The sequence below is a fragment of the Pararhizobium sp. genome (genome assembly GCF_965279435.1).
In the GTDB taxonomy this organism is placed as follows: domain Bacteria; phylum Pseudomonadota; class Alphaproteobacteria; order Rhizobiales; family Rhizobiaceae; genus Pararhizobium.
The window spans coordinates 537,410-910,563 of the sequence record NZ_CBDIHY010000002.1 but is presented as its reverse complement, the minus strand read 5'-3'; the positions used below and the strand labels follow the sequence as shown (position 1 = coordinate 910,563).

General features: G+C 58.9%; 322 protein-coding genes and 6 pseudogenes (1 of these 328 cut by a window edge). 184 read left to right on the top strand and 144 right to left on the bottom strand.

The features are described from left to right. Positions 1-118 precede the first annotated feature (118 nt). On the top strand, positions 119-1,039 hold the full coding sequence (locus ACQY8Q_RS05665) for a dihydrodipicolinate synthase family protein (RefSeq protein ID WP_428425496.1): 921 nt from the start codon (positions 119-121) through the stop codon (positions 1,037-1,039). Next, a complete protein-coding gene (locus tag ACQY8Q_RS05660; RefSeq protein WP_428425494.1) occupies positions 1,036-1,443 on the top strand; it encodes a RidA family protein in 408 nt (135 codons plus the stop codon). The genes ACQY8Q_RS05665 and ACQY8Q_RS05660 overlap by 4 nt, the downstream gene beginning before the upstream one ends. Before the next feature lie 57 nt (positions 1,444-1,500). Here ACQY8Q_RS05660 and ACQY8Q_RS05655 read toward each other — a convergent pair whose 3' ends face one another. Next, entirely contained in the window at positions 1,501-2,109 is a 609-nt protein-coding gene (locus tag ACQY8Q_RS05655) for a malonic semialdehyde reductase (RefSeq protein WP_428425492.1), read from the bottom strand. 297 nt (positions 2,110-2,406) lie between these two features. Between ACQY8Q_RS05655 and ACQY8Q_RS05650 the strand changes: the two genes are divergently transcribed. The 5 genes from ACQY8Q_RS05650 to ACQY8Q_RS05630 all read left to right on the top strand — a co-directional run bounded on the left by ACQY8Q_RS05650 (position 2,407) and on the right by ACQY8Q_RS05630 (position 6,619). After that, the gene (locus ACQY8Q_RS05650; RefSeq protein ID WP_428425490.1) at positions 2,407-3,330 is read left to right on the top strand and encodes a fumarylacetoacetate hydrolase family protein; all 924 of its coding nucleotides are present in this window, start codon (positions 2,407-2,409) and stop codon (positions 3,328-3,330) included. Between the two features lie 53 nt (positions 3,331-3,383). Continuing rightward, positions 3,384-4,382: an ABC transporter substrate-binding protein gene (locus ACQY8Q_RS05645; RefSeq protein WP_428425488.1), complete on the top strand. Its 999-nt coding sequence runs from the start codon at positions 3,384-3,386 to the stop codon at positions 4,380-4,382. 27 nt (positions 4,383-4,409) lie between these two features. Further along, the gene (locus tag ACQY8Q_RS05640; RefSeq protein WP_428425486.1) at positions 4,410-4,952 is read left to right on the top strand and encodes a VOC family protein; all 543 of its coding nucleotides are present in this window, start codon (positions 4,410-4,412) and stop codon (positions 4,950-4,952) included. A gap of 66 nt (positions 4,953-5,018) precedes the next feature. After that, the gene (locus ACQY8Q_RS05635; protein WP_428425484.1) at positions 5,019-5,783 is read left to right on the top strand and encodes an ABC transporter permease; all 765 of its coding nucleotides are present in this window, start codon (positions 5,019-5,021) and stop codon (positions 5,781-5,783) included. A 23-nt stretch (positions 5,784-5,806) separates the two neighbouring features. After that, complete coding sequence (locus ACQY8Q_RS05630) at positions 5,807-6,619, top strand: ABC transporter ATP-binding protein (protein WP_428425482.1); 813 nt, start codon at positions 5,807-5,809, stop codon at positions 6,617-6,619. Between the two features lie 104 nt (positions 6,620-6,723). Here ACQY8Q_RS05630 and ACQY8Q_RS05625 read toward each other — a convergent pair. The 5 genes and pseudogenes from ACQY8Q_RS05625 to phnD form a co-directional block, all read right to left on the bottom strand. Continuing rightward, positions 6,724-6,811, bottom strand: a pseudogene (locus ACQY8Q_RS05625) (IS6 family transposase); the annotation flags it as partial. Between the two features lie 116 nt (positions 6,812-6,927). Beyond that, positions 6,928-8,070, bottom strand: coding sequence for an ABC transporter substrate-binding protein (locus ACQY8Q_RS05620; RefSeq protein WP_428425480.1), 1,143 nt, complete (start codon positions 8,068-8,070; stop codon positions 6,928-6,930). Between the two features lie 36 nt (positions 8,071-8,106). After that, complete coding sequence (locus ACQY8Q_RS05615; RefSeq protein WP_428425478.1) at positions 8,107-9,207, bottom strand: ABC transporter ATP-binding protein; 1,101 nt, start codon at positions 9,205-9,207, stop codon at positions 8,107-8,109. Next, positions 9,207-11,051, bottom strand: a complete 1,845-nt coding sequence (locus ACQY8Q_RS05610; protein ID WP_428425476.1) for an ABC transporter permease — start codon at positions 11,049-11,051, stop codon at positions 9,207-9,209. Before ACQY8Q_RS05610 ends, ACQY8Q_RS05615 begins: the two co-directional genes overlap by 1 nt. 45 nt (positions 11,052-11,096) lie before the next feature. Further along, entirely contained in the window at positions 11,097-12,236 is a 1,140-nt protein-coding gene (gene phnD / locus ACQY8Q_RS05605) for a phosphate/phosphite/phosphonate ABC transporter substrate-binding protein (RefSeq protein WP_428425474.1), read from the bottom strand. On the opposite strand from phnD, the gene ACQY8Q_RS05600 reads away from it, so the two are divergent. The 3 genes from ACQY8Q_RS05600 to ACQY8Q_RS05590 are packed head-to-tail and all read left to right on the top strand — an operon-like array spanning position 12,159 to position 15,222. Beyond that, the gene (locus ACQY8Q_RS05600; RefSeq protein WP_428425472.1) at positions 12,159-12,839 is read left to right on the top strand and encodes a response regulator transcription factor; all 681 of its coding nucleotides are present in this window, start codon (positions 12,159-12,161) and stop codon (positions 12,837-12,839) included. The two genes, phnD and ACQY8Q_RS05600, sit on opposite strands and share 78 nt — an antisense overlap. Then, on the top strand, positions 12,839-14,230 hold the full coding sequence (locus ACQY8Q_RS05595; RefSeq protein WP_428425470.1) for a sensor histidine kinase: 1,392 nt from the start codon (positions 12,839-12,841) through the stop codon (positions 14,228-14,230). Before ACQY8Q_RS05600 ends, ACQY8Q_RS05595 begins: the two co-directional genes overlap by 1 nt. Next, positions 14,227-15,222, top strand: a complete 996-nt coding sequence (locus ACQY8Q_RS05590) for an ABC transporter substrate-binding protein (RefSeq protein WP_428425468.1) — start codon at positions 14,227-14,229, stop codon at positions 15,220-15,222. The genes ACQY8Q_RS05595 and ACQY8Q_RS05590 overlap by 4 nt, the downstream gene beginning before the upstream one ends. Positions 15,223-15,929: 707 nt before the next feature. Here the strand turns inward: ACQY8Q_RS05590 and minE are convergent. Genes minE through minC form a run of 3 tightly spaced genes read right to left on the bottom strand, consistent with a single transcriptional unit; the run spans position 15,930 to position 17,773 of the window. Further along, complete coding sequence (gene minE / locus ACQY8Q_RS05585) at positions 15,930-16,193, bottom strand: cell division topological specificity factor MinE (RefSeq protein WP_113247992.1); 264 nt, start codon at positions 16,191-16,193, stop codon at positions 15,930-15,932. After that, positions 16,190-17,005: a septum site-determining protein MinD gene (gene minD / locus ACQY8Q_RS05580; protein ID WP_428425465.1), complete on the bottom strand. Its 816-nt coding sequence runs from the start codon at positions 17,003-17,005 to the stop codon at positions 16,190-16,192. Before minD ends, minE begins: the two co-directional genes overlap by 4 nt. 36 nt (positions 17,006-17,041) lie before the next feature. Continuing rightward, the gene (gene minC, locus ACQY8Q_RS05575; protein WP_428425463.1) at positions 17,042-17,773 is read right to left on the bottom strand and encodes a septum site-determining protein MinC; all 732 of its coding nucleotides are present in this window, start codon (positions 17,771-17,773) and stop codon (positions 17,042-17,044) included. A gap of 172 nt (positions 17,774-17,945) precedes the next feature. Here minC and ACQY8Q_RS05570 point away from each other — a divergent pair, with 172 nt between their 5' ends. Next, a complete protein-coding gene (locus tag ACQY8Q_RS05570) occupies positions 17,946-19,187 on the top strand; it encodes a GNAT family N-acetyltransferase (protein ID WP_428425461.1) in 1,242 nt (413 codons plus the stop codon). 8 nt (positions 19,188-19,195) lie between these two features. Here ACQY8Q_RS05570 and ACQY8Q_RS05565 read toward each other — a convergent pair whose 3' ends face one another. From ACQY8Q_RS05565 to ACQY8Q_RS05545, 5 genes are all read right to left on the bottom strand, one after another. Continuing rightward, positions 19,196-19,795, bottom strand: a complete 600-nt coding sequence (locus tag ACQY8Q_RS05565) for a class I SAM-dependent methyltransferase (protein WP_428425459.1) — start codon at positions 19,793-19,795, stop codon at positions 19,196-19,198. Between the two features lie 9 nt (positions 19,796-19,804). Continuing rightward, positions 19,805-20,482 carry a polysaccharide deacetylase family protein gene (locus ACQY8Q_RS05560; protein ID WP_428425457.1) on the bottom strand — a complete coding sequence of 226 codons (678 nt, stop codon included), beginning with the start codon at positions 20,480-20,482 and terminating at the stop codon, positions 19,805-19,807. A gap of 214 nt (positions 20,483-20,696) precedes the next feature. After that, the gene (locus ACQY8Q_RS05555) at positions 20,697-22,106 is read right to left on the bottom strand and encodes an O-antigen ligase family protein (RefSeq protein ID WP_428425455.1); all 1,410 of its coding nucleotides are present in this window, start codon (positions 22,104-22,106) and stop codon (positions 20,697-20,699) included. Positions 22,107-22,491: 385 nt separating this feature from the next. Then, positions 22,492-23,652, bottom strand: coding sequence for a glycosyltransferase family 2 protein (locus ACQY8Q_RS05550; protein WP_428425453.1), 1,161 nt, complete (start codon positions 23,650-23,652; stop codon positions 22,492-22,494). Then, positions 23,649-24,776, bottom strand: coding sequence for a glycosyltransferase (locus ACQY8Q_RS05545; RefSeq protein WP_428425580.1), 1,128 nt, complete (start codon positions 24,774-24,776; stop codon positions 23,649-23,651). The genes ACQY8Q_RS05550 and ACQY8Q_RS05545 overlap by 4 nt, the downstream gene beginning before the upstream one ends. Positions 24,777-25,028: 252 nt before the next feature. Here ACQY8Q_RS05545 and ACQY8Q_RS05540 point away from each other — a divergent pair, with 252 nt between their 5' ends. Beyond that, positions 25,029-26,006 (top strand): right-handed parallel beta-helix repeat-containing protein, encoded by a 978-nt coding sequence (locus ACQY8Q_RS05540; RefSeq protein ID WP_428425451.1) that lies wholly within the window; start codon positions 25,029-25,031, stop codon positions 26,004-26,006. Positions 26,007-26,069: 63 nt separating this feature from the next. Here the strand turns inward: ACQY8Q_RS05540 and ACQY8Q_RS05535 are convergent, their stop codons facing one another. Continuing rightward, a complete protein-coding gene (locus tag ACQY8Q_RS05535) occupies positions 26,070-26,813 on the bottom strand; it encodes a helix-turn-helix transcriptional regulator (RefSeq protein ID WP_428425449.1) in 744 nt (247 codons plus the stop codon). A 386-nt stretch (positions 26,814-27,199) separates the two neighbouring features. Here ACQY8Q_RS05535 and ACQY8Q_RS05530 point away from each other — a divergent pair, with 386 nt between their 5' ends. The 6 genes from ACQY8Q_RS05530 to ACQY8Q_RS05505 all read left to right on the top strand — a co-directional run bounded on the left by ACQY8Q_RS05530 (position 27,200) and on the right by ACQY8Q_RS05505 (position 33,599). After that, complete coding sequence (locus ACQY8Q_RS05530) at positions 27,200-28,570, top strand: exopolysaccharide biosynthesis protein (RefSeq protein ID WP_428425447.1); 1,371 nt, start codon at positions 27,200-27,202, stop codon at positions 28,568-28,570. 85 nt (positions 28,571-28,655) lie between these two features. Next, positions 28,656-29,534 (top strand): glucose-1-phosphate thymidylyltransferase RfbA, encoded by an 879-nt coding sequence (gene rfbA / locus ACQY8Q_RS05525; protein WP_428425445.1) that lies wholly within the window; start codon positions 28,656-28,658, stop codon positions 29,532-29,534. Next, on the top strand, positions 29,531-30,109 hold the full coding sequence (gene rfbC / locus ACQY8Q_RS05520) for a dTDP-4-dehydrorhamnose 3,5-epimerase (RefSeq protein WP_428425443.1): 579 nt from the start codon (positions 29,531-29,533) through the stop codon (positions 30,107-30,109). Before rfbA ends, rfbC begins: the two co-directional genes overlap by 4 nt. Next, a complete protein-coding gene (rfbB, locus tag ACQY8Q_RS05515; RefSeq protein WP_428425441.1) occupies positions 30,106-31,170 on the top strand; it encodes a dTDP-glucose 4,6-dehydratase in 1,065 nt (354 codons plus the stop codon). Before rfbC ends, rfbB begins: the two co-directional genes overlap by 4 nt. Continuing rightward, on the top strand, positions 31,167-32,084 hold the full coding sequence (gene rfbD, locus ACQY8Q_RS05510; protein ID WP_428425439.1) for a dTDP-4-dehydrorhamnose reductase: 918 nt from the start codon (positions 31,167-31,169) through the stop codon (positions 32,082-32,084). Before rfbB ends, rfbD begins: the two co-directional genes overlap by 4 nt. 6 nt (positions 32,085-32,090) lie before the next feature. Continuing rightward, positions 32,091-33,599: an O-antigen translocase gene (locus ACQY8Q_RS05505; protein WP_428425437.1), complete on the top strand. Its 1,509-nt coding sequence runs from the start codon at positions 32,091-32,093 to the stop codon at positions 33,597-33,599. Between the two features lie 132 nt (positions 33,600-33,731). Here the strand turns inward: ACQY8Q_RS05505 and ACQY8Q_RS05500 are convergent, their stop codons facing one another. Genes ACQY8Q_RS05500 through ACQY8Q_RS05475 form a run of 6 tightly spaced genes read right to left on the bottom strand, consistent with a single transcriptional unit; the run spans position 33,732 to position 39,247 of the window. Beyond that, entirely contained in the window at positions 33,732-34,919 is a 1,188-nt protein-coding gene (locus ACQY8Q_RS05500) for a DegT/DnrJ/EryC1/StrS family aminotransferase (protein ID WP_428425435.1), read from the bottom strand. Continuing rightward, positions 34,916-35,893 carry an NAD-dependent epimerase/dehydratase family protein gene (locus ACQY8Q_RS05495; RefSeq protein ID WP_428425433.1) on the bottom strand — a complete coding sequence of 326 codons (978 nt, stop codon included), beginning with the start codon at positions 35,891-35,893 and terminating at the stop codon, positions 34,916-34,918. Before ACQY8Q_RS05495 ends, ACQY8Q_RS05500 begins: the two co-directional genes overlap by 4 nt. Positions 35,894-35,909: 16 nt before the next feature. Further along, a complete protein-coding gene (locus tag ACQY8Q_RS05490; protein WP_428425431.1) occupies positions 35,910-36,614 on the bottom strand; it encodes an acyltransferase in 705 nt (234 codons plus the stop codon). Next, the gene (locus ACQY8Q_RS05485; RefSeq protein ID WP_428425429.1) at positions 36,604-37,710 is read right to left on the bottom strand and encodes a DegT/DnrJ/EryC1/StrS family aminotransferase; all 1,107 of its coding nucleotides are present in this window, start codon (positions 37,708-37,710) and stop codon (positions 36,604-36,606) included. The genes ACQY8Q_RS05490 and ACQY8Q_RS05485 overlap by 11 nt, the downstream gene beginning before the upstream one ends. After that, entirely contained in the window at positions 37,707-38,744 is a 1,038-nt protein-coding gene (locus tag ACQY8Q_RS05480; RefSeq protein WP_428425427.1) for a Gfo/Idh/MocA family protein, read from the bottom strand. Before ACQY8Q_RS05480 ends, ACQY8Q_RS05485 begins: the two co-directional genes overlap by 4 nt. Then, positions 38,744-39,247, bottom strand: a complete 504-nt coding sequence (locus tag ACQY8Q_RS05475; protein WP_428425425.1) for an acyltransferase — start codon at positions 39,245-39,247, stop codon at positions 38,744-38,746. Before ACQY8Q_RS05475 ends, ACQY8Q_RS05480 begins: the two co-directional genes overlap by 1 nt. Positions 39,248-40,078: 831 nt before the next feature. On the opposite strand from ACQY8Q_RS05475, the gene ACQY8Q_RS05470 reads away from it, so the two are divergent. Next, entirely contained in the window at positions 40,079-40,879 is an 801-nt protein-coding gene (locus ACQY8Q_RS05470) for a LuxR C-terminal-related transcriptional regulator (protein ID WP_428425423.1), read from the top strand. 156 nt (positions 40,880-41,035) lie between these two features. Here ACQY8Q_RS05470 and ACQY8Q_RS05465 read toward each other — a convergent pair whose 3' ends face one another. Together ACQY8Q_RS05465 and ACQY8Q_RS05460 are read right to left on the bottom strand one after the other, a co-directional pair. Next, a complete protein-coding gene (locus ACQY8Q_RS05465; protein ID WP_428425421.1) occupies positions 41,036-41,716 on the bottom strand; it encodes a sugar transferase in 681 nt (226 codons plus the stop codon). Positions 41,717-42,230: 514 nt separating this feature from the next. Then, on the bottom strand, positions 42,231-43,151 hold the full coding sequence (locus tag ACQY8Q_RS05460) for a glycosyltransferase (protein WP_428425419.1): 921 nt from the start codon (positions 43,149-43,151) through the stop codon (positions 42,231-42,233). A gap of 446 nt (positions 43,152-43,597) precedes the next feature. Here ACQY8Q_RS05460 and ACQY8Q_RS05455 point away from each other — a divergent pair, with 446 nt between their 5' ends. From ACQY8Q_RS05455 to ACQY8Q_RS05435, 5 genes are all read left to right on the top strand, one after another. Further along, positions 43,598-45,286 carry a GumC family protein gene (locus ACQY8Q_RS05455; protein WP_428425417.1) on the top strand — a complete coding sequence of 563 codons (1,689 nt, stop codon included), beginning with the start codon at positions 43,598-43,600 and terminating at the stop codon, positions 45,284-45,286. 3 nt (positions 45,287-45,289) lie between these two features. After that, positions 45,290-46,078 carry a CpsD/CapB family tyrosine-protein kinase gene (locus tag ACQY8Q_RS05450; protein ID WP_428425415.1) on the top strand — a complete coding sequence of 263 codons (789 nt, stop codon included), beginning with the start codon at positions 45,290-45,292 and terminating at the stop codon, positions 46,076-46,078. 2 nt (positions 46,079-46,080) lie between these two features. Continuing rightward, positions 46,081-47,355, top strand: a complete 1,275-nt coding sequence (gene wecB / locus ACQY8Q_RS05445; protein WP_428425413.1) for a non-hydrolyzing UDP-N-acetylglucosamine 2-epimerase — start codon at positions 46,081-46,083, stop codon at positions 47,353-47,355. 326 nt (positions 47,356-47,681) lie between these two features. Continuing rightward, complete coding sequence (locus ACQY8Q_RS05440; protein ID WP_428425411.1) at positions 47,682-47,969, top strand: hypothetical protein; 288 nt, start codon at positions 47,682-47,684, stop codon at positions 47,967-47,969. A 308-nt stretch (positions 47,970-48,277) separates the two neighbouring features. Next, positions 48,278-49,111 carry a Hint domain-containing protein gene (locus ACQY8Q_RS05435; protein ID WP_428425409.1) on the top strand — a complete coding sequence of 278 codons (834 nt, stop codon included), beginning with the start codon at positions 48,278-48,280 and terminating at the stop codon, positions 49,109-49,111. Positions 49,112-49,213: 102 nt separating this feature from the next. Here ACQY8Q_RS05435 and ACQY8Q_RS05430 read toward each other — a convergent pair whose 3' ends face one another. The 3 genes from ACQY8Q_RS05430 to ACQY8Q_RS05420 form a co-directional block, all read right to left on the bottom strand. Then, the gene (locus ACQY8Q_RS05430) at positions 49,214-51,247 is read right to left on the bottom strand and encodes a hypothetical protein (RefSeq protein ID WP_428425407.1); all 2,034 of its coding nucleotides are present in this window, start codon (positions 51,245-51,247) and stop codon (positions 49,214-49,216) included. Between the two features lie 248 nt (positions 51,248-51,495). Next, a complete protein-coding gene (locus ACQY8Q_RS05425) occupies positions 51,496-53,595 on the bottom strand; it encodes a calcium-binding protein (RefSeq protein WP_428425405.1) in 2,100 nt (699 codons plus the stop codon). Positions 53,596-54,555: 960 nt separating this feature from the next. Then, positions 54,556-55,491 (bottom strand): glycosyltransferase family 2 protein, encoded by a 936-nt coding sequence (locus ACQY8Q_RS05420; RefSeq protein ID WP_428425403.1) that lies wholly within the window; start codon positions 55,489-55,491, stop codon positions 54,556-54,558. A gap of 551 nt (positions 55,492-56,042) precedes the next feature. Here ACQY8Q_RS05420 and ACQY8Q_RS05415 point away from each other — a divergent pair. The 4 genes from ACQY8Q_RS05415 to lhgO are packed head-to-tail and all read left to right on the top strand — an operon-like array spanning position 56,043 to position 60,496. Next, on the top strand, positions 56,043-57,134 hold the full coding sequence (locus ACQY8Q_RS05415; protein ID WP_428425401.1) for a hypothetical protein: 1,092 nt from the start codon (positions 56,043-56,045) through the stop codon (positions 57,132-57,134). Position 57,135: 1 nt separating this feature from the next. After that, the gene (locus ACQY8Q_RS05410) at positions 57,136-57,966 is read left to right on the top strand and encodes a WecB/TagA/CpsF family glycosyltransferase (RefSeq protein WP_428425399.1); all 831 of its coding nucleotides are present in this window, start codon (positions 57,136-57,138) and stop codon (positions 57,964-57,966) included. Then, positions 57,959-59,215: a UDP-N-acetyl-D-mannosamine dehydrogenase gene (gene wecC, locus ACQY8Q_RS05405; RefSeq protein WP_428425397.1), complete on the top strand. Its 1,257-nt coding sequence runs from the start codon at positions 57,959-57,961 to the stop codon at positions 59,213-59,215. The genes ACQY8Q_RS05410 and wecC overlap by 8 nt, the downstream gene beginning before the upstream one ends. Before the next feature lie 57 nt (positions 59,216-59,272). After that, on the top strand, positions 59,273-60,496 hold the full coding sequence (lhgO, locus tag ACQY8Q_RS05400) for an L-2-hydroxyglutarate oxidase (protein WP_428425395.1): 1,224 nt from the start codon (positions 59,273-59,275) through the stop codon (positions 60,494-60,496). Positions 60,497-60,695: 199 nt separating this feature from the next. Here the strand turns inward: lhgO and ACQY8Q_RS05395 are convergent, their stop codons facing one another. After that, positions 60,696-62,171, bottom strand: coding sequence for an amidohydrolase family protein (locus tag ACQY8Q_RS05395; protein WP_428425393.1), 1,476 nt, complete (start codon positions 62,169-62,171; stop codon positions 60,696-60,698). Positions 62,172-62,339: 168 nt separating this feature from the next. Between ACQY8Q_RS05395 and ACQY8Q_RS05390 the strand changes: the two genes are divergently transcribed. The 8 genes from ACQY8Q_RS05390 to ACQY8Q_RS05355 all read left to right on the top strand — a co-directional run bounded on the left by ACQY8Q_RS05390 (position 62,340) and on the right by ACQY8Q_RS05355 (position 72,381). Then, positions 62,340-63,905: an ABC transporter substrate-binding protein gene (locus ACQY8Q_RS05390; RefSeq protein WP_428425391.1), complete on the top strand. Its 1,566-nt coding sequence runs from the start codon at positions 62,340-62,342 to the stop codon at positions 63,903-63,905. 104 nt (positions 63,906-64,009) lie between these two features. After that, entirely contained in the window at positions 64,010-65,530 is a 1,521-nt protein-coding gene (locus ACQY8Q_RS05385) for an amidohydrolase family protein (RefSeq protein WP_428425389.1), read from the top strand. Positions 65,531-65,790: 260 nt separating this feature from the next. Then, a complete protein-coding gene (locus ACQY8Q_RS05380) occupies positions 65,791-66,759 on the top strand; it encodes an ABC transporter permease (RefSeq protein WP_428425387.1) in 969 nt (322 codons plus the stop codon). Between the two features lie 17 nt (positions 66,760-66,776). Further along, positions 66,777-67,727: an ABC transporter permease gene (locus tag ACQY8Q_RS05375; RefSeq protein ID WP_428425385.1), complete on the top strand. Its 951-nt coding sequence runs from the start codon at positions 66,777-66,779 to the stop codon at positions 67,725-67,727. Positions 67,728-67,732: 5 nt separating this feature from the next. Next, on the top strand, positions 67,733-68,926 hold the full coding sequence (locus tag ACQY8Q_RS05370; protein WP_428425383.1) for an amidohydrolase family protein: 1,194 nt from the start codon (positions 67,733-67,735) through the stop codon (positions 68,924-68,926). Next, positions 68,926-70,419, top strand: a complete 1,494-nt coding sequence (locus ACQY8Q_RS05365) for an amidohydrolase family protein (RefSeq protein ID WP_428425381.1) — start codon at positions 68,926-68,928, stop codon at positions 70,417-70,419. The genes ACQY8Q_RS05370 and ACQY8Q_RS05365 overlap by 1 nt, the downstream gene beginning before the upstream one ends. Continuing rightward, positions 70,412-71,395, top strand: coding sequence for an ABC transporter ATP-binding protein (locus ACQY8Q_RS05360; protein WP_428425379.1), 984 nt, complete (start codon positions 70,412-70,414; stop codon positions 71,393-71,395). Before ACQY8Q_RS05365 ends, ACQY8Q_RS05360 begins: the two co-directional genes overlap by 8 nt. Next, a complete protein-coding gene (locus ACQY8Q_RS05355; protein ID WP_428425377.1) occupies positions 71,392-72,381 on the top strand; it encodes an ABC transporter ATP-binding protein in 990 nt (329 codons plus the stop codon). Before ACQY8Q_RS05360 ends, ACQY8Q_RS05355 begins: the two co-directional genes overlap by 4 nt. A gap of 9 nt (positions 72,382-72,390) precedes the next feature. Here ACQY8Q_RS05355 and ACQY8Q_RS05350 read toward each other — a convergent pair whose 3' ends face one another. Continuing rightward, a complete protein-coding gene (locus tag ACQY8Q_RS05350; protein WP_428425375.1) occupies positions 72,391-73,068 on the bottom strand; it encodes a GntR family transcriptional regulator in 678 nt (225 codons plus the stop codon). 131 nt (positions 73,069-73,199) lie between these two features. On the opposite strand from ACQY8Q_RS05350, the gene ACQY8Q_RS05345 reads away from it, so the two are divergent. Continuing rightward, positions 73,200-73,829, top strand: a complete 630-nt coding sequence (locus ACQY8Q_RS05345) for a flavin reductase family protein (RefSeq protein ID WP_428425373.1) — start codon at positions 73,200-73,202, stop codon at positions 73,827-73,829. 23 nt (positions 73,830-73,852) lie between these two features. Beyond that, positions 73,853-74,575, top strand: coding sequence for an aspartate/glutamate racemase family protein (locus ACQY8Q_RS05340; protein ID WP_428425371.1), 723 nt, complete (start codon positions 73,853-73,855; stop codon positions 74,573-74,575). A gap of 370 nt (positions 74,576-74,945) precedes the next feature. Here ACQY8Q_RS05340 and ACQY8Q_RS05335 read toward each other — a convergent pair. Continuing rightward, positions 74,946-76,006 (bottom strand): IS630 family transposase gene (locus ACQY8Q_RS05335; RefSeq protein WP_428425369.1). Its coding sequence is split into 2 segments (ribosomal slippage): positions 74,946-75,514 and positions 75,514-76,006, totalling 1,062 coding nucleotides; the frame shifts between segments, so codons are not numbered across the junction. Positions 76,007-76,277: 271 nt separating this feature from the next. Here ACQY8Q_RS05335 and ACQY8Q_RS05330 point away from each other — a divergent pair. Continuing rightward, positions 76,278-76,586 (top strand): ATP-binding cassette domain-containing protein, encoded by a 309-nt coding sequence (locus tag ACQY8Q_RS05330; RefSeq protein ID WP_428425367.1) that lies wholly within the window; start codon positions 76,278-76,280, stop codon positions 76,584-76,586. Here the strand turns inward: ACQY8Q_RS05330 and ACQY8Q_RS05325 are convergent. After that, a complete protein-coding gene (locus ACQY8Q_RS05325; protein WP_428425365.1) occupies positions 76,543-76,836 on the bottom strand; it encodes a hypothetical protein in 294 nt (97 codons plus the stop codon). The two genes, ACQY8Q_RS05330 and ACQY8Q_RS05325, sit on opposite strands and share 44 nt — an antisense overlap. Before the next feature lie 234 nt (positions 76,837-77,070). Between ACQY8Q_RS05325 and ACQY8Q_RS05320 the strand changes: the two genes are divergently transcribed. After that, entirely contained in the window at positions 77,071-77,778 is a 708-nt protein-coding gene (locus ACQY8Q_RS05320) for a DUF72 domain-containing protein (protein WP_428425363.1), read from the top strand. Here ACQY8Q_RS05320 and apnL read toward each other — a convergent pair. From apnL to ACQY8Q_RS05285, 7 genes are all read right to left on the bottom strand, one after another. Beyond that, on the bottom strand, positions 77,730-79,616 hold the full coding sequence (apnL, locus tag ACQY8Q_RS05315) for a D-apionate lactonase (protein WP_428425578.1): 1,887 nt from the start codon (positions 79,614-79,616) through the stop codon (positions 77,730-77,732). The genes ACQY8Q_RS05320 and apnL overlap by 49 nt on opposite strands. After that, positions 79,616-80,650 carry a Gfo/Idh/MocA family protein gene (locus tag ACQY8Q_RS05310; RefSeq protein ID WP_428425361.1) on the bottom strand — a complete coding sequence of 345 codons (1,035 nt, stop codon included), beginning with the start codon at positions 80,648-80,650 and terminating at the stop codon, positions 79,616-79,618. The genes apnL and ACQY8Q_RS05310 overlap by 1 nt, the downstream gene beginning before the upstream one ends. A 230-nt stretch (positions 80,651-80,880) precedes the next feature. Beyond that, positions 80,881-81,945 carry an ABC transporter permease gene (locus ACQY8Q_RS05305; protein WP_428425359.1) on the bottom strand — a complete coding sequence of 355 codons (1,065 nt, stop codon included), beginning with the start codon at positions 81,943-81,945 and terminating at the stop codon, positions 80,881-80,883. Next, positions 81,945-83,501, bottom strand: a complete 1,557-nt coding sequence (locus ACQY8Q_RS05300; protein WP_428425357.1) for a sugar ABC transporter ATP-binding protein — start codon at positions 83,499-83,501, stop codon at positions 81,945-81,947. The genes ACQY8Q_RS05305 and ACQY8Q_RS05300 overlap by 1 nt, the downstream gene beginning before the upstream one ends. A gap of 1 nt (position 83,502) precedes the next feature. After that, positions 83,503-84,147, bottom strand: coding sequence for a DUF2291 family protein (locus ACQY8Q_RS05295; RefSeq protein WP_428425355.1), 645 nt, complete (start codon positions 84,145-84,147; stop codon positions 83,503-83,505). Positions 84,148-84,221: 74 nt separating this feature from the next. Beyond that, complete coding sequence (locus tag ACQY8Q_RS05290; RefSeq protein ID WP_428425353.1) at positions 84,222-85,163, bottom strand: D-ribose ABC transporter substrate-binding protein; 942 nt, start codon at positions 85,161-85,163, stop codon at positions 84,222-84,224. Positions 85,164-85,245: 82 nt separating this feature from the next. After that, positions 85,246-86,073, bottom strand: coding sequence for a phosphogluconate dehydrogenase C-terminal domain-containing protein (locus tag ACQY8Q_RS05285; RefSeq protein WP_428425351.1), 828 nt, complete (start codon positions 86,071-86,073; stop codon positions 85,246-85,248). A 417-nt stretch (positions 86,074-86,490) separates the two neighbouring features. Here ACQY8Q_RS05285 and ACQY8Q_RS05280 point away from each other — a divergent pair. Both ACQY8Q_RS05280 and ACQY8Q_RS05275 read left to right on the top strand, forming a co-directional pair. Continuing rightward, positions 86,491-87,114 (top strand): annotated as a pseudogene (locus tag ACQY8Q_RS05280) (HD-GYP domain-containing protein); the annotation flags it as partial. Positions 87,115-87,179: 65 nt separating this feature from the next. Next, positions 87,180-87,494 carry an HD-GYP domain-containing protein gene (locus tag ACQY8Q_RS05275; RefSeq protein ID WP_428425349.1) on the top strand — a complete coding sequence of 105 codons (315 nt, stop codon included), beginning with the start codon at positions 87,180-87,182 and terminating at the stop codon, positions 87,492-87,494. Positions 87,495-87,508: 14 nt separating this feature from the next. Here ACQY8Q_RS05275 and ACQY8Q_RS05270 read toward each other — a convergent pair whose 3' ends face one another. Continuing rightward, positions 87,509-88,852: a four-carbon acid sugar kinase family protein gene (locus tag ACQY8Q_RS05270; RefSeq protein WP_428425347.1), complete on the bottom strand. Its 1,344-nt coding sequence runs from the start codon at positions 88,850-88,852 to the stop codon at positions 87,509-87,511. A 5-nt stretch (positions 88,853-88,857) separates the two neighbouring features. Continuing rightward, on the bottom strand, positions 88,858-90,111 hold the full coding sequence (gene oiaX, locus ACQY8Q_RS05265; RefSeq protein WP_428425345.1) for a 3-oxo-isoapionate-4-phosphate decarboxylase OiaX: 1,254 nt from the start codon (positions 90,109-90,111) through the stop codon (positions 88,858-88,860). Positions 90,112-90,321: 210 nt separating this feature from the next. On the opposite strand from oiaX, the gene ACQY8Q_RS05260 reads away from it, so the two are divergent. Next, positions 90,322-91,029: a transcriptional regulator NanR gene (locus ACQY8Q_RS05260; RefSeq protein WP_428425576.1), complete on the top strand. Its 708-nt coding sequence runs from the start codon at positions 90,322-90,324 to the stop codon at positions 91,027-91,029. A gap of 193 nt (positions 91,030-91,222) precedes the next feature. Here the strand turns inward: ACQY8Q_RS05260 and ACQY8Q_RS05255 are convergent, their stop codons facing one another. Beyond that, positions 91,223-92,164 (bottom strand): LysR substrate-binding domain-containing protein, encoded by a 942-nt coding sequence (locus tag ACQY8Q_RS05255; protein ID WP_428425574.1) that lies wholly within the window; start codon positions 92,162-92,164, stop codon positions 91,223-91,225. A 164-nt stretch (positions 92,165-92,328) separates the two neighbouring features. Between ACQY8Q_RS05255 and ACQY8Q_RS05250 the strand changes: the two genes are divergently transcribed. From ACQY8Q_RS05250 to ACQY8Q_RS05200, 11 genes are all read left to right on the top strand, one after another. After that, positions 92,329-93,510, top strand: a complete 1,182-nt coding sequence (locus ACQY8Q_RS05250; protein WP_428425343.1) for a muconate/chloromuconate family cycloisomerase — start codon at positions 92,329-92,331, stop codon at positions 93,508-93,510. Between the two features lie 11 nt (positions 93,511-93,521). Next, positions 93,522-93,812, top strand: coding sequence for a muconolactone Delta-isomerase (gene catC, locus ACQY8Q_RS05245; protein ID WP_428425341.1), 291 nt, complete (start codon positions 93,522-93,524; stop codon positions 93,810-93,812). A gap of 77 nt (positions 93,813-93,889) precedes the next feature. Next, entirely contained in the window at positions 93,890-94,828 is a 939-nt protein-coding gene (gene catA / locus ACQY8Q_RS05240; protein WP_428425339.1) for a catechol 1,2-dioxygenase, read from the top strand. 113 nt (positions 94,829-94,941) lie between these two features. Beyond that, a complete protein-coding gene (locus ACQY8Q_RS05235) occupies positions 94,942-96,300 on the top strand; it encodes a Rieske 2Fe-2S domain-containing protein (RefSeq protein WP_428425337.1) in 1,359 nt (452 codons plus the stop codon). Next, positions 96,297-96,785 carry a benzoate 1,2-dioxygenase small subunit gene (gene benB, locus ACQY8Q_RS05230; protein ID WP_428425335.1) on the top strand — a complete coding sequence of 163 codons (489 nt, stop codon included), beginning with the start codon at positions 96,297-96,299 and terminating at the stop codon, positions 96,783-96,785. The genes ACQY8Q_RS05235 and benB overlap by 4 nt, the downstream gene beginning before the upstream one ends. 40 nt (positions 96,786-96,825) lie before the next feature. Further along, positions 96,826-97,857, top strand: coding sequence for a benzoate 1,2-dioxygenase electron transfer component BenC (benC, locus tag ACQY8Q_RS05225; protein ID WP_428425333.1), 1,032 nt, complete (start codon positions 96,826-96,828; stop codon positions 97,855-97,857). Then, positions 97,854-98,642, top strand: coding sequence for a benzoate diol dehydrogenase BenD (gene benD / locus ACQY8Q_RS05220; protein WP_428425331.1), 789 nt, complete (start codon positions 97,854-97,856; stop codon positions 98,640-98,642). Before benC ends, benD begins: the two co-directional genes overlap by 4 nt. A 39-nt stretch (positions 98,643-98,681) precedes the next feature. After that, positions 98,682-100,016, top strand: coding sequence for an MFS transporter (locus ACQY8Q_RS05215; protein ID WP_428425329.1), 1,335 nt, complete (start codon positions 98,682-98,684; stop codon positions 100,014-100,016). Between the two features lie 106 nt (positions 100,017-100,122). Beyond that, positions 100,123-100,932 (top strand): 3-oxoadipate enol-lactonase, encoded by an 810-nt coding sequence (pcaD, locus tag ACQY8Q_RS05210; protein WP_428425327.1) that lies wholly within the window; start codon positions 100,123-100,125, stop codon positions 100,930-100,932. Between the two features lie 126 nt (positions 100,933-101,058). Continuing rightward, complete coding sequence (locus ACQY8Q_RS05205) at positions 101,059-102,525, top strand: benzaldehyde dehydrogenase (RefSeq protein WP_428425325.1); 1,467 nt, start codon at positions 101,059-101,061, stop codon at positions 102,523-102,525. 16 nt (positions 102,526-102,541) lie between these two features. Continuing rightward, positions 102,542-103,672, top strand: coding sequence for an NAD(P)-dependent alcohol dehydrogenase (locus ACQY8Q_RS05200; RefSeq protein ID WP_428425572.1), 1,131 nt, complete (start codon positions 102,542-102,544; stop codon positions 103,670-103,672). A gap of 282 nt (positions 103,673-103,954) precedes the next feature. Here ACQY8Q_RS05200 and ACQY8Q_RS05195 read toward each other — a convergent pair whose 3' ends face one another. Further along, complete coding sequence (locus tag ACQY8Q_RS05195) at positions 103,955-104,560, bottom strand: J domain-containing protein (RefSeq protein WP_113244223.1); 606 nt, start codon at positions 104,558-104,560, stop codon at positions 103,955-103,957. A 315-nt stretch (positions 104,561-104,875) separates the two neighbouring features. Here ACQY8Q_RS05195 and ACQY8Q_RS05190 point away from each other — a divergent pair, with 315 nt between their 5' ends. The 7 genes from ACQY8Q_RS05190 to ACQY8Q_RS05160 all read left to right on the top strand — a co-directional run bounded on the left by ACQY8Q_RS05190 (position 104,876) and on the right by ACQY8Q_RS05160 (position 114,020). Next, a complete protein-coding gene (locus ACQY8Q_RS05190) occupies positions 104,876-106,957 on the top strand; it encodes a carboxy terminal-processing peptidase (RefSeq protein WP_428425322.1) in 2,082 nt (693 codons plus the stop codon). A gap of 419 nt (positions 106,958-107,376) precedes the next feature. Further along, positions 107,377-108,792 carry an LLM class flavin-dependent oxidoreductase gene (locus tag ACQY8Q_RS05185; RefSeq protein ID WP_428425320.1) on the top strand — a complete coding sequence of 472 codons (1,416 nt, stop codon included), beginning with the start codon at positions 107,377-107,379 and terminating at the stop codon, positions 108,790-108,792. Positions 108,793-108,872: 80 nt separating this feature from the next. Beyond that, complete coding sequence (locus tag ACQY8Q_RS05180; protein ID WP_428425318.1) at positions 108,873-110,102, top strand: monooxygenase; 1,230 nt, start codon at positions 108,873-108,875, stop codon at positions 110,100-110,102. Between the two features lie 5 nt (positions 110,103-110,107). Continuing rightward, positions 110,108-111,190 carry a methionine ABC transporter ATP-binding protein gene (locus ACQY8Q_RS05175; protein ID WP_428425316.1) on the top strand — a complete coding sequence of 361 codons (1,083 nt, stop codon included), beginning with the start codon at positions 110,108-110,110 and terminating at the stop codon, positions 111,188-111,190. Beyond that, entirely contained in the window at positions 111,180-111,839 is a 660-nt protein-coding gene (locus ACQY8Q_RS05170; RefSeq protein WP_428425314.1) for a methionine ABC transporter permease, read from the top strand. The genes ACQY8Q_RS05175 and ACQY8Q_RS05170 overlap by 11 nt, the downstream gene beginning before the upstream one ends. Before the next feature lie 20 nt (positions 111,840-111,859). Then, the gene (locus ACQY8Q_RS05165; RefSeq protein WP_428425312.1) at positions 111,860-112,672 is read left to right on the top strand and encodes a MetQ/NlpA family ABC transporter substrate-binding protein; all 813 of its coding nucleotides are present in this window, start codon (positions 111,860-111,862) and stop codon (positions 112,670-112,672) included. Between the two features lie 85 nt (positions 112,673-112,757). After that, positions 112,758-114,020 (top strand): SfnB family sulfur acquisition oxidoreductase, encoded by a 1,263-nt coding sequence (locus ACQY8Q_RS05160; RefSeq protein ID WP_428425310.1) that lies wholly within the window; start codon positions 112,758-112,760, stop codon positions 114,018-114,020. 34 nt (positions 114,021-114,054) lie between these two features. Here ACQY8Q_RS05160 and ACQY8Q_RS05155 read toward each other — a convergent pair whose 3' ends face one another. Then, positions 114,055-115,077, bottom strand: coding sequence for a LacI family DNA-binding transcriptional regulator (locus ACQY8Q_RS05155; protein WP_428425570.1), 1,023 nt, complete (start codon positions 115,075-115,077; stop codon positions 114,055-114,057). Positions 115,078-115,355: 278 nt separating this feature from the next. On the opposite strand from ACQY8Q_RS05155, the gene ACQY8Q_RS05150 reads away from it, so the two are divergent. The 7 genes from ACQY8Q_RS05150 (at position 115,356) to ACQY8Q_RS05120 (ending at position 122,599) form a co-directional block, all read left to right on the top strand. Then, the gene (locus ACQY8Q_RS05150; RefSeq protein ID WP_428425308.1) at positions 115,356-116,693 is read left to right on the top strand and encodes an ABC transporter substrate-binding protein; all 1,338 of its coding nucleotides are present in this window, start codon (positions 115,356-115,358) and stop codon (positions 116,691-116,693) included. A 99-nt stretch (positions 116,694-116,792) separates the two neighbouring features. Further along, positions 116,793-117,758 carry a carbohydrate ABC transporter permease gene (locus ACQY8Q_RS05145; protein WP_428425306.1) on the top strand — a complete coding sequence of 322 codons (966 nt, stop codon included), beginning with the start codon at positions 116,793-116,795 and terminating at the stop codon, positions 117,756-117,758. Continuing rightward, positions 117,755-118,696, top strand: a complete 942-nt coding sequence (locus tag ACQY8Q_RS05140; RefSeq protein ID WP_428425304.1) for a carbohydrate ABC transporter permease — start codon at positions 117,755-117,757, stop codon at positions 118,694-118,696. Before ACQY8Q_RS05145 ends, ACQY8Q_RS05140 begins: the two co-directional genes overlap by 4 nt. Then, positions 118,693-118,881 (top strand): hypothetical protein, encoded by a 189-nt coding sequence (locus ACQY8Q_RS05135; protein WP_060500252.1) that lies wholly within the window; start codon positions 118,693-118,695, stop codon positions 118,879-118,881. Before ACQY8Q_RS05140 ends, ACQY8Q_RS05135 begins: the two co-directional genes overlap by 4 nt. Positions 118,882-118,883: 2 nt before the next feature. Then, on the top strand, positions 118,884-119,981 hold the full coding sequence (locus ACQY8Q_RS05130; RefSeq protein WP_428425302.1) for an ABC transporter ATP-binding protein: 1,098 nt from the start codon (positions 118,884-118,886) through the stop codon (positions 119,979-119,981). Next, positions 119,974-120,969, top strand: coding sequence for an ABC transporter ATP-binding protein (locus ACQY8Q_RS05125; RefSeq protein ID WP_428425300.1), 996 nt, complete (start codon positions 119,974-119,976; stop codon positions 120,967-120,969). Before ACQY8Q_RS05130 ends, ACQY8Q_RS05125 begins: the two co-directional genes overlap by 8 nt. Before the next feature lie 10 nt (positions 120,970-120,979). Then, positions 120,980-122,599, top strand: coding sequence for a dihydroxyacetone kinase subunit DhaK (locus tag ACQY8Q_RS05120; RefSeq protein ID WP_428425298.1), 1,620 nt, complete (start codon positions 120,980-120,982; stop codon positions 122,597-122,599). 115 nt (positions 122,600-122,714) lie between these two features. Here ACQY8Q_RS05120 and ACQY8Q_RS05115 read toward each other — a convergent pair whose 3' ends face one another. The 5 genes from ACQY8Q_RS05115 to ACQY8Q_RS05095 all read right to left on the bottom strand — a co-directional run bounded on the left by ACQY8Q_RS05115 (position 122,715) and on the right by ACQY8Q_RS05095 (position 127,664). Further along, positions 122,715-123,761 (bottom strand): sn-glycerol-3-phosphate import ATP-binding protein UgpC, encoded by a 1,047-nt coding sequence (locus ACQY8Q_RS05115; protein ID WP_428425296.1) that lies wholly within the window; start codon positions 123,759-123,761, stop codon positions 122,715-122,717. Beyond that, positions 123,761-124,609: a sn-glycerol-3-phosphate ABC transporter permease UgpE gene (gene ugpE / locus ACQY8Q_RS05110; RefSeq protein ID WP_428425294.1), complete on the bottom strand. Its 849-nt coding sequence runs from the start codon at positions 124,607-124,609 to the stop codon at positions 123,761-123,763. Before ugpE ends, ACQY8Q_RS05115 begins: the two co-directional genes overlap by 1 nt. 9 nt (positions 124,610-124,618) lie before the next feature. Beyond that, positions 124,619-125,500, bottom strand: a complete 882-nt coding sequence (gene ugpA / locus ACQY8Q_RS05105) for a sn-glycerol-3-phosphate ABC transporter permease UgpA (protein ID WP_428425292.1) — start codon at positions 125,498-125,500, stop codon at positions 124,619-124,621. A gap of 82 nt (positions 125,501-125,582) precedes the next feature. After that, positions 125,583-126,890: a sn-glycerol-3-phosphate ABC transporter substrate-binding protein UgpB gene (ugpB, locus tag ACQY8Q_RS05100; RefSeq protein ID WP_428425290.1), complete on the bottom strand. Its 1,308-nt coding sequence runs from the start codon at positions 126,888-126,890 to the stop codon at positions 125,583-125,585. A 405-nt stretch (positions 126,891-127,295) separates the two neighbouring features. Then, positions 127,296-127,664, bottom strand: coding sequence for a hypothetical protein (locus ACQY8Q_RS05095; protein WP_428425288.1), 369 nt, complete (start codon positions 127,662-127,664; stop codon positions 127,296-127,298). Between the two features lie 310 nt (positions 127,665-127,974). On the opposite strand from ACQY8Q_RS05095, the gene ACQY8Q_RS05090 reads away from it, so the two are divergent. The 5 genes from ACQY8Q_RS05090 (at position 127,975) to ACQY8Q_RS05070 (ending at position 131,714) form a co-directional block, all read left to right on the top strand. After that, entirely contained in the window at positions 127,975-128,544 is a 570-nt protein-coding gene (locus ACQY8Q_RS05090; protein ID WP_428425286.1) for a LacI family DNA-binding transcriptional regulator, read from the top strand. Continuing rightward, positions 128,511-129,008 (top strand): substrate-binding domain-containing protein, encoded by a 498-nt coding sequence (locus tag ACQY8Q_RS05085; RefSeq protein WP_428425284.1) that lies wholly within the window; start codon positions 128,511-128,513, stop codon positions 129,006-129,008. The genes ACQY8Q_RS05090 and ACQY8Q_RS05085 overlap by 34 nt, the downstream gene beginning before the upstream one ends. A 134-nt stretch (positions 129,009-129,142) precedes the next feature. Beyond that, a complete protein-coding gene (locus ACQY8Q_RS05080) occupies positions 129,143-130,246 on the top strand; it encodes a fatty acid desaturase (protein WP_428425282.1) in 1,104 nt (367 codons plus the stop codon). 130 nt (positions 130,247-130,376) lie between these two features. After that, positions 130,377-130,700, top strand: coding sequence for a MocE family 2Fe-2S type ferredoxin (locus tag ACQY8Q_RS05075; protein WP_428425280.1), 324 nt, complete (start codon positions 130,377-130,379; stop codon positions 130,698-130,700). A gap of 39 nt (positions 130,701-130,739) precedes the next feature. Beyond that, positions 130,740-131,714, top strand: coding sequence for an aldo/keto reductase (locus tag ACQY8Q_RS05070; RefSeq protein ID WP_428425278.1), 975 nt, complete (start codon positions 130,740-130,742; stop codon positions 131,712-131,714). A 145-nt stretch (positions 131,715-131,859) separates the two neighbouring features. Here ACQY8Q_RS05070 and ACQY8Q_RS05065 read toward each other — a convergent pair. After that, positions 131,860-132,102: pseudogene (locus ACQY8Q_RS05065) on the bottom strand (transposase); the annotation flags it as partial. A 519-nt stretch (positions 132,103-132,621) separates the two neighbouring features. Between ACQY8Q_RS05065 and ACQY8Q_RS05060 the strand changes: the two are divergent. The 5 genes from ACQY8Q_RS05060 to ACQY8Q_RS05040 are packed head-to-tail and all read left to right on the top strand — an operon-like array spanning position 132,622 to position 142,153. Beyond that, positions 132,622-136,995, top strand: coding sequence for a DUF4082 domain-containing protein (locus ACQY8Q_RS05060; RefSeq protein ID WP_428425276.1), 4,374 nt, complete (start codon positions 132,622-132,624; stop codon positions 136,993-136,995). A gap of 21 nt (positions 136,996-137,016) precedes the next feature. Beyond that, positions 137,017-138,231 (top strand): GTP-binding protein, encoded by a 1,215-nt coding sequence (locus ACQY8Q_RS05055; RefSeq protein WP_428425274.1) that lies wholly within the window; start codon positions 137,017-137,019, stop codon positions 138,229-138,231. Between the two features lie 31 nt (positions 138,232-138,262). After that, complete coding sequence (locus tag ACQY8Q_RS05050; RefSeq protein WP_428425272.1) at positions 138,263-138,571, top strand: hypothetical protein; 309 nt, start codon at positions 138,263-138,265, stop codon at positions 138,569-138,571. 31 nt (positions 138,572-138,602) lie between these two features. Beyond that, complete coding sequence (locus ACQY8Q_RS05045) at positions 138,603-140,747, top strand: peptidase domain-containing ABC transporter (protein WP_428425270.1); 2,145 nt, start codon at positions 138,603-138,605, stop codon at positions 140,745-140,747. Next, the gene (locus tag ACQY8Q_RS05040) at positions 140,744-142,153 is read left to right on the top strand and encodes an HlyD family type I secretion periplasmic adaptor subunit (RefSeq protein ID WP_428425268.1); all 1,410 of its coding nucleotides are present in this window, start codon (positions 140,744-140,746) and stop codon (positions 142,151-142,153) included. The genes ACQY8Q_RS05045 and ACQY8Q_RS05040 overlap by 4 nt, the downstream gene beginning before the upstream one ends. Here the strand turns inward: ACQY8Q_RS05040 and ACQY8Q_RS05035 are convergent. Beyond that, complete coding sequence (locus ACQY8Q_RS05035) at positions 142,118-142,405, bottom strand: hypothetical protein (RefSeq protein ID WP_428425266.1); 288 nt, start codon at positions 142,403-142,405, stop codon at positions 142,118-142,120. The two genes, ACQY8Q_RS05040 and ACQY8Q_RS05035, sit on opposite strands and share 36 nt — an antisense overlap. Positions 142,406-143,468: 1,063 nt before the next feature. On the opposite strand from ACQY8Q_RS05035, the gene ACQY8Q_RS05030 reads away from it, so the two are divergent. After that, positions 143,469-145,238 carry a calcium-binding protein gene (locus ACQY8Q_RS05030; protein WP_428425264.1) on the top strand — a complete coding sequence of 590 codons (1,770 nt, stop codon included), beginning with the start codon at positions 143,469-143,471 and terminating at the stop codon, positions 145,236-145,238. A gap of 159 nt (positions 145,239-145,397) precedes the next feature. On the opposite strand, the gene ACQY8Q_RS05025 is transcribed toward ACQY8Q_RS05030, so the two are convergent. The 11 genes and pseudogenes from ACQY8Q_RS05025 to ACQY8Q_RS04975 form a co-directional block, all read right to left on the bottom strand. Further along, a complete protein-coding gene (locus tag ACQY8Q_RS05025) occupies positions 145,398-145,718 on the bottom strand; it encodes a hypothetical protein (RefSeq protein ID WP_428425262.1) in 321 nt (106 codons plus the stop codon). Beyond that, positions 145,715-147,220 (bottom strand): siroheme synthase CysG, encoded by a 1,506-nt coding sequence (gene cysG / locus ACQY8Q_RS05020; RefSeq protein ID WP_428425260.1) that lies wholly within the window; start codon positions 147,218-147,220, stop codon positions 145,715-145,717. The genes ACQY8Q_RS05025 and cysG overlap by 4 nt, the downstream gene beginning before the upstream one ends. Further along, the gene (locus tag ACQY8Q_RS05015) at positions 147,192-149,849 is read right to left on the bottom strand and encodes a molybdopterin-dependent oxidoreductase (protein WP_428425258.1); all 2,658 of its coding nucleotides are present in this window, start codon (positions 149,847-149,849) and stop codon (positions 147,192-147,194) included. The genes cysG and ACQY8Q_RS05015 overlap by 29 nt, the downstream gene beginning before the upstream one ends. 212 nt (positions 149,850-150,061) lie before the next feature. Continuing rightward, complete coding sequence (nirD, locus tag ACQY8Q_RS05010) at positions 150,062-150,391, bottom strand: nitrite reductase small subunit NirD (protein ID WP_428425256.1); 330 nt, start codon at positions 150,389-150,391, stop codon at positions 150,062-150,064. A gap of 179 nt (positions 150,392-150,570) precedes the next feature. Further along, positions 150,571-153,009, bottom strand: a pseudogene (nirB, locus tag ACQY8Q_RS05005) (nitrite reductase large subunit NirB); the annotation flags it as partial. A gap of 5 nt (positions 153,010-153,014) precedes the next feature. After that, positions 153,015-153,812 (bottom strand): ABC transporter ATP-binding protein, encoded by a 798-nt coding sequence (locus tag ACQY8Q_RS05000; protein ID WP_428425254.1) that lies wholly within the window; start codon positions 153,810-153,812, stop codon positions 153,015-153,017. An 11-nt stretch (positions 153,813-153,823) separates the two neighbouring features. Continuing rightward, positions 153,824-154,717 carry a nitrate ABC transporter permease gene (gene ntrB, locus ACQY8Q_RS04995; RefSeq protein ID WP_428425252.1) on the bottom strand — a complete coding sequence of 298 codons (894 nt, stop codon included), beginning with the start codon at positions 154,715-154,717 and terminating at the stop codon, positions 153,824-153,826. Between the two features lie 64 nt (positions 154,718-154,781). Next, positions 154,782-156,080: a CmpA/NrtA family ABC transporter substrate-binding protein gene (locus ACQY8Q_RS04990; protein WP_428425250.1), complete on the bottom strand. Its 1,299-nt coding sequence runs from the start codon at positions 156,078-156,080 to the stop codon at positions 154,782-154,784. A gap of 363 nt (positions 156,081-156,443) precedes the next feature. Then, the gene (locus ACQY8Q_RS04985) at positions 156,444-157,724 is read right to left on the bottom strand and encodes a CmpA/NrtA family ABC transporter substrate-binding protein (RefSeq protein ID WP_428425568.1); all 1,281 of its coding nucleotides are present in this window, start codon (positions 157,722-157,724) and stop codon (positions 156,444-156,446) included. 70 nt (positions 157,725-157,794) lie between these two features. Beyond that, positions 157,795-158,382 carry an ANTAR domain-containing response regulator gene (locus tag ACQY8Q_RS04980; RefSeq protein WP_428425248.1) on the bottom strand — a complete coding sequence of 196 codons (588 nt, stop codon included), beginning with the start codon at positions 158,380-158,382 and terminating at the stop codon, positions 157,795-157,797. A gap of 347 nt (positions 158,383-158,729) precedes the next feature. Further along, positions 158,730-159,350: pseudogene (locus ACQY8Q_RS04975) on the bottom strand (IS3 family transposase); the annotation flags it as partial. Positions 159,351-159,448: 98 nt separating this feature from the next. Here ACQY8Q_RS04975 and ACQY8Q_RS04970 point away from each other — a divergent pair. The 3 genes from ACQY8Q_RS04970 (at position 159,449) to ACQY8Q_RS04960 (ending at position 162,545) form a co-directional block, all read left to right on the top strand. After that, positions 159,449-160,206 (top strand): IS5 family transposase gene (locus tag ACQY8Q_RS04970; protein ID WP_428425246.1). Its coding sequence is split into 2 segments (ribosomal slippage): positions 159,449-159,782 and positions 159,782-160,206, totalling 759 coding nucleotides; the frame shifts between segments, so codons are not numbered across the junction. A 125-nt stretch (positions 160,207-160,331) separates the two neighbouring features. Beyond that, positions 160,332-161,201 carry a helix-turn-helix domain-containing protein gene (locus ACQY8Q_RS04965; RefSeq protein WP_428425244.1) on the top strand — a complete coding sequence of 290 codons (870 nt, stop codon included), beginning with the start codon at positions 160,332-160,334 and terminating at the stop codon, positions 161,199-161,201. Positions 161,202-161,633: 432 nt separating this feature from the next. Further along, the gene (locus tag ACQY8Q_RS04960; protein WP_428425242.1) at positions 161,634-162,545 is read left to right on the top strand and encodes an alpha/beta hydrolase; all 912 of its coding nucleotides are present in this window, start codon (positions 161,634-161,636) and stop codon (positions 162,543-162,545) included. Positions 162,546-162,800: 255 nt separating this feature from the next. On the opposite strand, the gene ACQY8Q_RS04955 is transcribed toward ACQY8Q_RS04960, so the two are convergent. Further along, positions 162,801-163,088: a PRC-barrel domain containing protein gene (locus ACQY8Q_RS04955; protein WP_428425240.1), complete on the bottom strand. Its 288-nt coding sequence runs from the start codon at positions 163,086-163,088 to the stop codon at positions 162,801-162,803. A 571-nt stretch (positions 163,089-163,659) separates the two neighbouring features. Between ACQY8Q_RS04955 and ACQY8Q_RS04950 the strand changes: the two genes are divergently transcribed. From ACQY8Q_RS04950 to ACQY8Q_RS04930, 5 genes are all read left to right on the top strand, one after another. Then, positions 163,660-163,845 (top strand): hypothetical protein, encoded by a 186-nt coding sequence (locus ACQY8Q_RS04950; protein ID WP_428425238.1) that lies wholly within the window; start codon positions 163,660-163,662, stop codon positions 163,843-163,845. A 760-nt stretch (positions 163,846-164,605) separates the two neighbouring features. After that, a complete protein-coding gene (locus tag ACQY8Q_RS04945; protein ID WP_428425236.1) occupies positions 164,606-165,190 on the top strand; it encodes a hypothetical protein in 585 nt (194 codons plus the stop codon). 144 nt (positions 165,191-165,334) lie between these two features. After that, on the top strand, positions 165,335-166,543 hold the full coding sequence (locus ACQY8Q_RS04940; protein WP_428425234.1) for an NHLP bacteriocin system secretion protein: 1,209 nt from the start codon (positions 165,335-165,337) through the stop codon (positions 166,541-166,543). Further along, the gene (locus ACQY8Q_RS04935; protein WP_428425232.1) at positions 166,540-168,705 is read left to right on the top strand and encodes a cysteine peptidase family C39 domain-containing protein; all 2,166 of its coding nucleotides are present in this window, start codon (positions 166,540-166,542) and stop codon (positions 168,703-168,705) included. The genes ACQY8Q_RS04940 and ACQY8Q_RS04935 overlap by 4 nt, the downstream gene beginning before the upstream one ends. Then, positions 168,705-171,569 (top strand): ATP-binding cassette domain-containing protein, encoded by a 2,865-nt coding sequence (locus tag ACQY8Q_RS04930; protein ID WP_428425230.1) that lies wholly within the window; start codon positions 168,705-168,707, stop codon positions 171,567-171,569. The genes ACQY8Q_RS04935 and ACQY8Q_RS04930 overlap by 1 nt, the downstream gene beginning before the upstream one ends. Before the next feature lie 18 nt (positions 171,570-171,587). Here the strand turns inward: ACQY8Q_RS04930 and ACQY8Q_RS04925 are convergent, their stop codons facing one another. From ACQY8Q_RS04925 to ACQY8Q_RS04905, 5 genes are read right to left on the bottom strand one after another with little or no spacing between them, the layout of a single operon-like run. Continuing rightward, positions 171,588-171,926, bottom strand: coding sequence for a slr1659 superfamily regulator (locus ACQY8Q_RS04925; RefSeq protein ID WP_428425228.1), 339 nt, complete (start codon positions 171,924-171,926; stop codon positions 171,588-171,590). A gap of 28 nt (positions 171,927-171,954) precedes the next feature. After that, complete coding sequence (locus ACQY8Q_RS04920; RefSeq protein ID WP_428425226.1) at positions 171,955-172,503, bottom strand: slr1658 superfamily regulator; 549 nt, start codon at positions 172,501-172,503, stop codon at positions 171,955-171,957. Between the two features lie 6 nt (positions 172,504-172,509). Continuing rightward, entirely contained in the window at positions 172,510-174,891 is a 2,382-nt protein-coding gene (locus ACQY8Q_RS04915) for a SpoIIE family protein phosphatase (RefSeq protein ID WP_428425224.1), read from the bottom strand. Beyond that, on the bottom strand, positions 174,888-176,063 hold the full coding sequence (locus ACQY8Q_RS04910; protein ID WP_428425222.1) for a methyltransferase domain-containing protein: 1,176 nt from the start codon (positions 176,061-176,063) through the stop codon (positions 174,888-174,890). The genes ACQY8Q_RS04915 and ACQY8Q_RS04910 overlap by 4 nt, the downstream gene beginning before the upstream one ends. Beyond that, entirely contained in the window at positions 176,063-176,443 is a 381-nt protein-coding gene (locus ACQY8Q_RS04905; protein WP_428425220.1) for a ubiquinone biosynthesis methyltransferase UbiE, read from the bottom strand. The genes ACQY8Q_RS04910 and ACQY8Q_RS04905 overlap by 1 nt, the downstream gene beginning before the upstream one ends. Before the next feature lie 322 nt (positions 176,444-176,765). Between ACQY8Q_RS04905 and ACQY8Q_RS04900 the strand changes: the two genes are divergently transcribed. The 3 genes from ACQY8Q_RS04900 to ACQY8Q_RS04890 are packed head-to-tail and all read left to right on the top strand — an operon-like array spanning position 176,766 to position 178,490. Beyond that, complete coding sequence (locus tag ACQY8Q_RS04900) at positions 176,766-177,683, top strand: PP2C family protein-serine/threonine phosphatase (RefSeq protein WP_428425218.1); 918 nt, start codon at positions 176,766-176,768, stop codon at positions 177,681-177,683. 35 nt (positions 177,684-177,718) lie between these two features. Further along, positions 177,719-178,132 (top strand): ATP-binding protein, encoded by a 414-nt coding sequence (locus ACQY8Q_RS04895; protein ID WP_428425216.1) that lies wholly within the window; start codon positions 177,719-177,721, stop codon positions 178,130-178,132. 10 nt (positions 178,133-178,142) lie between these two features. After that, entirely contained in the window at positions 178,143-178,490 is a 348-nt protein-coding gene (locus ACQY8Q_RS04890) for an STAS domain-containing protein (protein WP_428425214.1), read from the top strand. Between the two features lie 364 nt (positions 178,491-178,854). Here the strand turns inward: ACQY8Q_RS04890 and ACQY8Q_RS04885 are convergent, their stop codons facing one another. After that, complete coding sequence (locus ACQY8Q_RS04885) at positions 178,855-179,757, bottom strand: LysR family transcriptional regulator (protein ID WP_428425212.1); 903 nt, start codon at positions 179,755-179,757, stop codon at positions 178,855-178,857. Positions 179,758-179,875: 118 nt separating this feature from the next. Here ACQY8Q_RS04885 and ACQY8Q_RS04880 point away from each other — a divergent pair, with 118 nt between their 5' ends. From ACQY8Q_RS04880 to ACQY8Q_RS04850, 7 genes are all read left to right on the top strand, one after another. Then, positions 179,876-180,505, top strand: coding sequence for an RraA family protein (locus ACQY8Q_RS04880; RefSeq protein WP_428425210.1), 630 nt, complete (start codon positions 179,876-179,878; stop codon positions 180,503-180,505). Positions 180,506-180,541: 36 nt separating this feature from the next. Continuing rightward, positions 180,542-182,056, top strand: a complete 1,515-nt coding sequence (locus ACQY8Q_RS04875) for an ABC transporter substrate-binding protein (RefSeq protein ID WP_428425208.1) — start codon at positions 180,542-180,544, stop codon at positions 182,054-182,056. Positions 182,057-182,175: 119 nt separating this feature from the next. Continuing rightward, positions 182,176-183,093: an ABC transporter permease gene (locus tag ACQY8Q_RS04870; protein WP_428425206.1), complete on the top strand. Its 918-nt coding sequence runs from the start codon at positions 182,176-182,178 to the stop codon at positions 183,091-183,093. A 1-nt stretch (position 183,094) separates the two neighbouring features. Continuing rightward, a complete protein-coding gene (locus ACQY8Q_RS04865) occupies positions 183,095-184,021 on the top strand; it encodes an ABC transporter permease (protein WP_428425204.1) in 927 nt (308 codons plus the stop codon). Further along, positions 184,014-185,648, top strand: coding sequence for an ABC transporter ATP-binding protein (locus tag ACQY8Q_RS04860; protein ID WP_428425202.1), 1,635 nt, complete (start codon positions 184,014-184,016; stop codon positions 185,646-185,648). The genes ACQY8Q_RS04865 and ACQY8Q_RS04860 overlap by 8 nt, the downstream gene beginning before the upstream one ends. Positions 185,649-185,654: 6 nt before the next feature. Continuing rightward, complete coding sequence (locus tag ACQY8Q_RS04855; protein ID WP_428425200.1) at positions 185,655-186,233, top strand: chromate transporter; 579 nt, start codon at positions 185,655-185,657, stop codon at positions 186,231-186,233. Continuing rightward, on the top strand, positions 186,223-186,753 hold the full coding sequence (locus ACQY8Q_RS04850) for a chromate transporter (RefSeq protein WP_428425198.1): 531 nt from the start codon (positions 186,223-186,225) through the stop codon (positions 186,751-186,753). The genes ACQY8Q_RS04855 and ACQY8Q_RS04850 overlap by 11 nt, the downstream gene beginning before the upstream one ends. Positions 186,754-186,993: 240 nt before the next feature. Here ACQY8Q_RS04850 and ACQY8Q_RS04845 read toward each other — a convergent pair whose 3' ends face one another. Then, complete coding sequence (locus ACQY8Q_RS04845) at positions 186,994-187,725, bottom strand: GntR family transcriptional regulator (RefSeq protein WP_428425196.1); 732 nt, start codon at positions 187,723-187,725, stop codon at positions 186,994-186,996. Between the two features lie 244 nt (positions 187,726-187,969). Between ACQY8Q_RS04845 and ACQY8Q_RS04840 the strand changes: the two genes are divergently transcribed. Further along, positions 187,970-188,983 carry an SIS domain-containing protein gene (locus tag ACQY8Q_RS04840; protein ID WP_428425194.1) on the top strand — a complete coding sequence of 338 codons (1,014 nt, stop codon included), beginning with the start codon at positions 187,970-187,972 and terminating at the stop codon, positions 188,981-188,983. Positions 188,984-189,113: 130 nt separating this feature from the next. Then, positions 189,114-189,926: a PfkB family carbohydrate kinase gene (locus ACQY8Q_RS04835; RefSeq protein ID WP_428425192.1), complete on the top strand. Its 813-nt coding sequence runs from the start codon at positions 189,114-189,116 to the stop codon at positions 189,924-189,926. A gap of 68 nt (positions 189,927-189,994) precedes the next feature. Here the strand turns inward: ACQY8Q_RS04835 and ACQY8Q_RS04830 are convergent, their stop codons facing one another. The 5 genes from ACQY8Q_RS04830 to ACQY8Q_RS04810 are packed head-to-tail and all read right to left on the bottom strand — an operon-like array spanning position 189,995 to position 194,790. Beyond that, a complete protein-coding gene (locus ACQY8Q_RS04830; RefSeq protein ID WP_428425190.1) occupies positions 189,995-190,747 on the bottom strand; it encodes an amino acid ABC transporter ATP-binding protein in 753 nt (250 codons plus the stop codon). A gap of 14 nt (positions 190,748-190,761) precedes the next feature. Continuing rightward, the gene (locus ACQY8Q_RS04825) at positions 190,762-191,592 is read right to left on the bottom strand and encodes a DMT family transporter (RefSeq protein WP_428425566.1); all 831 of its coding nucleotides are present in this window, start codon (positions 191,590-191,592) and stop codon (positions 190,762-190,764) included. Positions 191,593-191,635: 43 nt separating this feature from the next. Further along, positions 191,636-192,607 carry an amino acid ABC transporter permease gene (locus ACQY8Q_RS04820; RefSeq protein WP_428425188.1) on the bottom strand — a complete coding sequence of 324 codons (972 nt, stop codon included), beginning with the start codon at positions 192,605-192,607 and terminating at the stop codon, positions 191,636-191,638. Between the two features lie 21 nt (positions 192,608-192,628). Then, complete coding sequence (locus ACQY8Q_RS04815; RefSeq protein ID WP_428425186.1) at positions 192,629-193,909, bottom strand: NAD(P)/FAD-dependent oxidoreductase; 1,281 nt, start codon at positions 193,907-193,909, stop codon at positions 192,629-192,631. 56 nt (positions 193,910-193,965) lie between these two features. Further along, positions 193,966-194,790 carry a transporter substrate-binding domain-containing protein gene (locus tag ACQY8Q_RS04810; RefSeq protein WP_428425184.1) on the bottom strand — a complete coding sequence of 275 codons (825 nt, stop codon included), beginning with the start codon at positions 194,788-194,790 and terminating at the stop codon, positions 193,966-193,968. A 621-nt stretch (positions 194,791-195,411) separates the two neighbouring features. On the opposite strand from ACQY8Q_RS04810, the gene ACQY8Q_RS04805 reads away from it, so the two are divergent. From ACQY8Q_RS04805 to ACQY8Q_RS04785, 5 genes are all read left to right on the top strand, one after another. After that, complete coding sequence (locus ACQY8Q_RS04805) at positions 195,412-196,341, top strand: ABC transporter permease (RefSeq protein WP_428425564.1); 930 nt, start codon at positions 195,412-195,414, stop codon at positions 196,339-196,341. A gap of 74 nt (positions 196,342-196,415) precedes the next feature. Further along, positions 196,416-197,417, top strand: a complete 1,002-nt coding sequence (locus ACQY8Q_RS04800; protein WP_428425182.1) for a substrate-binding domain-containing protein — start codon at positions 196,416-196,418, stop codon at positions 197,415-197,417. A 92-nt stretch (positions 197,418-197,509) separates the two neighbouring features. After that, positions 197,510-199,090 (top strand): sugar ABC transporter ATP-binding protein, encoded by a 1,581-nt coding sequence (locus ACQY8Q_RS04795; RefSeq protein ID WP_428425180.1) that lies wholly within the window; start codon positions 197,510-197,512, stop codon positions 199,088-199,090. Beyond that, positions 199,087-200,121, top strand: a complete 1,035-nt coding sequence (locus ACQY8Q_RS04790; RefSeq protein WP_428425178.1) for an ABC transporter permease — start codon at positions 199,087-199,089, stop codon at positions 200,119-200,121. The genes ACQY8Q_RS04795 and ACQY8Q_RS04790 overlap by 4 nt, the downstream gene beginning before the upstream one ends. Before the next feature lie 87 nt (positions 200,122-200,208). Beyond that, on the top strand, positions 200,209-201,156 hold the full coding sequence (locus tag ACQY8Q_RS04785; RefSeq protein WP_428425176.1) for a carbohydrate kinase family protein: 948 nt from the start codon (positions 200,209-200,211) through the stop codon (positions 201,154-201,156). 69 nt (positions 201,157-201,225) lie between these two features. On the opposite strand, the gene ACQY8Q_RS04780 is transcribed toward ACQY8Q_RS04785, so the two are convergent. Beyond that, positions 201,226-202,206, bottom strand: coding sequence for a sugar-binding transcriptional regulator (locus ACQY8Q_RS04780; RefSeq protein WP_428425174.1), 981 nt, complete (start codon positions 202,204-202,206; stop codon positions 201,226-201,228). A gap of 335 nt (positions 202,207-202,541) precedes the next feature. On the opposite strand from ACQY8Q_RS04780, the gene ACQY8Q_RS04775 reads away from it, so the two are divergent. The 4 genes from ACQY8Q_RS04775 (at position 202,542) to ACQY8Q_RS04760 (ending at position 208,547) form a co-directional block, all read left to right on the top strand. Next, positions 202,542-204,590 (top strand): bifunctional aldolase/short-chain dehydrogenase, encoded by a 2,049-nt coding sequence (locus ACQY8Q_RS04775; protein WP_428425172.1) that lies wholly within the window; start codon positions 202,542-202,544, stop codon positions 204,588-204,590. A gap of 207 nt (positions 204,591-204,797) precedes the next feature. Beyond that, entirely contained in the window at positions 204,798-206,195 is a 1,398-nt protein-coding gene (locus tag ACQY8Q_RS04770; RefSeq protein ID WP_428425170.1) for a PLP-dependent aminotransferase family protein, read from the top strand. Positions 206,196-206,386: 191 nt separating this feature from the next. Further along, positions 206,387-206,806: a DUF983 domain-containing protein gene (locus tag ACQY8Q_RS04765; RefSeq protein ID WP_428425168.1), complete on the top strand. Its 420-nt coding sequence runs from the start codon at positions 206,387-206,389 to the stop codon at positions 206,804-206,806. A gap of 256 nt (positions 206,807-207,062) precedes the next feature. Beyond that, positions 207,063-208,547: a glucosamine inositolphosphorylceramide transferase family protein gene (locus ACQY8Q_RS04760; RefSeq protein ID WP_428425166.1), complete on the top strand. Its 1,485-nt coding sequence runs from the start codon at positions 207,063-207,065 to the stop codon at positions 208,545-208,547. Here the strand turns inward: ACQY8Q_RS04760 and ACQY8Q_RS04755 are convergent. Together ACQY8Q_RS04755 and ACQY8Q_RS04750 are read right to left on the bottom strand one after the other, a co-directional pair. Further along, the gene (locus ACQY8Q_RS04755; protein WP_428425162.1) at positions 208,533-209,627 is read right to left on the bottom strand and encodes a glycosyltransferase family 4 protein; all 1,095 of its coding nucleotides are present in this window, start codon (positions 209,625-209,627) and stop codon (positions 208,533-208,535) included. The two genes, ACQY8Q_RS04760 and ACQY8Q_RS04755, sit on opposite strands and share 15 nt — an antisense overlap. A gap of 10 nt (positions 209,628-209,637) precedes the next feature. Then, entirely contained in the window at positions 209,638-211,035 is a 1,398-nt protein-coding gene (locus tag ACQY8Q_RS04750; RefSeq protein ID WP_428425160.1) for a lipopolysaccharide biosynthesis protein, read from the bottom strand. A gap of 231 nt (positions 211,036-211,266) precedes the next feature. Here ACQY8Q_RS04750 and ACQY8Q_RS04745 point away from each other — a divergent pair, with 231 nt between their 5' ends. Genes ACQY8Q_RS04745 through ACQY8Q_RS04735 form a run of 3 tightly spaced genes read left to right on the top strand, consistent with a single transcriptional unit; the run spans position 211,267 to position 216,131 of the window. After that, entirely contained in the window at positions 211,267-213,408 is a 2,142-nt protein-coding gene (locus ACQY8Q_RS04745) for a GumC family protein (RefSeq protein ID WP_428425158.1), read from the top strand. Between the two features lie 29 nt (positions 213,409-213,437). Continuing rightward, positions 213,438-214,550, top strand: a complete 1,113-nt coding sequence (locus ACQY8Q_RS04740; RefSeq protein WP_428425156.1) for a glycoside hydrolase family 5 protein — start codon at positions 213,438-213,440, stop codon at positions 214,548-214,550. Between the two features lie 57 nt (positions 214,551-214,607). Beyond that, the gene (locus tag ACQY8Q_RS04735; RefSeq protein WP_428425154.1) at positions 214,608-216,131 is read left to right on the top strand and encodes a hypothetical protein; all 1,524 of its coding nucleotides are present in this window, start codon (positions 214,608-214,610) and stop codon (positions 216,129-216,131) included. A 148-nt stretch (positions 216,132-216,279) separates the two neighbouring features. Here ACQY8Q_RS04735 and ACQY8Q_RS04730 read toward each other — a convergent pair whose 3' ends face one another. The 12 genes and pseudogenes from ACQY8Q_RS04730 to ACQY8Q_RS04675 all read right to left on the bottom strand — a co-directional run. Continuing rightward, positions 216,280-217,164, bottom strand: coding sequence for a hypothetical protein (locus ACQY8Q_RS04730; protein WP_428425152.1), 885 nt, complete (start codon positions 217,162-217,164; stop codon positions 216,280-216,282). Positions 217,165-217,302: 138 nt separating this feature from the next. Continuing rightward, positions 217,303-218,247 carry a WecB/TagA/CpsF family glycosyltransferase gene (locus tag ACQY8Q_RS04725; protein WP_428425150.1) on the bottom strand — a complete coding sequence of 315 codons (945 nt, stop codon included), beginning with the start codon at positions 218,245-218,247 and terminating at the stop codon, positions 217,303-217,305. Between the two features lie 740 nt (positions 218,248-218,987). Next, the gene (locus ACQY8Q_RS04720) at positions 218,988-220,295 is read right to left on the bottom strand and encodes a hypothetical protein (protein ID WP_428425148.1); all 1,308 of its coding nucleotides are present in this window, start codon (positions 220,293-220,295) and stop codon (positions 218,988-218,990) included. A gap of 22 nt (positions 220,296-220,317) precedes the next feature. Further along, positions 220,318-221,049 carry a histidine utilization repressor gene (gene hutC, locus ACQY8Q_RS04715; RefSeq protein ID WP_428425146.1) on the bottom strand — a complete coding sequence of 244 codons (732 nt, stop codon included), beginning with the start codon at positions 221,047-221,049 and terminating at the stop codon, positions 220,318-220,320. Between the two features lie 29 nt (positions 221,050-221,078). Beyond that, positions 221,079-222,107, bottom strand: a complete 1,029-nt coding sequence (locus ACQY8Q_RS04710; RefSeq protein ID WP_428425562.1) for a zinc-dependent alcohol dehydrogenase — start codon at positions 222,105-222,107, stop codon at positions 221,079-221,081. A gap of 2 nt (positions 222,108-222,109) precedes the next feature. Further along, positions 222,110-223,426, bottom strand: a complete 1,317-nt coding sequence (hisD, locus tag ACQY8Q_RS04705; RefSeq protein WP_428425144.1) for a histidinol dehydrogenase — start codon at positions 223,424-223,426, stop codon at positions 222,110-222,112. A gap of 43 nt (positions 223,427-223,469) precedes the next feature. Next, on the bottom strand, positions 223,470-224,270 hold the full coding sequence (locus tag ACQY8Q_RS04700) for an ABC transporter permease (RefSeq protein WP_428425142.1): 801 nt from the start codon (positions 224,268-224,270) through the stop codon (positions 223,470-223,472). Continuing rightward, on the bottom strand, positions 224,267-225,211 hold the full coding sequence (locus ACQY8Q_RS04695) for an ABC transporter permease (protein ID WP_428425140.1): 945 nt from the start codon (positions 225,209-225,211) through the stop codon (positions 224,267-224,269). The genes ACQY8Q_RS04700 and ACQY8Q_RS04695 overlap by 4 nt, the downstream gene beginning before the upstream one ends. A 162-nt stretch (positions 225,212-225,373) precedes the next feature. After that, positions 225,374-226,489 carry an ABC transporter substrate-binding protein gene (locus ACQY8Q_RS04690; RefSeq protein ID WP_428425138.1) on the bottom strand — a complete coding sequence of 372 codons (1,116 nt, stop codon included), beginning with the start codon at positions 226,487-226,489 and terminating at the stop codon, positions 225,374-225,376. Between the two features lie 34 nt (positions 226,490-226,523). After that, a complete protein-coding gene (locus ACQY8Q_RS04685; protein WP_428425136.1) occupies positions 226,524-227,573 on the bottom strand; it encodes an ABC transporter ATP-binding protein in 1,050 nt (349 codons plus the stop codon). 40 nt (positions 227,574-227,613) lie between these two features. Further along, positions 227,614-228,387, bottom strand: coding sequence for an SDR family NAD(P)-dependent oxidoreductase (locus tag ACQY8Q_RS04680; protein WP_428425134.1), 774 nt, complete (start codon positions 228,385-228,387; stop codon positions 227,614-227,616). Positions 228,388-228,584: 197 nt separating this feature from the next. Next, positions 228,585-228,698: pseudogene (locus ACQY8Q_RS04675) on the bottom strand (LLM class flavin-dependent oxidoreductase); the annotation flags it as partial. A gap of 487 nt (positions 228,699-229,185) precedes the next feature. On the opposite strand from ACQY8Q_RS04675, the gene ACQY8Q_RS04670 reads away from it, so the two are divergent. After that, the gene (locus tag ACQY8Q_RS04670; protein WP_428425132.1) at positions 229,186-230,862 is read left to right on the top strand and encodes a hybrid sensor histidine kinase/response regulator; all 1,677 of its coding nucleotides are present in this window, start codon (positions 229,186-229,188) and stop codon (positions 230,860-230,862) included. A gap of 106 nt (positions 230,863-230,968) precedes the next feature. On the opposite strand, the gene ACQY8Q_RS04665 is transcribed toward ACQY8Q_RS04670, so the two are convergent. Continuing rightward, the gene (locus ACQY8Q_RS04665) at positions 230,969-231,595 is read right to left on the bottom strand and encodes a LuxR C-terminal-related transcriptional regulator (protein WP_428425130.1); all 627 of its coding nucleotides are present in this window, start codon (positions 231,593-231,595) and stop codon (positions 230,969-230,971) included. Between the two features lie 255 nt (positions 231,596-231,850). Here ACQY8Q_RS04665 and ACQY8Q_RS04660 point away from each other — a divergent pair, with 255 nt between their 5' ends. The 3 genes from ACQY8Q_RS04660 to ACQY8Q_RS04650 are packed head-to-tail and all read left to right on the top strand — an operon-like array spanning position 231,851 to position 234,884. After that, positions 231,851-232,084 (top strand): hypothetical protein, encoded by a 234-nt coding sequence (locus ACQY8Q_RS04660; protein ID WP_428425128.1) that lies wholly within the window; start codon positions 231,851-231,853, stop codon positions 232,082-232,084. Further along, complete coding sequence (locus tag ACQY8Q_RS04655) at positions 232,077-234,578, top strand: calcium-binding protein (protein ID WP_428425126.1); 2,502 nt, start codon at positions 232,077-232,079, stop codon at positions 234,576-234,578. The genes ACQY8Q_RS04660 and ACQY8Q_RS04655 overlap by 8 nt, the downstream gene beginning before the upstream one ends. Positions 234,579-234,605: 27 nt before the next feature. Then, a complete protein-coding gene (locus ACQY8Q_RS04650; protein WP_428425124.1) occupies positions 234,606-234,884 on the top strand; it encodes a tetratricopeptide repeat protein in 279 nt (92 codons plus the stop codon). On the opposite strand, the gene ACQY8Q_RS04645 is transcribed toward ACQY8Q_RS04650, so the two are convergent. From ACQY8Q_RS04645 to ACQY8Q_RS04625, 5 genes are all read right to left on the bottom strand, one after another. Continuing rightward, positions 234,835-235,143, bottom strand: a complete 309-nt coding sequence (locus ACQY8Q_RS04645) for an integrase core domain-containing protein (RefSeq protein WP_428425122.1) — start codon at positions 235,141-235,143, stop codon at positions 234,835-234,837. The two genes, ACQY8Q_RS04650 and ACQY8Q_RS04645, sit on opposite strands and share 50 nt — an antisense overlap. A gap of 385 nt (positions 235,144-235,528) precedes the next feature. Beyond that, complete coding sequence (locus ACQY8Q_RS04640; RefSeq protein WP_428425120.1) at positions 235,529-236,626, bottom strand: ABC transporter ATP-binding protein; 1,098 nt, start codon at positions 236,624-236,626, stop codon at positions 235,529-235,531. Between the two features lie 13 nt (positions 236,627-236,639). Next, entirely contained in the window at positions 236,640-237,458 is an 819-nt protein-coding gene (locus tag ACQY8Q_RS04635; protein WP_428425118.1) for a carbohydrate ABC transporter permease, read from the bottom strand. After that, positions 237,455-238,366: a carbohydrate ABC transporter permease gene (locus ACQY8Q_RS04630; protein WP_428425116.1), complete on the bottom strand. Its 912-nt coding sequence runs from the start codon at positions 238,364-238,366 to the stop codon at positions 237,455-237,457. The genes ACQY8Q_RS04635 and ACQY8Q_RS04630 overlap by 4 nt, the downstream gene beginning before the upstream one ends. 74 nt (positions 238,367-238,440) lie before the next feature. Beyond that, entirely contained in the window at positions 238,441-239,802 is a 1,362-nt protein-coding gene (locus ACQY8Q_RS04625) for an extracellular solute-binding protein (protein ID WP_428425114.1), read from the bottom strand. Positions 239,803-240,096: 294 nt separating this feature from the next. Between ACQY8Q_RS04625 and ACQY8Q_RS04620 the strand changes: the two genes are divergently transcribed. From ACQY8Q_RS04620 to ACQY8Q_RS04610, 3 genes are read left to right on the top strand one after another with little or no spacing between them, the layout of a single operon-like run. Beyond that, positions 240,097-241,125, top strand: a complete 1,029-nt coding sequence (locus tag ACQY8Q_RS04620; protein WP_428425112.1) for a LacI family DNA-binding transcriptional regulator — start codon at positions 240,097-240,099, stop codon at positions 241,123-241,125. An 11-nt stretch (positions 241,126-241,136) separates the two neighbouring features. Then, positions 241,137-243,065, top strand: coding sequence for a DUF5054 domain-containing protein (locus ACQY8Q_RS04615; RefSeq protein WP_428425110.1), 1,929 nt, complete (start codon positions 241,137-241,139; stop codon positions 243,063-243,065). Between the two features lie 10 nt (positions 243,066-243,075). Further along, positions 243,076-243,234, top strand: coding sequence for a hypothetical protein (locus tag ACQY8Q_RS04610; RefSeq protein ID WP_428425108.1), 159 nt, complete (start codon positions 243,076-243,078; stop codon positions 243,232-243,234). A gap of 225 nt (positions 243,235-243,459) precedes the next feature. On the opposite strand, the gene ACQY8Q_RS04605 is transcribed toward ACQY8Q_RS04610, so the two are convergent. The 8 genes from ACQY8Q_RS04605 to ACQY8Q_RS04570 all read right to left on the bottom strand — a co-directional run bounded on the left by ACQY8Q_RS04605 (position 243,460) and on the right by ACQY8Q_RS04570 (position 254,881). After that, positions 243,460-245,280 (bottom strand): ABC transporter ATP-binding protein, encoded by a 1,821-nt coding sequence (locus tag ACQY8Q_RS04605; RefSeq protein ID WP_428425106.1) that lies wholly within the window; start codon positions 245,278-245,280, stop codon positions 243,460-243,462. Between the two features lie 485 nt (positions 245,281-245,765). Continuing rightward, positions 245,766-246,965, bottom strand: a complete 1,200-nt coding sequence (locus ACQY8Q_RS04600) for an ABC transporter permease (protein ID WP_428425104.1) — start codon at positions 246,963-246,965, stop codon at positions 245,766-245,768. Positions 246,966-246,970: 5 nt separating this feature from the next. Next, positions 246,971-248,113 carry an ABC transporter permease gene (locus tag ACQY8Q_RS04595; protein ID WP_428425102.1) on the bottom strand — a complete coding sequence of 381 codons (1,143 nt, stop codon included), beginning with the start codon at positions 248,111-248,113 and terminating at the stop codon, positions 246,971-246,973. Further along, a complete protein-coding gene (locus ACQY8Q_RS04590; protein WP_428425100.1) occupies positions 248,113-248,814 on the bottom strand; it encodes an ABC transporter ATP-binding protein in 702 nt (233 codons plus the stop codon). Before ACQY8Q_RS04590 ends, ACQY8Q_RS04595 begins: the two co-directional genes overlap by 1 nt. Beyond that, positions 248,811-249,932, bottom strand: a complete 1,122-nt coding sequence (locus ACQY8Q_RS04585; protein ID WP_428425098.1) for an efflux RND transporter periplasmic adaptor subunit — start codon at positions 249,930-249,932, stop codon at positions 248,811-248,813. The genes ACQY8Q_RS04590 and ACQY8Q_RS04585 overlap by 4 nt, the downstream gene beginning before the upstream one ends. Before the next feature lie 46 nt (positions 249,933-249,978). After that, positions 249,979-251,022, bottom strand: coding sequence for a helix-turn-helix domain-containing protein (locus tag ACQY8Q_RS04580; protein WP_428425096.1), 1,044 nt, complete (start codon positions 251,020-251,022; stop codon positions 249,979-249,981). A gap of 196 nt (positions 251,023-251,218) precedes the next feature. Continuing rightward, complete coding sequence (locus tag ACQY8Q_RS04575) at positions 251,219-253,615, bottom strand: PIG-L family deacetylase (RefSeq protein WP_428425094.1); 2,397 nt, start codon at positions 253,613-253,615, stop codon at positions 251,219-251,221. 45 nt (positions 253,616-253,660) lie between these two features. After that, positions 253,661-254,881 (bottom strand): ROK family protein, encoded by a 1,221-nt coding sequence (locus tag ACQY8Q_RS04570; RefSeq protein ID WP_428425092.1) that lies wholly within the window; start codon positions 254,879-254,881, stop codon positions 253,661-253,663. 282 nt (positions 254,882-255,163) lie between these two features. On the opposite strand from ACQY8Q_RS04570, the gene ACQY8Q_RS04565 reads away from it, so the two are divergent. From ACQY8Q_RS04565 to ACQY8Q_RS04540, 6 genes are all read left to right on the top strand, one after another. After that, positions 255,164-256,420, top strand: coding sequence for an extracellular solute-binding protein (locus ACQY8Q_RS04565; RefSeq protein WP_428425090.1), 1,257 nt, complete (start codon positions 255,164-255,166; stop codon positions 256,418-256,420). 84 nt (positions 256,421-256,504) lie between these two features. Further along, positions 256,505-257,377, top strand: a complete 873-nt coding sequence (locus ACQY8Q_RS04560) for a carbohydrate ABC transporter permease (RefSeq protein WP_428425088.1) — start codon at positions 256,505-256,507, stop codon at positions 257,375-257,377. Then, entirely contained in the window at positions 257,374-258,228 is an 855-nt protein-coding gene (locus tag ACQY8Q_RS04555; RefSeq protein WP_428425086.1) for a carbohydrate ABC transporter permease, read from the top strand. The genes ACQY8Q_RS04560 and ACQY8Q_RS04555 overlap by 4 nt, the downstream gene beginning before the upstream one ends. Before the next feature lie 4 nt (positions 258,229-258,232). Beyond that, positions 258,233-259,747, top strand: a complete 1,515-nt coding sequence (gene argH, locus ACQY8Q_RS04550) for an argininosuccinate lyase (protein WP_428425084.1) — start codon at positions 258,233-258,235, stop codon at positions 259,745-259,747. Continuing rightward, positions 259,747-260,781 (top strand): ABC transporter ATP-binding protein, encoded by a 1,035-nt coding sequence (locus ACQY8Q_RS04545; protein ID WP_428425082.1) that lies wholly within the window; start codon positions 259,747-259,749, stop codon positions 260,779-260,781. Before argH ends, ACQY8Q_RS04545 begins: the two co-directional genes overlap by 1 nt. Beyond that, positions 260,778-261,671 carry a carbohydrate kinase family protein gene (locus ACQY8Q_RS04540; protein WP_428425080.1) on the top strand — a complete coding sequence of 298 codons (894 nt, stop codon included), beginning with the start codon at positions 260,778-260,780 and terminating at the stop codon, positions 261,669-261,671. The genes ACQY8Q_RS04545 and ACQY8Q_RS04540 overlap by 4 nt, the downstream gene beginning before the upstream one ends. Positions 261,672-261,873: 202 nt before the next feature. On the opposite strand, the gene ACQY8Q_RS04535 is transcribed toward ACQY8Q_RS04540, so the two are convergent. Both ACQY8Q_RS04535 and ACQY8Q_RS04530 read right to left on the bottom strand, forming a co-directional pair. After that, positions 261,874-262,752, bottom strand: coding sequence for a proline iminopeptidase-family hydrolase (locus tag ACQY8Q_RS04535; RefSeq protein WP_428425560.1), 879 nt, complete (start codon positions 262,750-262,752; stop codon positions 261,874-261,876). 97 nt (positions 262,753-262,849) lie between these two features. After that, positions 262,850-263,632 (bottom strand): helix-turn-helix transcriptional regulator, encoded by a 783-nt coding sequence (locus ACQY8Q_RS04530; protein ID WP_428425078.1) that lies wholly within the window; start codon positions 263,630-263,632, stop codon positions 262,850-262,852. A 151-nt stretch (positions 263,633-263,783) separates the two neighbouring features. Between ACQY8Q_RS04530 and ACQY8Q_RS04525 the strand changes: the two genes are divergently transcribed. The 5 genes from ACQY8Q_RS04525 to ACQY8Q_RS04505 are packed head-to-tail and all read left to right on the top strand — an operon-like array spanning position 263,784 to position 269,753. Then, positions 263,784-264,677: a proline iminopeptidase-family hydrolase gene (locus ACQY8Q_RS04525; protein WP_428425076.1), complete on the top strand. Its 894-nt coding sequence runs from the start codon at positions 263,784-263,786 to the stop codon at positions 264,675-264,677. Between the two features lie 51 nt (positions 264,678-264,728). Then, positions 264,729-265,667 (top strand): ABC transporter permease, encoded by a 939-nt coding sequence (locus tag ACQY8Q_RS04520; protein ID WP_428425074.1) that lies wholly within the window; start codon positions 264,729-264,731, stop codon positions 265,665-265,667. Continuing rightward, positions 265,667-266,521: an ABC transporter permease gene (locus ACQY8Q_RS04515; RefSeq protein ID WP_428425558.1), complete on the top strand. Its 855-nt coding sequence runs from the start codon at positions 265,667-265,669 to the stop codon at positions 266,519-266,521. Before ACQY8Q_RS04520 ends, ACQY8Q_RS04515 begins: the two co-directional genes overlap by 1 nt. Further along, positions 266,518-268,209 (top strand): dipeptide ABC transporter ATP-binding protein, encoded by a 1,692-nt coding sequence (locus ACQY8Q_RS04510; protein ID WP_428425072.1) that lies wholly within the window; start codon positions 266,518-266,520, stop codon positions 268,207-268,209. The genes ACQY8Q_RS04515 and ACQY8Q_RS04510 overlap by 4 nt, the downstream gene beginning before the upstream one ends. Before the next feature lie 26 nt (positions 268,210-268,235). Further along, positions 268,236-269,753 carry an ABC transporter substrate-binding protein gene (locus tag ACQY8Q_RS04505; RefSeq protein WP_428425070.1) on the top strand — a complete coding sequence of 506 codons (1,518 nt, stop codon included), beginning with the start codon at positions 268,236-268,238 and terminating at the stop codon, positions 269,751-269,753. A 549-nt stretch (positions 269,754-270,302) separates the two neighbouring features. On the opposite strand, the gene ACQY8Q_RS04500 is transcribed toward ACQY8Q_RS04505, so the two are convergent. Together ACQY8Q_RS04500 and ACQY8Q_RS04495 are read right to left on the bottom strand one after the other, a co-directional pair. Continuing rightward, positions 270,303-271,250, bottom strand: coding sequence for a DMT family transporter (locus ACQY8Q_RS04500; RefSeq protein WP_428425068.1), 948 nt, complete (start codon positions 271,248-271,250; stop codon positions 270,303-270,305). A 319-nt stretch (positions 271,251-271,569) separates the two neighbouring features. Then, positions 271,570-272,037 carry a class II aldolase/adducin family protein gene (locus ACQY8Q_RS04495; RefSeq protein WP_428425066.1) on the bottom strand — a complete coding sequence of 156 codons (468 nt, stop codon included), beginning with the start codon at positions 272,035-272,037 and terminating at the stop codon, positions 271,570-271,572. A gap of 300 nt (positions 272,038-272,337) precedes the next feature. On the opposite strand from ACQY8Q_RS04495, the gene ACQY8Q_RS04490 reads away from it, so the two are divergent. Continuing rightward, positions 272,338-272,688: a glutamine amidotransferase gene (locus ACQY8Q_RS04490; RefSeq protein ID WP_428425064.1), complete on the top strand. Its 351-nt coding sequence runs from the start codon at positions 272,338-272,340 to the stop codon at positions 272,686-272,688. A 19-nt stretch (positions 272,689-272,707) separates the two neighbouring features. Then, positions 272,708-273,259: a nucleoside triphosphate hydrolase gene (locus ACQY8Q_RS04485; protein WP_428425062.1), complete on the top strand. Its 552-nt coding sequence runs from the start codon at positions 272,708-272,710 to the stop codon at positions 273,257-273,259. A 299-nt stretch (positions 273,260-273,558) separates the two neighbouring features. Here ACQY8Q_RS04485 and ACQY8Q_RS04480 read toward each other — a convergent pair whose 3' ends face one another. The 7 genes from ACQY8Q_RS04480 to ACQY8Q_RS04450 all read right to left on the bottom strand — a co-directional run bounded on the left by ACQY8Q_RS04480 (position 273,559) and on the right by ACQY8Q_RS04450 (position 282,293). Next, the gene (locus tag ACQY8Q_RS04480; RefSeq protein ID WP_428425060.1) at positions 273,559-275,274 is read right to left on the bottom strand and encodes a glycerol-3-phosphate dehydrogenase/oxidase; all 1,716 of its coding nucleotides are present in this window, start codon (positions 275,272-275,274) and stop codon (positions 273,559-273,561) included. After that, positions 275,271-276,047: a DeoR/GlpR family DNA-binding transcription regulator gene (locus ACQY8Q_RS04475; protein ID WP_428425058.1), complete on the bottom strand. Its 777-nt coding sequence runs from the start codon at positions 276,045-276,047 to the stop codon at positions 275,271-275,273. Before ACQY8Q_RS04475 ends, ACQY8Q_RS04480 begins: the two co-directional genes overlap by 4 nt. Further along, complete coding sequence (locus ACQY8Q_RS04470; protein ID WP_428425056.1) at positions 276,044-277,579, bottom strand: FGGY-family carbohydrate kinase; 1,536 nt, start codon at positions 277,577-277,579, stop codon at positions 276,044-276,046. The genes ACQY8Q_RS04475 and ACQY8Q_RS04470 overlap by 4 nt, the downstream gene beginning before the upstream one ends. A gap of 367 nt (positions 277,580-277,946) precedes the next feature. Next, the gene (locus ACQY8Q_RS04465) at positions 277,947-278,906 is read right to left on the bottom strand and encodes a D-ribose ABC transporter substrate-binding protein (protein ID WP_426130044.1); all 960 of its coding nucleotides are present in this window, start codon (positions 278,904-278,906) and stop codon (positions 277,947-277,949) included. 35 nt (positions 278,907-278,941) lie between these two features. Then, positions 278,942-280,072, bottom strand: a complete 1,131-nt coding sequence (locus tag ACQY8Q_RS04460) for an ABC transporter permease (protein WP_428425053.1) — start codon at positions 280,070-280,072, stop codon at positions 278,942-278,944. Positions 280,073-280,098: 26 nt separating this feature from the next. Beyond that, complete coding sequence (locus ACQY8Q_RS04455; RefSeq protein ID WP_428425051.1) at positions 280,099-281,640, bottom strand: sugar ABC transporter ATP-binding protein; 1,542 nt, start codon at positions 281,638-281,640, stop codon at positions 280,099-280,101. After that, on the bottom strand, positions 281,637-282,293 hold the full coding sequence (locus tag ACQY8Q_RS04450; RefSeq protein ID WP_428425049.1) for a DUF2291 family protein: 657 nt from the start codon (positions 282,291-282,293) through the stop codon (positions 281,637-281,639). Before ACQY8Q_RS04450 ends, ACQY8Q_RS04455 begins: the two co-directional genes overlap by 4 nt. 637 nt (positions 282,294-282,930) lie before the next feature. Between ACQY8Q_RS04450 and ACQY8Q_RS04445 the strand changes: the two genes are divergently transcribed. From ACQY8Q_RS04445 to ACQY8Q_RS04430, 4 genes are all read left to right on the top strand, one after another. After that, positions 282,931-283,893 (top strand): sugar-binding transcriptional regulator, encoded by a 963-nt coding sequence (locus ACQY8Q_RS04445; RefSeq protein WP_428425047.1) that lies wholly within the window; start codon positions 282,931-282,933, stop codon positions 283,891-283,893. 25 nt (positions 283,894-283,918) lie between these two features. After that, positions 283,919-285,490 (top strand): FGGY-family carbohydrate kinase, encoded by a 1,572-nt coding sequence (locus ACQY8Q_RS04440; protein ID WP_428425045.1) that lies wholly within the window; start codon positions 283,919-283,921, stop codon positions 285,488-285,490. A gap of 74 nt (positions 285,491-285,564) precedes the next feature. Continuing rightward, on the top strand, positions 285,565-287,088 hold the full coding sequence (locus ACQY8Q_RS04435; protein WP_428425043.1) for a glycerol-3-phosphate dehydrogenase: 1,524 nt from the start codon (positions 285,565-285,567) through the stop codon (positions 287,086-287,088). A gap of 54 nt (positions 287,089-287,142) precedes the next feature. Further along, a complete protein-coding gene (locus tag ACQY8Q_RS04430; RefSeq protein ID WP_428425041.1) occupies positions 287,143-288,075 on the top strand; it encodes a sugar phosphate isomerase/epimerase family protein in 933 nt (310 codons plus the stop codon). Positions 288,076-288,232: 157 nt separating this feature from the next. Here ACQY8Q_RS04430 and ACQY8Q_RS04425 read toward each other — a convergent pair whose 3' ends face one another. Continuing rightward, the gene (locus ACQY8Q_RS04425; protein WP_428425039.1) at positions 288,233-288,823 is read right to left on the bottom strand and encodes a 3'-5' exonuclease; all 591 of its coding nucleotides are present in this window, start codon (positions 288,821-288,823) and stop codon (positions 288,233-288,235) included. A gap of 452 nt (positions 288,824-289,275) precedes the next feature. On the opposite strand from ACQY8Q_RS04425, the gene ACQY8Q_RS04420 reads away from it, so the two are divergent. Continuing rightward, positions 289,276-289,755: a hypothetical protein gene (locus ACQY8Q_RS04420; RefSeq protein ID WP_113245773.1), complete on the top strand. Its 480-nt coding sequence runs from the start codon at positions 289,276-289,278 to the stop codon at positions 289,753-289,755. Between the two features lie 86 nt (positions 289,756-289,841). On the opposite strand, the gene ACQY8Q_RS04415 is transcribed toward ACQY8Q_RS04420, so the two are convergent. After that, positions 289,842-290,066, bottom strand: a complete 225-nt coding sequence (locus tag ACQY8Q_RS04415; RefSeq protein ID WP_428425037.1) for a hypothetical protein — start codon at positions 290,064-290,066, stop codon at positions 289,842-289,844. Between the two features lie 47 nt (positions 290,067-290,113). Next, positions 290,114-290,443 carry a hypothetical protein gene (locus tag ACQY8Q_RS04410; RefSeq protein WP_428425035.1) on the bottom strand — a complete coding sequence of 110 codons (330 nt, stop codon included), beginning with the start codon at positions 290,441-290,443 and terminating at the stop codon, positions 290,114-290,116. A 21-nt stretch (positions 290,444-290,464) separates the two neighbouring features. Between ACQY8Q_RS04410 and ACQY8Q_RS04405 the strand changes: the two genes are divergently transcribed. The 5 genes from ACQY8Q_RS04405 (at position 290,465) to ACQY8Q_RS04385 (ending at position 294,849) form a co-directional block, all read left to right on the top strand. Beyond that, positions 290,465-290,791 carry a hypothetical protein gene (locus ACQY8Q_RS04405; protein WP_428425033.1) on the top strand — a complete coding sequence of 109 codons (327 nt, stop codon included), beginning with the start codon at positions 290,465-290,467 and terminating at the stop codon, positions 290,789-290,791. A 199-nt stretch (positions 290,792-290,990) separates the two neighbouring features. Then, positions 290,991-291,287 (top strand): co-chaperone GroES, encoded by a 297-nt coding sequence (gene groES, locus ACQY8Q_RS04400; RefSeq protein ID WP_428425031.1) that lies wholly within the window; start codon positions 290,991-290,993, stop codon positions 291,285-291,287. A gap of 65 nt (positions 291,288-291,352) precedes the next feature. Continuing rightward, the gene (gene groL, locus ACQY8Q_RS04395; protein ID WP_428425029.1) at positions 291,353-292,978 is read left to right on the top strand and encodes a chaperonin GroEL; all 1,626 of its coding nucleotides are present in this window, start codon (positions 291,353-291,355) and stop codon (positions 292,976-292,978) included. A 785-nt stretch (positions 292,979-293,763) separates the two neighbouring features. Then, the gene (locus ACQY8Q_RS04390) at positions 293,764-294,210 is read left to right on the top strand and encodes a PRC-barrel domain-containing protein (RefSeq protein WP_428425027.1); all 447 of its coding nucleotides are present in this window, start codon (positions 293,764-293,766) and stop codon (positions 294,208-294,210) included. A gap of 129 nt (positions 294,211-294,339) precedes the next feature. After that, the gene (locus ACQY8Q_RS04385) at positions 294,340-294,849 is read left to right on the top strand and encodes an MgtC/SapB family protein (RefSeq protein WP_428425025.1); all 510 of its coding nucleotides are present in this window, start codon (positions 294,340-294,342) and stop codon (positions 294,847-294,849) included. Between the two features lie 47 nt (positions 294,850-294,896). Here ACQY8Q_RS04385 and ACQY8Q_RS04380 read toward each other — a convergent pair whose 3' ends face one another. The 3 genes from ACQY8Q_RS04380 to gnd form a co-directional block, all read right to left on the bottom strand. Next, positions 294,897-295,400, bottom strand: coding sequence for a hypothetical protein (locus ACQY8Q_RS04380; protein ID WP_428425023.1), 504 nt, complete (start codon positions 295,398-295,400; stop codon positions 294,897-294,899). Positions 295,401-295,515: 115 nt separating this feature from the next. After that, positions 295,516-295,854, bottom strand: coding sequence for a hypothetical protein (locus tag ACQY8Q_RS04375; protein WP_428425021.1), 339 nt, complete (start codon positions 295,852-295,854; stop codon positions 295,516-295,518). A 335-nt stretch (positions 295,855-296,189) separates the two neighbouring features. Then, positions 296,190-297,206 carry a phosphogluconate dehydrogenase (NAD(+)-dependent, decarboxylating) gene (gene gnd / locus ACQY8Q_RS04370; RefSeq protein WP_428425019.1) on the bottom strand — a complete coding sequence of 339 codons (1,017 nt, stop codon included), beginning with the start codon at positions 297,204-297,206 and terminating at the stop codon, positions 296,190-296,192. A 707-nt stretch (positions 297,207-297,913) separates the two neighbouring features. Here gnd and ACQY8Q_RS04365 point away from each other — a divergent pair. The 3 genes from ACQY8Q_RS04365 to ACQY8Q_RS04355 all read left to right on the top strand — a co-directional run bounded on the left by ACQY8Q_RS04365 (position 297,914) and on the right by ACQY8Q_RS04355 (position 301,351). Then, positions 297,914-299,098 (top strand): hypothetical protein, encoded by a 1,185-nt coding sequence (locus ACQY8Q_RS04365; protein WP_428425556.1) that lies wholly within the window; start codon positions 297,914-297,916, stop codon positions 299,096-299,098. A gap of 277 nt (positions 299,099-299,375) precedes the next feature. Then, complete coding sequence (locus tag ACQY8Q_RS04360; RefSeq protein WP_428425017.1) at positions 299,376-300,053, top strand: FadR/GntR family transcriptional regulator; 678 nt, start codon at positions 299,376-299,378, stop codon at positions 300,051-300,053. Continuing rightward, on the top strand, positions 300,050-301,351 hold the full coding sequence (locus ACQY8Q_RS04355) for a CynX/NimT family MFS transporter (protein WP_428425015.1): 1,302 nt from the start codon (positions 300,050-300,052) through the stop codon (positions 301,349-301,351). The genes ACQY8Q_RS04360 and ACQY8Q_RS04355 overlap by 4 nt, the downstream gene beginning before the upstream one ends. Positions 301,352-301,405: 54 nt before the next feature. Here ACQY8Q_RS04355 and cueR read toward each other — a convergent pair whose 3' ends face one another. Together cueR and ACQY8Q_RS04345 are read right to left on the bottom strand one after the other, a co-directional pair. Continuing rightward, entirely contained in the window at positions 301,406-301,855 is a 450-nt protein-coding gene (gene cueR / locus ACQY8Q_RS04350; protein ID WP_428425013.1) for a Cu(I)-responsive transcriptional regulator, read from the bottom strand. Between the two features lie 62 nt (positions 301,856-301,917). Then, complete coding sequence (locus ACQY8Q_RS04345; protein ID WP_428425011.1) at positions 301,918-304,422, bottom strand: heavy metal translocating P-type ATPase; 2,505 nt, start codon at positions 304,420-304,422, stop codon at positions 301,918-301,920. A 160-nt stretch (positions 304,423-304,582) separates the two neighbouring features. Between ACQY8Q_RS04345 and ACQY8Q_RS04340 the strand changes: the two genes are divergently transcribed. The 3 genes from ACQY8Q_RS04340 to ACQY8Q_RS04330 all read left to right on the top strand — a co-directional run bounded on the left by ACQY8Q_RS04340 (position 304,583) and on the right by ACQY8Q_RS04330 (position 306,850). Further along, positions 304,583-304,777: a heavy-metal-associated domain-containing protein gene (locus tag ACQY8Q_RS04340; RefSeq protein ID WP_428425009.1), complete on the top strand. Its 195-nt coding sequence runs from the start codon at positions 304,583-304,585 to the stop codon at positions 304,775-304,777. 89 nt (positions 304,778-304,866) lie between these two features. Beyond that, positions 304,867-305,199: a CopM family metallochaperone gene (gene copM / locus ACQY8Q_RS04335; RefSeq protein ID WP_428425554.1), complete on the top strand. Its 333-nt coding sequence runs from the start codon at positions 304,867-304,869 to the stop codon at positions 305,197-305,199. A 109-nt stretch (positions 305,200-305,308) separates the two neighbouring features. Further along, positions 305,309-306,850, top strand: a complete 1,542-nt coding sequence (locus ACQY8Q_RS04330) for a multicopper oxidase family protein (RefSeq protein ID WP_428425007.1) — start codon at positions 305,309-305,311, stop codon at positions 306,848-306,850. A 103-nt stretch (positions 306,851-306,953) separates the two neighbouring features. Here the strand turns inward: ACQY8Q_RS04330 and ACQY8Q_RS04325 are convergent, their stop codons facing one another. Both ACQY8Q_RS04325 and ACQY8Q_RS04320 read right to left on the bottom strand, forming a co-directional pair. Next, on the bottom strand, positions 306,954-307,982 hold the full coding sequence (locus ACQY8Q_RS04325) for a 2Fe-2S iron-sulfur cluster-binding protein (RefSeq protein WP_428425005.1): 1,029 nt from the start codon (positions 307,980-307,982) through the stop codon (positions 306,954-306,956). Positions 307,983-307,992: 10 nt separating this feature from the next. Next, positions 307,993-308,259 carry a glutaredoxin family protein gene (locus ACQY8Q_RS04320; RefSeq protein ID WP_428425003.1) on the bottom strand — a complete coding sequence of 89 codons (267 nt, stop codon included), beginning with the start codon at positions 308,257-308,259 and terminating at the stop codon, positions 307,993-307,995. Positions 308,260-309,187: 928 nt separating this feature from the next. Between ACQY8Q_RS04320 and ACQY8Q_RS04315 the strand changes: the two genes are divergently transcribed. The 7 genes from ACQY8Q_RS04315 to ACQY8Q_RS04285 all read left to right on the top strand — a co-directional run bounded on the left by ACQY8Q_RS04315 (position 309,188) and on the right by ACQY8Q_RS04285 (position 318,436). Continuing rightward, positions 309,188-309,511: a hypothetical protein gene (locus ACQY8Q_RS04315; protein WP_428425001.1), complete on the top strand. Its 324-nt coding sequence runs from the start codon at positions 309,188-309,190 to the stop codon at positions 309,509-309,511. A gap of 286 nt (positions 309,512-309,797) precedes the next feature. After that, entirely contained in the window at positions 309,798-310,193 is a 396-nt protein-coding gene (locus ACQY8Q_RS04310) for an ArsR/SmtB family transcription factor (RefSeq protein WP_428424998.1), read from the top strand. A gap of 475 nt (positions 310,194-310,668) precedes the next feature. Next, positions 310,669-311,922 (top strand): efflux RND transporter periplasmic adaptor subunit, encoded by a 1,254-nt coding sequence (locus ACQY8Q_RS04305; protein WP_428424996.1) that lies wholly within the window; start codon positions 310,669-310,671, stop codon positions 311,920-311,922. Next, a complete protein-coding gene (locus ACQY8Q_RS04300; protein WP_428424994.1) occupies positions 311,919-315,131 on the top strand; it encodes an efflux RND transporter permease subunit in 3,213 nt (1,070 codons plus the stop codon). The genes ACQY8Q_RS04305 and ACQY8Q_RS04300 overlap by 4 nt, the downstream gene beginning before the upstream one ends. A gap of 221 nt (positions 315,132-315,352) precedes the next feature. Then, positions 315,353-315,559: a heavy-metal-associated domain-containing protein gene (locus ACQY8Q_RS04295; protein ID WP_428424992.1), complete on the top strand. Its 207-nt coding sequence runs from the start codon at positions 315,353-315,355 to the stop codon at positions 315,557-315,559. 273 nt (positions 315,560-315,832) lie between these two features. Beyond that, positions 315,833-316,792: a cation diffusion facilitator family transporter gene (locus ACQY8Q_RS04290; protein WP_428424990.1), complete on the top strand. Its 960-nt coding sequence runs from the start codon at positions 315,833-315,835 to the stop codon at positions 316,790-316,792. 273 nt (positions 316,793-317,065) lie between these two features. Continuing rightward, positions 317,066-318,436 carry an FAD/NAD(P)-binding protein gene (locus ACQY8Q_RS04285; protein ID WP_428424988.1) on the top strand — a complete coding sequence of 457 codons (1,371 nt, stop codon included), beginning with the start codon at positions 317,066-317,068 and terminating at the stop codon, positions 318,434-318,436. 27 nt (positions 318,437-318,463) lie between these two features. Here ACQY8Q_RS04285 and cysE read toward each other — a convergent pair whose 3' ends face one another. From cysE to ACQY8Q_RS04265, 4 genes are all read right to left on the bottom strand, one after another. After that, positions 318,464-319,312: a serine O-acetyltransferase gene (gene cysE, locus ACQY8Q_RS04280; RefSeq protein ID WP_428424986.1), complete on the bottom strand. Its 849-nt coding sequence runs from the start codon at positions 319,310-319,312 to the stop codon at positions 318,464-318,466. A 75-nt stretch (positions 319,313-319,387) separates the two neighbouring features. Continuing rightward, positions 319,388-320,740 carry an LLM class flavin-dependent oxidoreductase gene (locus ACQY8Q_RS04275; protein WP_428424984.1) on the bottom strand — a complete coding sequence of 451 codons (1,353 nt, stop codon included), beginning with the start codon at positions 320,738-320,740 and terminating at the stop codon, positions 319,388-319,390. Positions 320,741-321,132: 392 nt separating this feature from the next. Next, on the bottom strand, positions 321,133-321,561 hold the full coding sequence (locus ACQY8Q_RS04270) for a DMT family transporter (RefSeq protein ID WP_428424982.1): 429 nt from the start codon (positions 321,559-321,561) through the stop codon (positions 321,133-321,135). Further along, complete coding sequence (locus ACQY8Q_RS04265; RefSeq protein ID WP_428424980.1) at positions 321,558-322,040, bottom strand: DMT family transporter; 483 nt, start codon at positions 322,038-322,040, stop codon at positions 321,558-321,560. Before ACQY8Q_RS04265 ends, ACQY8Q_RS04270 begins: the two co-directional genes overlap by 4 nt. Before the next feature lie 105 nt (positions 322,041-322,145). On the opposite strand from ACQY8Q_RS04265, the gene ACQY8Q_RS04260 reads away from it, so the two are divergent. Beyond that, complete coding sequence (locus tag ACQY8Q_RS04260; RefSeq protein ID WP_428424978.1) at positions 322,146-322,454, top strand: ArsR/SmtB family transcription factor; 309 nt, start codon at positions 322,146-322,148, stop codon at positions 322,452-322,454. Between the two features lie 156 nt (positions 322,455-322,610). Continuing rightward, a complete protein-coding gene (locus ACQY8Q_RS04255) occupies positions 322,611-323,999 on the top strand; it encodes an FAD/NAD(P)-binding protein (RefSeq protein ID WP_428424976.1) in 1,389 nt (462 codons plus the stop codon). Positions 324,000-324,032: 33 nt separating this feature from the next. Here the strand turns inward: ACQY8Q_RS04255 and ACQY8Q_RS04250 are convergent, their stop codons facing one another. After that, the gene (locus ACQY8Q_RS04250; protein WP_428424974.1) at positions 324,033-324,908 is read right to left on the bottom strand and encodes a LysR substrate-binding domain-containing protein; all 876 of its coding nucleotides are present in this window, start codon (positions 324,906-324,908) and stop codon (positions 324,033-324,035) included. Positions 324,909-325,062: 154 nt separating this feature from the next. On the opposite strand from ACQY8Q_RS04250, the gene ACQY8Q_RS04245 reads away from it, so the two are divergent. Continuing rightward, complete coding sequence (locus tag ACQY8Q_RS04245) at positions 325,063-325,767, top strand: SDR family oxidoreductase (RefSeq protein WP_428424972.1); 705 nt, start codon at positions 325,063-325,065, stop codon at positions 325,765-325,767. A gap of 128 nt (positions 325,768-325,895) precedes the next feature. Here ACQY8Q_RS04245 and ACQY8Q_RS04240 read toward each other — a convergent pair whose 3' ends face one another. Together ACQY8Q_RS04240 and ACQY8Q_RS04235 are read right to left on the bottom strand one after the other, a co-directional pair. After that, the gene (locus ACQY8Q_RS04240; protein ID WP_428424970.1) at positions 325,896-326,861 is read right to left on the bottom strand and encodes a quinone oxidoreductase family protein; all 966 of its coding nucleotides are present in this window, start codon (positions 326,859-326,861) and stop codon (positions 325,896-325,898) included. A gap of 338 nt (positions 326,862-327,199) precedes the next feature. Then, entirely contained in the window at positions 327,200-328,264 is a 1,065-nt protein-coding gene (locus tag ACQY8Q_RS04235) for a LacI family DNA-binding transcriptional regulator (RefSeq protein WP_428424968.1), read from the bottom strand. 245 nt (positions 328,265-328,509) lie between these two features. Between ACQY8Q_RS04235 and ACQY8Q_RS04230 the strand changes: the two genes are divergently transcribed. The 7 genes from ACQY8Q_RS04230 to ACQY8Q_RS04200 all read left to right on the top strand — a co-directional run bounded on the left by ACQY8Q_RS04230 (position 328,510) and on the right by ACQY8Q_RS04200 (position 336,185). Then, positions 328,510-329,487: an autoinducer 2 ABC transporter substrate-binding protein gene (locus tag ACQY8Q_RS04230; RefSeq protein WP_428424966.1), complete on the top strand. Its 978-nt coding sequence runs from the start codon at positions 328,510-328,512 to the stop codon at positions 329,485-329,487. 98 nt (positions 329,488-329,585) lie between these two features. Beyond that, complete coding sequence (locus ACQY8Q_RS04225) at positions 329,586-331,100, top strand: sugar ABC transporter ATP-binding protein (protein ID WP_428424964.1); 1,515 nt, start codon at positions 329,586-329,588, stop codon at positions 331,098-331,100. Beyond that, positions 331,093-332,094, top strand: coding sequence for an ABC transporter permease (locus tag ACQY8Q_RS04220; RefSeq protein ID WP_428424962.1), 1,002 nt, complete (start codon positions 331,093-331,095; stop codon positions 332,092-332,094). The genes ACQY8Q_RS04225 and ACQY8Q_RS04220 overlap by 8 nt, the downstream gene beginning before the upstream one ends. After that, positions 332,091-333,086 carry an ABC transporter permease gene (locus ACQY8Q_RS04215; RefSeq protein ID WP_428424959.1) on the top strand — a complete coding sequence of 332 codons (996 nt, stop codon included), beginning with the start codon at positions 332,091-332,093 and terminating at the stop codon, positions 333,084-333,086. Before ACQY8Q_RS04220 ends, ACQY8Q_RS04215 begins: the two co-directional genes overlap by 4 nt. 4 nt (positions 333,087-333,090) lie before the next feature. Further along, positions 333,091-333,939 carry a sugar phosphate isomerase/epimerase family protein gene (locus ACQY8Q_RS04210; protein ID WP_428424957.1) on the top strand — a complete coding sequence of 283 codons (849 nt, stop codon included), beginning with the start codon at positions 333,091-333,093 and terminating at the stop codon, positions 333,937-333,939. Positions 333,940-334,005: 66 nt separating this feature from the next. Continuing rightward, positions 334,006-335,487 carry an FGGY-family carbohydrate kinase gene (locus tag ACQY8Q_RS04205; protein WP_428424955.1) on the top strand — a complete coding sequence of 494 codons (1,482 nt, stop codon included), beginning with the start codon at positions 334,006-334,008 and terminating at the stop codon, positions 335,485-335,487. Beyond that, positions 335,484-336,185: a class II aldolase/adducin family protein gene (locus ACQY8Q_RS04200; RefSeq protein WP_428424953.1), complete on the top strand. Its 702-nt coding sequence runs from the start codon at positions 335,484-335,486 to the stop codon at positions 336,183-336,185. Before ACQY8Q_RS04205 ends, ACQY8Q_RS04200 begins: the two co-directional genes overlap by 4 nt. Before the next feature lie 433 nt (positions 336,186-336,618). Here ACQY8Q_RS04200 and ACQY8Q_RS04195 read toward each other — a convergent pair whose 3' ends face one another. The 3 genes from ACQY8Q_RS04195 to ACQY8Q_RS04185 are packed head-to-tail and all read right to left on the bottom strand — an operon-like array spanning position 336,619 to position 339,893. Beyond that, positions 336,619-337,827, bottom strand: coding sequence for a YcaO-like family protein (locus tag ACQY8Q_RS04195; RefSeq protein ID WP_428424951.1), 1,209 nt, complete (start codon positions 337,825-337,827; stop codon positions 336,619-336,621). 6 nt (positions 337,828-337,833) lie between these two features. Then, a complete protein-coding gene (locus ACQY8Q_RS04190) occupies positions 337,834-338,052 on the bottom strand; it encodes a hypothetical protein (protein ID WP_428424949.1) in 219 nt (72 codons plus the stop codon). A 38-nt stretch (positions 338,053-338,090) separates the two neighbouring features. After that, positions 338,091-339,893, bottom strand: a complete 1,803-nt coding sequence (locus ACQY8Q_RS04185) for a hypothetical protein (protein WP_428424947.1) — start codon at positions 339,891-339,893, stop codon at positions 338,091-338,093. 625 nt (positions 339,894-340,518) lie between these two features. On the opposite strand from ACQY8Q_RS04185, the gene ACQY8Q_RS04180 reads away from it, so the two are divergent. Next, on the top strand, positions 340,519-340,890 hold the full coding sequence (locus tag ACQY8Q_RS04180) for a cupin domain-containing protein (RefSeq protein WP_428424945.1): 372 nt from the start codon (positions 340,519-340,521) through the stop codon (positions 340,888-340,890). Between the two features lie 23 nt (positions 340,891-340,913). On the opposite strand, the gene ACQY8Q_RS04175 is transcribed toward ACQY8Q_RS04180, so the two are convergent. Further along, entirely contained in the window at positions 340,914-342,323 is a 1,410-nt protein-coding gene (locus ACQY8Q_RS04175; protein ID WP_428424943.1) for a PLP-dependent aminotransferase family protein, read from the bottom strand. A 110-nt stretch (positions 342,324-342,433) separates the two neighbouring features. Between ACQY8Q_RS04175 and ACQY8Q_RS04170 the strand changes: the two genes are divergently transcribed. The 14 genes from ACQY8Q_RS04170 (at position 342,434) to ACQY8Q_RS04105 (ending at position 356,864) form a co-directional block, all read left to right on the top strand. Beyond that, positions 342,434-343,273, top strand: a complete 840-nt coding sequence (locus tag ACQY8Q_RS04170; protein ID WP_428424941.1) for an SDR family NAD(P)-dependent oxidoreductase — start codon at positions 342,434-342,436, stop codon at positions 343,271-343,273. 6 nt (positions 343,274-343,279) lie between these two features. After that, positions 343,280-344,362, top strand: coding sequence for a BMP family ABC transporter substrate-binding protein (locus ACQY8Q_RS04165; RefSeq protein WP_428424939.1), 1,083 nt, complete (start codon positions 343,280-343,282; stop codon positions 344,360-344,362). A gap of 33 nt (positions 344,363-344,395) precedes the next feature. Beyond that, positions 344,396-345,886 (top strand): ABC transporter ATP-binding protein, encoded by a 1,491-nt coding sequence (locus tag ACQY8Q_RS04160; protein ID WP_428424937.1) that lies wholly within the window; start codon positions 344,396-344,398, stop codon positions 345,884-345,886. Continuing rightward, the gene (locus tag ACQY8Q_RS04155) at positions 345,883-346,914 is read left to right on the top strand and encodes an ABC transporter permease (RefSeq protein ID WP_428424935.1); all 1,032 of its coding nucleotides are present in this window, start codon (positions 345,883-345,885) and stop codon (positions 346,912-346,914) included. The genes ACQY8Q_RS04160 and ACQY8Q_RS04155 overlap by 4 nt, the downstream gene beginning before the upstream one ends. 5 nt (positions 346,915-346,919) lie before the next feature. Next, positions 346,920-347,807 carry an ABC transporter permease gene (locus ACQY8Q_RS04150; RefSeq protein ID WP_428425552.1) on the top strand — a complete coding sequence of 296 codons (888 nt, stop codon included), beginning with the start codon at positions 346,920-346,922 and terminating at the stop codon, positions 347,805-347,807. A 10-nt stretch (positions 347,808-347,817) separates the two neighbouring features. Next, positions 347,818-349,026 carry a Tm-1-like ATP-binding domain-containing protein gene (locus tag ACQY8Q_RS04145; protein ID WP_428424933.1) on the top strand — a complete coding sequence of 403 codons (1,209 nt, stop codon included), beginning with the start codon at positions 347,818-347,820 and terminating at the stop codon, positions 349,024-349,026. 1 nt (position 349,027) lies between these two features. Further along, complete coding sequence (locus ACQY8Q_RS04140; RefSeq protein ID WP_428424931.1) at positions 349,028-349,855, top strand: phosphoenolpyruvate hydrolase family protein; 828 nt, start codon at positions 349,028-349,030, stop codon at positions 349,853-349,855. A 15-nt stretch (positions 349,856-349,870) separates the two neighbouring features. Then, a complete protein-coding gene (locus tag ACQY8Q_RS04135) occupies positions 349,871-350,308 on the top strand; it encodes an SRPBCC family protein (RefSeq protein WP_428424929.1) in 438 nt (145 codons plus the stop codon). A 225-nt stretch (positions 350,309-350,533) separates the two neighbouring features. Continuing rightward, positions 350,534-351,421 (top strand): AraC family transcriptional regulator, encoded by an 888-nt coding sequence (locus ACQY8Q_RS04130; protein ID WP_428424927.1) that lies wholly within the window; start codon positions 350,534-350,536, stop codon positions 351,419-351,421. A 231-nt stretch (positions 351,422-351,652) separates the two neighbouring features. Then, positions 351,653-352,930: an ABC transporter substrate-binding protein gene (locus ACQY8Q_RS04125; protein ID WP_428424925.1), complete on the top strand. Its 1,278-nt coding sequence runs from the start codon at positions 351,653-351,655 to the stop codon at positions 352,928-352,930. 95 nt (positions 352,931-353,025) lie between these two features. Beyond that, complete coding sequence (locus ACQY8Q_RS04120) at positions 353,026-353,889, top strand: carbohydrate ABC transporter permease (RefSeq protein WP_428424923.1); 864 nt, start codon at positions 353,026-353,028, stop codon at positions 353,887-353,889. Beyond that, positions 353,886-354,707: a carbohydrate ABC transporter permease gene (locus tag ACQY8Q_RS04115; RefSeq protein WP_428424921.1), complete on the top strand. Its 822-nt coding sequence runs from the start codon at positions 353,886-353,888 to the stop codon at positions 354,705-354,707. Before ACQY8Q_RS04120 ends, ACQY8Q_RS04115 begins: the two co-directional genes overlap by 4 nt. 19 nt (positions 354,708-354,726) lie before the next feature. Beyond that, complete coding sequence (locus ACQY8Q_RS04110; RefSeq protein WP_428424919.1) at positions 354,727-355,773, top strand: NAD(P)-dependent alcohol dehydrogenase; 1,047 nt, start codon at positions 354,727-354,729, stop codon at positions 355,771-355,773. A gap of 2 nt (positions 355,774-355,775) precedes the next feature. Next, positions 355,776-356,864: an ABC transporter ATP-binding protein gene (locus ACQY8Q_RS04105; RefSeq protein WP_428424917.1), complete on the top strand. Its 1,089-nt coding sequence runs from the start codon at positions 355,776-355,778 to the stop codon at positions 356,862-356,864. Positions 356,865-356,965: 101 nt separating this feature from the next. On the opposite strand, the gene ACQY8Q_RS04100 is transcribed toward ACQY8Q_RS04105, so the two are convergent. Next, positions 356,966-357,325 carry a hypothetical protein gene (locus ACQY8Q_RS04100; protein ID WP_428424915.1) on the bottom strand — a complete coding sequence of 120 codons (360 nt, stop codon included), beginning with the start codon at positions 357,323-357,325 and terminating at the stop codon, positions 356,966-356,968. 125 nt (positions 357,326-357,450) lie between these two features. After that, the gene (locus ACQY8Q_RS04095) at positions 357,451-358,413 is read right to left on the bottom strand and encodes a LysR substrate-binding domain-containing protein (protein ID WP_428424913.1); all 963 of its coding nucleotides are present in this window, start codon (positions 358,411-358,413) and stop codon (positions 357,451-357,453) included. A gap of 107 nt (positions 358,414-358,520) precedes the next feature. Between ACQY8Q_RS04095 and ACQY8Q_RS04090 the strand changes: the two genes are divergently transcribed. The 4 genes from ACQY8Q_RS04090 to ACQY8Q_RS04075 all read left to right on the top strand — a co-directional run bounded on the left by ACQY8Q_RS04090 (position 358,521) and on the right by ACQY8Q_RS04075 (position 364,735). Further along, a complete protein-coding gene (locus ACQY8Q_RS04090; RefSeq protein WP_428424911.1) occupies positions 358,521-360,323 on the top strand; it encodes an adenine deaminase in 1,803 nt (600 codons plus the stop codon). A gap of 61 nt (positions 360,324-360,384) precedes the next feature. Next, a complete protein-coding gene (locus ACQY8Q_RS04085; protein ID WP_428424909.1) occupies positions 360,385-361,782 on the top strand; it encodes an NCS2 family permease in 1,398 nt (465 codons plus the stop codon). A gap of 55 nt (positions 361,783-361,837) precedes the next feature. Then, positions 361,838-363,628 (top strand): adenine deaminase, encoded by a 1,791-nt coding sequence (gene ade, locus ACQY8Q_RS04080; protein ID WP_428424907.1) that lies wholly within the window; start codon positions 361,838-361,840, stop codon positions 363,626-363,628. 156 nt (positions 363,629-363,784) lie between these two features. Further along, a complete protein-coding gene (locus ACQY8Q_RS04075; RefSeq protein ID WP_428424905.1) occupies positions 363,785-364,735 on the top strand; it encodes a DUF535 family protein in 951 nt (316 codons plus the stop codon). A 96-nt stretch (positions 364,736-364,831) separates the two neighbouring features. Here ACQY8Q_RS04075 and ACQY8Q_RS04070 read toward each other — a convergent pair whose 3' ends face one another. After that, complete coding sequence (locus ACQY8Q_RS04070; RefSeq protein WP_428424903.1) at positions 364,832-365,998, bottom strand: ATP-binding protein; 1,167 nt, start codon at positions 365,996-365,998, stop codon at positions 364,832-364,834. Further along, positions 365,995-366,687 (bottom strand): response regulator, encoded by a 693-nt coding sequence (locus tag ACQY8Q_RS04065; protein WP_428424901.1) that lies wholly within the window; start codon positions 366,685-366,687, stop codon positions 365,995-365,997. The genes ACQY8Q_RS04070 and ACQY8Q_RS04065 overlap by 4 nt, the downstream gene beginning before the upstream one ends. A 203-nt stretch (positions 366,688-366,890) precedes the next feature. Between ACQY8Q_RS04065 and ACQY8Q_RS04060 the strand changes: the two genes are divergently transcribed. Beyond that, complete coding sequence (locus ACQY8Q_RS04060; protein ID WP_428424899.1) at positions 366,891-367,619, top strand: phosphatase PAP2 family protein; 729 nt, start codon at positions 366,891-366,893, stop codon at positions 367,617-367,619. Positions 367,620-367,690: 71 nt separating this feature from the next. Here the strand turns inward: ACQY8Q_RS04060 and ACQY8Q_RS04055 are convergent, their stop codons facing one another. The 6 genes from ACQY8Q_RS04055 to ACQY8Q_RS04030 all read right to left on the bottom strand — a co-directional run. Next, positions 367,691-368,323, bottom strand: a complete 633-nt coding sequence (locus ACQY8Q_RS04055; protein ID WP_428424897.1) for a dual specificity protein phosphatase family protein — start codon at positions 368,321-368,323, stop codon at positions 367,691-367,693. Between the two features lie 78 nt (positions 368,324-368,401). Further along, the gene (locus tag ACQY8Q_RS04050) at positions 368,402-369,319 is read right to left on the bottom strand and encodes an inositol monophosphatase family protein (protein ID WP_428424895.1); all 918 of its coding nucleotides are present in this window, start codon (positions 369,317-369,319) and stop codon (positions 368,402-368,404) included. A 59-nt stretch (positions 369,320-369,378) separates the two neighbouring features. Further along, positions 369,379-370,503: an ABC transporter substrate-binding protein gene (locus tag ACQY8Q_RS04045; protein WP_428424893.1), complete on the bottom strand. Its 1,125-nt coding sequence runs from the start codon at positions 370,501-370,503 to the stop codon at positions 369,379-369,381. 66 nt (positions 370,504-370,569) lie between these two features. Further along, entirely contained in the window at positions 370,570-371,709 is a 1,140-nt protein-coding gene (locus ACQY8Q_RS04040; protein ID WP_428424891.1) for an ABC transporter substrate-binding protein, read from the bottom strand. Positions 371,710-371,727: 18 nt separating this feature from the next. Beyond that, positions 371,728-372,855, bottom strand: a complete 1,128-nt coding sequence (locus tag ACQY8Q_RS04035) for an ABC transporter substrate-binding protein (protein ID WP_428424889.1) — start codon at positions 372,853-372,855, stop codon at positions 371,728-371,730. A gap of 43 nt (positions 372,856-372,898) precedes the next feature. After that, a protein-coding gene (locus tag ACQY8Q_RS04030; RefSeq protein WP_428424887.1) for an ABC transporter ATP-binding protein crosses the window boundary here: on the bottom strand, positions 372,899-373,154 show its end. The gene runs 878 nt beyond the window's last position; 256 of the gene's 1,134 nt are visible here — the last part of the coding sequence; the start codon falls outside the window, past its right edge — the gene reads right to left on this strand; it ends in the stop codon at positions 372,899-372,901.

The following is a 373,154-nucleotide window of genomic DNA, read 5'->3' as shown; positions in this document are numbered from 1 at the left end:
CGTCGCGCATTTCGATACGCGCGAAGAAGAATTGGGACGTGAGATCATGCGTTTTGCGTTGGAAGAATGTAGCCTCTTTTCCTGCGGCCTCTCCTGTCAAAAGCGAAAGTGAACTAACATGAGCCCGGATCTGCTTTCCGTTTATGCCCCCGTCCTTACTCCCTTCAATCCCGACCTGAGCTGCAATACGACGAAGTTCATCGACCATTGCCGTTGGCTCGTCGATCAGGACGCCGGCCTTGCGATCTTCGGTACCAACAGCGAGGCGGCGTCCCTTTCGCTTCGTAAGAAGAGAAAGTTGCTGGATGGCGTCATGGAAGCGGGCATTCCGGCGAGAACGCTAATGCCCGGTGTCGGTGCGTGCAGTCTTGAGGAAACCATCGAGCTGACCTGCGCAGCTGTTGATGCCGGCGCCCCTGCAGTGCTCGTTCTGCCGCCCTTCTTCTTCAAGCCGGTGACGACGGAAGGTCTGGCCCGCTATTACGGCAGTCTCATCGAGGCCGTCGGCTCGGACAGGCTGTCGATCGTGCTCTACCATATCCCCCAGTTCACCGGCGTGCCCATTACCGTCGAACTGATCGAGACGCTGCGCCGCCGCTACCCGGCCAATATTCTCGGCGTCAAGGACAGCTCCGGCGACCGCGATAATCTCAACCGTTATCTGGCGATCGGCGGTGGCTTCCGCGTTTTCCCGGCATCGGAAATCCTGCTCGGCGAAACGATCGAACGGGGCGCTGTCGGCTGCATTTCTGCGACCGCCAACGTCAACGCCCGGGCAATGGTCGATGCCGTCTCGGCAAGTGCCTCGGTTGGCGCGGCGCAGGCGTTTTCCGCCGTGGCTCCGGTGCGCTCGCTGTTCCAGCAGTTTCCGATTATCCAGGCGATGAAACTGGCGCTGGCCCGCCATAGCGGCGATGCCAGCTGGCGTGCCGTGCGTCCGCCTCTGGTGGAAATGGATCAGCAGACCGTGCAGAAGTTCATCGCGGCATCTACCGAGATCGGCTTCAAGCCCTGGACAGCCGAGTTGGAAAACGCATGAGCCCACCGGATGCCGGCCGGGCGAAGCCGCTGGCCAATTATCCTTATTTGCGCCAGGCGGGAGGATTGTTCTTCCTCGCCGGTGTCAGTGCCAGGCAGCCTGACGGAACCATTGCCGGCGTTGCGAGAGGAGCCGACGGAACCATCGCCTATGACGTTGCGCAGCAACTGCGCGCCATTATAGCCAACATCGCCACAACGCTTGCAACACGAGGCGCAACGCTTGCTGATCTCGTCGACGTGACCGTGTACCTGACGGATATGGCCGACTATGGCGCCATGAATGCCGAATACAACAGGTGGTTCGGCGCCGATGGGCCGACCCGCACGACCGTCGGGGTAAAGCAATTGCCACACCCCGACATGGTGGTCGAACTCAAGGTGGTGGCAAGCGCGACGGCTTGAAGCCGTTTGCACTGTTCTACAAGCCCCCGGCGATGCTTTCGCCGGGGGCTTTGTCCGTCACAGGACCTGGCAGACCTCATCAAAGGAAAAGCGGGGATGGCGCGCAAACAGCTTTGCGGGGTCACCATGGCCGAGACCGCAGAGGAAATTTACCCTCAAGGACGTGCCCGTAAAGAAAATCTCGTCGAGCTGCTTTGCATTGAAGCCGGAGATCGGGCCGCAATCGAGCCCGAACGCACGCGCCGCCAGCATGTAATAGGCCGCCTGCAGCGTCGCGTTGCGGAATGCGGTGTCCTCGACAAGGTGCGGGTTGCGGTCGAAAAAGCCTTTTCCGTCCGTATGGGCAAATAGGAACGGCAGGTGCTCGGCAAACGCAAAATCGGTCGCGAAAATTGCAACAACCGGGCAGGTCATCATCTTTTCAACATTTCCGGCGGCGAGCGCAGGCTTCAATCTCTCCTTCGCCTCATCGCTGACGAGATAAACGATGCGCAGCGGCGAGCAGTTCATGCTCGTCGGCCCCATCCGCGCCAGTTCATGGACCTGTTCGAGAAGGGCTGGCGCCACCGGACGCTCGAGCCAGCCATTCTGGCTTCTGGCGTCCGAGAACAGGCGTTGGAGCAAAGTGCCGTTCTGCTGGGTTTGGTGTGCCGTCTGGTGATCCATGGATTGTCCTTCGTTTCTCTGAGGCTGGAGAGTGAGTTTTGTCATTCAGGGTCTGAGATCGCAGTGGTGCGGCCAGTTCACGTTCGACGAACTGGTTCGGCGATACGAGACCGCACTCTCTCAGCCACGTCATCGCTTCAACGAATGGGCCGCCCCCACTTCATGGAAAATTCGATCGGTCTCGCTGCTGCTTTTGTGCTGCCCCTCATCTCTGTGTGCACTAATGCGCTTGACAAGCATACACAAAAAAGAAATTGTATGCAATAACGATACCGACAGCATGGAAGGAGATAGCCGGTGGTTTGGCATGCACTTGGACAGAGGATCATCAGGGAAGAAGTTCGCCCTGTCTTGGTAACCGAGCTGGGGGTCTATGATCTCGACTTGGTCGCACGGGTCGCGGGGCGCCCCGGAGAAGCCTGGAGCCGGTGGCTGTCAGGCGGTATCTCAGCGATGCTCGATGCGTGGACGGATGTTGAGCCAGCCCTTGCTGCCCTTGCTGACAAGGTTGTCGAAAGTGGCCCGAAATTCGAGCCGCTGGGAACGGGGACGAAGCTTTGCGCGCCCTATCGCCCGACGAGGATCTTTGCTACCGCTTCGAACTATGTAGAGCATGCGCAGGAGATGGGGACGGTGCTAGCGGCGAAGTCCGAGAGTCAGCCCTTCGTGTTCATGAAGGCGGATTCCTGCGTTATCGGTCCGGATGAGGCAATCATCATCCCGGCACGCGCCGAAAAGGTCGATTGGGAGGTCGAACTTGCCGCAGTGCTCGGCATTGGCGGGCGCGATATTCCCGTCGAAAAAGCACTCGATCACGTTGCCGCCTATACCGTGATCAACGACATCACGTCCCGCGATCTGACGCGGCGCACGGACTTTCCATTCAAGCATGACTGGTTCCGCGGCAAGAGCTTCGACACGTTCGCGCCGCTCGGCCCGTGGCTCGTTCCAGCCGATTGCATCGGTGATCCGCAGAGCCTGCGACTGACGCTCGATGTCAACGGCAAGCGTAAGCAGGACGACAGCACCGGCTCGATGATCTTTTCCGTTGCCGAGCAGATTTCCTATCTCTCATCAATCCTGACGCTTCGGCCCGGCGATCTCATCGCCACCGGGACACCGGATGGCGTCGGCATGGGAACCGGAGAATTCCTGAACCCGGGTGACATCGTGACCGCGTCAGTCGAAAAAGTTGGAGCGATCACCAACCCGATCCGGTGATGTCGGGTTAACACATATAAAAACGCCGTGATGGCAAAACTGAGGAGGACAGTATGGCTAGCATGTTTGGAAAATCGCTTCGTCTGACTGCGTTGGTTGGAGCACTCGCATCGATGATGACGGCAGCTTCGGCGGCCGAGAGCATCTCGTTCAACATGTCCTGGTTGCCGCAAGGGAGCGTTGGAGGCGTTTTCGTTGCCAAGGCCAAGGGCTTTTATGATGAAGCCGGTCTCGACGTATCCGTCTACCAGGGATACGGCGGCCAGCGCACCGTCAACGAAATCGACCAGGGCCTGTTCGATATCGGTTACGGCGATCCGGTGAGCGTTATCCTGAACCGCGCCAATGGCGGCAAGGCCGTGTTCGTTGGTTCGATCAACACCGTTTGGCCGGGTGCGCTCTGCTACCTGCAGAAGGACGGTGAAGCGGCTCCCAAACTCGCAGATTTCAGCGGCAAGTCGGTCGGCGGCGGCGCCACATCGCCGGTGCAGAACATCGTTCCAACCTGGCTTGAACAGAACGGTTTGCCCAAAGATCACCTGAAACTGCTGCGCATGAACCCGGCTGTCATTACCTCGGCGTTCCTTGAAGGTCAGGTCGATCTTGCCGAATGCTGGGAAGGTGCCAGCCTGCCAATTCTCACTGAGAACGCCCAGGAAACCGGCAAGACAATCGGCATGATCAAGTACCGCGACTTCGGCTTGGACATGTACGGCAGCGGTTTCGTGACTACCGAGGCGATGCTGACCGACAAGCCGGAGGTTGTCGATAAGTTCCTCGACGCGTCCTATCGCGGCTACGAGTATATGGCACAGCATCCGGATGAGGCCGCCGATCTGATCGTCAAACAGTATCCGACGCTGAAGAAGAGCGTGGTGCTGGGACAGATCGAGCAGATCAACGCACTGGTTCGTGATCCGCATGCGGAAAACAAGGACCTGGGCTTCGTTCGCTCCGATCGCATGGAAAAGACCATGGGTTTCGTCCGCAATGCCTTTGTCGTCGACGACAGCATCAAGACGACAGATCTTTACCGCAACATCAGCCGATAAGGCTGGCTCAGCCCCGGGATTGAGACAATGAAGAAGAAGATCAACGTGCGGAAACTGGGCCATATGGTCCTGATGGTCCGGGATATCCAGAAATCCGTCGAATTCTACACCAGCATCGTCGGACTGGAGGTTTCGGACTGGATTGAAGACAAGATGGTTTTTCTGCGGGCAGGAAGCGATCACCACGATCTCGCCCTGTCGCAAATACCGGCGGATTCGCCCGATCGCGACGACCTGCCGAAATATTCGAGGCCAGGTCTCGAGCATTTCTCCTATCTGGTCGACAGCCTGGAGGACATGGAGGCTGCGGCCGAGATGCTGCAGGAACGCGGCGTTGAAATCGTCCGCGGTATCGGCAAGCATGGTCCGGGTGCCAACTGCTTCCTGGTGTTCAAAGACCCCGACGGCAACAATTGCGAGATCTACTGCGACATGATCCAGGTCACGGAAGACAATCCGCATACGCCGCAGGTCTGGGAGCGCAATATCGAGGCGTTCGATCAGTGGCGCTTTGCGCGCTTCGTCGTGCCGCCACCGCACCAGGTGATCAAGGACAAAGAGGGGCAGTAACCCCAGGGCGCCGGCGCCGGCCGGCGCCGTTCACCACGGATGCCAACTCGCTTTTTGGAGGCCTATATGCCAGGCGTTAGTTCACGGCTTGTCGCCTATTCGCAAGTCATCTTGTTTTTCGGTGCGTTTCTACTCTTCTGGGAATATGGCGTCCGATATTTTGAAGTCAAAAGCTACATTCTGCCGCCGATCTCGGCGATCGCCATTGCCGTCTGGGAATCCAGAAACGCAGTCTTCGAGCACTCGATGTATACCCTTGCAGAAGTGCTGATCGGGTTTGGGGCAGCTGTCATCGTCGGCGTCATGCTCGGCATGATCGTCTATGTCTCACCGTTTGCCCAGCGCACCATCTATCCGCTGGTCACCGCCTTGCAGACGACACCGAAAAGCGCCTTGGCGCCGCTGATGATCGTCTGGTTTGGCTACGGCTTCATCTCCAAGGTGGCGATGGCGTTCCTGTTCGCCTTCTTCCCGATAGTGGTTGCGACACTTGGCGGTTTCGCCGGAACGTCGAAGAACCTCGAGGAGCATTTTCGCGCTCTGAACGCCGGTCCTTGGCGCACCTTTACCACCCTGCGTCTGCCGAGCGCGCTTCCGAGCTTCATCGACGGCTGTCGTGTTGCCATGCCGCTGGCGATGATCGGCGCGATCATCGGTGAACTCGTCGGCTCGGACCGGGGTCTTGGCAACCTGATCATGCTCGGCACGGCATCGACGCGCACCGACCTGGTGTTCGGCTGCATCATCGTCATCACGATGATCTCGCTGGTGCTCTATGCCCTGATCGAATTCGCGGCAAAGTCCGTCTGGTGGCGGGGTATCCAGGTATGAATATTCGTTTTCCGGAGGAAAAGATGGTGTCGACAGCCACAAGCGAACTGCCCAACGCGGGCGAGGGCCTAGATGCCGTCTCCGCAGCCAATCACATCGAGGCGTCTGGGCTCTCCAAGAGCTTCGGAGCATTCAAGGCGCTCGAAGACATCAACTTCACTATCAAGAACCAGGAGTTCGTCTCGGTGCTAGGGCCGAGCGGCTGCGGCAAGAGCACCCTCCTGCGTATCATGGCTGGACTGATCCCTTACGAGACCGGGACGGCCAGCATCAAGGGCGAAAAGGTGCTGTCACCGCGCCCCGATATCGGAGTTGTTTTCCAGACCAATAACATGCTGCCTTGGCTGACCGTCCGCGGCAATGTCGAACTCGGTGCACGCATCCGCAACATGCCGGCCGCTGCCCGCGATACGGCCGTCGATAAGATCCTCGAAGTGCTGTCGCTGACCAAGTTCGCCGACGCGCATCCGCACCAACTGTCGGGCGGCATGCGCCAGCGCGCGTCGATCGGCCAGGCCCTGGTTCTCGATCCGCCGGTACTGTTGATGGACGAACCCTTCGGTGCGCTTGATGCACTCACCCGCGACAAGCTCAATGTCGAGCTGCTGCGCATCTGGCAGGAGCATCGCAAGACCGTTATGCTGATTACCCATAGCATCGCCGAGGCCGTCTTCCTGTCCGACCGCGTCCTGGTGATGGCCGATCGCCCCGGCAAGATCATCGACGAGGTCTTGATCGACCTGCCACGCCCGCGCAATGCGGCGACAACCCGCGCCATGCCGAAGTTCGGCGAATACGTCACCTATCTCGGGAGAGTAATGGGCGTCGCGAACTAGGCGGAGGGTAGCGTTCCCTGTACCTGGTTCGGCCCAGGATGACTACGAGGGGCCAGCCGATGGGATAAGCCTGGAACGCAACGTCAATCCCGCCCTTAGCCAGCAATCTTCTTCCTGACGCAGGCTTAGCGGAAAGCGTAAGTAGAGCCACACTGCAGGCGCCGTGATCTCAACGGGAAACCGTATGCTTATATCTCGGCGCTAACATCGGTCGGCGGGTTCTAACTCGTGCCAGTAAAGACAGCCGCAAACGTTAATACGATACTGCCCATGACCCCACGCCTGTTCAGGCGTGGGGTCATGGATGTTCAGCGGGAGTACTGCAGCCAGAAGTCCTGCCAATCCTGAAGCTTGGCAAAATCATCCGGTGCGGTTTCCGAGTGATTCACGTAGAGAAGATCGGCGTATTTGGCGATGCCGGATACTTCTTTCTCCGGCATCTTGGCCTCAATGTTCGTCGAGATCTTGCCGTCGCCGAGTTGGGGGGCCATGCCTTCTTCCGTCATCATGAAGCGGGCGAAGAGCTTGGCGGCGTTGGGGCTCTTGGTGCCAGCGGCGATCACCGCGACGCGTGGCGTGAGCTGGCCGACCCAAGGCTTCATCTCCTTGCAGATGCCCATCCCGTAACCATCCTTCTTGGCGTCACGGAAAATGGCAACGCTGAGGAAACCGATTGGTGGCTTTTCCTGACCCGGAGCGCCAATGACCGGACCGACGTCGGTATCGCTACGGGTGACCATCGGCTTGTTCTTAGCCAAACGCTTGACCCATTCAGCCGTCGCGCTCGTTTCCTCCGTTTTCAGCTCTTCGCCGAACTGGGCCTTGTAGGCCTCGCGCATCGCGGCGTCGTCATGCGTGGCGATCTGGTTGAACCAGAACATGGTCTCGTTGCGCAGAAGCGGATCGGGGATGGCGACACGCCCCTTCCATTCCCCGGTCGTCAGTGCCCAGAGATTGCTGACCGGGCAGGCCTCACCGTGAATGTCGGTGTTATAGGCGAAAACCCACGGATTGTTGCTGGTGATCGCCGGGCTCTGATAGGCGGCCGGGATCTTGTCCTTGAGGTCAGGGGCAAGCCAGGAAACGCCATGGCCCTGCGGCAGGATCTGGCTGGTCACAGACGGCAGATTGCTCATGTTGAACACGTCGGTGCGCACGTTGCCGGCGGTTGCTTCACGGGCGATGACCTGCTCCTGGTCCTGGCCGCTCATTTTCACGCCGGTTGCCTTCAGGCCGTATTTCTTCGAGAAATTCTCGGCCATCGAGACGATCTTGCCGGTCGCGTCGATAACCGTGATCGGTGCTTCCTTCTTGGCAGCCTCGATCAGTGCTTCCAGCGAATACTCGCTATCGGGAATGCCGATTTCCTTGGGCTCCTGGGCCATCGCCTGTGTCAGGCCGATTGCCAGAGCGGAAACGCCCGTCAGCAGGCCGATGAGTGTTTTAGGCATGTCTTTCCTCCGTTGCCTTTGGTTTTCGCGTGCCGGTCAAAGGGCGACGCGCTTCTTCTCCCGGTCGAAAAGATGCAAGTGCTCTCTTTCGACCCAGAAATGGATGATTTCGCCCTTGGCCCGGCGTGGGTTCTCGGTCGCGATGGCGAGAAAGCGGCTGCCATCCACGTCAAGCTCGACAATCCAGCTGCCGCCAGTAGGCACGACGTCGATGATGGCAGACCGGCCGGCTGCACAGCGTGTCGCTTCGCCGTCGGCAAGCGCTCCAAGGCGCACCGCTTCTGGCCGGACGCCCGCCGAGGCGATGGTGGCACCACTCAGTTCGAAATGCGCGAGAACAGTCTTGAGCCAGCCGAGCAACGGGCTGGACTGTCCAGCATTCATCTCGATGATGTTGATCGGTAGACTGCCGACGAACTCCGCGACGAAACGGTTGGCGGGGCGCTCGTAGATGTCGTCGGGCGTGCCGACCTGCTGCAATTCGCCCTCGCTCATCACCGCAATGGTCGTCGCAAGCGTCATGGCTTCCCACTGGTCGTGGGTAACGAAAACGATGGTCGAACCGGCTTCCGCATGGATACGCTTCAGTTCCGCGCGCATTTCCAACCTCAGTTTGGCGTCGAGGTTGGAGAGAGGTTCATCGAGAAGGATGATGGATGGATTGAGCGCCAGCATGCGAGCCAGCGCGACGCGCTGTTGCTGTCCGCCGGAAAGCTGGGCCGGGTAGCGGTTTGCATATTTGGCAATGCCGAGTTTCGTCATGACCCGGTCGACGGTCGCATCACATTCGACAGTAGCAGTCTTGCGCAGCTTCAGGCCGAACTCGACGTTCTGGCGGATCGTCATGTGCGGCCACAGGGCGTAGTTCTGGAAGACCAGACCCATGTTTCGCTTTTCCGGAACGGTGAAGATGCCCTCTTCTACCGAAACGATCGGCTTGCCATCGACGAGAATGCGGCCATCAGTCGGATGTTCCAGGCCTGCAATCATGCGCAATGTCGTCGTCTTGCCGCAACCGGACGGGCCGAGCAGGCAGAGAAACTCCGACTTGCCAATCTCCATGCTGAGATTGCCGATTGCGGCGGGGCCGCTGCCGCCATAGCTCTTGCCGATGTTTTCCAAAGTGATGCTGGACATTACTTGCTTCCGATCCCGTCTGAGAGGTTGCTCTTGCCGATTTTCTGGACGAGCATCGTGCCGGTGAAGGCGACGATGCAGAGCATCAGGACGACTGCGTTTGCAGCCTGGCCGTAGCCATAATCGACAAGGCGGATTGCGTAGGTGGTGAGGAGGTCTGTGCCGGGAACGGCAAGGACGACAACCAGGCTGAGCCCTTTGATGCCGGAGATGAAGGGCAGCAGGATTGCCGAAACCAGGGCGCCGCGCTGGATCGGCAGGACGATGGAACGCATGCGGCGGAACCAGCCTGCGCCGACAATCTGGCCGGCTTCCTCCGGCTCCCGGCCGAGCTGCATCATCGAAGAGATACCGGCGCGGGAGGCGAAGGGCATCTGGTCTGCAAGGATGGCAAGAACCAGAATGAACGGCGTGCCATAGAGTGCCGGCAGTGGAGGACGCGCCACGGCGAACATCGACAGATAAGCCGCCGCAAACGCGATGCCGGGCACCAGATAGGGCAGGAAGGTGATCTGACGTAGCGCCACGGAAACGAAGGGTACGGGCGACCGCACGACGCAATAGCCAACGAGCAGGCCGAGCACGCCAGCGCCGGTGGCGGCAAGTCCGACCATCCAGACGGTATTCCAAAGCGCCAGCCAGAACTCGCCGGTTAGCAGGATGCCCTGTTGTAGGGCGGTCGTGCCAAGATTGGTGCCGATCCAGTAATCAAGGGTGAAGTTGTCGAGGCTGAAAGAGCCCGGAACCCGCATCACCGTCGTCAGCGCCAGGGCCATAAGCGGTATGCCGGCGCTGACGAAAAACATTGCAAGCGCCCAAAGCACCGCTGGAACCTGCCATTTGCCCAGTGCGGTCTGGCGCACCATCGCGCCCTTTGATCCGATGGTTACAAAACGCTTGGCCTCCTTGAGAAGGCGCATGTCGATGACAACGGAGATGGTGCCGACGAGGACGATGACGCCGGCAAGCACGGCGGATGCGCCCGCCTGGCTGGTCGAGATGGCACGGAACAATGATGTCGCAAGCACGTCGAAGCCCACCGGGACGCCGAGCACATAGGCAACGCCAAAATCACCAAGACATTTGGCGAAGATCAGCGTCGCCGCCGACACCAGCGATGGCATCATCAGCGGCAGGATAATCTTGCGAGCTACGTCAAGAGGGCGTGCGCCAAGACTGCGTGCCGAATCCTCGAGTTGCGTGTCGAACTGCTTCAGGGCGTTGCCGAACAACAGGATGACGAACGGCGCATAGTGCAGCGCCAGGATGAGCGCGATCGGAAAAGCGCCATAGGCGAACCAATCCGGTGGCGTGAAACCGAACGTCTCCATCCAGCTCGGAAGTCCGCCGGTGGTGCGGTTCTTGAAGAGTGTCAGCCAGGCAAGGGCGAACGTCCAGGACGGCAGCATGTAGGGTACGAGTAGGGCCGTGGAGAACCACTTCTTGCCGATGAGATCCGTGCGGCTGAGCAGCCAGCCGATCGGTGCGCCGACGAGAAAAGCAATAATGATGGCTGCGGCGGATATGATCGCGGTGTTGGCCAGTGGCCACCAGAAGAGATCCCGCGAAATCGGTGAGAAGAGCACGCGGTTCAGATAGTAAACCGTGAGCTCGCCGAGTTGCTGCTTGGTGCGTGTCACATCGGCAAAATGCACGGTGACCGCGTCGGCGAGCAGCAGGACGACCGGGGCGAGGATGAGGTAAGCGAAAACTATCAGCAGAAACAGACCGAGCAGCAGTGTCGGGTCCGTGCTGTTGACGCGTATCAGATAGGAGAGCCTTCTCCAGGGGGGAGCCGATCGAGGACGCAGACGATCCTCCGGCAAAATGTTTTGCAGGGTCATGGGGTCACTTGTTTCGTGCGGAAAGGAAGGGTGTCTTTAGATATGTCAGTCCGGTAAGGCGCCGACCGCGGCGATGACCTCGCGAACAGTCTGCCATGCCGCGTCGTAGTGGACCGGGAGGAACTCCTCGTCACCGTTGAAGGCGGCAGTCATCTCGGGCGGAAAACGGAAGGCAAAGAAACAGGCTTTCAGTTTCTTCGTCAGGTCGGGATGAAGATCATGGGCATGGGCAAAAGCCGATGTCGGAAACAGTGGGCTTTCATACAGCACCCGTATGGCTTTCCGGTCGACCGCGCCACGCTCCACCAGGCGCTGAAGCACATCCGATGCGACGGCCGCCATGTCATAATCGCCGGACACAACGCCCATGACGGACCTGTCGTGCGCACCAGACATGATCGGCTTGTAGTCGGCGTCGGGCGTTAGACCCTTGGCCGGAAACAAGGCCCGGGGTGCAAGATTGCCGGAGTTCGACCCTGCGGAAACATGGGCGACACGTTTGCCTTTCAGGTCGGCGAGCATGTGGTAGGACGAGTCCGCGCGTACGATTGCAACAAGATGGTAGCCGCGCACTTCGCCGTTCTGTCCTTTCGTGGCGAACGGCACAGCACCTGCCGTGTTGACGGCTGCAACCGTGGGGCCGGTGGAGAAGCCGGCAAAATGCAGGCGGCCGGCCCGCATCGCAGCGATTTCCGCCGAAACCGATTGCACAGGATAATAAACGATCTGCCGGTTCAGGCAGGCCGAAAGATGTTTCGTGAACGGCCGAAAAAGTTGAGCGTAAACCGCCGGTTCCTCGATCGGGGTGAATCCCCAGACAAGTGTATCGGGATTGTGCCATTTGGACGGATCCAGGGGGATATCCGCCACGAGATCACCGTCGGCGTCGCAATAGGCCCGGTCCAGGTCTGCGCGTTTTTGACACGATTCAGCATGAGCAGCGGTACTGCTGATTGCTAGTAGCATGACCAGCATTCCCCATGCCGCAAGGGTGCGGTGGCACTTCATTTTTCTCCTCCCGAAGTGTTTTACCGTCTCGCGTTCGGCAAAGCACTTGCTATAGGAAGAGGGATATCCCGAAATTCCTGTCAGAGTCCTGTCAGCCCCATGCGTATTCTGGTCATAGAAGATTCTGTCGATATCGCCGAAGCGATCGAAGCAAAGCTCTCGCGGGCAGGGCACCATGTGACATGGTCTCAAGACGGCATCTCAGGTGAGGAGCTGGCCATTCATGGTGAGTTTGATGTTGTGGTCCTCGATATCAACCTTCCTGGTCGAAGCGGATTCGAAGTGATGGCGCATATGCGGCGGCGCAATTCGCCGACGCCGGTCCTCGTCATCACCGCCCGTAATCAACTGGATGACAAGATCAGCCTGCTTGATCTTGGTGCGGACGACTACATCGTCAAGCCATTCGATCTCAGCGAACTCGAGGCGCGGCTGAGGGCGGTGACACGCCGGCACCAGGGGCTTGCCAATTCGCTCATCCGGATCGGTTTGCTCGAGGTGGACATGTCTACCCGTGCAGCGCGTGTGGGTGGCGACCCGCTTGAGCTGGGGCGGCGCGAGTTCGAGGTTCTGGAAACGCTCGCGATTCATGCGGGCAATACCGTCAGCAAGGAGAGGCTTTATATAAAGCTCTTTGGCCATGATGATGCTGGAACGCCGAACGCCGTCGAATTGCTGGTCTCGCGTGTCCGCAAAAAACTGGAAGCCGTCAACGTCGAGATCGTTACGCACCGGGGAGCCGGATACATGCTGCGCGGCAAGCTCGATGCGGTGAGTTGATGGCGCGCCTGTCGATAGAACGGCGGCTGCTGATCAGCACAGCATGCCTTTTTCTTGTTATCGGAAGCGTGCTTGCCCTGACTGTGCGCGCCTATGCTCACCGCGCAGCCGATGAGGCTTTCGATCGCGTCATGACAGCATCTGCACTCGCCATTGCCGATACTGTCGGCATTGAAGAGGGCGAAGTGACGGTTGATATTCCCTATTCGGCATTTGCCATTCTGGGGACCTCCCGTCTCAACCGCGTTTTCTACAAGGTAACAGCGCCCGATGGCAGCCTTGTAACGGGCTCGCCCATACTGGGTCTCGACATGCCGGCTGTACAGGGGCGAGCACTGCATCTTTATGATGCCCTCTACAGGGAAAATCCGGTGCGGGTCGCTTCGGTGCAGCGCTATCGCGCCGACACGGTGACAGGAACAGGTGGCTGGATCGGGGTTCTGGTCGCGGAAACCAGGGAGGCACGCCAAGAGCTTGCAGAAGAGCTAACTGTTAAAGGAATGCTGCCGGCCGTGGCAGTTGCGCTCCTGTCGGGCGGTCTTATCCTCGTGTCTGTGCGCTCGGCGTTCGCACCGCTGCGTCTTATTGAAAGCAATCTGCGGGCGCGGCGGCCCTCTGATCTCAGCCGTATTGACAAGGAAGTGCCGGTCGAAGTGTCGGCCCTCGTTTCCGCGCTAAACGAATTCATGGATCGGTTGGGCTCGGTACTCGACGGGGTCAAGCGCGTCGCCGCCGATGCCGCTCATCAATTGCGGACCCCGCTGGCCGCTATTCAGGCACAAGCGGAGGTCGGGCTTGACGAAGCGGAAGACCCACACGTGAAAAGACGGCTTTCCCGTATCTATCACAACGCACGTGAGGCTGGCTTATTGGCAAACATGTTGCTCTCCGAGGCAACGACGATGCACAGTCTCGAAACGCAGGAGCGCGAAATCATCGATTTTCGCACGGCTGCGGAAGACGCTTTGCAAATGCTGAGGGCAGAAAGCGCCTATGCGAATCTGATGCATTTGCTGGTCCTGAATGTACAGGAAACCCCAGTCCCCATCGTCGCGGAACATATCGCGTGCCGGGAAATGGTTCGCAATATTATCGAGAATGCTTTCATCCACGCCCCTGGTCCGACATATGTGGACGTTGCGATCCGGCAAGGCCAGGCAGTACTCCAGGTGATGGACAGGGGACCTGGAATACCGGACTCGTCAAAGAGCAAGGTATTTCAACGCTTTGCGCGCGCGGATCATCGGCATCCGGGCACCGGCCTTGGCCTTGCGATCGCCAAGGACGTTGCTGTGGCGTTCGGGGGCGCGATTTCCGTTGCCGATCGCGTCGGCGGGGGGCTTGTTGTAGAGGTCACTTTGCCTCTTGCTTTCGTTGGAGATGCCTCATGAAGTCTCTGACTGCTTGGCCGCGAAACGTTGCGCTTTACCTTTTTCTGCTGTGCTGGACTGTTCCCTCTACTGTGCTCGCCCAAGAGCCAACGATAAGGCTGGCAGGTGTTGTCAGCGAAGAGCGGATCGCGCCGTTGCTAGAGGCGCTGATGGCCCGCATACCCCGGGCAAAACTCTCCTATGAACGGCTTTCCGCCGCACAGATTGCTGCGGCCGCGAAACAGTCCGCCAATGCGCCTTTCGACATCGCTCTCCTTTCATCACCGGACATTGCTGTTTCCGTTGCAAATGAAGGGTATGCCGCGTCCGATGAAACGGTCGGAGCAGTCGCCCCCGTGCAGTGGCGAAATGAAGTGTTTGGCTTCTGGCCGGACCCTGCCGTCATCGTATTGCGTCGAGATGTGTTTACTGAGCGAATGCCCCGGACCCGCATCGAACTGGTGCGCGCACTGGAGCAGAACAGCAGTCGTCTGTCCCGGCGGGTTGGAATCGTCAATATCGGCATTGACGATGTCAGCTACCTGCTGGCATCGCAGGATTCGATACGGACGTCGCTCTATTGGCGGCTGATGCGTGCCTTCGGCGGGGCGAAAGCGCGGATCTACGATACGACAGATGATCTGATGGACACTCTCCAAGCCGGAGAGCTGGATGTCTTGTACAACGTCCCGCTCTCCACATTGCCAATCGGCGAAAACATGCTGGAAGGTATGGAGATTATAGCCCCGCAGGATTATGTCCTTGCCGTTCCGTGGGTCGCGTTCATGCCGAAGGGCGCACCGAACCTTGGCGATGCGCGGGTTGTCCTTCGCGCGCTGCTGTCGCCGGTTAGCAAGCCAGCACTTTCAGAAGTGGGTCTCACTTATTCCAAAGGCTTCCCAGGGCTTGATAGTCTCCAGAGCATCGAACTCGGCCCGGAACTTCTCGTGTTTCGTGACACGATCAAGCGTAGCAAGTTTCTCGATATATGGTTCCAGATGGTGGTCGATTGATGGCGCGCGCGTTGGGAGCGGGGTGGAGATCTTGAACCTCCGCCATTTTCCCGGTCCGAGAGGATCGCGTATTCGCCCGCAAGGAAAACCAGCAGTTTCCGCACGGAAGGTAAAAGCCTGCGGCGCGAGGGAAAGCCGGCATGGATGATGCCGTTTTTGGGCGCCCAATCGGGCAGGACGTCGATCAACCGGCCAGCCTTTACGTATTTGCTACCACCATAAAAGGAAATTGGCACACACCATGCCCTGGAGCATTGCAAGTCGCAACGCGATCATATCGTCGGTCGCCAACAAAGGGGGATAGGGGCAACAGTCCGAGCCGATTGACAGCGGGAATTCTCGACACCGTTTGGCCGGTTACAGAGTAGTCGCGTGTGGCAAGACAAAACGCATTGGTAAATGCCCCATGATGTGCTGTGGACGTGATACGACATCTGACCACCTTGGCGCTCTTGCGGCGACGCGTTTGGGCCGACGGATTTGAGAAATCCATACTGCCGGAGGTTTTCGGCGATATCGGCCCGCATGTCGTGATCGCTCTCCCGCCGTTGCGGGCCTGAGAGGTGATCGGCAACGAATTTAAGCAGCAGCGCTTCGGGCGGCGATGGCAATGTCGCCTTGCTTCATCATTTATGAAACAACGTGACATCGCCATCGGCGCTCGTGAGACGCGGGGCGCGCCCCTGCTCTGCCGAAGATGCCGGCCCTTAAGCCGCCTTCCTCGCTGCATCGAAAGGGATTTCAACATCGACGACGAGGGTTGAAACTTGGACGCCGCGCTCCAACTTCACGCTGACCTTTTCGCTGTCGATCTCCATGTGCTTGGAGATGGCGCGGAGGATTTCGTCGCGCAATTTGACGACAAGATCCGAATCGCCGGCCGAGGCCCTCTCGTGGGCTAATAGTACCTGCAGCCTCTCGCGAGCAGCGGGTGCAGACTGAGACCGGGAAAATAAACGGAAGAGATTCATGCTGCTTTCCTTCCGAAGATCCTGCCGAACAAACTCCGCTTTTCACCGGGAATGGTGATCGGCAGGATTTCGCCCTTGAGCCGGCGTGCGGCATCGAAATAGGCCATCGCCGGTGCGCTGCGGCCATCCGCCAGGGTGACGGGGGCGCCTACGTTTGATGCACGTAAGACATCCATGCTTTCCGGAATAATGCCGAGAAGCGGAATCGATAGAATATCGAGAACGTCATCGACCTTGAGCATGTCGCCGCGTTCCGCTCGAGCCGCATCGTAACGGGTCAAAAGCAGGTGCTTCTCCATCTGTTCGCCATTCTCGGCTTTCAGCGTTTTGGAATCGAGCAGACCAATGATGCGGTCGGAATCGCGCACCGAGGAAACTTCCGGATTGGTCACGACGATAGCGACGTCGGCATGACGCATGGCGAGCGTTGCACCGCGCTCAATGCCTGCAGGACTGTCACAAATAACCCAATCAAAGGCACTTTTGAGCGCCTCAATAACCTTCTCCACGCCTTCCGGCGTGAGGTTGTCCTTGTCGCGGGTTTGCGATGCCGCGAGCAGATAGAGGGTTTCCACGCGCTTGTCGCGGATCAGTGCCTGCGTCAGTTTAGCTTCGCCCTGGATGACATTGACGAGATCGTAGACCACGCGTCTTTCCGCGCCCATCACCAGGTCGAGATTGCGCAGGCCGACATCAAAGTCCACCACCACGACCTTGTCGCCATTCTGTGCGAGCGCGGCGCCCAATGCTGCGGTCGATGTCGTTTTGCCAACGCCGCCCTTGCCGGACGTGACCACGATTACCTTGCCCATGTACCTCTCCAATTCAACAGGAATACGTCTTCATATTTAGCTGAGCGCTTCAGCCCTGAGCGTCTCGCCTTCAAGCCAGATCTGGACCGCTCTTCCACGCAGCCGCGGATCCATGTCCTCGGCTGTCTGGTAGAATCCGTCGATCGCAATCAGCTCCGCTTCAAACTTGCGGCAGAAGATGCGCGCCGAGGCATTGCCCGTGGTGCCAGCCATTGCCCGGCCTCTGAGAGCGCCGTAGACATGAATGGACCCCCCGGAAACCACCTCCGCACCAGATGCCACCGAGCCGACAATGGTCATGTCGCCATCGGGGTGGAAGAACGACTGCCCTGAACGAACAGGCTGGTTGACAACAATTGATGGCGTTGCCTTTGTCGGCGGACCAGAGACTACAACGCTCTCGGCAGCGGCGACCTTTTCCGTTTCCTCGCCATTCGGCAATTCAACGTCTGAAGCCGCGCGCCCATCCTGCATCGGGGGCGGTAGGTCCGGGCCGAGCATTGACGAGCGCGCGCCTTCGATCCCCATCACTCTGACATTGCGCGCGCCCAATTGATTGACAAGATCGCGCAGTTGCGATCGATCGATCTCAAGCCCTTGAACGTCCAGCACAATTGGTCGCCGCAGGAAGAACCCGGCGGAACGGGAAGCAAGCGCATCGAGCTGGACAAGCCAGTCTTCGAACGGCAGTTCTGGCGTGAGTGCAAGCGCAAGGAAAGAGCGCCCCTTAAGACGGATCGGCCGGGATTGTGTTAACACATCATTCAACTTGGTAAATTTTCTGTTGCCTTGATGTAGCGAAGAAGTGGTTAACAGAAAGTTAATGGAAGCGGCTCGTCATCGTGTTTGAATAACGCTGCACTGAGCCCCGACCCTTGGACCGCCCGGCCCCTCGCATGGCCGGCAGTACCCCGCTGTGCTCGATATAGGGCTCAGGTGAATGTCGAGACCGACAAGAACGCTGATGTTACCGGTTTTGGTCATCAATTTTGCTGATCGACGGACGGCATTGCCAAGATTACTATCGGCGGAAATCGGGGTGGGCGGCAGGATGTACGAAATAAGACAAGCGCGACTTGGCGACTGGCCTCTTATCAAGCCTTTCATCAACGTTTGTTATGGCGCGTCGGCTCACTATAAGCAGGAGAGCCGCTGGCGCTGGCAATTTGTCGACAACCCCTATGCCAAGGAAGCGGGTGGCCTGGTTCCCGTGTGGATCGCGGTCCACGACGGCCAGGTGGTCGGTCAGATTGCGCTTCAGGCGGGTAGAATGTGGATTGACGGTTCCGCATACCCAGCTGACTGGGTTGTCGATGTGATGGTCCACCCCGATCATCGCGGTGGTGGCCTTGGCCATAAAATTCATGATGCGATCAGGGCAAGCGGCCGGACCCTGGTGACGCTAACAATGGCGGATGCCACCCGGCGAATTTCCGAGAGGGCGGGGTGCATAACACTTGGCCCCGTTTATCAATTTGCGCGGATTCACCGTCTATCAGCTAAGACTGTATCATCACTTATCGACACGAGGGCAGCGCATCGGCCCCTGTTAAGAATGGTGGGTGGCCTGCTTGGCGGATCGATGCTCGGACCGGCTGTCGCTGCGATAGGGACGAAAGCCTTCCGAAGCTATAACGCTCTGCGTAAACCGCTTTCGGGAGTGGCGGAAATTTGGGACGTCGAGCGCGTCGCGCCGGAGATTGCCGATGAAGGTTTCACAAGGGCGATGTCTAAGATCCCAGCACTTTTCGACAGAGGAAGTGAATTTTGTCAGTGGCGTTTTGATAATGCGCCGGATCTCCAATATCAAAGCGTTCACTGTGACCACGGCAGAAAAACCCGCGGGTTCGCGATATGGCGAATGCCAGAACCCAGCGAACTGCCGTTTGGAACGCTTGTTGACATCGTCGCGGACCCGGATGATGTCGAAGCCATATCGGCAATGTCTGCACATGCGGTGAGAGCCATGGAGCCAGACTGTGAAGCGATCGTTGCCGGCGCTTCACATCCCTCACATATTGCTGCACTCAAGGCGTTGGGGTTTGTGACGGTCAAGGTGCACCGCCCGACGGTTGTCACCAACGATCCGCAAGCTGCGGCCGCAGTCGCTCGCTATAAGGACCGATGGCATTTTTCAAAGGCTGATCATGATTGGGACCAGGTGCATCCCCCAGGATCATAGGCGGGAAACTATTGCCGCCTAGCGCGCCAAAGGTGGCAATCCCAACGTTGCCCGTTTGCACTGATCGACCGCACACGCTGCCATCCGGGCCCCTCAAAGTGGTGGCCCATGACGTGGGCTCTTTCTGCATAGTTGGTTACCAGCAGCGTATCGCTCAATCGTTGCATCTCGACGATCATGGCAGGAATGTCTGGCGAATAATAAAGCATTTCGAAAGCGGTCAAGAGATCAAATTTCTGGCCGGGAAACAATCTGGCGGCATCTTCTCCACGGCCAATCTTAAACTCCACTGATGGCAATCGCTTGCGCGCGCGGCCGATTGCCGTAGCGCTGATATCTAACCCCGCCACAGATTTGCTGATGCGCGTCAGGTGCTCCGTTTGCAGTCCTTCGCCGCAGCCGAGTTCAAGCAGGCTTTGGCAATCCGGCACCCATTCCGCAATGAGTTCATTCGTCTGTTCGAACCGGCTTTGCTCGCCGGAGCCCGACAGGTTCCATGGATCCCTGAGCGCGTACAATCGCTCAAGATCGCCATAACGCCCCGAAAACTTCGAACGCCGAAGCCAGAGGCGCGTCCACATTCCGCGAATGAACTTTTCCAATACCATGGGGCAGACTCAAATCAGATATCGACGTAATGTCGTGGAAACCAAGCGTCTTGCACGCGTTGTTGTCGCTTCGTGTTCATCCAAAATCGCCAGCACGTCGGCAATGCCCATATTTGAACGTATGGATGTCCGGTTGCGGATCTGGTTGCGCGCCGAAGCAACGCCGCCATCGCTCGTATAAATCCGCTCGAACTGGCACGCCCTGAGATGCCTGATGACACGAGCGTTGTAGGCGCCGAAGGGAATAGCGACGCTGTCCACAGCTCGTCCGATAGCCACCGAAATCTCCTGTTTTGCGGCGATTGTCTCATCAGCCAGCTGATCCGAAGCGACGGTGCGCCAATCGACATGGTCGCGTCCATGAAGACCGATTTCCATGCCGGTCTCGCAAAGACGGCGGGCATCATCGCGAGAAAGGTAATGTTGGGAACCGAACCTGCTGGCAAGCACATAGAACTTGCCTGTCAGCCCCCGCGACTGCAGCCGCTCCGCTGCTATTGTCAGATCAGACCGGTTCCCATCGTCAAATGTGAAAACAACCATACGGCTATTCCGATGGCCCTTGGCGAGAACCAGAATGTCGTCGAAGAAATCCTCTCCGATCCAATAGGGGATTTCATCCGGGCCAACCTGCGCATGAGGCTTGCCGATACCATGAAAATTCAGAATGATTTCCTTGTTTATCATCAGAGCGTTCCAGAGAGCGGTGTCTGTCAGTAAAGCTTGACCGCCGATCACGCTACACAGCGGATAAGGGGCAAAACAAGGCAGTAAATAGTGGTACCGGGCTTACGTTCGGCGGTACCGGCGCCAGATGCAGTTTCGAAATCTGCAACCTCGCTTCAAAGTCCAAGCGCAGTAAAAGCATCAGCGCTTTTACATGGCGCTCAGCCGCCAATAATTATCTTCCGGCAAGGGGTGGCCTTGCCACGGTCATGCTGTTCTTTGCGCGAAAGGATCGGTCAACAATCCTTCGCCTCGATGGAGGTTCGTCTTCCGCATCTTCAAGCAGCCAACCACCGCTGCCGAGAAGAAACAGGAAAAGTACATACGTTGCATCCCAGAAATGGACCGTCCATCCGACGAGAAAATACCCCGTCATCATAATCAAGTAAGCGGTCCTATACCGCAGGCGTTGCTCATCACGTGCTTTATGAAAGGCAATCGCGATAAACATGGTTATGAAACCACCCATCATGAATGCTGCCGCGGGCAGGCCGAATATCACGGCTTGATAAAGCCAGAACATATCGATGCTGGGAGGCATCCACGCCGGACGGTCCCAACGGCCAAAGCCGACACCGAAAAGCGGATGGTTCAAAGCAGATCCAGATCCAAATCTCCATATGAGAACGCGATAATATGCTGACGCCGGTTCAAAGGAAAAATGCGTCAGCAGGAGCTCAAACACAGACTGGTTGGATACAAGCGACATAAGCGCATACATCAACAGGGAGACTATCCAGAGATATCGCCAACGCCTTGCATCTTTAGCGAACAACCAGTTCCAGGCAATGAGCGATATCTGGGCAAGAAGGGCGGTGATGGGTCCAGACGAGAGCGACAGGAAAGCCGTCGTTAAAACGAGCGTTGTTGCAAACCATCGCCTCGCCGTCGACTGAGCGGAGCCGTAGACCATGTGCACCAACGAAAGCATCGCGCCGCAGCATACACCGAAAAGGATTGGGTGTTCGAAGACGCCCTGGACGCGCCTTAATCCCCACCTAGCCTCCTTGAAAGATTCCGGTGGGACAGAAAAGACCTTTGAAAACAGATAAAGTATGACGTTGGTATTCGATAAAGTTTCCAGAAGTGCGAACGGAAACATGATTGCGATAATGATGAGAAATAACCGGGTCATGGCATAAAACTGCTCTGGACCCCGGATGAAGCAGCGGCCGAAAAAATATGCCCCCGCGCTTTCCAGAATTATAACACCGCCGGATTGCACGCCAGTCGGAACGCCGTGCACGACGCTGAGGCTGAGGGCACACCACAAGCAGTAGAAGACGATCATAATGTCTGGCGTTCTGATCCTTCCCACTTTTCCAGAGCACCACAGAAACATGCAGGGCACAAAACCAACGAGCAAGACGAGACGGTAGGGCGAGAGGACGAGAGACCCAATCTTCCAAAGCCAAGGAATGAACACGCAAACCAGGAATACGGCCGCAAATAGGGAGAGCTTTTTTTGCTCTGATGTTGCTGCATATGCCCGTCTTGGGATTGTTTGGCTGGGGCGAGGAGAGATATTCGTCATCGACGGAGAGCGACGCGAACCGACCTGTAGTTGAGCCGAGGCTCTCGTCATGTAGGACACTCCCGCCGATTGAGCGCCGGTATAGTGAGCGTAAGACCAACAACTGCGCTTGCCCCAATAGAGCAGGATATTCTTGCGACCGTCGATCTGATCGAATTGCTAGGACCCTTGCGCATTTGCTTGTGTGCCATGCACCGTATTCGAAAGAGCTAACTCCAAAGATGTATGACGAGCACTATTGAGGTGAAGCTCCTGCGGATTGCCTTCCGGGATTGAGGCCAAAACCTACCAACAGTCAGGTCCGGGAAATTCCTGCAATGAAGGATATTCCCTCGTGAACTTGGTCCGTTCGCCGCGCAATGGCGTCTTGGGCTCTGATGCGGGTGAAAGGACCCAGAGCGACCCTATCGTTCATCGCCGTATCTTGCCAAAGCTGTTAGATGCCAATCTTTGCTCTGCGCCAGCGCCGGACGTGTTCTTTAAGGCGCCACGCGATCGCTGACGCAGCCCAGAGCGGGTGGAGCGGCAGAGGTACCATACCCAGTCGCCGGCGCCGGGCGAGTGCCCTCCCGGTCCTTGTGGACTCGACGCTCGGTTGGATCGACTTCGCGAAGGCTTCGAACTCATCCACGGGAAAGTCCTTGAAGCCTCGAGCAAAGGCATAGTTGGCTTGTTCGAGTGCCTGCTTGGCCAAGGTCTTTCGCGCGGTGCGGAGCAGATTGACCGCGCCATCGACCTGACAACCGACCCCGGCGAATATCGCCTCGAAAGAATGCCAGCGCTGTTTGACGTCTATGAGCTGCCCTTTGGGGGTCCCCGAGCTAAACATGGTACTGTTCATGTTTGCAGTATGATGACGGTAGTACGCCTGATCGACGCCGACCAGAAAACCCACTCCCGATACCGCTGAAGCTCTCAGCCACATCTCGAAGTCGCCGGCATGCGGCAGATCCTGCCTGTACCCTCCAAACTCCTTGAGGAGTGACGTGCGCATGATCACTTCCGGCGATGCGACGACATTATAGCCCGACCTGCAGCGAACCCTCAGCCAGTCGATACCGTGCCAAATGATCCAGGCCTTGCCATCTGTTCGAGCCGGTGGCCGCGCATCGTGGAAATGAATTGCAGTACCATAGACCAATCCGACGGACGGATTGGCGACCATCAATTCCGCTGCGCGGGTCAAGGCGCCCGGCGTCGCCAGGTCGTCAGCCGAGATCAGCAGAGCGAACTCGCCGCTTACAGCATCGAGTCCGTCGTTATAGGTGGTGATATGCCCCTTGTTCACCTCATGGGCGATAACACGGACACGTGCGTCTTCCGCTTCTATCTCTCTGGCTATCCGGAGACTGTCGTCTGTCGACTTGTCGTCAACGATGATGACTTCCAACTCGATGCCAGGCTGTCCGGTAAGCACACTGTCAACGCATTGTCGAAGATATCTGCCATAGTTGTAGCAGGGGATGACGACGCTTACTTTCGGAACCCTCGTAAGGGTTTTCGCGCACGCTATACGACCTTTGCTCGGAATAAGGGCGATGCGACTAAGGATATCCACGTTCCGTAGCGCTCCCCGCGCCTCGCTTGTCGCGATCATGTTGACGCCCATTCCGTCTGAATAGGCGCGGCGGATTTTTTGCTATCTCCACCGTTCCGTAGAAGCTTGGTGTAGAGCGTTAGGACGTCGGTTTTTTCCTGTTCAGGCGTGTATTTCGACAAAATGAATTCGGAGGCAGCACGCCCCCGCTGCGTGCACCAATCGTCGTCTTCACGATCGGCAATGATCGCCTGCTCTACTGCCTTGGCGAATGCAAGCGTGTCGCCATGATCGATGGAGCAACTGAAATCGTTGTGAAAGAACTCGCGCCCACCATTGCCGTGATTGCCGATCACATAGTTTCCACACGCCATCGCCTCAGCGGCAGGCAGGCCAAACCCCTCCTGATTTGTGAATGCGAGGAAGATGCGGGTGCTGCGCAACCTGTCCGCAACCGCCCCGTGGCTAAGGCCGTCCAACGCTGTAACTTGCCAGCCTCTTAAACATCCTCTCGCTTGAAGCATTTCGAAAACCTGCCGCGCGTCTTCCCGTCCACGGCGAGGCATATAGCCAATGCTGCGGGGTCTGTTTCCCGAGCCGGCAAAGAAAATCGCCGGGTCAATACCCAGATGGACCCGCTGGACCGCGGCATTTGGAAACGAATATTCAAGCATTTCCTGGTTGTGGCTGGACACGGTGACGATGCCCGATAAATCGTCGTTCGCCATGTAACGGCTGAGCTCGACGCTGGATGCACGCTTCCAGGTGAGATGTGAGTTTTGATTGAAGATTGCATACTTTATACCGGGAGAAAGACGGCCTAAAACATCCACATCAAGTTCCGGGACGACCAGAAGGTCACTTCGATTTATCTGGGCGTTGCCCATATTTGTGATGCTGGTCGTGTTTTCAAACCATGTACACCGGAAGCCCGCACGCTGGTGCAGAACGAACGCACTTATTCCCGCATCGTTCAAAATGTCGACATGCCGGTATATAACCCTGATGCCGCCGCTTGGCACGTTGTAGTCCGGCGTCAGAAACAAGATACGCGGTGCGGCCGAAGGCCGATCGTGCAAGAGCAGCCTGAGTTGTGCCCGCTTGAGTTTCTCCAGCCGGTTGGAGATTTCGCGGTAAGCCGTTTTCAAAAGGCCGGCTGAAGAGCGGGATGTTATGACGTCCATCACCGAGAATTTCCCTTTGCGCCGCCGATCCTGTCACTTTTTCAAGAACGACAATTGCCCAAGTCTCGGGCCGCGCAAACTTAGACAATGGGTGCATTTCCCCAGCCATATTGGGTAAGCAAAGCGTGCGCGTTAATCGACCCAATCTGTTCCCTGGGGTCCAGGCAAAAGAGCCCGATCTCCATCTGTGATTGAAACCGGAACTCTCCTACGATTCGCAGTGGATAGCGGTGCCATACACAAAGGTGCTGTTTGGCAATTTCTGCAATGGGCGTCCACCAAGCCGCTCGGCAATCTGCCCAGCTTTTCGATATCGTTTGTCTGGCGCATGCGGGCCTCATCGAAAGGATAGCGCCCGACGTAGTTTGCCTATCTTCCCACTTTCAAACCTTTGTTGATAACTCTGTCATGCGTACTCCTCGCAAGAACCTATTTTTGTTGAGCGGGAGCGAGGAGGATCACATGTATCCCGGCAAATTTGGTCTCATTTTTTCATTGCTTTTGACGGGTTCCGCGATGACTACGGATTTGACAGACATCAAAAGCGTGGACATTTGCTCCGGCACGTCACTGACGAAATTCACCGGAACATACTACGTCACACAAGACAATGCTGTGATCAGCAACATGGAAATCCATGGCCAGATTGTCATCCAGGCCAAGAACGTGACGATGTCGAATGTCAAACTCGTCGCCAACACATGGCACGCGCTTTGGGTTCAGGACGGTTCCACTGGTTTTACGTTGAAAGACAGTGAGATCGACGGCGGCGGCTCTTCTCAAAACGGCGTCCTGGGTCAAGGCACGTTTCTGCGCAACAATATTCACGGCGTCGAAAACGGCATCGCCGTTACCGGACCGTCGGTCATCCGCGATAACTATATCTACGGCCTTCAGGGCGGACCGGATGCCCATTTCGATGGCATCGAGATCAACGGTGGCCACGACATCGACATCATTCACAACACCGTCATCAACTCCCACGACCAGGCCGCGGCTGTGATGATGAACAACGAGTTCGGCGGCCTGGCGAACATCAACGTCGACGGCAACCGGCTGGTTGGCGGCGGTTACACCGTCTATCTCGACGGCCGCAAGGGCGGAGGCGCTGTCGATGACGCTTCGATCAAAATCACCAATAACCAAATCGGCGATGGCCAATGGGGCAATTTCGCGTTCTACGACGAAAATCCCGTAGTCTACGGGAATACTCCTCTCTGTCACCGATAAGAGACCTCCTGGTTCTCCAGGCTCTCGATGCGAGTCCGTTGACGTTACAGAGGCACTCCCGGCTCAATTCTCATTCATCGCCCGGCTGCTTTCATGGTGGCTGCGAAACCGGGCTGCGGCCTCTGTGCGATTGTGGACGCCCAATTTCCGGATGATGTGGTGCAGATGGATTTTTACAGTATGCTCCGACAAGCCGCACTCCGCAGCAATCAGCTTGTTCTGGAGGCCGTGAGAAACCATTCCCAGGATCTGCGATTCGCGTGTGGTGAGTTCGGCCATATTTGCCGCTCCGGTTAGGGCAGCGCCATTGTCTGCGTATAATGCTGATTTCTGGTCGCGGGCCTTTGCCTGGAGGATCAGCCCCGGCGGAAAATACTCCCCGCCGCAGAGCAGCAGCCGAATGATCGACAGCCAGACATCGAGCCTGAGATCCGTTGGCAGGACGCTGCGAATGAGGGGAGAACTGGCGACATCGCTTAAGGATGTGACCAAGACCTTATCATAGGGCTCGATAACGGCGGTCAAAGCGTGTGGGTGTCGACGCACGAGCTCAGCCGCCGCCGCTTCTGCTTTCCTCAGCAGAGCTACATCGATCAGGATAAGCGCGACGGGATGAGAAAAGGCAGTACATGCTGCAGCGATCGTCTCAACCTGTTCGACCCGTATCGAGGGAAATTCGCGCCCGACTGCATCGACAAGAGAGGCCGATATGCTCCCGCTGTTCGCCAGGATCAAAATGACTCGTTGTGGCCCGGTTCGTCTTCTGGATCCTGCAGCGTCATGCTCATTCCCGTCCAACAACATCATATCCGTACCCATTACTCTGAGCTCGCCTGCGCCGTTAATGGCGGCAATCGAGCGGAATCCACGCATTAGCCTGGAGATTGTAGCTGAGGCGGCGAACGGCCGCGACGGCGCAAAAGGGGTGAGACGGGATCATCGATGTTCAATGTGTCCCGACATGCCACTGCCTCATCTCTCATCCAAACGGAGAAGGAGAGTAGCCTGACGCGCCTCCAAGCGACGGTAAGCTCTTGCTTTCTTCTTTACACCTTTTCCACCGCGACCCGCCTTTAGACCGGTCTAGATCAATCGATATAGACATCGTCATATTCGCGATGGGCTTCGCATCCCGCTCTCAACCATATTGATGAAGCAAAGCCACCGCTCTTCCCCTTCTCAATCTTTATCGAATGGGCACACTGGAAGCTGACTATTGTCTCCGGTCACGGGGCAGTTCGGCGTTTTTAGCTTGGAGAAATACATTGAGTGTATCTATCTGGCGTTACGGTGGTTCACTCCGTGCGGTGGTTGCCGCGGTTGCCATAAGTGTATCCGGTGGCGTTTTTTCGCCTGTTCTCGCGGACAGTGATCAATTCGCGCCGCAGACTAAAATTCGCCTGACAGTGGTCCAGTGGATGCCCACCAAGGGCGTTTACGAAAAGTGGGATGCACTCGGCGGCGAATTCCTGATTTCGGAGGAGAGAACGGTCTCGCTTCCAATCATCGGCACCATGCCAGTCAGCAATCTCGATGGTGCGGGTCTCGCTACCGAAATCGCCAAACAGCTGAAGACCAAGATAGGTCTTGTTCAGACACCCGAGGCCACCGTCGAAATCCTCGAGCAACCACCGATCTACGTTGTCGGCGATGTGAACAAACCCGGCGAATACAAATTTCATCCTGGACTGACTGTTCTGCAATCACTGGCGATGAGCGGCGGGGAATTTAGACCGTTGAACGGGTCACAAGGGGACAGCGACAAAACGGGCTATGTTGGCCAATTGCAGGAAATCGATAACTCGATCCTGCGCAGCAAAGTCAGAATTTCCCGGCTGCAAGCGGAAATGTCGGGCGCCAAGGAAATGCGTTTTGAGCCGGATGCCCAGGACCCCTCGAACCTTGCTGCGGCAGTTTTTGATCAGGAAAAGGTCATCCTTGCGGCTCGCATGAATGACACGGACCGGCAGTCAAAGTCCTATGTTGAACTGCGTAATCTGCTGACGTCCGAAATCACCATCACAGAACAGAAAATCGCCAGCACGGACGAGGACATCGAATCGATCCGGAAAGAGCTGACCAACGTCAAGGGCATGGTCGAACGCGGCATCGCCCTTCCGACGCGCCAGTCGGATCTTGAGCGCACGATGCGCAACTATAACGGAAATCGCCTGGACCTTGTCACCGCAATTATGCGGGCGCGCCAAAACATCGCTGAAGCGACACGCAACCTCGATGGCCTCTACGACAAGCAACGCACGGAGGTTGCCTCCGAACTCCAATCGGAGCAGGCCAGCCTCGACCAGCAAAAGCTGAAGCGAGAGACGACGCAGAAACTTCTGCTTCAAGCACTGTCGGCCGACGCGGATTCGCAAGCCGACGCCGGCGCGGTGATGTTGGCCTACAGCGTCACGCGGCATGAAGGCGCGGCTGTCAAGGAGATGTCCGCATCAGAAACAACCGTCCTTCAGCCAGGCGATGTCGTGCGGGTTCTTCGCAAGGTGTCTCCGGCGCCGGCTGATGTGGCTGAGCAGAAAATACAATCGGAACAGGCCAGCCAGTGATGGACCGTGCATTTTACATGACGGCAGGCGGTGGTGTGGATCGAACCACCAGGGGCAACGCGAGACAGGAAGCAGGGCATCCAAGATGAAGGGGATCATACTCGCCGGGGGTAGCGGTACACGGCTCTACCCTCTCACGATTGCGGTGTCGAAACAGATGCTGCCAATCTACGACAAACCGATGATTTATTATCCGCTGAGCGTTTTGATGCTGGCCGGCATCCGCGAGATTCTCATCATTTCCACACCGCGTGATCTGCCCTGTTTTCAAGAGCTTTTTGGTGACGGTTCCGATTTTGGCCTCAACCTTTCCTATGCCGAACAACCTCATCCGAACGGCCTGGCCGAAGCCTTCATCATTGGCCGCGACTTTATCGGCAAAGACAATGTCGCGATGATCCTCGGTGACAACATCTTCTTCGGGCACGGACTTCCAGACATTTGCCGGCAGGCCACCGCCCGGCAAAAAGGCGCCTCCGTTTTTGCCTACCATGTCGAGGATCCGGAACGTTATGGCGTCGTCAGCTTCGACAAGGCGACCGGCAAGGCAATGACGATCGAGGAAAAGCCGATCGAACCGAAATCCAATTGGGCCGTGACCGGGCTGTATTTCTACGACAACGATGTCATCGACATCGCCTCCTCCATCAAGCCCTCCAACCGGGGGGAACTCGAGATTACCACCGTCAATAACATCTATCTTGAGCGGGGTGATCTGCATGTCTGCCAACTCGGCCGCGGTTACGCCTGGCTTGATACCGGCACATACGATAGCCTGCAGGATGCCTCTTCGTTCGTGCGCACCGTCGAGCGCCGGCAAGGCATCCAGATCGCCTGTCCAGAAGAAATTGCCTTGGATATGGGTTGGCTCCAGCCACAGGACGTCCTGCGGCGTGCATGCCTGCTGGGCAAGACCGCGTATGCGACCTATCTCCGACGGCGTGTGGAGGAGTATGCGGCATGAGCCTCCAGATCAAATCGCTCGGGCTTGACGGTGTGCTGGAAATCGTCCCGCCGAGGTTCGAAGACGACCGTGGCTTCTTCTCCGAGACATGGAACGCGCAGCTGCTTTCCGAACATGGCGTGATGCTCGATTTCGTCCAGGACAATCACTCCCGTTCCACGGCAGCGGGGGTATTGCGAGGCCTGCACTACCAGCTGCCGCCTTACGCTCAGGACAAACTGGTTCGAGTGGTAAAAGGCTCCATTTTTGACGTCGCCGTTGATATCCGGCGCGGCTCCCCCAGCTTCGCGCATTGGACCGCACTGCGGATTTCTGCCGCCAAATGGAACCAAGTGCTGGTGCCGAGAGGGTTCGCTCATGGTTTCCTCACGCTCGAACCCGACACCGAGGTGGTCTACAAGGTCACCAGCCCATATTCGGCCAGCCATAGCCGCGCCATACGTTTTGACGATCCCGACATCGGCATCATCTGGCCGATGAACGCGTCCACATTTCAGCTTTCCGACAACGATCGCATGGCGCCATCCCTTGAGACAGCGGAAATCTTCGATATGCACGGGGAGGGGAGGATATGAACATCCTCGTTACTGGTGGTGCCGGTTTCATCGGTTCGGCTCTTTGCCGGCATCTCATCTCCATTGGCGAGAATGTGCTGAACGTCGACAAGCTTACGTATGCCGGTAATTTGGCTTCGCTACGGTCCGTCGAGAGCTGCCAGAATTATCGCTTTGTCAACGCCGACATCTGCAATGAAGCCACTTTGGGCGAGCTGATGAGGCGGGAAAGGATCGACCGCGTCATCCATTTAGCCGCTGAAACCCATGTAGACCGGTCGATCGACGGTCCAGCCCAGTTCATCGAAACCAACATCGTCGGCACCTTCCGGCTTCTTCAGACGGCGTTGAAATACTGGCGCCAACTGCCCGATGCGGCACAGCGCCAATTCCGCTTCCATCACGTCTCCACCGACGAGGTCTTCGGCGACTTGCCGTTCGACGACAGCACGTTCGACGAGCAGACACCCTATGCGCCGTCATCGCCCTATTCGGCATCGAAGGCTGCATCGGATCATCTGGTTCGCGCCTGGCATCAGACCTTCGGCCTGCCGATCGTCATGTCCAATTGCTCGAACAACTACGGTCCATACCATTTTCCGGAAAAACTGATCCCGCTGGTGATCTTGAACGCCCTCGACGAAAAACCCCTGCCCATCTATGGCGCGGGAATGAACGTCCGTGATTGGCTCTATGTCGAAGACCATGCACGCGCGCTTGCACTGATTGCAAGCCAAGGCGCGATCGGTGAGAGTTATAACATCGGAGGAAGCTGTGAGCGTACCAACCTCGCGGTAGTGCAGGCAATCTGCGACATTCTGGACCGCGTAAAGCCGCGCGATCAGCAAAGAAGCTATCGTGACCTCATCCGTTTCGTGGACGACAGGCCCGGCCATGATCGCCGCTACGCGATGAACACCACGAAAGTTGAAAGCCATCTAGGTTGGAAACCGCAAGAGAGTTTTGAAACCGGTCTCGCGCAGACAATTGCCTGGTATCTCGACAATGAATGGTGGTGGAAGCCTATTCGTGAAGGGACTTACGCTGGCGCCCGCCTTGGCCGACTGGCGGCGGTGCAATGAAAATCCTGGTGACCGGCACGAAGGGGCAGGTCGTCACCAGCCTTGTCGAGGCCGCCGCCATCATGGATGACATCGAGCTGGTCACCGTCGGCCGGCCCGATTTCGACCTCGCGGATCCCTCGTCTGTCAGACAGGCAATTCTCGCAGCGAAACCTGAAATCGTCGTGTCGGCCGCGGCCTATACTGCGGTCGATCGAGCCGAGGATGAGCGCAACCTCGCTTACGCGATCAACGTGACGGGCGCGGCCGCAGTCGCCGAGGCGGCGGCTGTTTTGCGCGTGCCGATTATTCATCTGTCTACCGACTACGTCTTTTCCGGAACGGACCCCTATCCCTACCTGGAGGATGACGAGGCAGAGCCGAAAACCGTGTACGGCTATACCAAGCTGCGCAGCGAACGCGCGGTGGCGAGCGTCAATCCTCGCCACATAATCCTGCGCACAAGCTGGGTCTATAGTCCGTTCGGTAGCAATTTTGTCAAAACCATGCTGCGCATTGGCGCCGAACGGGAGAGTATCGGTGTCGTTTCCGATCAGTGGGGAAGCCCGACATCTGCTCTCGACCTGGCAACGGCGATCCTTCTCATCGCGACATATCCAGAGAAACATTATACCGGAATTTATCACCTGAGCGGGACGGGTGAGACAAATTGGTCGGGGTTTGCCAGGCATGTTTTTGATGTCAGCCGAGCCCATGGCGGCCCTTCTGCAGACGTGGAAGATATCCTGTCCTCCGATTACCGGACCAGGGCAAGACGCCCGGCGAACTCCTGTCTTTCAACGGACAAGTTCGAAAGGGTTTTCGGCTGGCGCGCGCCCAGTTGGCAATCAAGCGTAGAAACGGTTGTCCGGCGCATCATCGAGAGCGACTACCCCAATTATTCTCCGCCGTTGCACGGCAGGCATAAGGCTTGAAACCCCATGAATGCGCGCGAAACCCCGTCTGAAGGGCAAACCTACACGCAGATTCTCAAGTCGACAGCCTTGATCGGCGGATCGTCATTGATAACCGTGGGATTTTCCATCATCCGCAATAAGGCAATGGCCGTCATCCTTGGACCCGAAGGCGTTGGGTTGATGGCCATCTACAGTTCGATCGCCGATATTGCCCAGGCCGTTGCAGGCTTGGGTGTCCAGTCCAGCGGCGTCAGGCAAATTGCCGAGGCTGTCGGGACGGGTGATACCGAGAGAATTGCACGAACGGCCTTTATTCTTCAGCGGATATCCATCGTTCTGGGCATAGCCGGTACCCTGCTGCTTGCGGCACTTGCCCTTCCGGTCGCGCGCCTGACCTTTGGAGATCATCAGCATGCCGTGAGTGTCGCGTTTCTTTCGCTTGCGATTTTCTTTCGGGTTGCTTCTGCGGGGCAGACAGCAATGATCCAGGGCATGCGGGAAATCGCAACTCTCGCCCGTATCAACCTTCTGACTGCACTTTTTGCAACTTTGGTCACCATTCCCCTTGTTTATTTTTTCGGCTTTGACGGGGTCGCACCGTCTCTCGTCGCGATCGCCGCTGTAACCTTGTTCGTCTCCTGGTGGTACAGCCGGAAGATGATGCAAAGTGCGACCAACTTGTCGGCTCCGCAGTTCAGACAGGAATTGGCGGAGCTGCTGAAACTTGGCCTCGTCTTCATGGCAAGCGGTTTGCTCACCCTTGCAAGCGCCTACGTCGTTCGTCTCATCGTCTTGCAGCACGGCGGCATTGTCGAAGCAGGACTGTATCAGGCTGCCTGGGCGCTCGGCAGTCTTTACGCCGGCTTCATCCTGCAAGCGATGGGCACGGACTTCTACCCGCGCTTGACAGCGATTGTCAGCGACCACGCAGCCTGTAACCGCCTGGTCAACGAACAGGCGCGTGTTAGCATCCTGCTCGCCGGCCCCGGTGTCCTCGCAACGTTGACATTTGCACCTGTCGTCATGCGGCTGTTCTATTCCCCGGAATTCTATGGTGCAGCAGATCTGCTGCGCTGGATCTGCCTCGGAATGCTGCTTCGCATCATTGCATGGCCCATGGGGTTCATCGTACCGGCGAAGGGCGAGCAGGCGATATTCTTCTGGACGGAAGTTGCCGCAACCGTGGTGCATATCGGGCTTGCCTGGTTGCTGGTCGCGCAATTCGGCCTCGTCGGCTCGGCAGCGGCGTTTTTCGGGCTCTACCTCTGGCACAGCATACTCATCTACTTTTTCGCACTCCGGCTGACAGGATTCCGCTGGTCCCCCGCCAATCTCAAAATCGGGCTGATCTTTATCGCCTCGTCGGCGCTAATCTTTAGTGCGACACTTTTCCTGCCGTTCTGGCAGGCCACGGCGCTTGGCTCTCTCGCTGTCCTGTTGAGCGGGCTGTATTCGTTGAAAATGCTGATGGGGCTTTTGCCGCCGGAGAAAATTCCTCTTCCGATCAGAAGATGGATGTTCAGGGCGGCCTGACGGGTGATTGAGGGGGGGCACCTGGTTGCATCCATAACCAGAAAAAAACGCGCCCCAGAAGAGCGCGTTTAGGAGACGGTTGCTTGTCAATCTCTTCGATTGATTGTCGTGAGGCCCGATCTGAAAGGGAGATCAGGCGATCGCTCTTTGAGGTGTCAGGCACAGCTTGCGAAGCGAGTCTGCTACGAACAAAACCTCTTCATCAGTCAGTTGTGCAAACAGCGGTAGGATAATCGTTCCCTCCTGCGCTGCCACGCTTCTGGGGAGCTGGCCTGCGGCGACCCGATGGGTGGTTTTGTCCGCATAAGCGTCTTCGCGATGAATGTTCATGATGCCGCGCCGGGTCGAAATTCCTTTGTCCAGCAACACCTGCATGGTGTCCCGCTGGTCGAGCCAGGGCGGAAGCATGACGCAATAGCTCTGCCAGTTGCTGCGTGCCCACACCGGCTCGACGGGTGTTTCCAGCCAGGTAATGTCGCAAAGCTCCTGCCGATAGAGATCGGCGAGATGACGCCGTCTCGATATCAGCTCCGGTAGGCGGGTCAGTTGTACCCGGCCCATGGCAGCCTGGAGGTCTGTCATGCGATAGTTGTAGCCAAGCTCCGGATATCCCTCATAGATGACCTGCCGCGAGCCATGGCGGACCGTATCAGGAACGCTCATGCCGTGCTGCCGCCACAGGCGAAACTTGCGGTCATACTCGGTATTGGCGGTTGTCAGCATGCCCCCGTCGCCGGTCGTGACGACCTTGCGGGGATGAAACGAGAAACACGCGATATCGCCGCGCGGCCTGCCGATTTTTTCCCATTGGCCCTCGAAGAGAATTTCACTTCCCGTCGCGCAGGCCGCATCCTCGATAATCGGGATGCCGTTGCTGCTGCCGATCTCAAGGATTGCCGCAAGATCACAGGGCATGCCGAGTTGATGCACGCACAGGATTGCCTTCGTTCGCGGCGTGATTTCTGCCTGGATCTGCCGAGGGTCGATGTTGAAACCAGTGCCTTCGATATCAACGAATACTGGGATGCCGCTCAAATAGCGGATGGCATTTGCCGTGGCGATGAACGTATGACTGACGGTGATGACCTCATCGCCCGGGCCGACGCCGACGGCCTTCAACGCCAGATGCAGAGCTGTCGTGCAGTTTGAAACCGCACAGGCATGATCGGCCTGGACGAAAGCGGCGAACTCACTTTCGAATGCGGCGACCTCTGGACCTTGTGTGACCCAACCGGACAATACCACGCGGCGGACCGCCTCTACTTCCATCTCATCGAGGAGAGGTTTGGCGACGGGAATCTGGGGAAGTACCGGGTTCATGCGGCTCGCCCCCCGACTTCCAGTGCCCGTTCCTGGCGCCACCAGTCGACAAGGCCGCGCAGGCCGTCTTCCAGCGACACCTGAGCCTTGAAGCCTAAAAGGCGCTCGGCCTTGCGCGTGTCGGCGAGCCGGCGCGTCACGGCGTTCACGGTGCGTGCCGCTTGGTGCTGCGGTTCCAGCGATGCGTTCATCACGCTGGTCAACAGTTTTGCGAGTTCCAGAAGGCTGGTCTCTTCACCACTCGCGACATTGAAGACCTCGTCAGTGACATCCGACTGTGCCGCAAGCATATTGGCCCGTGCTATGTCGTGAATGTGGACGAAATCCATGGTCTGGCTGCCATCTCCGTTAATGAGCGGCGGCAGGCCCGCCGATATCCGTTCCATCCAGCGGATTAGCACCTCGGTATAGGCGCCGTAGACATCCATGCGTGGGCCATAGACGTTGAAGTACCGCAAGGCGACGTAGTTCAAACCGTACATTTCGGCGAAGCTGCGCAGCAAGCCTTCGTTAAACGCCTTCGCGGCGCCATAGATCGTCCGGTTGTTGTAGGGGTGATGTTCCTCGGTCGTCGGAAAACTGTCGGCGAGCCCCAGAACGGACGCGGAGGAGGCGGCGATCACTTTTTCCACCTTGGCATGAACGGCCGCTTCGAGAACATTGAACGTTCCTGCAGCTAGAACGTCAAAGGCAAGCCGGGGGTCTTCTGCACATTGCGTGATCCGGATCGCCGCCTGATGGAAGACGATATCTACACCCTCGAAATGCTTTGCCAGCAACGCCCGGTCGCGGATGTCTCCGTCGATGATGGTCCGTGGAAAAGTCGCCGACGCCTGCGCAAGATTTTCCCGCCGGCCACGCACGAAATTATCAAGGATCAGAATCTCGCGCGGCTGCTCGAGAGCAACAAGATCGGCGATGTGTGATCCGACGAGACCGGCGCCGCCGGTGATGAGTACCCGCTTGTCTTTCATTATCTGCTCCCAATGTTCAGGATGTGGCCATCGTCGTGTCGCTATCGCTACGCCAATGCAGGAATTTTGCCGGGACGCCGGCGACGACCGAGAAGGGAGCGACATCGGAAACGACAACCGCTCCAGCACCAACGATCGCGCCCTTGCCGATTGTCACACCGGGGAGGATCGTCGCGTTCGTTCCGATATCCGCCCACGCACCGATGCGCACCGGTTTGATTTCAAGGTCCGTGCGGATGATGGGCACGTCGATTGGGATGGCGATGTGGCTGGAACCAAGCAGCTTGGCGCCAGGTCCCCAGCCGACATGATCCTCGATCACCAGGTCACGTGCATCGAGAAAGGCTTGCGGCCCGATCCAGACATTGTCGCCGATGACGCATGTTCCATCGTACCGGCCCTGAATATAGGCCTGCGCGCCGATGAATACGCCGCTGCCGATTTCGAATGTTTCGGGATGTTTGAAGCCGGCGCCGCTGCCGATTTGAAGACCGGACCCGCATCGGCGGGTGGCAGCTTGCCAGATCGCCTTGCGCATCAAGGCGTCAACATATCCATCGCCAGCTGAAAAGCGGCCGTAGAGCTCGACGAGACCGCCGGCGCCGTATGATCGTTTGAGTTCTGCGGACAGTTCACGCTGGAAGTCCGGATCCTGCGGGATTTCACGGCGGCCGTGAACAGATTGAACAATCCGGGCAACGGAGCTGACATCAGCTGACATAGGCGTCGTGCTCCACCGCTGCCACCACCTGCTCCACCTGTCTTGCCGTCATTTCGGGATAGATTGGCAACGAAAGAACCGAGCGGGCGGCCGCCTCCGATACGGGAAAGTCGCCCGGCCGGTAGCCAAGATCTTCATGCGCCTTTTGGAGATGCACCGGGATGGGATAATGCAGGCCGGACTGGATCCCCTCGGCTTCCAAAGCGCGGTGCAGAGCGTCCCGGTCCCGGCAGCGGATCGCATAGACATGATAGACGTGGCGGCGGTAGGCTACTTCTGTGGGTGTCTCCACTGTGTCCAAACCAGACAACAGCGACGAGTAGCGTGCGGCATGGGTGCGGCGCGCAGCGGTCCAGGCGTCCAGATGCCGAAGCTTTACCCGCAGGATTGCACCCTGAATGCCGTCCATGCGGTAGTTGAACCCTTTGACAAGATGATGGTAGCGGCGTTCCTGGCCCCAGTCGCGCAACATTCGAATGGCCTTGGCGTGCGCATCATTGTTGGTGACGACGATGCCGCCTTCGCCGCAGGCGCCAAGGTTCTTGCCCGGGTAGAAGCTGAAGCAGCCGGAAGCGCCGATACTGCCTGCGCGGCGGCCTTTGTACTCCGCACCATGTGCCTGGCAGGCGTCTTCGATAACAGCAATGCCATGGCGGCCGGCAATTGCCATGATTGCGTCCATATCGGCCATTTGGCCATATAGGTGAACGGGGACGATTGCCTTTGTGCGCGGGGTGATCGCGGCCTCAAGCTTGGCCGGATCCATGGTCAGTGTCACCGGCTCGACATCGACGAATACGGGCAATGCGCCCGCATAGCAGACCGCCGATACCGTGGCGACGAAGGTGAACGGAACGGTGATGACTTCATCGCCCGGGCCGACACCTGCAGCAAGCAAGGCCAGGTGAAGTGCGCTGGTGCCGGTGTTGACGGCTACAGCGTGTTTCGCGTCGCAATAAGCCGCAAATTCCTCCTCAAATTGGGAGACTTCCGGACCCAGGACATATTGTGCCGATGCCAGAACGCCGAGGACGGCAGTATCGATCTCATCCTTGATCGATGCATACTGCGCTTTGAGATCAAGGAAGGGGATCATGCGATTAGCCTCGCTTGTTCCAGCTCGACCACGCGGCCACGCTGCTGAAGGGACTGGGTTGCCGCTTCCAAAATGCGGACAACGCGCAAACCGGCATGGCCATCAACGATGGGCTGCTGGTTTTTCTCCACGCAATCAACGAACTGCTTGAGTTCGCGCCCCAGCGCCTCGGTCATATCCAACTGTGGCGCATACATGTCGCCTGTTCGGTAGCCGACCAGCATCTGGTAGACCTTCTCGCCGTTGCGCTGCGGATTGCCATTCAGCGTGATGCCCTTGTCGTAGATCTTGATCTTTTCACTCGGCTCAAGGTCGTCGTAGACGATCATCTTGTTACTGCCACCGATCAGCGTGCGGCGCACCTTGACGGGTGCCAGCCAATTGACATGGATATGAGCGATCAGCTTGCTTTCGAAAAACAGGTTGAGATAGGCGATGTTTTCAGGTTCGCCTGCGACATGGCTCATCCCCGTCGCTGAAACGGCGACCGGTTTTTCCTGCAGCACGTAATCCATGATGGAGAGATCGTGGACGGCGAGGTCCCAGATGACGCTAACATCGTGCTGGAACAGACCCAGATTGACCCTGACGGAATCGTAATAATACATGTCGCCGAGCCCATTCTCGACGACTTCGCGCATCTTGCGGACAGCCCCCGTATGCACGAATGTATGATCCACGGCGAGGATCAGGCGCCGGCGGGCGGCTTCATCGACCATGCGGCGCGCCTCATCCACCGTCGAGGCCATCGGCTTTTCGACAAAGACGTGTTTGCCCGCCATCATTGCTTTCATCGCAAGTTTGAAATGGGTCGAAACCGGGGTCGCGATTGCGATCGCATGGACGCGGGGATCACGCAGAACCTCTTCGAAGTCACTGGTGATTTCCACGGCCGGATAGCGCGCCTTAACGGTCGCCAATCGCTCCGGCATGAGATCGCAAACATACAGAAGACGCGCGCCGGGGACTTCCGCTATGTTTCTCACAAGGTTTGGGCCCCAATAGCCGTAGCCAATCACCGCTATGCCAATCATTATACTCTCCTGGATAAAGGAATTTTGGCCGGCGCGTTTTGAACGCGACCGACAATTTGAGCTGGAACACCCGCAACAATTGCCCAATCAGGAACATCTTTTGTCACCACGGCGCCGGCGCCGATGATGGCGCCGATGCCAATCGTCACCCCTGGAAGGATCGTCGCATTGCTGCCGATCGCCGCTTGGCACTTGACCAAGGTGGGAACAACCTCCCATTCGCCATCGGTCACGAGCTCTCCGTCCGTATTGACGGCGCGCGGGTAGGGATCGTTGGTGAACATCACGCCATGGCCGACGAAAACGCCGTCTTCGATCTCCACGCCTTCGCAGATGAAGGAGTGGCTGGAGATTTTGCAATTCCGGCCAATGACGGCGTTTTTCTGGATTTCGACGAAGGTGCCAATGCGGGAACCCGCCCCCACCCTGCATCCGTAAAGATTGACCAGGTCGGGATGGTGAATAACAACCCCGTCATCCAAAGTGACACTCGATGCGATCATGCTGCGAAGACCTCAAATCATCGACGAACGCTGAATTCAAATGGGCTCGGCGGGGCGATTTCTCTCGATAAAACAATCATCGATTGCCACGTTGCGTTTGAATTCTTCCGCCTTCAGAAGAGTTCCTTTCGACCAGCGAGTAAAGAAAACAAAATGCGGTAATCCGCACTTCGAAAGGCGTAGCAAGGACTGGGGTGTTGGTGCTCTCTACTGCGGACGCTTGCCACCTTGCGCGTCGAAACATAGGCCCTTCAATCAAAGGGGAGCTTGTGGGGTCGGGCCATCCACGCAACTGTGACAAGCACCGGATAAAAGATCGGCATTGACGACCAACGTCACGGCACTCGCTGTCCAGTATGCCGATATGGCTATGATCCCATCACAGCAATGATGTTGTTTAAGAAGGCCGAAATACCAAGAAAATAATATTAGAATACTTATGCATTATTTTAGTTCAGGGAATTTCCCGCGAGACATCTAGTCTTTCGAGTCTCGGTAGTTTGACAAAATCCCCAGTCCGGACTTCAGCAACCGGCTTGCACGGATAATACCCCTAAAAAGGTATTGGCTATTTACCCCTAAAGGTGACCTTGGTGGTCGTTCGGTTGGCCTTCCCTTCATCAGGGAAAACAAATAATTTACGGCTTCATTCAAATGCTATGCAACACCGATAACATCGTGTAATATAAGTAACTGCGAATAGATATTTTGATTTTTAGAAATTTATATCACAGCTTGAATTTATAGTAGAATCTGGGGCTAGCGCATGCGTTTTTTACAACCTTGGTTATGCCCAGGCGTGTTGCATGTGCGTTTTAGGAGTAAACACGTATGAACTCACTATTGATGACAAATGGCAAGGACATATCGAGTAACCTCTTCCACTCCGTAGGAGTTGATCCTTCTCACATAGAAAACGATAAAAGGAATGGTGAACTTCCGCGAGGACGCTCACTCTTGATTATTGACGATCGCGCACTTGACCGCCAATGCCTTGCTTACTGCATCTCTGCCCACAAGATGGATATGGATGTTCTGGCATTCGGTTCAATGGAAGAATGGGAACGCAAGCGGCATGACTACCCACCGCTGGCCGCCGTTCTTCTGAATATCGGCGGGAAAAAAATTGGGGACCAAAGCGTATCCGAAGAAATCACCAGGCTTTCGTCCACCTTTGAAGCGCCGATAATTGTTCTCGCAGATGCTGATGACCTTCCACAGATCATGAAGGCGCTGGAATGCGGGGCAAAAGGCTATATCCCATCTTCAGTCAGCATTGACGTTTGCATTGAAGCCATAGCCCTTTCAATGGCCGGCGGCATTTTCGTGCCGGCGAGCAGCGTGTTTGCAATGCGCCAGGCAATTGAGTCTGGAAATCCTGCTGCGCGCCCACTGGCCGGCATGTTCACGGAGCGGCAGGCCGAAGTTGTTGAGGCGCTACGGCGTGGAAAAGCCAACAAGATCATAGCCTACGAACTCAATTTGCGGGAAAGCACAGTAAAGGTGCACATCCGCAATATCATGAAGAAGGTGAAGGCGACCAACAGGACTGAGGTGGCCTACAAAATCAAAGACATGTTCCCGCTTTCTTCAGTTTCCCAAGCCGAGGGAATGAAGGGAAGTGAACATTAACGGTAGCGTCCGAATGGACGGATCAATCCCAAGCTGGGCGTGATCATCATTTGAGGCCACTTTTTTGTGAAGATCGTTTGCCTCTAGTTCGTAAGTCAAAAAAATAGCAAAGCACCAAGCGTAATTGGCGCTTTGCTTTTTGTGGATGGCCTCTTCTCAGAGGCCTGTTCCTTTTAGGACGACCATCGGCGTCAGGAACAAGATCCACAAATCGGCACTGAAGCACATCATGACGGAATAACGTGTGTCATGCAGTGCCCGCTCGACGAAGGTGCAGCCATTGCGCTCGCTGATCTGCCATAGTCCGGTCAAGCCAGGACGCATGTTAAAGTAAGCGGTCCCCGGATAATATTGCCGCTGCTCGGGGAGCATCGGACGGGGTCCAACCAGGCTCATATCTCCAGCAAGCACATTCAACAGTTGCGGCAGCTCATCGATTGAATATTTGCGCAAATACCTGCCCAGCCGTGTGATCCGCGGATCATTCTGGAGTTTTTGTTTGGCATCCCACTCGGCTCTTGCATCGGGGTCGGCCGCCAAATGTTCCTGCAGCCTCTTGTCTGCATCGGTGGCCATGGTTCGAAGCTTCCACAGATTGAATATCCTCCCCCCCTTTCCAACGCGCGGCTGGGAGAAGAAGGCCTTTCCGCCATTCAGCCAGATCAAAAGAGCAAATACTCCGACAACCATCAGCGCCAATGGCGCGGCAAGCAATGTCACAGCGACGTCAAAAAAACGTTTGGCCGCAAAATAGAGCGATCGGGATTTGTCTCTTCGGCTGGATGTTGAGCTTTTCGTAATAAACCGCAGGGAGTATCTAAGGTTACCTTCCGACATGACGCCTCCAAAAATGGATTATTTTTGATAAAGCGGCAAAAAGGGCATGCAAAAATTATTTATAATTTTCGAGGTGAATAATTATGTACTTTGAATAATTATGAAATATTGCCCCAATAGCCTTTGTTAATCTGATATTAACCATTGAGGAAAAAATCACAATAAATCTAATCTAAACAATTCGATGTAGGTCGAATCGCTTCTGGCTCTTCGTGTCGTTTTAGACTTGAGATCTTTGGGTGTTCGAGCGGCGGCTGGCCGGTGGGTGAAGGGGCAAAGGCGCGGATAAACCCGCTGACACGGAGGCCGAAGCATGCTGCGGCGACTGGATATATTGGCGACCCAGCGCACGATTTGTGTCTGACGTTATTGGGATAGCCGGCACCGCTATAGCTGACGCTTCGTCAGCCGTCAGCGCTGGGCCAGATCTTGGACCGGTTGTGTCTTTGAGAGGCTCCGGGATAATGCCCAGTGCGAAATGATTTCGCTGGAACCCTAATCACGGAGAGGCGTTTCAAGATCCTTCGCGATTCCAGCTTTCGACAAATCGAGCTGCATCGCCATGAAAAATCAGACCGACCATCCGTCGTCCCCGGTGCAGCCGGATACGGGTTAGACATGCGAATGCAAGCATGCGATTTCGGACGCCGGATACGCGATCCGTCGTGAAAATCTTAAAACTCTCGACCAACGGTGAGCCGATAACAATCAAGCTGCCAGCAACCCAACGCATCAACGATCGGTAGCCGGAAACCTTGCGGAACTCGTGGGCTACGTGCCGGTCCCATCGCCGCGCCAGATCAGCAAAGGACTTGCATGAGGGGGTCAGAACTCTTGCCTCGGGGAGAAAGGCGATCCGATACCCTTTCGCCGTCGCCCGCTGGCCCCATTCGGTATCCTCCATCGTCGAGATGCCACCGAAAGGCCCCACTGACCGAAAGACAGCCTTTCGAACCGCCATGTTGCCCGTTGCCGCAAACCCGTATTTTTCGACATAGGCACGGGCGCGATAGCTGTAAATGCTTTCGTAGGATTCGATTGCGCTCGGATGTCGAGGATCCGTGAGCAATATGGCAATATCGCCCCCCAAAAGATCAATACCGGGTTCTCTTGTCATTAAATTGACGATCGACTTTACCCAGCCGGGTTGAGCAATGCAGTCGCAATCAATAAACGCCAGAATGTCCGCTCGAGCGAGACCGGCGCCAAGATTGCGCGCTGGGCCGGGGCCGGGAACAATCTCGCGCTCCAAGCGAAGGTTTGGAATGTCGAGACACGCAGCCAAGGGCATTTCTACCGAGCCGTTGTCCACCACGATGATCTCGAACGGAATACCATCCATGTGTTGTGCATCCAGGGAAAGAAGGCACTTGTGCAGATCGTCCGGCTCGTTGAGGTGAGGAACAATCACGCTGAGCTGCAGGGGAGGTGGCATAGGGTTTCCCATTGGATCCGGACGAGGCTTTGTTGTCGATACCGATGCAGCCCGCGCAAGAGCATCCCTGCCAGGTTCGCGGCGCCGCCTATTCGTGTTCTCCTTGTAGAATGAATGGAATGGCTGAGCGTAGGAAGACGCTCCGGCCCTCGCCTTGAGGCGAATGAAGGTTAGTCGCGCTATGAACTTTGGGAGGGTTTTGGCGTAATGCCAGAAGGCGGGATAAGCCTTTCGGTCGACGACGAATCATAGGCAGAACTTTGGCTTACCCCATCTCACATACCGGCAAAGCCTACAAAACGTTGGGCCAATTGAACGAGGGTATTTCGCTATCAGGAAGCCACCATGCAGGCCGATAGGATTCGATAAGGTAGGTAGATCCGATACGTCCAAAAGGATGAATTTCGCAGGCTATACTCTCCTGCTCACCCCACATTGACCATCTGTTGTCGGATTTCGAACCACTCAACAATGAACGTGGCCACGGTGCCAATCAGTTTCAGAAGTTGGGTGTCTGCGTAATGGGCAATATAGATTTTGGCTTTTATCTCTCGATCCTGCTGCGAAGGTTGCCCTATCTCATCGCGATAACGATCGTGGCATTGCTGGCGGCCATCGCGGCGACGCGTCTTATCTCGCCAGTATACAGTTCGAGCGCTAAAATTCTCTCCGAGGCACCACAGATCCCGGCTGATCTCGCACGCTCGACCGTTCCCCTCAGTGCGGTCGAACAATTGCAGATACTTCAGCAGCAAATCACAACAAGAGATGATCTGCTTGCATTGGCAACCAGGCTGGCAATCTACAACGGCACCGAGAAGAAGCCTCTCGATGACGATATCGTCAAAGATATGCTGTCTCGGATAAAGTTTGAACAGCTGCAGTTCGACACACCAAGCCGCGACCAGGGTGCAACCGTTTTCAGCGTGTCGTTCCTGGCAGGAAAGGCGGATATGGCCGCTCAAGTGGCCAACGAACTCGCTGCAATGATCCTGGACAGAAATCAGCGTCAACGGACCGATCGTGCCGGAAGCACGTTGCAATTTTTCGACCAGACCGTCGCAAGATTGTCCTCCGATTTGAACACGCTCGAAACTGATATCCTCGCGTTCAAAACTAAGAATAAAGACACCCTTCCGGAAAGTCTCGATTTTCGGCGCAGCCAGCAGGGAAGCCTGCAGGAGAGGTTGATTGCGCTTCAACGCGAGGAATCCGATCTGCATACAAAGCGAGGCAGTTTGATCGCGACATATACGAATACCGGGCAGCTGGTCGGTTCTGTCCCTCTCACGCCGGAACAGCAGATTCTTGCAGACCTCAATCGAGCTCTGGCGGAACAACTCGCACTCTTTTCGGAAACGAGCCCCAACATAAAGGCGCTGCGCGCCAGGATAACAGCGCTGCAGAATGAACTGGTTTCCAGCCCTTCGCAGGACGCCAAGAATGAAAACTCTACTCCTGCCAAACAAGCCGCCCCCTTTGGACTCGATCTGCAGCTGTCGGATATCGATACCCGTCTTAAAGCGGTGGCAGTGGAGAAGGCTTCCGTCATCCGCGGAATTGAAGACCTGACCCGTTCGATCACTGGCACAGCCGCCAGTGAAACCGTCCTGAATTCGTTGGAGCGGAACCGTCAGAATATTCAAATGCAGTACAATGCCGCCATCGCGAGACGCGCGGAGGCCTTGACCGGTGAACAAATAGAAATGCGTTCAGACGGCGGCCGGTTTTCGCTGCTTGAATCCGCAACGCCGCCCGTCAAGGCAATCAGCCCCCAACGCACCCGCATCGTCGGCCTTGGCGGTATGGCGGGGCTTGGGCTTGGGCTTGCCGTGATCGTGCTGCTCGAAATGCTCAACAAAACGATCCGCCGGCCGGTTGAGCTTGCGCAATTGCTTCAGTCGCAACCACTAGCCACGATCCCAAACATCCGGACCTCAAAGAAGGTTCGCTTCCCAAGCTACCGACGTCGCATGGCCGCCATGCTGGCTGTGGGGATGATGCCGCTTTTGTTCATTGCGGTCACCGAAAGCGCAGTGTGGCGGCCATTAACCAACCACCGCATCATCCAAGCGGAGACCGAGCCAAATGTCTCCCTTTCGAGAGCGGAAATCTTCGTCAGGGGCAGGGTTTAAATCATGGATCAGATAAGGGCGTCTCTTCAGGATAGTCTCAGGCTGCAGAGCAATGACCAGCTGGCTGAACAGGCCATGCAGGCCTGCACGCGGCTGGGGTTTGAAATCGCATGGGGTAATTTGGCAGAGCTGGATCCAGCGCCTGATACAATCTTTCGAAATCGCATTGTAACGATAGACCGGTCTGATCCGGCACACGCGCCGTTCGACATGATGCGCACAAGGGTTTTGCAAAGCCTGCGTCAAAACAGTTGGACATCAATTGCGATCACCTCACCGACTGCATCCTGCGGAAAATCGCTTGTCGCACTCAACCTGGCATTCAGCCTGGCGCACCAGCAAGACTGCCGCACGCTGTTGGTCGACCTCAATCTGAAGCAGCCGCAAATTGGCGAGATGCTGGGTGCGCGCGCGCCCGCATCCATGGAAGATTTCTTGAAGGGCGATGCGCCGATCCACGATATTTTCCTGCGATATGGCGACAATCTCGCGGTCGGTACAAACCATCAGCCGGTGCAGTTTTCAGCGGAATTGCTGCAGAGCCTGGAAGCCGCAAAGGTATTGCAGGATCTGCGGATGCGGATGGGACCGGACGTTATTTTGTACGACCTGCCCCCGATGCTTTCCAGCGACGACGTGACCGCATTCCTTCCGAATGTGGACTGCGCGATCCTGGTCGCAGCCGCAGAACAAAGCACATTTGCCGACGTGGATCGTTGCGAGCGGTATTTGTCCGAGCGGACCAACATGCTCGGGGTCGTTTTGAACAAGTGTCGATATTGCGCGGATTAATGATGAACCCGGACAGAGGCGGCGAAGGTCTCTTTCCATTGTTTGCAAAAGTGGTTTTCAATGCTGGATTGAAGGAAATTGCGATGCGTAAAGTACTCGTCGTCTATGGCACTCGGCCTGAAGCGATCAAGATGGCTCCCTTGATCCATGCGCTTGCTTCCTCTCCCCATTGCACGCCCGTCGTCGCCGTAACCGGTCAACATCGCGAGATGCTCGACCAGGTCAATCGATTGTTCGCAATTCAGCCCCACCACGACCTCAACATCATTACACAAGCGCAGACCCTAGAGAGCGTCACCGCGCGCGTCCTCGCAGGCGTAGCCAATCTCATCGAAATCGAGGCACCCGACGCACTCGTGGTTCAGGGCGACACGACAACCTGCTTTGCCGCAGCCTTGGCGGCCTTCTATCGAAAAATTCCGTTGATCCACCTTGAGGCGGGGCTGAGAACGGGCGAGCGCCATAACCCCTTTCCGGAGGAAATCAATCGTCGCTTGACCACTCAACTCGCAGCACTGCATCTGGCGCCTACACATACCTCCAAGGCAAACCTCCTTAACGATGGCGTCGCAGAAAACGATATTGTCGTTACCGGCAACACTGTCATCGATGCCTTGCTGCATGTGTCCGGCCGCAACGACCAGACTGAAAATCAGGATCTCCGGCGGATCATGGGTAGGAGAAGCGTTCTGGTTACCGCACACCGGCGCGAATCCTGGGGTGAGCCGATGGCGCAGACTGCTCGTGCCATCGCACGGCTTGCGCGCAAGTTTCCGGAGATCGCCTTTCTGCTTCCGGCGCATCTCAATCCGGCTGTACGTGATGTTCTGCTTCCCCCGCTTCAAGGGCTGGAAAATGTGCTGATTACACAGCCGCTCGATTATGGCGACTTCGTCAAAGCCATGCGCGACTGTTCGATCGTGTTGACGGATAGCGGCGGCGTGCAGGAAGAAGCTCCAACCTTTGGCAAGCCAGTCCTCGTCATGCGGGAAACAACAGAACGTCCCGAAGCCGTTGCCGCCGGAACAGTGCGACTGGTTGGAACGAACGAAGATCGTATCGTTAGTGAAGTGAGCGAACTGCTGACGGACCGGAGGGCTTACCAGGAGATGGCGCGCGCCGTGAACCCTTATGGAGATGGTCAGGCTGCAATGCGGTCAGTCCAGGCGATCGAACACTTTTTCGCTCTTGGAGAGAGACCAAGCGAGTTTGATGCCGGCGTTGATACGTCCGACGTACCATCCGTGGCACGGGTGGTCAGCGGCTTTGCCGCCTAGTTTTGGCATGTTTGGCATCCGCGTATTGATACAGCGAGAGAAAACCCACTGCGCGTTCAAAGCCAGTCCGCGACCGGCCAACGGCTCGGGATTTCCCTGGATGCGCATATAGATCTGCCGCGGCAGGTGTACAAAGCCGCCGCTATTAAGCCAAGGCATCACCACTTTGATTCATCTTTGCGAAAGGCGAGTGCGACTGGTCTCACCTGTTGAAACGCAAAGGTGAAGAGTGGCTACACCTTAAAGGTAAGCGCTCTTTGGAAGATTTCCGTTCTAATATTCGTCACCAAATACTGGAACCGCCATCCGTTAGGAAAGTCCTTACCGTGAGCGAAAATGACATGTCGAAATGGAAGGTCGATGTCGAGAACAAGCCGAAGGCGTTTACTCTCCTGGAATGGGGTGTTGCCGTTGGCGAACCGTATCATGTCCTGCTGCGGATTGGTTACGCTGTTTCCAAGTGGGAATGGGACACTTACAAGGATACCGATCGGTCGCCTCATCAGCTCCAAACAGCCATGTCACCGACCGCGGCCAAGGAGCTCGGCGCTCTTCTCATCCTCTACGCCGAGGAGGTGGAAAATCAGGTTCCGACAAAGGGCGAGCAGAATTGACTGATGAAGCTGGGCTCCCGCCCGGTGCTTGCCGCCACCCTCGTTGCCTTCGGCCCAAAGCACTGTTCAAACATTGCATTTCTTGACGACTTTGTGCACGGGGACCTCGGAAAGGCTTCACGGCACGAACAGGATGTTTGTGCTGGATTGATATATCGGCGGCACACAACCCATTCGGCAAGTCAGGCCTACTCCAAAGAGACAACCCACCTCCACCTCTTGAAGCGATGGGCGCTTTGGGCGGGAGAGAATATGGTGGTTTTCTCAAGTGACGGACTGATCCGAGCGAAGTAAAAAAGGAGGCGACAATGTCGTCAAAGAAGGAACGGCAGGCGCAAATCAATGGTCCGCGGCGGCATTTTCTCGGTTTGGCTGCGGCAACGGGTGCGAAGATTGCAGCATTGAGTGCCTTGGCCGCGACAACGGTACTTCCTTCGTCGATCGCCCAGGCCATGGGGACACCGTGGTGGAAAAAAGGTGACCATGGGGGCGGAGATCCTATGTGCTTTCTCTGCGGCACCCTGATCATGACGCCTGCAGGCGAAATCGCCATCGAAAGCCTTCTAATCGGTGATTTTGTGAAAACCGTGCATGGCAAGACCATGGCAGTCAAATGGATCGGCCGTCATCTTTACAAGCGAAACGGCGCGTCCTGGCCCGCCAGCGTGGTCCCGATCCGCATCGCGCAACACGCCATTGACCAGCGGACACCGAACAGGGATCTTTATGTCTCCCCGGGCCACCGCCTGCTCATCGACGGTGTGCTCATCAGAGCCAAGGATCTTGTCAACGGGATCTCCATTGCACCAGCTCTTCCGGATGATCGGGAGATGATCGAGTATTACCATGTTCTGCTCGATACGCATGAAGCGATTTTAGCCGAGGGCGTTGCAGCAGAGACGTTCTTTCTCAGGTCCAACAATCACGAAGCCTTCACCAACTTCGGTGAATACGCGCGCCTCCATCCGGCCGGTGAGCACTCTGTCATGACACCCCTCGCACCCAGCGCGGTGCTTGATTCCGGCCGAGAACAGCTCAAGGCTTTGCTGCCTGTGGGGATCCGTCGTGTCTTGCAGGTGCGTGAGCCGGTTCGCAAAACTCATCAAAGGCTTGCGTTACGAGCCGAGCAAATGATCAGCTGAGATCCGGCGGCGCCATGTGTCTATAGACGCATGCACTCGACACCGAGCTCGTGTCGATCTGTTTTGTCCGTCAACTGAGGCCGCTTGCGCGGCCTCATTGCTTTAAAGGACGAAGTATCCCTTTGAGAGTGTGACGGCATCATCCAGATGAATGGCGAAGTCAGCTTTCGCATCGCCGTTGACATCGCCGTAGACATAGGTGTCGGAGGCCCCCTTGACGTAACGCACTTCTCCGGCCTTACCGGTGAAGGCAGCGGTGCCAAGGTAGGAAAAGGCCTGATTGCCCGCCACTGCGGTGTTTGCGTCGATCGCCGACAGGTCGATCCGGTCACCGCCGGTGCCCGAGAAGTCGAAGATCGTGTCACGGCCACTGGCCGCCACCGTCGTATCGGACAGTGCCTTGAAGGCAAACGTATCGGCGCCCGCGCCGCCGACCAGATCATCGGCCCCAGCACCACCATACAGCACGTCATTGCCGGCGCCACCGTCCAGGACGTCGTTGCCGGCGCCACCGGAGAGCAGGTTGGCACCGCCATTGCCATAGAGCTTGTCGGCGTAGTTTGAACCGGTCAGCTGCTCGATGGAAACATAGGTGTCACCCTTGGCATCGCCTGTGTTAATGGCTGCATTGGCAAGGCTGGCGGTTACGCCGGCCTTGGCGCTGGCATAGGAAGCCGCGTCGGTTCCTGCACCGCCATCCAGCCTGTCGGTACCCGCACCGCCGTCCAGGATATCATTGCCGGCGCCACCGGCGAGCACGTTGGCACCGTTATTGCCGTAGAGCTTGTCGGCGTAGCTCGAACCGGCCAGCTGCTCAATGGAAACATAGGTGTCACCCTTGGCATCACCTGTGTTGATGGTGGCATTGGCAAGGCTGGCGGTTACGCCGGCCTTGGCGCTGGCATAGGAAGCCGTGTCGGTTCCTGCTCCACCATCCAGCTTGTCAGCACCCGCACCGCCGTCCAGGATATCGTTGCCGACGCCACCGGAGAGCAGGTTGGCACCGCTGTTGCCATAGAGCTTGTCGGCGTAGTTTGAACCCTTCAGCTGTTCGATGGAAACATAGGTGTCACCCTTGGCGTCGCCTGTGTTGATGGTAGCATTGGCAAGGCTGGCAATTACGCCGGCCTTGGCGCTTGCATAGGACGCCGTGTCGGTTCCTGTGCCACCATCCAGCTTGTCGGCACCCGCACCACCGTCCAGCACATCATTGCCGGCGCTACCAGTGAGCACGTCGTTGCCACCAAGGCCGTTGATGGTGTCATTACCGGCCAGACCGTCGATCTTGTCGACACCCGCCGTGCCGGTGAGCACGTCGTTCCCAGCTGTCGCCTTGCCAGGGACCGGCGTCTCTGGCGTGACGGGTGTTGGCCAGTCCGTGCCTATTTCGTCATTGTTTGACACGGTGGGCGTATTGTTCTTGAAGTAATAATAACCCCAGTAGCCCTGACCCAGTTCATTGTTAGTGAACTCGACGCCGGAAATTTTATCGGTGCTGCTGAAGCTGCCATCGGAGTAGAGGGTGTAGCCGCCGCCTGCGAGATAGTTGCCATCTACCCGAATGTTGGAAACCGGACCAAAATCATTGTTGATCATCACGGCCGAGGTCTGGCCATTATCGTTGATGATTGTGTTGTGCCGGATATCGACGTCTGAAACGCCGCCATTGATCTCGATGCCATCGTAATGCGGCCCACCCATTGCGGTGCCGGCGCGTACATTCGGAGCATTCATATCGTGGATATAATTGTCCTGGATAAGGCTTGGCCCAGACACATTGATGCCGTTCTCCACGTCGTGAATATCGTTACGCAAGAACGTGCCCGAACCAAAGATGCCGTTGGCGCCATCTTTGCTGCTTCCAACGTTGAGAATTTCGTTGTCCTTGACGACAGTGCCTGTAATGCCTGGCTTGATCCAGATACCCGTCCAGTCGGTGGACGTTATGCGGCTATTCTGAATCGTGACGTTCGGGGCCATGACCCAAATCGTCCCCTTGACATCGAGCGCATTGATGACCGTGCCTGCCTTGGTGATAGTCACATCGCCCGATGCGGTCAGAACAACACCGTCCGGCAGGCCGGTGCTCTTTGCATCCGGAAATCCTGTGAGCGTTTTGGTTGAGGTAATAGCCATACTAAGGGCTCCCGTTTAAGTGCTGGAGTTGGGGAGGTAAGCCTCCACAGGCGACGGGGCGGCAAGCGCCCGTCTCATGCCAATGTGGCTTGTCGTGACAACTTTTCACTTCGCTTCGAAGCTTGTGTTTAATGCAAAGGAACGCGCGCGGCGGTTCGCCGCAACGTCTCCGGAAGTCAGAGGCGGTTTTTGGCCGCCTCTGATCTGTTTTGTCCGTCAACTGAGGCCGCTTGCGCGGCCTCATTGCTTTAAAGGACGAAGTATCCCTTTGAGAGTGTGACGGCATCATCCAGATGAATGGCGAAGTCAGCTTTCGCATCGCCGTTGACATCGCCGTAGACATAGGTGTCGGAGGCCCCCTTGACGTAACGCACTTCTCCGGCCTTACCGGTGAAGGCAGCGGTGCCAAGGTAGGAAAAGGCCTGATTGCCCGCCACTGCGGTGTTTGCGTCGATCGCCGACAGGTCGATCCGGTCACCGCCGGTGCCCGAGAAGTCGAAGATCGTGTCACGGCCACTGGCCGCCACCGTCGTATCGGACAGTGCCTTGAAGGCAAACGTATCGGCGCCCGCGCCGCCGACCAGATCATCGGCCCCAGCACCACCATACAGCACGTCATTGCCGGCGCCACCGTCCAGGACGTCGTTGCCGGCGCCACCGGAGAGCAGGTTGGCACCGCCATTGCCATAGAGCTTGTCGGCGTAGTTTGAACCGGTCAGCTGCTCGATGGAAACATAGGTGTCACCCTTGGCATCGCCTGTGTTAATGGCTGCATTGGCAAGGCTGGCGGTTACGCCGGCCTTGGCGCTGGCATAGGAAGCCGCGTCGGTTCCTGCACCGCCATCCAGCCTGTCGGTACCCGCACCGCCGTCCAGGATATCATTGCCGGCGCCACCGGCGAGCACGTTGGCACCGTTATTGCCGTAGAGCTTGTCGGCGTAGCTCGAACCGGCCAGCTGCTCAATGGAAACATAGGTGTCACCCTTGGCATCACCTGTGTTGATGGTGGCATTGGCAAGGCTGGCGGTTACGCCGGCCTTGGCGCTGGCATAGGAAGCCGTGTCGGTTCCTGCTCCACCATCCAGCTTGTCAGCACCCGCACCGCCGTCCAGGATATCGTTGCCGACGCCACCGGAGAGCAGGTTGGCACCGCTGTTGCCATAGAGCTTGTCGGCGTAGTTTGAACCCTTCAGCTGTTCGATGGAAACATAGGTGTCACCCTTGGCGTCGCCTGTGTTGATGGTAGCATTGGCAAGGCTGGCAATTACGCCGGCCTTGGCGCTTGCATAGGACGCCGTGTCGGTTCCTGTGCCACCATCCAGCTTGTCGGCACCCGCACCACCGTCCAGCACATCATTGCCGGCGCTACCAGTGAGCACGTCGTTGCCACCAAGGCCGTTGATGGTGTCATTACCGGCCAGACCGTCGATCTTGTCGACACCCGCCGTGCCGGTGAGCACGTCGTTCCCAGCTGTCGCCTTGCCAGGGACCGGCGTCTCTGGCGTGACGGGCTTCTCCGGCAAAGTATTGAGGTCCGTATTTCCAGACACAACCGGCTTGTCGTCGTAGAAGGCAAAATTGCCATAGTAACCATCGCCGATTTGGTTATTGGTGATTTTGATCGAAGCGTCATCGACGGCGCCTCCGCCCTTGCGGCCGTCGAGATAGACGGTGTAACCGCCGCCAACCAGCCGGTTGCCGTCGACGTTGATGTTCGCCAGGCCGCCGAACTCGTTGTTCATCATCACAGCCGCGGCCTGGTCGTGGGAGTTGATGACGGTGTTGTGGATGATGTCGATGTCGTGGCCACCGTTGATCTCGATGCCATCGAAATGGGCATCCGGTCCGCCCTGAAGGCCGTAGATATAGTTATCGCGGATGACCGACGGTCCGGTGACGGCGATGCCGTTTTCGACGCCGTGAATATTGTTGCGCAGAAACGTGCCTTGACCCAGGACGCCGTTTTGAGAAGAGCCACCGCCGTCGATCTCACTGTCTTTCAACGTGAAACCAGTGGAACCGTCCTGAACCCAAAGCGCGTGCCATGTGTTGGCGACGAGTTTGACATTCGACATCGTCACGTTCTTGGCCTGGATGACAATCTGGCCATGGATTTCCATGTTGCTGATCACAGCATTGTCTTGTGTGACGTAGTACGTTCCGGTGAATTTCGTCAGTGACGTGCCGGCCTTGACGCCCGTATTTGTCGCATCGGGATAACCGGCTGCCTGAGCAGCGGCAGCCACTGGAACAGCGGCGGCTTCGGCCGTCGCATTGCTGGTGACAGGCGCCTTGGCGATGGCGGATTTCGCGGCCACCGCAGACGCTGCGCCGCTGTCGGCGTTCACTGCCGTTTCAGTATTGATCGTACCGGACGCGCTTTGTCCGCTGCTGGTGAGTGAAGAGCTGCCTTGGCCCCCATCAACACTCGCAGTGTCGGCTGTCTTGGCCGTGGAATTGCTCGCAAATTGGAAAGGCCGGTCGCCGCCCCGCTGTTCATGGTGAACACCGTCGCGTGCACCAAAGCCGTCCATCACATTTGAACCGTGATCGGCGGTATTGAAAGAGTTGTTCAGCGTGACTTTGGATGGAGCCGTTGCCTGTTGAGACTCGCTTGCCTTGTTTAGCTCGATGACGTCTAGAGAATTCGCTTGGGTGTTATTCTCCGTCATGAAACCACTAGTGGTTGCGTTCAATAGTGTTCTTGCCACTGTGTTATCGCCTTTCTCATCAGCCCTTAAACCCCGTTTTCAAGATGGTATTACGGGTAAGCTGGCTACCTCTTTTTAGGTAAGCCCAACTTATAACAGCGATGAGTAATGCAACTTCCAAGGGGGCGCAATGCGGTTGGGAGCTGCTTGGTATATTGGGGCCGCACGCCTAATTTCAGTCTTAATATTGCCGTAAAACGTTAAAAAAGACGTTTCCATTTGATATACTTGCCGAATTTTCTGCAGTTCAATGGAAGCTAAATTTCGCAGGATTTTTAAATCCTTACGCGAAAATGCAACCTGAGGTGCGATGAGCGCCCTGAAAAGACTTGTAAAAAAAGTACTAAAGGGTCGGGGAAGGGGCGCCGGGGTCGAGGGCGCATAAAAGCCTGTATCTTTTTTTTAAAAATTAATTCTACACAACCATAAGAATTCGAAAATACGCGGATCAACCCGGTTTCCGGTTGCCGGCTGCCGAGCACACGGCTCGAATATTCAGAAAATGCAGTGAAATCGTGGGTTTGATTATTCGCGTGATTCGCTGGAGAGCCGAACAATGGCTCTAAGCCACCTGTGAAATCGGCAGCTGGTCGCGTGTTAACGGCCGAGCGCAGCGCTCAGTGCTGCGCGACGACCCAACCCGAGGGCCAGGCGCACTGCTTCTCCGACAACGATGCCCGATCGGAACAATGCCGAGGCCAGCGTGCCGTGATGCCGGCTGTAATATTTGAGGCGATTGGTCGTCATGAGCGCGGTCAGAAAGTCGCTGCTTTGGTAATCACCACCAATATGGACCGCCTCGGATGAGGGAACATAGAGAACGTCCAGGCCTGCTGCTCGAGCGCGCCGAAGATAATCGACTTCTTCACTATAGAGGAAGAAGCTTTCATCCCAATCTCCAATTGCCGCACGGGCGTTGGCAGTGATCAGCAGGATTGCACCGGTCGCCCACTCTATACGTCCGCCGTCCCGGTACAGCAAAGAACGATCGACCATTTCACCGAGCCCCATTCGGGCGGCCAGCATCCCTCCCAGCAATGCGTCGGACCACGCCGTTGCTATCGATGGCTCACGGCGAATGGATTTGGCAATGACGCCATCCTCGCCGCGGACCTGCGGCACGGCTACGCCAACCGAAGAACTGTTCAGGCCTGCATACAGGCGGCTTATCGAACCGGGCTGCAGGCGAATGTCCGGGTTGAGAACAAGCAGATCCGATGAAACGTCTATCGTCGCAGTGGCGGCGTTGATCCCGGCGGAATAGCCGCCATTGCGACCCGTTTCGATAACTCTCGCTCCGATCGGATGAGTAATCGCCAGATCGACAGAATGATCATGGCTGTCATTATCGACGACAATCACCTCGTACTGTTCAATACCTTCAAGGCCCGCACGCAGAGAATCCAGCAAACCCGGCAGCACCGAGGCGCTGTTATACGTAACAACGACGAGCGAGAGTTTTCGTGTCGCCATAGACCTCGGCGCAATCTTGCTGCCATGCAGGAAGTCTCTTTGTTTAATAGAAGCATCCATTTCGCGTCCTCCTGTCCGGCGAGACCCGCTAGCGGGAGTCCAGCAATTCCTATTGGAAAAGCGCCGGCGCCGAAACACTGCAGAGAGAGGTAGACGGTCAGTCCCGTCCAGCTCTGCCGCTCATCCCAAAGCGGAATGAAGACCAGTCCGGGTAATCCTATCGGTGCATGTCCATACCATTGCCGGCATGCCGATGATGGCTCTGTAAGTCTTTGAGTGCGCTGGCATATCTGTGGGGATTTTCTAGCATGTCGGCAGCAAGCGGCGATTTTGGTGCGAATCCCGCGCCGCCTTTGCGCCAACCTTTGGTCAACTGCCATTTCCGTTGAGACGGCAAGTTATCAGGAGCCGCCATGCCGATTGATTTTCAGCATTCCTTACAATCGAAAGCGCGAAACATATCATTGGATAGTAACGGACAGCGGCCGGTTGCACTCGGGCAAACGGGTCCAAATGCACTTGACCGGTTGGAGGCCCTTGAATCGATCTCGCGCAAGACAAGAGCCCAGGCCGATCGTTTCCTGAACATTGCAAAGCGAGGTCTGCCACGCATGCACCGGAGTGGCGCGTTCGGGCATACGCTGCGGGCAGTCAAAGAAAAATCGGACTGGACGGAGCGCCTTGAAGGAGACAGTCTTCGGTATACCGCCATCGCCGCACTCGGGCTGTCCTATGTCGACAGAGCCACACAGCAAGAGATACTGGGTGGCGATACGGCGTTCGATCTCGCACATGTGTGTGCGGTTCGTGGCACGACATCGGCGGATATGGGTGCAATCGCACTTTCTGCTTGGGCCGCCGCAGAGGCAGGGCGGTTCCATTCCGTGCCGCTGTTCCGGCAGCTTGTCCAGATACTGGCTTCGGATACGCCCATCGCGACTGTCGATTGCGCGTGGGCATTGAGCGCCGGTTTGGCGGCTCGGCAATTCGGCGACACACAGGATGTCGTCTCCCTCGCGACGACACGGTTGATGTCAGGACTGTCCTCATCAGGCCTGTTTACGCATATGTTGCCCGCATCGGCCAGCGGGCGTTTCCGGGCGCATATCGGATGTTTCGCCGATCAGGTTTACCCGATACAAGCGCTCTCGCGTCTCCATGCAGCCCAGCCAAACACCGAGGCCCTGTCTGCAGCCGAAGCTTGCGCAGAACGAATTTGCGCGCTGCAGGGGCCGGCGGGCCAGTGGTGGTGGCATTACGATGCGCGCAATGGTGGCGTGATCGAAGGGTATCCGGTCTATAGCGTTCACCAGCACGCGATGGCCCCGATGGCGTTGCTCGACCTTCGGGAAGCCGGAGGCACTGACCATTCGCAAGCGATCATCAGAGGCATGCGCTGGCTCGACGAACATCCCGAGGTATCAATGCCCCTCGTCGCATCGGAAAAAGGTGTGATCTGGCGCAAGGTGACGCGCCGCGAACCCCGCAAGTTGGCCAGAGCCTTATCGGCTGTGACGACAGCGCTGCTGCCGGGGCGACATATCCCCGGGCTTGATACGCTCTTTCCGCCCATCCGCGTGGACTATGAATGCCGGCCCTATGAACTCGGCTGGCTCATGTATGCGTGGCTTTCGGGAGGTGTGGTGGCACGGCTTTCCCGCACCCCGGCAGGGGACATGCCTGCAGTTTTCAAGGAGATTTGATATGCAAAGGCAACGCCAGCTTCTGTTTGGTATGTATATGGATGCCATGCGCATGGATGACGTCATCGAGCGATGCCGTAAGGCCCTCACGACACGCCGGCCAGTCCTACTGGGGGTGCTCAATGCTGCAAAAATTGTCGAGCTTCACAGGAATTCACTCCTGCGCGAATCCCTGATGGAATGCGATCTTTTGCTGGCGGACGGTCAATCCATTGTGTGGGCGAGTAAGCTGCTCGGCCGGCCTTTGCCGGAGCGCGTGGCAGGCATCGACATCTTCACGCGACTTCTTTTTCTGGCGCATCGCGACGACCGGTCCATTGCACTGCTGGGCGCCAAACCCGAAGTCTTGACGGAAATGCGGCGCGTCATCGCCCAGCGCTTTCCCGGGTTGAGGATCGCTTATAGCCATCACGGATATTATGAGGCCGCAGAGGCAGGCCGGATCGCAGCCGACATTCGAGAATCCGGTGCCGATATGCTGTTTCTGGGAATGACCTCGCCCAAGAAGGAAATATTTCTGGGATCGTATGGGGCGTCGCTAAACGTTCCGGTGCTGCACGGCGTCGGCGGCTCGTTCGACATTATCGCAGGTCTGACAAAACGTGCGCCTATCGCCTGGCAGAAGGCTGGTATGGAATGGGCCTACAGACTGTTGCAGGAGCCGCGCCGGTTATGGTGGCGCTATCTGAAGACCAATACCAGCTTTGTCCAACTCACCGCCCGGGAACTGTTTCATCCCGCGCGGGCATTCAGGCTGGGTGCGAACCGGAACGTGGCGCCTGCCAGGTCCATGATCCCAGACGCGCAGTTTCGGAGTATCGCTGATGAGTGAAGTGTTCAAGAGCAGGGTTGCCATCCTGGGCATGGGATATATCGGGTTGCCGACCGCCGTGGTGATTGCGACACGCGGGGTGGATGTGATCGGCGTCGATATAAACCCGGCGACCGTCGCGGCCTTGTCGCGCGGGGAGGTGCCGTTCGTCGAGCCGGATCTGGCCGTGGCTGTCAGCGGTGCCGTTGCAATGGGGCGGCTGACAGCGACAACCGAAACACCGGAGGCGGACGCCTTCATCATCGCTGTTCCGACCCCCTTCAATGAAGACCGAACGGCTGATCTGTCTTATGTGAAGGCGGCTGCGGAACAGATTGCTCCAAGGCTGAAGTCCGGAAATATCGTGGTGCTTGAGTCCACGTCTCCTCCCGGAACCACTCAGAAGGTGGGAGATTGGATCGGCGCCCTTCGTCCGGATCTGAGAATGCCGCGTGACGGCGAAACCGGTGCCGACATTTTTGTTGCTCATTGCCCGGAGCGTGTTCTTCCCGGCCGCATCATGATCGAGATGATCACCAACGACCGCGTCGTTGGTGGTTTGACACCGAGGTGCGCGGAGAAGGCGGCGTCCATTTATCGTCTGTTCGCTCAAGGCGAGATTCTGTTGACCGATGCCGCAAGCGCCGAAATGGCCAAACTGGTGGAAAATGCCTATCGCGACGTCAATATTGCCTTTGCCAATGAAATCTCCCTGATCAGCGAAAGTCTTCATATCGACGTCTGGGAAGTCATACGCCTGGCCAACCGGCATCCGCGCGTCAATATTCTCAGCCCGGGACCGGGCGTCGGCGGGCATTGCATTCCGGTGGATCCCTGGTTCATCGTTTCTGCCGCCCCCCAGTTGTCACGGCTGATCCGCACGGCGCGCGAGGTCAACGATCACCGGCCGCATCATGTCGCCGGGCAGGTGGTGGAGAAAGCAAAACGGTTCCGTTCGCCAACGGTTGCCTGTCTGGGCCTGACCTTCAAGGCCAATGTCGATGATGTGCGCGAAAGCCCCGCGATAGAAGTCGTCGGGCTCATCGCCGAGGCGCTGCCGGATGTCGAAATTCTTGTGGCGGATCCTTATGTCAGCGCTATGCCGGGAGCACTGTCAAAATACGATAATCTTCACCTTGAGGGTGCGTATCAGGCGGTGGAGCGTGCGGACATCGTGGTGCTTCTCGTCGAGCACGAACCCTTCAAGGCCATGCGGCACACCCGCCTGGCAGGCAAAGTGATCTACGATACGCGTGGCGCCTGGCACTGAAGCAGCCATTCGTGTAGCAAGAAAGGGCTTTCTGCGGATACGACGGGAACGGGCAGAATGAATTTCGAGCGCGTGGCGGATTTCGATATCGTAGTGATCGGAGGCGGGATTGTCGGGCTATCGACAGCCATGCAGCTATCGCAGCGGTTTCCCGGCCTTACCGTCGCCGTTCTGGAAAAGGAGCCGATGCTTGCCAGTCATCAGACAGGGCGCAACAGCGGCGTCATCCATGCTGGCGTTTATTATGAGCCCGGCAGCCTGAAGGCGAAATTCTGCCGCGAGGGCAGCGCTGCGACGATGCAGTTCTGCAAAGACTATGGCATCCGCTTCGAACAGCGGGGCAAAATGCTCGTCGCCACCAGCCCAGAAGAGCTACCGCGCATGGAAAAGCTCCATGAGCGTGCCGTCTCCAATGGACTTGATGTTCATCGGATCAGCACGGCTGAGCTGACAGAACGTGAACCGCATATTGCCGGTCTTGGGGCTCTCTTCATTCCGGCCTCGGGTATCGTCGATTACGGCGAAGTGACACGGTGCATGGGGGAGCTTCTTATCGAAGCCGATGGCACGATCATGACCGACGTTGAAGTCACCCGCATCGACGAACAAGCCGATAGTGTTGAAATCACCCTCGACACGGGCATGCTGCTCAGTGCCCGCCACGTCATCGTTTGCGCTGGCGTCAACGCCGACCGCCTCGCGCGGATGTGCGGCCTTGCGAAAGATATCGCGATTGTTCCCTTCCGCGGCGAGTATTTTCGGCTCGGCGCCGACAAGAGCCACATCGTTAAACATCTCATCTATCCCATTCCTGAACCATCACTGCCGTTCCTCGGCGTGCATCTGACACCGATGATTGGCGGGTTCGTGACGGTCGGCCCCAATGCCGTGCTGGCATTTGCCCGCAACGGCTACAGCTTCGGCAACATCAGCCCGACGGATCTTTGGGAGATGGTTCGGTTCCCGGGGTTTCGCCACGTCATGGCGAGCAACATGCGCTACGGGCTGGGCGAGATGGCCAACTCACTCAGTCGCCGCCGGTACCTTGCGCTGTGCCAACGTTATTGCCCGGAGCTGGAACAGGCAGATCTGCATCCGCATCCCGCCGGCATTCGCGCCCAGGCTATCAGCCGCGACGGCCGCCTGCTGCATGATTTCCTGATTGAACGCACGGCCCGCACGGTTCACGTCCTCAACGCCCCATCACCTGCCGCCACCTCAGCACTACCGATCGGCAAACATATCGCCGATATCGCCGAAGCACATTTCGGCCGCTCGTAACTTATCTGAGCGACCGAACTGGCATCAGAGCGCTCGGACCCTATGGATCAAAACGCTTGCCATCTAACGTCCTTCGGTCCACGCGTGGCGACACCGTTTGCCACGCGTGATGTATTGTTGTTGACCCCTTCGGGGTTCAACCTGTTTCAAGGCGATCGCGATTGCTTTGAAAGCGGAAACCCATGCACCATTTCGCCCGTCAGCATACCGGCGGTTGAGGCGGAATGACGGGTTCGTCGAAGGTGCGTTGCAGTTTTCCCCAGCCGGGGTCGTGCATGTGGGCGTGCAGCCCGGCACGCGCGGCCAGCGCCAGCGCCTCCTCCTGTCCGAAAGCGATCGCCGCCTCGACGTCGGTTGTCAGCACCTTGCCGCCCTCCATGAGGATTTTGCCGTCGACGATGACGGTGTCGACATCGCTTCCCAAGACCTGATGGACGAGCCGGTGAACCGGCATCCACATGGGCATGAGGTGTGGTTTGCGCATGTCGATGATGGCGATGTCTGCCTTCTTGCCCACTTCGAGGGATCCGATTTCATGCTCCATGCCGATGGCGCGGGCGGCGTCGATAGTGATCATTTCAAAAATTTTGCCCGGCGGCAGCAGGTAGCGATCGTGGTTGTGGATGAGGTGTTGCGTGAATTGCGCCAGCCGTGCAGTCTGCAGCATGTCGAAATGCCGGCTCGGTGCTGCGCCATCGGTGGTGATCGCCACCCGGATACCCTTCGACATCATTTCCATGATCGGCGTCGAGCGTCCGGGAGGCGCGTGGGTGACATGGGTTCCTGTTTCGGCCAGGATGTCCATTTCCTCGTGCGAGATGCCCCAGCAATGCTGGAGATGAATGTCAGGCCCCAGCAGTGCATTTTCCTTATCCTGGAAGGCCATGCGGATCTGTCCGGCAAAGGCATCAGAATGCAGGCGCACACCCCATTTACGGGCGGTTTCACGCACGCGGCGCGCCTGATAGCGGTCGTTTTCCGTCAGTGTTACCGCCTGGTCCGGTGACGATGCGTTCGACGGCTCGACCGATGGGACGATGGTGAAGGGGGTCAGGAAAACACTGATGCGGCCATCGGCGCTGCCGTTCAGCGCCTCGATGACAGCTTCGCTACCTTCGATCATCTCCTCGAAAGCGATATGCCGGCGTTCGGGTTTTCCACTTTCCCAGCGTGTGACCGGATGCGGCCAGGGCAGACCCGAAGGGCCGACGCAGATAATTTCTCGCAACCCGATTTCGCTATAGGCACGGGCATGGTTGATGGCGAAGACTGGATCATCGGCGCGCGGCATCGAGGTGATGATACTGGCACCGGTGGTCACGCCGGCGCGAAGCCGTTCGAGGCCGGAGACGAGGCCGTCGGCATACCAGTAGTCGCGGGTAACATAATGGTAGTAGGTCGGGGTGACGACGCGCATCCACATCGCATTGGTGTCGGCCGCAACGCTGCGGATGAGAGCATGGCCCGCGTGGCCATGGGCATCGATCAGTCCCGGGATGATTAGCTTGCCGCGACAGTCGATGATTGTCTTGCCGGTGTGACGGGGCTCAAGCTCCTCTGCCGTCCCGATGTCGACAATTCTGTCGCCCGCGATCGCCAGCGCTCCGTCCTCGATAATGCGCCGCTCCGGATCGACTGTGACAATCGTGCCGTGAAGCAGCAGGTAATTTCCCATCCCGTTTCCTCCTATTTTCATAATCACCGCCCCTCTGACCAGAAGGGCGAATTTTGGCTACGATAATTGTCAACAATATCATTGACAATAGAAATAGGTGAAACAATACTCCCGTCTGCCTGGGTGCTTGGATGTGCAGGCGCATCAACGATCAATAAGGGGGGAAACATGTCCCGTGTGAAAAGCTTCATTCTTGCCGCGCTGACAGCGGCTGCCATTGCTGCGCCTGCCAGCGCAGAAACGCTTCGCTGGGGCGGACGAGCCGATATCTTCTCGCTTGATCCCTATTCGGTTCCTTCCACGTCGAACCTTGCCTTCCTCAACCATATTTATGAGGGCCTGGTGCGCTACGATGCGGACTTCAAGATCGAGCCGGCGCTCGCCACCGAGTGGAAGCTGGTCGATGACAAACGTTGGCGCTTTACCCTGCGCAAGGGCGTGAAGTTCCACGACGGCGCCGATTTCACGGCCGACGACGTGGTTGCTTCCTTCAAGCGCGCATCCGATGAGACCTCGCCGTTGCGCGGCAATATCCCGTTATTCGCCGGTGTCAGCAAAGTCGATGACTACACCGTCGATATCGAAGTGACGGCACCAACGTCGCTGTTCCTCAACGACATCACCAATATCTTCATCTTCGACGCAACGTGGCTGAAGGCCAACAACAGCGAAAAGCCGACCGATTTTGCGTCCAAGGTCGAAGGCTACACCACGCAGCACACCAATGGCACCGGCCCCTTCAAGCTGGAAAGCCGCGTCCCGGACAGCAAGACCGTTCTCGTCGTCAATGATGGCTGGTGGGACGAAAAGAAGCACAATCTCGATCGCATCGAGTTCATGCCGATCTCGTCGGCTGCAACGCGTGTCGCCGCCGTTCTCTCCGGTGAAATCGACGTAATCGATTCAGCACCGATCCAGGATTTGCCGCGTCTGGAATCTTCGCCGGGGATCACCGTCAAGAAACGCACAGAACTGCGGACTGTATTCGTCGCGTTCAACCGCAAGGAAAAGCTGGAAGATGGCCGTCCGAACCCGTTCAATGACCTGCGCGTGCGTCAGGCATTCGAAGCGTCGATTGACCGCGATTTGATCAATAAAAAGGTGATGCGTGGCCTGGCGCGTCCTTCGGGCTCGCTCATCGCTCCGGAAATTTCCGGCTATGCCAAGTCGCTCGACACCTACAGCCCCGCCGATCCGGCGCGCGCCCAGCAGCTGCTGGCCGATGCGGGCATGAAGGACCTCGCCTTCACCTATATGTGCATGAACGACGAAAGCATCAACGAAGAGGATATCTGCTCCGGTATCGTCAACATGTTGAAGCGCGGCGGCTTCCAGCCGACCATGGATATCGCACCACGCGCCGTCCAGACGCCGAAGCGCAGCAACGGCAAGGCCGATGTGTTCAACCTGAGCTGGGCAAACGAGCCGACGCTCGACGCTTACTCGCTGCTGTCCCAGGTCCTTTCGACCCGCAAGGGCGCGATGGGCGTTTCCAACTACGGCGGCTGGTCAAATCCGGAAATCGACAAGCTGGTCGATCAGGCAGCCCACGAGCCGGACAATACGAAGCGTTTGGCGCTGGAAGAAGCGGCCCTGAAAATCGCCAAGGATGAAACCATGCTCATTCCTCTGCATCAGCAACCGATCGCCTGGGCCATGCTGAGCACGGTCAAGAGCGTCGATTTCCGCGCCGACAACAAGCCACGTCATTGGCACACAATGATGGGCAAATAATCGTCCAAGACCAGTTTTGACAGGAAAAGAGCGTTTCATGGCCCCATGAGGCGCTCTTTTCATTTGAACTTCAGTCTCTCTCTTTAGCCGCTTCAGGAAAGACCATGACATCCGATCCCCTCAACACGCTGACACTCGGCCAGCGGCCGGCGGGCCGTACTCTTTTGACCGCAGACTGGGTTCTCGCCTGGCGTAACGGTACACATCATCTCGTGCCGCGTGGCGAAATCGTCATGGAAGACGGCGCCGTGATTTTTGCCGGTCTCTCGTTTCAGGGCGAGGTTGCTCGCCGGATCGATTTTGGCGCGGCCCTTGTCAGCCCCGGCCTGATTGATCTGGATGCCCTGTCCGATCTCGATACCTATACGCTGGTTCACGACAACCAGCCGGGATGGTCGAGGGGACGCATCTGGCCGCAATCCTATGTCGAGCGCGGCCCCTATGAAATGTACAGCGAAGAAGAGCTTGCCTTCCAGAAGCGTTTTGCCTTCGGTCTTCTGCTTTTGAACGGCATCACCTCCGCCGCACCGGTCGCCTCGCTTTATTATCGCGAATGGGGCGAAACGGTCGCCGAGTTCGAGGCCGCAGCCGATGCCGCCGGCGACCTTGGTCTTCGGGTATTCCTCAGTCCGGCCTATCGCTCCGGCGGCATGGTGCTGGAAGCGCCGGGCAGGATGGTGCCGGTCTTTGATGAGGCGAGGGGGCTGAAGGGGCTGCGTGAGGCGGTGTCTTTCATCGAACATCAGCAGGGGCGTCACGGCGGCCTCGTCAACGGCCTGCTGGCACCGGACCGGGTGGAGACCTGCACGCTGGAACTGCTCAAGCAGACCATGGATGCGGCGCGCGATCTGGATTGCCGGGCGAGGCTCCATATGGCGCAAGGACCGCTTGAGCTCGAGACGATGCAACGGTTGCACGGGGCAAGCGGACCGCAATGGATGGCGAACCACGGGCTTTTGAGTGAACGGCTGATCGCGCCGCACGCCACCTATGCCAGCAGGCGGGATCTTGAGCTTTATGCGGTGCACGGCGTTTCCATCGCCCATTCGCCGCTGGTGTCGGCGCGGATGGGCAGCATGCTTCATTCCTTCGCGGCCTGCCGGGAACTCGGCATCAACATCGGCATGGCGACGGATACCGCGCCGCCGGACATGCTGATGAACCTTCTCATGGGTCTCGTCACCTGCCGCATCAGCGAAAAGAAATCCGATGCCGTGCTGTCTGCCGGTCTGTTCGACGCGGCGACGCTGGGAGGCGCCAGAGCGCTCGGCCGTACCGACATCGGCAGGCTTGCGCCGGGCACCCGCGCCGATATCGCCGTCTTCCGTCTCGATGATCCACATATGACGCCCAGCGTCGATCCGATCACAACGCTGGTGCTTGGTGGTTCGGGCAAGGTCACACAAGCGGTTTTTGTCGACGGGAGGCTCTCCATGCTGGCGGGCAAGCTGGCAGGTTTCGATATGCAAGATGCCCGCAGACGAGCCCAGAGCCAGTTCGAAGGTTTGGTTGCCAAATATCCCGATAGAAGCTGGGAGCACCCGCCGGTCGAGGCCTTGTTTTCGCCAAGCTATCCGTTGTGGCCGGAAGGCGGCGGCAAAGATGTTGAGGAAACGGCGCTTTAATTGCACAAAATTGTCTACAATCACGTTGACAACTTTTGAAACCTTGTCTTAATGGGGGCACGACGAGAACAGGGGAGGTTGTACGTGAGGAGCGTACGTCTCGTGGTGGTGCTGGCATTGCGGCTTAAGTCCTGAAGGGCGCACCGCTCAGCTGCGCCTTTGCATTTGCTGCCCAAGCGGCCATCCCTGTCTCTGAGTGTTATTGATCGAACCGCCCGGGCAGGGTCTGCCCGTGGCTGGAGCGAAGCGGAGAGGTCACCATGCTAGTCTTCATCATCAAGCGTCTCGGAAATGCAGTCCTGGTGATGCTCTCCGTCGCCTTGCTCGCCTTTCTAATCTTCCGGCTTGCGGGCGACCCCGTCGAATTGATGGTGGGTGAGCAGACGTCCCAAGCCGATCGCGCGGCTCTTCGCGAACGTCTCGGTCTGAACGACAGCCTGCCGACGCAATATATCCGTTTTGTCACCAACGCTGTGCAGGGTGACTTCGGTGTTTCCTACCGCAATGGCCAAAAAGTACTGCCCGTGATTGCCGAGCGGTTTCCGGCGACACTGGAACTGGTTCTGGTCGCGACGGTCCTTTCCTTGCTCTTCGGTCTGCCGCTGGGCATCCTGACCGCGATCAAGCGCGGCAAATGGTACACGGAAAGTCTGCAATTCCTGTCCATTGTCGGGGTATCCCTGCCGAGCTTCGTCGTCGGCATTCTATTGATCCTCGTCTTTTCGGTGATCCTGGGCTGGGCGCCCGCGTTTGGGCGCGGCGAAGTGGTTCAGATCGGCTGGTGGTCCACCGGCTTCCTGACCTCATCCGGTCTGGCGGCACTGATCCTGCCCTCGATCGCCTTGTCGCTCTATCAGATCACGCTGGTGATGCGGCTGGTGCGAGCAGAGATGCTTGAAGTGCTGCGCTCCGACTATGTCAAGTTTGCCCGGGCACGCGGTATCCCGCGCTGGCGCATCTACTTCCGTCATGCGCTGCGCAACTGTCTCATGCCGGTCGTCACCATGACGGCCATGAATGTCGGAGCGTTGATTGCCTTCGCGCTGATCACCGAGACGGTCTTCCAATGGCCGGGCATGGGCATGCTCTTCATCCAGGCCGTGACCTTTCTCGATATCCCGGTCATGGCAGCCTACCTCTGCATCATTTCCTTCATCTTTGTTGTCCTCAACATGCTGGTTGATATCGCCTACGCGGTGATTGATCCCCGCCTGCGCAACGCACGTTAAGAAACGGGGCCGGTTCGATGACCAATGAACTTTCGCAAACGGCCAAGGCCGCTCGTCCCTCGCTGTTCAAGCGCATCCGCAACAGCGATCTCTGTTGGTCTTTCAGCCAGAGCAGATCTGCGCAGATCAGCGCCATTCTGCTGGCGATCCTCATTCTGACGGCAATCTTTGCGCCGCTGATCGCGCCGCAGAACCCCTATGACGGGGCACTGCTCGACATGTGGAAAGCCGAACTCCCGCCGATCTGGCAGGATGGCGGCGAATGGCCCTATTTGCTGGGCACCGACACGCAGGGCCGCGACATGCTCTCGGCCATCCTTTACGGCACCCGCATTTCGATCGTCATCGGCATCGCCTCCGTGGCTTTGTCCCTGGTCATCGGTTTGACCGCCGGTCTGATTGCCGGATATTTCGGCGGGTTCATCGACAATCTGCTGATGCGCATCGGCGACATCATGCTCTCTATTCCGACGATCCTCGTTGCGATCCTCGTCTCCACCGTCGTGCGCCAGATGCTGCCGGAGAGCCTTCGCGAGATTGGTGCATCGGCTGTGCTTGTCCTCGCCATCGCTCTTTCGGCATGGGTGCAATATGCCCGAACGGTGCGCGCCCAGGCGATCGTCGAGAGCGGCAAGGACTATGTGCAGGCAGCCAAACTCATCGGCGTACCGTCCCGGCGCATTATGGCTCACCATATTTTGCCCAATACGCTGACACCGATCATGGTCGCTGCCACGCTCAATTTCGGCATGGCTATCCTGACGGAAGCGACGCTGTCCTTCCTCGGTATCGGCATGCCACCAAGCCAGCCTTCGCTGGGAACACTGATCCGTATCGGTAACCAGTTCCTGTTTTCCGGTTCCTGGTGGATCGTCCTGTTCCCCGTCGCTCAACTCTGCCTGCTGGTCGTCACCGTCAATGTGCTCGGCGATTGGCTGCGCGATGCGCTCAATCCGAAACTGAGGTAAGTTCCATGCACGATCTGTTGCTCCGCAATGTCAGGCCGATGGCCGGTGAAAGCTGCGATGTCCTGATCAAGGACGGGAAGATTGCCGGTTTTGGAACGTTTGAGCCCAAGCCCGGCATGTCCGTCGAGGACGGCGGTAACGCCATCGCGGTTCCGGGCTTGATCGATGCCCATACGCATCTCGACAAGACCACCTGGGGCATGCCCTGGCATGTCAACAACCGCGCCGCAGTCCTGCGCGAGCGGATCGATTTCGAACGGGAAAACCGCCTTGAGATCGGCATGGATCCGCATCGCCAGTCCATGCGCCATGCAATCGGGCTCGCCGCCAACGGCGGTACGCATATCCGTAGCCATGTCGATATCGATCCAACCCACGGCCTTTCGCTTGTCGAGGGTGTCTGGGAAACCCGCGAAAAGCTGAAGGGTGTCATCGATATCGAAATCGTTGCCTTCCCGCAGTCTGGGGTTATGGTCATGCCCGGCACCGTGGAGCTTCTGGACGAAGCGCTCCGTCAGGGTTGCGAAGTGCTGGGTGGCATCGATCCGTGTGGCATCGACCGCGATCCCAAGGGCCAGCTCGACATCCTCTTTGCCCTTGCCGTCAAGCATGGCGTTCCAATCGACATTCACCTGCATGAGGCAGCCGATCTCGGCGCCTTCACCATGGAACTGATTTTCGAGCGCATCCGCGCCCATGGCATGGAAGGCAAGGTTGCGATCAGCCACGCTTTCGCACTCGGCATGAACGACTATCTGCGCGTCGGCAAGCTGATCGACGAGATCGCCCGGCTCGATGTCGCGATCCTGACGACCGGAGCGCCATCGGCCAACGTGCCCTCCATCATGCGGCTGAAGGAAGCCGGTGTGCGCGTTGGCGGCGGCTGTGACGGTATCCGCGATACCTGGGGTCCGTGGGGTCAGCCGGATATGCTGGACCGCGCCAAGGTCATCGGCATGAAAAACGGACTGCGTTCGGACATCGAGCTCGCTCATGTTCTCCACGTCGTTTCCCAAGGGGGAGCCGATGTGATGCGGCTGGAAAACTACGGCCTGCAGATTGGGTGCAATGCCGATTTGACCCTGTTGACCGGCGAAACGCTCGCCCATGCTGTGGTTGATATCGCGCCGCGGCCGCTGGTCCTGAAGGCTGGTCAGGTCACCGCTCGCCAGGGCAAAGCTGTGGTGGAGATGCCGTGATGAGCAAAGACCTTGCATCCCTCACGCTTGGCCGCCGACCGGAAGGCCGCACACTTGTTACCGCAACCTGGGTGGTTGGCCACAAGGATGGCAATCACCGGCTTTTACAGAACGGTGAAGTTGTTTTCGAAAACGGCGAGATCCTTTTCGTCGGTCACCGGTTTGCCGGCGAGGTCGCCCGCCGCATCGATTTCGGCAACGCGCTGATCAGTCCCGGCCTGATCGATCTCGATGCGTTGTCCGATCTCGACACGACCATTCTGGGTATCGACAATCATCCCGGCTGGACCAAAGGCCGCGTCTGGCCGCGCTCCTATGTCGATGCCGGCCCTTATGAAATGTACAGCCAGGACGAGTTGGCGTTCCAGAAGCGGTTTGCTTTCGGCCAACTGCTCCTGAACGGCATCACGACTGCAGCACCCATCGCCTCGCTGTTCTATCGCGAATGGGGCGAAACGATCGGCGAATTCGACGCTGCGGCCGATGCCGCCGGCGAACTCGGCTTGCGCGTCTATCTCAGCCCCGCCTATCGCTCCGGCGGCATGGTTTTGGAAAGTCCCGGCCAGATCGTCCCGATTTTCGACGAAGAGCGGGGCGTGCAAGGACTGAACGACGCCATCGCCTATATCGAACGGCAGCACGGCCGCCATGGTGATCTCGTGCGCGGCGTGCTGGCACCGGATCGGGTCGAAACCTCGACGCTGGGCCTTCTGCAGCGCACGGACGCCGCCGCTCGCGATCTTGGCGTCAAGTTCCGCCTGCATATGGCGCAGGGCGCCATGGAAGTCGACACCGTCCGCATGCTGCATGGCTCGACCGCACCGGTCTGGCTTGCCAAGGCTGGCCTTCTCAGCGACCGACTGATTGCGCCGCATGCCACCAATGCGACTGAGGAAGACCTAGCGCTTTATGCGGAAAACGGCGTTTCGATCGTGCATTGTCCACTGGTTTCCGGGCGTGGCGGCAGCACGCTGAATTCCTTCTCGGCCTGCCGCAAGCGCGGCATCAACATTGCCATGGGTACGGATACGGCACCTGCCGACATGCTGATGAACCTGCTTGTCGGACTGATCACCTGCCGCGCCAACGACCGTGCACCGGATCAGGTGCGATCGGCCGACTTCTATGATGCTGCAACGCTTGGTGGCGCACGCGCTCTTGGGCGAGCGGATCTCGGCCACCTGTCGCCGGGTGCCCGTGCCGACATTGCGGTCTTCGATCTCGACGATACCATTATGGCGCCGTCCATCGACCCTATTACAACGCTGGTGACCGGCGGTTCAGGCAAGGTCACCCGTGCCGTCTTCGTCGATGGCCGTGTTTCCATGCTGGACCGCAAGCTTGCAGGTATCGACATGGAGAAAGCCCGCGTCCAGGCGCAGGCTCAGTATGACGGGCTGATCGCCAAATATCCGGAACGGAGCTGGAACAATCCGCCAGTTTCGGAAATCTTCTCGCCAAGCTATCCGATCGAGGTTGATACCCATGGGTGAAGCAGAAAAAGCGGTCATCGACGTCCGCAATCTTCAAGTGGAGTTTCCAGGCCGCCGTGGCACGGTGACGCCGCTGTCGGATATCAGCCTGTCCATCCGTGCCGGCGAGATCCTCGGCGTCGTCGGTGAATCCGGCGCCGGAAAATCGATGACGGGCCTGGCGATCCAGGGTCTGCTCGAACGGCCCGGACGCATCAGCGGCGGCGAAATCTGGCTCGGCGACCGCCGGATCGACACGCTCGACGATCGCGCGATGGAGCAGATCAGAGGCCGGGAAATTGGGGCGATCTTCCAGGATCCGCTGACGTCGCTCAATCCGCTGTTCACTGTCGGCTCGCAGCTGACGGAGACGATCCGGCTGCATCTGTCGATGGGTAAGGTTGAGGCGCGGGCACGGGCCATTCAGCTTCTTCGCGATGTCGGCATTCCAGCGCCTGAGGAGCGGGTAGACCATTATCCTCACCAGTTTTCAGGCGGCATGCGCCAGCGCGTGGTTATCGCGCTTGCACTCTCGGCTTCCCCCAAGCTCATTATCGCCGACGAGCCGACCACTGCGCTCGACGTTTCGATCCAGGCGCAGATCATTTCGCTGCTTCGCCGGCTCTGCAAGGAAAAGCAGACGGCGGTGATGCTGGTGACCCACGACATGGGCGTCATTGCCGAAGCGGCAGACCGCGTCGCCGTCATGTATGCGGGCCGTCTCATCGAGATTGGGCCGGTCGAACAGGTGCTGCACGCACCCCGCCACCCCTATACGCAAGGGCTGATGGCGTCGATCCCGTCGCTTGGCGCACGCGTTGAAAAACTCAACCAGATCGACGGCTCGATGCCGCGCCTCGACGCCATCCCGACCGGTTGCGCCTTCAATCCGCGTTGCGTTTCCGTCGGCCCGCGCTGTCTGCGCGAGAGACCCGAACTCATAGCCGTTGGCGATGGCGCCAATGCCTGCTGGCTCAACGCGGGAGGAACAGCATGACCGTATCTGCTCAGAAAAAGCCGGCCCTGACCGTCAACGGTCTGGTCAAGACTTTTGACGTTTCCGCCCCTTGGCTCAACCGGGTGATTGAGCGCAAACCGCGCCAGTTTGTTCAGGCGGTCAACGATATCGACTTTACGGTGCCTGCCGGCGGCTGCCTGAGTATCGTCGGGGAGAGCGGCTGCGGCAAATCCACGGTGGCTAGGCTTGTCACGGGACTGCACAAGGCAAGCGCCGGAGAGATCAGGTTTGCGCCTGGCCGGGGAGGGGCACCACTCTCCGCGCAGATGATCTTCCAGGATCCCTACGCCTCGCTTAACCCGCGCTGGCGGGTAAAGAACATCATCGCCGAGCCGTTGCGCGAACTGAAACTGCGCGATACCGCGGCCGAAGTCATCGAGCGCGTCGAGGAGCTTCTCCTGACTGTCGGGCTTTCCGCGTCCGATGGTGAGAAATTTCCACACGAGTTTTCCGGCGGTCAGCGCCAGCGCATCTCCATTGCCCGCGCGCTGGCGAGCGAGCCGGAATTCCTTGTCTGCGACGAGCCCACTTCGGCGCTCGACGTCTCGGTGCAGGCCCAGGTTCTCAACCTCATGCGCCGCCTGCAGGATGAATTAGGCCTGACCTATCTTTTCATCAGCCACGACATGAGCGTGGTGCGCCATATGTCTGATCGTATCGCGGTGATGTATCTGGGCCGCATCGTCGAAGAGGGCGATACCGAGGAACTTTTTGCCCGGCCACGCCATCCCTATACGCAGCTTCTGCTGCAGACCATTCCCAACATCACTGCGCCGCGGCGTGACCGGGAACTGGCAACCGGCGAAGTGCCAAGCCCGCTCAAGCCGCCATCCGGATGCACCTTTCATCCGCGCTGCCCGATCGCCACGGCCCGCTGTTCGGCGGAGGTGCCGGCCGTTCGTGCTCTCGCCAACGGTACGCGCGTCGCCTGTCACCTTGCGATCGACGAACCGGCGAGCGCCTGAGCCCGTGGCTCAGCTGAGCGCGGCGCGCAGGTCGTGGGACAGGTCGCGGATTTCGCTGAGGTCGAGTTCAGCTTCCACATGGTCCAGATGATGGGCCATCAAATGGGTGGCCTTGCCCGCATCGTTGCTGGCGATCGCCTCGACGATTTCGGCATGTTCGTCCGGTCCGCAGTTGAAGCGGTTGGTGTTGCGGTAGACGGCGGTGATCAGCGACGAGCGGGAAATCAGATCCCGCATGGTCGTGAACAGGAAGTCGGAGCCGACGGTTTCGGCAAGCAGCAGGTGGAAGCCGCCGGAGAGCTTGATGATGTCGGTGGTGATATCCTGGGCGTTGGCAATCCGCTCCTTGGCGACATGATCGCGCAGGCGCTTCAGATTGACCTTGGAGACCGATACGCACAGCCGCTCGATGACGCAGCGCTCCACCGTCCTTCGCACGAAGAAGACGTCCCGGGCCTCCTCGACAGAAGGCTTGCAAATGAAAGCGCCGCGATTGGGAATGATGGTAACAAGTCCATCCCGCTCAAGAACGGCAAGCGCCTGGCGAATCCTCGCCCGGCTGACATTGAAAATCGTGGCCAGTTGCTCTTCCTTGAGCTGCACACCCGGCCGGAGCCTGCGCTCTGCGATGGACAGCCAGACTTTCTCGACAATTTGCTGCGTAGAAGGGCCGCTTTGCTCGGTCATAAAATTCACTCCCCATTGGGGCTAGACAAGCGTGAAACGGTGGAAAAAGTCAACCGTAACAACACGATTTTGATTGCAGGATTGTAGACAATATGATTTGATATTGTAGATTATTAATCTGGGTGGACGCAATGGAATTCGACTTCACAAAGCTTGATCCGCAAAGCCGCTATCGCTTGCTGACGAATTTCATCGGGCCGCGGCCGATCGCTCTGGTGACGACACGCTCGCAGGCTGGCCATAACAATGCAGCGCCGATGAGCTTTTTCAACGTGTTTTCCCATGATCCGGCCATCGTCGTCCTAGGCATCCAGCCGCGCTTGAACGGCGAGGAAAAGGATACGACAGCCAATATCCGCCGTACGAAGGAATTCGCCATCAACATGGTCGACATGGCCCTTTCGCAGCAGATGCTGGTCTGTGGCCTTGGTTTTGACAGTGAGGTGGATGAGCTCTCGATGGCGGGGCTTACCGCTGCCGCCTGCACCAATATCGATGCGTCCTATGCGGCGGAATCGCCTTGCGTTTTCGAGTGCAGGGTCGAGCGCTTCATCGATTACCCGCGGCGTACCCTCGTTCTCGGCGAAGTCGTCCATATGCATGTCCGGCGCGAATGCCTGGATAGCGACGGGCATTATGTCGATCCCGAGCAGTACCAGCCGATCGCCCGACTGCATGCCGACAATTACATCACCTCGGACCGCCAGTTCGTTCTGAAAGCTCCGCCAATTGCCGATTTCATCAAGCCGCAGGGCGATTGAGGGACGCTGAAAGGTTCCATTCCATGCATATCCGTCTCATCAATCCCAACTCCACCGCATCCATGACCGCTCAGGCACTGGAGAGCGCTTTGCGCGTCAAGCAAAGGGACACACAGGTCTCTGCCGTCAATCCGCTCGGCACGCCTGTCAGCATCGAAGGCGGCGCCGACGAAGCCTTGGCCGTACCCGGCATGCTGGACGAAATCCGCAAGGGCGAACGTTTGGGTATCGACGCCTATGTGTTGGCCTGTTTCGACGATCCGGGTCTGCATGCTGCGCGCGAAGTGGCGCGCGGGCCCGTCATCGGTATCTGTCAGGCAGCCGTGCAGGTCGCCATGACCATCAGCCGCCGCTTCTCGATCATCACCACACTGCCGCGCTCGGTTCCCATCATCGAAGACCTCGTCAGCAATTATGGTGCGGAGCGCCATTGCCGCCATGTCCGCTCCATCAACCTTCCTGTTCTCGGGCTGGAGGAGGATCCGGCGGAGGCCGAACGGTTGCTGATCAGCCAGATCGAGGCGGCCAAGAGCGAAGACCAGGCGGAAGCCATCATCCTCGGCTGCGCCGGCATGTCCGCTCTCTGCGAACGGCTGCGCGACGCAACCGGCGTACCGGTCATCGACGGCGTGACGGCGGCAATCAAGCTTGCTGAAGCACTGGTTGGCGCCGGCTACACCACCTCGAAAGTGAACGCCTACGACTATCCCCGTATCAAGGAAAGCAAGGTTGCGGCCTGCGCCTGAGCGCTGCTGGCCGGCCAATAAGCCAAAACCGCTGATGTCGCTTGGATGTTCTCAATCCACTTGCGCACATCAGCCAATGACGGCGAAAAAACACAACGCAGAAAGATTGTCACGACGTTGCGTCGGCTTCGGCGCGGCTAAAGGTTTCAAATTTTCAGTAGAAACCGGCGAGCTCTTGTCTGGCGCGACGGCGGCCGATCTGGTGTTGTCGCGGTGGCTCTGACGCTCCATTGCCGGGCAACTACATTTCTGGATTATTCATAACTTCAGGTTGGGTAGGGATGTATTTTTTCTCGCCTGCCATATCCCACTCAGCCGCTATCGTAGAGGCTAACAGATGGGACCGACCGCTAATACCAAACGTCATTGATCAGAACCCTTGCGCCCATAGGCGTCGGCCGATGGCCATGATTTTCGATGGGCGCTCCTGCATCGCTCTCCAGGCGTAGCAGCAGTGGTCAACGATATCCTCGTAGGACTTGAAGACGCGGTTTGAGAGCCAGTTGTCCCTCATGAACTGCCAGATGTTTTCGACGGGGTTCAACTCCGGCGATTTGGGCGGCAGTGGCAGGATGGTGATGTTTTCGGGAACGATCAGATTTTTGGACATGTGCCATCCGGCCTGGTCCATGATGAGGACGGCGTGTGCGTTGTCTGCGACGTTGCGGGATATCTCGGTCAGGTGCTGGTTCATGGCATGGGTGTCACACCAGGGCATGACGAGAGCGGCCGCCTTGCCCTGCTTGGGGCAGATCGCGCCGAAGATATAGGCTGAGCGTGTGCGCTGGTCATGGGGTGCGGATGGCCTTGATCCACGCTTGGCCCAGCGGCGGGTGATCTTGTTCTTCTGCCCGATACGAGCCTCGTCCTGGAACCAGATTTCGATCACTTTGCCACTGGCGGGACCGGCAGCGATTTCTGCCACAGCGATGGGGAAGTTTTTTTAAATGTCTCAGCCGCCTCGGCATCCTGCGCATGATGTCTTGGGCGAGCCGAGAGCTTGCGATACCCCATGGCACGCACTTCGCGGCCCAGGGTCTCCTCACTCACCGAGATGCGGAATTCTTCCCAAATCCATTGCGCCAGATCACATAGACGCCACCGAACGATGCCATCCAGATACGGGGTCGGCCCACGTTCTATGGCTTGCGCCAAGGCCGCCCGCTGATCGTCGTTCAGCAGAGAAGGTTTGCCCGGAGCCTTGCCGTTGATCAGGCCGCCGGGACCACGATCATTGAAGCGCACCACCCAGTCACGCACGATCTGAACTGTCACACTGCCGACCCGAGCTGCATCGGCGCGCGAGCCGCCATCATAGATCGATGCGAGCGCCAGAAGACGCCGCGCCTGATCGGCATCGCGCGCCTGCCGAGCCAGACGCCGCAAAATGAACCCATTGAAATCCGGTCGCAAAGAAATCGCTGAACCCATCGCAAACCTCCTGTTTGCGCCAGAGATTCAGATTCGTCGGCTTGATGGAATCCTCGAGAGAGTCACACTCAGTGACGGCTGGTATAAGCTGTAAACAGCGGGCACAAAACCAACGCCATCAGGACCACTGACGCTTCCTCCTGGAAGAGGCTGGGGACCCGTGCGTGCAGCGGGATCTGAATGATATGGATGGCGCGGTATTCTACATCCCCCAAAAATAGGCTCGGATCTCGGCTCTTTTAATCGCCTCCCGGGGAGCCTTGGTGCATTGATGGCGGCGAAAAAGGCTGAGCCTTTGATCAGACTTGCGGCGCTGAGCAAACATTACGGGAACTACCTAGTCCTCGATCGGATCGACCTTGAGGTCATGAAAGGTGAAGTTCTTGCCACCATCGGGCCGAGCGGTTCGGGGAAAAGCACGCTTCTCAGATGCGTCAACTATCTTGAAGTTCCAGACGGTGACCTGATCACGGCCGGGCCAACCACCGTCGACGCTACCCGCCCGGCAAGCTTCGGCGGCTTGTTGGTCTCGGCAATCAGGACGTCCCCGTTGGGAAGCACGTGGATCCATCGCGGATGATCGAAGTCTTTCGCAAAGCATTGACCTTCAAGCCCTCAGCCGCTGTCGGCGTCTTGCCTTCCGGCCAGGAGGCCGCTTCAGCGATATTCACGGTTGGAAGGATCGTCGCATTCGGCTTCGGCAAAACGGGTGATGGCCCATATCCCTGATCGACAGAGACTGTTGCCTGCTCGCGGTCGAGGAAAACATATGTGCCAGCGGCGGCACCAAGGAGAACCACAGCCGATAAACCGATAACAATTTTTTGCACGACGATGCTCCATCGAGCCTGATTGAGATGTGCTGTGTAAACTCGCCGGCTTCAAATTTGTTGCACGCATTCTCCCACCGGAAACGGCATCTGTGTACGCAACTGATAATCTTGGGCAGGAACCAACAGACTTCGCAGCGGTTAACCGCACAATCTACAGAAAGGGGCGTTCATGCTTACCGCGTGGCAACGCCCTCTTTTTCCCTCCATGCTCATATCCGTCAGGAGGTTTCCTTGCCGATCATCGCAACAGCCGCCTGGTCGATCCCGAAAGCCGTCGCCAGCCGGTTTCCGCAAGAGGGAAGCGGCCTGGCGCGCTACGCTGCGGTGTTCAACGGCGTCGAGATCAACTCGACCTTCTACCGCCGGCACCGCGCAACCACCTTCGAACGGTGGGCATCGGCTGTACCGGACAACTTTCGCTTTGCTGTTAAACTGCCTGGCGAAATTACCCATACACGTCGACTGAAAAACGTCGGTGGGGCCTTCCGAGTGTTTCTCGGTGATATCTCTCCGCTGGACGGAAAACTCGGCCCGCTTCTCTGCCAGTTGCCTCCCAGCCTGACTTTCGACGAACGGGACGCGGAAACGGCATTCGAGACGATGCGGACAGCGCATCAAGGACCTATCGTTCTTGAAGCGCGTCATAAAAGCTGGGCGGACGATCGAGCATTTGCGGTGCTGAAGCGTTTCTCCATCAGCCGGGTTCTGGCGGATCCGGCGCCCGTCTGGCAGGTTGCCGATTTCCCACTACCGATCGAATATGTCCGCCTGCATGGCACGCCAAAACTCTACTATTCCAGTTATTCGGACGAAGAGCTCCGATCATTTCGCGGAGTGCTTGGCCCCGGCAGTTGGTGCGTGTTCGACAACACCACCTCCGGCGCTGCAGCTCAAAATGCGTTGCGGATGCTCGACATATGTGCGTCTCCAGCGACGTAGGCGATATGGATTACTTCAAATGGAGCGAGGGACGACCGGCCGTGTAGGGTTTCAATCGACTGCTTCTCCGCCGTGAGATTGATGATCCAGACAGTTCCCCCGCCCGTTGTCTTCACTATGAACGCCAACACCTTGCCCGGGGCGGACGACGTGATCGCCTGCCATTTTTCCCCGGCAATTTCAGCCAGCCCTTTGACGATGGCATGCAGCGGACGTTTGCCGCCTTCTTTGACGGGTTCATGCTTTTCCGCGTAAAACCCGAACGAGCCAGTCAGCGCCGAGAGCGTCAGTGTTTCGACGCCGGCATCCAGAACCGAGGCGACATATCCGGCCGCGAATGCGGCCGCAAACTGGCCCGTGTGACGAGGGTCGCGGTTGGCCATGGGGATGCGGGCGCCGTTCAGATTGTCCATCGTGCGGCTGCCATAGGGATTTTGACGCATCGGAATAGTGGATGGGCCGATGCGGTAGGGCTTCCCACCGTAGATCGCGCGGACGGACCGAGTGATGAAGGGCAGGGCTTCGAGCGTCTGCATGACGCTGACATCGTCGGCGGCATGGACGATCGGGTTGGTGCAATGGCTGATGAAGGCAAGGTTTTCGCTGGGTACGCGCTTGCGGTTGAGCTCGGTGAAGTAGGAGAGCATGCCACCACCGAGACGGGTTCCGGGGAAGGCCTTTGCCGCTGCGGCATAGACGTCTTCGAGCGGTGGGCAATCGGGCCACCTGCTGCCGGGTGGTGTCGATTGGCGATCGACCGAGGGGCTGACCACGATGGCGTCGGGCACGAAATATGCGGTGCGCATCCAGGTGGCGATTTCCTGCAGTTCTTCATCGAGAGGGCGCTGGCAGGGAACGGCGATTTCGAGTGTGGTGGTGCCGGTCTGAATGGCGGCGATTTCGGCGAAATCCGTAAACACTGACGCGTCATGGCCGGCCGACGGGTCGAAATGGAAGAGCAATTCCTGAGGCTTGAGGGCATCCGGTTGCCGGAGGGCTGCGAGGCTGGCCTTGGCTTCCTCCGGCGTGATCAGGAGGCCGATGGCGGGCATGATGCCAGTGGCGACGCCGGGAGTGAGGCGGATAATACCGGTATTCTCCGTGGAGACGACAAGATTGCGTGAGATGGCGCGGCTGTCGGCGATCGTCAGGACGATCTGCTGGTTGACCGGCTCGTTTGCCGGAATCTGATACGGCCAGGGCAAGGCGAGGGGGCGGACATAGGTCTTGTAGGAGGCGTCGGACCAGTTGCGCTGATCTTCCATCTCGAACGTATCGCCCTCCATGCGGCATTCGACGCTGACGCCGGGAAGGGCGGTGTGGGTGATGGCGCGCATATCCTTGAACGGCTGCCATGGCTCGATCAGGTCAGGCAACTCGGTATCTTCAATGCTGCCATCGACATGCTCGACCATCACGGCCGTTCCAGCGACGTCGACGATCGGATGCAAGATGCAGAAGCCGCAGCGATTGGTCTCAAAACCGGCTGGAGATTGGGCCGTGCCTTTGAACGTCAGCCTGCCATCAGCCGTGCCTTCGATGGCGGCGGATATATCGAGAAGGGTGCCATCCGGGCCGGCGCAGCGGGCGGTGTAGGCAACGGTAAAGCCGGCTTCCGTCTCGCCGACGGCGATGTTCGACAGCGTTGGGTCATAGGTGCCCCAGTCGCGGTCGCGCACCAGATAGGAGATGGCACGCAACACCTCGACGCCGTCATAGATGATCGTTCTCAAATTGCCACCGGCCAACTGCGCCGTCAGTTTTCCGGCTTTCAGCAGTCGCGGAGCGGGCTCGGCCTGCCTTGTACCGTAGAGCTGGAAGGCGAGGTCAGCGTCCATCATGTCAGCAGCGGTCCGATATCGACGGTGGATTTTGTGGCTGCACTTTCATAGGCAGCCTCGACCAGTACGAAGGTCTTCAGATTGTCTACGCCGGAGGTCGAGGTTTCCTTGGCCGCAATCAGGCTATCGGTCCAGTGCTGCTGGATAGTGAAGACGCTTTCCTGAATATTGTGCCACGGACGCGATGCCCACGGGAGAAGCGTCGGGGCGACATCGGTGTTGACGGTGCCCTGCGCATTCGTGACCTGCAGTTCATAGCCCTGCGACAGGCGGATAGACCCTTCGGTTCCGTCGATCTCGATCAGCGTTTCGGGAAAAGGTTCTATTGCCTGCTTCGTCGCATAGCTGACATCGACGATGGAGGTCGCGCCGCTCTCGTGGTCGAGCAGGATGGTGGCGACATCCTCGCCGTTGATCTTCGGATTGACACGCTTGGTGCGGGCCGTCAGCGATGTGACGTCGCCAAGAATGTAGCGGGCGATATCCAGGGTGTGGATGCCGAGATCTTCGATGATGAAGCGCTTGCCTTCGGCGAGATAGGGTTGTCCGGAAAACACATCATAGCCGGAACGGAAGGAGAAACGGCCCCAGAAGGGTGAGCCGATCGCGCCGCTATCCAGCGCCTTGCGGACGGCCTGGATCGGCGTTTGCCAGCGGAAGTTTTCGTGGATCATCAGCGGAATGCCGGCTGCCGTGCAGGCCGCGACCGTGGCCTTGGCATCAGCGAGCGTCGGGGCAAACGGCTTCTGGCAAATTGCCGGAACCTTGTGGGCGGCGGCCATTTCGACAAGGGCACGGTGGCTGTTCACCGTCGTGGCGATATCGACGAAATCGAAGCCGCCATCGGCAAACATCTGGGCTGCATCGGTGTAGCGCCGCACGATGCCGAACTGATCGCCGACGATCTTCAGGCGCTCGGCATCACGGTCGCAGATGGCGACGATGGCGGCACCCTTGACGTCGTTCCAGCCATGCATCTGGTTGACGGCGAAGAAGCCGCAGCCGATCAGGGCGCCCTTGAGGTCTGGCATATCGTTTTCCTTCAAGACTCAAAAGCTTCTTCCGTGCGCGGAATGGGCGATTGCATATGTGTATGGCCGCTGGCGGTGGTTCCCTCTTCTCCCCACCGGGGAGAAGTGCCGAGCGGATGCGAGGCGATGAGGGGGCCGCGCATTCCGAGTAAGCCGCCCCCTCATCCGGCCCTACGGGCCACCTTCTCCCCCCTGGGGAGAAGAGGGAAGCCTCCAGGAACACAGATGTACTAGCCCTTCTTCGCCAGCTGCATCAATGCCACCTGCTGCTGCAAGCGCCTTTGTGCCTGGTCTACCACCACGGCGACGATGATGACGATGCCCTTGATGACCATCTGCCAGAAGGAGGACACGCCCATCATGACCAGGCCGTCGGACAAAATGCCGATGACGAAGGCGCCGATGATGGTGCCGCCGATCGTGCCGCGGCCACCGGACATCGAGGTGCCGCCGAGAACGGCTGCAGCGATCGCGTTCAGTTCGAACGAATTGCCGGTTGCGGGATGCGAGGCCATCAGTTCCGACGAGATGACGATGCCAACGATGGCGGCGCAAAAGCCGGAGAACATATATACGAACATCTTGACGCGATCGACGCGGATGCCGGACATGCGGGCGGCGCGCTCATTGCCGCCGACGGCGAAGATCTGGCGACCGATCGGCACATATTTAGCGACATAGGCGGCGGCGAGCGCCACCACGATCAGGATCCAGATCGACACCGGCAGCCCGATGATGCGGCCGGAGCCGAGAAAGCCAAAGCCAGTCGTTGCCAGTTCAGGTTTTCCGATCAGGTTCGGAAAAGTCTGGCCGTCGGAGGAGAGCAGCGCGAAGCCGCGCGCCACATAGAGCGTACCGAGCGTGGCGATGAACGGCGCGACGTTGAGCTTGGTGATCAACAGGCCGTTGACCGCGCCGATGAGGATGCCGACGACGAGCGTGATCAGGCAGACCTCGACGACGTTGAAATACATCGTGTAGCCGATCTGCAGGTCAATACCATTGAGGATCAGGCCGCCGGCCACCATGCCGCAGAGACCGACGATCGAGCCGACCGACAGGTCGATGCCGCCGGTGATGATGACGAACGTCATACCCATGGCGAGAAAGGCGTTGAGCGCCACATGCTTCGACATCAGGATGATATTGGCCGTCGATAAAAAGTTCGGGGCGAAGACCGAGAAGAAGGCGATGACGGCAAACAGCGCGATGAAGGTCCTGAGCTTCATCAACGTCAGGAGGATGGAGCCGGTATCGGCCGCAGGGACTTTTTCGGTCGAGGTTGCAGTCGTCATCACGCAATTTCCCTTGTCGATGTGTGGCCGGCCGATTTGTGTCCCTCGGACGCAGCCTTGACGATGAGTTCTTCGGTGGCGTCAGCCCGGTCGAGGATCGTCGTGATCTTGCCGTTGCTCATGACGGCGATCCGGTCGGACAGCGCCATGACCTCTTCGAGGTCGGAGGTCGAAAACAGGATGGCAAGACCTTCGCCAGCGAGCCTGCGCATGGTGCGGAACACGTCGGCCTTGGCGCCGACATCGATGCCGCGGCTCGGCTCGTCCATCAGAAGCACCTTCGGATTGGTCATCAGCGCCTTGCCGATGACGACTTTCTGCTGGTTTCCGCCGGACATGGAAGTGACATCGAAATCCGGGTTTGGCGCCTTGATCGAGAGATTGCGGACCTGCTCCTTGACTGCCGCCTGTTCACGATCGCCGGAAATGTGAAAGCCGAATTTCACGAATTTTTCCAGGCTTGCCAAAGTCAGGTTGGCGGCGATTGACAGGACCTGCACTAGGCCCTCCCGCTGGCGGTCTTCCGGGATGAGGGCAAGGCCCTTGCGGATGCGGGTGGACGTGTCCCTGGCGGCGATCTCTTCGCCTGCGACAAAGATCTTGCCGGTGGAATGTGCGTGCTGGCCGATGACGCATTCGAAGAATTCGCTGCGGCCGGCGCCCATCAGGCCGTAGATGCCCAGCACCTCACCGGCACGAACCGAGATCGACAGGTGATCGACGGCAAAACCGCCGGTCTTGCGTGGCAGGCAGATATTTTCGGCGCGAAAGGCCTCAGCGCCCAACTTGTGATCGAGAGATTTGGCGAAGTCTTTCGCATCCGAGCCAATCATCGAGCGGACGATCCATTTGGTGTCGATATCCTTGACCATTGCCTGACCGGTGATCTGACCGTCGCGCAACACGGTGATGTAGTCGCCGATGCGCATCAGCTCTTCGAGGCGATGCGAGATATAGACGATGGCTACGCCCTGCGCCTTCAGTTCGCCGATCACCTTGAACAGGATATCGACTTCGGCGGCAGAGAGCGCCGATGTCGGCTCGTCGAGAATGAGGATGCGGGTATCGAGCGAGATCGCCTTGGCGATTTCGACGAGCTGCTGCTGGCCGATCGGCAGGTCCTCGACCATGGTTTCGGCGCTGATGCCGGCATCCAGCTTGTCAAGGAACTGATTGGCTTTCTGAACCTGGGCCTTATGGTCGATGCCGCGAATGCCCCTGATGATCTCGCGGGTGGCGAAAATGTTTTCAGCGACGGAGAGATTACCGAACAGGTTGAGTTCCTGGAACACCATGCCAATGCCGTGCTTTTGGGCATCGGCCGGCGAGTTGAACTCAACTTCCTCGCCCTCAAGCAGGATGCGGCCGAGCGATGGTTTCTCGACGCCAGCGATCATGCGCATCAGCGTCGATTTGCCGGCGCCGTTTTCGCCGACGAGAACATTGACCGCGCCGCGTTTCAGCTCAAGGCTGGCATGCTTGACCGCGACGATGCCGGAATAGACCTTTGTCACATCGTCGAGTTTCAGGATCGTATCGTGCGCCTCGGTCGCCATCTCAGCCGCCGATCGCGATGGTGGCCGGCGTGAACAGCGCCGGCTGGCCGGAGGATGGCAATGGATAGGCGCCGAGCGCCTCGACTTTCTTGCCTACAAGGCCATCGCGCGAGAGCTTTTCGAGCGTCAGGCCGTTGACATGGACATTGAAGGCCTTGCCGAATTCGGCCCACTGGATCTGGTTCTTGAATTCGTTGAAATTGACGAAATCGAGGCTGTCGCGGATCGCCGTGCCCTTGATGACCGGGCCGATCTGGATGCGGACATCAGCCTTGCCGTCGCCATCGACATCGGCGTCGAGATAGGCGGCGCGCGATGTCGTTTCGGCCTTGATGATCGTGCCGGACACTTTGGCCGCGAAGGTCCAGGGTGCGCTACCCTCTTTTTCCTTGTGGCCGTATTTTGCCGCTGCGGCATCAAGATCGGATTTGGACAGGGCATCGACCTTCTGGAAAGGTCCGGCGCGCGTCTGCAGGAACGGAATGACCTTGCTGTCCCAGATTTCGGCAACCTGACGGGCGGGATTGAAGCCGCCGCTTGCGGCTTCCGCAGCCTCTTCGGCCGTCGGTGTCTTGATGATCTTGCAGCCGCTGAGCGCCAGAACAATGGCCAGCGGGATCGCAACGGCGGCCCGGAAATTCGGCATAAAAGTCACTCCGTCAGATGGTAAAAAACGCGCAGGGCAGATTGTATCCGCCCTGCGCGCATCCGTGGGGACGGTTAGTCCTTGAGCGCGAAGGTTTCGAGCTTGGTGGCGTTGCCGGCATTGATCAGCACGCAATCCATCAGCTGCTTTTCTTCTGCCGGGCCTTTGCCGGTCTTGATGTAGGCGTCAGCCTGCTCGACGGCCATCTGCGCCTGAGCATAGGCCGGCTGCAGGACAGTCGCCTTGATGCCGCCCGAGGTGATGCTATCGCGCACGTCATTGGAGCCGTCGAAGCCGACGACGATGACGTCGTTGCGGCCGGCAGCCTGAAGAGCGGCGATCGCGCCCATGGCCATCGTATCATTGCCGGAGATGACGCCCTTGATATCGGGGTTGGCCTGCAGGATGGTCTCCATCTTGGAATAACCTTCCGTCTGGCTCCAGTTGGCCGACTGCTGGGCGACCATCTTCAGCTCCGGATATTCGTCGATGATGTCGTGATAACCCTTGGAGCGGATACCGGCATTGAGATCGGCTTCGCGGCCGAGAAGCTCGACATAGTTGCCCTTCTCGCCCATCAGCTTGACGAACTCTTCGGCGCCGAGCTGGGCACCCTGGTAGTTGTTGGAGACGATCTGCGAGACGGCAACACCGGTAGCGTTGATTTCGCGGTCGATCAGGAAGGAGGGCACGCCTGCATCCTTGGCCTTCTGGACGGCGGCGATCGAGGCTTCCGAGCCGGCATTGTCGAGAATGATCGCCTTCGCGCCACGGCCGATGGCGGTATCGATCAGCTGGCTCTGCTTGTTCGCGTCATCATCGTGAACGAGAATGAGCGTCTCGTAGCCAAGTTCCTTGGCCTTTGCTTCTGCGCCGACCGCTTCCGCCTTGAAGAACGGGTTGTCGTGCGATGGCGTGATGATGGCGATGAGGTCGGCGGCGAATGCCGGCATGGCAACGCCCAGCGAAAGGGCGCCGGCAAAGGCGGCAAGGGTCAGTCTGCGTGTCAGTTTCATGTGGTTCCTCCCGGTTGATATAAGAGTAACGGCCCCGTTCCCGGCGGAGCCGTCGATGTGCGGAGCCTCTGCTCCCTGTCGATCAGGTGATGCGCCGGATGCTTTCGGCGATCTCCTCGGGTTCGAAGACTTTTTTCCAGTCGTCGCGCATCAGCGCGGGGATGCCGAATTCGATGGCCTTGTTGCAGGCATCGGAGAACACGCCCTGAACTTCGCCGAAAATCACGGCGCCGAGCACGTTGAGGTGGCCGAGCAAAAAGTCGCGGGCAGCCTCTTCCGGCACACCGCGTTTGACGCATTCGTCCATGGCCTGCTTCATCACAACCAGCAGCGAAGCGGCTACTGTTTCCGACAGGCCCGGTTCCAGCATCGCCATCTGATCGACGGTGACGCGGTGCGAACGCATGACCGGCGCCCAGATGACCTTGGCAATCTCTTCGCCGAGGCCGTAAGCGTCTTCCGGTCCCTGCATCAGCGCGGACACGATGTGCTGCTTGGCAAACAGGCCGCCGAAATGGTCCTTCTTGGCCTGCATATCCGTCTCGTCGTTGAAGATCGGCGGATGGCAGGGATGGGTGACGAAATAGGTGAGATCGGTGCGCGCCGGCAGGTGCCCCGCGAACGGAGCGGCGGCATCAAGCGCCACGACCATGGTACCGGCTTTCAGCTTGTCTGAAATACCGGCTGCGACCTTGCCGATGGCCGTATCCGGCACGGCGAGAATGACGACGTCAACGCCGGACAGTGCCGCATCGACATCGACGCAGGACAGGCCGAGGTCGTTCTGCAGCCGTGCCTTTCCAGCCTCGTTTACCTCCACATGGCGCACATCGAAACGTGAGCCCTTGAGGTTCTTGGCAAGCCGGTAGCCCATTTTGCCGCCAGCACCGAAGAGTGCGATCGAAGTCATATTTCCTCACCTACGCGTTTGTTTCGCGATGGTTTATGGCAACTGGTATGATGAGTCAATCAGCATGTCACATGGTGAGGTGATTATTTATGGTGGCCCGCCTGGGATCGTTGGCGCACGGGTGAATGTGGGCAGTATCGACAATCACTGGAAGATTCCATGGATATCCCGGCAATCAAGAGTAGTTACGCCCAGCGCCGGATTATTTTTGAGCAGATGATGAGACTTTAACGCCGAATAAATCGTTGTAACCAAAGATCATCCATCAGAGAGTTGTTTCTCGGAGTGAGATTTCTGGATGAACGGCAAGGGTTTTCATTATCCGGATTTGAAAGAGCGGAATTTATACTCAGGGACTGGCATTTTATTGGTGTTATTTCGACAAGGAGCGCGCGATGATTGAAAAAGAGCGGTAGCATGCTCAAGCGTATCAAGCGGCACCAGGTCCGGGTGGGCATGTTCATCACCGATATCGAAGATCCTCTGCGGGACGAGGCGGCGCCTGTGCGCAGCTTTATGCTGAAGGACGAAGCGGCGGCGGCGAAGGTGAAGGCCAGCAATATCATCAGCCTTGTCATCGACATCCGCAGGGGAGTGGATGTCGGTAGCGGCCGGGCCCAGCCGGACATGCGACAAAGCGAGGCATCGCTGTCCAATCTGTCCCGGCCTTTTACCCAGACCGAAATCAAGGAAGCGCTGCAGACGATCGAGCAGACCAGGCCGCTTCTCGACACGCTGTTTTCGAACGCACGTATGAATGGCAAGGCCACATTCGAGCCCGCCGATCGCGCTGTCGAACAGATTGCCAAATCGATGGAAAGCAATCCGGCTGCGCTGATCGGCATTACCCGCCTCAAGACCAAGGACGAATATACGTTCCTGCATTCGATCGCAGTCAGCGCGCTGATGGTGCATTTCGCGCGCTTCCTCAAGTTCGATGAACAGACGGTGCGCATTCTCGGTGCTAGCGGTCTGTTGCACGATATCGGCAAGATGGTCATGCCCGACGCACTGCTGTCGAAGAAAAGCGCGCTGACCGACGAAGAAATGGCGAGATCCGCACCCATCCGGTGCGTGGCTACGAATTGCTGTCGCGCCAGGGCGACATGCCGCAGGCCGTTCTGGATGTCTGCCTGCACCATCACGAGCGGATCGACGGCAAGGGTTATCCCTTCGGTCTGTCGGACAAGCAGATCAGCCCTTCGGCCCGGATCGCGGCCATTTGCGATGTCTATGATGCGATGACCTCGGCGCGATCCTATAAACGCGCGTGGACGCCCGCCGAAACGCTGAGGATGATGCTGAAATCGGAGGGCCATTTCGACCGGCATCTGCTGACGCAATTCCATGCCAGCCTACGCGCGTCGTTTTCACCCGCTCCACCGAAAGACCGCCGCAACGGGGTTCGGGCGGTCCAATAGGCTATCGGCATATCTTACCCTTGAAGGCCGTCCCGGATCTGCGCGAAATAGCCATCCGATCCGACCTGTCCGCCCTTGAGCGCGATCTGCAGGCCGTTGGTCGCAGCGTAGGTGCCGTGTGCCGTGCAGAGCGGCGATCCCGGCGTCTGCGGCAGCGGCAGCAGAGTGGTCAGCGCCTGCACATGCAGTTCCCGAAGCGCATGGCTGGACGTATCGCCGCCGGCGATGACGGCGCGGGTCAATTGTTGTTCTTCCACCAGACACCGCAGGATCGTACCGAGCAGCCGGCCAAGCCGGTGGCGGCTGCCGGGAATGCGGTCGATATCGCCGCCGCGATCGGCGGATGGGCCAAGCGCTGTATTGAGGATGACGCTTTCGCCGCGCTTGAGGCTGTCGAGGCCGCTGGCAATGGCCCGTTCAAGAGTGGCATTGCCGTTTTCACCGAGCAATTCCAGCGGGTCGAGATTGATGCCGGCAAACCCGTTCTGGGTCGCATGGCGAATCTGCCGCTCGGTGGTGGGCGAGACACTGCCGGAAACGACAGCAATGCGATCGGCCTTGCCGGGCAGGGGGAAGGTTTTCTTTCCGTCCGTTAGGCCCGCAACGCTCCAGGCGGTTAGCAGTGCGTATTCGACACCGGACGAACCGGTAACGAACCAGCCGCTGTCCCGCCGCAGGCGCCAGAGTTGGCGCCCGGCATGGGACTGGCTTTCCGGGCTGTCGACATCGAACAGCACCAAGCCGTCCGCATCCCTGCAGAGATTATCGACCCGGCCATCCGCATCCGCAGCGGCGAGCATGGAGAGATCAACGAGTCGTGTTTTCAACATCGTCTGAGCGCCGAGATGCTGGCGCAGATCAGCTTCGGCCATGGGTGTCACCGGGTGGCGGCTCATGACGGGGTGGCGGTCGATGCGGTAGACTTCGCCCTGATAGGCGGCGAAGAGATGGCCAAAGGCGGTGTAGCGTTTTAGCTGTGGCGCGCCGACCAGGATGGGGACGTAAGCCTGATCGAACAGCGCCTTGCCGATTTCGACGGCCTTGCCGATATTGCCGATCTGCGGGCTGGAATCGAAGGTCGAGCAGACCTTGTAGTGGCAGATATCAGCGCCGAGGCTTTTCAGCCAGCCGAAGGCCGGCGTCAGGTTTTCGTCCATCCAGTCCGGCGTTTCGCTGCGGCTGGTGCCGGCAAGGCCGATGGCGCGGCAATGGCCGAAACGTTGGAGTAGCGCGCCATCCGGTACATCCATGAACAGCACCGTCTCGACGCCATTGGAGGCTAGCGCCTCCATGACATCGGTGGATCCCGTCAGGTCGTCGCCATAAAAGGAAAGGAGAGGATTGCTCGGTGCGGTCATCAAATCTACTCGCTGGCGTTGCCGAATTTCTGGATGGAGGCGGCAAGCTCGGGATGATCCTTGGCGTATGTCTCCAGTGGAATATCGGCAACGGCCGCCTGCCACGCCTGCTGCACGGCCCGCACACCGGCTGCCGGCCCACCGGGATGGCTGACAATGCCGCCGCCGCACAGATAGAGCAGATCGGTTGTCCGTCCCGTGCGGCGATAGGTTTCCGGAGCCTGCCCACCCCACTGGCCGGACCCGGCGACGGGTAGAGCGCAGTCGGATTGATCGAACAGCGGCGTGGTGACGGCCTTGAAACTCTCGACAAAACTGTCGTCCGGCTCCCAGTATTTGACGCCGATGCCGTTGATCTGGAACTGGTCGACACCGAGAAGACGCCAGAACTGCTGCCAGACCTTGAAATCGAAGCCGATGCCCGGATGGCGGGTCAGCACATCCCAGCCATTGCGATGGGCGTGCAGCACAAGGCCGGAGCGCTTGCGCAGGAACGCCATGCCGCCCATGCCGATGGAGTTGATATTGACCACGGCGCAATTGCCGCCCGCTTCCAGAACGAGATCGTGGTTGCGCATCATCTCGTCGGGATCGGTCGCCGAGATGCCGAAAGCATACATCACCTTCTTGCCGGTCTTCTGCTCGTGATCGAGAATTTTCGGCATGATAGCGGCAACGCGCTCGCTGAGCGGCGAATAGGCCGGGCTCATCAGTTTTTCGTCATCCTTGATGAAATCGACGCCGGACCCGATCAGTTCACCGACCAGTTCGGCCGTTTCATGTGGGCGTAGGCCCAGTGCCGGCTTGACGATGGTGCCGATGATCGGCCGGTCGTAAACACCTGTGAGCTTGCGGCTTCCGGGCAGGCCGAATTGCGGGCCGGGATAGGCAGACTTGTATTCCTGCGGCAATTTCAGGTCGACGACGCGCAGGCCCGTCATGCCGCGGATCGAGAAGATGCCGCCAACCGCAATGGTCATGAGGGCGGAAAGATCGGTACCGATCGCATCGAGCGGGAAGGCGATATCGGCATCAGCGCGGCGGATCGAGCCATGGCCGGGCGAAGCCTCCGGCCAGCTCGGGGTTTCAACATCGGCAAGTGGGCGGATGGCAAGCACGCGGGCGGCAACACGCGCCTTCAGCTCCGGCGTTTCGCCGGGCACGGGTACAAAAGTGCCGGTCGACTGGTCGCTGGCGATCTTTTCCGCCATGGCCTCAACGCTGCCCGACGTTTCAATTCTGTAGGTGACGACGATCATGATCGTGCAAAGCCTCGCGGTATGGCAAATCCTGGCCAGTTCTGTCTGGCGCGTTTTCGCCAACTGGTATAATGAGTATATCAATTGCGCAAGAGGGCACTTGCGTCTGCGGCAATCAATGTGGACTGTGCCCCTCGAAAGCGGATGTGCACATTTCCTTCGCAACGGGACCGGTGCATAACGATGGCGAATGTAAACCAGCGAGATACCATGGGCCAGCAGACCGAACAGATCGTCCGCCGCAAACTGTCCGACGAAGTTTTCGCACGGTTGAAGGCGATGATCACCTCCGGCGAATTGCAGCCCGGCGATGAAATGCCGTCCGAGCGGGAGTTGATGGAGCGCTTCGGCGTCGGCCGGCCGGCGATCCGCGAGGCGATGCAGGCGCTGGCCGGCATGGGCCTGGTGGCGATTTCGCACGGCGAGCGCGCCAAGGTGCTGGAACTGACAGCGCAATCGATCTTCCGGCAGATGGATATGACCGCGAAGATGATGCTGGCCAAGTCGTCGGATTCATTGGAACATCTGAAAAGCGCCCGCATCTTCTTCGAGCGCGGCATGGCGCGCGAGGCAGCCGTCAAGGGCGATGCCAACGACATGGCTGGGTTGCGCGAAATCCTCGACCGGCAGCGCGCATCGCTCGGCGACGCCGAAGCCTTCATCGCCGCCGATATGGAATTCCACACCCGGATCGCCCGGATTTCGCGCAATCCGATCTATGTCGCCGTCAGCGAGGCAATGCTCGCCTGGCTGAAGGAATACCATACCGAAATGCTGATCTGGACCGGCAAGGAAAAGTTCACGCTGGCCGAGCACGAGGAAATCATTACCTGCCTGGAAGCCGGCGACCCCGACGCTGCCGAACAGGCCGTGCTGAAACATCTGGAACGGTCGCGGGCGCTATACGCTGCAAAATAATCGCCGGTCTCCGTGAGCTCCAGCCGCCGACTTTGAAATTGGATGATGGGCAAGCGCTCCAGAATGCGTGACGGCCGACCACGAATTAAAGGTCTCCGGCCACTCACATGGCAGCCACACTGCGGAAAATGGCGCACTGTAGATTGAACGGCCCAGTTCACGGCCACAATCGGAAAATTTCGCAGGGGGCCGGTCATTTGTCCGCTGGCCGGTCGGGCAGCAGGTTGTGGGCCATGTCGAGCCAGGGTGGGTTCTCGGCATACATCTCCTGGATCAACCGCTTGACCAGGCCAATCTGAGCGGAGGTGTCGCCAACCCGGTGATTGAGGATCACGGGCGAGATGGCGTCTTCTTCTTTCAGCAGGCGATAGTGGACGTCTGAGCGCATCTGGCGGGCCGAGGCGGGAATGACGCAGACGCCGGCTTCGGCTGCGACAAGGCCCAGCGCTGTCTGGATCTCACGCACCTCCTGTACTTCAGCGACCCGGGCATTGTGGTTGTGCAGCAGGCTCAGCACCTGATCGGCGTAGCCGGGGCGCGGTTCCTTCGGGTAGACAATCAGCTTTTGGCCAGACAATTCCGAAACCGGGAGAGGCGTTGACAGTTCAGCCAGCCGCGAACTCCTCGGGATGGCGGCGACCAGGCGTTCCTGGCGCAACACAATGCCTACGACATTTGGATCGTCATGATGCAATCGGCCGAAACCAATATCGATGCGTCCCTCCTTCAGCGCCGGGAGTTGCTGCACGGACACCATTTCGAGGAGCCGGATATCCAGTTCCGGCGCATGCTGACGGAGTTTTCTCACAAGCGACGGCAGGCCGCCATAGAGCGTCGATGCGACGAAGCCGATGGAAAACACGCTGTTCTGGTTGAGCCCCACCCGGCGTGTCGCCTCCTGCATCTGCTCCACCCGGCCAAGAACCTGCAATGCCTGCTCGTAAAACAGCCGCCCGGCGTCCGTGAGTTTCAAAGGGCGGCTTTTGCGGATGATGAGCTGGACGCCCAGACCTTCCTCCAAGAGCTGGATCTGCCGGCTGAGCGGCGGCTGGGCGATGTGTAGCACTTTCGCCGCGCGGGTAAAATTGCGTTCGCTGGCAACCGCCACGAAATAGCGTAGCTGTCTGAGATCCATTGCTGTTTTTCTCCTGCCGCCGTCAAGCACTGCATCAGTGCGGGTATGTTGCACCGCAAAAAACTAAAATGCGGAGGCATTTTTCGCTATACGATACTTAAAAAGTATCATTGCAGATTCAAACGGTGTTGGACAAGAGTACCACTCCGTCGCAACCTGTCCGCATGAGCAAAGCCTTTACACCACCGACCCAAACTGCCGATTTTGCCCCTGTCGTCGAACGGATTGAGACTTGGCTGGTCGATCTTCCGACGATCAGGCCACACAAATTATCCGTCGCCACGATGGATGGGCAAACGCTGATGCTGGTGAAAATCCATTGCAGCGACGGCATCTTTGGCATCGGTGAGGGCACGACGATCGGCGGCCTCGCCTATGGTGGCGAAAGCCCGGAAAGCATGAAGCTTGCCATCGATACGCATTTTGCGCCGGTAATGATTGGTCAGGACGCAACCCGTGTGCAGGCACTGACGGCGCGCATCGGCAAGATGGTGAAGGAAAACCGTTTCGCCAAGAGCGCCGTTGAGACAGCGCTGCTCGACGCCCATGGCAAGCGGCTTGGCCTGCCGGTCAGCGAACTGCTGGGCGGCCGCCGCCGCGATCGCCTGCCCGTCGCATGGACGCTGGCCTCGGGCGATACCGCACGGGATATTGCTGAAGCGGAGGCGATGCTTGATCTGCGCCGTCACAGGATATTCAAGCTGAAGATCGGGGCGAGAAGCCTGCGCGAGGACATCGCGCATGTCGCCGCAATCAAGCGGGCGCTGGGCGATCGCGGCGCGGTCCGCGTCGACGTCAATATGGCCTGGAGCGAAACGGAAGCTGCCCATGGCATGGCTGCTTTGGCCGATGCCGGCTGTGAGCTGGTCGAACAGCCTGTCGCGGCTGCTTCGGCGCTGGCGCGCCTGATGCGGCGTTTTCCCGTGCCGCTGATGGCTGACGAATCGCTGACCGGTCCTGAATCGGCCTTCGAGTTGGCCAAGGTCGGCGGCGCCGACGTGTTCGCCGTCAAGATCGAACAGAGCGGCGGGCTTTTCAATGCGCAGCGCGTGGCGGCGATCGCCGACGCTGCCGGTATCGGCCTTTATGGTGGCACGATGCTGGAAGGCGCGTTCGGCACCATCGCCTCGGCGCATGTGTTCGCCACTTTTGCCAATCTGCAATGGGGCACCGAGCTGTTCGGCCCGCTGCTTCTGACGGAAGAAATCCTACGCCAGCCGCTGGATTATCATGACTTCGAACTGACCGTACCCAACGGACCCGGGCTCGGGATTGAGCTGGATGATGATCGCGTCGCTTTCTTCATTCGTGACGGACTGCGCAAAACCATCAGCATTGCCGGGTAAGGGAGAAAACCATGCTTTTCCATGTACGAATGGACGTGAAACTTCCCCACGATCTGCCTGCGGCCCAGGCGGCCGACATTCTGGCGAAAGAAAAGGCCTATTCGCAGGAACTTCAGCGTAGCGGCAAATGGCGGCATATCTGGCGCATTGCCGGTGAATACGCAAACTACAGCATTCTGGATGTCAAGGATAATACCGAGCTGCACGAGATCCTCTCGGGGCTGCCGCTGTTCAAGTTCATGCGCATCGAGGTGACGCCGCTTCTGCGGCATCCGTCCTCCATCCGCGATGACGATACCTGACGATTTCGCAAGGCGGCGTTCCCGGAGAGGAGGGGCCGCGCCAGCTTTTTCCAACAATCCTTAGAGGAGGAATGACCATGACAGTTAAGATTTTCGACAGACCGGACATCCAGGCGTTTCTGAGTGTTTTGAGCGGTCTCGACAAGGACGGCGGCAATCCGCGCGTCAAGCAGATCACGCATCGCATCATGTCCGATCTGTTCAAGGCCATCGATGATCTCGATATTACCCCGGACGAATATTGGGCCGGCATCGCCTGGATCAACGAAATCGGTGCGACCGGACAGGCGGGCCTGATCTCGCCCGGCCTTGGCCTCGACCACTTCCTCGACGAACGTCTGGATGCGATCGATGCGTCGCTCGGCATCGACAACCCGACACCGCGCAACATCGAGGGTCCACTTTACGTCGCCGGCGCCCCGGTCTCGCGTGGCTTTGCCCGCCTGGACGATGGTACGGATACCAACGGCCATACTCTGATCATGCATGGCACTGTTTTCAGTGCAGACGGCAAGCCGCTGCCAGGCGCAACCGTCGAGGTATGGCACTGTGATACCCGTGGGTTCTATTCGCACTTCGACCCGACCGGAAAGCAGGCGCCGTTCAACATGCGCCGGACGATCATCACCGACGACAAGGGCTGTTACAAGTTCCGCAGCATCGTGCCGCATGGGTACGGCGTGCCTCCCGGTAGCCCGACAGAGCGGCTTCTTTCGAGCCTTGGCCGTCACGGCCAGCGCCCGGCGCATATCCACCTCTTCATCGGCGCCGACGGTCACCGCAAGCTGACCACCCAGATCAACATCGAAGGCGACCCTCTGGTCAACGACGACTTTGCTTATGCGACCCGCGACGGTCTGGTGCCGTCCGTCATCGAGCGGACCGACGAGGCTGGCATCAGGGCCAATGACCTCGAAGGTCCGTTCGCCGAGATCAAGTTCGATATTCATCTCACGGCCCTGATCAACGGCGTTGATAACCAGATCAACGAACAGCGCAGCCGCGCGGCCGCGTAAAACCCTGCTATAGCGGCGGCCCCGCAGGGACCGCCGCCACCAACATTCACCGTTGTCATCGACATTGTTGCAAGGGCGGCGCTCGCAGAGGCGCGCCTTGCGGGAGAGAAGTCATGTCCGCAATTATCGATAAAGCCCGGAACCTCGATCACCTGCTTGCCACCGCCGTGCAGGACGACAAGGAGACCGGCATCTTCCGTTGCCGCCGCGACATCTTCACCAGCGAAGACTTGTTCGAGCTGGAGATGAAGCACATTTTCGAGAGCAACTGGGTCTATCTGGCGCACGAAAGCCAAATCCCGGAGAACAACGATTATTACACGACCTATATCGGCCGCCAGCCGGTGGTTATCACCCGCGACAAGAATGGCGAGCTGCACGCGGTCATCAATGCCTGCGCCCATCGCGGTGCCATGCTGTGCCGGCGCAAGCACGGCAACAAGGGTAGCTTTACCTGTCCGTTCCACGGCTGGACTTTCTCCAACACTGGCAAACTACTGAAGGTCAAGGATGAGAAGACGACCCAGTATCCACCGCAGTTCGCTCAGAACGGGTCGCACGACCTGAAGCGCGTTCCCCGTTTTGCAAGCTATCGCGGCTTTCTTTTCGGCAGTCTGAAGGAAGACGTGGCGACGCTGGAAGACTATCTCGGCGAAACCAAGGTCATCATCGACCAGATCGTCGACCAGGCTCCGGACGGGCTGGAAGTGTTGCGGGGCAACTCGTCCTACATCTACGACGGAAACTGGAAGCTGCAGATGGAAAACGGCTGTGACGGTTATCACGTCAGCTCCGTGCACTGGAATTACGCCGCGACGATGGGACGGCGCAAGGAAGAAGGCACGAAGGCCGTCGATGCCAACAGCTGGAGCCGCTCCGTCGCCGGTGTCTACGGTTTCGAGAACGGCCACATCCTGCTGTGGACCAACACGATGAACCCGGAGGTTCGTCCAGTCTATCACCAGCAGGACGAGATCAGCGCCCGCGTCGGCGCCGACAAGGCGGACTTCATCGTCAACCAGACGCGCAATCTCTGCGTCTACCCGAATGTCTTCCTGATGGACCAGTTCAGCACGCAGATCCGTGTGACCCGCCCGATCAGCGTCGGCCAGACCGAAATCAGCATCTTCTGTTTCGCGCCAAAGGGCGAGAACGCAGAGGCGCGGGAATTGCGCATCCGCCAGTACGAAGATTTCTTCAACGTGTCGGGTATGGGCACGGCTGACGATCTGGAGGAATTCCGCGCCTGTCAGGCAGGATATGCCGGCACGGCTGCGCTGTGGAACGATCTGTCCCGCGGTGCGCCGCTATGGATCGATGGTCCCGACGACAATGCCCGCAAGATGGGACTGAACCCGCTTCTGTCCGGTGAGCGCAGCGAGGACGAAGGCCTGTTCGTGCGCCAGCACGAATACTGGGCAAGGGTGATGCGCGATGCGCTTTCCACCGAGAAGAATGGAGTGATCGCATGAGCATTTCCCACGATGCCATCAATGCCTTTCTCTACAGGGAGGCTCGTCTCCTCGATGACCGCGATTGGGACGCGTGGCTGACCTGCTACGCCCCCGATGTGACCTACTGGATGCCCGCCTGGGACGATGACGATCAGATCGTGGAGAACCCGTATTCGCAGATTTCGCTGATCTATTATCCCACCCGGGACGGCCTGGAAGACCGGGTATTCCGGATCAAGACGGAGCGGTCTGGGGCTTCCATGCCGGAACCCCGTACCAGCCACAACGTCACCAATGTCGAGGTGTTGGCAGACCGGGGCAACGAAGTCGACGTGCGCTACAATTTCAACACGTTGAACCACCGTTACAAGATAACGGACCAGTTCTTCGGAACAATTTTCGTCACATTGCGCGAAAGCGAAGGCGGTCTGCTGATCGCCAACAAGAAGATCGTGCTGAAGAACGACTACATCCGCCAGGTCATCGACGTTTATCACATCTGACGATCGAGTTCCGGCGTGGCAAGAGCTTTGAGGAGCAACCATGACCAGCTACAGGATTGCACTGAACTTCGAAGATGGGGTAACCCGCTTCGTTGAATGCAAGGTGGGCGAGAAGGTTCTCGACGCCGCCTTCCGCAACCGGATCAACCTGCCGATGGACTGTTCCGACGGCGTCTGCGGTACCTGCAAGTGTCGCGCCGAAAGCGGCGTCTACGATCTGGGTGGTGACTATATCGACGACGCCCTGACCGAAGACGAGGCGGCCGAGGGTCTGGTGCTGACCTGTCAGATGGTGCCGTCAAGCGACTGTGTGATCGCGGTTCCCACCACATCGCTGGTTTGCAAGACCGGACAGCAGAAATTTGCAGCCACGGTGGCACAGGTGACCCCGCACAACGATGCGGCGATCCTGCTGGAGCTGGATGTTGACGCCGCCACAGTGGCGCCGGCCTTCCTGCCGGGCCAGTATGTCAACATCGACGTGCCGGGCAGCGGGCAGAGCCGCTCGTACTCCTTCAGTTCGGCGCCGGGCGACCGGCGTATCGCTTTCCTCATCAAGAAAATCCCTGGTGGCACCATGAGCCATTGGCTTGCCAGGGCGAAGGCGGGCGACCGGCTGGACCTGACAGGCCCACTCGGCAGCTTCTACATGCGCGACGTACAGCGTCCGTTGCTGCTGCTGGCGGGTGGCACCGGGCTTGCGCCGTTCCTCTCGATGCTGGAAGTGCTTGGCCAGGCAGGTTCGCAACAGAAAATCCATCTGATCTATGCTGTGACGCGTGATCTCGACCTGGTGCTCGTCGACGCGATCGAGGCCTATGTCGCGCGCCTGCCCAACTTTACCTTCGCCACCGTAGTGGCCGACCAGGCGTCGTCCCATCCACGCAGGGGCTGGGTTACACAGCATATGCCGGACGACACCGCGGATGGTGGCAATCTGGATGTTTACCTGTGCGGTCCGCCGCCCATGGTCGATGCCGTGCGCCACTATTTCGACGACAACGGCGTCAAACCCAACAGCTTTCACTACGAGAAGTTCACGCCGAACGTTGCGCTGAAGGAAAGCGCATGAGCGCGGCCCATTTCGCCAACCGTTTTGCCGCCAAGGTTCTGGTGGTGACGGGTGCTGCCCAGGGCATTGGGCGTTCTGTTGCGTTGCGGGCGGTGCAGGAAGGCGGGCGCGTGCTGTTCGTCGACCGGGCCGATTTCGTCGGGGACGTGGCCGCCGAGGCGGACAGCAGCAACGCGGCCGCGTTCACTGCCGATCTCGAGACCTTCGACGGTGCGGCGGCGGCCATGGAGTTTGCGGCCGAAAGGTTCGGCGGCATAGACATCCTGATCAACAATATCGGCGGAGCGATCCGCATGCGTCCCTATGCCGATTTCGAGCCGGCGCAGATCGATGCGGAAATCCGCCGGTCGCTGATGCCGACGCTCTACGGCTGTCATGCCGTTCTGCCGCACCTTTTCGCAGGCGGCGGCGGCACCATCGTCAACGTGTCGTCGAATGCCACGCGTGGTATCCACCGGGTGCCCTATTCGGCGGCGAAGGGTGGTGTCAACGCGCTTACTCAGGCGCTTGCCATGGAGCTGGCGGAACGCAACATCCGCGTCGTTGCCACCGCGCCGGGCGGTACGCAGGCGCCGCCGCGCCGCGTGCCACGCAACGCCGCCGGCGACAGCGAACAGGAAGAGGCCTGGATGGCCGATGTCGTGCAGCAGGTGAAGCAATCGAGTTTCATGAAGCGTTACGGCACCATCGAGGAGCAGGCTGCACCGATCCTGTTCCTTGCCTCGGACGAGGCGTCCTACATTACCGGCAGCGTCTTGGCCGTCGCTGGAGGCGATCTCGGCTGAAGATTCCAACTTTTATGCGTAACGACTCGGGGAGGAGCGATGATGCGCAATATCGATATCAATGAAGCAATAGATAACAACCCTTTTGGCAGGTTCCAGTGGACCGTGGTGGCGCTCTGCGCGCTGCTTTTGATCGTCGACGGCTACGATGTCTTCGTTGCCGGAACCGTTCTGCCAACGCTCATTACCGAATGGGGCCTGACCAAACCACAGGCGGGCGCTCTGCAGGCGTGGGCGCTTTTCGGAATGATGTTCGGTGCCCTCATCTTCGGCACCCTTGCCGACAAGATCGGGCGCAAGAAGGGCATTGCGATCAGTTTCCTGCTGTTTACCGTCGCAACCCTTCTGACCGGTTTCGCCAATACGCCGGAACAGTTCAAGATTTTCCGTTTCATTGCCGGTCTCGGATGTGGCGGCCTGATGCCGAACACCGTGGCCTTGATGAACGAATACGCGCCCAAACGCCTTCGCGGCACCATGGTAGCGATCATGTTCTCGGGTTATTCCGTTGGCGGCATGGTGGCCGCGGGGCTCGGAATCGGTCTTATCCCGCAATACGGATGGAAGCCGATGTTCCTGATCGCCGCGCTGCCGCTGGTCATGCTGCCGGTCATCCTGTGGAAGCTGCCGGAATCGCTAGGCTTCCTCATTCGCCAGGGCCAGCAGGAAAAGGCGAAGCGGATTTATGAAAAGCTCAGCCCTTCCACGCGCCTTGCCGAGAGCGACAGACTGGCCTTCAGCGAAGTCAAAGGCGCGTCCGCATCGGTCGCCGAACTGTTCCGCCATCAACGCATGCTCAGCACCCTCATGCTCTGGGTTTCCTTCTTCTGCTGCCTGCTGCTCGTCTATCTGCTGTCGTCGTGGCTGCCGAAAGTTCTGCAGGAGGCGGGTTATGCTGAAAAAGCCAGCCTTCTCAGCCTGTTCTCGCTCAACTTCGGCGGTATGGTCGGTGCCATCACCGGCGGCCGTCTGGGCGACCGTTTCGGACTGCCGAAGGTGGTCGTCGGCTTCTTCATTGCAGCCACACTTTCGATCGCCCTGATCGGCTTCAATCTGCCCACCGGCCTTCTGTTCCTGATGGTGTTCATCGCCGGTGCCACCACCATCGGCACGCAGATACTGCTCTACGCGAGCGTCGCGCAGCTTTATAATCTCTCCGTCCGTTCCACGGGGTTGGGCTGGGCCTCCGGCGTCGGGCGCATCGGCGCTATCGTCGGGCCGACGCTGGGTGGTGTTCTTCTTGCCCAGCAAATGCCGCTCCAGCAGAATTTCCTGATCTTCGCGATCCCGGCCGCGATCTCGACGCTGGCCATGCTGGTGTTCACGGTCGCCAATGCCCGCCGCACCAGCGCGGTGCTGGTCGCAGCGGCGTAAGGGGCTGCACGATGATCAATCCCAGCTCACGGTTCCGCCACGCCAGCCACACGGAGCCTTGTCGCAGAGTTCCAATACGCCGCAACGAACAAAGAGCAGTCCAGTCATGCCCTATCTTGATCTCGCCACCCATCGTCTCCACTACCGCGTCGATGCTGACGCCGCACCGGGAAAACCCTGGCTGACGTTCAGCAATTCGCTCGGAACAGACCTGCATATGTGGGATGCGCAGGTGGCTTCTCTTTCGCCGCATTTCCGCATCCTGCGCTACGATCGGCGCGGGCACGGGCTGTCATCGGCACCCCCGCCGCCTTACGCTCTGGCCGATCTTGGCGGCGATGTGCTTGCCCTACTCGACGCACTGGAGATCGGGCAGACCCATTTCTGCGGTCTGTCGATCGGCGGCTTGGTCGGGCAGTGGCTGGGCATTCATGCGCCAGAACGAATTGACAAGATCGTCCTCTGCGCGACGGCGGCGAAGATCGGAACGGCCGAAAGCTGGGCCGCCCGCATCAAAGACGTGCGGGAAAACGGCCTTGGTGGATTGACCGGGGCAACCGCCGAGCGCTGGTTCACGCCAGGTTTCAACGCGCGCGAACCTGTCACCGTCGGCGCCATCCTCGAAAGCTTCACCGCCACCTCGTTGGACGGTTACGCCGGCTGCTGCGCGGCTCTTGCCGGCGCCGATCTGCGAGACCAGATCGCGGTGATTGCCAGTCCGCTTCTGGCTATTTCCGGTGCTGACGACGCAGTGTGCCCGCCATCGGATCTCCAGGAGATCGCCGGGCGCGTACAGCAGGGGCGGCACGTATCCTTGCCTGGACGGCACATCATCAACGTCGAGGCGGCGCCAGCCTTCAACGAACTGCTGCTCAGGTTTTTTAGCGATGGATTCTTAGCAACGGACGCCGAATAGGAATGAGGCTCACGCAGCGGCAGCGTTCATTCTTTTGCCGTCACGCGAGCCTAACGCGATACGCAGGCCCATCAACACGGCTAGCCGGGTACGAAACAACGTCCATTGGATCGAGAGGAAATTGAAATGACAAGAACGGCATTCATTATCAAGGACGAACACCTGAAAGGTGCGACATTCGATGGCGCCTGGAAAAGCTCCGTCCGGACGCAGGCCGCCATTGAACCTGCAACCGGCAGAATTTTGGGGCAGATCGGCATGGCCAGCCCCGATGATATACACACCGCCGCCGCCGCCGCCCGCAAGGCACAAACCGGATGGGCCGCGACAGACTATGAGCGCCGCGCGGAAATTCTGCGCAACGCCGCCCGGACTGCGGAAGACAACCGCGACGAAATCATAGACTGGCTCGTGCGCGAATCCGGATCGACGATCTCGAAGGCAGCATTCGAACTCGCCGTAACGATCAAGGCTCTTTACGAAGCCTCGGCAATGCCGTCTCAGTCCGCAGGGCAGATGCTGCCGACGCGGCCCGGCCGCCTCAATCTTGCCCGCCGCAGGCCGATAGGCGTCGTCGGCGTTATTTCGCCGTTCAATTTCCCGCTATACCTCGCCATGCGCGCGGTCGCGCCCGCCATCGCGGTTGGCAATGCGGTCGTGCTGAAGCCGGATCCGCGCACCGCGGTGTGCGGAGGATATGTCATTGCCCGCCTGTTCGAGGAAGCGGGCCTTCCGTCCGGTGTGTTGTCCGTTCTGCCGGGCGACGGTGCTGCCGGGGCTGCTTTATGCGAAGCGCCCGACATCGGCATGATCCAATTCACCGGTTCGACGCCGGCAGGGCGTAAGGTCGGCGAGACGGCGGGCCGAAACCTCAAGAAGGTCTCGCTCGAGCTTGGCGGCAAGAATGCCTTCATCGTCCTCGACGATGCCGATCTCGATCTTGCCGTTAAGAATGCGGTCTGGAGCGCCTATCTGCATCAAGGGCAAATCTGCATGTCGGCGGGCCGTATTCTCGTACAGTCCGGTATCGCCGAGGAATTCAGCCGCAGGCTTGCCGCGCACGCGGCCGGGTTGCCGGTCGGCGACCCAGCGACAGGACAGGTGGCTCTTGGTCCGATGATCAACCAAAACCAGGTTGATCACGCATTGGCGATCGTAAAGGCAGCGGTTGCGAATGGTGCAACGCTTACGGCCGGCGGATCTGCCGACGGTCTGTTCTTCCAGCCGACGGTATTGACCGGTGTACGCCCGGGCAACCCGGCTTTCACTGAGGAAATCTTTGCGCCCGTCGCCGTCTTGACTGTCTTCGACAAGGACGAGGACGCCATCGCGCTTGCCAATGATACGGAATACGGCCTCTCGGCGGCCATCGTCTCGCGCTCGGTCGGGCGCGCACTTGCCCTCGGCGAGAGACTGAATGTCGGGTTGCTGCACATCAATGACTCGACGGTCAATGACGAGGTTGTCAATCCGTTCGGCGGTGTCGGCGCCTCCGGCAACGGTGCCAGCATCGGCGGTCCGGCCAATTGGGAAGAGTTTACACAATGGCAGTGGGTGACGGTCAAGGCCGAAGCCCCGGCCTACCCCCTTTGAAATGGAGGATATCATGATGAACCAGGCAATTCGCTGCACCGAAATCACTGCCGCCGTGACGCGCTCCAAGGGCGCTCCCTTCACAATCGAAGCGGCACGCATTCGCCAACCTCAGGGGAGCGAAGTGCTGGTGCGCGTTGTCGCAACCGGCCTGTGCCACACCGACATGATCGTTCGGGATCAGTACTATCCGGTTCCGCTGCCGGCGGTGCTCGGCCATGAAGGTGCCGGGATCGTCGAGAGCGTGGGGCCGAACGTCAAGATGATCAGGCCCGGCGACCATGTTGTGCTGACCTACGGGTCATGCGGTCATTGCGACAGTTGTGCGGAGGGGCACGGATCCTACTGCCAACACTTCTTCCGGCTGAATTTCGGCGGTTCCGACGCCAGTGGTCAGACGGCGATCGAGGATGCCGACGGGCAGTCGCTGCATGACCATTTCTTTGCCCAGTCGTCGTTCGCGACCTACGCGATCGCTGAGGAAAACAATGCGATCAAGGTGCCGAAGGACGCTCCGCTCGATATTCTCGGTCCGCTCGGCTGCGGCATACAGACGGGGGCCGGCGCGGTCATCAACTCGCTCAAGGTGACGCCGGGAGCAAGCTTTGTCAGCTTCGGCGCCGGTGCCGTCGGGTTGAGTGCCATCATGGCTGCACGGATCGTCGGTGCGGCCACCATCATTGCGGTGGACGTGGTTTCGTCGCGGCTGGAGCTTGCCAAGGAACTTGGCGCAACGCATATCGTGAACAGCCGCGAGCGTGATGTCATCGCGGCCGTCATCGAAATCACCGGAGCCGGGGCGAATTTTGCGCTGGAATCGACTGGCCGGCCGGAGGTTTTGGCACAGGCGATCGAAACGCTCGGATTGCTCGGCGTCATCGGGGTCGTTGGCGCACCAAAGCTCGGGACGAAGGCCGAGTTTGATGTCAACAATCTGCTGCTCAAGGGGCGCAGCATCCGTGGTATCGTCGAGGGCGACAGCGTGCCGCAAGTCTTCATCCCGCAACTCATAGAACTGCACCGTCAAGGCCGTTTCCCCTTCGATAAGCTGGTGAAATTCTATCCGCTTGCTGAAATCAACCAGGCAGTGAAGGATTGTGAATCCGGAGTAACGTTGAAGGCGGTGTTGCGCATGCCGCAAGCGTGAAGGATTTCACGGATCTAGCGTTATGAAATAAGTGTGTGGTCTCGGCGGTAGCAATGCCGAGTTGTCACCGGAACTGCATCCGATTGGCACCGAGCACCTTCACCCCCAACACCCAGTGCCAGAGGTGGCGAGCGCAATGATCATCGCCCGCTGCCGGTTTATCGGGCGCGATCTCAAGCTAATCCCAACCTGGATTCATAGCCATCGGCGGTGAGTTTTATGCTGGCATCTCTGGCCTGACATTCAGCCCAATGGGTGAGTGCCTGCCGATAGGTGAGAGCCTCAGCAAAAACCGTTCAGCTTGAGGATCTTGTGCGCCTCGATCGATGCGCGAAGCTCGTCTTCGGAGGTGCGGTTGCCCTGGTTGGCGTCGGGATGGTGCATTTTGAGCCGTTCTTTGTAACGGCTTCTGATTTCCTCCGGCGTCGCCTCTGGCGGAAGTCCAAGTGTCGCGAAGGCCTTGGCTTCGAGAACCTTGAGTTTTCGGACCGGGACACCGTTTTTTTGCGCCCGGTTCTGTGCATCTCTGCGGGCGTTCAACGTCTTTGCAGAGCCGGAGCGGACAGTCGACGGAATGGGAATTTCGGTTGCTTGCTGGACACGGGTTCCGAACGTCGCACGACTGCCGGTCGTCGCTTCCTTTTGGTAGCGGGCAACGTCCGCATCCACTGGAGCCGTCGTAAAGCTATAACCCTTGTTGTAGTCTTTCACGTGCTCAAGACAGAACAACAGATACAGGCCTTCCGCACCCGGGCCAACAGGGGCACGATGCGTGCCAACCTTTTCGCAGCCATCCCATTGGCATTTCGGACCAGCGGGTGCGCTGGTGGTAGCCGTCTTTTTGCGGGTCGATTTAAGTCCGACAAATATTTTCGAATCAAGCGTCATAAAGCCTATATGGACGCAGTGCGCCACGACCGCAAGATTTTGTGGACGAGGCCGCAAGGGCTTTTGCGAGGTGGCGCTTCAGGCTTAGGCTGGATATTCATACCAAGCATCGTTCCAAGAGCAGCCCAGCTGCCTGCCATGAGGATTTCGACGTCACGCGATCGTGAATTGATCGGAATGGCGCTGCTGTTCAGAGCAGATAGCGGGCAGGACTGGTGTATCGAGGCATACGCACCTCTTTGGTTGCCAAAAAACCATAATTGTTCCACCAACGTTACTGATCACGACACGACATTAGAATTGGATCACAGCTGAATGCGTATACACCACTGCTTGCTTGGTATGTTCCTGGCAGTCGCACCATCCGCATATGCTCTGGAAGCCGGATCGCCGCCCGTTCTGGGGCCACTGCAGCAACAGGGACAAGCCGCGCGTCTAAGCGCGCAATTCATGACGCGTTTCGGCTACAGACCCGTTCCGCTCGATGATGCCTTGTCAGCCAAGATCATGACCAGCTTCATCAAGTCGCTCGATCCGGACCGGACGCTGTTTCTGCAGGCGGACATCGATAAATTCATGTCCAACAGCACAAAGATTGACGATGCCATCAAACGGGAAGACCTGCGGATTCCGTTTTCAATTTTCAACGTCTATGAGCAGCGCGTTGTCGGCCGGATGGACTATGCGCGCACCTTGCTCAAGCAAAAGTTCGATTTCAGTGCGCAGGAATCCTATTCCTTGCTGCGCGACGAAGCGCCCTGGCCGCAATCTCAAGCCGAAAGCGATGACCTCTGGCGAAAACGCGTCAAAGGCGACTGGCTCCGGCTGAAACTGGCAGGCAAAACGGACGCTGTCATTCGTGACACGCTCGACAAACGCTATCAAAATTCCCTCGATCGCGCTTTTAAGTACAAGAGCGACGACGTTTTCCAGTCTTTCATGGGCGCCTATACGACGTCGGTTGATCCGCACACCGACTATTTCGGCGCGCGGGCTTCAGCTGAGTTCGATATTTCCATGAAGCTTTCGCTGGTTGGTATCGGTGCGGTCCTGCAGGAGCGCGATGACTACACGACGATCCGTGAACTCGTGCCGGGTGGCCCGGCGCAATTGTCCGGCAAGCTTACGGTCGGAGATCGCATTACCGGTGTCGGTCAAGGTCCCGACGGCCCGGTAAAGGAAGTGGTGGGCATGCGCCTGGATGAGATCGTGCAATTGATCCGAGGCAAGAAGGATTCAGTCGTACGACTGGACATCTTGCCGGCGGATGCTGGTCCAGATGGCAGCCATCGTATTATCAGCCTGACGCGCGACAAGATAAGCCTCGAGAAGCAGGCCGCCAGCAAGTCCATCCTGCCGGTAAAGGATGGCGCGGCGACACGCAAAATCGGCGTCATTACGTTGCCGGCGTTTTATGAAGATTTCGAAGCGCGGCGAAAAGGCGACCCGGATTATCGAAGCGCCAGCCGCGATGTCGCCAAGCTTCTCGGCGAACTGCAGCAGGACGATGTCGATGGTGTCGTCATCGATTTGCGCAACAACGGCGGCGGGTCACTGACCGAGGCGATTGAACTGACAGGTCTGTTCGTCGGAAAAGGTCCGGTGGTTCAGCAACGCGGTGCCAATGGCAGGGTGGAGGTCGAAAGCAACGATCGTCCAGCGGCCGCCTGGACAGGTCCGGTTGGTGTTTTGATCAACCGCGGTTCTGCGTCGGCTTCCGAGATTTTTGCAGCAGCGATACAGGACTACGGCCGAGGCGTGATCATCGGCGAACCCAGTTTTGGCAAAGGCACCGTGCAAACCGTCGTCAACCTTGATAAGGCGGCCAACAACAGCAAACCGAAATTCGGCGAACTGAAATTGACCATTGCGCAGTTTTTCCGTGTTAACGGCGGAACGACGCAGCTGCGCGGCGTCACGCCCGATATCAGCTTGCCGGGCCTTTCGGATGCGAAGAGTTTCGGTGAAGCAAGCTATGACAACGCTTTGCCATGGAAACAGATCAAGCCGGCAAAATATGCACCTGCCGGTGATATGGCGGCTTTGCTGCCGCAGTTGCAAGAGCGCCACGATGCCCGGGTGAGCAATGATCGGGATTTCCAGCGCTTTGTGGAAGACGTTGCCGAACTGAAAGCGCAGCGCGAGAAAGGGGTTGTCTCCCTCAATCTGACGGAGCGTCGAAACGAACTGGCTGCCCAGGCCGCCCGTCTCAAGGAGCGGGCGCAATTCAGCGATGGTCTGGATCTCGGTGAAGATGATGGTCTGCAGGCAGACGAGCGCAGCCTGAGCGCTGATATTGCCCGTGAAGCTGCCCGCAAGAATGCAAAGGATGTTTTGCTCAATGAGGCCGCCGCCATTCTGGCGGATGAAGCGGATTTGCAGGAAGGCGTGCGATAGGCAGCGATACAACGGTTGGGAGCATGGGCGGAAACTTGGCCCGTACGACGGCATGCGCCGGTCCCAATCGTGCGTTCGTTGTTCGAATTCTAACGCTTAAGACGCCGTTGGCCCCGCGATGACATCGGGGGCCAACAATTCCTGTTTCATCCATGTGACCGCCAAAAACGATGTTTTGGCCGCCGATGGAGATCATGGCGTCTTTTAAATGCCAGGCAGCACTTCGCGCCAAAAATCTGGCTGAGGGTCTTGCAGAAGAACCGCGCAACCGGCCTCGGCGGGGTGAGTTGGCTGGAATTCGATTTCCCTAATTAGAATATAAAAAACATAGATTATCTGTATTTGTGCGAATTTGCGGCTATTTTGTCCCGGTTCCAGCGGCATTTCCAATGCTGCCTGTCTGCAAACTGGAGATATCCATGGCCCGTCAAATCCGCTTCAACGCCTTCGACATGAATTGCGTTGGCCACCAGTCGCCGGGATTGTGGTCGCATCCGCGTGACCGGTCGTGGAAATACAAGGATCTGGACTATTGGCAAGACTTAGCCCGCACATTGGAGAGCGGCATCTTCGATGGCATCTTCATTGCCGACGTCATCGGCTATTACGATGTCTACAAGGGCACGAACTATCACGCGATCCACCAGGCAGCCCAGATCCCGGTCAATGATCCGTTGCAGCTCGCCGCCCCGATCGCGCTTGCCACCGAACATCTCGGTATCGGCATCACCGCATCAACCTCGTTCGAGCACCCCTATACCTTTGCCCGCCGGCTGGCGACGGCTGATCATCACACCAAGGGCCGCGTCGGCTGGAACATCGTGACGTCCTACCTTGAAAGCGGCGCCAAGAATATCGGCCAGGGTGGCCTGCGCGGTCATGACAACCGCTACGAGGTCGCCAACGAGTATGTCGAAGTGCTCTACAAGCTTTTCGAAGGCAGTTGGGAGGAGGGCGCGGTTCTGCGCGACCGCGAAAAGCGCATCTTCACCGACCCGACCAAGGTTCACGAGATCGGCCACAAGGGCAAGTATTTCGACGTACCCGGCTATCACCTGAGCGAGCCTTCGCCGCAGCGGACCCCGGTCCTCTACCAGGCCGGTGCCTCGGGCCCCGGTAAGACGTTTGCTGCCGGCCATGCCGAGTGCATCTTTGTCGCTGCCCCGACGAAATCGGTGCTCAAGGGCTATGTCGCCGACATTCGCGAACGCATTGCCCAGGCCGGCCGCGATCCGAAGAAGGTGTTCATCTACACGCTGATCACCATCATCACCGACGACACTGAAGAAAAGGCACAAAAGAAGTTCGAGGAGTACAAAAGCTATGTCTCCTATGACGGCTCGCTGACCTTCATGTCCGGCTGGAGCGGCATCGATTTCGGCCAGTACGCGCCGACGGACGTGGTGGAGAAGATCGAGACCAATGCGATCCATTCCTTTGTCGAGCACATTGCCGGCGGTGACAAATCGTGGACGATCGACGAACTCGCGCAGTTCGGCGGCATCGGCGGCATGGGGCCCGTCTTCGTCGGTTCGCCGGAGCGGATAGCCGATATCCTGCAGGAATGGGTCGAGGATACCGGCGTTGATGGTTTCAACATCGCCTATGCGGTGACACCTGACAGTTTCGAGGATGTCGTCGGCCATATCGTGCCGGAACTGCAAAAGCGCGGTGCATACCCCACGGCCTACAAGCCGGGGACGCTCAGGGAAAAGCTCTTCGGTGACGGACCCTACTTGCCGAAGAGCCATCCTGCCGACGGCTACCGCGACATCGAGGCGGTCAAGCGGCGCGAGCAGCAGGCGGAGAACAAGCTGAAGACGGTTGGTGCGTGATGGGTGACACGCTTCTCGAACGCCAGGCGCTACCCGCCGCCAGCGCGGACCATCAACCGGAAACAGGTGCAGGAACGACAATGAGCCAGATCGATTTGGCCTGGGGCGCAGGGCCGAGCCCGCGCTACGAGACATTGGCTGCGGGCTTCCGGCCACTGTTCGCTCGCATCGCCAAAGATGCGGTGCAACGCGAGCTTGAGCGCGGCTTGCCACATGACCAAATCGGCTGGTTGAAGCAGGCCGGTTTCGGGGCTCTGCGTTTACCTGTCAGCGAAGGCGGACGGGGCGCGACGCTGCCTGAATTTTTCAATCTGCTGATCGAATTGTCGGAGGCGGATTCCAACATCACCCAGGCGCTTCGCGGCCATTTCGGCTTTGCCGAGGATATCGTCAACAAGAGCGAGGGAGCGTGGCGGACCCGTTGGACCGGCCGCCTGTCGCGTGGCGAAATCGCCGGCAACGCCTGGACCGAAATTGGCGAAGCGAAGCAAGAGGGCTTTTCGACGCGGGTCACGGACAAGGGCGGAAAACTGGTTCTCAACGGCACCAAATACTACACCACAGGCTCGCTGTTTGCCGACTGGATTGATGTCGGGGCCAGCAACGAGGATGGCGCGGGCGTCGCCGTTTCCGTTCGCCGGCATGCTGACGGTGTCGATGTCATCGACGATTGGGACGGTTTCGGCCAGACACTGACGGCCAGCGGCACGACGACGTTCACCGATGTCGAAATCCTGGCGGAAGACGTCAGTATCGAGGAGGAGAAATTTCGGTATTCGGCGGCCTTCTATCAGCTCGTCCATCTGGCGACTTTGGCCGGGATCGGCCGGGCGCTGACCAGTGATGCCTCAAAGGCTGTGGCGGAGCGGCGCAGGACATATACCAATGCCGCTGGCCCCCGGTCGAGCCAGGATCCGCAGGTTCTGCAGGTCGTCGGCCGGATCCGGAGCAACGCCTATGCCGCCGGTGCCATCGTCCTGCAGGCGGCACAATCGCTCCAACGTGCTTTTGATGCTCACTTGGCAGACGATAAGGACGCGGAGGAAACGGCGAACGCTGTTGCAGAGCTGGAGACGGCCCAGGCACAGACCGTGGTTTCGACGCTGATCCTTGATGCGGCGACGATCGTCTTCGATGCACTCGGCGCATCGGCAACCAAGAAACCTTCGGGTCTTGACCGGCACTGGCGCAACGCACGGACCTTGGCGTCGCACAATCCGCGCATCTACAAGGACCGCATCGTCGGCGATTTTTCCGTCAACGGCACCTTGCCGCCCTATCAGTGGCGCATTGGCCTGAGCGCGGGCTGACCATCATGATCACGCTCGAAAATATTAGGAAGGATTTTCCCGGAAAGACCGGGGCAGTCACGGCGCTGGATGGCATAAACCTGTCCATCGGCAAGGGAGAAATCTTCGGCATCATCGGCTCCTCCGGCGCTGGAAAATCGACGCTGGTCCGGTTGATCAATCTTCTTGAGCGCCCGACCGGCGGCGAGGTCATCGTCGATGGCGAACCTGTGACAAGCTTCAAGGGACAGCCCTTGCGGGATCTGCGCCGCAAGATCGGCATGGTATTTCAGCATTTCAATCTCCTGAGCGCCCGGACCGTTTTCGGCAATGTCGCCTATCCGCTGGAACTGACCGGTGAATATGGCCGCATCGAAATCGCTGCCAAGGTCGAGACCTTGCTGGCACGGGTCGGCCTGCAGGATCACGCGCAAAAATATCCACGGCAACTGTCGGGCGGACAGAAACAGCGGGTGGGCATCGCCCGCGCACTCGCCTGCGAACCAAAAGTTCTCCTTTGCGACGAGGCGACCAGCGCGCTCGACCCGCAGACAACGGGCTCGGTGCTCGAGTTGTTGCAACAGATCAACCGCGACCTGGGCGTGACCATCGTGCTCATCACCCATGAGATGGACATTGTCCGCCGCACCTGCGACCGCGTCGCTGTCCTTGACCACGGCCGGGTTGTCGAGAGCGGGCCGGTCACACAGGTTTTCCTGCACCCACAGCACGAGGCGACTCTGAAACTGGTGCGTGAAGCTGAACCGGATGGCGGGCTTCTCGGCAATATCGCAGCGGTTGGTGCGTCTGGACGCATCGTCCGCCTGACCTTCCTTGGAGAGGCGGCGCGCAAGCCCCTGCTTGGCCGTATCGCCCGCGAAAACGGTGCCGATTACCAGATCCTGGCGGGCCGGGTGGGCAATATCCGCGACACCCCCTATGCGCAGTTTACCGTGTCGCTGTCCGGGCCGGATGTCGCCGGCGCCATTGCCGGATTGCGCAGCGGTGGCGTCACCGTCGAGGTGCATGGCGATGATGTCGAGGAGCAATCCTCGGTCACGTCGCTGCCGGCTCTGCAAAGAGGCGGAGGCCTTCGCCATGTCGTTTGAGAACCTCTATTGGAGCGATATCTTCGCAGCCCTGTCGCAGACCCTGGCCATGGTCGGGGGCGCCCTTTCCTTGACGGTGCTGCTGGGACTGCCACTGGGAATTCTGCTTTATCTGACCGGGCGCCAGCAAATCTTTTCGCATCCGCTCGCTCATGGCGGTCTATCCTTTGTGCTCAATATCATTCGCTCTGTCCCTTTCATCATCCTGTTGATCGTGCTGATGCCGGTCACAGTGATCGTTACCGGCACATCGCTTGGTATTCGTGGCGTGATCTTTCCGCTGGTGATTGGCACGGCTCCTTTTTTCGCCCGTCTGGTGGAGACTGCGCTGCGTGAGGTCGACAGGGGGATCATCGAAGCGAGCCAGGCGATGGGCGCCTCCACCGCGCAGACGATTTTCCGCGCCGTTCTGCCAGAAGCCCTGCCGAGCCTTCTGGCAGCGGTAACGGTCACGGCGATCGTGCTTGTCGATTACACCGCAATGTCCGGTGCGATCGGCGGCGGCGGCCTCGGCGATCTGGCAATCCGCTATGGCTACCACCGCTTCCAGACCGAGATCATGCTTGTCTGCGTGGTCATCCTCATTGTCTTCGTCCAGCTCATCCAGGCTGCCGGCAACAGACTCGTCTCCCATTTTTCCCGAAAATGAACCCACCCAGGAGGATTACAATGCGCATTCTGAAAACCCTGACTTTTGCCGCAGCACTTGCTGTCGGCCTGTCCCAGGCGGCGAAGGCTGCCGATACGCTGATCGTCGGCGCGACCGCCATTCCGCACGCGGAAATCCTGGAGTTCGTCAAGCCGATCGTTGCCAAGGAAGGCCTCGACCTCGATATCCGCGTCTTCACCGACTACATCCAGCCGAATGCGCAGCTCGTCTCCGGCGAACTTGACGCCAACTACTACCAGTACCGGCCGTTCCTCAACGATTACAACAAGGAGCGCGGTACCGATCTCGTGCCGATCGTGCCGGTTCATATCGAGCCATTTGTCGCCTATTCCACCAAGATCACCTCGATCGACCAATTGGCCGACGGCGCAACCGTCGCGATCCCCAACGACCCGGTCAATGGTGGACGCGGTCTTTTGCTGTTGCAGAAACTCGGGCTGATCAAGGTCAGCGGCAAGCCGGAACTCACCTCGCCGGAGGACAAGCTCCCAACTCTCAAGGACGTGGTGGAAAATCCCAAAAACCTGAAGATCGTCGAACTTGAATCGGCGCTCTTGCCGCGCGCCTTGAGCGAAGTCGATCTCGGTGCGCTCAACGGCAATTATGTCTTCGAAGCCAAGCTTGATCTGTCAAAGGCGCTGCTGATCGATCGCGGCCAGGATGGTTACAATGTCTGGAGCGAATACCTGGTCACGCGTCCGCAGACCAAGGACGATCCGCGGATCGCCAAGCTGGCAAAGGCACTGAACAGTGCGGAAACACGCAAGTTCATCGAAGACCGCTATAAGGGCCAGATTATCGCCGCGTTCTGATCCTGCGCTGCCATAAGCATCCATGGCGGAGCCTTTGCTCCGCCATGCCTGTCGCAATGAAACACCAGACAAAGACGGTTTTCCCATGAGCATCACTACCACTGCAGCCATTGCGCCAACGCCTCTATCATCGGGAGATACCGGTTGGGTTCCGGCAAAGCCGGCCCGCCCCGCGCATGTCATCCGTGACGATGTCGAGGCGCTTGCCGTTGCCGCACAGCTCAAGCCGCTGTTTGCAGCCGAGGCGGTCGAGCGGGACCGGGAGCGGCGATTGCCCTTTGCCGAGGTCGATCTGTTTTCGCAGAGTGGCCTGTGGGGGATTACCATTCCGAACGACTATGGCGGTGCCGGCGTATCGCAGGTGACGCTTGCAAAGGTCTTTGCAACGCTGGCATCCGGCGACCCTTCGTTGACCCAGATCGCCCAGAACAGTTTTGAAATCATCGATGTTATCCGGTTAACCGGAAGCGAGGCGCAGAAACGCGATCTTTTCGGCAAGGTGCTGGCCGGGCAGCGGCTCGGCAACGCCTTCTCGGAATTCAAGGGAAAGAATGTCGAGGCGTTCGAGACGACGTTGAAGCCGCAAGGCGATGGTTATGTCGTCAAGGGACAGAAATTCTATTCGACCGGGGCGCTGTTTGCCCATCTCGTGCCGATCGTCGCGCTCGATGAGGACGGGCATGTAGTCGTCGCCGTCGCCGACCGCGATGCCTCCGGCCTTCAGGTCGTCAACGACTGGTCCGCTTTCGGACAGCGGACGACCGCGAGCGGCACGGTCATTCTCGACAATGTCATTGTCGATGCGGCGCGCGTCCTGCCGGCCCATATCGTTTATGAACATCCAAGCGCGGTTGGGCCGCAGAGCCAACTGATCCATGCGGCTATCGATGCCGGCATTGCCCGTGGCGCCATCGAAGCGACCATAGACCTCGTTCGCAATCACGCCCGCCCGTGGATCGATAGCGGGCAGGCGCGTGCATCGGATGATCCCTATACGATCGCGGCAATCGGCGATCTGAAGATCAAGCTCCACGCGGCAGAAGCCCTGTTGGAGCGTGCCGGTATCCAGCTCGATGCGACGATCGCCAGCGTCAGCGAAAAGACAATTGGCCTGGCAAAGATCGCCGTCGCCGAAGCCAAGGTGCTGACCACCGATATCGCGCTGATTGCCTCGTCAAAGCTTTTCGAGCTTGCCGGGACGCGCTCGACCCTCGGCGTGCACAATCTCGACCGGTTCTGGCGCGACGCGCGTACTCACACGCTGCACGATCCCGTACGCTGGAAACTGCACGCGATCGGCCAGTTCTACCTCAACGACATCCAGCCGCCGCTGCATTCCTGGATTTAAGGGAAACTGTTCTCTGACGGCTCCGAAGTTCTGCTCAAAGGTTCTCTTTCAGCAAGACTTCGATCCTGATCTTTTCCTGGGCGGCAATCGGGTCGCGCAGGTCGGCGCGGGCGCGCATGATGCGGACTGCGCTGCGCACAGCGTGGCCGGGGTCCTGCGCGATGATGGCGTCGATGCGGCCGGTGCGCAGCGCCTCCTCGCTGAACGGTGTGCGTTCGTGGACGACGACGGTCACTTTCTGCAGATCGGCGTGTTGCGAGATCGCCGAAACCGGGATCCGGCTTTCCGGGCTCATCACGTAGGCCGCCCGGATGTCGTGGTGGCGTTCGACGACATTTTGAATGATCGCCGCTGCCCGGCTCTGGTCACCATAGGTCTCAAGCGATGGCAAGGCGCGCAGATGCGGGAACTGTTCGTTGATGATGCTGTCGAAGCCGCGGCGGCGTTCGATACTGTCGCGTGCGACCATGGTTTCGGCGACAATCATGATCTTGCCCGGTTCGCTGCCAAGGAAGCGGCCGATGATCCTGCCGGCGGTTGCCCCTGCGGCGAAATTGTCAACGCCGACAAAATCGGCAGTCTTCAATTTTTCCTGGCCGGACAGAAACTGGACGAGATGAATGCCGCGTGTCATCAGGCGGCTCAACGCATCGCGCACCTGTGGCGATTCCGGCGCCATGACGGCAACACCATCCACCTCTTCCGTTTCGATCGCCGCCAGATGCCGCGAGAGCTGATAGGGGTCGTCGGTCGCAATCTGATCGACGGTGATTTCCGTCAGATCGGATTTCAGGGTGTGGCTCGCCTCACCGACACGCTGCAGCAGTTCCTGCAGATACTGGTCTCCCTTGCTCGGCAGGACGAAGCGGAACCGGTAGATTTTATTGCGAGCAAGAGCCACGGCGGCGAGATTGCGGACAAAGCCAATTTTTTCAATGGCCTCCTGAACCTTCCGCGAGGCGCGGGCGCTGACATTCGGCCTGTCGTTGAGTACCCGGTCGACCGTTGCCAGGCTGACGCCGGCGGCTTCGGCCAGATCCTTCGCGGTGGGTCGTATCATTGATTGTCTTCCGTTCTCACGCATTTGCCCGACACCGTTTTCCAACAGTCCGCGCCAAAAAGCAAGAAATTGAAGTGCGCACCTCAAAATCACCTTGCATTGAGGTGCGCACCTCAGTTATATCATGAGAACGACGGCGGCGAAGACGGTCCATAGACTGTGAAGCTGATTGTTGGAGGGAAGGCTTGGCCGCTGGGCTGGCCTTGAGTCGTGCTCGCCAAGAGCGTTCAGACACATGCCGATGGAGGTCGGAGTGTCACTAGGGAGGAGATTTCATGCCAAAATCGTATCTGAAGTCGGCATTTGCGGCCGGCGTCGTGACCGGGCTCGTGTCGCTGGGAGCGGCAACATCGGCTCAGGCGGAAGACTTGACGTTGTGCTGGGCTGCCTGGGATCCGGCCAATGCGCTGGTGGCGCTCAGCAAGGATTTCGAGGCCAAATCCGGCAATAAAATGCATTTCGAATTTGTTCCCTGGCCAAACTTCGCCGACCGCATGCTCAACGAGCTGAATTCTGGCGGCAAGCTGTGCGATCTGATGATCGGTGACAGCCAGTGGATCGGCGGCGCAGCGGAAAATGGCCAGTATGTGAAGCTCAATGACTTCTTCGACAAAGAAGGCATCAAGATGAGCGACTTCATCCCGGCGACCGTCACCGGCTATTCCGAATGGCCCAAGGGAACGCCGAATTACTGGGCGCTTCCCGCTTTCGGTGATGTCGTCGGCTGGAGCTACCGCAAGGACTGGTTCTCGCGGCCCGAGCTGCAGGCCGAGTTCAAGCAGAAATATGGCCACGATCTTGCGGTCCCGAAAACCTTCGAAGAACTGAAGCACATCGCGGAATTCTTCCAGGGTCGGGTGATTGATGGCAAGACAGTCTATGGCGCCGCAATCTATACCGAACGCGGTTCCGAAGGCATCACCATGGGCGCGATGGACGTGCTCTACAGCTACGGCTTCGAATACCAGAACCCCGACAAGCCTTACGAGCTCGAGGGATATGTCAATTCCGACAAGTCCGTAAAGGGACTGGAGTTCTACAAGGAGCTCTACAATTGCTGTGCTCCTCCCGGATCATCCGACGCCTACATGTCGGAGAACATCGACGCCTATAAATCCGGTCAGGTGGCGCTGCAGATGAACTTCGCCTTCACCTGGCCCGGCATCAATGCCGACCCCAATGTCGGTGGCGACAAGTCCGGCTACTTCCCCAACCCGGCGGGACCGGATGGCAAGCAGTTTGCCCAGCTCGGCGGTCAGGGCATTTCCGTGGTTGCCGTTTCCGAAAAGCAGGACGCGGCCCTTGAGTACATCAAGTGGTTTGCCCAGCCTGACGTTCAGGCCAAGTGGTGGCAGTTGGGTGGTTATTCGGCGTTGCGCGCGGTGGTCGAGGATCCGGGCTTTGCCAAAAGCCAGCCCTACGCCCAGACCTTCCTGGATTCCATGGCAATCGTGAAGGATTTCTGGGCCGAGCCGTCCTATGCATCGCTGCTGCAAGCGTCGCAAAAACGCTTCCACAACTACGTCATCGCCGGACAGGGAACGGCCAAGGAGGCGCTTGATGGCCTTGTCGCCGACTGGAAGACGGTCTTCGAAGAAGACGGCAAATACTAGACGCTGACCGCTTGACCTCCTCCGCGGGGTGTCTGTGCGGGACCGGCTGCTTGCCGGCCGGTCCTGCGAATTATGCTGCTTCTGATTGAGGGGAATACCATGCTCGATTCATCGGCCGATCGGGCCGTGGGCGAAACGCCGCCCGTTGTGTCCAAAAGCAGTGGCGTGTCCAAACGCCGCCAAGGGCTCTCCGACAGAGCGATCGCCTGGCTGTTCGTGGCGCCATCGATCTTCCTGCTGCTTGCCGTCAACATCTTTCCCTTGATCTGGACGGTGCGGCTGAGCTTCACCAATTTCCGGGTCAATCGGCCCAATGCCGAGCTCCAGTTCGTTGGCTTGAAAAATTACATCAGCGTCCTCACTGACGGGGATATCTGGCAGACGATGCAGGCGACGGCGCATTTCCTGATCTGGACGATCGTCCTTCAGGTGCTGATCGGCTTTGCACTCGCCTATCTGATCAACAAGAAATTCCGTGGCAACGACCTGTGGACGACGATTATCGTCCTGCCGATGATGCTGAGCCCGGCGGTTGTCGGAAACTTCTGGACATTCCTCTACCAGCCGCAAATCGGCCTGTTCAATTACGCGGTCGGCTACCTCACCGGAACGGACCCTTCCGCCTTCTCGATGATCGGCGATGTCTCGCTCGCCCCTTGGGCGATTGTCATCGTCGATACCTGGATGTGGACGCCGTTTGTGATGCTGATCTGCCTGGCGGGCCTGCGTTCCATCCCCAGCAGTATCTATGAAGCGGCCGAATGCGACCGCGCCAGCAAATGGCGGCAGTTCTGGACGATCACCATTCCGATGGTTCTGCCGTTCCTGATGCTCGCAGTGCTTTTCCGCGGCATTGAAAACTTCAAGATGTTCGACCTCGTGGTTCAGCTGACCGGGGGAGGACCGGGATCGATCACTGAACTGACGTCCATCAACCTCAAGCGCGAAGCCTTCGAAAAGTGGCGTACGGGATATGCGTCGGCCTATGCGGTCATCCTTTTCGTGACAGTCTTCGGCCTCGCGTCGATCTACGTCAAAGCCCTGAACAAGGTGAAACAAAGATGAGCAGCTATTCCGTTACAGAACCGTCGGTTCGTCAGAAATGGGCTGCCGGAACGCTTGTCGTCGTCTACGCCCTGATCACGATCCTGCCGCTCCTCTGGATCATCGCGACCAGCTTCAAGTCGCCGTCCGACGCCATCGCCTATCCGCCAAAGACCGTCTTCCAGCCAACTCTTGAAGGCTATGTCAACCTGTTCACCACCCGCACCCGGGCGACGGAACAGGATTTGAAGGAGCTTGGCGAGCCCAACACCTGGTATGATCGCATCGTGCGCAAGGATGGTTTCGTGATTGCTGGGCCGTCGCGCTTCCTGGAGCGGTTTTCCAATTCGATGATCATCGGTTTCGGCTCCACCGTTTTATGCATCGTGCTTGGCACGGCTGCGGCCTATGCCTTCTCGCGTTTCAAGGTTCCGCTCAAGGACGACCTGCTGTTCTTCATCCTGTCGACGCGCATGATGCCGCCGATCGCAGTTGCCATCCCGATCTTCCTGATGTTCCGGTCTCTCGGGCTCAACGATACCCATGCCGGCATGATCCTGCTCTACACGGCCGTCAACCTGTCGCTGGCAGTCTGGCTCCTCAAGGGGTTCATCGACGAGATCCCGATCGAATACGAGGAGGCGGCGTTGATCGACGGCTACACGCGCTTCCAGGCGTTTTACAAGGTCGTCCTGCCGCAGGCGATGACCGGCATCGCATCGACGGCGATCTTCTGCCTGATCTTTGCCTGGAACGAATATGCCTTCGCCGTTCTCCTGACCTCGGGCACGGCCCAGACCGCACCGCCGTTCATTCCCACCATCATCGGTGTCGGCGGTCAGGATTGGCCGGCGGTCGCTGCGGGCGCGACGCTGTTTCTGGTGCCCGTCATGATCTTCACGATTGTCCTTCGCAAGCACCTGTTGCGCGGCATCACATTTGGAGCTGTCCGCAAATGACGGAATTCATAAAGGGATTGCGCGGGTTCCGGCGCGGCGCCTGGGAGATGGTTGCATCGATCCTCATCGCGCTCGGCGTGTTCATGCTGATGCAACCATTCGCCCTGTCGCTGTACTCCGCGTCCTTCATCGTCACCCTGGTGGGCACCGTGATGTTCATCATCGTCAGTCATTTTCCGGAGTAACCATGGCACAAATCAGAATTCAGAATGTGCGCAAGGAGTTCGGAGCATTCACTGCTGTCCAGTCTTCCTCGTTCACCGTGGAGGACGGCGAGTTCTTCATGCTGCTTGGGCCGTCCGGTTGCGGCAAGACGACGACGCTGCGCATGATGGCCGGCCTCGAACTGCCGACCAGCGGCGAAATCTACATCGATGGCGAGGAAGTCGGCATGAAGCCGGCCAGTCAACGCGATATCGCCTTCGTCTTCCAGATGTTCGCGCTCTATCCCCATATGAATGTGCGCAAGAACATTTCCTATCCGCTGCTGAGCCAGGGGATGCCCCGCGCCGAGGCGAAGACGCGGGTGGAAGAGGTTGCGCGTATCCTCAAGATCGAGGGCATCCTCGACCGGCCGGTTGGCGGATTGTCGGGCGGTGACCGGCAGCGCGTCGCGCTTGGCCGTGCGATCGTGCGCCGTCCGAAGGCCTTCTTCATGGACGAGCCTTTGGGCGCGCTCGATGCGGAATTTCGTGAGCATATGGCCGAGGAGCTGCGTGCACTTCACGATCGCATTGGTGCGACAACGGTGTACGTTACCCATGACCAGCTGGAAGCCATGCAGATGGGCGACAAGATCGTCGTCATGAACCATGGTGTCGTTGAACAGTTCGGCAAACCACAGGATATCTATGATTGGCCAGCCACCAAATTCGTTGCCAAATTCATCGGCTCCCCGGCGATGAACTTCTTCGATTTCGACGGCATGATCGGCATCGGAAGCGACGCCGTCGAGCTTTCCGGACACCGGGTTAATGTTCCCGTGTCCCGGCAGGGGGCCAGCGGCAAGCTGACCATGGGGGTCAGGCCGGAGCACATCCGCTTTTCCGATGCGTCGGCCTATCGCGGACGGGTGCTCGCCACGGAATATCTCGGCACGACGCAGATCGTCACGATGGCGACGCCCAACGGGGAGATCAAGGCACGCACGCCGGCGAAGCAGTCCATAAAGTCAGGCGAGATCATCGGTCTTGAATTCGATCCGCAAACGCTGACCATCTTCGACGACCTGAAAGGGCAGGCGCTGCTGTCTGAAGCCAATGAAAGGGTCTTGCGCCATGGTTGATGTGGTTCTTGAAAATGTGACGAAGTCATTTGCCGGCCACGCGGCGCTCGACAACCTGTCGCTGACGATCCCCGGCGGTTCCTTCGTTGTTCTCCTAGGCCCGACCGGCGCGGGAAAGACCACGACCCTGCGCATGGTGTCGGGACTGGACAAGCCGGACAGCGGCGACATCTCTTTCGCAGGGCGCTCCGTCAGGGACCTCACGCCCGCCGAGCGCAATGTCGCGATGGTGTTTCAGCAATACTCCCTCTACCCGCATTTGACCGTACGCCAGAATCTCGAATTCCCGTTGAAGTCACCGCTGCTCAGGACGTCAAAGGCGGATATTGAGCGCAAAGTGAACTCGATCGCGGAGATGCTGCAGATTTCCCATAAGCTCGACAACAAGGCGACCAATCTTTCGGGCGGCGAGATGCAGCGCGTCTCGATCGGCCGGGCGCTGGTGCGCAATCCGCAGATCTATCTGATGGACGAGCCGCTCAGCTCGCTCGACGCCAAGCTGCGGGCCGATTTGCGCATCGAACTGAAGAATATCCAGGCCAACTCCGGCGCCACCCTGCTTTACGTTACCCATGACCAGATCGAGGCGATGACGATGGCGACCCATATCGGCGTTCTTCACGAGGGCAGGCTGGTGCAGTTCGGGTCGCCGCGCGAAATCTATGAGCGGCCCGTGAGTCTCTATACGGCGACACGGCTCGGTCAGCCGCGAATCAATGTCCTCGCCGCCGATACCTTCCCCGGCTCTCCGCCGGGAGCAGTGACCATCGGCCTGCGTCCGGAGCATATCACCCAGGGCGAGGGGCAGGAGGCACTGGTCAAACGGGTCGAGCATCTCGGCGACCAGACGCGCCTTCATTTGGTATTCAAGAAAAACGACATCGTCACCGTGACTGACGCCCATACCAGGCTAAAGAGCGGAGATATCGTCAAAATCCAGCCGGACAAGCCGCTCTATTTCGACGCGGACGGCATGCGCTTAGGTTAAGGGAGCAGATATGGCACAGTTTATCAACAAGCGGGAAAACGTGGTCACCGAGGCGATCGATGGCCTGCTGGCGGTCAGCGGCGGCTCTTTGGTGCGTCTTGACGGCTATCCACATATTCGCGTGGTTCTGCGCGGCGATTGGGATAAATCGCAGGTGGCGCTGGTATCCGGCGGCGGCTCCGGACACGAGCCGGCGCATGCCGGTTTCGTCGGCAAGGGAATGCTGACGGCCGCCGTCTGCGGCGACGTCTTTGCCTCGCCGAGCGTCGATGCGGTTCTCGCCGGAATTCTCGCCGTAACAGGCCCCGCCGGATGCCTCCTGATCGTCAAGAACTATACCGGCGACCGGCTGAACTTCGGACTGGCGGCAGAGCGCGCCCGGGCCTTCGGCCTCAACGTCAACATGGTCATCGTTGGCGATGACGTTGCCTTGCCCGACCTGCCGCAGGCGCGCGGCGTGGCGGGAACGCTCTTCGTCCACAAGATTGCGGGCGCGCTTGCGCAGGCCGGCGCCGATCTCGAAACGGTGACGGCTGCTGCCCGGCGCGTGATCGCCGGGGCAAAGAGCATCGGCATGTCGTTGGATACGTGCACGGTTCCCGGGTCTCCGAAGGAAGATCGCATTCCTGCCGGCATGGCCGAACTGGGGCTCGGTATCCATGGGGAAGCCGGTGTGGAACAGATCGCATTCGTCAATGCAAAAACGGCCATGGGGTCCGTAGTCAGCAAACTGGCCGCTGCCATCGGCGATGGGCCGCATGTCGCACTGATCAATAATCTGGGTGGCACCTCGGCGCTTGAAATGTCGGTGCTGACCCACGAGCTGATCGCCTCGTCGATCGGCAACCGGATTTCCCATGTCGTCGGACCGGCGCCGATGATGACATCGCTCGACATGCAGGGCTTTTCCATCTCGCTCTATCCGGCCGACGAGGCCGATATAAAGGCATTGGGCGCCCCGGTTTCCATGGCGGCCTGGCCTGGCTTGTCCGCCGTCAAACCCATTCGGATTGAGATGCTGCCGGACGGATTGACGCCGATCACGCCGCAGCCGTCCAATCATCAGGAGACGCGCGACTTTCTCATCAATTGCTGCAAGGTCCTGATTTCAGCCGAAGAGGATCTGAACGCATTGGATGCCAAGTCGGGCGACGGCGATACGGGATCCACGCTCGCAGGTGCTGCGCGTGCGCTCATCAGTGCAATCGACCGCCTGCCGCTCTCGGACCACACCCAGCTTTATCGCGCCATTGGCCAGGAATTGAGCCAGACGATGGGCGGGTCGTCCGGTGTCCTGCTTGCCATCTTCTTTGCAGCGGCCGGAGACGCAGCCTCAAGCGGTCTGCCGATGGCCGATTCACTGAAGGCGGGGCTTGCCCGCATGCAGGAAATCGGCGGTGCCCACCTCGGCGACCGGACAATGGTGGACGCGCTTTCACCGGCTCTCGATGCGCTGGAGAAAGGTTTCTTACCGGCGGCAGAGGCGGCACGCGCTGGCGCAAACCTGACGGCAACAATGCTGAAAGCCAAGGCCGGCCGCGCTGCCTATATCAATGCGAAACAGCTCGAGGGCCATATCGATCCCGGCGCGGAAGCCGTGGCGCGGCTGTTTGAGCATCTAGCGGCTTAAGCTGACTGGCAAGGAAGCGTTGCCCGGCAACGCTTCCAAAATTTTATGGAATGAGACCAGCGTGCCGACACGCCCTGCATTCGACAAGGCGATTGTCAGGCAACGCTGGTCCGTTTCATTCCAACCGCTGGCCGGACTGGCGGAAGAAGTGCAGTTTTTCGAACGCTGCGTAAACGGTCAGATTTTCGTCGGGAGCAATGGTGGAACGGCCGGGCGCGCGAAAGGTAATCGGCTGCCGGTTCGGCAGGATACCATGCACGAAACTTTCTGCGCCAACGAGTTCGACTGCCAGAACAGTCAGCTCGATTGCAAATTCGTTTTCTGGGGCACCCAGTTGAGGCAGATGCAGATCTTCCGGGCGCACGCCAAGGGTGGCCGTACCCGCAGGCATCGTCAGGTTGCGGCCACCATCCCAGGCACTGGAACCTTCCAACGGCAGCAGGTTCATGGAAGGTGATCCGATGAATGTGGCCACGAAAGTCGTCTGGGGCCGCTCATAAAGTTCGATCGGTGTTCCGACCTGCTCGATCCGGCCGGCGTTGAGGACAACGAGCCTGTCAGCCAGCGTCATGGCTTCCATCTGATCGTGTGTCACGTAAACGCTGGTGGTGGCGAGCGACCGCTGCAGACGCTTGATCTCGACGCGCATCTGGACGCGCAATTTGGCATCCAGGTTGGAGAGTGGTTCGTCGAACAGGTATGCCGCCGGCTCGCGAACGATAGCACGGCCCATGGCGACGCGCTGGCGCTGACCACCGGACAATTGCCGTGGTTTGCGATCGAGGAAGGGCTCTATCTCCAGTGCTTTTGCGGCGTCGGCAATGCGCCGGTCTATCTCGTCTTTCGGCGTATTGCGGTTCTTCAGGCCGTAGGCGAGGTTCTGGCGAACCGTCATGTGCGGATAGAGCGCGTAATTCTGGAAGACCATGGCAATGTCGCGTTCGGATGGTTCGAGATCGTTGACGACACGGTCGCCAATCGAAATCGTGCCACCGGTAATGCTCTCGAGGCCGGCGATCATGCGCAGAAGCGTCGATTTTCCACAGCCGGATGGGCCGACCAGCACCACCAGTTCGCCATCGGCGATATCGAGGGAAACGCCCTGGATGGCGTCGACCGAGCCATACTTCTTACGAACGTCATTCAAGATGATATTGGCCATTATTTCTCCGTATCCACGAGACCTTTGACGAACCAGCGCTGCATCAAAACCACGACGAGAATGGGTGGTATGATGGCGAGGATCGCGGTCACCATGACGTAGTTCCAGGGTGTCGAAGCGTCGGTGAAATCGACCATGCGCCGCAGGCCGATAATGATCGTGTTCATCTTGGCATCGTTGGTAACAAGCAATGGCCAGAGATACTGCGTCCAGCCGTAGATGAAGAGGATGACGAACAGCGCGGCAATGTTGGTGCTCGACAGCGGCAGCAGGATATCGCGCATGAAGCGGAACGGCCCGGCATTGTCGATGCGTGCGGCCTCAACAAGTTCGCCGGGGATCGTCAGGAAGAACTGGCGAAACAGGAATGTTGCGGTGGCGGACGCCATCAGCGGAAGGGTCAATCCGGCATAGGTGTCGATCAGGCCGAGATCGACGATGACCTTGTAGGTCGGCAGGATGCGCACCTCCACCGGCAGCATCAATGTCACGAAGATCATCCAGAAAAACGCCATGCGGAAGGGAAAGCGGAAGAAGACGATGGCAAAGGCCGACAGAAACGAAATCACGATCTTGCCGACGGCGATCGCGATAGCCACCACGAAAGAGTTGAAAAGCAATCTTTCCAAGCTAACGCCGACGACCCGCTCGACGCCGCCGGCCATGGCTTCGGTGTAGTTTTCCACCATATGACCGCCAGGAAGCAATGACATTGGCGGCCGGATGATCGCTTCCGATGTCGTCGTCGAGGCTATGAACGTGTAGTAGATCGGGAAGGCGACAATGATGATCCCGAGGATCAAAATGAAGTGGCCGACCAGATTGGCGATAGGACGTTTTTCGATCATCTCTTGCCCTCAGCCATAATGGACCCGTTTCTCGACGAAGCGGAATTGGAAAGCGGTCAACCCGATGACGATCACCATCAGAATAACGGATTGGGCTGCCGAAGAACCGAGGTTCAGATTGACGAAGCCATCATTGTAAACCTTGTAGACCAGCGTTTCCGTCGCTTTGGCAGGGCCGCCCCCGGTGACCGCGTGGATGATGCCGAACGTATCGAAGAAGGCGTAGACGGTGTTGACGACCAGAAGAAAGAATGTGGTCGGGGCAAGCAGCGGGAAGACGATGGTCCAGAAGCGCCGGCTGCCACGGGCGCCGTCGATGGAAGCAGCCTCGATCAGTGATTTCGGAATGGCCTGTAGGCCCGCCACGAAGAACAGAAAGTTGTAGCTGATCTGCTTCCAGGCGGCGGCAACGACAACCAGCGACATTGCCTGATTGCCGTTCAAAAGTGGGTCCCAGGCAAAACCATTGCGACGGAGAAGATAAGCCAGCGTGCCCATGGCCGGATTGAACATGAAGAGCCAGAGCATACCGGCGACAGCCGGTGCGACCGCATAAGGCCAGATCAGCAGTGTGCGATAAAAACCCTGACCGCGCACGACCTTGTCGGCGGCTGTGGCGAGTAGCAGGGCAACACCCATGGAAACAAGGGCCGTCAAAAGGCTGAAGACGACCGTGACCTGCAGAGCGTAAATATAGTTTGGATCGGAGAGAACCGCCTTGAAGTTTGCGAGGCCGACGAACCCGCTCTTCAGGCCAAACGGATCCTGCCGGACCATGGATTGATACAGTGCCTGACTGGCTGGCCAGAAAAAGAAGATGATCGTCAGTATGATCTGCGGAGCGATCAGCAGATACGGCAGGATCTTGTTGGGAAACGCAACGTTGTGCACGGGTTCTCCTCCGGCAGTCAGACAGGCAGCGGCGGCCCTCTGCCGCCCGCAAACGGATGCGAGCGGCAGAAGGCCGTTGGGTTTAGTTGCCGACAGCCTCGGTGATCGCTGCATTGCCGCGTTCGACGGCCTTGTCGAGAGCGGCCTTGGCATCCTGCTGGCCCGCCAGCATGGCCTCGAACTCCTCGTTCATGATGTCGCGAACCTGCGGCAGGTTGACGAGACGCACACCCTTGGAGTTCTCGGTGGGCGCCTTGCCCATCATCTGCAGGATCGGCGTTTCACGGCCGGGGTTCTTGTCATAGAACCCGGACTTCTTGGTCTCCTCGTAGGCTGCATTGGTCACCGGCATATAGCCGGACACCTGATGCAGGCGGGACTGGATCTTGGTCTGCGACAGGAAGTTGAAGAACTGGGCGACGCCCTTGTATTCTTCGTCGCTCTTTCCGCCGAACACCCAGAGGCTTGCGCCACCCGGAATGGTGTTCTGCGGTCCATGTCCTTCGTAATAAGGAAGCTGGCCGATACCGTATTTCACGCCGGACTTGATGATGTCGCCAAGGCCGCCGGAGGATTCGGTGAGGATCGCACACTCGCCTGACATGAACAGCTGCTTGGCCTCTGAGGTCCGGCCGCCATAGCGGAAGGTACCGTCCTTGGCGAGATCCGCGATCGACTGGAAATGCTGCACGAAGAGAGGAGAATTGAACTCGAGCTTGACGTCGTTGCCGCCGAGACCGTTTTCATGGGTGCCATAGGCAACGTTGTTCCAGGCGGCAAAGTTTTCGGTCTGGATCCAGGTCAGCCAGGTCGACGTAAACCCGCAAGAGGCGGCACCACTGGTCTTGATCTTCTTGGCAGCGTCGAACACTTCCGGCCATGTCTTCGGCGGGTTATCGGCGTCAAGACCCGCCTTCTGGAAAATATCCTTGTTGTAGTAGAGGATCGGCGAGGACGAATTGTAGGGGAAGGACAGCATCGTGCCGTCCGGCTTCGAATAATAGGCGGCGATGCCTGCCAGATATTGCGACTTGTCGAACGTGTAGCCGCCCTTCTGCAGTACGTCGGCTGCCGGAACGATGGCGCCTTCTGCGCCCATCATCACGCCGCTACCGGCATCGAAAACCTGAATGATGGCGGGAGCCTGCTGCGAGCGGAAAGCAGCGATGCCGGCGTTCAGCGTCTCGGGATAGGTGCCCTTGAAGACCGGGGTAATCGTATAGTCGGTCTGGCTCTCGTTGAATTCTTTCGCCAGCTGGTTGACCACCTCGTTGTTGGCACCTGTCATCGCATGCCACCACTGCAAGTCGGTCGCCGCATGGGCGCTTGCCGGCAAGAGAAGAGAGATGGCGAGAAAGGCCGTCGATGAGGCGAGCGAACGTTTAAACATGATTTCCTCCCGGTGATGTCAAAAACAATACAGCGAAATTTCCATGAAATCCGGCGTCAATCCTCCTCGATCGATACCGGTTTCCGAAATCAGGCTTGCCCGGCAAGCCCGACCTGTCTTCTTCGTTCTTCTTTTGGTTGTCGATACACTACATAGGCGCAAACTGCCTTTGTCCAGCCATCCATCTGCTGGCACACGTTTTTTTTGGCCGTTCGTTTGTACAGGCAGTGTTGCCACCGCCGCCGGGACACCGTTCGTCTCAACCGATTCCGGCCCGGCGTCACCGGTAAATATGGTCCGCAACACGACTTCATCGCATTGCGGAACACGCGGGGATGATGCCTCGGCATTTCCTGCTCGATCGCTTGATTAGCTCTCCAAATTCCGAGCTTTTCTGGCTGGCTTTCAGAAGCGCGAGAACCCTGTCAACGGCGGCATGATCATCCCGCGCCCGTCTTCCATGAATTGGGAAACTCCTCTCGCCACTTCATCGCTCGGATTGCCATAGACTTCGAATTTTTCCACGGAGCAATGTTCCGACACGCTCTGAATATGTGCATCCGACATCTGCCAATGACGCAGGACATCTGCAGAATTTCGATAGAGCTGGAAACTGACGGCGCACATTTCGGTCTCGTCGATAAACGTTTGGACCATCAGTTGCGGCGCATTGTCTTCCACAAATGCGACCGCCGCTCGCACCGCGTCTCGGAACGGCTGCAAGTGCCCGGCCTTGATCTTCATGACATTTCGAAAGAGCAACTGTTCAGTCATCATATCCTCCATACTGCGATATGATGGATTTTATAGAGGCTCAAGTAAGATTGAGGTCAACATGGATACGGCATCCGCTGCAAAAAATTCGTCTGGTCTGCGGATTGACTGGTTTAAGTTGTCGATGAGAACGCCACTCCTCTGATATCCGTGCAGGGGAATGTCATCGCTATAGTGATGTTTTACCCCCACTCAAAAACGCCACTTGAAGCGGACCCACTGTCGCAGGGTGTATTTTGGTGTTTTTCCATCATTTCGCCGATTGCCATTATACTTCCACCGGTGAATGCTTGGCTTCGTTGGAGGGGACATGAAAAAGGAACACAGTAAACGGGGCGTCACCGACATCGCGGCGCGTGCCGGTGTCGGCACCGCGACCGTCGATCGCGTGCTGAACGAACGCGGCGGCGTCAGCCAGAAAACCATCGAGAAGGTGCTTCATGCCGCGCGTGAGATCGGTGTCCGGCGGATCTTGCCGTCAAGTCACCAGCGTACCATCCGCATCGAAGCCATCCTGCCACGGCCGGAGCTGCCGCTGATCGCGCGCATGATCACCGAGTTTCGCCATGTTTTGGCGCGCGCGCAGAATTTCGCCCGGCCGGTGATCATTCAGCGGCGTGTCCTGAAGGACGAGGCGCCACTAACGATTGCGCATGCGCTGCGCGAAACGAAATGCGACGCCGTCATCGTCTATTCGCAGGAGCATGAACTGGTCGATGACGCCATTCATGATCTCAAGATCAGGGGCATCCCGGTCGTCACTCTGATTTCCGATCTTTCAGGGTCGAAACTCTCGCCTATGCGGGGACAGACCATGTCCGTGCCGGAAGCACGGCTGGGTATTTCATGGCGAATATCGTTCGGGAGCCGGGACCATTGATCATTCTGTGCAACCACCTCGGTTTCCAGTCTCATTCCAGCCGCGTCGAGGGTTTTCGCGAGGCGTTGAAGCTCTATGCGCCGATGCTGGAGATCACGCAGGTCGTCGAAGGGCACGATGATCGTGTCCTGTCGAAGAAGAAACTGACGGCGGCCTTCAAGGTGCTTCCGGAAACAGTCGGTGTCTACAATGTCGGGGCCGCCAATCTGGCCGTGGTTGCCGCCATCCAGCAGAACATTCTCCATCGCAAACCGGTTTTCATCGGGCACGAGTTGACCGAAAACACGCGCCTAATGCTGAAAGAAGGTCATATGGCGATCGCGATTGATCAGAACCCCGAGCAGCAGGTCCAGTTCGCGCTGAGCGTGCTCATGCACCATTTCGGGTTCGAGGGAATGGACTACATCACGCTTCCCTATCTCAGCCCGGTTCCGTTTACGCTCTACGGGCCGACGAACATCTGAACCTCACCTCGCATCGGCATTTGATGTAAAACCATCAGAAACCTGACTACGCAATTGAACCTTGATGACTACACTTACGCCAAACCCGGTTTCGGCTGGCGAATGACTGCCGACAACGTTGCGGATCTGCCCTGATGAGCCAGCAACGTTCGGAAACGGTGGTCAAATGTGAGGAGGAGATTGCGATGCAGGTTTCAAGGAAGACCTATGCCCTGGTGGGCGATGCCGGTCAGGCAAATCCGCTGACCAACGACACTTTCGAGGCCGATGTTTCGACGCAATGGTTTGCCGCGCGGGTCGATCGCAAGCTGATGAAATCGCTGATGAAGCGCGATGACAGGCCGGCACTGATGCATTTCGGGCTTTGGCTGCTTTTGCTCGTAGGCTTTGGCGGCGCAGCGATCGCCACCTGGGGCACCTGGGCAACGGTGCCGTGGCTGCTGCTCTATGGCGTGGTCTATTCGATGTCCGATCACCATGCGCACGAGCTATCGCGTGGCACGCCGTTCAAATCGAAATGGCTGAATGAGGCGCTCTATCAGCTGAATGCCTTCATGACGCTGCATGAAAGCCAGTACTGGCGCTGGAGCCACACGCGTCATCACACCGATACGCTGCTGGTTGGCCGCGATCCCGAGATCGCCGTCATGGCGCCGCCGAACATTCTGAAGGGTATGCTCGACTTCTTTTTCCTGTGGTCAGGCACCCAGCTGCTGATGTCGATCGTCAAACATGCCTTCGGCAACCTGTCGGGGGATGGCGAACACTTCATCCCGGACAGCGCGCGCGGCAAGATTATTCGCACTGCGCGCATCTACCTGCTGATCATGGCTGCGACAGTTGCCCTTGCAGTCTACCTGCAGAGCTGGCTGCCCGTACTGCTTGTCGTCACGCCGCGCTTCTACGGCGGCTTCATGGCGCAGCTTTTCAATGTCACTCAGCATGCCGGACTGCAGGAAAACGTCATGGATCACCGGCAGAATTGCCGGACGTTCTACACCAATCCGGTGTTCCGTTTTCTCTACATGAACATGAACTACCATGTGGAACATCACATGTTCCCGATGATCCCGTATTTCCGGCTGCCGGAGATGCATGAGGCCATCAAGGACCAGTGCGCACCAGCCTACCCGTCGGTCTGGGCCTGCTGGATGGAACTGGTTCCTGCCGTCTGGAAACAGCGCCGTGATCCGGGTTTCTTCATCACACGTCCGGTCGGCATGGTGGCCGCCGAGTAAATCCGTGGAACACTCGCCGCGGTATCTTGCGGCAGATTTTCCTTTGCCTGAGCGGCCGACGACGTTCGTTACACCGGACATTCGTCGGGCGCCGGTTCCCTGTCTCAACATCAAATTCCGGGTAACGAAGATGCTCGCTGAAACAACAATTTGGATTGAAGCCTGTTCCGCCGACGAGATCGATGCGGAAGATGTTATCCGGTTCGATCACGAAGGCCGAACCTACGCGATCTACAGAAGCGAAGACGACACGTTTTTCGCAACCGCCGGCCTCTGCACGCACGAGAAGGTTCATCTCGCAGACGGTCTGGTGATGGGTCACATCATCGAATGTCCCAAGCACAATGGCCGCTTCGATTATCGAACAGGCGAAGCAAAAGGCGCGCCCGTCTGCGTCAACCTTCTCACCTGCCCGGTGAAGGTCGAGGACGGCACAGTTTTCATCCAGGTCTAACGACGGTTCGCGGCCGGAAAACCCCGGGGAGGGGCATGCATGCACTACAGGACATTTGGGCGAACCGGTTGGCAGGTCAGCGAGATCGGCTTCGGTGGCTGGCAACTCGGCGGTGAGTGGGGAGACATCGATGATTGTCAATCAATGGATACGCTCCTCTATGCCTACGAGAAGGGCATCAATTTCGTCGATACCGCTGAGCTTTATGGGGCGGGCCGCAGCGAAGAGGTTATCGGCAAGTCTCTGAAGGAATGGAAAAACGGCAAGATCTATGTCGCCACCAAGGCGCAACCGATCAAATGGCCCAGTCCCGATCTCGACGATCCTGAGATGAAAGGCCGATATCCGAACTGGTACCTGCGCGAAAATGTCGAAAACTCGATGCGGCGTCTCGGTGTCGAGCAACTCGATCTCTTCCAACTCCATTGTTGGCTTGCCGACGGCGTTCAGACACTGGAGTGGCTGGAGACACTCAATGCGCTTCGGCTGGAAGGCAAGATTGATCGCATCGGCGTTTCGATCCGTGACTACCGGCCGGAGGAGGGCGTAGACCTCGCCCGGCTCGGACTGGTCGATTCCATCCAGGTGGTCCTGAACCTGTTCGAACAGCGTCCGGCTGGCGCCTTATTTAAGGCCGGTGAAGCCACTGAAACCGCCTTTATTGCCCGTGTGCCCCTCGATTCCGGCTCTCTCGTCGGAAACTGGACGGAAGAAACCTACAAAAGCTGGCAGCCAAAGTCGGTCCCTGTCCAGCTTTTTCGCGACGAACGCTTTCCCGAAACCCTGCGGCGGATGCAGGCTCTGAAAGCCGATTGTGCACCCTATTTCCCAACCCTTGCCGAGGCGGCGATGCGCTATGTCTTGAGCGCGCCACAACTGTCGACACTCATTCCCGGCATGAAAAACCGCGCCGAGGTCGACATGAATGTCGCCTATTCCGATGGCGCAGCATTTCCCGATGAATTGGCCAGGAAGCTTCCTGTGCATGCCTGGCCAAGGAATTTTTACAAATGACGGAGTGGACAGACGATCCTTTCCGGACGGTGCGTATCGAGTTTCTGCTGCCGCACGAAATCCGCACTGCCGTTTCGTCAATGCCGGTCGCCTACGTGCCGCTTGGGACCTATGAGTGGCATTGCGAGCATTTGCCGATCTTGCCGGCAAGGGCCTCGAAAATCCGGTTGAAGACGCCCAACTCGCTCCATCGAATGAAGCGATTATAGAGCGTCTTCTGAGGACCATATTCTTTCGGTGCATCTTTCCACTGAAGTCCATGTTTCAGCACGTAAATAATGCCGCTGACAACCCGGCGATCGTCAACGCGTGGGATGCCATGAGCCAGCGGGAAATAGGGCCTGATCCGGCTGAACTGCGATGGCGTCAGCAAAAACAAATCACTCATGGCGAAATCCTCCCGCCATGAGTGAATCAAAACAATCCCAAATTGGGAAGGCCCTTAATCAATAGGGCCTGAGCCTAGACTTCCACAAAGATCTTGATCGCTTGGCCGCCGGGTCGATCACCACGATATTCACCCGGATCACACCGTCGTCGGTTATTCGTTTGATCATCCTCCGAACCGAGACGATAAATAGACGGCTTCGAGCGCCGGTTCTTTTCGCCTGGGTAATGGCTTCACAGTTTGCCGTGACGTTGGCCTGATGCTCCCTGAGGGGCAGCACCTTGCAGCCTTAACCGTTCGGCAGTTTTGGTGTCCTGGCACTTGGTTATCCTCGCCCCGCTATCCGCGAACCTTAAAAACAACAGACAATGTGATCTCGCTGCGACCAAACCTCATCAGATAGGAGGATGGAGCGCCGGCAGAGCGTACTACCGATTGGTGTGGTTCGCGAAGACGATAAAGTTGGCAAGATGCTGGCTTGGGGAATTCGTCAATCGGTCTCAAGCGGGGCGGTGCTACATGCTAAGGATTAACATCAAGAGCGATCAGTATTTGAGTGTGTCCGGCGGGGCGAATAGCGATTACAATCCGCTTTCGACATGGACCACGGTGTCGTCGAAGGCAACCGCTGCCCCAGCCCAGGATGTCGTTACTGTCGTCTACCGATCATCGGCAGACCTATCGGCAAGCGCCAGTGCGACGGTCTCCGCAGATACCCTGGCCGGTATCGTGAAAGCAACATCATCGCTCAGTGAGCAGACATCGGCTCCCGGTCTCAATCCTGCCGATAAGTCGGACCCGATCGAAGATAAGGATGCTTCAATCGTATTATCGGCAAACACCTCCTCCACGGAAAACAAAACCCAATCGGTTTTTCCGGCTAGTCGCGCCATGAGCTTTCAGTCCGAAGCCATATCGTCAGCATTGACGGAACCTCCGGTCGTCGCAAGAACCATCTCGGAAACGCCTGCTTTCGCGGCGACGGAGGCAGCCCCCGCCCAGGCCGTCCCAAACAAGATCGCCCTCGAAAATATGAAGCAGGGCAATCCGCGCAGCGAATGGGCCATTCAGGATGATGGCGACGGCAACATCCAGGGGTTCGCTACGGAAATCAGTAGCAACATAGGGCAGACCGTAGACTTCAAGATTGCGACCGATTCGACACACTACCGCCTGGATATCTACCGGATGGGATATTATGGCGGCGATGGCGCCCGCAAGGTTGCGACGATCGACAAATCGCTGACTACGGCGCAGATTCAGCCTCACCCCATCGTCGATATGTCGCTCGGGCTGATCGATGCCGGCAACTGGTCGGTTTCGGCCAGCTGGACAATTCCGCAGGACGCCGTTTCGGGCGTCTACTTCGCGAAGCTGGTGCGCGAAGATGGCACTGCAGGCCAGAGCATCGTCCCCTTCATTGTGCGCGATGACGGCTCCACCAGCAACATCGTGTTCCAGACGTCGGATACGACATGGCAGGCATACAACGCCTGGGGTGGCGCCAGCCTTTATTTCGGGGAAGTCCCTGTCGATCCCAACAAGATGATCGGCTACCTGCCGCCAAACTGCAGTTGTGGCATCACCGCGATCGGGCGCGCCTCGGCAATCAGCTACAATCGCCCGATCGTTACCAACACCAGCCCCGTCGGCGGCTCACATGACTACGTCTTCGGCGTCGAGCACTCCGCAATTCAGTGGCTGGAGCAGAACGGTTACGACGTCTCCTACATATCCGGGGTCGACTCCGCGCGAAACGGCAGCCAGTTGCTCAATCACCAGGCCTTTCTTTCGGTCGGACATGACGAGTATTGGTCGGCCGAACAGCGCACCAATGTCGAGGCCGCCCGCGATGCGGGGGTTAATCTGGCCTTCTGGAGCGGCAACGAATGCTACTGGAAGGTTCGCTGGGAAAACAGCATCGACGGCAGCGGTACACCGTATCGCACCATGGTCTGTTACAAGGAGACCTGGGGTACCAGCACCGATCCGAGCAACATAGGAACAGGAACCTGGCGCGATCCGCGCTATGCAGATCCTGGGCAGAAGCCGGAAAATGCGCTGACCGGCACCATGTTCACGGTCGATAGCTATCGTCAGGACTCGATCTCGGTTCCCTACGACTTTTCCAATCTTCGCTTCTGGCGCAACACAGACGTCGCAAACATCCTGCCGGGACAAAGCTTCGAGCTTGTCAAAAATCTCCTCGGTTACGAATGGGATTCCGACGTCGAGAACGGTTTTCGGCCGGCCGGTCTTGTCAATCTTTCTCTCTCGACCGTTTCGGTCGATACCTTTCTGCGCGACTACGGTGCCACCATCGGCAGCGCCGAGGCGACACACAGCCTGACCATGTATCGTGCCGAGAGCGGCGCACTTGTCTTCGGCGCCGGTACGGTATTCTGGTCGTGGGGGTTGAACGCACAGCATGACGGGCCGGCCACGCCAACCGACCGCAATGTCCAGCAAGCGATGATCAACATGTTCGCCGACATGGGCATCCAGCCAACGACGATTGATGCCAGCCTGATCCTTGCAACGCAATCACCCGACCACGTCAAACCGACCTCGACCATTACGTCTCCAACGGTTGGTGCGACTTTCATCGAAGGCCAGCATGTGACCGTCACTGGGACGGCACAGGATTCGGGCGGCGGTATCATCGCCGGCATCGAAATCTCCACGGATGGAGGCAGCCACTGGTTTAAGGCGGCTGGCAGAGAAAATTGGAGCTATAACTGGGTCGTTCAGGCAAGCGGAACCTATACAATTTTGTCGCGTGCTGTCGATGATAGCGTCAATCTTGAAACGCCTTCGACCGGCAAACAGGTGACGATTTCTCTGCCCTCGACGTCCAGTCTGTGGACTATGGCCTCGAAACCGGCTGTGGAGACCAATGTCGAACGGGACGGCGTGGAACTCGGCGTGCGTTTCCAAGCATCGACGAGCGGCTCCGTACAAGGCGTTCGCTTCTATAAGGGTTTCTACAATGTCGGCGAACACAAAGTCAGCCTCTGGAAAGCCGATGGAACACTACTTGCCACCGGAATATCGACCGGAGAGTCGCTTTCGGGGTGGCAGACGGTCACGTTCTCCAGTGCAATACAGATCACAGCGGGAACATCCTATGTCGCCTCTTATCATAGCGACGGGTACTACTCCTCTACTGGTGGATATTTCAATTCCGGCTACACCAAAGGCGCCTTGAGCGTTTCCCAGGGCGGCGGCGTTTACGCCTACGGAAGTACCAGCACTTTTCCCGGCAACAGTTTCAACGGCTTCAACTACTGGGTGGATGTCGTATTCAGCCCTTCTACGGTCAACACAGCGCCTGTCGCCGCCAACGACAATGGATACACGACAGTCCAGAACACGGCAGTGATCATCACCACATCCGCCCTCCTTGCCAACGACACGGACCCTGACGGTGACGCGCTGGCCATCACCGGAGCGGCCGGAGCGGTCAATGGTTCCGTGAGTTTCAACGCGCAGAACAACACCATTACCTTCAACCCGACAGCCGGATACACGGGGGCGGCAAGCTTTACCTATTCCATCTCTGACGGGCGGGGCGGCACGGCCTCGGCCACCGTCAACCTGACGGTGACACCGCCATCGACAGCGACAAGCCTTTTCAGCCTGTCGGATACACCGGCTGCCGTTTCCAACGATCCGAACGCCGTCGAACTCGGCATGAAGTTCGTCGCTTCGGCTGGGGGGACGATTACCGGCGTGCGCTACTACAAGGGCATCCAGGATACGGGAACCCATACGGGCTCCATCTGGAGCACGACCGGCGTTCGGCTCGCCACTGCGACCTTCTCCAGCGAAAGCGCCAGTGGCTGGCAAACGGTGCTCTTCGCCCAGCCGCTGACAATCGCAGCCGGCACGACCTATGTGGCCAGCTATCATTCCAACGGCAACTATGTTGTGACTTCCAATCATTTCTCAACGAGCCGGACCAATGGCGGGCTGACTGCGCCGTCCAGCGGCACCAGCGGCGGAAACGGCGTCTATGCCTACGGGACGAACAGCCTGTTCCCGTCATCCTCCTACAATGCGTCGAACTATTGGGTCGATGTTTTGTACCAGCGGTCAACCCAGAATGCTGTACCGGTCGCCGTCGCTGATCCAGGCTATTCCGCAACGATCGACACCCCCCTCGTCATCCAGGCCTCCGCACTGCTTGCCAACGACACGGATCCGGATGGCGACACGCTCACGATCACGGGCGCAAGCGGTGGGGTCAACGGTTCGGCTTCTTTCAACAGCCAGACCAACATGGTCACGTTCACGCCGACGACAGGTTATACCGGAAGCGCGAGCTTTACCTATTCGATCTCCGACGGTCGCGGCGGCACGGCATCTGCCCAGGTATCTCTGACCGTTTCTCCGCAAGTGACGACGCAAAACGTCTTCACGGCGGGTAGTACGCCATCGAGCATTTCGGTCAACGACAACAATCCGGTCAATCTCGGTATGAAGTTCCAGGCGGACACGGCTGGGTGGATAACCGGAATCCGTTTCTACAAGGGTGCCAACAACACTGGATCGCATACCGGATATCTCTGGACATCGACCGGCACGCTACTAGCTAGCGCGACGTTCAGTGCCGAGAGCGCCAGCGGGTGGCAATCGATCAACCTCTCTCAGGACGTCGCCATCCAGGCGAACACCACCTACGTCGTCTCCTACAGCACCAATGGCAATTATTCGGCAACGAGCAATTTCTTCAATTCCGAGGTCGCGAACGGCAACCTGCATGCACTTTCCTCGACGCTGAGCGGCGGCAACGGCGTCTACGCCTACGGATCGAGCGGGCTGTTTCCGACGAGCACGTACAATAGCACAAACTATTATGTGGACGTGGCGTTCAAGCAACTGGCAGCCTGAACCAGGACATATGGGGCACGAATGACAAGCGATAAACGGCTCCCGGTAACGGTATTGGCAGGGTTTCTCGGTGCGGGAAAAACGACGATATTGAACCACATTCTGCGAAATCGCGATGGTCTCCGTGTCGCCGTGCTGGTCAATGATATGAGCGAGGTCAATATCGACGCCGATATCGTTCGTGACGGCGGCGCGGATCTCTCCCGCACCGACGAAACGCTGGTCGAGCTCAGCAACGGATGCATATGCTGCACGCTCCGCGACGACCTGCTTGGCGAGATCCGCCGGCTCGCAGCAGAGGAACGTTTCGACTATCTCCTGATCGAAGCGACGGGCATTGCCGAACCCTTGCCGATTGCCGCAACATTTTCTTTCAGGGATGAAGCGGGGGCCGCGCTCAATGATATCGCCCGGCTCGATACGATGGTTTCGGTCGTTGATGCCGTCAACCTGCTTTCAGACTACTCCGGTACCGACCTGCTTCGCGATCGGGGCAAAGCACGCGACGATGACGACCAGCGAACGCTGGTCGATCTTCTGGTAGAGCAGATCGAATTCGCCGATGTCATTGTCATCAACAAGATATCCGAAGTAACTGCCGGAACCCGCGAGACGCTACGCCGGACAGTCGCCGCGCTCAATCCCGATGCACGCGTCATAGAAACCGACTTCGGCCATCTGCCGCCTTCCAGTATCCTCGATACAGGCCTTTTCAGCGAGGCGAAATCGGCAAGATATCCGCTCTGGCACAAGGAATTATACGGGTGGGGGGACCACGTGCCTGAGACCGAGGAATATGGCATATCCAGCTTTATCTACCGCGCGCGACGCCCCTTCGATCCTTCCAAATTCGAGAATTTCCTCGCGCAGGAATGGCCGGGCCTCATCCGCGCGAAAGGCCATTTCTGGCTGGCCACCCGGCCCGATTGGATCGGATTGCTTTCCATAGCTGGCGTGCAGCGCCGCACGGAGGCAAAAGGCCTCTGGTGGGTTACGGTTCCACGGGCCAACTGGCCTCGCTATCCTCAATTTCGCGCTCTTCTCGATAGAAACTGGAATGCCGTCTGGGGTGACCGGCGGCAGGAACTGGTCTTCATCGGCGCAGGTCTGGACGAAGAAGCCATCTGCGGCGCGCTCGATGATTGTCTCGTCGGGCACGACAACGGCTTCGATCCGCAGCTTGCGCGCAATATGCGCGATCCATTCCCACCCTGGGAGCATGTGCACGCCGCCTGACAAAGCTTGATCCTCAACCATGGAGACGACAATGAGCAATGAACTCTATGCCGACGGCATCGGCGAAATCACCGTCACCGGGACGATCGTCCGGATCGACCTTATGTCTCTTTCCGCAACGGAGCGGGACGCGAGCAACAACCCAAAACCAGTGTTTCGCCAGCGGATCATTATGCCGGTGGATGCCTTCGCCAATGCCGTTGATCTCATGCAAAAGGCGCTCAGTGGCCTGGTCGAGGCGGGCGCGATACGTCGCATCGGTGATATCCAGCCACTTCCAGCTGGCGACGCGGTTCCCCAGTCTCAGACGGCGCTGAACGCATCGCCGAATTTCAACTGAATGAAAAGGCAGCAATGTCTCGGGTGGGGCCATGAGCACATTTCCGCATACAAACCTGCAGTGCTTGGCTCTGGTCGGTCGCCACCACGGTGTCGATCTGTCACCTGAGAGACTGTTGCACGATTATGCAGTGGGCGATGAACCGGTCGCCACCCGGCAACTCCTGCGCATGGCCAAGGACGCGGGCCTGCGTGCTAAAAGCCTGCATCTGACCTGGCGGTCGCTGTTTCAGATGGGCGATGCCTACCCGGTGCTTGCCGAGCTTGAAAACGGTAACTGGGTCGTCATTGCTGGCGCCGCCGGTAGCGGGGATGACGAGATGATCCGCGTTCTTGACCCGCTGGCACAACGCCCTGAATTTCTCCTCCTGAACGAAGAGCAGTTTTCCAAATGCTGGCACGGATCGGTGGTTCTGGTAAAGCGCAGCTATCGCCTTGCCGACGACGATCAACCGTTCGGCTTTCGCTGGTTCGTGCCGGAAATCGTTCGTCAGCGCAGCCTGCTTCGCGATGTTGCTCTCGCCGCTTTTGTTCTCTACGGGCTCGGACTTGCCACACCGATCTTCTTCCAGCTCGTCATCGATAAGGTCCTGGTGCACCAGAGCTATGCGACGCTCGCAGTTCTGACGATCGGCATAGGTATCGCGCTCATCTTCGATGCCGCCTTTACCTTCCTGCGGCGCTACCTCCTGCTATACGCGACGAACAGGATCGATATCCGCGTGGCGACGCGCACCTTTGGGCATCTCCTCAATTTGCCGATCGCGCTGTTCGAGCAGGCTGCAGCCGGCGTTCTCGTCAAGCATATGCAACAAACGGGGCGCATCCGCGAATTTCTGACGGGCCGGCTCTTCCTGACCCTTCTGGATGCCCTGTCTCTCTTGGTCTTCATTCCGATCCTGGTTCTCTACAGCGTCAAACTCACCCTTGTCGTGTTGGGTTTTGCTGCACTTGTCGGCCTCGTCGTCATGGTACTTGTGGGGCCTTTTCAGAGACGGCTCCAGGCTCTCTATCAGGCCGAAGGTGAGCGGCAGGCTCTGCTGGTTGAAACCGTCCACGGAATGCGTACCGTCAAGTCGCTCGCTCTCGAACCCCGTCAGCGTCAGGTCTGGGACAATAGTTCCGCCCAGGCAATTTCCGTGCGGTTCCGCGTTGATAAGATCTCCACCGTCGCCCAAGCTTTGACCGGGCTTCTGGAAAAACTGATGAGCGTCGCTATCATCGGTCTGGGCGCTCTCGATGTCTTCAGCGGCTCGATGACGATCGGCGCTCTGGTCGCGTTCAACATGCTGGCTGGAAGGGTCTCTGGTCCGCTCGTCCAGATCGTCACGATGGTGCATGAGTATCAGGAAGTGGCGCTTTCCGTTCGTATGCTCGGCGAAATCATGAACCAGCGCCCCGAGCAGTTCGGTCGGGGGCGAGGCATCAGACCGGTTCTCAAGGGGCGCATCGAGTTCGACAAGGTCACATTTCGTTACGGCCCGGACGGCCCGCCCGCGCTCGACGACGTCTCCTTCACGGTTCCGGCAGGCTCCGTCTTCGGCATCGTCGGCAAGAGCGGATCCGGCAAGACCACCGTAACCCGGCTGATACAAGGCCTTTATCAGAACCAGCAGGGGCTTGTGCGGATCGATGGTTATGACAGCCGCGAAATTGATCTTGCCCACCTGCGGTCGAGCATCGGCGTCGTGCTGCAGGATAATTTCCTGTTCCGGGGCTCGGTTCGGGAGAATATTGCGGCCGCAAAGCCCAATGCCAGCATCGAGGAGGTGATCGCGGTCGCGCGGATCGCCGGCGCCGAGGAGTTCATCGAGCGGCTGCCACGCGGCTTCGAATCCATGCTGGAAGAGAATGCGTCCAACCTTTCCGGCGGTCAGAAACAACGCCTCGCCATCGCCCGGGCGCTGATAACCGATCCGAAACTGCTCATTCTCGACGAGGCCACCAGTGCGCTCGACCCTGACAGCGAGGCCATTCTGCGGCAGAACCTGAGCAAGATCGCAGACGGGCGCACGGTCATTATCGTTTCCCATCGTCTCTCCCAATTGGTCGATGCCGACGCGATCCTCGTGGTGGACCGCGGCAAGATCGCCGATATCGGCCGCCATGATCAGCTAGTCTCGCGCTGCATAACGTATCGCCACCTGTGGTCGCAGCAAACGAGGCAATCCGCATGAACGCGCGCCCGGAAAATGTTCATCAGAATCTGCCCGTTCCGGTCGCCAAATCCGGAACCAGATTGGCGGAAAAACGTGTTTTGCCGCCTGTCATCGCCGAGTTCCAGTCCGACGCGGTGGAGTTGGAAGAACGGGTGCCGCCAAAGATCGCCCGGTTGACGCTTTATGGCATAACGGCCCTCATCGGTACCGCCGTTTTCTGGGCCTCGGTTTCCGAGATCGACGAAGTGGTCATTGCTCCGGGCAAATTGATCACGACGCAGCCGACGATTGTGGTTCAACCACTCGAAACCTCGATCGTTCGCACGATCAACGTCGCCGTCGGTCAGGAAGTTCGTGCTGGACAGACATTGGCCACGCTCGATGCCACATTCAGCCAGTCGGATGTCGATCAGCAACATACGAAATTCGCAGCGCTGGACGCGCAGGTCAAGCGGATCGAAGCCGAACTGTCGGGCGCCGACTACACAAAGCTGGCCGGTAATTCTTCGGATGAAGTGTTGCAGGTACGGCTTTTTGAACAGCGTCGTGCTTTTTACGTCGCCCAGCTCCAAAATTTCGGGCAGCAGATTGCAGGTCAAGCTGCGGCGATTGTGGCCGGCAAAGATCAGGAAACGGTGCTTACCAGCCGGCGCGAAAATCTGACCCTGATCGAAAATGCGCGCCAGACGCTTTTCAAGAACGACACGGGATCTCTGGTGGCTTTCCTGGGTGCGCGCGACGCACGCCTCGATGTCGATTCAGACATTTCGGCGCTGCACGGAAAGGCAGCCGAAGCTGAACATTCCCTTGCGAAACTGACTGCCGACCGGCAGGCGTTCATCGAGGATTTCCGGCGCGCATCGATGGAACAACTCGTGGACCTGCGCAGTCAGCGGGATACGGCCGGTGAAGAACTGAAGAAGATGGAATTGCGCCGCAACATGGTGACGCTGACAGCGCCCGCCGATGCGGTCGTTCTGGACCTCGCACAGCGTTCCATTGGCTCGGTGGTTCGCGAGGCGGAGCCGGTGGTTACGCTGGTGCCCCTCAACGTTCCGCTGGAAGCGGAAGTCTCGATAGGTTCAGGCGATATTGGTCGGATCGCGGTCGATAAAGAGGCGCGGATCAAGTTCGATGCCTACCCGTTCCAGAAGTTTGGCACCGCCTCCGGCACGGTCCGGACGATCAGTCGCGACGCATTCACGCCCACGCAAGAGGGCATGGCGGCTGGTCAACCCGCTGTTCCGTTTTACAAGGCGCGCATTCTAATCGCCGATTCCAGGCTGGGTGCCTCGGAACATCTGACACGGCTCCTTCCCGGAATGACGGTTTCTGCGGAGATCAAGGTCGGACGTCGGACGGTGATTTCGTATTTCCTCTATCCCCTTCTACGTGGACTGGATGTTGCTATCCGCGAACCGTGAGATGCGCATTAATATCGGTTTTTCATCATCTTTCGGAAGGCCGTTGGTCTTCGACATTTCCAGTGTTTCTAGGACGTGGTTTTTGCCCTCGATCTCACGAAGCCGCAATGCCGTCGGCCAAGAGGTCAGCCAGCATGGCTGTCCGGAGCCTAAAGGTTTTTGCGTCGCGACGGGATGCCGAACAGCTTGTCGAGACAGATCGGGCCCAACGTCGGCAAGCAAGCGCTGCAGAATGCCAGCGATCGTTTTCATGGCGATGTCCTTTGATGAAATGGAAAAGGCTCCCTGTGAGGGAGCCTTGAGCAGTTCTGTTCCTATCGTCGATCCTTGGTATTACTGGCTGGGCCGGATGCTTGCGAGATAGACCGGGCCGTTCCCGTCGCAGTCGGGGCAACTCGGTTCGCCTGGCTTTCCGTCCGTGTCTTTTGCTCCTGCTCGCTGTGCAAGCTGCTTCACTGGGTCAACCTTCGGGGTGTCCATGGCAACTGCTGTCGATTTGGTGGCCAGCTGCCTGTCGGATCGTTCGTTCGTCGTCGCGATTGATGTACATCCTGAGATAAGGATGCCAGCTAGAATTGTGAGGTAATAACCGCGCATGCGCTTCTCCGTGTTCACCATGCGTTTCAGGCCCGCCAAGCCGGTAACGTACAAGGGCTCGCTTTCACGAACGCCGGAGCCTGTGAAGCCCGGTGTTCGCGTTACATCCTCATCGGCGGCGAGGAGTTGGTTAAACAGTCATTTCGTGTAGACGGCCCAAAGGCAGACTGACCGAGCTGTTATGACAATACGCCAAATACGGCGCGATAGGCGTTGGATAAAAGGCGTAGGCAAAGCAGCACTTTGTCGAACCGTCCTCACAGCAACAGATCAGCGGTCCTCTACGGTTTTTCATCATGTAGCGGCTCACCCGTATTGAATATCGATTTCGGGGAAGCGACAGCAAATGCAATCCAGAGCGCGCGAAAGAAGCATCAATCTTCTCTGACTTTCAATCAGATGACTGCGCTGGCAGTGATCATAACTGTCACATCGGCCTGGTTCGCCGACCAACGCCGCGCACCATTGCAACATCTAAGGTCAATTTTGCAGTCTTATACGCCCGTCGCCTAGGCCCGCCGAGCGGGTAAGCCTTTCGGCTGACTGCATTTGAAATGCCGCGCATGAATTAGAAGGCGTGGACGAACACTGGCGCTTTGCACAAAATGGCACGGCGGAAAACACGCGTCAGTGGTTTCGCTAAGTGCAAACGCATCGCACGGCCGCGCTAACAGTTCTGAGTCTTCGGCGCGCTTGCAACCGTTGCAAGGAGAAGAAGATGGCATTTTTCCAACCAACAAAAGCTCAAGTTGCGCAGTGGTCAGCGACGATTGTCCAGGGCACCGTCAATCTCACAGCACTTGATTGGCTCTTACGAATAGCACCATTCAACGATGTTATTATCGGCAACAGCCGCAACGAGACTTTCAACGCCGCGGCCGAGGGGACGTTGATTTTCGCGTTCGACGGTAACGATCGCTTGAATAGTACCTTCAACCGGACAGCGCTGATCGCCGGCGGCGGCAATGATACGCTGGTCACCGATGTTCTCGTGCCGATGAACGGCAATAATGATGTCGAAGGTCTTGCAGTCCAGTTCGGTGGCGCCGGGAAGGACAACATGAGCGCGACCGTGATGCTGCAGGGCGGGGTTACCACAGTCCACGATCGGGAACTGCGTGCCGAAGTTCTGGCTGACGGCGGCGCCGGCAACGATATGATCAATGCGGTGGCAAACGTGGCGCAGCCGGTGTTCGGAAACGTGAAAGCCATAACCCACCTTCTTGGCGGCAGCGGTGACGATACGATCAATGCCGTGGCCAGCACACGAAATGCGCTGGACGACAACTACGCCAAGAACGAGATCGATGGCGGCGCCGGAAACGACCACATTACCGCTCTTGCCGAAACCGAGTTCAAGGGCTTTACCGCCACGGCCATCAACATTCTCGACGGCGGCGCCGGAAACGATGTCATCAAGGCCACAGCCAGAGGCGTCTCCAACGGTACGGAACTGGTGTCGAATTCTCTCCATGGCGGCACGGGCGATGACGTGCTGCATGCTTTCAACTTTACAGATTCCAATTCCCGGTCTCCGGTTGGAATCAACACCCTGTGGGGCGACGAGGGCAATGACACCCTGGAGGCAACGCATACGACGGATGGTGAAAATACGGTGACCGACGTCACCAATCGCCTGAACGGCGGTACGGGGGATGACCGTCTGAAGGCGGATTCCACTGCGCTCGGCGGCTTTGTCGCTGCCTTGAACGCCTTGAGCGGCGGCGCTGGAAAAGATGCCTTAACAGCGCGTATTGTGGCCGACGCCCATGGTGGCCCTGGCTCTCTCGGCCTTAGCCTGTATCACGTCGCCAATCTCCTCAGTGGCGGCACCGGCAACGACACGCTCGACGCCTTCCTGTTGATCACATCCGCTCCGTTCGCCGCGGACGGTTCCCGGGCCGAGAACCGGTTGGATGGTGGTGCCGGCAATGATGTGCTTGTGGCAACGGTCGCACCAGGATCATTTGGATCAAGCTTCCTGACCGGCGGCGGTGGCAATGACCAACTCACCGTCTTCGGCGGTTCGAGCAATGTCCTGAACGGCGGAAACGGTAACGACAAACTGACGGGCGGGATCGGCAGCGATGATTGCATCGGCGGTGCCGGCAATGACATCATCAAGGGCCTAGCCGGCAACGATACCCTGACGGGTGGCGTCGGCAGTGACACGTTTGCGTTCAACACAGCGCTGGACGCTACGAACAACGTCGACGTGATCTCGGACTACAACGTGACCAACGATACGATCCAGATCGAGAACGCAATCTTCACAGCCCTTACCACCCCCGGCGTGCTTTCATTGGCAGCGTTTGCCGCGAATGAAACCGGACTGGCCGGGGACGCCTCCGACCGCATCGTCTACGAAACCGATACCGGCAATCTTTACTACGACCGGGACGGGAACGGCGCGTCCTATGGCGGCGTGCATTTTGCAACGCTGACGGCCGGCCTGGCACTGACCGCAAACGATTTCGTCGTTATCTAAGCAGGAGGCTTTGCTTGGCCGGCCACAGCACATGCCGGTGAGGGAGAGCGGCTAAGGAGAGGGCAGAAGCGGGGAGGTTGTCTCCCGACCATTGCTTCGATTCCCATCAAGACAACCATTTGTCATGACATAACGGGGCGAACATCTTCTGCAATTCGCTTAAGCCATGATGGAAAGATGGAAAAATAGCAGCGCGCCAGCCAAACTCAGGGCGAGGACTCTCGGCGGGTGCACGGGAGACATGTCGAGAAATACTCCCAACAGCAGACCGGTCGCTGAAACAACTCCGATAAGTCCAATGGATTCGGCGTTGAATGCCACTCCTAATGAGGTAACGCAGATTGCACTCGCAAGCGTCGTCACCGGCGAGCGCAACACGGCTTCGCCGGTCGTGCGCGAGAAAATCGGACGAAAACCTCCCCAGCTCAACGCGATTGCAAAGCTGAGGGAGAAGGGGGCAACAATATCCAGGAGGATCATACGCATTCCCCCACCGCTTTGTAATTTATCGATCGCGGGTGCTCCGTTGATACCTTTTGCGCAGATCCCAGCTGAGCGAATACATGCCCCACACCGATCAGGATCGGATGGTCGACGCCCATGCCCACGACAGCTGAAGCCAGATCGTCCAATCGTCCACTCCATCGGGCTTCATTGTTGCGGGTCACAGCACTGACGACTGCAACGGGTGTGTCAGTATTCATCCCGGCCGCCAATAGCCGGGTCTGGATCTGGCCTGCGGTACGACCGCCCATGTAGAAGATCGTTGTTGTCCGCGCGTGCGCGAGATCGTGCCAGTTCATGTCGGCTGGCAAGGAGCCGAACCGCGAGTGGCCGGTGACGAAACGAACCGCCTGCGCATGGTCGCGGTGCGTCAGCGAGACGCCGAGCCTTGCTGCCATGGCGCTGGCCGAGGTGATGCCGGGCACGACATCGACGGGGATGCCTTCCTGTTCGAGGCAGGCGATTTCCTCGCCGGCGCGGCCGAAGATCATCGGATCGCCGGATTTCAGCCGCACGACGCGTTTGCCGGCCTTGGCAAACGTGACCATCATGGCATTAATGTCTTCCTGCTTGCAGCTCGTCCGGCCGCCGCGTTTTCCGACCAGCATTCGCTTTGCCTCCCGGCGGGCAAGTTCCAGCACCTCGTCGGAAACGAGATCATCGAACAGGATGACATCTGCGGCCTGCAACGCGCGGACGGCTTTGAGCGTCAAAAGTTCCGTGTCGCCGGGACCGGCGCCGACCAGAGTCACACTGCCGATGGACGGTATTGTCTTCGCAACGATACGTCCGGCATCGGCGAGAAGCTCGGCTTCCGTGTCCGCCTCTGGCGGTGTGCCGAAAGCGCGATCGACGAAGCTTTCCCAGAAGGCGCGTCTTGGCGCACCGGGGCTTATCTTCGCATTGACCTTGTCGCGGATGGAGTGCGCCAGCGCGGCCCAGGATTTCAGTGACGGCGGCAACAGCGTTTCGATGCGGCGGCGGATGGCTTGGGCCAGAATGGGTGCTGCGCCGTCGGTGGAAATGCCGACGACAACGGGCGAGCGGTTGACGATCGAGCCGAACTGGAACTGGCAGTATCTCGGTTTGTCGATGACGTTGACCGGGACGCCAGCCTTGCAGGCGGCTTCGAAGAATTTTGCGGCGGCCCCATCATCCTGGCAGTCGGCGATAGCAATGGCTGCATCGTCGAACACGGCGGCGGTCCACTCATGAGCATGATCGACGAAACGTCCGTTTTCGGATTCCGAACCCTGAGCGACCAGAGTTGAAAACGTCTCGCTCAGGTTTTCGGCATAGACATGCACCTCGGCGCCGCAGGCGGCCAGCAGCTCCGCCTTCCAGGCGGCGGCGTCCGATCCCCCGGCGACAACGGCACGTTTTCCGTCGAGCACCCAGAAGACCGGCAGTTTGGCAAGCGGCGCCATTCGGGCGGGGGTGGCGTTGCGGTCACTCGGCAGCAGCTGCAAGACATCCATCGATGATCCCCCTGATTTCGGCGCGGCACGAGCCGCAATTGGTTCCGGCGTTCAAGTCCTTGCCGACCGCCTCGACGCTGTGACAGCCGCTCCGAATAGCGGCGACGATCTGGTTGACGCCGACCCCGAAACACGAGCAGACGGTAGCGCCTGGGTCCATGCGTCCGGCGCCGGGACGTCCGGCAACGACGGTGAAGCGTATGGCGAGTTCGGTATGCTGGACGGTGAGCTGTTCGATCGCCCAGTTGCGAGCGACGGCGACGGGGCGGCGGGCGAGGAAGAAGGCGGCAAGCAGCCGGTCGACGTCAAAGAAGGCGAGGCGCAGGTCGCCGGATTGGGCGTCCGCATAACCGAGCGGCTCGATATGATCGGGAATGCCGAAATGAGCACGGCACCAATCGGCCCAGCTGTCGGGTGCAGCATCAAAGGCAAGCTCTAGGCGCCAGCCCCCGTCTGCCTTCGCCAGAGCCCAGTAAGCGGTATCGAGGTTTTCCGGTTTGCTGAAGGAGACTGCAAAACCATAGCTTTCCACGTTCAGCGGCCGGGCTGTGACAGCGACATTCTTGGAGGCCGGCTGGCCTGAGACAGGGTCTGTCAGTGGCGCAACGACCGCGTCGATACGGGCTTTCGCGGCAAACTGGTCGTTCCAGTGCATCGGCACGAACAGGCTGCCGCGTGCCTGCCGGTCGGTGACAAGGGCACGCACCACGGCCTTGCCATAGGGGCTTTCAATCTCCACCAGCGATGCGCTGGCAACACCGATCTCCATGGCGTCGCGCGGGTGGATTTCGGCGAAGGGCTCGGCGATATGGGCGGAGAGGCGGGCGCTTTTGCCGGTCCGCGTCATCGTATGCCACTGGTCGCGGATGCGGCCGGTGTTGAGCGTCAGCGGGAAATCGGCGTTGGTGCGATCCGATATGGGGGCACTGACGGCAATGAAGCGCGCCTTGCGATCGGCATGAAAAAAGCCGCCTTCGCCGAAGAAGCGCTTGATCCGGGCTTGCGTGTTTTCCGGCTGCGGCCACTGGAACGGAGCCAGTGCATCATAAGTCGATGCGTCGATCGACTGGTGGGCGCCGATATCGAAATCGCGGCTACCGCCGTTTTCGAAAGCCGATAGGGCGGCATGCTCGGCAAAGACATCGGCAGCGGCGGGGAAGGAAAAGGCGTCGACAAAGCCGATGCGGCGCCCGACTGCGGCCATTTGCCACCAGTCGGCCTTTGCCTCGCCGGGCTGGTTGAGAAAGGCACGTTGGCGGGAAATGCGGCGTTCGGAATTGGTCACCGTGCCGTCCTTTTCGCCCCAACCTAGCGAGGGCAAGAGGACATGGGCGTATTGCGTCGTGTCGGTTTTCTGAAGGACGTCTGAGACCACGACGAAGGGACAGGCAGCGATCGCAGCCGCCACCGCATCAGCATCTGGCATGGAAACAGCCGGGTTGGTCGCCATGATCCAGAGCGCCTTGATCCGGCCGTCTGCCACCGCCCGGAACATATCGACGGCCTTGAGGCCGGGTTTGCGGGCAATATCGGGCGATTGCCAGAAGCGCTGTACGCGGTCGCGGTCCTGCGCGCTTTCGATGGCCATATGGGCCGCGAGCATGTTTGCAAGACCGCCGACCTCGCGTCCGCCCATGGCATTCGGCTGGCCGGTGAGCGAGAAGGGTCCCATCCCGGGCCGGCCGATACGTCCCGTTGCCAGGTGGCAATTGATGATAGCATTGACCTTATCGGTGCCGGAGGCGGACTGGTTGACGCCCTGGCTGTAGCAGGTGACGACCTTCTGTGTTTCTTCGAACAGCCGGAAGAACTGCCGCAATTGCATCGACGGCAGGCCTGTGCGCTCCATCAGCTCGGCGATGTCGAAAGCCGATGCAGTGGCGAAAGCTTCTGCGAAACCGTTGGTATGCGTGCCGATATAGTTCTGGTCGATCGCGGCGGTGCCGGCGAGATGAGCCAGCAGGCCCATGAACAGCGCCACGTCGCCATCCGGCCGGATCGCCAGATGCAGGTCGGCGATATCGGCCGTCATCGTGCGGCGCGGGTCGATGACCACGACTTTCATGCTCGGCCGGGCGGCCTTGGCGGCGGCGAGGCGCTGGTAGATCACCGGATGGCACCAGGCCAGGTTGGAGCCGGTCAGGACGACGAGATCGGCAAGCTCGATGTCCTCGTAGGTACCCGGAACGGTATCGGAACCGAAAGCGCGGCGATGGCCTGCGACCGAGGATGACATGCAAAGGCGCGAATTGGTGTCAATATTGGCCGAACCGATGAAGCCTTTCATCAGCTTGTTGGCGACGTAATAGTCCTCCGTCAGCAATTGACCGGAGACGTAGAACGCCACCGAATCCGGGCCGTGTTCGGCGATGGCTTCGGAAAAACGGGAGGCGACAAGATCGAGCGCCTCGTCCCAACTCGTGCGTTGCCCGTCGATCTGCGGGTAAAGAACACGTCCGTCGAGATCGATGGTTTCGGCCAGCGCCGAGCCCTTGGAACACAGCCTTCCGAAGTTGGCGGGATGATCCGGATCGCCCCTGACGCTGACTGTGCCGGTGTCATCGATCTTGGCAATGACGCCGCAGCCGACGCCACAATAGGGACAGGTGGTCTTGGTTTCAGTGGACATGGGAGGTGCCCCGTATCCGCATTTCGAGATTGAGGTGCGTTACCCCCCCCTGTCCCTCCGGAACATCTCCCCCACAAGGGGGGAGATTGACCGTATGCTTCTTGCGTCCCTCACTCACTACACCAAGAGGGAAAAGAATGATCTTCCCCCTTGTGGGGGAGATGTCAGCGAAGCTGACAGAGGGAGGTATTGCCGCAAACTCCGTCATCCGACTATTCCGCCGCCATCATCAGGCTTTCGAGCGCGATGGAGAGGGCGCCATTGTCGTTGCGCACCCGGATCGTTCGCACCTCGCCTTGGTCGGCGCCGAGCGCCATGCCGGTTTCGAGCGAAATGACCCAGTTGTGTAGCGGGCAGGTGACAGCCGTTCCGTGAACGATACCCTGGCTCAGCGGTCCGCCCTTGTGCGGGCAGTGATCCTCGATGGCGAAGACCTCGTTTTCTGCGGTGCGGAACACGGCGATCTTGCCTTGCGGGGTCTTGACACAGCGCGCGCCACGCAGCGGAATGTCGGAAATGTCGCCGATCGCGATCCAGTTCATGTGTTCGTTCCCTTTACTCTCTGAATATGCGGCGGCATCGGCTCCTTTACCCTCCCCTTGAGGGGGAGGGTCGGCGCGAAGCGACGGGGTGGGGTGACCTTTCATGTCAAGCAACGATCACCCCCACCCGCGACTTTGTCGCGACCTCCCCCCTCAGGGGGGAGGTAATCATTCCGCCGCTGCGGATAGCCGACCGTCGCCATCGGCCGGAACTCGTGCTTGTCCTTGCCGGAGACGCGCTCCGACCAGGGATCGACCTGGGCAAACGTCTGGGAGAAGACGAAGCGCTCGTAATAGGCGTGGCGCTTGTCCGCATCGCCCATGATCTGGCGGCGAATTTCGTCGAGACCGATGCGTTTCGCCCATTTGTAGATGCGCTCAAGATAGCGGCCCTGCTCGCGGTACATCTGTGTCAGCGCCACGATATAGTGCAGCGCCTCGTCCTCGGTTTTGACGAGGCCGAGGATTTCCGTGCCCTTGATGTCGAGGCCGGCTGCCCCTGCAAAATGAATTTCGAAACCTGAATCAACGCAGATGACGCCGATATCCTTGCAGGTTGCTTCGGCGCAGTTGCGCGGACAGCCGGAAACGGCCAGCTTCAGCTTGGCCGGTGTCCAGGAGCCCCACATGAACTTCTCGATGCGGATGCCAAGCCCGGTCGAATCCTGTGTGCCGAAGCGGCACCAGTCGGAGCCGACGCAGGTTTTTACCGTGCGCAGGCCCTTGGCATAGGCTTGGCCGGAGACGAAGCCGGCTTTGCCGAGATCAGCCCAGACGGCGGGCAGATCTTCCTTCTCGATGCCGAGCAGGTCGATGCGCTGGCCACCTGTGACTTTCACCATCGGGATCTCGAACTTGTCGACGACGTCAGCAATCGCCCGCAACTCGCCTGAATTGGTGACGCCACCCCACATGCGCGGCACGACCGAATAGGTACCGTCCTTCTGGATATTGGCGTGGACGCGTTCGTTGATGAAGCGTGACTGGTAGTCGTCGGCATATTCGTCCGGCCAGTCACAGACGAGGTAATAGTTGAGCGCAGGCCGGCATTTGGCGCAGCCGCACGAAGTCTTCCACTCCAGCTCCTGCATGACGGCGGGAATGGTCTTTAAGCCCTTGGCCTTGATCAGGCGGCGCACATCGTCATGGCCGAGATCGGTGCAGCCGCACATCGGCTGCACGGCCTTCGGGTTGTAGGCATCGCCCAGCGTGATGGTCATCAGCTGTTCGACCAGCCCGGTGCAAGAGCCGCAGGAGGCGGAAGCCTTGGTGTGGGCGCGCACCTCGTCCAGCGAGCTTAGCCCCTTGCCGGTGATCGTCGATGTGATTTTGCCCTTGCAGACGCCGTTGCAGCCGCAGATTTCCGCATCATCCGGCAAGGCTGCAACGGCCGCCATAGGGTCCAGCGGTGACCCTCCCTGGTAGGCCTGCCCGAAAATGAGCGTTTCGCGCATTTCCGAGATATCGGTGGCTTTCTTCTTCAGGTCGTTGAACCAGGCGCCGTCGGCGGTCTCGCCGTAGAGAACCGTGCCGATGATGCGGTTGTCCTTCAGAACCAGGCGCTTGTAGACGCCGGCCGTCGCGTCGCGCAGCACGATCTCCTCGCGGTCGTCGCCTTCGGCAAAGTCGCCGAGGGAGAAGAGATTGATGCCGGTGACCTTGAGTTTCGTCGGCGTATCCGAATGCACGAAGGCGGGCGTGCGGTCGCCAGCCAGATGCGATGCGGCAATCCGTGCCATTTCATAAAGCGGCGCGACAAGGCCATAGACCATACCATCCACTTCGGCGCATTCGCCGACCGACAGGATGTCGCCATCTGAGGTCTGCATGCCGGCATCGACGACGATGCCACGATTGACGGCGAGGCCGGCTTCCTTGGCGAGACCTGCGTTCGGGCGGATACCGACGGCCATCACCACGAGGCTTGCCGGGATGATTGTGCCGTTGTCCAGCTCGATGCCCTCGACCTTGCTGTTGCCGACGATCTGCTTGGTATTGGCCTTGGTGATGACCTTGATGCCGCGCTCCTCGACGGCTTTTTGTAGGAGATAACCGGCTGCCGGATCGAGTTGGCGCTCCATCAGCGTCGGCATGACGTGCAGCACGGTCACATCCATGCCGCGCGAAGCAAGACCGGCTGCCGCCTCGAGCCCGAGCAGACCGCCGCCGATGACAATGGCCTTTTCGCGCGACTGGGCAGCGAGCAGCATGGCTTGCACATCGTCGAGATCGCGATAGGTGATGACGCAGGGCAGGTCCTTGCCGGGCACTGGAATGATGAAGGGCACGGAGCCGGTGGCGATGACCAGCTTGTCGTAGCTTTCCGTCACGCCATGATCGGAGGTGACAGTCTTACTGGCACGGTCGATCGCGACGATCTTGTGGCCCTTGTAGAGCGTGATGCCGTGTTCGATGTACCAGCCGTCGCCGTGGATGACGATCTGCTCGTAGGTCTTCTCGCCGGATAGCACCGGCGAGAGCATGATGCGGTCGTAGTTGACGCGCGGTTCGGCATTGAAGATCGTGACGTCGTATTGGCCGGGAGCCTGTTCAAAAAGGTGCTCCAGCATACGCCCGGGGGCCATGCCATTGCCGATGATGACGAGTTTCTGGGTCATGCCGGTTACTCCGCAGCTTCAACGAAGCGGTGACGCTCGTAGAGGAATTTCAGGACGGCCTCACGGCATTTGAGATAGGTCCGGTCCGAGGCAAGCTCGATGCGGTTTCTGGGGCGGGCGATCGGCACGTCGAGCACTTCGCCGATGCAGGCAGCCGGGCCATTGGTCATCATGACGATCCGGTCGGAGAGCAGAACGGCTTCGTCGATGTCGTGGGTAATCATCAGCATGGTGTTACCAAGGCGAAGGTGGATCTCCATCACCGCGTCCTGCAGATGTGCCCGCGTCAGAGCGTCGAGCGCGCCGAAGGGTTCGTCGAGCAGAAGAATCTTCGGCTCCATGGCGAGCGCCCGGGCGATGCCTACGCGCTGCTTCATGCCGCCTGAGATCTCGGACGGCCGCTTGTCCTTGGCGTGCGCCATCTGGACGAGATCGAGATTGGTCATGACCCAGTCGTGGCGTTCGGTCTTGCTCTTGGTCCTGCCGAAAACCTTGGAGACGGCGAGGTTGACGTTCTCGTAGACCGTCAGCCAGGGAAGCAGGCTGTGGTTCTGGAAGACGACGGCGCGTTCCGGGCCGGGTGCGTTGACCTCGCGGTTTTCCAGAAGTACCGCGCCGGAGGAAACCGGCGTCAGGCCCGCGATGAGGTTGAGCAGGGTTGACTTGCCGCAGCCGGAATGCCCGATGATCGAGACGAACTCGCCCTTGCCGATCGTCAGATTGATGCCCTTCAGCACCTCGGCGCGTTGACCGCCCCGGTCGAAATGCTTGTCGATATGATCGAGTTTCAGATAGGCGTTCATGAACGGGGTCCTCAGTTGGCGGAAGCGCCGCGGGTGACGATGGTGCCGACCGCTGAGACCAGCTTGTCGAGAATGAAGCCGACGACGCCGATATAGGCGAGCGCGACGATGATGTCGGGCAGGCGCGAGGAGTTCCACGCATCCCAGATGAAGAAGCCGATGCCGACGCCGCCAGTGAGCATTTCGGCCGCGACGATGGCAAGCCATGACAGACCGATGCCGATGCGAAGGCCGGTGAAGATGTAAGGTGCAGCAGATGGCAGCATGATCTTGAAGAAAAACTCGAACTGGTTGAGGCACAGCACCTTGGCGACGTTGCGGTAATCCTGCGGGATGTTGCGGACGCCGACGGCGGTATTGATGATCACCGGCCAGATCGAGGTGATGAAAATCACGAAGATCGCCGAGGGGTTCGAGTCCTGGAACGCGGCGAGCGACAGCGGCAGCCAGGCGAGCGGCGGCACGGTGCGCAGGATCTGGAAGATCGGATCGAGACCGCGCATCGCCCAGATCGACTGGCCGATCAGCGCGCCGATCAGGACGCCGGCGACGGCGGCAAGCCCGAAGCCGTAGGCGACGCGCTGCAGCGAGATCAGCACCCGCCAGCCAAGGCCGATATCCTGCGATCCGTAGTTGAAGAACGGATAGGCGATCAGGTCGTAGCTTTCCTGCCAGACCTGTGACGGTGGCGGCAGCGTGGCGCCGGCCTCCGAACAGAGAATCTGCCAGATCACTAGAATGACGGCCAGCACGATCAGCGGCGGCACGACGTTGCGGGCAACGGCAAGCGCGACCTGCTTCGGCTTGAATTTTGAGGCCGGCCGGCCCGGCAGGGTGACGATGCTTGCGCTTGTCTTGGGCGGTGCGGCGGTCACGATTTTTTCCGTGCGGGCCAGTGCGGGCATGGAATGTCTCCTGAAGGTAAAGAGGAAGTCCGGCGCAAACGGTCATGCGCCGGGATTGTTTTGGTCAGGACGCCGCCTTGATCGACAGGCTGTCGAGATAGGCGGAGGGATTTTCGGGATCGAAGACCTTGCCGTCGAAGAAGGTTTCCTTGCCGCGCGAGGTCGTGGCCGGAATGTCCGACGCGGCAACGCCGAGGTCGGCAGCGGCGGCACGCCAGATGTCTTCGCGGTTCACCTGGTCGACCAGTGCCTTGATGTCGGTACCGGGTGCCAGCTTGCCCCAGCGGATGTTCTCGGCCATGAACCAGGTGTCGTGGCTCTTGAACGGATAGGACGCGCCGTTCGCCCAGAACTTCATGTAGAGGTCGGTGCCGTGCACGACGCGGCCATTGCCGTAATTGATGTCGCCCTTCAGGCGGCCGATAATGTCTTTCACCGGAACGTTGAACCATTGGCGCTTGCCGACGATCGCCGCCATCTCGTCCTTGTTGTCCATGCTTTCGCACCATTGCTGGGCTTCCATCACGGCCATCATCAGCGCCTTGGCAGCGTTCGGATTTTTCTCGACCCAGTCAGCGCGCATGCCCAACGCCTTTTCCGGGTGACCCTTCCAGAGTTCGCCGGTCGAGGCCGCAGTGAAGCCGATGCCCTGATTGACGAGTTGCTCGTTCCAGGGCTCGCCGACACAGAAGGCATCCATGTTGCCGACCTTCATGTTGGCCACCATCTGCGGCGGCGGCACGACGATGGTGGAGACATCCTTGTCCGGGTCGATGCCGCCTGCAGCCAGCCAGTAGCGAAGCCACAGGTCATGCGTACCGCCCGGGAAAGTCATCGCGACCTTCACTTCGCCGCCGTCGGCCTTCTTCTTTTCAAAGGCTGCCTTGAGCTTGGAGGCATCGAGCTGGACGCCGGTGTCGGCATATTCCTTGGCAACCGAAATTGCCTGGCTGTCGCAATTGAGGCGAGCGAGGATCGCCATCGGCACGGGAACATTGTTCTGCGTCACCTTGCCAGTGTGCATCAGGTAGGGCATGGGCGAGAGGATATGGGCGCCGTCAATGCCGTTGGCTACGCCGCCGAGCACGAGGTTGTCGCGGGTCGCACCCCAGGAGGCCTGCTTGGCGACTTCGACATCCGGCAGCCCGTGCTTATCGAAAAAACCCTTTTCCTTGGCGATGATCAGTGCCGCCGAATCCGTCAGCGCGATATAGCCGAGCTTGACGCCGGTCACTTCGGGGCCGGCCGTGGCGGCAAAGGCGCCGGACGGGAAGGCCGTCTTGATGGTGCCGAACAGCGCGGCGGTTGCGGTCGTCTTCAGGAGGCTGCGACGGGTGATGCCGTTGCTCAATATCGTCTTCATGAACAGTTCCCTCTGCTGTGGCCGGTCGAAATTTTGGCAATAAAAAAACGCCGCTCGGAGATTGCGTCTTCGGGAGAAAAAGATTCCCGGACTGCAAAAACCTTGCGACGTCGATGTCTCTACGAGCGCCTGTCTTGGGCTCGGCTTACTGCGATCGCCATTGACCGCAGCTAATTATACCAAGCAAAGTCTGTGCCAGTTTCGAAGGAAAGTATTAGCGCTTTGAAATTGAACGGGTTTTCATCGATCTCAGAGCCGCGCGTAAATTTTGACCATGTCCTGCATATGCAAAAATTTTCAGCGTCTGCTTTGGCGCACTCATTTCCAGGTGGGAAATTTTGTGCAACGCAAAATTCGCCGCCGTCAGTTTTCCTCGGGGAGCGACCCGCTGCGCATGACGCTTTTGACGGCAAATCCGGCGATATAGTCGGCGATCCGGCCGGGGTCGAAAATCTGCCCGTCCATGAAGCGGTCGCCATCCACGGCGCCTTCGACGCGAATATCGTCATCCAGCAGAGGTGCTGCGTCCGCTCCAAGCGCCAGGCGATAGATATCGGGTCGATAGGCCGCCGCCGCCGCCGTCATGCCGGTAGAGGAAAGATCGGTCTGGCCCCAGCGGATCATCTGGCTGTAGATCCACAGCGCCTGGCTCGGACGCGGGTAGTTGGCAAAGCCGGCATGAAACTTGAAATAGCCATCGATGACGCGGCGATTGCCTTGATCATCGAGATTGAATTCGCCGGCAAGCACGCGACGAATGATATCGACGGGTGCGGCGAGGTAACGGGTATCGGCCAGCGCCTCCGATAACGCATCGTGATTGTCCGGGCGGTCGCACCAGCGCGCGGCCGCATCCAGCGCGACGATCAGCCGGGAGACGGTTTCCGGATGCGTTTCGGCCCATTCCGGCCGCATGCCGATGACTTTTTCGGGGGCGGATGGCCAGATATCCTGTTTGGCCGCGACGATGCGGCCGACGCCACGCTCGGAAGCGACCATGTTCCAGGGCGCACCGACACAGAACCCGTCGATGGCGCCGGCGGCCAGCGCATCGGAGGTCAGCGGCGGCGGCACGACCACGAGCTTGACATCACGATCCGGATCGATGCCGCCGGCTGCCAGCCAGAAGCGGAACTCGTAGTTGTGCGAGGAGAAGGGGTAGGTGACCCCAAGCGTCGGCAGCGGTTCGCCCCGCGCCTTCATCCCGCAGATGGCCTTTGCCAGGGCCTGCGCATTTTCAAGTGCGCTCGCCGTTTCCGAAAGAGCTTCCACCTGCTGCATGCGAGCATAGAGCCGGGTTGAAAGCGTAATCGCGTTGCCGCCGCGCCCGAGCGAAAAAGGCGTGATTGTTGGCGAGGGGTTGGAACCGAGGCCCAGCATCGAGGCGACCGGCATGGGCGACAGCATGTGGGCGATGTCGAACTGCCGGAAGGCGAGCCGGTCGCGTACGTTCGCCCAGGAGACATCCTTGACCAGATCGAGGGCGATGCCTTCCTTCTGCGCAAAGCCGAATTCGGATGCTGCGATCAGCACGGATGCGTCAACCAAAGGAATGAAGCCGGCCCGCAGGGTGCGCGAGCCTTCGCCAGCCAGGCCGGCGGGTGCGGCAAGACGAGCGTGCCCGGCGTCCGGTCCATTCTGCATGCCGTCAAGTTTCGTCATCATGTTCACTCCACTCTCCCACGCCGGAAGATGCCTGGCCGATATGCGTCCATCACATCAGCAATCCTGCTGCGGTGACGACACTTTGGGCGATGTCGGCCATTTTCTTCTTTTCATTCATCGCCGTCTGGCGCAGCAATGCGAACGCCTGCTCCTCGGAAAGGCCGCGCATCTTCATCAGGATACCCTTGGCGCGTTCGACGATCTTGCGTTCTTCCAATGCAGATTTCGCGTCGGCGAGTTCCCGCCGCAACCGGCTGAAAGCATTGAAGCGGCTGACGGCCATGTCGAGAATGGGCTTGACCCGCTCCTTCTTCAGGCCGTCTACAATGTAGGCGGATACGCCGGCATCGACGGCTGCCTCGATGGAGGCGGTATCGGAGCGGTCGACGAACATGGCGATCGGTCGACCGACCGTACGGGTCAGCTGGAACAGGTGTTCCATCATGTCGCGGTTGGGATTTTCGAGATCGATGAAGATCACATCCGGCTGCAGCGTCTCGATGACGCGGGCAATACCGTTCACTTCGTGCACGACAGTGACCTTCGCATGCCCGGCCTCTCGCAATCCCTCCTCAATGATCGAGGCGCGAATTGTGTTCTCGTCGATCACAAGAATGGTGAGATCCTGATAAGCCATCGCTCATTCATGCCGCAGTGCAGCAGATTGTGCAATATCGATTGGCCTAAAATAGCAGCACAACCAGAATCGATTAAATTTTAGGCGAAAATATTAGTACGCCTCTACCTGCTTTCGTCCAAGTGATGAAATTCAGAGCGACGTGAGGTCGCAATGAGCCTATTGGAAAGATACCCTCATAAACCCTGGTCATATTAGGATAATGGGGGCGTAGGACTGTTACAATCAACGTTAAGCTCTCACGGGTAGACGATGTGGTTACAGTTGCAGCCCGAGCATGTCTGGTTCGAAAAACTGGATTCGCTTAGGCCGTAGACTCATAACGATCTGATCCAAATTCTAGCTGCGAGTAGATACGGGTAGACCTTGTGCCCTTGTACTGGTTTCGAGGTGTTGGGACGACGGTAAATCGCCTCGATGCCCCATCCTCTTCATCAGCGTGGCGACGTGAAGGCGCCCTACGGCAAACTCTTTCGCCTTCAAAAGTCCTTGCAACATGCGGCTCCCGGAAAATGGATAGTCGAGATGCAGTTCGTCGATTCGGCGCATCAGAGCCAGCTCGCCCTCAGACGCGGGACGAGCCAGATAATAGACGCTGCCCGGCTGAAGCCGAGAAGCTTCGCCTGCCGCACGACAGGCAATTTGTGCTTGCGGTTGATCATTTCTTTTCGCTCAGCAATCCGGCTTTGCCGAGCGCATTGGGCAAAAATCGTTCTCCAATGTCAGCGCGCCTATTATGGCATGAAGCGTTTGATATCGACGGCCGGTGTCGCCGCTTCCGTCTTGGTTTCACCAACAAAAACGCCGATCGCTCCCTCAAGGAGTTGGTGTTTCCACTGCTTGATCTGGTTGGCGTGGACGTTGAACTGTCGAGATAATTCTACCAGTGTCTGCTCGCCACGGATTGGGGCAAGCGCCACCTCCGCTTTGAAAGCCGGGGTGTGGTTCCGGCACGGTCGTCTCGTCATGGTCTCTCCTGTTTCCAGGATCTAGGCTCAGGCCCTATTGATTAAACTCCTTTTCAAACTCGGTGGGTTTTGATTCACTGTTGGCAGGAGGATTTGCCATGAGTGATTTGTTTTTGCTGACGCCCTCGCAGCTTGCTCGGATCAGACCGTATTTTCCACTTGCTCACGGCATCCCCCGTGTCGATAACCGGCGTGTGGTCAGCGGCATTATTTACGTGCTTAAACATGGACTTCAGTGGAAAGATGTGCCGAAGGAATACGGTCCTCACAAGACGTTGTATAATCGCTTTATCCGATGGAGCGAGTTGGGCGTCTTCAATCGGATTTTCGAGCCGCTCGCGGGCAAAGCGGGCCAACCGGATCGATTGATGATCGATGCGACCCATCTCAAGGCCCATCGCACCGCAGCCAGCCTGCTAAAAAAGGGGCTCTTTCCCGCTGCATCGGACGAACGAAGGGTGGCCTGAATTCCAAGCTGCATGCCGTCACCGATGGCAGGGGAAGGCCATTGCTGTTCTTGCTGACGGCGGGCCAGGTGAGTGATTACAAAGGTGCACGGCATCTGCTTGAGCGTCTGCCGAAAGCAAAAGAACTGCTGGCAGATCGTGGATACGATGCCGACTGGTTCCGCAACGGATTGAAAGAAAAGGGGATTTCTCCCTGCATTCCACCGGGGAAAAAGCGCCGAGACCCGGCCCACTATGACGAGTTTCTCTACAAGCAACGCCACCGCATCGAGAACATGTTCGGCAGGGTCAAGGACTGGAGACGCATCGCAACAAGATACGATCGATGTGCCCACACATTCTTCTCAGCCATCCCCATCGCCGCAACATGCTGCTACTGGATGGATTAATGAGTCCTGAGCCTAAGCCAAAGTCAGGCAGAATTCCACCTATCCCTGCTGTCCAGCTTTTACGAGCCACCTCTGACAGCAATTTTCTTCAATACAGGTTATTCCGGGTGCTACGATATTCAATTATGAAGACTGATCGGACAAGTCCCCAAACGGCTGGAATGCGTGCGGTTGAAAGAACAGACCGCGCGCATTTTTTTGTGGCTAAGAGTTTTGATCAGCCTGAGTTCGTCACAGCCAGCGTTTCGGCCCAGCGTCAGGCACCGCACTCTCACGAGACGTACGTGATTGGAGGCATCAGTGGAGGACACGGGACACAGTTCATCCGCGGTAGCCAGAGGCTGGCCGGCTCGGGCGATTTAACCTTGTACAATCCAGGTGAAGTCCACGACTGCGCGCCTGGGTGCGAGGCCGGGTTTGACTATCGCGTGTCGTATCCCAGCGTCGATATGATGAAGCGCGTCGCCAAGGAGGTCTCGCGCCATTCTCGCATAGATACACCGTTCTTCAAGGCGCCGATCGTCTGCGATCCAAACGGTTTGGCCGCGTTTACGGTGGCGCACCGCACCATCGAGCTTGGCGGGGATACCTTGGCTGGGGAGGAACAGCTGATCGAAGTTTACGCTGGCTTTCTCGTTCGGCATGCGGAAATCATACCGGCATCCATTGGCCGCGAGCAGGGACCCATCGAGCGCGTCAAAGTTATGATCGGCGACCGATGCACCGAAGATATCTCCCTGGCGGAACTCGCGGCAGAGGCCGGCCTTTCGCGCTTTCACCTGATCCGCGCGTTTCAGCGCGCCACCGGTCAGACACCGCATGCCTACGTTATCAATCGTCGCGTCGAACAGGCAAAGGTAAGGCTGCGCGCGGGAGAAAAACTGAGCGCGGTCGCGGTCGCCACTGGCTTTTCAGACCAAGCCCATATGACGCGTGTCTTCAAGGCGCGCGTCGGTGTAACGCCTGGGGTCTATCGTGCGGCGGTCGCTTCATAACCCTTCCAAACAATTGGCGTCGAGCACCAGAACCTTGGGCGTGTCGGCGGCTCGGAAATGGTTGCGCGCCATCCTATAAGACAGATTTCCGTATGAGCGCTGCGTATACTCGATACGGCGGAAATAACCTTTTTCCCAGGTGAGGAAGATCCTCGCCGGAACTGTGATGCCTCCATTTGAAGGCGTGTGGGCTGAATTTACGGTGCAGAAAACTGAGAAAGCGATGGTTTTTCCAGCTTGCACTTCTGCCGTCTAAGAACATCTGAGATGGGCTGAATCAAAATTGGACCACAGCAATTTGCTTCAAGACTAAGCTCTCCCGCTACTGCAGCATTCGGCCATGAAGGGTGATCTCCTCATAGGCACGTCAAGTCTCTGGCTTGTCGAAATCTGCAATGTCGCAACGTAATAGTCCCACGCACAGGATACAGCATGTCGAGTATACAATCAGATGCCCTGAAGTCTCTGTACAAAAGTTGGGCCGCCTCCATGGCCGACAATCCGAACATGCCCCTTGATGAATTGCGGCGTATGTTTGAGCACTGGGCCGATGTGACAGCTGAGCCAGGTGGGGTGGACTACATTGAAGTCGATGCCGGAGGCGTTCCTGGGCTCTGGGCGGTACCGAAAGGTGTGAGGCAGGACAGGGTTCTGCAATGCACACATGGCGGGGGATACGTCTGCGGTTCCATGTATTCGCATCGCAAGATGTACGGCCATTTCGCCAAGACATTTGGTTGCCGAGCCCTAATCCTGAACTATCGTTGCGCTCCCGAGCATCCGCATCCAGCGCCTGTCGACGATACGACAAGCGCCTATCAGTGGCTGCTGGATCAGGGCATCCGGCCGCAGCACGTTGCCCTGACCGGTGATTCGGGTGGTGGTGGGCTCGCTCTTGCAACGGTGTTGCGAGCGCGAGAACGCGGCCTGCCAATGCCATCGGCGGTGATACCCCTGTCGCCCTGGCTCGACATGGAGGCGACAGGCGAGACGTATCAATCGAACAGCGACAAGGATGCCTTGGTGACGCGGGGAATTGTTTTGGGAATGGCAACCACTTTCCTGGGGGAGGGCGGCAACCGGCAGGATCCGTTGGCAAATCCGCTATTGGCTGATCTCCGGGGCATGCCGCCTATGTATATTCAGGTTGGGGGCGACGAGACATTGCTCGACGACAGCCGCAGGCTCGCCGAGAAGGCACGCAGCGAAGGGGTTGAGGTAATCTTCGAGATCGAGCCGGGCATGCAGCACGTCTACCATTTCCTAGCAGGTGTCACCCCGCAGGCAGATGCGGCAATCCTGCGTCTGGCTGATTGGGTCCGCCCCAAGCTTGGACTCGGTTGACTATGTGCTCAGATCATTGGGCGGGCGGATACCGTTATCCAGTCAATACTGCAGTCATTGACCGTGACACTCTTCCAATGCGCATCATACCGAAAGCGAGCCAGATGGCTCTTTATCGGATAAGTCTTTGAGCGAGGTGGACAAACACTGCTGTTGCCTGCCTCGGCCAAACGAGTTTGCTGAGCGCCCCCCTATTCTAATTACCAAACTGCACCCCGATCTAAAAAGCCCGGCACTGTGGCCGGGCTCTCAATTTTAGTGGCGATGCTCGGGCATCGCTTTGAGTTGGTCCTTCGTCCAGGTCGTCACGGCATGGACATCACCGTCTTCGTCCCGCATGAATTCAAGATCGGTCAGCGGCACGCCGACTGGCTTTGCTCCGATGCCAAGAAAACCGCCGACGTCAATGACTGCAGTACTTCCGCCGTGGATATGATCCAGCTTGCCGACCTTGTGATCGTCTGCACCATAGATTGTCGCGCCCTCGAGCACGGCCGGGGTCAGTTCCGAAGTCGCAAGGCGAACGTGATTGGTATGATCCATTTTCTGCTCCTTGGTTGTGTTCAGTCCGAGAAACCCAATTCGGCATCGTTTTGTTCCCGCGCTGCCTGCATGAAGGGTGCGCAATTGAGTGAAGCTGGTTAGTTTGATTATCCAATATCTTGGGCGTCGCGTGGGTCGGCGGTTTGTGAATTGCAAAGTTGTGGTATGGTTTTGAAGCAGCCGGTCTCACCCCGCAAGTGTCCAGGACACAACGGCTTTTTCAGACTTTTACATGAACGGGGGGTTCACATCGGGTTCATCACGGGAAGCGCAAGGTCCATCCAAACCTTGAAAGGATGGACTATGAATAGAATTGTCTCAGCATTGAGCGCAGCCGCCATAGCGGTGGTTGTCGGCTTGACGTCGTTCACACCGGCATCCGCTGCGCCGGTGCCAACGCAGGTGCAAGTCACTTCTGACGTGCAGCTCGCTCAGTACCGTCACAGGGACGATGATCAGCCTCGTTGGAAGAAACGTCAATACGATCGCCAGGACCGGGCGGGACGTCATAACAATCGCTACGATCGCGACAGGCGGGATTATCGCCGCCATGATCGTATGGAGCGACGTCATGACCGTCGCGGATATTGGAATGGTCATCGTGGCTATCGGGAGCATCGCCGTGGTTACCGGCGCCACACCGACGGCTACTATTACGCTCCATCCGTCTTCGAACTCTTCCTTCGATAACAACAAAAAGCCGCCGCCCCAAGGGGCGGCGGCTTTTTGCCAACGTCAAGTGTTTCCAACATTGTGATATTGAGCAGGCAGCGGTTTTCGCGGTACCGGAGGTTCGGGCGGCAGGTCTGTTGAGCCGATGCAGCCCACCGGAGACACGGGACAGATGGTTAAGGGTTTCTCTGTCTGCTGCGCTCCTCAAGGAAGTTGATGACGTTGCGCTGACCAAGTGGTGCTGATCCTCGCTCCTGGTTCGTGATTGCCTTCTCAGCAAAAACTCGACGATCAAGTCTCGGGCGGGTTCGCGTTGACGTGGGAAAACTCGTAACGTTAGACATCATTTGGGAAGAACAGCCTCAGCCAATTCTCCCGAGGCAAGCAAAGACGACAGCATATTACATAGCGGCGTCATCGTTGCGCTGATATGTAGAGATACACCATACGACTGTCTCATTCTATGCTCCCCGTTTTGGACGTTATCTTAAACGCAAAAACAGATTGCCTTGGCGCTAAAAACAGTCGGAGGTGTTTTAATGGTTGTTTATGGAAGGTCGCAGCACGTCTAAGTCGCCACAGACGCCCCTATTTAATGGGGAGGCCGAGTGGGCTCACCCTCGGCATCATCTAACAGCAGGAGTGCGTAATTAGGTGGCAGTTTGAGGACTTTTGCCAAATATTTTGCCATCAAAATACTCAGGCTTTTTAAACCCTGTTTCAGCAACGCTCTCTGTCCAGCAAAATAGCCTATTGCACTGACGACGAACTTTGCGCAACCTCTGGCATATATAGGTGGATGCGTATCCGCATGCGGATGTGTCGTATATGTTGAGGAGAGAATGATGGAAGATTCGCAACCGGTCATGCTGAGCGAAGAGCAGCTCGACGCGATCATTGGCGGCGTGAATAATGCCCTACAAAACGGTCTTCCGCAGGGCGGTCCGCTCGATATTGGCGGAATGGATATCGAGACCGCACTGATGGCCGTTCAAGGGGAGCGCACCCGGCTTCTCGACATTCAATTTCAAACACAAGTTGCTGAAGTTAAAGAGCGAAACAACACTGTCGCACAGCTGAACGAGGTCCTCCACGGTCTCAACAGCGCAAGTGGAGAAGAAAAACCGCCTCTATCGCTTAACGACAAGTTCGATGCGGGGAAACCGGATGGTCCAACCTGGGCTGAAAAACTCCAGGAGTTCGGTGTAAAGGCTGATGCGAACGGAAACGGTGCGCTGGACAAGGCTGAGATCGATTCCGCCGTCCAACATGTCAAGGGCCAGCTTGATGCTGCGGGCAACAGTCAGCATATGGATATGCTGCGCCTGCAGAGCCTTTCCAACAAGCGTAACGAAGCGTTCGATGTGATGACCAACTTCGTCAAGAAGATGCAAGACAGCCGGTCGTCGATCATCGGTAACATGCGGTAAATCATTGTGGTCTATCCAGTGGTCTACCCGATACTTATCAGTAGACCACTGTGATCCCCCATGTCTGGAACCACGCAACTTTTCCGACCGCAGGCTGTTCACTCGGTTGCCACCGACAGTGAATATAAGGACGCTCTCAAGGTCATGCGTCCTGCATTGTGGTGGGCGGGGCTATTCGTCGGCGCACTGACGATTGCGGCAGTCGTCTGGAGTGCGTTCTTCACAATTCCCGTCTCTGTAGCAGGCCAAGGCATCATCCTGGTCCCCGAGGGTATCGTCGATGTGGTGGCGAATGCGGGTGGACAGGTTCAGGAACTGTCGGTCGAAACGGGCCAGGCGGTCACGACGGATATGATTGTCGCGCGTGTCGGCCAGCCTGATACGGAGCTGAACCTTGCGGTTGCGGGAGGCGAACTTGCCGACGCCAGAAAGTTTCTCGAACAGCTCAATGATTTCCACACACGCGATGTTTTCAGCCGCAACACCGCACGTGACGCACGCTCGCGCGCGTTGCGCGACCGTGTACAGGCAATGACAGAGCGGCGAGATGCGCTTGTCGAGCAGGGAAAAGACATTGGACGGCTGGTTGAAGGCGGCAGCGTGCCGCGCGACCGTCTCTTGAACATCAACCATGAAATCCTCCTGACCAGCGGGCAGATTTCGGACGCCGAGAATGAACTTGGCACGATATCGACGAATTCAGCCATAGAGGCGACGGCAGAACAGCGCGAACGGCTGGAAGCGGTTCGCCACGTCACCGAGGCAGAACGCAAGGTTTCGACCCTTACCGAGCAGCTCGCCCGTATGGAAACCGTGCGCTCACCCTTTGCCGGACGGGTGGTCGAGGCCAAGGTAAATGTCGGCCAGATGGTCCAGCCCGGAACGCCGGTGCTTGCCGTCGAGCGGACGAAGCTGGGCGAGGTTTCTGCGGGACGCGTGGTCGTTGCTTATGTTGGCGCCGCCGACGGAAAAAAGATCCGTGCCGGAATGCCTGTGGAAATATCGCCAGCAACGACGCGGCGCGAGGAACACGGCTTCATCCGCGGCACCGTCACTCATGTCAGCGACGTACCAGCCAGCAGTGCGGGAATGCTTCGCGCGCTTCAAAACGACCGGTTGGTCCAGACCTTCCTGCAAACCCTCGGCGCACCATTCGAGGTGACCGTGTCTCTCGACACCGATCCTGCAGATTCCAGCCGATTCGTCTGGTCCTCGCAACGGGCGAACCCGCCTGCAATCGACAGCGGCACGATGGCGGAAGTCCGCGTCACCACGCGCTCGTCATCACTGCTCAGCCTTGCCGTGCCGGCGCTGAAATACGTGGGCATCGACGCCGAAGATAACCGCCAATGACGCTAAAGGCCCCGGCAGTTTCCCGTCGCCGCACGCCAACGCTTCTGCAGGTCGAGGCCGCAGAATGCGGTGCTGTCGCGCTCGGCATCATGCTTGCGTTTTACGGCCGGTGGCTGACGATCGAGGAACTGCGCACCGCCTGCAACGTCTCCCGCGACGGTAGCTCCGCGAAAACCATCCTACGCGCCGCGCAGCACCAGGGCTTGGACGTGCAGGCGATGAAGATGGAGCCGGCGCATCTACGTAAGGCGGCCCTGCCGGCGATCATCCATTGGGGTATGAACCACTTTCTGGTCGTGGAAGGCTTTTCGCGCGGCAAAGTCCATCTCAACGATCCCGCGCTCGGCCCACGTACGGTCTCGGATGAAGAATTCGATAGAAACTTCACCGGTATCGTTCTGACGATGAAGCCTGGCGGCAGTTTTGTCCGGGCGGGCAGCAAGCCATCGTTGGCGCGTGCCCTCACGGAACGGCTTAAAGGGAGCGGCGACGCCTTCTCCTTCATTGTCATCATTTCGCTGATCCTCGTCGTGCCCGGCTTGCTCGTGCCGGTGTTCTCGCAGGTCTTTATCGACCAGATCCTCGTCAACCGCTTCGACAACTGGATGGTGCCGCTTCTCGCCGGTATGGTGGCCTGCGCGGTCTTGATGGGCGTACTTACCTGGCTCCAGCGCGAGACGCTGCTGCGCCTTGAAACCCGGCTTGCGCTCGCCGGAGCGCTCCAATTCGCCGGCCATGTCGTTCGCCTGCCCATCGGCTACTTCGCCCAGCGTCACCCCGGCGAGGTTGCCGGCCGGGTCATGCTCAATGACCGGGTCGCCCAGCTCATGGCAAGTGAGGTCGGCTTCGTCGCGTTCAACCTTTTGACGGCGCTGGCCTACCTTGCCGCCATGCTGCTCTACGCACCGGTGCTGGCGATTATTGTCGCAGCATTCGCCGCCGCCAATTTCCTGCTGCTTCTCACTGTCTCACGCAGTCTCGAGGACGAGAACCGCCGACTGCTGATGGCGACCAACATGCAGGCCGGGTTCGCCAAGCAAGGTCTGCAGATGGTCGAATCCTACAAGGCTGGCGGTACGGAGGACCTGTTCCGCCAACGCCTTTCGGCGATGAACATCCGGATGCTCAACCTGCGCCAGACCGTCGCGCGGGTGCAGATGCGGCTCAATGCCATGCCCGGCCTTTCGTCCATCGTTTTGGGTGGAGTGGTGCTCGTCATCGGCGGCAATATGGTGATCGAAGGCAAAATGACCCTCGGTATGCTCGTGGCTTTCCAGGCCTTGATGGCCGGCTTCCTCGCACCCATGTCGCAGCTGATCCAACTCGGTGGACGCATCCAGGATGGGCAGGCCTATCTGCGCGTTCTCGACGATACGCTGCAGCATCCGCTCGCTGCCGAATTTCTGCCGGGCAACGGCGCTGCACCGGCGTCCGCCCGTCTTAACGGCGCCATCGAGCTGGACGCTGTCTCCTTTGCCTTTTCTGCCGGAGCTGCCCCGTTGTTGAAGGGGATTTCGCTGCGGATCGAGCCCGGCGAGCGGCTTGGCATCGTCGGTGCATCAGGTTCTGGCAAGTCCACGCTCGGGGCGTTGATTGCCGGGCTGTTTGAGCCGACCGGCGGCAACGTGCTCATCGACGGCATCTCGCTTCACAATGTCGGGCGCGAGCGGTTGCGCCAGTCCATGGCCTTCGTCGACCAACGTAGCGCCATCTTCGAGGCAACCATGCGCGAGAATATCAGCCTGTTTGACCACAGCCTTCCCGATGAGCGGATCGTTGCCGCAACTCGCATGGCGCTGATCCACGACGTCATCCTACGGCGGCCGAGCGGCTATGGCGCCATGCTGCGGGAGGGCGGGACGGATCTTGCCGGTGGCCAGCGGTCCCGTATCGAGATCGCCAGGGCGCTCGTGCGCGAGCCACGCATCCTCATCATGGACGAGGCGACGGCTGCGCTCGACAATCAGACAGAGGCCGCCCTTTTCGCAAACCTTCGACGGCTTGGTGCGACCCAGATCGTCATCGCCCACCGCTATTCAGCCATCCGCGAATGCGACCGTGTCATCGTTTTGGAAAAGGGCGAGATCGTACAATCGGGTGCACCTGCCGTCCTCTATGAGCAGCCTGGTCCCTTCCGTACACTCATGCGGGAGGAGGCGTGATGGCCCAGATCGCCGAGGTCAAGGACGAGAGCGACATATTGCCGGTCGAGATCGAGGTGCGGACGATCCTGCTCGACGATCCTGCGCAGTGTCATGTCGTTGTCGCCGGAGAGGTCAGCCTTTTCTCGACGCGTGCCAACGCCCGGGTTGCACGTCTCTCTCTCGGCCGGATCGGCGAAGGTGCGCTTCTGTTCGGCGCACCACCAAGCTTTCTCGGCGAGGAAACGCTGCTTGCGGTCGGCAGCCCTGATGCTCGCTTCTACCGTTTGCCTGCTGAAAGCTGGCGTCTTGCTGACCCGGCGGAGGCCTTCGCCGAGGGACTTGCAGCGTGGCTTACGGCGCTGGCCCACGGGCTGGGTGAGAAGATCGAGCCGAAACCCCATCCCGACCTGACGCTTTCCGGCACCGGAAGGAATGTTCAGGCAAGTGCCAACATGGTGCTGGCGGCGAGTATCAGCACAATGTGGGTCGATCTCGGCGATGTCGGCGGAGAACTTTTCGGCATCGAGCCGGTCAGTGGTCTGATCCCGCTGCCGCCAGGTGCTTGGCTCACTATCACCGACGCCGGTTGCCTGACGGTCCTCGATTGGACCGAGGGACTGAAGCGCGCCGACTGGCCGGAGGCGCTGGACAGCTTCAACGCCGCGGCCGGCGAGCTATTGCCCCTGGTGCGCGGTTTCAACGAAACCGATGAATTCAACCGTATCCGCGCGCGCAACGCCGCCGAGGCACTCGACGCTCATCACATTGCCGGCCGACTTGGCGCTCTGCTGGGCAATGATTTGGAATCCGTCCAGGAAACCGGCACGGACGGCCTTGCAGATGTCCTGCGAATCCTTGGTCGCGAGATAGGCATCCGGATCGAGCGCCCGGTCAAGTTTCGACGCGCGCAGATGGATCTGGCGCCGGCGCTGGACGAATACGCGCGGGCATCCAACTTCCGTCTCCAATCGATCGAGCTGTCGGGCGAATGGTGGCGGTTCGAGTCCGGTCCGCTTTTGGGCCGCCGCCGCTCGGGAGAGCCGGTCGCTCTCGTCTGGGCGCGCGGCTATGTCGAAATCGACCGGACCGGTAAGCGGCGGCGCGTCGATCGTGCAATAGCGCAAGACATCCTCGCGGCCGTCGACGTGCTTTTCCGCCCGCAGCCGGCTCGCCTCAGTTTCGTCAACCTGCAACTCGCCAGCCTTGCCGGTAGCCGGCTCGATATAATAGGTCTTTTGGCGACGATTCTTGCTTCCAGCTTTATCGCCCAACTGTTGCCGATGGCGACCAGTCTGGTCTTCGGCGTTCTTGTACCCGCGGCGATGAAAGATGCGCTGTTGCAAATCGGTATTCTCATCGTCCTTGTGGGCGTGGCCGCTTTCCTCGTCCAGTTGGCGGGCGACATCGCCCGGCAGCGGATGAATGTGCGCGCCGACGCATCGCTGTACCGCGAGACTTGGGACCGCATCGTCAGTCAGCCCTTGGGTAACCTGCGCAAATATGCGAGCGCAGACACTACCGCGCGTGCCGGTTCAGCGCTTTCGGCGCTCTCAGGTCTGCGCCAATTTGCCTTCGCAGCCGCCGCGATGGTCGGCACGCTGGTATCCAGCCTGTTCGTCATCGCCTGGAACAGTGCGCCGCTGGCGGGAGCCGCCGCCGCCCTGTTTCTGGTGCACATCACCATCGGCGTTTTGGCAGGCTGGTTGCAAGCACGGGCCTATGCCAGCGGCGATCAGCTTATGGGCACAGCTGACAACCACATGCTCCAGATCGTCTCGGGCATCACCAAGCTGCGCACGGCCGCCGCAGAAGATCGCGCGATCATGCGTTGGGCCGACCGGTTTGCCGCCATGCGTGCAAAGCTCGTCGGTGCTCGGCGTGTAATGAACCTTTATGAGAGCTGGCTTGCCGCCTTTCCCATCCTCGGCAGCGCCGTCCTTTTCGCAACGATACAGGGCTTTACCCCGGCACAGGAGGGTGTACCACCGCTTTCAATGGCCTCGGTCATCGCTGTCATAACCGCGTTCGGCGTGATGTTCGTCGCAACCGGCCAGTTTCTGCGCGCGGTCCTTTCCGTCTGGATGTTGAAGCCGGGTTGGACGTTCGCGCGCCCCCTGCTCGAAAGTCAGCCAGAGCCGACCGCAGGCAGGACAGATCCGGGCGTACTTTCCGGAGAGGTCGAGTTTTCTTCGGTCAGCTTCGCCTATGAGGGCGGCACATCGGTTTTGGAGGGGGTGAATTTCCGGGTCGGGGCTGGCGAAATGATTGCTGTTGTCGGGCCTTCGGGCAGCGGCAAATCGACACTTGTCCGCCTGCTCTTGGGTTTGGAAGAGCCCAATAAGGGCGCAATCTACATTGATGGCCACGACGTCCGCTCGCTTCACGCCGGGGCGGTGCGTCGCCAAATCGGTGTCGTGTTGCAGGACGACAAGCTTCCACCCGGTACAATCTACGAAATCGTCCGGGGCGTGACTGAGACAACGCACGAAGAGGTCTGGCGAGCTCTTGCGGCGGCGGCAGTCGCCGAGGAGATTGCAGCTATGCCACTGAACCTTCACACGCCTCTGACAGATGCCGGGCGGGCGCTCTCAGGCGGCCAGGTACAGCGCATCGGGCTGGCGCGGGCCATTCTGGCAGATCCACCTATTCTGCTGCTCGACGAAGCGACGAGTGCGCTGGACAGCCAGACCCAGGCGCGGGCGATGGATAGCGTAATGCAGATGAGTGCGACGCGCGTGATCATCGCGCATCGGATCAGCACGATTCGTCACGCCCATCGCATCATCATGCTGGACAATGGACGGATCGTCGAAACCGGTACGTTCGATGATCTGATGAAGAAAAACGGCCAGTTCGCGCGCCTCGTCCTCGCCGGGGCGTGAAGGCGGGCGAAGGTCGGCTTAGCGAATATCCAGCTCCAAAGCGGGATAGAGCTTTTTCAGGTTCGGCAGTGATTTCGACTGCCACGGCACACGGGTCGATCCCTTGACGACGAGGCCGATATCGCCGCGTTTGCGCACTTCGATGGTGAACTTCGCCAAGAGATTGATGCCGGAACTGTTCAGGAATTCGAGGCCGGAAAGGTCCAGCACGATCGGGCCTGCGCCCGCATCGAGAAGCTCATTCATCAGGTCCATAATGGGCTGGTAAGCTTCTGTGCCTGAAAGGCGCATCGTGCCCTCGTAATGGATGGTCAGCCCATCGGTCCAAACTCGGCAGTCGCTGGTCTTGTGTTCCATAAGCATTCGATCCAATAAAAGGGAGTGGTCAGAAAAGGTTGAGGGCGGCTGCAGTTTCGAGCTCGACGCCTGTGCCATCATCCGCCAGGCGGAACACCCAGCGCATTTCAGCTTCATAGTCGTTCATCAACGTCAAAATACCGAGCCCTGATGACGTCGATGACGAATCCGCCGCGTTCGCCTCCAGCCGCTCTATCAACAACTCGCCGGGATCGCGAGAGGTCATATCCTCCAGCGTCTTTTGAAAGCGTTCGGCTACATCGGCAGAGACGCGGTTTGCGACACGGATTTCGAACCGTCCACCTTCCAGCGAACTTTCAATGACAATATCGCCGGGCTGACGGAACTTGACGGCATTTTCCAGCAGTTCATTAACGAGATAGCCGATGCTGTGACGCACCTCGATGTATTGGTCGCTATTCGGCATCCGCTGCAAGGCGAAGAATTCGCCGAGAAAATCCGAGGTCGCGGCGCAGTGATGCCACCCGAGGCCAATTGTTCCATCGACCAGCCGGATGAAGTTGTTTGATGCTGACGTGCTGTTGCGGAGTTCAATCGTTCCAAAGCTCTGCTGCATATCGGCCTACTTGTGCTTCATGACGACGAGTGTGATGTCGTCGTGGATCTTCTGGGTGTCGATGAATGCCATGAGGTCTCCGATGATGGCCGCCTTAATCTCTTCGGCTCGACCATGGCGATGGCGATGCGCGCTTTTGCAAAGCCGGTCGAAACCAAACAGTTCACCGCCCGGCGCTTCAGCCTCTGTAACCCCGTCCGTATGCAGGACAATGATGTCCCCGTTGGCGATGTCGATATCCCGAGTGTCGATGAATGCGCCGATCTCGCTCTCAAGTCCGATCGGGAAACCGAGATCCATCGTGTCGATCCGCTCGACATCTCCGTTCGCCCGAACAATCAGGACTTCCTCGTGCTGGCCGGAAAGCGTGATATGCCCATCGGAATAGTCAAGGAAGGCAAGCGAAAGGTGCTTTTCCGTGCGGGTGCGTTCGACGTTCTTGTAGATCGCCCGGTTGAGGACCTCGAGAAATTCGCGCGGGTCCGCCCTGCCTTGTTCCTGCAGTGCCCGCGCGACGGATTGCACCATCAGCATCAGTACACCACTCTCCAGGCCGTGCCCGGTCACATCGCCGATGCCGATCTTCACGTTGGTTCCGTTTTGCAGCACGTCGTAATAGTCGCCGCCCACCTCGTCAGCCGGTGCCATGTAGCCGGCGATATCGAGTCGGGGCACGGTGCTGAGTTCTTCGGGCCGTGGCAGTACCATCATCTGGATTTTGCGAGCGATATCGAGTTCCGAGCCCAGCCGGGTGTTCTCGCTTTCAAGCCGTGCATTGAGAGCGTTGATTGCTCCATTGGCTTTTTCCAGTTCGCGTGTGCGTTCTGCAACAAGGTTTTCGAGGTTTGCGGTGTGGTATCTGATTTCCTCGGCCATTCGGTTGAAGGCAACACCTACCGCGCCCACCTCGTCGCGCGACGGAATGTTCACCCGCACCGTATAGTCCTTAGCTTGCAAGCGGTGGGCGGCTTCGGCAAGCTGCCTGAGCCCTGCGGTGATCCGGCCGGAAATAGCATAGACTGCCGCCAAGACGACGAGCAGGCTGGCGAGCACCATGAGGAGCTGGTAGTTGACGATCCCGCGCGTCGCGGCGGAAATATTTGCCTGGGCGGAAATCAGCGAGTGATAGATGTCGCGTTCGGAGACAACAAATCCCAACGTCATCGTCTCGGCGACGATCTTGCTGCCATCCCAGAGATTGTTTGGTGCCAACTGCTTGAGCACGACCAGATAAGGAACCTGCTCGCCCTTCTCATCAAGGAAAATATGACGGAGCACAGTGTCTCCCCCGCGAGGCAGTTCCAGCCCGGAAATCGCGGTCTGGCTGCTGCCGCGCAGCGAACGGGCGACGCCAGTCACGCCCTGGCCACCGACGTCGCTGACGGAGAGCCCAAGTGTACGCTCGCCGAGTGCATTGGTCGCCAGCACGTTGCCGCTCGATGTGGTGAGAAAGCCGAAACCCGTCTCGCCGATGTTGACGCTCTCGACGAGGTTCACCAGCTGGTCGAGTGTGAGATCGACGGCCACGCCTCCGGCGACTGCCTTGCGGTCAGGCGTATAGAGCGCGTCGAAATAGCTGACAACCATGCTGCCCGAGGTAGAGTCGATATAGGGCATCGTAGCCACGATGTCCGTATCCGTCGGCCGGGCAGACGGATTGACGAGCCAGGATTGCCAGCCCTCGTAGATGCCGGGGAAGAAGAAGTCCCAAAAGCTTGGGCCTTTGTTATGTCCTGGATAGATGTCGTCCAGGGTGCTTGCCTGGTTCGAATAAGGCACCGAGCGCGTGATGGAGGCGTCCTTCGGTCCGATGTAGTAGAGCTGCAGTTTCGGCGACCCGGTTGCCATCAAAGCAGGACCGAGAAGCTCGAGGATGGCGCTATCACGGATCGCCGCCTGTGCGGCCGGCTTGGGCACACCTTTCTCGTCCAACAAATATCCCCAGACGCTGACGGCGGACGGCGCACCGGCGCCGTTCTGTGCCCAGCCGGCGGTGGCATTGTATTGCAGTGCGCTCGACAGGGCGGGATCCGCCAGCAGCGCATTGCCGACACGTTCGCTGGTCGCGGGATTGTCCAGCATGAACTGCGTGACGCCCGCCAGGGTTTCGAGTTGGGAATGCACGCCCTCAAGCAGCAGGTCGGCCCGCTGCGCTGTCGTTTCGATATAGGTGCGCAAGAATTCCTCGTTGGCGCTGGTCAGGCCTTCGCCGACCTGCGCCGCCACGTCGCGCGATAGGCGCTGCACGTTAAAGATGGCAATACCGCCCGACAGCAAAAAGTCGAACAGCAAGGCCGCGCCAACCACCAGGATGAACTTGGCACGAAAACTGCGCAGCGAAAAACGGCCGGGCGCAGCGCCGATATCGCCGATATCGGCTGCGGTCATAGTGGCTTGGTTCCAGAAGCTACCCAGATCGGCCAGCCGGCATAGCCCTTGGCATGCAGTGCGGCGAAGATATGGTCGTCGAAGCCCTGGCGGAAGCGGCTGACGAAGGCTTCATCGTCGCCGCGAAGCTGCGTCATCTTGCCGGCGAAGAGATCGCGCCAAGCCGTGATGATATCGGCGAAATCCTGCGGATCGCCGTCCATGTTGGTGACCATGAAGGATTCCATGCGGACCTCGGAAAAGCCGGTGTCCAGCATCAGGCGGCGGCTCTTGGGGCCAATCTCGATGTCATGGTTGAAATGCGCCAGCATCCGGGCGACCTCGTTATAGGTCCATTGGATGCTTTCGCCACGGGGCTCGCCGAGGCAATGGGAATTCTTCTCGTTGGTAACATAGACCCGTCCGCCGGGCTTGCAGATACGAAACAGCTCCTTGAGTATCCGTTCCGGCCGGTCGAAGATCTGCAGCGAATGGCGGCAGGTGACGAAATCGAACTGGTCGTCCTCCAGAAGCATCTCGGCGGCATCGCCGTAAATGTACTCGATGCCGCCGATACCGAAGTCGCTGGCGACTGTACGCGCATAGGCAAGGCTTGGCTTGGAATGGTCGAGTGCAACCAACCGCGACGGTTCAAATTCCTTGCTCAGAAGAACCGCAAAATCACCGATGCCGCAACAGATGTCGGCCACCTGCATACCGGCTTTGAGACCGTGCTTCGGCAGGAGGTCCCGTTCGTGACGCCAGGTTAGTTTCGTCTGCGTGCGCAGGAGCGCGATAATGTCGCTGTCTTCGACAAAGGACTGCCCGGGGTAAAAGTCGGCGTCGTATTGTTCGACCTGGATGTTGTCGTTGACCGCCCTCAGACTGGAAAACTTGCGCGTCGACCAGCCGACAACGCTGGAGGTGATGACGGAGATGCGGAGGCCGGAATGATCGGCGCAAGCCACCACCATGAGGTCGGCAAGAACGCGAAACGCGATATTGTTCAACCGCACGAGACGTTTGACATTGACATAGAGCGTGCCGCGCACAGAGCGGGCCGAGGTCTGGAAAAGTTTGATGCAATCAGCAAGATCTTCCGTCCGTTCGGGCCGCATCGACCCGACGATGGAAAATTCCTGATTGTTTTCATCGAAGCTGACTTCGAAACCCTTTTGCGGCAATCCGGCCATTAGTCCCGCTCCCCTTCCAGTACAAGTTCCGTGACCAGCCGGAGCGTATCGCCACCTGCATCTTCAACCCGGATTTTTGCTTGATAGTCGATGGCGAGTTCGAGAAGGCCGATTGCCGGTTCGATCGCGCCGGGCGCAAACAGGGCTGTCTGATAGCGCTCGGCATCGAGGCTATTGGTCGTGTTTTTGTAAAAAGCGCGCGCCTGCGCGTCCGCCGGCAGCGTCAGTTCAATGCGATCGCAGCCTTGCATCCGGTAAACGGCGCAGGAAAAAGCCCCGAAGGGGCCGTGGACGCGGAAGACAGTTTCAAGCAATTCGTTCAGTGCGGACGAAAAAAGGTTCCCGTATCGAAGGGAATCGCCTCTGTCGTGGCTGATCATGCGTGCGACATAGGATGAGACGCGGTCGCAATAGGCCCAGTCCGAAGTGAAAAGTGCGATATCCATATCGATCCGCATCAACGGTTCGAAATCTTGTACGCGCGCTGACGGTGTGCTTGGCATCCGGGCCCCCTTCCGGAGTAGGCGTGACTAAAGCTGCCTTCGTCGTGTCACGCAGGCATCCTCCGGGAGGCGTTACGTCGCGAGGCAATGATGGCAGACGCTATGATAAGTTCCTTAATAATTTTGACAGACTTCATGCGATAATTCGTTGTATTTCCAAAATTATTTCCTCCTAATTTAGTCAATGGAAAGGTCGGCGATGCCTCCTGCTGAACACGCCACCGGAGCGGCTGATAGTGCTTTAGAACTGGATTTTCTGCGCGCCGAACTGGCGGCGCTCCGGGCCGAACATGACGACCTGACACTGCTTTACGAGGCCCTCATTGAACACGGAGAGGCGGTGGAAGATCAGCTCACGGAGAGCAACTTGGCGCTGCGCACGGCACAGCGACGGCTGGAGGCAGAATTGGAGGATGCGGCGCGCTATGTCACGTCGCTCCTGCCAGCGCCACGTGCCGCCGATCCCGCGACCGATTGGCAGTTTGTGCCATCGACCGAACTGGGCGGTGATTCCTTTGGCTATCATGCGATCGATGAGGATCATCTCGCCATTTACCTTATAGACGTCTGCGGTCATGGCGTTGGCGCAGCGCTGCTGTCGGCGACGGTTGTGAATGTGCTGCGCAATGCGGCCTTAACCGCTGCCGATTTCCGCGACCCGCCAAGGGTTCTTGCAGCCCTCAATGACGCCTTTCCGATGGAGAGGCAGAACGACATGTTCTTCACGATATGGTATGGCGTGTACGATTATCCAAACCGGCGGTTGCGCTATTCGACTGGCGGGCATCCGCCGGCTGTTCACCTGCGGACCGATGCAGGCGGTACCGTTCACACCCGCCTGCTGGCAACACCCGGAGGAATGGCCATCGGCGCTATCGAGGGTGTGACATACAGGTCCGAAGATATCCTGATCGAACCGGGTGACCGTCTCCTGGTCTTGAGCGACGGTACGTTTGAAGTCAGCGGTGACGGCGCGCAAATGCTTGGAATAGCCGAGCTTGCTTCCTATGCCGCACAGGAATGCGACGATCCCGATGCTATTTTGCGATGGGTCCTGACATTCGGGGACGGCGGACCGTTGCCGGACGATTTCTCACTGTTACGGTTGCAGTTCTGATCTCGAACAAGCCCCAGGAAGCGAGAGGTATGCGAATGATGATCGATCTCGCGGTAGACATGGTAGAACTCGATCGGCTGACATCCGCAGTCGAGGCCTTCTGCGATGAACATGATGTGCCAGATAAAACGGTTATGCAGCTGACCCTGGTGATTGAGGAACTGTTCACCAATATTGTTTCATATGGGTACCTGGACAGTCCGACAGCCGGAACGCCGGTTACGCTGGCGATGGCGGCATTGGACGGCGTAATCAAGATCGATCTGAGTGATGATGGCAGAGCCTTCAATCCGCTCGCTGCCCCCGAGCCTGACCTTGATGCGGATCTGGAAGGACGTCAGATCGGTGGGCTTGGGGTTCATTTCTTGCGGACCATGATGCAAGATTTGTGTTACAGCCGCCGTGGCGGTCGCAATCATGTTGGTTTTTCAAAAGGCTATTTGGAATAGAGGGTTAGCTATGGAGATCTCGCAGCGCATAGACGGGGCGACGATGATCGTGTCCGTGTCCGGTCGGCTTGACGGCAACACGGCCAGCCAACTTGAGGAGGCTCTCGCCGGGCCAGACATACGCGCCCATGGTGCGCTCATCATGGACTTGGCCCGCCTCGACTATGTCAGTTCGGCAGGATTGCGCGTGATGCTCAAGACCGCCAAGGCCAGCCGCGCTGCCAAGCGAAAGCTGGTGCTCGCAGCCGTGCAACCCGCCGTTCAGGACGTATTCGACATCAGCGGCTTCACCGCGCTTTTCGTCATCGTGGATACTATTGAACAGGCGAAGGTCAGCCTAAACGAGAGTTTTACGTAGCTGGTGGCGGGGCACGTCGCTGTCGCTCTGGATACAGGGCGAGGGCATGCTGAATCGCGATTTCAGGTTGTCTCCGCCTTGCGGTTTGCGGGCAGTTCGGCCGAAACAAATTCACAATCATAAGTTGTGATAACCGTGGATTTATTAACCTTATACGAGAGGGCGGCGACTTGGGCACCTCTGTCGGCGATAGCCTTGCCGAGGCGGTCACCGGATTATGGTTCCGTCTCCGCCGTTTTCAAGGCGGTCGGCGAATGCGGCATCACCTCGCTGATCAACAAGTTTGAGGCCGATACCCCGGACGTTGATGTCTAGGTCACCACGTGAATCGGCGGCCGTTTGTGTCTATCCAAACGATTTCACGTTAGCTGTTAGTCAAATCCTTTGTAAAATCACACAGATTACGGCTGATTTCGGCTATTTCTTCAAAGAATGCGCCGTTATAGTCATTCCGATAGGTGATGAAATACTCGAGTTTCGGCAGCTCAAATTCGGATTTCATGATGTGAAGGCGGCCGTCGTCGACATAACGGCTGAAGAACGCCTTCGGCAGGATCGTGATACCAAGGCCATAGGCTGCCAACTCGGCCAAGGCTGCCATATTGTTACAGGAAATCGTCTTGCCGAAGGGCAGGCGGGGGTTGTCGATCACATCGTGAAGGATAGGCCGCAGCATTGACCCTGCCGATTGTATCAGGAGCGGATAGCGCAGCATCTCTTCTTTGGTCAGTACCTCGTTGCCTTTGTAGAATTTCGGACTGCACATCCAGACCAGCTCAATTTCCCCGAGCCTCATATTGACGAATTGCGGGTGCTGGGTCATGCGCGGGCAAATCACGAAGTCGATCTTGCGTTCGGTCAGGCGGTCGAGAAGGCCTGTAGTCAAATCGATCTCGGGTTCCAACGTTATGCCCGGATGTTTCTCGATGATCGTTGCCAGCAATTGCGGTAGCCATGACAGGGCAACCAGATCGGTGACCCCGAGCCGGAAACGGAAAGGTGGCGCATTCGATGTGCGCGCGGTCAGCGTCAGCCGGTCATTCAGCCGCAGCATCTGCTCGGCGATGTCCTTGATATCCTGCCCCTTGCTGGTCAGCACCGACTGGCGGCTCGAGCGATCGAACAATGGAGCCGAAAACCGGCTTTCAAGCTCGCCAATCCGTTTGGAAATCGTCGATTGCGTCACATTCAGATAAGACCCAGCAGCCTCGAAGCTGCCCAGCGTCGCGACCCAGTACAGGGCTTCCATTTGTTTCAGCGTGAACATGATGGATGAACAAAAGTGATTTAAACTCAGTAGAAAATATCGCTTTTTTGCTCAATTGTGCAAGCGTAATCTTGCGGTGGAGTTGAGCAGCCGAGGAGATGGCTGCCAAGGAGGACCAATGTCAGTCGAAGAAAATGCAGCCGCTGAGCCGGTCGCCCAAGGGTTGCTATCCGAATTTCGTGGCGTCGCCACGTCGATCATCAGCGATAACATGGCGCGTTTGCCGGGCGCCACCGGCATCCTGCCCTATCACAAGGGTGGTCAGCTCATCGGGACCGCATTGACGGTGAAGACCCGCCACGGCGACAACCTTGCCATTCACGCCGCGCTCAAGGTTGCCCGGCGCGGCGATGTCATCGTCGTCGATGGCGGCGGTGACATCAGCCAGGCGCTGATCGGCGAAATCATCCTGACGCACGCGGAATCAATCGGCGTCGCCGGCTTTGTCATCGACGGTGCGATCCGCGATGTGGCGGCGATCCGGGCATCCGAGCTGCCATGCTATGCCCGCGGCATCACCCACAAGGGTCCCTACAAGAATGGTCCGGGATCGATCAATGTCCCGGTCAGCATCGGCGGACTGGTCGTTCATCCCGGTGATCTCGTTGTTGGTGACGAGGACGGCATCGTCGCACTGTCGCCGCAGACAGCCGAAACTATTCTGCCCGGCATACGCGCCCAGGAGGAGCGGGAGCGTTTGAAGATAGCCAAGTTCAAGGAAGCGCGGCTGCACCTGGTCAAGGCCTGAATACGCAAAATTCTACCGACAATGAGGAGAACGTCGTTGAATTTCTGGAAACCCATGCTGCTGGCCGTTTCGGCCACACTGATCGTCCCGCTTATTCCCGCAAGGGCACAGGATGCCACCGCGGTGACCATCGTGCTGCCCGCCGGTCCCGACCGGCTCGACCCCTGCGAGACACCACGATCGGTGATCGGCCGCATCATAAAGCAGAATGTCGTCGAGACGCTCGTTGAGCTCGACTACGCCAATCGCACCACCCTGCCGCGTCTGGCCGAGAGCTGGGAGCAGACGGCGCCGACGGAATGGGTCTTCAAGCTGAGGCAAGGAGTGACCTTTCATGACGGCACGCCGTTCGATGCCAAGGCCGTCATTCATTCGCTGGAGCGGACAAGCGATCCGGCGCTGACCTGCATCACCCGGACCAAATATCTCGACGGCACCGATGTGAAGGCGACGGAAGTCGATGCGCATACTGTGAAATTCACCACCAAGACGGCGGTGCCAATCTTGCCGACGCTGCTTGCCCAGTTGGCGATTTCATCGGTGAACACACCGAAGGGCGAATATACCGCCACGCCGATTGGCACCGGCCCCTACAAGTTCGATCACTGGACGCAGGGCGAGAATGTCGTTCTCGCTCGCAGCGATACCTATTGGGGTGACAAGCCGGTGATCGACAAGGCGACCTATGTCTGGCGCAGCGAATCGTCCGTCGCAGCCGCTATGGTCGAGACCGGCGAGGCGGATCTGGCGTTTTCGATCGCGCCGCAGGATGCGACCAATCCGGAAACCGACAAGGTCTATCCGAACTCCGATAGCGCCATGTTCCGCCTTTCCGTAGATGTGCCACCGCTGAACGATGTTCGTGTCCGCAAGGCGATCAATCTCGCGATCGATCGTCAGGCTTTTCTTGGCAGCATCATCAGCGACAAAGCCGAACTTGCCATGCAGCAGGTCGGCCCCAGCGTTCTCGGCTTCAATGCAAATCTGAAGCCCTGGCCCTACGATCCGGAGCAGGCCAAGGCGCTTTTGGCGGAGGCCAAGGCCGACGGCGTCGATGTAGGCCGCGAAATCCGCATGATCGGCCGGCCGGCAATGTTTGCCAACAGCAACGAGTTCGTCGAAGCGGCAGCCGAAATGCTGCGCAGCGTCGGCTTCAACATCAAGCTCGACAATCTCGAGATGACGCAATGGCTGAAAATAGCCAACAAGCCCTTCGCCGAGGATCGTCAGCCCAACATCTTCCTGACGATGCACGACAACAACAGCGGCGATGCGGCCTTCACGGCGTTCTTCAAGTACCATTCCAAAGGCCGCCAGAGCGAACTGCATGACGCCGACCTGGATGCCCTGATCGTCGATGCAGGCACACAGGCCGGTGCCAAGCGAGCCGAGCAGTACAACGAGGTCTTCCGTCGTATTTACGAAGATATCGTCGCCGATGTACCGCTTTTTCATATGGTCAACTATATGCGGGTCGGCAAGCGCCTGGATTTCACGCCGACAATTGCCAATGCGGTCGAATTGCAGCTCGCAAAGCTCAAATTGAACTGAACTGATCCAAGGTAGCGGGTGCGTCTGCATCCGCCGCCTGTCCCGATACGCGCTTGCCCTGTTGCGGTTTACCTGCAGCCAAGCAAACGCTCAATCCACATCCGGCGGAGGAGGCTGATATGGGTTCTTTCATCTTCAAGCGGTCGTTGCAGAGCGTCTTTTCGCTCGTTGTTCTCATCATCCTGGTGTTCTTCCTGGCCAGGATGACCGGCTCACCGGCAGATCTCTACCTGCCGCAGGATGCATCGCTGGAGGTCCGCAACCAGTTCAACGAGCAGCTCGGCTTCAACGATCCGCTCTATGTCCAGTTCGGCCGGTTTTTCTGGGGTCTGCTGCACTTCGACATGGGGCAGTCGCTGCAGTTTTCCCGCCCTGCCGTCGATGTCGTTCTGAAGGCATTTCCAACCACGCTGACGCTCGCCGCGATCACGATGCCGCTGGTGCTGCTGCTTTCCATCATCACCGGTTCGCTCGCAGCTTATCGACCGGGTGGTGTGTTCGACCGCTTCGCCAGCTTTATCTCGCTGATCGGCGCCAGCACGCCCAATTTCTGGGTGGCGATCGTCGGCGTGCTCGTCTTTGCCGTGACGCTCAGGGTTTTGCCGACGTCCGGAACCGGAACGCCGCTGCACTGGGTGTTGCCCGTCGGCGTGCTGATGCTTCGCCCGACGGGTGTGCTGGTTCAGGTCGTGCGCACCTCGATGATGACCGCCCTGTCGTCTGCCTATATCAAGACGGCCCGCGCCAAGGGCGTTGGGTCGCGGGCGATCGTCTTTGTCCATGCGCTCAGAAACGGGCTGCTGCCGGTGATCACCGTTGCCAGCGACCAGGCCGCCGGCATCGTCAATGGCGCTGTCATCGTTGAGACGGTGTTCGGCTTCCCCGGCATCGGCAAGCTGATGATCGATTCGGTCATGCTGCGCGACTTCGCCGTCATTCAGGCAGCCGTCCTCGTCACGGCGCTTGCCGTGTTCATCATCAACATCATCGTGGATATCACCTATGCCCTCGTCGATCCGCGCATCCGGTACAGCTGAGATGACCACACCCATCTCGCTCAAACTCCAAACGTCCGTCCCTTCCTCGGGCTTCAGGGAAGCCATCGGCCTCTTGTGGCGCGACAAGGTGGCGACGCTATCGGCAATCCTGCTTCTGATCGTGCTCGCCTGCGTGCTGTTCGGCCCCTGGCTGCTGGCCGACAAGGCGCGTGCGGTCAACCTGATGGCGCGCAATGCCCCGCCGTTCTCGATCGACAAGGGATGGATGTTCTTTCTCGGGGCCGATGCACTGGGCAGAAGCCTTTTGGCCCGCATCATCGTCGCCAGCCAGAACACCATGGTGATCGCCGCCAGCGCCGTCTGTCTGTCGATGGTCATCGGCGGCCTGTTCGGGCTGATCGCCGGCTACAAGGGCGGCTGGGTCAGTGCCCTCTTGTTGCGGCTTGCCGATGCGATCATGAGTTTTCCGTCGATGCTGCTCGCGGTGATCGTGCTGTTCGTCTTCGATCCGGGCGTCACCAACGTCATCTTCGTCCTGGCCATCTCCCGCATCCCTATTTTCCTGCGCACCGTTCGTGCGGAAGTGCTGGAAATCAAGGAGCGAATGTTCGTAACGGCAGCCCGCGCAATGGGGGCAAGGACCGACCGCATTCTTCTCCGGCATATAGCGCCAATGGTGTTGCCGACGGTGATCAATCTGGCGGCGCTTGAAATCGCCTTCGTGATGCTGGTCGAATCGGGCCTGAGTTTCCTGGGCATCGGTATCCAGCCACCGGAAGTCACCTGGGGGTTGATGGTCGCCGATGGCCGCAACTATCTGGGCTCAGCCTGGTGGCTGGCCTTCTGGCCGGGCGTCGCCATCATGCTGGTGACCATGGCACTCAACCTTCTTTCCAACTGGCTCCGCGTCGTGACCGATCCGGTCGAACGCTGGCGCCTCCAGACCACGGTGGGCAGACATGACTGATCAGCCACTTCTCGACATCCGCAACCTGAGCATCGATTTCCCGAGCCGCGGCGGCGTGGTTCACGCCGTCAACGATGTCAGTTGGTCGGTCAATCCGGGTGAAACGCTGGCAATCTTGGGCGAAAGCGGATCCGGAAAGAGCGTCAGCGCTTCGGCGGTGCTCGACCTGGTGGATGCACCACCGGCGGTGATTTCCAGCGGGCAGATCCTCTATCGCGGCCAGGACCTTCTGAAGAAGCCGCGTGCGGAACGGCGCCAGATCAATGGCAAGAACATTTCGATGATCTTCCAGGATCCGCTGGCAGCGCTCAACCCGGTCTATCCCGTCGGATGGCAGATTGCCGAAACATTGCGGGTCCACGGCGTCGATAGGAAGACGGCTTACGCCCGTGTCATCGATCTGCTCCGCAAGGTCGGCATCGACGATCCGGAGCGGCGCGCGCAGCAATATCCGCATCAGTTTTCCGGCGGGCAGCGGCAACGCATCATGATCGCGTCGGCGATCGCGCTGGAGCCGGACCTTTTGATCGCCGACGAGCCGACCAGCGCGCTTGACGTCACCGTCCAGGCGCAGGTGCTTCGTCTTCTCAAATCCCTGCAGGCCGAAAGCGGCATGGGCATGGTGCTGATCACCCACGATCTCGGCGTCGTCGAACAGGTCGCGGATCGCGTCGTGGTGATGCAGAACGGGCGCGTCGTCGAAAGCGGTACGGCAGCCGCCATCATGAACGCGCCGGAGCATCCTTATACACGCAAGCTTCTGGACGCGATGCCGGGCCGCCGTGGTTTCGATCCGCAGGCTGGGCTAACGGACAGAACTGCCCGTCCGCTTCTGGAAGTGGACCGGGTTTCGCGTATCTATGGTGTTCTTCCCAGCAAGGTGCTGGATGTGGCTCCCAACGCGGTGCGGGCGGTCGATGATGCAAGCTTTGTGCTGCATAGCGGTGAAACGCTGGGTATCGTCGGCGAATCCGGATCGGGAAAATCGACGTTGGCGCGCATGCTTCTGGGGCTCGACCAGCCGACCGTCGGGACCATCCGGTTTGACGGCAAGGATCTCAATGCCATGTCGGCGGCCGAGACCTTCAAGGTGCGGCGGCGGATGCAGTTTGTCTTTCAGGATCCGACCGCGTCGCTCAATCCCCGCATGACCATCGGCCAGATCGTCTCCGAGCCCTGGGCGATCCATTCCGACGTCCTGCCGAAAAACCAGTGGCGCGGCCGCGTCATCGAACTTCTGGAACGCGTCGGCATGAAGGCGGATCATATCGACCGGCATCCGCATCAGTTTTCCGGCGGCCAGCGCCAGCGCATCGCCATTGCCCGCGCCCTGGCACTGCAGCCGGAGGTCATCGTCTGCGATGAAGCGGTGTCGGCGCTCGATGTGTCCATTCAGGCGCAGGTCATTGATCTCCTGAAAACACTGCGGCGTGATTTCGGGCTGTCCTATATCTTCATCGCCCATGACCTGGCGCTTGTCAGGGATTTCGCCACCTCGGTGATCGTCATGTATCGCGGCCAGATCGTCGAGCAGGGGCCGACCCTCAGCGTCTATACCAACCCGCAGCACGACTACACCAAGCGGCTGTTGTCCGCGAGCGTGGTCCATGTCCCTGATGCAGCCTGAGCTGGAATGACAGAGGATCCTCAGCGTCTGCCCCTTGAACCGGCGTCGCTGACGGCGCTGTTTCTCGTCTGCCTGAAGATCGGCTTATTGAGTTTTGGTGGCGGCCTATCGGGTTGGCTGTACCGCGAGTTCGTCGAGCGGCACAGGTGGATCGATGCGGATGATTTTGCCAGCAGCCTGGCGATTTCACAGATGCTGCCGGGTGCCAATGTCATCAATCTCGTCGTCTGCATGGGCGAGCAGCTGCGCGGACCCGCAGGGGCGTTCGCCGGCGCCTTCGGCTTTCTCGTCGGTCCTTTTTTCGCCGTCATCGGCCTCAGCGCCATCATCGATCGCATCACCGACGCCGGCCCCTTGCAGGCGGCGCTGGCGGGCGTAGCCGCAGCCGCCACAGGTCTTCTCGTCGTCATCGGCTGGCACGGTCTGCGCCGCGCGTCCCGGCATCTGTCCGGTTTGGTTGTGGTGGCCGTAGTCGCGGTGACTGTGGGGCTGTTGAAGTGGCCACTCCTGGCGGTGGTCGCCTGCGTCGCCCCTGTTAGCGTCGCCTTGCGCTGGAAACGGAAGGGCGGCCCGGATGCGGGATGATCCTTTGATCGGCCTGATCATGGTCTTCGTGCCGTTTTCACTGATTTCGATCGGCGGCGGCGCCAGCATCATCTCCGGTATGGAAAACCAGGTGGTGACGGCGCGTGGCTGGCTGAGTTCACGGGAATTTCTGGAGCTGTTCGCAATTTCGCGGGCGGCACCCGGCCCCGGCGTCATGCTTGCGACCCTCGTTGGCTGGAAGGTGGCCGGTTGGGCGGGCGCAATCATTGCCTCGCTCGCCCTGTTCGTGCCGTCGTCACTACTCTGCTACGGCGTCTTCCGGTGGTCGAACGCCCATCGCGAAAAGCGCTGGCACCGGGCTGTGCGGGAAGGCCTGGCACCGGTAGGAACCGGATTGATCATCGCCGGGGTGATTTCCATCTTCGGTTTGATGGCAACCTGGGTGGCAGTGGCAATAGCGTTTGCAGCAGCCGGCACTCTCGTTTTTTCCCCTCGTGTCCCGACGCTCGCCATAATCCTGCTCGGTGGGTTCGTATCGCTCATGATCTATAAATTCTGAGCGGCGCAGTGGACCCTGCCATATCAGGGTACATGATCCCTCTGCACGTAACGATGATTTTTTTGCCGGCATGAAGTCCAGCTTCATGGCATCACTGGATCCACAGATGTGGGCAGGCGGCGACCGCAGCACCTGCCCTTCCCTCGTGCAGCTTCGCAGCTGGGCGGTGGTTCGGGTACGAGAAGACGCCCCTTCTCGAGAGGCGACGGGTTTCAAATCAGCGGACGACGCCTGTGGCGGCTATTTGCGCACGAGACTGAAGGAAAAATGGCTGCCGCGGTGATAGTCGATCGCGTAGATGACGGGTATGCCGACAGCATTGAAACAGGTTTCGGTGATCAGCAGGGCAGGGCCGAAATCCCGAAGGTCGTTGCGTTCCACCACATCGTCCGGAAGCATCACGGCGGTCACGGCTGCAGCCGACATGCGCGGCCGCTGCTTGTGCTGTTCAAGCAGCGACAAAAGCGAACCACTCCAGTCTATATCATAGAGGCGCGCAGGCACGATGCTGCGCGGCACGTAATCGAGACAGTACATGATCGGCGTATCGTTCTCCAGCCGAAGACGCTCAATGCGGATGACGCGCTCGCCGGCATCAAGGCGCAATTGCTGGGCAATGGTCGCGTCGGGCGCTTCTTCGGAGATCGACAGAACCTTGTTCTGAGGCTTGTAGCCATAATGGCGCGCCATGTCGGTGACGCTTTCGAATACGGTGATAGGGCGAACGACCTGGACCGCAGAAATCGCCGATATGAAGCGGCCGCGCCCGTGCTCGACATAAATAATATCATCCTGCTCGAGCAGCTTTAGGGCTTCGCGCAAGGCCGGGCGCGAAATCTTGAAGCGGGCAGTCAGTTGCGCTTCTGTCGGCAGCTTGTCACCGGGCTGAAGATCTTCGTCCCGGATCAGATCGGCAATGCGATCGCGAAGCTGGATGACCAGGGTGCGCGTATCGCGAATGGGTTCGTCCAAGGCATTCCTCACGTGTTCAAAAGATTTCCATCTCCTTGTCTGACAAATACGCAAAGGTCAAGCACGGGCCACGGGGCATGCAAGCGACCGTTGGAAAGGCACTTTACGCATCGTCAGACAAAGAAGCTGGTGGGGCGCTTGACAGCAGGAAATCAGGATGTCAGTTGTCTTACAACATTGTCAAGCTTGACAAGGTGCAGAGGCGATCACGGGCAGCCATGATCATGACAACAGAGAGTTTTCCATGCTGAATTTTGACGAAGAGAGATTCCTGCGCATCCAGTCCGGCGCCGCCAGCCTTGCAAAGCGCTTCGATGATGTGATCTCGGGCTGCCTGGCTGCCGGTGCCGACAATGTCTTCTTCCTGGGAACCGGGGGGGCTGCCATCCTCATGCAACCAGCTTACCAGTTGTTGCAGCGCAAATCGCGCTTCCCGTCCTTTATCGACCTGACCGCCGAACTCCTCATCACCGGCTCAGTCAATCTCACGAAGAAATCCATTGTTGTCATGCCGTCATTGTCCGGCACGACCACGGAGAGCGTTGCTCTGCTGGCAAAGATCAAGCAAACCGGAGCGACTGTGCTCACCCTTGTCGGCCATGAAGAAACGCCTCTCGGCAAGGGCGGCGACCATGTATTCGTGAATTTTGCCGCAGACGATACGTCGTGTGAATCCTTTTATCTTCAGTCGCTGTTCATCGCTCTGTCGATCATGAATCACCACGGCGAGATCGCCAGTCACCAGCAGATCGTCGCAGAGTTGCAGACCCTTCCCAAGCTCTTGCTTGACGTGAAGCGCGCCTATGAAGACAAGGCGGAAGGGTTTGCCAAGGTCCTCGCTGCCTCTGACTATCATATCGTTACCGGCGCGGGAAACGTCTGGCCGGAAGCCTTCTATTACGGCATGTGTATTCTTGAAGAGATGCAGTGGATCCGGACACGTCCGGTCCACGCCTCCGATTTCTTTCACGGCACGCTCGAACTGGTCGAGAAGGGGGTAAGCGTCATCCTGTTCAAGGGTGAGGATGAGTGCCGTCCGGTTGCCGATCGTGTGGAAAGTTTCGCGCCGAGCTACACCGACAAGCTGACGGTACTGGATACCGCCGGCTTTGAACTGCCGGGCATCTCGCAAGAGGTGCGTGGTCTGATCTCGCCAATCCTGCTGGCAACGGCGCTTGAGCGCATCAGCGCCCATCTCGAAGTCCTGCGTAATCATCCGCTCACCACGCGACGTTACTATAAGCGGGTTGCCTACTAAGTCGCCATCGGCATGATGACAAATCGGTAGCACCCGGACGTCTTTGAGATTGTCGGGTGCTGCCATTCGGGCCGCGACAGTCGCAACGACAGTCGCGGCGCTTTCGTTGTGAAAGAGCATTCGAGGTCCCATGTCCCGTCTCCGCTTCGCCGCCGTTGGCGATAATTGCGTCGATCGTTTCCAGCCGCCTGTCGGGCAATCGCTTATCGGCGGCAATGCCATCAATGTCGCCGTCCAGCTCGCGCTGCTCGGCCATGAAACCTATTATTTCGGCGCTGTTGGCCGCGATGCGGATGGCGAGCGTACCCGCGATTTGCTCGTCTCGAAGGGCGTGCGCGTCGATTACCTGCAGGTGCTGCCGGGCGAAACCGCCTATACGAATATCGACATTACCGAGAACGGCGACCGCATCTTCGCTTTCGAGGAGTTTGGCGTGTGCGCAGACTACATACCGAGCGAGGCGGATTTCGCGGCTCTCATCGGCATGGACCATGTGCACGTTGGCTGGATAGCCGATGGCGGCCTCGTCCGTCGCAGGGTTGCCGGTACCGGCGCCAGCGTCTCGCAGGATCTCTCTGTCAACAACGACCCCATCCATCTTGGTGTCGAAGGGCTTCGGATCGCCTTCGGTTCAGCCGGCGAGGATCGCCAGAAGGCAGAAGCGATGATGCAAGGATATATTGCAAACGGCGCCAAGCTCGCGGTTGTCACGCGCGGAGGTGAAGGATCGGCGGTGTTGGCGGGCAGGGAACATGCCGAGACCGGCATCACACCCGTCGATGTCATCGATACGACGGGAGCAGGCGACAGCTTCATTGCCGGTTTCCTGCATGCTTACGTTTCTGGCGGAAACCTCCAAGCCAGCCTCGCCTCGGGCCGCCAATGCGCCGCGCGGACATGCGGCCATTTCGGCGGTTTTCCGCAGGAACCGCAATCACTCTGAGGCATGGCGCGATGCATTCAAAAAAGGGACCGGCGGAGCACTGCCAGTCCCTTTTTCGTATCAGCTGATCAGTGCAGGATCTGGCTTAGGAAAAGCCGGCTGCGTTCATTCTGCGGGTTGTCGAAGAATTCGGTGGGGGGAGCCTCTTCCACCACGCGGCCTTGATCCATGAAGATCACCCGGTCGGCGACCTGGCGGGCAAAGCCCATCTCATGGGTAACGCAGATCATCGTCATACCCTCTTGGGCAAGCGACACCATCGTATCCAGCACTTCCTTGACCATCTCCGGATCGAGTGCTGAGGTCGGTTCGTCAAACAGCATGACCCTGGGGCTCATGCAGAGCGCACGGGCGATTGCGACACGCTGTTGTTGACCACCGGACAGCTGTCCCGGAAATTTATCGGCCTGCTCGGGAATGCGCACCCGCTCGAGGAAATGCATGGCGATTTCGGTTGCCTTGGGCTTACTCAGCTTGCGTACCCATACGGGTGCAAGAATGCAGTTTTGCAGAACGGTCAGATGCGGAAAGAGATTGAAGTGCTGAAACACCATGCCGACTTCGCGGCGCACCTCTTTGATGTTTTCTTCGTCTTCGTTCAACACAATGCCACCGACAGTGATGGTGCCCTCTTGGTGCACCTCAAGCCGATTGATACAGCGGATCAACGTGGATTTTCCCGAACCGGAGGGGCCGCAGATCACGATCCGTTCCTTCTTGGCGATCTCCAGGTTGATGTCTGCGAGCGCATGGTACGATCCGTACCATTTGTTCACTCCAGACAACGCGATCTCGATCTCGGGTTTGGATGGTTGCAGCATGGAAATTCCTCCGCTTATTTTAGGACCAGCCAGCCTGAGGCGATGATAATCGCAGCGCCGGCGAGTGTGTGGATTTCGACCGGTGCGCCAAATACCAGTGCGCCGTACAGGCATCCCCAAATGATCTGGCTATATTGAAAGGGTGCAACGACCGACGCTTCACCGGTGCGGAAAGCGCGCACCAAAAGCGCGTGGCCGCGGAAGAGCATCAGACCGGCCGCAATCACGAGGACGATATCGCCCATTGCAACAGCTGCGAAACCACCGCCGGCAAGCGTAACCCCGAACGAGAGCAGGCCTAGAACCACGAGCAGGGTCGCCACCAGCGCCGTGTCGGACTCATTCGTTTGCGTTCGGCGCAAAAGCACCAGCGAAAATGCAAACAGCAGAGCCGAACCGATTGCGGCTGCATGTCCGATGTTCATCGGTGCGATGCCGGGTTTCAATGCGACGATCACGCCGGAAAAGGCAAGGAATACGCCGATCCAGGCCACCCGCGACAGCCGCTCGCCGAGCAGGGCAAAGGAAAGGACGGCGACGAGCACCGGTGACAGGAAAGCCAGCACATAGGCCTCTGCCAAGGGAAGCGCGGCGAAGGCATAGTGGATCAGCAGCGTATCGGCGGCGAGCAGTGCTGCACGCACCAAGGCCAGAGCGGGATAACGTGGCCAAAGCGCCTGCCCGGGCCCGGTGACCATTGCGGTTCCCACGACAAAGATGAACGCTGCGGCAGTGACCATGAATGTCACCTGCGGAACCGCAAACCGCTCGGTCAGGAGCTTTACAATAACATCTGTTCCGGAAAACAAGGCGAACGCACATAAGACGATTGCCGCCGCCTGCATGTTCGCCCGCGTCGGGCTTATTCCGGCAGTCAGGACAGTCGGATCAGCGGGCATTGAAACGGCCGAAATGCGCCTCGATGCGCGACTGCAGAAATTCAAGGCCCATCGACAGCACCCAGTAGATCATCGAGGCCGTGATCAGCATTTCGATATGCCGAAACTCCGTCTGACCCTGAGTGCGGGCGAGATACATAATTTCCCAGACGCCAACGACGGATACCAGCGATGAGTCCTTCAGCATCGCGATGAACTGATTGCCGGTCGGCGGGACAATCACCCGCATTGCCTGCGGTAGAATGACGAGGAACATCGTCTGATTGGGGCTGAGGCCCAGCGCGGTCGCGCCTTCTGTCTGGCCCCGCGAGATGCTCTCGATACCGGCGCGGAAAATCTCCGTCATATAGGCGCCGTAGCATAGCGACAACGCCAGGATGCCTGCGGGAACTGCGCTGATAACATAGCCGACCTGCGGCAGACCGAGATAGATAATGTAGATCTGCATCAGAAGCGGCAGGCCGCGGAACAAGGACGTGTAGAAAGTGGCAAGACCGTAGACCACACCGTTCTTCGAGAGTTTTGCCATGGCGCCCGCCAGAGCGATGACGGTGGCAATCGCAATCGAGATGGCAGAAATGTAGAGCGTTGTGACAACCCCTTGCGAGATCATGAAACCGATCTTGCGGGCGATGAAGGAGAGGGAGAGGTCGAACGAGTAGAAGAACAGCATCAGCAGGACGAACAACTCGATCCAGACCGTCACGATCTGTTGCCGGCGCGGCAAAAGCTGGAGCAGTTTCCAGTTGAATGCGATGATCAGGGCAATGGCAATTGCTGAGAGCGCGCGCCCCAGCTGCTTGTTGTCCTTGAGCCAGTCGATGGCCGGTGGAAAGAGCTTGCCGATCCAGGCGGAGCTTATTCCAAGCGCATAAAGTGCTGCTGCAACCAGCGCAAAAATAATCAGCACCCCGATGCGGCGGGCTGCCGTGGGATAGTCGAGTATCAGTCTTCCAAGCATCGGTTTCCCCGCCGTGTTTGATCAGGCCGCGCGCTCGCGCCACCAGTCCTGCGCCTGCAATTTCCAATAGGTGAGTTGTGCCGTCGCAAGGCCCGCGATACCGCCCGCCCAGACAAGGCCGAACGGTTTGAAGAGCTTGTAGCGCTCCGATTGACCAAGAATGCCTTCTGCAACGACCTTGCCGCCAATGGCCGTGGTGTTGAGGCCGTGACCACCGAACGCCGTGCAGTGCCACACACCAGGCTGCATTTCCCCGATCTGGGGCATGAGATGGCGGGCATAGGACATGAGACCGGACCAGGCCAGTTCGGTTTTCAGGTCTTTCAGCTGCGGATAGGTGGTGGTCATCTCGCGGCGCAGTTCGCCCGCAAGTGCCGCGGGGGAGGCCGCCCGGGTGGTGATGCGGCCACCCCAAAGAATACGTTTTCCGTCCTCAACGAGCCGGTAATAATCGCCCGCGCGGCGGTTATCGCCGATTGCGTCACGGGTCACGATCGCTTCGCGTATGAGGTCCGGTGCTTCTTCCGTCAGCATGACGTAGGTGGCGATGGGCAGGTAAGCGCGATCGAGCTTGCCGACCAATGAAGACGTATAGCCGCCTGTCGTGAAGACGATCTGACGGGCGGTGACCTGTCCATCGCGGCATGAAACGAGTTTTTGCGCGCCAGCGAGAGTGCAGCGCAATACCTGTGAATTCTCGTAGATGTGGCCACCCAGCCGTTCGATCTCCGCTGCCAGCGCACGCAGATAGTTCAGCGGGTGCATATGAAACGCTTTCGGATCGCGGAGAGCCTGGAAATAGCGGTTCGACTTCAGGCGGTTGCGAACGGCATCTACGCCCAGAAACTCAAGCTCGTAGCCATAGTCTCTGCGCATATGCTCGGCGTGGGCTTTCAAATTCGCGCCATCATCGTAGCGTGTCACGCTCATGATCCCGGCCTGGGTTTTGGCATCAGCGACGCCCAGCTCCCGGATCGTGTCACGGATGAAATCAACCCCTTCTATCGAAAGGTGGTGAAGCTTGCGGGCCGCATCGGGTCCCGCAGCACGAGCGATGGCGTCGTTGCCTGTCGCAAAACCGGGGCTGACGAAGCCCCCGTTCCGGCCCGAGGCTCCAAAGCCGACGCTACTGGCTTCGAGAACGACGACAGCGTGGCCAGCGCGGGCAAGCTGAAGAGCGGTCGTTAAGCCAGCGAGGCCACCGCCGATGATGACCGTGTCGCAATCGACGGAGCTCGAAAGCGTTGGGCGCTCGACGGCGTTCGCCAATGTGCGGCGATAATAGGTGTCTGGATAGGTCATGTGAGGCTCATCTGGCGAGGAGATGCCGGGCCATAAGCCCGGCATTGTTGAAAAGGTCAGTCGGCGCTGTAATCCTTGCCATACCATTTGGTCGTCAGGGCGGAGAGCGTGCCGTCCTTTTTCATGTCGGCGATGAAACCACCGATCTTGGCAGTCCATTCCGGATCGGTCTTTTCGCCGATGACAACCAGCGGCTCGCGGAAGGCATAGCCGTCATCGAGAATGCGCAAAGGATAGCCATTCTTGATCGCATTCTTGGCGGTCTGCTCAGGCGCGATGACCGCATCCAGACGCACACCGTCGCCGAGACGCAGGTCGTCGAAAGGCAGCATCGAATCGGCAAATGTGCGGATTTCGCCCGGTTCCAGCTTGTATTCGATCGGCGGCAAGCCGGGTGCGTCGATTTCCAGCTGGCGGCGGACGAAATCTTCAGATGTCGTCGCCGTCTCGACGCCGATGACCTTGCCCTTCAGATCGCCCACCGTCTTCGCGGCGCTGTCTTTGTGAACCACATAGACGTACGGGCTGTAGTAATAGATACCCGCAAAGTCGATGACCTGCGCACGCGCCTTGGTCGGAGTGACGGAACCGACGCCAATATCGTAACGCCCCTGCCAACGTCCGCCGGTCAATGTCGCCCAGTCCGGCGTCTGAAAGCTCACCTCGACGCCAAGTCGCTTGGCGATCTCCCGGGATACGTCGATATCGAAACCAACCATTTCATTGTTGTCATCGAGAAAACTCTGCGGCGGCCAGCTGCTGTTGGTCGCGACAACCATCGCTTTGTTTTCCATCACGCGGTCAAGCGTTTCGCCCGCAAAGGCAGAGTTTGCGGCAGCCAGCAGCGCAGTACCGGCAATAAGCTTCGTGAGAAAATTCATGGTGCCTCCCAGCATGTTCAGCGACATTTTGTAAGATGTCAGACAACCTTTATTGGGCGTACTTGCGCTTATGTCAATGAACGCATTCTCCAGACTTGATGAGAAATAACGATAAGAATGTGCGAGGGGGTCACAATGTAAGCAGCGCAGCAATTTGTGCGCCGCACGAAGGAGTGCCCTCGCAGCGTTAACGAGGCGGCAATTGCGGTGGCGATTCAAATCCCCCAAGTACAGCAGGGATTTGATAGTGCGAACCCAGGTTAAACTACGTGGCGCAGACCAATCTTCCGCAAAATTCTCCCGCCGGGCGCCCGTCGAGAGCGGGAGGGCCGCACCTTACGCTTACGCACGGTATGCTCAAGGCTGCAAACAGGTGATAAAAACTTCTCCCTTGACAATACACAACTCTATTTGGCAAATGTCACTGCCGGCATGAAAGTGTTGGTGGCTGCGGGGTGGGGTCTGGAGGATCTGCCTGAAGCTTGTCATGTGCAGCCTTCCGATAGGTGTTGTCGGGGTGCTGTAGTGGAGGTCTGCGGCTTGCCAAAAGTGGAGGAGTTTGCCTTGCAGTTTCGCGTTGATCGCCAATTGGGCTTTCTGGCCACCGTCAATGTTGCCGTTATGGTCGGTGGCGGCGTTCTCGTGGGGGCAAGTTTCCTCGATATCTATAATCTTCAGTCCATGGCTTCCCAGGTTCCGGAACTTGGTCTTCTGGCGCTCGGCGTCATGCTGGCGATGATCTCGGGCAATGGCGGCATCGACCTTTCGGGTATCGCCCTCGCCAATCTTTCGGGTGTCTTTGCCTATATCGTTGTTCGTGATCACGTTTCTGCGGACGATGCGCCGCTGTTGTTCAGCTGGGCTTTCGCCGGTGTGGCGCTGCTGGTCGGGCTTGCCGGGGGCATGCTCAACGGCCTGCTGGTGGCGCGTGCCGGGCTCACGCCGATCATTGCAACGCTCGGCACGCAGCTGTTTTTCACTGGTCTTGCGGTCGCTTTGACCAATGGCTCTGCGGTCAGCCTTGGTTATGTCGAGCCGCTCGACAACTTCGGCAACACGCCGATGCTGGGCGTGCCACAGTGTTTCGCCCTTTTCCTTATCGTCGCCCTCGTTCTCGGCGTTGTCCTGCGTTTCAGCCCATTCGGCCTGCGCCTGCTGCTCTTGGGAAGCAACGCCAAGGCGGCGCGTTTTGCAGGCGTTCCGGAAAAGCGCATTCTGTTTCTGACCTACACGGCCTGCGGCCTGCTTGCGTCCATAGCCGGCATCGTCATCGCCGCGCGGACATCCAGCGTGAAGTGGGATTACGGCAGCTCCTATGTTCTCATTGCCATTCTGATCGCAGTCATGGCCGGTGTCCGTCCGGAAGGCGGCTATGGCCGGGTGACCTGTGTTGTCCTGTCGGCCACGGCCCTGCAGATGCTCTCGAGCCTCTTCAATTTCATGGACATCTCCAATTTCTTCCGCGACCTCGCTTGGGGTGTCCTGCTTCTCGCCTTTCTCGCCCAATCGGGGTTTGACCCGAAAGCCTGGTTCAAAGCCTTGCGCGGCTGACCCACACCATGGCGCCTGCGCGATGCCTTCGCGCGCCGGCGACTACCATCTCTGAAGGTTCTTAGGGAGGAATAATGACTATCATCCGCAAACTCGCCGCTTGCGCGGTCGCTCTGGGGGCTCTGGGTACGGCGACCGCCGTCATTGCAGAGGACAAGCCGACCATCGTTACCGTGGTGAAGGTGACTGGTGAAAACTGGTTCACGCGCATGGAAGAAGGCGTCGTTGCCTATGGCAAAGACAATGCCGGCGTCACCACAAGCCAGATCGGACCGGCCAAGGCCGACGCCGCACAGCAGGCCCGCCTGATCGAGGATCTGGTTGCCAAGAAGGTCAGCGCCATTGCTGTCGTTCCGATGGACGCCTCAGCGCTCGAAGGCGTGCTGAAGCGCGCCGCCCAGCGCGGCATCAAGGTGATCACCCACGAAGCCGACAGCATGAAGAACACGATGGTCGACATCGAAGCCTTCGACAACAAGGTGTTCGGTGCACGTTTCAACGAAAAGATCGCCGAATGCATGGGCAAGTCCGGCAAGTGGACGTCTTTCGTTGGCTCGCTTGGCAGCCTGACCCATGTCCAGTGGGCTGACGGTGGCGCCGAGAATGCCCAGAAGTACCCGGAAATGGAGCTGGTATCTGAGAAGAACGAATCCTTCAACGATGCCAACAAGGCCTACGAAAAGGCGCGCGAAATCCTGCGCAAATACCCCGACATCAAGGGCTTCCAGGGTGGATCGGCCGTCGACGTGATCGGTATTGGCCGCGCTGTCGAAGAAGCCGGCCTGCAGGACAAGACCTGCGTGTTCGGTATCGGCCTGCCGAAGGACACCGGTTCTTATCTCGAATCGGGTGCGGTTGATGGCATCAGCTTCTGGGATCCGAAGGACGCCGGTTTCGTGATGAACAAGGTCGCCGACATGGTTCTGAAGGGTGAAGAGATCAAGGATGGCATGGACCTCGGTGTCCCGGGCTATGAAAAGGTCGCCGTCAAGAAGGGCGCTGGCGAAGGCGTGATCCTGGTTGGCCAGGCCTGGGTCGATGTTAACAAGTCGAACTACGCGCAGTACCCGTTCTGATCGAACGCTGATTGTGCAACGCCGGGCTTCATGACGAAGTCCGGCGTTGTCCATCGCGTGTTCAGAGAGTGTCTCTTCAGCAGGATCGTACCATGCAGCTCAAGTCTACGGACGCCTCCCATCCCGATGCCGGGCTATCGAAAGCAGCGATCCCGTTTCTGGAAATCCGTGACGCGCATAAGAGCTTTGGCGGTGTCCGGGCTCTGAAAGGTGTCAGTTTTGTCATCGAACCCGGCCAGATCTATCATCTCATGGGGGAGAATGGCTGTGGCAAGAGCACGCTGATTAAAATTCTCTCCGGCGCACAGCCGGCGGACCAGGGGGAGTTGCTGATCGATGGAAAGCCGGTGGGCAAGCTGACGCCGGTGGCGGCGCTGGCTGCCGGCATCGAGACCGTCTATCAGGACCTGTCGCTGCTCCCTAATCTCTCCGTTGCTGAAAATGTCGGCCTTACCCAGCAGTTGGTTGCCTCCGGCGGAAAGCTCGCGCGCCGTCTCGATCTTGGCAAGATGCGCCAGACTGCACAACGGGCGTTGATAGCCGTCAACCTGCCGACAGACCGGTTGTTCCTTTCAACGCGCACCGACGAGCTGCCGATTGCGACGCGCCAGCTGATTGCGATCGCACGGGCCATCGCGTCCGATGCCCGTCTCGTCATCATGGACGAGCCGACCACTGCGCTGACCAAACGCGAGGTGGACAACCTCATCGGCGTGGTCGATCGCCTGCGTGCCAAGGGTGTCGCAGTGCTGTTCGTCACCCACAAGCTGGACGAATGCAAGTCGATCGGCGGCCGCGCTGTGATCATGCGTGATGGCCTGAAGGTCGCCGAATGCGACGTTGCAGACCATAGCAAGACGGAACTTGCCTTCTGGATGACCGGCAAGATCTTGGACGAGGCGCGCTATCGCGACAAGCCAGTATTCGGGGACGATCTCTTGGCTGTCGACAACCTGTCGCGGCGAGACGCTTTCACGGATATCTCCTTTTCACTGCGGCGTGGTGAAATCATCGGGATCACCGGTCTCCTCGACTCAGGCCGCAATGAGCTTGCGCTGGCCATGGCGGGCGTCATTCCCGCCGACACGGGCCGCATCCGGCTTGATGGCGCCGACGTGACACCGAAGACACCTGCCGAGGCTATCGCTGCGGGCATCGGCTATGTGCCGGAAGACCGGCTTTCAGAAGGATTGTTTCTGGAAAAATCCATCCAGGAAAACATCGTCATGCCGGTACTGGACCGGCTTCGCAACGCATTCGGCATCGTCGATGGGCGCCGCAGCCGCGCACTGGCGGAGCGCACGATCGCCGATCTGCAGGTGGCGACGCCGGATGTTGCCAATCGGGTTCAGTCCTTGTCCGGGGGCAATCAGCAACGTGTCCTGATCGGCCGGTGGCTGACGATCAATCCGAAGCTGTTGATCCTGCATGGGCCGACCGTCGGTGTCGATGTGGGATCCAAGGATACGATCTTCCGGATCATTCAGCGGCTCGCGGATGAAGGTATGGGCGTCGTGATCATCAGCGACGACCTGCCGGAGCTTCTACAGAACTGCGACCGGATCATGGTGATGTGCAAGGGCAGGGTGGTCGAAACCTTCGAGGCCGAAGGCCTTGTCGAGGAGACGCTTTACCGCGCGCTGGTTCAAGAGACTGCAAGGACAAGGCAATGACGGACGTGACTTCACCTACAACCGTACCGGCACCAACCGGTAAGCCGTCTGCTGCCGGCATCTGGCATTGGCTGCTGCGTCATCCGCCGGTCTTCACCATGATCATGATCGTGCTGGTCTGCGTGGTCGTCGGCTCCATCAACCCGGATTTCTGGCAGGTCGCGAACCTGTTCGATATCCTGCGCGCATCCACGGTACGCGGCCTGTTCGCGCTGGGCGTGCTGGTGGTGCTGGCGTCGGGCGGCATCGATGTTTCCTTCACCGCCATTGCCGCCTTCGTGATGTATTCCATCACCATGCTGGTGACCAACTGGATGCCGGACATGCCAATGCCGGTCATACTGGTGCTTGCCGCCGCCGGCGGCGCCGGTTTCGGCGCCCTCAATGGACTTCTTGTTCATTCGCTGCGGGCGCCGTCGCTCATCGTGACCATCGGCACGCAATATGTGATCCGCAGTTTCCTGCTGACCTTTGTCGGCACCGCGTTGTTCATGAACATTCCGGTTTCGATGGAAGCCTTCGGCAAGATGGCGCTGTTTACCCATCACAGCGCCAATGGCACGATTTCCGTGCTCCCGGCGTCGGTGCTCGTCCTGCTCGTCGCCGCCGTGCTCACTTGGTGGATTCTGCAGCGAACGCTGATCGGCCGCGCTGTTTACGCGGTTGGTGGCAGTCCCGGCATCGCGGAGCGTCTCGGCTACAATCTGCGCGTCGTTCACGTCTTCGTCTTTGCCTATGCGGGGCTTCTGGCTGGCGTTGCCGGGATCATGCACGTTTCGAGCAACCGCCTGGCCAACCCTTTTGACCTTGCCGGGACTGAACTTGAAATCATTGCTGCCGTTGTTCTCGGCGGAGCGCGGATCACTGGCGGCTCCGGAAGCGTCATCGGCACGATGCTGGGTGTCGTGCTGATCACTCTGGTCAGCAACGTCCTGATCCTCGTCGGGATTCCCAGCACATGGCAGCTTGCGATCGTCGGCGTCTTCATCGTTCTTGCCGGCACCGTGTTTTCGCTGCGCCCCAGGCGCTGAATGACTGAGATGCGCACGGTTCCCGAGGTCCGTGGGCAAGACAGGGAACCCCTCGGGCAACAGATTTTCATTAGGGAGTTTGAGTGCATGGTGCACGACGTATCCGTAATCGGACTTTATATTCTCGATATTCTCGGCCGGCCGGTCGATCGCATTCCGGCGGGGGGCAATGTCGAGTTCATCGACGAGATTCGCCTGACTGTCGCCGGTACTGCCGGTGGGACGGTGGTGGATCTGGCAAAGCTCGGGCTCAATTGCCTGGCTGTCGGCGCCGTCGGCGACGATGAAAAAGCGGATTTCGTGCTGGCGACGCTGGATCGTTTTGGTGTCGACCGAAGCGAAATGCAGCGCATTCCGGGCGTGCCGACATCTGCGAGTATCCTCAATATTCGCCGCAATGGCGAGAGGCCTGCCCTGCACGTGCGCGGGGCCTCCGGTCATTTTGAAATTCCAGACGAAGCACGCGAACGCGTGCTTGCGCCGCCGATCGTCCATCTCGGTGGCACAGGCCTGCTCGACCGGCTCGACGGCGAGCCGAGCCGTATCCTGCTGGAAGAAGCCAAGCGGTACGGCCGGACTGTAACATTCGATCTTTTGGGCGCGAGCGAGAAGACCTTGCCGCTCATCCGTCCGCTTTTCCCCTATATCGATTACTTCATGCCATCAGTCGAAGAGGCGTTCCTGATTTCCGGGCAGAAGACCGCTGAGGATGCCGGACGCTTTTTCGCCGATCTCGGCGTCAAGCATTGCGTCTTTACCATGGGCGGTGATGGTGTCTGCTTTATGGACGCAGGCCAGGCCTGCCTGAAGCTTCCGGCCTTCGAGATCGATGTCGTCGATACCACCGGCTGCGGTGACGCCTTCAATGCTGGCTTCATTGCCGGCTTGCATCACAAGATGGATACGGAAACCGCGATGCGGTTTGCACAGGCGTCCGCAGCACTCGTCGCCACAGGCCTTGGATCAGACGCCGGCATCGTCTCATTCGAAGGTACCTGGGATTTCATGAAGACCGCCCGCGTCAAGAGCAATTGACGGCGCGCGATTACTAGGTGATCCGCACTGCCCGCCGTTTCCTGATGGAGCGGCGGGCGGGCTTCTATTCTATTCCAGAAGCATTTCCGCCGTGGTGATATCCGTTACTAGGTGCGTGGCAAAACCACCCTTCAGCGTCGCGCGGATCGCCGGAACCTTGAAGGCACCGCCGGCAACACAGAGACGGCGGGGAACCTGCGCCAGTTCGTTCAATTCGATCCCCACCATGCGATCATCGAGTTCACCGGTCACCGGATTGCCATCCGCATCGATGAAACGGCAGATCAGCACGGCAACGGCGCCATTTGCCTCATAAAGGTCGATGTCTTCCTGACTTGCAATATTGGCAGAGCGCATCAGGGTCTGGGGACCGATGTCGCCGACACCGAACAGGATGAGATTGGCCGAGTGAATAAGCTCGAACTGCTTAACGAGCACCGGCTCGGCCAGGAGTTGTTGTTTCAAGGCCGGTGTCGAGAGCAGGGCAGGTGCCAAAAGGTTGACGCAGCGCGCATGGATGCGATTGGACATCAACGAGGTGCAGAACTCGGGCGAAAAGTCCGGATTGCCAATGGAGCTTCCCGACACCTGGACGACGGTCAGTCCCGCCAACGGTTCCGGCAAGGAAATATAATCCGCGACTGCAAGAACGGTCTGTCCCCAGGCGACGCCGATCGTATCGCCCTCCTGGACCATGTCGGCCAGAAGACGCGCGCCTGCTTCCCCGAGACGCTGGACGAGGGGTGTGGCATCCGCAGCCGGGATGACCAGTGCCCCTTCGAGGCCGAACTTCTCTTTCAGGCGCCGGGCAATGCCGGTACGGCTGCCAACCTCGGTGTTGACCCGGATGGAGACGAGGCCACGCTCGCGGGCTTCCTGCAGGAAGTTGACGATGGTCGCCCTTGAGACGCCGATCATCTTGGCGATATCGCTCTGTGTCAGCTGGTCCACATAATAGAGCCACGCCGCCCAGACCACAGCATCGTCGAACTCGGCGGGGAGAACCACGCTCTCTCCGATCGATCGGTTTGCACGCGCAGCATCCATCATTCCATCGCTCCGCTGGATTGTCCTCTGTCTCTCCTCGCCCCGGCGGGTGGTGTTTGTCAAACAAATTTATGGTGCGTGTTGACAAAAGACACCATGCGGTGCCATTTGTCTTGAAGAGGGTATTGGGAGACGCCAGAATGCGATTGATAACGATGGTGGTCGAGAGCGGGCCGTTCGGCGATGCCGCTTGCGGCACTTTCGATCCACTGGCGTCGTCCTTGTCTCCCATACTCACATCGTTGCGGTGACTGTCTCAGCCGTAGCACCGCAGCAGATTTCACTTTTCCATACCCTGCGCGACAGATCGAACCGCGCGGTCAGCACAGGAGCCTTGCATGAAGTCCAGATGGTCAGACACAGAATTCACGCGCGTCGTCGACGCCTATGTTGCGGCCGGCGTCAATCGCGATCTTGCCATCCGGACCTATACGACCCGTCTTCTCGGCTGTGATCCGGAACTGGTTCTGCACGGCGGCGGCAACACGTCGGTCAAGACGACGTTCATCGAGATGGATGGTACCGAGGTTCCCGTTCTGTGTGTCAAGGGCAGCGGGTGGGATATGGGAACGATCGAGCCGGCGGGCTTGCCTGCTGTTCGTCTTGAACCGCTTCAGGCGATGGTGAAATTCCCTACGTTGAGCGACGACGACATGGTCATGCTGCAGCGCCGGTTGCTGATGAATCCGGCCGCGCCCAACCCTTCCGTCGAGGCGATCCTGCATGCAAACCTGCCGTTCCGGCATATCGATCACACCCATGCCAACGCAATCGTGTCCCTGACCAACCAGCCGCACGGCGAAGACCTGGTGCGCGAACTGTTCCCGGATGCGATCATCGTTCCCTACGTGATGCCGGGCTTCGATCTTGCCAAGGCCTGCGACGAAGCGTTCCGGGCCAATCCCGGCGGCGATGGCATGATCCTTTTGAAACACGGCATTTTCAGCTGGTCGGATGATCCGCGCGAATCCTATGAGAAGATGATTGCCGCGATCGACAAGGCCGAGCGCCGTATCGCGCGGGGCAATCCCCGTCCGTTTACCGTCGTGAAGCAGCCGGAGGCTCTCGCTTCTGCGGCGGAAATCGCCCCGGCCCTTCGCGGGGCCATTGCCATCGACACAGGCGTCGAAGGTCTACCGCGCCGTTTCGTGCTGGAACATCGCGCTACACCGGATGTCATCGACTTCTGCAATGCGGCTAACGTTTCGGACCTGGTTCGCCGTGGTAATGCGACGCCTGAGCATGTCATCCACATCAAGCGGTTCGGCGTTGCGCTGCCCGCTCCCGTTGCCGGTGATATGGCCGCGTGGACCGCAGGGGTGCATGAGGCGGTCGCCGCCTACAAGGCCGAGTACAAAGCCTATTTCGAGCGCAACAATGCACGCGTTGGCGGTCACAAGCGCATGCTGGACCCGATGCCACGGGTCTTCTATGTCGCGGGTGTTGGTCTGTTTGCCGCTGGTCCAACCAAGAAGGCAAGCCGGGTGGGTGCTGATGTCGCCGAGGCGACGATCAATGTCATCCGCAACGCCGAAGGCATCGAAAGCTTCGAAGCGCTGTCAGAGGAACATCTGTTCGACATCGAGTACTGGTCGTTGGAGCAGGTCAAGCTTGCTAAACAGGCGGAAAAGCCCCTGACCCGGCAGGTGGCCGTGATTACCGGCGGTGCGGGTGGTCTCGGTCTATCGATCGCCGAGGCACTGCATGCCGAAGGAGCTGAAATTGCTCTGCTCGATCTGGCCGAGGATGCCTTGAAAACGGAAGCCAAGCGGTTGGGCGGTATTGGCCTTGTCTGTGATGTGACCAAGCCTGAAGAGGTGGATGCGGCCCTTGCCAAAGTCGCCGCCCATTTTGGCGGTATCGATATCGTCATCTCGAATGCCGGCGCTGCGTTCCAGGGCGCGATGGCCGATGTCAGCGACGAAGTGTTCGAGAAAGCGTTCTCATTGAATTTCTGGGGACATCATTATATGGCGCGTGGCGCCGTGCGGATCATGAAGGCGCAGGGGACCGGTGGCGCTCTTGTCTTCAACGTCTCGAAGCAAGCAGTCAATCCAGGCCCGGATTTCGGCCCCTACGGTACATCGAAGGCAGCCCTGATGGCACTGATGCGGCAGTATGCCGTCGAACATGGTGCCGACGGTATCACCTCCAATGCGGTCAATGCCGATCGCATCCGCACCGGCCTGATGACCGACCAGATGGTTGAGGATCGCAGCCGCGCGCGCGGCATGACACCGGAAACCTATATGCGGGGCAATCTTGTCCAGCGTGAGGTGACCGGCAGTGATGTCGCGGCAGCTTTCGTCCATCTCGCCAAGGCTCGCACCAGCACCGGCGCGGTCATCACCGTCGATGGCGGCAATGTCGCCGCCATGATGCGGTAGTTCGCAACCCGCTTTGCGACAGCCTAGCCGCGATCATCCTGCACGCCGGCCGGCTTCCGATCTTCGGGTGCCTGCCGGCGTCTCTAACCTCACAACGTCGTCCATCTCCACAACTACCTATAAATTGAACTCCCCGACAAATCTGCCGGGACTTGCGTCTCGTTATGAAACATACAATATGCATATATTCCAAATTGGAGCTGGACAATGGAGAACGATCAGGCCGCGGCATTCTGGACGCCGTCGATCCGCAAGGCTGACGGGCCGGTTTACCTCGCGATTGCGGATGCGCTTTCTGCGGATATCCTGTCAGGGCGGCTTGCCGAGGGCTCGCGTTTGCCACCGCAGCGTGCCTTGGCAGACGCGCTAAAAATCGACTTTACGACGGTCAGCCGGGCATATTCGGAGGCTCGTAAACGCGGGCTTGTCGAGGGCAGGGTGGGGCAGGGCACCTATGTCAAGGCAAAGCGCCTCAGTGCCAGTCGCCGCCCATCCAGTGGCCTTGTTGACATGAGCATGAACCTGCCGCCTCGGTTCGATGATCCGGGCCTCGTTGCACGCATGTGGGATGGGATCAGTGACGTGCAGGCAGCGGGTGGCATTGATCTTCTGATGCGCTATCAGGAGGCGGGTGGCGCCGCGAGGGATCGGGAGGCGGGCGCGTTTTGGCTTGCGTCCCGGCTTGAAGGCGTGACGCCAGACCGCATCCTGGTTTGCCCCGGCGCCCAGTGTGCAATGCTTGCGATAGCCGGCGTCCTTGCTGCGCCGGGGGAAGGCATCTGCGTCGAAGCCCTAACATATCCCGGCTTTCGATCTGCTGCAGCCCATCTGCGGATCGAGTTGATTGGCGTTCCGACTGACGAGGATGGTCTCATCCCCGAAGCGTTTGAAAAAATATGCGAGACGCAAAAACCGAAGGCTCTGTATTGCACTCCAACGCTCCAGAACCCGACAACGGCCACTTTGCCGCTTGCCAGGCGCCTCGCTCTCTTGGAGATCGCTCGCCGATTTCACGTGCCGATCATTGAGGATGATGCTTACGGCGCGCTGCCTGTTGATCCTCTGCCGCCGCTGGCGGCGTTAGCGCCGGACCTTGTCTATCATATCGCCGGCCTTGCTAAGTGTATCGCGCCTGCTTTGCGCATAGCCTACCTTGTTGCTCCCGATGGCCGTGCGGCGTCCCGGCTTGTCGGAGCGGTGCGCGCCACGGCGTCCATGGCCTCGCCTTTGACTGCCGGCATTGCCTCACGTTGGATCGAGCACGGTATCGCCGACGCTGTGCTCGCCGCAATACGAACCGAAACGAAATCCCGGTATCTCATCGCAAAAAGCATCCTCCCGCTAGAGCACACCTGCGCCGACCCGGAAGCCTTCCACGTTTGGCTGACACTCACAACTCCATGGACGCGAGGCGAATTCGCGTCGCGGCTGCGTTCGGTTGGAATTGGCGTGGTCGCGAGCGACGCTTTCGCGTTGGCTTCCCCTCCCGAGGCTGTCCGGTTGGGGCTTGGCGCCCCTGAAACCCGGGAAGAACTCACGCAGAGCCTGCGGATCATCGCGGACTTGCTCAGCCAATCTCCTGCCACCTCGTCGATGGTGGTGTGATTGACGCAGGCGAACTAGTTGTCCTCGAAAAATGCATACATATCTTGACAATTATGCATTCATTGATGCATACAATAAACCATCATTTAGATGCAAAGCCCAGCCTCCTGATGAGGTCTTACAAGAATGCCCCTTCAGGCTGCTCGAGATGCACATAAACTCTTGATCACCTTCCGTGAAAGGAAAGCGCAATGTCCACAGAACAACAATGGCCGCCTCTGCTTCCGATCCAGACAGGATTGAGAGGGCGCTGCCCGCGCTGTGGACAAGGCCACATTTTCCAAGGGTTCCTTACCATGCGGAAGAAATGCGAGGCTTGCGGGCTCGACTACTCCTTCGCGGACCCTGCCGATGGCCCCGCGTTTTTCATCATGATGTTTGCCTGCATTCCAAGCACCGTTTTCGCGCTTTGGCTCCAGATAACGTATGAGCCCGCATGGTGGGTACATCTGATCACCACAGGCCCACTTATGCTTTTAACGTGCATACCCCCGTTAAGACCGGTCAAAGGCTGGTTGATCGCTAGCCAATATTTCCACAAAGCGCAAGAAGGCTCGATCGATTGGGGATGGCATGAGGAGAATGCAAAACGAAAGATCGAGGAACGCTAGGACAGGGGCTGACTGGGCCATCTCGGGGCGTATCATTTCGTAAGAGACGAGAATACTTCGCTCCAACAGCATTTCCTTGGGCAAGTAGGGATCCAAAGAGAACCCGAATGCCCAAGATTAGAGCCCGCCAACAACATCACGCGGGCTCGATTTACGATCGGAATTCAAGAGTAACCGGAATGTAAGCTTTCTCGGCCAACTCTTAGTCTCTCTGGACTCGGAAGTCGCGTGATGCCGCCGCGATGGGAAAGTGCCGATGCTACCGATCGATGTCATCGTTTCGCGATCCGCTCCTCGTTATTGGCAGGAGGTGGTTGTCCGCCGGCTTCAGGCGGAGGGGCATGATGTCGCCGTGCTGCAGCAGGTCGGCCCCATGGGTTGGCCCCCCGTGGTGAATGCAACTTTGGCTCTTGAGCGCCGTCTTTTTCGCCGGGCCACCCGGCACCTTGCTGCTCCCCAACCGGAAATTCCGGCAAGCCCCCGCAGCCGCGTTGCGGCCCTGCGGCTGGATCTTGCGGGCAATGCCGCGCCGTCAGACGTCTCCACCATCCGGCTTACCTTCGACGGATCCCCTTTCGACCTTTCCGCAGCCTTGGCGGTGGCGGCGGGGAATTTGTCGGTGATTGAGGCCATTCTGAATCATAAGACCGTGGTCGGGCGGGCGTGGCCGATGATTGACAGGCGGGAATCCGCAGCATTGGGCATCGAGGATGTCCTCGCCCGCGCGATAACGTTGACTGTTTCAGTCGTCCGCGCCTTTACCGAAGGCCGGCTCGTTGGTGGGGAACGTGCGCCTGCAACGATCCAGAACGGCAATGGCTCAGCAATGCAGTTCGTTGCTGCCTATATGACCAAATCCTTGATGCGGTTTGGCCGGGAAGCCTTTAGGCGTGCGCGCTTCCGTCACGCCCATTGGCGTATCGGCTACCGCTTTACCGATGGACCTGGAGTGGCTGAAACAGGCCGGCTCGGGTCTGGCTGGTCGGTTTTGCCGGATGCCGGCGATCGCTTCTATGCGGATCCTTTTCCTTTTCAGTGGCAGGGCCGCTCCTTCGTGTTCGTTGAAGATTATGTCCATGCCGTTGGCAAGGCGGTGATTTCGGTTGTGCCGTTCGGACCCGACGGGACCCCGCAAGAGCCGCGCGTGGTGCTGGAGGAGCCGCACCATCTTTCCTATCCGCAGGTATTCGAGCGCGATGGCGCGATCTGGATGCTGCCGGAGGCAAGCTCAGGCGGCAAGCTTATACTCTACCGGGCTGTAGAGTTTCCCGATCGCTGGGTTGCAGAGAGCGTACTCATCGAGGGCGAGATCTCCGATGCGACGCTTCTCGATCATGGGGGGCTGCTTTGGCTCTTTGCCACGAACCGCGATGGCTATGGCAGCACCTCTGATACCCTTGTGGTTTTCTACGCATCGGCGCTCACCGGGCCGTGGAAGCCGCATCCGCTCAACCCGATCCTCATCGACCGCCGCATGGCGCGTCCAGGAGGGGCTTTCGTTCAGGACCGGGAGCATCGGATTTTCCTGCCGGTCCAGGACGGGACGCTCGGTTATGGCGGTGGGCTCGGGCTCTCCGAATTGCTGACGCTGGACGTGCACACGGTGCAGTTGGGCGAGCCTCGGCCAATTGTCGCGGATGGTGACTGGCCCTATCCGCGGATCCACACTCTGAACCACGCGGGCGGACTGGAAGTGATTGACGGGATTGCCGCTGTACCGAAGGTTTCAAGAAACAAGTAACGCCTCGTAGCCTGCGCACATCCTTGCAGGTGAGTATTGCTCCTTCAGCCGCCGCCCCGCCGCCGCAAGTCTGACGCCAAGCTCTGGCTTCGCAATGATGCTGGCAAGCCCCTCGGCAATGCCTTGAGCGTCGGCCTCGACGAAAAGCGCTGCGGGTTCGCCGTCCTCCGTTGTCAGCACTTCCTGCAATACGCCAAGGTTGCTCGATACGACCGGCAGTCCGGAAATGGCGGCCTCGACGGCGGCGAGGCCGAACGTTTCCGTTGCCGAGGAAAATGCGTAGGCATCGCCCGCCGCCAGAAACTCGAAAATGCGCTCTGGAGGAACCTCGCCCACCAGATGCAACCGATCTGCCACGTTTCGGCTTTTGGCAAAGGCGATAAGCGCGTCCCACTCTGGTCCCGTGCCGGCGATGGCTAGGTGGATCTCGGGCAGGTGAGCAAGTGCACCGACAAGTGCGATCTGGTTCTTTGAAGGCGCCAGCCGGCCGGACGAAACGGCAAGCCAAACTTGCGGGGGCAGGCCGAATGCGGCCCGGGCCGCCATCTTGTCGAATTTTTCCAAAGGCGCGGCAACACCATGGTCAATGCGCAGGATCCGCTTGCGATAGGCTTGCGGGTAGCGATCAAACTGGGCCTTGGTCCACGCTGAGTTAACGACATTTGTGTGGTAAAGTCCGAGCACACCCATCAGCTTGTCGATCTGCGTCAGCACCCCTCTGACACCGTTCGTCTGCGGCGCTCCGCTCTGGTTTGCGACGATCGGCCGGATACCCGCCAGCCGTGCGCCGATCGTGCCAAAGATATTGCCATAGTGTTGGAAGGTGATGACGGCATCCGGCCGTGACCTGCGTAGATAGCCCGCCAGTCCGATAGCTGCCCGTGCCTGCCCCGGCAATCCCTTCGGGGGCTCGGCGAGGATGAAATCGGCATAGGGATCGCGGTCGTAGATGTCGGTCTTACGGTACATGAACACGGTGCGAACCTCGTGGCCCCGCGCACGAAGCCCTTCACCCACCATGTCAGAAACACGTTGAGAACCAGCGGCCTCCGCCTGTGTCTGCACCTGGATGATTTTCACGGGCGGCCTCTCAAAGCGGACGGATGGCAAGTTCGTCTTTCCCGGCGAGAAGGCCAAAGATTGACGGGTTGATACCTATTCTTCGCCGGGCGATGAACACTGCGATGACGCACCATACAATGATGGTGCCCGCGATGCTGAGCGCCGCGCCGATGGGTCCAAAAAGATAAGTCAGTGCGGCCGTTGCACCGAGCCCCAGTGTGTTGACGACAATGAGCAGTTTGAAAAGCGCATCCTGCAGGCCGGTCAATTGCAGAAGGATTTCGGTCGGGCCGCAAGCCGTTCCGACCGTTGCGCCAATGCCGAAGATGATGAGCGTCGCGTGCATCGTTGGTGTGGCATAAGCGGGGTCGAAGATCGACAGGATCATATTTCCGAACACGACAAATGTCGCCAGCACGCAAACAGCAATGGCAAAGCCGCCGAGGGCAGCGAGGCTGGTGATGCGCTGCACATGTGACCTGTCGCCGCTGTAGAAGGCATTTGATATTTGCGGCGCCAGCGCTTGATTGATCCCGTTGAGCGCGAGCACCACCAGCCGCATGGTCCGGTCGGCAACGAAGATCGCGCCGGCAGCTTCGGGGCCTAGGATTGCGGCAACAAGCAGCGTCGTTGCCTGGCCGAGCGCCGGCGGCAGAGCCGTGACGCCCCAAACGCCAAGCGTTACGGTCTTGAACTCTTCCTTCTGTTTTTCGCTGAGCGGGCCGCGCTTGGCACGGGCTGTGTCGCGGAGCAGGAGAACGGTCTGTGGAACGATCGAAAGCAGCAGTAGCCCGGCCGTCAGGTAGATCGCCTCGACGGCGCTCATCTCGACATGCATGAAGCGCGCTGCGAAAAAAGCCGCCAAGGTCGCAGCGCGCCATATGATGTCGCGTGGCAAAAGGCCGGCGACGAGCTTGTTTTTGGCGCGGAAGGCGCATGACGTGAATTCCGACCAGCCAAGGGCGAAAGCCAGAACAGTCGTGGCCGCACAGAGTGACCGCCATTCCGGTACGTCGCTACCAATGATTGGCAGAAAACCGGCCCCCATAATCAGCAGGCTGAAAACGGTAAGTCCGGCCAAAGCAACAACAATGGCGCGAGCCATCAGGCCATTGGCTGAGTTGAGATCATTGTTCCCGGCATATTGCGGCCAAAACCGCAATACGGTGCTGTGCTGGCCGACCAGGGAGAAGAAGGACACAAGACTGGCTCCGGCATAGGCGGCGCTGTAGAGGCCGAATTGCCGCACGTCGGTAACCGTTGCCACCGCCACGAACATGAGAAACGACAGACCCGCGCTGGCAAGCTTGATGAAGGCTGCAACGGCACCGCTTTTGGCGAGCGCACCGACAGACATGCGCCCGCCGGCTGCCGGGTCAGCCGATCCGGCGAGCGGTATCTTGTCGTCGTTTAAATTGTCAACCAACTCTGCAATCCTGAGATGAAATGATCCTAGCCTGGCGGCCGGGACCCTCACAGTGCAACATGTCTCTAAATAGCGCAAAACCAGGTGATCGCGCCACAATGAACTCGCGGCATGGTTACTGGCGGCGGCAAATATCGCGCGACCTATGGGTGCAATCTTAACGGATAGCTAACATTGCTCGTTAATAATAAAGCGGACGACCTGTAACCCGCGGTTGCGCAGAGGAAGAGGATGAAGCCATTTAACATTGATGAGCGCACCCTTCCGCCATTGTTTGATTTGGGTGCGGTCTGGAACATCCTCTGGCAACGCCGAATGATGGTGATGGCAAGCGTCGGGGCGATGCTTCTGTTGACGCTGCTTTATCTTGCCGTGACGAAGCCGAGCTATACGGCGACAGCCTCGATATTGATTGATCCACGCGATTCACACGCAACCGATTTCAACAGTGTTCTTCCCGGGATAGGGACGGACAGTGCTGCCATCGCAAGCCAGGTTTTCGTGATTGATTCGCGTGACTTGCTTATGGAGGTCCTGGAAAGCGAAGGGATCGAGAGCGATCCCGAATTTTCAAATCCTGGCCTCCTGTCGTTCCTCTGGGCCTCAGGAGCCGTCGAGAAAGATTCCATCTTCAAGCGCTTTGAACGCCGGGTCTCGGTGGAGCGGGCGGGGCTGACCTATGTCATCAATGTCAGCTTTATGTCCGAGTTCTCCGACAAGGCCGCACGCATCGCCAACGCCATCGTTGACCGCTACAGAGCGAGTCTTTCCGGAGAAAGAGAAACCGCAAATAGCGATGTGAACTCGCTGCTTGCCGACAAGATCAGCGGCCTTCAGAAAAACGTCAGCGATGCCGAGCGCACCGTTGGTGATTTCAAAATTGAACATCAGATCCTGGACCCTGCCGCCGGAGGTACACTGCAGTCTCAGATCGATCAGGTAACCGACCAGTTGATCGCGGCCAGGGGCGATGCCGATAGAGCGAAGGATAAATATGATCAGGCACTGGCAGCAGGGACTGTCCCAGCCGACCTCAGCAAGCTTTCGGAAATACTGTCTTCCAGCACGACTGACAAACTGCGCGATGATTACAACAAGCGCGCAGCGGAGCTTGCCAATTACGAAACCGTGTACCAACCCCGCCATCCGACGATCCGGCGGCTGCGGTCCGAATTGGGCAGGACCGAAGAACTCATGGCTGCAGAGGCAACCCGGATTACCCGTGAGCTGAACGCAAAATATGATCTGGCGGTACAAAATGTCACGACGCTACAAGCGAAACTTGATGCTTTACGACAGCAGTCGAAAAGCTCGGATGCCGCGCAGGTGCAGTTGCGGCGGCTGGAAGCCAGAACACAAGCGGCCCGCTCCGTACTGGACGATTTTCTGAAACGCGCCGAGGAGACGTCCCAGTTGCAAGGTCTCCAGCGGTCCGAGGCGCGGGTGATCAGTATGGCCGCTGCCCCGGTGCAACCGACATGGCCGAAACCGTTTCTGCTCTTGCCGGTAAGCGCTGTTCTGGGCCTTATCGCCGGATGTGGTCTTGCTCTGGTGAATGGACCGATCCGTCAACCGCAAGATGGCTCCCCATCGCCCATAAGGGGACGCCGGCAGACGATTGAAACACTAAAGGACAGTGGCGCTGCCATATCGCGGCCGGAGCCTGTGCCCGTCAACTTTGGGGAGTACCGCTTGCCCGCCCGCGCGAGTTCCGGGGCGAATTCCTGCGTCAGGGCGATAAGAAGACGTCTTTTCCAAGCGGGAAGCGAAACCTTCTCGCGGGACTTGCTGCAGCTCTTGCGGCAGATAATTCTCCACCTGACCGAGCATCCCAAACCCTATGTGCTCCTGGTATCCTCTATTCAAAACCCTTTCGAAGCAAAACTTGCCGCCGTCATGATCGGAATAGGTTTCCAAGAGACCGGCCAGAAAGTGCTTATGGTCGAGTTCGACGGTTTGGCGCAACGCGGCACCGGCGTGTTCGTCAATGGCGCAAGCGGCCTCCAGACCATCGTGTACCATACCGCTACGGGCAAGGGAGCCTATGATCGCTCACCCGTAGATGACATTCTGGCCGACGCCGGGACGTTCGATTTTTTGCTCATGATAGCCCCGTCCATCACCGGCAGCGGCTGGGATTCGGCGCTTCTCGCGAATGCGGATCTTTCGTTGTTCGCGCTCGGGCCATCGGAAGACGTTGCTGAAGCGACCAGCCTTTTGCGACAACATCTCGACGCTGACCAAATCCGGCGGAGCGCAACGCTTGTCATCGCGCCCGAGGTTGTAGGGGCAGGCGAAAGCAAGATGAAGCGCCATATCCAGCCGACCGGGGACGACGAGTGGAGCCCAAGCGTCGTTGAAAGGCATGGTTGATGATGCCGGTGAATAGCCGACGTCCATCGATGGCCATGTCACGCCGGGACGCCCTTGCGCTTGCAGGTTGCTCCCTGTTGACGGCGCTTTCCCTTCCCTTACCGGGTTTGGCACAGGTGGCGAGGGGGCGGGCCGTTCCGTCGCGCGGCTTCAATCTGCCGGGCTGGTTTGACCGCAAGGACGGACTTGCTCCGAGCGAGGCGGTGCTTGAAAAGTTGCGCCAGACAGGCTTCGAAACGGTTCGGTTGCCGGTAAACGATACCCTCATATCGGCCGGCGATACGGCCGGGCTCCGTCATATCCATGATGGAGTGACGGCACTCGTCCGGCAGGGCTTTGATGTTATTGTGGATATGCATCCCTCCGCCGATCTTCACGCGGCCTTGCGAGACGATTTCGACACCGGAGCTGGGAGGACAATCCAAGCGTGGACGACCCTTCGCGACATCATCGCCGATCTGCCGGCGAGCTCTGTTTATCCGGAACTCCTCAATGAGCCGCCGATGGGACGCGCGGCGTGGCTCCCCTTGCGGGACCGGCTTGCGGAAACCGTGCGATCCAAATGTCCGCTTCACACGCTGATATGGGGGCCTGCCCCTTCCCAAGGTATCTGGGAGCTCACTGATACGCCGCCCCTTGCCGACGACAACCAGATCGTTGCCATTCATTTCTATGCACCGATTGCCTTTACGCATCAATGTCAGACCTGGGACACATCGCCGCTTGCACGCATCGCCAACCTGCCTTTTCCGGCAACCAGGGAAACGCCGCTCGTCCGCGAGCGTATTGCCGAGCTGCGGGCGGCCGGAGATGAGCAGGCGGCAGCCATGATCGAAGAGCAATTGTCGATCCCATGGACGCAAGCCTCGATCGCGTCCGAGTTTGCCGGGCTGGCGCGCTGGTCTGTGACACACGGCTGTCCGGTGATTCTGAACGAGTTCGGCGTGCTCAATTTTTGCGTGGATGCCGAAAGCCGCACGTCCTGGGTTCGCGCCGTGCGCCAAGTGGCCGAGGCGAGCCAGATCGGCTGGACCTATTGGGAGCTCGATCAGGGGTTCGGCTTCATTCAGAGCCGACAGAGCACCGAAGGGTTCGATCACGCGATGATCGCCGCCCTGTTCGAGACGGATGGCGGAGGTTGACATGTATGCAGGATATCCCGTCGCAATATCCTTTGCGGAAATCGAAGGGGCCCGGAGATGAACGTCACGGGCGTGCCGATCAGGTTCGGCGCAAGAGATCTGAGGCTGACGCACACCGACGCACTCTTTGATCTGTGCGTTGCTTTCCTCGCTGTCGTCGCGGCTGTTTCTGCTTTTGCAGTCTGGACGCCATTCGGGATCGTTGCAACGTTCCTCCTGACGTTGATTCTTACAGTCGCGCTGCCTGCAAGTATGCCCGTTATTATCGCTTGCGCCTTTCTATACCAGAACCTTGTGGTCGCCTGGTTCACGCCTTTTGTCCCCGATGACAATACGTTCGACGCGCTGCGTGGTGCCAATTTCGTCATCCTGATGACTGCTTTTGGCATTTTCCTCATGGCTTCGTTTCAATATCGAGTGCGCGCCTTGACCGAGTTACGCCCCTGGCTGCTGTTCAGTTTCGTACTATGCGGAACAGTGTGCTTCTATTTCGCCCTTGGGGTCCTGAACGGAGGCCCCAAGGACGCTGTCATCTATTTCCGCAATACGATCACGCCGCTGGCCTGTTTCCACATCGCCGTCCTTGCCGCCAGCCTCTATCCGATCGACTTGCGCAAAAGCATATTCTGGCTGTGCGTTGGTGCGATCGTCTACGGCTATCTGGAGCAGATCTTCAGGATGGACTTCCTCAGCCTGTTCCACGGCGACCTTTACATTCAACGTGGCCTCAAGGAGCAGATTGAGGCGGGCGTATGGGAAAAGGCGCTGAGGGAAACGGGATTCGTGCTCCGCGGCCTTGAAGATACGATGATGACGACCTTCTTCAATACGCGGTTTTTCAGCGACCTCGTCCCTCCCATCTTCCGCAATGGCGGCCCGAACTTTCATCCAATCAGCTATGCGTATGGCTTGAGCATCATGTCGGCCTGGCTTCTCTTCAAGGGGCGCTGGCTGCTGCCCATCGCAGCATTGCCCCTGCTTCTTGTGGTCGGTTCAAAGGGGGCCACATTCATGCTGGTCGTCGCGCTTGGCGCCCGTCTGATCTATCGGCCGTCCCGCGCCGAACTGACGCTCATCGCCGTGGTCGCATTAGCTGTGAGCTGGACGACGGTAGCCGTTGTTTATGGGGCAACGCATGGCGACTATCATGTTCTGGGTCTGATTGCGGGTGTTCGCGAATTTCTGTCCAACCCCCTTGGGCAAGGACTGGGATTGGGTGGGAACTTGTCCAGCACCAGCGCCAACCTCGATTGGGGCCGGGCCCAGGGAGAGGGCGTTGCCTCGGTCCCCGTCGAGAGCGCCGTCGGCGTCATGCTCTATCAAATGGGGATCGGCAGTTTTGTCTTTTTCGGTTTTCTGGCGGCGCTCGCCGCAACGGCGCGCAAGCAGCTGATAGAGACGGGTGAGCCCGACTTCCTGTTTGCCTTCGTTGTCATCGTCACGGTCTCGGCCAATGCCGTATTGCAGGAGGAGGCTTTCTTCTCCCCCCTTGCTCTCGGCTTTTGTCTGATCCTTGTCGGTGTCGCGTTGGGCACGCGCTGGCGGGAAGTGGCAATGGCAAGGGGCCACTCGAACGACTGAACACGGCAAGAGCCGCAGGTGAATAGTCCTTCGAGCGTCCTCACCCGCTCTCCGATCACCGCGCCCGTTTGCGCAGCAGGCGCCCTGAGAACACTGTCCAGAGCACATTCCAGTCCATCCCGCGCAAGACTGCTTATTCGTTCTGCATTCAGGAGCCGAATATGACAAACTCGGTGAATGCGAGGTCTCCAAGTGAAGGCGGTTTCGGGCCTTTGAAATATTTCGGGCCGCTCTCCCCAAAGTACCGGCCCGCCAGACCGGGGACCGGCTCGTTGGCATCGACGACACACAGCAGGATTCCTTTTCGCAGGAGAAAGCGGCCGATTGGACCAGCGCAATGGCTCAGTTCCAGAGCGGAACGGCAATAGATGACCTGACTACAGGGAAGCAGACCATGAAATACGCGGCGCGTCTTAAATACGAACGGAAAAGCTCGACCGTCGGAAACGCAAACCAACGAACGGCAACCGAGTGCCGAGTGCTCCAGGAGGATGCCTCGTTCGCTGTCGGACAGCAGCATCAATTCGGGGAGACCGGGCCGAACTTCCAGCACCCGGTATGGCCGTCGAACCGAACCCAAGGCAGGCAGGAAGGCAAACTGACCGTTGGAGTAGCGGCGGAAACCGAGGGCTTCGTTGATCTTCATCGTTTCGGGTGCTGGTGAAACGTTGATATAGGTCACATTCTTTCGCCTGAGCGCCGCAATGACCATCTTTCCAGCGTAGGGTCGAAATTCCTCGTCGACAGCCCAGCTTGAAAGGTTGCAGCGAATTTCTTCGCCCTCCTGCCCTGGCCGGGAATAGTAGAGCGCCAGCAAAACACCGACAATCCGCCCCTCCATGGCCAGAGCAAAGCCATAGCGCGGGAAGTCGGCGATCGCAGACCGTTGCGCCATACGGGCAAGAGCCCTCACCCAGTGGCTCGGGTGACGTTGCGGAAAACCTCTGCCAAGACACTCGACGACACCTTCCCAATCATCCTCATGAATCGGTCGACAGGCGAGGCCTGGGGGGAATGCACCTAAAACAGCCATAATCAACTCCAAGATATTATTGATAAAGTGGTGGTTTCTGCCTGATTCAACGTGTGCTGCCGTCCGCGAATGTCCCAGTGAGGCCGGCGATATCGCTTTCGGTTTCGACGAGCTACGAGATAATGCGACGATGGACAGTCATTTCGAATACCGCCAGATGGCATAGAGGGCACGAGGATTGGTGGTCATGTAGCGCCAGAACAGACGGCGCGGCTCCTTCATCATGCGCCAAAACCACTCGAAGCCGGCTCTTTGTGCCCAGAGCGGTGCGCGCTGGGTCTTCCCCGCCAGATGATCGAATAGTCCGCCCGAGGTTTTCAGGACGCCGATATTTGTCAGACGGGATGCAAAATCACGCACGAAGATCTGCTCGCGCGGAACACCCAGGCCCAACCACAAGATATCGGGTGCAAGCGCGTTGATTTCCTCAATCTTTGCTTCCAGCGCATCACCGGCGAGATAACCGTGACAGTGGCCGATGATGCGCAGGTTGGGATAGCGCGCCCGAATAGCGGCAACCGCCTTGTCGCTTTCAGCCTCTGCGGATCCCAGCAGGTAGAACGTGACGCCCATAAATTCAGCCAGCCTTGCGACGTCGTGAAAGAGGTCGGTGGTGGCGACGCGTTCTGGAAGTTTTATCCTGCATAGCCATCGTGAGGCGAAGACGAGCGGTTGTCCGTCCGCAAAGATCTGGTCGGCGCCCTGGAAGAGGCTGGCTATCCCAACATCTGCGTGCGCGCGTGCAATAACCTCGCCATTGGCGGAGGTAAAATAATAGGGGCGGTTGTCGGGACGACGTTTCCACGCCGCTGAAATCATCAGAAAAGCCGCACTTTGCCGATCAAGCACCGCAATGGACAGCCCCCCGAGAAGAATGTGAGGGAATGTGACGGGGGTTTCTGGATGAACGATTTCGCGCTGCTTTGCCGCAAGCGGTTGCGCTTTATCTTCCCCGTCCACACGCAGCCCGCCCGTCGTGGATAGCGGTATTCCTGGCCGCCCAGCACGGTCGGCCAGGCGCCCATCTGTGATTGTATTCCCTCCGGGAAATTCCTTCCCCGGCCCCTCATTAATGCCCACCATTTAAAATACCTCCGGTTGAGATATACATATCAATTCCCGCTAATGAAGTTAAGTTCCTCGTTAATACTTAGTTAATGTATAAAATTTTAGTAAACTGCATGGATATCGTAATGGTTGCATTGCGGCCCACAATCATCCGGCGCCGAAGATGTACACCTTCGGTTGTGTGTATGAGGTTTTTACTGCTCCCTCTGGGCAAGGTTTGCCTTACTAAAGGGGTCTATTGGGCGGGGCAGACTGCTGGCAAGATACGCCTGATTACGATACGTCATGCGCCGTGTCGGAATTCTGGGCCTCCAACTTGCGTCGTCCGGCATTGTTGCGGCCAATTGCAGATACCGGTACCAGATGTTTGCGGGGATCAGCAGGCCAAAGGGCAGTTGGCTGAACGCATGCTTGCCACCGGACTCCATATCAAGAAGCGCAGCCCCTGTGCTGAAGGGAACATCGCCTGTATCTGCGATGACACGTTTGCGCTTGTCTCACTGATACCGACAGGCCTTGGCATCAGCTTTTCGCGGTAGCGGATCAGGGATTGCCTAACCGAATTTTCAAGCTGCGTGAGGGGCCGCGCGTGGGATCTGCATGGAGTTGCCATGAAGCATAGAGTATTCGACGGCATCGCGGGACGATATCATCAACATTGCGCGCCAAATGGTCGGACCGTCGAAGCCGACGGTCGCGCTTCTGCGTAGAACCGTCCCTGACTTGACGGAGGCAACCCTTCACTCAGCTTTCGATCAGGTTTCAAAAACACAATCGAGGGCGGGATCAACGCAATCCAGAAACAGTGACACCATGTCGTCCCCCGTCTCCGGTTCGCTCCCAACCATGATTGCAGTGGCGATTGCGATGAGCGAGGAGGTAGGGTTGTGCGTCGATGCTCCGGCCCTGATGTTCATCACAAGCGTCGGGCACAGGAAAAGCGCGAGCCGAACGACACGGCGCCAATCCTGTGGAAGCATGCCCCTTGTGTCCAACGCGCTTAGAAGCGGCCGCCACATACTGCCGGCTTTCACGTCCAGCAATTTACCGCGCACCGCGCTCAGATCCCAATCCGTTTCCAGGAAAAGCGTTCCAGCCTCGTAGCGGGCAAGTCCCGAATATCGTTTTTCAGCTTCGGCTGGATCATAGAGCCAAAGCGGATGTGCGAAAACATTATGGAAGGTCGTCTTTACCTCAGCCAGAAGCGAAGGCACGTTCTGCCCAGCAAAGGCCGGATCGAAATAGGACAGTTGCGCCCGCCCATCCGTCTCCGTGTACCAGACATTCGCGTTGTGCGCGTCGCCATGCGCGACGACGCCACCTGCATCGGCCAGTTGGTCAGGTCTCAAGCGGATGCTTGCAAGGTCGAAGAGTTCGCCGAAGCTGTAACGATAGCGCCGGCCATTGATGACGATCCGGGCCTTGGAAAAAGTCTCCCAGTCGAGATCGGCGCCCGGAAGAAGAAACGGCTGGCCGACGTAGAAACTTTTGTAGCGCCCGCCCGGAATGGCGCCGGATTGCGGATCGGTGAGCCTGTCGTAGAACAGCCTATGGATCGGCTCGGCCGCCACTTCCTGTGGCGTCACCGCATGCAGGCTTTCGAGATAGACGGAAAGCACCCGGGCAGAAAGAGCCTGCTCGGCATCCACCGCCTTCGATTCCGCGGCTGGATCCGGTTGGAGGTCCAGCGCCCGCAGTACATCGGAAAAGCGCGGATCGCTGCGTCGGCGGTAAATGAGGATCTGTTCTCCCGGCAGAACCGACATGTAGAGCGGTTGATCGACCGGAAGCCCGGCGCGTGCGAGGATGTCGGCGCGATAATATTCGCCGGACATCGCCTCTTCGCCATCCTCCTGATGAAACTTGAAGAAAAACGATTGCCCGTCGGCGTCGAAAAAGCCGTTCAGTGAATTCAGACTGTACTGGTCGTGGTTGATGCGGACCTGCTCTGCCTTCAGTGAAAACAGATCCTGTAGCAAGCTGGCCAGAAGTGCTGTCGCTGCCGGCTCGTCGGTTCGCGCCATCCGGCGAATGTCCGCTGTCCTGCTGTTGCTTTCGCTCATCTTCATCTTCCAGCCTCTGAGATTATTTCAACGATGACGGCGCATAGCGGCTGCCAAGGGAATAGCGGTTGCCGGCATAGGTGAGCCGGTTGACCGTAGCGACCTTCGTACCGGACCACGTCCGGCGGTGAAGAAGGAGGCAGGGAGCCCCTTCGACCAGTTTCAGCAACCCTGCGGTTGCGGTATCCGCTCCGATGGCGGAAATGACATGCTCCACTTCGGTCATCGGCGTCGAGCGCTGTAGATAGTCGTAGGTGGTCATGACAGTGAAATCCTGGTGCGCGTAGTCCGGAACCAGTTCGGAGTTGACGAAGCGCTCTTCGACCTGGACAGGGATGCCGCTGTCGAAATGGACGACGATCGAATGGGCAACGCGGATCTGCCTGCCGGCCTCAAAGGCTGCCAGGAGTTCGATTTCCGGCCTTATGGCTTCGAGGAGAATAACCTCGGCACGATGCTCTCCGCCGCGCCCGCTGATCTCGTTGGCAATATTGGCGACCTCGATCAGAGTCGATTGCGGCTTGGGTGGCGCGACGAATGTTCCCACCCCCTGGATACGCAGAAGGTAACCTTCGGATGTCAATTCGCGCAGCGCCCTGTGAATGGTCATGCGCGAAACACCGAGTGCCGCCACCAGATCGTGCTCGGACGGTAGCTTGCGGTTCTTGTCCCATTCGCCGCTGCCGATATGCGCAAGGACATAGTCCTTGACCTTCTCGTAGAGAGGGCTCGCATTGTCTGTCAGGGGCGGCATCGCGGCCGGTTTTCCGTCGAAGGGTTGAGTCACGGGCTGTACTCGTGTCGGGCAAATCGAACGATCGTTTTGAGACCCGCCGCATTGCCGGCAATAAGCCGTTCATAGGCCTGCGGCACGGCATCGATTGCTATTTCCTGATCGATCAGTTTGGCAAGAGCGCCCGATAGTCCAGGAAGCATGGCAACAGCGTCTGGCAGCTCGCCGGCAAAGGCATGGCAGCCGACGAGCGCGATTTCGCGCTCGACGAGTAAGTTCGGGTCGAGATCGATGCGACCGTGTGTAATGCCGACCAGCGTCAGTGAACCGCCGCCGCCAAGAAGCGCGATGGCCCGCATCAGGACATCGATATGGCCCGTCGCATCGAGAGCGTAACGCAGCACACGGCCGGAAAGCACCTCGCCAAAGGATTTCTTGTCGAGGGTGACGCTCGAAGCGCCGGTCACTCTTGCGACCAGTTCAGAGCGATCCGTGTTGCGGTCGCAGACAAGGACAGGGCCGTCATGCAAGCGCGACAGGAGAAGAGCCGCAAGTCCGCCAATCGGGCCGCAGCCTATTACCAGAACAGGTTCACCGGCCGGGATCGCCTGCCGGCGCACCGCATGCAGGGCAACAGCCAGCGGCTCAGCCATGGCAGCAATGGCCGGATCAAGCGCTGGATCGTACCTGACGAGCAGCCGCTGCGGTAATGCCGCCTGCTCTGCAAAGCCACCGTCGCAGATTTCTCCGACGAAGCCGAGATGGTCGCAGATGTTGTGCCGGCCACTTTGGCAGGCAGGGCATTCGCCACACCAGAACCGGGAGTCGGCGACGACTGTATCGCCGGCCTTAAACGCGCGAACGCCAGCTCCGACCTCGGTGACAACGCCGGCGAACTCATGCCCAGCAACCGAAGGCGACCGCGTGATCCATTGTCCGGTGCGAAAATTGTGAAGATCGGAGCCGCAGATACCGGCTGCGGTCACAGCGACGCGGACCCAGCCCGGCGAAAGCGGGCCGGGGATGTCGATGTCCTCGACCCGGATATCGCCCGCAGAATAGAGCCTTGCCGCCTTCATCTTCACAGGTAGTCCTTGCGAACGTCGGAGACCGCGTGCTCGTGCGAGGAGAAGCCCTCGTAGCGGGCCAGGGTGCGGGCGTGCCTCGCAAATTCCGGATAGGCTGATGCGGTGACATAGCCGATCGAGGAGCGCTTGACGAAATCGGTCACCGACAATGGCCCATAGGTACGCGCCCAGCGGCTTGTCGGCAGAACAGCATTGGGCCCAAGACCGAAATTGCCGATGGAGACCGGCGTATGCGGTCCCATCAGGATCTCCGCAGCTTCGGTGATATGGCCGAGATGGGCGAAGGGATCGGTCGACAAGATTTCGAGATGTTCTGGCGCGTAGTCGTTTATGAAGCGATAGCTTTCTTCAAGCGAGGCGGTCAGCACGATGCCGCCGCAACGGCCGGTGAGCACCGCCTTGGAAAAGGCAACCCGCTGTTCGGTCATGCGGGCCCAATGATCGGGCAGGGCGGCGAGAGCCTCTTCGGCAACCAGGCGGCTATGAGTGACGATATAGGCTGATGAATCCGGACCGTGCTCGGCTTCGACCAGAAGGTCGAGTGCCGCAAGGCCGCCCTTCACCGTATCATCGGCAAAGATGACGGCCTCAGACGGGCCGGCAGGAAGGCCGGGATCGATGACGCCGGACAGAAGCCGCTTGGCCGCGACCACGAATGGGCTTCCCGGACCGACGATCTTCAGCGCAGGCTTGATGGTCTGCGTTCCATAGGCAACGGCCGCCACGGCCTGCGCCCCGCCAACCTTGTAGACGTTGGAGACACCAGCGAGACGCGCTGCGACCAGTGTCGCGGCATCCACGGACCCATCCGGCGCCGGCGGTGTGACGATGGCAATCTCCGGCACGCCGGCAACGACGGCGGGAACAGCCGTCATCATTGTCACCGAGGGGAATGCGCCCTTGCCGCGGGGAACATAGAGCGCAACCGAGCGGATCGGGGTGAAGCGGTCGCCGGCATAGGCGCCGGGGCGCATTTCCTTCAGCCACATCGGTTCCGGTTTCTGCACTTCGTGAAAGCGCCGGATGTTGTCGATGCCAAACCGGATGGCCGCAATGACATCCTCCTCCACCAGATCGAAGGCTGCATCGAATTCGGCTTCCGTCGCCTTGAGCCGGCTCTCATCCAGATCCGCCTTGTCCAGGTCGCGCGCATAGCGCACCAAAGCGGCGTCGCCTTCGACGCGAACCGCCTCGATTATTGGCTTCACCGTTTCCATGAAACCGGAGAGGTCAGTCTCCGACCGGCGCAAAAGTGCTGCGCGGCTCGGCGCGTCCAATGTGGAGAGATCGTGAAAGGAGACGTCTGACATGGCTGTTTTCCCGTTTCGCCGGTGCACCGCGCCGGCTTCTGCGTCATTTGGATTTGAGGAAGATTTCAAGACCGACAAGGCGATCCAGCAGAACGATCGCCAGCGCCGCGCAGGCGATGAAGACCACCGAGATCGCGGCAAGATCGGGCGTGATGATTGAACGGATGGAATTGTAGATCTGGACCGGTAGCGTCACGATGCGCGCATCCGTCAAAAGCAAGCTCACCAGGAATTCATTCAGTGCCAGAATGAACATCAGCAGCGACCCGCTGATGACCCCGGGCATAACGGCGGGCAAGGTCACGTGCACGAAGGTGGAGAGCGGTGGCGCGCCGCAACTGGCGGCGGCGAGCTCTAGGTCCGGATCAAGGCTGGAGGCGCTTGCCGTCACGGCCCAGATCATGAACGGTAGGTTGATGACGCAGCATGCAAGTCCGACGGGCCAGAGCTGGCCCAGAAGCCGCGCCTCGCCGAATATCAGCATCAGTCCAATGCCGGAACCGATGAGCGGGATGGTGAACGGCAGCAGAAGATAGATCTGGATCGATTTTTCAAAGCGGATTGCGTATTTTGCAAGCGCGATACCGGCCAGTGTCCCCACCGGGATCGCGACGATTGTGCAGATTGCCGACACATAAAGCGAACGCAGGAAAGCATCCCACAGATCGCGCGAGGTGGCGATCTTCTCGTACCATTTGAGGGAGAAGCCCTCGGGTGGAAAGGTGATGATATTTCCGGACGTGAAGGAGGCGCCGAGGATCACGATCGTTGGCGCCGACAGGAGAACAAGCACCGCAATGACGAAAATCCAAAGAACGATGGTTTTGCTCAAGGGCGCGGTCATCGGCGGGCCCTCCCCATGGCCAGGGTGCCGGCACCGAACAGGGTGAAGACCAGACCGACCAGCAAAGAGCCGGCGACGACGAGCAGCAGTGCCAGCGTCGAGCCCAGTCCCTGATCCGAGGTGCGGAAGAACTGGTCGTAAATAGCGTTGGCGATGAAATCCTGGCTGCCTCCGCCGAGGATCGCGGGCATGGCGAAATCGGTGAGAGACAATGTCAGCACCACAAGCCCGGCTCCGACCAGTCCCGGCCTTGCCAGTGGCAGCACCACGTGACGGAAGGTGCGTACCCAGCCGGCACCAAGGGAGCCCGCCGCAGCTTCCAGCTCTTCCGGAATGGCCGTCAGTGCCGGCGCCAGCATCAGCACGGCGAAGGGCAGCATGTACTGGACAAGGCCGAAGAGCACGGCCCAGTAGTTGTAAAGAAGGCGGATCGGCGCGATGCCGACAAGACCGAGTGCCTCATTGACCATGCCCTGATTGCCCAGAATGATCAGCCAGCCATAGGCCCGCACGACTTGGCCGATGAAGAAGGGCAGAAACAGCGCGATCAGCAACAGCTTGCGGATGGTCGGGGAGGATGTGCGCACCATCACATAGGCATAGGGAAAGGCGAGGATGAGGGTAGCGACCGTGACGATCAGCGATCCCGCCAGGCTGCGCCAAGCAACGACCGCAAACAGGCTTTCGGTAAAGGCGCGCTGGTAATTTGCAAGCGTGTAGGTTTCCGACATCAGGAAGGTTGTCGTATCCAGAGTTCGGAGGCTGGCATCTCCGATCTGCCAGAGACCGAGCACCAGAAGACCGATGAGCAGCAGCGCGGGTGTAAGCATCAGCCACGGTATCGCGCGGCCAAAACGCGCCGGCCAGACAAAGGCCGCGAAGGCTTCCAGTGCATCCATGATGCGCCAGGTCAAGGGATAGGCAGATTTCGCCGCTCGCATGTCAGTCCTTGTTCGGTAGCAGTGCCCGCGCGCCGGAGCGCCCCTCGTCCGGCTTGCCGGCCACCCTCTCCTCGTCGACGGGGGGGAAAGACCGGGAGGCAAACTCGGTCATTCCCTCTCGCCGCTGACGGAGAGAGGGAACTGTGGGGAGTATTCGAGGGGTCAACCCTGCATGATAGCCTTGAACCTCGAGAACCACTCGCTCTCGTTTTCCACCTGCACCTTGGAAGAGATGCGGATCAGGTGCTTGAAGGCTTCTTCTGTGGTGGGATAGGAGGGATCATCGACGAGATCGGCTGGCGGCTTGACGCCCGGCACCACGCCCGGCAGACCGAGGCCGTCAAGCCAGATCTGCTGGGCTTCGACCGTCAGCGAATGGTTGATATATTCCTTCGCCCAGTAAAGCTCGTTGGCCGGCAGCCCTTTCGGAATCCAGAGACCATCCGTGTCGAACTTGGCGCCTTCCTCCGGCACGACCCACTTGATGTCGATGCCGTTTTTCTTGGCTTCGCGCGCATTGGTGGAAATCGTGCAGGCAGCGTCGATCTCGCCCTTCTGGAACCAGGTGGTAAAATCCGGATCTTCGCCGAGCAACGGCTGCTGTTCCTTCATCTTGGCGACGAAATCCCAGGCCGGTTGCATGTTGGCCGGAATGTCCTCCAGCTTGCCGCCGCCGGCGACCTGCGCAGGGAAATGGAAGCCGATGCCGTCGTTGTAGAGCGCGATGCGGCCTTTATACTTGGGATCGAGCAGGTCCTTCCAGGACTTCGGCGCACCGTTCGGAAAGGCGTCCGGACGATAGGCAAGCACGTAGACATAACCGTAGGTGTTGACGATGGGATAGCCGTCGAGACCCACGGGCTTTGCAAGGTCGGTCGTGTTCTTCAGGTTGGAAAGATCCGACAAATCTTCGGTGACGCCGCGCAGCGCCGATTTCGTGGCGTTGGTAGTCGTGTCCCAGTTGATGTGGATCGGCGGCACGCGGCCCTGGGCTACGGCTGCCCAGACCTTTGGCTGAATTTCGTTATCCTCGGTCAGATCGTGGCGGACGGCGATACCTGTCTTGGCGGTAAAGCTATCGGACACGCCGGCCTTCAGCGCGTCGACCCAGCTCCCGCCCCAGGCGCGAACGATCAGTTCCTTCGGCTTTTCTGGTTCCTGCGCAAAAGCGCTCGACAGGCCCAGTGACGACAAGCCCGCAGCGCCACCGATCGTCGCGGCCCCTTGCAGGAACCGGCGGCGGCGGAGCATCAAGGATGTCAGCTTATCTTCGGTCATAGTCATTCTCCTCTGGTTGGCCGGTTTGTCCGGCTTACGGTTTGAATTCCAGGACATCGCCGGCTGTCCACCCAAGATAAACGGCAGAACCCGCTTCCAACTGGGTATGTGCAGACGGATCATGATCGAAAACCCGCAGCAGCGCATCACCGAGCGATGTGACCTTGACCTCGTAGACGACCCTCTCGCCCTCAAAGATAGCATCCGCCACGACCCCCTCGACAATCGTGTCAGCACCAGCCAACCCGTCGCGGGTCGCAGCGATTCCGATTTTCTCCGCTCGGATTGCCCGGCGCTCGCCGTCCGGCGCATCAAGGAAATTCGTGACGCCGATGAAGTTGGCAACAAAGGCGTTCGAGGGGCTTCGATAGGTCTCGGCCGGCCGCGCCTTCTGCTGGATTTCCCCGCGGTCCATGACGATGATCTCATCGGATACCACGAGGGCTTCCCGCTGGTCGTGAGTCACGTTGATCGTCGTCACACCAAGCTCGCGCTGGATGCGGCGGAACTCGAGCTGCATTTCCTCACGCAGTTTCCGGTCAAGGGCTGCAAGCGGTTCGTCGAGCAAAAGCAGGTCCGGCTCAAACACCAGCGCGCGGGCAATCGCCACGCGCTGCTGCTGGCCGCCCGACAGTTCGTGCACCCGGCGTGCGCCGTAACCACCAAGACGCACCATGTCCAGATAGTGCTCGACGCGAGCTTGGATGTCACGCGCATCACTACGCCGCATTTTCAATGGAAACGCGACATTCTCAGCGGCCGTCATATGCGGAAACAGAGCCAGATTCTGGAACACCATGCCGATCGACCGCCGATGCGGCGGCACGGCGCTGACGGCCGCGCCGTTAATGAAAATTTCGCCGCTTGTCGGCCGCTGGAAGCCTGCGATCAGTCGCAGCAGCGTGGTCTTTCCGGATCCGGAGGGCCCGAGTATCGTCAGGAATTTTCCCGTTTCCAGATCGAAGGACGCCGAGCATACGGCATGGACCCCGTCATAGACCATGTTTACCGCCTTGACGGATACCGCAACGGCAGCCTGCTCCGATTTGGCCTTAATCGACGATCCGTTGAGTGCAACCGGCATCATGCTTTCCCTGCGCGGCGACCCTGCCGCATGTAAAATATTAGATGGAGGCAAGGTAGCCGCCGTCGATCGGTATGCAGTGCCCCGTGACATAGCGCGACGCATCACTCGCAAGAAAGACTACGGCGCCCGCCACGTCCTCCATCTCGCCGAAGCGGCGCTGCGGGATCTTTTCCAGCATCGCTTCCCGCCATGCCCCGTCCTGATAGAAAACATCGGTCATCGCGGTGCGAAAATAGCCGGGCGCAATGGCGTTGACCCGTATCCCCTGCTGCGCCCATTCGGCGGCCAGCGCATGGGTCATGCCCATCAGGCCGGCCTTGGAGGAGCCGTAAGGGACTGCCGTGGGGACACCAACATAGGAGGTCAGGGAGCAGAGATTGATAATCGCGCCGCCCGTACCGAGCGCGACCATGTTGCGCGCTGCGGCCTGCGCGCAGAAGAACGCCCCCTTTAGATTGGTCGACACAATCCGCTCCCACAACGCCTCATCGACGTCGAGAGCCGGCCGGATTTCTTCATAACCCGCATTGTTGATGAGGATATCCAGCCCATCCAAGGCGTGCGCCGCAGCGTCCATGACAGAAGAGCAAGAACTGACATCGCGGACGTCATGTGCGTAGGCGAAAGAGCGCCTGCCCGTGCTGCCGATGCGCTTTCTGGTCTCTTCAAGACCCTTGACGTCGCGCGCAGTGATTGCGACATCCGCGCCGGCGGCCGCGAGCGCTTGGGCTATTGCCTGCCCGAGACCGCGGCTTGCACCTGTCACAAGTGCTTTTCGCCCAGTCAGATCGAAAAGTGCCGGTACATTCATCGGGCTCGCCATCCGTCTTACGGCTCTGCTATTTCACCATAGCACCACCTTTTCCAGGGGTTGTCTATACATATATGTACAAATAATGAGCTCATGGATTGCGTGAGCAAAAATCAGTCAATTTTGAAATGATGGGATTGCCGCACTGGCGAGACAACGTGGGCCGACGCTGCGATATCGCGGTCGAGCGTCTTCTACCGCTCGATCGGCTGGCACACTTCGTCGAGAGGCTTACCCCAGAAAAGGTGGATGTCGGCCTCCGTGGCAGCCATCCGTTCGGCCGCTTCCGAAGCGCCTCCGAAATGCAGTCTCCGCCAGGTTTTTCGTGTTGAGATGCGCCCTTATGCCCAAGATGGCCATCCATTTGTCTTCGGGGCTTGGCATGTCTTGGCTTCCGAACGAGGGTACGAATGCCGAGGGTGGAGGTGTTGATTTAGTATCGCACAGGTGGTGTCTTGCATATGGAGGATTTAAAATCTTCACATAACGGATTCATCTAAACTGCACGCTAGTTGAATGCCCCCAAAGATATCAGGATGAGTGAGGTTGGTTGGACTAAGTCGATGACGGGCCGTCGATCCTGGGAATTCACCCGGGACGAGCTTTTCAGGGTCTCCTCGCCCCTTAAGAACATTTTAGAACTCTACATCAAACGGAATAGGGCGATTGTGCTAGTAGCCACGGCATGTCCAGTTTGATTGTGTACCTTTACATATTGCTCCGGCGGCACGCGTAGCAAGCAGTGCAGCTTTGGAGGTAAATGACGCGATGTTCGTCTAGGAGAAGGAGCACGTGGGCATGACCGCTGTACAGTCCTTGCATTTACGGTTTGCTGATCGTGTTGTCGGACTATTCAGGCCCAGCGGCGGCGATGCTGAGCGCGGTCAAGCGGTTGTGCGCCTTGTGCTGGTTCCACTCTTTTGCCTGTACACTGTCCCAATACTTCTTGTCGGCAACGTTCCGCCAATACTGACGATAATCTTAGTCGCGTACTTCATCTCATATGTCCCGATATCGGCTCTCCTCTACGCTGCTATCGTGCGTTGGCCAGGCAACTTTCCCGCTCGCCGGTTCTTTGGAATGGCGAATGACTATCTGTGCATGTTGCTGGCAATGTCAGTTGGAGGGGCGACGACATTGCCCGTCTACGCAACACTGCTATGGGTTACAGTCGGAAACGGTCTTCGTTTCGGACCACGCTATCTTATCGGCGCAACGTGTGTTGCGCTGGCGGTCATTGTGATGACAACATATCTCAACACCTATTGGCGGCAGAATCCGTACCTCGTTCTTACCTTCATGTTGACCGCGATTATCGTGCCTGCCTATGTGCTGTCACTTCTGACGCGCATCAACAAAGCCTATAGCGCCGCGATGGAGGCAAACCTTGCCAAATCAAGGTTTCTTGCGCAGGCTAGCCATGATCTGCGCCAGCCCATTCACGCGATCAGTCTGTTTACAGCGTGCTTGTATGATGCGGGCTTAGGTTCTGAAGAAAGGCAGATGGTCGAGAACATCGATCGATCGCTGCAGAGTGTGTCGCGACTGTTTCGATCCCTATTGGATATTTCGACGCTGGATAGCGGAAGACTTTTGGTTCGGAATGAAAGCGTTGCAATCGCCGATCTCCTCGAAGACTTATCCCGTCAGAATTCCGAGGCGGCGCAGTGGGCCAACACGGTTTTGCGTACAGTGCCGTGCAATTTGACGGTACGGTTTGATCGAGGCCTAGTGACGACGATGCTACAGAACATCGTCACGAATGCGCTCAAATACGCGCCGGACGCGCCGATCCTTATCGGTTGCCGTCGGCGCCAGGGTAAACTTTCAATCGAAGTCTATGATCGTGGCCCGGGTATTTCGATCGAGCATTTACCGCATGTATTTGATGAGTTCTACCAGATACGCGAACGCGGCGACAAAGACACAGATGGCGTTGGCCTCGGATTGTCGATCGTGCGGCGCCTTGGCATTCTATTGAATCTGCAGGTTACGATCCGATCGACCCGAGGAAAGGGAACCGTTGTCATCATAGATGGCATCGAAATTCTATCGAAGCCATCTGTGTCGGAGAGTGCAACGCGCCGACCGGTCCATTCCCCATTCTTGCTCGATGGTTTGCGCGTGCTTCTTGTCGAGGACGATCAGGATGTCCTGTCCGCAACATCGACGCTTTTAACAAAATGGGGGTGTATCGTCCAAATTTCCGCAGTTGAGCCGGGGGTTCGAACAGAATGTGACATCCTGATTGCGGACTATGACCTCGGCGATGCTCGAACAGGGGCGGATTGTATTGCTCAGGTGAGGCTTCTGAACGGTGCGAAAGTCCCGGCGATTATCATGACCGGCCACGACGAGGGTCGCGTTCGCGATGATCTTGAGGACCCGGGCGTTCCCATTCTTTTAAAGCCCGTGAGGCCCGCAGAGTTGCGCTCTGTGCTAACGGCAATGGCTTTACAACTGCGAGACGAATAGACCCCTTGACCTCACCACATGCCCCTGCAGTTGGAGGCGGTGCAGGATTGACAACCGGGGGATTATTCTTCCTCCGGTAATAGCGTCCCCGCTTTTCCTCTCCTGGCTAAGACAAAAAGCCTTCTTCGATGCCCTTTGCCACGGCTGCTGCCCGGGTAGGCACCCCGAGGTTGCGCAACAGTGCCGAAACGTGAATGCGAACCGTGAATGGCGAGAGGTTGAGAACTTTCGCGATTTCCTTGTTGGATTTTCCCTGGGAAATAAAGGCCAGCATTTCCCGCTGGCGCTGACTAAGCTCAGGTGGTGCGTCAGTTTCGGTTATTAACGCAGGCGCGCCTGATTGGAGCCGAACGACGATCTCGCCCTTCAATATGGCCTCAATTGAGTTTCTCAGTTCAGAAGGTGGAACACACTTGCTCAAGAAGCCATCGGCACCTTGTGCTATGACACGATCTGCGTGATCGCGGTCCTCGACCATACTGACGACGATGATGGACGACCTTGAAAATTCCTTGCGCAACGCCGCCAACGAGCCTTGGATGCTTTCTCCGGAAAAATACAGGTCGACGAGAAACAAGCTGGGAGCGTCACCAGACCGCGCAACGGCCAGCATTTCCTGGAATGAACTCGCTTCGATGATTTCCGAGGCAGGTACGATTCGCTGGACGAGCCTTCTTAGGCCATCACGAAAAACCGGATGGTCGTCAGCGACGATAACTCTATCTTTCTGCACTCCTCTCGTATCCTCCCAGATACCACAGGGAGCACTATCTAGCACCCAAGAAGACTTTCGGCCAGATAGCGCGAATGTGCTACGTCGCCGGATGATTGCATGGCCAGTGCAGTTGCCATTTTCAACCTCAAGCAGTGAGGCTTGCCCGGGCTTTGATATAGTACAAGCGTGCTAGTGGCCTCGCGGCAACGATGCAGCATATAAGCGCTGAGTAGCGGTCCTCGATTGTGGCAAGAGCGCAAAGCAAAAACCAAGATGCAAACCGTACCGTATCCAAATGTCGAATACCTCGTTCGTGAACCGGCAGGTGCAGAGGTTGCAATGGTTGGCGGCGCAACCTCTCCATGCTACAGGTCCAATGGCAATCTTATGAATCGGCGTTTTTTCAGCCTTGAGGCTGCAAGAAATTTCAACTTTAGCGTGGATTTCAACGGCCACGAAGCCGCTGGTCGTTGGGTCGGAAAATCTACAAGAGGAATTTATGGCTAAATTTCCAGGAACGGCAGGCGTAGATCATTATAACGGTACGGACGCTGCCGATGAAATTACCGGACTTGAAGGAAATGACATCCTGAATGGGAATGGCGGGGATGACATTTTTTACTATAGCGGTTCAAACTTCGGGGTCGATACGATCAACGGCGGTTCCGGTGAGGACCAAATTCGGCTTTATGGTGATGTCAGTGTGAACTACGCTGATTTTGGCACCACGAAGCTTACCAGTGTCGAGAGTTTCAGCTTCTACGGCTATGATTTCAACGGAACTGCCAATGCCGACAACTTCAATTTTAGCGGCATCACGACCTTTTCGTCCAACCGCTATATGAATCTCTTCGACGGTGATGACAGATTTTTGGGCCACGGTGGTGCAAATTGGGTCAATGGCGGGTCAGGTAACGATTACATAAACGGTGCTGCCGGAAATGATGAGTTGGTTGGTGCCGAGGGCAACGATACGCTGATCGGCGGCAGCGGCGATGACATTTTCTGGATTGGTGGTAGCAGCTTCGGTATTGATAGCTTTAACGGTGGTGACGGATCGGACATCATTCGGCTGAGCGGCGACGTCATTGTGAATTACGCTGATTTTAGCGCAGCCAAGGTCACCAGCGTCGAGACTTTCAGCTTCTACGGCTATGATTTCAACGGAACTGCCAATGCCGACAACTTCAATTTTAGCGGCATCACAACCTTTTCTTCAAACCGCTATATGAATCTCTACGACGGTAACGATAGGTTTGTGGGCCACGGCGGTGCAAATTGGGTTAATGGCGGATCGGGTAACGATTACATAGACGGTGGTGCCGGAAATGATGAATTGGTTGGTGCCGAAGGCAACGACACACTGATCGGCGGCAGTGGCGATGACATTTTCTGGATTGGCGGTAGCAGCTTCGGTATTGATATCTTTAACGGTGGTGACGGATCAGACGTTATTCAGCTTAGTGGCGATGTCAGTGTCAGCTATGCCGATTTCGGCACAACCAAGGCCATCAGCGTCGAGACTTTCAGCTTCTACGGCTATAATTTCAATGGAACTGCCAATGCCGACAACTTCAATTTTAGCGGCATCACAACCTTTTCGTCCAGCCGCTATATGAACCTCTACGACGGTAACGACAAGTTTGTGGGCCACGGCGGCGCAAATTGGGTCAATGGCGGATCAGGGAACGATTACATAAACGGTGCTGCCGGAAACGACGAATTGGTGGGTGCCGAAGGCGACGACACGCTGATCGGCGGCAGTGGTGATGACATTTTCTGGATTGGTGGTAGTAGCTTCGGAAATGACACCATTGATGGTGGTGCGGGTTCTGATGTCATCAGGCTCGACAGAAACACCATGGTTTCAAGGGTAGATTTTAGCGCTACCAAAGTCAAAGGCGTAGAGTTTTTCAGCTTCTACGGTTATGATTTTAACGGAACGACCAGCGCTGACAGGTTCGACTTTAGTGGCATTCAACAGTTCTCCAGCAATCGAGTAATGTATCTGGACAACGGAAATGATGTGTTCATCGGCCACAATGGCACCAACTGGGTCAATGGCGGCACGGGCAAGGATTATCTTGATGGCGGAGCTGGCAACGACGAACTCACTGGTGCCGAAGATAATGATGTGCTGATCGGTGGTGCAGGAGCTGACAAGCTGGATGGTGGTGCAGGAACCGACACGGCTTCCTATGTCAGCGCCAAGGCCGGCGTAACCGCCAGCCTTGGCAATGCCGCCATCAACACAGGTGATGCCAAGGGTGACACCTATCTCTCTATCGAGTGGCTGGTCGGTTCGAGCTACGCCGACAAGCTCTACGGCAATAACGGTGCCAACCTGCTCGCCGGTGGCGCCGGCAATGATATCCTGGACGGCGGGGCGGGCACCGACAGGCTGGATGGCGGTGCAGGAACCGACACGGCTTCCTATGCCAGCGCCAAGGCCGGCGTAACCGCCAGCCTTGCCAATGCAGCCATTAACACAGGCGATGCCAAGGGTGACACCTATGTTTCCATCGAGCAGCTGGCCGGCTCAAACTACGCCGACAAGCTCTATGGCAACAGCGGTGCCAACCTGCTCGCCGGTGGCGCCGGCAATGACGTGCTGAACGGTGGCGCCGGCAACGACGTGCTGTATGGTGGTGTCGGGGCCGATTATTTGGTCGGCGGCGCGGGCGCCGATACGTTTGCCTTCAAGGCACTGTCCGATACGACTGTGGCTGCCGGTGGCCGCGACACGATCTTCGACTTCTCGGGCACCGGCGGTGACCGGATCGACCTGTCGGCGATCGACGCAAACACCGCAGTGGCGGGCAATCAGGCCTTTTCCTACCTTGGCACCGCTGCCTTCACCGGTAAGGCCGGAGAAGTGCGTTACGTCAAGGGTGCCTCCGACACCTATGTCTACGGCGATGTCAACGGTGACGGCAAAGCTGACTTCGCCATTCATCTGGATGATGCCGTGACATTCTCGAAGGGATATTTCCTGTTGTAAAGTCCGTACTCCACTGGAGTGGCCGGCATGAAAACTGCAATTGGTGTAATTGTTGTGCTGGTTTCTGTTTGTTCTCCTGCGGTCCACGCGCAGGAGAACCTTGGAGTTGCCGGTTTGGGCCAGAAGATCGACGAGCTGGACAGATTCATCCGACTCAATCCGGCGAGCCCGATTGCGCATACCGAGCGTGGCAAGATTCACTTGCCGGCGGGACACTTCAAGCAGGCGGTGGCCGATTTTACCGTCGCTATCACGCTCATCCCGCAAAACGCAACTGTCTACCGCAATCGCGGCGCCGCGTATTAGAGCGCGCCCAAGGGCGGAAAGTGATCAGGTCGTTATTTTTCCAGTTTGCTGGATATAGACCCTCGGACTGTTCGGGGCTGAGACAACCGAGCACGGAATGAAGTTTGCGTGTATTGCAAGCCTCCTCGAATAAGAGGGGAAGGTGTTCAGTCGCCTCTTCGAATGTTTCATAAGCCATTGGACAGACCGCTTCAGCCTTCAGTGTTTTCCTGAAGCTTTCGGCCTTGGCGTTGTGATACGGGCTCCCCCTTCTGCCCATCGAACCGACGAGACTGTTGTGAAAATTCTACGAGCTTCTGTTCGTACCTGATTGCGGCAAACGCCACTTTCGCCTTGAAGGCCGCGCCGGCGAGGTCGTCTTGTCATGGTATCTCCTATTCCCGGCATTTCAGCCTAAGTCAGGCATAAATTTCACTTATCCCCGCTGTTCAAATGTCCCGAGCTAGGTCTCGTCGTGAAGGATCGAATTTGTTGCCACCGGCCACTCCATGGACACGGTCGTCGACGTGCTCATAGCGCATCGTCGCATCTATGCGCGCCACGCCGGTCGGCATGTCGAAGGCAACCGCGTAATATTGGTTTGGCCGGTTGGCCGGCAGGTGCGAACCTTGATCTCGATCATCTTATGACGTCTCCGCAAACCGTTATTCGCCGACATCAGGTATGCGAGCGCCGGCGCTATCGAATAACGTTATATGCGCGGCATCGAAGGCGAGCCGGACATCCTGCTCCATGTGCACTTCCTCATCGGTGAAGATGCGCGCTGTAACCCGGCCATGGCTACCGCGCTCCATTGTGACAAGGCTTTCCGGCCCCATGTTCTCATTGGCAAACAACGTGCCGGTAATGGTGTTTCTGTCGTTAACCCGGCCGACGCGCAGGTGTTCCGGGCGAATGCCGAGTGTCATGCCGGCCGCAGCGGCAGTGGCATTTGCGTCGGAAACCGGCAGCGGTTCGATCGTCAAGCCATCCGCCCGCAGATGCAGCTTTCCGTCGGCCACCATCGCCTCAACGGGCACTAGGTTCATCGGCGGGTTGCCGACAAAATTGGCAACGAAGGTCGTGGCTGGCCGGCGATAGATCTCCATGGGCGGAGCGAACTGGACGATGCGCCCCTTGTCCATGACAGCGACGCGGGTTGCCAGTGCCATCGCCTCCGCCTGGTCATGGGTGACGTAGATTGCAGTCATGCCCATGTCGCGCTGCAAATGATTGAGAAAGGCACGAGCCTCGAGCCGAAGCTTGGCGTCCAGGTTAGAAAGCGGTTCGTCGAAAAGGTATACCTGGCTCGGATAGACCAGTGCCCGGGCGAGCGAGGTTCGCTGCTGCTGGCCACCGGAAATCTGGCTTGGCAAACGCTTCAGGAGATCACCAATCTTCAGCACGTCCGCCACGGATTTGGCACGCGCGTGGCGCTCTTCCAGCGGTTGGCCGCGGACTTTCAGTGGGTAGGCGATGTTATCGGCAAGTGTCATGTGCGGATACAGCGCATAATCCTGGAAGACCATCGAGATCTGCCTGTCCTTCGGGTGCATGTGGGTGACGTCATGTCCGCCAATCATCACTTTGCCGGACGTCGGTGTCTCAAGGCCGGCGATCATGCGCAAACTCGTGGTCTTGCCGCAGCCGGACGGGCCGAGCAGGCAGATGAATTCGCCATCATTGATGGAGAAGCTGATGTCGGGCACGGCCAGAAAGGAGCCGAAGCTTTTGGAAACGTTCTGGAATTCTACAGTAGCCATAAGACAGGATCCGTTAAGACTTGATGCCGCCAAAAAACCGGAAGCCGAACTTCCAGTTGACGAACAGATAAAGAATGATCACCGGCAGCGAATAGAGAAGCGCATAGGCACCGAGCAGGGTGACGATCGGTGTTCCTGCCTCCGAATAGAAGGAGTAGATCGCGACCGACGCCGGCATGAGGTTGTCGCTGCGCAGCAAGATGAAGGGGATAAGGAAGCCACCCCAGATGTTCACGAACGCCCAGACTACCACCACCACGATGCCCGGCCGGATGACCGGAAGCGCCACGTCGAAGAAAGCTTGGATAGGCGATGCGCCTGCAACCATTGCGCTTTCCTCATAGGAGCGCGGAATGGCATCGATAAAGTCGCGAAGGATGAACATCGCAGTTGGCAACAGTCCGCCCGCGAACACCAGGATAACGGCGAGGTGGCTATCGACAAGTCCGATGGCTGAAACGATCAGAAAGATAGGCACCATCGCTGCCGATCCGGAGACGACCGAAGAAAAAAGCAGGAGCAGGTAGGTGACCACACGTTTGCCCGGTATCGAAGAGCGCGAGAGCGCGTAGGCCGCAAGTGTCGCGGCACCCCCGATGAGGATCACGCCCCCGAAAGCCTGGATCAGACTGTTCAGCAGCGCCTTCATCGCAAAGGCGTTTTCGAAGACCGTGCGAAAATTCGATAGTGTGAACGGGGAGGGGATGGCGAGGCCCAGTTCAGCGCGTGCGTTGAACGGCGCAAAAATAAACCAGACCAGCGGAAGCGCAAAAGCGGCGCCGAGAAACGAGGCAAGGGCAGAAAAGCCGATGCGGGAGAAATAGCGGCTCATTGTTCCGTCTCCTCCGGCTTCTTGCGCGCGATGCGCAGATAGACGAGCGCGAAGGCAAGGTTGATCAGCATGATGACGACACCGACGGCGGCGCCCTTGCCAAACTCGAAGTCCTTGAATGCAACACGGTAGGTATAGATCGACAGAATCTCGGTCCTGTAGGAGGGCCCACCATTGGTGAGCAGAAAGGGCGTGAAGACGTTGAAGGTCCACATCGTAATAAGGATAAGGTCCGTCACCACATGTCCACGGATCAACGGCATGGCGATGTCGCGCAGCTTCTGCCAAGAGGTGGCACCGGCCACGTCGGCAGCCTGGAAGTAACTTGGCGGGATTGACTGGAAAGCTGAGTTGAACAGCATCATGGAGAATGCCGCACCACGCCAGGTATTGAAGAAAACGATGACCAGGAACGGCTGTTGCAGCAGCCAGTCCCCCGGCGGGAGGCCCAGGCTACGCAGAATGGTGTTGAAGGTGCCGTTGTCGTAGTCGAGGAACGCGAACCATGCGAAGCCGATTACCACCTCAGGCAAGATCCACGCAGCGATGACTGCCGTCTGCAGGCCTGACTTCACAGGTGGAGGTACTGATTGGCTCAACCAAGCGAGCAGCAGGCCCAATAGGGCTTGGCCTAAAAGTGCCGATAGCAACACAAACTGGATCGTCAGGATCAGTGAGAAACCGAACTGGCCGCGCGTGAAGAAAGTGTCGGGATTAAAAAGAGAGACATAGTTTTGCAAACCGACAAAATCAGGATGAAGTGCCGTGGTGCCGAGCAGCGTGCGGTTGGTAAAGGAAACGATAATCACCCAGAAGAAAGGGATGATCACGAACAGGCCAACCAGCGCAGCTGCAGGCGTCAGGAAGAGCGCGCCCGCGCGCGTGGAAAGCAGGGAAAAATTCTTCATGAAGGATTTCGCCAATCCGGCGCCGTTGTTTCAAAGGGCCGGCCGGAGCAAACGTGCACCGGCCGGAATTCTGGTTAGAGCCGGCTGACCGTTTTTTCAGCGCCGACTATGCCCGTGACAGCGGCCTTGAACTGGGCCATTGCCTCTTCCGGCGAAAGTTCTCCCGATACGACGCTTTCAGTCATCCGTTGGATTTCGGCGGAAACCTTGTTGTAGTTGGAATCGTTTGGCCGGGCTGTGGTGAGCGGCAGAAGCTGGGTAGACGTCTCGGTCAGGAATGGCGCGTTCGGGATCGCCACATCGTCGCGGATGCGGATGGCGGGCTGAATTTCCTGGAAGGCATCAAGTTGCTCGCGGCTATTCATGAACGAGAGTAGCCCCCAAGCTTCCTTTGGCGCATCCGAGTTCGGATTGATGACAAAGCCCGTGCCGCCGGAGATGGTAACAAAGTCCTGACCCTTCAGACCGTGGCCGGGTTCGATGGCGGGCATCTTCTTCCAGGTCATGACCGTGTCACGGTCTGCGACCGCGAACTCCGCGCCAGGTGCGGTGACCGAACGGTAAAACCAGTCACCTTCCACCAGCATCGCCGTCTTGCCATCCCGGAAGCTGGCGAAAGTGCGGTTGCGGCCGTCAGCCAGTAACTGGGCGCGCTGGTCGCCGAGTTTTTCATCGACGTAGATGGTCTTGTAAAGCTTCAGCGTATCGAGGATGCCCTGGCTTGAAACGATATACTTGCCGGTCTCGTCGGTGACGCCCTCGCCGGTACCGAGCAGCGCCATCCAGTAGCCCTGCATGGTGGTTGCCTCACCCATGGATACGCCAGCGTTGATTTGCAGCGGGAACGATTCCGGATCAGCAGCCTTGATTTTGCGGGCCGCATCAAGGAGCTCGCTCCACGATTTCGCCTGCCAGGTATCAGCGTCAATGCCCGCTTTCTGGAAAAGGTCCTTGCGCACGAACAACATTCGGGCATCGGTGCCGAGCGCTATACCGTACGGTTCCCCCTGGTAGCTCATCAGCGCCTTTGGGCCTTCGGCAATGTGGCTCCAGCCTTCCCAGGTATCGACCTCCGGGCCGGCAACGTCCGAGAGCGGCTTCAAGAGTCCACCTTGTACGAAGCTTGGAATAAGAAAGCCGTCGAACTGAGATATGTCGGGTCCGGCACCAGTGGAGAAGTCTAGTGCGAGCTGCTGTGTCAACTGCTCGTCCTCACCGCCAAATTGGTTAAGTTTGACGGTTACGTCCTTGCCTTCTGCCTTCATCTTGGCGGTGAACGCCGGGATGACCTTCTGTTCGATCCATTCGGCAGTGCCGCTATTGACGCCACCGATAACGCAGCGGCAGGTAATATTGAGGTCAACGGCGAGTGCGGGGCCGGCCAAGGCGATCATCGCCGTCGTCCCCAGCAACAGTGACCGGATATAAGTGTGCATTAAAACTCCTCCCGAGAATTTGGTGCGGTAGATCCGCCACCGTTGCCTACACCCCGAGCATCGACTCCGGCTCCTCCGCCAGTTTTATGTGTCGCTCCTCCGTGCCAAGAATGAACACGCTTTCATTTTTGTCAACCCTCCATGAAAGTGGCTTTCCTGGATCTTGCGATAAGCCGCGATTTGTGACGAAAAATGGGGGTTTTCTGGAAATAATCTTGACCAGTTGGCGGGGGTAGTACAAATTCAAATGAACACGCTTACAAAAATGTGGCGAAACGTCGGATGATTGAGTGAATGGAACGGAAGATGGTGCGCGCGACAGCCGACATGGTGGCCAAAGAAGCCAATGTGTCGCGAGTCGCTGTTTCCCGTGCTTTTAATCCGAACGCATCGCTTAAAGCTGATAAGCGCGACCGCATTCTGCAGGTGGCACGTGAATTGAACTATACGCCAGACATGGCGGCGCGCTCGCTGGTGACTCGACGTTCCCATTTGGTCGGAGTGATCGTTCCGGATGTGTGTAGTGCTTGGGAAAGCCAGGAGATCGACGCGCTGACCAGTGCGCTGCAGGCGGAAGGGTTTGCCACGCTTCTGTTTAAAGCCAAGGCCGATCTGAGTATCGATCTGACGTTGTTGACCTATATGCGCGGATTCAATCCAGACTCGGTCATTACCTTCACGGAGAATGTTGATCCGGAGATACTGGGAGGTTTTCTGGATCGCGCCGTCCCGATCTACGTCATTTACGATGGCAACGAGGGTCTGGCTGGCCGCCGTCACGATACTCTGTTCGACAGGCTCGTCGTGCGTCAGCGCGACGGCATCGAGCAGGCGGTAGCCTTGTTGCAGGGATACGGTGTCAAGCGCATTGCCTACCTAGGCGGCAAGACGCAGTCGCTCGCCAATGTCGAGCGCAGCCGCATGATCAGCGAGATCATGGCCGAGCGCGGCATGGCACCGCCGATCATGGTTGAGAGTGACTATACCTATGATACCGCTTACAGCGCTACGATGGACCTCTTTCGCGTCGGCGATGGTGCTGACGCCATCTTTGCCTCGAACGATGTCGGCGCTTTCGGTGCGATTGACGCCCTGCGCCACGAACTTGGACTGAGCATTCCTGGCGACGTCAAGATCGTCGGTTTCGACGACATCCAGCAGTCGCACTGGAAAAGCTACAATCTTACCACCGTCCGGATCGACCTGGACGAGCGCGTTCGCGCTCTCGTCCGCCTGATTCTCAGACGCCTCAAAACGCCCGACGCCGGCCCGCTGGTCGAAACTTTAGGCACACGCCTCGTCGTGCGCGGCACCGTCGGCTGAACGGACACTTCATGGCAGAAAAATGCGTGCATCTGGTCTTCAAGACCCACCTCGATATCGGTTTTACGGACCATGCAGAAAAGGTCCGCCAACTTTACCACGAGCGTTTCATTCCACAGGCGATCGAAACCGGCGCACATTTTTACGATGAGAATCCAACTGAGCCGAAATTCATCTGGACCACGGGCGCCTGGCTGATCTGGGACTATCTTAATTCTCGATCGGCAGAAGAGATCAGGGCACTCGAACTGGCGATTGCAAAGGGCCTTATCCGATGGCACGGTTTGCCTTTCACCACCCACACGGAGTTGATGTCGCCGGACCTTTTTCGCGCCGGGCTCTCCTATTCGCAGGAACTCGACCGGCGCTTCGATACGACCACAATCGCCGCCAAGATGACGGATGTGCCCGGCCACACGTTAGGAATGGTGCCGTTGCTGGCCGAAGCCGGAATCCGATTCCTTCATCTCGGCGTCAACACAGCCTCTCCGCCGCCGCAGGTGCCGGATATCTTTCGCTGGCGTGCGCCGGGCGGGGAGGAAGTCCTGGTCATGTACCAGCGTTCCTACGGCGAAACCCATTTTCCGGAAGGCTTCTCTGACGGGCTTAGCTTTGCCCATACCAGCGACAATATCGGCCCGCAGAGTGTTGCCCAGACTGCGGAAACCTATCGCGCACTGCACCGCCAGGAACCGCATGCGACGATCAAGGCTGCAACGCTTGATGACTACGGCCGGCTGCTTTGGGCCAAACGTGACGTCTTTCCGGTCGTAGAGCTGGAGCTCGGTGATAGCTGGATCCACGGCAGTGCCAGCGATCCGCAAAAAACCGCCCGTTTTCTAGCGCTTCAGCGGCTTTATGATCGCTTTGCCGCAGAAGGCTTGACCTCCGCCAGGCACGCCTTTGGTCAGCGGCTGACCATGGCGGCCGAGCATACCTGTGGCGTGGATATCAAATCCTACCTGCGCGATGACCGGGCCTGGTCGCGCACGGACTTCAAGGCCGCGCGCCGCACGGATTTCCGTTTCGCCTACTCAGAAGCCTCCTGGTCCGAGCAGCGGGCTTATCTCGATCAGGCCGTCGCAGAACTCGATGGCGGAGATACGGAAGCTGCTGGGATCGCGATGGCCCAACTAACAGCACCGCCGGTTCCGGCAATTGCGGAGCGCGCAACGACGCTTTCGATCGGCGGTTGGACGATTGAACTGGATGGCATCTCGGGCGATGTGAGCGCCATAACTGCTCCATCCGGCCGCACTGTGCGGGGGGATGGACGTTCGCTGATCGGCTATCGCTACGAGAGCTATGATGCTTCCGACATAAATCGGCATATGGACACCTATCTCACCCACCGTCAGGAATGGGCCGTTCTGGATCATGACAAGCCTGGGTTAGAGCGCTCCGGAGCCGCTTTGTCGGAAAATTTTGTGCCCGCATTGGAGAATGCGGGGGGGGCGAGTATTATCCTGTCAATGCCCAGCCGCGCCGCCTCCCAGTATGGAGCGCCTGAGCTCGTATCAATATGCTTCTCTGAACGCGGCGATGCTCTCGAGCTGCGCGTCACGCTGCATGCCAAGCCGGCGAACCGCATGCCGGAAGCAAGTTTTATCACCTTCACGCCGGCGGGCGGCGCCGATTGGAGGCTACGGAAGATGGGACTTTGGCACGATGCTCATGCCATTGCTCCGGGCGGAGGAGCACAGCTGCAGGCAGTGAGCGGCACGCGCTGTGCGCTGGAAGACGGTGTTGTACTTTCGATTGAGCCATTGGATGCCCCTCTGGTCGCCCCCGCGAGTTGGGATTTCATGACCTACTGCAAGGACGTCCCCGATTTTGGCGGAGGTATTCGCTTCAATCTTCACAACAACAAGTGGGGAACCAATTTCCCAATGTGGTGCGAAGGTGACATTTCCGCACGCTTCCGGATCTCTCTCTCCTAGCACCATTCGCGTGTTCAACCTGGCGATTGGCGTGCGTAAGAACGAGCCTGAACTTTTGGCCAAACTCAACGAATGGGTGGTCGCCAACGTGAGGAACGGCAAACTTAATGCGATCTACGAGAAATATCACGGAGCACCGCTCCCCGCAGAAATCGTCAATCCGAAATAACTGATAGGTGTCTTTGGCTGGACGAAAGCAATAATGGCTTTCGTCCTTTTTTCGGAAGGACAGTCGGCCTGATTTTGATCCTTAGTGCCATTGCGTTGATCTTGTCGGTCGGCTGACGCTCCAAAACCGTAAAAGGCTATGCTTGCACATGATCACTGACAAAGCTCTGGCAACCTTCAACGGACAGTCACTCCTATACGGGAGGGGACTGTCCGTAGCTATAGATCAGCCGGTCACCCCTTCGGTCGGCATGCCCTTCGTCAGCTCCAGTGCCTGACGCTCGAACAGCCCGCGATAGATTCCGCTGTTGCGCCGGATGAGGCTGGCGTGGGTGCCTTCCTCGGCGATCTGTCCGTGGTCGAAGACCAGCAGACGGTCGAGCGCACGGACAGTCGACAGGCGGTGAGCAACGACAAGTGTCGTGCGGCCCTGCATCAACCTCTCCATCGCCTGCTGGATGAGCATCTCCGATTCCGAATCAAGGCTCGAGGTCGCCTCGTCGAGGATCAGGATCGGCGCATCGGCCAGGAAAGCGCGGGCGATGGCGATGCGTTGCCGTTCGCCACCGGAAAGCTTGATGCCGCGTTCGCCGACAAGCGTTGCATAGCCCTTTGGCAGCGCTTCGATGAAGTCGTGGGCACTGGCAAGCCGCGCAGCAGTCCTGATTTCCGCTTGCGTGGCCGTTGGCCTCGCATAGGCGATATTTTCCGCCAGCGAGCGGTGAAACAGGATGGGCTCCTGCTGCACGATGGCGATCTGGCGGCGAAGTGAAGTCTGCGCCACCTTGGAAATATCCTGCCCGTCGATCGAGACTACACCTTGGTTGACGTCATGGAGCCGTTGGATCAGCTTGATGAAGGTCGTCTTTCCCGAGCCGGAATGACCGACGAGACCAACCCGCTCACCCGGCTTGATGGCGACCGAGAAGTCCTTGTAGAGCGGGGCATGATGGTTGCCGTAATGAAAGGTGACGTTATCGAACGTGATCAAGCCGGCCTTCACATGGAGAGCAGGGGCGCCCGCAACGTCTTCTACGCCCAAAGGCTGCTCATGGATGGTGACGAGCTCTTCCATGTCGTTGACCGACCGCTGCAGGTTGCGGATATGCATGCCGACTTCACGCAGATAGCCTTGAAGGATAAAAAAGGCAGTCAGAACGAAAGTGATGTCGCCGGCATTGGCCTTGCCGTTGGCCCAGAGCCAAAGCGCAAGACCCAGCACGCAACCGCGCAACAGGCTGAGCAGCGCATTCTGCAATGTGCCGTTCAGGGTGCCCCGCGTCCAGGTGCGTCCTGTGCGATCCTGCCATTTGCGTGTCACTGCGGAGAGACGCTCGTCTTCCCGGTCTTCGGCGCCAAAGGCCTTGACCACGGCATTGCAGGTCACGGCATCGGCGAGGGCGCCGCCAAGGCGTGTATCCCAGCTGTTGGCCATGCTCGCCATCGGCGCAACATAGCGCAAAGCCATGGTTGCGGTGAACGCGATGAACAGTACGGATCCGGCGCCGACCAGCAATCCCATCATCGGCCAGTACCAGGTCATCAGAATGGTCGAGCCGATGAGCATGACCAGCGATGGGAATAGCGCGACGAAGACGGTGTCATTGAGCAGATCGAGCGCCCACATGCCCCGCGTGACCTTGCGGACGGTGGAGCCAGCAAAGCTGTTGGCGTGCCAATCGCTCGAAAAACGCTGGATATGGGAGAAGGAATTCGCTGCAATCTCCGACATCGACTTCAGCGTGAAGCCGATGATGGCGGTGAAAGTGGCATGCCGCAGGATGACCGCGCCGATCGACAGCGCCATCAACCAACAGAAAGCGTTGACGGCATTGTTCCAGGTTGTGGGGTCGCTCGCATGTCCGGACACCACCGCATCGACCAGACGGCCGGAGAACAAAGGCGTCAGTACATCTGCAACCGTTGAAAGCATCACTGTGAGCAACATAAAGGAAGCGCGGCCCGGCTGATGCTTCCAATGAGCCCAGCAAAAACGGAAAACGCTGCGAAAAGCCCCGCTACGGCGGGATCTAAAACCAAAGGCCATGGATTTATGCGGCTTTCGCCGGCTCCGTCATAAGGATAAGGAAAAGGATGTCCGCGCAAAACCGCGCGAAATGGTTTGGTGAGAAAGGATTGACCGGAAGATTAGCACCAGTCCATCAGGTTCTGCCGCGTTGGAAAACGCTGACGGCTTCAGGCGATATGCGCGGAAGCCACCGGGGAGTTGGAAAAATTAGCCATCGAAAACTCCCTGGAACCGTGTTGATGATGCGCAACCCTAGATCAGTTGTGCGCGCAGGCCAAGTCAGTCCAGAGAGATTTTCGACAGAGCGTAGAGATGTGGCATACTTGCAACAACAGTGCGTGAGCTCTTCTCGGGAAGGACGTTAGCGGCCACCGACAGCTGGGAGCCCCGGCGGCATGACCACGAGCCATTATCCAGCATGCGTCCTTGAGCGGCCATATGGCGGATAATAGCTTCGTATCCTTTCAGGCCCCGGAATCCTGGCTATTTGCTGGCAATATTTCCTAACCCCGTGCACGAAGCGCGGCGGTCAGCGGCAGTCGCGTGGCGGCGATGGCGGGGAGGGCGCCGCCGAGTATGCCGATGGCGAGGCCGAGCAAGCCTGATGTCAAGAGTACGCCGGGCGTGACGGCGAGCTGGAAGGCCATGCGGGCGTTGTTGGCGCCGATGGTGCTTGCCTGCCAGCCGTTGAAGATCAGCCAGGAGACGAAGAGGCCGAGGATAACGCCGGCGCCCGCAAGCACCACGGCTTCAACCCATGTGCCGAGAAAGGCCGAGAGGCGGCTGAAGCCGAGCGCACGAACGGTGGCGATCTCCACGGTCCGGTCGGTAACGGAACTCATCATCGTATTGAGCGCGCCTGCGGTCGCACCCACCGCCATCAATAACGCAAGCGGCCAGCCGAACAGGCGGATGAGGCTCGCGGTGCGTCCGGACTGTGCGGCATAAAGATCGGCTTCGGAAAGGACAACGAGCGGAGTCCCCGTGATCGTGGCGATCTTGTCCTTTAAGCGCTTGAGCGCGGCGGGATCAATGAGACGGAGTTTCAGGCTTTGTACCTGCCCCTGCCGGTCAAAAGCAGCGCGCACGGCGTCGAGGTCGGCCCATATTTCAGATTCGAAGGCGCTGCCCCGGGCGGAGAAATGCCCCACGACCGTCCAGTCGACCGCGCCAAGGCGGACCACGTCACCGACGCGGAGGCGGAACTCACTGGCAAGACGGTTCCCAACGACGATCTCGCGAGCACCCTGCGCAAAGACCCGTCCGGCCGAAAGGCTGATTCCATCGCGGATCGACGGACCTGCCGCGTCCATGCCACGCAGGGCCAGCGTGCGTACCGTCCCGTCCGCCGCATGCTTCACATCGACGGGCACGACGATCTCCCGGGACGAGATGAGCTTGCCGTTAGCATCACGGGCGGCGCCGAGGTCGCCGGTCATGGCATCGAGCGTGCGGATAACGGCTGAGGGTATATCGGAGCCCATTTCCTGATTGGTCCCGCCGCCAAGAATGACGGCGACGGAGGGCGAGCCGGCGGCGGTCAGTGCTGTCTCGAACCCTTTCGCCATGGATAGGAAGCCTGCGAGCACGCAGACGACGAGCGCGACCGACAGCATCATGGAGGCGGAAATCGCAAAACGGCGCGGCAGGCTGGACAGATTGGTCCGGATCATCACGAGTGCTTGTCTGCTGTGGGTGGACATGGGATTTACCTCGTTCTGAAAGCTTTGATGATGGGGGTTCGCACCGCATTGAAGGCCGGCAGCGCACCGGTCGCAAGGCCAACGGCGGCGATGATGATCAGCCCTTTGACAAAAACCGGCGCGGAGAAAACCAGCCCCAATTCCGGGCCGGCAAGCATGGCGGCGAGCTTTGCCAGGCCAAGGCCAAGGCCGCCGCCCACGGAGAAGACGAACAGGGTCTCGCCGAGAACAAGCGCCGTGATCCCGAGACGGGGGAAGCCGAGCGTCTTCAGCACACCGATCTCGAATGTGCGTTCGCGGACGGCAAAGACCATGGTGTTGACGACGATCATCAGCAGGGTGACGAAAGCAGCGCCGACGACGAGGTTCACGATTAGGCCAACATCGGCATATTGGCGCAGGAAGGCTTCGAGGAATTGTCTTTCCGATTGCGTCCGTGTCGGCGTGGCGGAGTTGGCGAAAAGGCTATCGAGCCGGGCGGCAAGCTCCCCTGGCGAGGTGCCCGCGCGTGGCTGAACGATGAAGGCATCAACGGTGTCCTTGCCGCGCGCGCGGGCGGCGTTGACGTAGTCGTAGCGGGCGATCATGAAATAGGTGTCGGTGGCGGCGTTTTCGCCCTCGAAGATTCCGGCTATCTCAAAGCTCCAATCACGACCACCGTCTTCTCTCGGCGTATCGAATGCTGTGACCGTCGCACGCTGGCCGACGGCCCATCCCTGCGCCTCCGCCAAAGCACGGCCGACCAGCACCCTGTTGCGGGCCTGGCCGATTGCCGCCACCAGGGCGGGCGTCAGCCCCAGGCCCTTGCCATTGACGGCCAGCAAGCGATTGGGATCGGCGGCGCTAATGGCGACGATGTTTTTCTCGATATCGACGAAGCCGCGCAGCCGTGTGACATAGCCAACTGCCGCAACATCGGGGTCGGCGGCAATGCGCGCCATTGCCGCCATCGGCAACGGCTGCGTGCGCCCGCCCGCGCTGATCACGCCAAGAATGTCGTCGCTGGCGCCAGCCGCCCCTTGCGTTCCGTTGAGGAAGCTGGCGGTCAATCCATAGATCAGGAAAGCGACTGTGATCGAGATTATGAGCAGCACAGTGCGCAACGGCTTTCGCCAGGCATTTTTTCGGGCGAGATCGAAAAAAGTCATCAGGCGGCCCTCTTCTCTTCAACGAAATCGCCCTTGTCGAGATGCAGCGTGCGGCGGGCATAGAGGGCGGCCTGTGGGTCGTGCGTCACCATGACGATGGTTTTTTCCAAGTGCCGGTTGAGGAAGCGCAGCATCTCCAGAACCTCGTCGGCGGACTTGCGGTCGAGGTCGCCGGTCGGCTCGTCACAGAGCAGCAGGCCTGGATCGGAGACGATGGCTCGAGCAATACCGATGCGCTGCTGCTGGCCGCCGGACATCATGGCCGGATATTGTTTTTCGCGGCCGGCCAGCCCGACGAGATCGAGGACCTTATCGACGCGGATGCGCCGCTCCTTGCGCGTAAGCGGTTTCAGCAGCAGCGGCAGCTCGACGTTCTCGGCTGCCGTCAGCATGGGTAGCAGATTGTAGAACTGGAAGACGATACCCATGTTGTGCGCCCGCCAGGCGGAGCGCGCCGCTTCGCCCATCTGATCGAGGCGGCTGGTGCCGATCCGCAATGTTCCGGCATCCGGCCGGTCGATACCGGCCAACATGTTGAGTAGCGTCGATTTTCCCGATCCGGAGGGGCCCATGACGGCAACGAAATCGCCATGCGGGATGGCCAGATCGAGTCCCGAGAAGATGGAAATCGGCTCTCCGCCGATGCGGTATGCCTTCCTGACTCCGCTCAGCGCAATGTAGGGGTTGGCAGTCTCGGTCATTGTGTTGGTCCTTCTGCTTCATCGAGGGTAAGGCGAATGCGGGCCGCCATATTTGGACGGATGCCCCGGGGCGGATCAGCAAGCGACAGGCGGAGCGTGACGGTGCCCTTTTCTGCGGAGGCGACGGGCGCCAGCCGCAGGACGGCAACGTCGAAGGGTTGATCGGGGAAGCCGTCGAGTACCGCTTGGCCACGGAGGCCAGGGTTCAGGGCGGCGATGGTGGTTTCCGCCACATCGGCGTCGATGACGAGGCTTTTGGTATCGGTGATCGTGAGCAGGCTCTGGCTTTCGCGGACGCTGTCGATACGTGCCAGCACCGTGTCGCCGACACGCGCATCGAGACGGGTGACCGTGCCGGCGAACGGTGCGCGAACGGTCAGTTCGGCCACCCTTTCCTCGGCGATGCGAATGGCGAGATCAGCGCTGTCTGCAGATTGCCGCGCTTGCGCCACCGCGTTTAATGTCCTCTCCGTTGTGGCGCGTGCGTCTTCCAGCGCCTGTCTCGACGTCGCGTCGCGGACAGCGAGGATTTTGGTGCGATCCAGCAGGCTGCGGGCCTGCGCAAGATCGATATTGCGCGCGGCAAGGACCAGTTCCGCCTGAGCCTTCGCAGCACGCGCCTGTTCAAGCGCGAAACGGGCGCCAGCATCCTCAAGTGTCACCAGAATCTGGCCCGCTTCGACAGCGTCGCCCAGCATCGCGGCGATCTCTGTGATCCGGCCTTCATATTTGGCGAACACCGTCGTCATGCGCGGCGCAACGACGTAGCCGGAGCCAGTGATCTCGCGCCCGGCCGGGATGGGATTACGGACGGTTGATTGTTCTGCGATGCGCTCGCCCTGGGTTTGCGTCACAGGGACGGGGTCGACAGTTGCGTACTCCGGTTCTGGCAAGGCACCGAACATGGTTTCGAACTGGCGAACCACGTCTGGTCGATAGAGAACGATGCAGGCGGTGCCCGCGAGCATCAGCGCGCAAAGGCAAGCAGGCACTGTCAGACGCCGAAGCGTCGGCTTCGGTTCCTGAGCCTCGTGGGGGACGACTTCAAGCGATAGCGACTTGAGCGTCTCGGCGCGATTTCGGCCGTATTCGGTGATGATATCGAAATGTGTGTTCATGCCGGGCATCATGACCGGCGAGGGCGCAAGCGCGACCTGGAACGCGTTATGGGTCGTGCTTGATCGCGATCGGGGACATCGCCGCCTTCCGCTCACGCCATTCGAGTGGCGACATTTCGGTGACGCGGCGGAATTCTCGGTTGAAGTTGGACTTGGTCTGGAAGCCCACCTCGAACATGATCTCGGTCACGGCCTTGTCCGTTTCGACGAGCAATGCGCAGGCCTCGGCGATGCGGTGCTCGTTGACATATTGCGAAACGTTCTTGCCGGTCGCCCGGTTGATCGCCGAGGAAATCTGCCGGGCCGGTATGCCCAGCTTGCGCGCGAGCCGATCGAGGTTGAGATCGACATCGCGATAGGCGCGCTTGGCCGCCATCAACGCCTCGATGGCCGACAGCGTTTCCTTGTCCCCGCCCGTATCAGACCGCACGGCGGCTTCGACAGTCTCCGTCACCGCGTGGCTTCGGCTCGCGGTTGCAGCGGCAATCGACAGAATGATCAGCGAGGCAAGATTTCCGGCCGCAATCAGCGGTGGGGAATGTTCTCCCCGCATCCAGGTCAGGTCAAAAAACACGAATGTATCGATGGCTGCGGATAAGAGCAGCGCAAACGCGGCAAAGAGGATGGCGCGGTAGGCGGGCGCGGCTTCTTCAAAAGGCGCGAGGCGCAACGCATCTGTCCCCGTCCGCATCAGCAGCAGGATCGCAACCGCATAGGCGATGAAGTTCACCACGAGAGCCATGTCGATAGCATCACGCCACGTCGCCAGCAACACGACGATGATCAACACGGGAACGGCATGGAGAAAGAGCCGGCCCGCCACGGGAGTACGGCTCCTGCGCACCAGCTCAGTCACCCCCGCATAGGCGAGCGGCGGCACGGTGGCGGCAGTCACCGGCGCGAGATACATGATGGCGCCCCGCACGCCATATCCCCAGCGCAGGCCAGAGAGCAGCGACAGGAATGCGCTGACGAGGATAAGCGCCAAAAAAGGCCGGTTCGCAGGCCGCTCATCGCCGTGCCGCACGGCGGCAACGAAGAGAACAATCAGCAGGATAGAGACAACGAAAGGAAGCGGGACGAACGGCATGGAAATCCGGTGCGGGAATGGAAGGAAGATGTTTTAGCCATCCTGCCCTACATGACAAGCTCGCGCGACCTTTATCATGTTTCAGGCCATACAGAATGACCGAACTGTTTTGGCCTTTGCACCGATATCAACTTGCGCGCCAGGTCAGCCGCAACATCACTCCCTTCACTGAAATAACTCCGTGCCCCAATCGCTGTCAGTGGCCTACGGGCTGGATCAGGTTGGCCACAATCCTGAAAGCGCCGGGTACGAGCTTATCAAGTTGGTGGTGCAGAACGAGGCTGACATGGGTATGCCGCCCCTTGCCAATCTCTGCCGAGATAAGTGCACCTTGGAGCGGATTTTCGCCAGGATCGTTCATCGACAGCAGAGGTTGATATGCCTCGTGCCAACGTGCCGGGAAATAAAGTCCCCGTTCCTTGTCCCACCCATGCCAATCGCTGGCCTCGATCTTATTCGGGCCGATCATCAGCGGGTGCTCCGGCATCAGGATGTTGACAACCGCTGCCGGATCGGTGACCCGCCAGCGTACGGAAGGCGAGCCGATCTCGATGTCCAGCGGTGGCGTTTCAGCTGGATTCCAGCCATCGGAAGGCCGATGATAAAGCGTCACGAGGTGCCCGCCATTTTCCACGAAACGACGAAGCCGCGAGGTGGCCGCTTTCAGATCCTTGCGGATACCGAAGGCGAAAATGCCGACAACGATCGTCGTGAATGCCGAGAGGTCGCCAGCCATTGCCGTTTCGTCGAGTTCGGTCACGTCGATGCCCATACGGTGAAGCCAGAGACCGACGCGATCAGCGCCGCCGCCGGCATAACCGACCTTGGCTCCCGTCGGCAGCTTCAAGTCGAGAGCGAGAACGGACAGGGTCTCGGCTCCCCGAAACGCGGAGCGTCCGATATGGGGATAGGCAATCGGCGTCACTCGCATCGCCGGCTGACCGTCGATCATTGGTGTGAGCACGGTCAAGCCGGGTGCCATGGAGGCTGGCGCCTTCACATGGAAACCGCCAACACGCCGATCGACAGACCAGCCTTCCGGCGCAGCGAAATCGATATGCGCCTCGGTGCCTTGTGCTTTCACGTCCCACTGGCGGAGCTTGGCATCAAGCGGGAGGATGATCGCGTTTGGCGACAATACCAGCGAGTGGGCTGGAGCAAGGGACAGGGGCTCCTCAAGATCGACGCGCATCTTGACCAGGCGCCCATCGATTTCCGTGGAGATTTCCGCAAACGCATCGCCATTGCCGCCCATGCTTGACCAGGCTGGAGTGTACTGCGGAGTTAATGGCGCATCCGTTGCGGCGGCTAAGGCAAAGATGATCTGATCGTCAGCGCCTGGCTGCCGGGTGGCCGATACGCCCTCAGGCAGATGGAGATCGACGTTCAGAGAAGCGCCGCCGCCCGTATGCAGCGTCAAAAGCCCTTGGGTGCCGGGCGACAGAGTCGCCGTCGTCGCGACGGCCCTGACCGCAAGACCCTGCGCGGCAAAGATTGCAGTATCGATGTGTGAAAGCGTCCGCTCAAGCCGATGTCCATGCAGGTCCAGCAGGGTTGCATTCCCGGCCGCAAGAGCCTCATCGATCGAGCGGGCCGCCTGCAGCAGCGCTTTGGAAATGCGGGAGGCGTCGGGGAAACTGTCGATGGCTTCGGCAATGCAGGTGTCGGCTGTCGCCAGTGCATCGACAACAGTCTGGGACACGCCGGACTGCTCACCAAGCTGGGCAAGCGTGGTGGGCAGGCCATCGAAGATGGAGGCCTCATTTCCGGCGCCAGTTACGGCGTGTCGGAGATGCAGCGGCCAATCTTTGCGCGGCTGGTCGCGCCAGCGGCCCATGCCTTGGGAGGCATGATAATAACGTGACCACTCGCCAATATGATCATAGCTCGCACCTGTGGCCGGTTCCACGCCGGATGCCTCGATCAGAAGGGTGGCGAGGGGCGGCGGTACCTCGTCGTCATAGGTATCACCGCCGCCGGACCAGGCCGGCAGATAAAATTTCGAAACCGCCCATGGTTTTAAACCTTCGGACATATGCTCCGGAAATGCTGTGGGATCGGCGGCCAGCCGAAGAGCCGTCTCGGCCGCCCGTGTCATCGCCCGGTGATGGCCATGTTGACCCGGAACGTCGAGAAATGTCGGCAGCACGATATCTGGCCGTTCGGTTCGATAGGCGCGCACCAGCCGCTCGACCGTTCTCTCTTCGCCCCAACGGGCGAAGGTCTGGTCGCCATTTTTTGAAAACCCAAAATCATGAACCGGATCGCAGGGGCCATGCCCCAGCCAGTGGATATCGGCGTCTAGTTCACGCGCGGCCTCTTCCATTTCGCGGCTGCGCACGATGCCAAGCGCGCCGAGCCGCTCCGGGCCGAGGGTGCTCTGGCCGCCTTCGCCGCGCGTGGAGCAGGCAATCACGACGCGCATGCCGAGCGCCAGCCGAAGATAGGCGAGCAGACTGCTATGCTCATCGTCCGGATGAGCACCGGTGTTCATGATGCTAACGGTGGAATTCAGCCGGGACAGAGCCCGATGCAGGCCGATCAGCGAAGGGTTCTGTTTCTGTCTCTCGATACGCTCGCGATCGGTCAGCATGCTCTCTCCCACTATCTCTTCTTGTCTGCTGTCGGCCAGCCCGGTTCAGGCCACTTTGTCTGTCATGCCTGTTGGCGATGTCTCCATTTTCGGAGTCATCGCTTCGAACAGTGGCAGCGCTGCAGCACCGAGCGCTGCAGTCAGCTGCCCGGTCTGGCCGCGAATGACGCGCGGCAGCGCGCGTGTACGGCGGCTTGCGACGGAGACAGGCAGAGCCTGCAGCGCGTCTATGATATCGTCGATAACGGCATCCGGCAGCGCACCGCCCAGAATGAGAGTCTCCGGATCGAGAACGTTTTCGAGCATCGCGACAATCGGCGACAGATATTCCGCCGTTTCTGCGATCCATTCTCGAACCACCGGATTGCCCTCCTTGTGCAGCACCTCAATGGCCTCGAAATCGGATTTCTCGAAGCCGGCTGCTGCGAGCTTTTCTTTCAGAGCGTAGACCGAGGCGTAGCGCTCCAGGCAACCATTCTGGCCGCAGGCGCAGGGCCGGCCGCGCGGAGCGACGACGACATGGCCGATTTCACCGGCATTGCCGAACGCACCGCGAAATGGTGCGCCGTCATGGATCAGACCCAGCCCGACGCCTACGCCGAAATAGATCATGCCGAAATTAGAAATCGTTCGCCCGGCGCCGAACAGGCGCTCGCTGACGGCGGCGGCATTGGCATCGTTTTCGACGATGACCGTTTCGCCACTCGCCGCACTCAGAACCGCTGCCGCATCAATCGATCCCCAGCCCGGCAGTGTGGTCGGGCCAACGGAGCTCATACCTTCGATCTCGAATGGGCCGGGCATGACGACGCCGATACCCAGCAGCTTTGACGGAAACTGAGTGCGCACGGCTTCGACCTGCCGCGCAAAAAAGGGAACGATGTATTCCGGCCGGGTATCCTGCACCGCGACGATCGATTTCGAGCGAAGCTTTCCCGAGAGGTCGAGGACGGACGTGACCATATGGTCAGCCGCGATTTCAATGCCGATGGTGATGGCTCCATCCGGATTGACAGCAAACTGGATTGGTGGCTGGCCACGGCCCGAACGCAGGCGGCCGATTTCCATGAGCAGGTGTTCGTCGACGAGTTCATCGACGATATTGGCGACAGCCTGTGCCGTCAGCTGGGCCAGCTTGGCGATGTGCATGCGTCCGAGAGAACCATGCATGCGCACGACATCCATGACGACGCGCCGGTTATGATCCCGGCTGCGTTCCGGGTTTTTCCCGATCGCGATCTGTTGCTTGCCTGATTGCCGCACCATTTCGACTACCTCTGCCGTTGCGGCATAGGGATAGCGCCACTGTGCAGTACACCGCAATACAATAATTAAACTAAATTATCTTATTGACAAAACGTGGCGGCCGGATGAGCCTTATGAAATCGCGAACCTGCGATCATTGAAAAGGGAAGGGTGGCCCTCGGGCCGTTGGAGATCCTTCCGGACAAGCACAGCGAAGCGCCCGGCAGAATATTGACAGGCAGCTTTGGGGAACCAGATGAGCGCGAGCGGGATCACAGCCGACTCGGCATAAGGAGGGTTATTATGCGTCGCGGAATTTTATTGGCCGGTCTTTTTACCGGGATCAGTGTCTTTGCCGTCAACAGCGCCCAGGCTGTTGAAATCGAATATTGGCAGTATGTCTATGAAACGCGCGTCAAGGCGATGGATCAGCTGATCGCGAATTTCGAGAAGGCCAATCCGGATATTACCGTCAAGCAGACGACATTCCCTTATGCCGATTATCAGACCCGCGTCGTTGCCGCCAACATGTCCGGCAGTGGCCCCGATGTGATGCAGCTTTTCTATGGCTGGCTTGACCAATTTATCGCCGGCGATCTCGTTCAGCCTTTGCCGGTCGATACCTTTCCGCATGACAAAATCGAAAGCGAATTCTTCCCGATCGTTTCCGCCATGAAGCGTGGCGACAACTATTATGGTCTGCCGACCGCCGTTCGTTCGCTGGCGCTGTTCTATAACAAGAAGCTATTCCAGGAAGCGGGCCTCGATCCGAACAACCCGCCGAAGACGGTCGACGAATTCGTCGCCGCCGCTGAAAAGACCGTGAAGCACGATGCCAACGGCAATATGACCGTGGCTGGCACAACAATGGATATGGCCGGGCAGGACCATCAGTGGTGGCGTGAGGTGCTGATCCGCCAGAACGGCGGCGAGCCGTATACCGCCGATTACGCCAAGGTAACCTACAACAGCGATGCCGGCATCAAGGCGCTGAAGTTCTACACGGACCTGCAGACCGAACAGAAGGTTGGCGAGGTTGGCTTCATGGATGAAGGCCAGGCCGCATTCCGCGCCGGCCGTGCGGCGATGACCATTGATGGCACCTTCCGTCTCGGTTCCTTCAAGAGCATCAAGGATTTCGAATGGGGCGTCACTGAACTGCCGACCAATGCCGCAGGCATACGTTCGAATTACGCCAGCTATTTTGCCAATGGCATCGGTGCCAAGGTGAGCGGCGAGAAGCTTGAAGCTTCGAAGAAGTTCCTCGCCTACATCTCTTCGCCGGAAGCCATGAAGGTTTGGCTCGATACGGTCGGTGAACTGCCGGCCCGCCGCTCGGCAGCTCTGACCGATGCCAATCTGGCTGATCCGATCTATTCGCCTTTCCTGAAGGCGCTGGATTACGCTCAGACAACGCTGTTTGTCGATGAGGCCGCCCAACGCCAGACGGCAATCGACATGGTCAATCGCGTGCTGCTGGAAAAGCAGTCTCCTGAGGACTCGATTGCTCAGGCTGCGGCAGCCGAGCAAGAGATCATCGACGCTGCGAAGAGCAAATAAGGGCAAGCCATGAGCTCCGCACCTGGAAATACGGATGGGACGGCCGCGCGCCGCCCCGCCGCATCCCTTTGGGATCGGCTATCCATGCGCCATAAGCGCCTCATCTGGGTCTGGACATTCCTGGCCCTGCCGATCCTGTTTTACTGCGTCATCCGGTTTTACCCGACGCTGCAGGCCTTCTATCTCTCCTTCACCAATTGGAACCTGATGAAGCCGCCGAAATTCATCGGCTTTGCCAATTACGTGAAGCTCTACAATGATCCGCAATTCTGGAAGGTTTTCCGCAACACCTTCAGCTACCTGATTATCGGAACACCGCTCAGCCTTCTGATTTCCTTCGTGATATCCTTCTATCTCGATCGTGTTCGCATTCTGCACGGGCTGATCCGGGCGCTCTATTTTCTGCCGTTTCTGACGACCGCTGCTGCAATGGCCTGGGTCTGGCGCTGGTTTTATCAGCCAGCACCGATCGGCGTCATCAACGACGTGCTAGGTCTGATCGGATTGCCGCAGCAACCCTTCATCCGATCCGTCGATCAGGCTTTGCCGTCAATCATGGTGACGTCGATCTGGGCCGGTCTCGGGTTTCAGATTATTATCTTCATGGCCGGCCTTCGCGCCATTCCCTCGACCTATTACGAGGCGGCGAAGATCGATGGACTTGGCGAATGGCCGATCCTGTGGAAAATCACGCTGCCGCTACTGAAGCCCACCACCGTCTTTCTCGTCGTCTTTTCCTCGATCGGTTTCCTGCGCATTTTCGATCAGGTCTACAACATGACGACCAATGATCCAGGTGGCCCGCTCGGCTCCACCAAACCGCTGGTGCTGATGATCTATCAGACGGCCTTTTCCTCCTACAATATGGGCTATGCGGCAGCGCAAACTGTCGTGCTCTTTGCCATCCTGCTGGCTGTGTCACTTCTGCAGCTCTGGATCCTGAGGGAACGCAAATGACGGCACATACCCAGAATACCACCCCGCTCGCCAAAGCGAATATTCGCCCCGGCCGCATCATTGTCTGGACGCTGCTGTTCATCGGCGGCCTAGTGATGATCACGCCATTGCTGTTCATGTTCTCCACATCGCTGAAGACAGCAAATCAGGTCTACGATCTGCGGTTGATCCCGGCGGCACCAACGCTGCAGAACTACGTCAACGTGCTCTCCGATGGCCGGTTCATGCGGTGGTTCCTGAACTCCACCATCGTTGCCTGCACGGTGACGTTATCGAACGTGTTCTTCGACAGTCTCGTCGGTTACACGCTTGCCAAATTCGCGTTTCGCGGCCGCCAGCTGGTTTTTCTGGCGATCCTGTCGACGCTGATGATCCCGACGGAGATGCTGGTCATTCCGTGGTATTTGATGTCCAGCCAACTCGGCTGGCTGGACAGCTATTGGGGCATCATGTTCCCGGGAATGATGACGGCTTTCGGCACCTTCCTGATGAAACAGTTTTTCGAAACGGTTCCGAACGACTTTTTGGAAGCGGCCCGCATCGACGGACTGAACGAATTCCAGATCTGGTGGAAAGTGGCGATGCCGCTGGTGACACCGGCGCTCTCTGCGCTGGCGATCTTCACATTCCTTGGCAATTGGACAGCCTTCTTCTGGCCGCTGATCGTGGTGACGAGCCGTGAGCTTTATACACTGCCGGTGGGGCTTTCGAGCTTTGCCGTCGAGCAATCCATTCAATGGGAAATGATCATGACCGGTGCGGCACTTGCCACCTTGCCGACGCTGCTCGTCTTCCTGGTGCTGCAGCGCTACATCGTGCGCGGCGTCATGCTGGCCGGTCTGAAAGGATAAGACAGTGCCCGATAGCAATCCACGCCTGAACGACAAAAGTGTCTTTCCCGATCCAATCTATAAGGAAACGGTTCTGCGTCCGCTTTTCGATGGTGCCAAGACCCATCATGTCGACGGTTTCCGGCGCATCGACCGTGCGCATCTGGTCATGCTGGTTGAAACCGGCATTCTCGACAGGACGCAGGCATCCAAGATCGCCGGGGCGCTTGAGGCGATTGATCGCGATGTCGATCCAGCCGAACTCGTTTATACCGGCGAAGTCGAAGACTTTTTCTTCCTGATCGAAAAGGAACTGAAAGCGCGCATCGGGGCCGATGTCGCAGGGCGTCTGCATACCGCGCGCTCGCGCAATGATATCGACCATACGCTGTTCAAGCTCGGCCTGAAGGCGCGTATCGACGCGCTGATGGTCAAGGCGCATACATTGCTCGACACGCTGATCGAGGCTGTTGATCGAGAGAAGGCGACTTTGATTGTCGCCTATACCCACGGTCAGCCGGCGCAGCCGACCACATTTGGTCATTATCTGTCAGCAGCAATCGAGGTGTTCATCCGCGACATCGAACGTTTGTCCGAAGCGCGCAGGATCGTCGATCTCAGTCCGATGGGTGCAGCGGCCATCACCACGTCGGGCTTTCCCATTGACCGGGCAAGGGTGGCCGAATTGTTAGGCTTTCGGGCGGCCCTGCAAAACTCGTACAGCTGCATTGCCGCCGTCGATTATACCACAGCGACCTATAGTGCCGTCGAATTGATGTTCCTGCATCTGGGTCGGCTCATTCAGGATTTTCAGTTCTGGACGAGCTTCGAGGTCGGCCAGATCTACGTGCCGAATGCGCTGGTGCAGATCTCGTCGATCATGCCGCAGAAGCGCAATCCGGTACCGATCGAGCACATGCGGCTTCTGGCCAGCCAGACGTTTGGACGCGCCCGCACGATGCTTGATATCATGCACAATACGCCGTTCACCGATATGAACGACAGCGAAGGCGAAACGCAGTCGGTTGGCTATGAGGCCTTCCACGCGGCTGGCCGGGTGCTGGATCTGATGGCCTCGTTCGTCGATGCAATCCGGATCGATCCCGAGAAGGTCGCCAACAATATCCGCCGCTCCTGCATCACAATTACCGAGCTTGCGGATTCTCTGGTCCGGCTCGAAGATCTCTCATTCCGTCAGGCACATGAGATCGCCGCGTCTGTGGCGCGCTCGGTCGTGGCCGGCGGCGGTGGGCTCGAAGATGACGGCTACGGGCCATTTTTGACTGCATTCGAGGCTTTGACGGGCCGTAAGCCTTCGCTCGATATGAACCATTTCGCCGAAATCGTCTCGCCGGAGCACTTCGTTGCCGTGCGCACCCGTTTCGGCGGTCCGGCACCTGAGCCGATGGCGCAGGCGCTAAGCACCTATCGAAGCAAGTCTGCCGCCTTTGTCGCGGAAGCGCAGGAGAATGCTGCGCGGGAAGCAAAAGCAGCCGTCGAACTCGATACAAAATTCAAAGCATTGATGGGAACAGCCTGATGGCAAACATAGAATTGCAGGGTCTGCTCAAACGCTATGGCAAGATAGACGTTGTCCACGGCATCGATCTTGCGATCGCTGATGGCGAGTTCGTGGTTTTCGTCGGCCCTTCCGGCTGCGGCAAGTCGACGACGCTGCGGATGATTGCTGGGCTGGAGGATATTTCCGGCGGTACACTGCGCATCGGCGGCGAGGTTGTCAACGAGCGCGAACCCAAGCAGCGCAACATCGCCATGGTGTTTCAAAACTATGCGATCTACCCGCATATGAGCGTGCGGCAGAATATTGGCTTCGGGCTCTATACGTCTAAAATCTCCCAGGCGGACAAGAACAAGCGCATCGACGAGACGGCCGAGGTGCTCGGGCTGACCCAGTACCTTTCCCGCAGGCCGGCCGCCCTTTCCGGCGGTCAGCGCCAGCGCGTCGCGATCGGCCGCGCCATGGTGCGCAATCCGTCCGCCTTTCTGTTCGATGAGCCGCTTTCCAATCTGGATGCGCAGTTGCGGGCACAAATGCGTATCGAGATCAAGCGCCTGCATCAAAGGCTTGGCACGACGATCGTCTATGTCACCCACGATCAGATCGAAGCGATGACCATGGCTGACCGCATTGTCGTGATGCGCGATGGCCATATCCTGCAGGCGGGGACACCGATGAATATCTACGAAAATCCCGTCGATGTGTTTACTGCCAAATTCATCGGCAGCCCGTCAATGAACCTCGTTACCGGCACATGGACAGATGACGGCGCCCGCATCGGCCCAGAAGGCGTGCATCTGATCGGCGTCAGGCCGCATGATCTCCTGGTCGGCGAGACGCAGGACAGCGGGTTCAATCTCACGGGCACGGTCACCGCGGTTGAGCCGCTCGGCTCGGAAACACTGGTGCATTTCGATGCGGCCGGCACATCGGTCATTGCAACCGCCCCGGCAAAACTGCTACCGGCCGTTGGCAGCACGGTGAGCGCTCATGCCAAACCCGGCTCGCTCTATCTTTTCGATGCCAAAACGGAAAAGGCCCTCGGCCGCCAATGACGCTTAAGAACGAGACCAGATCGGCCGTGCTCAGTATCGGCCGGGTTTATTGCGACCTGATTTTCACCGGATTGCAGGGCATGCCTGTGCTCGGCCGCGAGATTTTTGCCGAAAACATGGATATCACCGCCGGTGGCGGCGCCTTTATCATGGCTGCCTATTGCGCTCATGCGGGCCGCAAGACGGCGCTTCTTTCACGCCTTGGCACGGACGCATTGTCGATGGGGCTGGAAGGTCAGCTTGCCGCGAGCAACGTCGATCTGCGGTTCCTCGACCGCGCTGCTGAGGCCGGGCCGCAGGTCACAGTCGCCATCATCAACGAGCAGGAGCGGGCCTTCCTTTCGCGCCGCGCTGGTCAAGCCGAACCGGCGACGCTGTCGATGGCTCTCGAATGGCCCGACGCGCGCCATCTGCATATCGCCGAATTTGCAACGCTTGCCGAAATTCCGGGGCTGGTTGCAGCCGCAAAAGCAAAGGGCCTCACCGTGTCGCTCGATCCGAGTTGGGACGAAACCCTGATTTTCGACCGGGATTTTCTGGCCAAATGCGAAGGCGTCGATATCTTCCTGCCGAATGTCGAGGAGGCTGCTGCCATCACCGGCGAAACAGAACCTTTAAAGGCGCTGGACAGACTTTCGACGGTATTTCCGGTCATTGCGTTGAAGGCCGGACCCGAGGGCGCATATCTCGCGAGCCGCGGAAATGTGCTGCACCATCCCGCCAAACCCGTGCAAGTCATCGACACGACAGGGGCAGGCGATGCCTTCAATGCCGGCTTTATCCATAGCTGGCTTGATGGACATGATGACGAGACCTGCCTCAGCGACGCCGTCGCCATGGGTACGCTTGCCGTTCAAGCGGCGGGCGGCGCAACTATCCTGAAGTGTTAGGATCTGTTCAAGGCGGCAGGTGCCGCCATTACTTTCACTCCTTTACCCAGTCCGGAATCTGACGAGGAAAACTCCCATCAAAAACGGTGCCGTTTTTTTCGGGACCAAACCACTCTGAACCCTTGCAAATTTGGTGCGGCCGGCACGGGCGATTGAGGAAGCAAATAAAGTTGATTGACCTCTTGTCACTTGCAGTTGGCCCTTAACAAGCATCGTGGAGCTTGAGGAAGTCGGAAACCGTTGCCAGGCAAAGGTTTTTCTCCTCGACATGCGGCATGTGGCTGGACTGCTCGAACACAACCCAGCGGCAGCCAGGAACGCGCTCGACATAAGGCCGAACCACGTCCGGGGTCGCCTCGTCGTAACGCCCCGAGATCAGCAGCGTCGAGGCCATGATCTGTGGCAAACGATCCTCTATCGTCCAGTCCTTCATCGTGCCAATGACGTGAAACTCGGTCGGGCCGTTCATGTTGCGGTAAACGGTGTTGTCCTCGTCCATGATCGCAAAGGTGCGCGCTACTTCCGGCGGCCACGGCGAGACGCGGCAGACGTGCCGGTCATAAAACACGCGCGATGCCGCAATGTATTCCGGATCGGTGACGGTGCCCGCTTCCTCGTGCTTCAGGAGGGTTGCCTGAACGTCGGCCGGCAGTTCGCGGCGCAGACGGTTGGCCTCCGACACCCAAGTGTGCATGTTGGCCGGTGAATTGGCGATAACAAGCGCCTTTAGCCCATCAGGCCGGCGCACCGCATGTTCGGCGCCGAGCATACCGCCCCAGGACTGGCCGAGAAAGGCATAGCGCTCCGCGATACCAAGATGCTTCAGCAAGGCATCGAGCTCTTCGAGAAACAGCGCGACCGTCCAGAAGTCCGGCCCCTTGTGCGGCAGGCGCGTCGAGTTGCCGTTGCCGAGTTGATCATAGTGGATAACGGCGCGGCCATCGAGGTCAGCAATGTCCTTGAATGAATCGACATAGTCGTGTGTGCACCCAGGCCCGCCATGGGCGACCACCAGCGGCAACAGCGGCGAGCCCAGCGATCCGGTGATGCGATACCAGGTTCGGTAGTCACGAAACGGCATATAGGATTCCTGAACTTCGACCGGTGCCACGTCTTTGCCTCCATGCGGTTGTTCCGATGGAGAAAGCATACCGTCCTGTTTCAGGCGGCGGCAGCTATCACAAGTAATAGGATGGCTGGTCTTCCAGCAGGCGGTAATGGGTGGCGCGAACCACGGCCTGGGTTCGGTTCCTGGCGCCAAGCTTCTTGGCGGCGGCGTTGAGATGCATGACGACGGTCGGCACCGAGCGGCCGATGACGCGGGAAATCTCCTTCGCGGAGAGCCCCTCGGCCGAATGCCGCAAACATTCGCGCTCGCGCTCGGTCAAATGCGTCCGGATTCCGGTGATCGCCCTCTTGTCGAAGGCTGCAAAGGCAGCTTCGTGGAAAACATGGGCCAAAAGGCTGAAATCCGCCATGTGGCGGTCGGCGTCGCCCTGGAAGTCACGGCCAACCCCGAAGCGTACCCCCGTCACCGTCGCGCAGTCACCACGCGGCAGATGCACAGGCACGGTCACGCCGCAGGACATATCGCGTTCATAGAGATAGCGCGACACCGGGGCGCTGCGCTCCGTGAGGAACCGGTTGATCGCCGTCCCGGCTGTGCGATCGTAATTCCAGAAGAACGGCGTCGTCGTGCGCATAGCCAGAAGCTGCACCGGGTCGATCCGGAAATACTCCCGGTCAAACCAGTATTCGCGCATGTCTTCGGAAATATTGCGCAGCTTCAGCAGCGACGGCAGCATCAGTTGGCCGTCAAGATCGTAGGGAACCGGCGTGTAGTCGTAGATCAGCGCATCGAAGCCGAAGCCCTTGATGACCTCGAACGCGGTGTCGATCCGTCCATCCAGTGTCTGCTCGGCTGTAAAACGCGATCTGATCGCTCCGATGTCGTCAAACATGCGCAAATCCTAACGTCCAACACCCGGATCTGAAAAGCAGGGGCGGGGCTATCCTATCACTTCTTATAGCTGGCGCGGAACCGGCAATCCGCTAAAAATTGGACATGCTCAAAAGATGAGCAATGACGTTGCAGGGCACGGGAGATGGACGATGTGGCGCGAGATTGAACCGGACGGGCGCGTCGAGATCGATGTCGAAGGTCACAAGGTCGTCGCCTACAGTTTCGGTTCGGGTGAGGAGACGATATTCTGTCTCAATGGCGGCCCCGGCCTGCCGTGCGATTACCTGCGCGAAGCACATTCCTGCCTGGTGGATGAGGGCTACCGTGTCGTTGCCTTCGACCAGCTCGGCACCGGCGCTTCCGACCGCCCGACAGACCCTGCGCTGTGGACCATCGGCCGCTATGTCGAGGAGACCGAGATCGTCCGCAAGGCGCTCGGGCTCGGCAAGGTGCATATGCTTGGACATTCCTGGGGCGGCTGGCTGGGCATCGACTATGCGCTGGCCTATCCCGGCAATCTCAAGACACTGATCCTTGAAGACACGGTCGCCGATATGCCGCATTTGATCGTGGAGCTCGAGCGGCTGCGGGCAGCACTGGGTTCGGAAACCGTGGCGATGATGCAAAAGCATGAGGCGCGCGGAACGATCGATCATCCGGAATATCTGGCGGCGATCACCATCCTCAACTATCGCCATGTCTGCCGCCTTTCAGAATGGCCGGCACCGGTCCTTCGCTCGCTCGGTGACTGGAACATGGGACCGTATGGCACGATGCAGGGACCGAACGAGTTCCTCTATACCGGCAATCTCAAGGACTGGAACCGCGTGCCAGATCTGCACAGGATCGAGGTGCCGGTGTTGATCACCTGCGGCGAGCATGACGAACTGACGCCGGCCTGCGCATTGCGGATGAAACTCCACCTGCCGGATGCCGAGTTGAAAGTCATCGACAACGCCAGCCACATGCCCTTCTATGAAAATCCTGGGGCCTACTATCCGGCGCTTCTCGACTTTCTCTCGCGCCACAGGACGAAGGGATGATCCGCAACGGGCAGTTCCCAGGCCTCTGGCAGCTTGGAAAGGTGTATTTGCATGCATCGGTATAGGTTCGTTCTGTTCCGTCCGCTCCAATTTCTGCCGGTGCTGTTCGGCATCAGCGTCATCACCTTCATTCTCGTGCGCCTCATCCCCGGTGATCCGGCCCGGGTTCTGCTTGGCACGCGCTCAACGCCGACGGCCATTGCCAGAATCCGCGCCCAGTACGGCCTGGATGAACCGATCTGGCTGCAATATTTCTATTTCCTGCAAAATCTCGGCAAGGGCGAGATGGGCAAGTCCATTCTGTTCAAGATCGATGTGCTGAAGCTTATACTGACCCGCATCGAGCCGACGCTGGTGCTGGTGCTCACCAGCGTCATCCTGTCGATCCTGATCGCGGTGCCGATGGCGGCGCTTGCCGCCCGCAACAATGGCCGCCTTGCCGATCATGCGGTGCGCATCGTCTCGACACTGGGTATCGGCTTTCCGCCATTCTGGCTGGCGCTGATGCTGATCATCCTATTTTCCGTCAAGCTCGGTATCTTCCCTGTATCGGGTTACGGCGACACCTTGCTCGACAAGGCGGCCCACCTGATCCTGCCGAGCCTGACCATCGCCCTGTCGCTTTCGGCGGTGCTGACTCGCAGTTTGCGGGCAGCGATGATCGTCGAGCTGCAATCGGATCTGGCAACGGCGGCGCGCGCGCGCGGTATGCCGGAGAGCATCGTCTTCTGGCGGCATGTGCTGCCGAATTCGCTGGTACCGACCATCAACCTGCTTGCGGTCAACATCGGCTGGCTGATCGGCGGCACGGTGGTGGTCGAAACCGTGTTTGCCATTCCCGGTATGGGCCAGCTTCTGGTGCGCGCCATCTTCTCGCGCGACTACATGGTGGTCCAAGGCGTTGCGATGGTGTTTGCCTGTGCCACCGTGCTGGTCAATTTCCTCGCCGATATCATCACCGTGACCGTCGATCCGAGGGTGCGCCTATGATGACCTCCGCCACCAACGCCATGCGCATGAACATGCCGTGGAGCCGCTTTCTCGGCCGTCACCTGACGCTTGCAACGGGTGTCGGCATCCTTGGCCTGTTCCTGCTAATGGCGCTGACCGCCCCGCTGATCGCGCCCTATGACCCGATCTTCCAGAATGCTGACGTTCGCTTGCTGCCGCCGGCACTTGCGCACCCTTTCGGCACGGACAATTTCGGCCGCGACATCCTCTCTCGCGTCATCTGGGGCGCCCGGATCGACCTGCAGATTGCCGTCATCGGCGTCGTCTTTCCGTTCCTGATCGGCACGTTCATCGGTACCGTCGCAGGCTTTTTCGGCGGCATCGTCGACGCCATCTTCATGCGGCTGGTAGATATTATTCTCGCCTTTCCATTCCTCGTGCTGATGCTGTCGATCATCGCCATTCTCGGACCAGGCCTGTCCAGCTTCTACATCGCCATGGCACTGGTCGGCTGGGTCTCCTATGCCCGGTTGATCCGCGCCCAGATACTGGTGCTGAAGAATAGCGATTATGCACTGGCCGCCGTCAGCCTTGGCTTCAGTCGCCCGCGCATCATGTTTCGTCATCTGTTGCCGAATGCCATTGCCGGTTCTCTGGTGTTCTCAATGTCGGATGCGGTGCTGGTGCTGCTCAATGGGGCTGCTATCAGCTATCTCGGGCTTGGCGTACAGCCGCCGGTAGCCGAATGGGGTGTCATGGTCGCCGAAGGTCAGAGCTTCATCACCACGGCCTGGTGGATCACCTTGTTTCCCGGACTGTCCATCGTCGTCCTTGCCTTTGGGTTCAGCTTGCTTGGCGATGGACTTGGCGAATGGCTGGGAGTGCGCGAATGAGCGAGCCGGTGCTCTCCATCTGTGGCCTCACGGTCCAAGCGCGGCTTGACGGTGAGACACGCACACTGATTGATGCCGTCTCCTTCGATCTCGGCAAGGGTGAAATCCTTGGTCTGGTCGGCGAAAGCGGCTCCGGCAAGAGCATGATCTGCCGCGCGCTGGTCAAGCTCCTGCCGTCAAAGGCGATTGCCATCACAGGCGGCTCCATCCTGCTGTCGGGCCGCGATCTCGTTACGCTCGATGAGGCTACGATGCGCTCTGTGCGCGGTGCCGACATCGGCATGGTGTTCCAGAACCCCACCAGTCATCTCGATCCGGTGATGCGCATCGGCGACCAGATTGCCGAGGGTATCCGCTATCACCAAGGCAAATCGCGTAGCGAAGCCAAAACTGCGGCAACCGACATTCTCGGCCAGGTCGGCTTTCCCGACCCGGCCCGGCAATACGACAACTATCCGCATGAACTCTCCGGCGGCATGCGGCAGCGCGCCATGATCGCGGTCGCGCTCTCCTGCAACCCGAAAATCCTTATCGCCGACGAGCCGACGACGGCGCTCGACGTCACCATCCAGGCACAGATTCTCAAGCTGTTGATGGACCTGCGCGACAGCCGCGGCCTGTCTATCATTCTCATCACCCATGATCTTGGCATCGTCGCCCAGACCTGCGATCGCATTGCCGTTCTGCGTCACGGCCAATTGCTGGAAATCGGCGACAAACGCCGGGTGCTGTCGGCGCCGCAGCACGCCTATACGATCAGCCTGCTGAAAAGCCATCCGTCAATGCCGGAGGAGGGTGGGTTGGCACCGGCCGTAGCAGGCATCTCTGCCCCGACGGTGCGGCCATTGCTGGAGATAGATGATCTCGTCGTACGCTTTCCAACCCCGGGACCTGGCCTGTTCAAAGGCGGCCGGAAACACATTGCCGCCGTCAACGGCGTCAGCCTGCGTGTCATGCCCGGCGAAACCGTGGGCATCGTCGGCGAAAGCGGTTCTGGCAAGAGCACACTGGCGCGCGCCATTCTTGGCCTGACCCCATTGTCATCGGGCCATATCAGCTTTGATGGCTCGGATTTGGCGCAGCAGCGTAAGCAGACATTGGCGCAGATCCGCACCCAGGCAGCTATGGTGTTCCAGGATCCCTATAACGCCCTCAATCCGCGCCTCACCATCGGTGAAACTCTGGCCGAAGTGTTGCGGGTGCAGAACAAGGTTCCCGCAAGCCGCATCCCGGAGCGCATAAACGAGCTGCTCGATCTTGTCGGTCTGGAACGCGAATTCGCCACGCGGCGCCCGCGCGCCATGAGCGGCGGCCAGTGCCAGCGTGCCGGCATAGCCCGCGCACTTGCCGTCGATCCGAAAATGATCATCGCCGACGAATGTGTGGCTGCCCTCGATGTTACCATCCAGGCGCAAATCATCGATCTCTTCCGCGAACTGAAGAGCATCATGAACCTGACGCTGCTGTTTATTGCACACGACCTCGCCATTGTCCGCGATCTCTGCGAGCGCGTCGTGGTGATGTATCGCGGAGAAATCGTCGAAGAGGGGCTTTGCGCCGACGTCTTTGCCCGGCCACGGCATCCCTACACCGCTGCGCTGATCGCAGCCATTCCGGACATCGACCCAGACAAGCCGCTGCTGCGGCGCCTGCCAGGGCAAACCACACCGCATCTCTTGACTGCCTGAGAATAACAACAAAGGGAACGAACGACATGAAAAGCAAATGGAAAACGATGAGCATGGCCACGGTGCTGACCATGCTCATGCTGAGCTCGACGATTGCCGAAGCGGCGGGCGTGCTGACCATCGGCCGGCGTGAGGATTCAACGACATTCGACCCGATCAAGTCGGCGCAGAACGTCGACAACTGGGTATTCTCAAACGTCTTCGACGTGCTGGTCCGTGTCGACAAGACCGGCACCAAGCTGGAACCCGGCCTTGCCGAAAGCTGGACCGTTTCCGGCGATGGCCTGACCTATACCTTCAAGATCCGCGACGCCAAATTCTCCGACGGCTCGCCCATTACTGCCGGCGACGCTGCTTTTAGCCTGTTGCGCATCCGCGACAACGAAGGCTCGCTCTGGAGTGACAGTTACAAGATCGTCGAGACGGCCGAAGCCAGCGACGACAGGACGCTGGTCGTCAAGCTGAAGACGCCATCGGCACCGTTCCTGTCGACACTGGCGTTGCCGAACGTCTCGGTTCTATCCAAGAAAGGATTGGAAGAGGCTGGGGAGGAAGCCTTCGCCGAAAAGCCGATCGCCTCGTCGGGCGCTTTCACGGTCAAGGAATGGCGCCGGGGCGACCGTGTCATCCTCGAAAAGAACCCGAACTTCTGGCAGGTTGACCGGGTCAAGCTTGATGGTGTCGAGTGGATTTCGGTGCCGGACGACAATACGCGCATGCTGAACGTGCAGGCCGGAGAACTGGATACGGCGATCTTCGTGCCGTTCTCGCGTGTCGAGGAACTGAAAAAAGATCCGAACCTTGCGGTCCATATCGACACCTCGACGCGCGAGGATCATCTTTTGATCAACCACGAACACGGCGCCCTTGCCAAGAAAGAAGTCCGCCAGGCCCTCGATATGGCGATCGACAAGAAGGCGATCGTCGATACCGTCACCTTCGGCCTCGGTGAAGTTGCAAACTCCTATATCCCGAAGGGCTCGCTCTATCACTATGCCGACAACTACCAGTATCCTTATGACCCGGCCAAGGCCAAGGCGATGCTGGCGGACGCCGGGGCTTCCGATCTGTCGTTGAATTACATTGTCAACGCCGGCAACGAGGTCGATGAGCAGATAGCCGTTCTGCTGCAGCAGCAACTGGCCAAGGCCGGTGTTACAGTCAACCTGCAGAAGGTGGATGCCAGCCAGAGCTGGGACATGCTGGTTGCCGGCGATTACGATATCTCGGTAATGTACTGGACCAACGACATTCTCGATCCGGACCAGAAGACCACCTTCGTCCTCGGCCATGATACCAACATGAACTACATGACCCGCTACAAGAACGACAAGGTCAAAGACATGGTGGCAGCCGCACGGCTGGAGCTAGACCCAGTCAAGCGCGAAGCGATGTATGTCGAGATCCAGAAGATCGCAAAGGACGACGTCCACTGGATCGACCTCTACTACAGCCCCTATATCAACGTCTCGCGCAAGAATGTCGGCAACTTCTACCAGAACCCGCTCGGCCGCTTCTTCCTTGAGGATACCGTTAAGAACTGAGTTTCCGATATCTGATCCAACCACGCCATCTGCTTATAAGGCGGATGGCGTGGTGTCATCCCGTCAGCTTGACCGCCAACTGGCGCGATGCGCGAAATTGAAATCTGTTACAACCAAGATTGGGCTCGCGGTAAAACTATTGATACCCGTTAGGCGAGTGGATTTTTATAGCTGCTTAAATCACTGACTAGGAAGACGGGTCTCGATGCTGATGGCAGTCAGACCAGCTTCCGGCATCCCGCTAAATAGCCATTGTGACAGTGGTCCCGAGTCAAGGCTAACCCGAACGAGCTACAAGGCAGAATCCCCCAATATCCGGACCAAATCTTCCGGATGGCTTGGGGGCTTTTAGCTCCCGGAACACCGCGCCGGCTTCATTCAAGATGCCTATAGAGGTCTCTTTCAGCGAGGCGTCCAAACCCGCATAGTACTTTGTGCTGCGCTTCCTTTCTGACGTTTGTCGCGATTAAAGAACAGACCACGTTCGTCATCAGCACGAAGCGCAGCGCGCCCTATCCGGAATCCTCAAAGGTGGGCGCAAGCCGAAACCTAGCTATCCGCAGAGTTTCTGGACGGTCTGCGGGAACATCGCGACGAGTCATGGGGCTTTCCAAAGCAAAACGGCCAACCGAGATTTACGCCGAGACCGGCGAGTAGGATCAGGCCCAAGCCAACCGCCTGCAGCACAGTGATTGAACGGCCGAAGACGAGGAAGTCGGATAACAGCGCTACGACAGGGTTCAGGAACGCAGCGGCGGCAATGACGGCGGTTTGGACTTTAGGGTATGCCGTGTACAGCAATACATAGACAATGCCGGTATGGATGATGCCGAGACCGACGAGCCATCCCCACATGCCGGCGCTATCCGTTTCGAGTGCTGCCGTGTTGAGAAATGGCAGGAAGGCGATACATCCGATCAGGCAATGAACTGCGCTCAGAACGTCCGGATTCACGCCCTTGATCGCGCGCGTGGTCAGTGTCGTCGCGGCATAGAATAGTGAGGCGACGAGAGCCAAACCGACGCCGATCAGCCAGTTCCGGTCAGTTTGCATATTGCCGATCTTCGGCAGAATGGTGATGATGAGGCCGAGAAAGGCGAGGCATATCCAGCCGATCTTGTGCCGGGACAACGCCTCTTTCAGGAGTAGGCCGCCGGCGAGCACGATCCAGAAGGGTTGAAGATGATAGATGATCGTTGCAAAGCCGATAGAGGTACGATGGAACGCTTCGAACAGGCTCAGCCAGTTGAGGACCAGACAGATGCCGCTTATCAGCACAAGTGGCCATAGTCGTCGTTCGATAGAGAAGAGACTTTTCCAGCCACTGCGCAGGGATACCCAACCTATAAGCGCGAGTGCCCCGAAGACGCAGCGGAAGAACACGACATTGAAAGTTGGTTGACCGGAGGAAACGGAAAAAAGCCCTGCGGTTCCTGATAGGGCCATTCCTATAGAGAGAATTATTGTTGCTCGTGTCGGCCTCGGTTCACTTTCCATCTTTCCCCCGTTGGCGCGAAATTCCCGAGCTTTTTCGGTCTTGTGTTGGATGTTTATGACGTTGCAGAACGAGCATAGTCTGCGACAAGTCCATCGTGCGTTTATTACATGGTTCATGTTCCTGTACAGGGTCAAGATAAGCGACCAAGATACCCTCCGGGATGCGGGAAACCACTTCCGCCAGGCAGCGTGCCATGACACGGCCGCCGGCGGTGAGTTTGTTGGCTAGCAGAACGCAGTGCCCCGGCGCGAGCAGCATTTTCGGAATCGGACGGTTTTGCGCCCGGCGCGCCTTACAATAGGCCGTTACCGCCTCTCCCTAAGCAGCACGCCGATCTCGGTGCCGAGGAAAATGAGATTGGGCCGGATAGAGCGAACCGCGCGTGGCCGCGACCACATTCGCTGGGCTGAGTGCAGTCTTGTGGCTTTGCACGTCCTCTGCGGCATGGAAATCAGTGCGCTCTACCATGGCTCCGAGCGTTGCCGGGTTGACGTTTCCCGCATCGCGCTCATCGACCGAGAAAGCCTCCGTGACACGTGCGATGTGCTGGCGCACCTCTTCAGCCGTTTCGCCACTGACAATTATGCCGTGGTCGTAGAGGACCAGCACGTCCGTCCGGGTGTCGGCGAAACGATCAATCTCGTGGGCGAGAGGTGTGCCCGGGCGACGATAGGGGATCGTTGCCCATGTCAGATCTGACACTCTCGACATGCGCGCCGCGATGACGGCATCCCTGTCTGCCAGCACGGAGAGTGCAATGGCGTTGACGCAATGGTAGTGAGCCACGACGGTCTGCGGCAACACCGCGTGGAAACTGGTCTCGATCGAGGGACGCAGCCCGGAAGCGTTCAGCGCCGTGACGATAAAATCGATGGCGCTTCTCAGCGCCCGGATTCCCCGCGCGGAGCGCCGCCACCAGCGTCGTCACCATCACCGGCACCACAATATCACGCTCACCCGCATGATCGACCCAGGTGCCGGATGCTTTCTCCCACATCACTCCGTCGCATTTGAAAGAGGTATTACCACCGGCACCCTGTGTTTTCAGTGTCGCGGCCGATCTCCCGCGAGAGATCAAGAAACCCGGTGAAGGCCAAAGATGCAGGGCCGGATGGTCTAGAGGCGCCCGAGGGGATCGACCCCGTCATTGTCCGCCCCGATCATCCCGTTCTCTCTGATTTGACGTCGGCCTTGCCTTTCGTCCTAGGAATGAACAGGGTTCACGCCAGATCGGAAGCGGAAGCAACAACGTTGGTTCATTGTCCATACCAGGACCGCAATTTGCCGCTCCTTTCAACGCGAGACTACAAGGCCGGCCGCTCTTTGGCATGGATGACAGACATCGGGCCGCACTGGCTGTCGGACGAATTTATGCGTTGGGGTGGCTATGACACACTGATGGCCAACATGGTGCGTTGGCTTGCGCGTGAACTTTGAAGTGAGGCCGTTTCAAAAAATGAAGACGATCTCGGCAGAAAACCTCATCGGGCACCTTACCGGTATACCCATTGGTGAGAGACGGACTGTCGCGATCGCGGGGCCGCCAGGGTCCGGAAAGTCGACCTTAGCAGGTGGTATCGATCGTGCGCTCAACGCCAAGTCTCCTGGATATGCGGGGGTTGTCCCGATGGACGGGTTCCATTTCGACGACGAAATTCTCGTTCGGCGGGGCATCAGGCATCTTAAAGGAGCGCCCGAAACGTTCGACAGCGACGGCTTCCTGCACATGTTGAAGCGTCTGCGATCTAATGATGCAGAAGAGGTCGCCGTGCCCGTATTTGACCGCGGTCTCGAGATCTCCCGTGGCGGAGCGCGCATTATACCCCGATCGATCCGTGCTGTTATCGTCGAGGGCAGTTACCTTCTCCTCGATCAGGATCGCTGGAACCAGCTGCGTTTTCGATATGTCGGTTATGATCGAAGTGCCGCGCGAGATCCTGAGGCGCAGGTTGGTTGGGCGATGGCTCGAACACGGCAAGACCGCACCAGAGATCGTTGCGCAAGTTGACCTCAATGACATGATCAATGTCGATTTGGTCCAACGGTCGAAGCACACCGCCGATTTCGTGATAGAGCAGATCTGACGTTCTTGACTGGGTGCAGAGAAGCGAATCCTTCTAACGCCTATCAACACAACGCGTTTGGCCGCTTCATTGTACGCGGGCACTCCAAATTTTGGAACAGAACCAAAGAAACCGCTGAATCTATTGAAAGCCTCCTCGACTTGGATTCGCCGATATTTGAGAACCCCTTGCGTCAATATTAGCGAGGCTTGGTAAAGTTCCGACCATGCCCGGAACCATACCATCAAATCCGCATCAGGTTTTTACCCTTGAGTTGGACTGCAGTCTCGTCAATTTCCTTTTCGGTCCGCTCGCTGTTCCAGCCGCGAGCACGGGCGGCAATGGCGGCAATGGCCTGCAGATCGCTGATCGTCAGGGAACCGGTGACGGCCAGTGTTGTTCTGCGCATCACAACATCCGCCAGATGTTCGACAAACTCGTTGCGGACGATGTAGTCGATTTCCGCCAGACTGTAATCCTGCGAGTCAGGCAGCCGTTCGGTGCCACTCCAGGCGCCTTCATGTCGTGCGACCTCCGAGGCGCGGGTTCCGTAGCGGGACAGAAGGGTGTCGACCCGTTGCAGATCAAGGCCGGATGCGGCCGATGTTTCGGTCAGCCATTGCAAACGTTGCCCTGCGTCTGCGGGGAAATTCCGGCCGCCGCCGATCGGCATCGAGCGGGTACTGACGGACCGATTGCGTTCAAGGCGCTTGAGTACCGTGTCAGCAACTTCCTCTGCAAATCCCCGGAAAGTGGTCCACTTGCCGCCGATCAGGGACATGATCGCAAAAGGACGGGTTTGATCCGGCTCGGTGACCGGCGCCGAGTGATCGCGGCTGATGAGGCCGGCGATAGACGCGTCCGACGCGGGCAGGGGCCGGATGCCGCTATAGGCATAGACGATCTGGGCGCGATCGACTTTGACGCCCGGCATCAGCGCGCTGACGCTTGCCAGCAAATAATCGACTTCATCCTGTTCGCAGCGAACCGTATCCGGATTGTCGGCCTTCGTATCGGTCGATCCGACAAGGGCGCGGCCGAGGTAATCGAATACCAGGCAGATACGCCCGTCATCGGCCTCGAAATAGACCATTCGGCCGGCAAGACTACGCACGAGTTCGTCGTTCTGGAGCAGAATATGCGAGCCCTTGGTGCCGCCGATCATTTTGGAAGGCGCTCCGAGCGCGGCGTTAACGTGATCGATCCAGGGGCCAGCGCCGTTGACGACCAGTTTCGGGCGCACGGAAAACGTGCCACCCTTTTGCGTCTGAAAGGTCAAAAGACCGCCCGAGGCCGACGTCATTGTGGTGTAGTTGGCCGCCACAGAGGTTTCGCTGGTCGCCAGGCCGTCCTCGATCAATTCAAGGACCAACCGTTCGGGATGGCTGATTTTCGCATCGTAATAGGTGCCTGCGGCCACAATCGACTTGGTCAGCACAGGCATCTCTTTTAGCGCGCGGCTGCGCCCGACCAGGCTGTGGCGCGGCATGACCCGGTCGCGCGATCCGTAGAAATCGTAGAGTGCCAATCCGATTTTTATGAGGACAGCACCTCGGCTGCGCGGTGCGCTGGTCGAGCCGAACAGCGTACGTAGAGCAGCGGTTATGCCATTGAACCACGAAAAGATCGGGATGAGCGTCGGTAGCGGAGTGACATAGTGAGGCGCGTTCTTGAGAAGCAGATTGCGCTCCAGCGTCGATTGCGCAACAAGGCCGAATTCGCCTGTTTCCAGGTATTTGAGGCCACCATGGATCAGCCGGGAAGGGGCAGCGCTGGTGCCCGAACCGAAATCACCCTTATCGATGATCAGGCATCTCAGCCCCTGCGCGCACAAATCGCGGAACAGGCCGGCGCCATTGATGCCGGCGCCGAAAATGACGACGTCGAAATCCTCTTCATTGCCTAGAGCGGTCAGACGATCGGCCGGGTGTGAAGACGTTTCGTTTTGCAGTTGGTTCATGCCGGGTTTGTCCTGACGACGCGCAGGCGTACGCCCGCCTGTTCGAGTTTTTGCGCTTGGGCGTCGCTGATCCCGTCGGTCACCAGAACGGTGTCGAATGCGGTGAGTTCGTCCAGCGCATGCAGAGCGACATTGTTGAACTTGAAATGGTCAACCAGCAGAATGCGTTGGTTGGACGCCGCCATCATCGCCTGCTTGACGCGCACCACCTGCGGATCCTGGATATAGGTGGTTGTGCCGGTGATGGCGGAGACCGAGCAGAACAGCACATTGGCGCGCAGCCTGGAGACGGCGTTTTCGCAGACAATGCCGATATAGGCATTGTATGTCCGGTGATATTGCCCCCCAAGACAGATGAAGTCGATGTCGTCGGCTGCAGTCAACAGAGCTGCTGTCGAGAGACTGTTGCTGATCACGGTCAGCGGTTTGATATCCTGCAAAAGCGGCGCAATGGCGCAGGTCGTGGTCGAATCGTCGAGCATGATGACGTGACCGGCTTCAACGTAGTCCAGAGCAGCGCGCGCCAAAGCGTTCTTTTCCGCGGTTCCCACCGTCATGCGGTAACGGAAGGCGCTCTCGTAGACACCGGATGGCTGCGCAGTCACCGCACCATGCAGCTTGCGCAAGACCCCTTGCTGCGCCAGGTGGTCGATGTGGCGATGGATGGTCATGCGCGAGACACCAAAATGTTCGGCCAGATCGTCAAGCCGGACCTGACCGAGCTTGATGACATAGTTGGCGATTTCTTCCCGCCGTTCGTCTGCCTTGATCACGCGCTATCCCCCTCGGTTTTTTCTGACAGTTGTTCGATATCCGGCCACAGCGGTTTCAATGTTTCAGCAATGCGGCAGTAGAGCGAGAAGCGCCGGTTGAAGTCTGCGCTGCGGGCCGGATCGGGCTGATATTGGCGTCCTGTCGCGCTCAGGTCGCGCGGATCGTCCTGGACCGAGGCAAACAGGCCAACGGCTGCGCCGGCGCATAATGCTGCGCCGAATGCCGCTGCTTCATCGGTCGATGTCACCGTTACCGGCATACCGAGGATATCGGCAAACATCTGCGCAAAGGCCGGGTTACGCGATGCGCCGCCGGTAAGCCGCGCCTCTTTGAAGGCGAAACCGTCATGCAGCGCATCGATATGGATTTTATGATTGAAGGCGATGCCTTCGAGCACGGCCTTCAGCATATCGCCGCGATCGTGCCAGCCATGCAGCCCGAGAAAACTACCGCTGGCGACATTCCCATGGGGCGAGCCGAAGAGATAGGGATGAAAAAGGATGGTCGATGGTCTTTGCAGGGCGGCGTCGATCTCGTGCGCCAGCGTCTCGTGGATCGACGTGCCGCTTTCGGCTGCTGCGTCCTGGTCCTTGCGGCATAGTGTGTCGAGGAACCAGTCGTAGTTTGCGGCTGAAGCAGGCGAGATCGCCATGTTGTTCCATCGCCCTGCATCAATGGCATTGCGGCAGAACCAGCGGGGATCGACGCGCACGTCCGTGGAGACAACCTGGTTAATCGAATAGGTGCCTGCGACGATGCTGACGATGTCGTCGGCATGGCCGCCGATGCCGAGTGCAGAAGCCGTGACGTCATGCAAGCCGAAGGCCACCGGAGTACCGGCCGCAAGCCCTGTCAGGGTCGCGGCATCGGACGTGACGTATCCGGCGATCTCGGCGGAATGCGCCATCGGCGGCAGTGCTTCGAACACCTCGTCGAGGCCGAAAAGGCGCATTGCTTCCGGTGAAAAGGCCTGGGTGTGGACGTCGGTGAAGGATGTGCTTGCCTCGGTCCGGTCGGTTCCGATCGTGCCCGTGAGGCAGAAACGCAGCCAGTCCTTGCAGCCTAGCACATGGCGGATGCGCTTGTAGCGCTCTGGCTCATGCTGCTTGATCCAGGCGAGCAGGGCAGACGGTGCGGATACGTGCGGAATCTGGCCGGTCAAAGCCAGCGCTTGGCTGAATACGGCACTCTCGGACCACGTGTCGATGACTGCGCCAGCGCGGCTGTCGAGCGATAGAATACCCGGACCAAGAGGCTGTTTGTCTTCACCGAGCAGATAAAGGCCGTCGCCATGGGCCGTCGCCGCGACCGCCTTGATATCTGATGCGGGCCTGCCGCTGAGGGTAATCGCCTCGCGGATCGCCTCGGCCGTGGCGCTCCAAAGTCCGGCCATGTCGCGTTCGACAAAGCGCGGCTGGGGGATGGATTGCGGCACGCGCCGCCGCGCGACTGAAAGCTGCGTCCCGTCCGCATCAAAGATGACCGCCTTCGTCACAGTCAGTCCGTTGTCGATCCCCAGCAGGCTCGCCATGGTTTTCCTCGTCGTTGATCGGGCATCGAGACACCGTCATCCAACGCAGAAGACGATACCATATTGTGATACGGTATCGTATTTCAGTGTGAAATTAACGTCAAGGATTGTTATCTTTTTGAGGAGCTTTTTCAGCCGTATGTTGCCGTCTCTGGCTGCAAGCACATGCCCGGAATGCAGCGCGATTGCGGCGATAACCGAAATTATACCGAAGGAAAAAAATGCACAGAAGGGCATTCACTGCAGAATGCGCTGGGATAATGGAATGGCACCATCAAGGCCTCTTCCGTCATTCCGGAAGCCGTCGATTGATTGTCTATCAATCGCAATCGAGATTGAGGGCGCCCGAAGGCGCCCTCGGATAGTGTCACTCAGAGAGCGTGAATGGAGCCGTGTACTTGTCGACATTGTCCTTGGTGATCAGCAGGCAATCGAACAGCTGCTTTTCAGTTGCAGCGCCGGTCTTGCCCGTCTTGATGAAGGAATCGGCTTGCTTGACGGCTTCGGCCGAGAAGATCGCCACTGGCTGAAGAACGGTATATTCCAGTTCGCCAGCCTTGATGGCTGCTACGGCGTCCGGGGAGCCGTCGAAGCCACCGACCTTGATGTTGGCAAGCTTGCCGGCTTCCTTCAGTGCAGCGATCGCACCGAGCGCCATTTCGTCGTTGCCGCTGATCAGGCCGATGACGTCAGGATTAGCCTGGAGCAGGCTCTGCATCTTGTCGTGACCCTGGGTACGGTCCCAGTTGGCAACCTGCGAGCCGACCTTTTCCAGATCAGGATACTGGCTGAGAACAGTTTCGTAACCGTTCGACCGGGTAGCTGCATTGTTGTCCGAAGGGGCGCCGAAAAGCTCAACGTATTTTCCCTTTTCGCCGATGCTCTGGACCCACTGCTGGGCACCGAGGGCTGCACCCTGCGCGTTGTTGGAAACGAGCTGTGCCTTGGCGAGGCCTTCCTGGTTGATCTCGGCGTTGACGAGGAAAACCGGGATGTTGGCAGCGATGGCCTTCTTCACGGCACCGATGGAACCGTCAGCATTGGCCGGATCGAGAATGATTGCGACCGATTTGTTGGTGATCGCGGTATCGATCAGGTTGCTTTCGGTGTTGGTGTCGCCCTTGGATGCACCAACCGTTGCTGTATATCCAAGTTCCTTGGCCTTTGCCGCGGCCACTTCGCCTTCCGTGAACCAATAGGGGTTCGACGGGTCGTTGACGATGATCGAAATCAGGCCTTCGGCCGATGCAGCCGTCGCCGACAGCGCCATGACAGGTGCAGCCAGGATGAAGCTGGCCAGCAGCATTCTCTTTGTCAGTTTCAACATTGTACTCTCTCCCTTGATGGTTGGTCGTATGCCAGTCAGCTGGCGATCTTCCCGTGAGTGGCATTGGCGGTCTGGCCTTTGCCGGTCGATTGCAGAGAAGCGGATGTGCCGTCGGTCTCGGTCGTCTTCTTGACGCGGCGGCGATACTGAACGGCATTGAGCAGCACCGCGAGCACGATGACCGCGCCGGTGAAGACTGTCTGCCAGTAGGAGGAAATGCCGATGATCACCAAGCCATCGGACAGGAAGCCGATGACGAAGGCACCAAGCAGGGTTCCACGAATATTGCCGCGGCCGCCCGTCAGTGCAGCGCCACCGATGACCACGGCTGCGATGGCCGTCAGTTCATACGAGGTGCCGGCCGTCGGGCCAGCCGAGGTCAGCTGCGAGGACAGGATGAGGCCAGCGATGGCAGCGCAGATCCCGGACAGCATGTAGACTGCCACCTGAACCTTCTTGACCGGAACGCCGCTGAGTTCTGCAGCCCGCTCATTGCCGCCCGTGGAATACAGCCAGCGGCCGAAAGCCGAGCGGTTGAGCACGAGGCTGCCGATGAGCGCCAGGACGACCAGAACGACGACACCGATCGGAATGCCGGCGAGACGATTGAAGCCAAGCCAGTCGAAGCCGGTATTGCCCAGTTCCGCCTTGCCGCCAAGGTTGTTGTAGGTCAGTCCATTGGTCATCAAAAGCGCAAAGCCGCGCGCCACGTACATCACGCCGAGCGTTGCAACGAAGGCCGGAACTTTGAAGCGGGCTATAAGAATGCCGTTGATCATACCAACGAAGGCACCAAGTGCACAGACGAGCAAGACGACGACCCAGATCGGTGGGTAGAGAACGACGCCAAGCGCGTTAAGCGTCACGCCCTGCATCAGGAAACCTGCAACGACCCCTGCAAGCCCAAGCGTCGAGCCGACCGACAGGTCGATGCCGCCATTCAGGATGACGAGCAGCATGCCGATCGCGAGAATCCCGTAGATCGCCACATGCGACGACATGATCAGAAAGTTGCTGACCGAAAAATAATAGGGCGACAGGAACGAGAAGACGACGATGATGGCAATCAGCGCGAAAAATGCCCGCCCTTCAAGCAATAGCCTGCCCAGGTCAAAGCCATCGCGGAAAAGACCTGAACGAGGTGGGGTGGTGACTGAACTGGCCATAGTCAGGGCTCCATTAAACTCGGTAATCAGACATGCACGGCTTCGCCCGAGGCGGCCATGATCTCTTCTTTTGAAACATTGGCGCCGAACTGCGCTGAAATCTTGCCGCGCCGCATCACCACAACCCGGTGCGCAATGCTGAGGCATTCGGCGACCTCGGATGTGGAGAAAACGACGGCGAGGCCCTTGGCTGCCCGTTCGCTGAGCAGGCGGAACACCTCGGCCTTTGCGCCGATGTCGATGCCGCGGCTCGGCTCATCGAGAAGAATGACGCGCGGATTGGTCGCCAGCATCTTGCCGATGACGACTTTCTGCTGGTTGCCGCCCGACAATGAGCCGATCGCAGCACTTCCGCCATCGGTCTTGATATGAACCTTACTGATCGCTTCGTTGACGACAGCCTGTTCGCCGGACCGCGACATCAGCATGCGTCTGGTAAAGCTTGCGATGCTGGCGAGCGACAGGTTCTGGCCAACCGACATCGTCTGAACCAAGCCGTCCCGCTGGCGATCCTCCGGGACGAGCACTAGGCCCCTATCGATGCGCTGCGCAATGCTAAGGCGTGTGATGTCGTCGCCTTCGACGATCACACGGCCACCGCTCAGCGGCATCCGTCCGGCAACCGCTTCAAGCAGTTCCGTGCGGCCCGCCCCCATCAGTCCATAGATGCAGACGATCTCGCCGGCCTTGACCTCAAGTGACAGGCGATCAACGACCGAATAGCCGGATCCCGAGGCATCGTCGACGCTGACATTCTCGATCGACAAGGCCGTTTCGCCGAATGCGTAGCCTGTTGGCGGGGAACCGAGATCGAAGTTCTCGCCGACCATGTTGCGGACAATCCACTCCAGGTCGATGTCTTTTGCCTCGGCATTGGCCGTCATGGCGCCATCGCGCAATACTACGGCGTAATCGGTGATCTGCAGCGCCTCTTCGAGGTGATGGGATATATAGACGATCGAGACGCCCCGGCTCGTCAGGTCGCGTATCACCTTGAACAGCACTTCGACTTCCGTCGCGCTCAGCGCCGATGTCGGCTCGTCCATGATCAGAATGCGGGAATCGACCGACAAAGCGCGTGCAATCTCGACGATCTGCTGCTGCCCCAGCCGCAGATCCTCGACAAGGGTCATTGGGTCGATGTCTTCCTCTAGATCGGCCATCAGGGCTCTGGCCTGCCGCGCTTCCTCGGCAAAATCGACACCCGTTGCCGTGCGGATTTCCCGGCCCATGAAGATATTGTCGCGAACGCTGAGATTGGGCGCCAGGCTGAGTTCCTGGTGAATGATCGAGATGCCGCAATCACGGGCATCGGAAGCCGATGAGAAATGCACCACTTCGCCGTCAAGCACGATATCACCAGACGTGGGCGTTACCACGCCCGACAGGATCTTCATCAGCGTCGATTTGCCGGCGCCATTCTCCCCGAACAGTGTGGTGACCTTGCCGCGGTGGATGTCGAAGTTGACGCCTTTCAGCGCATGGACATTGCCATAGGACTTGGCAATGTTCCGCGCGGACAGGACGGCGTCATCAGACGCCGGAGGGGTTGCAGCTAAAGGCTTCATTGCACGTCCAGCCTTACCGGCGTGACCAGCCAGTTTTTCGGATTGATCAGTTTGAACGCGCCAATAATCGATACCGTCTTGCCGGTCAGCTGGCTTGTGTCGATCTGGGCAAGAACGTCTTTCTTCAGCTGGTTGTTGAGAGCGGAACCCGCATCCTGATATTCGATCTGGTTGGTAAATTGGCCGAACGCGATCGTGCCCGTGGCATCGCGCAGTTCCGTTCCGTTGATGGCCGGTCCGGTTTGCACGCGGACGCGCACCGTATCGGGGATGCCTTCGACCTTGACGTCGTAAATGCCTGATTTCGGCTCGCCGAAAACCCCGGTCAGCTTGACGGACATCACAGCGCCAGTACCCGCAGAAATGCCATATGTCTTCTCGGCAGCAGGCCGGTCGCTGGCGATGGCAGCAGCCAGCGTTGCAGCATCGACCGCGCGCTCTTCAACACCGGCCTTTATCTTCGGGAATTCCGTGGCGCCGTAATCGGCAGCGGAGAACACCCCGGCCTTCACGTCATCGCTTGAGCCAATTCTAATGACCTTGGTATCGAGCGCCATTGCGGCAAGAACAATCAGCACGGCAGCCGAGGCCACGATCCGGCCCATGTTGGACTGCTTGCGGCCCTTCTTTGCGATGTAAGACTGTGAACTCATATCGTGCCGACCTGTACTTGATGTTGGATCAATAGCGGACGCAACGCTCGTAGCGGTGCAGTTTGCGGGAGATGGTAGGTAGGGCCAATGCCAGCTGCACCGGAGATCGGGAGCGTCAGGAGGCGTGGGACTGCGTTTGGTCGAACTGTGATCGTCTGCATGATTACTCCTCCTCAGCTTCCTGCGCGCGGCGATATCCCCCCACCCGCGCAGCGCAATTCCGCATCTTTGCCAGGACCCCATCAGTCCCGTTATCCGAGCATTATAACTTACCCCAATAGTGTGATACGTTTCTGCTCATGTCAACGCTTACAACGTTAAGATAAAGCATTTGAGTGATACGTTTCCATATTGAGCAACCGGAAACCCAGGAAGAAAGTCCAACCCCTCGCAAGGATGCGCGACCAGTAACCCGCAAAAACCGTACGAATTCCATTATCTTCCAAGTTAGACACCCCGCATTCAAGCCGAAGTCAGCAACCTCAAAAGTTCTTTTCTTTCATCATGTTCCTCGAAAAATCTGTATGTGATAATCAAGGGATATCGTGTGATCTTGTTGACTTAAACTACGTTTTGTGTAAAAAAATGCAATAGGTGAAATTAATTACATTTTGCAACGAGCGGCACGGGAGGGGAGATGGTGCGAACGGTTACAGCGCGCGACCGCGACGACAGCCTGGCTGTCCGCGCAGCATGGCTCCATTACGTCGGCGGCTTAACGCAGGCGGAGGTTGCGTCCCGGCTCGGCATACCGAATGTAAAGGCGCACCGGCTGATCATGTGGGCAAACCAGAATGGGGTGGTAAAATTCTCCATCCATGGTGACGTGACCGAATGCGTGGCAATCGAAACCAAGATCGCTGATCTCTTCGGGCTGGATTATTGCGAAGTCCTGCCGGACCTCTATGACAAAAGCCTGCTGATGCGCGCACTCGGCGTTGCGGGAGCCGAATTCCTGCAGCGCGAAATCAAAAATTTGCAGGGCCAAGTAATCGGCATCGGCAATGGCCGCACATTGGCTGCGGCTATTGCTGCGATGCCGAATGTGGATGCCGGAGATGTACGGTTTGTTTCACTTCTTGGCGGCCTGACGCGCAATTATGCGGCAAACCCCCACGATGTCATGCACCGCCTCGCCGAAAAAACCGGCGCGGTTTCCTATGTCATGCCGGTGCCGTTCTTTGCCAACTCGGTGGAAGACCGGGAGGTGCTCCTGTCTCAGCGTGGTGTGCGTCACGTCTTCGACCTGGCCGCGCGCGCCGATTTGATGCTGATTGGTATCGGCACCGCAGAACTCGATTCCCAGCTCGTCGTGTCGCAGATGATCGAGGTTCCCGAGATGCAGGATGTGCGCGATCACGGCGGGGTCGGCGAGATGCTCGGCCATTTCTTCGATGCGGGTGGCAAGCCTGTCGAGACGACGCTGGGTGAACGGACTCTATCACCAAGCCTGGAAAGCATGAAGGCACGCCGCATTGTCGCGATCGCCGGCGGGCCGGGCAAAATCCCGGCAATCCGCTCGGCATTGTTGAGCGGCTGTCTCAGTGGACTGATCATCGACGAACAGACGGCGTCGGCGCTTATAAACGATGCGTCCTAACGCAGTTAGAGAATTGGAGACCCTGATGCCCCATGCCGGGAAAGATATCCTGATCGGCATCGACGCTGGAACCTCGGTGATCAAGGCAGTCGCCTTCGATCTGACCGGTCGCCAGATTGCTGCGGCTTCCGTGCCGAACAGCTATTCCACGGGCGAAGACGGCGCAGCATTTCAGTCCCTGGCAAAGACATGGGACGATTGCGCCCGGACGATCCGCGATCTCGGCACCAAGGTCGAAGGCCTTGCGCAGCGCACGGTAGCACTCGGCGCCACCGGGCAGGGGGACGGCACCTGGCTCGTGGGTAAGGACAACACACCGGCAGCGGATGCCTGGCTTTGGCTCGATGCACGCGCAGCACCGACCGTGCGTAAACTCTGTGCCTCTCCAGATGACCGCGCCCGCTTCGAAGCCACGGGGACCGGACTTTCCACCTGCCAGCAGGGTGCTCAACTCGCTCATATGGCTTCTCAGAGCCCTGAACTGCTCGAACAGGCGGACATTGCCCTTCACTGCAAGGACTGGCTTTACCTGAACCTGACAGGCGTGCGGGCCACCGATCCATCGGAGGCAAGTTTCACGTTCGGCAATTTTCGCACGCGCCAGTATGACGACACCGTCATTGCCATACTCGGGCTGACCGCAAAGCGGCGGCTGTTGCCCGAGATTATCGACGGAACGCAGGTCAGTCATCCGCTCTCTTCGGCCGCCGCAGCGCAGACCGGGCTTCTGGAGGGGACGCCGGTGAGCCTCGGTTACGTCGATTTCGCCTGCACGGCGCTCGGTGCCGGCATCTTTACAGAGGGCAAGGCATCAGCCTGCTCGACAATTGGCTCCACCGGCATGCACATGCGCGCGATGGCGGTTGATGACGTCGTCCTGAATGCCGAATGCACAGGCTATATGGTCGTCCTGCCGATACCGGGCATCGTCGCCCCGGCGCAATCGAACATGGCAGCGACGCTCAATATCGACTGGGCGCTACGGATGGTCGGCGACCTGATGGGCGAGATGGGGCATCCGGTCTTTCACGGCGAATTGGTCGGGCGGATCGAAGGCTGGCTTGCAGCAAGCCGCCCGGGCGCCATCCTCTATCACCCCTATATTTCCGAAGCCGGAGAACGCGGGCCGTTCGTCAACCCGGATGCCCGCGCCGGGTTCATCGGCCTGAGCAGCGGACACCGGTTTCCCGATCTTTTGCGGGCGGTGGTCGAGGGGCTGGGAATGGGCACACGCGATTGTTACGCGGCGATGGGCGAGATGCCCGCCGAATTGAGGATGACAGGCGGAGCCGCGCGCTCAACGGCATTGCGTTCGGTTATCGCGGCCGCTGTCGGATCGCCGACCCGTGTCTCGTCGCGTGAAGAGGCTGGCGCTGCGGGCGCTGCCATGATCGCCGCCGTCGCCATCGGTGTGTACCAGGACATGAATGCCTGTATCGCCGAATGGGTAACGCCGTTGCTCGGTCCTGCGGAAGCACCCGATAGTGCGCTGGTAGAGGCCTATTCCCGAATGTTCCCGGCCTATTTAAACGCCCGCCGCGCGCTCGCGCCGGTGTGGGACATGATGGCCGAGCGCGCTATTGGCGGAACGAATTGACGAATTTTGGCGCTGCCCGACCGAGATCTGGTGCAGCGCGTACATCACGATTGGCCATGCCAAAGGAGAGTGACATGAATGATTCCCGGATGATCGACCTGTTCATTATCGGGGGCGGCATCAACGGCGCGGGTATCGCGCGTGATGCGGCGGGCCGGGGTCTATCGGTTATCCTGTGCGAAAAGGACGATCTCGCGCAGGGAACATCGTCCCGATCGGGTAAACTTGTCCATGGCGGCCTGCGCTATCTTGAATATTACGAATTCCGTCTCGTACGGGAGGCCTTGATCGAGCGTGAAGTGCTTCTGAACTCCGCCAGCCATATCATATGGCCGATGCGCTTCGTGCTGCCGCACAGTCCTGACGATCGTCCTGCCTGGCTCGTACGGCTTGGCCTTTTTCTCTATGATCACCTCGGTGGCCGCAAGAAGCTGCCAGGCACCCGCTCTCTCGATCTGCGCCGCGATCCCGAGGGCGCGCCGATCATGGACAAATACGTCAAGGGTTTCGAATATTCCGATTGCTGGGTGGATGATGCCCGCCTTGTTGTCCTCAACGCCGTCGGTGCTGCCGAAAAGGGTGCCGAGATCCTGACGCGCACGGCCTGTACCAGCGCACGGCGCGAAAACGGTGGCTGGACAATCCAGATGCGCGACGAGCGCACCGGAGAAATCCGCACGGTGCGCGCGCGCGTCGTCGTCAATGCCGGCGGCCCCTGGGTCAACGACATCGTCGGCCGCGTCGCCGGCTCAAACAGCCGCCGCAACGTGCGCCTCGTCAAAGGCAGCCACATCATCGTGCCAAAATTCTGGGAAGGCCAGCATGCCTACCTGGTTCAGAACCACGACAAACGGGTCATTTTCATCAACCCTTACGAAGGCGACAAAGCCCTGATCGGCACCACCGACATTCCCTATGATGGTGCCCCGGAAGAGGTGAAAGCCGAGGAAGCTGAAGTCGAATACCTGCTGGCGGCCGTCAACCGCTACTTTAAGGAGACGCTGCGGCGCGAGGACGTGCTGGAGACATTTTCCGGCGTGCGGCCGCTGTTCGACGATGGTCAAGGCAACCCGTCTGCGGTAACACGCGATTATACGTTCGATCTCGATGAGACCGACGGTGCACCGCTGCTCAGTGTGTTCGGCGGCAAGATCACCACGTTCCGTAAACTTTCCGAGCATGCGATCGAAAAAATTGCCAAATTCTTCCCGGCCATGGGCGGAAACTGGACACGGCAATCGATCCTGCCCGGCGGCGAAATTGCAAACGCCGACTTCATCCAGTTCACGGAAAACCTGCGCCGTGCCTATCCCTGGATGCCGCGCTCGCTTATCCAACATTACGGCCGCCTCTATGGCTCGCGGATCGACAAGATCATTGGTGATGCAACCGCGCTGGACGGCCTTGGCCGGCATTTCGGTGCGCATCTATACGAGGCCGAAGTGCGGTATCTGATGGCGCACGAATGGGCGATGACAGCCGAAGACATCCTTCAGCGCCGGACAAAACAGGGCCTGCATTTGAGCGAAAGCGAGAAGGCAACCTTTGGCGCATGGTTTGAGGCAGACCGTGCACAGAGCGTCCGCGCCTCCGGGTAAACCGCACACTGCCCGCGTCGTCACCGTCTGCAATCTTAACCTTGAGAAGCTGCCATGTCCCTGACCCTGTCGCTGAATACCAATCCTCTGGTCAACCGTTTCGCCGCCCCCGACGACCTTATCGACACCGTTGCACGCGACCTGAAAATCCGCGACCTGCAACTGACCCATGAATTCATCAATCCGTCATGGCCAGCGCCGGTGATCCGCCGGGTAACACGCAGTTTTCGTGCCGCCCTCGATCGGACCGGCGTGCGCGTCACCTCCGGCATGACCGGCCCCTATGGGCGGCTCAACCATTTCGGCCACCCCGATCGCGACGTGCGACGCTATTACGTCGACTGGTTCAAGACCTTTGCCGACATCTCGGCTGACCTCGGGGCAAAATCCGTCGGTACGCAGTTCGCCATCTTCACTTTTGCTGATTTCGATGATCCGCAACGCCGTGAAGACCTGACCCAGATCGCCATCGATTGCTGGGCGGAAGTGGCCGAACATGGCAAGTCGGCCGGGCTGGATTACGTGTTCTGGGAACCGATGTCGGTTGGACGCGAATTCGGGCATACCATTCCAGAGTGCATGGCGCTGCAGGACAGGCTGACGGCGGCTGATATGGCAATCCCGATGTGGATGATGGCCGATATCGATCACGGCGACGTCACCTCACCGGACCCCGACGACACCGACCCCTATGCCTGGGCGCGGGCAGTGCCGAAGGTCTCGCCGATCATCCATATCAAGCAGAGCAAGATGGACAAGGGCGGTCACCGCCCCTTCACCGCCGAACACAATGCCACGGGACGGGTCCAGCCGGAACCGCTACTGGCAGCGTTCCTGGAGGGCGGTGCGGTAGACAATGAAATCTGCCTGGAACTGTCATTCAAGGAACGTGAACCGGACGACCGCAACGTCATCCCCGCTATCGCCGAAAGCATCGCGTTCTGGGCTCCGCATATTGATACGGGTGCGGCGGATCTGAAAATCTGAGGAAGCGTGATTGTGGCTGTCCATGAGAGACCGTCGTGGTTGGGTTCGCGAATGTCTGCGTATGATATTGCTCAAGTTACGGCACAGCATGATCGATTGAAGCCGGCGCCTCCCGACCGAAATTTCAAGCTTTGAAAGCTCCGGGCGGGCAACGGCTTCATTTTTTTCTGCAGGTGCAAGCGTCGTAGCCGCCCGAAAACAGCCGGCCAGCCCTCATGCCGATCATTGCCGGAATATCGCGGATATGCGGAACGCGCAGGGATCGGGCAACAGCAATAGCCGCTTCCGCACAGACCGCCGCGTCTTCAGCCGCCTTGTGATGTTTGAAGGTCAGGCCGAGATGGCTAGCCAGAATGTTGAGCTTGTGCGATCCGAGATGCGGCCAGACCTTTTGCGCCATCTTCACCGAGCAGAGATAGGATAGTTCGGGGTAGGCCTGCCGGTAGAGATCGAGGCAAGAGCGCCAGACACTGAAATCGAAGGCGGCATTGTGGGCGATCATCGTCGCTCCGCGAAAGTCATCGGTGAATTCGTCCATCACCTCAGGAAACTCACCAGCATCTTCCACGTGTTCCGGACGGATGCCGTGAATGGCAATGTTGAAGGATGAAAAGCGCATGTTGCTGGGGCGGATCAGCCTTTCCTCCACCCGGACGACCCGGCCATCCTCAATCCAGGCCAAACCAACAGAACAAGCACTGCCACGCTGCTCGTTAGCGGTTTCGAAATCAATGGCGATTGTCTTCAAGGGGATATCCCGGTTGGTTTTGCCGAGCTTTTAGCGCCGAGCGAGTGATTTGGCAAAGACAAGCTCAAGACCCGTCAATCACCTCTTGGGGCGTATTGCCCGCGAAGCATCGATTTGATGCAAGGATATCTGTGCAGGGTGTTATCGATGCATGCTCGCATACAAATGTGTGTTTCGGCGCCCTCAAAAGATTGGAACATATCTTGGATATCCCACTTGGACGAAGCCCACCTTCAATGGCGTCGTCGTTGGCGCTATCGCTAGGACCATAGTTGGTTTTACTAGGGGCGACTGGGTGACCGGCGATACTGCGCGAAAGAACTCCGCCGTGCCGCCTTGGTGAAAGATCGCTCATGGCAGAAAATTGAGGCTAACATGCCGGGCGCTGTCCTGAAATGTTGTTCCACACATCCGATCGCCATCCGTCTGTTTCAAAATCTCTAGGAATGACCATGTCCAAATTCACCGATGAGCGCCTGAATAAACTTCTCGCACTGGGAAGCCGCATCGAGAGCGAAGCCAGACGAAAGCAGCAGGAAATCGAACTGGCCAAATCCAGGAAGGCCGACCGTAAACAATGGGTGGAGGAAAACTGGGTGCAGGTGTTCCGGCCGAAGATCGAAAGCCTCATCGAGATCCTGAACCAGAAGCTTCAAATGGCTGATATGCCGAAAATGCGACTGACCGAGCCAGCTCCGGGGACGTCGTCCAAAGTCGAGATGGAAATCGCCAGCGAGCTGACGGGCCGCTCGATCCGAAGTGCCGTTAGCCTGACCGAGGATCATATCCAGTTCCAGCACTACCGCCGCTCCTCTGCGCAAAGCGTATCGGTTGGGCATAACGTGATCGGCCTCGACGATTTCACTACGGATAAAGTCAACGAAGTTCTGATCGACGTGCTCGATGCTTTTACCCGTGATTTTCCCAAATAGGGCAAACCGCACCGCACAGAATATATCCGGCAGGTTGAGCCAAAGGGTTGGCACCCGGTGCCTTGCAGCACCGGGTGCCAGAGATCTCAGCGATGCAAAAGAGCGCGCTGCTTGACATGTGTTTCCCAGGTTGTCGTGGCCTCAAGAGCCGCCTGCTTGTTGTGAAACGCGAAAGTATGCTGGCCACTGGCACGGCTCGCGGGGCTGAAAGGCAGCGCATCATAGTCGGTGCCCTCGTTGATCCCCACGGATTGGAGAACCGCCTTGATCTCGTGCACATAGCGTCCGGTGATGGCAAAATCGACGTTCATGGAATTTCCTTTGCGGTGCATGCCAAGCCACAGGGCTTGTCATGGGTTCATTGGTGTTGGCGTAACGGATCGGGCCGATCGAAGGCCCGCAATTTTTCGTACAAAGCTTCGACCGCTGCCGCTGCCAGACCGGCGGATGCGGCATACCCTTGCGAGGCAATGGCGGTTTCGCTCCGAGCACTCGACCAGCGCCACAATCCTTTGAAACGCGGACGCGGCTCCAGGAATATCCGCCCGATCGGGATATCGCCGTCGAAGCCGAGGAAATCATTTTCGAGAGACAGTTCCAGCAATCGCCACTGATAATGGGATCGCTTGATTTCAACGGGCGTCACAGGTTTTGTCTTCCGCTGTTGGCATGCGTTTGCGTCGGGCACAGCGTTCTCGGCGCTTGTCTGGTGAAACCCGGCGCGTTCTCAGTCTTTCGCGCGTTTCTTCGGATCAGCGGGCTTGGCGGTGACGGCCTTGTCAGCAGCTGGCGCAGATGGCTGCTTCAACTCTTCTTCAGTCTTGGGGCGAAACTTGATCATCTCGATGGTCTTTCGGCTGTGCTCCGAATTGAGGGGAGCTGGTATTTTCGTCATGAAAACAAGGTAAAATGTGTAACCCGTTCAGAAATACGCCTGATCGACAGCCATGCAGGCGCCAAGCGCCAAAGACAAAGTCAATGTCCACTGGATGAAGAAAAGAACATATCGAAAGTGATAAATGGAATCGAAGATTGATTTCATCGCCGGACTCCCGTGATAAATCGGATATCTGGTGCTTTATCATACTGCACTGGATTTATGTTTTAATTATTCAAACACACAGGGTTATGTTCGCTCCCTGTCGCAGAATGACTGCTGGCACTCGCAGTCGCAGAGTGCTACTCCTTGTGCAGGGGAGAAGCCATCCGGCTGCAAGCCCATTAAGGATCCAAACATGGCTGATACCAATTTTCGTCCGCTGCACGACCGCGTTGTGGTGCGCCGTATCGAAGCCGAAGCAAAGACCAAGGGTGGCATCATCATTCCTGATACGGCCAAGGAAAAGCCGCAGGAAGGCGAAATCGTCGCCGTCGGCACCGGCACCCGTGATGAAGCAGGCAAGATCGTTGCGCTCGACGTCAAGGCCGGCGATCGTATCCTGTTCGGCAAGTGGTCGGGCACCGAAGTCAAGCTCAACGGCGAAGACCTTCTGATCATGAAGGAAGCCGACATCATGGGCGTTATCGGCTGATCTCAGCCTCACCGTTCATTTCCCTTTCCTGAAGACATTGGGCGATACGCCCGGGAGTTCTTTCTATGGCTGCCAAACAAATCAAATTCGGCCGTGACGCGCGCGAAAAGCTGCTGCGCGGCGTCGATATCCTCGCCGATGCCGTCAAGGTCACGCTTGGCCCAAAGGGCCGCAACGTCATCATTGACAAGTCCTATGGCGCACCGCGCATCACCAAGGATGGTGTAACGGTCGCCAAGGAAATCGAGATCGAGGACAAGTTCGAAAACATGGGCGCCCAGATGGTGCGCGAAGTGGCCTCCAAGACCAATGACATCGCCGGTGACGGCACGACGACGGCAACCGTTCTCGCCCAGGCCATCGTCCGCGAAGGCACCAAGGCGGTTGCAGCCGGCATGAACCCGATGGACCTGAAACGCGGCATCGATCTGGCCGTGACGGAAGTGGTCAAGGGACTGGTGGCCAAGGCCAAGAAGATCAGCACCTCGGAAGAGGTGGCCCAGGTCGGCACGATCTCTGCCAATGGCGAAACCGAAATCGGCCAGTACATTGCGGACGCGATGCAGAAGGTCGGCAATGAAGGCGTCATCACGGTTGAAGAAGCCAAGACCGCCGAAACCGAACTCGAAGTCGTCGAGGGCATGCAGTTCGACCGCGGCTACCTCAGCCCTTACTTCGTAACCAATCCTGAAAAGATGGTTGCTGAACTCGAGGACGCCTATGTGCTGCTGCACGAAAAGAAGCTATCCAATTTGCAGGCGCTTTTGCCTGTGTTGGAAGCCGTCGTTCAGACCGGCAAGCCGCTCCTGATCATCTCGGAAGATGTCGAAGGCGAAGCGCTTGCTACGCTCGTCGTCAACAAGCTGCGAGGCGGCTTGAAGATTGCTGCCGTCAAGGCCCCTGGCTTCGGCGACCGCCGCAAGGCTATGCTTGAAGACATCGCGGTTCTGACTGCGGGGCAGGTCGTGTCAGAGGATATCGGCATCAAGCTCGAAAATGTCACGCTCGACATGCTCGGCCGCGTCAAGAAGGTCACCATTACCAAGGAAAACACTATCCTTGTCGATGGTGCAGGTAACAAGGCTGAGATCGATGGCCGCGTTGCCCAGATCAAGGCCCAGATCGAGGAAACGACGTCTGACTACGACAAGGAAAAGCTGCAGGAACGTCTTGCCAAGCTTTCGGGCGGCGTTGCCGTCATCCGTGTTGGCGGTGCGACTGAAATCGAAGTGAAGGAAAAGAAGGACCGTATCGACGACGCGCTGAACGCAACCCGTGCAGCGGTCGAAGAAGGCATCGTCCCAGGCGGCGGTACGGCTCTGCTGCGCGCCTCGATCGTTCTCGATATCAAGGGTGCAAACGACGATCAGACTGCGGGCATCAACATCGTGCGCAAGGCCCTTCAGTCGCTGGTTCGCCAGATCGCTGAAAATGCAGGCGACGAAGGCTCGATCATCGTTGGCAAGATCCTCGAAAGCAACACCGACAACTACGGCTACAACGCCCAGACCGGCGAATTTGGCGACATGATTGCCATGGGTATCGTCGATCCGGTCAAGGTTGTTCGCACAGCCCTGCAGAACGCGGCTTCGGTTGCTTCGCTGCTGATCACCACGGAAGCCATGATTGCCGAACTGCCGAAGAAGGATTCGGCTGGCGGCAGCATGCCTGACATGGGCGGCATGATGTAGAGCGTTTTCGTTTCGAAAACGACGACAGCATTCCAAACCAAGAGGGGTCCGGCGATCGGGTCCCTCTTGGTCATTTGTAGACAGAACGATTTTTGAACTGAGCTATACACCAACGTCTGCCTTCATCACACGATCATGTGTGTTTCGCGGTGAAAGCCTGCACCGAATCGGTTTCCCTCCTGAGTTGCTCGAAGCAGGTCAGGGCCGGACAAGGCAAAGTTTAGTGCCCGAATGTGGTCATGCCTATGGGCTTCGGATTTTTGCGAAAATTTCTCGATCCGGTCACGGAAATGAGATATTTGCCCCCAAACCCACGTTCCACCATGAACTATTTAGTGGCAGTCGAGAATGGTCATGTTTCTCATCTCTGCCCTTTGCCGGAAACCATGGCTCGTGGCCTTCCTCGGTGCGCATTGACGGCATGGAGTTCCCGCGCAATCCGCCGACCTGAGGGCGGTGTGCCGCGCCAGAAAGTGGTCTACAGTGGAAGCGCAAACGCAATGCGTTTGTCGCGACAAGTACCGTAAGCGACAACCATCAGTGAATGTTTTATGCTGCCAGTCTGCTCATTGTGACGGGCTCTACCAAAACCTAGAGGACAATCAGGAGTTCAGGTCGCAAGTTTGCGCGCCTCTGTCATCCGCTTTGTGGACGCTGGCAACAGGTTCCGTTGTTTTGCCTGTTCAGATGCCTGTCCGGGAACCAATTGCCCAGTTGCGTGTTTACCGCCGCCGGACAGTTGGTAACTCTCCTGCCGGCCTCATTCACTTTCAGGAGCTATCACTATGAACTTTCGTCCGATCGTTGCCGGCCTTGTTTTTTCTCTTCTCTCCGGCGCCGCCTTTGCGCAGACCGCCGCAGCAACTGGCGCTGACGCTGCACTTACCGGTCCTGGCATCACGATGGGGACTGCCGCCACCATCCCACTCAAGTATGTGAACATCCAGGACACAGATCTGATGACCTCGAGGCTGATCGGCATCGACATCTACAACAAGCAGAATGAGGCGATCGGCGAGATTTCCGACGTTGTGATCGGTGATGGAAAGTCGGTTATCGGTATTGTTGCAAGTGTCGGCGGCTTCCTCAGCATCGGCGAAAGCTACGTCGTTCTCGATCCGGCATCGGTTGCCCTTGCTGAAGTTGACGGCAGCTGGAAGGCCTATGTCGACACCACGAAGGACGATCTGTCGAACGCCCCCAAGCTCGACTATTCGAAGTTGAAGAAATAACCGGCACGGGTGAGCTTTCGGGCTCACCCAACTTCGTCCTCTGGACGCAAGCTCACAGAGTAGGACCCGGCGTGACAGTTCCGTCCTCGCGGAGCGAGGTTTCACACATATCTATCGATAGAGCAGCCCATGATCGACCAGATTTCTGCAATCGGCCAATCCTTCAACGTGCTGCCGCATCTCGGCGCACTCGTCATTGCCTATCTGCTGGCACTGCCGATCGGCTGGGATCGAGAAAAGAGCGAGAGGAGCGCCGGTTTGCGAACCTTTCCACTCGTCGCGATCGCGAGCTGTGGGTTTATTCAGGCGACGGAAAACCTGACGGCAGGAAATCCTGAAGCCACCGCGCGTATCGTCGAAGGATTGATCACCGGGATGGGCTTCATTGGCGGTGGCGCGATCCTGGTGGTGAGCAAAAGTGTCCGGGGAACCGCGACGGCGGCCAGTCTGTGGGCGACGGGAGCGATCGGGACCGCTGTGGGGCTGGGAGCCTACGACATCGCACTTGTTCTATCGATCATGACCTTCCTTACATTGCGCCTGATGACCAATTTCAAACCCTCAGACGAAGCGACCGAAAAACCTGCCGGAAGTCCTGATGATGTCGCGAAAACAAAAGGAAATTCCGATCCCGTTTGATTGCTGTCAGTATTCGCACGCCAGTGGATTTGATTTTCTATCTTCAGCTACCGGGTCAGGCGGATATCACTGGTGACAATCAGGCGGCCAGTCTTCGGGTCGTTGTCGATCGTTCTCAATCTTAAACCTCTGGTGCCGATCTTTTCGATTGTCATCTGAGCGGTTCGGTCACCATTGATATCCCGGCTCCACCGGACGGTGAAGTTGATCGAATTGCCGGTGCGCGAGCCGGAAAGACGAGACGGGCGGCCTGACGGTCCGATGTAGGTTCCGCTATATCTCGTGCCGTCTGCCCTGATGTCGGCGGAAACGGCCCGCCTCACCACCACCAGCCCACGGCACTGGCCCGACATGACAAGAGATATACCCCGCACCGTGCTGTCAAACCTGCATGTAACCTTGAAAGGCCGGGATCCGATTTTCGTCGTCACCGAACCATTGCCTGACCAACTCCCCTCGATCGACTTCAAAAATCCTGCTTCGTCCGCCAAGGCGGGTTTTAAGAACAGCATGAGCGTCAGCCCGACGGCTCCGATGACGGAAATTTTCATGTGATGCCCTCCGGTGTTCGGGGAGACGTCCCCGAACACGTCTTCGCACAACGTTGTGTGAACCAAACGGTTCCTGCTGTAGCCACCTCAGCGAAGCCTAAACGTCACAAGCGCGCTATTTGGCGGTGAAGAACGTCAGCAGGACCTTCCCCTTCTCCCCAACGAGGCAGACGAAGCGGTCGGCTTTTCCAGCCACCCCCTTTCGCTCGATATAGGCTTCACCCAGAATGACTGTCTTGACCGAGACATCCTCAACCTTGGTGTCAGCCGCACTGACCGCAAGGCTTTCAGGATCGAAAACCAGCCCGGTGATCTCCGATGACTGCCCTTGAAGGGCAACAAGGCCGGTCGAGTTGCAAGCAGTCACGGCCGGGTCCTCAGGCGTCTGAGCCGACACTGACCCGGCGAATAAAAGAGACGACATCGCTGCCATCAGGTATCGATTGAATGTCATGATGATTCCTCAACTGCCCTGAGAATATTGGGCGGGGCAGGTCCGCGACCGTCAACGCTTATGGGCGCATCCGGTTCCATTGTGCCTTTACCGGCATAGTTCGCGTTGGCGGGCGAACTCTAACACTAAGTAACCCAGATTTCAGCAGCGTCGCGTTGGAGCAGGGCAAATACACCTCCGTGGAGCGTGCCACACGGAGGCCAGCCACTGCGGCAAGACTGGCCTTGAGCTGCCCAGGATTTGGGGCAACTGTTTCTCCAGCATAGCAAGTCGGCCCATGCAGTCTTGATGCCTGCAAGGCCGGCATGGCGTGTGCTGGCATTCATCAATGCAACTCACGCACCATCTTTGGGCTTCTCGAGATGGCCACCGAAGGCAAACCGCATGGCGGACAGAAGCTTGTCGCCGAACTCGGACTCACCTTGCGAGCTGAAGCGCTGGAACAGCGCCGAAGACAGCACAGGAACGGGAACGCCCGTGTCGATTGCAGCCTTCAGCGTCCAGCGTCCTTCGCCGGAATCCGAAACCCGGCCGCTATAGGCGGACAGCGCCGGGTCGCTTTTGAGTGCGTCCGCCGTCAAGTCCAGCAACCAGGAACTGATGACGCTGCCGTGCCGCCAGACCTCCGATACGGCGGCCATGTCGATGTCGAATTTGTAGTATTGCGGTGTCTGAAGCGGACTTGTTTCCGCGTCGGCCTCACGCTTTTCGTTGCCCGAATTGGCGGCCTTGAGGATATTCATACCTTCGGCATAGGCTGCCATCATGCCGTACTCGATACCGTTATGGACCATCTTCACAAAATGGCCCGCACCGCTCGGTCCGCAATGGAGATAGCCCAGATGAGCCGTCCTCAGTCCTTCGCTTTCCGCTGCGGCATTGGCATCTCTGCCGGGAGCGAGCGTTGCAAAGACAGGGTCCAGATGCTGGACGGCCGCATCCGGGCCGCCGATCATCAGGCAGTAGCCCCGCTCGAGGCCCCAGACACCACCGCTGGTGCCGACATCGATATAGTTTATACTGCTGGCCTGAAGTTGCGCGGCCTTGTCGACGGCATCATGATAATGGGAGTTGCCGCCGTCGATGATGATATCGCCTGGGATCAGCAATGCGGCGAGCTTGTCGACATTTGTGCCAGTGATAGCTGCCGGAAGCATCAACCAAGCGCAGGCTGGCTTTTTCAGCCTGGCCACAAAATCCTCCAGGCAGGTTGAGCCGACCGCACCTTCAGCCACCAGAGCTGCGACACTGGACGTGTTGATATCGTAGACGACGCATTCATGACCGTCGCGTAGCAGGCGTCGGACCATATTCGCACCCATCCTGCCCAAACCCATCATTCCGATCTGCATAGATGTGCCCTTTTTGATAAAGCCGACGTCAAAAGCATAGCGAAGCTGCCGTGGGTATCTAGAGAGCCGATCGCAATGGTGAAGGCGTTGGTCGGAAAATGCTATTCACGGGTCAGGGAGAATGAAGAATACCATAGGGCAAGCGGTCACATGCATCGGCGGACGCATGCTCATGACTTTTCGCGGCGACCAGTCTATCGCGCGAAATCCAGATTATAAATTATCGGCACCCGATTCCTAAAGACATTCCGGCAATTGCCACAATCACGCCGGATATTTTTGCGACTGCGTTTTCGTCCAAGGATCTTGTTTTGGCTGCCGGGCGATAATACCTCAATCGCCGAGATGGTTTTTGCAAGGAAATTGGGCCTCAGAATACCGGGACTCAGCCATTGCATTGCCCATTCTGAAGCCCGGAATTTTCTCATTGGCTTATCGCACCAGAGAACGCTACGCACATGCCCGCTCAATGCCGACAATGAAAAAACACAGAGCTTTCAGCCGTTGCCTTTGCGCGGAGCCCACGACCTGCCGGCTTGCACCGCCTGGGAAGATCAGGTGGTTCTGAGGACGGCCCCAAAGCGTTCTTGCGTTTTCAACGATTACAGATGACCACCACCACGAATGGTGTGCCTGACTTGGCACCCCAGCGTTTACCGGTCTGCTTACTCCCCTCCTTCGAATGTTTCGGCATGCAGGCACATATGATCGAACCCGTAAAACGACGTGTGGTTATCCATTTTCCTGGCTTTGAACGCATGGACGCCCAGGCTCACCACAGACGTTTCAAAAGATCAGCGCAACGCTCGGCGGAAGTCTGGGGTTTTTCGACAGCCATTGACCCGTTATCCGAAGCAGCCGGGGTGCCCCATTTTGCGGCCGTTTGCGAGGCGCAGGGCTGGCGAACCGCAAGCACGATCTACCTGTGCGATCACAATGGCCTTGTCGAAAAATTCAGCGACAAACCAATCTTCCAAAGAATTCTGGCGGGCTTTGCAAGCTTCGGGTCCGTTATCGTTCAAGGTGGGCTGGCAGCCTATTTCCGGCACGCTTGGCGGTTCGGCCTGTTCTTTCTGTTTCCCTTCCTTCTTATGAGTATCGGTCTTGCCGGAAGTCTCGCCGTCGCGGCTTTGCCTCTCTGGTTGGGCTTCCCGCCCTGGCACTATCTCTGGAGCCTGCCGCTCGCTTGGGCATTCTATCGCTACGTCCTTCTACCTTTTTCGGAAAGGTATCTTACGCTCCACTTGTTCGCCGATTGGGAGTTGGCAGCGTCGGCCGCACGCATTGACGGCCCGGACCTCACCCGTTGGCTTGAGCGGCAGTGCAACACTATGATCGAAGCGCTGGAGGAACCTGCGGACGAATACGTCATCAGTTCGCACAGCATGGGATCGACGCTTGCTGCGCATGTGCTGGGTATGGTGCTTGAACGCAAGCCTGACGCCATCGCGGGCAAACGCGTGGTGTTTATCACGCTCGGCGGGGCGATCCTGCAATGCGCGCTGCTCAAATTGGCAAGCAGGCTGCGTCAACGCGTCGGCGCAATAGCCCGCGCTCCGGAGGTGTCTTTTCTGGAAGTACAATGCCTGACGGACGTGATCCATTTCTACAGGAGCGCGGTGGTTTCGCTGTGTGGACACCACGATGCGCCGCAAGCGGAGTTGATGTTTATCAGGGTAAAGCATCTTCTGGCCCCGGAACGCTACCGGAGAATCAAACGCGATTTTCTCAGAGTACATAGACAGTATGTGCTTCACGCGGATGTGCGTGGTTCATTTGATTTCACGCTGCTGACCACAGGGCCGTTTCCTGCCGATCTCACCACGGATTATTCGAAAAGAGACTTTGGAGGCTTCGCGGACGCGCTGCTTTTTGAAAAGACAAAACTCTGAGAGCCGGTGTCACGGCGTCCACGAGAGGGATGCGGCCGCTCTATTGAAGGCGTTTTGAGGCGATCAGGCAACAGGATTTGTCGGCCGGTGTCGAAGACAAATGCTGTCAGCGCATGTAGGCAGGTTATCTGTACATCATGGTGCAGCCGGGATCGCCTTACCCAATCCACACGCAACGCATTTCAGGCCGTAGCCGACCTCACGCTCTTTAACGGCTTGCAGTTCGCCGGATACCGCCTTACTGATACGATCATCCGATGACTTGATGAATAGAGCGATGCGACCTCTTTCCCGAACCAGCCTTACCGACACCGCTGTCGAAGCAATCCGAACTGAAATCCTCTGCGGCAGGTGGCCGGTGGGCGGAACGTTGCCGAATGAGGCGATGTTGTCGTCGCTTTTGTCGGTCAGCCGGGGAACCGTGCGCGAGGCAGTGCGCGTTCTTGTGGCCAAGGGATACCTTGAGACCCGGCAGGGTTCGGGTACCTATGTCCGCTCCAAGACCGACCCAAGCGAGAGTTTTTCGCGTGCACGCGGCGCCGGTTTGCGCGACTTGCTTGAGGCGCGGTGTGCGCTGGAGGTCGAAGCCGCCCGGATGGCTGCTATCCGTCACGCCCCGGCGGCGATCCCGGCATTGCGTGCGCTGCTTGAGCATCGGGGCCGGAGCGGCGAGGGCGATCGTGAGGAATATATCCTGCGTGATCTTGCTTTCCACAAGGCCGTCATTGCCGCGTCAGGCAATCAGGCCATGATCGAGATCTACGCGTTTTTCTCTGCCTCCATCCGCGAAACCATCGAAGCGACGCTCAGTGATCAACTCCCCGAGCCTGACATGCAGGCGCACGCGGATATCATCGACGCCATTGCCTCCGGTTCGCCGGACAAGGCTGATGTGGCGGCGCGCCGTTTCATGGCGCCGATACTGGCCGCGCTCGACAGGATGCTGCTTTCATGACCGCCGGCCCAGAATCCTCAAGGCCGCTGCTGGCTATCGATGATCAACTGATCGACGCCGAGATCGACAGCGCGCCGCAACCGCGCGTCGTGACGCCGCCGGGTGCCGCCGCGCGCTTGCTGCTCGGCGCCAGTCTCGTTCTGATCGCGTTCAATCTCCGCCCGGTGTTTTCCAGTGCCTCTGCGCTGCTTCCGGAAATTGCCCAGACGTTCAGTCTGTCTGCTACAGGCATTGGTTTGCTCACCACGTTGCCGGTCGTCTGCCTGGGGGCTTTTTCTCCACTGGCACCGTGGCTGGCACAAAAGATCGGAACGGAGCGAACCCTTCTGGGTGTCCTTGCTCTACTGATGCTGGGAACGGCACTTCGCAGTTTCAGTTCAGTTCCGCTTCTCTTCCTTGGAACGGCGCTTGCCGGCGCCTGCATTGCTGTCGGCAACGTCCTTTTGCCCGGCCTCGTCAAGCGCGATTTCCCAGACAAGGCGGCCCTGATGACGGGTTGCTACACAATGGCGCTTTGCGCCGGTGCCGCCGCCGCTGCTGGCCTCACCTTGCCGATCGAACATCTTCTCAATGGTTCAGCGCCTGCGGCCCTCGGTGCCTGGGCGTTGCCTGTTTTCGTTGTTCTCCTGTTGTGGCTGCCACAGACGCTTTCGCTCCGCCGCCGCCCCAAGCATGCCGGATTTCGGGTCGAGGGGCTTTTGCGCGATCCGCTCGCCTGGCAGGTGACGCTGTTCATGGGGTTCCAGTCAGCGCTTGCCTATTCGGTCTTCGGCTGGCTCGTGCCAATTCTGCGCGAGCGTGGGCTCGATGGAATTACGGCTGGCGCCATCGTGTCCGTTTCGGTCATGGTCCAGGCCGGCGCCTGCCTCGTCATTCCGCATATTGCCGTTCGCCGCCCCGATCAGCGCGCCGTCGTAGTGATACTGCTTTCGGCAGCGGTCATCGCTTTGCTCGGGCTGCTTTTTGCACCGCTGTCGATGGTCTGGATCTGGGCGGTCCTGCAGGGTGTAGGGCAGGGTGGTCTCATCGCTGTTGCCATGACGATCATCGTGCTGCGGTCCCCGGATGCGCATGTCGCAGCGCATCTCTCGGGAATGGCGCAATGCGTCGGCTATCTCCTGGCCGCAGTCGGGCCTTTGATCGTTGGCCTTCTTCACTCGTGGACGGGCAGCTTCGCTGCCAGCGCCTTCCTGTTTATCCTACTGGGGCTTGGTGCCGGTACTGCCGGATGGGGCGCAGGGCGTTCCGTGCATGTGAAGGCCCGTACAATAGAGCGGCAGGTGCAGCCGGCTCCCTAGTGTAAACGACTGAACCGCCCATCTCGCAGGATGCCACGGTATGCGCGCCCTGCCTCATTGCGACAGGCGTGCAACGGCACCGGGGCGGGGCTGGATCGATAGATCCTCGTCCTCCAGCCCAGTTTCGAGGCCTTGCAGGATTGGACAATGCGGACGGTGGTCGCCGTTGCAGGTGTTGACCAGCATAGTCAGCGTATGGGCCATGTCCTGAAGCCCCTTGATCTTCTTGTGCAGTTCATCGATGTGGCCCTGCGCCAAACGCTTGACCTCGGCGCTCTGCCGGGTGTCGTCACGCCACAGGCCAAGAAGATCGCTGATCTCGGCAACCGAGAAACCCAAATCGCGCGCGCGGCGGATGAAGCGCAGCATATGGACGTCGGTGTCGGAATAATCGCGGTAGCCGGACGACTTCCTGTCTGCGGCCGGTATGAGGCCGGTCTGCTCGTAGTAGCGGATCATCTTGGCAGAAACGCCCGATGCTCTTGATGCCTGCCCGATGTTCATCAGTGTTCTCCTTGAAATGGTTGATCAGCCGGCCTGGATAGAGGGCCGGCTGATGCGGTTTGTCAGTTGACCATCTTGAACGTGCGCAACCGCAGTGCATTGCCGAGCACGAAGACGCTCGACAGGGCCATGGCGCCCGCGGCAAAGACCGGTGACAGCAAGATGCCGTAGGCCGGATAGAGCAGACCCGCCGCGACAGGGATCAGTGCGGTGTTGTAGGCAAACGCCCAGAACAGGTTCTGCCGGATATTGCCGATCGTCGCTTTCGACAGAGCGATCGCATTCGGGACGCCCTGCAGGCTGCCCGACATCAGCACCACGTCCGCCGCCTCGATGGCGATGTCCGTGCCTGTGCCGATGGCGAGACCCACGTCCGCTTCGGCCAGCGCCGGGGCGTCGTTGATGCCGTCGCCGACGAAGGCGACCTTGCCATACTTGGCCCTGAGACGGCGAACCGCATCGACCTTGCCGTCCGGCAGCACTTCCGCCACCACCTCATCGATCCCCAGCCGGGCAGCGATCGCCTTTGCCGTGCGGGCATTGTCGCCGGTGATCATCGCGACCTTGAGGCCAAGAGCATGCAGGGCCTTGATGGCCGCAGGTGTTGCCTCCTTGATCGGGTCGGCCACGGCGATGATCGCCGCGAGCTTGCCGTCGATTGCGGCATAAAGCGGCGACTTGCCTTCGTCGCCCAGACGTTCGGCAACCTTGGAGAACGCTGCCACGTCATGGCCGAGCTCGACCATGTAGCGGTCTGCACCAATCTCGACGTTCTTGCCGTCTACCTTGGCCTTGACGCCAAAGCCTGTCACCGATTCAAAGTCCGAAAGGGGTGGCAGCGAAATGCCTTCCGCAATGGCAGCGTCCACGATCGCACCGGCAATCGGGTGTTCCGACTTGGCCTCGACGGTGGCAACCAGACTGAGGACGAACGAACGGTCGAAGCCATCGGCCAGTTCCAGATCGGTCAGGGCCGGCTTGCCCGCAGTCAGCGTGCCGGTCTTGTCGAGCGCCACAACCTTGGCGTCCTTCAGCAACTGGAGCGCTTCTCCCTTGCGGAACAGCACGCCGAGTTCAGCGCCCCGGCCGGTACCCACCATGATGGAGGTCGGCGTTGCCAGACCCATGGCGCACGGGCAAGCGATGATCAGCACGGCAACCGCATTGACCAGCGCGAAGGTGAGCGCCGGCGACGGGCCGAACGTGAGCCAGGCGGCAAAGGTCAGCGCTGCGACCGCAAAGACCGCCGGTACGAACCACATGGTGACCTTGTCGACCAGCGCCTGGATCGGCAACTTGGAGCCCTGGGCTTCTTCGACCATGCGGATGATCTGCGACAGAACCGTATTGCCGCCGACCGCCGTTGCGCGGAAGGCGAATGCGCCCTTCTGGTTGACCGTGCCGCCGACGACCGCACTACCCACCGACTTTGAAACCGGGATCGGTTCGCCGGTGATCATCGACTCGTCGACATAGCTGGCGCCTTCCACCACTTCGCCATCGACAGGCAGACGTTCACCAGGACGAACCTCGACGATATCGCCGGAGATGACCGAGCCGATCGGCAGATCGACCGTCTTTCCGTCCCTTTGGACACGCGCCGTCTTGGCTTGCAGGCCAGCGAGGCGTTTGATTGCTTCTGATGTCCGACCCTTCGCACGCGCCTCAAGCAGGCGGCCGAGCAGAATAAGCGTCACGATGACGGCGGCGGCCTCAAAATAGACGTTGATCGTTCCGGGCGGCAGGAAGCCGGGTGCGAAGGTTGCGACCAGCGAATAGCCATAGGCGGCAAGCGAACCAACGGCCACAAGCGAGTTCATGTCCGGCGCAAGACGCCAGAGCGCCGGCAGCCCCTTATCATAAAACCGGATGCCCGGAATGAACAGCACCAGCGTTGTCAGCGCGAACTGAATGTACCAGCTCCACTGCATCCCAATCGTCGCGTCGATCAGCCCATGCACGCCCGGAATCAGGTGCGATCCCATCTCGATGAGAAAGATCGGCGCCGTCAGCACTGCTGCGATGGTGAAGTCACGGGTTAGTTCGCGGCGCTCTGCGTCCTTCTTTTCGGCGCGCTCAGCATTCTCGTCCTCGCCGCCATTGCCGGCGGCGGCGCTGATGACCTTTGCGTCATAACCGGCATCCTCAATCGCCGCAATCAGGGCGGCCGTATCGGCGGTTCCGTGGATCGTGGCGCGTTCTGTCGCCAGATTGACGACCGCCTCCGTCACGCCGGGGATAGCCTTCAGCGCGCGCTCGACCCGGCCGACGCAGGATGCGCAGGTCATGCCATCGATCGATAGTTCTGTGGGACCGACTGGGCTGGCAGATTTTACCGGCACGGAATAACCGGCATTTTCGATGGCCTCGACAAGTTTTGCGCGGGCAACAGGCGATTGGGTGGTGATGCTCGCACGCTCCGTCGCCAGGTTGACCGATACGGTCTCAACCCCCGGGACGGCTTTTAAGGCTCGTTCTATACGGCCAACGCAGGATGCGCAGGTCATGCCCTCTATGGGGAGCGATATCGCTCCGGATAAGTCTGTTGTTCGAACGGGGGCATTCATAGCCGCCTCCTTTTCTCGTTCCGAAATTCAGGTTCGGACGGATGATGGGGCTTCCAACCATGGGAAGGTCAATAGCAAATTTTCCGTCCCCGCACCACTTGACCTTCCCATGGTTGGAAGCCCCATCTTCACCGTCATAAGCCAAACAAGGAGAATTCCAATGGAACTGAGAATCGAGAACATGACCTGCGGCGGCTGCGCCAAATCCGTTACCAAGGCGATCCAATCCGTCGATCCCAATGCCGGGATCGAGACCAATCCCGCCGCACGCACAGTCAAGGTCGAGACAACTGCAACCTCGGCAGCCCTTCAAAAGGTTCTCAAAGACGCCGGTTATCCGGCAACCACGCGCTAAGCAGGAGCGGTATCATGAACAAGCTCACGCCAATCTTCATTGCAGGATCGCTGGTTATCAGCGCAGGCCTTGCGTTCGCGCAGAGCCAAATGAACAAGGACAATCCGATGCAGGGGCACGATATGACGGGAATGGAGATGTCGGACATGGAGATGCCGGGCTCCGATACCCCGTCCACCAAGGCTTACCTCGCCGTCAATGACCGCATGCATAAGGACATGACGGTCGCGTTCACCGGCGATGCCGACATCGACTTCATGCGCGGCATGATCCCGCACCATCAGGGCGCGATCGATATGGCGACAGTCGTGCTGGAATACGGCAAAGATCCGCAGGTCCGCAAGCTCGCCGAAGAGGTGATCAAGGCCCAGGAAGGCGAGATCGCCATGATGAAGACATGGCTGGCCGCACGCGGTCAGTAGCAATATGAGGGCGGCTCTCAGGAGCCGCGCCTCGCTTAGGAACGAAGACTTGAGACAGTGCTGAGCGGCGTCGCCGTTGACTGTCGAATGACCGAAAGGAAGACGATCAATGCATCGGCGGACTTTTCTGACGAGCCTTGCGGGTCTCGTCGTTGCCGGACCTGCGGCTGCCCAGATGAAACATGATATGGGCGGTATGAGCGGCCACGGTAATCATGCCATGCCCATGGCGGGCACCAATCCTATTCTGCCGCAGGGGCAGCCGCTCAGGGCTTTGCCACGCCTGTCCAACCAGTCGGCGGTGCCTGGCATATTCAAAGCAGAGCTGGTTGCGGAGCCAGGTTTCGTGCGGTTCGCCGAAGGGCTCGATACACCTGTGCTGCTCTACAACCGCACCAATCCCGTGATCGAGGCCCGTGAGGGAGACAAAATCGAAATCAGTTTCAAGAACGGTATTCCGGGCGAACCCACCACGATCCATTGGCATGGCATGCCAGTTCCGGCCGATCAGGACGGCAATCCGAATGACCCGGTAGCCTCTGGGAGCGAGCGCACTTATACGTTTGATCTGCCGGAAGGCAGCGCCGCATCCTATTGGTTTCATCCCCATCCGCATGGATTGACCGCCGAGCAGGTTTATCGCGGGCTCGCCGGGATCTTCATCGTCAAACCGAAGGACGATCCCATCCCACAGGAATACGGTGACACGGTCCTGATGTTCACCGATCTCAGGATCAACGCCGACGGGACGATGCCTGAGAGCACGATGCCGGATCTGATGAACGGCCGTGTCGGCGATCACGTGCTGGTCAACGGGCAGAAGAACCCGGCGATGCCGGTAGCGCTTGGCGAAAAGCGCCGTCTCCGTCTCTACAACGCGACGAATGCGCGGTTCCTGCGTCTCACGTTCGAGAATGCCAGCATGATCGTGGTCGGAACCGATGGCGGGCTGATTGAAGCGCCGGTTGCCGTCGATGAGCTGCTGCTCACGCCGGCCGAGCGCGTTGAAGTGATCGTTTCCTTCGACAAGCCGGGAGCGGCCAGGCTGATGACGCTTGACTATGAGCGCGGTTGGATGGGGCCGGGCAAGCCGAACGAGGCCGGGATGATTCTTTTGACGGCAAACGTATCGGAAGCGGCGGCCACGGCGATACCGCCCCTGCCGGCACGTTTGCGTTCCATCGAACCTCTCGGCAATCCGGTTGTCACGCGCCGGTTTGTGCTGACGGAATCCATGGGTGGAATGGATCATGGCAGCATGCCGATGCAGGGCATGGATCACTCCAAAATGTCCATGTCTTCCGGCGGCATGGCGATGAAGTTTCTGATCAACGGCGCCAGCTTTGACATGAACCGCATCGATGAAGTCTCGAAAGTCGGTGAGGTCGAGCTTTGGGATGTCGTCAATGACGCGGATATGGATCATCCGTTCCATGTGCATGGGACGCAGTTTCAGATTGTTGAGCACGAAAAGGACGGGAAGATCACTACGCCGCCCTATCGCGCCTGGAAGGATACTGTGAATATCGTCGCAGGCGAGACGGTCCGGATATTGCTGCGCCAGGATATGCCAGGCCCACGCATGTATCATTGCCACATCCTCGAGCACGAACAGCTCGGCATGATGGGTACGATTGACGTTCGAGCTTAGTCTCGATCAACGAACGAAACAAAGGCCCGCCGCGGCGATGTTCGCGGCGGGCCTTTGTCATTGATGGACGGCGAGCGCTGGCCGCGCATCGCGGCCAACGGCATCATTCAGCTGTGGCCAGCGCGGGCAGTTCTTCCGGCGTAAAGAACACGTCGGCATGCATGTCCTTCCTTTGCATTCCGCGCGCAAAAGCCATCTCCATTACCGCGTCCACCATCGGCGGCGGGCCAGCGACATAGGCTTTCCAGCCGTCGAGGTCGGGCAGGTCCTCCGCCACGGCCTGCGTCACGAAGCCGCTTCGGTACTGCGCGGACTGTGCCTCGGACAGCACGGGCGCGAAGGTGAGATTGGGATGCCGTTTGGCGAGGGCCTGGAAATGCTCGACCAGGTAGAGATCACGCTCGGCCCGAACGCCGAAATAGACATGGATCGGCTGCTTCATACCGTGGGCGAGGGCGGTTTCCACGATAGACTTGACCGGCGCCAGCCCGGAGCCGCCGGCGATGCACAGGATCGGGCCGGAATGGTGCTGGCGCAGGGAAGAAGAGCCCAGGGGCAATTCGAGCGTAATCTTATCGCCGGTCTTCAGCACGTTGTGCACATGCTCTGAAGTTGCTCCTCCCGGAACACGGCGAATGTGGAATTCGAGGCCGTCGTCGCCATGTGCGTTGGCCATGGAATAGCTGCGGGCAGGAACGCCATCGAAGCCGACCTGCGCATATTGTCCGGCTGTAAACAGCAAGGGAGCCCCGTCCTCGGCCGTAATCCGAACCAGTTTGATGTCGTGGGTGAGATCATCAAGCAAGGTTACGATACCATTCAGACGCCGTGGGGCCTGATCGACGTCTTCGTCGCTACCGAGCCAGGCCACGGCCACATCCGTCTGGGGCAGCGCCCGGCAGGGCAGGATCAGGCCGTCGGCTTTCTCTTCATCGGTAAGCGCGAAGCGCGAATGCTTGAGCAGTTCTACCTCGCCTTCGATCAGCCGGGACTTGCAGGAGCCGCAGCGGCCGGACTTGCAGCCATGGGGAAAGGGAATGCCGGCGGCGAGCGCCGCATCAAGTATTGTCTGTCCCTCCTGGATTTTAAGGCTGGTCCGGGCTTGGCGGATGTCGACGCGTTTGGCTGTCATGTCCACTTCCTCACATGCCCTGCGTCAGTCCGAGCACCTTCATCAGGCCCGGCTTCTGGTTCTGGAATATTCCGTAGAAGATGTTTGAGCCGATGATGGTGATGGGCGCTACGCGTACGCCCGTGCGCGCCTTGGCCTCTTCTGCGATCTGCGGGTCGGTCAGATCGCGCTCCTCGTAGACTAACCCCTGCTGTGCGAGCCAGTGCTTGAGCGCATGACAGTCCGGGCAGGTGGGGGTCGTGTAGATGAGAATGTGTGTTGGGTTGGCCTGCGTCATGGTCTTGCTTTCTCTGAAGTCGACATCATTTGCTCGCACCCGGCTGCTCAGAGAGCCGCCGGGTAGAGAAACATTGCCGTCAGGGTGCGGCTTCCAACGCTTGCAAGGTCAAGGGGTGTTATTGCGCTGCAACGGACTTTTCGCGCGACCGACACAGTTGGTGGCCAAAAGATGCCGGCATGCGGGGCTGATCTGTCGCGGGAAACGGTGGAGCTTGTCGTGAATGGCAGGACACTTTATTCCACCGTCTCTATGCGCAATTCACTGGAGCCAAGTTTATGTGACAACGCCACTCATACCGCTCCTGAGGCTTGTCAGGTTATGCCGCAGCAAGCGGGTAATTATTTGACCCGCCTCAAGGAAACCCTACACTGCGAAGGGCCCCCTCGCAGGACATACACGGCTTAGGGAAAACAAGGTTATTCATAAGCAATATGCGCAATTCACCTATTCCTCGCACAAAGACATTTCGAGACGGAGTATTCCTCGCGCTGATCATCTGGCTACTGGTTATGCCGTTGACTTTTATGACACAAGTTTTTGCCCCTTCCGTTTTCGTCCTTTTGGAGGGGATTGGAAATTTTCAATATAAGCCTTGGATTTTTCTCGCCCCAACAGCGTGTGTGCTCATTTTATCGTTGGCTGTCATACCGGGATATCGTAGGTCGAGCGTTATTGCTGGCGCTATTCTTTGCAGTGTTGCGGTGATGATGGCAGCCGCGATTGCGTTCCTATTGATAATAATATCGATTCCGCGATTACCTTCTTAAGCACTCCACCCATGACGCATCGGGTAAAATACGATGTATATCGTTGAAGTATTTGGGACAGTTAGGCCAGCGCTCCAGGTTATGCAGATAAGGGGCAAGGGGCTTTCACTGAGGTGGGGGCGGCAGTTGTTCACGACGGACGTAATAGCGGAGCCGGAATGTCTGATATCAAATTAAATTTGGATGGTATTTACGCTGTACTTTTTGGACTTCCTGCCCTGGCCCTTGCATGTGGCATTGTCGGACTCCTGCTTGTATTTCCTGCATACCGGCTTCTGAAGATCGTTGCGCTTGTCTTCGCTATCCCTGCCATGGTGTTAGGCTTGGCATTTATCACGGATGCGCTTGCTTTAGGCGGGCCTGCAGGTGTCGATACTCTCGACTTGATCGTTATGTCCGCCTATTTTGCTCTGCTCGGTCTTCTTCCTTGTCTGCTGTTCATTCAAGTAAGGCGGAAGCCACGCGAGAATCTATCAAAGTGATATGGAAAATCGACGTTGGCACGTTATCGAGCGGTCTTTGCCGCAGGCAGTCTGCTATCAAGCGGCCGCACCGGTAACGGCCTTCCAGCGCGCCATTGCGCGGGTTCACTACCCGTCATAGGTGAACCAAGCGCTGAATCGGTGCCTTTGCCGTTGAGGAGCGGCATCGCCGTTATTGCGATTGCTCACTGTTTGGCTAGATTGGCAGCTCGACATATCAATGTGGACCAATTCTCGCTCTGAACGAGCCTGCGAGGCTCGTCCCGTCTACAGGTAGTTCAAGCAGATGACTTCTCATAAGCCGAAAGCAAACGTTGCACCGCAGGACGGACTTGCAAAACAAGTCAGTACGGCGGTCCGCGACCACCCCTTGGATCACTCCTCTCTGTCGCAGAACGAGATCACAATTCTGGCGGAAACCTTCCGTCTGCTCGGCGATCCGTCCCGGCTGAGGATCATTCTCACGTGTCTGGCGGGGCCGATATCGGTGGGCGATATCGCGGAAAGACTGGATCTGTCGCTGTCCCTTGTCAGCCATCACCTGCGCCTCTTGCGCGGCGCGCGCCTCGTCAAGGGCGTGCGTCAGGCCAAGCAGATATTCTACGAGATCGCCGACCTGCACGTCAGCCAGGTGCTGCAGGACATGGCAATGCACATCTCGGAAGAGCATGCCGACGAGTAAACTGGCCAGCACAATCGCGCCATGGTCTTGTCGCGAGCCCCGCCGGGCGTTGGGAGGATGCCGACCAACTGAAAGCAATGGGTATTCGCTTTATCAAGCTGATCGGCGGACACCATCCAAAAGCCCACCACGGGTCTCGGGATTATTGTATTCGCCGAATACCGATATCCCGTAATCCCGGCGCTGGATGCAGTGGGCGTCTCCGCCTCAGGCGCGTGAAATCGGCCGAAAGCCATTGACCCGTCGCGTGAGGAAAGCCGACTCACGGCGCTGATGCAGCCCGAACTACGTTCATTCAACAGCGTCGCCAAACACAGTGTCTATTGGCTGCCTCCCAGCAGCACAGCTGCCTCAACGCCTCTTCGGAAAAGCTTTCCCAGGGCCTTGACCTTTCCATCGTTGGAAACCCCACCTTCGTTGAAATTGATCGCCGCCGTCTTCCGTAGGCCGGAAGCGTGCGCCCGTATGAAAGTGAATGAGTATGAATAAGAAAGCCGCCACCCTGCTTTTGGCAGGTGTCGTCATTGCCGGTGGCACGCTTGCCTTTGTCTATCGTGATGAAGTGGAGCCTTACACCAATCGCCTTCTGGCGCTGGTATCGTCGACAGCTGTGTCTAAAGCTGCTGCCCAGACGGGGGAAATGCCCGCGCCACAGGTGCCGGTCGCCGAGGTCGTCACGCGCACGGTCGCGATGTCGGCGGAGTTTACCGGCCATCTCGACGCAGCCCAGTTCATCGAACTCCGCCCGCGTGTCGGTGGCGCCATCGATGCCGTCAGCGTTCCCGAAGGTGGCCTCGTGCGTCCGGGGCAGCTTCTGTTCCAGATCGACCCCAGGCCATTCCAGGTTGTTCTTGATTCGGCCAAAGCTCAGTTACAGCAGGCTGCAGTTCTGCTTGATCAGGCCGAGATCGATTTTACGAGAATCGAAGCGCTGGCTCCGAAGGGCACCGTGTCGCGCAAGGCCTATGACGATGCGCAGACCGCGCGCAGCCAGCGGCGGGCACAGGTCGAAATCGCCAAGGCGGCCGTGGCAGCCGGTGAGCTCGATCTTTCCTTTACGCGCGTCACCGCGCCGATTGCCGGGCGTGTCGACCGGGTACTGGTCTCCGAAGGCAATCTTGTTGCCGGCGGCAATGCCGGTGCCGCAACACTCCTCACCACGATCGTCTCGACCGGCCCCCTCTATGTCTATTTCGATATCGACGAAGCCACCTATCTCGAATTCGTCGGACGTGCGCTGGCGATCGAAAGTGGAAAGTTGCCGGTGCAGGTGGGATTGATGACCGATGCCGGCTTCCCGCACGCTGGCGAATTCGATTTTCTCAGCAATCGCGTCGATCGGAGCACGGGGACAATCCGCGCCCGGGCCGTTGTCAAAAACCCTGATGGCCGGCTGGCGCCTGGTCTTTTTGCGCGGGTCAACCTCGTGACTGCCGAACCGGTTCAGACCGTGCTCATCGACGATCAGGCAATCGGTATCGATCAAGGAAACCGCTACGTGCTGGTTCTTGGAGTTGAGGACACGGCCGAATATCGCCCAGTCAAACTCGGGCCGATGATCGATGGTCTGCGTGTCGTTACAGCCGGTCTCACCTCTGGTGACAAGATCATCGTGAAGGGGCTGGTCCGTCCGGGTATGCGGGTCGCTCCGCAGATGATTTCGATGACGGCTGGCCAATCCACGGATGGCGACCGGTCCGCGGCTGAAGCGCAGGAGGCGAGCCGGTGAACATTCCGCGCTTTTTCGTTGACCGACCGATCTTTGCGGTCGTGCTGTCTGTCCTGATGCTGATTGCCGGTGGCCTGACGCTACTGAAGCTACCGTTGAGCGAGTATCCGCAGGTGACCCCGCCGACGGTGCAGGTGACGGCGAGTTATCCGGGCGCCAATCCCGAGGTGATCGCTGAAACAGTTGCCGCACCGTTGGAGCAGGCCATCAACGGCGTCGAGAACATGCTCTATATGAGCTCGCAGTCCGCCACCGACGGACGCATGACGCTGACTGTGGCTTTCCAGCAGGGCACCGATCCTGACATGGCGCAGATTCAAGTGCAGAACCGTGTCTCGCGGGTGCTCCCACGCTTGCCGCAAGAAGTGCAGCGCATCGGCGTTGTGACGCAGAAGATCTCGCCTGACATCCTGATGGTCGTGCATCTTGTCTCGCCTGATAATCGCTACGACCCTCTTTATCTGTCGAACTACGCCCATCTTCAGGTGCGCGACCAGCTTGCGCGCCTGCCAGGTGTGGGCGACGTGCTGGTCTGGGGTTCTGGCGAATATTCGATGCGGGTCTGGCTTGATCCGACCAAAGTGGCGGCGCGTGGTCTGACCGCTTCCGACGTGGTCGCAGCAGTTCAGGAGCAGAACGTTCAGGTGGCCGCTGGCTCGGTCGGCCAGCAGCCAGATACATCGGCGGCGTTCCAAATCACGGTCAACACCCTTGGCAGGCTTTCGAACGAGGAACAGTTCGGCGAGATCGTCGTTAAGACGGGCCCGGATGGCCAGATCACCCGTTTGCGCGATATTGCCCGTATCGAACTTGGAGCGGATTCCTACGCACTGCGCAGTCTTCTCGATGGCAAGCCGGCGCTGGCGCTCCAGATCATTCAAAGTCCCGGCGCCAACGCACTCGACGTGTCGAGCTCCATTCGCAGTGCCATGGATGAACTCCAGAAAGGTTTTCCAGAGGGTATAGAATATCGGATTGCCTACGACCCCACCGTCTTCGTCGAGGCTTCTCTGGAAGCTGTGGTGGTCACACTGCTCGAAGCCATCGCGCTGGTCGTACTCGTGGTCGTGCTTTTTCTTCAGAATTGGCGCGCTTCGATCATCCCGTTGGTTGCCGTGCCGGTATCATTGGTCGGCACATTCGCCCTTATGCACATGTTCGGCTTCTCGCTGAACACGCTGTCGTTGTTCGGGCTCGTACTATCGATCGGCATCGTGGTCGACGATGCCATCGTGGTCGTCGAGAACGCAGAGCGGCACATTGCGCTCGGCGAAACGCCAAAGGAGGCAGCGCGCAAGGCCATGGACGAAGTGACCGGGCCGATTATCGCCATTACTTTGGTGCTGTCGGCCGTGTTCATTCCTTCGGGATTTCTGTCAGGTCTGCAAGGGGAATTCTACAGGCAGTTCGCCCTGACGATCGCAATCTCAACCATTCTGTCGGCGATCAACTCTCTCACGCTTTCTCCGGCCCTCGCTGGCGTACTTCTGAAGCCGCACCACGGCGAGGTGAAGCGCGATATCTTGACCCGCGTGATCGACACTCTGTTCGGCCGGTTCTTCAAGCTGTTCAACCGCTTTTTCGACAGTGCCTCGAATGCCTATGTCTGGACGGTGCGCCGCGCCGTGAGATTCAGCGTGGCTGTCTTGCTTATCTATGCCGGCCTGGTTGGCATGACATGGATGGGTTTCCAAACTGTACCCATCGGGTTTATTCCGGCTCAGGACAAATATTACCTCGTCGGTATCGCTCAGCTTCCGAGCGGAGCCTCGCTTGATCGCACCGAGGCGGTCGTCAAGACAATGTCGGAAATCGCGCTTACTGAGCCGGGCGTGGAAAGTGTCGTCGCGTTTCCGGGGCTGTCAGTTAACGGTATGGTCAATATTCCCAATGCCGCCGTCATGTTCACAATGCTCAAGCCTTTTGACGAGCGTAAGGATCCTTCTCTGTCCGCTTTCGCCATTGCTGATCGCCTGATGGGTAAGTTCAGCCAGATACCCGATGGCTTTGCAGGGATCTTCCCGCCACCCCCTGTTCCGGGCCTCGGCTCGACCGGCGGTTTCAAAATCCAGATCGAGGATCGGGCGGGGCTTGGCTTCGATGTCCTCGCGCAGGCGCAGGGCGCACTTATGGGCAAAGCGATGCAAACACCTGAACTGGCTGGTATGCTTGCGGGTTTTCAGGTGAATGCCCCGCAAATTCAGGTAGACATCGATCGGGTGAAAGCCAAATCGCAAGGGGTCCCGCTCAATACGATCTTCGAGACGTTGCAGGTTAACCTTGGCTCGCTCTATGCCAACGATTTCAATCGTTTTGGCCGCACCTACCGCGTGGTGGTTCAGGCAGACGCACCATTCCGTATGCAGCCGGAGGACATAGGCCGTTTGAAGGTGCGTAACGCTGCGGGCGAAATGATTCCGTTGTCGGCCTTGCTGACGATCAAGCACAGTTCGGGGCCTGATCGCATTATGCATTATAATGGTTTCCCCTCGGTCGATATCAGCGGCAGTCCGGCGCCCGGATATTCGTTTGGGCAAGCGACGGCCGCCATGGAACGGATTTCAGCGGAAACGTTGCCACCCGGCATGGCCTTCGAGTGGACGGAGCTTGCCTATCAGGAGAAACAAGCCGGCAACACCGCAATGTACGTCTTCCCGCTGTCTGTTCTGCTCGCGTTTCTGATCCTTGCGGCGCAGTACAACAGTTGGTCATTACCGTTCGCTGTCTTGCTGATCGCTCCGATGGCGTTGCTTTCCGCGATCGCGGGCGTCTGGTTTACCGGAGGGGATAACAACATTTTCACGCAGATCGGCTTTGTCGTGCTCGTGGGTCTCGCCGCCAAAAATGCGATCCTGATCGTCGAGTTCGCTCGAGCGAAGGAAGATGAGGGCGTCGATCCGTTGAGCGCCGTGCTTGAAGCAGCGAGGCTTCGCCTGCGGCCAATCCTGATGACGTCACTGGCCTTCATCGCCGGTGTCGTGCCGCTTGTGCTCGCAACGGGGGCTGGTGCCGAGATGCGGCATGTCATGGGTATTGCCGTGTTTGCCGGCATGCTTGGCGTCACGCTGTTCGGTCTCGTGCTGACGCCGGTATTCTACGTCCTGGTCCGCCGGATGGCGATCGCCCGCGAGAGGCGGAGTGAAACCACTGCCGCACTGCACTCGCACGTCTATGCCGGGGTATCGGAAGGCGGCAGTGAAAAGGGATGATCTGCCTTGCTCCCAACAGCAACCCGAAATGATAGAAAGCGCGCCCAGTTGATCGGCGCGCTTTCGCGCTAAACAGCGACAACCTTTTATTCACCTCCGGAAATGCCGTCGTGCGTATCCCAACCGTGGTGGGCGCAAGCGTCGATTTTCTCACTTTCAGGACTTGACCTTGCAACGGTAGGAAGCCCCATCTGTCTTGGAGGCAAACCAAGGAGGCCTCCATGTATCTTTTTACTGTTCCCAACATGACATGCGGCGGCTGCGCCAAGTCAGTGGTCAAGGCGCTGCAGAGCGTCGATGCCGATGCGACGATCGAGACCAATCCGCCGAAGCGCGAAGTCCGGATCCAAACGTCTGCGGATGAAGAAGCCCTACGCGAGATTTTGTCCGAGGCTGGTTATCCGGCTGAGGATAAGGCTGCGGCCTGACGCCTGCGCAATCCTGCGCCGCAGGTGTTGCCGTTACTTTTAATAATTCAAATAAAGAGGCCAGCCGCAGGGCTGGCCCCTTTATTTGTGTCTGGTGTAGGCCGGATTGCGTTGATCCCCGGTCATCCGACCGGTCTTCCCGGAGCTTAAAAATTTTTGCGCAGCCGCTTTGTTCTGCGCTCATACTCCTCGTATATTTCAATCACAGCGGGTTGACACGACAACATATGAACATGTATTCAATTGTTAATATGAAACGGATTGGACCGATCTATGGCAAACCCATCTCCTTCCCACAGTGACGATCATGACCACGCTCCGGTGGTGACGCAGAACAATGAGCGCAAGATCCTCATCGCCTTTCTGATCATCTTCTCGTACATGTTCGTCGAAGCTGTCGGCGGATATCTCTCAGGCTCGCTCGCCCTTCTTGCAGATGCTGGCCATATGCTGACCGATGCAGTCGCGCTCGGCCTGGCCTACGTCGCCTTCCGTCTTGGACGGCGAGCTGCCGATGCGCAGCGGACTTTTGGTTATGCCCGTTTCGAAGTGATTGCGGGCCTCGTCAACGCCCTCACGCTCTTCGCCATTGTCGGCTGGATCCTCTATGAAGCCATCGCACGGTTCCGCGACCCGCAACCGGTTCTGGCCGGATCGATGTTTGTGGTCGCTCTCGTCGGCCTGCTCGTGAATATTTTCGTTCTTTGGTTTTTGACCCGTGGCGATTCCGAGCATGTCAACGTCAAGGGCGCGGTGCTGCATGTCATGGGCGACCTGCTCGGCTCGGTCGGCGCGATCATTGCAGCGGTGGTGATCTGGTACACGGGCTGGACCCCGATCGATCCGATCCTCTCGGTGTTCGTGTCCCTGCTGATCCTGCGCAGTGCCTGGAGCTTGTTCAAGAATGCGCTGCACATCCTGCTCGAAGGGGCTCCCGCCAATGCTGGCAGTTCCGAGATTTCCGAGCATCTTCGCAAGACCATTCCGGGCATTCAGAACGTTAGCCACATCCACGTCTGGTCACTGACGTCCGGTCGCGTGCTGGCGACGCTTCAGGTGCAGCCGGTGGCGGGAGGCGATGTCCGCAGTATCGTCAAGCAGGTGGAGCACGAATTGAAGACGAAATTCAACATCGAACACCCAACGGTCGGCATCGACTGGGAAGGAGACGCCAGTTGCAGCCTGGAGGAGGCTGGCGCTCCGAACGCTTCCCACGCAGGGCATTCGCACTAGCTGGCCATGTGTCATCGCCGTGTGGCTGGGCAACCTTATAAGGATCTATATCGCGGCCGGGATCACGCCGCGATATCTGCTCTTGGGCCTCTATCGACGATGCGACCGGCACCCATGATACGGCTCCGAACTCCGAATAAGGCCCTGGCGGGATATCTGTCACCGCACTATCTGCCATACCCAAGGATGAAGCCACGCGTTGCCGAATTCCCCTAGAGGATGCGCATCATTTCGGGGCATGAATATTCTGCGGCTGGCGGGCGAGGAAATGAGATGGTCTATGACGTCGCTGTCGTTGGGTCCGGGTTTTCGGCGATAGCCGAAACCGCCAACCTGTTGCGGTTGTTGCCGCCTTCGGCATCGATCGCCGTCGTTGGCGATGATCCGGGGTTTGGACGGGGCACGGCCTACCGGACTGAACTTCACGTCCATCGTCTCAATGTTCCGGCTGGCCGCATGAGCATATTTGCAGACGAGCCCAACAACTTCGTGGACTGGCTGCGCGATCAGAAACGCGAGGTGCCGCCGGATGGCTTTGCATCCCGCGATGATTTCGGCCGCTATCTTCGTGACAGACTGGCATCCCTCCTGCGCGATCGCGACAACCGGCCGACCGTACATTTCATCAAGGCAAAGGCCACGGCCTGCGATCAGTGTACGCCGGGTAAGCTTGTGTTCCAGCTCGACAATGGGTCGAGGCTTCAAGCCACAAACGTCGTCCTGTGCCTCGGCGTTGGCAATGCGGACTTGCCGGCCGATCTGTCCAGCGTCAAGGGCGTGTTGCGAGAGCGTATCGTTGCCAATCCCTGGCGGCTTGGCTGGCTGTCGCATGTGCAGCCGTCTCAGACGGTCTGCATTCTCGGGTCCGGCCTGACCATGGTCGATCAGGTGCTGGCGCTTCGCGCGCACGGACATCGCGGCCCGATCCATGTTCTGTCCCGTCGCGGCCGGGTTTCCCATGCGCACGCGACCCGGAAGGTGGAGCCTGTCGTCCCGGCGCTTCCTGCTTCACGCGACATCAGCATCGTTCTGTCTGCCTTGCGCAAACAGGTCCGTGCGGGCGCGCAATGGCGTGGCGTCATGGATGGATTGCGTCCCCTGACGCAAAGCCTCTGGCAGGAACTGTCGAACACGCAGCGAAGCCGCTTTCTTCGCCATGCTCTCGCATGGTGGAACATCCATCGTCATCGCTTGGCGCCGGATGTCGCTAGCCAGCTTCATGCGCTCCTCGATGATGGCACCGTAACCGTGCACAAGGGCTATCTTCAAGCTGTGTCAGAGAATGCAAACCGGCTGTATCTTTCCTTTCATCCGCGCGGCGGAACGGGCACCCAACGGATAGAAGCCGACTGGGTGGTCAACTGCACGGGCATGGAGCGGGCGGGGATCGCGCATTCGCCGCTGCTTCGGCAGATGCGCAGCGACGGTCTGATCGCCGCAGATGACCTTGGACTTGGTATCTGCGTCAATGCCAATTCACAGGTCATCGATTGCGATGGCAAGACGCAGGCAGGCCTCTACGCTGTCGGAGCGCTGACGGCCGGGCGGTTCTGGGAAATAACAGCGGTACCGGATATTCGTGTCCAGGCGCGGGATGTGGCATCGCTGATATCGGCGCATCTGCAGGGCTCTGCGGATACCTGAGTCATACCGGCCTTGCGGCAGCTGCTGTCAGATCACGTAGTCCGGTTCTGGCAAAGCCTGGTCCATGGTGACGCCCGGCAGTGCGGAGTGGCGCTGCCCGATCGGGCGGGCCGGTACGCCAACGACTGAGGTATAGGGCAGGACAGGGGACACCACGACGCTGCCGGCTCCGACTTTGGCGCCGGTCCCGATCTCGATATTGCCGAGAATATTGGCGCCAGCGCCGATCAGTGCGCCGCGCCGGATTTTCGGGTGGCGATCTCCGGTTTCCTTGCCGGTACCGCCGAGCGTCACATTCTGGAGGATGGAAACGTCGTCCTCGACCACGGCGGTTTCGCCGATCACCAGACCGTTCCCGTGGTCAAGCATGATGCCCTTGCCCATCCTGGCCGCCGGATGGATGTCGATTCCGAAGACTTCGGAGATACGGCTCTGCATATGGCGGGCCAGATGAGGCCGCTCTCCAAGCCAGAGGCCATGTGCGACGCGATGCGCCTGAAGCGCCAGAAATCCCTTGAAATACAGAAAAGGCGTGAGGATCTCGGTACTGCTGGGGTCGCGATCCTTCACGGCTTCCAGGTCGGCCGCTGCTGCGTGAAGCAGCTCCGGATCGGTCAGAAACGCCTGATGGATCAACGACAGGAGCTCTTCCTGGTCCATGTCGTGATTGGCGAGTTTCAATGCCAACCGGTGGGCAAGCGCGTATGCGAAGCTTGAGTGATAGAGCACGGCAGAGTTCATCGGGCGCACCAGCGCCGCGTCCTTTCTCGCCGCCGCCGTCGCCTCTTCGCATAAAATTTCCCACAACCGGTGTACGGTCGGCCAGGCGACAGTGTCGGTTTTCAACACCGTCAGAGTGGTTGGCTGCGTTGCCATGGTGAAGGGTCCTTCCCTGTCGGCGTTCTTGCCCTGTTGGCGCTCTTGACTGTCCGATTGGGTGGTGGCGGGAATTCAGCTCCGTGCCTGCGCGGCGTCAATGTTGTCGAAGAAACGGTTGGCCGGCCGCGGCAGTCCAAGATGGTCGCGCAATGTCGTACCTTCATATTCGCGCCTGAACAGACCGCGCCGCTGCAACTCGGGCACCAGCTTTTCGGCAACGTCAGTCAGCCCCTGTGGGAGAAACGGGAACACGACGTTGAACCCGTCACAGCCGTTTTCGAAAAGCCAGGTCTCCATCTCGTCGGCGATGCTCGCCGGCGTGCCGACAAAGGAAAGGCCGGAATAGCCGCCGTAGCGCTGTGCGAGCTGCCGCACGGTCAGGCCCTCCCGCTCCGCCAGCCGCAGAACATGCGCGCGTCCGGTCTTGCTGGCGTTGGTATCGGGAATGTCGCGTGGCAAGGGCGCATCCGGATCAAAGCCTGAAGCATCGTGCCCCAGCGCGATGGACAACGAGGCGATGGCGCTCTCGTAGTGCACCAGACTGTCGAGATGGGCGCGTTTTGCCTTCGCCTCATCGACGGTAGCGCCGACGACCACGAACGCACCCGGCAGCACTTTCAGATGATCGCGGTTGCGTCCAATCCTTTCCATGCGGCCTTTGACATCGGCATAAAAACTCTTGCCCGCTTCCAGGTCCGGCGAGGAACCGAAGATCACTTCCGCCGTTTCGGCCGCAAGCTGGCGTCCCGGCTCGGATGCGCCGGCCTGGACGATCACCGGCCAGCCTTGCGGCGGCCGCGCGATGTTGAGCGGACCGCGCACCGAAAGGTAGTCGCCCTTGTGGTCAAGGACATGCAGTTTTGCCGGGTCGAAATAGAGCCCGGACGCCGCGTCGCGGATAAAAGCATCGTCGGCAAAACTGTCCCACAACCCGGTGACGACATCGTAGAATTCGCGGGCACGACGATAGCGTTCCGCATGCTCTACATGATCTTCAAGCCCGAAATTCAGGGCGGCATCCGGGTTTGACGTCGTGACGATGTTCCAGCCGGCGCGGCCCTCGCTGATATGGTCGAGCGAAGCGAAGCGGCGCGCGATGTGGTACGGCTCGTCGAACGTCGTCGATGCCGTCGCCACGAGCCCGATGCGGCTGGTCGCCGTCGCCAATGCCGATAACAGGGTGAAAGGCTCGAACGATGTCACCGTGTGGCTACGCCGCAGCGCCTCGATCGGCATGTTGAGGACGGCCAGGTGATCGGCCATGAAGAAGGCGTCGAATTTGGCCCGTTCAAGCGTTTCGGCAAACGCCTTCAGATGACGGAAATTGAAGTTTGCATCCGGATAGGAACCGGGATAGCGCCAGGCGGCTGTGTGAAGACTGACCGGCCGCATGAAGGCGCCGAGGTGAAGCTGGCGGGTTGGCATGGACTTTGTCTTTCGAATGAACGGTTATGCCTGCTAATGTGACGATCTCAGGTTTTCCGGTAGCAGGAACACCTCCCGCCGCCTTGGAGCCGTCCGTCACACTGCCCCCGCGCCTTCACTTCATTAATCCGTTTGGCCACACGCGCTCAGCTGCCCGTCCCCTTGTCCAATCAAGGATAACGATCCGGCGTCGTGTTCGTGAAGGAACGCGCGTGAAGTTATCGGCTGCACGCCGCCACTGTGATATGGTCCACGATAATTGTAGAGCCATTCTGTTTCCTAGATGGGGTATTCGGGAAACAATTTTACCCTTTGCGGCAAAGGGGAGAAGCTGAACGTGATCTGCTTCACGGATATTCTTTCGTGTTCGGCCATCGCCGCAGGTCCGTTTGTCAGTCCCTGGTGCGGCGTTGAGCGATGACCATACCGCTCATGATCAGGACAACCCCGAGGCTTGCCAGCCAGAATGCCGATGTCGCCGATTTCAGCAGGTTTATCACCACCCCACCTGTCATCTGTCCTCCGATGATCATCAGAGCGGTGTTCATGGCGCCGATCCGCGTAATCAACCAGCTGCCGGAGGCAACGAAGACAACGCCGACAGTGCCGCCAAGATAGGCGTACCACGGGGCATCAAGGGCACCGGCGGGTATCAGCCCGCCGATGGAAAGCCCGATGATCGTCAGCAACCCGAACCCAACGGCGTGGTTCCAGAAGGATGCAATGAGGGGTGACGTGGACAGGCTGAGCCGTCCATTGAGTTGCCGGCTAAGGGCAATGAGGATACCGGCCAGACTGGCGCATAGAATGAACGGGGTCATATCGAACTCGAAAAAATGATGAGCGTGCTGCCTGCAAGAACAAGGGCGAGCGCGACGAAATCCCGCGCGGTCAGCTGTCGTTTCGGCAAGCCGAACAGTCCCCATTTATCTGCGGAAAAGCTGAAGGCCAGCTGCCCGGCAAGGCCAAGAGCCAGGGTGCCCGGAAGCCCGACTGGCGAATTCACGGCGAGCGACGACAAGATCACGGTTGCAGCGCCGGATATGCCTCCGAGATAAGCCCAAAAGGGTGCCGGGGCTTTCACCCCGCGTTTTCCTGCAATCCGGTAAAACACGGCAAGAAGCACAAGCGCCGCAACGGTTCCGGTTCCATGCGCAACCCAGGATGAAAAAAGCGGATTGCCGGTTCGGGCGAGCTCGCCATTGAGATGCACCATCAAGCTCAGCAGCCCACCGGTACCAAGCGCGATGACAAAGACAAGCGGATTGGCCTGGGCAGGCCGGGAATTTAGGGCATTCATGGTGCATTCCGGGTTGGATCGTATCCATACCGGTACTGCGATGTTCCCGGATCGCTTTCAAGCCTCTCTCGATACGAATCCGGAAAACCGCAAGCCGATACAGATTTGGCGGCAGGATCAGCCGTCTGCGTCGGCCCGCCTTCCCTGCACAACGGGGCCCGGGACGATGACTTAGAGAAGGATGGGGACACCGCCGAACTCGCGCGCGCGCCTGATGGTACGGAGCGAACCTGTGCGTCTTTCGAGTTACCCGTATCCAAATCGACCTTGACCCACCATTTCAGGGTGATGCGCGAGGCTGGCCTGATCCAGCAGGTAGACCGTGGCAATAGCCGGGCCGCGTGCCTGTGCCGCAAGGATATCGACAGCAAGCTCCCCGGGCTTCTTGCGCTTCTGGTGGCCGACGGCGCGTGAGGAAAGTGTTGCACCCCTTATAATGCGAGGTGATCAAAACAACCGCTTGCATTCCGGTTTCTATTTTCTATTATTTTAGTAGAGTATGACGTTGAGGCCAATCCAGGTGGGTGTCCAACCGGTGCCCGCCTGATTGAAGCAGGAAGGGTTTGACCTATGACACTGCAGAGCGCCCCGCATTCCGATCCTTCCAACGATTCACACGAAGGCCCGCTTGCGAGGATTGCGATTATCGGCCGCGGGTTTACCGGGATCATGAACGCGATTGCCCTGCTCAAGGGTTTCGACCAGCCGTTCCATCTCGTCATGTATGACCCGAACCCCAGGATCAATGGTGGGGAAGACATCAGCCGGTCCGGCAAGACTGTTCTGAACAGCCGTGTCAGGGACCTTTCGGTCGATCCGGATACCCGCGTCGATTTCAGGCATTGGCTTGAAGCGGATGACGAGTTGTCCGGCCGCGAGGGCGCTGTCGGCGAAAACCTCGATCATGCCTTTGTGTCCGGCGAGGTTTTCAGTGCCTATGTCTACCAGCGTTTTTCCGAAGCGCTGAGAAAGCGTACCGATGTCATCGTGCAAGTCCGTGCTGAAGCGGTGATCGCCGTGGACCGCGATCCGCATGGCGGGCTTCAGATTGTTTCAGGCGATGGGGAACAAGCGCATTTCGATGCCGTGTTTCTGGCGACCGGCTATGGCGTCAGCGAGAAAGCGGAAGACCGGCCTGCGCCAGCCCATGCCGAAAGCGCGATTGTCGTCGGCGGGGGCGTTCATGCGGTCGATCGGGCACTGAAGCTTCTGGCCTCCGCCGAGGCCTCCCATGTTACGCTGGTTTCCGCCTCGGGCTTCCTGCCACAGTCGCATACCGGGGCGGCTGTCGGACCGGTGGCGCCGGATAAGCCGCTGCCGGGCACGCTTCGGGGCGCCTTCCGTTTCCTGCGCCAAGCCGCAAACACGGCGGAGTTGGAAGGCTCCGGCTGGCAAGGCATCATGAACGGATTTCGCCTTCGTGCGGGTGACCTTTGGAAAGGGCTCACCACCGAAGAGCGCCGGCGTTTCAAGCGCCATGTGAAGCCGATCTACGACAGCCATCGGAACCGTCTGCCACCAAGCCATTACAGAAGCCTGCATGAGGCCATCGACAACGGCACCATCACCATGAAGAAGGGAAAAGTCGAGCGCATCGCCACCAACGGCGTGCTGCTTTCGACATCGGCAGGTCTGCAGGTGCTGGCGGGAGACCGGACGATAGATTGCCGCATCCGTCCCGTCGACGTCGACGCACCATTGTTCCGGTCGGTGTTTTCATCAGGGCTCGCGCGGCGGGATGAACTGGAACTCGGGATCTTCGTGGATCGCTGCGGCCGGACTGTCGTGGCGGTAGATGAATTCGATGGGCTGTTTGCGATGGGGCCCTTGGGGTTGGGCAGCCTGCCTGACATTGACCAGGTGCCGGAAATCGTGCTGCAGGCCTACGCCGCGGCGTCGACGCTGCGTAGCTGGCTTAATCAGCCTTTGGCTTCCAGAGATACCATTGTCGCGGGATGACCAACCCGTTGGCGGGCTATCAGTTTGACTAGATCAAACGGGGAGGCTCATTCCCGGGGGTGATTTTGGGATGTTTTGTGTGAGAAGCCAATCTCTCATCCATCTGACATTGTCTGCCTTGCGCGGTGCACGTGGATAGACGAGATAGAAGCCAAGTTCGTCGGCAAGGCTGAACGCGAAGGGGCTGCACAGGCGGCCACTCGCCAGATCGTCCTCGATCAGCGGTTCGCTTGCCAAGGCGACACCTTGGCCGGCGATGGCGGCATCGATTGCCAGCGAGGCATAGGAAAACTTCACCGATTTCAGTGCGCTCCTGTCAGCCTGCACACCGGCGCGCTCCAGAAACACTGGCCACATGCCATGCGCGTCATGCAAAAGCACATGCTGCGGCAAGTCCTGAATTGTTTTAAGCGGTTTTGCTCCCGTCAGCAGGGAGGGGCTGCAGACTGCGTATAGTTTCACCGGAAAAAGCAGGTCACCCTGCAAGCCGGCTCCAAAAGGCGGTTTCGTTTGGCGAACGGCGATATCGACGCCATCGCTTTGAAAGTTTGCTAGAGTATTTGCCGCAAGCACCTGAACCTCGACGTCCGGGTGCGCGTCGGAGAAGCGGCCGAGCCGTGGAATGAGCCATTTCGTGGCGAAGGAATGGGTCACACTGATGGTAATGACGGTTTTATGCGGCTTCAGTTCCTGCGTCGCCTCTGTAATCATCGACAGCGCACGCTGTATCGGCTTGAGGTAGCGTTGCCCGGCTTCTGTCAAGGCAAGCGAGCGGGGAAGCCGGTCGAACAGCTTGACGCCGAGCGCTTCCTCCAGTGCCCGGACCTGTTGGGCAACGGCCCCTTGAGTGACGCAGAGTTCCTCGGAAGCAACACGAAAATTCAAATGCCGGGCGGCACTCTCAAACATCCTGAGCGCGTTCAGAGGTGGGTACCGGTAGGGGCCGTGTGCACCAAACATCCAATAGTTTTCCTACAGGCAGGGGTCCATCTTTCTGCTTAGTCTTCCGTCTCCACTTGTGTCAACGTGTGGGAATCGTCACAGCGCTTGGAGGGAATAGGAAATGGCAAACGAAAAGGTTGCGGTCATTACGGCCGGTGGAAGCGGCATGGGGGCCGAGGCTGCCCGCAAGCTCGCCACGGATGGATACAAGGTCGCTGTTCTGTCCTCGTCAGGCAAAGGCGAAAAGCTTGCTTTGGAGCTGGGAGGCGTCGGTGTCACCGGTTCCAATCAATCGAATGATGACCTGAAGAGACTGGTTGATCTGGCCGTCTCGACCTGGGGCCGTATCGATGTGCTCGTCAACAGCGCCGGTCACGGGCCACGCGCGCCGATCCTCGACATATCCGACGACGATTGGCACAAGGGGCTGGACGTCTATCTGCTGAATGTGGTTCGTGCGGTCCGCATCGTCACGCCGATCATGCAGAAACAGCGCTCCGGCTCCATCGTCAACATTTCGACGGCCTGGGCTTTTGAACCGTCCGAGATGTTCCCAACGTCAGCGGTGTTCCGGGCCGGCCTTGCTGCCTACACCAAGATTTTCGCGGATACCTACGCCAAGGACAATATCCGCATCAACAACGTCCTTCCGGGCTGGATCGACAGCCTTCCTGCGACAGACGCACGGCGGGAGAGCGTGCCGATGCAGCGATATGGCAAAAGCGAGGAGATTGCAGCGACAGTCGCTTTCCTGGCCTCGGATGGTGCCGGTTATATCACCGGACAGAATATTCGCGTTGACGGCGGCATCACCCGGTCCATTTGATCTGGATCATCTTACCGAGTGCTGTCCAGGCTTAAGTCCCAGATAAATGGCCGTTCTCACTCTGAGAGCGGCCATTCGCCGTTGAGCAGCTTCTGGTCTAGACGGGCCGACTTTGAACGACGGGTTTTTCAGCTTTCCGCAACGGAGAGAAGGATTTTGCCGATCACGGATCGCTCCTGAAGCAGGCGATGCGCGGAGGCTCCTTCCGAAAGTGGAAAGACGGCTGCGATTTCCACCGAAAGGTTTCCGGAACGGATGAGGGCAAAAAGCCTTGAGGATCGCTCAATCCTCTCTTGACGGGTTCTCAGCACATTCCACAGGTCGCCTCCGATCAGTTTGAGAGACCGATCCATCAGGACGCGTGGATCCACGGGCTGCGGGTCGCCGCCGGCCATCCCATAGAAAACGACCGAACCGCCGGTCCTGACAACAGCGAGGCTTTCAACAAGCGTCGATCCGACGGAGTCGTAGGCGACGTCGACTTCGCCAACGGCACCGATAACGCTCTCGCGCCAACCCTCGTATCCGAATGCATGGACGGCTCCTGCATGAAGAGCAGCCTGCCGTTTGGCCTCCGACGAGGCGAGCGCCACCACCTTGGCGCCTTTGTCGCGCGCCTGCTGGCACAGCAGCAGGCCGACGCCACCCCCGGCGGCATGAACAAGTGCGATATCGCCGGGCCGGATGTCGTAGCTGTCGGAAACCAGATATTGCGCCGTAAGGCCCTGCAACAGGACAGCCGCTGCAATGTCCAGCGGGATGTCTGCTGGTACCGGGATGATTTTGTCGGCATCGACAGCCGCATATTCGGCGTTCGAAAATGGACTGTCTGCGAATGCTACTCTGTCACCAATCTGAAGTCCGCTGACGCCGGTGCCAACGGCTTCAATATGGCCAGACCCTTCATATCCCAATACCCAGGGGCTAGCCCCCTTGAGATGATAGTTCCCCTGCCGCCGGTAGACGTCTGCAAAGTTCAAACCTGCATAGGCAACCCGCACCAGGACGTCATGGACACCCAGGACAGGCGCGGGTATGTCGGCTATATGCAGCACTTCGGGGGCGCCAAACTCGTTAAAAACCAGTGCTTTCATAATCCATCCCCTTTCGATACCGGCGCCAGATATGGGTCAGGCTTTCGAGTGCCCCCTTGATACCAACCTCACCAACGTCGCATCAAACCAGTTCTGCTGCATCGAACCAATAAAAAATCTACTGTTATGGCCTGCTGGCCACGGTGGCCTGTCTCGGACAGTGTCGGCTTGCCTGTTTCCATGACCCTCCACATTACCACGGATAACGAAGCCGGACTTTCTTAGAGACACCGCCCGGGAAGACTGTCGTCTTCCCGGGCGGTGCAAGTGGTGTCGCCCCTGTCATCGCCTGTTGCGCATAGTGTCGCGGTTTGGCTGCAGCACCAGTGTGTTGGTGCTCAGGCGTCGATGTCGCGGATGGAATCGAGCGGGCCCTTGAGGGCGGTGCGCGGATGCACCAGTTCGGGCTGGATCAGGTGGATCTTGACGGCTGGGCGGGCTTCTTCGATGAGCTCGAAAGCCTTGGCGAGCATGCTTTCGCTATCCTGCCGGATCATGATCACCGGGAAAGGCAGGAAGGAGCCGAAGGGGTCGTAGTCGTAGCAGCCGACGACGATGTCGGCGAAGGTTTCGAGTGGATGCTGCGCCATGAAGCGGAGCAGGCCTTCGAAATTGATCGAGGAGTTGATGAACAGTCCGCGCGGCAGCTTTCCCTCACGTTCGTAGAAGGCTTCGAAGGCCTTTTGCGTCATGTTCGGCGAATAGCCGGTCGGCTGGATGCAGGCGTCGCTGTCCCCTCCAAGCATCTCGGTCTTGATATGGCGAAAACCCTTGATGCGCTCGCGGCTGGCATGGTCGTTGCGCCCGCCAAACAGGAAAAGCTCCTCCGGCTTCAGCGGGATGGCGGCACCGTCGAAGCGCTTGATGATTGCCTGCGTCAGCATCCGGGCGCCCTGATAGTTATCGCTGATCACCGACGGCGCCTTGGTCCCCGGAAGATCGATATTGATGTGACGAATGCCTGCGGCTTCGCAGAGGCCATGAATGCTGTCAGGATCGGTGGCGCCGGCGATGAACAGCTCGTCGATCGAATAGGAAATCAGCGTTTCGACCGTCGCTAGCTCTTCCTGCGGATCGCGCGAGGCGCTGACGACGACGGGGCATTTGCCGTGGCTGCGCACCTGTGCCTCGAAAGTCTGGGCCATCGAGGAGAAGTAGCGGTTGTCGTGGACGGGCAGAAGCAGGCCGACAAGGCCGGAGCGGGAATTGCGCAGGCCCCGGGCCTGCAGGTTGGCGGTATACTGATGCTGTTCGGCAAGGTTCTGGATCAGTTCGGCCGTGCTTTCCTTGATCCGTCGCTTGCGCCATGTGCCATTCAGCACAGCGCTGACAGTCGAGGCGGAACAGCCGGATAGGAGCGAAAGATCGTAGATTGTCGCCTTCTTTTTTCCCTGCGGTTTCATCGATTCCTCCCTTCATTTGCTTAGTGCCAATTTCCTCTTGACGAAAGTTTAAATCCAAAACATATTATTTGCACCATCGATTGTGCAAAAAAGAAATATCGATTGTGCATGTCGAGGTCCGCTTGAGGAGGCGGTAACTTGGAGGATGCGATTTCCAGCGCCGACCTGAGGTGAACTGACAGCGACCGCCTTGTCTGCGGCCTGGTCCTGTTGCCTGCGCGGAAACGTTTTGGAGGAGGAAGAGCATGAAAAAGTTTATGATTGCAGCGCTGGCTGCATCGCTGTCGCTTGGCGTTTCGTTTGCTGCACTGGCTGCCGACAAGGTTGGCGTCGTCGTCAAGATTGGTGGTATTCCGTGGTTCAACGCCATGGATGCCGGGATCAAGGAGCAGGGCGCCAAGCTTGGTCTTGATGCCTTCATGGTCGGTCCGACCAGCGCCGACCCGGCCCTGCAGGTGCGCGCCATCGAGGACCTGATCGCGCAAGGGGTCAAGGTCATCGGCGTTGTTCCGAACGATGCCAAGGTGCTTGAACCGGTTCTCGCCAAGGCCAAGGAAGCCGGCATCTTCGTCATCACTCATGAATCGCCAGGCCAGAAGGGTGCCGACTGGAATTTCGAACTGGCCTCATCGACCGGCTTTGGCGAAGCGCATGCCAAGCTTCTGGCCGAGAAGATGGGCGGCAAGGGTGAATATGCCGTGTTCGTCGGCTCGCTGACCGTTCCCCTGCACAATGCCTGGGCCGATGCGGCGGTCGCCTATCTCAAGGCCAACTATCCCGACATGAAGCTCGTCGGCGAACGCTACGGCGTGGCTGAAGATGTCGACAAGAGCCGGTCGACGGCGCTCGATCTGATCTCCGCTCATCCGGATCTCAAGGGTTTTCTGGCCTTCGGCAGCCAAGGTCCGATCGGTGCTGGTCGTGCCGTCGAAGAACGCCGCAAGACCGGCGAAATCTTCGTGCTCGGGCCGTTCTCGCCCGGCCAGGGCCAGAAGCTGATCAAGTCCGGTGCGATTTCTGGCGGTTTCATGTGGAATCCGAAACAGGCCGGCGAAGTCTTCGTCACCATGGCCGATCGCCTGATCAAGGGCGAAAGCGTCAAGGAAGGCGACGACATTCCGGGCCTCGGCGTGATCAAGCCGGCTGGCAACGACATTATCGTCGATCAGCTTTTGCCGATCAACAAGGATACCGTGGACGAGCTTGCAGGCATGGGCCTGTAACTTTCCTCGCAAAGGTTCTCCCGGGCTGCTGGGCTGACTTCGGTCGGCTCGGCGGTGCCCGGAAGTTCTAAAGATCCGCATTTTCACAGGTTGAACCGATGACTGGACGCGAAAGCGCTAAGGGTGGCCAAAAGCCGCTTCTGTCCCTGCGCAACATCAACATGACGTTCGGTGGCGTCAAAGCCTTGAAGGATGTCAGCTTCGACGTCCTGCCGGGCGAGGTGCATTGCCTTGCCGGTGAAAACGGCTCGGGCAAGAGCACGCTGATCAAGATCATCACCGGCGTCTACCGCCCGCAGGATGGTGCGGTGATCGAGTTTGACGGGCAGACCTATTCGCATATGTCGCCGGTGACGGCGCAGAGTTCCGGCATTCAGGTGATCTGGCAGGATCTGGCGCTGTTTCCGGAAATGACGGTCGCCGAAAACATTTCCTTCCAGACGCTGCTCGGCCGCTGGCCGCGTTTCGTCAATTACAACAACATGCGCGAAAAGGCGGTCAAGGCCTTGGCTCGGCTCGGCGTGACGCTCGATGTCGACCGGCCGCTGAAGGATTACGCCATCGCCCAGCGCCAGATCGTCGCGATTGCCCGCGCCCTGGTCGGCGAGGCAAAGCTGGTCTTCATGGACGAGCCGACCGCATCGCTGACACAATCGGAAACCGACCATCTTCTCGATATCGTCCGCACTCTGTCTGCATCCGGCGTCGCCGTGGTGTTCGTCAGCCACCGGCTGGCTGAGGTGCTGGAGATTTCCAGCCGGCTGACGGTGCTGCGCGATGGTGCGCTGGTCGGCGCCTATTCGACTGAAGGCATGACCCAGTCGCGCATTACAGAATTGATGACCGGCAAGACCTTCGACCAGACGGTGCGCGCCCGCAATATCAGCGCCAATCCGGTGGTGCTGGAGGTGGAAGGTCTGTCCCGGCCCGGCCAGTTCGAGGACATTTCTTTTACCGTGCGGCGCGGCGAAACCCTTGGCATTACGGGGTTGCTCGGGGCAGGGCGCACGGAACTCGCTTTGTCGCTGTTCGGCATGCTGAAACCTCGTTCCGGTAGTGTCAAACTCGAAGGCAAGCCCGTTCATTTTTCGTCCAACCGGGACGCCATCGCGGCCGGGATCGCGTATCTGTCCGAAGACCGGCTGTCGCTTGGGCTGATCCAGCCGCAATCAATCGCCGACAATCTGGTGATCGCTTCGCTCGACAAGATCACCTCCGGCGGGCTGTTGTCCGACAGCCGCAAGCGCGATCTTGTCGCCCAATGGATCACCGATCTCGGCGTCAAGATCGGGAAGCAAGGCGATGCGATCTCGACGCTGTCGGGCGGCAACCAGCAGCGCATTGCGATTGCCAAATGGCTGGCCACCGATCCGAAGCTGCTCATCCTTGATGCGCCCACCGTCGGGGTCGATGTCGGCGCGCGGGCGGGCATTTTCGATATCGTCGCGAAGCTCGCCGAGACCGGCCTCGCCATCATCCTGATCTCCGACGAGGTGCCGGAAGTCTATTTCAACGCGGACCGCGTGCTGCACATGGCCAAAGGGCGTATCGTCAACCAGTTCATGCCAGCGGACTGCTCGCTCGCGGATATCGAGGCAGCCGTCTATGCGTAAGGTCGTTCAATCCCATGCGACGGAATTTGCGCTGCTTGCCGTCATCGCTGTTATCAGCATTGTTCTGTCGATCATCACTGACCGCTTCTTCTCGCTCGGCAATGCGTTCGATCTTCTCAATACCAGTTCTGTCAACATCATCTTCGCCGTCGGCCTGCTGGTGGTGCTGATTGCCGGCGGCATCGACATCTCGTTCGCGGTGGCGGCCTCCGTCGTCCAGTATGTCGCGGCCCTCATGCTCGGCTGGATGGGCGGCGGCGGCTGGATCAGCGGGCTTTTGATCGCCGGTGCGCTCGGCGTGCTGTTGGGTGCCATCAATGCCTTTTTGATCCACAGGTTCCGGATCATCTCGATCGTCGCGACCATCGCCACCTTCAATATCTATTTCGGCCTGTTGATGTTCTTCACCCGCGGGGTGTCGATCTACAACTTGCCGGACTGGCTGACGTCGCGCGTCGTGCTATTCGAGCATGAGATGGCCGATGGCAGCTGGATCGAGATCACCCTGCCGGTTCTGGTCATGCTGATCTGCGTGGTGGCCACCTGGGTGTTCATCACCCGCACCACCACGGGGCGCCAGCTTTATGCGTTCGGCGACAATCCGGAAGGAGCGCGCCGGTTCGGCATCAATATCGGCGCCATGCAGTTCATCGCCTTCGGCTGGCTTGGCCTGATGGCCGGGATCGGCGGGCTGATCCAGGCGCATTATGCGCAGGAAGTGGTGCCCAACGCGCTCTATGGACGCGAACTGGATGTGCTGGCGGCGGTGGTGCTGGGTGGTGCCCGGCTCGGCGGCGGCAAGGGCTCGGTGCTTGGCTGCGTGCTCGGCGTGCTTTTGATCTCGATCACCCAGAACGGGCTCAATCTGGCGGGTGTTTCCCCCTATGCCTTCAAGATGATCGTCGGCGCCATCATTCTCGTCGCCATCACCTTGTCCAATACCAGCATCGAAAAACTGCTGCCGTTCATGCGCCAGGAGGAGGGCCGCAAATGACCGCAATCCTCAATCGCATCAAGACGGTGCTGGGGCCGGATATGGCCGGGCCGGGATTTGCGCTGATCGCCGTGCTGGTGGTCTTCAGCCTTGCTTCGCCGCAATTCTTCAGCTGGGCAACCTTCGGCTCGGTTGCCTTCCAGTTGCCGGAACTCGGGCTTTTGACCCTTGCCATGCTCTTGCCGGTGCTGACCGGCGGGCTGAACCTTGCCATCACCTTTACGGCCAATATTGCCGGGCTGACAGTTGCCTGGGTGCTGCAGCAAAATGGCGGCGCCGATGCCGGTCCGTTCGCCTTCTTCCTCGGCTCCGTGCTGGGTATTGGCGTCGGGGCGCTCAGCGGCGTGGTGATGGGGTTGGTGATTGCCTATACCCGCGCCCATCCGATCCTTGTCTCTCTGTCGATGATGATCTTTCTGCGCGGGCTTGGCGAGTTCCTGACGCGTGGCGGCGATGTCTCCGGGTTTCCGGCGTTCCTGCAGCCGCTCGGCCATGGCAGCATTCTCGGCTTTCCGATCCCGCTTCTGGTCTTCATCGCCTGCGTGTTGATCTGGCATCTGCTGCTGACGCGGATGAAGCTCGGCTTCAACACCTACATGATCGGCTCGAATATCGAGGCGGCGCGCTATTCCGGCGTCAATACGCGCAAGGTGCTGGTGCTGGTCTATGCACTGTCGGGTGCGATGTGCGCGATTGCCGGTATCATCATGCTGGCCCGGTTCAACTCGGTGCGCGTCGGCCACGGTGAATCCTACCTGTTGATCACCGTGCTTGCCTGCTTCCTCGGTGGCGTCAATCCGTTCGGCGGTTTCGGCCGGGTCATTCCGGTGGCCGTAGCGCTGGTGGTGCTACAGCTGCTGTCCTCCGGCCTCAACATCCTCGGCGCCAACCAGCATCTGGCGACAGCCGTCTGGGGCATCCTGCTCATCACCGTGATGATCCTGCGGTTTGCCGCAGGCCACTTCAAATCTCTCAAGCGAAAAAAAGGATAAAACCATGGAAGGTTTTGGCGTTCATACCAGCATGTGGACCATGAAATGGGACCATGCAGGGGCGGAAAAGGCGATTGCCGCCGCCGTCAAATACGAGATGGATTTCATCGAGATCGCGCTTCTCGATGCGCCGGCCGTCGATGCCGAGCATAGCCGCAAGTTGCTTGAGAAACACAAGCTGCGCTCGGTCTGCTCGCTCGGCCTGCCGGAACATGCCTGGGCTTCCGTGCATCCGGAAAAGGCCGTCGAGCATCTGAAGGTCGCCATCGACAAGACGGCGGATATGGGCGCGGAAGCCTTGTCCGGCGTCATCTTTGGTGGCATCGGCGAGCGCACCGGGGTTCCACCGACCGAGAAGGAATATGACAACATTGCCCGTGCACTGCAGGCGGCGGCGAAACATGCCAAGACCCGTGGCATCCAGTTGGGTGTCGAGGCGGTCAATCGCTACGAGAACCATCTGATCAACACGGCCAAGCAGGCCGTCGACATGATCGAGCGCGTCGGTGCCGACAATGTCTTCGTGCATCTCGATACCTATCACATGAATATCGAGGAAAAAGGTGCGGCCAACGGCATTCTCGATGCCCGCGACCACATCAAATATATCCACCTCTCCGAAAGCGACCGTGGCACGCCGGGCTATGGCAACGTGCCGTGGGACGAAATCTATGCAGCACTTGCCGCCATCGGCTTCAAGGGCGGCCTTGCGATGGAAAGCTTTATCAACATGCCGCCGCAGGTGGCCTACGGGCTCGCCGTCTGGCGCCCGGTGGCCAAGGACGAGGCCGAAGTGATGGGCAACGGCCTGCCATTCCTGCGCAACAAGGCGCGGCAATACGGTTTGATCTGATACCATGCCAGGCTGTTCCCGCACCGGCGGGAGCAGCCGCACGGATAGAAAATGCGGGATGCGGACATGGCGGACGGGCAGTGGAGCGATCGAAGGGATGACGGGCAGCCGGCGACTGTCGCGGTCCTTGATGTCGGCAAGACCAATGTGAAGCTCAACGCGGTCACGACATCCGGCACCATTCTCGAAACGCTGTCGGTTCCCAATCCGGTGCTTCAACACGGGCCGTGGCGGCATCACGATCTGGATACGCTCGGCGATTGGGTGTTCGGCACGCTTGCCGGTCTTGCAAGACGCCATCCGCTCGCGACATTCGTCTCGTCCGGCCATGGCTCCGGCGGTGTTCTGGTTGGCCCCGATCCCGACGCTGTCGACGGCACCGCCTTGCCGATGATCGACTACGAGCAGGCTCTGCCGGACGATATCCGCATGCGTTACTCGGCTTTGTCCGGTTCCTTCTTCGATCGGGGAAGTGCGATGATGCACGGGGCGACCCATCATGCCCGCCAGATGTTCTGGATGCAGCAGGCTGATCCCAAGGGCTTTTCCCGGGCGTGCTGGTTTCTCGGCGTGCCGCAATACTGGGCCTGGCGGTTGTCGGGCGTGGCGGTTTCTGAGGCGACGGTTCTCGGTGCGCAGTCGCATCTGTGGAATGTCGCAGAGCGGCACTGGTCGCCGATCGTTCAATCGCAGGGCTGGCAAAATCTGCTGCCGCCGTTTGCCAGGGCGTGGCAGGCGATCGGTGCGATCCGGCCGGTTCTCGTCGAGCGATATGGCCTGCCGGCCGATATCAGGGTTCTCGCCGGTATTCATGACAGCAGCGCCAATTTCTATCGCTATCAGGCGGCCGGCTTCGATGATGCGGCGGTGGTTTCCACCGGCACCTGGATCGTGGCGCTGAGCGGCAAGACGCCGTTTGACAGGCTGGACGAACACCGGGGCATGACCTGCAACAGCGATGTCGATGGCAATCCCGTCGGCGGTGCCTTGACGATGGGCGGGCGCGAGTTCACCCATGTCGCCGGGCGTGACGATGCCCATCTGAATGCCGATGCCACGCTTGTGAGCCGGATGATTGGGCAGGGCACGATGGCGCTGCCGTCCTTTGGCGATGACGACGGCCTGTTTCCCGGTAGTGTCGGCAAGGGGCATATTACTGGTCCCCAACCTGTCGATGCGGCCGAGCGCAAGGCGCTGGCCGTTCTCTATACGGCGCTTTTGACGGTCGAATGCCTCGATGCGCTGGGAAGCAGCGGACGCGTGATCCTCGACGGCAGTTTTCTGCGCGACCCGCTCTATGCCGGGCTGGTGGCCGCGCTGCGGCCACAGGGCGATACGGTTTCCAATCTCGACACCTATGGCGTTGCCTCCGGCACCGCGCTGCTTGCCAGCCATGGGAAACGGTCGGCGCGCGCGGCCATCGCACTCGAAAAACCGCCGCTGTTCGATCATCCATCCGCCGATCTGGCGGCATATGCCCGCCGCTGGCGGGTTCTGGCCGGACAGACCACACAATCCAACAGGCTTTATGAAAGGTCCTCCCAATGAGCACGCACCATACGGATATCGCAGCGCTGCGCCGCGATATGGTCGAAACCTGCCGCAGGATGAATTCCAGTGGCATCAACCAGGGAACGGCGGGGAACCTCTCCGTGCGCACGGACAATGGTTTCCTCGTCACGCCGTCCTCGCTTGCCTACGACACGATGACGCCGGACGATCTGGTGGAGATGGATTTCGACGGCACCTATACCGGCCGCCGTCCGTCGTCGGAATGGCGCTTCCACCGCGATATCCTCAAGAACCGGCCGGATATCAACGTTGTTCTACATTGTCATTCGGTCTACGCCACGACGCTTGCCTGCCATCATAAGACGATACCCAGCTTTCACTATATGACCGGTGTCGCCGGTGGGACGACGGTGCGCTGCGCCGAATATGCCACCTTCGGAACGCAGGCTTTGTCCGACCATGCACTGGTGGCGCTGAAGGACCGGCTGGCCTGTCTGCTCGGTCAGCACGGCCAGATCTCGCTCGGCAAGACACTGGAAGCGGCGCTTTGGCTGGCAATCGAGATCGAAACTTTGTCGCGCATGTACGTTCAAGCTCTGACGCTCGGCGAGCCGCCGGTGCTGCCCGACGACGAAATGGCCCGGGTGATCGAACAGATGCGCAAGATGAGCTACGGTCATGCGCCGGATGCCGAAGGGATCAACGATGTCGCCCGGCAACGTGCCGTATCCTGAACCGCGATTGAGCGGAGCCTTCGTTTGAGGGCTCCGCTATCACGGTGATCTGCCTGAAGCGCTTTACAGGGCTCACCAGCCCAACAGTTGCTCATGGCGGTAGCACACCACGACGGCTACACGGCTACCTCAATGTTGCTGCCGCGCCTCCAACGAGCTTCGGGCGACCTAACATGACAGGACCGGAAAGATATGTTGAGAGTATTATCGTCCGCCTCCCAATCGTAGAGTGAAGTATCCGTTAATTTGCATTCTGCTGGAGTTTGCCGACAAATGGAGTGGCCAGCATGAAAACTGCAATCGCTGTAATTGTCGACCTGGCTACGCGCCGCGCCGTTCACGCCTGCAATCTTCCGAACAGTGGGTTGGCGGACGATGATGTCTGGTTCGCAAATGATGCAGCGTCAGGATCGTCGGGCTGCTGAAACGACTGTCATAGAGCGCTGACAGCGAGCGACAGCGCGCGTGCGCCCAGCCGGCGCTTGCGGGCTCCGTCGGGATTTTCGAACTCTGGCACGATGATCTTGATGACGGAGATGGGAAAGCCCGGCGCTTGGAGGGGTACTACGATGGCGGTCATTACTCCTGCTTCTTTCAGTCTGCCGAGCAATCTCTCCAGTAGACACTCAGGGCCACCCGCTTTCCCCGGCAATGCGTGGCTTGGAGGCGAGACAGGCCGCGCTTCAAAAAGCTTCTGCGTGTCCGGTGATAAAGGGCGCTGATAGGTTTCGGCAAAGACATCGTCCCGGGCGCCACTGATATAGGTCAGTCGTGACTGAGCCACTTCGGTGAGGGCGCGGATGACGGCTTTTTCGGGAACAGAGTGCGCGCCATAGCCGATCGTGACGTCATGAAACCTTGGCTGTCGTCGATCGAGGATATCGGCTTCAGCGGCGACCGCTGAATAACACGGCACTGCAATGTCGCTGGTGAGATCAAAAACGCGCAGGATCAATCCTGCCCGTGCGTATTTCTCAACCAAGTCATCAATGACTGGACCGCCGAAATGCTTCGGATCAACGCATGTGGCCAGTCGTGCGGAGGTCGATCGTAAACGCCACAGTACGTCGGCATCCCGCTCGACGCGTTCAAGCAGGCCGTGGAGGATTGCCTCGGTTTCGTTGTTTCCGGACGCCAGGCCGTCAGACGATTGCCAGAAGCGGCAATTCTCGAGCGTCCGGTCCAATGTGACGGCATGAAGCGGAACCCACACCGCTTCCCGTGTCATCAGGTCCTTGCCCTTAACCCAGACGATCACGTCGTCCACATTGATGTCGGGTTGGCCTGAAGCGATTAATTGGGGGAGTGTCGCGACCCTTTCTCCCGTAGCGGCCAGGTCGCGGGGCGATGCTTCAATCGTTAAGACCGCCGGGCTGGATGCGACGGCGCGCTCCAGTGCCTCCATCGCCGCAGAGACGCGGGCGTCCATGTCGCTGACGCCTTTGCCCTGATTGATGACGATCGACTTCGCATTGGGAGATACGGCATTCCAGACGGGAATGCCGACCTTGTCCAATCCGGTCAACCGTGAGAGCCGGGTAATGCCAAATCGCGGCAGCAGAGCTTCGACGCGCTGCCACGTTTCCGCCGGGGAGCAGATCCTGTCGCTGTCACTGAACGGGCTTCTATCCACGGCAGGCAAGTGGCATCAGCCGTCCATATAACCACCGGAAACGGCTGCTGCGGAGGTAGCGCGCACCGCCAGATTGACGCCCTTCGTCACGGTTGTGCCGGTGTTGCGCAGGTCATTTGCCACTTGAAGAGCACCCGTTGATGGGGCAGGCGACTTGGTGACCGTCCCCGCGTCTAGATCCGCGATCCAGAGGTCTTTTTCTCCTGCAATACCGATGACGACCACATTTGCCATTTTTATATCTCTCCTTGCTCTGTTGTTGGTTTGTTGGTTTAGAAACCCGCCTTGATAAGGCCCTCTTTGTAATGCTGCCTTTGCCACTCTTCCTTGAACGGAACCAGAGCCATCCACGTTTCCAGATCGAACGCGGGATGAACATCGAACGTCTTGCGGACGAACTGGCTTGCCTTGCGCCCGTCACCGAGCATTCCCCAGCTCGCAGCAGACAACCTGTCTGCCGGTGCCCGGTCGTTCATACGGCCGATGTAGTTTAGGGCATCCTCGTAACGTCCGAGAGAATAGCAGGCGCCCGCTGCCGTCCAAAAATATTCATCCGGTGCGATCGGATTGAGGTGGATCGCATGCTCGACCTTTTCCAGGCCCTCCTGCGGTCGCGATGCCTGGATCAATGCGTCGCCGAAGCTCGCAATCAGGTTGGCATAGTGGGGGCTGAGAGTTTCCGCTGTCGCGAAGAATTCCGCGCTTTCATCAAACTGACGCATATAGAGTTTGGCGACGCCCAGTTCCTTGTAACCCGTCGGCAAGTGCGGGTCTGAAACGATCGCGTCTTGCGCAAAACCTTGCGCCATCGACAGCAGGCTTTTGTCGTTTCTCGCTGTCACGAGCCATTCCAGGAAATAGCTGCGCGACATGCCACTTTGCGCGGGCGCGAAGACCGGATTGAGCTGAAGCGCCTCGCGGAAGTGTTTTCGAGCCCGCCGGACTTCGGGAAGTCCCAGGTTCATCAGATAGCTCTGACCACGCAGGAAGCTGCGATAGACCCCGGGGTCTTGCTCATAATCGCTGCGTATCATCTCGTTCGAGTAAATTTGCCGGGAAATGGCTTCGGCAAGACGGTGCGCGATCTCGCGACGAGACTTGACCAATCCGCTGCCATTCAGCTCGAAACGTTCCGCCCAGACGACCTCGTCGCTGCCAAAGAAAATCAATTGGGCAAAGAGCGAATAGCCGTCACCTTCATAGGTGAGGCGGGTATCGAGGATATAGCTGATTGCATACCGTTCGTAGGTCGCGGCCTTATCGCCGTGATCACGGATCTTGGCAGCGCTGTACGGGGCGATGACCGATAGCGAGCGCAGACTGCACAAGCCGATCGTAACGTCCTCGATGAGTGCGGAGGCAAACAGGGAAACGTCCGGCCCGGCGCCATCTGACAGGGGCGGCAGCAAGACCAGGCGGGGCAGACCCGTGCGGATCTCCGGGCCGGCGGCTTCCGGTATGACCAGGACAGATTTCACGGGCTCTTGCACGGTTTTTACCGCAGCAACCGCTTTCTGGTACATCGAGCCACTAAGGAGATTGCGCACGGCATCATCGGATGGATCGCGCTCCAGAAGTTTGACGGCTGCGTCTTTTATCGGACGATTTTCCGCGTCATCTCCGGTCAACCCGGTCGCCAGCACGCAGCGGCGCAGCACGCTCAGGTGAGCTTCACGCTCCCGATCGATCCAGGCGGCAAGCGCTTTGCTCGCCGGTTTGACATCCTTTAGAAAATCCTCCCGCAGCCGTGCTGCAAGCGTTACAGTGAAGGCGCGGTCGATCATGGTACTGTCGATGGACAGGCAATCGATGTCCGTCTCAATGGCATCCTTCCCCAGAATGACCATTGACGGCGAAAACGATAAAAATTGGAGGCCGATGCTGTTTTGCCGACTGAGGATTCGCGAGGCCGATTTGCGCAAGTTTGCATAGGCCTGTCCCGTATCCGCGTCGCCCCACAGCAAGGTCGAAATATCCGCGCGAGGATAACTGGAGAGGCCTCTCGCCTTCAAATAGGCAAGGATAATCAACCCCATTTGCGGAAACGCAACGTCGTTTCCGTCCTTGTTTAACAAGCATAGCCGCCCAAGCGTTTGCAGTCGGGATCCCGTAGGCACCTAGGTCCGAAGCTCCGGCTTCGCGGTGTTTTGGGCAGTGTAAAGGGCATTGCCGTCAGGATACGCCACTTGCCCGGCGACAGTCTTCCGCTCCGCCACATCGACGGGATCAAGTGTCTTCTGTTCCATACCACGCTCCCCCTGCTCGGCGATTTGCTGGACGCAATCTGCTTGAGTGGCGGTGATCATACAACAATGGCGACGGGCGAATAACAAAATTTTGTGCACAATTGGAGCACCTTATGGGGCTTTGTTGCCATTGTTAGCCGGTTGAAAGCTGCAATGACGATGCAGTTGATCGCGGTGGCCAAGAGGAAGTTCGGCGGGGAAATGCTTTTTGCTTGTGTTGGTCTAAGCTCGGGCCTGATTGATCGAGCCAATAGCAGCACGTTGCAGCGATCTGGATTGCGAATTGGAAAGCCTTGGTCAATAAGGCTCGAGCCCGGTTTTTGACATGACGGAGCTTCCTTCCCAATAACATTGCTGTCGCAATCGGGGACCCGTAGGCCACATTTTAAAAAGTGGTCCTTGCCGACCTTCGCGCCGGCGTTCAGTTCACGACGGCAAACAACAGGAGGAAGCAATGGCAGGAGAACATACAATCGTTTTTGCGAATGACACCGGAGAGTTCTGGACCGACGAGCGATGCTATATTACGGAATTGCACAATTGTGCTGCCTCGCCGGAGACGTCGTTGGCTCTGGCACGGGTTGAGGCAGGCGTGACCACACAGCTGCACAGTCTCGCCGGCGTCATCGAGCGGTACATCGTACGCCAGGGGGAGGGAACACTTGAGGTCAATGGCATAAAGCAGAAGCTTGTGGCCGGCGATCAGGCCGTGATACCCGCCGGCGCGCCGCAGCGTATTGAGAACACAGGTTCGGTGGATCTGGAATTCTATTGCCTGTGTACGCCTCGCTTCTTTCCGGAGGCATACGTCAACCTGGAGCAATAGGTGGCTTCATCGTTGGCCATAGTCTAACCGGCAGATCGCCTGTTGGTCAGGTTGCAGATCGTGTCGATGGCAAATTGCATGGTTTCGAGCGGGCGCACGAAGGGCAGGCGGACGAAGTCGCCAAAATTCTCGTGCGCGGAATAGCCCGGGCCGGCTGATAGGAACAGGCGGTGGCGTTGGGCCTCCTGGCACAACGCCACCGCATCGACGCCGGGCATGTGGATCCACATTGCCGTGCCACCCGACGGGCGCGTCCAATGCCACCGGCCCAGCGCGCGTTCCGCGATGGCGTCCTCAGCGGCTTTCAGGTGGCCGACGATTTCCTGGTGACGATAGGCCCGTGCCTCCCGGATGTTTTCGAGTAGGCCGACGGCAAGATGCTGGTCGAACATCGAACAGCCGAGATCATTAACCGCCTTGAAGCTCACCAGCCGCTTTATCACCGGAGGGGCCGCGCGGATCCAGCCGATGCGGATGCCGCCCCAGAACAGTTTGGAAAGCGTGCCGATCGTGGCGACATTATCCGGGTCTATCTTGCCGGCAATCGGGCGCGGCGTGGTTCCGGCAACGGTGGAAAGCTCATTTTGTGCACCATCCTCGATGAGGAAGGTCGGATAGCGGTCGAGCAGGCTGATCAGGTCCCGGCGGCTTGCATCATCCAGCGACCTTCCTGTCGGGTTATGCGCCTCGGGAAAGACGTAGAGAAGTTTCGGACGGTTTTTGAGCGCCTTTTCGAGCAGCTCCATGTCTAGGCCGTGTGCACTGGCGCCGACGGGAATGATTCTGGCATTGCGCCGGCGGAAGGCTTCAAGCGAACCGCGATAGACAGGGTCCTCCACGACGACAGCATCCGACGCATCGACCAAGGCGTTGGCCAGCAGCCAGACCGCCTGTTGCGCTCCGCTGGTGATCAGGATGCTATCCGGGTGGGTGGCAAGACCCAGATCGGTGTAGTAGCGGGCGACGGCCCAACGAAGGGCCGGCAGGCCGGAGGCATCGTAGCCGAGACCCGCCGCGATGCTTGCAAGGTCCACCCCGCGTAGCGCCGCCAACATCTCAGTGAGGATCGGCGACGGTGGCAGGGCGCCGCTGGTCATGTCGATATCCCGAGGAAGCGCCAGCACCTCGCCGACAAGGCGTGTATGTGCGACTCCGGACGCGGGTGCAGACGCCGTGATACGATGGCCGCTGCCATGCCGGCTGTCGAGCAACCCTGCGTCCCGCAGCGACGTATAAGCCGCCACGACTGTCCCCCGGCTGACGGCGAGCGCTGAGGCGAGGGCGCGCTCGGAGGGCAATAGGCCACCGACGGGCAATTCCCTTGCTGCGATCAATCTGCCGATCGAGACACTGAGCTGTTGGCTGACTTTGCCTTCAGATGTCCGCCAGCTGCCAATGAGCCGGCTGATCCGTGCGGGTGAAATCCTGTTCATTCCTGGTCCACTTCTCAACAAGTGGACTTTGTCAGATCCCGGAGAGTAGAGCAACTTGGTTTGCGAGGAACGAATGAAGGGTCTCAATCTGAGGCCCGAGGGAGGAGAACATGGGCTCTTTTGCCATCAGGGGCGAGCATGCCCCGTTGGCCGTGCGGCAGGTTGTGCCGACGCGGTCTCACGCGAACAAACGCTATCTGGTCCTTGGGGGCGCGGGCGGTGCCGGCAAGGCAGCCGCTGAATTGCTGGCAGCCGAAGGTGCCGCAGTGGTCATCGGTGATGTCCGCGCGCAGGCACTGAACGAGGCGATCGCCAGCTTTGGCTCGAATGCTGCGGGACAGTCCGGTGTCGCGATCGACGTGGGCAATGCCGCCTCGATCGCCGCTGCGATCGAAGAGGTCGAGCAACGCCTCGGCGGGATAGACGGCCTGGTTAACTGTGCCGCTATCGTGCGCCATGTCGATCCGCTCGAAACACCCTGGAGCGACTGGGAGCGCGTTTTCTCCATCAACGTCTATGGTGCGTTTGAAGCGGCGCGCCTTGTCGCCAAGGGCATGATCGCGAAGGGTATCAAGGGTGCGATCGTCAACGTGGCGTCTGAAGCCGGTAAGAAGGGACATAGCCAGTCGCTGGCCTACAGCGCCAGCAAGGCGGCTATGATCAATTTCACCCGAGTGCTGTCGGAGGTGCTTGCACCCAATGACATCAATGTGAACTGCGTTTGCCCCGGCGGCATGGCGACGGACATGCTCCGCGAGGTCGCCGTCGCTTATGGCGATCTGGTCAAGCAGGCGCCGGACGACGTGTTCAAGCAGCTCATCAGTTCGCAATTGCGTCGGCATATCGATCCGGCGGAACTTGCACGGACGATTTCCTTCCTGCTGAGCGACGACGCGATGATCATTCGCGGCCAGGCGATCAATGCCGATGGTGGCGATACGCCCTACTGAGCAGGCTTGCCGATATCACTCGGCATCTGCACTCACCAATTCGCGTCACACTTGCTTATGGAGTCAAAAATGACGGCTACCAGCAAATTTATGCAGATCTGCCTGGGCTCGGTGTTTGCCCTTGCGACGGGCTTTGTTCCAGTCAAGGCCGAGGAGACCTCCTATGTCCTGGTCACGCCCAGCCGCATCGGGGTGAACAAGTTCCTCGGCCTTGGAAAAACCGGGATCGAGAAGGCCGCCGAGGCTCAAGGCACAAAGGCCCGGATATTCGAAGGCACGGACCCGTCCACACGCCGGCAGAATGTCCAAGCCGCGATTGATATGAAGGCGCCAATCGTCGCCGTGATAGGCTTCGAGTTCGGCGATATCATTGCCGATCTGGCTCCGGAAAATCCGGAGACGAACTTCGTCATCATCGATACGTGTATTCCCGACGCGCCGGAGAATGTGTATTGCGCGGTGTTCCGCGAACAGGAGGCCGCCTATTTGGCGGGGGCCGAAGCCGCCCTGACGTCAAGTAGCAAAACGGTCGCGGTCATCGGCGCGCTCGATATTCCCTTCCTGCATCGCTACACGGATTCTTTTGCGCTCGGCGCCAAGGCCGCCCGTTCTGATATCAACGTTTTGCCCACCGCGTGGATCGGTGGTGACAACCCCTTTCAGGATCCGGTCAGGGCGCAAACACAGGCAGCACTGCAACTCTCCAACGGTGCGGACCGCATTTACGCGGTTGCGGCCGGCAGCAATGGCGGCGTGTTTAAGGCGGTGGCCGACAAGCCCGGTGCGATGGCGATCGGCCTTGACGTCAATCAATGTGGCGACGCGCCCGGCGCCATCCTGGACAGCACGCTCAAGCGCGTCGATGTCATCCTCCCGGCCACCATCGACGGCATCCTGAAGGGCTCGGCCAAACCTGTGGTGAGCTTTGGCCTTGCGGAAGGCGGGTTGGAACTGGTCGCCATGGCCGACGACGTGGCTGCCTCGGGCTGCATGATCGCCAAGACGCCAGACGTCATCGGCCAACTCAAGGATATCCAGGCGAAAATCATATCGGGTGCGATCACCGTGCCCGATCCGATGGCGCAGTGATCGTCCTGGAGTTCGATGATGGATTCGCTTCAGATGAAAGGCATTACAAAGCGATTTGGTAACCTTGTTGCCAATGACGGCGTCAGCCTTTCGGTGAACGGCGGTGAAATCCATGCGTTGATGGGAGAAAACGGGGCCGGAAAGTCCACCCTGATGAACATCCTGTATGGGCTGTTGAAGCCGGATGCTGGCGAGATTCTGATCGACGGCAAGGCAGTGGATTTCTCCAGCCCGCTTGGCGCGATCGCGGCTGGCGTCGGCATGGTCCATCAGACGTTCAGGCAGTTTCCAAACCTGACCGTCTGGGAAAATCTGGTGTTTCAAAACGAACCTGGCAACGGACCCTTTGTTTCTGCTGATGCCGCCCGCGATATCGTCAGACGTCTTGGCGCAAAACATGGGCTGGAAATCGATCCGGACAGCCGGGTGCACGATCTGGCGGTCGGCATCCGCCAGCGTCTCGAAATCCTCAAGGCCTTGTCGAGGCAGGCGAGGATACTCATCCTCGACGAGCCGACGGCCGTTCTGACCCCGCAGGAGCGCGATAGTCTTTTTACGGCGATGCGCCACCTGGCAAGCCAGGGCATGGCCCTCATCCTTGTGACCCACAAGATACCGGAGGTTATCGCCGTCACCGACGAGATTACGGTTATGCGGGACGGGCGGCTCTCTGGCACGTTGACGACCAGGGATACGAGCGAGGCCGAGATCATCCGGGCGATGGTCGGGCGCAACGTGCCGCCGACAATCGCCCTCAAAGTGAAGTCCACAGCAGCACCAATGCTTTCAATCCGGAACCTGTCAGTTCGCAGGGGCGATGTCACGGTGGTGAACGACGTATCTTTCGACGTTCGGCCGGGCGAAATCGTCGGTATCGCCGGCGTTTCGGGCAATGGTCAGCCGCAACTGGTTTCGGCGGTGATGGGGCTGGAGGCTTCAAGCGGCGAAGTCGCCGTCAATGGACAGGATGTTTCAAACCTCTCGGTTGCGCAGCGCCGGTTCGCGGGTGTTTCGTATGTGCCGGAAGACCGCCATTTGACGGGTACGGCACCGGCCGCGTCGATTGCAGAGAACATCGCCTTCGGCACGCACCGCAGCGCCGCGTCCTCCAACAGAGGATTTCTCCGCAAGGAGGCCCTCCGGGCGAAGGCACGAAAGCTGATCGAACAATTCAAGGTGAAGGCTGCCTCTGAACAGGTCGCTGTCGGGTCACTGTCCGGTGGCAACATGCAAAAGGTGGTTATTGCCCGTGAACTTGCACACGGCTCGCCGTTGATCATCATCGAGGAACCGACCCGTGGGGTGGATGTCGGGGCGATCGAATTCATCCATAAAACCCTCATTGCCGAGCGCGACGAAGACCGGGCGATCCTGGTCGTTTCGTCCGACCTGTCTGAATTGCTTGCGCTCTCGGACCGGATTCTCGTGATGTTTGAGGGGCGCATCAATGCCAGCCTTACCGGACGCGACATGAACGAAAACACTATCGGCAGGTGGATGATGGGGGGAACGGAGAGCCCATGACAACAGGGAGCCTCGATACGAAATCACGGCTGGCGGCAATATTGCTTTCCATTGCGGTCGCAGTCGTTCTGGGTGGGCTTGTCGTCATCTCAACCGGTGGCGATCCAATCTCCGTCTACCTGGAGATCATCAAGGGTGCCGTTATGGGGCGCGGGCTGGACGAAACACTGGCCCGCTCCGTACCATTGATCGGCATGGCATTGGCGGTTGCAATTGCGCTGCGTGCCGGCCTCGTCAATCTCGGCGGCGACGGGCAGATGTTGGTAGGAGGGCTCGCGGCTGCGCTGGTTGCGCTCTATCTGCCAGTACCCGGTCCCGTAAGGGCGGTTCTGGCGTTGACGGCCGCGATCTGTGCAGGTGGGTTCTACGCCTGGATCGCAGCGATCCTGCAACTCAGCCTCGCCATCCCGTTTCTGATCGCGAGCTTGCTGTTGAGCTACATCGCGCGTGGCGTAACATCCTATCTGGTTCGTTACCCGTTGCGTGATCCATCAACAGGCATGCCGGAAACCTATCGCGTTGCGTCCGCAGCGCGTCTTCCAGACAGCATTTTCGATCTTCCAATCAGCCTTGGCTTGCTGATCATGGCTGCGGTCGCAACCGCCGTCATTATCAACGACAAACACGGCGTCAGTGGCTTTGAGTGGCGAATAACGGGCTTGAATCCGCGGTTCGCCCAGTATTCAGGAACAAACCTGCCGCGGCAGACGCAACGTGTGGCATTCCTCAGCGGTGCACTGGCAGGCCTGGTCGGAGCCCTTCTTGTGCTGGGGCAGCAATACCGTTTCACGGACGGGGCACTGCTTGCGCCCGGATACACCTGGTCGGGATTGATGGCTGCGGTTCTCGCGATGGCAAGTCCGATTGCGACGGTTGTTACGTCGGTTTTCTTTTCGGCCTTGCAAGTGGGCGGCTTTTCCATGGAGCGGGCGCTTGGCCTTCCAGCCGTGCTGACCTGGGTCTTGCAGGCACTGATCATTCTTTGCCTTGCCGCCCGCCCGCTTTTCTTCAGGAGGCGCAGATCGTGATCAACATGCTTCTTTCGCAGGTGCTTGATCTGATGACGCCGGTGCTGCTGGCAGCGATGGCCGGCGCACTGTGCGAGCGTGCCGGTGTTTTCAACATCGCGCTGGAAGGCAAGATGCTGGTTGGTGCGTTCGTGGCGGTCGCAACAAGCATCGCTTTCGGCTCTCCGTTCCTGGCTGTCTTGTCTGCTGTACTCTGCACGGCGATCTTCGCGTCGCCGCTGGCAATCGGCGGCGCCCGGTTTGGTGGTGATCCGATCGTCATCGGCATCGGGTTGAACCTTTTGGCATCCGGTCTGACGACCTATCTTTTGAGCGCGCTATTCGGCGTGACCGGCACACTCGTCGACCCAGCCGTCAAAGCTTTGCCGAAAATGGGCATTTCGGGTCTCGCCGATGTTCCGCTGCTCGGTGCGATCGTCAGCGATCACAATGCGCTCGTGTACCTATCGTGGTTGCTGGTAATCGCTTTCAACATCTACCTGTTCCGCACACGGTGGGGCTTGCGCCTGCGCGGCATAGGCGAGGTGCCGTCTGCGGCCGCCGCAATGGGCGCAAATGTCAGCCGCTATCAGACGGCGATCGTCATTCTGGCCGGCGGACTGTGCGGCCTGGCAGGCGCGCAGTTGGCGTTGGGGTCCGTTGCACTGTTCGCAGAAAACATGACGGCCGGACGGGGGTGGATTGCGGTGGTTGCCGTGATGCTGGGCCGCGCCCATCCGATCGGCATAGCGCTTGCCTGTTTGGGGTTCGGGCTCGCCGATGCGGTTGGTCTGCGGCTTCAGGGGCAGGGCTTGCCCAACCAGATCACCGACATTGCACCTTACGCGATTACCCTGCTTGCCATGATCGGCCTTGGCCTTCGTGGGGCAGCAAAAAAGATGAAAAGTATTTGAGGAGGAAAAGATGACTGTGCCGAAAACCATTTATGTGGCGGGCTCCTGCGACACCAAGGGCGATGAACTCCGCTACGTGACGGACTTGATCCGCGCCCAGGCGATGTCTGCGATCCTGGTCGATCTCTCAACGGACAAACCATCGGCCAATGCCGATGTCGATGCCCGGACCGTCGCAGGGTTTCATCCAGGCGGCGCCGAAGCCGTTTTTACCGGGGACCGTGGGTCCGCTGTCTCCGCCATGGGCCTTGCGTTCGAGCGTTTCATCCTGTCGCGCGACGACGTCGGCGGCATGATTGGCCTTGGCGGGTCCGGAGGAACAGCGATGGTCACACAGGCTATGCGTGTACTTCCGGTCGGGACGCCACGGGTGATGGTTTCGACCGTCGCTGCAGGCAACGTCAGCGCCTATGTCGGACCGAATGACATCTCCATGGTGAATTCGATCACCGACATTGCCGGGCTCAACCGCATATCGCGAACGGTCCTGTCGAATGCCGCCAACTCGATTGCCGGTATGGTTAGCAACCGGCAAGAGCCGGAGCAGGACGACCGGCCGGCACTCGGCCTGACCATGTTCGGCGTAACCACCCCTTGCGTTTCTCAGATCGTAGAACAACTGGGCGACCGGTTCGAATGCCTGGTGTTTCATGCCACCGGCATCGGTGGTCAGTCGATGGAGAAACTCGCTGCCTCCGGCTTCCTGGCCGGTGTCCTCGACATCACCACGACGGAAGTCTGCGATCTCCTGTTCGGCGGCATTCTGCCGGCGACAGAAGAGCGCTTCGGTTTCCTAGCCCAATCAAACCTTCCCTATGTCGGCTCTTGCGGCGCGCTGGATATGGTCAATTTCGCCGGCAAGGACACCATTCCGGAGAGATACCGCGATCGCAACCTCTATGTGCACAACCCGCAGATTACATTGATGCGCACCACGGACGAAGAGAATGCAGCGATGGGCACGTGGATCGGCGAGCGCCTGAACCGCAGCTGCGGACCGGTGCGGTTCCTCTTGCCGTTGGGTGGTGTGTCGCTTCTGGATGCGCCCGGGCAACCGTTCCATGATCCGGAAGCCGATGAAGCCCTGTTCACCGCCATCGAAAGCACCGTCCAGAAAACCGATGACCGCCAGGTTATCAGGGTGCCACATGCGATCAATTCATCGGAGTTCAGCGCCGAAGCCGTTCGCCACTTCAACGAAATCACCAAAGGCCGTTAGCATGACATTCGACAGGAACCAGTTGCTGGACAAGTTTCGCCAGCAGATCAAAGCAAAGATCCCCATCATCGGTGGTGGTGCGGGCACCGGCCTTTCCGCAAAATGCGAAGAAGCCGGCGGTATCGACCTGATCGTCATCTACAATTCCGGCCGATACCGCATGGCAGGCCGCGGCTCGCTGGCCGGACTTCTCGCCTATGGGAACGCCAACGAGATCGTTCTCGACATGGCACGCGAGGTGCTGCCCGTCGTCAAGTATACTCCGGTGCTCGCCGGGGTGAATGGCACCGACCCATTCTGCAATTTCGATCATTTCCTGGATCACCTGAGAGCGCTGGGTTTCGCCGGCATTCAGAATTTTCCGACGGTTGGCCTGATCGACGGTACATTCAGGGCTAATCTTGAAGAGACCGGCATGGGCTACGCGATGGAGGTCGATCTCGTTCGCCTGGCGCGCAGCAAGGACATGCTCACCACGCCGTATGTCTTCTCTGTTGATGATGCACGGGCCATGACCGAGGCTGGCGCCGACATTATTGTCGCGCATATGGGATTGACGACCGGCGGGGCAATTGGTGCTGATACAGCGCTGACGCTTGAGGCTTGCGTCGATGAAATCAACGCCATTGCCGCCGCTGCCCGCAGCATCAACCCGGACATCATCGTCCTATGCCATGGTGGGCCCATCGCCGAACCGGATGACGCCCGTTACATCCTGCAGCAATGCCCCGGTTGCCATGGTTTCTACGGCGCCTCCAGCATGGAGCGCCTGCCTGTCGAAAAAGCCCTCATTGCGCAAACGCAGGCTTTCAAGAATATCGCCATATAACAATAGGAGAGACATGTGGCCAAGGCTTATGCAAGTGCGGTGATCGACGCGCCAATCGAAACCGTCTGGAAGATTATCCGTGACTTCAACGGTCTGCCGAAGTGGCATTCCGCTATTGCCCGCAGCGAAATTGAGGACGGATTGAGCAGTCACGCGGTGGGCTGTATCCGCTCGTTCTATCTTCAGGACGGTGCGCATGTGCGTGAACAGTTGCTCGCGCTCAGCGATAACGAGCATTCGCTGTCCTATAATTTCGTGAAGCCCGCGTTTCCCGTCACGAATTACGAGGCCTTCATACGGCTGATCGCAATCACCGACGGCGGCCGGACATTCGCAGAATGGGGAGCGACGTTCGACGAAGCGCCGGAAGATGCCGGAAAATACGTGGAAATTGTCTCCACCCATGTTTTTGCGGCCGGCTTGAAGGATCTTCAGGCGCACCTCGCTGGATAAAGTTGGGTACCCGTGTTGGCGAAAGTTCGCCACAACAACGGACAAATGGAGAGGCCCGCGCCGGCCTCTCGCTACTCGCCAAGCCGTTGAGATCCGTTTGACTCGCGTAGTTTGGCGATGATTTAAGGCTTGGACGTCTTATTCCTCGCGAGACCGGGCGCTAAGCTGATGTTGAAGGACAGGAGAAATCTGGCAGCAAGGGCTGTAATCGGCGCAAAGTCCGCGATGATGAGCGGCAATTTGCCGACCTTTGAGCATATCGTCACCGATGTCACCGAAAGCTTTCTCTGGCGCGTGGATGATTATCCGTGGGAGCGCAACGTTTGGAATTACCATCCGGAGATTGAGATCCATCTCTTGCGGCATGCGTCGGGCATGGCGTTTGTCGGCGATTATATCGGCGAGTTCCAGCCCGGTTATCTGACGGTCATCGGGCGTAACCTGCCGCATGACTGGGTGACCGCGACCGCGCCGGGCGAGGTCATCGAGGGACGCGATATCGTCATCCAGTTCGACCCGGATCGCATCCGCAACATCACCGCCATGCTGCCCGAATTTACCCAGCTGGAGGAGTTCTTCTCCCGCGCCGAACGCGGTCTTGTTTTTTACGGCCGGACGCTGGCCGACGGTATCGCCCTGGTGGAAGGCATGGGGGAGGTAAAGGGTTTTGCCCGGCTGTCGATGTTCGTGCAGCTGCTCGAACTGCTCAGCGGCACGCAGGACTACGAAATCCTGTCGTCGCCGGAATTTGCACCCAAGCTGAACGCTGAAACACTCGACGTTTTGCAGCGGGCATTGATCTATATTTTCGAGAATGCCGCCAATGATATCCACCTTGCCGAAGTGGCCGATCTGGCCGGCATGAGCGAAACCGCCTTCTCCCGGTTTTTCAAGAAAAACACCGGCAACAGCTTTACCGACCATGTCAACAAGCTGCGCATCTGGCAGGCCTGCAAGCTTTTGGCAGAGACCGACATGCCGATTACCGAAATTTGCTTCGAGGTCGGTTATCTCAATATCTCCAACTTCAATCGGACGTTTTTACTGCATCATAAAATGACGCCGTCTGCCTACCGGCGGCTGACCGGGCAACGCCGTCCTTCACGCGCCTGATAATGCGTTTTTGTGCAGAGCAATGAAGCTATGTTGCAATTGCCCTGTTAATGGCGGTTCGTTGCTATTTTTGCGCATTAAAATATAGATTCGACGCATGGCGCGCGCTAGTTCGCTCAATCCAGATACGTAGGATCAGCCCAGCGAAAAAGTTCGCTATGGAGAGATGGTCGTTTGATCTGAGGAGATTTTCGGCGGCTGTCGCAGTGACCTTTAGGGGAGGTTCATCACATGACCAATGGAAAGACGCTCGTTTCGAGCATTGCCTTCGCTTGCCTTCTTGCCGGCTCGGTATCCTCGATCGCGATTGCGGCCGAATGCTCCGGGACGATCAAGGTTCTCGCCCAGCCGCGCGACGGACTGACTTTGCTGGAGGAGCAAAAGCCCGAATTCGAGAAGCTCAGCGGCGGCGCATCCTTCGAGATCGACTATCTCAACGAGAACGATCGCCGCGCCAAGAGCAAGGCCGACGCCTCGACGATCGGCAAGTACAATGTCTACTATATCGACGAAGCCAATGTGGCGCTGTTCGCATCGTCAGGCTGGGTGGCGCCACTGATGGATTATTATCCGGCCGAATATGACTATGCCGATTTCGATCCCGGCCGGCAGAAGGTCGCCACCTATGACGGCAAAGTCTGGTTTGCGCCGCTGACGGGCGGCGGCGACCTGATGGTCTACCGTAAGGATCTGCTCGAAGCGGCCGGCATCACGCCGCCGAAGACGCTCGACGAATATATTGCTGCCGTCAAGGCGTTGAACCAGCCGGACAAGGGCATCTATGGCACGGCGCTGCGCGGACAGCGTGGGTCGGGGGCCAATGTTTGGCGCTGGATGCCCTTCTTCAAGGGCTTTGGCGGCAATTGGTTCGACGGCAAGAAGCCAGTCTTCGATAGCGAGGCTGCTGTGAAGGCGACCGAAACCTACCTGGAGCTCTTCAAGTATTCGGCTCCCGGCAGCCAGACCGGCGGTTGGGACGAAGTGGTCGGCGCCTTCACCTCCGGCCAAGTGGCAATGATTATCGAATCCACACCGCTGGTCGGCATGGCAATCGATCCGAAATCTTCCCAGGTCGCCGGTAAGGTCGGTTATATGCCACCGCCGACGCCGCTGACCGGCGGCGGGTATGGCCACGGTCTTGCGATCGGCACCAAAGCCAATACGGATGAAGTGTCCAAGGCCTGCGCCGGTCTCTTCGTTGCCTGGGCGACCTCCAAGGAGAACGAGAACCGCCGGCTGGAAGCAAACCAGTTCAGCGAACTCAATCGCACCAGTGTCATGACCAGTCCGAAATTTGCCGAGCTTTACGGTCCGGATCTCGGTCAGGCTCTGGCTGAGACTGGCAAGGTCACAGCAGTCAACTTTTGGCAGAGCCCGCAATGGCCGGATCTTGGTGATCGTTGGGGCATCATCCTGGAAGAGCTGATCGCAGGCACCCGCACAGACATCAAGGATGGTCTCGACGAGCTTAACAGCTTTGCCAAGGACCTCGTCGCCCGCAGCCAGTAAGCTGATCCTTTGCTGTCACTGACCCGGCAAGGCCAGCCCTTGCCGGGCATCCTTACACCAACGGAAAGCACTGCGACTTTTCGAAGGGGGCATTCGTGAAACAGAAAAATACCCTGCCGGTGGTCTTCCTGACGCCGGCCATAGCGATCCTTGCCGTGTTGGCGCTGGTGCCGACGGTCTATGCCGTCATCATCTCCTTCCAGAACCGGGAACTCAGCCGGCCGGATGGCAGCTTCATCGGCCTTGCGAATTACACCAGCCTGTTTTCCGATCGCCGGTTCATCAATGCCATCGGTGTTTCGCTGACCTGGGAGGCGGTCACGGTCGGCATGACACTGATCATCGCGATCGGTCTTGGCATTCTGCTGTTCGAATGTGCCTCGCCGCGCATGCGCAATGTCGTGTCCTTTCTTTTCCTGATCCCGGTCATCCTGCCGCGTGTCTCGGCCGCCTTCGTCTGGAAATTCGCTTTCCATCCGCTCTACGGGATCATCACCTATCCCTACAAGGCGATCACCGGCCAGCCGCTTGATCTCCTGTCCAATCCTTTAACCGCGCTCGGTACTGTGGCTCTGGTCGATGTCTGGCAGTGGGGCCTGTTTTTTGCCGTTATCGTGCTGAAACTCCTGGAAACGCTGCCGCCGCAACCCTTCGAGGCGGCACGCCTTGATCATGCGAAGACCTGGGAAATCTATGCCTATGTCGCCATCCCGATGCTCAAGGCACCGTTGATTTCGCTTGCCTTCGTCAAGATGATCGAGTCTCTACGCGCCTTCGACCTGATCTATGTCATGACCCGCGGCGGGCCGGGTATCGCGACGGAAACGCTGGACATGTACGCCTTCTCGCAAGGTTTCATCGAATCCGGCCGCATCTCTTATGCGTCCAGTATGGCCGTTTTGATGATGATCGCGACCTCGCTGGCATTTACCTTTCTCTGGAAGAGGGTCAAATCATGAGCGCCCGCAGTCCCGGCCGGTTCATTGGCCGCATCATCCTGTATGCGGCAGCGTTTTCGGCCGTTTTCCCGGTCTTCTGGACTCTGCTTAATGCCTTCAAGAACCGTGTCGATATCGTCACGCCGACGCCGCTGTTCTTCTTCACGCCGACGCTGGACAATTTCGCCTATGTACTCGGCCGGGCAAGCGTCTTTGAGGGGCTGGTCAACTCGATCCTGATCTCGGGTGCCTCAGTGCTGATTGGTGCGGTGCTCGGTCTGCCGGCCGCCTATGCCATCGCCCGCTATCCGAACCGCTGGTCGCATGACATCCAGTTCTTCGTGCTGTCGCTGCGCTTCCTGCCACCGGTCGCCATAGCGATCCCGTTGATGGTCATCTGGCTGGATTTCGGGCTCTACGACACGCGCCTTTCGATGACGGTAACCTATACGCTGCTGACGCTTGCGACCATCATCTGGCTCAGCGTTCCAGCTTTCGCCCGAGTGCCAAAGGAAGTGGAGGAGGCGGCGCGTGTGGATGGTTACGGTCCTTATGCGATCTTCTTCCTCATCGCCCTGCCGATCGCCTCGCGGTCGCTGATCGGGGCAGTGGCCTTCAGCTTCGTGCTGGTCTGGAACGAGTTCCTGATTGCGCTGATGTTGACCACGTCCGATGCCAAGACACTTCCGATCGTGGCCTCGGAGCTGACCCAGCTCGGGCGCGACGTGCCGTGGGGCATCCTGAATGCCTCGGTCGTGCTGCTGTCGATACCGCCTCTTCTGTTCATCGGTATTCTCAGCGGCATGCTCAACAGTGCCTTCAAGCGCAAGACATCCTGAAAATTCAAAGGAATATACAATGCAAGCGTTGGTTCTCGAGCAAAAAGGCGTCCTCAGCCTGCGGGAAATCGATCTTCCACTCAATGTCGGTCCCGATGACGTCAAGATCGCCATTCATACGGTCGGCGTCTGCGGCAGCGACGTGCATTATTACACGCATGGTGCCATCGGCCCCTATGTGCTGCGCGAGCCCATGGTGCTCGGCCATGAAGCGGCCGGAACCATCGTCGAAATCGGCAGCAATGTCCGCAATCTGGCCGTGGGCGACCGCGTCTGCATGGAGCCTGGCGTGCCGGATCTGTCCTCGAGGGCGTCAAAGCTCGGCCTTTACAATGTCGATCCGGATGTCCGCTTCTGGGCAACGCCGCCGATCCACGGCATCCTGACGCCCTATGCCGTCCATCCGGCGGCCTTCACCTACAAGCTGCCGGACAATGTCTCCTTTGCCGAAGGTGCGATGGTCGAGCCTTTCGCCATTGGCATGCAGGCTGCGGCACGGGCACGTATTGCGCCGGGCGATGTGGCCGCCGTCATCGGTTGCGGGCCGATCGGCATCATGGTGGCGCTGGCGGCGCTGGCCGGAGGCTGCAGCCGGGTGTTCATTTCGGACTTCAGTGCCGAAAAGCTTGCCATCGCCGGTCGTTACCCGGGTATCGTGCCGGTCAATATAGCCGATCAATCCTTCGCTGATGTCGTGCAACGGGAAACCGCAGGCTGGGGCGCGGATCTGGTGTTCGAGGCAAGCGGCAGCGCAAAAGCCTTCAATGGTATCTTCAATCTCGTCCGGCCCGGCGGAGCGGTGGTTCTGGTCGGACTGCCGGTCGAACCGGTCGCGTTTGACGTGCCCGGTGCGATTTCCAAGGAAGTCCGGATCGAAACGGTGTTCCGCTATGCCAATATCTTCGATCGGGCCTTGGCGCTGATTGCATCCGGAAAAGTGGACCTGACGCCACTGATTACCGGCACATTCGATTTCAAGGACAGCATCAAGGCGTTCGATCGCGCGGTGGCGGCCAATCCTTCCGATGTGAAACTGCAGATCCTGATGAATAACGGGGAGATTTGAGCATGGCGACTATCGTATGTTCGCATGTGGACAAGGCCTATGGCGCGGTCAACGTGATCAAGGATTTCAACCTGGATGTTGCCGATCAGGAGTTCATCGTATTTCTCGGCCCCTCCGGCTGCGGCAAGTCCACGCTGCTTCGCATGATCGCCGGTCTTGAAGACATCTCCGGTGGGGATGTGATCATTGGTGGCAAGACCGTCAACGACCTGCCGCCGCGCGACAGGGGCGTTGCCATGGTTTTCCAGAATTATGCGCTCTATCCGCATATGACGATCTACGACAACATCGCCTTCGGCCTGAAGCGCATGAAGATCTCGAGCCCGGAAATCGACACGCGCATACGGGCGGTATCGGCCACGCTCGGCCTTGATCCCTATCTGGACCGCAAGCCGAATGCACTTTCGGGCGGACAGCAGCAGCGCGTCGCTATCGCCCGGGCAATGATCAAGACGCCGCGTGTGTTTCTGTTCGACGAGCCGCTGTCCAACCTCGATGCCAAGCTGCGCAATCACATGCGCGTCGAAATCGCCCGGCTGCATCAAAAGCTGAAGACCACGACCGTCTATGTCACCCATGATCAGCTCGAAGCCATGACGCTGGCCGACCGGATTGTCCTGATGAAGGACGGCGGCATAGAGCAGGTCGGCACGCCGGCGGAAATCTATGAGCGGCCGCGTACATTGTTCGTTGCCAGCTTCATCGGTACGCCGAACATGAATTTCATCGACGCGACGGTCAAAGCAAACGGTGACGGCTGGTTGTTGCGTGTGGAAGGAGCCAGCTTTGCGGTTTCCGGCAAACGGTTCTCCTTGTCAGACGGACAGAAGATCGTGCTTGGTATCCGTCCTGCGGACCTGGAGACCGCAGCAGCGGGGTCAACGGAGAGCAATTGCGTGACAGGCACGGCGGACCTCGTCGAATTTCACGGCAACGATGCCCTCGTCACCTTCCTGTTCGCGGACAAGGAGATCGGTGCCCTGGTCAAGGCCGGCGGTTGCCCGAAAGCCGGCGACGACGTCCGGTTTGTCGTCAACGAGGGACGCATGCATCTGTTCGACCGCCAAACCGGGCTCACTCTATTGGCCTGACGGGCGGCCCTTCGACTACGGCCCGGTGATCGCCCCCCGCGAGGTCGTATTCGAACATTGGTCTGCTGCGCAAGCGCGATATTGACCGATCGGTTCGGGCTTCAGTGGTGCTGCCGCTTGAGCTTGAAGGCAATGTTTGGCGCGGGCTGGACCCCGAACTGGCGTCTCACTTGGCGCGATGCGGAGCCGTCGAACAGCGAACTCGGCAATGGATCGGAGAGGCGCCAGCGGTATGGTGCAGACGTGTCCGGCATGGTCTGATGCGCGACGGAGCTGATCGGGATGACCCATTCCGGCTTCTTCAGGCCCAGCTCATGATTGGCGATCCATGTGATGACGGCAAAAGTCTTACCGTCATGTTCGATCGACGATAGATAGGCGGTCCGGGAAGACACGTCTGCCTGAACGGCGTTTTCGGTTTCAGAATCCGAAATGATCTGAATATCAATCTTGGTCGTCATTATACGATTTCCGGCCGTCTCGGGCATTGCATCTATCGGGTTGATATAGTCCGGCCGCCGATCCTTAGGCAACCGTTCGTTTATCAGGAACGCGCGAGTTACCTGATCGGAATAGCGGAGAACCACTATTTGGCTGAAGTAGGAACCGGGAAGCTGACTTTCTCGACATAGTAGCGAGGGACACTCATGCGATCGCGGTTCCGATAAAAGTCGATGCAGAATTCAACGAAGGCCTTGAAGCGCTTGGACACATGCCTGCGGCGCGAGTAGATCAGATTGATTGCGGTCTTCGGTGAACTCCATTCGCCAAGCACGGGTATGAGCAGGCCGGCCTGCCGTTCCGTTTCGACGAAGAACTCCGGCAGATAGGCGAGCCCTTCGCCGGCGACTGCGAAATATTTGATCGTCCAGTAGTCGTTGGCGGTGCAGGTCGCGGCTGGCAACAGGTCGACCTCCGTATCGCCGTCCCGCGTCAGATACCAGGATTGCAGCCGTGTCGGCTGGCGAAAGACCAGTCCGCGATGACTGGGGAGATCATCAGGCGTTGCGGGTACGCCGTGCCGGGCGATGTAGTCGGGGCTGGCGAAGAGGCCGTATGACGAAACCGAGAGCCGACGGCTGATATAATCGACGTCGGAGGGTTCCCCCCAGTGGAAGATGCCGTCGAGCGCCTGCTCGGTGACATCGGAAAAGGGTTGCCTGGCACTCAGGAACACCACGTCGAGATTGACCTGCGGATATTGCTGGCGAAATGCGTAGAGCAGTTCGGAGGTGATGGTCGTGCCGAACTCGCCGGTCGAGCCGACCCTCAACGTGCCTGCAACCTCCTGCCGCATCTCGGCCATCGCCGTTGCTGCATCCTCGCAATTGGACTGAATGAGCCGGGCATAGCGTAGGAATTCGGCGCCGGCGTCGGTCACGTGCAGCTGATGCCCCTCACGCACGAAGAGTTCGATGCCGAATTCGTCTTCCAGCTGGCGGATCTTGTGGCTCAGTGTCGACTTGGGCAGCCGGTGAAGCCTGGAAGCCGCTGAAATAGAACGGGAATCGGCAACCTTGACGAAGCAGTCGAGAAGAGAAAGATCCATTTTCGTCCAAAATCTTGGATGATATGTCCGATAAATACGCTATTTCGGCCCATTGTACAAACGAAATCAAACTGGGACTATTCCCTGACGTAATGGGAGACATATCAGTGAGCGACATCAAGGAATTCATCCGCGCAGCCTCGGGCACCGGCGGCAAGGCAACTTTGGCCATCCGCGGCGGCAGGCTCGTCAACGTCGTGTCGGAGGAGATCTACCAGGCGGACGTTGCAATCTACGGCGAGCGCATTATCGCCGTCGGCGACGTCTCAGATTACATCGGGCCGGAAACCAAAATCATTGATGCCAAGGGCAAATATCTGACGCCAGGCATGATCGACGGACACCTGCATGTCGAGTGCTCGAAGATGTCGCTTACCAGCTTTGCCAAGGCGGTCGTGCCGCTGGGCACGACGTCGATCGTCACCGGCCTCGACCAGATCATCGTCGTTGGTGGACCGGACGCCGCGCGCGAATTCCTCGACGAAGCCAAGCAGACGCCGCTCAAGGTTTTCTGGGGCGCACCGTGCAAGACCCCTTACACTATGCCACGTTCGACCGTTGGTCACTATTTCAGCCCGGCCGACCACCAGGCCACCCATCACTGGCCGGAATGCGTCGGCATCTGGGAAACCGTGCGCGAGTTCATTCAGGAAGAAGACAGCGACGTCCTGGCTGCTCTTGAACTGGCTGAAAAGAACCGGTTGCCAATCCTCGGCTGCTGCCCGATGACGCGCGGCGCGCGGCTGAACGGCTACCAGCAATCCGGCGTACGTGCCGACCACGAAAGCTATTCGCCGGAGGAAATGCTGGAGAAGCTGCGGGCAGGCATGCATGTCGTGGTGCGCGAATCCTCGATTTCGCATTTCCTTGAGGACAATCTGCGCATCGTCACGGAAATGGGCGTAAAGGCGCTGCGCCGCATCAGCTTCTGCACCGACGATGTCGTTGCCAGCGACATCCTGAAACGTGGCCATCTCGACAATATGGTGCGGATGGCAATCGCCATGGGCATCTCGCCGATGGCAGCGATCCAGATGGCCACGATCAACGGTGCCGACGCACTCAGGATCGACGACAAGGTCGGTTCGATCTCGCCCGGCCGCTCCGCCGACATCCTGCTCGTCAGCGATCTGCGCGAGTTCAGGATCGAAGCCGTCATCGCCAAGGGTGAGGAAGTGGCACGCGACGGGCGCATGGTGATTGATCTTGTGCCGCCGCCGCGCAGTGCGGCATTGCTGACGTCGATGAAGGTTGCGCCGCTTAACGTCGATGACCTGCGGGTACGCTACGATGGTGCCGGCAACAGCGCCGAAGCGATGGCGATTGCCGTCACGCCGGAAAAGATCTTTGTGCGCACACGCCGCGATGTCATCCTGGCAGTGAAGGATGGCTGCGTGCTCGCAGATACGGCCAAGGACATCCAATATGTCGCCGTGGTCGAGCGTTACGGCAAGACCCGCAACCGTCCCGTGGCCTTCACGTCTGGCTTTGGACTGCGCGAAGGCGCTATTGCCAGCTCGACCGCCCCCGACGACAACAACATCATCTGCATCGGCGCCAACCCTGAAGACATGGTGGTCGCCATCAACCACCTGATCGCCAACCATGGCGGCCAGGTCGTGGTCAAGAATGGTGAGGTCGTCTCCTTCTTGCACCTGCCGATCGGCGGCATCGTTTCGGATATCGAACCGTCCGAGATGGCGCGGCTGGAGGAGGAGCTGGACGATGCCGCGCGCAGCCTCGGCTGCTCGCTGCCTTGGCCGTTCATGTACATGTTCGTGTTGCAAATCACCGCAATCCCTGAATATGCCATCACCGATCTCGGCGTCGTCGATTGCGTCCAGCTCAAGGTCATCTCGCCGCTCGCTGGGAACAGCGGTGAGACGGAGCGGGTCGCGGCCGCAGAATGAACAGGTAAAAAGGGGCCGGCACTGTCGGCCCCTTCGTCGTTTCAAAAAAAGGGGAACAACAATGAATTACCAACCGAAATCGGTGGAGCCGGCCTCCCGCAAGGCCTCGTGGCTTGCCAGCCTGCTGGATCGCTATTTCCAGATCTCGAAATTCGGATCTAACATTCGAACTGAAATCCTCGCGGGACTGACCACCTTTCTCGCCGCGTCCTATGTGATCGTCGTCAATCCTTCGATCCTTGCGCATGCGGGCATCCCGTTTTCCGCCGGGGTCACCGCGACGGTGCTCGTCAGCTTCATCGGCAGCTGCGCCATGGGGCTTTATGCAAAAAGCCCGATCCTGGTTGCTCCAGGCATGGGCATCAACGCGCTGTTTGCCTACACAATGGTCGTCGGCGCAAATGTTCCGCTCGAAATCGCGCTCGGCTGTGTTTTCTGGGCTGGCGTGCTGTTCACCATCATGGCTTTCTTCAATCTGCGGCAGACGATCATCGAGGCGATCCCGGTCGATCTTCGCTACGGCATTGCCTGCGGCATCGGCCTGTTCATCGCGCTGATCGGCTTTGAAAACGCCAAGTTCATCGTTGCCAATCCCGATACGATCGTTGGTCTGACGACATTCAATCCGGTTACGCTGACCTTCATCGCGGGTTTCATCCTGACGGTCGGCCTGGTCGTCCGGCGGGTGCCCGGTGCAATGATGGTTGGCATGATCCTCACCACCATTCTCGCTGTTCCGATCGGGCGTTGGTGGGGGGATGGCAGCGCCTTTTCGCCGGAGACGCCTGATGTTCATACGCTGGTCAATTGGAGCGGCTTTTCGGCGGCCCCCGACTTCAGCTTTGTCGGCCAGATCGATCTGGTCGGCGCGCTCAGCCTCGCCTATATTCCCTTCATCTTCGTGTTCCTGTTCACCAACTTCATCGAGGCGCTGTCGACCTTCCTCGGCCTGGCCGAGGCGGCTGATCTGAAGGACGAGCAGGGGATGCCGCGCAATATCAGGGAATCGATGCATGTCGACGCTGTCGCGGCCCTGATTTCGGCACCACTCGGCACCAGCCCTGCCACCGTCTATCTCGAATCAGGTGCCGGCATCGCCCAAGGCGGCCGCACCGGGCTTGTTGCGTTGATCGCGGGTTTGCTCTTTGTGCCCTTCCTGTTCCTGTCACCATTGCTCTCGCTGGTTCCTGCCGTTGCGACAGCGCCGGTTCTCATCCTGACCGGCCTCTTCATGTCCGAGCCGATGAGCAAGATCCGCTGGACCGATCTCGATGAGGCGCTTCCGGCCTTCCTTGCCATCGTGCTGATCCCGCTGACGTTCTCGATCACGCTCGGACTATCGCTGTCGATTATTGCGTATGTGCTGATCAAGCTGGTCTGCGGCCGTCCCGGCGATGTAAAGCCGGTGATGTGGTTCGTTGCCCTGCTTGCCGCAGCGCTCGTCGCACAGACCCAATAGGCCTGCCGGCGCCCCGGGTGGGCGCCGGTATGGTCTCCATTCGAAGGAAACTGTCATGCTTCAATCCTGGTCGAGGACCGCACCCGAGCTCGTCGATGTTGCCATGGGCCGCACGCCTGCCGATCTGGTGATCCGCAACGGACGATGGGTCAACGTCTATTCCGGCGAGATCATTCCGCACACCGACATCGCCGTCAAAGCCGGCCGCTTTGCCTATGTCGGCGCCGATGCCAGCCATACAATCGGCGAGGGTACTAAGGTTATCGACGCGGCCGGGCGCTATCTGGTGCCGGGGCTCTGCGACGCGCATATGCATGTCGAAAGCGGTCTCGTCACCGTCACGGAATTTGCCCGTGCCGTCATTCCGCACGGCACGACGACGATGTTCATCGACCCGCACGAGATTGCCAACGTACTCGGACTGGCCGGTGTGCGGCTGATGAACGATGAAGCGCAGAGCCTGCCGGTCAATGTCTATGTCCAGGTTCCAAGCTGTGTGCCGAGCGCGCCCGGCCTTGAGACGGCGGGCGCCGAGCTGTCGGCGAGGGACGTGGCTGAAGCGCTCAGCTGGCCGAATATCATCGGCCTCGGCGAGATGATGAACTTTCCGGGTGTTGCCGGTAACGACCCGAAGATGGTCGCTGAGATCGCGGCAACCCAGGATGCGCGATTGACGGTCGGCGGGCATTACGCCTCGCCGCATCTGGGCCGCGAATTCCACGCCTATGTAGCCGGCGGACCGGCTGATGATCACGAGGGGACGACCGTCGAGGACGCAATCGCCCGTGTCCGGCAGGGAATGCGGGCCATGCTGCGGCTTGGCTCGGCCTGGTTCGATGTTGCAGCCCAGATCAAGGCCGTCACCGAGAGCGGCCTCGATCCGCGCAACTTCCTGCTTTGCACCGATGATAGCCATTCCGGCACACTCGTTCACGATGGCCACATGAACCGCGTCGTCCGCCACGCCATCGCACAGGGGCTGAAACCGGTAACGGCGATCCAGATGGCGACGCTCAACACCGCCCAGCATTTCGGTCTCGAGCGGGAGCTTGGCTCCATCGCGCCGGGCCGCCGGGCAGACCTGATCATCACGTCAGACTTGGTATCGCTGCCAATCGAGATGGTTTTTGCGCGTGGGGAACTGCTTGCGCAAGCGGGCGCTCTCGTTGCCGACATCCCGCCATTTGTCTATCCGGCAAGCGCGCGTGACACCGTTCATCTCGGCAAGACCCTGACGGCTAGCGATTTTGATATCCGGCACTCCACTGATGCTTCCAGCGTCCGGGTCAATGTTATCGGCGTCGTCGAAAACCAGGCGCCGACGCGGGCTTTACAGGCGGATCTCGCCATAAGCGCGGGCCTCATCGACATGGACCGTGCCAACGACGTCTGCCAGATCGCCCTGGTGGAGCGCCATCGCGCCACCGGCGAAGTCGTCAACGCCTTCGTGTCCGGCTTCGGCTACGACAGTGACTGCGCTATTGCCAGCACCGTGGCCCATGATAGCCACCATATGATCGTGGTCGGCACCAACAAGGACGACATGGCGCAGGCCGCAAACCGTCTGCACGAGGTCGGTGGTGGCATTGTCGTCGTCAAGGGTGGCAAGGAACTGGCCCTGGTCGAATTGCCGGTTGCCGGGCTGATGTCCGATCAGCGCGCCGAGATCGTTGCGGACAAGGCTGCCGCGATCGTCGAAGCAATGCGCGTCTGCGGCTGCAAGTTGAACAACGCCTATATGCAGCATTCGCTGCTGGCGCTGGTCGTCATTCCAGAATTACGCATTTCCGACAAGGGATTGATCGACGTCCGCACGTTCCAGAGGATCGATGTCGTCATCGCATAGAGCGGCAGGCTGACCGTACATCGGCTGCGGGTAGGGGCAGCCGATGTACGTATGAAACACGGGAGCACCCCGGCGAAAGACCACGGTTTCTTGGCACGATCTTGATAATTCCGCCGCAGATGGTTGGCCGCAACCATAGTCGTCGGGTTTAAAGACATGATTCAAAACGAATTGATCGCCGCAGCGGCAAAAGGCGGAACATCCAGCACTCCGCGCCGGGACACACAACCGGAAATCGCCAATGAACCGAAGCAATTCCGGTATCTCGTGCTTTGGAGAATACTATCATTTGTCCTGCGGGCGCGCTGGAAGCGCGGCATTCTCTTCTGGTGCCGCTTCGCTGCTAATCCGCTCCTGACTATTCGCTGGTGGCGTTTTCTTGCGGATTTTACCGCAGCGCGCGGATATCCGGCCCCGCATGACGCATTGCTGCAGAAGCCCCTGTCGAAATTCCTGGTTTACGGAATGCCCAGTTCCCGGCGGCTCGCATTGCTTGCCGACCATTTCCAGATTGCGGAAAGGATTTTATCCACGGACAGTTTGATGAAGCTCTGGCAGGGCGAATGGCTGGATATGGGCTTGGTCGAAGGTCGTACCGAGACCTATAGCTGCCACATCGCACTGGCCGACCGTTTTGGCGGACGTCACGAAGGTGCCTTTGCCGTCAGGCTTGTCCGGACACGCGGCATGGCGCTTCTTTGCGCCGGCAGGTTTACTCTCGTTCGCCAGGGTTCGCATGACAGCTACACCTTTGTCGTCGGCAGCATGCAGGGACCTCGCAACGGAAAGCGGCTGACAGTCGAGGCGACCCGAGATCTCTTCGGCGTTCGCCCGAAGGAGGCGGTCCTGATGGTGCTGCAGGGCCTGACCGTCGAGGGCGGCATGACGCATTTCTTCGCCATTTCGGAAGCCAAGCAGCCGATCCAGTACCGCCGGGCCAAACGGCGGTCGATGATGCTGTCGGCTGTCAATGCCTTCTGGGCCGAGCGTTCTGCAAAGTCCGAGAGTACCTACGGGTTCACGGTGCCAAAATCTGGAACCACCGGAACGGATGGCCGTTGCCGCAGCAAACTATGCTTCCACACGATCGGCGAACTGTTCCATTAAGATTTCCATCGTGTCGCGACGGGATCAGGACAGGGCAAGTCTGGCCGGCCCTGATCCCCGCTGTTCCATAAGACTGTCCTGCTGGTTCAATTTTGACTATTCCGGGCGCAGGTGGATCGCCACCATCGCGCCGCCGCCTTCGCGGTTGGCGAATTCCAGGCGTCCGCCGTGTGCCAGCGCGATGGCCTGCACCACGGACAGACCCAGTCCTGTGCCGCCGGTTGCGCGCGATCGCGAGGGATCACCCCGCCAGAAGGGGTTTGTGGCTACGGCATCCAATCCTTGCGGAAATCCGGGGCCGCGGTCCAGCAAACGGATCACGACGCTTTCATCTGGCAAGCGCTCGGTTTCGCACCGGAGCCAATTGCCGTCTGCGGCATAGCGGCAGGCGTTTTCCAAAAGCGCCAGAACGGCCTGGCGTACACGCGGCGAGTCCACCGATATGAAGGCCGGTTCCAGTCCGGTTTCCAGCGTCAGCTTGTTGTTGTCGAGCATGGGTTTGGCTGAGGTCAGTACCGCTGCGACCACCTGTGAGACGTCGGTCCACTGGCGCTCCATCACGAGTTTTTGGCCGATCGCCAGCGACAATGTGCGCAGATCTTCGACAATCCTCCCAAGGCCTTCGACCTGAAACAGCAAATCGGAGATCATCTTCCGGTCCATCGGAAAGACCCCATCCAGCATGCCTTGCAACGAGCCCTGCAGGATCGTCAGTGGGGTGCGCAGTTCGTGCGCCACGGCCATATTGTTGAAGCGCAGTCTTTTTTCCATGCTGTCGAGGCTGGTTGCCAGCGCGTTGAAGGTATCCATAAGGCTCGAGACCTCGCGGGTGCCATGGCTTGAGGCAGCGACGCTGACGGAAAAATCGCCCGATTTCAGTCCCTCGGCTGCAGATGTGAGCTCTGCCAAAGGCCGTGCGATCTGCCGCGCCAGAAACATCCCAATGACGGCGCAGACAAGGGCCGACAGCAGGCCGCAGATCAAAATCGAGAGATTGACTTTAAGATCGGTCGGTTCCTGCAGCACGTTGAGATTATCGAGCAGCAGCTTGAGGGATGCCTGGTCGGGGAGGATGCCCTTGTCGAGATCGTAATAGGCGGTCAAGGCGTTTGGCGGCAGGTTTTCGGTGATACTTTTTTCCAGATAGGCAGCATACCAGGTGGCCCCGAAATAGGTCATGCCGACGCTGAGGAGCAGCATGACTGTGATGATGACCGCCGTAAGCGTTGCAAGCGGCAGCGGGGGGAGCCTGGGTATTTTCATCTTGGATCCGAAAAACGATAGCCAATGCCGCGGACGGCCGGAAAGAAGCCGTTCTGCCCCATATCTTCCAGTTTGCGCCGCAGGTTGGAGATATGGGTATCGACGGTGCGCACCAGTGCGTCGCTTTCCGGCAGACAGGCGTCGAGAATATCGGCACGCGCGAAAGCCTGGGTCGGGTGGCGGATCATATAGGCGAGAATTCGAAATTCGCTGAGCGTCAAGGAGAGATGCGTGCGGCGCTCATCCCGGGTGACAAAGGCGGTGTAACTGCTGAAATCGACTTCTATGGCGCCAACCCGCTTGATGGACCCGGCGCGTTCGCCCTGCGTCCGGCGCAAGACGGCCTTGACCCGGGCGACGACTTCCTGTGGGTTGAACGGTTTTACCACATAGTCATCAGCACCGAGCCTCAAGCCGCTCAGCCGGTCGATATCGTCGGCAATGGCCGTCACCATGATCACCGGCGTTGACGAGGACTGACGCAGGCGGGCGAGGACCGCGAAACCGTCGAGTTTCGGCAGGCGCACATCGAGCAACACGAGATCAGGTTTGAGATGTGCATGATGTTGAAGCGCTATTTCACCGTCGCTGGCGCGCACCGTACGGAAACCGTCGCGGAGCAGATACGCCTCCAGTATCTGCGCAATTGCCGGTTCATCCTCAACGATCAAAACGAGACTGTTATCCACCCTAATGCCCTGCGTTTCTTCAATTTTCTGCCTCGGCTTTACCGCCGTCCGACACTATCACGGACAAAAGGGATTTCTGCAATTTTCAAGTTGTCTTTCTGCGACCGGGCAGCCGGTTCTGAACAAGGCCTTGATCGCATCCACGCCGTTTCTTGACAATCCGGATTCAACTTGCCGCCGGTTCAGACCTCGGAGAGACCGGCATGCAGAAATTTGCGTTCGATTATCGGAATTCTTCATCTCGGGAGTTGCGGCGGCCGTACCAGCCGGTAAAGCCCGACAGCATCAATGGGATGATTGCCGCCATTGTTGCCTCAATCGTCTGGGCCAGTTTTGTCTTTGTCGTCTTTCCCGATCTCGATCTTGTCGTCTCGCGCTGGTTTGTCAGTGGACAAACCTTCATCTGGATCGACAATCCATTCCTGCTGGACGTAAGGGATATCGGCCGTCTGGCGCAGCCCTACATTATCGGCTCGATGATCATGCTGATCGCGGTGCAGATGCTCCTGCCGGAGCAAAGGCGGTTCTGCTCCTTCCGCAAGCCATTGTTCGTGCTCCTGAGTTTTGCGGCGGGCCCACTCGTCGTGGTCCAGTCGCTGAAGGTACTGATCGGGCGCGTACGGCCGCGCGGGATCGTCGAGTTCGGGGGCACTGTGGATTTCACACCCGTCTGGCAGTTTTCCGCTGCGTGCAGCCGCAGCTGCTCTTTTCCTTCCGGTGAATCGTCCGCAGCTGCCGCATCACTGTCGCTGCTGATCCTGGTGCCGGCCAGATTCCGATGGGAAGTTGCGCTTTTGTTTGTGCCTTGCCTCATGTTTGTGGCGTTCAACCGTGTTGTCCTCGGCGCACATTTCCTTTCGGACGTGGTGCTCGGCTGGCTGCTGACGATGTTTGTCATGGCCTGGGTCTGGCGCTGGATGGGCGCGCGTTGAAATAGCAGTCCACGTTGGAGCGCCTTGCCGAGTAAACGCACTGCGCCTTCGCCGATAAAGGCCGCCTGCCTTTACTGGGCAGCGTCTGCGTCAATCATGGCAATCCAGGTGGCCGCACGGCGGGCGGCGCTGGCGAGAACGGGTTTGGGCGCCTTATACCATTCGTTTTCCGGCAGTTCGCGCTTGATGCGCACAAAACTGATGGCGTCGTCGAGCGCAGGGAATTCCTGTGGCAAGGTCAGGTGCAGAAAGAGCGCAACGACGGCAACGGAGCGGGAGCGGCCGCCGCGGCAGTTGATCAGCACGCTGCCGCGTTCGCGCCGCGGATAGGATGGTTTGTCGGGGAGGATCTGCTCCAGCGCCGCCCGCAGGATGTAATGGGCTGCGACCATCTGGGTCTCGGGATTGCCGTCGCCGTCGATCAGGCCAATCTTGAAATAGCGGATTTCGCCTGGCCCGTAGACGCTGCCTTCATGATCCGAGACGACCTGCGGCTGTTCGACGAAGTTGAAGTCGAGATTGACGGCACAATTGACGACCGTTGTGATGCCCTTGCTGCGCAGAAGGTTGAGATCGCTTGCGCCTTCCTTGCCTGAAATGAACAGATCGACGCTGTAAAGCGGATGCTGTTCGTAGATCAGGCTGAGCTTTGGCAACTCGCGCGATTCCGGCTGTTGAGTGGTGTCCCGTTCCAAGTGCTGCATGTCGCTTCTCCGCAGGCGCCGATCCACTGGGCGCTGCCATTCTATGGTTTCAATTCGTTGATCGCCCGAAGCCTTTGCTCAGGCGGTCGCCGCTGTCTCGCTTCGCTGTGCTGCGATCTTTGCGATGCGGCTTTCGGAAATGGAGTGTGCCACCCGCGCAAGTGTCGGGTAGTTGGCGCCTGTCCCCGTTGCGATATAGCCCGGGCAAAGGAAGTCGGCAGACCCCTTTGCCACCTTGCCAAGGGTTAGCGGCTCGTATCGGCCGCCGGCATTCTTGAGGATGAGCGTGGCGGCGGCGACATCCCAGGCATTGACGCCAAACCCGGCGGCAGCGTCGGCCCAGCCGGCGGCGACATGGGCGATGCTGAGGGCCGCACTTCCGGGGCGGCGCAGCGTCGAGAAGGTTTCGACCAGCTCGCCCAGATTGGTGAGTGCCACCTCACGGCCATCGAGCCGGAAGTCGCGCGACACCGGATAGCCGGTGATCAGTGTGGCCCGGGTCTCTTGCTCGACCGAGCGGGAGCGCAACGGCGTGCCGTTCAGATAGGAGCCTTTCAGATCAGCCGCAAACATCAGATCGGCGACGGGATCGTAGATCGCACCGGCGACGACTTCGCCGTCGATAACTGCGCCGATCGAGACGCACCAGAAGGCCAGGCCACGGGCAAAGTTCGCGGTACCGTCGATCGGATCGACATACCACTGGATCGCGCCATTGCCGATCTGGCCGCCCTCTTCGCCCATGATCGCCGAGTTGGGTTCATGCTCAAGAATAAAGGCCCGGATGGTCGCTTCCGCGCGCTTGTCATGGATGGTGACGATATCGTGCAGATCGACCTTGTAGTCCACGGCCATGTCCGAGCGGAATGCCTCAAGCAGCGGATCGCGTACGGCAAGTGCTGCCGATTTGGCGATTTCCATCAGTTGCGTCGAGCGGGAAAGCGCCTCCTCGTTTACGGGTTTGGATTCAGGCGAGGAGGGGATTTGCATCGGCATGTCCAGTCTGTTCGTTCGGGTAAAAGGCCGGCGCGGTGGAGGACGCGCCGGCAGGTGGGTCACTTCGTGTAGTTCACGCGCCAGAAATCCTGCCACTCTTCGCGGCGATCGAAATCGTCGAGACCGGTGGAGGAGTTGTAATCGAACAGCTTGTCGGCGACCTTCATCAGGCCCGACGGCTCATCGTCCGGCATCTTGATATCGATGTTGGTCGGCAGCTTGCCGTCCTTCATCTGCGGCGCAATGCCTTCTTCGGTCAGGATATAGTGGACGAAAAGCCTGGCCGTGTTCGGGCTCTTTGTCTTGGAGGCGATCAGCCCGAGCTTGATATAGCTCCAGCCAACCCAGGGATCGAGATCGGCGCAGATGCCCAGCTTGTAGCCCTTGTCGGCATTGTCGCGGAACTTGGCCGAGCTGAGGAGACCAAAAAACGGTTCCTTCTGGCCGGGCGCCCCGACAGCTTCGGCAACCGGATCGTCACCGTCCGTTGCCAGCGGCGCGTTCTGCGCCAATGCCTTGATCCAGGCGGCAGCAGCGCTCTTTTCGCTGGTTTCAAGGTCCTTGCCGAAATGCGCTTTGTAGGCCGCCGCCACCTTGCCGGTACCATACGTTTCCAGCTGGTTGAACCAGTCGGTATAGTTGCCCTTGGTCAGGGGGTCGACCATGGCGACCTTGCCTTTCCACTTCGGCTCGGTCAGTTCCCAGATATTGGCGACCGGGCACGTGTCGTTGACTTCGGTGTTGTAGGCCCAGACATTGGCATTGGTGGAGATCGCCAACGGGTTCTGCAGTTGCGCCGGGATCTTCGTGGTCATGTCGCCGGGCAGATGGTTCTCGACGAATTTTTCCGGCAGGAGCTGGGCCAGAGCTGCCGGCGCGTCGGTGATCAGAACGACATCGCCCTGGACATTATCGGCCTGGCTTTCGCGGATGATCATTTCCAGCTGGCTGTTGGCCGAGACCTTCATACCGGTCGCCTTCAGCCCATATTTGGCGCTGAAATTTTCGGCCATCTCGACGATCTTGCCGGTGCTGTCATAGATGTTGATCGGCTTTTCCTGCTTTGCTGCGGCAACCAGCGCATCCAGATAGAAGGCATCTTCGGCGTGGACTGAACCGGCAGACATCCCGGCAGCGAGACCGGCGGCCATCATGGCCAATGTCAGGTGCTTGTTTCGTTTCATGGTTTCCCCTCCCAAGGAAAAAGTGAAGGCAGGCCATGGACGTTTGTCCCTCCGCCTGCCTCCGGTTTAGTTCTTGTAGTTCACACGCCAGAAATCCTGCCAGCTCTCGCGCTTGTCGAGATCATCGGCCGCCGTTGCCGCGTCGAAAGACATCAGTTCGTCGAGGTGCTTGGCAACGCCCGAGGGCTCGTCCACCGGCAGGTCGATCTTGGAATTTCCCGAGATCTTGCCGTCTGCGGTCTGTGGCGAAATGCCCTCTTCGGTCATCAGGTAACGAACGAACAGCTTTGCCGCATTGGGGCTCTTGGTTTGTCCGGCAATCAGGCCGAAACCGGGATACAGGAAGCCGGAGAACGGCTGGACGCCGGAGCAAAGTCCGAGCTTCAGCCCCTTGGCCTCGTTGTCGCGGTATTTCGCCGTCGAGGTGATGACGAAGAAAGGCTCGGCTTGTCCCGATGCACCGGCGGCTTCGGCAACCGTTGTCGAGTCCGAAAGCAGCGGCTCGTTTTCAGCAAAGGCTTTCACCCAGGCTGCGGTGGCGCTCTTTTCGCCGGTCGCCAGCTTCTTGCCGTAAAGGTCTTCATAGGCCTTGGCCACATCCGCATCGTGATGCGTTTCGATCTGGTTGAACCAATCCGCATAGAGCGGCTTGTCGAACAGGTCGAGCATGGCGAGCTTGCCCTTCCACGTCGGCTCGGTCAGCTGCCAGATGTTGGTGACCGGGCACTTGTCATATTTCTCGGTGTTGTAGGTCCACACATGCGGATCGGAGACGACGACCAGCGGAGTACGCAGCTTTTCGGGAATGTCGCTTGCAAGGTCGGGTGGCGTCCAGCTGGTAGCGATGCCTTCCGGCAGAAGCTCACCCACCGCAGACGCGACATCGGTTGCGACGCTGACGTCACCCACGATGTTGCCGGCCTGATGCTCGCGGACCATCAGCTCGACCTGGGTCGCCTCGTTGACCTTCTTGCCGCTGGCTTGGACGCCGTATTTGGCGGTGAAGGCCTCGGCCGTGTCGACGATCTTGCCGGTGACGGCGTAGACCGTGATCGGCGGTTCTTTCTTCGCCGCCTCAATGAGTGCAGCGAGATTGAAGGCATCTTCGGCATGGACCGCGCCGCCGATCCCCGTTGCAAGAACGAGGGCCAGTGTGGAGGCGGCTGCATGCCGCCCCCATTTCGTTGCCTGTCTGGTTTGGGTCATCACATCCTGCTCCATCGCCTATTTCTGATAGTTCAACCGCCAGAAGTCCTGCCAGGTCTCGCGCTGATCCCAGTCGTCGAGACTGGTCGCCATGCTGTAGGGCAGGACCTGATCGAGGGCAGCGCCGATGCCGGACGGCTCGTCGGCCGGTGGCTTGACGTCCGTATTGGTCGACATCTTGCCGTCGATCGCCTGCGGCGCGATGCCCTCTTCGGTCATCACATAGTGGATGAAGAGCTTGGCCGCGTGCGGGCTGTTGGTGCCTTTGGTGATCAGGCCGACACCGGGATAGAGCCAGCCGAGCCAGGGCTTCAGGTCCTTGCAGAGGCCGAGCTTCATGCCCTTGTCGGCATTGTCTCGGAATTTGGCAGAACTGATCAGCCCCATGAAGGGCTCTTTTTGACCGGGGACACCGACGGCTTCGGCTGCTGCGGCGTCCGCATCGGTCAGAAGCGGTGCGTTGGCGGCGAGTGCCTTGACCCATGCGGCCGTGGCGCTCGTCTCTCCGGCCGGGAGGTCCTTGCCGTAGAGGTCCTTGTAGGCGCCAGCGACCTTATCGTCGCCATGTTTGGCCATCTGGTTGAACCAGTCGACATAGGATGCCTTGCCGAGCGGGTCCTGCATGGCGACCTTGCCCTTCCACTTCGGCTCGGTCAGCTCCCAGATGTTGGCAACCGGGCATTTGTCGAACAGCTCGGTATTGTAGGCCCAGACACTGGCACTGGTGACCACCGTCAGCGGCTCCTGATATTCGGCCGGGATGCTCTTGGCGAGATCCGGTGGCAGCCAGCTTTCGGCAAACCCCTGCGGGATCAGCTGCGCCATCGCGGCTGGCGCATCGCTGATGATCGAGACATCGCCCTGAATGTTGTTGGCACGTGCTTCCCGAATGATCATTTCGAGCTGGGCCGATGCCTTGACCTTCGACCCTTCGGCAGCGACGCCATATTTCTTGGCGAAATTCTCCGCCATTTCGACGATCTTGCCGGTGCTGTCATAGACGGTGATCGGCTTTTCCAGCTTGGCCGCCTCGATCAGCGCATTGAGGTCAAAAGGCTCCTCCGCCTTCGCCGCACCGCCAAACAAGGCCAAGATGGCCGTTGCACATAGCAGGGTGTTCCTGCCGCCTGTCATTTTACGCTTCATACTGCTCCTCCTTCAGCAAGCATATGTTCGTTTCCTGGTGGTCTTAGTTGTAGGTGCTGTTCCGCAGCAGCGCGTCGGCTTCGGTTATCCGCTGACCGTCAGCATTGAACGCATGCAGGGCCTCGGCCGGGACATGGAAAAAGACGCGATCTCCGCTATCGACGCGCGGCAGAGCATGGGTGGTGAGGAACAGCGTGTGGTTCTCGCTCCTCAATTCGAGAATCCAGCTGCCTCCCGTCGGCAGCACACCGGTCACCGTCATTTCGCCGGAGAAGCTGCCCTGCGGCACGTCCTCCAGC

What these genes read in the sequence shown, in the direction of transcription:
- ACQY8Q_RS05620 (WP_428425480.1), bottom strand. Translation starts at nt 8,070, where the DNA reads ATGCCTAAAACACTCATCGGCCTGCTGACGGGCGTTTCCGCTCTGGCA.
- ACQY8Q_RS04810 (WP_428425184.1), bottom strand. Translation starts at nt 194,790, where the DNA reads ATGAATTTTCTCACGAAGCTTATTGCCGGTACTGCGCTGCTGGCTGCC.
- ACQY8Q_RS04095 (WP_428424913.1), bottom strand. Translation starts at nt 358,413, where the DNA reads ATGGATCTTTCTCTTCTCGACTGCTTCGTCAAGGTTGCCGATTCCCGT.
- ACQY8Q_RS04680 (WP_428425134.1), bottom strand. Translation starts at nt 228,387, where the DNA reads ATGAATGTACCGGCACTTTTCGATCTGACTGGGCGAAAAGCACTTGTG.
- ACQY8Q_RS04375 (WP_428425021.1), bottom strand. Translation starts at nt 295,854, where the DNA reads ATGACATTCAATCGATACCTGATGGCAGCGATGTCGTCTCTTTTATTC.
- ACQY8Q_RS04670 (WP_428425132.1), top strand. Translation starts at nt 229,186, where the DNA reads ATGACCGCTGTACAGTCCTTGCATTTACGGTTTGCTGATCGTGTTGTC.
- ACQY8Q_RS04050 (WP_428424895.1), bottom strand. Translation starts at nt 369,319, where the DNA reads ATGCCGATGCAAATCCCCTCCTCGCCTGAATCCAAACCCGTAAACGAG.
- ACQY8Q_RS05450 (WP_428425415.1), top strand. Translation starts at nt 45,290, where the DNA reads ATGGATCAGATAAGGGCGTCTCTTCAGGATAGTCTCAGGCTGCAGAGC.
- ACQY8Q_RS05180 (WP_428425318.1), top strand. Translation starts at nt 108,873, where the DNA reads ATGAGCCAGATCGATTTGGCCTGGGGCGCAGGGCCGAGCCCGCGCTAC.
- ACQY8Q_RS05060 (WP_428425276.1), top strand. Translation starts at nt 132,622, where the DNA reads ATGCTAAGGATTAACATCAAGAGCGATCAGTATTTGAGTGTGTCCGGC.
- ACQY8Q_RS05545 (WP_428425580.1), bottom strand. Translation starts at nt 24,776, where the DNA reads ATGGACGTCATAACATCCCGCTCTTCAGCCGGCCTTTTGAAAACGGCT.
- ACQY8Q_RS04890 (WP_428425214.1), top strand. Translation starts at nt 178,143, where the DNA reads ATGGAGATCTCGCAGCGCATAGACGGGGCGACGATGATCGTGTCCGTG.
- cysE (WP_428424986.1), bottom strand. Translation starts at nt 319,312, where the DNA reads ATGGCAACGCAGCCAACCACTCTGACGGTGTTGAAAACCGACACTGTC.
- rfbD (WP_428425439.1), top strand. Translation starts at nt 31,167, where the DNA reads ATGAAAATCCTGGTGACCGGCACGAAGGGGCAGGTCGTCACCAGCCTT.
- ACQY8Q_RS04140 (WP_428424931.1), top strand. Translation starts at nt 349,028, where the DNA reads ATGACATTCGACAGGAACCAGTTGCTGGACAAGTTTCGCCAGCAGATC.
- ACQY8Q_RS04220 (WP_428424962.1), top strand. Translation starts at nt 331,093, where the DNA reads ATGCGTAAGGTCGTTCAATCCCATGCGACGGAATTTGCGCTGCTTGCC.
- ACQY8Q_RS04040 (WP_428424891.1), bottom strand. Translation starts at nt 371,709, where the DNA reads ATGACCCAAACCAGACAGGCAACGAAATGGGGGCGGCATGCAGCCGCC.
- ACQY8Q_RS04840 (WP_428425194.1), top strand. Translation starts at nt 187,970, where the DNA reads ATGCTGAATTTTGACGAAGAGAGATTCCTGCGCATCCAGTCCGGCGCC.
- ACQY8Q_RS04170 (WP_428424941.1), top strand. Translation starts at nt 342,434, where the DNA reads ATGGGCTCTTTTGCCATCAGGGGCGAGCATGCCCCGTTGGCCGTGCGG.
- ACQY8Q_RS05115 (WP_428425296.1), bottom strand. Translation starts at nt 123,761, where the DNA reads ATGGCCAATATCATCTTGAATGACGTTCGTAAGAAGTATGGCTCGGTC.
- ACQY8Q_RS05345 (WP_428425373.1), top strand. Translation starts at nt 73,200, where the DNA reads ATGGAATTCGACTTCACAAAGCTTGATCCGCAAAGCCGCTATCGCTTG.
- benD (WP_428425331.1), top strand. Translation starts at nt 97,854, where the DNA reads ATGAGCGCGGCCCATTTCGCCAACCGTTTTGCCGCCAAGGTTCTGGTG.
- ACQY8Q_RS04545 (WP_428425082.1), top strand. Translation starts at nt 259,747, where the DNA reads ATGGCAAACATAGAATTGCAGGGTCTGCTCAAACGCTATGGCAAGATA.
- ACQY8Q_RS04430 (WP_428425041.1), top strand. Translation starts at nt 287,143, where the DNA reads ATGTCCCTGACCCTGTCGCTGAATACCAATCCTCTGGTCAACCGTTTC.
- ACQY8Q_RS04780 (WP_428425174.1), bottom strand. Translation starts at nt 202,206, where the DNA reads ATGATGGATGCTGCGCGTGCAAACCGATCGATCGGAGAGAGCGTGGTT.
- ACQY8Q_RS04295 (WP_428424992.1), top strand. Translation starts at nt 315,353, where the DNA reads ATGTATCTTTTTACTGTTCCCAACATGACATGCGGCGGCTGCGCCAAG.
- ACQY8Q_RS04955 (WP_428425240.1), bottom strand. Translation starts at nt 163,088, where the DNA reads ATGGATCATACCAATCACGTTCGCCTTGCGACTTCGGAACTGACCCCG.
- ACQY8Q_RS05660 (WP_428425494.1), top strand. Translation starts at nt 1,036, where the DNA reads ATGAGCCCACCGGATGCCGGCCGGGCGAAGCCGCTGGCCAATTATCCT.
- ACQY8Q_RS04980 (WP_428425248.1), bottom strand. Translation starts at nt 158,382, where the DNA reads ATGGCTTATCAGGATCTCACCATTCTTGTGATCGACGAGAACACAATT.
- cysG (WP_428425260.1), bottom strand. Translation starts at nt 147,220, where the DNA reads ATGGATGTCTTGCAGCTGCTGCCGAGTGACCGCAACGCCACCCCCGCC.
- ACQY8Q_RS04175 (WP_428424943.1), bottom strand. Translation starts at nt 342,323, where the DNA reads ATGAACAGGATTTCACCCGCACGGATCAGCCGGCTCATTGGCAGCTGG.
- ACQY8Q_RS04960 (WP_428425242.1), top strand. Translation starts at nt 161,634, where the DNA reads ATGTCGAGTATACAATCAGATGCCCTGAAGTCTCTGTACAAAAGTTGG.
- ACQY8Q_RS04740 (WP_428425156.1), top strand. Translation starts at nt 213,438, where the DNA reads ATGGCCATGTCACGCCGGGACGCCCTTGCGCTTGCAGGTTGCTCCCTG.
- ACQY8Q_RS04435 (WP_428425043.1), top strand. Translation starts at nt 285,565, where the DNA reads ATGAATGATTCCCGGATGATCGACCTGTTCATTATCGGGGGCGGCATC.
- ACQY8Q_RS04685 (WP_428425136.1), bottom strand. Translation starts at nt 227,573, where the DNA reads ATGCCGGTTGCACTCAACGGATCGTCGATTAAGGCCAAATCGGAGCAG.
- ACQY8Q_RS04785 (WP_428425176.1), top strand. Translation starts at nt 200,209, where the DNA reads ATGGTGCACGACGTATCCGTAATCGGACTTTATATTCTCGATATTCTC.
- ACQY8Q_RS04865 (WP_428425204.1), top strand. Translation starts at nt 183,095, where the DNA reads ATGACCACACCCATCTCGCTCAAACTCCAAACGTCCGTCCCTTCCTCG.
- ACQY8Q_RS05085 (WP_428425284.1), top strand. Translation starts at nt 128,511, where the DNA reads ATGGCGAATATCGTTCGGGAGCCGGGACCATTGATCATTCTGTGCAAC.
- ACQY8Q_RS05145 (WP_428425306.1), top strand. Translation starts at nt 116,793, where the DNA reads ATGCTCGATTCATCGGCCGATCGGGCCGTGGGCGAAACGCCGCCCGTT.
- ACQY8Q_RS04580 (WP_428425096.1), bottom strand. Translation starts at nt 251,022, where the DNA reads ATGCCGTTCGTCCCGCTTCCTTTCGTTGTCTCTATCCTGCTGATTGTT.
- ACQY8Q_RS04480 (WP_428425060.1), bottom strand. Translation starts at nt 275,274, where the DNA reads ATGAACCAACTGCAAAACGAAACGTCTTCACACCCGGCCGATCGTCTG.
- ACQY8Q_RS05505 (WP_428425437.1), top strand. Translation starts at nt 32,091, where the DNA reads ATGAATGCGCGCGAAACCCCGTCTGAAGGGCAAACCTACACGCAGATT.
- ACQY8Q_RS04990 (WP_428425250.1), bottom strand. Translation starts at nt 156,080, where the DNA reads ATGAAGACGATATTGAGCAACGGCATCACCCGTCGCAGCCTCCTGAAG.
- hutC (WP_428425146.1), bottom strand. Translation starts at nt 221,049, where the DNA reads ATGCCGCCCCTGACAGACAATGCGAGCCCTCTCTACGAGAAGGTCAAG.
- ACQY8Q_RS04385 (WP_428425025.1), top strand. Translation starts at nt 294,340, where the DNA reads ATGATCGACCAGATTTCTGCAATCGGCCAATCCTTCAACGTGCTGCCG.
- ACQY8Q_RS05500 (WP_428425435.1), bottom strand. Translation starts at nt 34,919, where the DNA reads ATGAACCCGGTACTTCCCCAGATTCCCGTCGCCAAACCTCTCCTCGAT.
- ACQY8Q_RS04605 (WP_428425106.1), bottom strand. Translation starts at nt 245,280, where the DNA reads ATGGCCTTTGGTTTTAGATCCCGCCGTAGCGGGGCTTTTCGCAGCGTT.
- ACQY8Q_RS05175 (WP_428425316.1), top strand. Translation starts at nt 110,108, where the DNA reads ATGATCACGCTCGAAAATATTAGGAAGGATTTTCCCGGAAAGACCGGG.
- ACQY8Q_RS05025 (WP_428425262.1), bottom strand. Translation starts at nt 145,718, where the DNA reads ATGATCCTCCTGGATATTGTTGCCCCCTTCTCCCTCAGCTTTGCAATC.
- ACQY8Q_RS04835 (WP_428425192.1), top strand. Translation starts at nt 189,114, where the DNA reads ATGTCCCGTCTCCGCTTCGCCGCCGTTGGCGATAATTGCGTCGATCGT.
- ACQY8Q_RS04415 (WP_428425037.1), bottom strand. Translation starts at nt 290,066, where the DNA reads ATGAACGTCGATTTTGCCATCACCGGACGCTATGTGCACGAGATCAAG.
- ACQY8Q_RS04180 (WP_428424945.1), top strand. Translation starts at nt 340,519, where the DNA reads ATGGCAGGAGAACATACAATCGTTTTTGCGAATGACACCGGAGAGTTC.
- ACQY8Q_RS04150 (WP_428425552.1), top strand. Translation starts at nt 346,920, where the DNA reads ATGCTTCTTTCGCAGGTGCTTGATCTGATGACGCCGGTGCTGCTGGCA.
- ACQY8Q_RS05045 (WP_428425270.1), top strand. Translation starts at nt 138,603, where the DNA reads ATGAGCACATTTCCGCATACAAACCTGCAGTGCTTGGCTCTGGTCGGT.
- ugpB (WP_428425290.1), bottom strand. Translation starts at nt 126,890, where the DNA reads ATGTTTAAACGTTCGCTCGCCTCATCGACGGCCTTTCTCGCCATCTCT.
- minE (WP_113247992.1), bottom strand. Translation starts at nt 16,193, where the DNA reads ATGAATCTCTTCCGTTTATTTTCCCGGTCTCAGTCTGCACCCGCTGCT.
- ACQY8Q_RS05340 (WP_428425371.1), top strand. Translation starts at nt 73,853, where the DNA reads ATGCATATCCGTCTCATCAATCCCAACTCCACCGCATCCATGACCGCT.
- ACQY8Q_RS04915 (WP_428425224.1), bottom strand. Translation starts at nt 174,891, where the DNA reads ATGACCGCAGCCGATATCGGCGATATCGGCGCTGCGCCCGGCCGTTTT.
- ACQY8Q_RS04205 (WP_428424955.1), top strand. Translation starts at nt 334,006, where the DNA reads ATGGCGGACGGGCAGTGGAGCGATCGAAGGGATGACGGGCAGCCGGCG.
- ACQY8Q_RS05380 (WP_428425387.1), top strand. Translation starts at nt 65,791, where the DNA reads ATGCTAGTCTTCATCATCAAGCGTCTCGGAAATGCAGTCCTGGTGATG.
- ACQY8Q_RS04310 (WP_428424998.1), top strand. Translation starts at nt 309,798, where the DNA reads ATGACTTCTCATAAGCCGAAAGCAAACGTTGCACCGCAGGACGGACTT.
- ACQY8Q_RS05030 (WP_428425264.1), top strand. Translation starts at nt 143,469, where the DNA reads ATGGCATTTTTCCAACCAACAAAAGCTCAAGTTGCGCAGTGGTCAGCG.
- ACQY8Q_RS04355 (WP_428425015.1), top strand. Translation starts at nt 300,050, where the DNA reads ATGACCGCCGGCCCAGAATCCTCAAGGCCGCTGCTGGCTATCGATGAT.
- ACQY8Q_RS05255 (WP_428425574.1), bottom strand. Translation starts at nt 92,164, where the DNA reads ATGGATCTCAGACAGCTACGCTATTTCGTGGCGGTTGCCAGCGAACGC.
- ACQY8Q_RS04745 (WP_428425158.1), top strand. Translation starts at nt 211,267, where the DNA reads ATGAAGCCATTTAACATTGATGAGCGCACCCTTCCGCCATTGTTTGAT.
- ACQY8Q_RS04145 (WP_428424933.1), top strand. Translation starts at nt 347,818, where the DNA reads ATGACTGTGCCGAAAACCATTTATGTGGCGGGCTCCTGCGACACCAAG.
- ACQY8Q_RS05000 (WP_428425254.1), bottom strand. Translation starts at nt 153,812, where the DNA reads ATGAACGCCTATCTGAAACTCGATCATATCGACAAGCATTTCGACCGG.
- ACQY8Q_RS04340 (WP_428425009.1), top strand. Translation starts at nt 304,583, where the DNA reads ATGGAACTGAGAATCGAGAACATGACCTGCGGCGGCTGCGCCAAATCC.
- ACQY8Q_RS04540 (WP_428425080.1), top strand. Translation starts at nt 260,778, where the DNA reads ATGACGCTTAAGAACGAGACCAGATCGGCCGTGCTCAGTATCGGCCGG.
- ACQY8Q_RS04905 (WP_428425220.1), bottom strand. Translation starts at nt 176,443, where the DNA reads ATGATCAGCCACGACAGAGGCGATTCCCTTCGATACGGGAACCTTTTT.
- ACQY8Q_RS04950 (WP_428425238.1), top strand. Translation starts at nt 163,660, where the DNA reads ATGACCGTCGCGGATATTGGAATGGTCATCGTGGCTATCGGGAGCATC.
- ACQY8Q_RS04245 (WP_428424972.1), top strand. Translation starts at nt 325,063, where the DNA reads ATGGCAAACGAAAAGGTTGCGGTCATTACGGCCGGTGGAAGCGGCATG.
- ACQY8Q_RS04510 (WP_428425072.1), top strand. Translation starts at nt 266,518, where the DNA reads ATGAGCGAGCCGGTGCTCTCCATCTGTGGCCTCACGGTCCAAGCGCGG.
- ACQY8Q_RS05640 (WP_428425486.1), top strand. Translation starts at nt 4,410, where the DNA reads ATGAAGAAGAAGATCAACGTGCGGAAACTGGGCCATATGGTCCTGATG.
- ACQY8Q_RS04285 (WP_428424988.1), top strand. Translation starts at nt 317,066, where the DNA reads ATGGTCTATGACGTCGCTGTCGTTGGGTCCGGGTTTTCGGCGATAGCC.
- ACQY8Q_RS05295 (WP_428425355.1), bottom strand. Translation starts at nt 84,147, where the DNA reads ATGCCGAATTTCCGGGCCGCCGTTGCGATCCCGCTGGCCATTGTTCTG.
- ACQY8Q_RS05375 (WP_428425385.1), top strand. Translation starts at nt 66,777, where the DNA reads ATGACCAATGAACTTTCGCAAACGGCCAAGGCCGCTCGTCCCTCGCTG.
- ACQY8Q_RS05360 (WP_428425379.1), top strand. Translation starts at nt 70,412, where the DNA reads ATGGGTGAAGCAGAAAAAGCGGTCATCGACGTCCGCAATCTTCAAGTG.
- ACQY8Q_RS05035 (WP_428425266.1), bottom strand. Translation starts at nt 142,405, where the DNA reads ATGAAAACGATCGCTGGCATTCTGCAGCGCTTGCTTGCCGACGTTGGG.
- ntrB (WP_428425252.1), bottom strand. Translation starts at nt 154,717, where the DNA reads ATGCCCGCACTGGCCCGCACGGAAAAAATCGTGACCGCCGCACCGCCC.
- ACQY8Q_RS05015 (WP_428425258.1), bottom strand. Translation starts at nt 149,849, where the DNA reads ATGTCCACTGAAACCAAGACCACCTGTCCCTATTGTGGCGTCGGCTGC.
- ACQY8Q_RS04345 (WP_428425011.1), bottom strand. Translation starts at nt 304,422, where the DNA reads ATGAATGCCCCCGTTCGAACAACAGACTTATCCGGAGCGATATCGCTC.
- ACQY8Q_RS05480 (WP_428425427.1), bottom strand. Translation starts at nt 38,744, where the DNA reads ATGATTGGCATAGCGGTGATTGGCTACGGCTATTGGGGCCCAAACCTT.
- ACQY8Q_RS04760 (WP_428425166.1), top strand. Translation starts at nt 207,063, where the DNA reads ATGCTACCGATCGATGTCATCGTTTCGCGATCCGCTCCTCGTTATTGG.
- ACQY8Q_RS05390 (WP_428425391.1), top strand. Translation starts at nt 62,340, where the DNA reads ATGTCCCGTGTGAAAAGCTTCATTCTTGCCGCGCTGACAGCGGCTGCC.
- ACQY8Q_RS05530 (WP_428425447.1), top strand. Translation starts at nt 27,200, where the DNA reads ATGGGCACACTGGAAGCTGACTATTGTCTCCGGTCACGGGGCAGTTCG.
- ACQY8Q_RS04720 (WP_428425148.1), bottom strand. Translation starts at nt 220,295, where the DNA reads ATGAGCGAAAGCAACAGCAGGACAGCGGACATTCGCCGGATGGCGCGA.
- ACQY8Q_RS05050 (WP_428425272.1), top strand. Translation starts at nt 138,263, where the DNA reads ATGAGCAATGAACTCTATGCCGACGGCATCGGCGAAATCACCGTCACC.
- ACQY8Q_RS05555 (WP_428425455.1), bottom strand. Translation starts at nt 22,106, where the DNA reads ATGACGAGAGCCTCGGCTCAACTACAGGTCGGTTCGCGTCGCTCTCCG.
- ACQY8Q_RS04930 (WP_428425230.1), top strand. Translation starts at nt 168,705, where the DNA reads ATGGCCCAGATCGCCGAGGTCAAGGACGAGAGCGACATATTGCCGGTC.
- ACQY8Q_RS05550 (WP_428425453.1), bottom strand. Translation starts at nt 23,652, where the DNA reads ATGATCGCGACAAGCGAGGCGCGGGGAGCGCTACGGAACGTGGATATC.
- ACQY8Q_RS04255 (WP_428424976.1), top strand. Translation starts at nt 322,611, where the DNA reads ATGACACTGCAGAGCGCCCCGCATTCCGATCCTTCCAACGATTCACAC.
- ACQY8Q_RS04660 (WP_428425128.1), top strand. Translation starts at nt 231,851, where the DNA reads ATGCAAACCGTACCGTATCCAAATGTCGAATACCTCGTTCGTGAACCG.
- ACQY8Q_RS04275 (WP_428424984.1), bottom strand. Translation starts at nt 320,740, where the DNA reads ATGCCAACCCGCCAGCTTCACCTCGGCGCCTTCATGCGGCCGGTCAGT.
- ACQY8Q_RS04860 (WP_428425202.1), top strand. Translation starts at nt 184,014, where the DNA reads ATGACTGATCAGCCACTTCTCGACATCCGCAACCTGAGCATCGATTTC.
- ACQY8Q_RS04315 (WP_428425001.1), top strand. Translation starts at nt 309,188, where the DNA reads ATGTCTGATATCAAATTAAATTTGGATGGTATTTACGCTGTACTTTTT.
- ACQY8Q_RS04305 (WP_428424996.1), top strand. Translation starts at nt 310,669, where the DNA reads ATGAGTATGAATAAGAAAGCCGCCACCCTGCTTTTGGCAGGTGTCGTC.
- ACQY8Q_RS04765 (WP_428425168.1), top strand. Translation starts at nt 206,387, where the DNA reads ATGTCCACAGAACAACAATGGCCGCCTCTGCTTCCGATCCAGACAGGA.
- ACQY8Q_RS05365 (WP_428425381.1), top strand. Translation starts at nt 68,926, where the DNA reads ATGAGCAAAGACCTTGCATCCCTCACGCTTGGCCGCCGACCGGAAGGC.
- ACQY8Q_RS04515 (WP_428425558.1), top strand. Translation starts at nt 265,667, where the DNA reads ATGACCTCCGCCACCAACGCCATGCGCATGAACATGCCGTGGAGCCGC.
- ACQY8Q_RS04070 (WP_428424903.1), bottom strand. Translation starts at nt 365,998, where the DNA reads ATGAAAATACCCAGGCTCCCCCCGCTGCCGCTTGCAACGCTTACGGCG.
- ACQY8Q_RS04690 (WP_428425138.1), bottom strand. Translation starts at nt 226,489, where the DNA reads ATGACCGAAGATAAGCTGACATCCTTGATGCTCCGCCGCCGCCGGTTC.
- wecC (WP_428425397.1), top strand. Translation starts at nt 57,959, where the DNA reads ATGAGTGAAGTGTTCAAGAGCAGGGTTGCCATCCTGGGCATGGGATAT.
- apnL (WP_428425578.1), bottom strand. Translation starts at nt 79,616, where the DNA reads ATGGACGCTGACCTCGCCTTCCAGCTCTACGGTACAAGGCAGGCCGAG.
- groL (WP_428425029.1), top strand. Translation starts at nt 291,353, where the DNA reads ATGGCTGCCAAACAAATCAAATTCGGCCGTGACGCGCGCGAAAAGCTG.
- ACQY8Q_RS04985 (WP_428425568.1), bottom strand. Translation starts at nt 157,724, where the DNA reads ATGCAGAATGGACCGGACGCCGGGCACGCTCGTCTTGCCGCACCCGCC.
- ACQY8Q_RS04125 (WP_428424925.1), top strand. Translation starts at nt 351,653, where the DNA reads ATGACCAATGGAAAGACGCTCGTTTCGAGCATTGCCTTCGCTTGCCTT.
- ACQY8Q_RS05200 (WP_428425572.1), top strand. Translation starts at nt 102,542, where the DNA reads ATGAACCAGGCAATTCGCTGCACCGAAATCACTGCCGCCGTGACGCGC.
- ACQY8Q_RS04190 (WP_428424949.1), bottom strand. Translation starts at nt 338,052, where the DNA reads ATGGCAAATGTGGTCGTCATCGGTATTGCAGGAGAAAAAGACCTCTGG.
- ACQY8Q_RS04850 (WP_428425198.1), top strand. Translation starts at nt 186,223, where the DNA reads ATGCGGGATGATCCTTTGATCGGCCTGATCATGGTCTTCGTGCCGTTT.
- ACQY8Q_RS04235 (WP_428424968.1), bottom strand. Translation starts at nt 328,264, where the DNA reads ATGAAACCGCAGGGAAAAAAGAAGGCGACAATCTACGATCTTTCGCTC.
- ACQY8Q_RS04830 (WP_428425190.1), bottom strand. Translation starts at nt 190,747, where the DNA reads ATGCTGCAACCATCCAAACCCGAGATCGAGATCGCGTTGTCTGGAGTG.
- ACQY8Q_RS04045 (WP_428424893.1), bottom strand. Translation starts at nt 370,503, where the DNA reads ATGAAACGAAACAAGCACCTGACATTGGCCATGATGGCCGCCGGTCTC.
- cueR (WP_428425013.1), bottom strand. Translation starts at nt 301,855, where the DNA reads ATGAACATCGGGCAGGCATCAAGAGCATCGGGCGTTTCTGCCAAGATG.
- ACQY8Q_RS04625 (WP_428425114.1), bottom strand. Translation starts at nt 239,802, where the DNA reads ATGCACACTTATATCCGGTCACTGTTGCTGGGGACGACGGCGATGATC.
- ACQY8Q_RS04240 (WP_428424970.1), bottom strand. Translation starts at nt 326,861, where the DNA reads ATGAAAGCACTGGTTTTTAACGAGTTTGGCGCCCCCGAAGTGCTGCAT.
- ACQY8Q_RS04885 (WP_428425212.1), bottom strand. Translation starts at nt 179,757, where the DNA reads ATGTTCACGCTGAAACAAATGGAAGCCCTGTACTGGGTCGCGACGCTG.
- ACQY8Q_RS04585 (WP_428425098.1), bottom strand. Translation starts at nt 249,932, where the DNA reads ATGAACACACATTTCGATATCATCACCGAATACGGCCGAAATCGCGCC.
- ACQY8Q_RS04870 (WP_428425206.1), top strand. Translation starts at nt 182,176, where the DNA reads ATGGGTTCTTTCATCTTCAAGCGGTCGTTGCAGAGCGTCTTTTCGCTC.
- ACQY8Q_RS04565 (WP_428425090.1), top strand. Translation starts at nt 255,164, where the DNA reads ATGCGTCGCGGAATTTTATTGGCCGGTCTTTTTACCGGGATCAGTGTC.
- ACQY8Q_RS04100 (WP_428424915.1), bottom strand. Translation starts at nt 357,325, where the DNA reads ATGACGACCAAGATTGATATTCAGATCATTTCGGATTCTGAAACCGAA.
- ACQY8Q_RS05430 (WP_428425407.1), bottom strand. Translation starts at nt 51,247, where the DNA reads ATGGCTATTACCTCAACCAAAACGCTCACAGGATTTCCGGATGCAAAG.
- ACQY8Q_RS04570 (WP_428425092.1), bottom strand. Translation starts at nt 254,881, where the DNA reads ATGGTGCGGCAATCAGGCAAGCAACAGATCGCGATCGGGAAAAACCCG.
- lhgO (WP_428425395.1), top strand. Translation starts at nt 59,273, where the DNA reads ATGAATTTCGAGCGCGTGGCGGATTTCGATATCGTAGTGATCGGAGGC.
- ACQY8Q_RS05270 (WP_428425347.1), bottom strand. Translation starts at nt 88,852, where the DNA reads ATGACCGCACCGAGCAATCCTCTCCTTTCCTTTTATGGCGACGACCTG.
- ACQY8Q_RS04380 (WP_428425023.1), bottom strand. Translation starts at nt 295,400, where the DNA reads ATGAAAATTTCCGTCATCGGAGCCGTCGGGCTGACGCTCATGCTGTTC.
- ACQY8Q_RS05290 (WP_428425353.1), bottom strand. Translation starts at nt 85,163, where the DNA reads ATGAAACTGACACGCAGACTGACCCTTGCCGCCTTTGCCGGCGCCCTT.
- ACQY8Q_RS04535 (WP_428425560.1), bottom strand. Translation starts at nt 262,752, where the DNA reads ATGCCGTTTCGTGACTACCGAACCTGGTATCGCATCACCGGATCGCTG.
- ACQY8Q_RS05490 (WP_428425431.1), bottom strand. Translation starts at nt 36,614, where the DNA reads ATGTCAGCTGATGTCAGCTCCGTTGCCCGGATTGTTCAATCTGTTCAC.
- ACQY8Q_RS04575 (WP_428425094.1), bottom strand. Translation starts at nt 253,615, where the DNA reads ATGCTGACCGATCGCGAGCGTATCGAGAGACAGAAACAGAACCCTTCG.
- ACQY8Q_RS04230 (WP_428424966.1), top strand. Translation starts at nt 328,510, where the DNA reads ATGAAAAAGTTTATGATTGCAGCGCTGGCTGCATCGCTGTCGCTTGGC.
- ACQY8Q_RS04225 (WP_428424964.1), top strand. Translation starts at nt 329,586, where the DNA reads ATGACTGGACGCGAAAGCGCTAAGGGTGGCCAAAAGCCGCTTCTGTCC.
- ACQY8Q_RS05285 (WP_428425351.1), bottom strand. Translation starts at nt 86,073, where the DNA reads ATGACTTCGATCGCACTCTTCGGTGCTGGCGGCAAAATGGGCTACCGG.
- ACQY8Q_RS05195 (WP_113244223.1), bottom strand. Translation starts at nt 104,560, where the DNA reads ATGACGCTTGATTCGAAAATATTTGTCGGACTTAAATCGACCCGCAAA.
- hisD (WP_428425144.1), bottom strand. Translation starts at nt 223,426, where the DNA reads ATGTCAGACGTCTCCTTTCACGATCTCTCCACATTGGACGCGCCGAGC.
- ACQY8Q_RS05595 (WP_428425470.1), top strand. Translation starts at nt 12,839, where the DNA reads ATGGCGCGCCTGTCGATAGAACGGCGGCTGCTGATCAGCACAGCATGC.
- ACQY8Q_RS05465 (WP_428425421.1), bottom strand. Translation starts at nt 41,716, where the DNA reads ATGTCGGAAGGTAACCTTAGATACTCCCTGCGGTTTATTACGAAAAGC.
- ACQY8Q_RS04900 (WP_428425218.1), top strand. Translation starts at nt 176,766, where the DNA reads ATGCCTCCTGCTGAACACGCCACCGGAGCGGCTGATAGTGCTTTAGAA.
- rfbC (WP_428425443.1), top strand. Translation starts at nt 29,531, where the DNA reads ATGAGCCTCCAGATCAAATCGCTCGGGCTTGACGGTGTGCTGGAAATC.
- ACQY8Q_RS04250 (WP_428424974.1), bottom strand. Translation starts at nt 324,908, where the DNA reads ATGTTTGAGAGTGCCGCCCGGCATTTGAATTTTCGTGTTGCTTCCGAG.
- ACQY8Q_RS05260 (WP_428425576.1), top strand. Translation starts at nt 90,322, where the DNA reads ATGGGCCAGCAGACCGAACAGATCGTCCGCCGCAAACTGTCCGACGAA.
- ACQY8Q_RS04075 (WP_428424905.1), top strand. Translation starts at nt 363,785, where the DNA reads ATGATTCAAAACGAATTGATCGCCGCAGCGGCAAAAGGCGGAACATCC.
- ACQY8Q_RS05165 (WP_428425312.1), top strand. Translation starts at nt 111,860, where the DNA reads ATGCGCATTCTGAAAACCCTGACTTTTGCCGCAGCACTTGCTGTCGGC.
- catA (WP_428425339.1), top strand. Translation starts at nt 93,890, where the DNA reads ATGACAGTTAAGATTTTCGACAGACCGGACATCCAGGCGTTTCTGAGT.
- ACQY8Q_RS04390 (WP_428425027.1), top strand. Translation starts at nt 293,764, where the DNA reads ATGAACTTTCGTCCGATCGTTGCCGGCCTTGTTTTTTCTCTTCTCTCC.
- ACQY8Q_RS04500 (WP_428425068.1), bottom strand. Translation starts at nt 271,250, where the DNA reads ATGGAAAGTGAACCGAGGCCGACACGAGCAACAATAATTCTCTCTATA.
- ACQY8Q_RS05645 (WP_428425488.1), top strand. Translation starts at nt 3,384, where the DNA reads ATGGCTAGCATGTTTGGAAAATCGCTTCGTCTGACTGCGTTGGTTGGA.
- ACQY8Q_RS04790 (WP_428425178.1), top strand. Translation starts at nt 199,087, where the DNA reads ATGACGGACGTGACTTCACCTACAACCGTACCGGCACCAACCGGTAAG.
- ACQY8Q_RS05170 (WP_428425314.1), top strand. Translation starts at nt 111,180, where the DNA reads ATGTCGTTTGAGAACCTCTATTGGAGCGATATCTTCGCAGCCCTGTCG.
- ACQY8Q_RS05300 (WP_428425357.1), bottom strand. Translation starts at nt 83,501, where the DNA reads ATGGCGACCGAGGCGCACGATACGATCCTGAAACTCGACGATGTGACA.
- nirD (WP_428425256.1), bottom strand. Translation starts at nt 150,391, where the DNA reads ATGAACTGGATCGCGATCGGCGACATTTCCGACATTCCGCTGCGTGGC.
- ACQY8Q_RS05130 (WP_428425302.1), top strand. Translation starts at nt 118,884, where the DNA reads ATGGCACAAATCAGAATTCAGAATGTGCGCAAGGAGTTCGGAGCATTC.
- ACQY8Q_RS04655 (WP_428425126.1), top strand. Translation starts at nt 232,077, where the DNA reads ATGGCTAAATTTCCAGGAACGGCAGGCGTAGATCATTATAACGGTACG.
- ACQY8Q_RS04115 (WP_428424921.1), top strand. Translation starts at nt 353,886, where the DNA reads ATGAGCGCCCGCAGTCCCGGCCGGTTCATTGGCCGCATCATCCTGTAT.
- ACQY8Q_RS05570 (WP_428425461.1), top strand. Translation starts at nt 17,946, where the DNA reads ATGTCGAGACCGACAAGAACGCTGATGTTACCGGTTTTGGTCATCAAT.
- ugpE (WP_428425294.1), bottom strand. Translation starts at nt 124,609, where the DNA reads ATGATCGAAAAACGTCCTATCGCCAATCTGGTCGGCCACTTCATTTTG.
- oiaX (WP_428425345.1), bottom strand. Translation starts at nt 90,111, where the DNA reads ATGATCGTCGTCACCTACAGAATTGAAACGTCGGGCAGCGTTGAGGCC.
- ACQY8Q_RS05275 (WP_428425349.1), top strand. Translation starts at nt 87,180, where the DNA reads ATGCCGCAGGCCGTTCTGGATGTCTGCCTGCACCATCACGAGCGGATC.
- ACQY8Q_RS04820 (WP_428425188.1), bottom strand. Translation starts at nt 192,607, where the DNA reads ATGCTTGGAAGACTGATACTCGACTATCCCACGGCAGCCCGCCGCATC.
- ACQY8Q_RS05055 (WP_428425274.1), top strand. Translation starts at nt 137,017, where the DNA reads ATGACAAGCGATAAACGGCTCCCGGTAACGGTATTGGCAGGGTTTCTC.
- gnd (WP_428425019.1), bottom strand. Translation starts at nt 297,206, where the DNA reads ATGCAGATCGGAATGATGGGTTTGGGCAGGATGGGTGCGAATATGGTC.
- ACQY8Q_RS05205 (WP_428425325.1), top strand. Translation starts at nt 101,059, where the DNA reads ATGACAAGAACGGCATTCATTATCAAGGACGAACACCTGAAAGGTGCG.
- ACQY8Q_RS05470 (WP_428425423.1), top strand. Translation starts at nt 40,079, where the DNA reads ATGAACTCACTATTGATGACAAATGGCAAGGACATATCGAGTAACCTC.
- ACQY8Q_RS04160 (WP_428424937.1), top strand. Translation starts at nt 344,396, where the DNA reads ATGAAAGGCATTACAAAGCGATTTGGTAACCTTGTTGCCAATGACGGC.
- ACQY8Q_RS05590 (WP_428425468.1), top strand. Translation starts at nt 14,227, where the DNA reads ATGAAGTCTCTGACTGCTTGGCCGCGAAACGTTGCGCTTTACCTTTTT.
- ACQY8Q_RS05370 (WP_428425383.1), top strand. Translation starts at nt 67,733, where the DNA reads ATGCACGATCTGTTGCTCCGCAATGTCAGGCCGATGGCCGGTGAAAGC.
- ACQY8Q_RS05185 (WP_428425320.1), top strand. Translation starts at nt 107,377, where the DNA reads ATGGCCCGTCAAATCCGCTTCAACGCCTTCGACATGAATTGCGTTGGC.
- ACQY8Q_RS04330 (WP_428425007.1), top strand. Translation starts at nt 305,309, where the DNA reads ATGCATCGGCGGACTTTTCTGACGAGCCTTGCGGGTCTCGTCGTTGCC.
- ACQY8Q_RS04630 (WP_428425116.1), bottom strand. Translation starts at nt 238,366, where the DNA reads ATGAAGAATTTTTCCCTGCTTTCCACGCGCGCGGGCGCGCTCTTCCTG.
- ACQY8Q_RS04265 (WP_428424980.1), bottom strand. Translation starts at nt 322,040, where the DNA reads ATGAATGCCCTAAATTCCCGGCCTGCCCAGGCCAATCCGCTTGTCTTT.
- ACQY8Q_RS04910 (WP_428425222.1), bottom strand. Translation starts at nt 176,063, where the DNA reads ATGGCCGGATTGCCGCAAAAGGGTTTCGAAGTCAGCTTCGATGAAAAC.
- ACQY8Q_RS04530 (WP_428425078.1), bottom strand. Translation starts at nt 263,632, where the DNA reads ATGTTTGACGACATCGGAGCGATCAGATCGCGTTTTACAGCCGAGCAG.
- ACQY8Q_RS04700 (WP_428425142.1), bottom strand. Translation starts at nt 224,270, where the DNA reads ATGACCGCGCCCTTGAGCAAAACCATCGTTCTTTGGATTTTCGTCATT.
- ade (WP_428424907.1), top strand. Translation starts at nt 361,838, where the DNA reads ATGCTTCAATCCTGGTCGAGGACCGCACCCGAGCTCGTCGATGTTGCC.
- ACQY8Q_RS05560 (WP_428425457.1), bottom strand. Translation starts at nt 20,482, where the DNA reads ATGATAAACAAGGAAATCATTCTGAATTTTCATGGTATCGGCAAGCCT.
- ACQY8Q_RS04085 (WP_428424909.1), top strand. Translation starts at nt 360,385, where the DNA reads ATGAATTACCAACCGAAATCGGTGGAGCCGGCCTCCCGCAAGGCCTCG.
- ACQY8Q_RS05410 (WP_428425399.1), top strand. Translation starts at nt 57,136, where the DNA reads ATGCAAAGGCAACGCCAGCTTCTGTTTGGTATGTATATGGATGCCATG.
- rfbB (WP_428425441.1), top strand. Translation starts at nt 30,106, where the DNA reads ATGAACATCCTCGTTACTGGTGGTGCCGGTTTCATCGGTTCGGCTCTT.
- ACQY8Q_RS04855 (WP_428425200.1), top strand. Translation starts at nt 185,655, where the DNA reads ATGACAGAGGATCCTCAGCGTCTGCCCCTTGAACCGGCGTCGCTGACG.
- ACQY8Q_RS05600 (WP_428425472.1), top strand. Translation starts at nt 12,159, where the DNA reads ATGCGTATTCTGGTCATAGAAGATTCTGTCGATATCGCCGAAGCGATC.
- ACQY8Q_RS04440 (WP_428425045.1), top strand. Translation starts at nt 283,919, where the DNA reads ATGCCCCATGCCGGGAAAGATATCCTGATCGGCATCGACGCTGGAACC.
- ACQY8Q_RS04640 (WP_428425120.1), bottom strand. Translation starts at nt 236,626, where the DNA reads ATGGCTACTGTAGAATTCCAGAACGTTTCCAAAAGCTTCGGCTCCTTT.
- ACQY8Q_RS04470 (WP_428425056.1), bottom strand. Translation starts at nt 277,579, where the DNA reads ATGGCGAGCCTGCTGGGGATCGACAACGGACTGACTGTGACGAAGGCG.
- ACQY8Q_RS04735 (WP_428425154.1), top strand. Translation starts at nt 214,608, where the DNA reads ATGAACGTCACGGGCGTGCCGATCAGGTTCGGCGCAAGAGATCTGAGG.
- ACQY8Q_RS05485 (WP_428425429.1), bottom strand. Translation starts at nt 37,710, where the DNA reads ATGATCCCCTTCCTTGATCTCAAAGCGCAGTATGCATCGATCAAGGAT.
- ACQY8Q_RS05120 (WP_428425298.1), top strand. Translation starts at nt 120,980, where the DNA reads ATGGCACAGTTTATCAACAAGCGGGAAAACGTGGTCACCGAGGCGATC.
- ACQY8Q_RS04320 (WP_428425003.1), bottom strand. Translation starts at nt 308,259, where the DNA reads ATGACGCAGGCCAACCCAACACACATTCTCATCTACACGACCCCCACC.
- ACQY8Q_RS05460 (WP_428425419.1), bottom strand. Translation starts at nt 43,151, where the DNA reads ATGCCACCTCCCCTGCAGCTCAGCGTGATTGTTCCTCACCTCAACGAG.
- ACQY8Q_RS05435 (WP_428425409.1), top strand. Translation starts at nt 48,278, where the DNA reads ATGTCGTCAAAGAAGGAACGGCAGGCGCAAATCAATGGTCCGCGGCGG.
- benB (WP_428425335.1), top strand. Translation starts at nt 96,297, where the DNA reads ATGAGCATTTCCCACGATGCCATCAATGCCTTTCTCTACAGGGAGGCT.
- ACQY8Q_RS05040 (WP_428425268.1), top strand. Translation starts at nt 140,744, where the DNA reads ATGAACGCGCGCCCGGAAAATGTTCATCAGAATCTGCCCGTTCCGGTC.
- ACQY8Q_RS04130 (WP_428424927.1), top strand. Translation starts at nt 350,534, where the DNA reads ATGATGAGCGGCAATTTGCCGACCTTTGAGCATATCGTCACCGATGTC.
- ACQY8Q_RS05635 (WP_428425484.1), top strand. Translation starts at nt 5,019, where the DNA reads ATGCCAGGCGTTAGTTCACGGCTTGTCGCCTATTCGCAAGTCATCTTG.
- ACQY8Q_RS04775 (WP_428425172.1), top strand. Translation starts at nt 202,542, where the DNA reads ATGAAGTCCAGATGGTCAGACACAGAATTCACGCGCGTCGTCGACGCC.
- ACQY8Q_RS04935 (WP_428425232.1), top strand. Translation starts at nt 166,540, where the DNA reads ATGACGCTAAAGGCCCCGGCAGTTTCCCGTCGCCGCACGCCAACGCTT.
- ACQY8Q_RS05070 (WP_428425278.1), top strand. Translation starts at nt 130,740, where the DNA reads ATGCACTACAGGACATTTGGGCGAACCGGTTGGCAGGTCAGCGAGATC.
- ACQY8Q_RS05215 (WP_428425329.1), top strand. Translation starts at nt 98,682, where the DNA reads ATGATGCGCAATATCGATATCAATGAAGCAATAGATAACAACCCTTTT.
- ACQY8Q_RS05535 (WP_428425449.1), bottom strand. Translation starts at nt 26,813, where the DNA reads ATGATGTTGTTGGACGGGAATGAGCATGACGCTGCAGGATCCAGAAGA.
- ACQY8Q_RS04420 (WP_113245773.1), top strand. Translation starts at nt 289,276, where the DNA reads ATGTCCAAATTCACCGATGAGCGCCTGAATAAACTTCTCGCACTGGGA.
- ACQY8Q_RS04455 (WP_428425051.1), bottom strand. Translation starts at nt 281,640, where the DNA reads ATGAAGCCTTTAGCTGCAACCCCTCCGGCGTCTGATGACGCCGTCCTG.
- catC (WP_428425341.1), top strand. Translation starts at nt 93,522, where the DNA reads ATGCTTTTCCATGTACGAATGGACGTGAAACTTCCCCACGATCTGCCT.
- ACQY8Q_RS04035 (WP_428424889.1), bottom strand. Translation starts at nt 372,855, where the DNA reads ATGAAGCGTAAAATGACAGGCGGCAGGAACACCCTGCTATGTGCAACG.
- benC (WP_428425333.1), top strand. Translation starts at nt 96,826, where the DNA reads ATGACCAGCTACAGGATTGCACTGAACTTCGAAGATGGGGTAACCCGC.
- ACQY8Q_RS04105 (WP_428424917.1), top strand. Translation starts at nt 355,776, where the DNA reads ATGGCGACTATCGTATGTTCGCATGTGGACAAGGCCTATGGCGCGGTC.
- ACQY8Q_RS05160 (WP_428425310.1), top strand. Translation starts at nt 112,758, where the DNA reads ATGAGCATCACTACCACTGCAGCCATTGCGCCAACGCCTCTATCATCG.
- ACQY8Q_RS04965 (WP_428425244.1), top strand. Translation starts at nt 160,332, where the DNA reads ATGAAGACTGATCGGACAAGTCCCCAAACGGCTGGAATGCGTGCGGTT.
- ACQY8Q_RS05250 (WP_428425343.1), top strand. Translation starts at nt 92,329, where the DNA reads ATGAGCAAAGCCTTTACACCACCGACCCAAACTGCCGATTTTGCCCCT.
- ACQY8Q_RS04215 (WP_428424959.1), top strand. Translation starts at nt 332,091, where the DNA reads ATGACCGCAATCCTCAATCGCATCAAGACGGTGCTGGGGCCGGATATG.
- ACQY8Q_RS04460 (WP_428425053.1), bottom strand. Translation starts at nt 280,072, where the DNA reads ATGGCCAGTTCAGTCACCACCCCACCTCGTTCAGGTCTTTTCCGCGAT.
- ACQY8Q_RS05665 (WP_428425496.1), top strand. Translation starts at nt 119, where the DNA reads ATGAGCCCGGATCTGCTTTCCGTTTATGCCCCCGTCCTTACTCCCTTC.
- ACQY8Q_RS05235 (WP_428425337.1), top strand. Translation starts at nt 94,942, where the DNA reads ATGTCCGCAATTATCGATAAAGCCCGGAACCTCGATCACCTGCTTGCC.
- ACQY8Q_RS05125 (WP_428425300.1), top strand. Translation starts at nt 119,974, where the DNA reads ATGGTTGATGTGGTTCTTGAAAATGTGACGAAGTCATTTGCCGGCCAC.
- ACQY8Q_RS05630 (WP_428425482.1), top strand. Translation starts at nt 5,807, where the DNA reads ATGGTGTCGACAGCCACAAGCGAACTGCCCAACGCGGGCGAGGGCCTA.
- ACQY8Q_RS05495 (WP_428425433.1), bottom strand. Translation starts at nt 35,893, where the DNA reads ATGAAAGACAAGCGGGTACTCATCACCGGCGGCGCCGGTCTCGTCGGA.
- ACQY8Q_RS04210 (WP_428424957.1), top strand. Translation starts at nt 333,091, where the DNA reads ATGGAAGGTTTTGGCGTTCATACCAGCATGTGGACCATGAAATGGGAC.
- ACQY8Q_RS05310 (WP_428425361.1), bottom strand. Translation starts at nt 80,650, where the DNA reads ATGCCAGACCTCAAGGGCGCCCTGATCGGCTGCGGCTTCTTCGCCGTC.
- ACQY8Q_RS04815 (WP_428425186.1), bottom strand. Translation starts at nt 193,909, where the DNA reads ATGACCTATCCAGACACCTATTATCGCCGCACATTGGCGAACGCCGTC.
- ACQY8Q_RS04695 (WP_428425140.1), bottom strand. Translation starts at nt 225,211, where the DNA reads ATGCGAGCGGCGAAATCTGCCTATCCCTTGACCTGGCGCATCATGGAT.
- ACQY8Q_RS04155 (WP_428424935.1), top strand. Translation starts at nt 345,883, where the DNA reads ATGACAACAGGGAGCCTCGATACGAAATCACGGCTGGCGGCAATATTG.
- ACQY8Q_RS05420 (WP_428425403.1), bottom strand. Translation starts at nt 55,491, where the DNA reads ATGGATGCTTCTATTAAACAAAGAGACTTCCTGCATGGCAGCAAGATT.
- ACQY8Q_RS04110 (WP_428424919.1), top strand. Translation starts at nt 354,727, where the DNA reads ATGCAAGCGTTGGTTCTCGAGCAAAAAGGCGTCCTCAGCCTGCGGGAA.
- ACQY8Q_RS04635 (WP_428425118.1), bottom strand. Translation starts at nt 237,458, where the DNA reads ATGAGCCGCTATTTCTCCCGCATCGGCTTTTCTGCCCTTGCCTCGTTT.
- ACQY8Q_RS05305 (WP_428425359.1), bottom strand. Translation starts at nt 81,945, where the DNA reads ATGACGACTGCAACCTCGACCGAAAAAGTCCCTGCGGCCGATACCGGC.
- ACQY8Q_RS04920 (WP_428425226.1), bottom strand. Translation starts at nt 172,503, where the DNA reads ATGCAGCAGAGCTTTGGAACGATTGAACTCCGCAACAGCACGTCAGCA.
- ACQY8Q_RS04880 (WP_428425210.1), top strand. Translation starts at nt 179,876, where the DNA reads ATGTCAGTCGAAGAAAATGCAGCCGCTGAGCCGGTCGCCCAAGGGTTG.
- ACQY8Q_RS04360 (WP_428425017.1), top strand. Translation starts at nt 299,376, where the DNA reads ATGCGACCTCTTTCCCGAACCAGCCTTACCGACACCGCTGTCGAAGCA.
- ACQY8Q_RS05190 (WP_428425322.1), top strand. Translation starts at nt 104,876, where the DNA reads ATGCGTATACACCACTGCTTGCTTGGTATGTTCCTGGCAGTCGCACCA.
- phnD (WP_428425474.1), bottom strand. Translation starts at nt 12,236, where the DNA reads ATGGTGCCCTGCCCGCGAGAGCTTTGCTTCGATCGCTTCGGCGATATC.
- ACQY8Q_RS04710 (WP_428425562.1), bottom strand. Translation starts at nt 222,107, where the DNA reads ATGAAGGCGGCAAGGCTCTATTCTGCGGGCGATATCCGGGTCGAGGAC.
- ACQY8Q_RS05095 (WP_428425288.1), bottom strand. Translation starts at nt 127,664, where the DNA reads ATGACTGAACAGTTGCTCTTTCGAAATGTCATGAAGATCAAGGCCGGG.
- ACQY8Q_RS04465 (WP_426130044.1), bottom strand. Translation starts at nt 278,906, where the DNA reads ATGTTGAAACTGACAAAGAGAATGCTGCTGGCCAGCTTCATCCTGGCT.
- copM (WP_428425554.1), top strand. Translation starts at nt 304,867, where the DNA reads ATGAACAAGGACAATCCGATGCAGGGGCACGATATGACGGGAATGGAG.
- ACQY8Q_RS04270 (WP_428424982.1), bottom strand. Translation starts at nt 321,561, where the DNA reads ATGACCCCGTTCATTCTATGCGCCAGTCTGGCCGGTATCCTCATTGCC.
- ACQY8Q_RS05080 (WP_428425282.1), top strand. Translation starts at nt 129,143, where the DNA reads ATGAGCCAGCAACGTTCGGAAACGGTGGTCAAATGTGAGGAGGAGATT.
- rfbA (WP_428425445.1), top strand. Translation starts at nt 28,656, where the DNA reads ATGAAGGGGATCATACTCGCCGGGGGTAGCGGTACACGGCTCTACCCT.
- ACQY8Q_RS05395 (WP_428425393.1), bottom strand. Translation starts at nt 62,171, where the DNA reads ATGGGAAATTACCTGCTGCTTCACGGCACGATTGTCACAGTCGATCCG.
- ACQY8Q_RS04800 (WP_428425182.1), top strand. Translation starts at nt 196,416, where the DNA reads ATGACTATCATCCGCAAACTCGCCGCTTGCGCGGTCGCTCTGGGGGCT.
- ACQY8Q_RS05615 (WP_428425478.1), bottom strand. Translation starts at nt 9,207, where the DNA reads ATGTCCAGCATCACTTTGGAAAACATCGGCAAGAGCTATGGCGGCAGC.
- ACQY8Q_RS04060 (WP_428424899.1), top strand. Translation starts at nt 366,891, where the DNA reads ATGCAGAAATTTGCGTTCGATTATCGGAATTCTTCATCTCGGGAGTTG.
- ACQY8Q_RS04940 (WP_428425234.1), top strand. Translation starts at nt 165,335, where the DNA reads ATGCGTCCTGCATTGTGGTGGGCGGGGCTATTCGTCGGCGCACTGACG.
- ACQY8Q_RS04650 (WP_428425124.1), top strand. Translation starts at nt 234,606, where the DNA reads ATGAAAACTGCAATTGGTGTAATTGTTGTGCTGGTTTCTGTTTGTTCT.
- ACQY8Q_RS05350 (WP_428425375.1), bottom strand. Translation starts at nt 73,068, where the DNA reads ATGACCGAGCAAAGCGGCCCTTCTACGCAGCAAATTGTCGAGAAAGTC.
- ACQY8Q_RS04615 (WP_428425110.1), top strand. Translation starts at nt 241,137, where the DNA reads ATGGCAGAAAAATGCGTGCATCTGGTCTTCAAGACCCACCTCGATATC.
- ACQY8Q_RS04730 (WP_428425152.1), bottom strand. Translation starts at nt 217,164, where the DNA reads ATGGCTGTTTTAGGTGCATTCCCCCCAGGCCTCGCCTGTCGACCGATT.
- ACQY8Q_RS05565 (WP_428425459.1), bottom strand. Translation starts at nt 19,795, where the DNA reads ATGGTATTGGAAAAGTTCATTCGCGGAATGTGGACGCGCCTCTGGCTT.
- ACQY8Q_RS04795 (WP_428425180.1), top strand. Translation starts at nt 197,510, where the DNA reads ATGCAGCTCAAGTCTACGGACGCCTCCCATCCCGATGCCGGGCTATCG.
- ACQY8Q_RS04805 (WP_428425564.1), top strand. Translation starts at nt 195,412, where the DNA reads ATGGTCGGTGGCGGCGTTCTCGTGGGGGCAAGTTTCCTCGATATCTAT.
- ACQY8Q_RS04555 (WP_428425086.1), top strand. Translation starts at nt 257,374, where the DNA reads ATGACGGCACATACCCAGAATACCACCCCGCTCGCCAAAGCGAATATT.
- ACQY8Q_RS04450 (WP_428425049.1), bottom strand. Translation starts at nt 282,293, where the DNA reads ATGAGTTCACAGTCTTACATCGCAAAGAAGGGCCGCAAGCAGTCCAAC.
- ACQY8Q_RS04445 (WP_428425047.1), top strand. Translation starts at nt 282,931, where the DNA reads ATGGTGCGAACGGTTACAGCGCGCGACCGCGACGACAGCCTGGCTGTC.
- ACQY8Q_RS04325 (WP_428425005.1), bottom strand. Translation starts at nt 307,982, where the DNA reads ATGACAGCCAAACGCGTCGACATCCGCCAAGCCCGGACCAGCCTTAAA.
- ACQY8Q_RS05150 (WP_428425308.1), top strand. Translation starts at nt 115,356, where the DNA reads ATGCCAAAATCGTATCTGAAGTCGGCATTTGCGGCCGGCGTCGTGACC.
- ACQY8Q_RS04560 (WP_428425088.1), top strand. Translation starts at nt 256,505, where the DNA reads ATGCGCCATAAGCGCCTCATCTGGGTCTGGACATTCCTGGCCCTGCCG.
- ACQY8Q_RS04520 (WP_428425074.1), top strand. Translation starts at nt 264,729, where the DNA reads ATGCATCGGTATAGGTTCGTTCTGTTCCGTCCGCTCCAATTTCTGCCG.
- ACQY8Q_RS04620 (WP_428425112.1), top strand. Translation starts at nt 240,097, where the DNA reads ATGGAACGGAAGATGGTGCGCGCGACAGCCGACATGGTGGCCAAAGAA.
- ACQY8Q_RS04825 (WP_428425566.1), bottom strand. Translation starts at nt 191,592, where the DNA reads ATGCAGGCGGCGGCAATCGTCTTATGTGCGTTCGCCTTGTTTTCCGGA.
- ACQY8Q_RS05330 (WP_428425367.1), top strand. Translation starts at nt 76,278, where the DNA reads ATGGCGGCGAAAAAGGCTGAGCCTTTGATCAGACTTGCGGCGCTGAGC.
- groES (WP_428425031.1), top strand. Translation starts at nt 290,991, where the DNA reads ATGGCTGATACCAATTTTCGTCCGCTGCACGACCGCGTTGTGGTGCGC.
- ACQY8Q_RS04595 (WP_428425102.1), bottom strand. Translation starts at nt 248,113, where the DNA reads ATGACTTTTTTCGATCTCGCCCGAAAAAATGCCTGGCGAAAGCCGTTG.
- ACQY8Q_RS04770 (WP_428425170.1), top strand. Translation starts at nt 204,798, where the DNA reads ATGGAGAACGATCAGGCCGCGGCATTCTGGACGCCGTCGATCCGCAAG.
- ACQY8Q_RS04925 (WP_428425228.1), bottom strand. Translation starts at nt 171,926, where the DNA reads ATGGAACACAAGACCAGCGACTGCCGAGTTTGGACCGATGGGCTGACC.
- ACQY8Q_RS05140 (WP_428425304.1), top strand. Translation starts at nt 117,755, where the DNA reads ATGAGCAGCTATTCCGTTACAGAACCGTCGGTTCGTCAGAAATGGGCT.
- ACQY8Q_RS05655 (WP_428425492.1), bottom strand. Translation starts at nt 2,109, where the DNA reads ATGGATCACCAGACGGCACACCAAACCCAGCAGAACGGCACTTTGCTC.
- ACQY8Q_RS05135 (WP_060500252.1), top strand. Translation starts at nt 118,693, where the DNA reads ATGACGGAATTCATAAAGGGATTGCGCGGGTTCCGGCGCGGCGCCTGG.
- pcaD (WP_428425327.1), top strand. Translation starts at nt 100,123, where the DNA reads ATGCCCTATCTTGATCTCGCCACCCATCGTCTCCACTACCGCGTCGAT.
- ACQY8Q_RS04200 (WP_428424953.1), top strand. Translation starts at nt 335,484, where the DNA reads ATGAGCACGCACCATACGGATATCGCAGCGCTGCGCCGCGATATGGTC.
- ACQY8Q_RS04895 (WP_428425216.1), top strand. Translation starts at nt 177,719, where the DNA reads ATGATGATCGATCTCGCGGTAGACATGGTAGAACTCGATCGGCTGACA.
- ACQY8Q_RS04645 (WP_428425122.1), bottom strand. Translation starts at nt 235,143, where the DNA reads ATGGGCAGAAGGGGGAGCCCGTATCACAACGCCAAGGCCGAAAGCTTC.
- ACQY8Q_RS05090 (WP_428425286.1), top strand. Translation starts at nt 127,975, where the DNA reads ATGAAAAAGGAACACAGTAAACGGGGCGTCACCGACATCGCGGCGCGT.
- ACQY8Q_RS05385 (WP_428425389.1), top strand. Translation starts at nt 64,010, where the DNA reads ATGACATCCGATCCCCTCAACACGCTGACACTCGGCCAGCGGCCGGCG.
- ACQY8Q_RS05475 (WP_428425425.1), bottom strand. Translation starts at nt 39,247, where the DNA reads ATGATCGCATCGAGTGTCACTTTGGATGACGGGGTTGTTATTCACCAT.
- ACQY8Q_RS04945 (WP_428425236.1), top strand. Translation starts at nt 164,606, where the DNA reads ATGGAAGATTCGCAACCGGTCATGCTGAGCGAAGAGCAGCTCGACGCG.
- ACQY8Q_RS04600 (WP_428425104.1), bottom strand. Translation starts at nt 246,965, where the DNA reads ATGTCCACCCACAGCAGACAAGCACTCGTGATGATCCGGACCAATCTG.
- minD (WP_428425465.1), bottom strand. Translation starts at nt 17,005, where the DNA reads ATGGGCAAGGTAATCGTGGTCACGTCCGGCAAGGGCGGCGTTGGCAAA.
- ACQY8Q_RS05610 (WP_428425476.1), bottom strand. Translation starts at nt 11,051, where the DNA reads ATGACCCTGCAAAACATTTTGCCGGAGGATCGTCTGCGTCCTCGATCG.
- ACQY8Q_RS04485 (WP_428425062.1), top strand. Translation starts at nt 272,708, where the DNA reads ATGAAGACGATCTCGGCAGAAAACCTCATCGGGCACCTTACCGGTATA.
- ACQY8Q_RS04055 (WP_428424897.1), bottom strand. Translation starts at nt 368,323, where the DNA reads ATGCAGCACTTGGAACGGGACACCACTCAACAGCCGGAATCGCGCGAG.
- ACQY8Q_RS04505 (WP_428425070.1), top strand. Translation starts at nt 268,236, where the DNA reads ATGAAAAGCAAATGGAAAACGATGAGCATGGCCACGGTGCTGACCATG.
- ACQY8Q_RS05075 (WP_428425280.1), top strand. Translation starts at nt 130,377, where the DNA reads ATGCTCGCTGAAACAACAATTTGGATTGAAGCCTGTTCCGCCGACGAG.
- wecB (WP_428425413.1), top strand. Translation starts at nt 46,081, where the DNA reads ATGAACCCGGACAGAGGCGGCGAAGGTCTCTTTCCATTGTTTGCAAAA.
- ACQY8Q_RS04290 (WP_428424990.1), top strand. Translation starts at nt 315,833, where the DNA reads ATGGCAAACCCATCTCCTTCCCACAGTGACGATCATGACCACGCTCCG.
- ACQY8Q_RS04525 (WP_428425076.1), top strand. Translation starts at nt 263,784, where the DNA reads ATGTGGCGCGAGATTGAACCGGACGGGCGCGTCGAGATCGATGTCGAA.
- ACQY8Q_RS04590 (WP_428425100.1), bottom strand. Translation starts at nt 248,814, where the DNA reads ATGACCGAGACTGCCAACCCCTACATTGCGCTGAGCGGAGTCAGGAAG.
- ACQY8Q_RS05355 (WP_428425377.1), top strand. Translation starts at nt 71,392, where the DNA reads ATGACCGTATCTGCTCAGAAAAAGCCGGCCCTGACCGTCAACGGTCTG.
- ACQY8Q_RS05415 (WP_428425401.1), top strand. Translation starts at nt 56,043, where the DNA reads ATGCACCGGAGTGGCGCGTTCGGGCATACGCTGCGGGCAGTCAAAGAA.
- ACQY8Q_RS04725 (WP_428425150.1), bottom strand. Translation starts at nt 218,247, where the DNA reads ATGGTGGGCATTAATGAGGGGCCGGGGAAGGAATTTCCCGGAGGGAAT.